The sequence below is a fragment of the Modestobacter roseus genome, assembly GCF_007994135.1.
Lineage (GTDB): Bacteria > Actinomycetota > Actinomycetes > Mycobacteriales > Geodermatophilaceae > Modestobacter > Modestobacter roseus.
In genome coordinates, this window is sequence record NZ_VLKF01000001.1 from 3,716,508 (window position 1) to 4,174,785 (window position 458,278).

424 protein-coding genes, 5 tRNA genes, 3 rRNA genes, 1 other RNA gene, 3 pseudogenes and 1 riboswitch (2 of these 437 only partly in view) are annotated in these 458,278 nt (G+C 74.6%); of the genes and pseudogenes, 222 read left to right on the forward strand and 214 right to left on the reverse strand.

The features are described from left to right. On the forward strand, positions 1-446 hold the 3' end of the coding sequence (locus JD78_RS17785) for a glycine betaine ABC transporter substrate-binding protein (protein ID WP_166521267.1). The gene continues 538 nt to the left of window position 1, outside the view; the window shows 446 of its 984 coding nt (coding positions 539-984); its start codon lies off the left edge, out of view; its stop codon occupies positions 444-446. A gap of 21 nt (positions 447-467) precedes the next feature. On the opposite strand, the gene JD78_RS17790 is transcribed toward JD78_RS17785, so the two are convergent. Next, the gene (locus JD78_RS17790) at positions 468-1,406 is read right to left on the reverse strand and encodes a nucleoside hydrolase (RefSeq protein ID WP_166521268.1); all 939 of its coding nucleotides are present in this window, start codon (positions 1,404-1,406) and stop codon (positions 468-470) included. 293 nt (positions 1,407-1,699) lie between these two features. Between JD78_RS17790 and JD78_RS17795 the strand changes: the two genes are divergently transcribed. After that, positions 1,700-2,410, forward strand: coding sequence for a hypothetical protein (locus tag JD78_RS17795; protein WP_166521269.1), 711 nt, complete (start codon positions 1,700-1,702; stop codon positions 2,408-2,410). 280 nt (positions 2,411-2,690) lie between these two features. Then, a complete protein-coding gene (locus tag JD78_RS17800) occupies positions 2,691-4,520 on the forward strand; it encodes a gamma-glutamyltransferase family protein (protein ID WP_166521270.1) in 1,830 nt (609 codons plus the stop codon). 3 nt (positions 4,521-4,523) lie between these two features. On the opposite strand, the gene JD78_RS17805 is transcribed toward JD78_RS17800, so the two are convergent. The 9 genes from JD78_RS17805 to JD78_RS17845 form a co-directional block, all read right to left on the reverse strand. Beyond that, the gene (locus JD78_RS17805) at positions 4,524-5,633 is read right to left on the reverse strand and encodes an FUSC family protein (protein ID WP_153362377.1); all 1,110 of its coding nucleotides are present in this window, start codon (positions 5,631-5,633) and stop codon (positions 4,524-4,526) included. A 51-nt stretch (positions 5,634-5,684) separates the two neighbouring features. Then, positions 5,685-6,125: an ATP-binding protein gene (locus JD78_RS17810; protein ID WP_153362376.1), complete on the reverse strand. Its 441-nt coding sequence runs from the start codon at positions 6,123-6,125 to the stop codon at positions 5,685-5,687. Between the two features lie 217 nt (positions 6,126-6,342). Beyond that, complete coding sequence (locus tag JD78_RS17815) at positions 6,343-6,672, reverse strand: DMT family transporter (protein WP_228395431.1); 330 nt, start codon at positions 6,670-6,672, stop codon at positions 6,343-6,345. Between the two features lie 139 nt (positions 6,673-6,811). Then, complete coding sequence (locus JD78_RS17820; protein WP_166521271.1) at positions 6,812-7,381, reverse strand: thiamine phosphate synthase; 570 nt, start codon at positions 7,379-7,381, stop codon at positions 6,812-6,814. Then, positions 7,378-8,193, reverse strand: coding sequence for a thiazole synthase (locus tag JD78_RS17825; protein WP_279526849.1), 816 nt, complete (start codon positions 8,191-8,193; stop codon positions 7,378-7,380). Before JD78_RS17825 ends, JD78_RS17820 begins: the two co-directional genes overlap by 4 nt. 2 nt (positions 8,194-8,195) lie before the next feature. Next, positions 8,196-8,399 carry a sulfur carrier protein ThiS gene (thiS, locus tag JD78_RS17830; RefSeq protein WP_228395430.1) on the reverse strand — a complete coding sequence of 68 codons (204 nt, stop codon included), beginning with the start codon at positions 8,397-8,399 and terminating at the stop codon, positions 8,196-8,198. Next, positions 8,396-9,514: a glycine oxidase ThiO gene (gene thiO / locus JD78_RS17835; protein ID WP_153362375.1), complete on the reverse strand. Its 1,119-nt coding sequence runs from the start codon at positions 9,512-9,514 to the stop codon at positions 8,396-8,398. Before thiO ends, thiS begins: the two co-directional genes overlap by 4 nt. 11 nt (positions 9,515-9,525) lie before the next feature. After that, a complete protein-coding gene (gene thiE / locus JD78_RS17840) occupies positions 9,526-10,143 on the reverse strand; it encodes a thiamine phosphate synthase (protein ID WP_153362374.1) in 618 nt (205 codons plus the stop codon). 11 nt (positions 10,144-10,154) lie between these two features. Next, positions 10,155-11,489, reverse strand: a complete 1,335-nt coding sequence (locus tag JD78_RS17845) for a purine-cytosine permease family protein (protein WP_153362373.1) — start codon at positions 11,487-11,489, stop codon at positions 10,155-10,157. After that, a riboswitch (TPP riboswitch) is annotated at positions 11,483-11,594 on the reverse strand. Its footprint overlaps the gene before it by 7 nt. Positions 11,595-11,703: 109 nt before the next feature. On the opposite strand from JD78_RS17845, the gene JD78_RS17850 reads away from it, so the two are divergent. The 5 genes from JD78_RS17850 to fabG all read left to right on the forward strand — a co-directional run bounded on the left by JD78_RS17850 (position 11,704) and on the right by fabG (position 15,980). After that, a complete protein-coding gene (locus JD78_RS17850; RefSeq protein ID WP_208104141.1) occupies positions 11,704-12,300 on the forward strand; it encodes a TenA family protein in 597 nt (198 codons plus the stop codon). After that, on the forward strand, positions 12,297-12,929 hold the full coding sequence (locus JD78_RS17855; protein WP_153362592.1) for a TenA family protein: 633 nt from the start codon (positions 12,297-12,299) through the stop codon (positions 12,927-12,929). Before JD78_RS17850 ends, JD78_RS17855 begins: the two co-directional genes overlap by 4 nt. After that, the gene (locus JD78_RS17860; RefSeq protein WP_153362591.1) at positions 12,922-13,611 is read left to right on the forward strand and encodes an ABC transporter ATP-binding protein; all 690 of its coding nucleotides are present in this window, start codon (positions 12,922-12,924) and stop codon (positions 13,609-13,611) included. The genes JD78_RS17855 and JD78_RS17860 overlap by 8 nt, the downstream gene beginning before the upstream one ends. 153 nt (positions 13,612-13,764) lie before the next feature. Continuing rightward, positions 13,765-15,168 (forward strand): DUF6297 family protein, encoded by a 1,404-nt coding sequence (locus JD78_RS17865; RefSeq protein WP_166521273.1) that lies wholly within the window; start codon positions 13,765-13,767, stop codon positions 15,166-15,168. Between the two features lie 56 nt (positions 15,169-15,224). After that, complete coding sequence (gene fabG / locus JD78_RS17870; protein WP_166521274.1) at positions 15,225-15,980, forward strand: 3-oxoacyl-ACP reductase FabG; 756 nt, start codon at positions 15,225-15,227, stop codon at positions 15,978-15,980. A gap of 111 nt (positions 15,981-16,091) precedes the next feature. Here fabG and JD78_RS17875 read toward each other — a convergent pair whose 3' ends face one another. Next, positions 16,092-16,871, reverse strand: a complete 780-nt coding sequence (locus JD78_RS17875) for an SDR family NAD(P)-dependent oxidoreductase (RefSeq protein ID WP_166521275.1) — start codon at positions 16,869-16,871, stop codon at positions 16,092-16,094. Positions 16,872-16,879: 8 nt separating this feature from the next. After that, positions 16,880-17,533 carry a DUF5701 family protein gene (locus JD78_RS17880; RefSeq protein ID WP_153362547.1) on the reverse strand — a complete coding sequence of 218 codons (654 nt, stop codon included), beginning with the start codon at positions 17,531-17,533 and terminating at the stop codon, positions 16,880-16,882. A 73-nt stretch (positions 17,534-17,606) separates the two neighbouring features. On the opposite strand from JD78_RS17880, the gene JD78_RS17885 reads away from it, so the two are divergent. Then, complete coding sequence (locus JD78_RS17885) at positions 17,607-18,086, forward strand: hypothetical protein (RefSeq protein ID WP_153362546.1); 480 nt, start codon at positions 17,607-17,609, stop codon at positions 18,084-18,086. Positions 18,087-18,088: 2 nt separating this feature from the next. Here JD78_RS17885 and JD78_RS17890 read toward each other — a convergent pair whose 3' ends face one another. After that, positions 18,089-18,313, reverse strand: coding sequence for a hypothetical protein (locus tag JD78_RS17890; RefSeq protein ID WP_153362545.1), 225 nt, complete (start codon positions 18,311-18,313; stop codon positions 18,089-18,091). Between the two features lie 86 nt (positions 18,314-18,399). On the opposite strand from JD78_RS17890, the gene JD78_RS17895 reads away from it, so the two are divergent. Then, positions 18,400-19,071, forward strand: coding sequence for a hypothetical protein (locus JD78_RS17895; protein ID WP_153362544.1), 672 nt, complete (start codon positions 18,400-18,402; stop codon positions 19,069-19,071). Here JD78_RS17895 and JD78_RS17900 read toward each other — a convergent pair. Continuing rightward, on the reverse strand, positions 19,050-19,601 hold the full coding sequence (locus JD78_RS17900; protein WP_153362543.1) for a dihydrofolate reductase family protein: 552 nt from the start codon (positions 19,599-19,601) through the stop codon (positions 19,050-19,052). The genes JD78_RS17895 and JD78_RS17900 overlap by 22 nt on opposite strands. 318 nt (positions 19,602-19,919) lie before the next feature. On the opposite strand from JD78_RS17900, the gene JD78_RS17905 reads away from it, so the two are divergent. After that, entirely contained in the window at positions 19,920-21,515 is a 1,596-nt protein-coding gene (locus JD78_RS17905) for a methyl-accepting chemotaxis protein (protein ID WP_166521276.1), read from the forward strand. Between the two features lie 43 nt (positions 21,516-21,558). On the opposite strand, the gene JD78_RS17910 is transcribed toward JD78_RS17905, so the two are convergent. After that, complete coding sequence (locus JD78_RS17910) at positions 21,559-22,848, reverse strand: Nramp family divalent metal transporter (protein ID WP_166521277.1); 1,290 nt, start codon at positions 22,846-22,848, stop codon at positions 21,559-21,561. Positions 22,849-23,058: 210 nt separating this feature from the next. Further along, positions 23,059-23,667 carry a GNAT family N-acetyltransferase gene (locus JD78_RS17915; RefSeq protein ID WP_153362519.1) on the reverse strand — a complete coding sequence of 203 codons (609 nt, stop codon included), beginning with the start codon at positions 23,665-23,667 and terminating at the stop codon, positions 23,059-23,061. Between the two features lie 171 nt (positions 23,668-23,838). Between JD78_RS17915 and JD78_RS17920 the strand changes: the two genes are divergently transcribed. Further along, positions 23,839-24,456: an ATP-dependent Clp protease proteolytic subunit gene (locus JD78_RS17920; RefSeq protein ID WP_438861324.1), complete on the forward strand. Its 618-nt coding sequence runs from the start codon at positions 23,839-23,841 to the stop codon at positions 24,454-24,456. 101 nt (positions 24,457-24,557) lie between these two features. On the opposite strand, the gene JD78_RS17925 is transcribed toward JD78_RS17920, so the two are convergent. Next, on the reverse strand, positions 24,558-25,028 hold the full coding sequence (locus JD78_RS17925) for a PTS sugar transporter subunit IIA (RefSeq protein ID WP_153362520.1): 471 nt from the start codon (positions 25,026-25,028) through the stop codon (positions 24,558-24,560). Then, positions 25,025-25,255 (reverse strand): PTS sugar transporter subunit IIB, encoded by a 231-nt coding sequence (locus JD78_RS17930; protein WP_153362521.1) that lies wholly within the window; start codon positions 25,253-25,255, stop codon positions 25,025-25,027. Before JD78_RS17930 ends, JD78_RS17925 begins: the two co-directional genes overlap by 4 nt. Before the next feature lie 212 nt (positions 25,256-25,467). Here JD78_RS17930 and JD78_RS17935 point away from each other — a divergent pair, with 212 nt between their 5' ends. From JD78_RS17935 to JD78_RS17950, 4 genes are read left to right on the forward strand one after another with little or no spacing between them, the layout of a single operon-like run. Continuing rightward, positions 25,468-26,772 carry a PTS transporter subunit EIIC gene (locus JD78_RS17935; RefSeq protein ID WP_153362522.1) on the forward strand — a complete coding sequence of 435 codons (1,305 nt, stop codon included), beginning with the start codon at positions 25,468-25,470 and terminating at the stop codon, positions 26,770-26,772. A 23-nt stretch (positions 26,773-26,795) separates the two neighbouring features. Then, a complete protein-coding gene (locus JD78_RS17940) occupies positions 26,796-27,950 on the forward strand; it encodes an N-acetylglucosamine-6-phosphate deacetylase (protein WP_208104142.1) in 1,155 nt (384 codons plus the stop codon). Between the two features lie 3 nt (positions 27,951-27,953). Further along, positions 27,954-28,751: a glucosamine-6-phosphate deaminase gene (gene nagB / locus JD78_RS17945; RefSeq protein WP_166521278.1), complete on the forward strand. Its 798-nt coding sequence runs from the start codon at positions 27,954-27,956 to the stop codon at positions 28,749-28,751. 22 nt (positions 28,752-28,773) lie between these two features. After that, complete coding sequence (locus tag JD78_RS17950) at positions 28,774-29,544, forward strand: GntR family transcriptional regulator (protein ID WP_208104143.1); 771 nt, start codon at positions 28,774-28,776, stop codon at positions 29,542-29,544. A 39-nt stretch (positions 29,545-29,583) separates the two neighbouring features. Here JD78_RS17950 and JD78_RS17955 read toward each other — a convergent pair whose 3' ends face one another. Beyond that, on the reverse strand, positions 29,584-30,237 hold the full coding sequence (locus JD78_RS17955; protein WP_166521279.1) for an FMN-dependent NADH-azoreductase: 654 nt from the start codon (positions 30,235-30,237) through the stop codon (positions 29,584-29,586). A gap of 103 nt (positions 30,238-30,340) precedes the next feature. Here JD78_RS17955 and JD78_RS17960 point away from each other — a divergent pair, with 103 nt between their 5' ends. Then, on the forward strand, positions 30,341-30,694 hold the full coding sequence (locus JD78_RS17960; RefSeq protein WP_153362704.1) for a winged helix-turn-helix transcriptional regulator: 354 nt from the start codon (positions 30,341-30,343) through the stop codon (positions 30,692-30,694). 3 nt (positions 30,695-30,697) lie between these two features. On the opposite strand, the gene JD78_RS17965 is transcribed toward JD78_RS17960, so the two are convergent. Further along, on the reverse strand, positions 30,698-31,135 hold the full coding sequence (locus JD78_RS17965; RefSeq protein WP_153362703.1) for a rhodanese-like domain-containing protein: 438 nt from the start codon (positions 31,133-31,135) through the stop codon (positions 30,698-30,700). Between the two features lie 109 nt (positions 31,136-31,244). Between JD78_RS17965 and JD78_RS17970 the strand changes: the two genes are divergently transcribed. From JD78_RS17970 to JD78_RS17985, 4 genes are read left to right on the forward strand one after another with little or no spacing between them, the layout of a single operon-like run. Continuing rightward, the gene (locus JD78_RS17970) at positions 31,245-31,898 is read left to right on the forward strand and encodes a GntR family transcriptional regulator (protein WP_208104145.1); all 654 of its coding nucleotides are present in this window, start codon (positions 31,245-31,247) and stop codon (positions 31,896-31,898) included. Continuing rightward, positions 31,888-32,904 carry a 1-aminocyclopropane-1-carboxylate deaminase gene (locus JD78_RS17975; RefSeq protein ID WP_153361298.1) on the forward strand — a complete coding sequence of 339 codons (1,017 nt, stop codon included), beginning with the start codon at positions 31,888-31,890 and terminating at the stop codon, positions 32,902-32,904. The genes JD78_RS17970 and JD78_RS17975 overlap by 11 nt, the downstream gene beginning before the upstream one ends. 49 nt (positions 32,905-32,953) lie before the next feature. Further along, complete coding sequence (locus JD78_RS17980; protein WP_153361297.1) at positions 32,954-33,202, forward strand: type II toxin-antitoxin system Phd/YefM family antitoxin; 249 nt, start codon at positions 32,954-32,956, stop codon at positions 33,200-33,202. Further along, positions 33,199-33,579 (forward strand): type II toxin-antitoxin system VapC family toxin, encoded by a 381-nt coding sequence (locus JD78_RS17985; RefSeq protein ID WP_153361296.1) that lies wholly within the window; start codon positions 33,199-33,201, stop codon positions 33,577-33,579. The genes JD78_RS17980 and JD78_RS17985 overlap by 4 nt, the downstream gene beginning before the upstream one ends. Before the next feature lie 32 nt (positions 33,580-33,611). On the opposite strand, the gene JD78_RS17990 is transcribed toward JD78_RS17985, so the two are convergent. The 8 genes from JD78_RS17990 to JD78_RS18025 all read right to left on the reverse strand — a co-directional run bounded on the left by JD78_RS17990 (position 33,612) and on the right by JD78_RS18025 (position 40,804). Then, positions 33,612-34,340 carry an alpha/beta fold hydrolase gene (locus JD78_RS17990; RefSeq protein WP_153361295.1) on the reverse strand — a complete coding sequence of 243 codons (729 nt, stop codon included), beginning with the start codon at positions 34,338-34,340 and terminating at the stop codon, positions 33,612-33,614. A gap of 16 nt (positions 34,341-34,356) precedes the next feature. Then, positions 34,357-34,530 carry a hypothetical protein gene (locus JD78_RS17995; protein ID WP_228395256.1) on the reverse strand — a complete coding sequence of 58 codons (174 nt, stop codon included), beginning with the start codon at positions 34,528-34,530 and terminating at the stop codon, positions 34,357-34,359. Further along, positions 34,515-35,735 carry a Gfo/Idh/MocA family protein gene (locus JD78_RS18000; RefSeq protein ID WP_208104146.1) on the reverse strand — a complete coding sequence of 407 codons (1,221 nt, stop codon included), beginning with the start codon at positions 35,733-35,735 and terminating at the stop codon, positions 34,515-34,517. Before JD78_RS18000 ends, JD78_RS17995 begins: the two co-directional genes overlap by 16 nt. Next, complete coding sequence (locus JD78_RS18005; RefSeq protein ID WP_166521281.1) at positions 35,732-36,502, reverse strand: ThuA domain-containing protein; 771 nt, start codon at positions 36,500-36,502, stop codon at positions 35,732-35,734. The genes JD78_RS18000 and JD78_RS18005 overlap by 4 nt, the downstream gene beginning before the upstream one ends. A gap of 26 nt (positions 36,503-36,528) precedes the next feature. Continuing rightward, a complete protein-coding gene (locus JD78_RS18010; protein WP_228395254.1) occupies positions 36,529-37,404 on the reverse strand; it encodes a carbohydrate ABC transporter permease in 876 nt (291 codons plus the stop codon). A 7-nt stretch (positions 37,405-37,411) separates the two neighbouring features. Further along, positions 37,412-38,389, reverse strand: coding sequence for a carbohydrate ABC transporter permease (locus JD78_RS18015; RefSeq protein WP_153361293.1), 978 nt, complete (start codon positions 38,387-38,389; stop codon positions 37,412-37,414). After that, positions 38,382-39,623: a sugar ABC transporter substrate-binding protein gene (locus JD78_RS18020; protein WP_153361292.1), complete on the reverse strand. Its 1,242-nt coding sequence runs from the start codon at positions 39,621-39,623 to the stop codon at positions 38,382-38,384. Before JD78_RS18020 ends, JD78_RS18015 begins: the two co-directional genes overlap by 8 nt. Positions 39,624-39,781: 158 nt before the next feature. Beyond that, positions 39,782-40,804, reverse strand: a complete 1,023-nt coding sequence (locus JD78_RS18025) for a LacI family DNA-binding transcriptional regulator (protein WP_153361291.1) — start codon at positions 40,802-40,804, stop codon at positions 39,782-39,784. A gap of 223 nt (positions 40,805-41,027) precedes the next feature. On the opposite strand from JD78_RS18025, the gene yicI reads away from it, so the two are divergent. Continuing rightward, on the forward strand, positions 41,028-43,310 hold the full coding sequence (gene yicI / locus JD78_RS18030) for an alpha-xylosidase (protein ID WP_153361290.1): 2,283 nt from the start codon (positions 41,028-41,030) through the stop codon (positions 43,308-43,310). 37 nt (positions 43,311-43,347) lie between these two features. Then, positions 43,348-44,262 (forward strand): haloalkane dehalogenase, encoded by a 915-nt coding sequence (locus JD78_RS18035; protein WP_153361289.1) that lies wholly within the window; start codon positions 43,348-43,350, stop codon positions 44,260-44,262. 19 nt (positions 44,263-44,281) lie between these two features. On the opposite strand, the gene JD78_RS18040 is transcribed toward JD78_RS18035, so the two are convergent. After that, positions 44,282-45,157, reverse strand: a complete 876-nt coding sequence (locus JD78_RS18040) for a LysR family transcriptional regulator (RefSeq protein ID WP_153361288.1) — start codon at positions 45,155-45,157, stop codon at positions 44,282-44,284. A 69-nt stretch (positions 45,158-45,226) separates the two neighbouring features. Between JD78_RS18040 and JD78_RS21800 the strand changes: the two genes are divergently transcribed. Continuing rightward, positions 45,227-45,544, forward strand: a complete 318-nt coding sequence (locus JD78_RS21800; RefSeq protein ID WP_208104147.1) for a hypothetical protein — start codon at positions 45,227-45,229, stop codon at positions 45,542-45,544. After that, positions 45,541-46,293, forward strand: coding sequence for an SDR family NAD(P)-dependent oxidoreductase (locus JD78_RS18045; protein ID WP_208104148.1), 753 nt, complete (start codon positions 45,541-45,543; stop codon positions 46,291-46,293). The genes JD78_RS21800 and JD78_RS18045 overlap by 4 nt, the downstream gene beginning before the upstream one ends. 23 nt (positions 46,294-46,316) lie before the next feature. Here the strand turns inward: JD78_RS18045 and JD78_RS18050 are convergent, their stop codons facing one another. Continuing rightward, entirely contained in the window at positions 46,317-47,909 is a 1,593-nt protein-coding gene (locus JD78_RS18050; RefSeq protein WP_166521282.1) for a methyl-accepting chemotaxis protein, read from the reverse strand. Positions 47,910-48,062: 153 nt separating this feature from the next. Here JD78_RS18050 and JD78_RS18055 point away from each other — a divergent pair, with 153 nt between their 5' ends. Continuing rightward, on the forward strand, positions 48,063-49,184 hold the full coding sequence (locus JD78_RS18055; protein WP_153361286.1) for a class I SAM-dependent methyltransferase: 1,122 nt from the start codon (positions 48,063-48,065) through the stop codon (positions 49,182-49,184). Here the strand turns inward: JD78_RS18055 and JD78_RS18060 are convergent. Further along, positions 49,181-49,672 (reverse strand): phosphoribosyltransferase, encoded by a 492-nt coding sequence (locus JD78_RS18060; RefSeq protein WP_153361285.1) that lies wholly within the window; start codon positions 49,670-49,672, stop codon positions 49,181-49,183. The two genes, JD78_RS18055 and JD78_RS18060, sit on opposite strands and share 4 nt — an antisense overlap. Before the next feature lie 240 nt (positions 49,673-49,912). Between JD78_RS18060 and JD78_RS18065 the strand changes: the two genes are divergently transcribed. The 4 genes from JD78_RS18065 to JD78_RS18080 all read left to right on the forward strand — a co-directional run bounded on the left by JD78_RS18065 (position 49,913) and on the right by JD78_RS18080 (position 54,225). Then, a complete protein-coding gene (locus tag JD78_RS18065; protein ID WP_153361284.1) occupies positions 49,913-51,496 on the forward strand; it encodes a methyl-accepting chemotaxis protein in 1,584 nt (527 codons plus the stop codon). A gap of 222 nt (positions 51,497-51,718) precedes the next feature. Beyond that, on the forward strand, positions 51,719-52,753 hold the full coding sequence (locus tag JD78_RS18070) for a sensor histidine kinase (RefSeq protein WP_153361283.1): 1,035 nt from the start codon (positions 51,719-51,721) through the stop codon (positions 52,751-52,753). 54 nt (positions 52,754-52,807) lie between these two features. Continuing rightward, positions 52,808-53,671 carry an SDR family oxidoreductase gene (locus JD78_RS18075; protein WP_153361282.1) on the forward strand — a complete coding sequence of 288 codons (864 nt, stop codon included), beginning with the start codon at positions 52,808-52,810 and terminating at the stop codon, positions 53,669-53,671. Continuing rightward, on the forward strand, positions 53,668-54,225 hold the full coding sequence (locus JD78_RS18080) for a MarR family winged helix-turn-helix transcriptional regulator (protein WP_228395251.1): 558 nt from the start codon (positions 53,668-53,670) through the stop codon (positions 54,223-54,225). Before JD78_RS18075 ends, JD78_RS18080 begins: the two co-directional genes overlap by 4 nt. A 6-nt stretch (positions 54,226-54,231) precedes the next feature. On the opposite strand, the gene JD78_RS18085 is transcribed toward JD78_RS18080, so the two are convergent. Beyond that, a complete protein-coding gene (locus JD78_RS18085) occupies positions 54,232-54,681 on the reverse strand; it encodes an STAS domain-containing protein (protein WP_153361281.1) in 450 nt (149 codons plus the stop codon). An 83-nt stretch (positions 54,682-54,764) separates the two neighbouring features. Here JD78_RS18085 and JD78_RS18090 point away from each other — a divergent pair, with 83 nt between their 5' ends. Beyond that, positions 54,765-55,250: a DnaJ family domain-containing protein gene (locus JD78_RS18090; RefSeq protein ID WP_153361280.1), complete on the forward strand. Its 486-nt coding sequence runs from the start codon at positions 54,765-54,767 to the stop codon at positions 55,248-55,250. A 7-nt stretch (positions 55,251-55,257) separates the two neighbouring features. On the opposite strand, the gene JD78_RS22690 is transcribed toward JD78_RS18090, so the two are convergent. The 4 genes from JD78_RS22690 to JD78_RS18105 form a co-directional block, all read right to left on the reverse strand. Then, on the reverse strand, positions 55,258-55,389 hold the full coding sequence (locus tag JD78_RS22690; protein ID WP_267128570.1) for a hypothetical protein: 132 nt from the start codon (positions 55,387-55,389) through the stop codon (positions 55,258-55,260). 53 nt (positions 55,390-55,442) lie between these two features. After that, positions 55,443-55,991, reverse strand: coding sequence for a hypothetical protein (locus JD78_RS18095; RefSeq protein ID WP_153361279.1), 549 nt, complete (start codon positions 55,989-55,991; stop codon positions 55,443-55,445). A 158-nt stretch (positions 55,992-56,149) separates the two neighbouring features. After that, positions 56,150-58,036, reverse strand: a complete 1,887-nt coding sequence (locus tag JD78_RS18100) for a hydantoinase B/oxoprolinase family protein (protein WP_153361278.1) — start codon at positions 58,034-58,036, stop codon at positions 56,150-56,152. Further along, the gene (locus JD78_RS18105) at positions 58,033-60,096 is read right to left on the reverse strand and encodes a hydantoinase/oxoprolinase family protein (RefSeq protein ID WP_153361277.1); all 2,064 of its coding nucleotides are present in this window, start codon (positions 60,094-60,096) and stop codon (positions 58,033-58,035) included. Before JD78_RS18105 ends, JD78_RS18100 begins: the two co-directional genes overlap by 4 nt. A gap of 123 nt (positions 60,097-60,219) precedes the next feature. On the opposite strand from JD78_RS18105, the gene JD78_RS18110 reads away from it, so the two are divergent. Together JD78_RS18110 and JD78_RS18115 are read left to right on the forward strand one after the other, a co-directional pair. Further along, positions 60,220-60,729: a hemerythrin domain-containing protein gene (locus JD78_RS18110; protein ID WP_153361276.1), complete on the forward strand. Its 510-nt coding sequence runs from the start codon at positions 60,220-60,222 to the stop codon at positions 60,727-60,729. After that, positions 60,716-61,105: a VOC family protein gene (locus JD78_RS18115; RefSeq protein ID WP_153361275.1), complete on the forward strand. Its 390-nt coding sequence runs from the start codon at positions 60,716-60,718 to the stop codon at positions 61,103-61,105. The genes JD78_RS18110 and JD78_RS18115 overlap by 14 nt, the downstream gene beginning before the upstream one ends. A gap of 47 nt (positions 61,106-61,152) precedes the next feature. Here JD78_RS18115 and JD78_RS18120 read toward each other — a convergent pair whose 3' ends face one another. Next, entirely contained in the window at positions 61,153-61,743 is a 591-nt protein-coding gene (locus JD78_RS18120; protein ID WP_153361274.1) for a copper chaperone PCu(A)C domain-containing protein, read from the reverse strand. A 340-nt stretch (positions 61,744-62,083) separates the two neighbouring features. Here JD78_RS18120 and JD78_RS18125 point away from each other — a divergent pair, with 340 nt between their 5' ends. After that, entirely contained in the window at positions 62,084-63,730 is a 1,647-nt protein-coding gene (locus JD78_RS18125; protein ID WP_153361273.1) for a methyl-accepting chemotaxis protein, read from the forward strand. 87 nt (positions 63,731-63,817) lie between these two features. Here the strand turns inward: JD78_RS18125 and JD78_RS18130 are convergent, their stop codons facing one another. Further along, on the reverse strand, positions 63,818-64,693 hold the full coding sequence (locus JD78_RS18130; protein WP_153361272.1) for a dienelactone hydrolase family protein: 876 nt from the start codon (positions 64,691-64,693) through the stop codon (positions 63,818-63,820). Positions 64,694-64,818: 125 nt separating this feature from the next. Here JD78_RS18130 and JD78_RS18135 point away from each other — a divergent pair, with 125 nt between their 5' ends. After that, on the forward strand, positions 64,819-66,408 hold the full coding sequence (locus JD78_RS18135; protein ID WP_153361271.1) for a sulfite oxidase: 1,590 nt from the start codon (positions 64,819-64,821) through the stop codon (positions 66,406-66,408). 108 nt (positions 66,409-66,516) lie between these two features. On the opposite strand, the gene JD78_RS18140 is transcribed toward JD78_RS18135, so the two are convergent. Next, entirely contained in the window at positions 66,517-67,548 is a 1,032-nt protein-coding gene (locus JD78_RS18140) for an alpha/beta fold hydrolase (RefSeq protein WP_279526850.1), read from the reverse strand. Next, positions 67,545-68,156, reverse strand: a complete 612-nt coding sequence (locus JD78_RS18145) for a hypothetical protein (protein ID WP_153361269.1) — start codon at positions 68,154-68,156, stop codon at positions 67,545-67,547. Before JD78_RS18145 ends, JD78_RS18140 begins: the two co-directional genes overlap by 4 nt. 143 nt (positions 68,157-68,299) lie before the next feature. Here JD78_RS18145 and JD78_RS18150 point away from each other — a divergent pair, with 143 nt between their 5' ends. Together JD78_RS18150 and JD78_RS18155 are read left to right on the forward strand one after the other, a co-directional pair. Then, a complete protein-coding gene (locus JD78_RS18150; RefSeq protein ID WP_153361268.1) occupies positions 68,300-69,775 on the forward strand; it encodes a phosphatase PAP2 family protein in 1,476 nt (491 codons plus the stop codon). Beyond that, entirely contained in the window at positions 69,772-70,650 is an 879-nt protein-coding gene (locus JD78_RS18155; RefSeq protein WP_153361267.1) for a metallophosphoesterase, read from the forward strand. Before JD78_RS18150 ends, JD78_RS18155 begins: the two co-directional genes overlap by 4 nt. 10 nt (positions 70,651-70,660) lie before the next feature. Here JD78_RS18155 and JD78_RS18160 read toward each other — a convergent pair whose 3' ends face one another. Next, on the reverse strand, positions 70,661-71,089 hold the full coding sequence (locus JD78_RS18160) for a MarR family winged helix-turn-helix transcriptional regulator (protein WP_153361266.1): 429 nt from the start codon (positions 71,087-71,089) through the stop codon (positions 70,661-70,663). 73 nt (positions 71,090-71,162) lie between these two features. Between JD78_RS18160 and JD78_RS18165 the strand changes: the two genes are divergently transcribed. Then, positions 71,163-73,031: an ABC transporter ATP-binding protein gene (locus tag JD78_RS18165; RefSeq protein WP_208104149.1), complete on the forward strand. Its 1,869-nt coding sequence runs from the start codon at positions 71,163-71,165 to the stop codon at positions 73,029-73,031. A 56-nt stretch (positions 73,032-73,087) separates the two neighbouring features. Here JD78_RS18165 and JD78_RS18170 read toward each other — a convergent pair whose 3' ends face one another. Then, a complete protein-coding gene (locus JD78_RS18170) occupies positions 73,088-73,924 on the reverse strand; it encodes an SDR family oxidoreductase (protein ID WP_153361265.1) in 837 nt (278 codons plus the stop codon). A 207-nt stretch (positions 73,925-74,131) separates the two neighbouring features. Here JD78_RS18170 and JD78_RS18175 point away from each other — a divergent pair, with 207 nt between their 5' ends. Beyond that, on the forward strand, positions 74,132-75,214 hold the full coding sequence (locus JD78_RS18175; protein ID WP_153361264.1) for an alkene reductase: 1,083 nt from the start codon (positions 74,132-74,134) through the stop codon (positions 75,212-75,214). Positions 75,215-75,321: 107 nt separating this feature from the next. On the opposite strand, the gene JD78_RS18180 is transcribed toward JD78_RS18175, so the two are convergent. The 3 genes from JD78_RS18180 to JD78_RS18190 are packed head-to-tail and all read right to left on the reverse strand — an operon-like array spanning position 75,322 to position 78,452. Further along, a complete protein-coding gene (locus JD78_RS18180) occupies positions 75,322-76,605 on the reverse strand; it encodes a sensor domain-containing phosphodiesterase (protein WP_153361263.1) in 1,284 nt (427 codons plus the stop codon). Between the two features lie 36 nt (positions 76,606-76,641). Next, positions 76,642-77,304: a response regulator transcription factor gene (locus tag JD78_RS18185; RefSeq protein ID WP_153361262.1), complete on the reverse strand. Its 663-nt coding sequence runs from the start codon at positions 77,302-77,304 to the stop codon at positions 76,642-76,644. Further along, positions 77,301-78,452, reverse strand: a complete 1,152-nt coding sequence (locus JD78_RS18190) for a sensor histidine kinase (RefSeq protein ID WP_153361261.1) — start codon at positions 78,450-78,452, stop codon at positions 77,301-77,303. The genes JD78_RS18185 and JD78_RS18190 overlap by 4 nt, the downstream gene beginning before the upstream one ends. Before the next feature lie 177 nt (positions 78,453-78,629). Here JD78_RS18190 and JD78_RS18195 point away from each other — a divergent pair, with 177 nt between their 5' ends. Continuing rightward, entirely contained in the window at positions 78,630-79,568 is a 939-nt protein-coding gene (locus JD78_RS18195; protein ID WP_153361260.1) for an ABC transporter ATP-binding protein, read from the forward strand. 11 nt (positions 79,569-79,579) lie between these two features. Continuing rightward, positions 79,580-80,353, forward strand: a complete 774-nt coding sequence (locus JD78_RS18200; RefSeq protein ID WP_153361259.1) for a hypothetical protein — start codon at positions 79,580-79,582, stop codon at positions 80,351-80,353. A 98-nt stretch (positions 80,354-80,451) separates the two neighbouring features. Here the strand turns inward: JD78_RS18200 and JD78_RS18205 are convergent, their stop codons facing one another. After that, a complete protein-coding gene (locus JD78_RS18205) occupies positions 80,452-81,090 on the reverse strand; it encodes a TetR/AcrR family transcriptional regulator (RefSeq protein WP_194290503.1) in 639 nt (212 codons plus the stop codon). Positions 81,091-81,170: 80 nt separating this feature from the next. On the opposite strand from JD78_RS18205, the gene JD78_RS18210 reads away from it, so the two are divergent. Beyond that, positions 81,171-81,578, forward strand: coding sequence for a RidA family protein (locus tag JD78_RS18210; RefSeq protein ID WP_153361258.1), 408 nt, complete (start codon positions 81,171-81,173; stop codon positions 81,576-81,578). Here JD78_RS18210 and aztA read toward each other — a convergent pair. Further along, positions 81,559-82,221, reverse strand: coding sequence for a zinc ABC transporter ATP-binding protein AztA (gene aztA / locus JD78_RS18215; RefSeq protein ID WP_153361257.1), 663 nt, complete (start codon positions 82,219-82,221; stop codon positions 81,559-81,561). The genes JD78_RS18210 and aztA overlap by 20 nt on opposite strands. A gap of 49 nt (positions 82,222-82,270) precedes the next feature. On the opposite strand from aztA, the gene aztB reads away from it, so the two are divergent. Genes aztB through aztD form a run of 4 tightly spaced genes read left to right on the forward strand, consistent with a single transcriptional unit; the run spans position 82,271 to position 86,491 of the window. Then, on the forward strand, positions 82,271-83,086 hold the full coding sequence (gene aztB / locus JD78_RS18220; protein WP_153361256.1) for a zinc ABC transporter permease AztB: 816 nt from the start codon (positions 82,271-82,273) through the stop codon (positions 83,084-83,086). A gap of 21 nt (positions 83,087-83,107) precedes the next feature. Further along, entirely contained in the window at positions 83,108-84,313 is a 1,206-nt protein-coding gene (locus tag JD78_RS18225; RefSeq protein WP_153361255.1) for an ABC transporter, read from the forward strand. Between the two features lie 5 nt (positions 84,314-84,318). Then, entirely contained in the window at positions 84,319-85,206 is an 888-nt protein-coding gene (gene aztC, locus JD78_RS18230; protein ID WP_228395250.1) for a zinc ABC transporter substrate-binding protein AztC, read from the forward strand. A 43-nt stretch (positions 85,207-85,249) separates the two neighbouring features. Next, positions 85,250-86,491, forward strand: a complete 1,242-nt coding sequence (aztD, locus tag JD78_RS18235; protein ID WP_153361253.1) for a zinc metallochaperone AztD — start codon at positions 85,250-85,252, stop codon at positions 86,489-86,491. A 57-nt stretch (positions 86,492-86,548) separates the two neighbouring features. On the opposite strand, the gene JD78_RS18240 is transcribed toward aztD, so the two are convergent. Beyond that, the gene (locus tag JD78_RS18240; protein ID WP_166521284.1) at positions 86,549-87,580 is read right to left on the reverse strand and encodes an aldo/keto reductase; all 1,032 of its coding nucleotides are present in this window, start codon (positions 87,578-87,580) and stop codon (positions 86,549-86,551) included. An 87-nt stretch (positions 87,581-87,667) separates the two neighbouring features. On the opposite strand from JD78_RS18240, the gene JD78_RS18245 reads away from it, so the two are divergent. After that, a complete protein-coding gene (locus JD78_RS18245; RefSeq protein ID WP_153361252.1) occupies positions 87,668-88,207 on the forward strand; it encodes a TetR/AcrR family transcriptional regulator in 540 nt (179 codons plus the stop codon). Between the two features lie 2 nt (positions 88,208-88,209). Here JD78_RS18245 and JD78_RS18250 read toward each other — a convergent pair whose 3' ends face one another. From JD78_RS18250 to JD78_RS18270, 5 genes are read right to left on the reverse strand one after another with little or no spacing between them, the layout of a single operon-like run. Continuing rightward, complete coding sequence (locus tag JD78_RS18250) at positions 88,210-89,193, reverse strand: sensor histidine kinase (RefSeq protein ID WP_153361251.1); 984 nt, start codon at positions 89,191-89,193, stop codon at positions 88,210-88,212. Then, positions 89,186-89,893, reverse strand: coding sequence for a response regulator transcription factor (locus JD78_RS18255; protein WP_153361250.1), 708 nt, complete (start codon positions 89,891-89,893; stop codon positions 89,186-89,188). Before JD78_RS18255 ends, JD78_RS18250 begins: the two co-directional genes overlap by 8 nt. Before the next feature lie 16 nt (positions 89,894-89,909). Next, a complete protein-coding gene (locus JD78_RS18260) occupies positions 89,910-90,572 on the reverse strand; it encodes a DUF4232 domain-containing protein (RefSeq protein ID WP_153361249.1) in 663 nt (220 codons plus the stop codon). Between the two features lie 27 nt (positions 90,573-90,599). Next, positions 90,600-91,340, reverse strand: a complete 741-nt coding sequence (locus JD78_RS18265) for a class F sortase (RefSeq protein ID WP_153361248.1) — start codon at positions 91,338-91,340, stop codon at positions 90,600-90,602. Position 91,341: 1 nt separating this feature from the next. Beyond that, complete coding sequence (locus JD78_RS18270; RefSeq protein ID WP_153361247.1) at positions 91,342-91,935, reverse strand: hypothetical protein; 594 nt, start codon at positions 91,933-91,935, stop codon at positions 91,342-91,344. 222 nt (positions 91,936-92,157) lie between these two features. Between JD78_RS18270 and JD78_RS18275 the strand changes: the two genes are divergently transcribed. Continuing rightward, positions 92,158-92,613, forward strand: a complete 456-nt coding sequence (locus JD78_RS18275) for a hypothetical protein (RefSeq protein ID WP_153361246.1) — start codon at positions 92,158-92,160, stop codon at positions 92,611-92,613. 8 nt (positions 92,614-92,621) lie between these two features. Here the strand turns inward: JD78_RS18275 and JD78_RS18280 are convergent, their stop codons facing one another. From JD78_RS18280 to JD78_RS18295, 4 genes are read right to left on the reverse strand one after another with little or no spacing between them, the layout of a single operon-like run. After that, the gene (locus tag JD78_RS18280) at positions 92,622-93,272 is read right to left on the reverse strand and encodes an SRPBCC family protein (protein WP_153361245.1); all 651 of its coding nucleotides are present in this window, start codon (positions 93,270-93,272) and stop codon (positions 92,622-92,624) included. Between the two features lie 10 nt (positions 93,273-93,282). Next, positions 93,283-95,700, reverse strand: coding sequence for an aerobic carbon-monoxide dehydrogenase large subunit (gene cutA, locus JD78_RS18285; protein ID WP_166521285.1), 2,418 nt, complete (start codon positions 95,698-95,700; stop codon positions 93,283-93,285). Next, positions 95,697-96,209, reverse strand: coding sequence for a (2Fe-2S)-binding protein (locus tag JD78_RS18290; RefSeq protein WP_153362284.1), 513 nt, complete (start codon positions 96,207-96,209; stop codon positions 95,697-95,699). The genes cutA and JD78_RS18290 overlap by 4 nt, the downstream gene beginning before the upstream one ends. Further along, complete coding sequence (locus tag JD78_RS18295) at positions 96,206-97,081, reverse strand: FAD binding domain-containing protein (RefSeq protein WP_153362283.1); 876 nt, start codon at positions 97,079-97,081, stop codon at positions 96,206-96,208. Before JD78_RS18295 ends, JD78_RS18290 begins: the two co-directional genes overlap by 4 nt. Positions 97,082-97,239: 158 nt before the next feature. Here JD78_RS18295 and JD78_RS18300 point away from each other — a divergent pair, with 158 nt between their 5' ends. The 4 genes from JD78_RS18300 (at position 97,240) to JD78_RS18315 (ending at position 101,158) form a co-directional block, all read left to right on the forward strand. Further along, positions 97,240-98,709, forward strand: coding sequence for an FdrA family protein (locus JD78_RS18300; RefSeq protein ID WP_228395420.1), 1,470 nt, complete (start codon positions 97,240-97,242; stop codon positions 98,707-98,709). Beyond that, positions 98,706-100,109 carry a YlbE family protein gene (locus tag JD78_RS18305; protein WP_153362282.1) on the forward strand — a complete coding sequence of 468 codons (1,404 nt, stop codon included), beginning with the start codon at positions 98,706-98,708 and terminating at the stop codon, positions 100,107-100,109. Before JD78_RS18300 ends, JD78_RS18305 begins: the two co-directional genes overlap by 4 nt. Positions 100,110-100,205: 96 nt before the next feature. Beyond that, positions 100,206-100,472, forward strand: a complete 267-nt coding sequence (locus JD78_RS18310) for a hypothetical protein (protein ID WP_153362281.1) — start codon at positions 100,206-100,208, stop codon at positions 100,470-100,472. A gap of 2 nt (positions 100,473-100,474) precedes the next feature. Then, the gene (locus JD78_RS18315) at positions 100,475-101,158 is read left to right on the forward strand and encodes a lysophospholipid acyltransferase family protein (RefSeq protein WP_153362280.1); all 684 of its coding nucleotides are present in this window, start codon (positions 100,475-100,477) and stop codon (positions 101,156-101,158) included. An 8-nt stretch (positions 101,159-101,166) separates the two neighbouring features. On the opposite strand, the gene JD78_RS18320 is transcribed toward JD78_RS18315, so the two are convergent. Beyond that, entirely contained in the window at positions 101,167-101,745 is a 579-nt protein-coding gene (locus JD78_RS18320) for a TetR/AcrR family transcriptional regulator (RefSeq protein WP_153362279.1), read from the reverse strand. Positions 101,746-101,855: 110 nt separating this feature from the next. Between JD78_RS18320 and JD78_RS18325 the strand changes: the two genes are divergently transcribed. Continuing rightward, complete coding sequence (locus tag JD78_RS18325) at positions 101,856-102,278, forward strand: organic hydroperoxide resistance protein (RefSeq protein ID WP_153362278.1); 423 nt, start codon at positions 101,856-101,858, stop codon at positions 102,276-102,278. Positions 102,279-102,312: 34 nt separating this feature from the next. On the opposite strand, the gene JD78_RS18330 is transcribed toward JD78_RS18325, so the two are convergent. After that, positions 102,313-103,125 carry a mycofactocin-coupled SDR family oxidoreductase gene (locus tag JD78_RS18330; protein WP_153362277.1) on the reverse strand — a complete coding sequence of 271 codons (813 nt, stop codon included), beginning with the start codon at positions 103,123-103,125 and terminating at the stop codon, positions 102,313-102,315. 99 nt (positions 103,126-103,224) lie between these two features. On the opposite strand from JD78_RS18330, the gene JD78_RS18335 reads away from it, so the two are divergent. Beyond that, a complete protein-coding gene (locus JD78_RS18335) occupies positions 103,225-103,800 on the forward strand; it encodes a TetR family transcriptional regulator (RefSeq protein ID WP_166521286.1) in 576 nt (191 codons plus the stop codon). Positions 103,801-103,899: 99 nt separating this feature from the next. On the opposite strand, the gene bar is transcribed toward JD78_RS18335, so the two are convergent. The 4 genes from bar to JD78_RS18355 are packed head-to-tail and all read right to left on the reverse strand — an operon-like array spanning position 103,900 to position 107,325. Further along, complete coding sequence (bar, locus tag JD78_RS18340; protein WP_153362275.1) at positions 103,900-105,003, reverse strand: barbiturase; 1,104 nt, start codon at positions 105,001-105,003, stop codon at positions 103,900-103,902. Positions 105,004-105,012: 9 nt separating this feature from the next. Then, entirely contained in the window at positions 105,013-105,969 is a 957-nt protein-coding gene (locus JD78_RS18345; RefSeq protein WP_153362274.1) for a carbamate kinase, read from the reverse strand. Positions 105,970-106,016: 47 nt separating this feature from the next. After that, positions 106,017-106,445: a hypothetical protein gene (locus JD78_RS18350; RefSeq protein WP_153362273.1), complete on the reverse strand. Its 429-nt coding sequence runs from the start codon at positions 106,443-106,445 to the stop codon at positions 106,017-106,019. A 52-nt stretch (positions 106,446-106,497) separates the two neighbouring features. Further along, positions 106,498-107,325, reverse strand: coding sequence for a PHP domain-containing protein (locus JD78_RS18355; RefSeq protein ID WP_153362272.1), 828 nt, complete (start codon positions 107,323-107,325; stop codon positions 106,498-106,500). Between the two features lie 79 nt (positions 107,326-107,404). On the opposite strand from JD78_RS18355, the gene JD78_RS18360 reads away from it, so the two are divergent. The 5 genes from JD78_RS18360 (at position 107,405) to rrf (ending at position 116,157) form a co-directional block, all read left to right on the forward strand. Next, positions 107,405-109,651: a RecQ family ATP-dependent DNA helicase gene (locus JD78_RS18360; protein WP_153362271.1), complete on the forward strand. Its 2,247-nt coding sequence runs from the start codon at positions 107,405-107,407 to the stop codon at positions 109,649-109,651. A gap of 53 nt (positions 109,652-109,704) precedes the next feature. Further along, positions 109,705-110,334, forward strand: a complete 630-nt coding sequence (locus JD78_RS18365) for an alpha-ketoglutarate-dependent dioxygenase AlkB (RefSeq protein WP_153362270.1) — start codon at positions 109,705-109,707, stop codon at positions 110,332-110,334. Positions 110,335-110,734: 400 nt separating this feature from the next. Further along, positions 110,735-112,254: ribosomal RNA gene (locus JD78_RS18370) — 16S ribosomal RNA — on the forward strand. Between the two features lie 560 nt (positions 112,255-112,814). Beyond that, positions 112,815-115,935: ribosomal RNA gene (locus JD78_RS18375) — 23S ribosomal RNA — on the forward strand. Positions 115,936-116,040: 105 nt separating this feature from the next. Beyond that, positions 116,041-116,157: ribosomal RNA gene (gene rrf, locus JD78_RS18380) — 5S ribosomal RNA — on the forward strand. The 16S, 23S and 5S rRNA genes sit together here, the layout of an rRNA operon. A gap of 418 nt (positions 116,158-116,575) precedes the next feature. Here the strand turns inward: rrf and JD78_RS18385 are convergent. Genes JD78_RS18385 through JD78_RS18395 form a run of 3 tightly spaced genes read right to left on the reverse strand, consistent with a single transcriptional unit; the run spans position 116,576 to position 118,550 of the window. Continuing rightward, on the reverse strand, positions 116,576-117,277 hold the full coding sequence (locus tag JD78_RS18385; RefSeq protein WP_153362463.1) for a hypothetical protein: 702 nt from the start codon (positions 117,275-117,277) through the stop codon (positions 116,576-116,578). Next, on the reverse strand, positions 117,274-118,191 hold the full coding sequence (locus JD78_RS18390; protein ID WP_153362464.1) for an ABC transporter ATP-binding protein: 918 nt from the start codon (positions 118,189-118,191) through the stop codon (positions 117,274-117,276). The genes JD78_RS18385 and JD78_RS18390 overlap by 4 nt, the downstream gene beginning before the upstream one ends. Then, a complete protein-coding gene (locus JD78_RS18395; RefSeq protein ID WP_153362465.1) occupies positions 118,188-118,550 on the reverse strand; it encodes a GntR family transcriptional regulator in 363 nt (120 codons plus the stop codon). The genes JD78_RS18390 and JD78_RS18395 overlap by 4 nt, the downstream gene beginning before the upstream one ends. A 928-nt stretch (positions 118,551-119,478) precedes the next feature. Between JD78_RS18395 and JD78_RS22925 the strand changes: the two are divergent. Both JD78_RS22925 and JD78_RS18405 read left to right on the forward strand, forming a co-directional pair. Continuing rightward, positions 119,479-119,571, forward strand: a pseudogene (locus JD78_RS22925) (HAMP domain-containing protein); the annotation flags it as partial. A gap of 39 nt (positions 119,572-119,610) precedes the next feature. After that, positions 119,611-120,411, forward strand: coding sequence for a methyl-accepting chemotaxis protein (locus tag JD78_RS18405; RefSeq protein WP_153362466.1), 801 nt, complete (start codon positions 119,611-119,613; stop codon positions 120,409-120,411). A gap of 48 nt (positions 120,412-120,459) precedes the next feature. Here JD78_RS18405 and JD78_RS18410 read toward each other — a convergent pair whose 3' ends face one another. The 7 genes from JD78_RS18410 to egtE all read right to left on the reverse strand — a co-directional run bounded on the left by JD78_RS18410 (position 120,460) and on the right by egtE (position 126,324). Continuing rightward, on the reverse strand, positions 120,460-121,209 hold the full coding sequence (locus JD78_RS18410; protein WP_153362467.1) for an anti-sigma factor: 750 nt from the start codon (positions 121,207-121,209) through the stop codon (positions 120,460-120,462). Further along, positions 121,190-121,789: an RNA polymerase sigma factor gene (locus JD78_RS18415; protein WP_228395447.1), complete on the reverse strand. Its 600-nt coding sequence runs from the start codon at positions 121,787-121,789 to the stop codon at positions 121,190-121,192. The genes JD78_RS18410 and JD78_RS18415 overlap by 20 nt, the downstream gene beginning before the upstream one ends. A 44-nt stretch (positions 121,790-121,833) precedes the next feature. After that, positions 121,834-122,514, reverse strand: a complete 681-nt coding sequence (locus JD78_RS18420; RefSeq protein ID WP_166521287.1) for a class F sortase — start codon at positions 122,512-122,514, stop codon at positions 121,834-121,836. A 26-nt stretch (positions 122,515-122,540) separates the two neighbouring features. Further along, the gene (locus tag JD78_RS18425) at positions 122,541-123,359 is read right to left on the reverse strand and encodes a DUF4397 domain-containing protein (protein WP_166521288.1); all 819 of its coding nucleotides are present in this window, start codon (positions 123,357-123,359) and stop codon (positions 122,541-122,543) included. A gap of 211 nt (positions 123,360-123,570) precedes the next feature. Then, positions 123,571-124,251, reverse strand: coding sequence for a class F sortase (locus tag JD78_RS18430; protein WP_166521287.1), 681 nt, complete (start codon positions 124,249-124,251; stop codon positions 123,571-123,573). Positions 124,252-124,277: 26 nt separating this feature from the next. Next, on the reverse strand, positions 124,278-125,096 hold the full coding sequence (locus tag JD78_RS18435) for a DUF4397 domain-containing protein (RefSeq protein WP_243731081.1): 819 nt from the start codon (positions 125,094-125,096) through the stop codon (positions 124,278-124,280). An 85-nt stretch (positions 125,097-125,181) separates the two neighbouring features. Continuing rightward, a complete protein-coding gene (gene egtE / locus JD78_RS18440) occupies positions 125,182-126,324 on the reverse strand; it encodes an ergothioneine biosynthesis PLP-dependent enzyme EgtE (RefSeq protein WP_153362351.1) in 1,143 nt (380 codons plus the stop codon). Positions 126,325-126,582: 258 nt separating this feature from the next. On the opposite strand from egtE, the gene JD78_RS18445 reads away from it, so the two are divergent. Genes JD78_RS18445 through JD78_RS18465 form a run of 5 tightly spaced genes read left to right on the forward strand, consistent with a single transcriptional unit; the run spans position 126,583 to position 130,847 of the window. Next, complete coding sequence (locus JD78_RS18445) at positions 126,583-127,557, forward strand: sensor histidine kinase (RefSeq protein WP_153362350.1); 975 nt, start codon at positions 126,583-126,585, stop codon at positions 127,555-127,557. Beyond that, complete coding sequence (locus JD78_RS18450) at positions 127,554-128,036, forward strand: DUF309 domain-containing protein (protein ID WP_153362349.1); 483 nt, start codon at positions 127,554-127,556, stop codon at positions 128,034-128,036. Before JD78_RS18445 ends, JD78_RS18450 begins: the two co-directional genes overlap by 4 nt. Then, a complete protein-coding gene (locus tag JD78_RS18455) occupies positions 128,033-129,229 on the forward strand; it encodes a MalY/PatB family protein (RefSeq protein ID WP_153362348.1) in 1,197 nt (398 codons plus the stop codon). The genes JD78_RS18450 and JD78_RS18455 overlap by 4 nt, the downstream gene beginning before the upstream one ends. Before the next feature lie 57 nt (positions 129,230-129,286). Continuing rightward, positions 129,287-130,162, forward strand: coding sequence for an Fpg/Nei family DNA glycosylase (locus JD78_RS18460; RefSeq protein ID WP_153362347.1), 876 nt, complete (start codon positions 129,287-129,289; stop codon positions 130,160-130,162). Positions 130,163-130,178: 16 nt separating this feature from the next. Continuing rightward, positions 130,179-130,847: an HAD family hydrolase gene (locus JD78_RS18465; RefSeq protein ID WP_153362346.1), complete on the forward strand. Its 669-nt coding sequence runs from the start codon at positions 130,179-130,181 to the stop codon at positions 130,845-130,847. On the opposite strand, the gene JD78_RS18470 is transcribed toward JD78_RS18465, so the two are convergent. The 12 genes from JD78_RS18470 to JD78_RS18525 form a co-directional block, all read right to left on the reverse strand. Continuing rightward, the gene (locus JD78_RS18470; protein WP_228395426.1) at positions 130,831-132,021 is read right to left on the reverse strand and encodes an MBL fold metallo-hydrolase; all 1,191 of its coding nucleotides are present in this window, start codon (positions 132,019-132,021) and stop codon (positions 130,831-130,833) included. The genes JD78_RS18465 and JD78_RS18470 overlap by 17 nt on opposite strands. Before the next feature lie 103 nt (positions 132,022-132,124). After that, positions 132,125-134,587 carry an FtsX-like permease family protein gene (locus JD78_RS18475; protein WP_166521290.1) on the reverse strand — a complete coding sequence of 821 codons (2,463 nt, stop codon included), beginning with the start codon at positions 134,585-134,587 and terminating at the stop codon, positions 132,125-132,127. 17 nt (positions 134,588-134,604) lie between these two features. Then, a complete protein-coding gene (locus JD78_RS18480; RefSeq protein WP_153362344.1) occupies positions 134,605-135,378 on the reverse strand; it encodes an ABC transporter ATP-binding protein in 774 nt (257 codons plus the stop codon). Positions 135,379-135,565: 187 nt separating this feature from the next. Further along, positions 135,566-136,276, reverse strand: a complete 711-nt coding sequence (locus JD78_RS18485) for a response regulator transcription factor (RefSeq protein WP_153362709.1) — start codon at positions 136,274-136,276, stop codon at positions 135,566-135,568. Beyond that, positions 136,273-137,451 (reverse strand): sensor histidine kinase, encoded by a 1,179-nt coding sequence (locus JD78_RS18490; protein WP_166521291.1) that lies wholly within the window; start codon positions 137,449-137,451, stop codon positions 136,273-136,275. Before JD78_RS18490 ends, JD78_RS18485 begins: the two co-directional genes overlap by 4 nt. 105 nt (positions 137,452-137,556) lie before the next feature. Then, positions 137,557-138,618: a hypothetical protein gene (locus tag JD78_RS18495; protein WP_166521292.1), complete on the reverse strand. Its 1,062-nt coding sequence runs from the start codon at positions 138,616-138,618 to the stop codon at positions 137,557-137,559. Beyond that, positions 138,615-139,190: an HtaA domain-containing protein gene (locus tag JD78_RS18500; protein WP_153361465.1), complete on the reverse strand. Its 576-nt coding sequence runs from the start codon at positions 139,188-139,190 to the stop codon at positions 138,615-138,617. The genes JD78_RS18495 and JD78_RS18500 overlap by 4 nt, the downstream gene beginning before the upstream one ends. Then, positions 139,187-140,647 carry an NAD-dependent succinate-semialdehyde dehydrogenase gene (locus tag JD78_RS18505; protein WP_153361464.1) on the reverse strand — a complete coding sequence of 487 codons (1,461 nt, stop codon included), beginning with the start codon at positions 140,645-140,647 and terminating at the stop codon, positions 139,187-139,189. The genes JD78_RS18500 and JD78_RS18505 overlap by 4 nt, the downstream gene beginning before the upstream one ends. Beyond that, positions 140,644-141,948 carry an NAD(P)/FAD-dependent oxidoreductase gene (locus JD78_RS18510; RefSeq protein WP_208104152.1) on the reverse strand — a complete coding sequence of 435 codons (1,305 nt, stop codon included), beginning with the start codon at positions 141,946-141,948 and terminating at the stop codon, positions 140,644-140,646. The genes JD78_RS18505 and JD78_RS18510 overlap by 4 nt, the downstream gene beginning before the upstream one ends. Positions 141,949-141,950: 2 nt before the next feature. Next, the gene (locus tag JD78_RS18515) at positions 141,951-142,274 is read right to left on the reverse strand and encodes a 2Fe-2S iron-sulfur cluster-binding protein (protein WP_153361463.1); all 324 of its coding nucleotides are present in this window, start codon (positions 142,272-142,274) and stop codon (positions 141,951-141,953) included. Between the two features lie 107 nt (positions 142,275-142,381). Then, positions 142,382-143,626: a cytochrome P450 gene (locus JD78_RS18520; RefSeq protein WP_153361462.1), complete on the reverse strand. Its 1,245-nt coding sequence runs from the start codon at positions 143,624-143,626 to the stop codon at positions 142,382-142,384. A gap of 51 nt (positions 143,627-143,677) precedes the next feature. Further along, a complete protein-coding gene (locus tag JD78_RS18525; protein WP_153361461.1) occupies positions 143,678-144,985 on the reverse strand; it encodes an alpha/beta fold hydrolase in 1,308 nt (435 codons plus the stop codon). 194 nt (positions 144,986-145,179) lie between these two features. On the opposite strand from JD78_RS18525, the gene JD78_RS18530 reads away from it, so the two are divergent. After that, positions 145,180-145,827 carry a TetR/AcrR family transcriptional regulator gene (locus JD78_RS18530; RefSeq protein WP_153361460.1) on the forward strand — a complete coding sequence of 216 codons (648 nt, stop codon included), beginning with the start codon at positions 145,180-145,182 and terminating at the stop codon, positions 145,825-145,827. On the opposite strand, the gene JD78_RS18535 is transcribed toward JD78_RS18530, so the two are convergent. The 3 genes from JD78_RS18535 to JD78_RS18545 are packed head-to-tail and all read right to left on the reverse strand — an operon-like array spanning position 145,764 to position 148,387. Further along, the gene (locus JD78_RS18535; protein ID WP_228395283.1) at positions 145,764-146,528 is read right to left on the reverse strand and encodes an HAD-IA family hydrolase; all 765 of its coding nucleotides are present in this window, start codon (positions 146,526-146,528) and stop codon (positions 145,764-145,766) included. The genes JD78_RS18530 and JD78_RS18535 overlap by 64 nt on opposite strands. A gap of 23 nt (positions 146,529-146,551) precedes the next feature. Beyond that, positions 146,552-147,007, reverse strand: a complete 456-nt coding sequence (locus JD78_RS18540) for a universal stress protein (protein WP_153361459.1) — start codon at positions 147,005-147,007, stop codon at positions 146,552-146,554. A 36-nt stretch (positions 147,008-147,043) separates the two neighbouring features. Beyond that, complete coding sequence (locus tag JD78_RS18545) at positions 147,044-148,387, reverse strand: Rieske 2Fe-2S domain-containing protein (RefSeq protein WP_153361458.1); 1,344 nt, start codon at positions 148,385-148,387, stop codon at positions 147,044-147,046. A gap of 179 nt (positions 148,388-148,566) precedes the next feature. Between JD78_RS18545 and JD78_RS18550 the strand changes: the two genes are divergently transcribed. Further along, the gene (locus tag JD78_RS18550; RefSeq protein ID WP_153361457.1) at positions 148,567-148,941 is read left to right on the forward strand and encodes a DUF485 domain-containing protein; all 375 of its coding nucleotides are present in this window, start codon (positions 148,567-148,569) and stop codon (positions 148,939-148,941) included. After that, entirely contained in the window at positions 148,934-150,547 is a 1,614-nt protein-coding gene (locus tag JD78_RS18555; RefSeq protein ID WP_166521293.1) for a solute symporter family protein, read from the forward strand. Before JD78_RS18550 ends, JD78_RS18555 begins: the two co-directional genes overlap by 8 nt. Positions 150,548-150,662: 115 nt before the next feature. On the opposite strand, the gene JD78_RS18560 is transcribed toward JD78_RS18555, so the two are convergent. The 3 genes from JD78_RS18560 to JD78_RS18570 all read right to left on the reverse strand — a co-directional run bounded on the left by JD78_RS18560 (position 150,663) and on the right by JD78_RS18570 (position 152,927). After that, positions 150,663-151,031, reverse strand: coding sequence for a hypothetical protein (locus JD78_RS18560; protein WP_166521294.1), 369 nt, complete (start codon positions 151,029-151,031; stop codon positions 150,663-150,665). 97 nt (positions 151,032-151,128) lie between these two features. Continuing rightward, positions 151,129-151,992, reverse strand: coding sequence for a manganese catalase (locus JD78_RS18565; RefSeq protein ID WP_153361456.1), 864 nt, complete (start codon positions 151,990-151,992; stop codon positions 151,129-151,131). 218 nt (positions 151,993-152,210) lie between these two features. Next, positions 152,211-152,927 (reverse strand): sensor histidine kinase, encoded by a 717-nt coding sequence (locus tag JD78_RS18570; RefSeq protein ID WP_153361455.1) that lies wholly within the window; start codon positions 152,925-152,927, stop codon positions 152,211-152,213. 101 nt (positions 152,928-153,028) lie between these two features. Here JD78_RS18570 and JD78_RS18575 point away from each other — a divergent pair, with 101 nt between their 5' ends. The 3 genes from JD78_RS18575 (at position 153,029) to JD78_RS18585 (ending at position 156,158) form a co-directional block, all read left to right on the forward strand. Further along, positions 153,029-153,676, forward strand: coding sequence for a response regulator (locus JD78_RS18575; protein ID WP_228395282.1), 648 nt, complete (start codon positions 153,029-153,031; stop codon positions 153,674-153,676). Between the two features lie 131 nt (positions 153,677-153,807). Further along, positions 153,808-154,914 carry a saccharopine dehydrogenase family protein gene (locus tag JD78_RS18580; protein ID WP_153361453.1) on the forward strand — a complete coding sequence of 369 codons (1,107 nt, stop codon included), beginning with the start codon at positions 153,808-153,810 and terminating at the stop codon, positions 154,912-154,914. Next, positions 154,911-156,158 (forward strand): glutamate mutase L, encoded by a 1,248-nt coding sequence (locus tag JD78_RS18585; protein ID WP_208104153.1) that lies wholly within the window; start codon positions 154,911-154,913, stop codon positions 156,156-156,158. The genes JD78_RS18580 and JD78_RS18585 overlap by 4 nt, the downstream gene beginning before the upstream one ends. Before the next feature lie 7 nt (positions 156,159-156,165). Here JD78_RS18585 and JD78_RS18590 read toward each other — a convergent pair whose 3' ends face one another. Both JD78_RS18590 and JD78_RS18595 read right to left on the reverse strand, forming a co-directional pair. Then, entirely contained in the window at positions 156,166-157,650 is a 1,485-nt protein-coding gene (locus tag JD78_RS18590) for a PH domain-containing protein (RefSeq protein ID WP_153361452.1), read from the reverse strand. Then, positions 157,647-158,156 (reverse strand): PH domain-containing protein, encoded by a 510-nt coding sequence (locus JD78_RS18595; protein ID WP_153361451.1) that lies wholly within the window; start codon positions 158,154-158,156, stop codon positions 157,647-157,649. Before JD78_RS18595 ends, JD78_RS18590 begins: the two co-directional genes overlap by 4 nt. An 84-nt stretch (positions 158,157-158,240) precedes the next feature. Here JD78_RS18595 and JD78_RS18600 point away from each other — a divergent pair, with 84 nt between their 5' ends. Next, positions 158,241-158,573: a rhodanese-like domain-containing protein gene (locus tag JD78_RS18600; protein WP_153361450.1), complete on the forward strand. Its 333-nt coding sequence runs from the start codon at positions 158,241-158,243 to the stop codon at positions 158,571-158,573. Between the two features lie 31 nt (positions 158,574-158,604). Here JD78_RS18600 and JD78_RS18605 read toward each other — a convergent pair whose 3' ends face one another. Then, positions 158,605-160,221, reverse strand: a complete 1,617-nt coding sequence (locus JD78_RS18605; RefSeq protein WP_153361449.1) for a long-chain fatty acid--CoA ligase — start codon at positions 160,219-160,221, stop codon at positions 158,605-158,607. Between the two features lie 53 nt (positions 160,222-160,274). Between JD78_RS18605 and JD78_RS18610 the strand changes: the two genes are divergently transcribed. The 8 genes from JD78_RS18610 (at position 160,275) to araA (ending at position 171,034) form a co-directional block, all read left to right on the forward strand. After that, entirely contained in the window at positions 160,275-161,663 is a 1,389-nt protein-coding gene (locus JD78_RS18610) for a glycoside hydrolase family 5 protein (protein WP_153361448.1), read from the forward strand. Positions 161,664-161,852: 189 nt separating this feature from the next. Then, positions 161,853-163,004, forward strand: coding sequence for a multiple monosaccharide ABC transporter substrate-binding protein (chvE, locus tag JD78_RS18615; RefSeq protein WP_228395281.1), 1,152 nt, complete (start codon positions 161,853-161,855; stop codon positions 163,002-163,004). A 145-nt stretch (positions 163,005-163,149) separates the two neighbouring features. Then, positions 163,150-164,688, forward strand: a complete 1,539-nt coding sequence (mmsA, locus tag JD78_RS18620; RefSeq protein WP_153361446.1) for a multiple monosaccharide ABC transporter ATP-binding protein — start codon at positions 163,150-163,152, stop codon at positions 164,686-164,688. After that, complete coding sequence (gene mmsB / locus JD78_RS18625) at positions 164,685-165,938, forward strand: multiple monosaccharide ABC transporter permease (RefSeq protein ID WP_153361445.1); 1,254 nt, start codon at positions 164,685-164,687, stop codon at positions 165,936-165,938. The genes mmsA and mmsB overlap by 4 nt, the downstream gene beginning before the upstream one ends. Positions 165,939-166,023: 85 nt before the next feature. Continuing rightward, positions 166,024-167,052 (forward strand): LacI family DNA-binding transcriptional regulator, encoded by a 1,029-nt coding sequence (locus JD78_RS18630; RefSeq protein ID WP_228395280.1) that lies wholly within the window; start codon positions 166,024-166,026, stop codon positions 167,050-167,052. 139 nt (positions 167,053-167,191) lie between these two features. After that, the gene (locus tag JD78_RS18635; RefSeq protein WP_153361444.1) at positions 167,192-168,832 is read left to right on the forward strand and encodes a xylulokinase; all 1,641 of its coding nucleotides are present in this window, start codon (positions 167,192-167,194) and stop codon (positions 168,830-168,832) included. Then, complete coding sequence (locus tag JD78_RS18640; protein WP_153361443.1) at positions 168,829-169,503, forward strand: L-ribulose-5-phosphate 4-epimerase; 675 nt, start codon at positions 168,829-168,831, stop codon at positions 169,501-169,503. Before JD78_RS18635 ends, JD78_RS18640 begins: the two co-directional genes overlap by 4 nt. A gap of 28 nt (positions 169,504-169,531) precedes the next feature. Then, complete coding sequence (gene araA, locus JD78_RS18645) at positions 169,532-171,034, forward strand: L-arabinose isomerase (protein WP_153361442.1); 1,503 nt, start codon at positions 169,532-169,534, stop codon at positions 171,032-171,034. A 207-nt stretch (positions 171,035-171,241) separates the two neighbouring features. On the opposite strand, the gene JD78_RS18650 is transcribed toward araA, so the two are convergent. Next, positions 171,242-172,414, reverse strand: coding sequence for an ATP-binding protein (locus JD78_RS18650; protein ID WP_153361441.1), 1,173 nt, complete (start codon positions 172,412-172,414; stop codon positions 171,242-171,244). Between the two features lie 64 nt (positions 172,415-172,478). Then, a complete protein-coding gene (locus tag JD78_RS18655; protein ID WP_153361440.1) occupies positions 172,479-173,687 on the reverse strand; it encodes a cytochrome P450 in 1,209 nt (402 codons plus the stop codon). A gap of 51 nt (positions 173,688-173,738) precedes the next feature. On the opposite strand from JD78_RS18655, the gene JD78_RS18660 reads away from it, so the two are divergent. From JD78_RS18660 to JD78_RS21810, 4 genes are all read left to right on the forward strand, one after another. Next, entirely contained in the window at positions 173,739-174,677 is a 939-nt protein-coding gene (locus tag JD78_RS18660; protein ID WP_153361439.1) for a DUF5926 family protein, read from the forward strand. Between the two features lie 86 nt (positions 174,678-174,763). Further along, complete coding sequence (locus JD78_RS18665) at positions 174,764-175,744, forward strand: cytochrome c oxidase assembly protein (protein WP_153361438.1); 981 nt, start codon at positions 174,764-174,766, stop codon at positions 175,742-175,744. Between the two features lie 36 nt (positions 175,745-175,780). Continuing rightward, positions 175,781-176,161 (forward strand): DUF4184 family protein, encoded by a 381-nt coding sequence (locus tag JD78_RS21805; protein ID WP_208104154.1) that lies wholly within the window; start codon positions 175,781-175,783, stop codon positions 176,159-176,161. Continuing rightward, the gene (locus JD78_RS21810; protein ID WP_208104155.1) at positions 176,122-176,562 is read left to right on the forward strand and encodes a phospholipase C/P1 nuclease family protein; all 441 of its coding nucleotides are present in this window, start codon (positions 176,122-176,124) and stop codon (positions 176,560-176,562) included. Before JD78_RS21805 ends, JD78_RS21810 begins: the two co-directional genes overlap by 40 nt. A 4-nt stretch (positions 176,563-176,566) precedes the next feature. Here the strand turns inward: JD78_RS21810 and JD78_RS18675 are convergent, their stop codons facing one another. Next, positions 176,567-177,121 carry a sigma-70 family RNA polymerase sigma factor gene (locus JD78_RS18675; RefSeq protein WP_153361436.1) on the reverse strand — a complete coding sequence of 185 codons (555 nt, stop codon included), beginning with the start codon at positions 177,119-177,121 and terminating at the stop codon, positions 176,567-176,569. Positions 177,122-177,160: 39 nt separating this feature from the next. Here JD78_RS18675 and JD78_RS18680 point away from each other — a divergent pair, with 39 nt between their 5' ends. Then, positions 177,161-177,895, forward strand: a complete 735-nt coding sequence (locus JD78_RS18680; RefSeq protein WP_153361435.1) for a zf-HC2 domain-containing protein — start codon at positions 177,161-177,163, stop codon at positions 177,893-177,895. A gap of 86 nt (positions 177,896-177,981) precedes the next feature. Here JD78_RS18680 and JD78_RS18685 read toward each other — a convergent pair whose 3' ends face one another. After that, a complete protein-coding gene (locus JD78_RS18685; RefSeq protein ID WP_153361434.1) occupies positions 177,982-178,743 on the reverse strand; it encodes an SDR family NAD(P)-dependent oxidoreductase in 762 nt (253 codons plus the stop codon). Positions 178,744-178,850: 107 nt separating this feature from the next. Between JD78_RS18685 and JD78_RS18690 the strand changes: the two genes are divergently transcribed. The 5 genes from JD78_RS18690 (at position 178,851) to JD78_RS18710 (ending at position 184,622) form a co-directional block, all read left to right on the forward strand. After that, entirely contained in the window at positions 178,851-179,546 is a 696-nt protein-coding gene (locus tag JD78_RS18690) for a TetR/AcrR family transcriptional regulator (RefSeq protein WP_153361433.1), read from the forward strand. A 79-nt stretch (positions 179,547-179,625) separates the two neighbouring features. Further along, positions 179,626-180,894 carry an APC family permease gene (locus tag JD78_RS18695; protein ID WP_153361432.1) on the forward strand — a complete coding sequence of 423 codons (1,269 nt, stop codon included), beginning with the start codon at positions 179,626-179,628 and terminating at the stop codon, positions 180,892-180,894. Positions 180,895-180,898: 4 nt separating this feature from the next. Beyond that, positions 180,899-182,830 carry an alpha/beta hydrolase gene (locus JD78_RS18700; protein ID WP_166521295.1) on the forward strand — a complete coding sequence of 644 codons (1,932 nt, stop codon included), beginning with the start codon at positions 180,899-180,901 and terminating at the stop codon, positions 182,828-182,830. Between the two features lie 317 nt (positions 182,831-183,147). After that, entirely contained in the window at positions 183,148-183,870 is a 723-nt protein-coding gene (locus JD78_RS18705; RefSeq protein WP_153361430.1) for a helix-turn-helix domain-containing protein, read from the forward strand. A gap of 20 nt (positions 183,871-183,890) precedes the next feature. Beyond that, on the forward strand, positions 183,891-184,622 hold the full coding sequence (locus tag JD78_RS18710; protein ID WP_166521296.1) for a hypothetical protein: 732 nt from the start codon (positions 183,891-183,893) through the stop codon (positions 184,620-184,622). A gap of 12 nt (positions 184,623-184,634) precedes the next feature. On the opposite strand, the gene JD78_RS18715 is transcribed toward JD78_RS18710, so the two are convergent. Further along, positions 184,635-185,852, reverse strand: coding sequence for an arginine deiminase (locus JD78_RS18715; protein WP_153361428.1), 1,218 nt, complete (start codon positions 185,850-185,852; stop codon positions 184,635-184,637). A gap of 78 nt (positions 185,853-185,930) precedes the next feature. Between JD78_RS18715 and JD78_RS18720 the strand changes: the two genes are divergently transcribed. Then, positions 185,931-186,185, forward strand: coding sequence for a hypothetical protein (locus JD78_RS18720; protein ID WP_153361427.1), 255 nt, complete (start codon positions 185,931-185,933; stop codon positions 186,183-186,185). Between the two features lie 5 nt (positions 186,186-186,190). Here the strand turns inward: JD78_RS18720 and JD78_RS22695 are convergent, their stop codons facing one another. Next, entirely contained in the window at positions 186,191-189,553 is a 3,363-nt protein-coding gene (locus JD78_RS22695; RefSeq protein ID WP_166521297.1) for an ATP-binding protein, read from the reverse strand. A gap of 162 nt (positions 189,554-189,715) precedes the next feature. On the opposite strand from JD78_RS22695, the gene JD78_RS18730 reads away from it, so the two are divergent. Together JD78_RS18730 and JD78_RS18735 are read left to right on the forward strand one after the other, a co-directional pair. Then, positions 189,716-191,149, forward strand: a complete 1,434-nt coding sequence (locus JD78_RS18730; protein WP_153361425.1) for an FAD-binding oxidoreductase — start codon at positions 189,716-189,718, stop codon at positions 191,147-191,149. A gap of 111 nt (positions 191,150-191,260) precedes the next feature. After that, positions 191,261-191,551, forward strand: coding sequence for a DUF1540 domain-containing protein (locus tag JD78_RS18735; protein WP_153361424.1), 291 nt, complete (start codon positions 191,261-191,263; stop codon positions 191,549-191,551). A gap of 10 nt (positions 191,552-191,561) precedes the next feature. Here JD78_RS18735 and JD78_RS18740 read toward each other — a convergent pair whose 3' ends face one another. Both JD78_RS18740 and JD78_RS18745 read right to left on the reverse strand, forming a co-directional pair. Continuing rightward, positions 191,562-191,990, reverse strand: coding sequence for a hypothetical protein (locus tag JD78_RS18740; RefSeq protein ID WP_153361423.1), 429 nt, complete (start codon positions 191,988-191,990; stop codon positions 191,562-191,564). A 70-nt stretch (positions 191,991-192,060) separates the two neighbouring features. Beyond that, positions 192,061-192,402, reverse strand: a complete 342-nt coding sequence (locus JD78_RS18745; RefSeq protein ID WP_153361422.1) for an STAS domain-containing protein — start codon at positions 192,400-192,402, stop codon at positions 192,061-192,063. A 248-nt stretch (positions 192,403-192,650) separates the two neighbouring features. Between JD78_RS18745 and JD78_RS18750 the strand changes: the two genes are divergently transcribed. Next, a complete protein-coding gene (locus JD78_RS18750; protein ID WP_153361421.1) occupies positions 192,651-193,277 on the forward strand; it encodes a hypothetical protein in 627 nt (208 codons plus the stop codon). A gap of 38 nt (positions 193,278-193,315) precedes the next feature. After that, entirely contained in the window at positions 193,316-194,128 is an 813-nt protein-coding gene (locus tag JD78_RS18755; RefSeq protein WP_228395279.1) for a methyltransferase domain-containing protein, read from the forward strand. Between the two features lie 38 nt (positions 194,129-194,166). On the opposite strand, the gene JD78_RS18760 is transcribed toward JD78_RS18755, so the two are convergent. Then, entirely contained in the window at positions 194,167-194,529 is a 363-nt protein-coding gene (locus tag JD78_RS18760; protein WP_153361419.1) for a TfoX/Sxy family protein, read from the reverse strand. A gap of 29 nt (positions 194,530-194,558) precedes the next feature. Next, positions 194,559-195,806, reverse strand: coding sequence for an MFS transporter (locus JD78_RS18765; protein ID WP_153361418.1), 1,248 nt, complete (start codon positions 195,804-195,806; stop codon positions 194,559-194,561). Positions 195,807-195,952: 146 nt separating this feature from the next. Between JD78_RS18765 and JD78_RS18770 the strand changes: the two genes are divergently transcribed. Further along, a complete protein-coding gene (locus tag JD78_RS18770; RefSeq protein WP_153361417.1) occupies positions 195,953-196,414 on the forward strand; it encodes a hypothetical protein in 462 nt (153 codons plus the stop codon). Positions 196,415-196,425: 11 nt separating this feature from the next. Here JD78_RS18770 and JD78_RS18775 read toward each other — a convergent pair whose 3' ends face one another. Further along, the gene (locus JD78_RS18775; protein WP_166521298.1) at positions 196,426-197,517 is read right to left on the reverse strand and encodes an FUSC family protein; all 1,092 of its coding nucleotides are present in this window, start codon (positions 197,515-197,517) and stop codon (positions 196,426-196,428) included. 142 nt (positions 197,518-197,659) lie between these two features. Next, positions 197,660-198,433: a MerR family transcriptional regulator gene (locus JD78_RS18780; protein WP_166521299.1), complete on the reverse strand. Its 774-nt coding sequence runs from the start codon at positions 198,431-198,433 to the stop codon at positions 197,660-197,662. 100 nt (positions 198,434-198,533) lie between these two features. On the opposite strand from JD78_RS18780, the gene JD78_RS18785 reads away from it, so the two are divergent. Next, a complete protein-coding gene (locus tag JD78_RS18785) occupies positions 198,534-199,427 on the forward strand; it encodes a haloalkane dehalogenase (RefSeq protein WP_153362249.1) in 894 nt (297 codons plus the stop codon). A 25-nt stretch (positions 199,428-199,452) separates the two neighbouring features. On the opposite strand, the gene JD78_RS18790 is transcribed toward JD78_RS18785, so the two are convergent. The 7 genes from JD78_RS18790 to JD78_RS18815 form a co-directional block, all read right to left on the reverse strand. Further along, on the reverse strand, positions 199,453-200,040 hold the full coding sequence (locus JD78_RS18790; protein WP_166521300.1) for a GGDEF domain-containing protein: 588 nt from the start codon (positions 200,038-200,040) through the stop codon (positions 199,453-199,455). A gap of 120 nt (positions 200,041-200,160) precedes the next feature. After that, positions 200,161-200,805 (reverse strand): LysE family translocator, encoded by a 645-nt coding sequence (locus JD78_RS18795; protein ID WP_153362659.1) that lies wholly within the window; start codon positions 200,803-200,805, stop codon positions 200,161-200,163. Positions 200,806-200,852: 47 nt separating this feature from the next. After that, complete coding sequence (locus JD78_RS18800; RefSeq protein ID WP_166521301.1) at positions 200,853-201,449, reverse strand: TMEM165/GDT1 family protein; 597 nt, start codon at positions 201,447-201,449, stop codon at positions 200,853-200,855. Positions 201,450-201,618: 169 nt separating this feature from the next. Then, the gene (larC, locus tag JD78_RS18805; protein ID WP_228395417.1) at positions 201,619-202,842 is read right to left on the reverse strand and encodes a nickel pincer cofactor biosynthesis protein LarC; all 1,224 of its coding nucleotides are present in this window, start codon (positions 202,840-202,842) and stop codon (positions 201,619-201,621) included. Positions 202,843-202,874: 32 nt separating this feature from the next. Beyond that, complete coding sequence (locus JD78_RS22420) at positions 202,875-203,183, reverse strand: AIR carboxylase family protein (RefSeq protein ID WP_243731082.1); 309 nt, start codon at positions 203,181-203,183, stop codon at positions 202,875-202,877. Then, the gene (locus tag JD78_RS18810; protein WP_243731083.1) at positions 203,108-205,684 is read right to left on the reverse strand and encodes a GGDEF domain-containing protein; all 2,577 of its coding nucleotides are present in this window, start codon (positions 205,682-205,684) and stop codon (positions 203,108-203,110) included. Before JD78_RS18810 ends, JD78_RS22420 begins: the two co-directional genes overlap by 76 nt. After that, on the reverse strand, positions 205,681-207,495 hold the full coding sequence (locus tag JD78_RS18815) for a GGDEF domain-containing protein (RefSeq protein ID WP_243731084.1): 1,815 nt from the start codon (positions 207,493-207,495) through the stop codon (positions 205,681-205,683). The genes JD78_RS18810 and JD78_RS18815 overlap by 4 nt, the downstream gene beginning before the upstream one ends. A 113-nt stretch (positions 207,496-207,608) precedes the next feature. Between JD78_RS18815 and pheA the strand changes: the two genes are divergently transcribed. The 5 genes from pheA to JD78_RS18840 all read left to right on the forward strand — a co-directional run bounded on the left by pheA (position 207,609) and on the right by JD78_RS18840 (position 212,056). Further along, on the forward strand, positions 207,609-208,589 hold the full coding sequence (gene pheA / locus JD78_RS18820) for a prephenate dehydratase (protein WP_153362247.1): 981 nt from the start codon (positions 207,609-207,611) through the stop codon (positions 208,587-208,589). A 131-nt stretch (positions 208,590-208,720) separates the two neighbouring features. Next, a complete protein-coding gene (locus JD78_RS18825) occupies positions 208,721-209,671 on the forward strand; it encodes a quinone oxidoreductase family protein (protein WP_228395415.1) in 951 nt (316 codons plus the stop codon). Positions 209,672-209,713: 42 nt separating this feature from the next. Further along, positions 209,714-210,742, forward strand: coding sequence for an NAD(P)-dependent alcohol dehydrogenase (locus JD78_RS18830; RefSeq protein WP_153362246.1), 1,029 nt, complete (start codon positions 209,714-209,716; stop codon positions 210,740-210,742). Beyond that, positions 210,739-211,569 (forward strand): SDR family NAD(P)-dependent oxidoreductase, encoded by an 831-nt coding sequence (locus JD78_RS18835; RefSeq protein WP_153362245.1) that lies wholly within the window; start codon positions 210,739-210,741, stop codon positions 211,567-211,569. Before JD78_RS18830 ends, JD78_RS18835 begins: the two co-directional genes overlap by 4 nt. A gap of 10 nt (positions 211,570-211,579) precedes the next feature. Next, positions 211,580-212,056 (forward strand): MerR family transcriptional regulator, encoded by a 477-nt coding sequence (locus JD78_RS18840; protein WP_153362244.1) that lies wholly within the window; start codon positions 211,580-211,582, stop codon positions 212,054-212,056. Here the strand turns inward: JD78_RS18840 and JD78_RS18845 are convergent. The 4 genes from JD78_RS18845 to JD78_RS18860 all read right to left on the reverse strand — a co-directional run bounded on the left by JD78_RS18845 (position 212,053) and on the right by JD78_RS18860 (position 215,848). Further along, positions 212,053-212,385 carry a GroES family chaperonin gene (locus tag JD78_RS18845; RefSeq protein WP_228395414.1) on the reverse strand — a complete coding sequence of 111 codons (333 nt, stop codon included), beginning with the start codon at positions 212,383-212,385 and terminating at the stop codon, positions 212,053-212,055. The two genes, JD78_RS18840 and JD78_RS18845, sit on opposite strands and share 4 nt — an antisense overlap. A gap of 79 nt (positions 212,386-212,464) precedes the next feature. Then, positions 212,465-212,812, reverse strand: a complete 348-nt coding sequence (locus JD78_RS18850; RefSeq protein WP_153362243.1) for a metallopeptidase family protein — start codon at positions 212,810-212,812, stop codon at positions 212,465-212,467. Next, the gene (locus JD78_RS18855) at positions 212,809-214,242 is read right to left on the reverse strand and encodes a GuaB1 family IMP dehydrogenase-related protein (RefSeq protein WP_153362242.1); all 1,434 of its coding nucleotides are present in this window, start codon (positions 214,240-214,242) and stop codon (positions 212,809-212,811) included. Before JD78_RS18855 ends, JD78_RS18850 begins: the two co-directional genes overlap by 4 nt. Before the next feature lie 34 nt (positions 214,243-214,276). Continuing rightward, on the reverse strand, positions 214,277-215,848 hold the full coding sequence (locus JD78_RS18860) for an ImmA/IrrE family metallo-endopeptidase (RefSeq protein ID WP_153362587.1): 1,572 nt from the start codon (positions 215,846-215,848) through the stop codon (positions 214,277-214,279). Between the two features lie 540 nt (positions 215,849-216,388). Between JD78_RS18860 and serS the strand changes: the two genes are divergently transcribed. The 7 genes from serS to JD78_RS18895 all read left to right on the forward strand — a co-directional run bounded on the left by serS (position 216,389) and on the right by JD78_RS18895 (position 227,539). Further along, positions 216,389-217,690 (forward strand): serine--tRNA ligase, encoded by a 1,302-nt coding sequence (gene serS, locus JD78_RS18865; protein ID WP_153359179.1) that lies wholly within the window; start codon positions 216,389-216,391, stop codon positions 217,688-217,690. Continuing rightward, a complete protein-coding gene (locus JD78_RS18870; RefSeq protein ID WP_153359181.1) occupies positions 217,687-218,640 on the forward strand; it encodes an HAD family hydrolase in 954 nt (317 codons plus the stop codon). The genes serS and JD78_RS18870 overlap by 4 nt, the downstream gene beginning before the upstream one ends. Further along, on the forward strand, positions 218,633-219,439 hold the full coding sequence (locus JD78_RS18875) for an HAD-IIB family hydrolase (protein ID WP_166521302.1): 807 nt from the start codon (positions 218,633-218,635) through the stop codon (positions 219,437-219,439). The genes JD78_RS18870 and JD78_RS18875 overlap by 8 nt, the downstream gene beginning before the upstream one ends. A gap of 124 nt (positions 219,440-219,563) precedes the next feature. Further along, positions 219,564-221,195: a methyl-accepting chemotaxis protein gene (locus JD78_RS18880; protein WP_166521303.1), complete on the forward strand. Its 1,632-nt coding sequence runs from the start codon at positions 219,564-219,566 to the stop codon at positions 221,193-221,195. 168 nt (positions 221,196-221,363) lie between these two features. Further along, positions 221,364-223,001: a methyl-accepting chemotaxis protein gene (locus tag JD78_RS18885; protein WP_153359183.1), complete on the forward strand. Its 1,638-nt coding sequence runs from the start codon at positions 221,364-221,366 to the stop codon at positions 222,999-223,001. Positions 223,002-223,151: 150 nt separating this feature from the next. Continuing rightward, positions 223,152-225,962, forward strand: a complete 2,811-nt coding sequence (locus JD78_RS18890; RefSeq protein ID WP_153359185.1) for a PAS domain S-box protein — start codon at positions 223,152-223,154, stop codon at positions 225,960-225,962. A gap of 5 nt (positions 225,963-225,967) precedes the next feature. After that, the gene (locus JD78_RS18895) at positions 225,968-227,539 is read left to right on the forward strand and encodes a chemotaxis protein CheW (protein ID WP_166521304.1); all 1,572 of its coding nucleotides are present in this window, start codon (positions 225,968-225,970) and stop codon (positions 227,537-227,539) included. A gap of 98 nt (positions 227,540-227,637) precedes the next feature. Here JD78_RS18895 and JD78_RS18900 read toward each other — a convergent pair whose 3' ends face one another. Beyond that, on the reverse strand, positions 227,638-228,171 hold the full coding sequence (locus JD78_RS18900; protein ID WP_153359187.1) for a bacterial proteasome activator family protein: 534 nt from the start codon (positions 228,169-228,171) through the stop codon (positions 227,638-227,640). 88 nt (positions 228,172-228,259) lie between these two features. Here JD78_RS18900 and JD78_RS18905 point away from each other — a divergent pair, with 88 nt between their 5' ends. Further along, positions 228,260-229,477: a cysteine desulfurase-like protein gene (locus tag JD78_RS18905; protein WP_153359188.1), complete on the forward strand. Its 1,218-nt coding sequence runs from the start codon at positions 228,260-228,262 to the stop codon at positions 229,475-229,477. A 2-nt stretch (positions 229,478-229,479) separates the two neighbouring features. On the opposite strand, the gene JD78_RS18910 is transcribed toward JD78_RS18905, so the two are convergent. From JD78_RS18910 to folP, 4 genes are all read right to left on the reverse strand, one after another. Beyond that, entirely contained in the window at positions 229,480-230,469 is a 990-nt protein-coding gene (locus tag JD78_RS18910) for an NAD(P)H-quinone oxidoreductase (RefSeq protein WP_166521305.1), read from the reverse strand. A 132-nt stretch (positions 230,470-230,601) separates the two neighbouring features. Further along, complete coding sequence (locus JD78_RS18915; protein ID WP_166521306.1) at positions 230,602-232,200, reverse strand: AMP-binding protein; 1,599 nt, start codon at positions 232,198-232,200, stop codon at positions 230,602-230,604. 85 nt (positions 232,201-232,285) lie between these two features. Then, the gene (locus JD78_RS18920) at positions 232,286-232,714 is read right to left on the reverse strand and encodes a PaaI family thioesterase (protein WP_153359189.1); all 429 of its coding nucleotides are present in this window, start codon (positions 232,712-232,714) and stop codon (positions 232,286-232,288) included. A 101-nt stretch (positions 232,715-232,815) separates the two neighbouring features. Continuing rightward, positions 232,816-233,676 carry a dihydropteroate synthase gene (gene folP, locus JD78_RS18925; RefSeq protein ID WP_153359190.1) on the reverse strand — a complete coding sequence of 287 codons (861 nt, stop codon included), beginning with the start codon at positions 233,674-233,676 and terminating at the stop codon, positions 232,816-232,818. A gap of 25 nt (positions 233,677-233,701) precedes the next feature. Here folP and JD78_RS18930 point away from each other — a divergent pair, with 25 nt between their 5' ends. Then, complete coding sequence (locus JD78_RS18930; protein ID WP_153359191.1) at positions 233,702-234,250, forward strand: DinB family protein; 549 nt, start codon at positions 233,702-233,704, stop codon at positions 234,248-234,250. Here the strand turns inward: JD78_RS18930 and JD78_RS18935 are convergent. The 3 genes from JD78_RS18935 to JD78_RS18945 all read right to left on the reverse strand — a co-directional run bounded on the left by JD78_RS18935 (position 234,247) and on the right by JD78_RS18945 (position 236,979). After that, positions 234,247-235,200 carry an acetamidase/formamidase family protein gene (locus JD78_RS18935; protein WP_166521308.1) on the reverse strand — a complete coding sequence of 318 codons (954 nt, stop codon included), beginning with the start codon at positions 235,198-235,200 and terminating at the stop codon, positions 234,247-234,249. The two genes, JD78_RS18930 and JD78_RS18935, sit on opposite strands and share 4 nt — an antisense overlap. Before the next feature lie 84 nt (positions 235,201-235,284). Then, complete coding sequence (locus JD78_RS18940) at positions 235,285-236,523, reverse strand: serine hydrolase domain-containing protein (protein ID WP_166521309.1); 1,239 nt, start codon at positions 236,521-236,523, stop codon at positions 235,285-235,287. A gap of 168 nt (positions 236,524-236,691) precedes the next feature. Continuing rightward, positions 236,692-236,979: an HU family DNA-binding protein gene (locus JD78_RS18945; RefSeq protein ID WP_153359192.1), complete on the reverse strand. Its 288-nt coding sequence runs from the start codon at positions 236,977-236,979 to the stop codon at positions 236,692-236,694. A 336-nt stretch (positions 236,980-237,315) separates the two neighbouring features. Between JD78_RS18945 and JD78_RS18950 the strand changes: the two genes are divergently transcribed. Further along, on the forward strand, positions 237,316-238,239 hold the full coding sequence (locus JD78_RS18950; RefSeq protein WP_153359193.1) for an aldo/keto reductase: 924 nt from the start codon (positions 237,316-237,318) through the stop codon (positions 238,237-238,239). A 95-nt stretch (positions 238,240-238,334) separates the two neighbouring features. Here the strand turns inward: JD78_RS18950 and JD78_RS18955 are convergent, their stop codons facing one another. Then, a complete protein-coding gene (locus tag JD78_RS18955; RefSeq protein ID WP_153359194.1) occupies positions 238,335-238,508 on the reverse strand; it encodes a DUF1059 domain-containing protein in 174 nt (57 codons plus the stop codon). Positions 238,509-238,594: 86 nt separating this feature from the next. After that, the gene (locus JD78_RS18960; RefSeq protein WP_153359307.1) at positions 238,595-239,692 is read right to left on the reverse strand and encodes an EAL domain-containing protein; all 1,098 of its coding nucleotides are present in this window, start codon (positions 239,690-239,692) and stop codon (positions 238,595-238,597) included. Positions 239,693-239,860: 168 nt separating this feature from the next. Here JD78_RS18960 and JD78_RS18965 point away from each other — a divergent pair, with 168 nt between their 5' ends. Further along, on the forward strand, positions 239,861-242,680 hold the full coding sequence (locus tag JD78_RS18965; protein ID WP_228395076.1) for a SpoIIE family protein phosphatase: 2,820 nt from the start codon (positions 239,861-239,863) through the stop codon (positions 242,678-242,680). Positions 242,681-242,683: 3 nt separating this feature from the next. Here the strand turns inward: JD78_RS18965 and JD78_RS18970 are convergent, their stop codons facing one another. The 3 genes from JD78_RS18970 to JD78_RS18980 all read right to left on the reverse strand — a co-directional run bounded on the left by JD78_RS18970 (position 242,684) and on the right by JD78_RS18980 (position 246,289). Beyond that, positions 242,684-243,415, reverse strand: coding sequence for a trimeric intracellular cation channel family protein (locus JD78_RS18970; RefSeq protein ID WP_153359196.1), 732 nt, complete (start codon positions 243,413-243,415; stop codon positions 242,684-242,686). Positions 243,416-243,536: 121 nt separating this feature from the next. Next, the gene (locus JD78_RS18975) at positions 243,537-245,582 is read right to left on the reverse strand and encodes an acyl-CoA dehydrogenase family protein (RefSeq protein WP_153359198.1); all 2,046 of its coding nucleotides are present in this window, start codon (positions 245,580-245,582) and stop codon (positions 243,537-243,539) included. Next, positions 245,579-246,289, reverse strand: coding sequence for a TetR family transcriptional regulator (locus tag JD78_RS18980; RefSeq protein WP_153359200.1), 711 nt, complete (start codon positions 246,287-246,289; stop codon positions 245,579-245,581). Before JD78_RS18980 ends, JD78_RS18975 begins: the two co-directional genes overlap by 4 nt. 123 nt (positions 246,290-246,412) lie before the next feature. Between JD78_RS18980 and JD78_RS18985 the strand changes: the two genes are divergently transcribed. The 9 genes from JD78_RS18985 to JD78_RS19025 all read left to right on the forward strand — a co-directional run bounded on the left by JD78_RS18985 (position 246,413) and on the right by JD78_RS19025 (position 257,486). Continuing rightward, entirely contained in the window at positions 246,413-247,696 is a 1,284-nt protein-coding gene (locus JD78_RS18985) for an acetyl-CoA C-acetyltransferase (RefSeq protein ID WP_153359202.1), read from the forward strand. Between the two features lie 106 nt (positions 247,697-247,802). Next, the gene (locus tag JD78_RS18990; RefSeq protein ID WP_153359204.1) at positions 247,803-249,155 is read left to right on the forward strand and encodes a 3-oxoacyl-ACP reductase; all 1,353 of its coding nucleotides are present in this window, start codon (positions 247,803-247,805) and stop codon (positions 249,153-249,155) included. Next, on the forward strand, positions 249,155-250,003 hold the full coding sequence (locus tag JD78_RS18995) for a MaoC family dehydratase (protein ID WP_153359311.1): 849 nt from the start codon (positions 249,155-249,157) through the stop codon (positions 250,001-250,003). Before JD78_RS18990 ends, JD78_RS18995 begins: the two co-directional genes overlap by 1 nt. Before the next feature lie 134 nt (positions 250,004-250,137). Next, on the forward strand, positions 250,138-251,625 hold the full coding sequence (locus JD78_RS19000) for an aldehyde dehydrogenase family protein (RefSeq protein ID WP_153359206.1): 1,488 nt from the start codon (positions 250,138-250,140) through the stop codon (positions 251,623-251,625). A gap of 156 nt (positions 251,626-251,781) precedes the next feature. Continuing rightward, positions 251,782-253,311, forward strand: a complete 1,530-nt coding sequence (locus JD78_RS19005; protein ID WP_153359208.1) for an ABC transporter substrate-binding protein — start codon at positions 251,782-251,784, stop codon at positions 253,309-253,311. Positions 253,312-253,319: 8 nt separating this feature from the next. Continuing rightward, positions 253,320-254,252, forward strand: a complete 933-nt coding sequence (locus tag JD78_RS19010; RefSeq protein ID WP_228395091.1) for an ABC transporter permease — start codon at positions 253,320-253,322, stop codon at positions 254,250-254,252. Then, the gene (locus JD78_RS19015; protein WP_153359210.1) at positions 254,249-255,271 is read left to right on the forward strand and encodes an ABC transporter permease; all 1,023 of its coding nucleotides are present in this window, start codon (positions 254,249-254,251) and stop codon (positions 255,269-255,271) included. The genes JD78_RS19010 and JD78_RS19015 overlap by 4 nt, the downstream gene beginning before the upstream one ends. 179 nt (positions 255,272-255,450) lie before the next feature. After that, complete coding sequence (locus JD78_RS19020) at positions 255,451-256,458, forward strand: ABC transporter ATP-binding protein (RefSeq protein WP_153359211.1); 1,008 nt, start codon at positions 255,451-255,453, stop codon at positions 256,456-256,458. Beyond that, positions 256,455-257,486 carry an ABC transporter ATP-binding protein gene (locus JD78_RS19025; RefSeq protein WP_153359213.1) on the forward strand — a complete coding sequence of 344 codons (1,032 nt, stop codon included), beginning with the start codon at positions 256,455-256,457 and terminating at the stop codon, positions 257,484-257,486. The genes JD78_RS19020 and JD78_RS19025 overlap by 4 nt, the downstream gene beginning before the upstream one ends. A 4-nt stretch (positions 257,487-257,490) precedes the next feature. Here JD78_RS19025 and JD78_RS19030 read toward each other — a convergent pair whose 3' ends face one another. Further along, positions 257,491-259,104, reverse strand: coding sequence for a phospholipase D family protein (locus JD78_RS19030; RefSeq protein WP_153359215.1), 1,614 nt, complete (start codon positions 259,102-259,104; stop codon positions 257,491-257,493). 349 nt (positions 259,105-259,453) lie between these two features. Between JD78_RS19030 and JD78_RS19035 the strand changes: the two genes are divergently transcribed. From JD78_RS19035 to JD78_RS19045, 3 genes are read left to right on the forward strand one after another with little or no spacing between them, the layout of a single operon-like run. Then, on the forward strand, positions 259,454-260,233 hold the full coding sequence (locus JD78_RS19035) for a class E sortase (protein WP_228395077.1): 780 nt from the start codon (positions 259,454-259,456) through the stop codon (positions 260,231-260,233). A gap of 2 nt (positions 260,234-260,235) precedes the next feature. Beyond that, the gene (locus JD78_RS19040) at positions 260,236-260,394 is read left to right on the forward strand and encodes a hypothetical protein (RefSeq protein WP_166521310.1); all 159 of its coding nucleotides are present in this window, start codon (positions 260,236-260,238) and stop codon (positions 260,392-260,394) included. Between the two features lie 13 nt (positions 260,395-260,407). Further along, complete coding sequence (locus tag JD78_RS19045) at positions 260,408-260,677, forward strand: DUF192 domain-containing protein (RefSeq protein WP_267128561.1); 270 nt, start codon at positions 260,408-260,410, stop codon at positions 260,675-260,677. Positions 260,678-260,695: 18 nt separating this feature from the next. On the opposite strand, the gene JD78_RS19050 is transcribed toward JD78_RS19045, so the two are convergent. Next, a complete protein-coding gene (locus JD78_RS19050) occupies positions 260,696-262,354 on the reverse strand; it encodes a helicase-related protein (protein ID WP_228395078.1) in 1,659 nt (552 codons plus the stop codon). Positions 262,355-262,995: 641 nt separating this feature from the next. Here JD78_RS19050 and JD78_RS19055 point away from each other — a divergent pair. From JD78_RS19055 to JD78_RS19095, 9 genes are all read left to right on the forward strand, one after another. Continuing rightward, a complete protein-coding gene (locus tag JD78_RS19055; protein WP_166521311.1) occupies positions 262,996-264,498 on the forward strand; it encodes a hypothetical protein in 1,503 nt (500 codons plus the stop codon). Between the two features lie 392 nt (positions 264,499-264,890). Continuing rightward, entirely contained in the window at positions 264,891-265,637 is a 747-nt protein-coding gene (locus JD78_RS19060) for a hypothetical protein (RefSeq protein WP_166521312.1), read from the forward strand. After that, positions 265,634-266,743, forward strand: a complete 1,110-nt coding sequence (locus JD78_RS19065; RefSeq protein ID WP_166521313.1) for a hypothetical protein — start codon at positions 265,634-265,636, stop codon at positions 266,741-266,743. Before JD78_RS19060 ends, JD78_RS19065 begins: the two co-directional genes overlap by 4 nt. A gap of 89 nt (positions 266,744-266,832) precedes the next feature. Beyond that, positions 266,833-266,920, forward strand: a tRNA-Ser gene (locus tag JD78_RS19070). Positions 266,921-267,146: 226 nt separating this feature from the next. Next, complete coding sequence (locus JD78_RS19075) at positions 267,147-271,754, forward strand: ExeM/NucH family extracellular endonuclease (protein ID WP_153359225.1); 4,608 nt, start codon at positions 267,147-267,149, stop codon at positions 271,752-271,754. Positions 271,755-271,921: 167 nt separating this feature from the next. Continuing rightward, positions 271,922-272,950 (forward strand): GGDEF domain-containing protein, encoded by a 1,029-nt coding sequence (locus tag JD78_RS19080; protein ID WP_153359229.1) that lies wholly within the window; start codon positions 271,922-271,924, stop codon positions 272,948-272,950. A 36-nt stretch (positions 272,951-272,986) separates the two neighbouring features. Further along, positions 272,987-274,396 (forward strand): TrkH family potassium uptake protein, encoded by a 1,410-nt coding sequence (locus JD78_RS19085; RefSeq protein WP_208104156.1) that lies wholly within the window; start codon positions 272,987-272,989, stop codon positions 274,394-274,396. Next, on the forward strand, positions 274,389-275,084 hold the full coding sequence (locus JD78_RS19090) for a potassium channel family protein (protein ID WP_228395079.1): 696 nt from the start codon (positions 274,389-274,391) through the stop codon (positions 275,082-275,084). The genes JD78_RS19085 and JD78_RS19090 overlap by 8 nt, the downstream gene beginning before the upstream one ends. 89 nt (positions 275,085-275,173) lie before the next feature. Beyond that, positions 275,174-276,199: a GGDEF domain-containing protein gene (locus JD78_RS19095; protein ID WP_228395080.1), complete on the forward strand. Its 1,026-nt coding sequence runs from the start codon at positions 275,174-275,176 to the stop codon at positions 276,197-276,199. A gap of 35 nt (positions 276,200-276,234) precedes the next feature. Here JD78_RS19095 and JD78_RS19100 read toward each other — a convergent pair whose 3' ends face one another. Next, positions 276,235-277,602, reverse strand: a complete 1,368-nt coding sequence (locus JD78_RS19100) for a Wzz/FepE/Etk N-terminal domain-containing protein (protein ID WP_153359231.1) — start codon at positions 277,600-277,602, stop codon at positions 276,235-276,237. 143 nt (positions 277,603-277,745) lie between these two features. Between JD78_RS19100 and JD78_RS19105 the strand changes: the two genes are divergently transcribed. The 5 genes from JD78_RS19105 to JD78_RS19140 all read left to right on the forward strand — a co-directional run bounded on the left by JD78_RS19105 (position 277,746) and on the right by JD78_RS19140 (position 288,299). Continuing rightward, the gene (locus JD78_RS19105; RefSeq protein ID WP_153359233.1) at positions 277,746-278,678 is read left to right on the forward strand and encodes a glycosyltransferase family 2 protein; all 933 of its coding nucleotides are present in this window, start codon (positions 277,746-277,748) and stop codon (positions 278,676-278,678) included. Then, positions 278,675-279,979, forward strand: coding sequence for an O-antigen ligase family protein (locus tag JD78_RS19110; protein ID WP_153359235.1), 1,305 nt, complete (start codon positions 278,675-278,677; stop codon positions 279,977-279,979). The genes JD78_RS19105 and JD78_RS19110 overlap by 4 nt, the downstream gene beginning before the upstream one ends. Continuing rightward, entirely contained in the window at positions 279,969-281,228 is a 1,260-nt protein-coding gene (locus JD78_RS19115) for an MATE family efflux transporter (protein ID WP_153359237.1), read from the forward strand. The genes JD78_RS19110 and JD78_RS19115 overlap by 11 nt, the downstream gene beginning before the upstream one ends. 292 nt (positions 281,229-281,520) lie before the next feature. Further along, on the forward strand, positions 281,521-287,283 hold the full coding sequence (locus tag JD78_RS21815; protein ID WP_208104157.1) for a pectinesterase family protein: 5,763 nt from the start codon (positions 281,521-281,523) through the stop codon (positions 287,281-287,283). 149 nt (positions 287,284-287,432) lie between these two features. Continuing rightward, positions 287,433-288,299 carry a WecB/TagA/CpsF family glycosyltransferase gene (locus tag JD78_RS19140; RefSeq protein ID WP_166521314.1) on the forward strand — a complete coding sequence of 289 codons (867 nt, stop codon included), beginning with the start codon at positions 287,433-287,435 and terminating at the stop codon, positions 288,297-288,299. Positions 288,300-288,329: 30 nt separating this feature from the next. Here the strand turns inward: JD78_RS19140 and JD78_RS19145 are convergent, their stop codons facing one another. Together JD78_RS19145 and JD78_RS19150 are read right to left on the reverse strand one after the other, a co-directional pair. After that, positions 288,330-289,469, reverse strand: a complete 1,140-nt coding sequence (locus JD78_RS19145; protein ID WP_228395082.1) for an NAD(P)/FAD-dependent oxidoreductase — start codon at positions 289,467-289,469, stop codon at positions 288,330-288,332. Between the two features lie 3 nt (positions 289,470-289,472). Next, a complete protein-coding gene (locus JD78_RS19150; protein ID WP_153359239.1) occupies positions 289,473-290,045 on the reverse strand; it encodes an LOG family protein in 573 nt (190 codons plus the stop codon). Positions 290,046-290,252: 207 nt separating this feature from the next. Between JD78_RS19150 and JD78_RS19155 the strand changes: the two genes are divergently transcribed. Both JD78_RS19155 and JD78_RS19160 read left to right on the forward strand, forming a co-directional pair. After that, complete coding sequence (locus JD78_RS19155; RefSeq protein WP_153359241.1) at positions 290,253-291,944, forward strand: PHP domain-containing protein; 1,692 nt, start codon at positions 290,253-290,255, stop codon at positions 291,942-291,944. After that, a complete protein-coding gene (locus tag JD78_RS19160; protein ID WP_153359243.1) occupies positions 291,944-292,525 on the forward strand; it encodes a hypothetical protein in 582 nt (193 codons plus the stop codon). The genes JD78_RS19155 and JD78_RS19160 overlap by 1 nt, the downstream gene beginning before the upstream one ends. Positions 292,526-292,591: 66 nt before the next feature. On the opposite strand, the gene JD78_RS19165 is transcribed toward JD78_RS19160, so the two are convergent. Next, positions 292,592-292,888, reverse strand: a complete 297-nt coding sequence (locus tag JD78_RS19165) for an NIPSNAP family protein (protein ID WP_153359245.1) — start codon at positions 292,886-292,888, stop codon at positions 292,592-292,594. A gap of 50 nt (positions 292,889-292,938) precedes the next feature. Then, on the reverse strand, positions 292,939-293,292 hold the full coding sequence (locus JD78_RS19170; RefSeq protein ID WP_153359247.1) for a VOC family protein: 354 nt from the start codon (positions 293,290-293,292) through the stop codon (positions 292,939-292,941). A gap of 115 nt (positions 293,293-293,407) precedes the next feature. Between JD78_RS19170 and JD78_RS19175 the strand changes: the two genes are divergently transcribed. Together JD78_RS19175 and JD78_RS19180 are read left to right on the forward strand one after the other, a co-directional pair. Further along, positions 293,408-293,872 carry an NUDIX domain-containing protein gene (locus tag JD78_RS19175; protein WP_228395083.1) on the forward strand — a complete coding sequence of 155 codons (465 nt, stop codon included), beginning with the start codon at positions 293,408-293,410 and terminating at the stop codon, positions 293,870-293,872. A 58-nt stretch (positions 293,873-293,930) separates the two neighbouring features. Next, complete coding sequence (locus JD78_RS19180; RefSeq protein WP_208104158.1) at positions 293,931-294,605, forward strand: Pr6Pr family membrane protein; 675 nt, start codon at positions 293,931-293,933, stop codon at positions 294,603-294,605. Positions 294,606-294,692: 87 nt separating this feature from the next. Here JD78_RS19180 and JD78_RS19185 read toward each other — a convergent pair whose 3' ends face one another. Then, entirely contained in the window at positions 294,693-295,478 is a 786-nt protein-coding gene (locus JD78_RS19185; protein WP_153359251.1) for an endonuclease/exonuclease/phosphatase family protein, read from the reverse strand. 81 nt (positions 295,479-295,559) lie between these two features. On the opposite strand from JD78_RS19185, the gene JD78_RS19190 reads away from it, so the two are divergent. The 3 genes from JD78_RS19190 (at position 295,560) to JD78_RS19200 (ending at position 297,596) form a co-directional block, all read left to right on the forward strand. Continuing rightward, entirely contained in the window at positions 295,560-296,450 is an 891-nt protein-coding gene (locus tag JD78_RS19190) for a 1,4-dihydroxy-2-naphthoyl-CoA synthase (RefSeq protein ID WP_153359253.1), read from the forward strand. 15 nt (positions 296,451-296,465) lie between these two features. Continuing rightward, on the forward strand, positions 296,466-296,795 hold the full coding sequence (locus JD78_RS19195) for a hypothetical protein (RefSeq protein ID WP_153359255.1): 330 nt from the start codon (positions 296,466-296,468) through the stop codon (positions 296,793-296,795). A 177-nt stretch (positions 296,796-296,972) separates the two neighbouring features. Further along, a complete protein-coding gene (locus JD78_RS19200) occupies positions 296,973-297,596 on the forward strand; it encodes a TetR-like C-terminal domain-containing protein (protein WP_228395084.1) in 624 nt (207 codons plus the stop codon). A gap of 52 nt (positions 297,597-297,648) precedes the next feature. Here JD78_RS19200 and JD78_RS19205 read toward each other — a convergent pair whose 3' ends face one another. After that, on the reverse strand, positions 297,649-298,332 hold the full coding sequence (locus JD78_RS19205) for a TetR/AcrR family transcriptional regulator (RefSeq protein ID WP_166521315.1): 684 nt from the start codon (positions 298,330-298,332) through the stop codon (positions 297,649-297,651). Positions 298,333-298,377: 45 nt separating this feature from the next. Beyond that, positions 298,378-298,896 carry a DUF5946 family protein gene (locus tag JD78_RS19210; protein WP_153359267.1) on the reverse strand — a complete coding sequence of 173 codons (519 nt, stop codon included), beginning with the start codon at positions 298,894-298,896 and terminating at the stop codon, positions 298,378-298,380. Between the two features lie 77 nt (positions 298,897-298,973). On the opposite strand from JD78_RS19210, the gene JD78_RS19215 reads away from it, so the two are divergent. Then, positions 298,974-299,639, forward strand: coding sequence for an HAD family hydrolase (locus JD78_RS19215; RefSeq protein ID WP_153359269.1), 666 nt, complete (start codon positions 298,974-298,976; stop codon positions 299,637-299,639). Between the two features lie 52 nt (positions 299,640-299,691). Here JD78_RS19215 and JD78_RS19220 read toward each other — a convergent pair whose 3' ends face one another. From JD78_RS19220 to JD78_RS19245, 6 genes are all read right to left on the reverse strand, one after another. After that, positions 299,692-300,669: a glucosyl-3-phosphoglycerate synthase gene (locus tag JD78_RS19220; RefSeq protein WP_153359271.1), complete on the reverse strand. Its 978-nt coding sequence runs from the start codon at positions 300,667-300,669 to the stop codon at positions 299,692-299,694. Between the two features lie 187 nt (positions 300,670-300,856). After that, on the reverse strand, positions 300,857-302,992 hold the full coding sequence (locus tag JD78_RS19225) for a phage holin family protein (protein WP_153359273.1): 2,136 nt from the start codon (positions 302,990-302,992) through the stop codon (positions 300,857-300,859). Continuing rightward, positions 302,989-303,681, reverse strand: a complete 693-nt coding sequence (locus JD78_RS19230) for a DedA family protein (protein WP_153359275.1) — start codon at positions 303,679-303,681, stop codon at positions 302,989-302,991. The genes JD78_RS19225 and JD78_RS19230 overlap by 4 nt, the downstream gene beginning before the upstream one ends. Beyond that, positions 303,678-304,487: an MBL fold metallo-hydrolase gene (locus JD78_RS19235; protein ID WP_166521316.1), complete on the reverse strand. Its 810-nt coding sequence runs from the start codon at positions 304,485-304,487 to the stop codon at positions 303,678-303,680. Before JD78_RS19235 ends, JD78_RS19230 begins: the two co-directional genes overlap by 4 nt. Before the next feature lie 35 nt (positions 304,488-304,522). Continuing rightward, positions 304,523-307,132: a diguanylate cyclase domain-containing protein gene (locus tag JD78_RS19240; RefSeq protein ID WP_166521317.1), complete on the reverse strand. Its 2,610-nt coding sequence runs from the start codon at positions 307,130-307,132 to the stop codon at positions 304,523-304,525. Beyond that, positions 307,129-309,789: a putative bifunctional diguanylate cyclase/phosphodiesterase gene (locus JD78_RS19245; protein WP_153359279.1), complete on the reverse strand. Its 2,661-nt coding sequence runs from the start codon at positions 309,787-309,789 to the stop codon at positions 307,129-307,131. Before JD78_RS19245 ends, JD78_RS19240 begins: the two co-directional genes overlap by 4 nt. Before the next feature lie 84 nt (positions 309,790-309,873). On the opposite strand from JD78_RS19245, the gene JD78_RS19250 reads away from it, so the two are divergent. The 5 genes and pseudogenes from JD78_RS19250 to nrfD all read left to right on the forward strand — a co-directional run bounded on the left by JD78_RS19250 (position 309,874) and on the right by nrfD (position 316,174). Continuing rightward, a complete protein-coding gene (locus JD78_RS19250; RefSeq protein ID WP_153359332.1) occupies positions 309,874-310,317 on the forward strand; it encodes a DUF5313 family protein in 444 nt (147 codons plus the stop codon). A gap of 196 nt (positions 310,318-310,513) precedes the next feature. Further along, positions 310,514-311,074, forward strand: a complete 561-nt coding sequence (locus JD78_RS22975; protein ID WP_153359281.1) for a dehydrogenase — start codon at positions 310,514-310,516, stop codon at positions 311,072-311,074. Between the two features lie 12 nt (positions 311,075-311,086). Then, a pseudogene (fdh, locus tag JD78_RS19260) lies at positions 311,087-313,840 on the forward strand (formate dehydrogenase); the annotation flags it as partial. A gap of 46 nt (positions 313,841-313,886) precedes the next feature. Beyond that, entirely contained in the window at positions 313,887-315,005 is a 1,119-nt protein-coding gene (locus JD78_RS19265) for a 4Fe-4S dicluster domain-containing protein (RefSeq protein WP_166521318.1), read from the forward strand. After that, the gene (gene nrfD, locus JD78_RS19270) at positions 315,005-316,174 is read left to right on the forward strand and encodes an NrfD/PsrC family molybdoenzyme membrane anchor subunit (RefSeq protein ID WP_153359285.1); all 1,170 of its coding nucleotides are present in this window, start codon (positions 315,005-315,007) and stop codon (positions 316,172-316,174) included. The genes JD78_RS19265 and nrfD overlap by 1 nt, the downstream gene beginning before the upstream one ends. Positions 316,175-316,286: 112 nt before the next feature. Here nrfD and JD78_RS19275 read toward each other — a convergent pair whose 3' ends face one another. Together JD78_RS19275 and JD78_RS19280 are read right to left on the reverse strand one after the other, a co-directional pair. Next, positions 316,287-317,294 carry a hypothetical protein gene (locus tag JD78_RS19275; RefSeq protein ID WP_166521319.1) on the reverse strand — a complete coding sequence of 336 codons (1,008 nt, stop codon included), beginning with the start codon at positions 317,292-317,294 and terminating at the stop codon, positions 316,287-316,289. Positions 317,295-317,782: 488 nt separating this feature from the next. Continuing rightward, positions 317,783-317,974 carry a hypothetical protein gene (locus JD78_RS19280; protein WP_166521320.1) on the reverse strand — a complete coding sequence of 64 codons (192 nt, stop codon included), beginning with the start codon at positions 317,972-317,974 and terminating at the stop codon, positions 317,783-317,785. Between the two features lie 291 nt (positions 317,975-318,265). On the opposite strand from JD78_RS19280, the gene JD78_RS19285 reads away from it, so the two are divergent. From JD78_RS19285 to JD78_RS19305, 5 genes are all read left to right on the forward strand, one after another. After that, positions 318,266-319,519, forward strand: a complete 1,254-nt coding sequence (locus JD78_RS19285; RefSeq protein ID WP_153359289.1) for a hypothetical protein — start codon at positions 318,266-318,268, stop codon at positions 319,517-319,519. Next, the gene (locus JD78_RS19290) at positions 319,516-321,735 is read left to right on the forward strand and encodes a serine/threonine protein kinase (RefSeq protein WP_153359291.1); all 2,220 of its coding nucleotides are present in this window, start codon (positions 319,516-319,518) and stop codon (positions 321,733-321,735) included. Before JD78_RS19285 ends, JD78_RS19290 begins: the two co-directional genes overlap by 4 nt. A gap of 1 nt (position 321,736) precedes the next feature. After that, a complete protein-coding gene (locus JD78_RS19295; RefSeq protein ID WP_153359293.1) occupies positions 321,737-321,955 on the forward strand; it encodes a hypothetical protein in 219 nt (72 codons plus the stop codon). A 106-nt stretch (positions 321,956-322,061) separates the two neighbouring features. Then, positions 322,062-323,420: a glycosyltransferase family 2 protein gene (locus tag JD78_RS19300; RefSeq protein ID WP_228395087.1), complete on the forward strand. Its 1,359-nt coding sequence runs from the start codon at positions 322,062-322,064 to the stop codon at positions 323,418-323,420. A gap of 206 nt (positions 323,421-323,626) precedes the next feature. Further along, positions 323,627-326,050, forward strand: a complete 2,424-nt coding sequence (locus JD78_RS19305) for a DUF7402 domain-containing protein (protein ID WP_166521321.1) — start codon at positions 323,627-323,629, stop codon at positions 326,048-326,050. 54 nt (positions 326,051-326,104) lie between these two features. On the opposite strand, the gene JD78_RS19310 is transcribed toward JD78_RS19305, so the two are convergent. Further along, positions 326,105-327,106, reverse strand: a complete 1,002-nt coding sequence (locus JD78_RS19310; RefSeq protein ID WP_228395089.1) for a glycosyltransferase family 2 protein — start codon at positions 327,104-327,106, stop codon at positions 326,105-326,107. A 399-nt stretch (positions 327,107-327,505) separates the two neighbouring features. Continuing rightward, positions 327,506-328,456, reverse strand: a complete 951-nt coding sequence (locus tag JD78_RS19315) for a glycosyltransferase family 2 protein (protein ID WP_243731087.1) — start codon at positions 328,454-328,456, stop codon at positions 327,506-327,508. Between the two features lie 522 nt (positions 328,457-328,978). On the opposite strand from JD78_RS19315, the gene JD78_RS19320 reads away from it, so the two are divergent. Next, positions 328,979-330,565, forward strand: coding sequence for a lipopolysaccharide biosynthesis protein (locus JD78_RS19320; RefSeq protein WP_153359295.1), 1,587 nt, complete (start codon positions 328,979-328,981; stop codon positions 330,563-330,565). On the opposite strand, the gene JD78_RS19325 is transcribed toward JD78_RS19320, so the two are convergent. Next, a complete protein-coding gene (locus tag JD78_RS19325) occupies positions 330,548-331,711 on the reverse strand; it encodes a glycosyltransferase family 4 protein (protein WP_153359297.1) in 1,164 nt (387 codons plus the stop codon). The genes JD78_RS19320 and JD78_RS19325 overlap by 18 nt on opposite strands. A 137-nt stretch (positions 331,712-331,848) precedes the next feature. On the opposite strand from JD78_RS19325, the gene JD78_RS19330 reads away from it, so the two are divergent. Then, a complete protein-coding gene (locus tag JD78_RS19330; protein ID WP_166521323.1) occupies positions 331,849-332,649 on the forward strand; it encodes a serine aminopeptidase domain-containing protein in 801 nt (266 codons plus the stop codon). Positions 332,650-332,667: 18 nt separating this feature from the next. On the opposite strand, the gene JD78_RS22700 is transcribed toward JD78_RS19330, so the two are convergent. Continuing rightward, positions 332,668-333,798, reverse strand: a complete 1,131-nt coding sequence (locus JD78_RS22700) for a glycoside hydrolase family 16 protein (protein WP_153359302.1) — start codon at positions 333,796-333,798, stop codon at positions 332,668-332,670. 132 nt (positions 333,799-333,930) lie between these two features. Beyond that, positions 333,931-334,746, reverse strand: coding sequence for a glycoside hydrolase family 16 protein (locus JD78_RS19340; RefSeq protein WP_166521324.1), 816 nt, complete (start codon positions 334,744-334,746; stop codon positions 333,931-333,933). A 205-nt stretch (positions 334,747-334,951) separates the two neighbouring features. On the opposite strand from JD78_RS19340, the gene JD78_RS19345 reads away from it, so the two are divergent. After that, positions 334,952-335,179, forward strand: a complete 228-nt coding sequence (locus tag JD78_RS19345; protein WP_166521325.1) for a hypothetical protein — start codon at positions 334,952-334,954, stop codon at positions 335,177-335,179. Between the two features lie 155 nt (positions 335,180-335,334). Here the strand turns inward: JD78_RS19345 and JD78_RS19350 are convergent, their stop codons facing one another. Beyond that, on the reverse strand, positions 335,335-335,838 hold the full coding sequence (locus tag JD78_RS19350; protein WP_153362732.1) for a GGDEF domain-containing protein: 504 nt from the start codon (positions 335,836-335,838) through the stop codon (positions 335,335-335,337). Positions 335,839-336,188: 350 nt separating this feature from the next. Between JD78_RS19350 and JD78_RS19355 the strand changes: the two genes are divergently transcribed. Next, complete coding sequence (locus JD78_RS19355) at positions 336,189-338,177, forward strand: glycosyltransferase family 2 protein (RefSeq protein ID WP_166521326.1); 1,989 nt, start codon at positions 336,189-336,191, stop codon at positions 338,175-338,177. Continuing rightward, entirely contained in the window at positions 338,174-339,442 is a 1,269-nt protein-coding gene (locus tag JD78_RS19360) for an acyltransferase family protein (RefSeq protein WP_153362446.1), read from the forward strand. The genes JD78_RS19355 and JD78_RS19360 overlap by 4 nt, the downstream gene beginning before the upstream one ends. A gap of 90 nt (positions 339,443-339,532) precedes the next feature. Here JD78_RS19360 and JD78_RS19365 read toward each other — a convergent pair whose 3' ends face one another. From JD78_RS19365 to JD78_RS19375, 3 genes are all read right to left on the reverse strand, one after another. After that, entirely contained in the window at positions 339,533-339,787 is a 255-nt protein-coding gene (locus tag JD78_RS19365; protein ID WP_153362445.1) for a hypothetical protein, read from the reverse strand. Positions 339,788-340,049: 262 nt separating this feature from the next. Next, the gene (locus tag JD78_RS19370; protein WP_153362444.1) at positions 340,050-341,063 is read right to left on the reverse strand and encodes a hypothetical protein; all 1,014 of its coding nucleotides are present in this window, start codon (positions 341,061-341,063) and stop codon (positions 340,050-340,052) included. Between the two features lie 110 nt (positions 341,064-341,173). After that, positions 341,174-342,277, reverse strand: coding sequence for an LCP family protein (locus tag JD78_RS19375; protein WP_153362443.1), 1,104 nt, complete (start codon positions 342,275-342,277; stop codon positions 341,174-341,176). Positions 342,278-342,530: 253 nt separating this feature from the next. Between JD78_RS19375 and JD78_RS19380 the strand changes: the two genes are divergently transcribed. From JD78_RS19380 to JD78_RS19405, 6 genes are all read left to right on the forward strand, one after another. After that, entirely contained in the window at positions 342,531-343,850 is a 1,320-nt protein-coding gene (locus tag JD78_RS19380) for a UDP-glucose dehydrogenase family protein (RefSeq protein ID WP_166521327.1), read from the forward strand. A 206-nt stretch (positions 343,851-344,056) separates the two neighbouring features. After that, positions 344,057-345,433: a glycine-rich protein gene (locus tag JD78_RS19385; protein WP_208104159.1), complete on the forward strand. Its 1,377-nt coding sequence runs from the start codon at positions 344,057-344,059 to the stop codon at positions 345,431-345,433. Positions 345,434-345,545: 112 nt separating this feature from the next. Continuing rightward, positions 345,546-345,719, forward strand: a complete 174-nt coding sequence (locus tag JD78_RS19390) for a hypothetical protein (RefSeq protein WP_166521329.1) — start codon at positions 345,546-345,548, stop codon at positions 345,717-345,719. A 69-nt stretch (positions 345,720-345,788) separates the two neighbouring features. Beyond that, complete coding sequence (locus tag JD78_RS19395) at positions 345,789-346,541, forward strand: 3'(2'),5'-bisphosphate nucleotidase CysQ (RefSeq protein WP_166521330.1); 753 nt, start codon at positions 345,789-345,791, stop codon at positions 346,539-346,541. 85 nt (positions 346,542-346,626) lie between these two features. Further along, positions 346,627-347,457, forward strand: coding sequence for a hypothetical protein (locus JD78_RS19400; protein ID WP_243731088.1), 831 nt, complete (start codon positions 346,627-346,629; stop codon positions 347,455-347,457). Between the two features lie 345 nt (positions 347,458-347,802). Further along, positions 347,803-348,012: a hypothetical protein gene (locus JD78_RS19405; protein ID WP_153362688.1), complete on the forward strand. Its 210-nt coding sequence runs from the start codon at positions 347,803-347,805 to the stop codon at positions 348,010-348,012. Here the strand turns inward: JD78_RS19405 and JD78_RS19410 are convergent. Both JD78_RS19410 and JD78_RS19415 read right to left on the reverse strand, forming a co-directional pair. Then, complete coding sequence (locus JD78_RS19410; RefSeq protein ID WP_153362687.1) at positions 348,009-348,350, reverse strand: hypothetical protein; 342 nt, start codon at positions 348,348-348,350, stop codon at positions 348,009-348,011. The genes JD78_RS19405 and JD78_RS19410 overlap by 4 nt on opposite strands. A 61-nt stretch (positions 348,351-348,411) precedes the next feature. Then, a complete protein-coding gene (locus JD78_RS19415) occupies positions 348,412-349,581 on the reverse strand; it encodes an acyltransferase family protein (RefSeq protein ID WP_166521332.1) in 1,170 nt (389 codons plus the stop codon). Between the two features lie 212 nt (positions 349,582-349,793). On the opposite strand from JD78_RS19415, the gene JD78_RS19420 reads away from it, so the two are divergent. The 5 genes from JD78_RS19420 to JD78_RS19440 all read left to right on the forward strand — a co-directional run bounded on the left by JD78_RS19420 (position 349,794) and on the right by JD78_RS19440 (position 355,518). Then, positions 349,794-351,257, forward strand: a complete 1,464-nt coding sequence (locus JD78_RS19420; protein ID WP_153360460.1) for a hypothetical protein — start codon at positions 349,794-349,796, stop codon at positions 351,255-351,257. A 3-nt stretch (positions 351,258-351,260) separates the two neighbouring features. Continuing rightward, on the forward strand, positions 351,261-352,550 hold the full coding sequence (locus JD78_RS19425) for a teichoic acid transporter (protein ID WP_166521333.1): 1,290 nt from the start codon (positions 351,261-351,263) through the stop codon (positions 352,548-352,550). 88 nt (positions 352,551-352,638) lie between these two features. After that, on the forward strand, positions 352,639-353,964 hold the full coding sequence (locus tag JD78_RS19430; protein WP_153360464.1) for an oligosaccharide repeat unit polymerase: 1,326 nt from the start codon (positions 352,639-352,641) through the stop codon (positions 353,962-353,964). Then, positions 353,961-355,052: a glycosyltransferase family 4 protein gene (locus tag JD78_RS19435; RefSeq protein WP_228395166.1), complete on the forward strand. Its 1,092-nt coding sequence runs from the start codon at positions 353,961-353,963 to the stop codon at positions 355,050-355,052. The genes JD78_RS19430 and JD78_RS19435 overlap by 4 nt, the downstream gene beginning before the upstream one ends. 1 nt (position 355,053) lies before the next feature. After that, entirely contained in the window at positions 355,054-355,518 is a 465-nt protein-coding gene (locus JD78_RS19440; protein WP_153360466.1) for a hypothetical protein, read from the forward strand. 4 nt (positions 355,519-355,522) lie between these two features. On the opposite strand, the gene JD78_RS19445 is transcribed toward JD78_RS19440, so the two are convergent. The 3 genes from JD78_RS19445 to JD78_RS19455 all read right to left on the reverse strand — a co-directional run bounded on the left by JD78_RS19445 (position 355,523) and on the right by JD78_RS19455 (position 359,714). Then, positions 355,523-357,040, reverse strand: coding sequence for a glycosyl hydrolase family 28-related protein (locus JD78_RS19445; RefSeq protein ID WP_166521334.1), 1,518 nt, complete (start codon positions 357,038-357,040; stop codon positions 355,523-355,525). Between the two features lie 212 nt (positions 357,041-357,252). Beyond that, positions 357,253-358,575, reverse strand: a complete 1,323-nt coding sequence (locus JD78_RS19450) for a glycosyl hydrolase family 28-related protein (RefSeq protein WP_153360470.1) — start codon at positions 358,573-358,575, stop codon at positions 357,253-357,255. Then, positions 358,572-359,714: a glycosyltransferase gene (locus JD78_RS19455; protein WP_153360472.1), complete on the reverse strand. Its 1,143-nt coding sequence runs from the start codon at positions 359,712-359,714 to the stop codon at positions 358,572-358,574. The genes JD78_RS19450 and JD78_RS19455 overlap by 4 nt, the downstream gene beginning before the upstream one ends. Before the next feature lie 332 nt (positions 359,715-360,046). Here JD78_RS19455 and JD78_RS19460 point away from each other — a divergent pair, with 332 nt between their 5' ends. The 4 genes from JD78_RS19460 to JD78_RS19475 all read left to right on the forward strand — a co-directional run bounded on the left by JD78_RS19460 (position 360,047) and on the right by JD78_RS19475 (position 363,997). Then, entirely contained in the window at positions 360,047-361,558 is a 1,512-nt protein-coding gene (locus JD78_RS19460) for a sugar transferase (RefSeq protein ID WP_243731089.1), read from the forward strand. Further along, positions 361,548-361,907 carry a hypothetical protein gene (locus JD78_RS19465; RefSeq protein WP_153360474.1) on the forward strand — a complete coding sequence of 120 codons (360 nt, stop codon included), beginning with the start codon at positions 361,548-361,550 and terminating at the stop codon, positions 361,905-361,907. The genes JD78_RS19460 and JD78_RS19465 overlap by 11 nt, the downstream gene beginning before the upstream one ends. Positions 361,908-361,984: 77 nt before the next feature. After that, positions 361,985-363,031 (forward strand): alpha-hydroxy acid oxidase, encoded by a 1,047-nt coding sequence (locus JD78_RS19470; protein ID WP_166521335.1) that lies wholly within the window; start codon positions 361,985-361,987, stop codon positions 363,029-363,031. Between the two features lie 147 nt (positions 363,032-363,178). Then, on the forward strand, positions 363,179-363,997 hold the full coding sequence (locus tag JD78_RS19475) for a sugar phosphate nucleotidyltransferase (RefSeq protein ID WP_153360476.1): 819 nt from the start codon (positions 363,179-363,181) through the stop codon (positions 363,995-363,997). Between the two features lie 55 nt (positions 363,998-364,052). Here JD78_RS19475 and JD78_RS19480 read toward each other — a convergent pair whose 3' ends face one another. After that, entirely contained in the window at positions 364,053-364,715 is a 663-nt protein-coding gene (locus JD78_RS19480) for a PIG-L deacetylase family protein (protein WP_153360478.1), read from the reverse strand. Positions 364,716-364,719: 4 nt separating this feature from the next. Beyond that, entirely contained in the window at positions 364,720-365,523 is an 804-nt protein-coding gene (locus tag JD78_RS19485) for a sugar phosphate nucleotidyltransferase (RefSeq protein WP_153360480.1), read from the reverse strand. Positions 365,524-365,714: 191 nt separating this feature from the next. Here JD78_RS19485 and JD78_RS19490 point away from each other — a divergent pair, with 191 nt between their 5' ends. From JD78_RS19490 to JD78_RS19500, 3 genes are read left to right on the forward strand one after another with little or no spacing between them, the layout of a single operon-like run. Beyond that, positions 365,715-366,740, forward strand: a complete 1,026-nt coding sequence (locus JD78_RS19490) for an NAD-dependent epimerase/dehydratase family protein (RefSeq protein WP_153360482.1) — start codon at positions 365,715-365,717, stop codon at positions 366,738-366,740. Beyond that, entirely contained in the window at positions 366,737-367,306 is a 570-nt protein-coding gene (locus tag JD78_RS19495) for a dTDP-4-dehydrorhamnose 3,5-epimerase family protein (RefSeq protein ID WP_153360483.1), read from the forward strand. The genes JD78_RS19490 and JD78_RS19495 overlap by 4 nt, the downstream gene beginning before the upstream one ends. Continuing rightward, the gene (locus JD78_RS19500) at positions 367,303-368,634 is read left to right on the forward strand and encodes an NAD(P)H-dependent oxidoreductase (protein WP_194290472.1); all 1,332 of its coding nucleotides are present in this window, start codon (positions 367,303-367,305) and stop codon (positions 368,632-368,634) included. Before JD78_RS19495 ends, JD78_RS19500 begins: the two co-directional genes overlap by 4 nt. 42 nt (positions 368,635-368,676) lie before the next feature. Here JD78_RS19500 and JD78_RS19505 read toward each other — a convergent pair whose 3' ends face one another. Together JD78_RS19505 and JD78_RS21825 are read right to left on the reverse strand one after the other, a co-directional pair. Next, complete coding sequence (locus JD78_RS19505) at positions 368,677-369,120, reverse strand: MerR family transcriptional regulator (RefSeq protein WP_228395168.1); 444 nt, start codon at positions 369,118-369,120, stop codon at positions 368,677-368,679. A 130-nt stretch (positions 369,121-369,250) separates the two neighbouring features. Further along, positions 369,251-370,261: a hypothetical protein gene (locus JD78_RS21825; protein ID WP_194290473.1), complete on the reverse strand. Its 1,011-nt coding sequence runs from the start codon at positions 370,259-370,261 to the stop codon at positions 369,251-369,253. Between the two features lie 312 nt (positions 370,262-370,573). On the opposite strand from JD78_RS21825, the gene JD78_RS19515 reads away from it, so the two are divergent. Further along, entirely contained in the window at positions 370,574-371,608 is a 1,035-nt protein-coding gene (locus JD78_RS19515; RefSeq protein ID WP_166521336.1) for a glycosyltransferase family 2 protein, read from the forward strand. A gap of 37 nt (positions 371,609-371,645) precedes the next feature. On the opposite strand, the gene JD78_RS19520 is transcribed toward JD78_RS19515, so the two are convergent. Together JD78_RS19520 and JD78_RS19525 are read right to left on the reverse strand one after the other, a co-directional pair. Then, entirely contained in the window at positions 371,646-372,767 is a 1,122-nt protein-coding gene (locus tag JD78_RS19520; RefSeq protein WP_153360488.1) for a glycosyltransferase family 4 protein, read from the reverse strand. Next, the gene (locus tag JD78_RS19525; RefSeq protein ID WP_153360490.1) at positions 372,764-373,690 is read right to left on the reverse strand and encodes a glycosyltransferase; all 927 of its coding nucleotides are present in this window, start codon (positions 373,688-373,690) and stop codon (positions 372,764-372,766) included. The genes JD78_RS19520 and JD78_RS19525 overlap by 4 nt, the downstream gene beginning before the upstream one ends. A 157-nt stretch (positions 373,691-373,847) precedes the next feature. Between JD78_RS19525 and JD78_RS19530 the strand changes: the two genes are divergently transcribed. Further along, the gene (locus JD78_RS19530; RefSeq protein ID WP_153360492.1) at positions 373,848-374,996 is read left to right on the forward strand and encodes a glycoside hydrolase family 26 protein; all 1,149 of its coding nucleotides are present in this window, start codon (positions 373,848-373,850) and stop codon (positions 374,994-374,996) included. Positions 374,997-375,201: 205 nt separating this feature from the next. Here JD78_RS19530 and JD78_RS19535 read toward each other — a convergent pair whose 3' ends face one another. Further along, entirely contained in the window at positions 375,202-376,578 is a 1,377-nt protein-coding gene (locus tag JD78_RS19535) for a hypothetical protein (protein ID WP_153360495.1), read from the reverse strand. A gap of 185 nt (positions 376,579-376,763) precedes the next feature. Between JD78_RS19535 and JD78_RS19540 the strand changes: the two genes are divergently transcribed. Beyond that, complete coding sequence (locus tag JD78_RS19540; protein ID WP_166521337.1) at positions 376,764-378,230, forward strand: hypothetical protein; 1,467 nt, start codon at positions 376,764-376,766, stop codon at positions 378,228-378,230. Between the two features lie 164 nt (positions 378,231-378,394). Here the strand turns inward: JD78_RS19540 and JD78_RS19545 are convergent, their stop codons facing one another. Together JD78_RS19545 and JD78_RS19550 are read right to left on the reverse strand one after the other, a co-directional pair. Further along, positions 378,395-379,153, reverse strand: coding sequence for a hypothetical protein (locus tag JD78_RS19545; protein ID WP_166521338.1), 759 nt, complete (start codon positions 379,151-379,153; stop codon positions 378,395-378,397). 7 nt (positions 379,154-379,160) lie between these two features. Then, the gene (locus JD78_RS19550) at positions 379,161-379,673 is read right to left on the reverse strand and encodes a hypothetical protein (protein ID WP_166521339.1); all 513 of its coding nucleotides are present in this window, start codon (positions 379,671-379,673) and stop codon (positions 379,161-379,163) included. A gap of 357 nt (positions 379,674-380,030) precedes the next feature. Between JD78_RS19550 and JD78_RS19555 the strand changes: the two genes are divergently transcribed. From JD78_RS19555 to JD78_RS19570, 4 genes are all read left to right on the forward strand, one after another. Continuing rightward, entirely contained in the window at positions 380,031-381,530 is a 1,500-nt protein-coding gene (locus JD78_RS19555; RefSeq protein WP_166521340.1) for a Wzz/FepE/Etk N-terminal domain-containing protein, read from the forward strand. Between the two features lie 183 nt (positions 381,531-381,713). Further along, the gene (locus tag JD78_RS19560) at positions 381,714-383,057 is read left to right on the forward strand and encodes an MATE family efflux transporter (protein WP_153360503.1); all 1,344 of its coding nucleotides are present in this window, start codon (positions 381,714-381,716) and stop codon (positions 383,055-383,057) included. A 305-nt stretch (positions 383,058-383,362) separates the two neighbouring features. Next, positions 383,363-385,042 carry a sugar transferase gene (locus JD78_RS19565; RefSeq protein WP_166521341.1) on the forward strand — a complete coding sequence of 560 codons (1,680 nt, stop codon included), beginning with the start codon at positions 383,363-383,365 and terminating at the stop codon, positions 385,040-385,042. Positions 385,043-385,294: 252 nt separating this feature from the next. Beyond that, a complete protein-coding gene (locus JD78_RS19570; RefSeq protein WP_153360507.1) occupies positions 385,295-386,650 on the forward strand; it encodes an MATE family efflux transporter in 1,356 nt (451 codons plus the stop codon). Between the two features lie 15 nt (positions 386,651-386,665). On the opposite strand, the gene cysC is transcribed toward JD78_RS19570, so the two are convergent. The 13 genes from cysC to JD78_RS19635 all read right to left on the reverse strand — a co-directional run bounded on the left by cysC (position 386,666) and on the right by JD78_RS19635 (position 394,530). Next, positions 386,666-387,454, reverse strand: a complete 789-nt coding sequence (gene cysC / locus JD78_RS21830) for an adenylyl-sulfate kinase (RefSeq protein WP_243731091.1) — start codon at positions 387,452-387,454, stop codon at positions 386,666-386,668. 292 nt (positions 387,455-387,746) lie between these two features. Further along, entirely contained in the window at positions 387,747-387,896 is a 150-nt protein-coding gene (locus tag JD78_RS19580) for a hypothetical protein (RefSeq protein ID WP_166521343.1), read from the reverse strand. Between the two features lie 111 nt (positions 387,897-388,007). Next, positions 388,008-388,148, reverse strand: a complete 141-nt coding sequence (locus tag JD78_RS19585; RefSeq protein WP_166520872.1) for a hypothetical protein — start codon at positions 388,146-388,148, stop codon at positions 388,008-388,010. 112 nt (positions 388,149-388,260) lie between these two features. Then, entirely contained in the window at positions 388,261-388,410 is a 150-nt protein-coding gene (locus JD78_RS19590; protein ID WP_153360512.1) for a hypothetical protein, read from the reverse strand. A gap of 97 nt (positions 388,411-388,507) precedes the next feature. Next, a complete protein-coding gene (locus JD78_RS19595) occupies positions 388,508-389,551 on the reverse strand; it encodes a PHP domain-containing protein (RefSeq protein WP_153360610.1) in 1,044 nt (347 codons plus the stop codon). Continuing rightward, positions 389,548-390,096, reverse strand: a complete 549-nt coding sequence (locus tag JD78_RS19600) for a DoxX family protein (RefSeq protein WP_153360514.1) — start codon at positions 390,094-390,096, stop codon at positions 389,548-389,550. Before JD78_RS19600 ends, JD78_RS19595 begins: the two co-directional genes overlap by 4 nt. A gap of 135 nt (positions 390,097-390,231) precedes the next feature. Beyond that, positions 390,232-390,420: a hypothetical protein gene (locus JD78_RS19605; RefSeq protein ID WP_153360516.1), complete on the reverse strand. Its 189-nt coding sequence runs from the start codon at positions 390,418-390,420 to the stop codon at positions 390,232-390,234. A gap of 156 nt (positions 390,421-390,576) precedes the next feature. After that, entirely contained in the window at positions 390,577-391,131 is a 555-nt protein-coding gene (locus JD78_RS19610) for a serine O-acetyltransferase (RefSeq protein WP_153360518.1), read from the reverse strand. A gap of 28 nt (positions 391,132-391,159) precedes the next feature. Beyond that, on the reverse strand, positions 391,160-391,885 hold the full coding sequence (locus JD78_RS19615) for an SDR family oxidoreductase (RefSeq protein WP_153360520.1): 726 nt from the start codon (positions 391,883-391,885) through the stop codon (positions 391,160-391,162). Further along, positions 391,882-393,135, reverse strand: a complete 1,254-nt coding sequence (locus JD78_RS19620) for an AMP-binding protein (protein ID WP_153360522.1) — start codon at positions 393,133-393,135, stop codon at positions 391,882-391,884. The genes JD78_RS19615 and JD78_RS19620 overlap by 4 nt, the downstream gene beginning before the upstream one ends. Next, positions 393,132-393,401 carry an acyl carrier protein gene (locus JD78_RS19625; protein WP_153360524.1) on the reverse strand — a complete coding sequence of 90 codons (270 nt, stop codon included), beginning with the start codon at positions 393,399-393,401 and terminating at the stop codon, positions 393,132-393,134. Before JD78_RS19625 ends, JD78_RS19620 begins: the two co-directional genes overlap by 4 nt. 101 nt (positions 393,402-393,502) lie before the next feature. Further along, on the reverse strand, positions 393,503-394,000 hold the full coding sequence (locus JD78_RS19630) for a phosphatase PAP2 family protein (protein ID WP_153360525.1): 498 nt from the start codon (positions 393,998-394,000) through the stop codon (positions 393,503-393,505). Further along, complete coding sequence (locus JD78_RS19635) at positions 394,000-394,530, reverse strand: CGNR zinc finger domain-containing protein (RefSeq protein WP_153360527.1); 531 nt, start codon at positions 394,528-394,530, stop codon at positions 394,000-394,002. The genes JD78_RS19630 and JD78_RS19635 overlap by 1 nt, the downstream gene beginning before the upstream one ends. A 108-nt stretch (positions 394,531-394,638) precedes the next feature. Here JD78_RS19635 and JD78_RS19640 point away from each other — a divergent pair, with 108 nt between their 5' ends. From JD78_RS19640 to JD78_RS19650, 3 genes are all read left to right on the forward strand, one after another. Further along, positions 394,639-395,850, forward strand: a complete 1,212-nt coding sequence (locus tag JD78_RS19640; protein ID WP_153360529.1) for an MFS transporter — start codon at positions 394,639-394,641, stop codon at positions 395,848-395,850. Positions 395,851-396,029: 179 nt separating this feature from the next. After that, positions 396,030-396,119: transfer RNA gene (locus JD78_RS19645), tRNA-Ser, on the forward strand. A gap of 24 nt (positions 396,120-396,143) precedes the next feature. After that, positions 396,144-396,216 (forward strand) — tRNA-Arg (locus JD78_RS19650). Positions 396,217-396,288: 72 nt separating this feature from the next. Here the strand turns inward: JD78_RS19650 and JD78_RS19655 are convergent. Further along, complete coding sequence (locus JD78_RS19655) at positions 396,289-396,573, reverse strand: MSMEG_0570 family nitrogen starvation response protein (RefSeq protein WP_153360531.1); 285 nt, start codon at positions 396,571-396,573, stop codon at positions 396,289-396,291. 127 nt (positions 396,574-396,700) lie between these two features. Here JD78_RS19655 and JD78_RS22705 point away from each other — a divergent pair, with 127 nt between their 5' ends. Then, a complete protein-coding gene (locus JD78_RS22705; protein WP_279526852.1) occupies positions 396,701-399,433 on the forward strand; it encodes a transglycosylase domain-containing protein in 2,733 nt (910 codons plus the stop codon). Positions 399,434-399,563: 130 nt separating this feature from the next. Here JD78_RS22705 and JD78_RS19665 read toward each other — a convergent pair whose 3' ends face one another. The 3 genes from JD78_RS19665 to JD78_RS19675 form a co-directional block, all read right to left on the reverse strand. Beyond that, positions 399,564-400,121, reverse strand: coding sequence for a universal stress protein (locus JD78_RS19665; RefSeq protein ID WP_166521344.1), 558 nt, complete (start codon positions 400,119-400,121; stop codon positions 399,564-399,566). After that, positions 400,106-400,396 (reverse strand): universal stress protein, encoded by a 291-nt coding sequence (locus tag JD78_RS19670; RefSeq protein ID WP_166521345.1) that lies wholly within the window; start codon positions 400,394-400,396, stop codon positions 400,106-400,108. Before JD78_RS19670 ends, JD78_RS19665 begins: the two co-directional genes overlap by 16 nt. A gap of 111 nt (positions 400,397-400,507) precedes the next feature. Next, positions 400,508-401,989 (reverse strand): dihydrolipoyl dehydrogenase family protein, encoded by a 1,482-nt coding sequence (locus JD78_RS19675; protein WP_228395170.1) that lies wholly within the window; start codon positions 401,987-401,989, stop codon positions 400,508-400,510. Positions 401,990-402,046: 57 nt separating this feature from the next. On the opposite strand from JD78_RS19675, the gene JD78_RS19680 reads away from it, so the two are divergent. Further along, positions 402,047-402,688 carry a class I SAM-dependent methyltransferase gene (locus JD78_RS19680; protein WP_153360535.1) on the forward strand — a complete coding sequence of 214 codons (642 nt, stop codon included), beginning with the start codon at positions 402,047-402,049 and terminating at the stop codon, positions 402,686-402,688. Positions 402,689-402,695: 7 nt separating this feature from the next. Here JD78_RS19680 and JD78_RS19685 read toward each other — a convergent pair whose 3' ends face one another. Then, positions 402,696-403,835, reverse strand: a complete 1,140-nt coding sequence (locus JD78_RS19685; RefSeq protein WP_243731092.1) for an alpha-hydroxy-acid oxidizing protein — start codon at positions 403,833-403,835, stop codon at positions 402,696-402,698. A gap of 752 nt (positions 403,836-404,587) precedes the next feature. Beyond that, complete coding sequence (locus JD78_RS19690) at positions 404,588-405,058, reverse strand: hypothetical protein (protein WP_153360539.1); 471 nt, start codon at positions 405,056-405,058, stop codon at positions 404,588-404,590. 52 nt (positions 405,059-405,110) lie between these two features. Here JD78_RS19690 and JD78_RS19695 point away from each other — a divergent pair, with 52 nt between their 5' ends. The 9 genes from JD78_RS19695 (at position 405,111) to JD78_RS19735 (ending at position 413,990) form a co-directional block, all read left to right on the forward strand. Next, positions 405,111-405,473, forward strand: a complete 363-nt coding sequence (locus tag JD78_RS19695; RefSeq protein WP_153360541.1) for a hypothetical protein — start codon at positions 405,111-405,113, stop codon at positions 405,471-405,473. Between the two features lie 63 nt (positions 405,474-405,536). Then, positions 405,537-406,052 carry a MarR family winged helix-turn-helix transcriptional regulator gene (locus tag JD78_RS19700; RefSeq protein WP_153360543.1) on the forward strand — a complete coding sequence of 172 codons (516 nt, stop codon included), beginning with the start codon at positions 405,537-405,539 and terminating at the stop codon, positions 406,050-406,052. A gap of 132 nt (positions 406,053-406,184) precedes the next feature. Further along, complete coding sequence (locus tag JD78_RS19705) at positions 406,185-407,684, forward strand: HAD-IIIA family hydrolase (protein ID WP_153360545.1); 1,500 nt, start codon at positions 406,185-406,187, stop codon at positions 407,682-407,684. A 65-nt stretch (positions 407,685-407,749) separates the two neighbouring features. Next, positions 407,750-408,739, forward strand: coding sequence for a glycosyltransferase family 9 protein (locus tag JD78_RS19710; RefSeq protein ID WP_166521346.1), 990 nt, complete (start codon positions 407,750-407,752; stop codon positions 408,737-408,739). Continuing rightward, positions 408,736-409,728, forward strand: coding sequence for a glycosyltransferase (locus JD78_RS19715; protein WP_153360547.1), 993 nt, complete (start codon positions 408,736-408,738; stop codon positions 409,726-409,728). The genes JD78_RS19710 and JD78_RS19715 overlap by 4 nt, the downstream gene beginning before the upstream one ends. After that, complete coding sequence (locus JD78_RS19720; protein WP_153360549.1) at positions 409,725-410,933, forward strand: glycosyltransferase; 1,209 nt, start codon at positions 409,725-409,727, stop codon at positions 410,931-410,933. Before JD78_RS19715 ends, JD78_RS19720 begins: the two co-directional genes overlap by 4 nt. Before the next feature lie 20 nt (positions 410,934-410,953). Next, positions 410,954-411,637 (forward strand): D-sedoheptulose-7-phosphate isomerase, encoded by a 684-nt coding sequence (locus JD78_RS19725; RefSeq protein ID WP_166521347.1) that lies wholly within the window; start codon positions 410,954-410,956, stop codon positions 411,635-411,637. Further along, entirely contained in the window at positions 411,634-412,998 is a 1,365-nt protein-coding gene (rfaE2, locus tag JD78_RS19730; protein ID WP_166521348.1) for a D-glycero-beta-D-manno-heptose 1-phosphate adenylyltransferase, read from the forward strand. The genes JD78_RS19725 and rfaE2 overlap by 4 nt, the downstream gene beginning before the upstream one ends. A gap of 83 nt (positions 412,999-413,081) precedes the next feature. Beyond that, positions 413,082-413,990: a glycosyltransferase family 9 protein gene (locus JD78_RS19735; protein WP_243731093.1), complete on the forward strand. Its 909-nt coding sequence runs from the start codon at positions 413,082-413,084 to the stop codon at positions 413,988-413,990. Between the two features lie 117 nt (positions 413,991-414,107). Here the strand turns inward: JD78_RS19735 and JD78_RS19740 are convergent, their stop codons facing one another. The 7 genes from JD78_RS19740 to JD78_RS19770 form a co-directional block, all read right to left on the reverse strand. Beyond that, a complete protein-coding gene (locus JD78_RS19740; protein ID WP_153360551.1) occupies positions 414,108-415,772 on the reverse strand; it encodes a substrate-binding domain-containing protein in 1,665 nt (554 codons plus the stop codon). A 160-nt stretch (positions 415,773-415,932) separates the two neighbouring features. Continuing rightward, complete coding sequence (locus tag JD78_RS19745; protein WP_424991698.1) at positions 415,933-416,907, reverse strand: UDP-glucuronic acid decarboxylase family protein; 975 nt, start codon at positions 416,905-416,907, stop codon at positions 415,933-415,935. A gap of 147 nt (positions 416,908-417,054) precedes the next feature. After that, positions 417,055-418,410: an ABC transporter substrate-binding protein gene (locus JD78_RS19750; RefSeq protein WP_228395172.1), complete on the reverse strand. Its 1,356-nt coding sequence runs from the start codon at positions 418,408-418,410 to the stop codon at positions 417,055-417,057. Between the two features lie 78 nt (positions 418,411-418,488). Further along, positions 418,489-419,643 (reverse strand): branched-chain amino acid ABC transporter permease, encoded by a 1,155-nt coding sequence (locus JD78_RS19755; RefSeq protein ID WP_153360555.1) that lies wholly within the window; start codon positions 419,641-419,643, stop codon positions 418,489-418,491. Positions 419,644-419,646: 3 nt separating this feature from the next. Further along, on the reverse strand, positions 419,647-420,531 hold the full coding sequence (locus JD78_RS19760) for a branched-chain amino acid ABC transporter permease (protein WP_153360556.1): 885 nt from the start codon (positions 420,529-420,531) through the stop codon (positions 419,647-419,649). A 26-nt stretch (positions 420,532-420,557) separates the two neighbouring features. Further along, complete coding sequence (locus tag JD78_RS19765) at positions 420,558-421,313, reverse strand: ABC transporter ATP-binding protein (RefSeq protein WP_153360558.1); 756 nt, start codon at positions 421,311-421,313, stop codon at positions 420,558-420,560. Continuing rightward, positions 421,306-422,184: an ABC transporter ATP-binding protein gene (locus tag JD78_RS19770; RefSeq protein WP_153360560.1), complete on the reverse strand. Its 879-nt coding sequence runs from the start codon at positions 422,182-422,184 to the stop codon at positions 421,306-421,308. Before JD78_RS19770 ends, JD78_RS19765 begins: the two co-directional genes overlap by 8 nt. A 178-nt stretch (positions 422,185-422,362) precedes the next feature. Between JD78_RS19770 and JD78_RS19775 the strand changes: the two genes are divergently transcribed. Continuing rightward, positions 422,363-423,589: a PucR family transcriptional regulator gene (locus tag JD78_RS19775; protein ID WP_153360562.1), complete on the forward strand. Its 1,227-nt coding sequence runs from the start codon at positions 422,363-422,365 to the stop codon at positions 423,587-423,589. Here JD78_RS19775 and JD78_RS19780 read toward each other — a convergent pair. Both JD78_RS19780 and JD78_RS19785 read right to left on the reverse strand, forming a co-directional pair. Next, positions 423,577-423,843: a DUF2630 family protein gene (locus JD78_RS19780; RefSeq protein WP_153360564.1), complete on the reverse strand. Its 267-nt coding sequence runs from the start codon at positions 423,841-423,843 to the stop codon at positions 423,577-423,579. The genes JD78_RS19775 and JD78_RS19780 overlap by 13 nt on opposite strands. A 50-nt stretch (positions 423,844-423,893) precedes the next feature. Further along, positions 423,894-424,862: a prephenate dehydrogenase gene (locus tag JD78_RS19785; RefSeq protein ID WP_153360566.1), complete on the reverse strand. Its 969-nt coding sequence runs from the start codon at positions 424,860-424,862 to the stop codon at positions 423,894-423,896. An 11-nt stretch (positions 424,863-424,873) separates the two neighbouring features. Here JD78_RS19785 and JD78_RS19790 point away from each other — a divergent pair, with 11 nt between their 5' ends. From JD78_RS19790 to JD78_RS19800, 3 genes are all read left to right on the forward strand, one after another. Beyond that, positions 424,874-425,383: a tRNA adenosine deaminase-associated protein gene (locus JD78_RS19790; RefSeq protein ID WP_153360568.1), complete on the forward strand. Its 510-nt coding sequence runs from the start codon at positions 424,874-424,876 to the stop codon at positions 425,381-425,383. Next, entirely contained in the window at positions 425,380-425,868 is a 489-nt protein-coding gene (locus JD78_RS19795; RefSeq protein WP_228395173.1) for a nucleoside deaminase, read from the forward strand. The genes JD78_RS19790 and JD78_RS19795 overlap by 4 nt, the downstream gene beginning before the upstream one ends. A gap of 10 nt (positions 425,869-425,878) precedes the next feature. Next, positions 425,879-425,966 (forward strand) — tRNA-Ser (locus JD78_RS19800). Between the two features lie 43 nt (positions 425,967-426,009). Here the strand turns inward: JD78_RS19800 and JD78_RS21835 are convergent. Both JD78_RS21835 and JD78_RS19810 read right to left on the reverse strand, forming a co-directional pair. Then, positions 426,010-427,704, reverse strand: coding sequence for a serine/threonine-protein kinase (locus tag JD78_RS21835; RefSeq protein ID WP_208104161.1), 1,695 nt, complete (start codon positions 427,702-427,704; stop codon positions 426,010-426,012). 43 nt (positions 427,705-427,747) lie between these two features. Beyond that, positions 427,748-428,098 (reverse strand): hypothetical protein, encoded by a 351-nt coding sequence (locus JD78_RS19810; protein WP_153360570.1) that lies wholly within the window; start codon positions 428,096-428,098, stop codon positions 427,748-427,750. 139 nt (positions 428,099-428,237) lie between these two features. Between JD78_RS19810 and JD78_RS19815 the strand changes: the two genes are divergently transcribed. Then, positions 428,238-428,322: transfer RNA gene (locus JD78_RS19815), tRNA-Ser, on the forward strand. Between the two features lie 66 nt (positions 428,323-428,388). On the opposite strand, the pseudogene JD78_RS19820 reads toward JD78_RS19815, so the two are convergent. Further along, positions 428,389-429,240: pseudogene (locus JD78_RS19820) on the reverse strand (DMT family transporter); the annotation flags it as partial. Between the two features lie 66 nt (positions 429,241-429,306). Here JD78_RS19820 and ffs point away from each other — a divergent pair. Both ffs and JD78_RS19830 read left to right on the forward strand, forming a co-directional pair. Beyond that, positions 429,307-429,402, forward strand: an RNA gene (gene ffs / locus JD78_RS19825) — signal recognition particle sRNA small type. Between the two features lie 41 nt (positions 429,403-429,443). Then, entirely contained in the window at positions 429,444-430,109 is a 666-nt protein-coding gene (locus JD78_RS19830) for a YceI family protein (protein WP_153360572.1), read from the forward strand. A 7-nt stretch (positions 430,110-430,116) separates the two neighbouring features. Here JD78_RS19830 and JD78_RS19835 read toward each other — a convergent pair whose 3' ends face one another. Both JD78_RS19835 and JD78_RS19840 read right to left on the reverse strand, forming a co-directional pair. Continuing rightward, positions 430,117-430,959 (reverse strand): hypothetical protein, encoded by an 843-nt coding sequence (locus tag JD78_RS19835; RefSeq protein ID WP_153360574.1) that lies wholly within the window; start codon positions 430,957-430,959, stop codon positions 430,117-430,119. Then, a complete protein-coding gene (locus JD78_RS19840; RefSeq protein ID WP_153360576.1) occupies positions 430,956-431,492 on the reverse strand; it encodes a SigE family RNA polymerase sigma factor in 537 nt (178 codons plus the stop codon). The genes JD78_RS19835 and JD78_RS19840 overlap by 4 nt, the downstream gene beginning before the upstream one ends. A gap of 159 nt (positions 431,493-431,651) precedes the next feature. On the opposite strand from JD78_RS19840, the gene JD78_RS19845 reads away from it, so the two are divergent. Further along, complete coding sequence (locus tag JD78_RS19845; RefSeq protein WP_153360578.1) at positions 431,652-433,916, forward strand: DNA polymerase III subunit gamma and tau; 2,265 nt, start codon at positions 431,652-431,654, stop codon at positions 433,914-433,916. 84 nt (positions 433,917-434,000) lie between these two features. On the opposite strand, the gene JD78_RS19850 is transcribed toward JD78_RS19845, so the two are convergent. Then, positions 434,001-435,236 carry an MFS transporter gene (locus tag JD78_RS19850; RefSeq protein WP_153360580.1) on the reverse strand — a complete coding sequence of 412 codons (1,236 nt, stop codon included), beginning with the start codon at positions 435,234-435,236 and terminating at the stop codon, positions 434,001-434,003. A 78-nt stretch (positions 435,237-435,314) separates the two neighbouring features. Here JD78_RS19850 and JD78_RS19855 point away from each other — a divergent pair, with 78 nt between their 5' ends. The 5 genes from JD78_RS19855 (at position 435,315) to JD78_RS19875 (ending at position 439,219) form a co-directional block, all read left to right on the forward strand. Continuing rightward, positions 435,315-435,656, forward strand: coding sequence for a YbaB/EbfC family nucleoid-associated protein (locus tag JD78_RS19855; RefSeq protein WP_153360582.1), 342 nt, complete (start codon positions 435,315-435,317; stop codon positions 435,654-435,656). A gap of 53 nt (positions 435,657-435,709) precedes the next feature. After that, positions 435,710-436,309: a recombination mediator RecR gene (gene recR / locus JD78_RS19860; protein ID WP_153360584.1), complete on the forward strand. Its 600-nt coding sequence runs from the start codon at positions 435,710-435,712 to the stop codon at positions 436,307-436,309. Between the two features lie 315 nt (positions 436,310-436,624). Further along, a complete protein-coding gene (locus JD78_RS19865; protein WP_153360586.1) occupies positions 436,625-437,713 on the forward strand; it encodes a methionine ABC transporter ATP-binding protein in 1,089 nt (362 codons plus the stop codon). Then, positions 437,710-438,366: a methionine ABC transporter permease gene (locus JD78_RS19870; RefSeq protein ID WP_228395174.1), complete on the forward strand. Its 657-nt coding sequence runs from the start codon at positions 437,710-437,712 to the stop codon at positions 438,364-438,366. The genes JD78_RS19865 and JD78_RS19870 overlap by 4 nt, the downstream gene beginning before the upstream one ends. Positions 438,367-438,400: 34 nt before the next feature. Continuing rightward, a complete protein-coding gene (locus JD78_RS19875; RefSeq protein ID WP_153360588.1) occupies positions 438,401-439,219 on the forward strand; it encodes a MetQ/NlpA family ABC transporter substrate-binding protein in 819 nt (272 codons plus the stop codon). Positions 439,220-439,261: 42 nt separating this feature from the next. On the opposite strand, the gene JD78_RS19880 is transcribed toward JD78_RS19875, so the two are convergent. Further along, positions 439,262-439,615: a Rieske (2Fe-2S) protein gene (locus JD78_RS19880; protein ID WP_153360597.1), complete on the reverse strand. Its 354-nt coding sequence runs from the start codon at positions 439,613-439,615 to the stop codon at positions 439,262-439,264. Positions 439,616-439,828: 213 nt separating this feature from the next. Here JD78_RS19880 and JD78_RS19885 point away from each other — a divergent pair, with 213 nt between their 5' ends. The 6 genes from JD78_RS19885 to JD78_RS19910 all read left to right on the forward strand — a co-directional run bounded on the left by JD78_RS19885 (position 439,829) and on the right by JD78_RS19910 (position 448,666). Continuing rightward, on the forward strand, positions 439,829-440,587 hold the full coding sequence (locus tag JD78_RS19885; RefSeq protein WP_166521349.1) for a VOC family protein: 759 nt from the start codon (positions 439,829-439,831) through the stop codon (positions 440,585-440,587). An 85-nt stretch (positions 440,588-440,672) separates the two neighbouring features. Continuing rightward, positions 440,673-442,748: a TPM domain-containing protein gene (locus tag JD78_RS21840; protein WP_208104162.1), complete on the forward strand. Its 2,076-nt coding sequence runs from the start codon at positions 440,673-440,675 to the stop codon at positions 442,746-442,748. 207 nt (positions 442,749-442,955) lie between these two features. Next, positions 442,956-444,596 (forward strand): ABC transporter substrate-binding protein, encoded by a 1,641-nt coding sequence (locus JD78_RS19895; RefSeq protein WP_153362410.1) that lies wholly within the window; start codon positions 442,956-442,958, stop codon positions 444,594-444,596. A 107-nt stretch (positions 444,597-444,703) separates the two neighbouring features. Continuing rightward, entirely contained in the window at positions 444,704-445,804 is a 1,101-nt protein-coding gene (locus JD78_RS19900) for an ABC transporter permease (RefSeq protein ID WP_153362411.1), read from the forward strand. Position 445,805: 1 nt separating this feature from the next. Continuing rightward, positions 445,806-446,933, forward strand: coding sequence for an ABC transporter permease (locus tag JD78_RS19905; RefSeq protein WP_166521350.1), 1,128 nt, complete (start codon positions 445,806-445,808; stop codon positions 446,931-446,933). Next, positions 446,930-448,666: a dipeptide ABC transporter ATP-binding protein gene (locus tag JD78_RS19910; protein WP_153362412.1), complete on the forward strand. Its 1,737-nt coding sequence runs from the start codon at positions 446,930-446,932 to the stop codon at positions 448,664-448,666. Before JD78_RS19905 ends, JD78_RS19910 begins: the two co-directional genes overlap by 4 nt. A gap of 57 nt (positions 448,667-448,723) precedes the next feature. On the opposite strand, the gene JD78_RS19915 is transcribed toward JD78_RS19910, so the two are convergent. The 8 genes from JD78_RS19915 to JD78_RS19950 all read right to left on the reverse strand — a co-directional run bounded on the left by JD78_RS19915 (position 448,724) and on the right by JD78_RS19950 (position 457,772). Further along, positions 448,724-449,782: a pirin family protein gene (locus JD78_RS19915; protein ID WP_166521351.1), complete on the reverse strand. Its 1,059-nt coding sequence runs from the start codon at positions 449,780-449,782 to the stop codon at positions 448,724-448,726. A 78-nt stretch (positions 449,783-449,860) separates the two neighbouring features. Continuing rightward, positions 449,861-450,820 (reverse strand): glycoside hydrolase family 88 protein, encoded by a 960-nt coding sequence (locus tag JD78_RS19920; protein ID WP_166521352.1) that lies wholly within the window; start codon positions 450,818-450,820, stop codon positions 449,861-449,863. A 201-nt stretch (positions 450,821-451,021) separates the two neighbouring features. Continuing rightward, positions 451,022-451,747, reverse strand: coding sequence for an SDR family NAD(P)-dependent oxidoreductase (locus tag JD78_RS19925; protein WP_153360278.1), 726 nt, complete (start codon positions 451,745-451,747; stop codon positions 451,022-451,024). Beyond that, a complete protein-coding gene (locus tag JD78_RS19930) occupies positions 451,744-453,141 on the reverse strand; it encodes a GH1 family beta-glucosidase (protein ID WP_153360280.1) in 1,398 nt (465 codons plus the stop codon). The genes JD78_RS19925 and JD78_RS19930 overlap by 4 nt, the downstream gene beginning before the upstream one ends. Before the next feature lie 98 nt (positions 453,142-453,239). After that, on the reverse strand, positions 453,240-454,328 hold the full coding sequence (locus tag JD78_RS19935) for an ABC transporter ATP-binding protein (RefSeq protein WP_153360282.1): 1,089 nt from the start codon (positions 454,326-454,328) through the stop codon (positions 453,240-453,242). Positions 454,329-454,379: 51 nt separating this feature from the next. Then, positions 454,380-455,291 (reverse strand): carbohydrate ABC transporter permease, encoded by a 912-nt coding sequence (locus JD78_RS19940; protein WP_153360284.1) that lies wholly within the window; start codon positions 455,289-455,291, stop codon positions 454,380-454,382. 9 nt (positions 455,292-455,300) lie between these two features. Next, positions 455,301-456,284 carry a carbohydrate ABC transporter permease gene (locus JD78_RS19945; RefSeq protein ID WP_153360286.1) on the reverse strand — a complete coding sequence of 328 codons (984 nt, stop codon included), beginning with the start codon at positions 456,282-456,284 and terminating at the stop codon, positions 455,301-455,303. 171 nt (positions 456,285-456,455) lie between these two features. Beyond that, the gene (locus JD78_RS19950; protein WP_153360288.1) at positions 456,456-457,772 is read right to left on the reverse strand and encodes an ABC transporter substrate-binding protein; all 1,317 of its coding nucleotides are present in this window, start codon (positions 457,770-457,772) and stop codon (positions 456,456-456,458) included. A gap of 201 nt (positions 457,773-457,973) precedes the next feature. Between JD78_RS19950 and JD78_RS19955 the strand changes: the two genes are divergently transcribed. Further along, positions 457,974-458,278, forward strand: the start of a protein-coding gene (locus tag JD78_RS19955; RefSeq protein ID WP_153360290.1) for a LacI family DNA-binding transcriptional regulator. Its footprint extends 718 nt past the window's final position; only the first 305 of its 1,023 coding nucleotides appear in the window; it begins with the start codon at positions 457,974-457,976; its stop codon lies off the right edge, out of view.

The window sequence follows — 458,278 nt, forward strand, 5'->3', positions numbered from 1 at the left end:
TCTGCGTGGAGTCCGAGTTCGCCACCCGGGTCGACGGTTTCGAGCCGATGCTGGAGGCCTACGGCATCCCGCTGGGCGAGCCGGACGGCGTGCCGCGGGACAACGTCAGCATCCTGGACACCGGTGCGGTCTACACCGCCACCGACAACGGCGACCGCTGCAACTTCGGCGAGGTCTTCACCACCGACGGCCGGATCGCCTCGCTGGACCTCACCGTGCTGGAGGACGACCGGGGGTACTTCCCGGCCTACAACATCGCCCCCGAGGTGCTGACCGGCACGCTGGACGAGTACCCGGAGATCGCCGACGTCTTCGCCGAGATCACCCCGGTGCTCACCGACGAGGTGCTCATCGAGCTCAACGGCCGGGTCGACGTGGGCGGCGAGGAGCCGGCGGAGGTGGCGCTGGACTGGCTGGTGTCCGAGGGCCTCGTCGAGCGGCAGTGATCGGCGTGGACGTGCCCCTGGTCAGCCGCCGGCCAGCCGGCTGACCAGGAACTCCACCGCCGCCGCGCTGTCGACCCCCTCGGCCACCTGGACCGCCGAGGGGGACGACGACGGGGCCCGCCGGTCGACCAGCGTCTGCCCGCGCCCCGCGCCGGGACCGGTGTCGACGACGACGTCCCGGCGCACCGTCGTCAGGGTGCCCGGGGCGATCGCCTCGGTGAGCGCGAGCGCGTCGTGCACCACCACCCCGTCGGTGCCGTAGGCGTCCCGGGCGTGGTCCAGGTACTGGCGCAGGATCGCCGCGGCCTGCGCCCCCACCGGACCCGCGGCGGCGAACCGGGCGATGCCGGCCTCGCCCAGCACCGTGGGCAGCGTGACGTCCAGCCCGACCAGCACGGTGGGCAGCCCGGCGCCCAGCACGACCGCGGCCGCCTCCGGGTCGGCCCAGACGTTGAACTCGGCGGCGGCGGTGACGTTCCCGCCCCGGGTCGCCGAGCCGCCCATCAGCACCAGCCGGCCGATCCGGGCGGCGGCGTCGGGGTACACGGCCAGCAGCAGTGCGATGTTGGTCCACGGCCCGATCGCGGCCACCGTGACCGGCTGCTCGCTGCTCATCAGCAGCTCGGCCAGCGCGACGACCGCCGGGCGCGGGTCGACCGCCGCGGGCGAGGGCGGCAGCTCCACCCCGCCCAGCCCGGCCGCCCCGTGCACGTGGCCGGCCCGCCGCGGCACCGGCACCACCAGCGGGCTGCGGGCCCCGGCGGCGACCGGGACGTCGGACCGGCCGGCCAGGTGGAGCACCCGCAGCGCGTTCTCCGTGGTCTGCGTCAGGTCCACGTTGCCGTGCACGGTGGTGACCAGCCGGAGGTCGACCTCCGGGCTGGCCAGCGCGAGCAGCAGGGCCAGCGCGTCGTCGATGCCGGGGTCGGTGTCGATCACCAGGGGGGTGCGGTCGGTCACCCGTCCATCCCACCAGACGCACCCGACACGCCGGGCCGGCGCGTGCGCCACCGAGGTCACCGTCCGCCTCACGCGTCACATCGCTGAGCTGACCTGCGGTTTCCTGCTGGGCTGTCGACATGTGGTCGCTCTCCGGGGCGGTGACCGGCCGGTTCGCGGGCAGCCCGCAACGGTTCGGTCACGCGGTCGGACCGGAGCGTCCCGGGAGCCGGTCCCGGAGCGTCGTCGTCCTTACCTTTCTCCTTGTCCGCGGCCCCTTCCCCGGCCGCGGCGACTACGTCACGGAGGACGACATGGACGACGCTCAGCGGGTCGGGACGGGCCGTCCGGCCGCCCCGGCCGTGGCGCCGGCCCCCGCCCGCACCGACGGCCGGACGACGGCCGCCCGGCGGGAGGCCGAGGTGCGGCAGGCGCTCGCCGACGTCCCCGCCCCCCGGCGCACCGTCGCCCGGCGGGAGGCCGACGCGCGCCGGGCACCGCTCCCGACCGGGCACCCGGCCCGCCGCCCGGACCAGCTGCGCCGTCGGGTCGACCTGGACGCGCTCCCCGAGTCGGCGTCCCCGGCACCGGACGAGTACGGCATGAGCGACCTGGCGGCCGGGCTGGCCGTGGGCCTCGCGGTCGGTGTCCTCGGCCTCCGCGCCACCTCCACCGACGACGCCACCTGCGCCACCGCGGAGCAGTCGGTGCCCTTCCCGGTGCGCCGTGGGTTGCTCAGCCGCCCCCGGGCGCTGGTGGAGCGGGCCAGCCGGTGGGGTGCCGGACCGGACGGCGCGCACCTGGCCTGGAACCGGCCGCCGCAGCGGGTCTACCGGCTCACCGAGGGCGCCGTCCGCCCGGTGCCGCAGCCGGCCGCCGAGCGGCCTGCACCTGCCCCGCGGTCGTCCCGCAGCGCGCGACCCGGGTCGACCCCGAGCTCGAGGCGGCGATCGCCTTCGCCACCGACTTCGGCGCCGACCTGCTCACCAGCCCGGTGCGGCTGGCCGCACCGCCTCGCCGGGTGACCGCACCCCTCCGCGCCCTGGCGGCCCGGGTGCGCGGCGTGGCCCACGCCGCCGCCGGCTGGGGCAGCGGTGCGCACGGTGCGCACCTGGCGTGGAACCGGCCGCAGCCGCCGCTGGCCCGACCGCTGGTGGTCACCGCCGAGCAGTCCCCGGCGCTGCCCGCCGACTGGCGGCACCGCGCGCCGGAGGAGGACGAGCCGACGCCGGACCGGGAGGCACCGCGCAGCCCGTCGGCGCCGCCACGCAGCGCGACCCGGTCGCGCCTCCTTAGGCTCACGGGGTGTTCACCACGCGGCCGGAGCTCGCCGGCACCTTCGGCATGGTCGCCTCGACGCACTGGCTCGCCAGCGCCGCGGGCATGGCGACCCTCGAGGCCGGTGGGAACGCGTTCGATGCCGCGGTCGCTGCGGGTCTCACCCTGCAGGTGGTCGAGCCGCACCTCAACGGCCCGGGGGGCGAGGTCCCGATCCTCTTCGCCCGGAGCCCGCGGGCAGCCGGAGGCGCGGGGGTCCCCACGGTCCTCTCCGGCCAGGGCGTAGCCCCGGCCGCGGCGACCACCCAGGCGTTCGCCGACCTCGGACTCGGGCTCGTGCCCGGGACGGGTCTGCTGGCCGCCACCGTGCCCGGCGCCATCGGCGCCTGGCTCACGCTCCTGCGCGACCACGGCACCCTGCCGCTGGACGCCGTCCTCCGCTTCGCCATCGAGTACGCCGAGCACGGCCACCCGCTCGTCCCGCGGGTCGCCGCGACCGTCGCCTCGGTCTCCGAGCACTTCACCACGCACTGGCCGACCTCGGCCGCCACCTGGCTCGCCCCCGACGGAGCACCCCCCACCGCCGGCCGCCTGTTCCGCAACCCGGTCCTCGCCTCGACCTACCGCCGACTGCTCGACGCAGCGCGCGGACCCTCCCGAGAGGCGCAGATCGACGCGGCACTGGCGTCCTGGTACACGGGGTTCGTCGCCGAGGCGATCGACGAGTTCTCCCGGTCCCCGGTCATGGACGACTCCGGTCGTGCACACCGCGGCTTCCTCACCGGGCAGGACCTGGCCAGCTGGCAGCCGACGTACGAGCCGCCGGTCACCCTCGACTGGCGCGGGTGGACGCTCGCGAAGGCCGGGCCGTGGTCCCAGGGCCCGGCGCTGCTCCAGGCGCTCGCGATGCTGGACGGCGTCCTCCCGGCAGGGACCGCGACCCGGTCCGCCTCCGTCCCCGACGACGCTGACACCGCCGAGGTGGTGCATGCCAGCGTCGAGGCGACGAAGCTGGCGATGGCCGACCGCGAGGCCTGGTACGGCGACGAGGAGAGCGTGCCGGTGGACGACCTGCTGTCGGCCGCCTACACCAGCGAACGGCGGGCGCTCATCGGCGACCGGGCCAGCACCGAGCTGAGGCCCGGCTCCCCCGGTGGGCGCCCGCCGCGGCTGCCCCGCTTCGTCACCGACACCTCCCCCGGGGAGCGGCCGTCGGCCGGCACCACCGCCGGGGTCGGGGAGCCCACCGTCGACACCCGCGGCACCACCCGCGGCGACACCTGCCACGTCGACGTCGTCGACCGCTGGGGCAACATCGTGTCGGCCACCCCCTCCGGTGGCTGGCTGCAGAGCTCACCGGTCATCCCCTCGCTGGGCTTCCCGCTGGGCACCCGGGCGCAGATGTTCTGGCTGGAGCCGGGCCTGCCCAACTCGCTGGTGCCCGGCAAGCGCCCCCGGACCACCCTCACCCCGTCGCTGGCGATGCGCGGCGGTGTGCCGACGCTGGCCTTCGGCACCCCGGGCGGTGACCAGCAGGAGCAGTGGCAGCTGTGCTTCTGGCTGGCCCACGTGCACGGCGGGCTCGACCTGCAGGCGGCCATCGACGCGCCGGCCTGGCACACCACCAGCTTCCCGTCGTCGTTCTTCCCGCGGGAGATGGTGCCCGGCGAGCTCGTGGTCGAGTCCCGGATCGGCGACGGCGTGCTCGCCGAGCTGCGCCGGCGCGGGCACGCGGTCACCGTCACCGACCCGTGGTCGCTGGGCCGGCTCTCGGCGGTCTCGATCGACCACGAGACCGGCGTGCTCAAGGCCGCGGCCAACCCGCGTGGCATGCAGGGGTACGCGGTCGGCCGCTGACGGTCAGGCGCCCTGCTGCCGGGCCTCCTGCTCGGCCAGCTCGCGCGGCACGACGGCGGCCAGCGCCCGGCGGATGGCGACCACCACGCTGCTGGCGGCGAAGAGGTCCTCGTCGGTGTTCCGCCGGGCGGCGCGCAGGCCGGCGGCCAGCTGGTGCAGCGCGTCGTAGGCCGCCCGGGTGGTGTCCGGGTCGGCGACGGCGTCCTGGTCAACAGACCGCAGCACGGCGGCCAGCGCGGTCAGCGCCTCGCACGCCGGGGGGCGCAGCGCGGGGCCGAGCGACACCTGGTCCTGGTCGGCCCGCTCGGTCTCGGCCAGCAGCTGGGTCAGCTCCTCCACCAGCAGCGTCAGCCGTTCCAGCGCCCGCGCCTGCGTGTACTGGCGTTCCGCGTCCTGCTGGTGGCGGCGGGCGCGCAGGTTGCCCCGGCGGGCGTCGTCGGACTCCTGCACCGCCGCGCGCATCTGGGCGAGCACCGGGTCGATGGTGTGCGTGCGCGTCGCCCACTCGTCCCGGGTCGGCGGCAGCTCACCGGACAACCCGTCGGCGAGGTCGTCGAGCTGGTCGGCCAGCACGTCGCGCAACCGGGCGAGCTGCTCCTGCGCCGGCGCGAGCGGCAGCTGGGGCAGCAGCGCGGTGACCGCGATGCCGATCAGCGCACCGAACATGATCAGCCCGACGTACCCGGCGACGTAGTTGATCGGGTCGCGGTTGCCGAAGATGAGCACGAACAGCGCCGCGGTCGGCACCCAGCTCCGGACGCTGCCCAGCCGCCGCCAGCCCGACAGCAGCACCCCCACCCCGATGACGACCGGGATGCCGACCAGGTTCGGGGCGTCGACCAGGTCGGCGAGCAGTCCGATCGCGGCCCCCAGGGCGACCGCGCCGACGGTCTGCGCGGACTCGCGGGCGGAGCCGGCCAGGCTCGTCGTGGTGGCCAGCAGCGCACCCAGGGGTGCGTAGTAGGGGTAGTCGGCGGCCGGACCGGGCAGCAGTTGCACCAGCGCCCAGGCGATGGCCGCGGCGACGGCGGCCTTGAGCGCCAGGCCGACCCGCGGGTGCCGGGCCCAGGTACGGGTGAGCCAGCCGGGCCGGGGACGGCTGGGGAGTTCCACCCTCGTCCCCTTGCCCCGCGCGCACCGCCGTGAACCGGGGGACCTGCCGGGTCAGCAGCGGGGGAGCAGGGCCCAGACGCTCTTCTGGCCGTCGGCCAGGTACCAGCCGTGGTCGTCGGCCATCTCGGCGATGAGGTAGAGCCCCAGGCCGCCCTGACTGGGGTCGCGGCCGACGGCCGGCTGTGGCGGGCGGGTGGCCGCGGAGTCGCGCACCTCGATCAGCCAGGCGCCCGGGGTCTGCTGCACCCGGGCGCGCACCCCGCCGCCGCCGTGCCGCAGCGCGTTGGAGGCCATCTCGTCGAAGGCGAGGACGACGGCCTCGTCGAGCTCCTCGGCGTGCTCGTCCCCGTTCGACCGGGCGGCCAGCCCGCGGCGGAGTTCGGCCCGCACCCGGGGCAGCTCGGCGACCGTGGTGAGCTCCCACGACCAGCCGTCGACGGCCGGTGGGGGTGGCGACGAGGGCCACGCCAGGCGCGCCGGCTCGCCGCTCACTCGGTCTCCTCGCACTACGTCCGTCGGCTGCTCGACGGCGACCTACTGTCTTGGCTCGGTGAGCGCCGCCCAAACATCCAGTCGATGTGAAGCACATCTCATCGTGGTGGTGGGTCGCGCCCGATCCGGTCCCGGACGACGTCAGGGCACCCGGTCGACGGCGGGCGCCGGCGCCGTCGGGCGGACACGTTCCGTGGTCACACCTGCCGCACCCGTGTCAGTGCAGGCTGCCACCGAGGTTGAGCAGCACCACCCCGACGACCACCAGCACCAGCCCCATCACCTGCCACCCCGACAGCGACTGGCCGAGGAACGTCGCGCCGATCGCGGCGACCGCGGCGGTGCCCGCCCCCGACCAGATGGCGTAGGCGACGGCCACCGGCACGGTCTGCACCACCTTGGCCAGCAGGACGAAGGACACCGCGTACCCGGCCAGCACGGCCACCGTGGGCACCGGCACGGTGAACCCGGCGGTGCGAGGGAGCAGCGACGTCGCCGCCACCTCGCTGGCGATGGCGCAGGCGAGCATCAGGTAGGCCACGGGCACCGATCCTCCCCGCGCCGGCCGCCCACTCATCTGGGCCCCCTTCCCGTGCGGGTCAACTCGCATGAGCAGGGGTTGAGCCGCGTGCGCACGCGGCTCAGCCCCGCCCGGACCGGGTTGACCCGGGGCTGGGAGGCGCTGATCAGCCCAGCGCCGCCAGGTACGCACCGACGACGGCCGGCTCCCGCATCACCGGGCCCATCACCGCCACCCCGTGCGCCCCCGCCGCCAGGCACCCGGCGACGTCGTCCGGCCGCACCCCGCCCAGGGCGTAGACCGGCGGGGCGCCGGCGGCCAGCCGGGCCAGCCCCGGCAGACCCAGCGGAGGGCCGTACCCGGGCTTGGACGGCGTGGGGTGGACCGGGGAGACGAAGACCCAGTCGCAGCCCTCGGCGGCCGCCTGCGCCACCTCGACCGCGTCGTGGCACGAGCGCCCGACCAGCGCCGGCCGGGGCTCGGGGAACGGGTCCCGCGCCGCCAGGTGGACGGCGTCGCCCGGGCCGGGGCCGGCGACGACGAGCAGCCCGCCGACGGGCGCGAGCAGCGCGGCCAGCTCGGCGGCCAGCCGGTCCCGCTCGGGGGCGGGCAGGTCCTTCTCCCGCAGCACGACCGCCCGGGCGCCGGCCTCGACCGCGGTGGCGACGGCGCCCACCAGCGGGCCGGCGCACTGGTCCCGGTCGGTGAGCACCAGCAGCCGGGGGAGCGGGGTCACAGCTCGGGCAGGCCGGCCATCGGGGTCGAGGCCTCCGCGTGCCAGCGGCGGGGGATCCGGCCGGCCAGCCGGGCGAGCCGGCCCCCTTCGACGCCCTGGCGCATGGCCAGCGCCATCCGCTCCGGGTCGCGGGCCCGGGTGACCGCGGAGGCCAGCAGCACCGCGTCGCAGCCCAGCTCCATCGCCAGCGCGGCGTCGGAGGCGGTGCCGATGCCGGCGTCGAGCACCACCGGCACGTCGACCGCCTCGCGCAGCAGCGCGATGTTGTGCGGGTTGCGGATGCCCAGCCCGCTGCCGATCGGTGAGCCCAGCGGCATCACCGCGGCGCAGCCGGCGTCGGCCAGCCGGCGGCCGAGGACGGGGTCGTCGGTGGTGTAGGCCAGCACCGAGAAGCCGTCGGCGACCAGCTGCTCCGCGGCGTCGAGCAGCTCGACGGCGTCGGGCAGCAGGGTGTGCTCGTCGCCGATCACCTCCAGCTTCACCCAGTCGGTGCCGAACGCCTCACGGGCCAGCTTCGCGGTGAGCACCGCCTCGCGGGCGGTGAAGCAGCCGGCGGTGTTGGGCAGCAGCCGGACGCCGCAGCGCTCGAGCACCTGCAGCATCGCGCCGCTGGCCGAGGCTTCCACCCGGCGCAGCGCGATCGTGACCAGCTGGGTGCCCGAGGCCCGGATGGCGCGTTCGAGCACCTCGAGGCTGGGCACGCCGCCGGTGCCCAGCAGCAGCCGGGAGCGGAAGGTCTCCCCGGCGAGGGTGAAGGTGTCGCCGGCCTCCTCGGCGGCCAGCGCCGCACCCAGGTCCTCGGTCGTGCCCACGCTCAGCCTCCGGCGGTCGGGGCGAGCACCTCGACGGTGTCGCCGCTGGTCAGGGGGGTCGCCGGCCAGCTGCTGCGCGGGACGACGTCGCCGTTGCGGGCCACCGCCACCCGGTCGTGGCCGGCGGCGCGCTGGGCGACCAGATCGGCGACGGTGGTGCCGTCGGGCAGCTCGGCGGGGGCGCCGTTGACGGAGAGGGTGATCACGCGGTCCTCCCGAACCGGTCGGTGGTGAAGGGCTCGGCGATCGCCGGCAGCTGCCCCGTGGTCAGCTGCTCGGCGATCGCCTCGCCGGTCACCGGGGTGAGCAGGGCCCCGTTGCGGTGGTGGCCGGTGGCGAGCACCAGCCCGGGCAGGGAGGAGGGGCCCAGCAGGGGCGCGTTGTCGGCGGTGCCCGGCCGCCAGCGGGCCAGCGTCTCGGTGAGTTCCAGCTCGGCCACCTCCGGCACGACGTCGATCGCGTCGTGCAGCAGCTCGTGCACGCCGCCGGCGGTCACCCGGGCGTCGAAGCCGAGGTCCTCGACGGTGGCCCCGACGATGAGCCCGTCCGTGCCCCAGGGCACCAGGTAGACGTGCCGGCCGCGGACCAGGGCGCGCACCGTGCCGGTGAGCAGCCCGGCCGCGCCGGCCAGGCGCAGGATCTGGCCCTTCACCGGGCGCACCGGCAGCGGGGGCACCCCGGGGAGGCTGTCGCTGTGCGCACCCAGCGCCAGGACGACGACGTCGGCGGGCAGCGCGTCGCCCCCCGCCAGCCACACCCCGGTGGCCCGGCCCGCGGTCACCGTCAGCTCGGCCGCGCGATCGCGCACCAGCCTCACCCCGGTGCCGGTGCAGGCGGCCAGCAGGGCGGCGTGCAGCGCGCGCCCGTCCACGGAGTGGTCCCCGGCGACGGCCAGCCCGCCGCGGACCCGCGGGGTGAGCGCGGGTTCCCGGCGGCGGGTCTCCCGGGGGGTGAGCCGTTCGGCGGCCAGCCCGAGCTCGGTCTGGAAGGCGTGCAGCTCGTCGAGCTGGCGGACGTCGTCGGCGTCGAACCCGACGGCCAGCGTCCCGGTGGTGCGCAGCTCCACCTGCAGGCCGGTGACCTGCTCGAGCTCGGCGACGAAGGCCGGGTAGCGCTGCAGCGACGCCACGGACAGCCGGAGCAGCGCCTCCTCGCCGTAGGAGGCCTCGGTGACCGGGGCGAGCATCCCGGCGGCCGCGGTGGAGGCGCCCGCCCCGGGTGCGTCGTCGACGACGGTGACCGACAGCCCGCGCTGGGCGGCCCGCCAGGCCACCGACAGGCCGATCAGCCCGCCCCCGGCGACGACGACGTCGGTGGTCATCCCCGCTCCAGTCACCCCCGCTCCAGGGCGGCGAGCAGCTCGCGGGTGGCGGCGGCCGGGTCGGCGGCGGCGGAGACGGCGCCCACGACGGCGACCCCGGCCGCACCGGCGGCCAGCAGCGCGGGCACCCGCGCGGCGGTCACCCCGCCGATCGCGATCACCGGGACGTCGACGGCGGCGGCGACCGCGGCGATGCCCGACGGGCCCAGCGCGTCGGGCAGCCCGGTCTTCGTGGTGGTCGGCCAGGCGGGGCCGACGCCGAGGTAGTCGGCGCCCTCGGCGACCAGCTGCCGCGCCAGCTCCGGGTCGCGGCAGGTGCCGCCGAGCAGGTGCGCGGGGCCGGCGACCCGGCGGGCGGCGGCCAGCGGCAGGTCACCGGCGCCCAGGTGGGTGCCGTCGGCGCCGACGGCCAGGGCGACGTCGACCCGGTCGTTGACCAGGCAGGTCGCCCCGGCGGGGGCGCAGATCGCCACCACCGCGGCGGCGAAGTCGTGCAGCTCCCGGTCGGTGCCGCCCTTGGCGCGCACCTGCACCACCGGTGCCCCGGCGTCGACCGCGGCCTCGACCGCGGCCAGCGCCGCCGCCCCGCCGCGGGCGTCGGTGAGCACGTGCAGCCGCCCCATGGGCATGACCGGCAGGGTCACGACCGGCGCCCCCGCACCAGCGCCGGGGCCCGCACCACCAGGGTGAGCAGCACCGCCACCGCCAGGCTGACCAGCGACGCCGACCAGCCGTTCGCCGGGTCGATGCCCAGGTCGGTCTGCCGCTCGGTCCACCACGACGTCCAGCCGGCGCCCGGGCCGGCGAAGTACGTGGGCAGGGTGAGCTGGTAGGCGACGAAGCCGGCCACCCAGGGCAGCAGCAGCTCCAGCCGGGCCGGCGCGGTGTCGGACGTGTCCCAGGTGCCGCGGGGCAGCAGCCAGTAGGCCACCAGGAACACCCCGGCCAGCGGCACGAACACCGCGCCGATCAGGAAGAGGAACGGCTCGTAGGCGGCGATGTCGAACGTCAGCGCCAGCAGGGTGGCCACCGCGCCGACGACCAGCACGAGCACCCGCCGGTCGGCCCGCGCGACGACGTTCTGCGCCGACACCGCGGTGGAGTAGAGGTTGGCGAACGCCTCGTCCAGCTCGACGACCACCAGCAGCAGCACCGCCAGCGCGCCCAGCGGCACGACCAGCAGCGCGTCGATGACGTCCAGCCCGGCGCTGCCGTAGGCGGCCAGCGCCAGCACACCGAGGGTGAACATCACGACCGTGGCGACGCCGTACCCGACGCTCGCGCCGACGCCGGCGGCCCGGCTGCTGCGCACGTGCCGGCTGTAGTCGGCGGCCAGCGGGATCCAGGAGACCGGGAGCGCGATCACGATGTCCGCGGCGGTCCAGAAGGAGCTGGCGCTGCCCTCGGTGAGCTCGGGCAGCGGCTCGCGCAGCACCTGCACGTACAGGTAGACCAGCGCGGCCAGCGCCGCCCACACCGCGTAGCGGGCCAGCACCCGGACGACGCCGAGCGGCCGCAGCGCCATCGCGGTGGCCAGCACCCCGGCGCCGAGGACGAAGGGCCAGCGCGGGGCGTCGAGCACCCGGGAGGCGGCCTCGGCGATGATCACGATCTCGAAGGTGGCCCAGCCGACGCACTGCACGAGGTTCAGCGCCGTCGGCAGGTAGGAGCTGTGCCGGCCGAGCAGGCCGCGCAGCAGCACCATCGCCGGCACCTGCTCGCGGGCGCCGGCCGCGGCGGTGGCGCCCAGCAGCGCCGCGCCGATGACGGCGCCGACGACGATGGCGCCGATGGTCACCCACAGCGAGCGGCCGGGCATGACCACGTAGACCGCGGCGACCGGCAGCAGCAGGCTGATCCCGAGGTTGCCCCACAGGCCCAGCGAGTCGCGCAGGCCGAGGGTGCGTGGGGGCGCCTCGGTGAGGGTGAGGGGGGCGTCCGCGGCCACGGGGGACGGACGGGTGGGGGTGCTCATCAGGTGTCGCTCCCTACGCCGGCATTACCCGGTCAGGTTCCAGCGGTCGGCGACGCTCGGTCGCCCTCTCAGCCCGGTTCCGCCCGAGCTCCCGCACATGGCATCGGCCATGACGCCCGACACAGTAGGCCACCGGCGGACGGCGGCCCACCGCCGGGGAACCGCGACGTCCGGAACCCGGCTGCGGCGGACCGGCCTGGCTAGAGTCCCGGCCGTGCCGGTCGACGAGCTCCTCTCCCGATCCCCCGACGCCTGGCGGGAAGCCACCGCCCACCCGTTCCTGACCGGGGTGCGCGAGGGCACCGTGCCGGTCGCGGCGTTCGACACCTGGCTGGTGCAGGACGCCCGGTTCGTCGCCGACCTGCTGCGCTTCCAGGCCCGGCTGCTGGCCCGGGCGCCCCGGCCGGCGCAGGCGGTGCTGGCCGGTGGCCTGGTCGCGCTGGTCGAGGAGCTGGCCTGGTTCGAGCAGCTGGCCGCCGCCCGCGGCCTGGACCTCGCCGCGCCCGCGCTGCCGGCCACCACCGGGTACGCCGAGCTGCTGGCCCGGTTGGACGACGCCGACGTCCCGACCGGGCTCACCGCGCTGTGGACGATCGAGCGCACCTACCTGGACGCCTGGTCGGGCGCGCTGCCCGGGGCGCCGCAGTACCGGGAGTTCGTCGAGCACTGGACCGTGCCGGGCTTCGCCGGGTACGTGGCCGGGCTCGCCGCGGCCGCCGACGCGTTCCCGCCCGCCGACCCGGACGCCGTCTTCGCCGAGGTGGTCGCGGCGGAGATCGTCTTCTGGGACATGGCGATGGGCGCCGCGTGAGCGTCTCCAGCGACCTGTGGGCCGCCGACGCCGACCTCGTCGCGGCCGCGCTGGCGCACCCGTTCGTGCAGGGCATCGCCGACGGCACGCTGCCCCGGGAGCGGTTCGCCGGGTACGTCGCCCAGGACGCGTTCTTCCTCGACGCCTTCGCCCGGGCCTACCGGCTGGGCGCGGAGAGCAGCGGCGACGACGGGCTGCGGGCGGTGTTCACCGACCTGCGGGCGGGCGTGCAGGAGGAGCTGCGGCTGCACACCGGCTACGCGCAGCAGTGGGGGATCGACCTCGCCGACGTCCAGCCGCTACCGGCGACGACGGCCTACACCGGCTTCCTGCTCGACGCCGCCGGCCGGGGCGACGCCGCGCTGACCTGCGCGGCGATGACCCCGTGCATGCGGCTGTACGCCCACCTGGGCCAGCAGCTGGCCGGCCGGGCAGCCGGGCCGTACCGGGAGTGGGTGGACACCTACGCCGCCCCCGAGTTCGAGGAGCTGGCCGCCCGCCTGGAGCGGCTGCTCGACCAGCTGTGCGCCGACACGTCCGACCAACGGCTCGCCGCCGTGCGGTCCGCCTACTCGCGGGCGATGCAGCTGGAGGTCGGCTTCTTCGACGCGGCCTGGGCCGGTGCCTGACCCGGTCCTCCTCGAGGCGCACGACCTGCTGGTCGGCTACGCCACCGGGGAGCCGGTCTGCGCGCCGGTGAGCGTGGCGGTGGCGCCGGGCACCGCGCTGGGCCTGGTCGGGCCGAACGGGGCGGGCAAGTCGACGGTGCTGCAGACCCTGGTCGGGCTCCTCCCCGCGCTCGGCGGGACGGTGCGCTACGCCGGGCAGCCGGTCGACGAGCGCTCGGCGACCTTCCGCGCCGAGGTGGCGACCGTGCTCGACGAGGACGCGTTCTTCCCGGCGCTGACCGGCGTGGAGCACCTGCTGCTGGCCGCCCGCGGGCACGGGGTGGCCGAGGCCGAGGCCGTCGTCGCCCGGGAGGTCGAGGCATTCGGGCTGGCCGGGCGGGCCGAGGCGCTGCCCTCGGCGGTCTCCTCCGGTCAGCGGCGGCGGCTCGCACTGGCCGCGGCGCTCGTCCGGCCGGCCCGGATGCTGGTGCTCGACGAGCCCGAGCGGCGGCTGGACACCGGTATGCGCCGCCACCTGGCCGCCCGGCTGGCCGCCGAGGTCGAGGCCGGGGTCACGGTGGTCTTCGCCAGCCACGACCCGGAGTTCCTCCGGACGCTGGCCGACGCCGTGCTGGTCGTCGACGACGCCGACTGCCCGCTGGTCTCCCCGGACGACGCCGTCGCCGCGCTCTCCGAGGGCTGAGCACTGACCGTCGTCGCGGAGGGGCCCGCGCTGAGCGGGGCCGCCGTCCGCCGGGTCACCCGCCGGGCGACCGCCGCGCGGGCCGACACCAGCTGGGTCACCCTCGTCGGCGACGTCGTCGGCTGGCTGACCTCCCTCGGCATCCTCGTGGCGGTGGTCGGCGGCACCGTCTCCAGCCTGCGGGAGCAGATCGCCGCCCGGCCGGCGACCGGGACGGCGGTGCTGCCCGGTGCGGTCACCTCGCTGGTCGCCGCGGTGCTGGTGGTCGCCGGGCTGGCCTGGGTGCTGGCCCGGCTCGGCCCGGTGAGCGCGACCCCGGCGGCGGCCGCGTGGTGGCTGCCGCTGCCCGCCGACCGGCGCGGGCTGCTGCGCGGCGAGCTGGTCCGGGTGGTGCTGGTGTCGGCGACGGCGGCCGCGCTGGTCGTCGTCCCGGTGCTGCTCGCCGTGCCGGTCACCCCCGCGGCGGTGGACGTGCTGGTCGGGGTGGCGACCGCCGCCCTGCTCACCGCCGCCGGTGCCGGGCTGCTGGTGGTGCTCCAGGCGGCCGGGCGCGGACACCGGCTGCCGACCGTGGCGGGTGCGCTGGCGTGCGTCGCCGTGGTGGGCGCCGCGCTGACCGGGGCGGTGCTGGCCGCCGTCGACGCGGCGCCGGTCACCGGGTGGGCGGTGCAGCCGGCCGGGACGCCGCTGGTGGGAGCCGCCGTCGTCGCCGCCGTGCTGGCCGTGCTCGCGGTGGTCGCCGCGGACCGCCGGCTGGACCGGCTGCGCGCCGGTGACCTGCGGGCCCGCGGGGAGATCGTGCAGTACGCGACCGCCTCGACGTTCTCCATGGACACCCGCGAGCTGGGCCGGGCGCTGGCCAGCTCCCCGCGGCCACCCCGGCGCGCGCGCCGGTGGCGGCGGGTGTCCGGTGCCCCGACCGCTGTGCTCGCCGCCGACCTCGCGGTGCTCACCCGCTCGCCGTGGCGCTGGGGGCAGCTGGCGGTGGGCGCGGCGCTGCCGGTGCTGGCCGCCCGCACGTCCGGACTGGGCGACCTGCCCGCGTTGGTCGCCGTGGCCGCCGTGCTGGGGTGGGCGCTGGCGGCGGTGGCGCTGGGCGAGCCCAGCCGGCGCGCGCAGGCCTCCCCGGCGCTGGACCGGGTGCTGCCGCTCTCGGCCGACGTCGTCGTCCGGCTGCGGGTGGTGGTGCCGCTGGTGGTGCTCGTCGGGGTGTGCGGGGTGTCCGGCGCGCTGATCGGCCAGGGCACCGGGGCGACGGCGGTGTGGGCCGGGCTGGGCGTCGCCGTCGCCCCGGCGTGGGCCGGTGCCGCGGTGCGCGGCGGGTACCGGCCGGAGCTGGACTGGTCGGGGCCGGTGGTGGCCACACCGATGGGCGCGGTGCCCACCGGGGTGGGGCAGACGCTGGTGCGCGGGCTCGACCTGGGCGTCGTCGGCACGGTGCCGTTCGGCCTCGCGCTGCTGGTCGGCACGCCGTCGGCGCTGTGGGTGCCGGCTCAGCTGGCCTGGGCGCTGGCGGTCGGCGCGCTCGCCGTCGGCACCGCCCGCCCGCGCGACTGACGGCCACCCGGGTGTATGCACAGGAGGAACACCACCCGACTCGACGAGGAGATGCAGTGGCAGAGCAGCGGACGGCGATCATCACCGGAGCGGCGCGCGGGATCGGCGCGGCCATCGCGACACGGTTCGCGGCGGACGGCATGGCGGTGGCCGTGCTCGACCTGGACGAGGGCGCCTGCGCCGGCACGGTGGAGGCGATCACCTCCGCCGGGGGCCGGGCGCTCGCCGTCGGCGCGAACGTCGCCGACGAGGACTCGGTCACCGCTGCGGTCGACCGGGTGGCCGCCGAGCTGGGCGCCCCGACCGTGCTGGTGAACAACGCCGGGATCACCCGGGACAACCTGCTGTTCAAGATGAGCGTCGGCGACTGGGACGCGGTGCTCGGCGTGCACCTGCGCGGGGCGTTCCTGATGAGCCGCGCGGCGCAGAAGCACATGGTCGAGGCTCAGTGGGGCCGGATCGTGAACCTCTCCAGCGTCTCGGCGCTGGGCAACCGCGGGCAGGTCAACTACTCGGCCGCCAAGGCCGGCATGCAGGGGCTCACCAAGACCCTCGCGCTCGAGCTGGGCCGCTACAACGTCACCGCGAACGCGATCGCGCCCGGGTTCATCGAGACCGAGATGACCGCGCAGACGGCCGAGCGGATCGGGGTGCCGTTCGAGGACTTCAAGGCGGGCGCGGCGAAGCAGATCCCGGTGCAGCGCGTCGGCCAGCCCGAGGACATCGCGCACACCGCCGCGTTCCTGGTCAGCGAGGGGGCGGGCTTCGTCTCCGGCCAGGTCATCTACGTCGCCGGTGGCCCCAAGGACTGACGCCGCCCGTGGGGTTTCGATCAGGTTCCCTGATCACCGGGCGTCCCCCTGCACCAACGTTCGTGCAGGGGGACGCCTTTCGATCAGGGCACCTGATCAAACCCGGGGGGCTCACCCCGCGCGGCGGCCCGGACCGCCGTCGAGGCCGCGGCGGGCCATCGCGGCGGTCAACGACGTCCAGGCGCGGGTGGGCACCAGCCGGGCCGCCTTCATCAGCACCGCCATCGGCAGCGGGAAGGCGATCTCGGCCCTGTCCCGGGCGATGCCGTCGGCGATGGTCCGCGCGGCGTCGTCGGCCTCGACCTTGAACGGCATCGGGAACCGGTTCCGTTCGGTCATCCGGGTGGTGACGAACCCGGGGTTGACCGTCTGGACGACGACGCCGCGCGGGGCGAGCGACCCGCGCAGGCTCTCCAGCAGGCTGATCAGCGCGGCCTTGCCGGCGTTGTAGGCCTCCGAGCCGGGCACCCCGCGGTAGCCGGCCAGCGAGGCGACGCCGACGAGCCGGCCGCGCCCCTCGGCGAGCATCTGCGGGACGACGGCCTCGAAGGTGTGCACCGCGCCCATCACGTTGATCTGCAGGTGCTCGGCGAAGCGGTCGGACTCCCACGGTTCCACGTGGAACCCCGACCAGGTGCCGGCGTTGGCGACGACGACGTCGATGCCGCCCAGGGCCGCGCGCACTGCGGCGCCGGCGGCGACGGTGGCCGCCCGGTCGGTGACGTCGACCGGGACGACGGTCATCCGGCCCCCGGCAACCTCGGCCAGCTGATCGGCGTTGCGGGCGCTGATCGCCACCCGGGCGCCGCGGTCGGCCAGCTCCCGGGCGAGCGCCGCGCCGATGCCGGCCGATGCGCCGGTGACCCAGATCCGTGCTCCGTCGATCTCCATGGCTCAGATCATCCGGCGGCGGTCGTGACGGCGCGCGGCACCGGGACCGACCGGCCCGCGGTGGAGGCGAAGCCCAGCCAGGTGTGCCGGTTGCCGGCCCAGCACCAGCCGACCTTCGGGGCGTGCCGCCGTTCTCGCCCGTCCCGGCCGGTGCCGTTGCTCAGCCACAGCGCCGGGGTGCGGGTGTCCAGGCGGCCGTCGGGGCGGCGCAGCCGCGAACCGATCGTCATGAAGCACCGGTTCCGTTCCAGCGCCGCGGGCTGCTGCAGCACCCAGTGCAGCCCCTCGGTCAGGGTGAGCGGGCTGCTGCCCCGCCCGGTGATCGCCGGCAGCGCCTCGTCCGGGCTCCGGTTGGCCAGCTCGTCCCCCCGGTCGGGGGCGTGCACCAGGTGGATCGGTGCGTCCGGCACGGCGGCGGCGTCGATGGGCGTGAAGTCGTCGACGTCGGTCATGTCCGCGACCACGAACGCCGGACGGCCTTCACGCTGGACCAGCGGCACGAGCCGGGACGGCGGCAGCAGCTCGGGGTGGACGACGAGCAGGGCGCCGGCGGGGCCGTCGGCGGCGGCCGTGAGCGCGGCCGCGGACAGGCCGGTGAGCTCGGGCACGCCGAGGGCGATCAGCCGGGCGGCCTGGTCGGGGAGGGAGGGCAGGGGCAGCACGGGACCTCCTGGGACGAGCGGGGGTCCGGGGGCAACGAGCGCCGGCCCCGTGCGGTTCCGGGATGATCGCGGCATGGCCCGCAAGCAGCAGCCCCGCCGGTCCGCCCCGCCGTCCCCGGGGGTCGGGCACGGCGAGTTCGTGATGTACCCGGGCACCCGCGCCGAGGTCTACGACCTGCTGGAGCGGCTGTCCGCGGCCGCGGGCGACTCACCGGACGCCGGGACACCGGGGCTGAGCCTGGACCGCACCCGGCTGGTGGTCCGCTGGTTCGGCGAGGTGCCGGCCGCCGTCCAGCGGGTGGTCGACTCCGCGGGTGAGGGGCTGACGGTCACCGTCGTCCCGACCGAGTTCCGCCCCGGTGACCTGCGGGCCGAGGCGGCGCGGATCGCGGCCGAGCACGCCCCCGTCGTCCAGGCGGCCATTGCGCGTCCGGAAGCCGACGGCGTCGAGGTGCTGGTCGCGCCGGACGCGGGCGACCCGGCCGCCGTGGTCGCCGCGGCCGGGGTCACCAGTGCGTTCCCGCTCTTCGCCGAGGTGGGCGAGGCCGGCTGACCTCAGCGCTTCGGGTGGTTGCGCCGGCTCCAGCTGCTCCAGCTGACGTCCTGGTTGTACGGGTTGCCCAGGATCTCGGCGTCCCGCCGGCTCTCCCGCGCCTGCCAGGCGACGTCGGCGCCGGAGCTGATCCGCGCGCCGCGGCGCCGGCCGGCCCGGTCCATCAGCCAGGCCACCAGCAGCAGCCCGGCCAGCACGAGCCCCATGACCAGCCAGAAGACGCCCATGGCGCATCGTGGCACATCCGGACGATCGGGTCCGGTCTACGGCGCGAGGTCTGGACCGAGAGTGTCCGGATCGCCATGATCACGGCATGCCACCTCGCCGTCCCCGGCCGGTCGCCATGTCCCTGGCCGTCGCGGCGATGGCGCTGGCCGGGTGCGCGGACGCCCCGGGGACGCCGCAGTCGCCCGGTGACCCGTCCGTGCCACCGGGCCTGGTGTTGGTCGAGCCGATGCCGGAGGAGCCGCCCGCCCTCCCCGAGACGCTGCCGCCGGAGCTGCTGGAGGAGCTGGCCCTACCGCCGGTGTCGATGGACGTGTACGGGCTCATCGAGCGGGTGCGCGCCGCGGCCGGGAACTCCCCGGACTTCGGGGACGTGGAGATCGGCCGGGACCGCACCCAGCTGATCGTCCGGTGGCACGGCCGGCTCCCGGCAGCGGTGCAGGCCGTGGTCGACGACCCCGGTGTCCCGGAGATCGAGGTCGTGGTCGAGCAGACGCGCTTCCCGGTCGGTGAGCTGCGCGCCGAGGCCAGCAGGCTGATCGGCGCGCACCCCGACCTGATCGCCGGCATCGGCGCACGCCCGGCCGGGGACGGTCTCGACGTCCTGGTCCGCACCTCGGCGGTCGACGCCGCCGGCGGCGCGGACGAGGCCCTGGCGCGCGGGGGCGTGACCAGTCGCTTCCCGCTGTTCGCCGAGGCCGGGGAGATCGTCCCCGGCCTGACGCCCCTGCGGGGACGTCAGGCGGCCGCGGGGCCGTAGGTCAGGTGGACGACGCCGTTGCTCAGCGGTTCAGCTCCCAGCAGGGCCAGCGGCTGCGCGGTGCCCTCGGCGAAGAGCCGGATGCCGGTACCGACGGCGAGCGGGTAGACGTAGAGGTGCAGCTCGTCGACCAGCCCGTCGGCGAGCAGTGCGCGTACCAGGGTGGCGCTGCCGCTGACGTACAGGTCGCCGACCTCGTCCTTGAGCGCGCAGACCCGGTCGGCGTCGTAGCCGCCCAGCACGGTCGAGTTCCGCCAGACCGACCCGGTGTCGGTCAGCGTCGAGGTCACCACGTACTTGGTGGTGTCGTTGAAGAAGGGGGCGCCTTCGTCGTCCTCGACGGTGCGGGTGGACCAGGCGGGCGCGAACATCTCGAAGGTGGTGCGGCCGAGCAGGATGCCCCGCGCCGGGGCGGTCAGCGCACCGATGGAGGCGGCCAGGTCGTCGGGGAACCCGTAGTCCATCGTCCACATCGGTGCGTCGACGACGCCGTCGACGGTGGTGAACTCGTGCACGCGCAGTGCGCCCATGGTGCTGCCCCTCGCTCGTCGCCCGGTCGGTCGCCGGATGCTGTCACGGGGAGGACGCCGCCACGCCACCGAACTCATCGGTGCCAGCCAGCGCGAGGCCGACCAGCGTCAGGGGTCGACAAGGCGGCCGCGCCGTGCGGTGGCCCACCTTTCCTCTTCGGACGGGGACGACACGCAACCCGGTTGGGCGCGACGCGGATCCGTGCTCCGCATGCTCTCCCTGCAGATCCGGCACGGCCTTCCCCGCCCCCGCTCCGCCCATCACCGACGAGTCGGCACCGGGCGGAGGTGCCGACCCCCGACAGGAGAACCAGGTCCATGCGATCCGCCGCCACACCCGTCACCCGTCGCTGGTTCGCCGATCGCTCGGTCCGGGGGAAGATCCTCCTCGCGGTCGGTCTGGCGGCGTTGACCGCAGCGCTGGTCGGCGTTCTGGCCGTCAGCCGTCTCGGTGAACTCCGGGACGCGCGCGAGGCGGAGCTCAGCACGTCGCTGCCGTACATGAACGCGCTGGACGACATCGGCCTGACCGCGAAGGCCACCGCGAACGACGAACGTGGCTACCTGCTCACCGGGGACGAGGAGTTCCGCGCGGAGGTCCAGGAGCGGCTGGAGAAGATCGGCGGCCTCTTCGACGTCGCGCGAGGTGCCGCGGCCACGTCCGACGAGCTCGCCACCCTCGGTGAGCTGCAGGACGGCGTCGACGCGTGGTCGGCCAGCATCGAGGCCGAGTTCGCGCTGCTGGCCACCGATCGCGGCGCCGCCGTCACGCTGGCGATGGGGGAGACCCGGGACCTCCGGAAGTCCTACGAGGAGGCTCTGGCCGTCGCCAAGGACGAGGCGGAGGCCGTGCTGACCGAGGGGGCGGGCTACGGCGAGGTCGTCTCCTCGGCGACCCGCACCCTGGTCGTCGTCTGCGTGATCGGTGTGCTCCTCGCCTGCCTGGCCGGACTGGTCGTCGCGGGTGCGGTCACCCGTGGGCTCCAGCAGCTGCGGCGGGTCGCTGCAGCGATGGCCGCCGGCGACCTGACCGCCCAGACGGGCATCACCCAGCGCGACGAGGTCGGTGCCACGGCAGCCGCCGTCGACGGGGCGGTGCTCAGCCTGCGCACGCTGGTGACGTCCGTGGCCGGTTCGGCCGGTGCGGTGGCGGCGTCGTCGGAGGAGCTGAGCGCGTCGTCGGCGCAGATCTCGGCGTCGGCGGAGGAGACCTCGGCGCAGTCGGGTGTGGTGTCGGGGGCGGCGGAGGAGGTCTCCCGGAGCGTGGCGACCGTGGCTGCGGGTGCGGATGAGATGGGTTCGGCGATCCGGGAGATCAGCCAGAACGTCAACGACGCCACCCGGGTGGCGGCGCAGGCGGTGAGCGAGGCGCGGTCGACGACGGAGACGATCGAGAAGCTGGGCGCGAGCTCGCAGGAGATCGGTGCGGTGGTGAAGGCCATCACGAGCATCGCGGAGCAGACGAATCTGCTGGCGCTGAACGCGACGATCGAGGCGGCGCGGGCCGGTGAGGCGGGCAAGGGCTTCGCGGTGGTGGCGAACGAGGTGAAGGAGCTGGCGCAGGAGACGGCCCGGGCGACGGAGGACATCGCGCGTCGGGTGGAGGCGATCCAGGGCGACACCTCGGGTGCGGTGGCGGCGATCGGCCGGATCAGCGAGGTCATCGGCAGCATCAACGACTTCCAGCTGACGATCGCCAGCGCGGTGGAGGAGCAGACGGCCACCACCAACGAGATGTCGCGGTCGATCCAGGAGGCTGCCGGCGGGAGCACCGAGATCGCCCGGAACATCACCGGGGTGTCCGCGGCGGCGGGCTCGACGAACCAGGCGCTGGGGCAGACCCGGCAGGCGGTCGACGAGCTGTCCCGGATGGCCAGCGACCTGCGCGCCACGGTGGGCCGCTTCACCTGGTGACGACGGTCCTCGGCCGGCCTGCACTCGCGGGCCGGCCGAGGCGTCACCCGAGGACGAGGTCGACGAGCAGGTAGCCGTTGAGGCTGATGATCAGCGTGGCGACGACCGAGCCCACCAGCGTGGTGCGCCGGCGGTTGACCCAGGCGCCCATCAGGTCGCGTCGGCTGGTCAGCCACAGCAACGGCACCAGCGCGAACGGGATCCCGAAGCAGAGCACCACCTGCGACCACACCAGCGCCGTCGTCGGGTCGCCGCCCAGGCCCAGCACCAGCAGGGCGGGGGCGAGGGTGATCAGCCGGCGGAGCAGGACGGGGATGTGCTTGCGCAGGAACCCGGCCATCACGACCTGCCCGGCGTGCGTACCGACCGAGGAGCTGGCGAACCCGGCGGCGAGCAGGGCGACGGCGAAGGCCAGCGCCGCCCCGCCACCGAGCTGGTCGCCCAGGCCGGCGTGCACGCTCTCCAGGGACTCGATGCCGTCGCCGGCGGTGAACAGCTGGGCCGCGATGATCAGCATCGCGGCGTTGACCAGCCCGGCCAGGCCCATGGCGACCAGGACGTCGATCCGCTGCGCGCGCAGCAGCCGCCCGCGGCCACGCTGGGTGCGCCCCTCGGTGACGACGTCGCCGTAGCGGCCCGGGGTGAGCGCGGAGTGCACGTAGATGACGTGCGGCATGACGGTGGCGCCGAGGATGCCGGTGGCCAGCAGCAGGCTCTCGCTGCCGGAGAAGCTGGGCACCAGGCCGGAGGCGACGCCGGCGGGGTCGACCCCGGAGCCGATCAGCGTGTAGGCGAAGCCGCCACCGATCACCAGCAGCAGCCCGGCGATCACCCGCTCGAAGGGCCGGTAGCCGCGGGACTGGGCGGCCAGCAGCACGAAGGCGACGACGGCGGTGATCAGCCCGCCGACGGGCAGCGGCACCCCGAACAGCAGGTTCAGCGCGACCGCGCCGCCGACGATCTCGGCGAGGTCGGTGGCGATGGCCACGGCCTCGGCCTGCGCCCACAGCCCCCAGGTGACCGGCCGGGGCAGCCGCTCGCGGCAGTTGGTGGCCAGGTCGCGGCCGGTCGCCAGGCCCAGCTTCGCGGTGAGCGCCTGGATGAGCATCGCCATCAGGTTCGCGGCGACGATCACCCACAGCAGCGTGTAGCCGAACGAGGCGCCGCCGGTGAAGTTCGTGGCGAAGTTGCCGGGGTCGACGTAGGCGACGGCGGCCACGAACGCCGGGCCGAGCATCGGCCACAGCCGGCGCTTGGTCTGCGGCGGCGCCGGGGGCCGGGCGTGCGGCAGCGTGCTGGTGAGGACGGCGGCCTCGGTCTTCGACAGGAACACGGGGACCTCACGAGGGCGGTGGGGCGGGGCGGTCTCTCCTGCTCTGCCCGACCTGTGGGGGCCATGCGGGCCGACCTGTGGCCCCCGGGGGTCAGGTCAGCCTTGCCTGCCCGTCGTCCCCACGCACCCGCCCAGGTTTCGGCGCCGAAACCCGGCCAGGTTTCGGCGCCGAAACCCGCCCAGGTTTCGGCGCCGAAACCTGGAGAGGGGTCAGGCGCGGAGGGGCTGGCGGACCAGCGTCCAGATCGGCAGCTCGTGGTCGACCGCCGTGCGGGTCGAGTGCGTGACGGCGAACCCGGACCGCTGCAGCCAGCGGACGACGGTGGAGGTGTAGACCGTCGCCGCGGCCGGCACCCCGTCGGCGTCGCAGCGGTCGAGCACCGGCTGCAGCACGGCCGCGCCCAGCCCCTGGTGCCGGGCGGCCGGGCGGGTGCCGACGGCGTGCAGCCACCAGTGCGGCTCGTCCGGCCGGCCCAGCGCACCGAGCCGCTCGCTGGCCAGCACCACCGGCTGGCGGGCGCCGAACACCCGGGGCAGGTCGCGGTCGATGACCGCCTGCAGATCAGCGGCGTGCGGCGGCGCGTCCGGGGCGACCCAGGCGGCGGCCGCGGCGACGTCGTCGGTGACCCAGGCGGTCTCGGCCAGCACCGGCACCAGCGCGCCCCACAGCTCGGCCCAGCGGGACAGCCGCTGGGTGCGGCCGTCCTCGGGCAGCGCCCAGGAGGTCCACCGGTAGTCGGGGTAGGCCATGGCCAGGGTCGCCGCCAGCCGCGGGACGTCGGAACGGGTCGCGCGCCGGACGACGGGGGGAGTGCTCACCGGTCGATCAGACCACGGGCCCGTCCCGGCGACCCCCGCGCACGTCACGTCCCATTCGCGCACAGCACAAGAAATGCGCTGACCGCGCAATGCGCCATTTCCGCGGGTCGCACGGTGTGCATTCCTGCTTGGCTCGAGTCATTTCCCGCCGAACGCTCGAGAGGAATTCCGATGACCATTCCCGGCACGCCCTTCCCGATCACGATGAGCACCGCCGCCCCGACCGCGACGACGCTCGGCGACGCCGTCTACGAGCGGCTGATGCGCGAGCGCATCGTGTTCCTCGGCCGCGAGGTGGACGACGTGATCGCCAACGAGCTGTGCGCGCAGATGCTGCTGCTCTCGGCCGAGGACCCGACCCGCGACATCCACCTGTACGTGAACTCACCGGGTGGCTCGGTGATGGCCGGGCTGGCCGTCTACGCCACCATGCGGTTCGTCGACTGCGACGTCGCCACGTACGCGATGGGCATGGCCGCCTCGATGGGCCAGTTCCTGGTCACCGCCGGGACTGCAGGCAAGCGCTACACCTTGCCGCACACCCGGATCCTCATGCACCAGCCGAGCGCCGGGCTGCGGGGGACCGCCGCGGACATCACCATCCAGGCCGAGATGCTCCGCCAGCTCAAGCAGCAGGTGAACGAGCTGCAGGCGGAGCACTCGGGGCAGGACGTCGAGCAGATCGCCCGGGACTCCGAGCGCGACCGCTGGTTCTCCCCGGCCGAGGCCCAGGCCTACGGCCTGGTCGACCACGTCCTCCCGGACGAGAGCGCGCTGCCACCCCGCTGACCGGGCCGTCCGGCGGCGAGTGTGCAGTCCTGGTCGCCCGCCGCGGCGCGTCGCGCCGTGTCGACGACCGCACATGACCAGTCGGCGCGACGGCGGCCCGGTCAGGCCGCGGCTGTCCAGGTGAACAGCGTGTCCCCGACGGCCACCGGCGTCCCGGCGGCGACCTCGGGCACCGTCTCCGCGGGGGCGTCCATCACCACGACCGGGGTGACCGGTGACAGCCCCGCCGCCCGCACGGCGGCGACGTCCATCGTGGTCACCCGGTCGCCGGCGGCGACGTCGTCGCCCTCGGTGACGTGCACGGTGAACGGCGCCCCGGCCAGCTTCACCGTGTCGATCCCCAGGTGCACCAGCACGCCCTGACCCGCGGGGGTCAGCACGATGAAGGCGTGCGGGTGCACCTTGAGCAGCCGACCGGAGACCGGTGCGACGGCGTCGACGAGGCCGGCGTCCGGTGCCGGGTCGACCGCCACCCCGGCGCCGACCAGCGAGCCGGCGAAGACCGGGTCGGGGACCTGGTCGATCGGCAGCAGCCGGCCGGGCAGCGGGGCGGTGACGACGAGGGAGCTCACAACAGGTCGTTGACGTCGTCGGCCAGCGAGTCGGCCTCCGGGCCGACGACCACCTGGACGACGCTGCCGGCCACCACGACCCCGTGCGCGCCGGCGGCCTTCAGTGCGGCCTGGTCGACCAGCGACGGGTCCTTGACCTCGGTGCGCAGCCGGGTGATGCAGCCCTCGACCTCGTCGATGTTGGCCGCGCCGCCCAGCCCGGCGACGATCTGCTCCGCCTTGCCCACGTGTGCTCCTCCCCGCGGCCCGCAGGCCGCGCTGGTGCCGGTCCGGATCGGTCAGCCAAGCGGCCACGTGACGCGCTGTCCAGGGTGTTGACAGCTCTCCGCGGCGCCCGCCATCCTCCCCGGGCAACTGGTCATGACCGGACGGTACCGGCAACCCGGCACCCGAGGGAACGACCGGTGAACGGACCCGCCCGCGCCCCGGAGACGAGCTGATGAGCTTCCTGACCGCACCCCCCACCGGCGTCCGTGGGCTCGGTGGCCTGCAACGCCTGGGTCGCAGCCTGATGCTGCCGATCGCCGCGCTCCCGGCCGCGGGCATCCTGCTGCGGCTGGGGCAGGACGACCTGCTCGGCCGGTTCAGCGCGCTGGAGACCGTCGCCGCCGTGCTCGCCGCCGCCGGCGGCGCGCTGTTCGACAACCTGCCGCTGATCTTCGCCGTCGGCATCGCGATCGGCTGGGCGAAGAAGGCCGACGGATCGACCGCACTGGCCGCCGTCGTCGGCTACCTGGTGCTCTCCAACGTCTTCGAGGCGCTGAGCCCCATCGTGCTGGGCGAGCCGGCGGAGGGCGAGACGCAGGAGCTGATCAACTTCGGGGTGCTCGGCGGCATCGTCGTCGGCCTGCTGACCGCGATGCTGTGGCAGCGGTTCTACCGGGTCAAGCTGCCCACCTACCTGGCGTTCTTCGGCGGCCGGCGGTTCGTCCCGATCATCACCGCGGTGACGATGACGGTCGTGGCCTGCCTGATGTCGCTGGTCTACGGCGTCTTCGACGCCGCGCTGACCAACCTGGGCGAGGCCGTCGACGGCAACACCGTGGTCGGCGGTGGCATCTTCGGGACGGTCAACCGGCTGCTCATCCCGCTGGGTCTGCACCACATCCTGAACTCGGTGGTCTGGTTCGTGCTCGGCGACTACGAGACCGCCGGCGGCGAGATCGTGCACGGCGACATCACCCGGTTCTTCGCCGGTGACCCCGACGCCGGCACGTTCATGACCGGCTTCTTCCCGATCATGATGTTCGCGCTGCCGGCCGCGGCGATGGCCATCTGGCACGAGGCCCGTCCCGAGCAGCGCAAGGTCGTCGGCGGGATCATGGTCTCCACCGCGCTGACCGCGTTCCTCACCGGCATCACCGAGCCGCTGGAGTTCAGCTTCCTGTTCGTCGCCTGGCCGCTGTACATCGTGCACGCGGTGCTCACCGGCACCTCGCTGGCGCTGACCAACGCGCTCGGGATCCACGACGGGTTCATCTTCTCCGCCGGGTTCATCGACTACGCCCTCAACTTCGGCAAGGCGACCAACCCGCTCTGGCTGATCCCGATCGGCCTGGTCTACGCGGCGATCTACTACGTGCTGTTCCGCTTCGTGATCCGCAGGTGGAACCTGAAGACGCCGGGCCGTGAGGAGGAGGCCGCGGACGCCGAGCCCACCCCCGACACCCCGGTCGAGGCGGGCGCGGCCACCGCGCCGCCCCAGGTCGCCGGTGCGGCACTGGAGGAGCGTCCGCCATCCTGACCGCCACCGAGCCGGTCGGCCCCGTGCTGCGGGGCCGGCTGGTCACCGGGGCGACGGTGGTCGAGGACGGCGTCGTCGCCGTCGCCGGGGACCGGATCGACTTCGCCGGCCCGGCCGCCGACTTCCCCGGTCAGCTGCCCCCGCCCGCGCCGGGCCGGGTGCTGCTGCCCGGCCTGGTCGACGTGCACTGCCACGGCGCCGCCGGGCACGGCTTCCCGGACGGCGACGCCGCAGGTGCCCGCGCCGCGGCCGCCCACCACCGGGCCCACGGGACGACGACGCTGCTGGCCAGCCTGGTCTCGGCCCCACTGCCCGTGCTGCGCGACCGGCTGGCCACCCTGGCGCCACTGGTCGCCGCCGGGGAAGTGGCCGGGGTGCACCTGGAGGGGCCGTTCCTCTCCACCGCCCGCTGCGGCGCCCAGGACCCGGCGGCCCTGGTGCCCGGGAACCCGGCCGCGCTGCGCGAGCTGCTCGCGGGCAGCCCGGGCACCGTGGCCGCGATGACCCTGGCCCCGGAGACCCCGCACGCCGCCGAGCTCGTCGCCGTCCTGCGCGAGCACGGCGCCCTGCCGAGCTTCGGGCACACCGACGCCGACGCGGCCACCGTGACGGCCGCGGTCCGGGACGCTGCCCGTACCGGGCGGGTGTCGGCCACCCACCTGTTCAACGGCATGCCGCCGCTGCTGTCCCGCGCCCCCGGACCGGTCGGCGCCTGCCTCGCCGCCGCCGCCCGCGGCGAGCTGGTGCTCGAGGTGATCGCCGACGGCGTGCACCTGGCCCCGGAGACCGTCGCGATGCTGTTTGACCTCGTCGGGCCGGACGCGATCGCGCTGGTCACCGACGCGATGGCCGCCGCCGGGATGGCCGACGGCAGCTACCACCTCGGCTCGCTGCCGGTGGCGGTGCGCGACGGCGTGGCCCGGCTGGCGGGCGGCTCCGGCGCGATCGCCGGCGGGACGGCGCGGCTGGTGGACGTCGTCCGGCGCACCGTGGCCGCCGGCGTCCCCCTGGCCGACGCCGTCCGTTCCGCTGCCGTCACCCCGGCCCGGCTGCTCGGCCGGGAGGATGTCGGCGAGCTGGCCGCCGGCCGGCGGGCCGACGTGCTCGTCACCGACCTGGACCTGATCCCCACCGCCGTCCTGCGGGCCGGCGCGTGGGTGACCCGAGAGGAGCGCTGAGCCGTGGAGGTCGTGCTGCTGCCCACCCCCGAGGACTGCGGGCGGGTGGTCGCCGACGCCGTCGCCGGGTCGGTGCTCGCCGCGCTGGCCCGGGGCGGGCCCGTGGTGCTGGGGCTGGCCACCGGCTCGTCCCCGCTGCTGGCCTACCGGGAGCTGCTGCGCCGGCACGCCGAGGAGGGTCTGGACCTCACCGGGGTGCAGGCGTTCCTGCTCGACGAGTACGTCGGCCTGCCCGCCGGGCACCCGGAGTCCTACCGCGAGGTGATCCGCCGGGAGCTCACCGACGCCCTGGGGCTGGACCCGGCCGTGGTGCACGGCCCGGACGGCGCGGCGCCGGACCCGCTGCGGGCGGCGCGGGAGTACGAGGCGCAGCTGCGGGCGGCCGGCTCGGTGGCGGTGCAGGTGCTGGGCATCGGCGCCAACGGGCACCTCGGCTTCAACGAGCCCGGGTCGTCCCTGGCCAGCCGCACCCGGCTGAAGACGCTGACCGAGCAGACCCGGCAGGACAACGCCCGGTTCTTCGGCGACGACGTCGCCGCCGTGCCCCGGCACGTGATCACCCAGGGGCTGGGCACCATCCTCGACGCCGACCACCTGGTGCTGGTGGCGACCGGCGAGCACAAGGCCGACGCGGTCGCCGCGGCGGTCGAGGGGCCGGTGACCGCGTCGTGCCCGGGGTCGGTGCTCCAGCTGCACCCGCACGTCACCGTCGTCGTCGACGAGGCAGCCGGGTCCCGGCTGAGCCGGGCGGACTACTACCGGTACGTGCTGGGGCACAAGCTGCCGCAGCAGGGCTGGTGACCGGGCTGGGAGCATCGCGGCCGTGACGGACCTGACCACTGACGGCCGCACCGCCGAGGGCCACGTCATCCACGGCCACATCACGCACGGCGTCGTCCCCAAGCACGAGCAGCTGCGTGCCCGGCTCACCGAGCTCGCCGCCCGGCTGCCGGCCGGGGCGCCGCTGCCCGGTGAACGGCAGTTGTGCATCGAGCACGGGGTCAGCCGGATCACCGTGCGTGAGGCGATCGGTCAGCTGGTCAGCGAGGGCGTGCTGGTGCGGGTGCGCGGCAAGGGCACGTTCGTGGCCGAGCGGACGGCGCGGTCGCGGCTGCACCTGGCGTCCTTCCACGAGGACATGCGCCGGCTCGGCCTGCGTCCCGGCACCGCGGTGCTGGAGCTGGCGCGCACCGTCCCGCCGCCGGCGACCCGCCGGGCACTGGAGCTGGCGCCGGGGGAGCCCGCGTGGCACCTGCGGCGGCTGCGGCTGGCCGACGAGCAGCCCATGTCGATCGACGACGCCTGGTACGCCGCCTCGCTCGCCCCGGACCTGGACGTCCAGGACCTGACCGGCTCGGTCTACACCCTGCTGGCCGAGCGCTACGGCTGCACGATCGACAGCGCCGAGCAGACGGTGCGGGCCGACGAGGCCGGCCGGGCGGACGCCGTGCTGCTCGGGCTGCCGGCGGGGCGACCGGTGCTGGTCTTCGACCGGATCTCCTACAGCGCCGGGCGGCCGGTCGAGCACGCGCTGTCGACCTACCGCGGCGACCGGTACGAGGTGGCGATGACCGTGCAGCTGGGCGCGGGCTGAGCGGTCCCCGGCGCGGCGCTGAGCCGGGAGCGGCCCAGCTCAGGCGGCGGCGCGGGCGCTGCTGAGCAGCCGGCCGTGCTCGGCGGCCTCGTGCTCGGCGGTCGCCTTCAGCTCGGCGGCCAGGTCGGTGAAGGCGTCCAGGGCGGGATTGACCCCCACCAGGGTGAACTCCCGCTCCACCACCCGGAGGTCCAGCTGCCAGACGTCGGCCAGGATCCGCCGGAGCCACGCGGTGGCGTGGTCCCAGCCCTCACGCGGGGTGCCGGCGCTGTAGTTGCCGCCGCGGACGACGGCGAGCACGGCGGGCTTCCCGGCCAGCGGCGGCTCGGCCCGCGGGCCCATCCGGGGGTCGGTGATGACCAGGTCGACCCAGGTCTTGACGTGCTGGGAGACCCCGAAGTTGTACAGCGGGACGGCCAGCAGGAGGGCCTCGGCGTCGACGAGCTCGTCGGTGAGCGTCGCGGCCAGGGCCAGGGCGTCGGCCTGCTCGGGGGTCCGCTGGTCGGCGGGGAGGTAGGAGCCGGCGACTGCGGCGCCCCAGGCGCTGGCAGGCAGCGGTTCGGTGCCGACGTGCCGGCGGGTGACGGGGGCGTCGGGGTTCCCGGCCCGCCACTCGCGCTCGACGATGTCCGCGATCGCGCGACTGGCCGACCCCTCGACCCGGATGCTGGCGTCCAGACGGAACAGAGACATGGCACTCCCCTATGGCTAGTAGCTAGCCGATTGCTAGCACTTCGGGAAAGCTAGCACTTCGATTTGAGAAGTGCCTAGTGGTGTGCCGGACTACGCTGCACCCGTGACCGAGGACGCGCTGCACGAGCCGGAGGCGTGTGATCGCGCCCTCGCTCGCGCGTTCGGCTTCCTCGGCAAGCGCTGGAACGGTCTGATCATCGGCGTGCTGGCCGGCGGCCCGGCGACCTTCAGCGGCCTCCGCCGCGCGGTGGGCGGGATCAGCGACTCGGTGCTGTCCGACCGGCTGACCGAGCTGGCCGGCGCGGGGCTGGTGCAGCGCAACGTCGACGAGGGGCCGCCGGTCGCGGTCAGCTACCAGCTCACCGAGGCCGGGACTGCCCTGCGGCCGGTGCTCGAGCAGTTGACCACCTGGGCGCGGGAGAGCCTCCCCGAGCGCGAGTGCACCGGGAACTGCTGAGCGTCAGCAGCCGCAGCTGATCCCAGCCGGCGCGGTCAACGGGTCGATCGCCGGGCGGGCCACCCCGTCGGCGGTCTCGACCGGCAGGCCCTCGCGGGCCCAGTACTCGAACCCGCCGATCATCTCCCGCACCCGGAAGCCGAGGGTGGCCAACGTCAGGGCGGCCCGGGTGGCGCCGTTGCAGCCCGGGCCCCAGCAGTAGGTCACCACCGGGACGGACCGGTCCAGCTCGGCTGCGCGGTCGGCGATCTCCCGGCCGGGCACGTGCACCGCTCCCGGCACGCGCCCCTGGGCCCACGACTCGGCGCTGCGGCTGTCCAGCAGCACGAACCCGGGCCGGCCGGACTCCAGCGCGGCGTGGACGTCGGAGACGTCGGTCTCCACGGCCAACCGGTGGGCGAAGTGGGCGGCGGCGTCCGCGGGCGGGGTCGTCCAGTCCATGTCCTCGATGCTGGCGTCGGCCGGCCCGGCCGCCCAGACCCTGGACTGCCGGGTAGCGCAGCGATCCAGCCCTTGACACGACGGGCAACTGAAATGTCAGATGTCAGGCGTGTCGATCGGTCCGGTGCCCCGCCTGCTGCTGCGCGACCAGGCGGCCACGCTGATCCGGGCCGCGATCGTCAGCGGCGAGCTCCCGCCCGGCGCCGTCGTCAAGGACGCCGAGCTCGCCACCCGGCTGGGGCTGTCGGTCGCCCCGGTGCGCACCGCGCTGGCCCGGCTGGCCGACGAGGGCCTGATCGAGGCCAAACCGCAGAGCCACACCCGGGTCACCCCGCTGGACGCCGGGCAGGTGCGCGACGCCGCCGTCGTCGTCCGGGCCATGCACGAGCTCGCCACCCGCGAGGCCGCCGGTCGCACGACGGCCGACGACGTCGCCGCGATGCGCACCGCCAACGCCCGGTTCGCCGCGGCCGTGGCCGCCGGCGACCTCCCCGCCGCGCTGGCCGCTGACGACGAGCTGCACCGGGTGCTGCTGACCCGGTGCGGCAACGGCGCCGTGCAGGCGACGGTCGACCGGTTCACCCCGGCGGTGCGGCGGCTGGAGCGGCAGCGGTTCGCCGCGGCCCACGGCCGGGAGTCGGTCGCCCTGCACGACCGCCTGATCGCCGCCTGCGCGGCCGGGGACGTCGCCGGCGCCGTCACCACCACCACCGAGATCTGGACGGCGCTGCTGTCCGAACTGGAGGACGACGATGTTGAGTGACTTCCCCCGCTTCCCGCTGCTGTTCGGGCCCTCGCCGGTGCACCGGCTGGACCGGCTGACCGCGCACCTGGGTGGTGCGGCCGTCTGGGCGAAGCGGGAGGACGTGAACTCCGGCATCGCGTTCGGCGGGAACAAGACCCGCAAGCTGGAGTACCTGGTCGCCGACGCCCTCGCCCAGGGCTGCGACACGCTCGTCTCCATCGGCGGGGTGCAGAGCAACCACACCCGTCAGGTCGCCGCGGTCGCGGCCCGGGTCGGCCTGCGGTGCGTGCTGGTGCAGGAGAGCTGGGTCGACTGGCCGGACGCCGTCTACGACAAGGTCGGCAACATCCTCATCTCCCGGCTGGCCGGCGCCGACGTGCGGCTGGTGAAGGCCGGGTTCGGCATCGGGTTCAAGGAGAGCTGGGAGGCGGCGCTCGCCGAGATCGAGGCGCGCGGCGGGAAGCCCTACCCGATCCCGGCCGGGGCGTCGGACCACCCGCTCGGCGGGCACGGCTTCGCGAACTGGGCGCACGAGGTGGCCGCGCAGGAGGCCGAGCTCGGGGTCTTCTTCGACACCGTCGTCGTCTGCTCGGTGACCGGCTCCACCCAGGCCGGGATGGTCGCCGGGTTCGCCCAGCTGGAGGAGCAGGGTGCCCGGCCGCGCCGGGTGCTCGGCATCGACGCCTCGGCCAAGCCGGCCGAGACGCGGGACCAGGTGCTGCGCATCGCCCAGCGGACGGCGCGGGCCATCGGCGTGCAGCGGGACCTCTCCCTCGACGACGTCGAGCTCGACGAGCGGTACCACGCGGGCACCTACGGCATCCCGGACGCCACGACGATCGCCGCGATGGAGCTGGCCGCCCGCACCGAGGGCATGGTCACCGACCCGGTCTACGAGGGGAAGTCGATGGCCGCGACGATCGACCTGGTCGGCCGCCGCGAGATCGATCCCTCGTCGACCGTGCTCTACGCCCACCTCGGCGGCCAGCCGGCGCTGAACGGCTACAGCGCGCTGTTCTCCTGACTTCGCCGGCGCGGGTCCATCTGGTAGCACAAGTGCTACCGTCGTCGACGTGACGACCGTCGGCCTCCGTGAACTCCGCCAGCAGGCCTCCGACCTGATCCGGCGCGTCGAGGCGGGGGAGGAGGTCACCGTCACGGTGGCCGGCCGGCCGAGCGTTCGGCTGGTACCCGCCCAGGCCCGGTCCTGGCGGTCCTGGGCGGAGATCGACGAGCTGTTCACCGGACCCGCCGACCCGACCTGGGAACGCGACCGTGACCTCGTCGACCCGGACCTCGTGGACCCGTGGGCGCCGCGGTGAGGGGTGTTCTGGACACCAGCGTCGTCATCGCCGGCGACGTCGGCCCGCTGCCCGGCGAGTTGGCCGTCAGCGCCGTCACGGTGGCCGAGCTGCACTTCGGCGTGCTCGTCACCGCCGATCCTGCCGTTCGTGCCGAGCGGCTGCGGCGGCTGTCTGTCCTGCAGCGGAGCTTCGACGCCCTGCCCGTCGACGACGCCGTCACGGCCAGCTACGGGCAGCTGGCCGCCGTGGTCGTCGCTGCCGGCCGTCCGCCTCGTGCCCGGGCGATGGACCTGCTGATCGCCGCGACCGCCCACGCCCACGGCGCCAGGCTGTACACCCGCAACCCGGCCGACCTGCAGGGAGCGGACGAGCTCGTCGAGGTGGTCACGGTCTGACCGGCCTGCGCCCTCAGACCGGTCCGGTGCTCTCAGAGCGGGACGGCGAGGCCCTCCGGGCTGGGCTGGGCCAGGGCGTGCGCGATCGCCTCGGGCATCGGCTCGAGGCCGGCGCCGGCCAGGACGACGTCGCGGGCGAAGGTGTGCCAGCGGTGCGACCTGCGGACCATGCCGTGGCCGCCGGCGATGGTGAACCGGGCCACCCGCGCCTTCGCCCGGCGGGCGCGCACGGCGAACTCCGCGGACAGCCGGGCGGGCACCCAGCGGTCGCCCCGGCCGTGCAGGATCACCACCGTCTGGCCGCCCAGGTGCATGACCGGCTCGCCCGGTGGCGTCCACGGGGCGAGCGCGCAGACCGCGGTCACCGAGGGCTCACCGCCGGCCCGGAGCACGGCCCGGCCGCCCATCGAGTGCCCGACCAGCACGATCGGCACGTCGCTGCCGTGCTCCTCGCGCAGCTGCCCGATCGCCCAGCGGACGTCGGCGAACGCGTCGGCGGCCTCGCCGTTCCAGCCGGCCACCCGGTAGCGGAGCAGCGCGCTGGCGATGCCGCGCTCGGCGGTGCTGCGGTGCACGAACGACTGGAACGCCCGCATCCGCACCAGCGAGAGGGCGCGCTCCTTGGGCGGCTCCAGGCTGGCGACGGTGCCGCCGTGGCAGAACAGCGCGATCCCGCGGGTCTCCCCGGTGGCGGGCAGCTGCTCCAGGGCCGGGGAGCGCGGGTCGGGGCGGGCGGCGTCCGGGATCTCGGGGGTGCTCACGAGGTCCTCCGGATCGTCAGCGGCGACGGCGCTTGCCACCCAGCTTCAGCCGCGCCTTCTCGCCGAGGTCACCGGCCTTGAGCAGGCCGTTGCTGACGGCGTTCGGGCCGTTGCGCCGCTGCAGGGTCTCGCCGAGGCCGCGCAGCACCTTGGTGGCCAGCGGGGCGAGGACGGTCAGGATGACCCACATGCGGAATCGGCGGGTGAGGAAGAGCCACATGATCCGGAGTCTGCCCTGATCCGGCGGTCGCCAACCGGCCGGACCCAGCCGGCGCCGGCCGCGAGGGCCTCGCGGACCGATGACCACCCGCCCAGGGCCGCGCGGACGCCGGGATGCGCCTCCTCGGCCAGCGCCTGGACGTGCGCCCGGGCCAGCAGGTCGTCCAGCTGCACGGGTCGCCCGGTCGCGGCGGACTCCACGGCGGCCTCCACCATGGCCAGGCTCAGCACGTTCTCGTGCACCTCGCCCATCGGCGTCTCCCCGGTGCGGAGCGCAGCGCAGAACACCTCGAGCGCGCCGCCGATGTCGCTGTGCGGCGAGCGTGGGCGGTCGGTGGCGACCAGCCCCTCGGCGTCCAGCACCGGTTCGGTCTCGCCGTCCCACCGCGCCGTCCCGCGCTCGGCGCTGACCCGCCAGGCGCCGTTCCAGGACGTCTCCGCGCCGGGGGCGCACCACGAGCCGGTGTAGGAGAACCGCGACCCGTCGGCCATGGTGAACAGCGCGGTGGCGTTCGCGTCCCCGGCGTACCAGCTCCACGACGGGTTCCACGACGAGCACCAGGCCGACACCGGCTCGGCGCCCAGCAGGTACCGGGCGGTGTCGAAGGCGTGGATCGCCATGTCCACCAGCAGTGGCTGCGCCATCGCGTCCCGGAACCCGCCGAACCGCGGCGCGCGGAAGAACTCCGTGGTCAGCGTGCCGACCGCGCCGAGGTCCTGCACCAGGCCGCGCAGCGCCGCGACCTGCGGGTTCCACCGCCGCGACTGGCTGACCATGAACAGCTCGCCGCTGACCTCGGCCGCCGCGGCCAGCGACAGGGCCCGGGGCAGGGTGTCGGCGGCGGGCTTCTCGCCGAGCACCGGCAGGCCGGCCAGGAGCGCCGCGGTGGTGACCGGGTGGTGGGCGACCGGGACGGTCACGTCCACCACCGCGGCCGCACCGGTCCGGGCGGCGAGGGTGACGGCGTCGGTGCCGATCGGCAGGTCGGGCCGGCCCAGCTCGGCGGCGGCCCGGCCGGCGGCGTCGGTGTCCAGGTCGACGATCCCGACCAGCTCGACCTCGGGGGACGCCTGCAGCGTCCGCAGCCAGGCCCGGCCCATCGCCCCTGCCCCGACGGCGAGGACCGGCAGCGGCGCGTGCTCCCCGCAGTCGACCCGGCGGTGGCTCCCGCTCACGCGCCGCCGTACCCGTGGCCGGTGAAGAAGTCCTCGGTGTCGTAGCGCAGCAGGGTCGGGTACGCCCGCTCCGGGCGGTCGGTGCGCGCCCACTCGACGGCGTTGGAGATGACCCGGCGTACGCCCTCGTGGTGGTAGACCGGGTAGTCCTGGTCGCCGGGGCGGAAGTAGAAGATCTTCCCGTGCCCGCGCCGGAAGGTGCACCCGGAGCGGAACACCTCGCCGCCGGAGAAGGTCGACAGGAACACCAGCTCGTCGGGGGCGGGGATGTCGAAGAACTCCCCGTACATCTCGTCCTCGTCGATGACCATGGGGTGCGGGATGCCGCGCGCGATGGGGTGCGTCGGGTCGACCGTCCAGACCAGCTCGCGGTCGTGCGCGCTCCGCCAGCGCAGCGTGCACGTCGTCCCCATCAGCTTCGTGAAGATCTTCGACCAGTGCCCGGAGTGCAGCACGACCAGGCCCATCCCCGACAGCACGTGCCGGTGCACCCGCTCGACCACCTCGTCGGCGACGTCGGCGTGCGCGGCGTGCCCCCACCAGGTGAGGACGTCGGTGCCGGCCAGCACCTCCTCGGTCAGCCCGTGCTCCGGGTCGCCGAGGGTCGCGGTGCGCACCACGACCCGCTCGCCGAGGTTGGCCTCGATGCCCTCGGCGATCGCGCCGTGCATGCCGCGCGGGTAGCGGGCGGTCACCTCCGGCTCGCGCTGCTCGTGCACGTTCTCGCCCCACACGGTCACGCGCAGGGGCTGGGCGGGGACGGTCACGGGGGCTCCTGACTGCTGGACGCCGGTCACTTGACCGCGCCGCCGGTGACGCCCGCGGCGATGTAGCGCTGGGCGAGGACGAGCAGGACGACCGCCGGCAGGGAGGACAGCACGGCGGTGGCCATGACGGTGCTCCAGTCGCTGACGTAGGTCCCGATGTACTGGTAGAGCCCGAGCGTGATCGGGCGGACCTCGGCGTTCGTGGTCAGCGTCAGGGCGAAGAGGAAGTCGCCCCAGGTGAACAGGAAGGTGAACATCCCGGCGGTGATCAGGGCGTTCCGGCTGATCGGCAGGATGATGAAGAAGAAGGCCCGGATCGGCCCGGCGCCGTCCATCCGGGCCGCCTCGGTCAGCGAGGGCGGGATGCTGCCCATGAACGACCGCATGATCAGGATGCCGAACGGGATGCCGGCGCTGGAGTCGGCCAGGATCAGCCCGGGGATCGAGTTGAGCAGGCCCAGGTCGTTGTAGGCGCTGTACAGGGCGTTGGCCACGACGATCCCGGGGATCATCTGGCTGATCAGGATCCCGAACAGCACGATCCCGGCCCCGCGCACCTTGAAGTGGGCCAGCGCGTAGGCCGCCGGGGCGGCGATGAGCAGGCTCAGCACGACGCTGCCGAGGGAGACCAGCAGGCTGGTCATCAGGTTGCCGCCCTGGTCGGCGATCGCGGTGGAGTACCCGTCGAAGCTCAGCGCGAAGGGGAACCACGAGGTGCTCGCGGCCGACCCCGCCGGCTGCAGCGAGACGTTGAGCATCCAGTACAGCGGGAAGAGCAGCACCGCGAGGATGGCGATCCCGGCGACGGTGTAGGTCCAGGGGCCGCGGGTGCCCGCGGTCCGTCGCCGCTTCTTCCGGGCCGGGGCGGTGTCGGGCAGGGGGAGGGTGGCGCTCAGCGACACGGGGACCTCACTCGTCCAGGGCGCGGCGGTTGGCGCGCAGGTAGAGGACCGCGAACACCAGCGAGACGACGATGAGGATGTTGCCGGCAGCGGCACCCTGGCCGAAGTCGAACTGCTGGAAGCTCAGGTTGTAGGACTGCGTGGCGATGGTCTGCGTGGAGTTGGCCGGTCCGCCCTCGGTGAGCCCCAGGATGATGTCCAGCGCCTTGAGCGTGTAGACGACGCCGAGCACCAGCACGACGGTGACGACCGGCCGCAGCAGCGGCCAGGTGACGTACCGGAAGGCCCGCCAGCGGGTGGCGCCGTCCAGGGCGGCGGCCTCGTAGAGGTCCTCGGGGATGTCCTGCAGGCCGCCGTAGAGAATCGTGGTGTTGAACGGGATGCCGATCCAGATGTTGATCGCGATCACCGTGACCAGCGCCAGCGAGGTGCTGGTCAGCCAGCCCGGGTTGCTGTCGGTGATCCCCAGGCCGCCGAGCACCTGGTTGAGCACGCCGGTGTCCTTGTCCAGGATCCAGCGCCACACCGCGCTCGCCGCGATGAGCGGGATGAGCCACGGCAGGAGCAGCAGCGAGCGCAGCAGCCCGCCGAGCGGGAACCGCTTGCGGAAGAACAGGGCGATGGCCAGCCCGAGCACGAACTGGCCGGCGATGGACCCGACGGTGAACAGCACCGTGTTCAGCGCGGCCTTGCTGAACACCGACGAGCCGATGACCTCGCGGTAGTTCTCCAGGCCGACCCAGGGCGCCTCGCCGGTGACGAAGGTGCGGGTCGTGTACTCCTGGAAGCCCATCAGGGCGTTCTGCACCACGGGGTAGCCGAAGAACAGCAGCATGTAGACCACGGCCGGGACCAGGAACCCCAGCTGCAGCAGCCGCTCCCGGGACCAGGTCCGGCGCGGACGCCGGTCCTCGACCTCGACCTCCGGCCCCGCTGGGCGGGCGGCGCTGGTCGCGCCGCCCGCCCGTTGCCGGGTGTCAGCCATTCTGGGCCTGCTCCAGCGCCTCCTCCGGCGAGGCGCCGCCGGTGAGCGCGGTCTGCACCGCGGTGTAGATCGCGGTGGCGGCCGTCGGCCACTCGTCCTGCAGCTTCGCCGTGCGCGAGCGCAGGTCCGGGACGACGTCGACGAAGGCCTGCATGCGCGGGTCCTCGGCCACGACCTGCTCGCCCAGCTCGGCCTTGGTGGGCACCGAGCTGTTGGTCAGGGCGTTGTCGACCATGTTCTCGTCCGAGTTGACGCACTCGACGACCGCGGCGGCCTTGGCCTTGCGGGCGTCGTCGCCGGTCTCGGGGACCGTCCACGTTGCCCCGCCCAGCGGGGCGACGACGGTGCCGCCGGCCTCGGGGGCGGGCAGCGGCGCGACCTGGTAGGTGACGTCGGGGTTCTCGGCCAGCACCGGGAACTGCCACGGGCCGTTGATCATCATCGCCGCGTTGCCGGCGATGAACTGGTCGTTGACGTCCTCCTGGCCCCAGTTCAGCACCGACTCCGACGTCGACCCGCTGGAGACCAGGTCGACCCACAGCTGCAGCGCCTCGGCCGTCTCGGGGGTGGCGATGTCGGTCTCGTCGCCGCCGTTGGACCACATGAACGGCAGGAACTGCCAGGTGCCCTCGTAGGTCGGCGGGGCGGAGAAGGCGATGCCGTAGCGGTCGCCCTGCGTGAGCGCGGCCGCCGCGGTCTCCAGCTCCTCCCAGGTGGTGGGCGGCTGGATGCCGGCCTCGGCGAGGAGGTCCTCGTTGTAGAACAGCGCCAGGCTCTGCGTCGTGGGCTGGAGGCCGTACAGCTCGTCCTCGAACGTGTTCGCATCGACGACGCCCTGGCTGATGCCCTCGGCGCTGACGCCCAGCTCGCCCAGCGGCGCCAGCGCCCCGGCCGCGGCGAGCTGCCCGACGTCGGGGTTGTCGATGCTCAGGATGTCCGGCAGCGTCTGGGACGACGCCTGCTGCAGCGTCCGGGCGATGATGTCGCCACCGGGCACGGAGTTGCGCTCGATGGTCACGCCGTTCTCCTGCCCGCAGGCGTCCAGGAGCTCGCCGTAGTAGCTCGCGCCCGGTTCCGTGACGAAGGTGTCCTGCACGGTCAGGCTGGTCACCTCACCGTCGGAGCCACCGGCGCCGTCGGAGTCGCCCCCGCCGCAGGCCGCGAGCGCCAACGGCGCCGTCAGTGCCAGTACCGCCGCGCCGACGGTGCGGTTCTTCGCTCCACGTTGAGCCATTGCCGGTCCTTCCGGGGAGTGCCGGCACCATCGCCGGTCACGCGGGCTGTGGCGACGGCGCCGCCACAGGTGGTGCGAGACGACGTCGATGCGTATCGACGCCGATCGTGCTCAGGCCCGGACGGGCCTGCGTCGGGCGGCCGGGGAGCCGCCGGAGGTCAGGGTGGGGTGAGGGTGGTCTCCCGCCGGGTCAGCCGCGGGGCCACCAGCTCGACCCCACCGGGAGGGGTCTCGCGGTCGCGCTCGAGGAGCCGGAACAGGGTCTGCATGGCCCGGGCGGAGACGTCCCGCGGCTCGGTGGACACGTTGGTCACCGGAGGGACCGTCGCCATGGCCGCCGCGTCGGTGCACAACGCCACGACCGTGACGTCGCGGCCGGGCACGACGCCGCGCTCGGTCAGTGCCTGGACCACCCACGGCACCGCGGAGGACGCCGGCACCAGCAGCGCCGGACGCGGCCCGCCGATCCGCAGCGCCTCGGCCACCGCGGCCCGGGCGCCCTCGCGGGAGACCTCCACCGGGCTCACCGCCAGGTGCTCCAGCCCGGCGGCGGCCGCCGCCTCGACCGCGGCCCGCTCGAAGCGCCCGACGTAGTTGGCGCCCCGGGCGACCTCCTCGGCGGACCAGCCCAGGACGACGACGCGGTCGTGTCCGGCCGCCGCGGCCTCGGCCACCGACAGCCGAGCGGCCTCCGGGTAGTCGAGGTCGACGCAGGGCAGGCCCAGCGGGTCGTCGGGGATGCCGATGAGGATGACCGGGATGCGGCTGGCCGCCGCCACGGGGAGCCGGGTGTCGGCGGCGGCGATGTTCATCAGCACGATGGCGTCGCACAGCGACCGCCCGGCCAGCCGGGTCAACGCCGCGGTGCCCTCGTCGGCGGTGACCAGCAGGACGTCGTAGTCGTTGTCCCGCGCGCAGCTGGCGATGGTCTCGATGAAGGGCAGCAGCGCGGTGGTGTCCCCGGCCGGCCCGAACGGGACGACCAGGCCGACGACCTGGGTGCGCTGGCTGGCCAGCGCGCGGGCGCCGGCGTTGGGCTGGTAGGTCAGCTGGTCGATCGCCGCCTGGACCCGCTTGCGCGTGTCGGCCGAGATGGGCCGGCGCCCGCTCATGACGTAGGAGACGGTGCTCTGCGAGACGCCCGCGAGCCGGGCGACGTCACGGCTGGTGAACCCGGCCATCACCACCCCCTCCGATCATCATCGATACGGATCGACTGCGAAATCGGACGTTAGCAACGTCACCCTCGGCGGCGCAAGGGCGTCCGGACCGGACGGTCGGCTGACCAGGGCACTCCTCCCGAGGACGGCTTGCCGATGCGCGGGACGGTGGCCTAGCGTCCTTCCGCAGCAGCCGTCGAAGCGTATCGACGGCACCACTCGACGACGAGGCGGGCGTGCGCGCATGAAGTTCACCGACGGCTACTGGCAGGACCGTGCGGGGTACTCCGTGCTCCGCCCCCGCGACGTCCGTTCGATCACCGCGGCCGGTGACCGGATGACCGTGCTGGCCCCGACCGCGGTGGTCCGCGAGCGCGGGAACACGCTCAACCAGCCGACCGTCACGGTCACCTACAGCTCGCCGGCGCCCGACGTCGTCCGGGTGCGGATCGAGCACTGGGCAGGCGGCGTCCCGCGGCGGCCGGAGTTCGCGGTGACCGAGGACCCGGCCACGCACGTGACGGTCGAGGTCGACGACGAGGCGGGCGTGCTGACCTCCGGCGGGCTGTCGGTGCGGGTGCCGCGCGGGCCGGGCTGGCTGGCGGAGTTCGTCGCCGACGGCCGGGTGCTGACCTCCAGCGGGGCAAAGAGCATCGGGATCGTGACCACCGACGCCGGCGAGCACCACGTGCACGAGCAGCTCGCCCTCGCCGTCGACGAGCACGTGTACGGGCTGGGGGAGCGGTTCACGCCGTTCGTGCGCAACGGGCAGGTGGTCGACGTCTGGAACGCCGACGGCGGCACGTCCAGCGAGCAGGCCTACAAGAACGTGCCGTTCTTCCTCTCCGACCGCGGCTACGGGGTGTTCGTCGCCCACCCCGAGCACGTCTCGTTCGAGGTCGCCTCGGAGGTGGTCTCCCGCACCCAGTTCAGCGTGCCGGGGCAGGTGCTCGAGTACTACCTGGTCAACGGCCCGACGCCCAAGGACGTGCTCCGCCGGTACACCGCGCTCACCGGCCGCCCGCCCCGGGTGCCGGCGTGGTCGTTCGGCCTGTGGCTGTCCACGTCGTTCACCACCGACTACGACGAGGCCACCGTCACCTCGTTCATCGAGGGGATGGCCGAGCGGGAGATCCCGCTGAGCGTCTTCCACTTCGACTGCTTCTGGATGCGCGAGTTCCGCTGGTGCGACTTCGAGTGGGACCCGGAGGTCTTCCCCGAGCCCGAGGCGATGCTGGCCCGGCTCAAGGCACGTGGTCTGCGGGTCTGCCTGTGGATCAACCCCTACATCGCCCAGGCCTCACCGCTGTTCGCCGAGGCCGCCGACCAGGGGTTCCTGGTGCGGCGCGCCGACGGCAGCGTGTGGCAGTGGGACATGTGGCAGGCCGGCATGGGGCTGGTCGACTTCGCGCACCCCGGGGCGGTCGCCTGGTACCAGGGCAAGCTCCGCGGCCTGCTGGACATGGGCGTGGACGCCTTCAAGACCGACTTCGGCGAGCGCATCCCGACCGACGTCGTCTGGCACGACGGCTCGGACCCGCAGCGGATGCACAACTACTACGCGCAGGCCTACAACGCCGCCGTCTTCGACCTGCTGCGCGAGGAGCGTGGCGAGGGCGAGGCCGTGCTGTTCGCCCGCTCGGCGACCGCCGGTGGCCAGCAGTTCCCGGTGCACTGGGGTGGCGACTGCTTCTCCACCTTCGAGGCCATGGCCGAGACCCTGCGCGGCGGGCTGAGCCTGGGGCTGTCCGGCTTCGGCTACTGGAGCCACGACATCGGCGGCTTCGAGGGCACCCCCGACCCGGAGGTGTTCAAGCGCTGGGTCGCCTTCGGGCTGCTGTCCTCGCACAGCCGGCTGCACGGGTCGAGCTCCTACCGGGTGCCGTGGGCCTTCGACGAGGAGGCCGTCGACGTGCTGCGCTCCTTCACCCGGCTGAAGGCGTCGCTGATGCCCTACCTGGGCGCGACGGCCCGGCAGGCCAGCGACGAGGGGCTGCCGATGGCCCGCGCGATGCTGCTGGAGCACCCCGACGACCCCACAGCCGCGTTCCTCGACCGGCAGTACCACCTGGGCGAGGCGCTGCTGGTGGCGCCGGTGTTCTCCGCCGACGGCGACGTCCGGTTCTACGTCCCGGAGGGCGAGTGGACCTCCCTGCTGTCGGGGGACGTCGTCGTCGGCCCGCGCTGGGTGACCGAACGGCACGACGCGCTCAGCCTGCCGCTGCTGGTGCGCCCGGACACCGTGCTGCCGGTCGGCGCACGCAGCGACCGGCCGGACTACGACTGGGCGGACGGGGTGGTCCTGCGCCTGTACCGCCTGCGCGACGGGCACCGGTCGCAGGTCGTCGTCCCCGGCGACGGCGGTGGTGGGCCGGACGCCGTCTTCACCGTCGAGCGCACCGGCGACGTCGTCACCGTGACCGCCGAGCAGGCGCCGGGGGAGTGGCGCGTGCAGGTCGCCGGTGACGCCGCGACCGCGGTGTCCGCGGCCGTCGGGACATCGGCGGCGCAGCTGCGCCTCCGCTAGCGTCGGGCGTCGTCCCGACCAGTCGAGGAGGCCTGCGATGGACGTGCTGCGCACACCCGAGGACCGGTTCGCCGACCTGCCGGGGTTCCCCTGGCAGCCGCGGTACGTCGAGGTGGACGACGGGGACGGCGGCCGGCTGCGGGTCGCCGTGCTGGTCGAGGGCCCGGACGACGGCGAGCCGGTGCTGCTCATGCACGGCGAGCCGTCCTGGTCGTTCCTGTACCGCCGGGTGGTCCCGGTGCTGACCGCGGCCGGGCTGCGCGTCGTCGTCCCCGACCTGGTGGGTTTCGGTCGCTCCGACAAGCCCACCGAGCCGACCGACCACAGCTACGCCCGGCACGTCGAGTGGATGCGGCAGGCGCTGCTGGACGAGCTGGGGCTCACCGGTCTGACCCTGGTGGCGCAGGACTGGGGCGGGCTGATCGGGCTGCGCCTGGTGGCGGAGAACCCCGACCGGTTCGCCCGGGTCGTCGTCGCCAACACCGGCCTGCCCACCGGCGACCACCCGATGAGCGAGGCGTTCCTGGCCTGGCAGCGGGCCGCGGCCGGCATGACGGACATGCAGGTGGGCCGGATCGTCGCGCGCGGCACGGCGACCGAGCTGGCGCCCGAGGTGGTCGCGGCCTACGACGCCCCGTTCCCCGACAGCCGGTACCAGGCCGGCGCCCGGGTGTTCCCCTCGCTGGTGCCCACCGGCCCCGACGACCCGGCGGCCGAGGCGAACCGGGCCGCCTGGGCGGTGCTGCGCACCTGGGAGAAGCCCTTCCTCACCGCCTTCTCCGACTCGGACCCGATCACCGGCGGGGGCGACGCGGTCTTCCAGAGGCTGGTGCCCGGGGCGCAGGGCATGCCGCACACGACGCTGACCGGCGGCGGGCACTTCCTCCAGGAGGACGTCGGCCCGCAGCTCGCCCAGGTGGTCGCTGACCTGATCGCCGCCACACCCCGATAGCGACGTGGCGGCGCCAGCCTCACTCGGCGACCGGGGCCCGGCCGTCGCCGACGCCCGCTGACGAGCGGACGGACCGCTCGGCGGCCGCGATGAACGCGTGGACGACCGGCCGGTCGTCGTCCGCGCGACGGCCGATCGCGAGACGGCTCGGTTCGGCGTCGACGACGGGGACGGTGGCGATGCCCCGGAGCTCGCCGGCGATGAGGGAACGAGGCAGGACCGTGACCGCTCGACCCAACCGGACCAGTGAGATCAGCTCCCCGAGGTCGGCGACCTCGGGTCCGGTGCCGTCGGGGTCCCGGCCGCTCCAGCGGGCCATGGGCAGCCCGTGCAGATCAGCCTCGGTGAGGTGTTCGCGGCCGGCCAGGGCATCACCCTCCGACACCACGGCCAGGCGGTCCTCCACCACGAGCGTGCGCACCTCGAGGCCGGTGGTGTCATCAGAGGGGACGTAGAGCAGGGCCACGTCTGCACGGTCCTCGACGAGGTGGCGGTGCCGGTCGGTACCCGCACTGAAGAGCACGTCGACCGGACGCGCGAAAGGGGTCTGCGCGAAGGCGGCCAGCAGCCCGGACAGCAGGTTCCCGTCCCCGCCGGGCTTGATCACGAGGCGGAGGTGCTCCGACCGGGCCGCGTCACGGGCGCGGTCGACCGCCGCGGTGACGGCGGTCAGTGCGATCCGGCCGTGTTCCAGCAGGGCCCGGCCGGCCGGCGTCAGCGAGACCGAGCGGCTGGTGCGGACGAACAACTGCACACCCAGCCGGCTCTCGATCCGCCGGATCGACTTGGTCAGCGCCGGCTGGGCGATGTGGAGCTCTGCCGCAGCCCGGCTGAAGTGCAGGTTCTCCGCGACCGCGATGACGTGGCGCAGCTCCCGCGTCTCCAGGTCATCCATTCCACCAGGTTATCGGTCAGGGGTGAATGAGTATTGGACGCCGGGCTCTGCCGGAGCTGCACTGTGTGCATGATCCAGCAGACGTTGTTCATCTCCTTCGACGAGCCACTGGCCGGCGACGAGGCCGTGGCGGCCCTGGCCGGCATCGAGGCCGCGATCGAGCGGAGTGGCCTGACCCGGTCCCTGGTGATCCGCCCCCACCTGGCGGTTCCCGGCGAGGAGGACATCCCGGCGTTCATCGGGTCGGTGGTCCTCCAGGTGGGCCTCCCCGACCTGGAGGCGCTCGGTCAGCTCTTCGCCGCGACCGACGTCACCGCGTCGTTCGACGAGCTGAGGGAGGTGCACCCGTACACCACGGCGTGGGTCAACCACGAGACCCTCTCGTGATCGACCTCGGCGGCAAGGTCGCCCTGGTCACCGGGGCCGGCAGTGGGATCGGCCGGGCGATCGCCCTCGGGCTCAGCCGGCAGGGAGCCGCCGTGGCGGTCAGCGACCTCGTGCTCGACTCCGCGGAGGCGACGGTGGGGGCGATCCAGGCCGCGGGCGGCACGGCCCGCGCGCATGCCGTGGACGTGGCCGACGAGGACGCCGTCCAGCGGGCGGTCGAGGGCATCGTCGAGGCGTGGGGTGGGCTGCACGTCGCCGTGAACAACGCCGGCGTGCCGTCCAGTGCGCAGAGTCTCGTCGAGATGAGCGCGCAGGCCTGGGAGCGGGTGCTGCGGGTCGACCTCACGGGGACGTTCTTCTCGATGAAGCACGAGCTGCCGGCGATCCGGGACAGCGGTGGCGGAGCCGTGGTGAACATGGCCTCCGCCGCCGGGCTCTTCGCGATCCCGCGGTCTCCTGCCTACGTGGCCAGCAAGCACGGTGTCATCGGGTTGACCAAGGCCGCGGCGGTGGACCACGCCGCGGACGGAATCCGGGTCAACGCGCTCGCGCCGGGCATGACGCGCACGGCCACGCTGGAGGAGGTCGCCGCCGGTACGCCGATGATCGCCGCGCACGAGGCGCTCACGCCGCTCCGCCGTCTCGGGACGGCGGAGGAGATCGCCGATGCAGCCATCTGGCTGTGCTCGGACGAGGCCTCCTACGTGACCGGGACCGTCCTGAGCGTCGACGGCGGACGTCGAGCCTGATCACGCCCGGGCGGTGGCCGGCCTCACCAGGTGAAGCGGGCCACCGCTCCGCGCAGGCCGGTCGCCATCCGGGACAGCTCGGCCACCGCCGTCGTCGTCTGGGTCAGCGCCTGCGTGGTCGAGTCGGCGGCCTGGGAGACGCCGGTGATGTTCGCGGCGATCTCGCCTGCGCCGCCGGCCGCCTCGGTGACCGATCGGGCCATCTCCGCGGTGGTCGCGGTCTGCTCCTCCACTGCGCTGGCGATGGTGGTCTGGTGGTCGCTGATCTGACCGATGACGCCGCTGATCCGGTCGATGACCGTGACGGCACCCGTGGAGTCGGTCTGGATCGCCTCCACCCGGCGGACGATCTCCTCCGTGGCCCGGGCGGTCTGCTCGGCCAGCTCCTTGACCTCCCCGGCCACGACGGCGAAGCCCTTGCCGGCCTCCCCGGCCCGGGCGGCCTCGATGGTGGCGTTCAGCGCCAGCAGGTTGGTCTGCTCGGCGATCGAGGTGATCAGCTTGACCACGGCGGTCACCTCCCGGCTGGACGCGCCGAGGGCGGTGACGGTCGCGGTCGCCTCCTGCGCCTGGGCCACCGCCTGGGCGGCGACGCCGGCCGCGGCGTTGGCGCTCAGCGAGATCTCCCGGATCGAGGCGCCCATCTCCTCGGCGCCGGCGGAGACGGTGCTGACGCTGCGGGACACCTCCTCGGCGGCCGAGCTCACCACCAGCGACTGGGCGCTGGCCTCCTCAGCGGCGGCGGCGATCTGCGTGGTGGAGGCGGACAGCTCCTCCGCTGCGGAGGCGACCGCGTCGGCGGACGAGCCGACCTCGGCCAGCACGCCGCGCATGGCCCCGGTCGCCTCGTCCAGCGCGGCGCTCATCCGGCCGAGCTCGTCCTTGCTGGTCAGCCCGGTGGTCCGGGTCAGGTCACCCTGGGCCAGCCCCTCGGCCACGTGCTGGACCGACCGGATGCCGCGGGTGATCACCGCGGCCACCAGCAGGCCGATGCCCGCCGCGGCCGCCAGCCCCACCCCCAGCACGACCAGGGCGACGGTGCGGTGGTGCTCGTAGGAGGCCCGGGCGCTGGCCGCCGCGGCCGCTGCCTCCCGGGTGTCGATGGCGCGCAGCTCGTCGAGGTCGGCGATCACCTCGGTGAGCAGCGGGTCGACGTCCTCGGCGCCGGGCGGCACCGCGGTGGTCACGCCCGCCGACGCGGCCGGCATGAGCACGGTGCTGGTCAGGGTGTCGATCTGCGCGAGGTCGTCGGTCGCCTCGGCGACCAGGTCGTGCTCGTGGCCGGACGGGTGGGCGGCCGCGTAGGCGCTCACCTGGTCCTGGTAGTCGGCGACGAGGGTGTGGACCTCCGACAGCGGCGGGGCGTGCGTGTCCACGGCGGTCGCCGCCCCGATCGACAGCCGGATCTGCTCGACGTCGTCGATCATCAGGCCGATCTCCTCGATGCTGAGGACGTTGTCGGCGTAGATCGCCTCGCTGGTCGCCGCCGAGTCGGCCAGGGCGGTCAGCCCCAGGGCCCCGATCACGGCCGCGACCACGCCGGCGGCGGCCGTGGAAGCCAGGACCTTGATCCGGACGGGGCGGTCGGCGAACCACTGGGCGCCGGGCAAGGTCATGTCGGTCTCCGGGTGCTGGGTCCGCTGCCGCCGTGGGACCACGGCGGGCACGACCCACATCGGCACGAACCGTTGTTCTCCGAAACGAATTCACCCGATCAGGCGTACGGGGCCGGTCGCGCCAGACGGGGCCGGGCGGGGCAGAGTGGACGCATGGACCCGGCCGAACTCTTCGCCCAGCTGCGCCGGGACCCCGACGTGGACGCCCCCGACCTGGTCGCCGTCGACGCCACCGACCGGCTGCTGCTGGACGAGGCCGCGGCCGATCTCCGCGAGCACCCTGAGGGCGTCGCCGTCCTCGACGACGCGTACGGCGCCCTGACCCTCGGTGCCGTCGCGCTGCACGGGGTGACCCGGCCGCGGGTGCACCAGGACGCGCTGGTGGGCGAGCTGGCACTGGCGCGCAACGCCGAGCGGGTCGGGCTCGCCGACTCCTACGACGGCCTGCCGCTCGGTCCCGAGCTGGTGCGCGGCACGCGGGTGGTGCTGGCCCGGGCCCCGAAGAGCCTGCACGCGCTCCGGGAGCTCGCCGAGGTCGTCGCCGCCGACGCAGCCCCCGACGCCACCCTGTACGTCGGCGCCCGGGTCAAGCACATGACCCACGCCATGAACGACGTCCTGGGGTTGGCCTTCACCGACGTCTCCGCCACCCTCGCGCGGCAGAAGTCGCGGGTGCTGGTGGCCCGCGGGCCCCGGCCGGTCGAGCACACCTTCCCCCGTTGCCGGGAGGACGACGACCTGGGCCTCGTCGTCTGCGCGCACGGCGCCGCCTTCGCCGGCGCCAAGGTCGACCGCGGCACCCGCGCGCTCCTCGGGGTGCTGCCCAAGGCCGTTCCGGAGGCCGCCGTGGCGCTGGACCTGGGCTGCGGCACCGGCGTCCTCGCCGGGGAGCTGGCCCGTGCACGGCCGGGTCTCACGGTGTTCGCGTCCGACCAGTCGGCCGCCGCCTGCGCGTCGGCCCGGGCCACGGCGGCCGCCAACGAGCTCGCCGACCGGGTCGAGGTCCGCCGCGACGACGCCGCCGGGAGCCTGCCGGAGGGCAGCGTGGACCTGGTGGTGTGCAACCCGCCGTTCCACGTGGGCACGACGGTGGCCGAGAACGCCGCCGAGCGGCTCTTCGCCGGAGCCGCGCGGGTGCTGCGGCCGGGCGGGGAGCTGTGGTGCGTCTGGAACTCGCACCTGTCCCACCGCCCGGCGCTGCAGCGGATCGTCGGTCCCACGCGTCAGGTGAGCCGCGACCGGACGTTCACGGTCACGGCCAGCACCCGGCGCTAGTGGCCGGCGCCGCCGCGGCTGACCACGGGAGGCAGCGTCGACCAGGGGAAGTCGATCCAGTCGTCGGTCCGCTTCCACACGTAGTCGCAGCGGACGACGGATCGCGGCTTCTCGTAGACCACCGCCGTCCGGACCGCGGCGACGTGGCCGGCGCAGAACTGCTCGACCAGCTCGAGCGTCTTCCCGGTGTCGGCGACGTCGTCGGCGATCAGCACCCGCGCGCCGGTCAGGTCGACGACGTCGAGGGTCGGCGGGAGCACCACCGGCAGTTCCAGCCGCTCGTCGACGCCGGTGTAGAACTCCACGTTCATCACGAAGAGGTTCTTCACGTCGAGGGCGTAGCCCAGTGCCCCGCCGAGGAAGAGGCCGCCCCGGGCGATGGACAGGATGATGTCCGGCTCGAACCCGTCGTCGGCCACCTGCTGGGCCAGTTCGCGGGCCGCCCGGCCGAAGTCCTCGTAGGTCAGCGTCTCGCGCCGGTCGCTCACCTGGCCATGATCCCAGCCCGGTCCCGGCGCCCTGCAAGCCGGCGGGGGACCGTAGCTGTGCCGGAACCCCGCGGGCCTCCGACCTGCGGTTTCGCGGTGCACGACCGGGTTGCGTACCGCCGAGACCTGGGTCACAACTCGGCTTGATTCCGTCCGATGCCGGTCGAGATCGTCGGTGAGCGGGTCCACCGGGCCCGGCTGCGGCAGGGGCGCGGGTGCGCCGGAGGACGGGAGCGGGACATGGGTGCACGCCTGCGTGCGGTGCGGGTCAGTACGCGGCTGTGGGCACTGGTCGTGGTCACGGTGGTCGGCATGGCCACCATCGCGGTCATCGGTGCGCTGCAGGTGCGGACGACGATCGAGGACGAGCAGCGCAACAAGGCGCAGGCCGCCGTGGAGTCGGTGCTCGGCGTGCTCGCCCACTTCGGCGAGCAGGAGGCCTCCGGGGCGATGACCCGCGAGGCCGCCCAGCAGGCGGCCGCCGACACCGTCCGCGGGCTGCGCTACTCCGGCCAGGAGTACTTCTGGGTCCAGGACGGCAGCCCGGCGATGATCATGCACCCGATCAAGCCGGAGCTCGACGGCACCGACCTGTCGGCGTCGGAGGACCCGACCGGCAAGAAGCTCTTCGTCGAGATGGCCGACGTCGTCGAGCGGGACGGCAGCGGCTTCGTCGAGTACCTGTGGCCCAAGCCGGGTGAGGACAACCCGCAGCCGAAGATCTCCTACGTCGCCGGCTACGAGCGCTGGGGCTGGATCGTCGGGTCGGGCATCTACGTCGCCGACCTCAACGGCGCCTTCGCGAGCGAGCTGGCGCACATGGCCCTGTGGGCGGCCCCGGTGCTGCTGGTCATCGCCCTGCTCTCCCTGGTGATCTCCCGCAGCATCACCAGCCCGCTGCGCCGGATGACCGACGTGCTCGCCACCGGCGACCTCGCCCGGCGGCTGGACTGCGGCGACGGGCGCAACGAGCTCGACCAGCTCTCCGAGGCGCTGAACACCACGCTGGGCCGGGTCGCCGAGGTGGTGACCGAGGTGGGCAACGCCTCGACGCGCCTGGAGGAGTCCGCGCGCACGCTGTCGGAGACCGGCGAGGGCATCGCCGGGGCCGCGACGCGCTCCACCGGTCAGGCCGAGAGCGTCACCGCCGCCGCCCGGGAGGTCAGCACGGCGATCGACGCCGTCGCCGCCGGGGCCGAGGAGATGGGCGCCTCGATCCGCGAGATCGCGCAGAACGCCGCCCAGGCCGCTCGGGTCGCGGAGGAGGCCGTGCAGGCGGCGGAGAGCGCCAACGGCACGGTGAGCAAGCTGGGCGACAGCTCCAAGGAGATCGGCGACGTCGTCAAGGTGATCACCAGCATCGCGGAGCAGACGAACCTGCTGGCGCTGAACGCGACCATCGAGGCGGCCCGGGCCGGTGAGGCGGGCAAGGGCTTCGCGGTGGTGGCGAACGAGGTGAAGGAGCTGGCGCAGGAGACGGCGAAGGCGACCGAGGACATCGCGCGCCGGGTGGAGGCCATCCAGGGCGACACCAGCGGCGCGGTGGCCGCGATCGGCCGCATCGGCGAGGTCATCGCCGCGATCAACGACTACCAGACGACGATCGCCAGCGCCGTGGAGGAGCAGACGGCGACGACGAACGAGATGACCCGGGCGATCGGGGACGCCGCCCAGGGCGGCCGGCACATCGCCGCCACCGTGGGCGAGGTCGCCCACGGGGCACAGGAGACCTCCGCCGGCGTCGGCGGGATGCAGGTGGCCACCGAGGACCTGGTCCGGATGTCCCGGGAGCTGATGCAGTCGATCGACGGCTTCCGGCGATGAGTCGCCGCCCCCGTCGCGTCCATCCGACACGCCGGTGGGGCGCACACGCTCGGTGACCGGCGCGGCCCGGACCCAGGTGGGAGGCGGGTCACCCGATCGTGGGGCTCCGGTTGCCGGGGGTGCTTGCCGAGAACTGGGGTGGGTGTTTGAGAATGCCACCAAGTTCTCTGAGCCCCCGAGTCCCGCTGTGCCCCTGAGTCCCCGCTCGTCCGGAGAGGTGCGATGACCACGATCGGCGGTCACCCCGCGCGCACGACGCTGCGCGCACAGGTGGACGCCGGGGGTCTCGGCACCGGCGGACGACCCGGGAGAGGGCGCTCCGGCCGGGTCGGGCACATGGCCGTGGTGCTGCACTCCCGGGAGGAGATGCTCGCCGCCGCCCTGCCGTGGCTGGACGCCGGCCTGGCCGCCGGCGACCTGGTCGTGCTCACCTGCCCGGAGGAGACCGCCCAGCTGCTCGTCGACGAGCTGGGCGGCGCGGCGGCGGCCGTCGTCCGCGAACCCCGGGTCTCGCTCCGTGGCGCCCGGGGCCCGGATGCGATCACCACCACCCGGCGGCTCCTGGACCGCGCCGCGGGGGCCGGCTCCGGCCGGCTGCGGGTCTTCGGCCACCCCGAGTTCGGGCCCGCTCCGCGCGACTGGCGGGAGACCCAGCGCTACGAGTCGGTGGTCAACGAGCTGCTGGCCGGCGCCCGGATGTCGGCGTTGTGCCCCTACGACGCGGAGGCGCTGCCGGCCACTGCGGTCGAGAGCGCCCGCGCCACCCACCCGTTCCTGCTGGTCGACGGCGTCGCCACGGCCAACCCGGACTACCGGGCGCCCGCCGCCTACGTGGCGGAGCTGCCCCTGCCGCGCGAGGCGATGGAGGCCGGGCCGCCGGTCTTCGCCGTCGACGGCGCACCGACGCTGGCCTGGCTGCGACACCAGCTGGCCGGCGTGCTCGCGGAGCACGTCCCCGACCGCGACCGCTGCGAGGACATGCACCTGGCGGTGAGCGAGATCGCCGCCAACGCCTTCCGGCACGGCACCCCGCCGGTCTCCGCCCGGGTCTGGGCCGAGCCCGGCTGGGTGGTCTGCACCATCGCCGACCGCGGCACGGGCTTCGCCGACCCGCTGGCCGGGTTCGTGCCCGCCCACGGTGACGACCTGTCCCAGGGCGGCATGGGGCTGTGGCTGGCCCGCAAGCTCTGGGAGCACGTCGACCTGATCGGCGGTCCGCACGGCCTCACCGTCCGGTTGAGCGCACCCACCCGCTGAGCCGGCCGCCCGTCGAACCGGACGACCCGGTCTCTCAGTCCTAAGGTGTCGGGTGTGATCGTGGTGACCGCCGCCGGCGGACGGACGGGGCTCGCGGTGGTGCGCGCCCTCCGCGAGCGGGGCGAGGACGTGCGGGCCGTGGTGTCCCGCCGGGGCCCCCGCCCGGAGCTGACCGAGCTGGGCGCCGAGGTGGTGCGGGCCGAGCTGACCCAGCCGCTGCCCTGGTCGGAGGTGCTCGCCGGCGCCGACGCGATGTACCTGATCTGGCCGAACTTCGACCCGGACGAGGCCGAGGGGGCGCCTGCGCTGTTCCGCGAGGCCCGCCGCGCCGAACTGCCCCGGCTGGTCTACCACTCCGTGCTCCGCCCGCAGCTGCGGGCGATGCCGCACCACGCGGCCAAGGACGTCGCGGAGGAGGCGCTGGACGCCAGTGGGCTGCCCTCCTGGCGCGTGCTCCAGCCCTGCGCCTACGCCGACAACCTCGACGACGAGCTGCCCGAGGTCGTCGCCCGGGGCGAGCTGCGCAGCCTGTGGGGCGTGCGGACGGCGCAGTCGCTGGTCGACGTGCGGGACGTGGCGCAGGCCGCGGTCGCGCTGCTCACCGAGGACGGCCTGGACGGGGGCACCTTCGAGGCGGCCGGGCCCGAGCCGCTCACCGCACCCCGGATCGCCGAGCTGATCAGCGCACGGGTGGGCCGGGAGATCGTGGCCGAGGACGTCGTCCCCGGTGGGGAGGTGCCCACCGCCTACGCCGCACGCTGCCGGCGCACCATGTTCGACCACTACCGGGTGCACGGCTTCACCGGCAGCCCGCGGGTGCTCACCGACCTGCTGGGCCGCCCGCCGCGCAGCTACGCCGAGCACCTCGCCGACCTCGACCTGCCGGTCGAGGTCCTGCCGGACGACGAGCCGGCGTGACGGCGCCCGACCGGACGGCTCCGGAGACGGGGACGGTCGCCGGGGACGCGATGGACGTGATCCTCGCCCAGTGGGCGCGGGAGCGGCCGGACCTGGACTGCTCGCCGATGGGCGTCGTCGGCCGGGTCACCCAGCTGCAGCGGGAGGTGTTCCTCGCCCAGCGGGCCACCTTCGCCCGGCACGGTCTCGACGCCCCGTCCTTCGACGTGCTGGCCGCCCTGCGCCGCGCCGGAGAGCCCTACCAGCTCACGCCGACGGCGCTGATGCGCACCGCCCTGGTCACCTCCGGGGCGATCACCCAGCGCCTGGACCGGCTCGAGGAACGCGGCCTCATCACCCGCGGGCGCAGCGAGGCCGACGGGCGCGCCGTCGTCGTCACCCTGACCGAGGCCGGCCGGACGGCGCTGGACGGCGCCCTGCCCGACCACCTGGAGACCGAGCGCGGCATGCTCGCCGGGCTCTCGGCCGAGGAGGTCGCGCAGCTGGCCGGTCTGCTGCGCCGCTGGCTGGTGTCGTTGGGCCGGGTGCCGGGAGCGACCCCCGACGCCAGCTGACGGGGCCTACCGGTGGTCGGTGCCGGGGTTCATGCCCTCGTGCGTGGTCGGGGGTGAGCCCTCGCGCCGGTCGATGATGGTGAACCGGCGCCAGAGGCCGGACACCTGCAGCGGCCGGGCCACCGTGCCGGAGTCGAGCACCAGCGGCACCTGGATGCCGCGTGGCTCGGCCATCCGCTCCAGCTGGACCAGGATCGACATGCCCGCGGAGTTCATGAACGTGACGTCGCAGAGCTCCAGCTCGACCCGCTCGAGCCCCGGGGAGTTCAGCATCAGGTCGGTCATCGCGCGGATCAGGGGGCGGCGGCTGTCCTCGGTGAGCTCGCCGGCCACCCGGATCTGGGCCCGTGACTCGTCCGGCTGGGCGGTGGTGACGTGCACGTCGGCTTCGGACAGCGGGGTGCCGTCGGCGGTCTCGGGGCTCGGGGCGGCGGTGCCGGGAGCGGTGTCGTCCATGTCCGGGCCATGCCCGGCTCCGCACCGCTTCATGCCCGGCCCGGCTCGTATCGTCGGATGCGCGCGGGAGCGGAGGAGGGCGAGTGACCGAGCGGAAACCCGACGGGATGTCGTTCGACACCTGGGTGGAGCGGCAGATCGACCGGGCCCGGGCCGAGGGCGCCTTCGACGACCTGGCACCGGCCGGGAAGCCGCTGCCCCGCCGGGACCGGGAGGAGACCGCCTACGACTGGGCGCTGGCCTGGGCCCGTCGCGAGGACGGCGACGCCGGGACGCTCGTCGCCGGCATGCTGCCGACCGGGTTCGGCCTGCGCAAGGAGCGGGAGCAGCTGCCCGCCCTGGTGGCCCGGCAACCCACGGAGGCCGCGGCCCGCGCCGTCGTCGAGGCGCACAACGCCCGGGTCGACCAGTACTACCGCCGTCCCGTCGAGGGCGTCTGGGTGCCGGTCGGGATGGCCGACGTGGACGCGGAGCTGGCCGCATGGCGGCGGAACCGGCCACCGGCGCCCTCTCCCGAGCCACCGGTGGCGCCGGCGCGCCGCGGCTGGTGGCGCCGCCGCGCCGGCTGACAACCGGTCAGTCGTCGTCTTCCGAGTCCTCCTCCGCCTGGTGCGCGGCGAGCTCGCGGGTGGCCATGCCGCCGTGCCCGCCCTCGTCGTACTGCCCCGGGCGGAGGTTGACCTGCTCGTGCTCGTCCGGCTCGCTCATGCCTGCAGCCTGCCCCGGCCGGCCTGCCGCGGCCAGCCGGGGTCGGCCGGGGGTCACTCGTCCTCGATCGGCACCGAGGTGTCGACGCTGTCCGCGACGAGGTACACGTCGCCCTGGAAGTCCAGGAACGCGTCGTCGGTCAGCTCGATCCCCAGGTCGCCTTCGGCGGTCGCCTCGTTGAACGGGTCCTCGACCGTGCCGGAGACCTGCACGACCTGCCCGGACTCCAGGCCGCTGGCCGAGTCCTCCCCGATGACCAGCAGCGCCGGGACGGACGTGTTCGCGGTGCCCGCGATGGTGAAGGCGTTGGGGCCGATCAGCTCGTTGACGGTCGCCGAGACGGTCACCGTCTGGCCGACGTACTGGTTGGGGTCCGCGCCGAAGCCGTCGTCGTAGGTGCCGGTGTAACCGAACGCCGGCGGCACGTCGGTGACGTCTGCCCCGGTGTCGGCGCCGGCGTCGGCCTCGTCCTCCTCCTGGATGTCGCCCACGCTCACCCCCTCCTCCGGGCCGGCGGTGTCGTCCCCGCAGGCGGTGAGGGCCAGCGGGGAGAGCGCGAGGGTGCCTGCGACGGCGACGGTGGCGAAACGGTGGGTGCGCATGTGCCGGTCCTCTCGTGGACGCGGCCCCGGAGGGCCCGCGTGTCGGTCGGTCACGAGAGGGGTTGCCTGGTGAGAGCCGTCGATGCGCGAGCGCCACCGGGCGTCACGAAGCCGTCATCCGCGACCTGCGCGGATGACAGAACGGTTGACAGAGGCCGTCAGAGCAGGTCGAACTCGTTGTGGGTGGCCCCGCCGGCGAGCAGCGCGTAGCCAGGGCCCCGGTCGAAGAACGGCTCGACCTCCGGGCGCCCGGCCCGCAGCGTCGCCCGCAGCTCGACGGTGGCCGCCTCGTCGGCGGTGCCGTCGTCCCGGACGACGACGCCGTAGTCCTCGCGTGCGCCGGCGACGCTCACCTTGTGCCACGCGATGTCGCGCAGCACCTCGGCGACCGGCCGGTCCAGCGGGTCGCCCCAGCCGCCGCCGCCCGTCGTCCGCACCCGCACGACGGTGCCGGCCTTCAACGGCTCGGCGTCGGCCAGCGCGTCGACCTCGTGCTCGTCGGGCCCGCCGGGGTCGACGGTGATGGAGAACGGCCGCCCGGCCTTGCCGCCCTTCACCCCCCAGCAGGACAGGATCGAGCGGTCGGCGATGGACATGAAGTGCGCGTCGCGGAGCACCCGGATGTCCTTCTCGTAGCCGCAGCCGCCGCGGTACCGCCCGGGCCCGCCGGAGTCCACCGCCAGCGCCAGCCGCTCGATCCGCAGCGGGAACCGGGACTCGGTGAACTCCGTCGGCAGGTTCCGGGAGTCCGGGACGACGTGGATGGTGTCCTCGCCGTCGGCGTAGTACCGCCCGCCCGAGCCGCCACCGAGCACCTCGCGCATCAGGTACGGCTCGCCGTTGGCGTCGGTGCCGTAGACGCCGGTGTAGCGGATCGTCTCCTGGTCGGCGGGCATCCTCCCCCCGGTGGCCTTGGCCAGCACCCCGGCCAGCACGCCGAGCAGCCGCAGGATCACGAAGGTCCGGGCGTTGGTGGGCGCCGGGAAGATCGGGGTCAGCAGGGTGCCCTTCTCCGGGAACCGCATCTCGATCAGCGGCACGACGCCCTCGTTGACGTCCAGCTGGGCCATCCGCTCCGGCGTCTCGGCCAGGTTGCGCAGGATCGGCGCCAGCCACTTCTTCAGGAAGTTGCCGTCGGCGTAGTCGCCGCAGTGGTTGATCGGGCCCTTGGCCTGCGGGCCGGTGCCGGTGAAGTCGATGACCAGCGGGACGTCCTTGCTGGAGTCCATGGTCAGCGTGATGCGCTGCCGGTGCAGCTGCGGCTCCTCGACGCCGTCGTGCTCGGCGTAGTCCTCCCAGACGTAGGAGCCGTCGGGGATCTGGGACAGGATCTCCCGCCGGTACACCTCGGTGGAGCTGCTCAGGATCGCCTCGAAGCAGGCCTCCACCGCAGCGACCCCGTACCGGTCGAAGAGCTCACCCAGCCGTCGCGCGCCCGCCAGGCAGGCCGAGCACTCGGCGTCCAGGTCGGCGGCGAGCGAGTCGGGCATCCGCGAGTTGCGGGTCATGATCGTCAGGGCCGCGTCGTTGCGGACTCCGCGGTCCCACAGCTTGATCGGGGGGACCATCAGGCCCTCCTCGAACACGCTGGTCGCCGCGCTCGGCATGGAGCCGGGCACCGCGCCGCCGATGTCGTCGTGGTGGCCGAACGCCTGCACGAAGGCGACGACGGTCGGGGACCCGTCGACGTCGGCGAACACCGGCACCGTCACGCACAGGTCGGGCAGGTGGCCGATCCCGCCCTCGGACAGGTAGACGTCGTTGTGGAAGAAGACGTCGCCGGGGTGCATCGTCGCGATCGGGTGGTCGCGGACCACCGGCTGCACCAGCGCCGAGTACGAGCGGCCGGTGAGCTTGCGCAGCTGCCGGTCGTGGATGCCGGCCCGGAAGTCGTGCGCGTCCCGGATCATCGGCGAGCGGGAGGTGCGCCCGATGGACGTCTCGACTTCCTTCTCGATCGCGGCCAGCGTGCCGGCGACGATCTCGACCAGCACCGGGTCGGCGTCCCCGACCGGGCGGCAATGGCCATTTCTGCCCTCGGTCATCGGGTGGTCTCCTTCGTGAGCAGCAGGTTCCCGAAGCGGTCGACGGTCGCGGCGAAGCCCGGGTGCACCGGGACGGTGGAGCCGAACTCCTCGACGATCCCCGGGCCGGTCACGACGTCGCCCGGGGAGAGGTCGGGTCGCCAGTACAGCGGCGCCTCGACCCACTCGTCGAAGTAGACCGGGCGCGACCCGCGGCGCGCGTCCCGGCCGGAGGAGCTGAGCTCGACGATCTCCGGACGGCGGATCGGCCCGATCCCGCTCACCCGCAGGTTCACCCACTCCACCGCCTGTCGCGGGTCGGTGGCGAAGTCGTAGCCGTAGAGCTGGCGGTGCGCGGCGTGGAAGGCGGTGGCGACGGCGTCGATCGCGGCGTCGTCCAGCGCGCCGTCGGCGACCGGGACCCGCACCTCGAACGCCTGGCCGACGTAGCGCAGGTCGGCGGTGCGCTGCATCCGCTGCTGGTCGCGGGCGAAGCCCTCGCCGTCCAGGGCGACCCCGGCCTGCCCCTCCAGGTCGGCGAAGGCGGTGGCCAGCGAGGCGGGGGAGACCTCGGCGTGCCGGGCGACCATCGTCTGCACGTAGTCGTTGCGGACGTCGACGGTGAGCAGCCCGAAGGCGCTGACGTTGCCGGGGTTCGGCGGCACCAGCGTGCGGGGCAGGCCGAGCACGTCCATCAGCCGGCAGGCCAGCAGCGAGCCGGAGCCACCGAAGGTGGTGAGGGTGAAGTCGCGGACGTCGAGCCCGCGGGCGACGGTGACCTGGCGCAGCGCGTTGGCCTGGTTCCAGGCGGAGATCTCCAGGATCCCGGTGGCCAGCGCCTCGACCGTCAACCCGAGCTTCCCGCCGAGCTGCTCCAGCCCGGCCCGGGCCGCGTCGACCGACAGCGGGATCTCGCCACCCAGCAGGTGCGGGGGGATCCGGCCGAGGACCACGTGCGCGTCGGTGACCGTGGGCTGCTCGCCGCCGTTGGCGTAGCAGATCGGTCCGGGGTCGGCCCCGGCCGACGTCGGCCCGACCTTGAGCGTGCCCTCGGGCGACAGCCAGGCGATCGAGCCGCCGCCGGCGCCGACGGTGACCACGTCGATCATCGGGATCTTGGACGGGTAGTCGCCGACCGAGCCCTCGGTGGTCAGCGTCGGCTCGCCGTCGATGACCACGGTGACGTCGGTGGAGGTGCCGCCGCCGTCGCAGGTGAGCACCCGGTCGAACCCGGCGGTGCCGGCGATCAGCGCGGCGCCCAGGGCGCCGGCGGCCGGGCCGGAGAGCATCGTGGTGATCGGCTGGTGCACCACCTCCGACGCGCTGAGCACCCCGCCGTTGCTCTTCATCACGTAGAACGGCACGCCGGGGGCGATCTCGTCCAGCCGGCGGCGGATGTTGCTGACGTACGCGCCGACCTTCGGCTTCACCGCGGCGTCGACCAGCGTGGTCACCGAGCGCTCGTACTCGCGGTACTCGCGCAGCACCTGGGAGCTGATCGACACCACGGCGCCCGGATGTTCCACGTGGAGCACGTCGAGCATCGCCCGCTCGTGCGCGTCGTCCGCGTAGGAGTGCAGGAAGCAGACGCCGATGGTGGTGATCCCGGCGTCCCGGAAGAACCGCGCGGCCGCGACGGCGTCCTCGCGGGAGAAGGGCCGCACCTCGGCGCCCGAGACGTCGAGCCGCCCGCCCACCGTGCGGACCAGGTCGGCCGGCACGATCCGCGGCGGCTTGACCCAGAAGTAGCTGTTGCCGTAGCCGTCGGGCACAGACTGCCGGGCGATCTCCAGCACCGACCCGTAGCCCTCGGTGGTGATGAAGCCGATCTGGTCCAGCTTGCCCTCGAGCAGCTGGTTGGTGGCCACCGTCGTCCCGTGGCTGACCGCGGTGACCGCGGCGCCGTCCAGGCCGAGCTGGCCCAGCACCTTCCGCACGCCGGCGAGGAAACCCTCGGCCGGGTCACTGGGTGTGGACGGCGTCTTGGTCGTGGCGACCTCGCCGGTCTCCTCGTCGACGGCGACGACGTCGGTGAACGTGCCCCCGGTGTCGATCCCGATGCGTACCCGGCGCCCGCTCATGCCGGGAAACCTTAGCGGTGAGATACCTGCCCGGGAAGCCTCTCGGGGCCCGCTGTCCGCTCATCGGTGAACTGCCGGGGGAGACGGTGCATCGCGACTGGTCCCGTGGGGCAACGAACGTGCATGGACATCACCGAGATCATCCTCCACCAGCACGACGAGCAGCGGCGCATGTTCGCCTACCTCGACGAGATGCCCCGCGGCGACAACGAGGCGCTCCGCGCCATGTGGGACCGGCTCGCGGCCTTCCTCGAGGTGCACGCCGAGGGCGAGGAGAAGTACTTCTACCCGCAGGTGCTGAAGCTCGGGAAGGGCAACCCCGACGGCGGCGTGCACGACGAGGTCGAGGACGCGGTCTCCGACCACAACGAGATCCGGGACGCCGTCCGGAAGACGCAGGACCACCAGGTGGGCACCGACGAGTGGTGGACGGCGGTGTGGGAGGCGCGCAAGGCCAACGACGACCACATGGCCGAGGAGGAGCGGGAGGACCTGCTGGACTTCCGGCACCACGCCGACCTGCAGACCCGGCACGACATCGCGGTGCAGTTCCTGACCTACGAGGCGCAGCACGCCGCCGGCATCCCGATCCGGGACAAGGACCCGGAGGAGTACATCGATGCCCACAGCTGAGGTGCCCGGCCGGCCGCGGGCGACGCTGACCGCCACCGTGCTCGACACCCCGGATCCGCGCGGGCTGGCCCGGTTCTACGCCGCGCTGCTCGACTGGCCGATCGGCACCGACGACCCGGAGTGGGTCACGCTGGCACCGGGTGGGCCGGGGCTGTCGTTCCAGCTGGAGCCGGACCACGTGCCGCCGGTCTGGCCGGCCGGCAACGGCGACCCGCGGATGCAGGCGCACCTGGACATCGCTGTCGACGACCTGGCGGCCGCGAGCGCCCGTGCGCAGTCGCTCGGCGCGACGGAGGCCGCCTTCCAGCCGCAGGAGCACGTCCGGGTGCACCTCGACCCCGCCGGTCACCCGTTCTGCCTGTACCTGCCGGAGTGAGCGGGTCGGGCCTCGGGAAACGGTCCCGAGGCCCCGACCGCGGCGACTCAGTCGTTGTCGAGGTCCTCGTCCGGGTCGGGGAAGCTGTAGGTCTCGCTCGGCTCGTCGCCCGGGGCCGCCACCATCGCCTCGACGGTGATCTCGCGGGCGTCCTCGAAGACCAGGGTCACCGGGATCGACTGCGACGACCGCAGCGACTCGGTCAGCTCCAGGAGCGTGACCGACGGCGAGCCCTCGGCGCCCACGTACACGTTGGCGTTCGGCGGTACCTCGATGGCCAGCGCGTCCTCACCGGCGGCCTCCCCGCCGGAGCTGACCGCGTCGGCGAAGTCCTCCCCGGTGACGTCGACGAGCGTGACCGGGTCGGTGCCGGTGTTGGTGATCGCGAAGAACAGGCTGGCGTCCTCGCCCACCTCGTACTGGCCGTCCACGGGGAACTCGAGGTGGACGCCGACCACCTCGACGTCGCTGTCCACCTGCTCATTGGGGCCGACGGCCCCGCCCTCCACCGTGGGGACGTCGTCCTGGGTGGGCAGCTCGTCCTCGTTGCCGCACCCGGCCAGGGCGATCGGGACGGCGGCGGCGGCGGCGAACCAGGCTCGGCTGCGGTGGCGGCGGACGGGTGTGCTGGTGGACATGCGCTCTCCTCTGCGGGCATCCCCCGGTCGACCACCTGGAGCGTGGTCCGACCGATGCCCGCCGGCGCGCGGCCGGCGGTGCCAAGGCTCAGGGACCCGGCGATCTGCCGGTTTCCGAGCCCCTACCCGCCGGCCGCGCTCGTCCGACAGATGTCACAAGACTGTGATGTGCCGGTGCCGGTGCCGGTGCCGTGGATCGGGGCCGCCCTTTCCGGAACCGCTTGATCCGGGTGGTCATGTCGCCGGCCGGGGCGACCGATGTCCCGGGCGGCCGCAGACCGCCGCCGGCCGAGGAGCGCCGGCGGGCCACCGATCCCGCCCGTTCCCGGAGGAACCCCGCATGACCACCGACCACGACACCGAAACCGGATCACCCGGTCCCCGCCCCGGGCCCGGGCTGAGGTGGGGGGACCTGAGCGTCCGGATCAAGGTGCTCACGGCGGTGGTGGCCGCGGTGACCGTGGCGGCCCTCGTCGGAGTCATGGGGATCGCGGCCCAGCAGTCGAGCGCGGACCGGACCCAGCGGCTCTACGAGCAGAACCTGGTCGAGGGGGTGACCCTGGCCACCGGCATGCGCGGGATCCTCAAGGACACCCAGATCGCCAACCGCAACGCGATCCTCGAAGCCACGCCGGCGGAGACGACGGAGGAGCTGGAGCGGCTGACCGGGCTGCTGGACTCGTTCGAGACGACGGTGGCGTCCTACACCGAGTCGAACATGACGCCGGAGAAGCAGGCGCTGGCCGACGAGGCGCTGGAGCAGTACCGCGCCTACCAGCAGGGCATCAGCACCCTGCTGGCGCCCCTGGCGCTGGCCGACGACGTCGCGGGCTGGCGCCTCGTCAACGAGACCCAGGTCGGGCAGTTCAGTGACGCGACGCTCGTCAGCCTCAACGCCATCGTGGCGGCCGAGACCGAGGAGGCCCAGGCGGCCGCCGAGGCAGCGGCCGCGGACGCCGCGCAGCAGCGGACGATCTCCCTCGTGCTGTTGGCGCTCGGTGCCGCAGGAGCCCTGGCCCTCGGGCTGGTCGTGGCCAACGGCATCGCACGCGCGGCCTCGCGGGTGCAGGAGGTGGCAGCTGCGCTGGCCGCCGGTGACCTCACCCGGTCCAGCGGCCTCACCACCCGCGACGAGCTCGGCCGGATGGGCGCCTCGCTGGACACGGCCGTGGCCGACCTCCGTGGGCTGATGGCCTCGGTCGTCGCCTCGGCCGACGCCGTGGCGGCCTCGTCGGAGGAGCTGTCGGCGTCCTCGGCGCAGATCTCTGCATCCGCCGAGGAGACGTCGGCGCAGTCCGGTGTCGTGTCCACGGCCGCCGAGGAGGTGTCCCGCAGCGTCGCCACCGTCGCGGCGGGCGCCGAGCAGATGGGCGCCTCCATCCGGGAGATCTCGCAGAACGCCAACGAGGCGGCCCGGGTGGCCTCCGGCGCGGTGTCCGAGGCCGAGTCGACCAACGCGACCATCACCAAGCTCGGGGAGTCGTCGAAGGAGATCGGTGACGTCATCCGGGTGATCACCTCGATCGCGGAGCAGACGAACCTGCTGGCGCTGAACGCGACGATCGAGGCGGCGCGGGCCGGTGAGGCGGGCAAGGGCTTCGCGGTGGTCGCCACCGAGGTCAAGGACCTCGCGCAGGAGACCGCCAAGGCGACCGAGGACATCGCCCGCCGGGTCGAGGCCATCCAGGGCGACACGACAGGAGCCGTGGACGCCATCGGCCGGATCAGCGAGATCATCGGGCGGATCAACGACTTCCAGCTCACCATCGCCAGCGCCGTCGAGGAGCAGACCGCCACCACCCAGGAGATGTCCCGGTCGGTGCAGGAGGCCGCCGCCGGGTCGACGGAGATCGCGGCCAACATCACCGGCGTCTCCACCGCCGCGGAGTCCACCACCCAGGCCCTCGGCCAGACCCGGGTCGCGGTGGAGGAGCTGTCCCGGATGGCCACCGACCTGCGGAGCACGGTCGGCCGGTTCACCTACTGAGGGAGCGGACCCGGCTCGTCGCAACGGACCCCCGGGTCACCGCATGGTGACCCGGGGGTCCGTCGTCCGGCCGGGAAGCCGCCCCGCTCAGCCGATCGCCCGCTCCTGCCCCGGGGGGTCGAGGGGTGCGTTGCGCAGCGCGCCGCCGGTGTGCACCGCTGTGCCGGCACCGGTGAGCCGGTCGCGCAGGAAGGCCACCACCTCGGCCCGCGCGTCGTGGGTCGGGTGGCCGGGGGTGTCGGCGTCGGGGTGGGTGAGCACGCTGTGTGCTCCGGTGCCGATGCCGGCGGGGTTGCCGGCGCGGGAGCTGATCACGATCGGCAGCCACCCGTCGCCGAAGGCGGCCCGCAGCGAACGGAACCGGTCAGGTGGGGACAACCGGTCCTCGCTGAACCGCAGACCCAGCAGGCACAGCCCCTCGCTGCGCACCCGCTCGGCCACCGTGTCGCGCTCCTCGTCGGACATCCCGAGGTCACCGCGTCGTCCGGGGGTGACCCCGAACGGCACCGCCGGCTGGCTGGCCACGGGGGCCAGCACCACCGGCTCGACGGCGGCGGCGAGGGCGAACCCGCCGCTGAAGCACATGCCGATCACCCCGACGCCGGGGCCACCCGTCCGGTCGTGCAGCCGGCGGGCGACCGCACGGACGTAGCCGGCGACCGGCCGGTCGGCGCGGGTGGCCAGGGCACGGAACTCCCGGGTGATGCAGGCCCGCGCCGTCGAGGCCAGTGCGTAGCCGGGGGAGAGCGGGCGGCCGGGGTCGCCGAACAGCGAGATCACGGTGACGGTGAAGCCGGACTCGACCAGGTGGTCGGCCAGCCCCATCACCTCGGGCGTCATGCCCGGGATCTCCGGCAGCAGCACCACCCCCGGGCCGGAGCCGCGCGTGAACAGCTGGTGGGTGATGCCGGCGTCGGTGAAGTCCTCGGACGTCCAGCCTGCCAGGGATGACGACTCTGTCATCGGTCGATCGTGGAGCACGCGGACCCGTTCGGTCGAGCCCGGTCCGCACGAGCCGTCGCATGACGATCCCGAGTCGTTTCCGGTCCGGTTGTGTCCCACCGGCCGCGGCGGGTCAGCCTCGGGGCATGAGTGCATCAGCGGAGCTGGGCGAGCAGCACCCGGCCGGCGGGGTCGGGCATCGGGTGCCGGCGGGGCGGGCGGCGCTGTCCGGCCTGCTGGCCACCGCGCTGGGGATCGGCGTGGTCGAGCTGGCCGCCGGCGCCCTGGGCGCCATGCCGTCCCTGGTCATCTCCGTGGGCGACACCGTCATCGACAGCGTGCCCGGCTGGCTGGAGCGCGCGGCGATCGCCGCACTGGGCACCAACGACAAGCCGGTGCTGCTGGCCTCGATCGCGCTGGTCGCCGCGCTGCTGGGGGTCGGCACCGGCGTGCTGGCGGCGCGGCGGTTCCCGCTGGGCGCCGCGGCGTTCGTGCTGTTCACCGCGGTCGGGGTCGCCGCGGGCCTCGCCGCGCCGGACGCCTCCGCCGTGCTGACCGTGCTGGTCGGGCTGGTGGGCGCCGCCGTGGGGGTGCTGGCCCTGCACCTGCTGCTCCGCACGGCCCGGCAGGAGGTGGCGCGGCGCGAGGCGGTGCCGGACGCGTCCCCGACGGCCGACCGGCGGGGGTTCCTCCTGCTGGCCGGCGCGACCGCCGCGGCCGCCGTCACCACCGGCGTCGGCGGCTGGCTGCTGACCGGACGCGAGCGGCTGACCGCGGTGCGCGCGGCCATCCGGCTGCCGCGGCCGTTCCGGCAGGCCGGCCCGGTCCCGGCGGGCGCCGACCTGGAGATCCCCGGCCTGACCCCGCTGTTCATCCCGAACTCCGAGTTCTACCGGATCGACACCGCCCTCCGGGTGCCGACGATCGACCCGGCCGGATGGCAGCTGGAGGTCCGCGGGATGGTCGACCGGCCCTTCACGCTCACCTACGACGAGCTCATGGAGCTGCCGCAGATCGAGGCCGACGTCACCCTGACCTGCGTCTCCAACGAGGTCGGCGGGGACCTGGTCGGCAACGCGCGCTGGCAGGGGGTGCCGCTGCGGGCGCTGCTCGAGCGCGCCGGGGTGCAGCAGGGCGCCACCCAGCTGCTGGGCCGCTCGGTCGACGGGTTCACCGCGGGCTTCCCCACGATCACCGCGCTCGACCTGGAGGAGGCGATGGTGGCGGTCGGGATGAACGGTGAGCCGCTGCCGGCCGCGCACGGGTTCCCGGCCCGGCTCGTCGTCCCCGGGCTCTACGGCTACGTGTCGGCGACCAAGTGGCTGTCCGCCATCGAGCTCACCGACTGGGACGTCGACGGCTACTGGATCCCGCGCGGCTGGGCCAAGGAGGGGCCGATCAAGACGGCGTCGCGGATCGACGTGCCCCGCCCCGGGAGCGCCGTGGCCGCCGGGCGGCAGGTGATCGCCGGCGTCGCCTGGGCGCCCACCCGGGGGATCGAGGGCGTGGAGGTCCGCGTCGACGACGGCCCGTGGCAGCAGGCCGAACTGGCCGAGCGGCTCGACGTCGACTGCTGGCGGCAGTGGTACCTGCCGTGGGACGCGACCCCGGGCCGGCACGTCATCGCCGCCCGGGCCACCGACGGCGCCGGTGAGGTGCAGACCGACGAGCGCACCCCGGTGGCCCCGGACGGCGCCTCGGGGTACCCGGTCATCGAGGTCGTCGTCGCCGACTGACCCTGCCGCGCCCGGCTCAGCCCTGCGGTCGCTGTACCGGCCGGGCCCCTCAGCTCTCGGCGCCGAAACCTGGACAGGTTTCGGCGCCGAGAGCTGCGAACGGAGGGGTCAGCCGGGGCTGTTGCGCTCCACCCGGTCCAGCAGGTCGCCCAGCGCCGCGTTCACCTCGTCGGCGTGCGTCGTGTTCACCATGTGCCCGGCGCCGTCCACCAGGACCAGCCGGGCCTGCTCACCGATCTGCTCCGCCATCCGCGGCGCGGAGTGGGTGGGGATCGTGCGGTCCTCGCGGCCGGCCAGGACCAGGACCGGCACGGAGCGCAGCACGCCGATCGCGGGCCGCTGGTCGTAGGAAGCCAGGCTGCGCACATAGGCCGACACGACCCCCACCGGGGTCTCCTGCCACATCTCGGACGACGCCCGCACCGCCGACTCGGGCGGGTCGCCGGCGAAGAGCTGCCAGCGGAGGACGCGCTGGCCGAGGCGGGTGCGGACCGGGCGCAGCGAGCCGACCAGCGGAGCCGCGGACCACAGCAGCCAGGCACCCGCGGTGGACAGGCCGGTGCGAGCCCGTGCGGTGACCGGGGTGCTGGCCCGCTCGGCGCCGTCGAGCGGTGCGGCGCGGGTGCTCAGCAGCGCGACGCCGGTGATCCGGGTGCCGAACAGCTCGGGCCGCTCGGCGGCCAGCGCGAGCACGGCCATGCCGCCCATCGAGTGTCCGGCGACCACGACGGGACCGTCGCCGCCCAGCTGGTCGACGAGCTGGCCCAGGTCGTGGCCCAGCTCCGCCACGGTCGCCCCGCGCCCGCCGGCCCAGCCGCTGGAGCCGTGACCTCGCTGGTCGTAGCGGACGACGCGGGCACGGCGGCGCAGCGCGGTCCACTGGGGCTCGTACATCTCCCCCGAGACGCCGATGCCGTGCACGAGCACCACCGTGGGCGCGGCGACGTCGTCGGCGACCTCGACGTGCAGCCGCACCCCGTCGTCGGTCCGGACGGCCGGCGGCGACCCGTTCCGCCGACGGGCCACCCGCCGGGCGTGCGCCCGGCGGGTGGCCAGGCCGACGGCGATCCCGGCGGTGGACAGCGCGATGGCGCCGCTCCGCAGTCGCGGACCGGCGCCATCGAGGTCGAACGAGATCACTCCGCCAGGCTGATCTCGGAGGCCTGGACGTAGTAGTCGCCGGTCTCCAGCTGCTCCGCGGGCTGGTACAGCTGCAGGTCGGCCAGGAACTCCTCGTCGATCTGCTCCAGCGTCCCGCTGAAGCTGACCGTGTCGCCCTCCTGGACCTCGAACGGGGACTCCGAGTCGTCGGAGCCGCCGAACGGCTGCAGCCGGACCATGATCGTCTGGCCGGCCTCCGGGCCGACGAAGAACGCCTCGTCGGCGACGACGGCCTGCACCTGCACGGTGTTCGCCTCGACCGGCTCACCGACGCTCGCGCTCAGGTCGACGTCCGGTGCGAGCGCGTCGAGGTCGCCGATCAGCACGACGCCGAGGCCGATGTCGGTGCCGGACGTGGGGGAGGCCGTCTCGGTCTCCGTGCTGACCTCCGTCTCCGTCGCGACGGTGGTCTCCTCGACCACGCTGCTCGCGCTCGGGTCGACGTCGTCGTCGTCACCGGTGAACTCGGCGATCAGCCACCAGGCGAGCAGGGCGGCGATCAGCGCGGCCAGCAGGATCCAGGGCCAGACCGGCCGCTTCTTCGCCGCGGCGACGGTCGCGCCGGTGTCTCGTCGTGGAGTGGTCATCAGGGGGCTGTCCTCAGGGTCGGTGACGGGTGTGCTCCCCCGACGTGCCCACTGACCCCGCACCCACCCGGTCGTCCGGGCGATGTCACCGGACTGCAACGTCCGATGCGGTCACGGGCCGGTGCCACGGGTACGGCGGTCGGATGACCCAACGACTCCAGTCCCGGGACCCGGTCGAGGTCCAGCAGGCCCCCGGTCGCTTCGGCGTCCGCGCGCTCCTCGGACTGGTCGCGCTGCTGGTCGGCGCCGTCCCCTTCCTGGCGCTGTGGCTGCTGGTGGAGGAGAACTGGTCGCCGCTGGCCGCCCTCGACGGGGACGTCGCCGCCGACCTCAACGACCTGGTCAGCGACTCGCCGCTGGTCGTGAGCGTGCTGCGCGGCGTGACCGACCTCGGCGGCGCCGGCGTCTCGGTGCTGGTGACGACGCTGGCGACGCTCTTCCTGCTGATCCGCCGGCACCGGCGCCTGGCGGCCTTCGTCGCCGTCTCCGGGATCGGCCTGGCCGTGCTCGTGCCGCTGACCAAGTACATCGCCGACCGGGCCCGGCCCGTGGTCGACAACCCGGTGGTCGACACCCCGAGCAACGCCAGCTTCCCCAGCGGGCACGCGATGACGGCCGTGGTGACCTGGGGGGTGTTGCTGCTCGTGCTGCTGCCGCTGGTGCGGCGCGGGCTGCGGCCGTGGCTGATCGCCGGCTTCACGCTGCTCGTCGTCCTGATCGGGTTCACCCGGCTGGCCCTCGGCGTGCACTTCGTCTCCGACGTGCTCGCCGGCTGGGCGCTCGGGGTCGCCTGGCTGGCGGTCACCACCATGGCCTTCCGCGGGTGGCAGCACGACCGCCACCAGCACAGCGACGAGCCGATGGACCCCCTGGACGTCGATCCCGCCGAGGTGCCGAGGCCGGCGCCCACGCACCAGGCGGTGCTGCCCGCGGGGCGGACGACGGTGCTCCGGCTGGCCGGCGTGGCCGTCGCGCTGTTCCTCGCGCTGTCCGGGCTGGGCCTGCTGGTCACCCGGGTGCTCGACGACACCGGGCTGGGCCGGTTCGACCGCAGCGTCGCCGCCTGGTTCGTCGACCAGCGCACCGACACGCTCACCGCGGCGGCGGAGGCGGTCGGCACGCTGTCGGGCACCCGGGCGGTCATCGCGGTGGGCCTGACGCTGGCCGTCCTGTCCCTGGCGGTCCTCGGCAGCTGGCGCCCCGTCGTGTTCGTCCTGGTCACGATCGCCGGGGAGGTGGGGCTCTACTTCGTCATCGGGCTGGTGGTGGGCCGGGTGCGGCCCGACGTCGTCGACCTGACCGAGGGGCTGCCGGCCGGCGCCGCCTGGCCGTCCGGCCACGCCGCGGCGGCCGCCGCGATCTACGGGGCCCTGGCCGCCCTGGTCATCTGCACCGGCACCGGCCGCGGGCGGTGGGCGGTGCTGGCGGTCCCCCTCCTGCTCGCGCCGGCGATCGGCGTCAGCCGGGTCTACGTCGCGGCGCACTACCCGACCGACGTCGTCGCCGGGCTGCTGCTGGGCGGGCTGTGGGTCGTCGCCTGTGCCTGGGCCTTCCGGCTACGGGACCTGCGGGACGTCCCGCGGCCGGCCACCCGGCAGCGACTGGGGAGCCGGGCATGAAGCGCTGGATCGTCCGCGGACTGCTGGGGCTGCTCACGGTGCTCGTGCTGCTCATCGGCTACGGCACCCTGATCGAGCCGCGACTCGTCCTGGACGAGGAGCAGGAGAGCGTCGAGATCCCCGGGCTGGCCGCCGGGGCGCCGCCGATCGAGGTCGCCGTCCTGGCCGACATGCAGATCGGCATGTGGTGGGGCAACCCCGGCATGAGCGCCCGCGCGATCGCGCGGGCGGTGGAGGCCGAGCCCGACGTGGTGCTGCTGGGCGGCGACTTCGTCTACCACGCCGGCCCGGACGTCGAGCCCGAGGTCGAGACGGCGCTGGAGGTGCTGGCACCGCTGCTGGAGTCCGGGATCCCGACCTACGCCGTGCTCGGCAACCACGACTACGCGAGCGGCGCCGCCGAGGAGCTGACCGCCGCCCTGGAGGGCGCCGGCGTCCCGGTCCTGCTCAACGAGTCGGAGCCGGTGCCCGGCACCGGGGACGACCCGCTGCACGTGGTCGGGGTCGGCCCGGTGCGCCCCGGCCTGGTCGACGTCGACCAGGCCCTGGCCGGGCTGCCCGAGGCGGCGCCCCGGGTGGTGCTGATGCACAACCCGGCGTCGTTCCCCGAGATGCCGGCCGGCAGCGCTCCGCTCACCGTGGCCGGGCACACCCACTGCGGGCAGATCGCGCTGCCGGGCCTGCCGAACTGGTCCTACCTCGGGCTCACCGAGGAGGAGGAGATCGTCGTCGACGGCTGGGCGCCGGAGGGCTACGGGGCCGACGGCAACGCGCTGTTCGTCACCTGCGGCATCGGCTTCAGCGTCGTGCCGGTGCGGATCAACGCCCCGCCGCAGGTGGTCTTCTTCGAGCTGACCCCGCCGACGCAGGAGTGATGGCGCGGCGTCAGTCGGTGAGCTGACGGAGGATGCGCTCCAGCGTCGCCCGGTCCTCGTCGGTGAGCCGGGCGAACAGCTCGGTCGAGTCGGCGGCCCGCGCCTGCTCGACCTCCCGGTGCACGGTGCGGCCGGCGTCGGTGGCCACCAGCACCACGGCCCGCCGGTCCCGGGGGTCGGCGGTGCGCTCGACGAGCCCGCGCTCGGCCAGGCCGTCGGCGACCTCCGTCGCCGAACGCGGCGCGATCCGGAGCGCCTCGGCCAGTTCGGAGAGCCGGACGCCGTCCCGCGCGCAGACCACCCGCAGCGCCCGGGCCTGGTGCGGGGAGAGGTCCCAGGGGGCGAGCGTGGCGGTGAACCGGCGACGCAGCGTGCGGGCCACCCGCACGAGCAGGTCGCCCAGGGGCGCCGTCCCGCCTTCCCGCACGCCGTCGCCCATGGCGGGAACACTACCGGGAGAGGTGTGGTTACCACACCGTGAGGTAACCTCAGCAAACCTCGGACAGAGAGGGGTGGTCGCCATCGACGACACCTTCCAGCCCGGCCGCGGTGGCGGGCGATCCGGCGGGCGGCCCGACCCGGCCGACCGCGCCCAGCTCGAGCGCGCGCCGGTGAGCTGGCGCCGGGTGGCCGGGCTCTTCCGCCCCCACCGCACGCAGCTCGCCACCGTCATGGCGCTCATCGTGGCCAGCTCCACCGTCGCCCTGGCCACGCCGTTCCTCGTCCGGCTGGTGATCGACGACGCGATCCCGGCCCAGGACGTCCCGCTGCTGGCCTGGGCCGTGGCCGGCATGGTCGCGGTCACCGCGGTGACCGCCGTCCTCGGGGTGCTGCAGACCTGGCTGTCGACCACCGTCGGCCAGCACGTGATGCACGGCCTGCGGACGTCGGTCTTCACCCACCTGCAGCGCCAGTCGCTCGGCTTCTTCACCCGCACCAAGGGCGGGGAGGTGCAGTCGCGGCTGACCAACGACATCGGCGGCATGCAGTCGGTGGTCACCACCACCGCCACGTCGTTCGCCGCCAACGCCACCACGGTCATCGGCACGGTGATCGCGATGGTCGCGCTGAGCTGGCGCCTCTCGCTGTTGTCGCTGATCGTGCTGCCCCCGGCGATCTGGCTGACCCGCAAGGTCGCCCGGATGCGCCGCACCATCACCGCGCAGCGGCAGCGGCACCTCGCCGACCTGCACTCCCAGGTCGAGGAGGGGCTCAGCGTGAGCGGTGTGCTGCTCGGCAAGACCCTCGGCGCCGGCCCCGCCCAGTCGGCCCGGTTCGCCACCACGTCCGACGACCTGGTCGGGCTGGAGGTCCGCTCGCAGCTGGCCGGCCGCTGGCGGATGGCCACGATGAGCATCGTCTTCGCCGGCATCCCGGCGCTCATCTACCTGGCGGCGGGCCTGCCCGCGACGTCGGGCGGCATGACCATCGGCACGCTGGTCGCCTTCACCACGCTGCAGGGCGCGCTGTTCCGCCCGCTGATGGGCCTGCTGGACATCGGCGTCTCGCTGACCGCCTCGATGGCGCTGTTCAGCCGGGTGTTCGAGTACCTCGACCTGCCGGTCGACATCGACGACCCGGCGTCCCCGGTGCCGCTGGGTGACGGGCGCGGCGGCGGCATCAGGGGTGAGGTGCGGTTCTCCCACGTCGGCTTCCGCTACGCCGACGGGCACCGCGACGCGCTCGCCGACGTCGACCTGGCCGTCCCGGCCGGCGCGACGCTGGCGCTGGTGGGGGAGACCGGCTCGGGGAAGAGCACGCTCGCCTCGCTGGTCGCCCGGCTCAACGACCCGACCACCGGCCGGGTCACCATCGACGGGGTCGACGTCCGGGACGTGGCGCTGGCCGACCTGGCCCGCACCGTCGGCGTCGTGGCCCAGGAGACCTACCTGCTGCACGGCACGATCGCCGAGAACCTGCGGCACGCCAAGCCCGGTGCCACCGACGCCGAGCTGGTCGAGGCCGCCCGCCGGGCGCAGGTGCACGAGGTGATCGCCGCCCTGCCCGACGGCTACGACACCGTGGTCGGCGCGCGCGGGCACCGGTTCTCCGGCGGGGAGAAGCAGCGGCTGGCGATCGCCCGCACGCTGCTGCGCGACCCGCGGGTGCTGGTGCTCGACGAGGCGACCAGCGCGCTGGACAACGGCACCGAGCGGGCCGTGCAGGCGGCGCTGGACGAGGCCAGCCGGGGCCGGACGACGATCACCATCGCGCACCGGCTCTCCACCGTGCGGAACGCCGACCTGATCGCGGTGCTCTCCGGTGGGCGCGTGGTCGAGCAGGGCACGCACGAGGAGCTGCTGGCCCTGGGGGGGCGCTACGCCGCGCTGGCGGGCGCCGCCGAGCGCCAGGCGGTGCTGGCGGTCGCCGCCGCCGAGTGACAGCTCAGCGGGCTCTCCTGCTGGGGTGGGCCCGCTGAGCTGGCACTGGGCGAAGGTCAGCCCCGGGTGCCGCCGTGCGCGGCCTTGGAGACGGCGTCCCACTCCCGCCACTCGGCCAGCCGGGACTCGTAGTCCGCGGTGGCGATGGCCAGCGGGGCCTCGCCGAAGAAGACCCGCAGCGGCGGGTGCTCGGCGTCCACCACCGCCAGGACGGCGGCGCGGGTGGCCACCGGGTCGCCCGGCGTCCCGCCCAGGCGCTGGCGGCGCTGCTCGGCGGCCTTCTCGCGGTACTCGTCGTAGGCCGGGTTCGGGGTGGCGTGCTTGGCCGAGGCGCCGCCCCAGTCGGTGGAGTAGCCGCCCGGCTCGATGAGGGTGACCTTGATGCCGAAGTCGGCGACCTCGGCGGCGAGCGACTGGGTCAGCGCCTCCAGCGCCCACTTCGAGGCGTTGTAGATGCCGATGTTCGGGAACGCCGAGATGCCGCCGATGCTGGACACCTGCAGCACGTGCCCGGAACCCTGCGCGCGCATGAACGGCAGCGCGGCCTGGGTGATCCACAGCGCGCCGAACACGTTGGTCTCGAACTGCGCCCGGGCTTCGGCCTCGGAGATCTCCTCGATCATCCCGAACTGGCCGTAGCCGGCGTTGTTCACCACGACGTCCAGCGAGCCGAAGTGGTCGTGGGCCTGCCGGACGGCGGCCACGGCCGCCTCCCGGTCGTCGACGTCCAGCCTGATCGGCAGGACGGCGTCGCCGAAGCGCTGCACCAGGTCGTCCAGGGTCGAGGTGTCGCGGGCGGTGGCGGCCACCCGGTCACCGCGTTCGAGGGCCGCGATCGACCACTCCTTGCCGAAACCGCGCGATGCGCCGGTGATGAACCAGGTCCTGGCCATGGAGATCTCCTCGCTCGAGCGGACGTCTGGCAGTCGTCAGCACCCCGCGCACCCCAGGTGTTCCGGGCGGCCCCGAGCGCTGGCACTCGCCGTCGTCGGCGGTGTCGTCCTGCTGGTCGGTGCGGGGGCGCAGCTGACGGGAGTGAGCCTCACCGCAGTCGTCCCCACGCCGGAATGGTCGGCCGGGGCAACGACCTTGCTCCCGGCATGGACCTGTTCTCCCCCGTGATGCTGGGCGACCTCGAGCTCGCCAACCGCGTCGTGATGGCCCCGCTCACCCGCATGCGCGCCGGCTCCTCCGGCGTCCCGAACGACCTGCTCGTCGAGCACTACGCCCAGCGGGCCTCGATCGGGCTGATCATCACCGAGGGCACCTACCCGCGGTTCGAGTCGCAGGCGTTCGTCGGCCAGCCCGGCATCGTCACCGACGAGCAGGCCGCCGGCTGGGCCCGGGTCGCCGAGGCGGTCCACGCCCGCGGCGGGCGGATCGTCATGCAGCTGATGCACGGCGGCCGGGTCACCCACGCCGACGTCAACGGCGGCCGCCGGGTCGAGGCGCCCAGCGCCATCGCGATCGAGGGCGCCGGGCACACGGAGCAGGGCAAGCAGGCCTACCCGGTGCCGCACGCGCTCACCGTCGAGGAGGCGGCGCAGGTCCGTGACGACTTCGTCGCCGCGGCCCGGCGGGCCGTCGCGGCCGGCCTGGACGGCGTGGAGGTGCACGGCGCCAACGGCTACCTGCTGCACGAGTTCCTCTCCCCGGCGTCCAACCAGCGCGACGACGTCTACGGCGGCTCGCCGGAGAACCGCGCCCGGTTCGTCGTCGAGGTCGTGACCGCGGTGGCCGAGGCGGTCGGTGCCGGCAAGGTCGGCCTGCGGATCTCGCCCGAGCACAACATCCAGGACGCGCTGGAGACCGACCGGGACGACGTCCGGGCCACCTACGGCAGCCTGCTCGACCAGCTGGCTCCGCTGGGCCTGGCCTACCTGTCGATCCTGCACGCCGAGCCGGCCGGTGACCTGGTGCAGGAGCTGCGGCGGCGGTTCGGCGGGCCGCTGGTCGCCAACAGCGGTTTCGGCACGGTCACCACCCGCGCCGAGGCGGTCGCGCTGATCGAGGCGGCGCACGCCGAGGCCGTGGCGGTCGGCCGGATGGCCATCGCCAACCCCGACCTGGTGGCGCGCTGGCAGGGCGAGCACCCGGAGAACGAGCCGAACCCGCTGACCTTCTACGCGGCCGGCGCGGAGGGCTACACCGACTACCCGACCCTGGTGGCGTCCCCGAGCTGACGTTCCCCACCGCTGTGCACTGGTCGTCGATCCGCGCCACGCGGACCGACGACCAGTGCACAACGGCGTGCGCGCCCGGCAGGGGTCGGCCGGCTGAACCGTGACGGTCAGCCGGCTCGGACCGGACGGGTCGCCGGCGGGACCAGCGCGGTGCCGGCGTCGACCAGGACGTCGGCCGGGCCCGGCCGGCCGAACAACCAGCCCTGCCCGCCGTCGACGCCGAGGTCGGTCAGCACCGCCCGCTCGGCCTCGGTCTCCACGCCCTCGGCGATGACGCACACCCCCGAGCTGTGCGCGAAGGCGACCAGCGACTGGGCGAGCCGGGCCAGCACCGGGTCGGTGTCCAGGCCGCTGACGATGCTGCGGTCCATCTTGATCACGTCCGGGGCGGTGGTGACGATGTGCCGCAGGCTGCTGAACCCGGCGCCGACGTCGTCGATGGCCAGCCGCAGGCCGTCGGCGCGCAGCGGTTCCAGTGCGGTCAGCAGCGCCGGGTAGTCGTGCACCGGCGAGTGCTCGGACAGCTCCAGCACGACCCGGTGCAGCGGCAGGCCGGCCAGCAGCTCCCGGCAGGCCGGCGTCAGGAGCGTCTGCGGGGAGACGTTCATCGACACGTAGCCGCTGACCTGGCCCAGCAGCGCGGCTGCGCCGGCCAGCGCCAGCAGCTCCAGCCGGTCGCCCTCGCCGATGGTGTGCGCCTCGTCGAAGACGACGTCGGGGGTGCGCGCCCACTCGGTGGGGAAGCGGGACAGCGCCTCGGCGCCGGTGCGGGTGCCGCTGGCCAGGTCGACGATCGGCTGCAGGACGACGTCGGGGCCGCCGCGGTCCATCAGCGGGCCGAGCCGCCCGGCGATCTCGGCGTGCAGCTGCTCGCGTCGGACCTGCGGCTCGATCACCAGCGCGGCGGCCTCGGCGAGCACCTCCATCAACGCCAGGTCCCGGGGCGAGACCTCCGGGTCGCCCGCCAGCCCGAACGCGCAGAAGGTGCCGTAGACCGTGCCGTCGCTGAGCACGACCGGCACGCTCACGTGCCCGCGGATCGGCGGCAGGCCGGCGGGCATGCGCCGCACCGCGTCGGGGACGTCGCGCACGTCGGGCATCACGCGGGGGAGGAGCCCGTCGAGGACGGCCAGGCAGAAGCCGTCCTCGCGCGGGCCGGCGTAGCCGTCGACCAGTCCGGGGACGTCGGCCGAGACGACCTGCAGAGTGCGGGTGCCCTCGTCGATCCGGCTGAGGAACGCCGCGCTGAGATCGAGCTTCCGGCGCGCCGTGTCGAGCAGCCCGGCGATCTGCCGCTCCGCTTCCGTGCGTTCGCGTGCCACCCGCACTCCCCTCTGGACTGTGGTCTCCCTCTCACGCAAGGTAGGGGACGGACGCCGCTGACGGACCATCCAGTTCCGGTGATCACCCACAGGGGTGGCGGCGCGTCAGTCCTCCAGCAGGCCGGCCTCGTGGGCGAGGATCGCGGCCTGGGTGCGGTTGGCCAGGTCCAGCTTGGTGAGCAGCCGGGACACGTAGGTCTTCACCGTCGCCTCGCTGACGAACAACCGCCCGGCCACCTCGGCGTTGGAGTCGCCGCTGCCCAGCAGCGCCAGCACCTCCCTCTCCCGGTCGGTGAGCGTGCCGACCCGGCGCAGCGCCTCGGCCCGCCGGGGCGCGGTCCGGCGGTGCACGTAGGAGTCGATCAGCGTCGTGGTGACCGCCGGGGAGAGCGTCGCCGTCCCGTCGGCGACCGCGCGCACCGCGGCGGCGATCTCCCGGGGCGGGGTGTCCTTGAGCAGGAAGCCCGCCGCGCCGGCGGCGAGCGCGGCGTAGACGTACTCGTCCTGGTGGAACGTGGTGAGGACGGCGACCTGCGGTGGCTGGGGGAGCGCCAGCAGCTGCTCGGTCGCGGCCAGCCCGTCGAGCACCGGCATCCGGACGTCGATCAGCACGACGTCGGGCCGCAGCTCCTCCGCTGCTCGCACCGCCGCGGCGCCGTCCCCGGCCTCCCCGACCACCTCGAAGCCGCCCGAGGACTCCAGCACCGTGCGCAGCCCGAACCGCACCAGCTCCTCGTCGTCCACGAGGAGCACCCGCACGGCGGTCATGCGGGCAGCTCGGCGTCGATGCAGAAGCCGCCGTCCAGCCGGGGTTCGGCCGTCAGCCGGCCGCCGAGGGTGCGCACCCGCTCACCCAACCCCACCAGGCCGTACCCGTCACCGTCCGCGGGCTGTGGCGGCCGGGTCGGTGCGCCGTTGACCACCCGCAGGCGCAGCCGCGCAGGCCCGCGCTCCACGGCCACCTGCACCCGGGCGCCGGGGGCGTGCTTGCCGGCGTTGGTCAGCGCCTCCTGGGCGATCCGGTAGGCGGCCCGGCCCACGGCGGGGTCGAGGGCCGGGTCGATGGCGACGTCGGCCGGGACGGTGAGCGTCACGTCCATGCCGGCTTCCCGCGCCTGGTCGACCAGCCGAGGCAGGTCCGCCAGCTCCGGCTGCGGGCCGAGCGGCGCGTCGTCGTCGACGTCCTCGGCGCGCAGCACGCCGACCATCTGCCGCAGCTCGGCCAGTGCCCGGCGTCCGGCGCCCTGCACCTGCCCGGCCAGCAGCTCGACCCGCTCTGCGTCGTGGGCGGCGAGCTCGATGGCGCCGGCCTGCAGCACCATCAGGCTCACCCGGTGTCCGACGGCGTCGTGCATCTCCCGGGCGATCCGGGTGCGCTCGGAGACCACGGCCTCGCGGGCGAGCAGTTCCCGCTCCGCCTCGGCCCGCTCGGCGCGCTCGCGCAGCACCCCGAGCAGCTGCTCGCGGGTGCGTTGCCAGATGCCGAGGGCGGCGGGGAGGGCGACGATCGCCCCGGTGGCCGCGGCGACGATCGTCCAGCCGCCGACGGTGATCGGGTCCGCGACGACGGCGATCGCCACGGCGCCGCCGAGCCCGGCGGCGCCCCGGACCCACCAGGAGCCGCTGTAGCGGCCGACGGCGTAGCTGGCCAGCAGCCACGGCGCGGTGGGGGAGAAGCCGAGCGCGGCCGACGCGGCGCACACCGCGAAGGGGATCGCGGGTTGCGTCCGGCGGACGAGCAGCAGGGCGAGCGCCATCAGCGCGGTGATGGCAGCGACGGCGGCCAGGTCCAGCGTCGTCGGGTCCAGGGTGCCGAAGCCGCTCCCGGTCAGTGCCACGCCCAACCCGGCGAGCAGCACCTCCAGCGCGACGCCACGCGCGGTGAGCCCCGGCCAGATGCGCTCGCGGACCCCCATGCCCCGGAGCGTAGGGGCCGGTGGACGCGAAGGGATCGCTCGCGCGTCGAGGCCCGGCGTCCTCTTTCGGATGACCCGGTCGCGCCGACCGGCGCGCCAGGTCGCGGCCTCCGGCCGACGCGCTGACCAGCGGTCCCCCCGCAGATTGGGGTCCCACACCGATCCCTGGAGGCACTCATGATCTCGGTCAGCGGACTGACCAAGCGCTACGGCGGGCGCACCGTCGTCGACGACGTCACCTTCACCCTGGAGCCCGGCACGGTGACCGGCTTCCTCGGCCCGAACGGCGCCGGCAAGACGACCACCATGCGGATGATGACCGGGCTGATCCCGGTGACCGCGGGCTCCGCGACGATCGACGGCCGGCCCTACGCCGAGCTGCCCAACCCGGGCGCCGTCGTCGGCACCCTGCTCGACGCCTCCGCGGTGCACCCGGGCCGCACCGGCCGGGCGCACCTCGGGCTGCACGCCACCGCCGTCGGGGTCGACTCCCGGCGGGTCGACGAGGTGCTGGAGCTGGTCGGGCTCGCCGACGCGGCCCGACGCCGGGTGGGCGGCTACTCGCTGGGGATGCGGCAGCGGCTGGGCATCGCGGCGGCGCTGCTCACCGCCCCGCCGGTGCTGGTCTTCGACGAGCCGGCGAACGGGCTGGACCCTGACGGCATCCGGTGGTTGCGAGGTCTGCTGCGCGGTCACGCCGCGCGCGGCGGCACGGTGCTGCTCTCCTCCCACCTGCTCGGCGAGGTCGAGCACGCCGTCGACCGGCTGCTGGTGATCGGCGGCGGGCGGATCGTCGCCGACGGCCCGGTCGGCTCGCTGCTCGGCGACAGCGGCACCGCGGTGCGGTCGGTCGACCCCCGAGGTCTGGCTGTCGCGCTGCGGGCCCGGGAGTTCCACGTGGAACGCCAGGACGACGGCGTGCTGGTCGTGACGGGTGCCGACCCGGCCACCGTCGGCGCCGTCGCCGCCGAGGCCGGCGTTGCGCTGATCGACCTGCACCCGGTGCAGCGCGGCCTCGAGGACCTGTTCTTCCAGCTCACGGACGACGCCGGAGCTGCCCACGCCCCCACCCCCGCCCCCGCCCCCGCCCCCGTCCCCGTCCCCGCTGAGCACTGAGGAGACCTGAGATGACCGCGAGCTCGAACACGATGATCCTGGACGCCGCCACCCCGGTGCGGCCGACCGTCCAGTCCACCCGCGCCTCGCTGCCGACGCTCGTCGGCCTGGAGGTGCGCAAGACGCTGACCACCCGCTCCGGGCGGATGCTCGCCCTCGCCGCCGCGCTGGCCGGGCCGGCCGGCATGGGCCTGCTGGAGGCGACCGGCGACGGGTACCTCGACGTCACCGGCCCGTTCGCCGTGGTGGGCGTCATGACCGGCCTGCTGCTGCTGGCCCTGGGGGTGCTCAGCACCGCCGGCGAATGGACCCACCGGACCGCCCAGACCACCTACCTTCTCGTCCCGCAGCGCGGCCGGGTGCTGGCGGCGAAGACCGCGGCGATGGCGCTGCTGGGCGCGGGCCTCACGGTGGTGTCGGCGGGGCTGTCGTGGCTGGTCCTCGCCGGGCTGGCCGATGCCGCCGTCTCCTGGGACGGCGCCACCCAGGCGGCGCTGACCGCGGTGGGGGCCGGGATGGCGTTCGCACTGGTCGGTGTGGGCGTCGGTGCGGCGACCGCGAACGCGCCGGCGGCGCTGACCGGCCTCTACCTCGCGATCCTCGGCCTGATGCAGATCATCCGCGCCTGGGACCGGCAGATCGCCGACGCCGTCGACCCCGCACAGGCGGTGCTGCGGTTCGGTCGGGGTGACGCCGAGGTGGCCTCGCTGCTGACCATGGGCGGCTGGGTGCTCGCCGCACTCGTCGCTGGCTGGGTGCTCAGCCGGCGGCGTCCGGTGCAGTGATCCCGCAGTGCCCGTCCCGCCGTTGTGCGCTGGACGTCGGTCTCCCGGTGGGAACCCGCGGTCAGCGCACAACGGCGCGTGCGGCTGTCCCGCTGACCTCAGGCGGGGCGCGCGTCGTCGTCGTCCGGTGCCGGGCGGTGCCAGCCCCGCTGGACCGAGGCGCGGGCGCGCTCGGCGTCGTCGCCGGAGGCGGTGAAGAGCGCGCACAGCAGCAGCGGGCCGTGGTCGAGGGTCTCCCGCGGCAGTGGGCCGGTGGCCACGAGCGAGACCAGCCCGTGGCCGATCGCCCAGCTCTGGATCGCCAGGTCCAGCGGGGCGACGTCGGCGCCGAACCGCCCGGCGTCCCGCCCGCGGCGGGCGGCCCGGACCAGCTCCTCCAGGGTCGCGTCGGCGGCCGGCAGGTCCTCCAGGTCGACGCTGGCGTCGAACATCACCCGGTAGAGGTCCGGGTGGGTGAGGGCGTGGTCCAGGTAGGCCGCGCACAGGGCGGTCAGGTCGCGCACCGGGTCGGCCGTCGTGGCGACCGTCGCGAACCGGGCGCCCAGCCGGGTGAAGCCCTCCTGCCGCAGCGCCTGCCACAGGCCGTCCATCCCGTCGAAGTGCGTGTAGACGGCCATGGTCGAGACCCCGGTGCCGGCGACCAGCGAGCGCAGGGTGATCGGCTCGCGGGCCCGCAGCATGGCGGCCGCCCGCTCGATGAGCAGGGTGCGGACCGCCGGGTCCTTCGGGCGCGCCACGGACTGGACGGTACATGCCATAACGCTGCTATGTTGTCGCGCAGCCCGGATCGGCCGGGCCTGTGGAGCGAGGAGTCAGCATGGCCATCACCCTGACCAATCCGGCCGGACTGCCGGCGCCCGACGTCTACCACCAGGTGTCGGTGGCGACCGGGTCGCGGCAGGTGTTCGTCGCCGGGCAGGTCGCCGTCGACGCCACGGGCGAGAAGGTCGGCGTGGGCGACTTCGCCGCCCAGGTCGCGCAGGCCTACCGCAACGCCGGCACCGCCCTGGCCGCGGCCGGGGCGACCTTCGCCGACGTCGCGACGATGACCGTCTTCGTCGTCGACTGGACGCTGGACAAGATGCCGGCCTTCCTCGAGGGCGTGGCCCGGGCCTCCGCCGACCTCGGGGTCACCCCGGCGGCTCCGGCGTCGCTGATCGGCGTCTCGGTGCTCTTCGACCCGGACTTCCTGGTCGAGGTGCAGGTCACCGCCGTCCTGGACTGACGGCGGGGGCGTCGACGACGCGGCCCTGGTCGAGCGCCAGCACGGCGTCGGCGTGTGCCACCGCGGCGTCCTCGTGCGTCGCGTGCAGCACCACCGCACCCCGCTCGGCCTCGGCGCGCAGCGCCGCCAGCAGCGCCTCCTGCGTCACCGCGTCGACGCCGGCGGTGGGCTCGTCGACGAGCAGCACGTCGGCACGGGCCACCAGCCCCTGGGCGACGAGCGCCCGCTGCCGCTGCCCGCCGGAGACCGCGGACAGCGGCCGGCCCAGCAGCGGGGTGAGCCCCAGCCGCTCCGCGCAGGCGGCGACCAGGTCCCGGTCGGACCGGCGGAGCCGCCGCCACGGCCCGCGGTCGCGCCAGCGGCCCATGGCCAGGGTGTCGGCGACCGTCAGCGGCAGGTGGGCGCTGACCGCGCTGCGCTGGGGCACGTACGCCACGCTGGTGCCGCGGCGGCGCTCGACCCGGCCGGCCGTCGGGGGGAGCACGCCGGCGAGCACGTCGAGCAGGGTCGACTTCCCGGCGCCGTTGGGGCCCACCAGCGCCGTCACCGCGCCGGCCGGCAACTCGGCCGTCACGCCGTCGAGCGCGACGGTGCTGCCGCGGCGGACGGTCAGGTCCCGGACGGCCAGGAGCTCGGTGGTCACTGACCCAGGCTAACAATGATGAGAACGGTTCCCAGTATCGTTCCCGGTTGTGGCCTGGCTGACCGACCCGTTCCTGCTCCCGTTCATGCAGCGGGCGCTGCTGGGCGGCGTGCTCGCCGCGGTCACCTGCGCGGTGGTCGGCACCTGGGTCGTCGTCCGGGGGATGGCCTTCCTCGGTGAGGCGCTCGCCCACGGCATGCTGCCCGGGGTCGCGGTGGCGGTGCTCGCCGGCTGGCCGCCGCTGGTGGGTGCCGCGGTGAGCGCCGGGGTGATGAGCGTCGGGGTCGGCGTGGTGTCCCGGCGGGCCGGCCTGTCCCACGACACGGCCATCGGGCTGCTCTTCGTCGGCATGCTCTCGCTCGGGATCGCCATCGTCTCCCGGTCGCGTTCCTTCGCCACCGACGTCACGGCGATCCTCTTCGGTGACGTCCTGGGCATCCGGGCCGCCGACCTGTGGCTGCTCGCGGTCGCCCTGGTCGTCCTGATCGGGGCGACCGCGCTGCTGCACCGGCCCTTCGTCGCGCTGTCCTTCGATCCACGCACCGCGGCCACCCTCGGGCTGCGCCCCCGCGCGGCGCACGTGGCCATGGTGCTGCTGGTGACGGCGGCGGTCGTCACGTCCTACCAGGCGATCGGCACCCTGCTGGTCGTCGCGCTGCTGCTGGCGCCCGCTGCCGCGGCCCGCCAGTGGACCGCCCGGTTGCCCTCGACCATGGCGCTCGGGGCGCTGTTCGGCGCCGTGGCCGTGCTCGCCGGCCTGCTCCTGTCCTGGCACGCCGGCACCGCCGGTGGTGCCTCCATCGCCTTCTCCGCGGTCGCGCTGGTGGCCCTCTCGGTCACCGCGCGCGCCGTCGTCCCCCGCTGAACCCGATCTCTGGAGCCCTCCGTGTCCCGTCCGCCCCGCTTCGCCCTGAGTGCCCTGACCTGCGTGCTGCTGCTCGCCGGCTGCGGCTCCGACGCCGTCGAGCCCTCCAGCGCGGGCGCGGCGCCGACCACCGGGGGGCACGGCTACGTCGAGGGCGCCGCCGAGCTGACCGAGCCGCAGCTGCAGCTGGCCTACCTCGACGACGCGGGCTCGGTGCGCGCCGTCGACCTGCTCACCGAGGAGTCGGCCGAGCTGGGTGACGTGGGCGGCGTCGCGGCGGTCGCCACCGACGGCCGTTTCCTGTTCGCGGCCTCCGAGCCCGACGGCGAGCTCACCGTCGTCGACACCGGCACCTGGACCGTCGACCACGGCGACCACGTGCACTACTACCGGGCCCCGGCCCGGGTGGTCGGCACGCTGGACTGGTCCGGCGGCGTCCGGGCGGCCTCGTCGGAGACCCTCACCGCGCTGTTCTCCCCGGACACCGGCGCCGGGCTCGTGCTCGACCGCACGGCGCTGGGCGACGGCGAGCTGACCGAGGTCGCCCGGGTGGACGCCGAGCCGCACGACGGCGCCCTGGTGCCGCTGGGCAACCGGCTGGTCGCCACCACGGCCGGGTCCGTCGTGGCCCTGGACGCCGACGGCGAGCAGCTGCCCGGGGCCGAGACCGAGTGCGCCGAGCCGCGCGGTGGGCACGCCACCCGGGTCGGGGTGGTCGTCTCCTGCGCCGACGGCGCGGTGCTGGCCACCGGCACCGAGGACGGCGTGGCCTTCGAGCGCATCCCCTACCCCGAGCCGGTGGCCGACGAGGACCGGGCTGCCGCGTTCGCCAACCGCGCGGGCCGCCCGTCGGTGGCCGCGCCGGCGGGGCAGCGCGGCGTGTGGGTGCTGGACAGCCGGGCGCGCACCTGGCAGCTGGTGCCCACCGACACCCCCTGGGTGCACGCGGTGGCCGCCGACGACGCCGAGGACCGGGTGGTCGGGGTCGACACGGCGGGCCGGGTCGTCGTCCTCACCCCCGAGGACGGCGCGATCGTGGCGACCGAGCAGCTGCTGCCGGTCGACCGGCTCGACGAGGTCGACCTGCAGGTGGACGCCGACCGGGCCTACGTGAACGTGCCGGGCGGCGACCGGCTGGTCGAGGTGGACTACGCCGACGGCGCGCGGCTGGCCCGCTCGTTCCCGACCGAGGTCGCGCCGGCGCACCTCGCGGAGACCGGGCTGTGAGGCGCGTGGCCGGGCTGCTCCTCGCAGCGCTGCTCCTCACCGGTTGTGGTGGCGCCGCGGCCGGTGACCGGCCGCTGGTGGTGGTCACCACGAACATCCTGGGCGACGTCGTCGGCGAGCTGGTGGGGGACCAGGCCGAGGTGGTCACGCTCATGCAGCCCGGCGCCGATCCGCACTCGTTCGAGGTGTCGGCGCAGGAGGCGGCCCGGATGCGCGCCGCGGACCTCCTGGTCGCCAACGGCCTGGGGCTGGAGGAGGGGGTGCTGACCCACGTCGACGCCGCCCGGGAGGACGGCGTCCCGGTCGTGGAGGCGGGGGAGTTCGTCGAGCCGGTCGAGTGGACCACCGAGGACGCCTCCGGGGTCGACCCGCACTTCTGGACCGACCCGCAGCAGGTGCGGGCCGTCGTCGACGGGGTGGGCGGGGCGCTGGCCGACGTCGACGGTCTGGACGCCGACCAGCTGGCCGCCGACGTCGCCCGGTACCGCGCGGAGGTCGCCGAGCTCGACGCGGAGCTGGCGGCGGAGTTCGCGCAGATCCCCGCGGAGCGCCGGGCCCTGGTCACCAACCACCACGTGTTCGGCCACCTCGCCGCGCGGTACGGCTTCACGGTGGTGGGCGCGGTGATCCCCAGCGGTACCACGCTGGCCTCGCCCAGCGCCAGCGACCTCGACGAGCTGGCCACCGCGGTCCGCGAGGCCGGGGTCCGCACGGTCTTCGCCGACTCCTCGCAGCCCGACCGGCTGGCCCAGGTGATGGCGGAGCAGGCCGGCCTCGACGTCGCCGTCGTCCCGCTGTTCACCGAGTCGCTGACCGCCGACGGGGGTGGCGCGGACACCTACCTGGAGATGATGCGGGCCAACACCGCGGACATCGTCGACGGGCTCCGCTGACCCAGTGTTGGAAATGAGAATCGTTATCAGTAGGGTTCCTGTCATGAACTCTGCGCGTCTGTCCGCTCCGACCCGCCTGGCGATGCTGGGCGCGGTCGGTCTCCTCGTCGCCGGTTGCTCCAGCTCCGGCGACACCGACTCCGAGGCCTCGTCCGGCGAGGTCTCCCCGGCCGCCTCCGTCGAGGAGGTGTCGGCCGCGCAGCCCCGCGTGGTGCTCACCTACGACGGCGGCGTCCTGGTGCTCGACGCCGACACCCTCGAGGTCGTCGGCGACCACGAGAAGGGCGGCTTCCTCCGGGTCAACGCCGCCGGTGACGGCCGGCACGCCCTGCTCACCACCGACGAGGGCTTCCAGGTGATCGACGCCGGCGTCTGGACCGACGGCGGCACCTCCTACGCCGGCGAGTCCGAGCTGACCGACGACGTCTTCGCCGCCGACACCGCCGGGCACGTCGTCGTCCACGGCGACCGCACGGTGCTGTTCGCCGACGGCACCGGCGACATCACCTCCTTCGAGACCGCCGCCCTGCGCAGCTCCGAGGGTCTGCCGGAGACCGAGGAGTGGACGTCGGAGGCCGCCCACCACGGCGTCGCCATCGAGCTCGAGGACGGCCGCATGCTGTCCACCCTCGGCAACGAGGACGGGCGCAGCGGCGTCCGCGTGCTCGACCCCGCCGGTGAGGAGACCGCCCGCAACGAGGAGTGCCCGGGCGTGCACGGCGAGGGCACCGTGGCCGGCGAGGTCGCCGTCTTCGGCTGCGACGACGGCGTGCTGGTCTTCGACGGCGAGTTCACCAAGCTCCCCGCCCCCGACGAGTACGGCCGCACCGGCAACATCTTCACCACCGAGTCCTCGCCGGTCGCGCTGGGCGACTACAAGAGCGACCCGGACCTGGAGGGCTACCTGCTCTCCGACATCGCGCTGGTCGACACCGCGGCCGGCACCCTGACGATCGTCCCGCTGCCCGAGGGCGTGCAGTACACCTTCCGCGACCTGGCCCGCGGCCCGCGGGACGAGGCGGTCGTGCTCGGCTCGGACGGTGGCCTGCACCTGTTCGACGAGGAGTCCGGTGAGCTGCTGGAGAGCTTTCCGGTGATCGACGCCTGGGAGGGCCCGGCCGAGTGGCAGGACCCGCACCCGGCGCTGAAGGTCGTCGACGGGATCGCCTACGTCACCGAGCCGGCCGCGAACGCGGTGCACGCGGTCGACCTGGCCACCGGCGAGGTGCTGGCCACCGGCGAGCTCGACGTCACCCCGAACGAGATCGCCGTCGTCACCGGCTGACCCCGACCACCTCCGATCGCCCGGGCCGGCACCTCGCCGGCCCGGGCGATCGCCGTCTCAGCGGCGGCGGGCTGCCGGGGTGAGCGCGGGCGTCGTCCACATGTTGTCGCCGACGTTGATCGTGTGGCCGGGCGGGACGATCGCGTCGATCCGGTCGAGGACGTCGTCCGACAGCTCGACGTCGTCGGCGGCCAGGTAGGACTCCAGGTGGTCCATCGTCCGCGGCCCGACGATCGCCGAGGTCACCGCCGGGTGCCGGACGACGAAGGCGATGGCCAGCTGCACCAGTGTCAGCCCGGACTCGTCGGCGAGCGCGCCGAGGGCGTCGGCGGCGTCCAGCTTCGCGGCGTTCGCCGGGTTCGCGGCGTCGTAGACCCCGGGGAAGCGCTGCGCCCGGCCGACCGAGCCCGGGCCGCTGACCTCCTGGCCCTTGCGGTACTTGCCGGACAGCCAGCCGCCGGCCAGCGGGCTGTAGCTGAGCACGCCCATGCCGTACCGCTGGGCGGTGGGCAGGACGTCGACCTCCACGGCGCGGGTCAGGATCGAGTACGGCGGCTGCTCGGTGCGGAACCGCTCCCGGCCGCGGCGCTCGGCGGTCCACTGCGCCTCGACGATCTCCGACGCCGGCACGGTGGAGGCGCCGAAGGCCCGGATCTTGCCGGCGTGCACCAGGTCGGACAGTGCGCCCAGGGCCTCGTCGACGTCGGTGGCCGGGTCGAGCCGGTGCAGCTGGTAGAGGTCGATCCAGTCGGTGCCGAGGCGGCGCAGCGAGTTCTCCACCGCCTCGGTGATCCAGCGCCGGGACATCCCGCGCTGGTTCGGGTCCTGCCCGAACGGCAGGCCGACCTTGGTGGCCAGGACGACGCCGTCGCGCCGTCCGCCGGCCAGGGCCTTGCCGACGACCTCCTCGGACTCGCCGCCGGAGTAGACGTCGGCGGTGTCGATGAACGTGATCCCGGCGTCGAGGGCGCGGTGGACGATCCGCACGCCCTCGTCGTGGTCGGGGTTGCCGACGGCGCCGAACATCATGGCGCCGAGGCAGAGCTGGCTGACGGACATGCCGGTCCGGCCCAGGGGTCGCTGTTCCACGGGGTGCTCCTCGGTCTGGGTAGGCTGTGCCCGAAACGGACAGCCTGTCCGCTCACCGTAACGGACACCCTTTCCGGTTAGGAAGTCATGCCTCCCAGAAGAGCGGATGCCGAGCGCAACCGGGGCCGGATCCTCGAGGTCGCGCGAGCCGGGTTCGCCGAAGGCGCTGTGCTCTCCATGGCTGAGATCGCCCGCCGCGCCGACGTCGGCATGGCGACGCTCTACCGGAACTTCCCGGGCCGGCAGGACCTGCTGGAGGCGCTGTACACCGACCAGGTCGACGCCGTCTGCGCCGCGGCCGCCTCGCCGGAGGGCGAGACCGCGGGTGAACGGCTGCTCGCCTGGGTGCTCCGGTTCGCCGAGTTCTTCGCCAGCAAGCACCAGATCGCCGCCGAGCTGCTCGCCCAGGCGGAGGGGCCGGGGCCGGTGCTGGACCGCAGCCGGGAGCGGGTGCTCGCCGCCGGCCGGCCACTGCTGGCCGCCGCGCAGGAGGCGGGGGAGATCCGCGGTGACCTGACCCTGGAGCAGGTGCTCGACATGGTCATCGCGGTCAGCGCGATCCACGGCGACCCCGAGTACTCCCGCCCGATCCTGGCCACCGCTCTGGACGGTCTGCGCGTCAGCTGAGGTCAGGCCTCCGGCGTTGCCGCGGGCAGGCGGAGCCGGACCGCGGTACCCGCGCCGAGCCGGCTGTCGGCGGCGACCGTGCCGCCGTGCCGCTCCACCACCGCCCGGACCAGGGGCAGCCCGAGCCCGCTGCCGGGCACCCGGCGGGCCCGCGGGCTGCGGTACAGCTCCTCCCAGACGTGCGGCAGGTCGGTGGGGTCGATGCCCGCGCCGGTGTCGGCGACCTCGATGAGCACAGACCCGGCGGTCTCCCGGGCCCGCACCTCCACCGTCCCGCCGGTCGGCGTGTACTTGACCGCGTTGTCGACCAGGTTGACCACGGCGAGCGAGAGCAGGTCGTAGTCCCCCCGCACCGGCGGCAGCGGCCACGGCGCGCGGGGCAGGTCCAGCCGGATGTCCCGTCCCGCGGCGTCCGGTTGCTCACCGACGACCTCCACCGCCTCGGTCAGGAGTGCGGAGACGTCGACCGGTTCGGAGTCGAGCGAGCCGGTCTGCACCTCGGCGATCTTGCGCAGGTCCGCGGTCAGCCGGCTGAGCCGGAGCAGCTGCTCCCCGATGCTGCCCAGCGCCGTGTGCAGGTCGGCGCCGGGCTCGGCGGCCGCGGCGTTCGCGACGGCGGCGCGCATCGCGGTGAGCGGGTTCTTCAGTTCGTGGTCCAGCCGGGAGAGCAGGAGCCGCCGGTCCGCGGCGGCGGCCTCGGCCTGGTCCACGACGACCTGTCGCCGGTGCCGCTGCCGCTCCCAGGCCCCGGCCACGACGACGCCGGCGAGCAGGCTCAGCGCGAGGCCGGCCGCCAGCAGCCAGTCGCTCCGCAGCGCACTCCCCTGGACGCCGACCCGGGGGTCGCCGAGCGTGCCGGTGTGGGCCGCGATCTCGGCGGCGATCCCGAGCAGTGCCGGCAGCCCGGCGAGCAGTCCGGCCCCGATCCAGCCCCCGGGCGGGCGGCGGCGAGGAGCCCGGCGGGCTGGGCGGCGCGGCTCAGGCACGTTCGACGGGGGCGGAGAAGCGGTAGCCCATCCCGGGCACCGTGGTGATCAGCGTCGGGTTCGCAGCGTCGTCCTCCAGCACCCGGCGCAGCTCGGCCACCCGGGTGTCGACCGCGCGGGCGCTGCTCTGGTAGGTCCAGCCCCAGACCGCCTCCAGCAACCGTTCCCGGGACAGCAGCTCGTCCGGGTGGGTCATGAAGTAGCCGAGCAGCACGGTCGCGCGCGGCGTCAGCACCACTTCGTGGTCGTCCCGGTGCACGCGCTGGGAGGCGCGGTCGAGCACCACGCTGCCCGCCCGCAGCCGTTGCGCCCCGGTCAGTGACGGGCCGTCGCCGCCCGGGCCGCGGCGCAGCACCGCGCGGATCCGGGCGACCAGCTCCTGCGGGTCGAACGGCTTGTTGAGGTAGTCGTCGGCGCCCTCCTCGAGGGCCATCGCGCGCTCGGCCGACTCCCCGACCTGGGTGAGCAGGATGACCGGCAGCGCGCCGTGCTCCTTCCGCACGCGACGCAGCACCGCACGCCCGTCCAGCCCGGGCAGCAGCACGTCGAGGACCAGCAGGTCCGGGACGGCGGAGCCGAGCAGCTCCAGGGCGCTCTCGCCGTCCCGGGCGACCCGCACGTCGAAGCCCGCCCGGCTGAGGAACGGGGTCAGGTTGTCGGTGATCGCCGGTTCGTCGTCGACGAGCAGCACGCTCGGCATCGGTCTCCTCCCCCGCTCAGCGGTAGGCCTGCTGCTGGATCGTGCCGCCCTGGCACACCGGGCCGAGGCTCCACGCCAGCGCCAGCGGCTCGGTCTCGTCCGGCGGGATGACCGACAGCGTCGTCGGCTCGGGCTGGCACGGCCCGGAGTCGGCGTCGGCGGCGCCGGGGATGACGGCCCAGGTCAGCTCGGACGTCGTGGTGCCGCCGGGCCCCACGGTGACCGTCGCCGGTGCCGGCGGTGACACCCGGTCCTGCTCGGTGGCCAGGTGCTGCTGGTACTCGTCGATCAGCTGGACGCCGCCGTACCCACGGACGTGACAGGTCGAGCCGCTGATGTTGCGCAGTTCGATCTGCGCGTGCCGGTGGCCGGCCGAGGAGTCCTCGGTCACCAGGCGGCCGACGAGGTCGCCGGAGTGGCAGCGCTCCACCGCGGGCGATGTTCCCCCGTCGCCTGCGGGAGCCGGTGGGGACGAGCTCGTGGTCGGCGTCGTCGACCCCGCCGGTGCGGGGGACCCGTCGGGCGACGTCGCCGTCGGTGCACCGGTGCGGGTGGGCGGACCACCGGTGGACGAGGTGTCGTCCGTGGCGGTGACGCTGCCCTCGAACGAGCAGCCGGCGAGCACGAGCCCGCACCCGGCGACGACCAGCGCGCGCAGCACGGGCCGGGCCGAGATCACGGGCCCACCCTAGGCCGGTTGGGCTCCTCAACCAGCCGGGTGGCTGGACCGCAGCCGCGCGAAGACGACGATGTTGTCCTCGTAGCTGCGGGTCTGCGCATCGAAGGCTCCTCCACAGGTGATCAGCCGGAGCCCGGCGTGGTCGAGGTCGCCGTAGACGGCGTCCGTGGGGAAGTCGTCCTTGTCGTACTGGCCGACGTCGGTGACGGCGAAGACGGCGACGGTGCCGTCGGCCCGGGTCACGTCCACCTCGTCGCCGGGGCGCATGCTGCCCAGGTCGTAGAAGACGCCCTTCCCGTACTCGGCGGCGTCGATGTGCCCCAGGATCACGGCCGGCCCCAGCTCGCCGGGTGTGGGCGAGTAGCGGTACCAGCCCGGCGTCCGGACCTGCGACAGCGGCGGCACCTCGACCGTGCCGTCGGGGTTGAGGCCGAGCTCGACCAGGTCGTGGTGCACGCCCAGGCGGGGCACGTCCAGCACCGTGGGGGTCGAGGCCGGCAGGACCGGCCCGGTCGACGCGCTGGTGGTCTGCGGACTGGTGCTGTCCGGGGCCCTACCGGACCCGGGTGCGCCGGACGTCGGGGCGGCGGTCGGTGCGGAGGAGGTCAGCGACGCCGGTGGCTCGGCTGCCTGCTCCTGGGATGCGGCGCCGCACCCGAACAGCACCGCCGCCAGGACGGCGAGCAGCGCGGCGAGGAGGCCGGCGACCCGGCCGGGCCGGCGGGGTGCGTCCCCGCCGGCCCGGGCCGGCCGGAGCTGAGCGGGCATCTCAGTGGGCGTCCGGCAGGGTGGTGGCGGCGGTCCGGCGGCGCCGGAGGGCCACGGCCCCGAACGCGCCGGCCGCAGCCAGCGACGCCGCGCCGGCACCCAGCAGACCGGCGTCCTCGATCCCGCCGGTGGCGCCACCCCCGGTGTCCGCGGCGCCCGTCGGCACCTGGCTGACCTGACCGCCAGTGCCGGCCTGGCCGCTGGAGCCCGAGCTGCTGTCGATGGTGAGCGCCAGGGTGTAGTCGCCGGCGTCGGTGGTCTGCACGTCGATCCGGTAGGTGCCGGTGGCCGGCAGCTTCGTCGTCACGTCCTCCTGCTGCTCGGTCATGCCGGTGTGCAGCGGGGTGCCGTCCGGCCCGACGAGCGTCCACCGCTCCGTGTCGGAGCTGCGGGTGAAGTGGACGGTGGCGGTCTGCCCGGCGTCGGCGTCGAGGGTGTAGCTGTCCTCGCCGCCCGCGGCCAGGGAGCCGGAGACCGACTGCGACGTCCCGCCGGCCGGGAACTGGATCTCGGTCGCGTCGGCGGCGGCAGCCATGCCGACCCCGGTGCCGACCGTCAGGAAGATCGTGGCGGCGGTGATGAACGTGCCTCGCATGCTGTCTCCTCGGATGTCGTTGGTGCCTGCAACTCGCACCAACGACGCTAGGGAGCCGGTGTGGCCCGGCCGTGGCGCCGACGTCGCAGTCCCGGCATGCCGTGTCACGGATCCGACACACCCTCACGGCGATCGCCCGGCCGCTGCCCGGAGCCGTCAGGCGCCGTCCGAGCGGGTGTGGACGGCGGGCCGGTGAGGGCCCGCCTCCGCTACCGTCCGCTCATGTCACCGGCATCGAGGGCGACAGCTGCCTCCGTCGCTGCGGCCCTGCTCGCCCTCGCTGGGTGCAGCAGTTCTGCCGCACCCGAGCTGGCCGCGTTCGACCGTCCCGCGACGACGGAGGACGCCGTCCCCGACGGCGTCCAGCTGCCTGCGGAGCTGGGCGAGCTCCGCTACATCGGTGAGGTGGAGGGCTCCGCCGTCTACGCCGCGCGGGGCCCGGCCGACCACCCCTGGTGTGTCGTCGCGCTGACGGGGTCCGTCGAGGACGGCGACTGGGTGCTGGGTGCGTCGTGCGCGGACGACGCGGAGTTCGACCGGCGCGGGGTCTGGGTCGCGGTGGGCGGCGCGGAGGTCGAGCGGGGCACCGCCGTACTCCTCCCGGACGACTTCTCCGGGGAGCTGGAGGACGGCTGGCAGGTCGCCGGGCCGAACCTCGCCGAGCCGGTCGGGTCGTAGGCCTCGGCTCAGCCGCGGCGGCCGAGGAGGTAGCCGACCCAGACGCCGAGCAACGTGAGCAGGCCGCCGCCGGCGGCGCCGACCAGCAGGGGCTTGGCCTCCGCCGGCACCCAGCCGGTCGTCGGCCGCATGCGCCCGGTGATGGTCGCGTACTGCTCGGGCCCGGTGGACGTTCCCGCGGAACCGTCTGCGGCCAGTGGCGCCACCTCGGCGACCACGTTGGGCTCGGTCAGCTCCTGGTCGATGGCGGCGAAGAACTGCCCGGCCATCCGCTTGGCGACCCCGGTGATCATCCGCTGCCCCACACCCGCCACGGCCCCGCCGACCACGGCGTCCGCCGAGTACGTCAGCTCGGTGCCATCGCCGGAGGGCACCAGCTTGATCTGCACCGTCGCCCGCACCGACCCCGGCCCGCCCGAACCGCTGGCGTGCATCACGTACGACGACGGGAACGTGAGGTCGCTCAGCCGCACCTCACCGGCGTACTTCCCGCGGATCGCGCCCACGCCGGCCGAGACGACCATCGTGTAGCTGTCCTCGCCCACCTGCTGCAGCGACTCGCACCCGGGGATCGTCCGCGCCAGCACCGCCGGGTCGGTGATCACCGACCACACCTGCTCCGGCGCCGCCGAGAGCACCGCACTGCCGTCCAGGTTCACGCCAGGTCCCTCATGCCATCGCTCCAGTCGCGTCGGGAGAAGAGTTGATCACGCGCTCGGTGTCCGAGCGCACCAGGTCGTACAGCTCCGTCGGCGAGATCGGCATCGCCGCGATCCGCCGTCCCACCGCGTCCTCGATCGCCGAGGCGATGGCCGCCGACCCCGGGATGACGCCGGCCTCGCCGGCGCCCTTGATGCCCAGCGCGTTCAGCGGCGACGGGGTCTCCTGGTGGTCGATCACCACCGGCGGCACCTCGCTCGCGTAGGGCATGAGGAAGTCCATGAACGAGGCGTTGGTCAGCTGCCCGTCGCGGTCGTAGGCCATCCGCTCGTACAGCGCCCCGCCCACGCCCTGCGCCACCCCGCCGTGCACCTGGCCCTCGACGATCATCGGGTTCACCACGTTGCCGCAGTCGTGCACCACCGAGTACTGCACGATCTCGATCTCCCACGTCGCCGGGTCGATCTCCACCTCCGCTGCGTGCGCGCCGGAGGCGAACGTCGAGCGCAGCGGCGAGTAGTAGTCGGTGTGCTCCAGCCCCGGTGCGTCGCCCTCGGCCACCGGCGGCTTCGAGTCGTCGCCCGGCCCGGCGAACTGGGTGGCCTGCCGCGCCGCCTCGTCGAAGGCGTACCGCAGCGGGTTGGACAGCACCGCCACCGTGCGCAGCGGGATCGTCGCCCCCGGCGTCCCCTTGACCCCGATCAGGCCCTCGTCGATCTCCAGGTCGGCCGGGTCGACCTCCAGCACGTCGGCGGCGATCCGCAGCGCCTTCTCCCGCACCCCGCGCGCCGCCTGGGCGACCGCGTTGCCGCTGACCACCGCGGCCCGCGAGGCGAAGGTGCCCACCGCATAGCCGAACCGCCGGGTGTCGCCGGTGGTCACCTCGACGTCCTCGATCGGCACGCCGAGCTCGGCCGCCGCCAGCTGGGCGAACACCGTCTCGTGCCCCTGCCCCTGCGACGTCAGCCCGGTGGAGACCAGCACCTTCCCGCTGCCCAGCACCTGCACGTGCGCGCCCTCGTACGGCCCCGGCCCGGTGCCCTCCACGTAGGGGGCCAGCCCGATCCCGCGCAGCTTCCCGCGCTCCTCGGCCTCCGCCCGGCGCTCGCCGAAGCCGTCCCAGTCGGCCAGCGCCCGCAGCTTGTCCATCATCCCCGGGTAGTCGCCGGAGTCGTAGACCAGCGGCCGGCCGTCCTGGAAGGTCAGGCCCCAGTCGTAGGGGAACTGGTCGGGCTGGATGAGGTTGCGCATCCGCACCTCCAGCCGGTCCAGCCCGCGCTCCTGCGCGATCCGGTCCATCGCCCGCTCCATCGCGAAGCAGCCCTGCGGGCGCCCGGCCCCGCGGTACGGCGTGACGATGACGGTGTTGGTGTAGACGCTGTTCACCACCGCCCGGTAGACCGGGATGTCGTAGGGCCCGAGCAGCTGGGTCGCGGTGTTGATCGGCACGATGATCCCGTAGGGCGTGTACGCGCCGTGGTCGTGCCAGACCAGGACGTCGAGGGCGGTGATCCGGCCGTCGTCGTCGTAGCCGATGGTGATCTCCTGGCGCTGCTGCCGCTCGTGCGCGCTGGAGATGAAGTGCTCGCGCCGGTCCTCGGTCCACTTCACCGGGTGCCCGAGCAGCCGGGCGGCCATCGGCACCAGCAGCTCCTCCGGCCACGGGTGCACGATCTTCACGCCGAACCCGCCGCCCACGTCCGGGGCGATGACCTCGACCTTCTCCATCGACAGCTGCAGCTTCGCCGCGATCGCCGCCCGCACCGACGTCGACGCCTGGGTGCTCGAGTACACGCGCAGCGAGGAGTCGGCGTCGTCCCAGCGCGCGTGCACGCCCTTGCCCTCCATCGGCATGGAGGCGCTGCGCTCGAAGTACTGGGTGAAGGAGAGCGTGTGCGTGCTCGCGGCCAGCGCCGCCTCGACGTCGCCGGTCTCCTGGTGGTGCCGCGCGGCGATGTTGTCCGGGACGTCGGGGTGGACGACGGCGTCGGCCCGCTCGGCGGCGTCGACCCCGACCACCACCGGGAGCTCCTCCCAGGTGATCGAGATCCGGTCCGCGGCGTCCTCGGCGACGTACCGGTCGGTGGCCACCACCATCACCACCGGCTCGCCCACGTGCCGCGCGACGTCGCGCACCAGCGGGTAACCGGTGCGCGGGGCGGTGAGCTGCGGGTGGGGGATGAGCACCGGCAGCGGCTCGGCCATCGGGCCGGTGAGGTCCTCGTAGGTGTAGATCGCCAGCAGCCCGTCGACGTCCAGGGCGTCGGCGACGTCGATGTCCACCACGCGCGCGTGCGCGTAGGGGCTGCGGACGAAGGCTGCGGCGTAGGCGCCGGAGTCGATGTCGTCGAGGTAGCGGCCCTTGCCGACGATCAGCCGGGCGTCCTCGCGCCGGCGCACCGGCTCGCCGAAGAACTTCGTGGTCACCGGGCCGCCTCGCGCATCGTCTCGGCCGCGCGGTGGCAGGCCTTCTTGATGTTGGCGTAGCCGGTGCAGCGGCACAGGTTGCCGCCGACCAGCTCGTCGACCTCGTCGTCGGAGATCGGCACCGACGCGTCCCGGGCGTCCAGACCCGCGGCGATCGTGGTCAGGAAGCCCGGGGTGCAGAAGCCGCACTGCAGGGCGTGGCACTCGCGGAACGCCTCCTGGACCGGGTGCAGCACCTCCCCGCCCTGGTGGTCGGGCCGGCTGAGGCCCTCGACGGTGGTCACCTCGTGCCCGTCGACCTGCACGGCGAGCACCAGGCAGGAGCGGGTCGCCTCGCCGTCGACCAGCACCGTGCAGGCCCCGCACACCCCGTGCTCGCAGCCGACGTGCGTGCCGGTCAGCCCGAACTCGTGCCGCAGGACGTCGGACAGCAGCCACCGCACCGGTACGGATGCTTCACGTGCAACACCGTTCACGGTGACGGTGATCTGCCGGGTCTGCTCGGTCATCGCTGCTCCGTCCGGGAGGCTGCCTCGGCCGCGGCGTCGGCCAGGGTGCGGGCGGTCAGCGTGGCCACCAGCAGCCTGCGGTAGTCGGCGCTGGCGTGCAGGTCGCCGTCCGGCTCGACCAGGCCGCGGGCCAGCTCGCCGGCCGCCGTCCAGTCGGCGGTGTCGACCGGCTGACCGCCGACCGCGTCGGTCAGGTCGTGCACCTCGGGCACCAGCCCCACCGACAGGTAGGCGGCGCGCGCCGCGGCGACCCGGCGGTCGGCGTCCAGGGTGACGACGACGGCCGCGCCGCACACCGCGTAGTCGCCCTTGCGCCGGGCGATCTCGGCGAACGCCGTTCCCGAACGCTCCGGCAGGGCGGGGAAGAACGCCTCGGTGACGACGGCGGGCCCGTGCACCGAGGTCTCCAGCGGCCCGACGAAGAAGTCGCGCCAGCCGATGGTCTCCGGCCCGCCCGGGGTGGCGACCGTGACGGACCCGTCCGTCAGCGCCAGCACCGCGGTCATCTCCCCCGAGGGGTCGGCGTGCGCGATCGAGCCGACCGTCGTCCCCCGGTTCCGGATCGCCGGGTGGGCCACGTTCGCCGTCGCCCGGGCCAGCAGCGGCTGGACGGCGGCGGCCTCGGCCGAGGCCAGCAGCGACGCGTGCCGCACCAGGGCCCCCACCCGGACGCCGTCGGCGCCGGCCTCGATCCGGTCCAGCCCGGGCACCCGGTTGATGTCGACCAGCGTGGTGGGCGCGGCCAGGCGCATGGACAGCAGCGGCAGCAGGGACTGGCCGCCGGCGAGCACCTTGGCGCCCTCGGTGTCGAGCAGGCGCAGCGCCTCCTCGACCGACGACGGGTCGGCGTAGCCGAACGGGGCGGGCTTCACCGGCTGCGGTCACCTCCGGGTGCAGATGTGGAAGGCGTCACTCTGTCACCGCCGTCCCGCGAGGCGGAAGTACCTCAGTGCTAAATCTTCGTTGCGCCCGCCGGGTGGCCGGAGAAGTACTTCACCGCTGAGACATCCCTCCGGTAGCGTCCCGCAGGGTGACCCCCACCCACGTCTCCCTGCGCAGTGGCGTCTATGCCGACTCGGTGCGGTTGATGCAGGTCAGCCGAGAGATCGGTGCCCGCGACGGGGTCAGCGCCGTCCTGGTCGCGATGGCCACGCCGCTCAACCTCGAGCTGGCCGCCGGCATGGGCCTGGCGCCCGACGGCGGCGCCCAGCCCGACCAGCTGCTCATCGCGCTCCGCGCCACCGACGACGCCGAGCTGACCGCCGCGGTCGCCGCCGTCGAGGCCGCGCTCACCGCCCGCGAGGACCGCGGCTCGGCCCAGGCGATCCCCGCCCGCACCGTGGGTGCGGCCCTCGCCGACGCGGCCGACCCGGCGCTGGCCATCGTCAGCGTCCCCGGGCAGTACGCGGTCGCCGAGGCCGCCGACGCGATCGCCGCCGGCCGCAGCGTGCTGGTGTTCAGCGACGGCGTGCCGGTCGAGCACGAGGTCGCCCTCAAGCGGGCCGCGCACGAGGCCGGCGTGCTGGTCATGGGCCCCGACTGCGGCACCGCGATCGTCTCCGGCGTCGCGCTGGGCTTCGCCAACGTCGTCCGCCGCGGCCCGGTCGGCCTGGTCGCCGCCAGCGGCACCGGCGCCCAGCAGGTCAGCTGCCTGCTCGACGCCGCCGGCGTCGGCGTCTCGCACGTGCTCGGCGTCGGCGGCCGCGACCTGTCGACGGCGGTCGGCGGGCTGGCCACCCTCGACGCGCTCGCCGCCCTGGACGAGGACCCGGCCACCGAGCGGGTGCTGCTGGTCTCCAAGCCGCCGGCGCCCGAGGTCGCCGAGCGGGTGCAGCAGGCTGCCGCGCAGCTCTCGACGCCGGTCCGCTCGGCCGCGCTGTCGCCGGAGTCGCCCGACCTCACGGCCGCCGTCGAGGCGCTGCTCGGTGATCTCGGCGTCGCCGTCCCCGAGTGGCCCGCCCGGCCCGGCGCCGCCGACGCCGTCCCGCCCGGTGCGGTCCTCAAGGGCTTCTACTCCGGCGGCACCCTCGCCGACGAGGCGATGCTGATCGCCGCCCCCGCGCTGGGCGACGTCCGCTCCAACACCCCGCTGCGGCCCGAGCTCGACCTCGACACGGGGCAGGGCACGGACCTGCGGGCGACCGGCCACGTCGTCGTCGACTTCGGCGACGACGCGCTGACCGTCGGCCGCGCGCACCCGATGATCGACCCGACGCTGCGGCTGGAGGCGATCGCGGCCCTGGCGCAGAGCGGTGAGCCGGCGGTCCTGCTGCTCGACGTCGTCCTCGGCCACGGCGCCGACCCCGACCCGGCCGCTGCCCTCGCTCCCGCGCTGCAGGCCGCGGGCCTGCCGGTCGTCGTCGCGCTGGTCGGCACCGAGGCCGACCCGCAGGGCTGGTCGCGGCAGGCCGACGCCCTCGCCGAGGCCGGCGCCGCGGTCTACGCCAGCAACGCCCAGGCCACCCGGTACGCCCTCGACCTGATCGGAGAGCACGCGTGAACCCGCTGCTGTCGGCCGCGCCCGCGATCGTCGCCGCGGGGGTCGAGGTCTTCTCCGCCGCCGTCCGGGCCCAGGGCGCGTCGGTCACCGACGTCGACTGGCGCCCGCCGGGCTTCGGCGCCGCCGCCGACCTCGCCCAGCTGGCCCTCGACCGGCGCCGCGCCGCGGCCAACCGGACGGCGGTCGAGCGGCTGCTCGCCGCCGGTTCGCACCTGGTCGACGTCCGGCCGGCCCGGGAGGTGCTCGACCTCGGCGACCGCATGCTGCTGCACTCCGGCCCCCCGCTGACCTGGGAGACGGCGTCCGGCCCGATGCGCGGCGCGCTCATCGGAGCCTGCCTGTTCGAGGGCTGGGCGTCGTCGGTCGAGGACGCCGAGCGGGTCCTCGCCGCCGGCGAGATCACGCTGGACTCCTGCCACCACCACCGCGCGGTCGGCCCGATGGCCGGGGTGACCAGCCCGTCGATGTGGATGTGGTGCCTGACCGACCCCGTCCACGGCGGGCAGGCGTTCTGCAACCTCAACGAGGGCCTGGGCAAGGTGCTGCGCATGGGCGCCTTCAACGACGAGGTGCTCACCCGGCTGGCCTGGATGCGCGACGTCCTCGGCCCGCTGCTGCAGCAGGCCGTCCGCTCGCGCCCGGAGCCGCTCGACGTCAAGGCCGTGCTCGCGCAGATGCTGCAGATGGGCGACGAGGGGCACAACCGCAACCGGGCCGGCTCGCTGATGACGCTGCGCGAGCTGTCCCCGGCGATCGTCGCCGTCGACGCGCCGTCGGCCGACATCGCCGCCGCGCTGGCCTTCATCGGCGGCAACGAGCACTTCTTCCTCAACCTGGGCATGCCGTCGGCGAAGCTCGCGCTGGACGCCGCCCGCGACGTCCCCGGCTCGACGATGGTCACCGTGATGTCGCGGAACGGCACCGAGTTCGGCATCCAGACCGCCGGCACCGGCGACCGCTGGTTCACCGGCCCGGCGAACACCCCGGTCGGCCTGTTCCTCGGCGACTACGGCCCGGACGACGCCAACCCCGACATCGGCGACTCGGCGATCATGGAGACCTACGGCATCGGCGGGTTCGCCATGGCGGCGGCGCCGGCGATCGTCCGGTTCGTCGGCGGCACCGTTCCCGACGCCCTGGCGACGACGGAGCGGATGTACCAGCTCACCCTGGCCGAGAACCCGGCGATGCAGATCCCGATCCTGGGCTTCCGCGGCTCACCGACCGGGATCGACGTCCTGCAGGTGGCACGCACCGGCTGGCTGCCGCAGATCAACACCGGCATGGCCGGCCGGGTCGCCGGCACCGGCCAGGTCGGCGCCGGCCTGGTGCAGCCGCCGCAGCAGTGCTTCGAGCAGGCGCTGACCGCGCTGGCCGAGGAGTCCCGCGCGGCGGGGTGACCCCTTCCGCCACGATGGCCATGTTGGCGGGACGGCGGCTCGGGTAGTCGGGTGCGCACGTGACCACCCGGGGTCGCACCGACGGAAGGGACGTCCATGGCCAGCTGCGAGGTCTGCGGGAACGACTACCGGCTCAGCTTCGAGGTGCACGCCGCGGGCGCGGTGCACACCTTCGACAGCTTCGAGTGCGCGATCCACGCGCTGGCGCCGGTGTGCGAGCACTGCGGGGTGAAGGTGGTCGGGCACGGGGTCGAGGCCGACGGTGTGTTCTTCTGCTGCGCCTCCTGTGCACGCATGCACGGATCGCCGGACAGCGCCGCCGAGCTGGTCGACCACGCCGGCCGGGCACCGGACGAGCGCTGACCGTGGACGCCTACCCCGTCGTCCGTGCCCTGGCGCGGCCCCTGGTCCTCGGCATGTTCCGGCCCCGCGTGGAGGGCATCGAGCACCTCCCGGCGACCGGGCCGGTGATCCTGGCCGGCAACCACCCCTCCACCCTCGACCAGTTCTTCCCGCCGCTGCTCACCCGGCGGCGGGTGACCTACCTGGCCAAGAACGAGTTCTTCACCCGTCCCGGACTGTCCGGTCGGGCGCTGCGCTGGCTGATGGAGAGCATCGGCATGGTCCCCCTGGACCGCGGGGGCGCCAACGCGGCGGACGCGGCCCTGCGCCGAGGCGGCCAGGTGCTCGGCGAGGGTGGCCTGCTGGGCATCTACCCGGAGGGCACCCGGTCGCCCGACGGCCGGCTGCACCGCGGCAAGACCGGCGTCGCGCGACTGGCGCTGGCCACCGGGGCCCCCGTCGTCCCGGTGGCCGTCATCGGCAGCTATGCGCTGTACCCGGCGGGGGCTCGGTGGCCCCGGCCCGGGCGGGTGACCGTCCGGTTCGGCGAGCCGATGGACTTCTCGGCGGAGCCCGCCGACGACCCCGCCGTCCTCCGCCGGATCACCGACCAGGTCATGGCCGAGCTCCAGCGGCTCTCCGGTGACGAGTACGTCGACCGGTACGCAGCCGACGTCAAGGCCGAGATCCGGGGACGCGCTGCCTGACCGCCGGGTCAGCTGGCAGGCGCCTGCGCGAGCAGTTCACGCACCCCGGCCTCGAGCGTCGCCTGCGCGTGCGCCGGGTCGGCGAGGTAGCCGGCGACCATCGCCCCGTCGCGCAGCACCAGCCAGCGCCGAGCCGCGTCGGCCGGGTCGGGGTGCCCGACCGTGGCGAAGGCCGTCCGCACGCCGTCCTCCAGCCACTCCCGGTGGGCGCGCACCGCACGCCGTACCGGGCTGGCCGGATCGGGGTACTCGGCGGCGGCGTTGATGAAGGCGCAGCCGCGGAAGCCGACGCCGCACACCGTGTCGCCGACCATCGCGGTCAGGGCGTGCAGCCAGCGTGCCGCCTCGGCCGCCCCGGTCGGGACGACGCCGGCCCGGTCGCGGACCGCCCGGTCGACGCCGTGCAGGTAGGCGACCACCAGGTCCTCCTTGCCGGGGAAGTGCCGGTAGAAGGTCGCCCGGGTCACGGAGGCCTCCGCGATCACCCGGTCGACCCCGACGGCGCGCAGCCCCTCGGCGTAGAAGAGCGTCGACGCGGTGCGCAGCAGTCGTTCCCGGGCCTCCGACGTCGGCGCTGCGGTGGTCATGGTGAGCACGGTAACCCGGTGGTTGACGCCCGACCCGGGTCGTGGTGGACTCGTCCCGAGAGGCAGAACGACCGTTCTGTCTACTAATCCGACACCGGGAGGCCAGTCCCATGGCTGCCGTCTACACCGCCATCGCCACCGCCACGGGTGAGGGCCGCAACGGCCACACCCGCACTTCCGACGGATCGGTCGACCTCGACCTCAAGGTCCCCACCGAGATGGGGGGCCCCGGTGGCGGCGCGAACCCCGAGCAGCTCTTCGCCGCGGGCTACGCCGCCTGCTTCCACGGTGCCCTGAAGGTGGTGGCCCGCAACCAGAAGGTCTCCTTCACCGACTCCGCGGTCACGGCCGAGGTGGGCATCGGCCCGAACGACGCCGGCGGGTTCGCTCTCGAGGTCGCCCTGCACGTCGAGCTCGGCGGTGTCGACCAGGCGGCGGCCGAGCAGCTGGTGCAGGCCGCCCACCAGGTGTGCCCCTACTCCAACGCCACCCGCGGCAACATCCCGGTGACCCTGCAGACGACCGTCGCCTGAGGGTGAGGTGGGGGCCGAGCGGCCCCCACCTGCCTCAGCGGGTCAGCGTCCCGAGGTCGATCGGGAGCTGGATGCCGGTGACGTGCCGGGCCTCGTCGGAGGCCAGCCAGGCGACCGCGTTCGCGATGTCCTCCGGCTGGGAGACGGGGTCGGGCAGCGTCTGCATGAAGATCGGTCCCAGTGTCGCGGCGTGCTGGGTGATCAGCGGCTGGAGGTCGTCGACCGTCATCCCGGTGGCGACACCGTGCGGGTGGATGGTGTTGACCCGGATGCCGTGCTGCCCGAGCTCGTTGGCCATCGACCGGGCCAGCCCGACCACGCCGTGCTTGGTCGCCGCGTAGTGCCCCAGGAAGGGCAGTCCGCGCAGGCCGGCCACCGAGCTGGTGATGATGATCGAGCCGCCGGTGCCCTGCTCGATGAGCAGCGGCACGGTGGCCTTCGCGGTGAAGAAGACGCCGGTCAGGTTGGTGTCGATCGTCTCCTGCCACTGCTCGACGGAGATCTCCCAGGACGGGTTGGCCGAGCAGATGCCGGCGTTGGCGATCACCACGTCGAGCCGCCCCAGCTCGGCGACGCCCTCCTGCACGGCCGCGCTCAGTCCGGCGAAGTCCCGGACGTCGGCCTCGCGGGCCACCACCCGCCGGCCCTGCTCCTCCACCAGCCGCGCGGTCTCGGCCAGGTCGTCGGGGGTCGGGCCGGGGTAGGCCGTCGTCCCCGCGGACTTGTTGACGTCGATCGCGATGACGTCGGCGCCCTCGCGGGCCAGGCGGACGGCGTGCGCCCGGCCCTGCCCGCGGGCGGCTCCGGTGATCAGGGCGACCTTGCCCTCGAGTCGGCGTGCGCTCATCAGCAGCTCCTCCGGTCGGCTTCGTTGCACTCAGTGCAGTGTGAGCGTCGTCACCGTAGCCCTGATCGCCGCGTCGTGGGACTCGTTACCGTGCGCTCCGTGCCCGACGTCTCCCTCCGCGAGCAGCACCGCCTGGCCAGCTGGCGCGCCCTGCAGGCGGCCGCCGTCCGGCTGGTGGGGGAGCGTGGCTTCGCTGCCGTCACCGTCGACGACGTGGCGGGGGCGGCGGGCGTCTCCCGGCGGACCTTCTTCAACCACTTCCCGACCAAGGCCGCGGCCCTGTTCGACCCCGACCCGGACGACGCCGCGCGTCTCGACCAGTTGCTCGCCGCCGCCGACGGGGAACCGGACCTGTGGGCCGCCCTGCGCGGGGTCTGGCTCGGTTTCCTCGACGGGGCGCAGGCGCTGCAACTCGCCGCGGTCCGCCGGCAGCTGGTGGACGACCCGGAGCTGGCCGCCTACGTCCGCTCGGCGTACCGGTTCGTCGAGGACGCGATGGAGCGCTGGGCATCCCGGCGCCAGGCCGCCGACCCGTTCACCTCGTCGCTCGCGGTGCACGCCGCCGGCGCCGCGGTCGCCACCGCCTTCGGCACCTGGTCGCCCCGGGACGACCCGGCGGGCTTCCTGCCCGCCGTCGCCCGGGGCTTCGACGCCCTGGCGCCGGCTTTCCGCTGACCTCCGGTTCGCTCCTCCCGCCTGCTGATCACGGGGCTGTCGCCGCCGAACGGCTGCACGCCCCGGCAACAGCCCCATGATCGACGAGGGCGCGGGGGACTACGCCTTGATGATCGCCGCGACCGGGCCGCCGCCGCTCGGGCCCTGGTGCACCGCGGCCACCGACACGAACACCGCCGGGTCGCCGGTCACCGACGCGGCCACGCCGCCGACGGTGGCCTTGATCTGCCGGTGCCAGAAGACGTCGGAGTCGTCGAGCATCGCGTTCCGCCGGCCGCGCACGTAGCCGGTCGGGTCGGCCTCGCACTTGAGGAAGACGTTGACCAGCCGGTCGCCCAGGTCGCTGACGTGCGGCCGCTCGGGCAGCTCCATCCCCGCCTCGCGGATGGCGTCCCAGATGCCGTCCTGGTCGAGGGCGTCCTTCATCACCGAGTGGCCGATCCGGTAGGCGCCACCGTGGCCGCGGGCGTTGCCGACGACGACGATCTGCGCCCGGTCCAGCTCCACGCCCGACGAGCAGGACGCGACCGCGCTGAACAGCGACAGGTCGCGCATGACCTGCTCCTGCGTCGGCATCTCGATCTCGCCCAGCGCCACCGCGATGCCCAGCGCCGTCGTGCCGTTGGACAGGTCCATCGACCCGTGCGGCTCGTCGTAGTAGGTGTCCTCGCCGCGGGACTTCGCCTCGCGGATCGTCTCGATCGTCAGCAGCGGCGTCTTGGTCTGCACGTAGTGGACGTCGGCCGGGTCGGTGATGCCCGCGGCCGCCATCGCCCGGCGCACGCCCTCGGCGACCTTCTCCACCATGGCGATCCGGCCGATGTCCTCGGGGTTCAGCACCTCGCTCATCGCGTACCCGACGGTCAGCCGCGGCTCGTCGGTCTTCCCCACCGCCTCCTCCGGCAGCGTGGCGAAGATCGTCGCGTGCGGGCTGATCACGCCGTCGGTGCCGCCGGACCAGACGATCGGGATGTCCCCGACCTCCTCCTTGCTCCGCGAGCCCTTCTCCAGCAGCACCTCGCGGAAGGCCCGGTCGGCGATGATCCGGGTGTAGTCGTTGACCCCGCCGTTGCCCTCGGTCTTGCCGATGACGGCGACGACCCGGTCGGCCTCCATGACGCCGTCGTCGATCAGCTTGGCGAGCTCGGAGGCGTCGCTCACGTTGTGCAGCGGGACCTTGCGGACCTCGATCGGTGCGGGCACGGCTTTCTCCTATGCGGTGAGGACGGTGCCGACGCCGTCACCGGCGACGGCGTCGGAGATGTGTTCCAGGGACGTGACGACGGCGCGGGCGCCGGCCCGGCGGTCGACGAAGCGGAGCGCGGCCTCGACCTTCGGGCCCATGCTGCCCCGGGCGAACTGACCGGCGGCGGCGTGCGCCCGGAGCTCGGCGACGGTGACCCGGCCCAGCGGCCGCGCGGCCGGCGTGCCGAAGTCGACCATCACGTGCGGGACGTCGGTGGCGATGACGAGCGTGTCGGCGCCCACGTCGGCGGCGAGCAGGGCCGCGGTCAGGTCCTTGTCGATGACCGCCTCGACGCCGCGCAGCGCGCCGCCGTCCCGGCCGTCGTCGACCACCGGCACGCCGCCGCCCCCGGCGCAGACGACGACGAAGCCGGCCCCGGCCAGCGCACGGATCGCCGCGACGTCGACCACCGCCAGCGGTTCCGGCGAGGCGACGACGCGCCGCCAGCCGCGTTCCCCGCGGTCCTCCCAGACCTGGCCCAGCCCGATGAAGTGCTGCGCGCGCTCTCGCGGCAGGTGGCGGCCGACGGGCTTGGTCGGGGACCGGAAGCCGGGGTCGGCCGCGTCGACCAGCGTGCGGGTGACCAGGGCGGCGGTGCGCTGCGGCAGCCCGCGGGCGGCGAGCGCGGCGTCCAGCTCGTCGGCCACGGTGAAGCCGATCGTGGCCTGGGTCTGGGCCACGTTCCAGTCCAGCGGCACCGGGGGCACCTCGTGTGCGGCGAGCTCGTTCTTGACCAGCAGGTTCCCCACCTGCGGGCCGTTGCCGTGGGTGACCACGACCTCGACCCCGGTCGCGACGACGGCGGCCAGGTGTCCGGCGGCGACGGCGATCGCGTCGCGCTGCGCACCGGGGGTGGCCGACCCGTCGGGGCCGGTCATCGCATTGCCGCCCAGGGCGACGACCACGCGGCGGGGAGGGGTCACCCGCCGGACCCTAGCGGTCCGGTGCCTTAGCGGTGAAGTACCTGCGGTCAGGCGGCGGCGACGAGCGCGGCGTCCTCGGCCGGCGGCACGGCGAACTGGTCGGTGACGGCGGCGGCGAGCCGGGCGTCCCGCTGCAGCGGGGGCAGCGGCGGGAGGGCGGGCAGCTCGGAGGGGAGCAGCACCCGGATCTCCTCCGCCTCGGCGGCGGTGACGTCCTCGGCCAGGGCGTCGTCCTCATCGTCGTCCGCGGTGACGGCGTCGCCGGTGACTGCGTTCCCGGTGACGGTGTCCTCGGTGACGGCCTCCGCTGTCGCGTCGACGTCCGCGAGCGGCTCGGGCACGACGTCGTCCCAGTGCTCGGCGAGGTCCGCGATCACGTGCATGGCCTCGTCGTGCAGCTGCTCGACGTACGCGCGCCCGGCAGCGGCCATCTCCTCGAAGGGAACGGGTTCCCCGGTGCTCTGCAGATCGGTCACGCCGGTGTTCTCGGCAGTCCCGGGGCGGACTGTTACCCCCGGGTTCCGTTACTCAACGTCGCCAGAAGTCGAAACGGTCCCGGCCGGGGCGGAAACCCGCCTGCTCGACGACGTCGACCGCCAGGTCGAAGCGCTGCCCGACCAGGTGCGGCTGGTGGGCGTCGCTGCCGAAGCTCACCGCGTCGCCGCCCTCCTCGCGGTACCAGCGCAGCAGCTCCACCGACCACAGCGGGCTGGTGGTGTTCACCTCGAGCGCCCGGCCGCTGCCGGCCAGCGCCCGGAAGACCGCCCGGTACTCCTCCTCGAACGCCGCCTCCGGGTAGGCGTCCCGCCCCCCGGGCCAGTAGCGACGCGGGTAGTCGCAGTGGGCGAGCACCTGGAAGACGTCGCTGGCCTCGATCATCCCCACCATCTCGGTGAGGTAGCGGCGCATCGTGCCGACCACGTCGACCCCCGGTGCGTGCAGCAGCCGGTTGACCCCCATCAGCCGGCCGTCGACGGGCAGGGAGTGCAGCGAACCCAGGATGCGGTCGACCGGGGACGCGCTCAGGTGCGCCGCGACGCTCGCCCCGAACAGGTGCGGCTCGCCGGCCTCCACCCCGGACCACACGCGCAGCTGGGGGAAGCGCTGCCGGGCCTCCCAGATCGTCTCGGCGTACAGGTCGACGTCGATCGGCAGCTGGTTGGCCGGGTGCCGGTCGGTGAGGCCCTGGGCCGTGGCCCGGTCGGCGGCGTCCCAGACGGTGAAGTCCAGGTGCTCGGTGAAGGCGATCGCGGGCAGGCCGATCTCGACGGCGCGCGCGCAGGCCCGCAGGAGCGAGGCCCGTGGCCCGGTGTCCCAGGAGAACTCGCTGTGCACGTGGTTGTCCGGCGGCAGCATCAGACGCCATCCAACCGTCCGTCCACAGTCACCGCACACCGGGTCCCGTTGTCGGTACCAGCGCCTACCGTGCGGAGGCATGAGCACCATTGCGCCGCCGAGCACCGACCTGGCAGACGAGGCCCTCGGGGTGCTGCGCGAGCTCACCGGCCGATCGGACGCCGTCTTCCGCGAGGGGCAGGACGCCGCGGTCGCCGCGCTGGTCGAGCGACAGCAGCGCGCGCTGGTCGTGCAGCGCACCGGCTGGGGCAAGTCGGCGGTCTACTTCGTCTCCACCGCGTTGCTCCGCCGCCGCGGGGCCGGGCCGACGCTGCTGGTCAGTCCGCTGCTCGCGCTCATGCGCGACCAGGTCGCGGCCGCCGCCCGGGCCGGCATCAAGGCGGTGGAGATCTCCAGCTCGAACGTCACCGAGTGGGACGACGTGAACGCCCGGCTCGCCGCCGACGACGTCGACGTCCTGCTGGTCTCCCCGGAGCGGCTGACCAACCCGCGGTTCCGTGACGAGCAGCTCCCCGGCCTGGTCGAGCGCTGCGGGCTGCTCGTCGTCGACGAGGCGCACTGCGTCTCCGACTGGGGGCACGACTTCCGCCCCGACTACCGGCGCATCCGCGACCTGCTGGGGCAGCTGGCCCCGGGCACCCCGGTGCTCGCCACGACGGCGACGGCGAACGAGCGGGTGGTCGCCGACGTCGCCGAGCAGCTGGGCGCCGGTGGCGTCGAGGTCACCACCGTGCGCGGGCCGCTGGCCCGCGACTCCCTGCGCCTGGGCGTGCTGCGGCTGGACACCGACCGCGCCCGGCTGGCCTGGCTCGCCGCCCACCTCGGCGACCTGCCGGGCAGCGGCATCGTCTACACGCTCACCGTGGCCGCGGCCGAGGAGACGGCCGCGCTGCTGCGCGACGCCGGGTACGACGTCCGCGCCTACACCGGCCGGCTGGACGACGCCGACCGCAAGGACGCCGAGGAGGCGCTGCGGGAGAACCGGGTGAAGGCGCTGGTCGCCACCTCGGCGCTGGGCATGGGCTTCGACAAGCCCGACCTGGGGTTCGTCGTCCACCTGGGCGCGCCGTCGTCGCCGGTCAGCTACTACCAGCAGGTCGGCCGCGCGGGCCGCGCGGTCGAGCACGCCGACGTCCTGCTGCTCCCCGGGCCGGAGGACATCGCGATCTGGCAGTGGTTCGCCACCTCCTCGATGCCGCGGGAGGACCACGCGGCCGCAGTCCTCACCGCCATGGCCGATGGCAAGGCCTGGTCGGTGGCGCGGTTGGAGACCGTCGCCGACGTCCGCCGTTCCCGGTTGGAGCTGCTGCTCAAGGTGCTGGCCGTCGACGGCGCGGTCGAGCGGGTGCAGGGCGGGTGGCGGTCGACCGGCGTCCCGTGGGTCTACGACGCCGACCGGTACTCCCGGGTCACCGCCACCCGGGAGGCCGAGCAGCGGTCGATGCTCAGCTACGCCAGACCCGTGGACGCCGCGGAGTGCCGGATGGCCTTCCTGCAGGAGGCGCTGGACGACCCGACCGCGGCCCCCTGCGGCCGCTGTGACGTCTGCGCCGGCCCCTGGTACGCGACCGACGTCCCGGCCGGTGCCGCCGAGGCTGCCTCGGCCCGGCTCGACCGGCCCGGGGTGGAGCTGGCGCCCCGCGCCCAGTGGCCCACCGGCGCCGACCGGCTCGGTGTCGAGGTGAAGGGGAAGATCGCGCCGGCCGAGCAGATCACCACCGGCCGCGCCGTCGCCCGGCTGACCGACCTCGGGTGGGGGCAGAAGCTCCGCTCCCTGCTCGGCGACGACGGTGTGGGCGGCGTGGCGACCCTGGCCGACGACGTCGAGGCGCCTCCGCTGGAGGAGGACCCGGACGCCGCGTACGACGTGAGCCACCGGGTCATCCGCCCGGGGCTGCCCAACGACGCACCGCCGGACGAGGAGCTGCTGAAGGCCTGCGGCCGGGTGCTCGGCGCCTGGGACTGGGCGCAGCGACCCGGTGCTGTGGTGGCCATGCCGTCGCGCCGGCGGCCCGCGCTGGTCACCGGCGTGGCCGAGGGGCTCGCCCGGATGGGCCGGCTGCCGTACCTCGGCTCGCTGGACCTCGCGCACGGCGGGCCGACCGGCGGCCCGGGCGGCAACAGCGCCTTCCGGCTGGCCGGCGTCTGGCAGCGGATCGTCGTCGGCCCCGGACTCCGGGACCGGTTGGCGGACGTCGGGGACGCGCCCGTGCTGCTGGTCGACGACCTCGCCGACTCCCGGTGGACGATGACCGTCGCCGGGCGCGAGCTGCGCCTGGCCGGTGCCGGGTCGGTGCTGCCGTTCGTGCTGGCCCTCTCTGCCTGAGGTTGTCCACAGCTTTTCGAACAGCTGTGCGAAAACTGCGCTAGCGTCGCATCATGACGCTCGCGCACCAGCCGTCCATGTGGGACGTCGCCGACGAGCCGGAGATCACCCACCTCGACGGCCGGGTCGTCCGCCACCAGCTCAGCGGCGGCGCCTGGGTCGATCACCTGCCCGGCTGGGTGGAGGGGTCCGACGCGGTGCTCGACGTCCTGCTGGGCGACATCGGCTGGCGGGCCGACCGGCGGCAGATGTACGACCGGGAGGTCGCCGTTCCCCGCCTGTTGCGGTGGTACGGCGGTGACGAGCAACTGCCGCACCCCCTGCTCACCGACGCGCGGCGCAGCCTGAACCACCACTACGGACCCGAGCTCGGAGAGCCGTTCGTCAGCGCGGGGATGTGCCTCTACCGCGACGGGCGCGACAGCGTCGCCTGGCACGGCGACCGCATCGGCCGCAGCAGGACGGAGGACACGATGGTCGCGATCGTGTCCTTCGGGTCCCCACGCCCGCTGCTGCTGCGACCGGTCGGCGGAGGGGAGAGCCTGCGCTTCCCACTCGGGCACGGAGACCTCGTGGTGATGGGCGGCTCCTGCCAGCGCACGTGGGAGCACTGCATCCCGAAGACGACGAAGGCGGTCGGACCGAGGGTCAGCGTCCAGTTCCGCCCCCGCGGGGTGGCCTGAGCGGCGTCCTCCCAGCTCAGGAGCGCCATCAGGTCTTCGGTGGACCCCCGGGGACCCCCCGGTTTGCAGGGCCCTCTGAGGGCGTGTAATGTCTTCCATGCACCGAGCGAGAACGGACCGGGCCGCAAGGCCTGGGAAACCGCCGGCCGAACCCCCTGAGGGTGAGCCGCTGCGGAGCTCGATGTACTGTGGGAACACCGCCGCGAACGATGGCCGAAGCAATTCGGTCGGGTTTCGTGCGCGTCCGCTCCTTGAGAACTCAACAGCGTGCCGAAAGTCAGTGCCATATAGTTAAACCCCCATTCGGCTGGGTCGCCTTCGGGTGGTCTGGTTGGGGATTCCTTTGGTTGATTGACATCGAGAGTGCTAGCTCTCGGTTCTCAGCCGTGGGTTGAATTCATCTACGGAGAGTTTGATCCTGGCTCAGGACGAACGCTGGCGGCGTGCTTAACACATGCAAGTCGAGCGAGGCCCTCCTTCGGGGGGTGCCCTAGCGGCGAACGGGTGAGTAACACGTGGGCAACCTGCCCTCAGCTCTGGGATAACTCCAAGAAATTGGTGCTAATACCGGATGTGACCGCTGACCGCATGGTCTGGTGGTGGAAAGATTTATCGGCTGAGGATGGGCCCGCGGCCTATCAGCTTGTTGGTGGGGTAGTGGCCTACCAAGGCGACGACGGGTAGCCGGCCTGAGAGGGTGACCGGCCACACTGGGACTGAGACACGGCCCAGACTCCTACGGGAGGCAGCAGTGGGGAATATTGCGCAATGGGCGAAAGCCTGACGCAGCGACGCCGCGTGAGGGATGACGGCCTTCGGGTTGTAAACCTCTTTCAGTAGGGACGAAGCGCAAGTGACGGTACCTACAGAAGAAGCACCGGCCAACTACGTGCCAGCAGCCGCGGTAATACGTAGGGTGCAAGCGTTGTCCGGAATTATTGGGCGTAAAGAGCTCGTAGGCGGTCTGTCGCGTCGGCTGTGAAAACCCGAGGCTCAACCTCGGGCCTGCAGTCGATACGGGCAGACTGGAGTACTGCAGGGGAGACTGGAATTCCTGGTGTAGCGGTGAAATGCGCAGATATCAGGAGGAACACCGGTGGCGAAGGCGGGTCTCTGGGCAGTTACTGACGCTGAGGAGCGAAAGCGTGGGGAGCGAACAGGATTAGATACCCTGGTAGTCCACGCCGTAAACGTTGGGCGCTAGGTGTGGGGGCCATTCCACGGTCTCCGTGCCGCAGCTAACGCATTAAGCGCCCCGCCTGGGGAGTACGGCCGCAAGGCTAAAACTCAAAGGAATTGACGGGGGCCCGCACAAGCGGCGGAGCATGTTGCTTAATTCGATGCAACGCGAAGAACCTTACCTAGGCTTGACATGCACGGAAATCTCGTAGAGATACGGGGTGCCTTTGGCGTCGTGCACAGGTGGTGCATGGTTGTCGTCAGCTCGTGTCGTGAGATGTTGGGTTAAGTCCCGCAACGAGCGCAACCCTCGTTCTATGTTGCCAGCACGTGATGGTGGGGACTCATAGGAGACTGCCGGGGTCAACTCGGAGGAAGGTGGGGATGACGTCAAATCATCATGCCCCTTATGTCTAGGGCTGCAAACATGCTACAATGGCCGGTACAAAGGGCTGCGATACCGCGAGGTGGAGCGAATCCCAAAAAGCCGGTCTCAGTTCGGATTGGGGTCTGCAACTCGACCCCATGAAGTTGGAGTCGCTAGTAATCGCAGATCAGCAACGCTGCGGTGAATACGTTCCCGGGCCTTGTACACACCGCCCGTCACGTCACGAAAGTCGGTAACGCCCGAAGCCGGTGGCCCAACCCTTGTGGAGGGAGCCGTCGAAGGCGGGATCGGCGATTGGGACGAAGTCGTAACAAGGTAGCCGTACCGGAAGGTGCGGCTGGATCACCTCCTTTCTAAGGAGCACTGGCCGCCACATTCTGTGTGGTGGTCCAGAGCCGTGCACGGACCGTGAAGTGTCCTCAATCTCGAGGGGCTCGGGTGTTCGTGGCGGAGCTCGAGGGTGGAACACTGACCAGTTCGGCTGGTGGCTTGGTGCTGCCCCTAGTACGGCCTTCTACTCGTTCGCGGGTGGGGGTGTGGAGCGGGGTGGTGGTGGGTGGCTGGTCGTAGGCACGCTGTTGGGTCCTGAGGGAACGGGCCGGCGTGGTCATGCCTGTGGGTGTGGCTGGGTTGGGTTGTTGCTTCTGGTGGCAGGGCTTCGTGCTCGTCATACCGCTGATCGTCTGCTGGTCCCTGTGTGGGGTTGGTGGGTGGTGGGGTCTGGTGGTGGGTGGTAGCGGGGTGACTGTTCGTCGTTTGAGAACTGCACAGTGGACGCGAGCATCTTTTGTAGGTATCTGGATATCCGCACTGGTCCATCACTTGTGTCACCGCTGGCGGCTTCGGTCGCTGGGCTGGGTCTTCGGGTCTGGTGGGTGGGGTTGGTGGTGGGTGGGTGTGGGTGTTGTTGTGTGGTCAAGTTGTTAAGGGCACACGGTGGATGCCTGGGCACCAGGAGCCGATGAAGGACGTAGGAGGCTGCGATAAGCCTCGGGGAGCTGCCAACCGAGCGTTGATCCGAGGATTTCCGAATGGGGGAACCCCGCACCAGTCATGTGGTGTGACCCGCGCCTGAACACATAGGGCGTGTGGAGGGAACGTGGGGAAGTGAAACATCTCAGTACCCACAGGAAGAGAAAACAACCGTGATTCCGTGAGTAGTGGCGAGCGAAAGCGGATGAGGCTAAACCGATTGCATGCCAAGCCGGCAGGCGTTGTGTGGTCGGGGTCGTGGGACGATTCAGCATCTTCTGCCGAGGGTGCAGGGAGTCAGAAAGTCTTGTGTTAGTGGAAGGCCTCTGGAAGGGGTCGCCGTAGAGGGTGAGAGCCCCGTACACGAAAACGCATGGCCTCCCGAGTTGTATCCCAAGTAGCACCGAGCCCGTGAAATTCGGTGTGAATCTGGCGGGACCACCCGCTAAGCCTAAATACTCCCTGGTGACCGATAGCGGACAAGTACCGTGAGGGAAAGGTGAAAAGTACCCCGGGAGGGGAGTGAAATAGTACCTGAAACCGTGTGCCTACAAGCCGTGAGAGCCTTATCCACTTCGGTGGAGGGGTGATTGCGTGCCTTTTGAAGAATGAGCCTGCGAGTTAGCGGTACGTGGCGAGGTTAACCCGTGTGGGGTAGCCGTAGCGAAAGCGAGTCCGAACAGGGCGTCTCAGTCGCGTGCTCTAGACCCGAAGCCGAGTGATCTACCCATGGCCAGGTTGAAGCGCGGGTAAGACCGCGTGGAGGACCGAACCCACTTCGGTTGAAAACGGAGGGGATGAGCTGTGGGTAGGGGTGAAAGGCCAATCAAACTCGGTGATAGCTGGTTCTCCCCGAAATGCATTTAGGTGCAGCGTCACGTGTTTCTTGCCGGAGGTAGAGCACTGGATGGCCTAGGGGGCCCACAAGCTTACTGAAGTCAACCAAACTCCGAATGCCGGTAAGTGAGAGCGTGGCAGTGAGACTGCGGGCGATAAGGTTCGTAGTCGAGAGGGAAACAGCCCAGATCATCGGCTAAGGCCCCTAAGCGTGTGCTAAGTGGAAAAGGATGTGGGATCGCAGTGACAACCAGGAGGTTGGCTTAGAAGCAGCCACCCTTGAAAGAGTGCGTAATAGCTCACTGGTCAAGTGGTTCCGCGCCGACAATGTAGCGGGGCTCAAGCACACCGCCGAAGCTGTGGCATTCACATGAACCCGTCCAGGATTTCGGTTCAGGGCCAGGTGTGTGGATGGGTAGGGGAGCGTCGTGTGGCGGTGGAAGCGGCGGAGTGATCCAGCCGTGGACGCCACACGAGTGAGAATGCAGGCATGAGTAGCGAAAGGGGAGTGAGAAACTCCCCCGCCGGATGACCAAGGGTTCCTGGGCCAGGCTAATCCGCCCAGGGTGAGTCGGGACCTAAGGCGAGGCCGACAGGCGTAGTCGATGGACAACGGGTTGATATTCCCGTACCCGCGAAAGAACGCCCATGCTGAACCCAGCGATGCTAACCATCCGAAGCCGGTGACTGACCTTCGGGTCTGATCTGGTGGAGCGTGGGACCCGGACTGGTAGTAGGCAAGCGATGGGGTGACGCAGGAAGGTAGTCCTACCGGTGAGTGGTAGTACCGGTGCAAGGGTGTGGCCCGTGCCATAGGTAAATCCGTGGCACATGCAGGGTGAGGCCCGACGCATAGCCGAATGAGGCGAATTGGATGATCCTATGCTGCCGAGAAAAGCCTCTAGCGAGTTCTTAGCGGCCCGTACCCCAAACCAACTCAGGTGGTCAGGTAGAGAATACCAAGGCGATCGAGCGAACTGTGGTTAAGGAACTCGGCAAAATGCCCCCGTAACTTCGGGAGAAGGGGGGCCATCTGCTGTGAACCGCCTTGCGCGGGGCAGCGGTGGGTGGCCGCAGAGACCAGTGAGAAGCGACTGTTTACTAAAAACACAGGTCCGTGCGAAGTCGAAAGACGATGTATACGGACTGACGCCTGCCCGGTGCTGGAACGTTAAGGGGACGGGTTAGCTCTTCGGGGCGAAGCTCAGAACTCAAGCGCCAGTAAACGGCGGTGGTAACTATAACCATCCTAAGGTAGCGAAATTCCTTGTCGGGTAAGTTCCGACCTGCACGAATGGCGTAACGACTTCTCAGCTGTCTCAACCACAGGCTCGGCGAAATTGCACTACGAGTAAAGATGCTCGTTACGCGCGGCAGGACGGAAAGACCCCGGGACCTTCACTATAGCTTGATATTGGTGTTCGGTTCGGCTTGTGTAGGATAGGTGGGAGACTGTGAAGCGGGCACGCCAGTGTTCGTGGAGTCATCGTTGAAATACCACTCTGGTCGAATTGGATGTCTAACCTCGGTCCGTGATCCGGATCAGGGACAGTGTCAGGTGGGTAGTTTAACTGGGGCGGTTGCCTCCCAAAATGTAACGGAGGCGCCCAAAGGTTCCCTCAGCCTGGTTGGCAATCAGGTGTCGAGTGCAAGTGCACAAGGGAGCTTGACTGCGAGACTGACGGGTCGAGCAGGAGCGAAAGCTGGGACTAGTGACCCGGCACCGGCATGTGGAAGCGGTGTCGCTCAACGGATAAAAGGTACCCCGGGGATAACAGGCTGATCTTCCCCAAGAGTCCATATCGACGGGATGGTTTGGCACCTCGATGTCGGCTCGTCGCATCCTGGGGCTGGAGTAGGTCCCAAGGGTTGGGCTGTTCGCCCATTAAAGCGGTACGCGAGCTGGGTTTAGAACGTCGTGAGACAGTTCGGTCCCTATCCGCCGTGCGCGTAAGAGACTTGAGAAGAGCTGTCCCTAGTACGAGAGGACCGGGACGGACGAACCTCTGGTGTGCCAGTTGTTCCGCCAGGAGCACTGCTGGTTGGCTACGTTCGGCAGGGATAACCGCTGAAAGCATCTAAGCGGGAAGCTCGCTTCAAGATGAGGTCTCTCACCGGGTCAACCGGGTAAGGCCCCCGCCCAGACCAGCGGGTTGATAGGCCGGAAGTGGAAGCGGCGTGAGTCGTGGAGCTGACCGGTACTAATAGGCCGAGGGCTTGATCACACACACCATCCAGCCTTTTCTTGCAAAATGTTGTCTCGCGTCCACTGTGCAGCTCTGAAACGACGAGCCCCCCGTAACAAGGGGTGGCCGATAGTTTCACAGTGTTACGGCGGTCATGGCGAAAGGGAAACGCCCGGTCTCATTCCGAACCCGGAAGCTAAGCCTTTCAGCGCCGATGGTACTGCCCGGGGGACCGGGTGGGAGAGTAGGACGCCGCCGGACAATCTTTCCCGAAACGGGGTCACAGCTCACGCTGTGGCCCCGTTTCGGCATTCCAGGGGACGCCCCTCGACCGAGCCGGGCGCTGTCGGCACGGAACTCCATCCTCTTCGAGCTCCATTCTCTTCGATGTGGACGAAGGTCCCGGCCTGGGACGCGGGGCGGGATCTGCCGGCGCCGCGGCAAGGGTCAAGCCCCTCCTTGGCGGGGCGGGGCAGCGGCCCCGTGGGAGCGGTGACAACCTCCCCTGCTCGTCCGACCACCGGTTCGGCATCCGCGATCTTGGTCGCGGTAGTCCCGATCCACGGTCATGTCAACGTCACCGTGACGGAAGGGTGGTCGACGGGCCTCGTGAACGGGGTGCGCAACGCCGGTGGCCGGTCACCTCGGGTGACCGGCCACCAGCGTCAGCGAGCGTGGATCAGGGAACGGCTCGACGTAGTCCCGTCCAGGACAGGCCGGCCAGTGCGACCGCAGCCAGCGCCGGCAGCACGAGCGTGTACTCGTAGACGGTCCGGTCGACCAGCCAGCTGCCGACGGCGGGCCATGTGCCGAGTCCGGTGACGACGATGGCGAAGATCCCCAGCAGCACCAGCGTCCCGATGGCCAGCATCCACATACCGCTCGCACCCCAGCGCTTCAGGACGACGCCGATCGCCATGCCCAGGAACGCGCAAGCCAGCATGGGGAGTGCGTAGACGACGACTTGCAGCGCGGGGTTGCCGACCTCGATCGGCCCGGGTGCCCAGAAGGGCAGGCCGATCCCCCAGCCCGCTGTGGCGCTCTCGATCGACTGCAGAACGGTCAGCAGGACGCCGTACCCCAGTGCTTGCCCGGCGGCCACGAGGGCGGTGCCGAGGTAGAACGTGCGCCGGCTGATGCTCACGCCCATGGCGAACGGGAACATCTGGGTGACCCCCTGGGCGAACACCACCAGCACGGTGATGTAGAGCGACGCCAGGCCACCGGTGAAGCCTTCCCCGCCGGAGACACTCTCGAGGTCACCGAGGGCCCACACGGCGAGGTTGATCGCGAAGCTGATACCGACGACCAGCCAGGGGATGCCCAGGATGACCAGTGGGTGGACGAGGTGCATGCGGGCCGTGGCAAGGGTGCGGTTCACCGGGAGACCTCCTCGAAGGCAGTGTTGGCCTGGGTGTCCGGTGTCCCGGTGGCGGCTCTGCTCAGCGCGACGACGAGCTGCTGGATCGATGTCGGCTCGACGGTCAGCCCCAGCTCGGTGGCCGCATGCCGGTCGGTCACGGAACGGAGCTGGACCACGACCCGGGCGTGTCCGGCCACAGCCTCCCGGCGCAGCACGCGGTGATCGGCGACGAAACGGGCGACGATGTCTGCGGGCCCGGCCACCGTCAGCGCGGTGGCGCGGAGCGACTCGGCGTCCGCGTCCAGCAGGACCCGGCCCCGGTCGATGAGCACGATGTGCTCGAGCAGGTCGCTGATCTCCTCGATCAGGTGGGTGGAGAGCACGACGGTCCGTGGGTGCTCGGCGTAGTCGGCCAGCAGGCGGTCGTAGAACAGCTGCCGGGCCACGGCGTCGAGCCCGAGGTACGGCTCGTCGAACAGCGTCACCGGGGCCCGCGACGCGAGCCCGAGGACGATCCCCACGGCCGAGGTCATGCCCCGGGAGAGCTTCTTGACCGGCCGCTTGCGCGGCAGCTCGAAGTCGTCGAGCAGTTGCTCGGCCAGGTCGCGGTCCCAGCTCGGGTAGAGCGTCGCCGCCACCTCGACGGCGTCCCGCACCCGGAAGTGGTCCGGGTAGCGCTGGCTCTCCTTGATGAAGCAGATCCGGCTGAGCACCGCGTCGTTCTCGTAGGGCCGCCCGCCGAGCACCTCCACCTGCCCGGACGTCGGCACCCGGTGGCCGGTGAGCAGCTGCATCAGGGTCGTCTTGCCGGCGCCGTTGCGGCCGAGCAGCCCGGTGATGGTGTCCGCCTGGAAGGCGACCGAGACGTCGCTCAACGCGGTGTGCCCCCGGAACCGCATGGTGACCCGGTCCAGGGTGGCGGCGCCGGTCATGACCGGACCGTCCGTTCCCGCAGCATGGCGGCGATCTCGGGCACGCTGATCCCGACCTTCTCGGCCTCGACCAGCAACGGCGTCAGGTACTGGTCGGCGAACTCGCTGCGCCGCCGCTTCAGCAGCTGCTCGCGGGCACCGGTGGCGACGAACATCCCCACTCCTCGTCTCTTGTAGAGGACCCCGTCAGTGACCAGCTGGTTCAAGCCCTTGGCCGCCGTGGCGGGGTTGATGCGGTGGAACGCGGCCAGCTCGTTGGACGAGGGGGCCTGGCTCTCCTCAGGGAGGGAGCCGTCGACGATCGCGTCCTCCAGTTGGGTCGCGATCTGACGGAAGATCGGGCCGGCGTCGTCGTTCACGTCGTCCCGGCACCAACGAGACGAGCCTGACGGCTCGTTGGTTCGTTACTCATGTAATGAACCATAGAGCCCGCTGTGCGAGTGGCACAAGAGGTGGCTGCGCCGTTGAGCGCGGTGCCGGTGCGGTAGGCGCTGTCCCGCGGCGCCCCGGCGCACCCGGCGGCGAAGATCACAACGAGGCGGGGGTGTCGCGACCTCCACAGCGGTACGAGATCGGCCGATGACTGCGGTACCAACTGATCTCATCTCGGGAGCATCCCGGGGTGATCGCTGGCCCCCTCCTTCCTGCGCCGCAGCGTGCGCACGAAGCTCATCGCCGCCTTCCTCGGCGTCGCCGCCGTGATGGTGGCGCTGGGCCTGACCAACGTGGGGCAGATGGGCTCCATCCACGGCCAGGTGGAGGACCTCTCGGCCCGCGACGTCCGGCCCCTGGCCGACCTGCAGCAGCTCACCGACGACTTCCAGTCCTACTCGGTGCACGGCCTGGTCGCCGGTCTGAGTGCCGCCAGCGGCGACCTGACCACCGCGCAGCTGCAGGCCGGCCTCCAGGTCGAGTCGAAGCAGGCCACCGACGCCGCGATCGAGGCGCTGGTCTCGCACGTCCCCGTGGAGTTCGGCGGCGCGGCCGACGCCATCGCCGCACAGTGGGTGGACATGGTCGAGAAGGACGCGACCTACCAGGCCGGCCTGCAGGCCGGGCGGCCCGACGCCAAGGTCCTCGGTGACGCGGCCACCGCCGCCTACCTCGAGCTGCAGGCGCAGGTCGGCGAGCTAGCCGACGCCCTGGTCGCCGACGAGGAGGCCAGTCGCCAGACGATCGGCGACAGCTTCTCCTCCGCGGAGACGTCGACCTTGGTCATGCTCGCCGTCGGCGTCCTGCTCGCGGTCGGGGCTCGGGTGGTTCATCGCCCGGGACATCCGCTGCCGGATCGAGCCGGTCCGCGCGGCCGCCGATGCGCTGGCGCGGGGCGACCTGACGCACCGCATCGAGGGCACCTCCGAGGACGAGCTCGGCCAGCTCAGCGGCGCGCTCTCCCAGGGTCTCGCGCGGATCCGGGAGATGGTGGCCGACGTGATCGGCTCGGCGGGCTCGATGACCGGGCTGGTCCGCGACCTGACCACCGCGACGGCCGACGTCGTCGAGGCCTCGCGCACCGGAGTGGGGCACGCGCACTCGGTCTCCGGGACCGCCCGGTCGGTCTCCGGCAACGTCGCCCAGCTGGCCACCGGCGCCGAGGAGATGACCGCCTCCATCCGGGACATCTCCCGTTCCGCCCAGCAGGCCGCCGAGGTCGCCGACGACGCCGTCCGGATCGTCGCCAGCACCAACGACACGCTCAACCAGCTCGGCAACTCCTCGGCCGAGATCGGCAACGTCATCAAGGTGATCACCGGCATCGCCGAGCAGACCAACCTGCTGGCGCTCAACGCCACGATCGAGGCAGCCCGCGCCGGCGAGCTGGGCAAGGGCTTCGCCGTCGTCGCCACCGAGGTCAAGGAGCTGGCGCAGGAGACCGCCAAGGCCACCGAGGACGTGTCGATGCGGATCCAGGCGATCCAGGCCGACTCCGGTCAGGCGGTGCAGGCGATCGCGCGGATCGGTGACACCGTGGGGCAGATCAACGAGCTGCAGGCGACCATCGCCGCGGCCGTCGAGCAGCAGACCGCGGCCGCGGCCGAGATCGACCGCAACATCGGCGTCGCCGCGGAGGGCAGCCGGGACATCGCCTCCGGTGCCGCGGCGGTCACGGGGTCCGCCGAGAGCGGCGCCCAGCGGATCGAGTCCACCCGCAGCATCGCCGACCAGCTGGCCGGCCGAGCCGCGGACCTGGAGAGCCGGGTCGCGCAGTTCGTCGTCTGACGCGCTCCCGTCGCGGGGTCTGGCGCGCCGGACCCCGCGACGGCGTCGTCAGCGGCCGAGCTCGCCCCGGGCGACCGAGACGCCGGAGTGGGTCGGGTCGCCGTCCAGCGGTTCGATCGAGACGTCGACGACCGGGTACTCGGCCAGGTCGACCCCGTCGGGCAGCGGCAGGGACGTCGCGCCGTCGGTGACCACGCCGACCTGGACCATCCCCGAGACGTCGGGCCGCAGCAGCCAGACCTCGTAGTAGCCGTCGGCGGGCGCCGGGGCGGCGAGCTCCACCTGCAGCGAGCGGTGGCCGCCGGCCTCGCGCACCTCGGCCCGGCCGGAGGCCTCGACGCCGTCCAGCGGGTCCAGCCCGGCCGTGGCGACCACGGTGCCGTCACCGTCACCGTCGCGGAGCACGGCCACGGCGCCGGCGCCGACCACCCCGCCCACCAGCAGCGCGGCGGCCACCGCGAGCCAGCGGCGGGCCGGTGCGCCCCGCCGGCGCAGCGGCACCACGTCGGCACCGGAGGAGGCGGCCGGCAGCGGCTGGACGTGGTTCGGCGGGGGCACGGAGGCCGGGGTGGCCTCGACCCCCGTAGCCGCGGCGATGGCGGCCCAGACGCCCGGCGGCGGCTGCACGGGTGCACCGGGTGCCGCGAGCGCGGGGACGGCGAGGACGTCGACGCTGCGCTGCAGTGAGGCGACCTCGGCCTGGCACTCGGCGCAGTCCGCCAGGTGCGCCTCGTCGTTGGGCGGCAATGGCTCGCGGAGCGCGGCCAGCGCCAGCTGCTCAGGATCGCAGTGCGGCACCGTCCACCTCCAACCGGTCTCGCAGGCGCTCCAGGGTGCGCCTGATGTGGCTCTTCACGGTGCCCAGCGGGATGCCGGTGCGGGCCGCGATCTGTGCGTGGGTCAGGTCTTCGAAGAATGCGAGCTCGATGATGCTTCGTTGCGGCTGGCCGATCCGGTTCAACTCGCCCAGCAGGAGCACCCGGTCGGCCACCTCGGCGGCCAGCTCGCTGCCCGGTGCCGCGGTCGGCGCGGAGCGGGCCTCGCTCGCGGCCGCCTCGGTGGAGCGGCGCTGCCGTTCGCGCTTGGCCCACGTGTCGGCGATCTTGTGCCGGCAGACGCCGACCAGCCACGCGGGCAGCGGTCCCTGCTGCGGGGAGTAGCCCGCCCGGCCGGTCCAGGCGCTGATGAAGACCTGCTGGGTGACGTCCTCGGCGTCGGGACCCGGGCCGAAGGCGCGCACCGCCATGCCGTGCACCTGTGCCGCCCACCGCTCGTAGGCCCAGGCGAGGGCCTGCTCGTCGCCAGCGGCGAAGCGCCGGGCGACCTCGGCGTCGTCCGGCTCGACGCCCTGCTGCGCCGAGCCCTGGGTGGTGGGCACGTCAGCGACCGTACCGAGGTCGGGCAGCCGGGCGGCGAGGAGGCTCATGGCAGCGGTTGGGCAACGACGACCACGTTGTCGCGGTAGCTGCGCGTCTCGGCGTCGAACGGGCCGCCGCAGGTGACCAGCACCAGCCGGGGCGGCCCCTCGCGGTTGAAGATCGAGTCCAGCGGCAGGGCCTGCTTGGTGATCAGCTCGCGGGAGACCACCTGCCAGCGGGTCTCCGCGCCGGTCGCGCCGGTGACCACCACGACGTCGCCGGTCTGCGCGTCGCGCAGCGGGAACAGAGCGCCCAGGCCCTGTTCGCGGTCGTCGACGTGTCCGGCGAGGACCGCGGAGCCCTCGTCCCCGGGAACCGGGCCGAAGCGGTACCAGCCGACGCGGTCCACGTCCTCGGGCAGCTCCATCTGACCGTCCGGGGAGACGCCCACCGGGTCCAGGGGCGCGTCCACCCCCTGGGCCGGGAGGCTGACCCGGACCGGCGCCGGCACCGGCGCGGGCGGCGTGGGCGCGGCGTCCCGGGTGGGGACCGGCGGGAAGGCCGGCGCAGACGCCGTCGGCGGCGCCGCCCCCGAGGGGGACGGCACCGCCGACGGCGGTGGTGCGTCGAGGGCCTGCTCCACCGTGCTGCCCGTGGCCGGGTCGGGCCGGGTGACCGCCCAGGCGACCGGTGTCCCGATCGCCAGGGTCAGCCCCAGGACCATCCCGGCCACGGGCGCGCGCACGGTGGGCATCCTCGGCTGCGGGTCGGTCAGACCCGGCTGGTGGCGTACTTGCGGGCGGCGAAGGCCGCGCCGGCGAGGCCGACGACGGTCAGGCCGACCAGCGGTGCCGGGATGCCCTCGTCAGCGGCCAGGCCGGCCGAGCCACCGGGGACGCCGGTCGGGGCGGAGGCCCCGGCCTGCACGGTCTGGGTGGCGAGCTCGTAGCCGGCCTCCTCCGAACCCCAGGCGTAGACGATGGTGTTCGCGCCCTCGGCCACCGTCACGTCGGCCGGGCCGATCGCCACGGTGTCGGTGTCGGCGACGACCACGTCGGCGCTCACCGATCCGGCGGGGACGGTCAGCGACTCCTCGTTCGGGTTGGTCAGCCCGTCGATGACGACCTCGCCACCGGCCCGGACGTCGACGGCGGGCGCCGCGGCCACGTGGCGCACGGTGAGCCGGCCCTCGCCCGCGGGCACCGCGGAGGTGTCGTTGACGAACGGGGTCAGCGCCGGCTCGCCGGCCTCGGTGAGGTGGGCGACCACCGTGGCGTTCGCGCCGGCCGGCACCGCGACGTCCATCGCCTCCAGCAGCGGGTCGCCGGAGGCGTCCGCGGCGTCGGCCGGGTAGAGCGCCAGGTCGTAGTCGCCGGCGGGCAGCTCGAGCGGGCCGGCCAGGGTGCCCGGCTCGAAGTCGTCGATCAGCCGCTCGCCGTTGGCGTACACGTCGACCGGGAGGTCCGGGACGCCGTGCAGCACCGAGACGGTCGCGGTGTGCGAGTCGGCCAGCGCGGGCGTGGCCGCGAAGAGCAGGGCGAACGCGCCGGTGGCGCCGGCGGTCAGGGCGATCGGGCGGGACTTGTTCACGGTGACGTTCCTTCCGTTGGAGTGGACTGTCACCCCGTTCTTCCGGCCCGCCCCCGCTCTTGGATGCACCGCATCTCGGATGCACTCGTCGTGCGATCCGCAGGTCGAGCTGCGCGACGGTGGCGTCTGCGTGCGGGGGAGACGCGCAGCACCGGGCCGGTGGGCACGTGAGTGCCCGTGCGGGTGCCCGGCAGTCGGGCGGTGAGGAGGCTCATGGCAGGGGTTGGGCAACGACGACCACGTTGTCGCGGTAGCTGCGCGTCTCGGCGTCGAACGGGCCGCCGCAGGTGACCAGCACCAGCCGGGGCGGCCCCTCGCGGTTGAAGATCGAGTCCAGCGGCAGGGCCTGCTTGGTGATCAGCTCGCGGGAGACCACCTGCCAGCGGGTCTCCGCGCCGGTCGCGCCGGTGACCACCACGACGTCGCCGGTCTGCGCGTCGCGCAGCGGGAACAGGGCGCCCAGGCCCTGTTCGCGGTCGTCGACGTGTCCGGCGAGGACCGCGGAGCCCTCGTCCCCGGGAACCGGGCCGAAGCGGTACCAGCCGACGCGGTCCACGTCCTCGGGTAGTTCCATCTGACCGTCCGGGGAGACGCCCACCGGGTCCAGGGGCGCGTCCACTCCCTGGGCCGGGAGGCTGACCCGGACCGGCGCCGGCACCGGCGCGGGCGGCGTGGGCGCGGCGTCCCGGGTGGGGACCGGCGGGAAGGCCGGCGCAGACGCCGTCGGCGGCGCCGCCCCCGAGGGGGACGGCACCGCCGACGGCGGTGGTGCGTCGAGGGCCTGCTCCACCGTGCTGCCCGTGGCCGGGTCGGGCCGGGTGACCGCCCAGGCGACCGGTGTCCCGATCGCCAGGGTCAGCCCCAGGACCATCCCGGCCACGGGCGCGCGCACGGTGGGCATCCTCGGCTGGGGGTCGGTCAGACCCGGCTGGTGGCGTACTTGCGGGCGGCGAAGGCCGCGCCGGCGAGGCCGACGACGGTCAGGCCGACCAGCGGTGCCGGGATGCCCTCGTCAGCGGCCAGGCCGGCCGAGCCACCGGGGACGCCGGTCGGGGCGGAGGCCCCGGCCTGCACGGTCTGGGTGGCGAGCTCGTAGCCGGCCTCCTCCGAACCCCAGGCGTAGACGATGGTGTTCGCGCCCTCGGCCACCGTCACATCGGCCGGGCCGATCGCCACGGTGTCGGTGCCGGCGACGACCACGTCGGCGCTCACCGATCCGGCGGGGACGGTCAGCGACTCCTCGTTCGGGTTGACCAGCCCGTCGATGACGACCTCGCCACCGGCCCGGACGTCGACGGCGGGCGCCGCGGCCACGTGGCGCACGGTGAGCCGGCCCTCGCCCGCGGGCACCGCGGAGGTGTCGTTGACGAACGGGGTCAGTGCGGGCTCGCCGGCCTCGGTCAGGTGGGCGACCACCGTGGCGTTCGCGCCGGCCGGGATCTCCACGTCGTCGACGCTGATCGCGACCTCGGCGGACTCCGGGTCGGCGCCGGCCGGGTAGACCGTCAGGTCGTAGTCGCCGGCGGGCAGCTCGAGCGGGCCGGCCAGGGTGCCGGCGGTGAAGTCGGAGATGAGCTCTTCGCCGTTGGCGTAGACGTCGACCGGGGTGTCCGGGATGCCGTGCAGGACCGAGACGGTCGCGGTGTGCGAGTCGGCCAGCGCGGGCGTGGCCGCGAAGAGCAGGGCGAACGCGCCGGTGGCGCCGGCGGTCAGGGCGATCGGGCGGGACTTGTTCACGGTGACGTTCCTTCCGTTGGGGTGGACTGTCACCGCTCCCTGTGCCCGGTTCCCCCACATGGATGCAGGCCGAGACCGATCCGTTTCATTCGGCCAGCCCGCGGCCCAGCGCGTCGAGGTCAGCCGGGGTCGCGTCGAGGTGCGGCGACACCCGCAGCACCGGACTGCTCAGCTCCGAGCGGGCGCGCTCCCGGCCGACGGCAGTGACGACGATGCCGTGCTCGACCCGCAGCCGCTGCACGGTCCCCCGGACGTCGACGCCGTCCGGGGGACGCAGGGTGGTGATCGCCGTCGGCTCGTCCCGGGGCTCGACCACCGCCCAGCCGCCGCACCCGTCCAGCCGCTCGCGGGTGGCGCGGCCCAGCGCCGCCAGCCGCTCGCGCACCCGGTGCGGACCCGCGGCCAGGTGCTCGCCGATCGCCAGCACCAGGCCGACGCGGCCGGCGATGTGCGCCTCGCGGGACTCGTACCACCGGGCGTGGTCGACGCCCACGCCGCCGTCGTCGTACAGCTCGGGGGCGGTCTGGAGGGTCATCTGCGCGGTGACCGACGGCCGCATCGCCAGGAACCCGACGCCTCGCGGGCCGGCCAGCCACTTGCGCGAGGTGCCGTAGGCGACGTCGGCGGGCAGGTCGCAGTCGACCTGGCCGAGGGCCTGCGCCAGGTCGAGCACCAGCGGGACGCCGAGGGCCCGGCAGACCGCCGCGATCTCCCGGGCGGGCTGGACGACGCCGCGGTGGCTGGCGACCACGGTGAGGTGGACCAGGGCGGGCGGGTCTGCCCGCAGCGCCCGCTCGACCCCGTCGACGTCGGCTCGGCCCAGGTCGTCGGCGGGCAGCAGCACCGGGGTCAGCCCGGCCGCGGTGAACGCGGTGACGGTGTGCCAGTACTCGTTGGGGAAGAGGGCCACGGTGCTGCCGGCCGGCAGCCGCCACCCGGCCAGCAGGGTGCGCAGCGAGTCCTGGGCGCTCTCGGTGAAGGCGACGTCGGCGGCGGCCATCCCGACCAGCCCGCCGAGCACCGACCGGCCCTGCTGCAGCAACCCCTCGGCGGCTGCCTCGGCCACGTACCCGCCGAGCTCCGCCTCGTGCCGGGCGTGCCGCGCCACCGCCTCCAGCACCGCGGTGCTCTGCCGGCTGCACGCCGCGTTGTCCAGGTGCACGCCCGCGGGGCGGGGGCGGGCCGCGCGCCAGGCGTCGCCGAGATCGGGGTGGGGGAGATCGCTCACCCCGGGAACGCTAGGGCAGCCGCGGGGGTGGGCGACCGGTCCACCGGCAGGCCACTGGCGCACCCGCCCCGGCGGAGGGCGCCCGGGCGCCGTCTGGTTGCATCCGCACAGCTGAGGTGCGCGACCGCAGCCCACGGACCCCCGTCCGGGTGGGCTTCCCGGACCGAGGAGTGCCTTCGGCGCGGCCGGGTAGGGAGCCCGGGACGCGCTGCCGGCACACGGGGTGGCAGAGGACCGGCAGGACGGAGAACCGCAGGCATGGACGGGGCAGCAGGACCCGGGGTGCACCGCGCGCTCGTCGCCTCCGCCGATGCCGACCTGGTCGACGGCGCGGTCGCCTTCGTCACCGCGGGACTCGCGGCCGGTCAGCCGGTGGTGGTCGTCAGCGCCGACCCCACCGCGACCCTGCTGCAGAAGGAGCTGGGCGACCGGCCGGAGGTCTCCTGGGTCGCCTGGGCCGACGTGTACGGCAACGGCCCGGCCGCGGCCATCACCGCCGTCCGCCGGCTCGGCGGGCAGCACCGCACCGGCGACGGCGGGGTCGTCCGGGTGGTGCTCGAGCCGCTGCCCGGCCCCGATCCGGAGACCTGGCGCGAGTGGCAGCGCTACGACGCGGTGCTGGACCACTCGCTGACCGAGGCCGCCGAGCTGGGCGAGGACGGCCTGGTGGTGCTGTGCCTCGTCGACACCCGCCGGGTGCCGGAGCCGCTCGTGGCCGCCGCGGTCGCCACCCACCCCTTCGTCGTCGTCGACGGCGAGCTTCGTCGCAACCCCGACCACGTCGATCCCGCCGAGTACCTCACCTCGCTGCCGATCCCGCCCGAGCCGCTGGAGGAGACCGAGCCGCTGGTCCGCGCCGACGGCGTGCGCGACCTGCGCGGGCTCCGCCGTGACCTGGCGGTCCGTGCTGCCGCGGCCGAGCTGCCCCCCGGATCGGAGCCGGCGCTGGAGGACTTCCTGCTCGCCGTCGACGAGATGACCACCAACGCGCTGCGGCACGGCCGGCCCCCGGTCGACCTGCGGCTGTGGGTCGACGCCGACCGCCTGGTCTGCACCGTCACCGACCGGGGCGCCGGACTGCAGGACCCCTTCGCCGGCTACGGACCGGCGCACGGCGACGATCTCTCCCTCGGCGGGATGGGGCTGTGGCTGGCCCGCCAGCTGTGCGATCACGTCGACATCACCCCCACCGACGAGGGGGTCCGGGTGCGGCTGACCACCGTGCTGCGGTGAGCGACCGGGACCGCGACCCGGAGGGCCGGGCGCGCAACGCCCGACCCCGGGACGCCCTGGGCCGGCCGCTTCCTCACGGCGCGGTCGGCGAGCCACGGGCACCCGAGGGCGTCGTGCGGGAACCCGCACGGTCGCTGGCCGAGGCGCAGCAGCTGCTGGACGCCGGCCGGCCCTTCCACGCCCACGAGGTGCTGGAGGACGCCTGGAAGTCCTGCCCGGACGACGAGCGCGACCTCTGGCGCGGACTGGCCCAGCTGGCGGTCGGGCTCACCCACGCGGCGCGCGGCAACGCCACCGGGGCGGCCACCCTGCTCGGCCGCGGGGTGCGCTCGCTGTCGCCGGCCACGGACGCCGCGCACCGGCACGGGGTGGACGACGTCGGGCTGGCCGCCTGGGCGACCCGGCTCGCGGCCGCCGCCGAGGCGGGTCGGCCACTCGACCTGACCCCGCCGCGGCTCACGCTGGGACCGGCCCGGTGAGCGCGCCCGACACGGTCTCCTCCGATGGGGTCTCCTTCGATGCCGTCTCGTTCGATGCGCTGAGCGAGGACTCGCTGCGCGCCGCCGGCAGCCTGAAGTGGACGAAGTACGGCACCGCGATCGGGGCGTTCGTCGCCGAGATGGACGTCGGCACGGCGCCGGTCGTGACCCGGGCGCTGCACGAGGCCGTCGACGCCGCCGCGTTCGGGTACCTGCCGGCCGCCGTCCAGCAGGACCTGGCGGCGGCCTGTGCCCGGTGGCAGGCCGAGCGCTACGGCTGGGCGGTGCCCGCCGCGCGGGTGGCGCCGCTGGCCGACGTCGTCGCCGGGCTGACCGCCGCGATCGACCACTTCACCCCGCCCGGCGCGCCCGTGGTGCTGCCGACGCCGGCGTACATGCCGTTCCTGCGGGTGCCCGGGGAGCGGGGCCGCGAGGTCGTGCAGGTGCCGATGGTGCCCGGCGCCGACGGCCGGCCGACGTACGACCTGGCGGGGATCGACCGGGCGCTGGCCGGCGGCGGGCTGTTCGTGCACGTCAACCCGCACAACCCGCTCGGCCGGGTGTTCACCGAGGCCGAGCAGCTGGGCCTGGCCGAGGTGGTGGCGCGACGGGGCGCTCGGGTGTTCGCCGACGAGATCCACGCACCCCTGGTCTACCGGGGCCAGGCGCACCGGCCCTACGCCTCGCTGTCCCCGGTCACCGCCGGGCACACGGTCACCGCGACGTCGGCGTCCAAGGCGTGGAACCTGCCGGGACTCAAGTGCGCGCAGCTGCTGCTCAGCAACGACGCCGACGCCGCGCGCTGGGCCGAGGTGGGGGAGCGGCCCGAGCACGGGTGCTCGACCCTCGGCGCCATCGCGAACACCGTGGCGTTCACCGAGGGCGGTCCGTGGCTGGACGAGGTCCTGCACCACCTGGACGGCAGCCGCCGGATGCTCGCCGACCTGCTCGCCGAGCACCTGCCCCGGGTGCGGTACACCCCGCCCGAGGGCACCTACCTGGCCTGGCTCGACTGCCGGGAGCTCGGCGTGGCCGAGCCGCTGGGGGAGTTCTTCCGCCGGGAGGCCGGGGTCGCGCTGATCGACGGCACCGAGTGCGGCGCCGCGGGGGCGGGGCACGTCCGGCTCACCCTGGCCACGCCGCGCCCGGTGCTGCGCGCCATCGTGCAGCGGATGGCCGCCGCGGTCGGCTGACCCCCGTCCGAGGGTTCGAGCTGGCCGTTCGCGCCTGCGAGCGGGGATCATGGGCGGGTGCCCGAGTTGCCCGAGGTGGAGGCGCTGGCGGCGTTCCTGCGGGAGCACGCCGTCGGCCGGACCGTGACGCGGCTGGACCTGGCGGCGGTCCAGGCGATCAAGACCTTCGACCCGCCGCTGTCCTCGCTCGCCGGGCTGGAGGTCACCGGGGCCACCCGGCACGGCAAGTTCCTCGACCTCGACGTCTCCGGCCTGCACCTCGTCGTGCACCTGGCCCGGGCCGGCTGGCTGCACTGGCGGGAGGGGCTGCCCACCGCGCCGCCGAAGCCCGGCAAGGGGCCGCTCGCGCTGCGCGTCCACCTGGCGGGAGGGCCGGGTCGGGATGAGGAGGCGAACGGCTTCGACCTCACCGAGCAGGGCACCCGCAAGGGGCTGGCGGTGTACGTCGTCCGCAACCCCGCCGAGGTGCCGGGCATCGCCCGGCTCGGCCCGGACGCGCTGGAGCTGGACGTCGAGCAGCTCGGTGCGCTGCTCGCCGGCCGGCACACCCAGCTCAAGGGCACGCTCACCGACCAGACGGTGCTCGCCGGCGTCGGCAACGCCTACTCCGACGAGATCCTGCACGCCGCGCGCATCTCCCCGTTCAAGATGGCCGACAAGCTCACCGACGACGAGCTGCTCCGGCTGCACGCGGCGCTGCGCGAGGTGCTCACCGGCGCCCTGGACCGCCAGCTCGGCCAGCGCGCGGCCACGATGAAGGGCGAGAAGCGGGCCGGTCTGCAGGTGCACGCCCGCACCGGTCTGCCCTGCCCGGTCTGCGGCGACACGGTCCGCGAGGTCTCCTTCGCCGACACCTCGCTGCAGTACTGCGCGACCTGCCAGACCGGCGGCAAGCCGCTGGCGGACCGGCGGATGTCCAAGCTGCTGCGCTGAGCGCAGGATGGGCCGCGTGGCCCTCGTGACGTTCGACCTCTTCAGCACGCTGATCGACTCCCGGTCGGGCGGGTCGGCGGCGTTCGGTGCGCTCGCCGCCGGACACGGCTGGGACGTCGACGGCGCCGACCTCTACGACGACTGGGACGCCCGCAACAAGGCCTCGCAGGCCGACACCGCCGAGTGGGTGCCGTTCGCCGAGCACTGCCGCCGGGCGCTGACCGCCGCCTACGCCGCCCGCGGCCTGGCCGCCGACCCGACCGCGGACGTCCTCGCCCTGCTCGACTCGCTGCCGGACTGGCCGCTGTGGCCCGACGTCGCCCGGGCGCTGCCGCTGGTGGCCGACCGGCACACGGTCGGGGTGCTCTCCAACGTCGACGACGTGCTGTTCCGGCGCACCCGGGCCGCCGCGCTGGTCGCCGACGACGCCGTGCTCACCAGCGAGCGGCTCAGCGCCTACAAGCCGCACCCGGAGATCTACCGCCGGGCCGCCGGCGCCGGCGTGGAGGTGCACGTGCCGGCCTCGGCCCGGGACACCCGCGGGGCCCTGGAGGCGGGGCTGGTCGTGGTGCGGGTGGCCCGGCCGGGGCACCGGGTCGACCCGGCGGGCCCGCGGCCCGAGCACGAGGTCGAGGACCTGGCGGAGCTGCCCGCGGTCCTCGACCGGGTCATCGCCGGGGGCTGACCCGGCGGAGCGACCCCGCCCGGCCCGGCGCGGCCGGCGCGCCCACCTCGTCGTCCGCGGAGCCGACCGCGGTCCACCAGTCCCGCAGCGGCGGCGGGTCGAGGACGTCGACCCGCTCGCCCGGCTGCGGCACGACGAGCTGCACGTCGCGCTCACCGGCGGCGGCCAGCAGCCGCTGCACGGGCTCGGCCCAGCGGTGGAAGGCGAGGTTGAAGGTGGCCCAGTGGATCGGCAGCAGCACCCGGCCACCCAGGTCGCCGTGCGCCCGGACCGCCTCCTCGGGGTCCATGTGGATGGCGTGCCAGGCGTCGTTGTAGGCGCCGATCGGCTGCAGGGTGAGGTCGAAGGGCCCCAGCCGGGCGCCGATCGCGGCGAAGGCCGGCGTGTAGCCGGTGTCGCCGCCGAAGAAGACCCGCCGCCGCGGCCCGGTGACCACCCAGGAGGACCACAGCGTGGTGTCCCGGGCGAAGAAGCGGCCGGAGAAGTGCCGGGCCTCGGTGCAGGTGAGGGTCAGCCCGGCGATCGTCGTCGCCTGGTCCCAGTCCAGCTCCACGACCCGGTCCTCGGGCACGCCCCAGCCGCGCAGGTGGGCGCCGATGCCCAGCGGGACGACGAACGGTGCGGACTGGGTGCGCACCAGTGCCCGCACGGAGGGCAGGTCCAGGTGGTCGTAGTGGTCGTGGCTGATCAGGATCGCGTCGACCGCCGGCAGGCTGGCGATCGGCGCCGGCACCGGGTGCAGCCGGGTCGGGCCGAACACCGGGGACGGCGAGACCCGCTCCCCCCACACCGGGTCGAGCAGCACGCGCCGGCCGTCGATCTCCAGCAGGGTGCTGGAGTGGCCGTACCAGGTCACCGCCAGCTCCCCGGCCTCCGCGGGGACCTGCGGCGTGGCCAGCGGGATCGGGCCGCCGGGCAGCCCCTTGTGCCGGTCCTCGTGCCACTGGCGCAGCAGGCCGTTGCGGGCGTTGGCCGGCTCGAGGGCGGGGGTCGGCATGCTGTTGTGGAACTTCCCGTCGGCGAACTGCGGGGAGCCGGTGACGGTCGGGCGGAGCCGGCGCTGGCTGGCGCCGAGGGCCACGGGCAGGCCCCAGGCGGCCCGGGCCACCCAGGTGACCCCACCGACGAGGGCGGTAGCGGCGGTGAGCGCGGCGGCGCGGCGGAGTCTCGGCACGCCCTCCAGCATCCCCGACCGGGCTGGGTGCTGCCCGGGAAGTGGTGGAGATGATGCTGGTGCTCTGCTCACCCCGGGTGAGCAGAGCACCAGCACCGCGGGTTCAGCCGGCGATCGCGGCCACCGGCGGGGTCTTCGCCGCCCGGCGGGCCGGCAGCACCGAGGCCAGCAGCCCGGCCACCGTGGCGACGACGACGATCGCCGCCACCTGCAGCCACGGCACGCTGACCACGACCTCGCCCACCTCGCCGAGCGCCGAGGCCGCACCGGCCGCGCCGTAGGCGCCCCCGACCAGCACGCCGATCACCGCGGCGACCCCGGCGACGAGCACCGCCTCCCACGCAAGGAGGGCCCGCAGCTGGCGCCGGGTGAGACCCAGGGCCCGCAGCAGCCCGCTCTCCTGCCGGCGCTCGACCACCGAGAGGGCCAGGGTGTTGCCGACGCCGATCAGCGCGATCAGCACGGCCACCCCCAGCAGCCCGGTGACGACGAGCAGCAGCACGTCGACCACCTCGTTGATCGCGGCCCGCTCGCTGGCCAGGCCGGTGACGAAGGCGGTGGGGACGGCGGCGCCGGCCAGGTCGGTCACGTCGTCGATCGCCGCGGTCTGGTCGATGTCGTCGGCCAGCCGCAACCAGACGGTGTCCTGGACCGCGTCCGGCACCAGCGCCTGCAGGTCGGCGACGTTGAGCAGCGGGTAGTCGCCGTCACCGGCCACCACGGTCAGCTCCCGCGACCGGTCGCCGGCGGTCAGGGTCACGGTGTCCCCGACCGGGGCGTCCCAGCTCTCCCGGGTCCACGTCGACAGCGCGACCTCGCCCAGGGCGGGCAGCGTCGTGTCCGCGGCGGAGCGCAGCACGGGCATCGCCCCCGCGGGGTCGACGCCGAGGGCCCAGGTCTCCCAGTCGTCCGGGCCCGTCACGGTGCCCCCGGGCAGCGTGGTCGTGGCGACCACGCCGTCCACCCCCTCCAGCTGCCCGGGCAGCGACGCCGGCAGCGGCGTGCCGCCGCCCTGCACGATCACGTCGGTCGGGTAGGCCGCGGCCAGCCCCGCCTGGGCGGTCGCCCGGGTGGAGGAGGCGCCGACCACCATCGCGGTGGTCAGCGTGACCCCGATGATCAGCGCGGTGGCGGTGGCCGCCGTCCGGCGCGGGTTGCGGGAGGCGTTGCCGGCGGCCAGCCGGCCGGGCAGCCCGCCGGCGCGGCCGAGGAGCCGGCCGACCGCGGCGACCACCGGGGGCACCGCCCGCTGGGCCAGCAGCAGCCCGCCGAGTGAGCTGAGCACCCCGCCGGCCAGGGTGATCAGGATGTCGGCGACGCTGACGCCGAACGCCATCAGCGCCACGCCGGGGACGACCAGCAGCAGCCCGACCACCAGGCGCACCACGCTGCTCCGGGAGCGCAGCGGCGCCGGGTCGGTGGGCCGCAGCGCGGCCAGCGGTGCGACCCGGGTGGCGGCCCGGGCGGGGGCGATCGCGGCCAGGAGGGTGGTGACCGTGCCGACGGCGAGGCCGGCGAGCACCGCGTACAACGGCACGGACACCCCGGACAGCGGGATCGGTGAGTCGGTGGCCCCGACGATCGCCGACACCAGCGCGGCCAGCCCGACCCCGGCGAGCACGCCGAGCACCGAGGCGGCGAGTCCGGTGACCGCGGCTTCGCCGAGCACGCTGCGGCGGATCTGCCGGGCGGTGGCGCCGACGCAGCGCAGCAGCGCCAGGTCCCGCGTGCGCTGGGCCAGCAGCACCGCGAAGGTGTTGGCGATGACCAGCCCGGCGACGAGCACGGCCACGGTGCCGAAGACGAGCAGGACGGTGGTGAGGACGTCGGCGTCGCCGGTGAGGGCGGCGGCCGCGTGCTCGGCCTGCTCCGTGCCGGTGCGCACGGTCAGGCCGTCGTCGGTCAGCGTGCCGCGCACCGTGTCGGCCAGCGCGGCCGGGTCGGTGCCGGTGGTGCCGGCGATCCGCAGCTCGACGGGCTCCGTGGCGCCCCAGGCCCGGGTCTGCTCCGGGGTGGCCCAGAGCCGCCCGTAGAGGCCGGCCGACGGGTCCCCGCGCAGGTCGACCACGCCGGTGACCAGGGCGTCGGTGGTGATCGCGACGCCCTCGTCGTCGTAGACGGTGACCGGGACGACGTCGCCGACCTCGGCGCCCACCCGCTCGCTCACCGCGATCTCGTCCGGGCGGACCGGGAGCGCGCCGTCGGTCAGCTGCTGCCAGCGCAGCGAGGGCTCGGCGGCGACCGACTGGACCTCCGCGTACTGGGATCCGCTGCGCCCCGGCGGGACGATCTGCAGGAAGGCCTCCCAGGTCGGGTCGACCGCCTGCACCCCGTCGAGGGCGGTGATCGGGCCGGTGGCGTCGGCCAGCCCCGCGTAGTTCTCGGAGGTGACCACGACGTCGGTGTCGACGTACTGCGCGCCGACCGCCTCCAGCACCGTCGAACGGCTGGTCTCGTTCAGGATGAGGGTGGCGACGACGAAGCCGACGGCGATGACGATCGCCAGCGTGGAGGCGACCAGCCGGCCCGCGTGGGCGCGGATGCTGGCCAGGGTGACGGTGGACATGGCCCCGGTGCGCACGGTCAGTCCCCCAGTCCGCGCAGCGCGCTGATGACCGAGTCGACGGTGGGCTGCTGCAGCTCGCCGGCCAGCCGGCCGTCGGCGAGCAGCACGACCCGGTCGGCGTAGGAGGCGGCCACCGGGTCGTGGGTGACCATGACGACGGTCTGGCCGGTCTCCCGGACGCTGGAGCGCAGCAGGTCGAGCACCTCGGCGCCGGAGCGGGAGTCCAGGTTGCCGGTCGGCTCGTCGGCGAAGACGACGTCGGGCCGGGGGAGCAGCGCCCGGGCGACGGCGACCCGCTGCTGCTGGCCCCCGGAGAGCTCGTGCGGGCGGTGGTGCAGCCGGTCGCGGAGGCCGAGCCGGCCCACGACGTCGTCCATCCAGGCCTGGTCGGGTCGCTGCCCGGCCAGCTGCATCGGCAGCAGCATGTTCTCCTGCGCGTCGAGGACGGGGAGCAGGTTGAACGCCTGGAAGACGAAGCCGATCCGCTCGCGGCGCAGCTTGGTGAGCTGCTCGTCGCGGAGGCTGGTCAGCTCGGTGTCGCCCAGCCAGACCTGGCCCTCGCTGGCGGCGTCGAGCCCGGCGAGGCAGTGCATGAGCGTCGACTTGCCGGAGCCCGAGGGGCCCATGATCGCGGAGAAGGCACCGCGCTCGACGTCGACGTCGACGCCGGCCAGCGCGTGCACCGCGGTCTCGCCGGCGCCGTAGGTCTTGCGCAGCCCGCGGGCGCGGACGGCGGCGGAGTAGCCGGCAGCCGGCGGCTCACCGGGGACGGACAGGACGGGAGCGGACACTTCGGGCCTCCGGACGGACGTGGTCGTTGACGGCGACCACGTTCTCGTCCCGGGGCGTCGTCCCGCGTCGCCGCGGGGGCTGGTCTGCTGCCGTGCGTCGCTGCCCCCGGGGGCTGATCCGGCGTCATCCTGCGGGCTGATCGACGCCGTGGGCAGGGGCGTCGGGCGGGGGCGTCGGGCGGGGGCGTCAGGCGGGGGCGTCGCGGAGCAGGTCGGCGGGGGCGACCAGGCCGGTGCGGTAGGCCAGCACCACGGCCTGCACCCGGTCGCGGCTGCCGGTCTTGGCCAGCACCCGGCCCACGTGCGTCTTCACCGTGGCCTCGCTGACGAACAGCTGGGCGGCGACCTCGGTGTTGGTGGCGCCGTAGGCCATCAGCACCAGCACCTCCTTCTCCCGCGGGGTCAGCTCCGCCAGCGCCCGGTCGTCCTGCGCCGGGGCGGCGCCCGCCGCGCCGGCGCCCCGGAGCATCGGGGCGACGTGCTGCAGCAGCCGCCGGGTGGAGCTGGCCGCGATCACCGAGTCGCCGGCGTGCACCGTGCGGACCGCGGTGAGCATCTCCTCCGGTGGGGCGTCCTTGAGCAGGAAGCCGCTGGCCCCGGCGCCGATCGCCGACATGACGTACTCGTCGAGGTCGAAGGTGGTCAGCACGACCACCTTGGGCGGGTCCGGGAGCGCGGTGACCTGCTCGGTCGCGGTGATCCCGTCGGTGCCGGGCATGCGGATGTCCATCAGGACGACGTCGGCGGGCGTCGACCGCAGCAGCTCCACCGCCGCGGCGCCGTCACCGGCCTCGCCCACCACGGTGAGGTCGGGCTGGGAGTCGATCACCATGCGGAAGCCGGCGCGCACCAGCTGCTGGTCGTCGACGAGGGCGACGCGGATCTGGCTGTCTGTCATCGGGACGAACGGTAGGGCAGGACGGCGTGCACGCCGAACCCGCCGCCGTGGCGCGGCCCGGCGGTCAGCCGGCCGCCGTGCAGCTCAGCCCTCTCGCGCATGCCCAGCAGGCCCTGCCCCTGACCGTCGGAGACGGCGATCGCCGCGGCCGCCCCCCGGCCGTCGTCGAGCACGGACAGCTCCAGGCTGTCCGGCCGCCAGTGCAGCCGCACCCACGCCTTGCCGGCCGGACCGGCGTGCTTGAGCACGTTGGTCAGCGACTCCTGCACGATCCGGTAGGCGGCCAGCTGCGCGCCGGTGGGCATCGGCTGCGGCGAGCCCTCCACCAGCAGGTCGACGTCCAGCCCGCTGGCGCCGACGTCGGCCACCAGGTGGTCGATCGCCGCGACGTCGGGTTGCGGGGCGAACTCCTGCCCGTCGCCCTCCCGCAGCACGCCGAGCAGCGTGCGCATGTCGGTGAGCGCCTGCCGGCCGGTCGCCGAGATCTGCTCCAGCGCCTCGGTGGCGGCCGCCGGGTCGGCCTGCCCCGCGTACCGCCCGCCGTCGGCCTGGGCGATCACCACCGACAGGGAGTGGGCGACGACGTCGTGCATCTCCCGGGCGATCCGCGCCCGCTCGGCCTGGGCGGCCAGCCGCATCTCCTGCTGGTGCTCCATCTCCAGCAGCCGGGCGCGCTCCTCCAGGCCGGCGATCCGCAGCACCCGCGCGCGGCGCAGGTCGCCCAGCGCCCAGGCGGCGACGACGGAGACGCCGATGGAGCCGGCGATGATCAGCAGCGATGCCGGGTCGTAGGGGCCCTGGTAGTAGGTGAGGGCGGCGAGGGCCGCACCGACCAGGCCGGCCACGAGCCCGGCCCTGGACGCCCAGCGCGGCGCGTAGGCGGCCAGGGAGTGGACCGTCACCAGCGCGGCTGCGTCGGCCGGGAGGAGGTCCGAGGTCAGCACCAGCTGGGCGAGGCAGAGCACCACCACGACGGCGGCCGCCGGCACCGGGGCCCGTCGGCGCCAGGCCAGCGGCACGCTCAGCAGGAAGCTGAGGACGACCCCCACGTCGCTCGCGTAACCGGAGCCGAGCAGGGTGGTGACGGAGAAGAACAGCGCGGCCAGCACGCTGTCGACGGCGAACGGGTGCCGGCGCAGCCAGGCTGCGAGGCGCTCGAGGGCCGTGGAGTCCATGGTGGCGACAGTAGGCAGCCGACGGCGTGTCGTCGTCGTCCTGCGGGGTGAGCCGCGTGTCCACCCGCGGGCTGATCGGGGTGCGGCGGAGGGTGCGGCCTCAGGTCACGACGGTGTGGCCGTGGCCAGCGCCTGCTCGATGTAGGCCAGCTCCATCACGTGCTCGGCGGTCTTCCAGTAGAGGTCCAGGACCCCGGGGTCCGGGGTGAGGAACGACGAGGGCGCCCACGCGCCGTCGGGCCGCTGCCGGCGGACGAACCACTCGCCCATCTTCACGACCGAGGGCAGCTGACCGCTGTCCGGCGCAGCGACGTGCATGGCGGCGACGCCCCAGCCGAACTTGCAGATCTGCACCGACTCCACGTCGTCGAACTGGGCGTCCGTGCCGGCCCGGTTGAGCTCGAGGTAGTCCTGGCCCAGCCGGAGCGCGGCGCCGTCCCCGGTCTGCTGGGCGTAGCCGGCGAGGAAGGCTCCGGCGATCCCGGAGTGGAAGTAGGCCTGACGCGGTGCGGAGTAGTCCACCAGGCGCAGGAACGCCTCGTCGGGGGTGGCGTCCAGCACCAGGCCGTCCCCCCGCCAGCTGGGGTGGAGCCGGCCCGGCAGGGCTGGCTGCGCCGCGTGGTTCCGGGCCAGCCAGCGGTACACCCCGCGGGCCATGTCGGCCTCACCGGTGACCAGTGCCGAGATGCCCAGCTGCCCGGTCTTGAGCGTGTCCTGCAGCGGGTCGGCGTCGAAGTCGCGGAGGTCGTAGGCGCCCCCGGACTCGGGATCCTGGAAGGAGGCCAGCCGGTCGGTGACGGTCCGTGCCGTGTCGTACCGGGCCAGCAGCCAGGCCGCGATCGCCAGCGGCGAGAGGTGGTAGACCGGACTGCCCGGTGCGTCCCCGCCGTGGGGCCCGGGACGCAGGTCCCCGTCGTCGGTGAGGGCCTCGCGCTCGACCCACCCCATCATCGCCGCGGCGACGTCGGGGGCGCCCCCGACGCACAGCGCCCACGGCGCCCGCCACCAGACGTTGGCGACCTCGGCACCCTCGGGGCGGCCGTCGTCGCCGACCCGGTCGGTCAGCCAGCGCACCCCCTCGGCCCGGGCTGCCCGGATCCGGTCCAGCCCGGCGGGCGTGGGGGTGCTCGGCCACGCGGTGGTCGGCGGCGTGTCGTTCGTGCTCATGGCGTCGGTCGTCCTCGTCGTGGTGGGTCGATGGCTGTCCGTAGTGCTGCGGGTGGGGGAGGGAAGGCCAGGTCGTCGAGGCTCTCGCCCTCCGGGTAGACCAGGTCGAACACCTCGGCTCCCGCGGAGGTGAGCCGAGCGCGGACACCGTGACCGCAGACGCCGGGGTCGTCCGGGTGCAGGGGCGGCGCGAGGTCGAACGTCAGCAGGGGGAGCCGACGGGGGGGACCGGCGTCGACCGGCGCGCCGCAGATGGAGAGCACGCCGCCGGGGCCGCGCACCTCGAGGACGGGGTCGGCGATGCGCACGAAGAGCAGGCCGTGGTGGCCGGAGAAGCGCACGTCCCCCCGGAACCGGTGCACGGCGGCGCCGACGCTGGGGTCGAGGTGCCACGTGCCGTCGGGGCTGAAGGAGAACGTGCGGTCCGCGGCGACGTCGGCGCCGTCGGTCACCGAGCACCGGCCATCGGGCATCCGGGCCAGGTAGCGCAGGAAGGACGCCTTGACCCCCCATCGCAGGGCGGGCAGTGCGACGGGTCCCGGACGGGCGGGGGAGAGCGGTGTCCCGCTCATCGCGCGATCAGGGTGTACTTGGTGGACAGGTACTCGTCGAGCCCCTCGGCACCGCCTTCGCGGCCGACGCCGGACTGCTTGACGCCTCCGAAGGGGGCGGCCGCATCGGACACCAGGCCGGTGTTGAGGCCCATCATCCCGGTGTCGAGCCGGTCGATCATCCGGTCCCCGCGGGCCAGGTCCCGGGTGAAGACGTAGCTGACCAGCCCGTACTCGGTGTCGTTGGCCAACGCGACGGCCTCGTCCTCGGTGTCGAAGGGCACCACGGCGAGGACCGGCCCGAAGACCTCCTCGCGGAGCAGGCGGCTGCCCGGGGGCACGTCGGCCAGCACCGTCGGGGCGTAGAACGAGCCCGCGCGGTCGAGGCGTGCGCCGCCGGTGCGCACGGTGGCGCCGCGGTCCACGGCGTCGCTGACCAGCTCGTCCACGCCGGCCACGGCCCGGTCGTCGATCAGCGGTCCGATGGTGACGTCCGGGTCCGTCCCGGCACCGACGACGAGGGCGGCCACCCGTTCGGCCATCCGGGCGGTGAACTCCTCGGCTACCGAACGGTGCACCAGGAACCGGTTGGCCGCGGTGCAGGCCTGGCCGGTGTTGCGGAACTTCGCCGACACCGCGCCGTCGACGGCGGCGTCCAGGTCGGCGTCGTCGAACACCAGGAAAGGGGCGTTGCCACCCAGCTCCATCGAGGTCCGCAGCACGTTGGTCGAGGCCTGGGCCATCAGCCGCCGTCCGACCGGCGTGGATCCGGTGAAGCTGAGCTTGCGCAGCCGGGGGTCGGCGATGATCCGTTCGGACACCGCCGCGGGGGCCGCCGTGGTCACCACGTTGACGACCCCGGCCGGGACGCCGACGTCGGACAGCAGCTGGGCGAACAGGAGGCTGGTCAACGGGGTCAGCTCCGCCGGCTTGAGCACCACCGGGCACCCGGCGGCCAGCGCTGGTGCGATCTTGCGGGTGGCCATGGCCAGCGGGAAGTTCCACGGCGTGACCAGGTAGCACGGCCCCACCGGCCGGCGGCTCACCACGATCCGCCCGGTCCCCGACGGGTTGTCACCGAACCGACCCGAGACCCGCGGGGCCTCCTCGCCGAACCAGCGCAGGAACTCGCCGCCGTAGGCGATCTCCCCGAGCGCCTCGCGGTGGGGCTTGCCCATCTCCGCGGTCATCACCGCGGCGAAGTGCTCGCGGCGTTCCTGCAGCAGGTCGAAGGCGGCCCGCAGCAGCTCGCCACGCACCCGGGGCGGCGTGGCAGCCCAGTCCTCGGCTGCGGCGACCGCGGCGTCCAGGGCCGCCACGCCGTCGACCACCCCGGCGTCGGCGATGCTGGCCAGCACGTCGCCGGTGGCCGGGTCGTGCACGTCCAGCTGGGCGCCCGTCGCGGCCGGTCGCCAGGACCCGCCGATGAACAGCTGATCCGGGACGCCCAGCTTCGTGGAGGCCTCGGTGGCGGTCATGCGAGCACGTCCTGACCGTGCGTCCGGGGGGCCGGGGCGCCGGTCGAGGAGGGGCGGGTCGACGTCCGCAACGGGGTGCCCGGGTCCGCGGCGAGCGCTGCCGGGACGGTGCTGCCCGCGGCGAGGGCGGCGCGGACCGCCATGAAGTCCAGCGGGCTGTTCACGCACTCGGCTGCGGCCAGCGTGTCCCCGCGGTAGTAGAGGACGCTGAAGCGCTCGGTGCCCGGGTCGCCCCGCACGACCTGCTGGTCACAGCCCTGGCTGAGGCCCGCGACCTGGAGCTTGAGGTCGAACTGGTCGGACCAGAACCACGGTGGGGTGCGATAGGGAAGCCGCTTCCCGGCCAGGGTCGCGGCGGCGACCTTGGCCTGCTCGACGGCGGTGTTCACCGACTCGAAGCGCATCCGGGGGGAGGCGCCGGCGACGGGGGTGGGGCAGTTGACGCAGTCCCCGGCGGCCACCGTCGTGCCATCGCTGGTCAGGCCGTGCTCGTCCACGACGATGCCGTTGTCCACCCGCAACCCCAGGTGCTCGGCCAGTTCGGTCCGTGGGACGGCGCCGATGCCGACGACGACCAGGTCGGCTGGCACGTGGGTGCCGTCGGTGAGGTCCAGGCCGGTCGCGCGCCCGTTGCCGTCGTCGGTGACGGCAGCGACGCCGACGGAGAAGTGCAGCGTGCACCCACGACGCTCGTGCGCGCGCCGGAAGAACTCGCTGATGGGTTCGCCCACGGCTCGGCCCATCAGCCGGTCGTCGGCCAGGACGACGGTCACGTCCTTGCCCAGTCGGCGCACGCTGGCGGCCACCTCCAGCCCGATGAAGCCGCCACCGACGATGACGACGCGGTCGGCGCGGGTCAGGTCCTCCCGCAGGGCGAGGGCGTCGTCGGTGTCGCGCAGGTAGCGGACGCCGGCCAGGTCCGCGCCGGGGACGTCGAGCCGACGCGGGCGAGCGCCCACGGTGAGGGCGAGACGGGTGAAGGGGAACCGGCGGCCGGAGCTGGACACCGCCACACCGGAGCCGTCCGGCCGTCGCTCCACCGACGTGATCCGCTGGTCCAGCACGAGGTCGATGCGCTGCTCCGCGTAGAACTGGGGGGACCGGAACACCAGGGACCCGGTGGGCAGGTCACCCTGCAGCAGGGCCTTGGACAGCGGGGGGCGCTGGTAGGGGGGGTGTGCCTCCGCGCCCACGACGGTGATCGGGTCGTCGAGGCCCTGCTCGCGGAGGGAGCTGGCCAGCTGCACGCCGGCCTGGCTGGCCCCGATCACCAGGACCCCGCGCTCGTTCGTGGGGCGCACGGCTACTCCTGGGCCTCGGGCAGCGTGACGTGCAGGTCGCCGAGCTCGTCGCTGACGACCAGCTGGCAGGACAGCCGAGAGGTGGGACGGCGGTCGTCGGCGGTGCCGTCGAGCATCTCGTCCTCCAGCTCGCCCACGGGAGGCAGCCGATCGGCGTCCCCTGCGTCGACGAAGACGTGGCAGGTCGCGCAGGACAGCACGCCGCCGCACTCGCCCACGATCCCGGCGACCCCGTTGCGTACAGCGGTCTGCATCACCGAGTCGCCGGTGGTTGCCGAGATCTCGCGGACGTCACCGTCGGCGGAGGTGTAACGGATGGTGGGCATGACGGAGCTCGCCTCTCTGAGGGGTGGTCGGTGGGACATCGGCGCGACCTCGCCCGCCGGGCGACGGCGGGCGAGGCGGCGCGCGGCTCTCGTGCGCTGGGCAGGGTCTACGCGACGTCGTCGACCGGGAGGGGGCTGCGCGGGGTGAACGTCACCGGCAGCCGGGTGAACCCGGCGGCGAGGCCGATGGAGGGGAAGACCCGGACCCCCGACCGGTCGATGGTGAGGTCGGGGATGGCCGTCGTCAGCGTGGTGAGGACGTCGTAGATCTCCAGCTTGGCCAGCGGCGAGCCGAGACAGCGGTGGCCACCGCTGCTGAAGCTCACGTGGTCGCGGGCGTTCTCGCGCTCGAGGTCCACGGCGTCCGGCTCGGGGAACTTCGCCGGGTCCCGGTTGGCGCCGGCGAGCCACATGAGGATCCGCTCCCCCCGCCGGATGGGCTGTCCGAGCAGCTCGGTGTCGCGCACGGCGGTGCGGGCGATGTGGTGAGCGGGCGGGTGGACCCGGAGGAACTCCTCGACGGCGTTGACGCGGAAGGGCTCGTCCTCGCGGATGCGCGCAGCCTCGACGGGGTGGTCGTCCAGCCACAGCAGCGCGTTGGCCATCAGCGACACCGACGTGTCGAACCCACCGAAGACCAGCGCGTTCATCATGCTCTCGCCCTCGTCGAGGCTGAGCTGTCGACCCTCCACCTGCCCGTTGGCCAGGGCGGAGATGATGTCGTCCGCCGGCGCCTCGCGGCGGGCCAGCAGCATGCGGCGGAAGTCCTCCCGCATGCGCGCCTGCTCCTCGTGCGGGTAGTCCGGGTCGGTGGTGGGCAGCGAGGCACCACGGTGCGCGGCCGCGGCCGCGTCCTCCCACTTGTCCGCGTCGTAGCCGAGCACGTACAGCGTCGTCCGGGCCGTCGTCGGGATCAGGATGTCGTCGATCAGATCGGCCGATCCCTGCTCGATCACGGTGTTGATGGCCTCCCGCAGGTGCCGGTGGGCCACCGGCCGCAGGCGGCGCAGGCCCTTCGGGGCGAAGAAGGGGGCCTCCAGCCGGCGTCGGCCGGTGTGCAGCGGCGGGTCGGACTCCCCGAGGAACAGCCGGTAGGGCATCTGCGGGACGATCTGCCCCTTGCCCCCGTTCTCCGTCCCGTCGAGGTCGTTGACGGACGTGAAGGTCTCCCAGTCCGTGGCGACGCGCTGGACGGCGTCCCAGTCCGCGAGCACCCAGGACCCGCCGTGGTGCTCGGTCCAGGCCAGGGGTCTGCCGGTGGCGTGGAGATCGGCGGCCAGCCGCTGCCAGTTGTCGCGGTACTCGGCCGAGTGGTGGTCGAAGTCGATGGTGGGTCGTTCGATGGCGGTCATGCCGGGGTGACCTCTCGGGCTGCGGGTGGGGGTGGTCGCTGTGCCGGCCGGTCAGGCCTGCGCTGATGGGGAGTCGGCCGGCGCGTGCCCCGCTCTGGCGATGACCTCGTCGAGCACGGGCAGGATGGCCTCGTTGAACCCGACCGGGTCGTCGCACGGGGCGAAGTGGCCCAGGTCGGGGAGCTTCACCGACACCGCGCCGGGGATGTTCTTCTCCACGGCCGGGCCCCCGTTGACGTCGTCGTCGGCGGCCGGGTCGTACTCACCGGTGACCACGTACACCGGCTTGCTGCCGGCATCGATCTTGTGGCCGTTCCTGTTCAGGTCGTGCTCGAACATGAAGTAGTCGTTGTCCCCGGCGTAGATGCCCGGGAAGTTGGACCGGTAGATCCAGTACGTCTCGTGCGCGTTGGGCTCGGGTGCGTTCGGCGCCGTGGCGCCGAAGTTGAGCGAGGGCGCGTAGTCGTCGCTGATCCCCGGCGTGCGGAACAGGTCGTTGCTGAAGCCCTCGGGCAGGCGGGGGTTGCCGTACCAGCCGTTCAACGCGACGAAGGCGCCGAACCGCTCACCGCGCTCGGCCGCCAGGTCCAGGGCGAGCTGCCCGCCGACGGAGCAACCCATGAAGAAGGGCTGGTCCAGCTGGAGGTGGTCGGCGATGGCGACGACCCAGTTCATCAGCCATTCCTGGCCGGGCAGGTAGGGCTGCTCCCACCACCGCACGCCGACCGGGGGGAGGGACTTGCCGTGGTAGGGCAGGTCGTAGGCGTACATGGTGAACCGCTGCTGCATCTCGGGGTCGGCGAGCAGGTGGCGGTACTGGCGGCCATCGGTGCCGGCGGTCGGGTGCAGCAGCAGCGGGATGGGACCGGTGCCCGCCTGCTCGTAGTACACGCGCGCCTCCTCGCCGGCGGCGGTGATGTAGGCGTACCGACCCACTGCCGAGTCCGTGTCGCGGTAGGGATCGCGGACGGGCTTGCGCACCGCCTCACCTGCGACGGTCTCCCGCACCACCTTGAACAGCCGGTCGATGCCCGCGAACCAGGGCGCCACGACCCGGGCGAGGTCGGCGTCCACGAACACGCCGTGCGACATGCCGCCGGTCAAGCTCTCGTACCCGGGTGCCGGTGTGGCCCTGGAGAAGGTCCCGGTCCAGAACTCCTCGGGCCCCCGGACCACGGCATCAGCCGGTCCTTCGGCCGGGCGCACCCCCGTCACGGTCCCCCCGGCGACCACGACGTCGAACTCCTGGCCGGGGACGGACATCCGGATCGTCCCCGAGAAGCCCCGCAGCTTGTAGGCCAGCTCCACGTCGGCCTGCGCGCGGGCGAGGACCTGCTGGTGGTCGATCTGGTGAGTCATGAACCCGCCTCTGAGTCGCGGGTCGGCGCTGCGCCGACCTCGTCGTCGGAAATGTCAGCCAGTGACACGGAGCACTGTATGGCTCGTGTCACACGCTGACAAGGGGTGGCGGAGCGCAATTGTCAGCCAGTGACACGGACCGTCTGGCGAGTGGTGCGCCCCGTGTCGTTCCGCGCCGCTGGTTCACTTGACCCATGACCGGGCCGCGCGACGAGCAGGACTGGGCAGCGGCGACCGCCGCACTCAACGTCGCCGAGCTCGTCAGTGAGCGCCGCGCAGCGAAGGTGCGGCCCACCCGGGTGGTGGCCGAGCGACTGGTGAGCGCCGCGATGACCCTGTTCGCGGAGCGGGGCTTCGAGGCGGTCACGGTCCAGGAGATCGCCGAGCGCGCGGGCGTCACCAGCCGGACGTTCTTCCGGTACTACCCGACCAAGGAGACCGTGGTCGTCGACCTCTTCGACCGCTCCAACACCCGCTTGGTCGAGCTCATCAGGACGACGCCGGCCGACAACGGGGTGCAGGACATGCTGCGCGATGCGGTCGGCCGCTGGTTCCAGGAGTACGAGGACTTCTACCGCGCCACCACGGCCATCACCGAGGCCTCGCCGAGTCTGCAGTCCGCCGTGCTCCTGCGCAGCACCACCTGGGAGGAGCACCTCGCCGACGTGCTCCGCGAGAGGTTCCCGGAGCTCGACGACGACGTCCGGTGGGCCTTGGCCCTGCTGACCTTCGGCGTCCTGCGGGTTGCCCACCAGAAGGCCACCGCACGCAACATCTCCTACGAGAAGGCGGCCTTCGACGTGTTCGAGGCGCTGGCGGCCGTGTCGCGCGACCCTCGCTGAACCGTCTGCACCCGGCCGGTGACGGTGATCCCGTCGGGGGTCACCGCGAACCGCAGGTGTGACAGGTCCGGCGCGTGCGCGTCGGCGTCCAGCTCGTGGTGCGGGTGGGTGTCGCCGACGGCGAGGGTGGTGCACCCGGCGGCGCCGGCCGAGGCCAGCCCGGCGGGTGCGTCCTCGACGGCGAGGCAGCGGGCCGGGTCGAACCCGAGCCGGCGGGCGCCGAGCAGGAACGGGTCGGGGGCCGGCTTGCCGTGCTCGACGTCGTCGAAGGTCACGATCTCCCGCGGCCGGGGCAGCCCCGAGCCCGCCAGCCGCGCGGCGAGCAGCGTGCGGGTGCACGAGGTGACGATCGCCACCCGCTCGGGCGGCAGGGCGGCCAGTGCGTCGGCGGTGCCCGGCAGCACGGCGATGCCCGTCGCGGCCGCGTCGATCTCCAGCTGCTCGATCCGGGCGACGGCGTCGGCGACCCGGTCGGCGGCGAGCAGCTGCCCGATCACCTGCACCGCGGGGCGGCCGCCCATGCCCAGCTCGGTGAGCACGGCCGGGTCGACGCCGTGCTCGTGTGCCCAGGTGTCCCAGGCGGCGAGGGCACCGCTCATGGAGTCGATCAGCGTGCCGTCCATGTCGAACAGGACGGCGTCGAACGTCCGCCCGGTCAGCGCGGCGAGGTCGAGCGAGGGGGCGGCGGTGGGCTCGGGCACCCGGCGATCCTCGCAGCCCCGCGTCAGGGGACGACGGTCACCGGCCAGCGCCCCAGGCGCACGAGCCGCACGGCGACCGAGCCGACCACCCGGTGCCCGGCCTGCTCGGAGGCCCCGATGACGACGGCGTCGGCCAGCACCTGGTCGGCGATCCGGGTCAGCTCGGCGACCGGGTCGCCGCTGGCGGTGCGGTACTCGGCGTCCACCCCGAGCTGCTCGGCCGCCCGGGCCAGTTCCGCGCGGAGCTCGGCGTCGACCTCGGCCGCGGCGTCCCGGACCAGTGCCTGCGCACTCGGCACCCAGCCCGCCATCGCCGGCGCCGCCTCGGTCACGAAGACCGCGACCAGCCGGGACCGCTGCCGCCGGGCGAGGCCGGCGGCGTACGACGCGGCCCGCAGCGACGTCGGTGACCCGTCGACGCCGACCAGGATCACCCGCGGCCCGTCGGTCCCCCGTTCGAACGGCCCCACCTCGGTCACGTCGCCATCCAAGCGCACCGGCCGGGACGTCGGCGGTCATGCGCTGGCGCGGTGCTCCAGGTCGGTGGCCCGGTCCAGGGCGGCGCACTCGGCGGCGAAGTCGGCCAGTGCCCGGCGCAGCGCCACCCCGAGCCGGTCGGAGCGCACGTGCAGCTCGTCGCGGAGCAGCAGCGGCAGGCCGGTGGACGCGGTGCCGGCCACCAGGCGCAGGTCCTCGGCCAGTGCGGCCTGCTCGGCGGCCACCTCGGCGGCCAGCACCGCCGCCGGCACCGGCTGCCCGTCGACGCCGCGGAGGAAGAGGCAGGTGTAGACCCGGGTCGAGTCGGCGTCCTCCGGTTGCAGCACCGTGACCACGGTGGTCCCCGCGCCGTCGGGCGGGGTCAGCCGCAGCAGCAGCTGGAACGGTGCCCGGTGCACGTAGGTCACCTGCAGCACCCCGTCCGCGACCGCCCGTTCCTGCCGGCTGCAGAACCCACCCGGTTCGCGGGTGACGGGCTGGTCGGGCACCTCGCCGTCCTGACCGGCGGCCGAGGCGTGCACGAACGGCACGTGCGCGACGTCGACGAGGGCGTCGACCAGTGGACCGGCCGGCGCGGCGGTCCGGGCCGGGGGCAGCCAGGCGGCGGTGCACCGGGGGTCGTCCGCCTCGGGCACCGGCAGTGGCCGGTCGCGCGGCTCGTCGGGCGCCAGCCAGATCAGCCCGAGCCGCTCCGTCACGCCCCAGGCCGGCGGATCGGCGTCCAGCGCCCCGCCGCGCCGGTGCACGGTCCAGTTCCGGCCGAGCAGCCGCACCTGGACGTACCCGCCGTCGCGCAGCTCAGCGGCGAGCGCCACCGGGTGCCAGGCGTGCTCCAGCGCCGGGTCGAGGTTGCCCAGCACCGGGCCGGCCGGCTCCGGCAGCTCGGGCACCTGCTCCGGGTCGGGCGCCGGGTGGGAGCCGCCGGCCCGCGGCGGCCGGGCGACCGTCGTGCGCTCGGGGGCCAGCCAGACCCAGCCGTCGCGCTCCTCGACCGCCCACGGCACCGCGAGGTCGGCGCGCGGCGGGGGAGCGCCGTCCGGGCCGAGCGCGGGGATGAGCGTGCAGCGGCCCTCGGCGTTGAACTGCCAGCCGTGGTAGCCGCACTGCAGCCGGCCGTCGACGACGGTCGCGGTGGTCAGCGGCACCAGCCGGTGCGGGCAGCGGGCGCCGACGGCGGTCACCTCGGCCCCGGGCGCCAGCCGGACGACGACGAACGGCTGACCGCCGGCGCCCACCGGGAGCGGCGACGTCCCGACGTCCGACGAGCGGGCCACCGGGTACCAGCCGGTGCCGTCACCGGCCCCTCCATGAGTCGTCCGCGTGCCCGTGCCCCGCGTGCCGCCAGCCCAGGAGAACGCCATGTGCCCATGTCAGCAGGGGTGGGTTACCCGCGCGTTGCACCCGGGTGGAGTTCTCCGGCCGATTCGGACGTTCTCGCAACTTTTCTGCAACGTGTTGCCACGTGATCTTCCCCATGTGTGCGTCGCGCCGCCTATGGTGACCGCGATCACGACTCAGGCGACGCACAGAGAGGTGTGCCGTGACCACACCGAACGACCGCAGGTTGTTGACCGCGGAGGAGTACCGCCAGGCCCAGGACTCACCGGAGTTCACCGAGCTCCGGCGCCGCTTCCGCAGCTTCGCCGTCCCCATGACCGTGGCCTTCCTGGCCTGGTACCTGCTCTTCGTCCTGCTCTCCACCTACGCATCCGACTTCATGTCGACCGAGGTGTTCGGCAACGTCAACCTCGGGATCCTGCTGGGGCTGGGCCAGTTCGTGAGCACGTTCCTCATCACCCAGCTCTACGTGCGGCACGCCAGCAAGAACACCGACCCCATCTCCGACGAGATGCGCAGCCGTCTCGAGGCGCACGAGTTCGCCACCCCGCGCAGTGAGGAGTTCCCCCGTGGCTGACGTGTTCGCCGCCGACGGCGCCACGATCGGCGAGCCGGCGATCAACATCTCGATCTTCGGCGCGTTCGTGCTGGTGACGCTCTTCATCACCTTCCGCGCCAGCCGCACCAACAAGAGCGCTGCGGACTACTACGCCGCCGGCCGCAACATCACCGGCACGCAGAACGGCCTCGCGATCGCCGGTGACTACCTGTCGGCGGCCTCGTTCCTCGGCATCGCCGGCGCGATCGCCATCTACGGCTACGACGGCTTCCTCTACTCGATCGGCTTCCTCGTCGCCTGGCTGGTGGCGCTGCTGCTGGTGGCGGAGCTGATGCGCAACACGGCCCGGTTCACCATGGCCGACGTCCTGGCCTTCCGGATGCGGCAGGGGCCGGTCCGCACCGCGGCCGCCATCTCCACCCTGTTCGTCTCGCTCTTCTACCTGCTCGCCCAGATGGCCGGCGCCGGTGGCCTGGTCGCCCTGCTGCTGGGCGTCAGCGGCGCGGCGGCCGAAGCCCTCGTCGTCGTGGTCGTCGGCGGGCTGATGATCTTCTACGTGCTGGTCGGCGGCATGCGCGGCACGACCTACGTCCAGATGATCAAGGCGACGCTGCTCATCGCCGGAGCGCTGGTGATGACGATCTGGGTGCTGGCCGAGTACGGCTTCAACCTCTCCTCGCTGCTCGGCGGGGCGGTCTCGTCCGAGGGCCAGCAGGTGCTGTCGCCCGGCGCCCAGTACGGCGTCTCGGGCACGACCCGGCTGGACTTCATCAGCCTGGCGCTCGCCCTGGTGCTCGGCACCGCCGGGCTGCCGCACGTGCTGATGCGCTTCTACACCGTGCCCACCGCCAAGGACGCCCGGAAGTCGGTCGTCTGGGCCATCTGGCTGATCGGGGCCTTCTACCTGTTCAGCCTGGTCATCGGCTACGGCGCCGGGGCCCTGGTCGGCTCGGAGGCGATCCTCGCCGCACCCGGTGGGGTCAACGCGGCGGCCCCGCTGCTGGCGTTCGAGCTCGGCGGCACGGTGCTGCTGGGCATCATCGCCGGCGTCGCCTTCGCCACGATCCTCGCGGTCGTCGCCGGGCTGACCATCACCGCGTCGGCGTCCTTCGCCCACGACGTCTACGCCTCGGTGCTGAAGAAGGGCCAGGTGGAGGCGAACGCGGAGGTCCGGGTCGCCCGGATCACCGCCGTCGTCATCGGCGCGGTCTCGATCGGCCTGGGCATCCTGGCGCTGCAGGCGGGCATCAACATCGCCTTCCTGGTGGCCCTGGCCTTCGCGGTGGCGGCCTCGGCGAACCTGCCGACGATCCTCTACACGCTGTTCTGGAAGGACTTCACCACCCAGGGCGCGCTGTGGTCGATCTACGGCGGCCTGATCGTCTGCATCGGCCTGATCATCTTCTCGCCGGTGGTCTCGGGGTCGGAGACGGCGATGTTCTCCAACTTCGACATCGCGTGGTTCCCGCTGCGCAACCCCGGCCTGGTGTCCATCCCGCTGTCGTTCTTCCTCGGCTGGCTGGGCACGAAGATCTCCAAGGAGAAGCCGGACGTCGACAAGTACGCCGAGCTCGAGGTCCGGTCGCTGACCGGCATCGGCGCGGAGAAGGCGGTCGCGCACTGACGGCCGGCCGTTCCGGCAGCTAGGACGAGGCCCGTCCCCCTCGGGGGGCGGGCCTCGTGCCGTCCCGGGCGTCGTGGTGCGGACGGCGGCCCGGTGGTGTTCCGGCGGTGGTGGCTCAGGCGGTGGCGCGGGCGGGCTCCTCGACCAGCGGGGAGTCGACCAGCGGGGAGTCGACCAGCGGGGACGCCGGCAGCACGGTGTCGGCGGCCAGCACGGTGTCGACGGCGTCCCGGGCGGCCGGGACGGCGGCGGCGACGGAGCGGCGCCGGCGGACCGCCCAGCGGCTGACCAGCCCGGCCAGCACGAGGCAGCCGGCGAGGGCCTGCTCGGCCGGTGCGGTGACCGCGACGGCCAGGGCGGCGAGGTGGACCACCGTCAGCAGCGCCGAGGCGGCGCCCACCCGGGTCGGGAGGCGCAGCGTGGGCAGGTGGACGGTCGGCAGGTGTGCGTTGTGCAGGTGTGGGGTGGGCGCGGACAGGTGCACGAGGACCTCCAGCAGGTCGGGTGCCCGCCGCGCCGGCGTCCCGGTCCGCCCGGAGGCGGGACGGGGCGCCGGCACGGCGGCGGCACGGCGGGACGCCTTACTTGAGCGCGTCCTTCGCCTTCTGCAGGAGGCCCTGCATGGGCACCGGCGGGGTGCCGTAGAGGCGCGGGTCGCCCGGCGGCAGGACCGGCGCGTCGGCGTGCGCGGCGATCGGCGCGGCGCTGAGCGTGTTGTCCGTGCCGTCCAGCGCGGGGCCGTTCGCCCAGCGGCCGTTCGCGGCCTCGGCGCCGTCGGAGGCGTCGAGGAAGGTGTAGGCGAACTCCGGCGGCTCCTCGTCCATCGGGAAGGCAGCCGGCACCGGGATGCCGTCCAGCCCGTCGGACGTGAGCTCCTCGATCGCGGCGAGCCACTGCATCTGGTGGTAGTGGTCCCGCGCGATGAGGAAGCGGAGGGTGTCCTTGACGCCCTTGTCGTCGGTCATGTTGTAGAGCCGGCTCACCTGCAGGCGGCCCTGCATCTCGGCCGTCGCGTTGTAGTGGAAGTCGGCCATCAGGTTCCCGCTGGCGGTCACGTACCCGCCGCTCCAGGGCAGGCCCATGCTGTCCCGGAGGTAGGCGCCGCCGCCGTTGACGATGGCGTGCTGCGGGTTGCTCTGCCCGTACGCGGCAGCGCTCTCCTTGGAGTGGTCGGCCGAGTCCGGCTTCAGCGGCTGGTGGTCCAGCAGCCGGTCGATCAGGGTCACCAGGATCTCGACGTGGGCGAGCTCCTCGGTGCCGATCGCCAGCAGCATGTCCTTGTACTTGCCGGGCAGCCGGCAGTTCCAGCCCTGCAGCAGGTACTGGGTGGCCACGGTCATCTCGCCCCACTGGCCGCCGAGCACCTCCTGGAGCCGGCGTGCGTAGTTGGCGTCGGGGCCGTCGGGCTTGGCCTCGTACTGCAGGGCGTGGGTGTGGGTGAACACGGGCGTTCTCCTCTGGTCGAGCCGTTCGCCGTGCCGTCCCGTGCGGGGCGACACACTCCAGATGCCCCCGCGCCGTGACACCCCCGTGCCGTCCGGTGGCCCGTCGGGGCCGACCTCGGGAGGTGCTGGCGTCCCCGGCCGGTGCCGAGATCTGCGATCTCGTGGCGTCCAGGCCCTGGATGCCACGAGATCGCAGATCTCGTAGGGGGCGCTCGCCGTCAGCGGTCGGGCAGGCGGACGACCAGGGTGAAGGCGCCGTCCTCGGCGCGGCACCAGGCCAGCCGGCCACCCAGCTCACGGGTCTGCCGCTGCACCGACCACAGCCCCAGCCCGGTCAGGTCGACCGGTGGCGTCGGCTGGCTCAGGTGCCCGAGCACCTGCTCGGCGGGGACCCCGTGCTGGGTCAGGGCGAGCTCGACCCAGCTGCCCCGGCGGCGGACCACCAGCCGGACCTCCGCACCCCGGCCGTGCCGGTGGGCGTTCTCCAGCAGGTTGGTGAGGATCCGCTGGACCCGGGCGTCGGCGACCGCGACGTCACCGGCCTCCGGCGCCAGCTCCAGCCGCAGCTGGTGCGGGGGCAGGCCCGAGGCGCCGACGGAGGCGCGCAGCACCTCGGCGAGGCGGCGCACCCCCCGCCGTTCCGGGGCGCCGCCGGTGGCGTTCGCGGTGCGCAGCATGGACGACAAGTGGCGCGCCTGGTCGCGAGCCAGCTGCAGCAGCTCCGGCGGCCCGGCGGCGTCACCGTCGAGCCGGTCGAGGACGGACTCCAGCGCGGCCAGCGGGCTGCGCATGTCGTGGCACAGGGCGCGCACGAGCGCATCCCCGGTGCTCACCGCCTCCTGCCCGGTCGTGGGCAGGAGGCCGCGCACGGTCCGGACCAGCTCGGTGACCAGGGCGGGCAGTGACGCGGGTCGTGTGTCGGCGGCGAGGGTCACGGGCACCTCCGGGATGGCGGTCGGTCAGCCACGCCGGGCGCAGCGGAACGAACGGGAGTGACGTGGAGGGATCCGGAGCCGGTGCTGGGCGCCGTCCCCCCGTGGACGTGGTCGTCGTCGACGACCACCCCTTGTTCAGCCGGGGCCTGGAGCTGCTGCTCCCCCCGGAGAGCGATGGCCGGGTACGCGTGGTGGCCACCACGGACGACGCGTCGGCCGGCGCCGCGCTCGTGCTGCGGCACCACGCGGACGTCGCCGTCGTCGACCTGCACATGCCGCCCCCCGGCGGCACCCGGGCGATCGCGGCGATCCGCCGGGCCGACCCGATGGTGCGCATCGTGGCGCTGTCCGGGCTGGCCGAGGCCGACGCCGCGCTGGAGGCGCTGCGCGCCGGCGCGAGCGGCTTCCTCCCCAAGACCGCCAGCCCGGAGGCGCTGGTGCGGCCGCTGCTCGCCGTGCTGGACGGCTGGTCGGTGATCCCGGAGTCGCTGTTGCGGCAACTGCTCGACGACGCCGCGCCCACCGCCGACCAGGGCATCGCCGCCCGGCTGACGGCCGACGACCGCCGGCTGTGGCGGCTGGTCGCGGCCGGGACGAGCACCGTCGACATCGCCACGACGCTGCACGTCTCGGAGCGCACGGTGAAGCGGCTGGTGGCCAACCTGCTGCGCCAGCTGAAGGTGGCCACCCGGGTGGAGGCCGCGGCGCTGGCCGGCCGGGTCGGGCTCGGGGAGGACGGCGCGGGCTGACACCACGGTGGGCCCGCCGCTGGTGTCCATCGCCCGCGCCCTACCCGGCGCACCCGCGCTCACGCGCGGACCGGACAGTTCCGTCACGTAAGGCGCTGACCGTCCGCCGTCCGGTCGCCTACCGTTCCCCCATGACTCCCCGGATCGTCCTGTTCGGCGCCACCGGCCACACCGGTGGGCGGGTCGCGGCGGCGCTGGTAGCCCGCGGTGCGCACCCGGTGCTCGCCGGCCGCGACCCCGGCCGGCTGGGCGAGCTGGCCGATCGGCTCGGTGCCGACGGCGGCCCGCTGGAGACGGCGCGGGCCGACGTCACCGACGCCGGCTCGGTCCGCGCCCTGCTGTCGGCCGGGGACGTGCTGGTCAGCACCGTCGGCCCGTTCCTCCGCCTCGGCGAGCCGGCGGTCACCGCCGCGGTCGACGCCGGCGCGGTGTACCTGGACTCGACCGGCGAGCCGCCCTTCCTGCGCCGGGTGTTCGAGGAGTTCGGCCCCCGCGCCGAGCGCTCCGGCGCCGCCCTCCTCACCGCCTTCGGGCACGACTACGTGCCCGGCAACCTCGCCGCCGCGCTGGCCCTGGCCGATGCCGGGTCCCGCGCGCACCGGGTCGACGTCGGCTACGCCCTGGACGGGGTGCGCGGCCAGGCCTTCTCCCGCGGCACGTTCACCTCGCTGCTGGGCGTCGCGCTGGAGGAGGGGCACGCCTTCCGGGACGGCCGGCTGGTCGAGGAGCCGGCCGGCACCCGCACCTGGGTCTTCGACGCGGCCGGGCGCCGGCGCGAGGGGCTGTCGGTCGGCGGGTCGGAGCACCTCGCGCTGCCCGGGCTCGCGCCCACGCTGCGGGAGGTCGGTGTCTGCCTGGACTGGTTCGGCCCGGCCACCCCGGTCGCGCACCGGCTCGCGCCGCTGGCGCCCCGGCTGCGGCGGGTCCCCGGGGCGCAGGCCGGCCTGACCCGGCTCACCGACCTGGTCGCCGGCCGGTTCGCCGAGGCGCCGTCGGCGGGCGGGGAGGTGCGCACCACCGTCGTCGCCGAGGTCCGCGACGTCCGGGGCACCCGGGTGGCCCGGGCCGAGCTGACCGGCCCCGACCCCTACGCGATGACCGCCGACCTGCTCGCCTGGGGCGCGGTGCGCGCCGCCGCCGGCGGCGTGACCGGGGTCGGGGCCCTCGGACCGGTGCAGGCCTTCGGCCTGGCGGAGCTCACCGCCGGCGCCGCCACGGCGGGGCTGCTGCGGCGGTGACCATCCGGCTGGCCTGCGTCGACATCGGCTCGACCTGGACCAAGGCGGCGCTGGTCGAGCTGCCCGGCGGGCGGCTGCTGGACACCCGCCAGGCGCCCACCACCCCCGACGACGTCGTCGCCGGCGTGCTCGCCGCCACCGCCGGGTGGGACGCCGAGGTGCGCGCCTGCTCCAGCGCCGGGGGCGGGCTGCGGCTGGCGGTCGTCGGCTACGAGGAGCTGATCAGCGCCGAGGCCGGGCACCGGGCCGCGCTCTCCGCCGGCGCCAGGGTGGTGCACGTGGCCGCCGGTCGGCTCGACGGCGGTGCGCTGGCCGCGCTCGCGGACGCCAGCCCGGACGTCGTCCTGCTGGTCGGGGGCACCGACGGCGGCGACGCCACGGTGCTGCGGCACAACGCGGCGGCGCTGGCCGGGGTGGCGGCGCCCGCGCCGGTGGTGCTGGCCGGCAACGCCGCGGTCCGCGACGAGGTGGCCGCGGTGCTGACCGCCGCCGGCGCGCCCGTCACGGCGGTCGGCAACGTGCTGCCCGACATCGGGCTGCTCGCCCCGGAGCCGGCCCGCGCGGCGATCCGCGAGGTGTTCCTGACCCACGTCATCGGCGGGGACCGCTTGTCGGCCGACGCGCGGCTGCGCCGGTGGGTGCGCGCGGTCACCCCGGACGCGGTGCTCGACGGCGTCGCGGCGCTCGCCGCGCTGCGTGTGGACGCGGAGTGCCCGGGCGTGCTGGTGCTCGACGTCGGCGGGGCCACCACCGACGTGCACTGCGTGCCCGCGGTCGATGCCGAGCAAGCCGGGCTGCAGCGCGCGGCGGTCGGCGTGCCGGCCCGGCGGCGCACCGTGGAGGGCGACCTCGGGGTGCACAGCAGCGCCGGTGCCCTGCGCACCGCCGCCCGGGCCGAGGGGCTGGCCGACCCGGGCGAGGAGCCGCTGGCGCTGGGCGAGGCCGCGGCCGTCGTCGCGCTGCGCCGGCACCTGCGGGCGGAGGCCGGCTACGGGCCGGGCGGGGCCAGCGCGCGCGGGGTCGGGCTGGTCGTGCTCTCCGGCGGGGTCTTCCGGCACGCGGCACCGAACGACGTCGCCGCGGTCGTGGACCGGGTGGCCGCCGACCGGGGTGGTGCGGGCGGGGTGCTGGGGCGCGCCGACGTCGTCGTCGACACGCGGTACGTGCTGGCCGCCGCGGGGCTGCTGGCCGGCGACGAACCGGCGGCCGCCGCCGGACTGCTCGGCGCGCTGCTGCCGGGCTGAGTGCGGCTCAGCGGGCGAGAGTGCCTGCCCACGGACCCGAGGCGACGACGGCGAAGCCCGCGGCCTCGTCCGCGGCCATGTCGACCGCCGCGTAGCCGCCGCTGCCCGCGCCGACGCAGGCCTGCACGGTGGCCAGCCCGGCCCGCCGCTGGAAGAAGGTCTGCCGCACCTCCCAGCCGACCACCGCCCGCCGCTGCAGCACCACGTGCTCGCGCACCAGCCAGCCCGACCGCACCGCGAGCGTCGACCCGCCCGCCGCGTGCCCGAGCGAGGCGTACCGCGCCCGCGCGACCGGGTACGCCAGCACGGTCAGCACCCCGCCGACGGCCAGCAGCGGCCACCAGCCCGACCGTGCGGTGAGCACTGCCCCGGCCAGCAGGACGACGAGGGCGGGCACCAGCGCGCGCAGCACCAGGCGGCGCAGCGCGGCGCGCGGGTGCGGGCGCAGCGGCCCCGGGCTCGGCGCCAGGGCGTCGCTCAGCAGCCAGGCCTGGGCGCGGGGTCCCAGCGGCAGCAGCTGACCGCGGCGGGCGGCGTCGCCCAGGCCGGTGACCAGGGCGGTGGCCCGGGCGGCGCCGACCAGGCGCATGCCCAGCCCGTCGCTCACCGCGCAGCCGCGGATCCGGTCGACCTCCAGGTCGGTGTGCCGGCGGGTGAGCAGCCCGCGCTCGGCGACCAGCGACCCGCCGCGGCGGACCAGCCGGAACCGCCAGTTGACCACCGCGGCCCCCAGCACCGACGCGACCGCCAGCAGCACCAGTGCCCCGGCCACCACCGCGGCGATGAACCAGCCGTCGACGAGGTCCAGCTGCTCGACCCCGGGGGTCAGTTCGGGGACGAAGTCGTCGGGCAGCTCGTCGACCAGCCGGAACAGCGCGCCGACCGCGGCCAGCGGCACCACCAGGTAGGTGCCGATCAGCGGCGCGTACAGCAGCCAGCCGGGCCGCAGCCGCACCAGCTCCTCCTCGGCCGGCTCCGGCGCGGAGTGCCGGCCGGTGGCCACCGCGGGGGCCGCGTGCCGGTGGGAGAGCAGGTGCTCCCGCAACCGGTCGCCCTCGGCGCGGGGCACGCCGTCCACGACGAGCTCCTCGTCGTTCCCGGCGGCGCCGGCAGCGGCGTCGATCCGCACCCGGACCAGCCCGAACAGCCGGTGCAGCAGCGGGGTCTCGACCTCCACGCCCCGGATCCGGTCGATCGGCACGGTCCGGGTGGAGCGGGACACCAGCCCGCGGGTGACGACCACCGAGGTCTCCCCGGCGGCGTAGCTGAACCGCCACCAGGTCAGCGCGGCCCAGGCCAGCGACAGCACCGTCACCCCGACGACGAGCGCCGCGGCCGCCCAGGGCCCGCCGTCCAGCCCCCGGCCGGCGGCGACCGCCAGCGCGACCGGCACCAGCGAGCGGGCCTGCTTGAAGGTGACCGTGTGCACCAGCAGCACCCGCGGGGACGTGCGCCGGCCGACCGGGGCCGCCGGCTGGGGCGGCGCCGTCACGTGGCGACGTCCCGCACCTGCTCCGCGCGGCGGGCGAGGTCCTCGGCGACCTGCCGGGCGACGTCGACCTCCAGGTGCCAGATCCGCACCGTGCCCTGCGACGACGCGGTGAGCACCGAGACGGTGGCCAGGCCGAACATCGTCTGCAGCAGGCCGCGGTTGACGTCGACGGTCTGGATCCGCGAGATCGGCACCAGCGTCCAGGTGCGGTTCAGCCAGCCGGTGAGCGTGTAGACCGCCTCGCCGGTGACCTCCCACCGGTGCACCCGCCAGCGCAGCCGCGGCTGCACGCCGACGGCGAGGACCAGGTCGACGACGAGCAGGGCGACCGCGGCCCAGCGCAGCAGGCGCACCCAGCCGCCGGCGTCCAGCGGCACGAACAGCCAGAACGCGGCCACGGCGGCCGCCCAGAACAGCACGCCCAGCGCGCCCTGCACCGTCCACAGGCCGATGGCCGACCGGGACAGCGGCCAGGCGGGGTCCCGGGCCGGCAGGGGAGCGGACATCGCCGCCCATCCTCGCAGCACGGGGTGCCCGGCCCGCGTTCCGGCGCTCGGGGACGGGCGGCGCACGCATGCCACGATGGGGGGATGATGCCTCAGCAGATCCCGACCGTGCCGGCTGCCGAGGTCCCCGAGGACGCCGTCGTGCTGGACGTCCGCGAGGACGACGAGTGGGCCGCCGGGCACATCGAGGGCGCCACCCACATCCGGATGGGCGACGTGCCGGCGCGGCTGGACGAGGTGCCCGAGGGCGACCCGGTCTACGTCACCTGCCGCAGCGGCGGCCGCTCCGCCCGGGTGGCCGCGTGGCTGAACCAGAACGGCTACGACGCGGTGAACGTCGGCGGCGGCATGGGCGAGTGGGACGCCGCCGGCCGGCCGATGGTCAGCGAGACCGGCCGCCCGGCCTACGTCGTGTGACCCCTGAGGGCGAAAATGGCCATTTTCGCCCTCAGGAGGTGGCGGGGAACTCGGCGAAGCGGGCGCGCAGGTCCTTCTTGGAGAACTTGCCGACGCTGGTCTTCGGCACCTCGTCGATGAACTCGACCGCGTCGGGCAGCCACCAACTGGCCACCTGCGGCCGCACGTGGTCCAGGATCTCCTGCTCGGTGGCGGTCTCCCCGGCCTTCAGCACGACGCAGGCCAGCGGCCGCTCGCCCCACTTCGGGCTGGGGACCGCCACGACCGCGGCCTCGGCGACCGCCGGGTGGCTCATGATCGCGTTCTCCAGGTCGACCGAGGAGATCCACTCGCCGCCGGACTTGATCAGGTCCTTGGTGCGGTCGGCGATCCGGATGCTGCCGAAGGCGTCCATCGCCGCGACGTCGCCGGTCTTCATCCACCCGTCGGGCGTGGTCAGCTCGGTGCCGGCGTCGGCCTCGTAGTACTCCTGCGCGCACCACGGCCCGCGCACCTGCAGCTCGCCGGTGGCGACGTCGTCCCAGGGCAGCGGGTCGGTGGTGCCGGCCTCGACGATGCGCGCCTCCACCCCGAACAGCGGGATGCCCTGCCGCGCCCGCTGGGCGGTGATCGTCTCGGCGTCGGCGTCGTCGTACCGCCGGGCGAGCGTGCCGCCGGAGGCGACCGGGTGGGTCTCGGTCATGCCCCAGGCCTGGTAGATCGGCAGCCCGACCTGCTCCTCGTAGGCCCGGGACAGCGCGGGCGGCACCGCGGAGCCGCCGCAGCCGATCTTGCGCAGCCGGTGGGGGCGGCCGGCCAGGTGCGGCAGCATCCCCTGCCAGATGGTGGGCACCCCGGCGGTGAAGGTGACGCTCTCGGTGACGATCAGGTCGGCCAGCGCCTGCGGCTGCATCATCGGCCCGGGGAACACCATCGCCGCCCCGGCCGCCGGCGCCGCCTGCGCGATGCCCCAGGCGTTGGCGTGGAACATCGGGACGACGGGCATCGCGACGTCGTCGATCCCGATGCCGAAGCCGTTCGGCGCGACCACCGCCATCGTGTGCAGCACCGTCGAGCGGTGCGAGTAGACGACGCCCTTCGGGTTGCCGGTGGTGCCGCTCGTGTAGCACATCGCCGCGGCCGACCGCTCGTCCCGGACGTCGAACTCGACCGGCTCGGCGGCGGCGACGAGCTCCTCGTAGTCGTGCACCCGCGGGTCGTCGGGCACCTCGGCGTCCCCGCCGTCGTCCATCACCACCACGTGCCGGACGGTCGGCATCGTGTCGATCAGCGGCCAGAGCAGCGGGAGCACCGTGCGGTCGACGAAGACGACCTCGTCCTCGGCGTGGTTGGCGATGTAGGTCAGCTGCTCGGGGAAGAGCCGCACGTTGAGCGTGTGCAGCACCCGCCCGGTGCACGGGACGGCGAAGTAGAGCTCCAGGTGGCGGGCGGAGTTCCAGGCGAAGGTGCCCACCCGGCCGTCGGCGCTGACCCCCAGGGTGTCCAGGACGCCGCCCAGCCGCCGGGTGCGCCGTGCCCACTCGGCGTAGGTCGTGCGGGTCGGGCCGGTGGGGGAGTTGGTGACGATCGGGACGTCGCCGTGGTGGGCCTCGGCGTGCCGGAAGATCGTGTCGATCGTGAGAGGGACGTCCTGCATCAGCCCGCGCATGGCCGCATGGTGCCAGTGACGCCGCTCACGATCCACTGGGGCAGGATCGATCCGTGACGAATGCGCGGGGGCAGGTCATCCAGGTCGACGGCGACCGGCTCGTCGGATCCGACGGCGGCACCGTGGTGCTCCGCGGCACGAGCCTCGGCGGCTGGCTGAACATGGAGAACTTCATCACCGGCTTCCCGGGGACGGAGTCCCAGCAGCGGCGCGCGCTGCGGGCCGCGCTGGGCGAGGAGGGGTACGACCGGTTCTCCGGCCGCTTCCTCGACGACTTCTTCACCGACGCCGACGCGCAGTACCTGGCCTCGCTCGGGCTGAACTGCGTGCGCATCCCGTTCAGCTACCGGCACTTCGAGGACGACATGCGCCCGGGGGAGCTGAAGGCCGAGGGGTTCCGCCGGCTGGACCAGGCCGTCGACGCCTGCGCCCGCGCCGGGATCCACAGCATCCTCGACCTGCACGCCGTCCCCGGCGCGCAGAACCAGCACTGGCACAGCGACAACCCGACCCACTGGGCGCACTTCTGGACCCACCGGCACTTCCAGGACCGCGTCGTCGGCCTGTGGGAGGCGCTCGCCGAGCACTACCGCGGCAACCCGTGGGTGGCCGGCTACAACCCGGTCAACGAGCCCGGCGACGCCGTCGGCGAGGCGATCGGCCCGTTCTACCGGCGGCTGGAGGCCGCGATCCGCGCCGTCGACCCCGACCACGTGCTGTTCCTCGACGGCAACCGCTACTCCACCCAGTTCGACCAGCTCGGCGACCCGCTGCCCAACACCGTCTACACCGCGCACGACTACGCCCTGCCGGGCTTCGTCGACGGCGGCCCGTACCCGGGGCTGAGCCGCGGCAGGTTCGTCGACCGGGGCGTCGTCGAGCAGACGTTCCTGGAGCGGACGGCGTACATGCGCGAGACCGGGACGCCGATCTGGGTCGGTGAGTTCGGGCCGGTCTACACCGGCGACCCCGCCCGGGACGCCCAGCGGTACCAGCTGCTCCGCGACCAGCTCGAGCTCTACCGCGAGCACGGCGCGAGCTGGGCGCTGTGGACCTACAAGGACATCGGCCTGCAGGGCCTGGTCACCGTCCCGCCCACCTCGCCCTACCTGGAACGGATCGCCCCGGTGCTGGCGAAGAAGGCCCGGCTGGGCGTCGACTCCTGGGGCTCGACCGACGCCGGCGTCCGCGACGTGCTGGCGCCGATCGAGGAGCTCGTCGCCCGGGAGTTCCCCGACTTCCAGCCCTACCCCTGGGGTCAGCAGCGGTGGGTCCACGGCATCGTCCGGCACGTGCTGCTCGCCGAGGCGATGGTCGGTGACTTCGGGGCCGCGTTCACCGGGGTGCCGCCGGCGGAGGCCGAGGAGCTGGCCGGGGCGTTCGCCTTCGACCGCTGCGTCGTCCGGGAGCCGCTGGCGCAGCTGCTGCGCGACTCCGCGTGATCCGGCGGGCGCCTCCGCAGGCGGGCCGGTGGGTGCGGCGGCCGGGTGAACGACTCGTGACACGACTGTGACAACGATCGGGTCACTGAGCTTGACGAACCACGGTTGTTAGCGCTCACACTGTCTCAGCTCGCACCGAGGCGGGCCTGCGCCATCGGGCGGCAGATGTCTCGAAGGAGAGATGTGGCAGTGAACAAGAAGCTGGGCCTCACCGCCCTGGGCGCCACGCTGGCGCTCACCCTCGCCGCATGTGGCGGCGAGGGCGCCGGCAGCACCAACGACACCGCGGACTCGGCTCCCGAGGACCTCACCATCGGCGTCTCGATGCCGACCGAGACCTCCGAGCGCTGGATCGCCGACGGCGCCAACGTCGAGTCCCAGCTCGAGGACGCCGGGTACCAGGTCGAGCTGCTCTACGCGGGTGACGACATCCCCACCCAGTCCCAGCAGATCGACCAGATGATCGCCCAGGGCGCCGACGCGCTGATCGTCGCCGCGATCGACGGCACCGCGCTCAGCGCGCAGCTGCAGAACGCCGCCGACCAGGGCATCCCGGTGATCAGCTACGACCGGCTGATCCGGGAGACCGAGAACGTCGACTTCTACGTCAGCTTCGACAACTTCAAGGTCGGCGTCGCGCAGGGCACCGCCCTGCTGACCGGCCTGGGTGTCACCGACGAGGAGGGCAACGACGCCGGGGCCACCGGCCCGTTCAACATCGAGCTGTTCGCCGGCTCGCTGGACGACAACAACGCCGGGTTCTTCTTCGACGGCGCGATGTCGGTGCTGCAGCCCTACATCGACAGCGGTGTGCTGGTCGTCAAGTCCGGCCAGACCGGCATCGAGCAGGCCGCCACGCTGCGCTGGTCGCAGGAGACCGCGCAGCGGCGCATGGAGGACCTGCTGACCTCCAGCTACAACGACGGCTCGGTCGTCAACGGCGTGCTGTCGCCCTACGACGGCATCTCCCGCGGCATCATCACCGCCCTGCAGAACGCCGGATACGGCCCGACGCAGGACGCGCAGCCCCGGCCGATGCCGGTGATCACCGGGCAGGACGCCGAGATCGCCTCGGTCAAGCTGATCGCCGACGGCGTGCAGGACTCGACGATCTTCAAGGACACCCGGCTGCTGGCCGAGCAGGCCGTCGCCGCCGCGACCGCCTACCTCGAGGGCGAGGAGCCGGAGGCCAACGACACCGACACGTACGACAACGGTGTCAAGGTCGTCCCGTCCTACCTGCTGCCGATCGAGACGGTCTACCAGGACGACATCCAGTCGGTCCTGATCGACTCCGGCTACTACACGGCCGAAGAGGTTGCCGCCGGTCAGACCAACTGACCTCAGCACCCCGGTCCCGGCCGGGTCCGGCAGCACGCTGCCGGACCCGGCCGTTCCCACCCCGCCACCTGCCCGCAGGTAGCCATCCGAGTCACCCGCACTCGGTCCACCCATCCCGTGTGAACGACAAGGACGACGGAGTCCCATGGACGACAACATCCTGGAGATGCGCTCCATCACCAAGACCTTCCCCGGCGTCAAGGCGCTGGAGGACGTGTCGCTGACCGTGCGCCGCGGCGAGGTCCACGCGATCTGCGGGGAGAACGGCGCGGGCAAGTCCACGCTGATGAAGGTGCTCTCCGGCGTGTACCCGGCCGGCAGCTACGACGGCGACATCGTCTTCGAGGGCGAGGTCAGCCGCTTCTCCGGCATCCGCGACAGCGAGCACGCCGGCATCGCGATCATCCACCAGGAGCTCGCCCTGGTGCCCTACCTCTCGATCGCCGAGAACATCTTCCTGGGCAACGAGCGCCGCGGCCGCGGCGGCCTGATCAACTGGAACAAGGTCAACGCCGAGGCCGGTGAGCTGCTGAGGTCCGTGGGGCTGCGCGAGAACGCGATCACCCCGGTCGGGCAGCTCGGCGTCGGCAAGCAGCAGCTGGTCGAGATCGCCAAGGCGCTGTCCAAGGACGTGAAGCTGCTGATCCTCGACGAGCCCACCGCGGCGCTCAACGACAGCGACTCCGAGCACCTGCTGGGCCTGCTGCGCACGCTGCAGCAGCGCGGGATCACCTCGATCATCATCTCGCACAAGCTGAACGAGATCACCGCGATCGCGGACAACGTGACGATCATCCGGGACGGGCAGACCGTCGAGACGCTGAGCCTGCACGCCGGCGAGGTCACCCAGGACCGGATCATCCGCGGCATGGTCGGCCGCGACCTGGAGTCCTACTACCCCGAGCGCGAGTCGCACCCGGGCGAGGAGGTCCTCCGCGTCGAGGACTGGACGGTCAAGCACCCCACCCAGGAGCGCCTGGTCGTCGACCACGCCAGCTTCAACGTCCGGGCCGGCGAGGTCGTCGGCATCGCCGGGCTCATGGGCGCCGGGCGCACCGAGCTCGCGATGAGCATCTTCGGCCGCTCCTACGGCCGGCACGTCTCCGGGCGGGTGTTCATGCACGGCAAGGAGGTGAAGACCCGCAACGTCGCCGAGGCGATCGACAACGGGATCGCCTACGCCACCGAGGACCGCAAGAAGTACGGGCTCAACCTGATCGAGGACATCCGGCGCAACATCTCCGCCGCGGGGCTCGGCAAGCTGTCCCGCCGCGGCTGGGTGAACGGCAACGAGGAGACCAAGGTCGCCGAGTCCAGCCGGAAGAGCATGAACATCAAGGCGCCCAGCGTCTCCTCGATCGTGGGCAAGCTGTCGGGCGGCAACCAGCAGAAGGTCGTGCTGTCCAAATGGCTGTACACGGACCCGGACGTGCTCATCCTCGACGAGCCCACCCGCGGCATCGACGTGGGCGCCAAGTACGAGATCTACACCATCATCAACCGGCTCGTGGCGGCCGGTAAGGCCGTCGTCGTCATCTCGTCCGAGCTGCCCGAGCTGCTCGGCACCTGTGACCGCGTCTACACGCTGTCCGCCGGCCGGATCACCGGTGAGGTGCCGGTGCGTGAGGCCACCCAGGAGAGCCTGATGGCGCTCATGACCAAGGAGAGGGAGCTCGCAGCATGACCAGGACCGTTTCCCCGCAGGCGGGCGAGACCCCGCCGAACGCGGAATTCACGCCCGCCCCCGAGGGGCAGAGCGGTTCGGGTGACCTGCGGGAGTTCCTCCGCAGCAACCTGCGCCAGAGCGGCATCTACGTCGCGTTCGTCGCGATCGTCGCCCTCTTCGCGATCCTGACCGACGGCACCCTGCTCGCCGCCGGCAACCTGACCAACCTGGTCCTGCAGTACTCCTACATCCTGGTGCTGGCGATCGGCATGGTCATCGTGATCATCGCCGGTCACATCGACCTGTCCGTGGGGTCGGTGGTCGCGCTCACGGGTGCCGTCTCCGCCGTGCTGGTCATCCAGCAGGGCTGGCCCTGGTGGGCCGGGGCGCTGGCCGCGATCGCCGTCGGCCTGGCCGTCGGCGCGTGGCACGGCTTCTGGGTCGCCTACGTCGGCATCCCGGCGTTCATCGTGACCCTCGCCGGCATGCTGCTGTTCCGCGGGCTCACCCTGCAGGTGCTGGACAACGTCTCGCTCTCGCCGTTCCCGGCCGAGTACCGGGAGATCGCCAGCGGGTTCCTCAACGGCCTGCTCGGCGGCTACGGCTACGACACCTTCACGCTGCTGATCGGTGCCATCGCGGTCGCCGGCTACGCGGTGAGCGGCTGGCGCTCCCGTGCCGCGCGGGTCCGGTACGGGCAGCCGGTCGAGTCGCTGGCGCTGTTCATCCTGAAGGTCGTCGCCGTCGGCGCGGTCGTGATGGCCTTCGCCTGGCAGCTGGCGAACGCCCGCGGCCTGCCCATCGTGCTGATCATCCTGGGCGTGCTCGCCATGGCCTACGGCCTGATCACCAAGAAGACCGTGTTCGGCCGCCAGGTCTACGCCATCGGCGGCAACCTCTCCGCCGCCACGCTGTCCGGCGTCAAGGTGCGGGCGGTCAACTTCTGGATCTTCGTCAACATGGGCTTCCTGGCCGCGATCGCCGGGATCATCTACTCCTCGCGCTCCAACGGTGCCCAGCCCGCGGCGGGGGAGATGTTCGAGCTCGACGCGATCGCCGCGGCGTTCATCGGTGGCGCGGCCGTCACCGGCGGTGTCGGCACGGTGGTCGGGGCGATGGTCGGTGGTCTGATCATGGCCGTCATGAGCAACGGCATGTCGCTGCTGGGCGTCGACCAGTCGCTCCAGTCGGTCGTCAAGGGGCTCGTGCTCCTGCTCGCCGTCGCGTTCGACGTCTACAACAAGCGCCGGGCGGGCTCCGGACGCTGACGCGGTTCTGCCCCGCCGTCGACGTGGACGGCGGGGTCGCCGGACCGGGGGTGGCATCGGCGCCGTCCCCACGGGAGGGAGCACGGTGCTCACGCAGGAACCGGCCCGCGCGCGGGCGATGTCGGACGTGGCCGCGCACGCCGGCGTCTCCCACCAGACCGTGTCCCGGGTGGTCAACGGGCACCCCAACGTCGCACCGGCCACCAGGGCGCGGGTGCTCCAGGCCATCGCGGAGCTGGGCTACCGGCCCAACACCGCGGCCCGCGCCCTGGTGACCGGGTCCACCCGCACCCTGGGCCTGGTCATCTCGCACATCAACCAGTACGGCCCGGCGCAGACGCTGCTCGGCCTGGAGAAGGCCGCGCGGGCCGCGGGCTACTCGCTGGGCGTCGCCGTCCTCGACGAGGACAGCGAGGCGGCGATGCGCGAGGCCGTCGACCGCTTCGTGGCGCAGTCGGTCGACGCGGTCGTCGCGCTGTCCACCTACGGCCAGGCGGTCGACGCGCTCCGCCGGTTCGAGTCGCCGGTGCCGCTGATCGCGGTGCAGGTCGGGCGGGACGAGAGCCGGCCCACCGTCTGGGTCGACCAGCAGGTGGGCGCAGGCCTGGCCACCCGGCACCTGCTCTCGCTCGGGCACCGCACCGTGCACCACGTGACCGGCCCGCCGGACTCCCTGGAGGCCCGCGGGCGCGTGATCGGCTGGCAGACCGAGCTCGAGGCGGTCGGGGCGCCGGTGCCCGCGCTGCTGCACGGCACCTGGCTGGCGTCCTCCGGGCACGCCGCCGGGCTCGAGCTGGCCCGCCGGGCGCGGTCGGGCGAGGACGTCACCGCCGTCTTCGTGGCCAACGACCAGATGGCGCTCGGCCTGCTGAACGCGCTGCACCGGTCGGGGCTGTCGGTCCCGGGGGACGTGAGCGTCGTCGGCTTCGACGACATCCCCGAGGCGGCCTACTTCACCCCGCCGCTGACCACCGTCCGGCAGGACTTCGCCGAGCTGGGCCGCCGGGGCGTGCAGCTGGTGCTCTCCCGGCTGCGCGGCGAGCAGGGGGAGTCCCAGCCGGTGCTGCCCGCGCTCGTCGTCCGGGAGACGACGGGCCCGGCGCCCGCCCGGTGACCGCCCCCACCCCCGCTTCCCCGGGTGGCTTGACCTGCATGCTTGTTAGCGCTAACAATCGCTCTCCGCGCCGCATCCCACAGGCGCCTGCACCGCTGGCACCAGGGCGGTCGGCAGTGGGCGGAAGGGACTCCTGGACATGACCACGGCTGCTGCCGCAGCGATCACCTCGGACCGTACGGCCCTGGGGATCGAGCTCGGATCGACCCGGATCAAGGCGGTGCTGATCGGCCCGGACCACGCCCCGCTGGCGGTGGGGAGCTCCGACTGGGAGAACCAGCTCGTCGACCGGCTGTGGACCTACTCGCTGGAGGCCGTCTGGGCCGGGGTGCAGCAGAGCGTCGCCGCCCTCGCCGGGGACGTGCGGGAACGCCACGGCGTCGAGCTGTCCGGCGTCGGCGCGCTCGGGGTGTCGGCGATGATGCACGGCTACCTGGCCTTCGACGCCGACGGCGAGCTGCTCACGCCGTTCCGCACCTGGCGCAACACCAACACCGGCCGGTCGGCGGAGCGGCTCAGCGCGGAGTTCGGGGTCAACATCCCGCACCGCTGGAGCGTGGCCCACCTCTACCAGGCCGTTCTCGACCGCGAGGAGCACGTCGGCCGGATCGACCACCTGACGACGCTGGCCGGCTACGTGCACTGGCGGCTCACCGGGGAGAAGGTGCTCGGGGTCGGCGACGCCAGCGGCATGTTCCCGATCGACGCCGCCACCGGTGCGTACGACGCCACGATGCTGGCCCGCTTCGACCAGCTGGCCGCCGAGGCCGGGGTGGAGCTGGACCTCGCCGGGCTGCTGCCCGGGATCGCCCGTGCCGGCCAGCCGGCCGGTCAGCTCACCGAGGCCGGGGCCGCCCTGCTCGACCCGGCCGGACGGCTGCGGGCCGGCGTGCCGCTGTGCCCCCCGGAGGGGGACGCCGGCACGGGCATGGTCGCCACCAACTCGGTCGCGCCGCGCACCGGCAACGTCTCCGCCGGTACGTCGGTCTTCGCGATGGTCGTGCTGGAGGGCGAGCTGGGCCAGGTGCACCGCGAGCTGGACCTGGTCACCACGCCGGCCGGCGACCCGGTGGCGATGGTGCACTGCAACAACGGGGCCAGCGAGCTCGACGCCTGGGCCGGGTTGTTCACCCAGTTCGCCCGGGCGCTGGGCGCCGAGGCCGACTCCGAGCAGGTGTTCCGCACCCTCTTCACCGCCGCGCTGGACGGGGCGGCCGACTGCGGCGGCATGCTCGCCTACAACTACCTCTCCGGTGAGCCCATCACCGACCTCGAGGAGGGGCGCCCGCTCTTCCTGCGGTCCCCGGACAGCCCGCTCGACCTGGGCACCTTCATGCGGACCCACCTCTTCTCGTCCCTGGCGACGCTGCGGATCGGCATGGACGTGCTGCAGAAGGCCGAGGGCGTGCGGCTGGACCGGATGTTCGCCCACGGCGGGCTGTTCAAGACCGAGGGCGTGGGGCAGCGTTTCCTCGCCGCCGCGATCGACACCCCGGTGTCGGTCGGGGACGTCGCGGCCGAGGGCGGGGCCTGGGGGATCGCCGTGCTGGCGGCCTTCGCCACCGGGCGCGCCCCGGAGCAGAGCCTCACCGACTACCTGGACACCACGGTCTTCGCCGGCACCAGCCTGCAGACCCTCGAGCCCGACCCGGCCGACGTCGCCGGCTTCGACGCCTTCATGCACCGCTACGTCGCCGGCCTCCCGGTCGAGCGGGCCGCCGTCGAGCACGTGGCCGTCGGGACCCCGACCACCCCCGAGAACCAGGAGCAGCCGGCATGACCGCCCCCACCGAGCACGGGACGCATCAGACGCAGCGCGCGCACGTCGCCCACCTGCACTCGTACCTGACCCGCTACGAGCTGGTCACATGGACCTCGGGCAACGTGTCCGAGCGGGTGCCCGGCGAGGACCTGTTCGTCATCAAGGGCAGCGGTGTCGAGTACGACCAGCTGACCTGGGAGGGCATCACCGTCTGCGACCTGGACGGCAACGCCGTCGACGGCGTCCGGGCCCCGTCGTCCGACACGGCGGCGCACGCGTACGTGTACCGGAACATGCCCGAGGTCAACGGCCAGGTGCACACGCACAGCACCTACGCCGCGGCCTGGGCGGCCCGGCACGAGGAGATCCCGTGCGTGCTCACCGCGATGGCCGACGAGTTCGGCGGGCCGATCCCGGTCGGGCCGTTCGCGCTGATCGGTGACGACTCCATCGGCCAGGGCATCGTCGCGACGCTGCAGGGGCACCGATCCCCGGCGGTGCTGATGAAGAACCACGGCGTGTTCACCATCGGCCCCTCGGCCAAGGCCGCGGTCAAGGCCGCCGTCATGACCGAGGACGTCGCCCGCACCGTGCACCTGTCCCGCCAGCTCGGCGAGCCGGTGCCGATCGCGCAGGCCGACATCGACTCGCTCTACGCCCGCTACCAGAACGTCTACGGCCAGCGCTGACGCGCGGGCCACGAGGAAGGACCAGCACGTGAGCTTCGAGGACAACGAGGTCTGGTTCCTCACCGGCAGCCAGGGGCTGTACGGCGAGGAGACCCTGCAGCAGGTGGCCGAGCAGTCCCAGCGGGTGGCGGCCACCCTCGACGGGTCGAGCGACGTCCCCGTCCGGGTGGTGTGGAAGCCGGTGCTCACCGACGCGGGCGCCATCCGCCGCGTCATGGGCGAGGCCAACGAGGACCCGGCCTGCATCGGCGTCATCACCTGGATGCACACCTTCTCCCCGGCGAAGATGTGGATCTCCGGGCTGGACGCGCTGCGCAAGCCGCTGCTGCACCTGCACACCCAGGCCGACGCCGCCCTCCCGTGGGCGACGATCGACATGGACTTCATGAACCTCAACCAGGCCGCCCACGGCGACCGGGAGTACGGGTTCATGCTCACCCGGTTGCGCACCCCGCGGACCACGGTCGCCGGGCACGTCAGCAACCCGCGGGTGGCGCGGCGGGTCGGCTCGTGGGCGCGCGCGGCCGCCGGTGCCGCCGCCGCCCGCGGCCTCAAGCTGGCCCGCTTCGGCGACAACATGCGGAACGTGGCGGTGACCGAGGGGGACAAGGTCGAGGCGGAGATCCGCTTCGGCATGTCGGTCAACACCTGGGGCGTGAACGACCTGGTCGCCGCCGTCGAGCGCGTGGCCGAGCCCGCCATCGACGCCGTCATCGCGGAGTACGCCGACCTCTACGAGATGGACGCCGACCTGCGTCCCGGCGGCGACCGGCACCACAGCGTCCGGTACCAGGCCCGGATCGAGGTGGCGCTGCGGCAGTTCCTGACCGAGGGCGGCTTCGGGGCGTTCACCACCAACTTCGAGGACCTCGGCGGGCTGCGGCAGCTGCCGGGCCTCGCCGTCCAGCGGCTGATGGCCGACGGGTACGGCTTCGGCGGGGAGGGTGACTGGAAGACCTCCGCCCTGCTGCGGGTGCTCAAGGTCGCCGGCGCCGGGCTGCCCGGCGGCACCTCCTTCATGGAGGACTACACCTACGACCTGGCGGTCGACCGGCCCACCATCCTCGGTGCGCACATGCTCGAGGTGTGCCCGACGATCGCCGGGGCCCGGCCGCGCCTGGAGGTGCACCCGCTCGGCATCGGCGGCCGCGAGGACCCGGCCCGCCTGGTGTTCACCGCCGCCCCCGCCGCCGGCGTCACCATCGGCTGGTCCGACCTGGGTGACCGGTTCCGCTGGGTGGCCAACGAGGTCGACGTCGTCGAGCCCGCCGAGGCGCTGCCGAACCTGCCCGTCGCGCGGGCCGTGTGGGCGCCCCGGCCGGACTTCGAGACGGCGACCGAGGGCTGGCTCACCGCCGGCGGCCCGCACCACACGGTGCTGACCACCCAGCTGGGCGCCGACGAGCTGACCGACCTGGCGGAGGTGTTCGGCACCGAGCTGGTGCTCATCGACGCCGACACCACCCGGCGCAGCCTGGCCAAGGAGCTGCGCTGGAGCGCGGCCTACCACCGGCTGGCGCAGCGCCTCTGAGACCCCCGGCCGCCCGTCGCCGTTCCCCCGTGCGGCGGCGGGTGGCCGGGCTCCACGACCGACGCCCCCACCCGGCCCGACCGGGTGGGGGCGTCGTCGCGTCAAGGTGCCGACCTCCAACGCATGACGGCAGAAGTAGCGCGGACCGTCGCACACGGCCTGCGAGCACCCGGGTGACGACCATCGCGAAAACCTCTCGCCGGTCGGTCAGTTCTGTGGCTGGCGCTGGATGAAGTCCGCCATGCCTGGCACCGTGAACGCCACAACGCCGTGCTCGGGGGCGTAGATCAAGCCCTTGGCGATCAGACTGGCCCGGGCCGGTCCGAGGCTGCTGGCTCGCTTGCCCAGTCGGACTGCCACCTCGCCTGATGAGCTACCGCTGTCGCCGTCCAGGGCCATGGCTCGCAGATATGCCTGCTCTGCGCGCGTCGCTCGGTCCCAGCGGGCTCGGAAGAAGCCGACATCCAGCGTCGTGCGCCCACGGGCCGCGCCTACCTTCGCATCAGAGATGGTGATGGTGGGGCCAGCGGCTTCGTTCCAGGTGTCCTGGCCGAACTGCTGGATGAAGTACGGGTAGCCGGAAGTCTCTTGGACGATGAAGCGGACGGCATTGTCGTCCCAGAGAACTCCCTCGTCCTCTGCAGGCTTGGTGATGGCTTCCCAGGCCAGGGAGTCGTCCAGGTGCTCAATCTGGGTGAAGTGGAACAAGCGCTCGGAGTACGACTTCGCTTCGGCGAGAACGCGCGGCAGGCTCGGCAGCCCTGTCAGAGCGAACAGGAGTGGCCAGCCGAGCTGGCCAGCTTGATGCGCGGCGGAGCAGACGGCCGTGAGCTCTTCCCGACTGAGGTCTTGTGCTTCATCAATCAGGATCGCGAGACCGACGCCCTCTTCCGACGCAGCAGCCGCCAGGTCTTTCAGTAGCTTGCCGAAGTCGGTTTCCAGCAGGCCGGTGTCGGCGCCCCCTCCGGCTGTGCCCGTGAGGTCTAGGCCGAAGTTCCACGTACCGGTGGCGTCGTACGAGGCCTTGAAACTCAGCATCGTCTTGAGCGCCTTGAGGAGCTTCGCTCCCGCGTTGGGCCGAGCCAGGTCAGCCACGGGGTCATGAAGTGCTTCGCCCAGCAACTGGCGGAGCGACTTGTCGGTGCCTGCTTCGACCCTTGCCGCGATCCAGTCGCGCTCGTGGGCCAACTTGTAGAACTCGGTCAGCAGGACGGTCTTACCGACCCCGCGGAGCCCGTACATGGTGAGCGACTGGGAGGACCGGCCGCCTTCGAGTCGGTCTAAAGCGACACGCCACGTGGCGAGCTGCGAGTCGCGCCCGACGAGGGCTGCCGGCGGTCGGCCAGCCCCGGGTGCATAGGGGTTGTTCACGGGGTTCATCCGAGCTCCTAGTAAAGTCTTGCCGAGTATAGCGAATCGCAATACCAGGAAAGACTTTGCTAGCTCAGGCGGTGAGGACGACGGGCAGGTCGGCGAGCCCGCGCATCACGAACTCCGGACGGCGCTGCGGCCGCGCGCCGAGCTCCAGCGACGAGGTGCGGGACAGCAGTGCGCCGAAGGAGGCCTGCAGCTCGACCCGGGCCAGCGGCGCGCCGATGCAGAAGTGCACCCCGGCGCCGAAGGAGATGTGCGGGTTGTCGGTGCGCCCGACGTCGAGGGTGTCCGGGTCGGTGAAGACGCGCGGGTCGCGGTTCGCGCTGCCCAGCAGGGCGGCGATCTTCTGCCCCTGCGCCACGGTGACCCCGCCGATCTCCACGTCGGCGGTCGCGGTGCGCTCGAACAGCTGCAGCGGCGAGTCGAAGCGCATCAGCTCCTCGATCGCGGTGGGCAGCAGGGCGGGGTCGTCCCGGAGGCGCTGGAGCTCCGCAGGGTGCTCCAGCAGGGCCAGCAGGCCGTTGCCGCTGACGTTCACCGTCGCCTCGTGGCCGGCGTTGAGCAGCAGGATGCAGGTGGTGACCAGCTCGTCCTCGGTCAGCCGGTCGCCCTCGGAGTCGCGCACGGTGACCAGGTGGGTGAGCAGGTCCTCGCCCGGGGTGCGGCGGCGTTCGGCGGCGAGTTCCCGCAGGTAGGCGACGAACTCGGCGGCGGCCCGCTCGGCGTCGTCCTCGACGGCGGTCGTCCGGCCGTACTCGTACATCTTCACGATCGCGTTGGACCACGGGCGCAGCAGCGGCCGGTCGGCGGACGGGACGCCGAGCAGCTCGGCGATGACGGCCACCGGCAGCTCCTCGCTCATGCCGGACAGGACGTCGACCGGGGTGCTGCCGCCGGAGCGCGCCACCAGCTGGTCGACCAGGCCGTCGGCCAGTTCCTGCACCCAGGGCCGCAGCCGCTCGACGTGGCCGCGGGCGAACGCCGTGCTGATCAGCCGGCGCAGCCGGGTGTGCTCCGGCGGCTCCATCTCCAGGATCGCGTTGCGGTGGATCAGGTTGAACTGGCCGAACCGCTCCGCGGGCGCCTTGTCCCGCCAGATCCGGCCCAGGCGGCGGTCGCGCAGCACGGCGTTGGCCTCGGCGTGGGTGAACGCCAGCCACATGCCCAGGCCCGCGTCCCACTGCACCGGCGCCTGCGCCCGGGCGCGCGCGAACGTGGGGTAGGGATCGGCGACCACGGCCGGGTCGGCCAGGTCCAGGGGGGTGGCAGCCAGCGTCACTGGAGTGACTCTAGTGAGGGTCGGTGGCCGGCGTTCCCTACCCTCGCAGGCATGGCCCGTTCCGCATCCCGCAGCCGTCCCGCCGCCGCCCCGGCCGCCGACGGCGAGATCAACCCGAAGGCGCCGTGCCCCTGCGGCTCCGGCCGCCGCTACAAGCACTGCCACGGCTCCGGCTACGCCGCGCCGGTGCGGCGCCCGTTCGAGGGGCTCGCGGGCGAGGCCGACTGGGTCGCGCTGCGCGAGCTGGTGCCGGCCGCCACCGGGAAGCTGCGCACCACCGACGGCCGGGACGTGACGCTGGCCAGCGTGCTGCCCGGTGGCACGCCCGCGCTGGTGCGCGCCAACGAGGAGATCCTGCTCGGCGTCCAGCTGCCCACCTCCTCCGACGACGTCAGCCGCGACCTGGGGACGGCGCTGGCCGCCGCGCTGCAGGCCCCGGCCGGTGCCCCGGTCGACCCGGGTCCGATCGGCGCCGCCGGGTCCGCGGGTCCGCGACTGCAGGAGCTGCTGGACACCAGCGCGCCGCTGCAGGTCACCGTGCACGACGACTTCGGCTTCTGGCTGGAGGGTGCCGAGCCCAACCCGGCCGCCCAGGCCGGGCTGCGGCAGGCCAACGAGATGATCATGCCCACCGTCCGGCTCGAGGGGCTGGAGGCGGCCTACTGGTGCCGTCCCGCGGTCGACCGGGCGCACGTGCGCTGGGTGCGGCCGGAGGCCGAGGAGCCGCTGCTGGACGCCCTCGCCCGGCTGGCGGCCGCCGGCGAACTGGGGCTGGGGGAGGGCACCAAGTACGCCGGTGCCTTCCGGGCCCTGGGTCTCGTCGTCCCGGTGTGGGACGTCCCCGCCGACGTGCCCGGTGCCGACTGGGCCGGCCCCGCGGCCGAGCTGCAGACCCGGCTGGAGGCGGCGCTCGCCGTCGGCACCCCGCTGACCGCCGACGAGCGGCGCGCCCGCGCCGGGCTCCTCTCCCGCCAGGTCACCCTGCGCTGACGCACGGTGCCGCCGCGGTCCCGGACCGCGGCGGCACCGGTGGGCATACCGTGGTGGCCGCACGGCACGGCTGAGGAGGAACGGACATGCACGACCACGGTGGCATGGGCATGCACCTGCCGGAACTGCCGCCGACGACCGGACGGGTGCTGGCCCTCGACCTGGGCGCGGCCTCGCCGGTGGCCTGGCTGGCCGTCCTGCTCGCCGTCGCGTACGGCGTCGGCCTGTGGCGGCTGCACGCCCGTGGCGTCCGCTGGTCGCCGTTGCGCACCGCCTCCTGGCTGGCCGGCTGCGCCGTCACGTTCTACGTGACCGCCAGCGGGCTGCAGACCTACGGCATGGGGATGTTCAGCCTGCACATGGTCCAGCACATGGTGCTGAGCATGATCAGTCCGCTGTTCCTGCTGCTGGGCGCGCCGGTGACCCTCGCCCTGCGGGCACTGCCGGCGTCCCCCGGAGCGTCGGGGATGCCGCGGCGGCTGCTGCTGTCAGCCCTGCACAGCCGGCTCGGGCAGGCGGTCGCCTCGCCGCTGTTCACCGTGCCGCTGTTCATCGTCAGCCTCTACGGCCTGTACTTCACGCCGATCTTCGACGACCTGATGGCGACGACGGCCGGGCACACCTTCATGCTGCTGCACTTCCTGGTCACCGGGCTGCTGTTCTTCGGTCCGATCCTGGCCATCGACCCGTGGCCGCGCCGCTCCGGGCACGGCGCCCGGATGCTCGAGCTGCTGCTGCCCGCGCCGTTCCACGCGTTCTTCGGTGTGACCGTGATGATGAGCAGCGGGATCCTGCTGACCAGCTACGCGAACCCGCCGGAGTCCTGGGGGATCGACCCGCTCTACGACCAGGCCGCGGCCGGGGGCATCGCCTGGTCGTTCGGGGAGTTCCCGACCGTGCTGGTGCTCGCGGTGGTGTTCTTCTCGTGGACCAGGTCGGAGGAGCGGGCCAACCGCGCCGCCGACCGGGCCCGTGAGCGGGCCATCGCCCGCGGGGAGAGCGGCGACGACCCGGCGCTGGTGGCCTACAACGAGCGGCTGCGCCGCCTCGCCGCCCAGCAGCCCTGACCTCGTGCTGGCACTCGTGCACCCTAAGGTGCGCGGGTGCCGTTCACCCTGGCCCACCCTGCTGCGGTGCTGCCGTTGCTGCGCACCCCGCTGGCGCCCTCCGCACTGGTCGCCGGGTCGGTGGCGCCGGACCTGCCGTACTACGCCTCCCTGCAGTGGCTCGGTGGCGACTACAACCTGACCCTGACGCACGAGTGGTCCTCCGTGCTGTGGCTCGACCCGCTGATCGGGTTGGTGCTGCTCGCCGCGTTCCAGGTGCTGTTCAAGCGGCCACTGCTCGCGCTGCTGCCACCTGCCGCCGCCGGGCGGGCGGTCCCGGCCGCCCGGGGTTCCGCTGGCGCAGCGCGGCGGCGTCGGCCTCGATCGCCGGGTCGCTGGTGGTCGGGGCGGCGACCCACGTGCTGTGGGACGACCTGACCCGCGCGCCGGGGCCGCCCTGGTCGCTGCGCCTGGAGGTCGCCTTCACCGTGCTGGGCGGTGCCGCGCTGCTGTGGTGGCTGGTCCGCTGGTGGCGGGCCACCCCGCCGCGCCCGGTGCCGGACGGCGTCCTGGCGCCCCGGCGGGTGCGCACCGCCGTCCCCGCGCTGCTCGCGGTGGTGGCGGTGCTGGCCGGGGTGGTCTCGGGAGTCCGGAGGCTGCCGGAGTTCCGGGAGGCCTACCGGCTCGACGCGACCGTGGACTGGGCCGGGGTGGCCGAGGCGGAGCTGCGGACGTTCCTGGTCGACGGCGGGACGGCGCTCCTGGTGGCGCTGGTGGTTTACGCCGTGGGCTGGCATCTCGTCCGGCTGCGTGCCGCGCCCGTCACCCTGGGGTCCTGAGCGGTCAGGAGGGGCGGCGGGTGCGGGGGTGGTCGGCGGCGACCAGCGCCTCGACCAGATCGGCGCGGGCCCGCGCGACCCGGGAGCGGATGGTGCCCACCGGGCACCCGACCACCTCGGCCGCCTCGGCGTAGGGCAGCCCGATCAGCTGGGTGAGCACGAACGCCTCGCGGCGTTCGGGGTCGAGCCGGTCGAGCACGTCCTGCGCGGCGACCGTGCCGCCCACCACGTCGGCGGGGGCGTCGCGGACCAGGTCGCCGAGGTCGGTGTCGTCCTCGACCAGCACCAGCCGGCGGCGCTTCTTCGAGCGCAGGTGGTCGGCGCACACCCGGCGGGCGATCGACAGCAGCCAGGTGCGCACGCTCGAGCGGCCCTCGAACCGGACCAGCGCAGGCAGTGCCCGCAGGTAGGTCTCCTGGGTGAGGTCCTCGGCGACCTGCCGGTCGGCCAGGTGGGCGCACAGCCGCCACACCTCGGCCTGCGTCTCGCGCACGAACGCCGCCTGCGCGGCGCCGTCGCCCGCCGCCGCCCGGGCCGCGAGCCGCTCCAGCTGCTCCACGACCACCCTCCGGGAACCGCACGACTGTCGGCGACGACTATGCCAGTCGTGCGGTGTGCTCCCTTTCGTGAGGCGATCTCGGCGGGTCTGGACGGCGAGGACCCCGGCATGCCCCAGCGCTGGGTCGACGAGCACCTGGCCGGCTGCGCGGCGTGCCGCGGCTGGGCGGAGGCGGCCGCGGAGGTGACCCGGCGGGCGCGACTCGTGCCCGCCCCCGCGGTGCCCGACGTGACGGCGGCGGTGCTCGGCCGGCTGCCCGCGGCCCGGGCGCGGCGGAGCTGGGTGGACGCCGGGCTGCGGGTGGCGCTGCTCGCCGTCGGCGCCGCGCAGCTCGCGGTGAGCCTGCCGGCGTTCCTCGGGGCGGGCAGCGGGGCCGCCCCGGTGCACCTGGCGCACGAGACCGGCGCCTGGAACCTCGGGCTGGCCGCCTGCTTCCTGGTGGTGGCCGCCCGCCCCCGGCTGGCCGCCGGCGCGCTGCCGTTCCTGCTCTCCTTCACCGCGGTGCTGGCCTGGGTGACCCTCGCCGACCTCGGTGCCGGGCACGTGCACGCCGCCCGGGCCGGAGCGCACCTGCTGCTGGTCGGCGGCGCCGTCCTGGTCAGCGCCCTGGCGCTGCGCGCCCGGACCCCCGGCCCCGGGCCGCTGGGCGCCGTCCGCGAGTGGACCGGCCGGGTCACCTCCCGGGCCGGTCGCGACGGGGTCGGGACGACGGTGCGCCGGGTTCCCGCGCGTACCCTGCCCGCCGACCCCGTCGCCGAGCAGCGGGCCGCCTGACCTCGTCGGCGGCCGTGATCACCTCGCACCGAGCGGGGCCACCCGGGCGGGATGACCCCGCCGGCGCCGAGGTGGTCAGCGCCGGCTCAGAGCCGCTGCCCGCCGGAGACCTCGATCCGCTGGCCGGTGATCCAGCCGGTGCTCCCGGTCAGCAGCGCCGCCACGGCCCCGCCGACGTCGTCGGGCAGCCCGGCCCGGCCCATCGCGGTCATCCCCGCGACGGCGGCGTTGACCTCGGGGACGTCGCGGACGGCGCCGCCGCTGAAGTCGGTCGCGATGGCCCCGGGCGCGATGGTGTTCACCGCGATCCCCCGCGGGCCGAGCTCCAGGGCGAAGTAGCGGGCCAGCACCTCCACGGCGCCCTTCACCGCGGCGTAGGCGCCGTAGCCCCCGGCCAGGGTGAACCGGGCCAGCCCGGTCGAGGTGAACAGCACCTTCCCGCCGTCGGCGAGGAGCGGGAGCAGCGCCTGGGTCAGGAACAGCGGGCCGGTGAGGTGCACGGCCACCAGCGCGTCCAGCTCCGGTTCGGTGGTCTCGGCGAGGGGGCGGTGCAGGCCGTGGCCGGCGTTGTTCACCAGGTGGTCGATCGTCTCCCGGTCGAAGTGGTCGGCCAGGGTGCGCCGCAGCTCGGTGACGAAGGCCGGGAAGCCCGCGGTCGTGCCGGTGTCCAGCTGGAGGGCGGCGGCCCGCCGTCCGGTCGCCTCGATCTCGGCGACGACGGCGGCGGCCTCCTCGGCGCTGGACCGGTAGGTGAGCACGACGTCGACGCCGGCCCGGGCCAGGTGCAGGGCGCTGTTCCGGCCGAGGCCGCGGCTGCCGCCGGTGATGAGGGCGAGAGGGGTGGTCATGGGGGCTCCGATCTGTTAGCGGTTTGATTAGCGGTGCTATTCCGTTGTAGCACGCGACCGTTAACGGCGCTACCCGCAATGTGCAGGCGGCGTGTTAGCGTTGCTACATGAGCAGCCCGACGACGCGCGAGCGGATCGTGGACGCGGCCCTCCGGCTGCTCGACGAGGGCGGCGTCGACGCGATGTCCACCCGCGCGGTCGGCGCCGCCGCCGGGGTGCAGGCGCCGACCATCTACCGCCTCTTCGAGGACAAGCAGGGGCTGCTCGACGCGGTGACGGAGCGGCGGTTCGCGGAGTACGTCGAGCAGAAGACGACGCGCGAGCACGCCGAGGACCCGGTCGAGGACCTCCGGCGGGGCTGGGACCTGCACGTCGGGTTCGGCCTGGCCAACCCGGCGGCCTACGTCGCGATCTACGGCACCCCACGGCCCGGCGGCCCCTCGCCGGCGGTCCAGCGGTCGACGGAGATCCTGCTCGGCATGCTGCGGCGGATCGCGGCGGCCGGCCGGCTGCGGGTCGACGAGCACACGGCCGCGCAGCTGGTGCACGCCGCCGGCCTCGGGGTGACGCTGGTGCTGATCAGCACCCCGGCGGCCGAGCGCGACCCGCGGTTCGCCGACGTCGCCCGGGAGGCGGCCATCGCCGCCGTGACCACCGACCCGCCGGCCGACGTCCCCGGGGCGCCGCTGCCCGCTGCGGCGCGGACGCTGCGCGCTGCGCTCCCTGCCGTCGACGTCCTCAGTCCGGGGGAGAAGGTGCTGATGGGGGAGTGGCTCGACCGCATCGGGCCCCCGGGCGACTGACCGCGGCGGGACACCCGGCGTTCACCCGGCGTCCCTACGATCCCCGGACCATGCCGACCCCCCGACGCAGGTCCGGCCGGTGACGGGCGCGCTCGCCCGCCGGCTGGGCACCGGCGACGCCGTCGTCATCGGCCTGGGCTCGATGATCGGTGCCGGGGTCTTCGCCGCCTTCGCCCCCGCTGCACGGGCCGCCGGCGCCGGGCTGCTGATCGGGCTGCTGCTCGCCGCCGTCGTCGCCTACGCCAATGCGACCGCCTCGGCCCAGCTCGCCGCGCAGTACCCCCGTTCCGGTGGCACCTACCTCTACGGCCGGGAGCGGCTCGGCCCGTGGTGGGGCTTCCTCGCCGGCTGGGGCTTCGTGATCGGCAAGACGGCGAGCTGCGCGGCGATGGCGCTGACCTTCGCCGCCTACGCCGCCCCCGAGGGCTGGCAGCGCCCGGTCGCGGTGGGCGCCGTCGCCGCGCTGGCCGCGGTCAACTACCGCGGCATCACCCGCACCGCCCGGCTCACCCGGGTGATCGTCACCGTGGTGCTCACCGCGCTGACCGTGGTGGTGCTGGCCAGCCTGGTGGGCGGGTCACCGACGTGGTCACGGGTCAGCCCCTGGGACGGCGCCAGCGGCGGCTGGTACGGCGTCCTCCAGTCGGCCGGGCTGCTGTTCTTCGCCTTCGCCGGCTACGCCCGGATCGCCACGATGGGCGAGGAGGTGCGTGACCCCGCGCGCACCATCCCTCGGGCGATCCAGCTGGCCCTGGGGCTGGCGGTCGTCGTCTACGCGGTCGTCGCGGTCACCCTGCTGGCGGTGCTCGGCCCGGACGGGACGGCGGCGACGGCGGCGCCGCTGGCGGCCGCGGTCGACGCCGGCAGCTGGTCGTGGGCGGCGCCGGTGGTCCGCATCGGCGGCGCGGCCGCGGCGCTGGGCGCCCTGCTCGCGCTGATCGCCGGCATCGGCCGCACCAGCCTGGCGATGGCCCGGGAGCGGGACCTGCCCGGGTGGCTGGCCGCCGCGCACCCGCGGTACGCGGTGCCGCACCGCGCCGAGGTGGCGCTCGCCGTCGTCGTCTGCGTGCTGGTGCTCACCGTCGACCTGCGCGGCGCGATCGGGTTCTCCTCCTTCGGCGTGCTGCTCTACTACCTGGTCGCCAACCTGTCGGCGTTCACCCAGGCGCCCCCGCACCGGCGGTTCCCGCGGGCGCTGCAGGTGGTCGGGGCGGTCGGCTGCGTCGTCCTGGTGGTCACGCTGCCGCCGAGCGCGGTCGCCGTCGGCGTCGGCGTGCTCGCGGTCGGCGTCCTGGGCCGGCTGGCGCGCCTGTCGCGGGGCGGCCGGACCGGCGACCTGGTTGAGTGATCATGTGACGAGACGTCTGGCGGCCGTGCCGCTCGCCCTCCTCCTCCTGGCCGCCGGCTGCACCAGCTCCGGGGAGGACGACGACGCCGCGGCCTCGTCGAGCGCCCCGGCCCGGGAGGTCTCCTGGGGCGCCTGCGACGTCGACGTGCCGGCCGGTGTCGACCTGGAGTGCGGCACCCTCGAGGTGCCCGCCGACCGCACGGACCCGGACTCGCCGACGATCGAGCTGGCCTTCGGCGTCGTCGCCGCGGCGGACGACGACGCGGCCGCGGACCCGCTCGTCTACCTCTCCGGCGGCCCCGGGCAGGGGACGCTGGACCTGGTTCCGGTGGCGTTCGGGCAGCTGTACGAGCCGCTCGCCCAGGACCGGGACCTGATCCTCCTCGACCAGCGCGGCACCGGGCTGAGCGAGCCGTCGCTGGCCTGCGACGAATACAGCTCGTGGGTGCGGGAGTCGCTGGGGTCGGCCGAGCCGGTGGAGGAGCTGGCGGCCCAGGCCGCTGCCTCGCTGGAGGAGTGCCGGCAGCGGCTGGTCGACGAGGGGGTGGACGTCGCCGACTACGACAGCGCCGCGTCCGCCGCCGACCTGGACGACCTGCGCCGCGCGCTGGGCCACGAGGAGTGGAACCTCTACGGGATCTCCTACGGCACCCGGCTGGCGCAGACCGCCATGCGCGACACCCCTGACGGCATCCGCTCGGTGGTGCTCGACGCCTCCTACCCGATCGACGCCGACCTGTACGAGGAGACGCCGGGGAACGCGGTCCGGGCCCTGGAGGCGCTGTTCGCCTCCTGCGCCGCCGACGCCGGGTGCGCCGAGCGGTACCCGGACCTGGAGCAGACCGTCACCGACCTCGCCGCGGAGCTGGACGCCGCCCCCGTACCGGTGATCGTCGTCGACCCGACCACCGGGGAGCGGGTGGAGAGCCCGCTGGACGGCGCCGGCCTGATCGGCTTCCTGTTCCAGAGCATGTACTCCACCGAGCTGATCCCGTTCCTGCCCGAGGTGGTCGACGCCGCGGCGAACCAGGGGGAGTTCGGCACGATCGGCCTGCTGCTCGGCGCCTCCGCGCAGCAGCTGGACCTGGTCAGCATCGGTCAGCAGCTTGCCGTGCAGTGCCAGGAGGAGGTCAGCTTCAGCGACCCGGACGCCGTGGCGGACGCCGTCGCCGACAACCCGCTGGTGGCGAGCTTCTTCGACAGCACGCCCACCATGGGGCCGGGCATCTTCGACGTCTGTGCCAGCTGGGGCGCGGGCGAGCCGGGAGACGGCGAGAACGAGGCGCTGGACAGCGACCTGCCCACCCTGGTGCTGGCCGGTGAGCTCGACCCGATCACCCCGCCGCGGTGGGGCGAGCAGCTCGCCGAGGAGCTGGGGAACAGCGTCTACGTCGAGTTCCCCGGCACCGGGCACGGATCCGTGGGCACGCACGAGTGCGCGGCGCAGCTGACCCGGGAGTTCCTGGCCGACCCGGGCAGCGAGCCCGACACCGCGTGCGTCGACGACGTCGAGGCGCCCGCGTTCACCGCCGAGGGCGTGCAGGTGGAGATGACGGACTGGGAGAGCGAGGAGCTGAGCGTCTCCGGCGTCCGGCCGGACGGGTGGGCCGAGGTGGTCCCCGGCGCGTTCCAGCAGTCGCCGCTGGTCACCCTGGTGCAGCAGGTGGCCCCCGGGGCCACGGCCGACCAGGTGCTCCAGCAGCTGGCCGCACAGCTGGGTGGCGCGCCGCTGGAACCGGTGGACCGGCTGGAGACGGAGTCGGCCACCTGGGACCTGTACCGGGTCGACGACCTCGGCCAGCGGGTGGACCTCGCCCTGGCGGAGTCCGACGCCGGGCTGGCCGTGGTGCAGCTGACGTCGAGCCCGGCGCGCAGCGACGTCTACCGGGAGCAGGTCTTCCTCCCCGCCGTCGAGGCCTTCGCCCCGGGAGCCTGACCCCTTGTCCTCGGCGCGTGCTGCTGTGGTTGCCGTAGCGCCGGGTGGCCGGGTCGTCCCGGACGACCCGGGCTGGATCGGTGTGGTCCTCACCGTCCTCGCGTTCGGTGCCATGGCCGTGATCGCTGTCGTCCTGTGGCGCAATCGGCGATGAGCCCACGAGTGGCCGCGCCCGCGGAGCGGCGGATGCGTCAGGCGCCACCCGCGCCACCCGCGCCACCCGCGCCACCCGGTCGAGGTATGCGCGTTCGCGAGTTGGACCTGGAACAGTTGTGCTGGCGATAGTGTTTCGTGGACAGCTGGTCGAGGGAGGGCGCGTGGAGAGGTCGGTCGCGGACGCCGCCGCTGCCCTCGGCGTCGCCGAGTCGCGCGTCAGACAGCTGCTCCAGTCCGGGCGGCTCCGTGGTCGGAAGCTCGGCTCCATCTGGCTGATCGACAGCGGCGAGATCGAGCGCGCGAAGCGGGAGAACGGCGTCCCTGGCAGGCCGCTGGCCCCGCGTATCGCCGCCGGCGTCCTGGACCTCCTCGACGGGGGCGCCGCGCCGTGGCTGAACCGGGCTGATCGGAGCCGGGCTCGAGTGCACGCCAGGCAGCTGGCCGGCGCCGATGCCCGACGCTGGCGGGCCGCCCTGCGAAAGCGCCACGAGCGCATCCTGTGCCTCGCGCACCCGGCAGCGCTGCCCCGTCTGGCCGCTGCAGCACAGGTCGTCCGGGCAGGTCCGGTGGCGGCGGCAGCCGCCGGGGCCGACGTGGTGGCCGTCGGGGCCGCGCTGGAGGTCTACGTCCCGGAGGCGATCTGGTCAGACCTGGCCCGACGCCTGGCGATCCGGCAGGACGTCGGCTTCCAGGCTGCCAACCTGGTCGTGCGGGTGCCCGTCGACGTGTGGCCGTTCGCCGACGAGGCCGAGGCGCGTCCGGGACTCGCGATGCTCGCCGCCGACCTGCTCGACTCCGGTGAGCCGCGTGCGCTGAGTGCCGGCGCCCAGGCGCTCAACGGGCTCGCGGGCCGGCTACCCGCCAGTCGACGGGTACGGGCATGACCGCGTCGCCCCAGCGAGTCGTGCACCTGCCCACCCTCGGCGCTCCGGTCGACCTGCTCTGGCACGTTCTCCTGGACCTGGCCGACGCGCTGCCCGACCAGTGGACGCTCGTCGGCGGCCAGATGGTCCTCGTCCATGCACTGGAGCAGCGGACCATGCCCTCGGTGGTCAGCCAGGACGGCGACGTCGTCGCCGACGTCCGGGCAGCCCCAGAGGTCCTTCCCCGCATCGCTGCTGCGCTGGCGATGGCGGACTTCGTCCCGGACATCAGCGCCGAGGGCGTCGCCCACCGCTTCGTCCACCCCGCCGAGCCTCGCCCGGTCGTCGTCGACGTCCTCGCACCCGAAGGGCTCCGGCCGGACACACCGCTGTACACCGTCCGTCCTGGTCGGACGATCCAGTCACCTGGTGGGACGCAGGCGCTCATCCGTACCGAGCCGGTCGAGATCCACCATGAGGGTCGCGTCGGCACGATCCCCTGCCCCTCGCTGCTCGGCGCGATCGTGATCAAGGCAGCGGCGTGCGGGCTCGGCGGCGACGTCAGCCGGCATCATCGCGACCTGGCCCTCTTGCTGTCCCTCGTCGCGGACCCCTTTGCGATGGCGGATCAGATGACGTCGAAGGACCGGCGCCGCCTGCATCGCGTGGCTGCCTTGCGGGACGACACCCATGCCGCGTGGACTCTCCTGCAGCAGGGGCAGGCCGCAGCCGGACGGTCGGCCCTCGACGTCCTCATCGCCACCGACGCCTGATCGACCGGCTGGTCAGACCAGCGGCTCGCGCAGCACCGGGCAGGACATGCACCGGGGGCCACCGCGGCCGCTGCCGAGCTCCGACCCGGCGATCGCCAGCACCTCGATGCCGGCCTTCTCCAGCGCCGCGTTGGTGACGGTGTTCCGCTCGTAGGCCACCGCCAGCCGGGGCGCGAGCGCCAGGGTGTTGTTGCCGTCGTCCCACTGCTCGCGCTCGGCGGTCACCGGGTCCAGGCCGGTGTCGATCACCCGCAGCCGGTCGATGCCCATCGCCTCGGCGGCGGCGTCCAGGAACGGCCGGGGCCCGCGCACGGTCAGCTCCACCGTGTCGGCGTCGTCGGGCAGCTCGTCGCTGGTGACGGTCCACGCGCGCAGCGAGTCGGCGACCGCCGGGTACATGACCATCGCGTCGACGTCGACCATCGTGCAGATCGTGTCCAGGTGCATGGTCGCCCGCTCCTGGGCGATCGGGACGACGAGCACGGTGTGCGCCAGCCCGCGGGCGAAGACGCGCCGGGCCAGCCGCTCCGCCCCGCCGGGCGTCGTCCGCTCGCCGACGCCGACGGCGACCACCCCGGGCGCGAGGAGCAGCACGTCGCCGCCCTCCAGGTGCTCCAGGTGCGCGCCGTAGAGCTGCTCGGCCCCGGCGAACCGCGGGTGGTGGGTGTAGACCGCCGTGGTCAGCGCGCTCTCCCGGGCCCGGGCCGGCATCGCCAGCGAGGTCACGGCCACCTGCCCGCCGACCCACACCGAGGAGTCGCGGGTGAACATCAGGTTGGGCAGCGGGGGGACGACGAAGTCCCCGCGGTCCATCAGCTGGTAGGTCAGGCCCCGGCCGCCGCGCAGCTCGTCGTGCGCCACCCCGGCGATCAGTGCCTGCGCCAGGTCGTCCGGCGCCAGCCCGCCCAGGTGGGCGGTGGTCGCGTGCTGCAGCGTGGCGCCCAGCCGCGGGTCGTCGACCGCCTCGGCGATCACCTCGTCGCGCGCGGCGGGCACCGCCATCACCTCGGTGAGCAGCCGGTGCAGGTGCAGCACCTCCACCCCGCGCTCGGTGAGCGCGGCGGCGAACGCGTCGTGCTCCTCCTGCGCGCGGGCCACCCACGGCACGCCGTCGAAGAGCAGCTCGTCGTTGTTGCGCGGGGTGAGCCGGCGCAGCTCCGCGCCCGGCCGGTGCAGCAGCACGGTGCGCAGCCGGCCGACCTCGCTGGTCACCGAGCAGGGGGCGGTCATGCGGTCGAGCCTCGCCGATCACGGCGTCCGCGGCCAGCCCGGAACGGGTGACCCTGCTGGTCGTGGTCCACTACCGGCGTGACGCCGGTCGACCCGCCCCCTCCGCCGCCCACGCCCGGCGGCCAGCCGCGCTGGCTGGTCGTGCTGCTCGCCGCGGGGCTCTCGTTCCTCGTCGCCGCGGTGCTGCTGCTGGTCCTCCAGCTGGCCGGCGTCGACCGGATCGGGTTCCTCGGGCTGCTGCTGGTGCTCATCGCGGCCGCCGTCGCCGGGGGGTACGCCACCCGGGCGGTGGCGGGGCGGCTGCCCCCGGTGGGCCGGCGCCCGCGCGGCTGACCGGTTCAGACCGCGGCCGGCCCGGACCGGGCCCCGACGCGCGCGAGGTGGCGCTCCGCGGTGGACACCTGCCAGGGCGAGCCGACGGCGCGCCCCTGGCGTGCCGCGGCGCGCCACGACTCGACCGCGGCCGGCAGGTCGCCGCACCGCTCGACGAGCCGGCCCATCAGCTCGTCGTAGGAGCCGAGGCTGAACGCCGGGGTGCCGAGGACGGCCTGGCGGCCGCGGAAGGGCGCCAGCGCGGTGAGGGCGGCCTCCCAGGCCCGCGGGTCGTCCAGCAGCAGCGCGGACTCACCCTCCAGCAGCACCACCACGTCCGACGCCCAGTCGCGCACCGCCGAGCGGCCCCAGCGGCGGCGCAGCCGACGGGCCTCGTCCGGTGCGCCGGACTCCGCCGCGGCGATCACCGCCATCTCCCGCAGCAGCGGGCTGCCCTCGTCGCCGGTCTCGACCAGCAGGTCCAGCACCGTGTCCAGGCGTCCCTCGGGGCGGCGCAGGGTGAACTGGTGCGCGGCCCAGGCGTGCCGGGCGTGCGGGGTGACCACCCGGAAGAGCTCGTAGGCCTCCCGCGTCAGCTCGTCCGCGGCGGGTGTGTCACCACGCAGCCAGGCCGCGCCGGCCGCCTGCCACAGCACCTGGGGGCGGACCTCGGGCCCGGAGAGGGACAGCGCCAGCCGCCGGCCCGCGCCCTGGTCGGCCTCGAAGCCGGCCCGGTCGCCCAGGTGCAGCCGGATCGCCGCCCGGTGCAGCCGGGCGAAGAACTCGGTGCGGCGCGGGAGCCCGCGACCGGCCAGCGCGAGCGCCTCGTCGGCCGCCGCCAGCCGCAGCTCCGCGGCGCCCGGGCGCCCCCAGACGGCCAGCCCGTAGTTGTTCAGCGTCCGGCCGAGCAGCTCCGGGTCATCCAGGCGGCGAGCGAGCGCGACCGCATGCCCGGCCGACCGGGGGCCGCGCTCGAGGTCCTCGCTGAAGGCCAGCTCCACTCCGAGGGTGCCGAGCAGCCGGGCCCGGCGCCGGTCGTCGTCCAGGGTGGACCGTTCCGCCGAGGGCTCGTCGGCGAGCAGCTCCTCCAGGACGGCGACCATCTCGGCGTCGACCACGCCGTGGGGGCGCCAGTTCCACAGGGTGACCCCGCCCCACACCGCGGCCGCCTCGCCGAGCCGCCGCCGGTCACCGAGCTCCCGGGCGCAGGAGATCGCCTCGGCGACCACCGACTGGGCGTCCAGCAGGTGCCCGCTGCGCAGCAGGTCGTCACCGAGGGTGATCAGCAGGTCCAGCCGCCTCCCCGGGGTCTCCGGACGGTCCGTGACCAGGAGGTCCAGCGCACGGCGGGTGTGCCCCGCCGCCTCGTCGTGCGCCAGCCGCGCACGGGCGGCGTCGGCGGCGGCCACCGACGCGCGGATCGCCGGGTCGGGCCCGGTGACCGGCACCGCCTCGACGTGGTGCCGGGCCAGCCGCTCGGCGAGTGCGGCGGCGGCCGGACCGGTGACCCCGGCGCGCTGGCGTTCCAGCGCCGCCGCCACCCGGGCGTGCAGCCAGGCGCGCAGCACCGGGGTGAGGTCGCCGACCACGACCTCCTGCACGAGCGCGTGCGTGAACCGCCAGCTCCACGGCGCGTCGCCGGGCACGACCAGCCCCATCGCGACCGCCGTGTCCATCGCCGTCAGCACCTGGTCGGTGGCGGGGCCGGCCGCCTCCAGCAGGTCGAGCGGGGCCTCGCGGCCGATCACGGCCGCGAACTGGAGGACCTCCTCGGTGCTGTCCGGCAGTCGGGCCAGCCGGGTCCGGAGCACGTCGCGCACCGAGGGCGGCACGGGCACGCGGTCCAGACGGCGGCCGTGCCCGCCCATCCACCGGGACAGCTCCACGACGAAGTAGGGGTTCCCCCCGGTGCGGTCGTGCACGGCCGTGGCGAGCTCGCGGTCGCTCGCGGTGCCCAGCTGGGCGGTGAGCAGGGCGCCGACGTCGTCGGTGCCCAGCCCGCCGAGCACCAGCCGGGTGAGCGCCGGCTCGCGGCCCAGCCGGGACAGCAGCTGCTCGACGGCGGCCGGCAGCAGCTCGCCCGTGGTGCGGACGGTGAGCACCAGCAGCAGCGGCGACCGGGGGAGGTGCCGGACGAGCAGGCCCAGCAGCACGAGGGTCGTGGTGTCGGCGGCCTGCACGTCGTCCAGGACGACGACGACCGGCGTGGACCGCGGTGCGCCCGTGGCCGCCACCAGGCGGGTGCGCAGTTCCTGGAACAGGCGGAACCGGGCGGCGTCGGCATCGGCCTCCTCGGCGCCGGCCGGGCTGAGCTCGGGCTGGTCGAGCTGGTCCAGCGCCTGGGTCCACGGCCACAGGGCGGGGGCCCCGGGCTCGTCGGCGCAGCGGCTCCAGGCGACCGGCCAGCCCCGCCGTCGCGCCCGGTCGGCCACGGCCTCGGCGAGCCGGGTCTTCCCGATCCCCGCCTCGCCCTCGACGAGCGCCACGGCCGGGCGTCCCGCGGCGACCTGACCGAGCAGCGTCTCCAGCCGGGACAGCTCGGCGGCGCGGCCGACCAGCGTCTCCTCCTCCGGCGGGGGGTGCGCCACGTGCGGAGCCGGCAGCTCCGGCCGGGGAACCCGGGACTGCAGGGCGGGGTCGTGCCGGAGCACCGCCCGCTCGAGGTCGCGCAGCTCCGGGCCCGGGTCGATGCCCAGCTCGGCACGCAGCAGCCCGGCGCAGCGCCGCACCGCGGCCAGCGCGTCGGCCTGCCGGTCGGCGAGGTACAGGGCCGCGACCAGCCGGGCCCACAAGCGCTCCCGCAGCGGGTGGTCGGCCACCAGCTGCTGGAGGTCGGCCACCGCTGCCTCCGGCCGGCCGACGGCGACCAGGGCGTCGCACCGGCGTTCGCGTGCCCGCACCCGCAGCTCGGTCAGCCGCTGCCGCTCGGTGACCGACGACGGGGAGTCGGTCAGCTCGGCCAGGGGCGCACCGCGCCAGAGCGCGAGGGCCCGGTCCAGCAGCTGCACGCCACCGCCGGGGTCACCCGCGGCCACCGCCCGGTCGCCGCGGTCGACCAGGTCGGTGAAGCAGGTGAGGTCGACGTCCGCGGGAGCGGCGTCCAGCAGGTAGCCCGGCGGGCGGGTGAGCAGCACCCGCGGTGGTTCGCGCGGCGCCCGGCCGGGCTCGAGGAGGCGGCGCAGCTGGGCGACGTAGGTCTGCAGCGTGGCCGTCGCGGTCGCCGGGGGCTCGTCGCCCCACAGCGCCGCCACGATCCGGTCGACGGGGACCACCCGCCCGGGCTCGGCGAGCAGCAGGGTCAGCAGGGCGCGGGGTTTCGCGGCGCCCACGTCGACGAGGTGGCCGTCGTCGTCGGCCACCTCCAGCGGTCCCAGCACCCGGAAGCGCACGGCGGGCAGCATGGCAGCGGGAGGCCGCGCTGCACAGGGGCCTGGGACGTGACTGGAGCGGGCGGTACAGCGGGGCTCCAGTTCGGCTCCAGTGCGGGGCGGGACGGTGTGCGCCGTCCGAACCACCGCCGCGGTGACCCGCGGCCACCTGCGAGGAACCCGATGAGCATCGCCGAACACCCCCAGTCCGACTCCGCAGCCGTGCGGCTGACCGTCCCGCCCGACGCCGCGGCCCTCGACGCCCTGCGCGCCCGCGTGCACGGGCCGGTGTACCGGTCCGGTGACGAGGGGGCTGCCGCGGAGGCGGCCTGCTGGAACGTCGCCGTCACCCACCGGCCGGCCGTCGTCGTGGGCGCGACCTGCGCCGCCGACGTGGCCGCCGCGGTCGCCTGGGCCGTCGAGCACGACCTCCCGGTCGCGGCCCACGCCACCGGGCACGGTCCGGTGCACGCCGCGGTCGGCGGGCTGCTGATCTCCACCCGCCGGATGCAGGGGGTGGCCGTCGACCCCGTGCGCCGGGTCGCCCGGGTCCAGGCCGGGTCGAAGTGGGCCGCGGTGCTGGCCGCCACCGAGGAGCACCGGCTGGTGCCGCTCGTCGGCTCCTCGTCCGACGTCGGGGTGGTCGGGTACACCCTCGGCGGTGGGGTGGGGCCCTTCGCCCGCCGGTACGGGTTCGCGGCCGACTCCGTGGTCGCCGTCGACCTGGTCACCGCCGACGGCGAACTGCGCCGGCTGACCGCCGACGAGGAGCCCGAGCTGTTCTGGGCGGTGCGCGGCAGCCGGTCCAACCTGGGTGTGGTGACCGCGCTGGAGATCCAGCTGTTCCCCGCGGACGAGATCCACGCCGGTTGCGTCTTCTTCGCCGGGGCCGACGCCGCCACCGTGTTGCACACCTACCGGCAGTGGGCGCCGGCGCTGCCCGAGGAGGTCACCACCTCGGCGTCGGTGCTGCGCCTGCCGCCGCTGGAGACGTTGCCCGAGCCGCTGCGCGGCCAGCTGGTCGTGCAGGTGACCTTCGCCGCCACCGGTCTCGCCCCGGAGCGGTGCGCGGAGCTGCTGGCCCCGATGCAGGCCGCCGGGCGCATCCTGCTCGGGCACGTCGGGCGGATGCTGCCCACCGAGCTGGACGCGGTGCACATGGACCCGGTCGACCCGATGCCCACCTGGGAGCGGGGTGTGCTGCTGCGCGAGCTGACGGCGGGGACGGTGGACGCGCTGCTGGCCGCCGCCGGCCCCGGCGTCGACGTGCCGCTGGTCTCCGTGCAGCTGCGCCAGCTGGGCGGCGCCCTCGCCCGGCAGCCGCGCGTGCCCAGTGCGGTCGCCGGCCGGGACGGCGCCTGGGGGCTGATGGTCATCGCCCCGGGTGTCCCCGAGCTGGCCGACGTGGTGCCGGTCGTGGTGCGCGGGGTGCTCGGCGCCGCGGAGCCGTGGCGGGCGCCGGGCGGGTTGCTGAACTTCCTCGGCGCGGTCGACGGCCCCGACGACGTCGTCGCCGCCTTCCCCGCCGAGGTGGCCCAGCGGCTGGTGGCGGTCAAGCGCCGGGTCGACCCGCGCGGGGTCTTCACGGCCGGGCACGCGCTCACCGCGCGGAGCTGACCCGAGCGGCCGGTCGGGTGCGGGGCCTGCCCCCTCCCGCACCCGACCGGCAGCGGTCAGGGCAGCCTCTCCTGGCTGGCGGGTCCCCGGCGGTGCTGTCAGCCTGGTCACATGACCCAGATGCTGGACATGCCCCAGGTGCAGGACTGCTCGGTCGACAGCTGTTCGTACAACGCCGAGCACACCTGCCACGCCGGCGCCATCACCGTCGGCGGCGACCACGCCCACTGCGGGACCTTCGTGGAGATCTCGTTCCGCGCCGGGCTCGACCGCACCGGCGTCGTCGGCGCCTGCCACCGCTCGGACTGCGTGCACAACGAGGCACTCGAGTGCCGCGCGTCCGCGGTGCAGGTCGGCTCGGGTGCCGACGCGGCCGACTGCCTGACCTACAAGCCGAGCTGACCGCCTGAGTTCAGCCGACCAGCTGTTCCAGCTGGTCGGAGTCGGGCAGCTGCTCGACGACCAGCTCCGGCGTGCGCAGCAGCCCGTCGGCCACCGACAGCGCCGCGACCGGGTCGCCGTCGTCGACGAGGACGGCGCGGCCCGCCCCGGCCACACCCCGCAGCGCGGCGAGCACCGCGTGCCGGTCGCCTGCGGCCAGGCCCACGGTCAGGTGGTCGACCAGGACCACGGACGCCGTGCCGGTACGCGCCTGCTCGACGGCCGCCAGCCGGTGCGGCACGTCGTCCCCGGGGGTGGCGGTCAGCCGGACCACCGGCAGCGAGGCGTGGCCGCCGGCGCAGCGGGCGCTGCCCGGGTCCAGCGCCGCCATCGTGGCTGCCCGGGTGCCCGCCGGACCGACCAGGACCGTCACGCCGCCGACCGGCAGTCGCAGACCCATCGAGAACCCCACTTCACATCGAGTGAGGCGAGGCTAACCTGACCGCTCGACCTGGCGCCAGCCGCCCAGGTCAGGCGGGCGCCGCCCGGTCGTCGGGGCGCGGCAGCAGCCAGGAGAGGCCGGCGCGCTCCAGCGTCGGGCGCAGCGGGTCGGGCAGGTGGAGCACCTGCAGCTCGCTGCCCCGGCGCCGCGGCTTGCGGGCGAGGTGCACCAGCAGCTCCAGCCCGGCCGTCTCCAGTGCGGTGACCGCCTCGAGGTCGACCCGTTCCGGCCAGGACGACGGCGGCATCTCCAGCCGGAACCTGCGGACGGTCTCCCGGTCGATCCTGCCGCTGAGCCGGAGCAGGGAGCCGGCGCCGTCCTCGGTCAGCACGACCGCGCCCGATCCGCGGGGATCGGGGCTGCTGGTCACGACGGACTGGGTACCCGCTCCTCCTCGCTGAAACGTGACCCGGAACGAACCCGCAGGTCAGTGCGGTGCGACTCGCCCGGGTGAGGACGTCGCCGGTCGGCAGGGGGTGGCGGGACGCCCGGAGGGCGATGGGGGAGCTGGGGTCAACGGGGCGGGCGACGGTGACCGTCCGCGCCCGGCCTGCCGATGACGGTTGCAGAGCGCGCCGACTTCCCCGGCGCGGTCGTCGATCAGTGGGGGTCTCTGGCGTGAGCGCGTCGAACGGTCATCAGCCCAGGACGGCGGTGGGGCGGGATGCCGACGCCGCCTGGTGGCTGGTCGACGAGGACGGCGTCGTCCTGGCCGGGCCGTTCCCCAGCCAGCTGGACGCCGCGGTCGCGGGGCTGACCGCCGACGGCTGGTTCGCCGAGCCCGGCTACGGCGCGTGCCGGGCCGACGGGACGCTGTCGCGGCAGTTCTCCCCCGAGGACCGGAGCTGGCTCGCGCACCTGTCCTCACTGCTGGACCGGCTGGCCGACGACTGGGACCCGCTGATCTCCGACGCCGACCCGCTCACCGGGCTGGTCTGCGAGATCACCGCCGCGGTCGCGGAGGCCGGCCTGCCGCTGCACGACTGCGCGGGCCGCACGGCGGACCGCGCGCTGGGTGGCGTGTGCTTGACACCGAGCCCGGAGCGGGACGGGGTCGTCGTCTCCTGGACCCAGCACGACCGGACGTCGGTCGGGCGGGTGCGCGGCCCGGAGACCGACGCCGTCGTGCAGCAGACGATGAACGCCGCGGTGGCCGACGTGCTGTCAGCCTCGGGCTTCCTGGTGGAGGCCCTGGGTGCCGTGGCCGTCGTCCGCGCCGCCGACAATCCCACCACCTGGGAATGACGTCCCACTGAATGGTCTGTCTGGTGCATCCTGCGCGGGTGGACACCTACACGCACGGGCACGCCGAGCCGGTCCTGCAGTCGCACCGCTGGCGCACGGTGGAGAACTCCGCCGGGTACCTGCTGCCGCAGCTGCGGCCCGGGCTCGACGTGCTCGACGTCGGGTGCGGCCCGGGCACGATCACCGTCGACCTGGCCGCCCGGGTGGCGCCGGGGCGCGTCGTCGGCCTGGACGTCGCACCGGCGCCGCTCGCCGAGGCGCGTGACCTCGCCGCCCGGGCCGGGGTGGCCGTCGAGTTCGTCACCGGCGACGGGTACGCGCTCGCCTTCGACGACGACTCCTTCGACGTGGTGCACGCCCACCAGGTGCTGCAGCACCTGACCGACCCGGTCGCCGCGCTGCGGGAGATGGCCCGGGTCTGCCGGCCCGGGGGAGTGGTCGCCGTCCGGGACGTCGACTACGCGGCCACCACCTGGTTCCCCGCCTCCCCGGGCCTGGACCGGTGGCTGGAGCTGTACGAGCGGGTGGCCCGTCGCAACGACGCCGAGCCCGACGCCGGGCGGCGGCTGCTCTCCTGGGCGCACGTCGCCGGGCTCCCCGACGTCACCGCGACGACCTCGGCGTGGTGCTTCGCCAGCCCGGCCGAGCGGGAGTGGTGGGGCACGTCGTGGGCCGGGCGGGCTACGGCGTCGGCGTTCGCCGAGCAGGCGGTGGCCTACGGGCTGGCCACCCCGGCCGAGCTGCAGGAGGTCGCGGAGGCGTGGCTGGCCTGGGCGGCGGCCGACGACGGCTGGCTCGGCATGCTGCACGGCGAGCTGCTCATCCGCGTGCAGCCCAGCGGGTCGGGTTGAGCCGCCCCAGGAGACGTTGAGCCGTGTGCTGCCGCGGCTCAACGTCCGCTGGAGCGGGTTGACCCGGCCCGGCGCGGGGGCAGGCTCCGGGCGACGTCCCGGCCGGTGGCGACCCAGCGGTGCAGCGCGTCCTCGTCGTCCAGCACGTCGGGCCGCACCAGCAGCCAGCCGTCCAGCTCGCGACCACGCATCACCATCCGGGTCACGCCGTCGGCCGCGGTGAGCTCGTCGGCGCGCGCCGGGTCGCTGCGCACCATCAGCCCGTCCTGCCCGGCGACGGCGACGGCCATCGCGCCGTCGAGGAGGAAGGCCAGGCCGCCGAACATCGCCTTCTCCGACACCCCGTGCTCGGTGGACAGCGCGGCCCGCACGCGGTCGGCCAGCTCCCGGTCGTAGGTCATGCGCGCAGCATGCCGCGTCCGCGCCGGGTTCAGGCCGCTGCCGGCACCGGCGCCTCGTCGGCGTGCGCGATGTGCCGCAGCGAGCGCCAGATGAGCACCACGAACACCGCCGACCCGGCGAAGGCGAACCAGAACGGGGCGGTCACCCCCCAGTGCTGGGCGAGGACGCCGCCGATGCCCGAGCCGATCACCAGCCCGCCGTAGACGCCGACCACGTTGACGCTGCCCACCCGGCCCTGCAGCGCCGACGGCACCGCCCGCTGCCGCACGGCGACCGACGTCGTCCCCCAGATGAAGGCGTGCGCGCCGAACGCGAAGAAGACCGGCAGTGCGACCCAGGGGCTCGAGGTCAGCGCCAGGGCCAGGTGGGTCAGCGTCTCGACCACCAGGCCGATCCGCATCAGGTCGCCCAGGCTCACCCGGCGGGTGATCCACCCGTAGCTCAGGCCGCCGACGATGCCCCCGACGGCGCCGACGGTGGTCACCAGCCCGAAGCCGATCTCGCCCAGCCCGATCCGCTCGGTGGCGTAGAGCACCAGCACCGACCAGGCGGCGCCGAAGGTGACGTTGAAGATCGTGATGGTCAGCACCAGCGTGCGGACGGCGGCGTGGTGCCGCGCCCAGCGCAGCCCTTCGGCGATGTCGTGCCGCATGGCGGTGCGCGCGCCGGTGCGCGGCTCCCGGGCCGGCAGGACGACGCGGGTGACGAGCACCGCGCCCAGCGCGATCAGCACCGCCTGCACCCCCAGCGCCCACGCGGCGCCGACGGTGAACAGCGCCGCGCCGAGCGGCGGGCCGGCGAGCTGGTTGACGGTGATGAACCCGGTCTGCAGCCGCGAGTTCGCCACCGCCAGGTCGTCCCGGGCGACCAGCATCGGCACCAGGGTCTGCGCGCTGTTGTCCGCGAACACCTCGGCGGTGGCCAGCAGGAACAGCGCGGCCAGCACCACGGCGATGGACACCCGGTCGGTGACCACCGCCAGGGTCAGCACGGTGAGGACGACGGCGCGGGCGAGGTCGACGACGAGCACGATCAGCCGCCGGTCCAGCCGGTCGGTCAGCGCCCCGGCGACCAGGCCGAACAGCAGCGGCGGCAGCCACTGCACGGTCGCGGCGAGGGCGACCAGGAACGGGTCCTCGGTGAGCGCGGCCACCAGCAGCGGCCCGGCGGCCAGCGCGATCCCGTCACCCAGGTTCGACGTCCAGGAGGAGGCGAGCAGCCACCGGAAGCTGTGCCCCAGCCGCGCCGGGACGAGGACCTCACCGGCGCGGCTCACGAGGCCGGACCTTAGCCGGGCTCAGGGACGTCGTCGTCCGGTTTCCGCCGAGGGCGGACGTTCCACGTGCAACCGCCATGATGAGCGGAGCGGCGGGAGGACGACGGGGGACGAGCGTGCGGTGGTGGCGGGGTGGGTCACGACCGGTGGAGGACGCCGGACAGCGGGCGTACTTCGCGATCGACGTCCGGATGCTGCCGACCGAGCAGGGCGGACGACGCACGCCGGCCGGTCCCCGCTACCGACCGCAGCTCGATCTCGGGGAGCGGTCCGCTTCGGGCGAAGCGGTCCAGTGGGACTGCGAGTGGGTGATGGACGACGCTCTCGGACCCGGCGAGTCAACCGTCGTCTACCTGCGCCTCTTCGGGCTCTCGGACGAAGCACTCCGGTCGGGTCAGCACCTCGACTTCTTCGAGGGCAGGCAGCTGGTGGCCACGGGTGAGGTCGTCACCGTCGTCCGGGCCGGGGAGCCCCTTCCGCCCACGGTCGAGACGGCGTGCCGGGCATGCGGCTTCGACGAGGGCGACCACCGGTGGGTCGGCGGGTCCCCTCAGTACGTCATCTGCCCGGGATGCGGTGTCGAGTCCGGCGTGGGAGACGTCGGCTGAGGGCTGCGCCCTCAGGCGGGGGTGGGGAACCGGACGTGTGCCTCCAGGGTCGCCAGCGAGCGGTGCATCCCGATCGTCACCGCGGCCAGGGCGAAGAAGCCCTCGTCGTCGCCGATCTCCGAGCCGCGGAGCAGCGCGGTCAGCCGGTCCGCGGCCGCCAGCGCCGTCGCGATGGCGGCGTCCCGCTCGTCCGGCTCGGTGTCGGTGGCGTGGTAGGGGATCCGGACGACACCGGCCAGGCCGTCCAGCGAGTCGGCGAGCACCCAGCCGGTGCCGTCGTCCACCCGGTCCAGCCCCCGCCGGTGCGGCTGGAACTCCACCACCAGGGTGGTGAGGTCGTCGATCAGGACGGCGACCCGGTCCAGAGCGCGGGACTGCTCACGGATGTTGCTCGCGGTGCCCCGCCAGCGCCGGGCGCGCGGGTTGGCCCGCCGGGCGCGCTCGACCATCGCCTCGGCGCTGCGCATCCGGTCCAGCGCGTGGTCCAGCTGGTCGCCGCGCGCCTCCCACTCGCCGAGCTCGGGCACCTGGCCGCTGCGCAGCGACGCCGCGATCGTCTCCAGGTGCTCGGCGAGCAGCACCCGGGTGCGGGCGATCCGCTGCTCGGCGGTGGTCAGCTGCAGCGGCGGGAACAGCAGGCTGGTCACCAGCACGCCGATCGCGGCGCCCAGCAGGGTCAGCCCCGCGTAGCGCAGCGCGTACTCGGCCGGGTCCGCCGTCCCCACGGTGAGCATGAGGACGGCGGCGAAGCTCACCCAGCTGGCCTGCTCGCGGAACAGCCACCGCCACTGCTCCACCACGATCGCGACGGCGACGATCAGCGCGATGGTGATCGCGTTGGAGACCCCCCGGGTCGCCTCGAACAGCGCGACCGCCAGGCCGAACCCGACCAGGATCGCCACGATGCTGCGCCAGGCCGCCGACGCCGAGTCGGCGACCGTGGGGCTGACCGCGATCACCGCACCGAGCGGGGCGTAGTAGGCGTACTCGGACAGCGACGGCGGCAGCAGCAACGCCACCTGCCACGACAGCCCGGCTGCCAGCGCCGCTCGCACCGCCCGCTGCACCCACGGCTGCTGCAGCCGCGCGATCACCCACCCCACGCCGACCAGGATGGGCCCTGTCCTCGGGGTGCCGTGAGCCGGGGCGGGGTGACGTCGCTCGCCCGGGTCAACCCCCGCGGGCGATCCGAGGCATAGGAGGCTTTGCACCCGGTCCTGGCCGGGAAACCGGGTGCAAAGCCTCCTATGCCTGGAGTTCTCCGCCCTGGCGGGCGGCGTTGGCCTGGACGGCGGTGCTGACGTACCGCGCCAGGCCCGGTGCGATCTGCTCGTAGTGGGCGGTGAACCGCTCGTCCTCCACGTACATCCGGCCCAGGCCGGCGTGCATCTCGGGGGAGCAGTCGTAGAAGTTGCGGCTGATCTGCTGCCGGTGCTCCTCCGCCAGGTCCATCGCCCGTGGGGAGTCGGCGGGTACGCCGCCCGCCATCGCCTCGGCGAACCGGCGCTCGACGTCGTCGCCCTCGGCCTTGACCCGCAGCCAGTCCTCCTTGGTCATCGCCGTCGTCCGGCGCTGGGACTGGGCCCAGGCGTCGGTGTCGCCCCACCTCTCCTCGGCCTCGGCGGCGTACTCCTCCGGGAGCCAGTCGCCGAACACCTCGAACCGTTCCTCCGGGGTCAGGGAGATCCCCATCTGCCGTGCCTCCATCTCCTTCTCCACGGCCGCGACCATCGCCTGGGTGCGCTCGAGCCGGTCCCGCAGCAGCCGGTGCTGCCGGCGCAGGTGCGCCGCGGGGTCGGCGTCGGGGTCGTCCAGCAGGGTCGCGACCTCATCGAGGGGGAACCCGAGCTCGCGGTAGAGCAGCACCTGCTGCAGCCGGTCCAGGTCGTGCACGTCGTAGCTGCGGTAGCCCGCCGACGTGCGCTCGCTGGGCCGCACCAGCCCGATCCGGTCGTAGTGGTGCAGAGTGCGCACCGTGACGCCGGCCAGCCGGGCCAGCTCACCCACCGTCCAGCTCATCGCCCCTCCCTCCTCGGTTGACGGGGACCAGGCAACAGCCTGACGTGGCGTCAGGGTCAAGCCCGTTTCGGACGGCGGGACGGCGGGGCACCTCCGGGTCATGGCCGACTCCACGCCCGTGCCCGCCGACGACCCGTTCCCGCGTTCCCGGGTGCGGGTGCACGACCACGAGATGGCCTACGTCGACGTCGGGCAGGGCGACCCGATCGTCTTCCTGCACGGCAACCCGACGTCGTCCTACCTCTGGCGCAACGTCATCCCGCACGTGCAGCACCTCGGCCGCTGCCTCGCGCCCGACCTGATCGGCATGGGGGAGTCGGACAAGCTGGCCGACCCCGGGCCGGGCAGCTACTCCTTCGACCGGCACGCGGAGTTCCTCACCGGGTTCCTGCGGGAGGTCGGGGTCAGCGAGCGGGTCACCCTGGTGCTGCACGACTGGGGCTCGGCGCTCGGCTTCGACTGGGCGGCCCGCAACCCCGACGCCGTGCGCGGCATCGCGTTCACCGAGGCGATCGTCACCCCGATGATCTGGGCCGACTGGCCGCGGGCGGCCAAGCCGGTGTTCCAGGCCATGCGCGGGGCCGACGGCGAGCGCAAGGTGCTCGAGCAGAACGTGTTCGTGGAGAAGATCCTGCCCGCCGAGGTTCGGCGTGGCCTCTCGGCGGAGGCGCACGATCGGTACCGGGCGCCCTTCCGCGAGCCCGCCGACCGCTGGCCGACGCTGGAGTGGCCGCGGCAGCTCCCGATCGAGCACGTGCCGCCGGGCGTGCACGACGTCGTCGACCGCTACGGCCAGTGGCTGGCGCACAGCGAGGTGCCGAAGCTGTTCCTCAACGCGGAGCCGGGGTCGATCCTGGTCGGCCGGCAGCGCACCAGGGTGCGGCGCTGGCCGGCGCTGACCGAGGTCACGGTGCCCGGCGGGCACTTCGTACCCGAGGACTCACCGGACGAGATCGGCCGCGCGCTGGCGGAGTGGATCCCGACCCTGCGCTGAGCTGCCCTTGGGTGCCCGGGGGCGGTCAGCCGTGCCGGCCGCTGCCCTGGCGCTCGTGCCGGATCTGGGTCATCGCCTCGTTGGCCGAGGCGATCAGCGACTCCGGGGTCGACGCCCGCCCGGACAGCGCGACGCCGACGCTGAGCCGGACCCGGTGGCTGAGCTCCGGGGTCGGCTGCAGGGGTGCGTCGAAGGCGGCGGTGACCCGGTGGGCGATCCCCTCGGCGTCGGTGGGGTCGGTGATGCCGGGGCACAGCAGCACGAAGGTCTGCGCGCTGATCCGGGCGACGACGTCGCCCTGGCGGACGACGGAGACGAGTCGGCCGGCGGCCTCGGCGCGGGCGGCGTCGGCCAGGAGCCGGCCGTGGGTGTCCTCGACCGTGGTGATGCCGTCGAGGTTGCAGGAGAGCACCGCCAGCCGGCCGGTGTCGGGCCCGGCGGCGGCCAGGGCCAGCTCCAGCCGGTCGATGAGCAGGCTGCGCACCGGCAGCCCGGTGAGCGGGTCGGGGACCGTCCGCTGCCGGAGCCGCTGGGCGAACTGCCGCTGGGCGGCCACCACGGCGGCGGTCTGCACCAGCACGTCCTGCGACTGCTCGAAGCGGATGGTCTCCATGGTCGGTGCTCCCGTTCGCTGGGCGGCCGTCCCTCGGCCGTCACCGCAAGGAGTCGGCAGGGAGGCCGGGCCACTTGAGCACGTCGAGCCGCCGATCCCCCGGACGGGTGCGCCTACGGCTCAGGCTGCGCTCTGCGGACGTCCGGTCAGTGCGAGCCGGACGGCGAGGGCGCCGAGGACCCCGCCCATCAGCCACCGCTGGACGCGCAGCCAGGTGGGCCGGGTCGAGAGGAAGCCGGCCAGCGACCCGGCGAAGACGACGATGAGCCCGTTCACGGTGAGGGCGATGCCGATCTGGACGAGTCCGAGCACCAGGCTCTGCGCCGCCACCGAGCCGCGGTCGGGGTCGATGAACTGGGGCAGCAGCGACACGTACAGCACGGCGATCTTGGGATTGAGCAGGTTGGTGACCAGGCCCATCAGGAACAGCGTCCGAGGTGGGTCGGGGCGGAGGTCCCGTGGCGCGAAGGCGCTGACGCCGCCCGGTCGCAGCGCCTGCCAGGCGAGGTGCAGCAGGTAGGCGGCGCCAGCGATCTTCAGCGCTGTGTAGGCCGCCGGCACGGCGACGAAGACGGTCGCCAGGCCGGCCGTGGCCGCAGCCAGGTAGACGAAGAACCCGGCGGCGACACCGAGGAGCGAGACCAGCCCGGCCCGGCGGCCCTGCGTGACCGACCGGGACACCAGGTAGATCATGTTGGGCCCCGGCGTCAGCACCAGGCCGAGTTCCACGAGCGCGACGCCGGCGACGGCAGCGGTGGTGACCACGTCGTCCTCCTCCGCCCGGGTCCGGCCGCGACCCTAGCGCGCGCCGTTCAGCCGGCCAGGGTGCGCACGGTCTCGACCACCGCGACCACGGCGAAGAGAGCGAACAGCCCCGCGGCCACCCGGCGGATCACCGCGACCGGCAGCCGGTCGGCCAGCTTGCGGCCCAGGAAGGCGGCCAGCCCGGAGACGACCAGCAGCGCCGCCCAGGAGCCGAGGAAGACCGACAACGGCTCCTCGTACCGGGCGGCGAGCCCGGCGGTGGCCAGCTGCGACAGGTCGCCCCACTCGGCGGCGAACAGCACGCCGAAGGAGATCGCCGCCGCGCGCAGGAACGAGGTCTGCTCCCGGGCCGCGGCGTCGTCGGCGTCCTCGGGGCCCTCGGCCGCGCTGCGCCACAGCAGCACGGCGCCGACCACGAACAGGACGGCGACGACGCCGCTGACCAGGGCCTCGGGCAGCAGCGACAGCAGTGAGCCGGCGGTGACGGCGATCGCCACCTGCAGGCCGAACGCGGTGGCGACGCCGGTGAACACCGGCAGCGCGGGGAACCGGGTGGCGAGCACCAGGGTGGCGAACAGCGTCTTGTCGGGCAGTTCGACCGGGAGGACCAGGACGAAGGCGGTCAGGATGACCGAGGGGACCACAGTGCTCTCTTCCGCTCAGCACCGCCGAGCGGGGGGTGCGGGGCAGCCCTCGACCGGCGGCGCACCATCAAGGTGGCCGCGAGGCCGAAGGTCTCGCCCACCCGCGCCAGGCGCGGGCCCGCTGACCGGGCGCGCGGGCGCGCCAGCATGTCGACCAGCGGTCGGGGGGCTACTCCCCTTCTCGGTGCGCGAGGCTACCCGATGCCCCGGGGTGGGCCGCGTGCGCCGCCGCCGTGGCGACCCGCAGCACCTCCTTCACCGGCAGCCCGGTGCGGCGGGCCAGGGCGGCGACGTCGTCGAACTCGACGCTCACGTTGAGCACCTGCCCGTCGAGGCCGGCCACCTTCACCCCGACCCGGGAGCCCAGCACCTCGACGCTGCCGGGCACCCGCTGCAGCACCACCTTGCGCACCGGCTGCACCCGCAGCCCGATGGTCGACGTGCCGGCGAACACCACGGCCTGGACGGCGGCGACGGCGGCGGGCCGGCACAGCACCGACAGGGTGTGCGCCGGGCGGCCCTTCTTCATCAGGATCGGGGTGAGCCAGGCGTCCGACGCCCCGGCGGCCAGCAGGTCGGCCAGCACCCCCGGCCAGAGCCGGGGGTCCAGGTCGTCGACGTTGGTCTCCAGCAGCAGCCCCTCGGTCTCCGGGCCCTCGGGCTGGCCGGCCGGCTCGCCCAGCACCAGCCGGACGACGTTGGGCAGCTCGACCGGGTCACGGCCGCCGGCGCCGCTGCCCACCCGGGTCACCCGCATCGGCGGCAGCGTCGTCCAGCGGTGCACCCGGGCGGCCAGGAGCGCCGCGCCCGTCGGGGTGCAGGCCTCCGCCGGCACCGGGCCGGCGTGCACGGGGACGCCGGCGAGCAGCTCGAGGACGGCGGGCCCCGGCACCGGGACGACGCCGTGCGCGCCGCGGGCCGAGCCGCTGCCCAGCGCCACGGGGGAGGCGGTGAGCTCGGTGAGCCCCAGGTGCTCGAAGCCGGCGACCACCCCGACGACGTCGGCGAGCGCGTCCAGCGCCCCGACCTCGTGGAAGTGCACGCGGTCGGGGGTGACCCGGTGCACGCGGCCCTCGGCGACCGCGAGCCGCTCGAACACCGCGAGGGCGCCGTCCCGCACGGGCCCGGGCAGGGCGGCGGTGGTGAGCAGGGCGCGCACGTCGGCCCAGGTGCGGTGCACGTCGCTGGCCGGGGCGTGCACGTGCACCCGGGTGGCGCCCAGGCCGTGCCGGGTGACGGCCTCCTCGGTGAGGGTGACCGGCTCGACGGGCAGGGCCGACACCGCCGCGGCGATGACCTCCAGCGGCACCCCGGCGTCGACCAGGGCGCCGAGCAGCATGTCGCCGCTCGCGCCCGCGGACAGGTCCAGCCAGCCGATCATGGGGGAGAGCATGCCCGCGTGACCGCGGACGGTGATGGAACGGGTCAGTCGCGGGCGGTGCGGCGGGCGATGCGGGCGGCGAAGACGCCGGCGGACCAGCCGTTGTCGATGTTGCTCACCACGACGCCGGGCGCCGCGGAGTTCAGCATGGTCAGCAGCGCGCTGAACCCGCCGAAGGTGTTCGCCTGCCCGGCCGAGGTGGGGACGGCGACCACCGGCACCTCGGTGAGGCCGCTGACCACGCTGGCCAGGGCGGCGTCCAGCCCCGCCACCACGATCAGGCAGTCGACGTCGGAGAGCAGCGACGGGTCGGCCAGCAGCGGGCGGATCCGGCTGCCGCCGACGTCCTCCACCCGGACCACCTCGGCGCCGGTGACCCGGGCGACGAAGGCGGCCTCGGCCGCGATCGGGGCGTCACCGCTGCTGGCGCACAGCACCGCGATCCGGCCGACCGACTCGGGCACCGGGCCGACGGCGGCGGCCATCGCCACACCGTCCATCGTCGTGTAGGCGTCGTGCTCGCTGGCCAGCGCGACGAGGGTCTCGGCGCTGGCCCGCACCACCACGGCCGGGTGGTCGGGGTGGTCGCGGCGGGCCTCGCGGACCAGGGCCAGCACCTGCTCGGTGCTGCGGCCGGTGGCCCAGATGACGTCCGGCCCGGAGGGGGCGAGCACCTCGCGGGCGGCCGCCGGTGCGGGCGCGGGTGCCGGCGCCGGCTCGGGCGCGGCCGGCTGCTCGGCGCGCGGCCGCCGGGCGGCGGGGCGGAGCCGAAGAGCTCGTCCAGCGGGCTCCGCGGGCGGGCCGGCTGCACCGGCGGCTCCAGCAGCAGCGACGCGAAGCCGTTGACGGCGGGCTCCGGCTGGTCGTCGGTGGGGCGGTCGGCCAGCGGGGAGGTGCTCACGTCGCCGACGATAAGGGCGAGGTCGGCCGAGCCCGGGACCTCGTCGGAGGCCGTGCCGGGGGCCGTCACAGCCGTCCCATCGGCCTCGTCCGCAGCGCGGGTCTGGGTGACCCCGGACAACCGCACGACCCGGTCGCGCCCGGCCCGCTTGGCGTCGTAGAGGACGCCGTCGGCGGCGGCGAACAGGGTGCGGCGGTCGTCCCCGCGCGTGGCCTGGGCGATGCCCACGCTGATCCGCACCGGCACCTCGACGCCGAGCGCCGACCAGTCGTGGGTGGCGATCGACCGGCGGATCCGCTCCATCGCCCGCTCCGCCTGCTCGGCGGTGGTCTCCGGCAGCAGGATGACGAACTCGTCGCCGGCCCAGCGGCACACCTCGTCGGTGTCCCGGCAGCCGTCGACCAGCAGCTGCCCGACCGCCCGCAGCACCGCATCGCCCCCGGGGTGGCCGGCGGCGTCGTTGATCGCCTTGAACCGGTCGATGTCGACGACCGCCAGGGCCGGGGCGGCCCCGGAGGTCAGCAGCCCGTCCAGGCGGGCCTCGGCGTACCGGCGGTTGGGCAGGTGGGTCAGCGGGTCCTCGTAGGCCTGCCGGCGCAGCTGGCCGGCGGCCCGCTCGGTCTCCAGCAGGCTCTTGCGCCGGCCGAACAGCTCCACCCAGCGGGTGCGCCGCTCGTCGACCCGGTCCAGCTCGTCGGCGAGGTAGGCCTGCAGGTACGGGAGCGCGCGGGCGGCGTCGTCGAGGTCGGCGTGCAGCGTGCACAGCTCGCGCAGCGCCGCCCGGCGCAGCCGGGCCAGCCCGTGCTCGGTGGCCACGGTCAGCGCGGCGGCCAGGTGGTCGTCGGCGCGGCGCGGCTCACCGGACCGGCGCAGCGCCCGGCCCAGGCCGAGCTCCGCCGAGGCCAGCAGCGACCGGTCGCCGGCCCGCTCGGCGGCGCTGACGACGGCGTCCAGCAGCGGCAGCGCGGCGGTGTGCTCGCCGAGCCCGACCAGCGCCCAGCCGTGCACGACCTGGGCGTCCAGCACCGCGGGGTCGTCGGCGGTCAGCTCCTCCAGCGCGCGCTCGGCCAGCAGGCGGGCCTCGGCGAAGGAGGAGTGCGCGGACTCCGCGCCGCCGTCGTCCAGCACGCCCTCGCCGACCTCGGCGCACAGCGCGGCCAGCCGGGTGGCCGTCTGGCCCACCAGGCTCCGGGCCACGTCGCCGTCCTCGGCGGTGGCCGCCGCGGCGGCGGCGACCTCCGCGGCGCGGCGCTGGTAGTCCAGCGCCAGCGGCATCAGCTCCAGGTCGGCGAGCACCCCGGCCAGCGCGCTCAGCGTGTGCACCAGCAACGGACCGGGGGTCATCGCCGGGTCCAGCAGGCTGGCCGCCTCCACCGCCTCGTCCATCGCGGCGTCCACCCGGCGGGAGAGCAGCTCGATCCGCGCGTGCCGGACCAGCCCGGCGGCCCGCTGCAGTCCGTCGTCCTGGGCGTCGAACGCGGCCCGCGCCGAGCGCACCAGCGCGATCGCCTGGGCGGCCTGCTCGGCGGACTCCGACCGGGACTCCCGGTCGACCGGCTCGTCGTCACCGAGGGTGCTGCCCTGCAGGTCCAGCGGGGGCTCCTGCTCGGGGCCGCCGTCGACGAGCGGCTCGCCCAGCAGCGACCAGCCGGCCAGCCGCAGCCGGCGGACCAGCAGCTCCGCGCGCAACGTGTCGGCCCAGGCCCGGGCGAGCGAGGCCCGTGCGCCGGTCCGCTCGTCGGCCGGCGTGGCGGGCAGCTCGCCCTCGACCTGGCCCAGCAGCGTCTCCGCCTCGTCGAGTTCCCAGTTGGCCAACGCGGAGCTGACCCGCTGGTGCAGGAGTCCGGGCGGCACGAGGGCACTCTGCACGCTGCCTCCCGGCGTGTCACGCACCGGGGTGTCGGCCCGGCCGGCGGTGTCGCGGCCCCGGGCGCCGTTCAACCGCAGCCTCACGACCGGACCTCGCCGTCGTCGAACGCCCACCCCGGGCGGCGCGGCGCGCTGCCCAGCACCTGGGAGACCAGGTCGTCGACGGAAGCGGTGGCGGCGGGGGAGCGGGTCGGTACGGCGGACGGCTGGCCGCCCCCGGGGGCGCGCACCCGGTTGCGGCCGCCCCGCTTGGCGGCGAAGAGGTTCAGGTCGGCGCAGTCGAACAGCTCCCGCCACGACCGGGGACCGGACCCGCCGGACCCGCCGGACCCGTCGGTGCTGGCGACGCCGATGCTGACGGTCAGCGGCGCGGGGACCTCGAGCGCGGCCCAGTCGGCGTCGGCGACGGCGGCGCGCAGCCGCTCCATCGCGACCACCGCCTGCGCCTCCCCGGTGTCGGGCAGCAGCACCACGAACTCGTCGCCGGCCCAGCGGAACACCTCGTCGCCGGTGCGGCTGTGCTCCTCGAGCAGCCCGGCGACCGTCCGCAGCACGGCGTCGCCGTGCAGGTGGGAGTACTCGTCGTTGAACGACTTGAACCCGTCGATGTCGACCACCGCCAGCGACACCGGGTCCCGGTCGTCGCGCAGCTCGGCCATCCGCCGCTCGGCGCTGCGCCGGTTGCCCAGCCCGGTGAGCGTGTCCTCCATGGCGTGCCGGCGGAGCACCGCGGTCTGCCGCTGGGCCTCCCGCAGCCGGCTGCGCCGGACGAACATCTCCGCCCACAGCTCCCGGCTGCGCAGGTGCGCCCGGCTGGTCTCGGAGCGGTAGGCGTCCAGCCAGTGCAGCGCCTCGCCGGTCAGCCCGAGGGCCGCGGTCGCCTGGCCGAGCTCCAGCAGGCACTGGCGGTAGCGGCGGCGGTCGCCGGCCGCGGCGAAGGCGCCGGTGGCCGAGACGAGCAGCTGCAGCGACTCCTCGCCCAGCTCCGACGGTGGCGTGGCGCCGGTGGGGAGCACCTCCCGGGCGCACATCCGGGCCAGCAGCCGGGCCAGCGCGAGGTCGGCGTAGCCGGCGAGCCAGGGGCCCCCGTCGCCGGCGGCGAGGTGGCGGTGGACGCGGCGCAGCGGGGGCAGCGCGGCGTCCAGCTCACCGGTGAGCGTCAGCGCCCACGCCTGCACCACGTCGAGCAGGTCGAGGTCGGCGTCGGTGGGCTCCCAGTCGAGCTGCCGGGCCTCGGTGGCGTACCGCAGCGCGGCCTCGGCCAGCTCCCGGGACCGGGCCAGGTCACCGCGCCGCTGCACCGTCTGCGCCAGTTCGGCGTGCTGCTGGGCACACAGCCGCAGCAGCTGCCAGCGGTCACCCAGGTCGGGCAGCTGCCCGGCGACGCGGGCGCCGCGCCGGGCCTGGCCGACGGCGAGCTCCTCCAGGTCCAGCCGGGTCAGCGCGAGGGAGAGCCAGTGGTGGGCCTGGTGCAGGGCGCGGGGCGAGACGGTGGCGCCCGGCTCACCGGCCGGCGCGCCGAGCTGGTCGGCCAGCAGGCTCGCGTCGACGGCCAGCTGCAGGGCGGCGTCGTACCGGTCGGCGCAGGCCTCGACGTGCGCCAGGTAGGCCAGGGTCAGCGCCCGGTCGGCCGACGCCGGGCAGTGCTCGAGCGCCGCGCGCGCAGCGGCGACGGCGGCGGCGGCTCCGTCGGTGTCGCCGTCCAGCAGGAGGGCGCGGGCACCGAAGGCGTGCGACCAGGCGCTCCACGCGGGCTGCCGGGCGGCGGTGAGCACGACGGAGACCCGCCCCAGCTCCTCGGTGAAGGCGTGCGCGTCCTCGGCGCTGCTGGCCGCCAGGAGGCGCCAGCGGGCCGTGTCGAGCATCGGCTCGAGGGTGTCGGGTCCCGCGGTCACGCACACCTCCTGTCAACTGTCGGGGGACGTGACGAGCACGCACCCGGCCGGTGACGAGGCAGCTCCCCCCGCGCCGGGACCTGGATCCGACGCGGCCGCACTACCCTCACCGGATGCCGCGCGCAGACTCCCGCACAGCGCCGACGAGGTTCGCCTATCTCGGGCCCGAGGGTACCTTCGCCGAGGCCGCCCTCGCCGTGCTGACCTCCGACGCCGATGAGCCCGCCCACGTCCGTGCCCACGTCGATGCCCGCCCGGCGCCGAGCGTCGCCGCAGCGCTCGCGGCCGTGCGCGCCGGCGACCGGGACGCCGCCCTGGTGCCGCTGGAGAACTCGGTCGAGGGCTCGGTGCCGGCCACGATGGACGGGCTGGTCGACGGCGCGCCGCTGGTGATCACCCGGGAGGTGTTCCTGCCGGTGGCCTTCGTGCTGGCCGTGCGCCCGGGCACCGACGCCGCCGGGGTCCGGTCGGTGGCCAGCCACCCGCACGCCCTGGCCCAGTGCCGGGCCCGGGTCGCCGAGCTGGTGCCGGAGGCCGACGTCGTCCCGGCCGGGTCGACCGCCGACGCCGCGCGCCGGGTCGCCGACGGCGAGCACGACGCCGCGGTCTGCGCGGCGATCGCCGCGGAGCGGTACGGGTTGGTGGCGCTGGCCACCGACCTGGCCGACCACCCCGGTGCGGTGACCCGGTTCGTGCTGGTCGAGCGGCCGGGGCCGCTGCCGGCGCCCACCGGGGCGGACAAGACCACGGTCACCGCGGTGGTCGCCGACCGCACCGGCGCCCTGCTCGACCTGCTGGCCGAGTTCGCCGTGCGGGGGATCAGCCTGACCCGGATCGAGTCGCGCCCCACCCGCGAACGGCTGGGGGTCTACTCCTTCTCCATCGACTGCGAGGGGCACGTCGCCGACCAGCGGGTGGGTGACGCGCTGGCCGCGCTGCACCGGGCGGCCGACGAGGTGCGCTTCCTCGGCTCGTACCCGCGCGCCGACGCCCAGGCCGGCAAGCCGGTGGCGGAGCGGGTCGGCGACGCGGCGTTCACCGCGGCCGAGGAGTGGCTGGCCCGGGTGCGCGCCGGGACGGCCGGGCAGGGCTGAGCCGCCCTCCCGGGTGCACGATCCGACCGCCACGGTGACCCAGTGTGCGCGCTCAGGGACGCGCTGCACACCCTTGGTACCGGACCGTTCCGTCCCGCGCGCGTTCTCGCCGCGCGGCGGAGCCCGGACGGGTGTCTGCTGTCAGCGTGGCGCAGCGCTGGGTGGCGACGGACTTCGGCGGGCTCGACGTCTTCGAGCTCCAGCAGTACGAGGTGCCCCCGCCGGGCCCCGGGGAGGTGACCATCGCGGTCACCGCCGCCGGGATGAACCCCGCCGACGCCAAGCACGTCGCGCGCGGGGGCGACCGGGACCAGCTGCCGGTGCCGGTCGGCTACGAGGTGGCCGGGCGCATCACCGCGGTCGGCGCGGACACCGAGATCGCCGCCGGCGGCGGCGAGGTCGGCGACGAGGTGCTCGCCTTCCGGATCGCCGGCGGGTACGCCACCGAGGTCACCGTGCCGGCGTCGGCGGTGTTCGCCCGCCCACCGGCGCTGGCGCCGGAGGAGGCGGCGAACCTGCTGCTCGCCGGCACCACGGCCGCCGAGATGCTGCACGTCACCGGCGTGACGGCCGGCGACACCGTGCTGCTGCACGGGGCCTCCGGCGCGGTCGGGGTGAGCGTGCTGCAGCAGGCCGCGCTGCTCGGCGCCCGGGTGATCGGCACCGCGGGGGAGGGCAGCGCCGACGTCGTCCGGCGGTTCGGGGGCGAGCCGGTGCGCTACGGCGACGGGTTGGCCGACCGGGTGCGCGCGCTCGCGCCGGACGGCGTGCAGGCGGCCCTCGACGCGGTCGGCACCGACGAGGCGGTCGACGTCTCGCTGGCGCTGGTGGCCGACCGGGAGCGGATCGTCACCATCGCGGCGGCCGGCCGGGCCGAGTCCGACGGCATCCGCATGATCGGCGGCGCGATGCCGGACAGCGCTGCCTACCGCGACTCGGTGCGCGCCCCACTGATCGAGCTCGCCGCGGACGGCCGGCTCGTCGTCCCGATGGCCCGCACCTTCCCGCTCACCGAGGCCCGGCAGGCGCTGGACCTGCTGATGAGCGGCCACCCCGGCGGGAAGCTCGCCCTGCTGCCGTGAGCGCTTGCGGTGGAGTGCACTCCAGCTCCTAGCGTCCCCGGCATGAGACCAGTCACCGGGTACGCCGCGTACGGAGACCGTGCGGGGCTGCGACCGCTGGAGTTCACCCGCCGCGACCTGCGCCCCGACGACGTCGCCGTGCGGGTCACCCACGTCGGGGTCTGCCACAGCGACCTGCACGCGGTCGAGGGCCTCGCCCCCGGTGCCGGCCCCCTGGTGCCGGGCCACGAGTTCACCGGCGAGGTGACCGCGGTCGGCGCCGAGGTGACCCGCGTCGCGGTCGGTGACGCGGTCGCCGTGGGCAACATCGTCGACTCGTGCGGGCGGTGCGAGAACTGCCTCGCCCACCGGGAGAGCTACTGCCGTGAGTTCCCGCAGCTCACCTACGGCGGCGTCGACCGGCACGACGGCACCCCCACGCAGGGCGCCTACTCCACCGAGTACGTCGTCCGGGACGCCTTCACCTACCGGCTCCCCGCCGGGCTCGACCCCGCGGGCGCCGCACCGCTGATGTGCGCCGGCGTCACCACCTGGTCGCCGCTGCGCCGGGCCGGGGTCGGCCCCGGGCAGCAGGTCGGCGTGGTCGGCTTGGGCGGGCTGGGCCACCTCGCGGTCCGGTTCGCGGTCGCGCTGGGCGCCCGGGTCACCGTGTTCACCACCTCGCCGGCCAAGGCGGACGACGCCCGGGCGCTCGGCGCGCGCGACGTCGTCGTCTCCACCGACCCCGCGGCGATGGCCGCCGTCGCCGGCCGGCTGGACTTCGTGCTGGACACCGCCTCCGGCGCCCACGACCTGGCGCCCTACCTCGGCGCGCTCCGGCTCGACGGGACGCTCTGCGTGCTCGGGCTGCCCGAGCGGTACGTGGTGCCCCCGATGAGCCTGCTCGGCCGCACGCTCACCGTCTCCGGCTCCGGGGGCACCGCGGAGACCCAGGAGATGCTCGACTTCTGCGGCGAGCACGGCCTCACCGCCGACGTGGAGGTGCTGCCCCTGGCGGAGGTGGACACCGCGTTCGAGCGGCTCGCCCGGAACGACGTCCGGTACCGGTTCGTGCTGGCGGTGGCTCCGTGAGCGCGGTCGACTGGCGCGGGCAGACCACGCTGGTCACCGGCGCCAGCGCGGGCATCGGCGCCGAGTTCGCCCGGCAGCTCGCGGCCCGCGGATCGGCCCTGGTGCTGGTCGCCCGCCGCGCGGAGCGGCTGGCGCAGCTGTCCGCGGAGCTCACCGCGGCGCACGGGGTGCGCGTCGACGTCGTCCCGCTGGACCTGGCCCGGCCGGCGGCCGGCAGGGCGCTCGCCGCCGAGGTCGACCGGCGGGGGATCGCGGTGACCAGCCTGGTGAACTGCGCCGGCTTCGGCACGCACGGACCGTTCCACCGGGAGGACCCCGACCGGCTGGCCGACATGATCGCCGTCGACATCACCGCCCTGGTCGACGTCAGCCGGGCGTTCGTCGACCGGCTGCGGGCGGCCGGCAGCGGCGTGCTGGTGAACGTGGCGAGCATGGCCGCCTACCTGCCCACGCCCGGCATGGCCGTCTACGCCGCGGCGAAGGCCTTCGTGCTGAGCTTCACCGAGGCGCTCTGGCAGGAGTCGTTGGGCGCCGGGCTGCGTGTGCTCGCGCTGTCGCCCGGCGCCACCGACACCGAGTTCTTCGACGTCGTGGGCACCGACGCGGCCGACGGCGGCCGAGGCCGGCAGTCGCCTCAGGAGGTGGTGGCCACGGCGTTCCAGGCGCTGGACCGGCGCAAGCCGCCGCCGAGCGTGGCGGTCGGCCGGGCCAACCGGGCCTCGGTCCGGGCCGTGCGGCTGCTGACCCGGCGGCGCGCGGTGCTGCTGATGGCCGCGATCACCGGGCGGGCGGCGGAGGACGGGACCGGACGCCGTGCCGCCGCCTAGCCTGGCGGCCATGACGGCGGTGAGCGCGACGACGTCGCTCGGCATCCGGCAGGTCTCCGAGGAGACCGGCCTCAGCATCGACACGCTGCGCTGGTACGAGCGCGAGGGTCTGCTCCCGCTGGTGGAGCGGGCCCCCGACGGGCGGCGGCGCTACCCGCCCGGCGCCCTGCGGTTCATCCGGCTGGTGCAGGCGCTGCGCCGCACCGGGATGCCGGTGGCCGACGTCCGGCGCTTCGTCACGCTCGGCGGTGGGGAGCTGGCCAACCACCCGGAGCGGATGGCCCTGCTGGAGCGGCAGTGCGCGGCCATCGAGCAGCGGATGGTCGAGCTGCGCGACGACCTGGCCGTCGTGCAGGCGAAGATCGCCCAGTACCGCGAGCTGATCGCCCGCGGGGTCGACTGCGAGGACGAACTGCCCGCGGACCTGCTGGCGCAGATCTCCGCCGACCCGCGGCTGCGCGGGACGCTGCCGGGGGTGCCGGCCTAGAGGTAGAGGCCGGTGTTCTCCTCGATCCGGGCGGCGGCGACGGCGTGCACGTCGCGCTCGCGCAGGATGATCAGGTCCTCGCCGTGCACCTCGACCTCGTGCTGGTCCTCGGGGGAGAACAGCACCTGGTCGCCGACCTTGATCTGGCGCACGCTCGGGCCGACACCCTTGGCCTCACCCCACACCAGCCGCTTGGCGACCTGCGCGGTGGCCGGGATCAGGATGCCGCCGGTGGAGCGCCGGTCGCCGTCCTCCTTGCGGAGGGCGACCAGCAGCCGGTCGTGCAGCATCTTGATCGGCAAGCCGCCGGTGGTCGCGTCCTCGGGCACGTCCGGCAACGCTACCCGCCGTCCCCGATCGGGTTTGGGCGCCGAAAGCCGGACGGGGTTCGGCGCGGAAACCCGGGGGTCAGCCCCAGCCGAGGGCGTGCAGGCGCTCCTCCTCGATGCCGAAGTGGTGCGCGATCTCGTGCACGACGGTGATCGTGACCTCCTCGACGACCTGGTCCTCGTCGTCGCAGACGTCGCAGATCGCCACCCGGTAGATCATGATCCGGTCCGGCAGCGCGCCGCCGTAGTCCCAGCCGCGCTCGGTGAGCGCGTAGCCCTCGTAGATGCCCAGCAGGTCCGGTTCCTCGGGGTTCCGGTCCTCCACCAGGACGACGACGTTGTCCAGCAGCGCCATCAGCTCGGCGGGCACCTGGTCCAGCGCGTCGGCGACCAGCTCCTCGAACCGGTCGACGGGCAGTGGCCTCACCAGCTGGTGGGCTGCGGGCGGCCCTCCTCGTAGCCGGCCGCGCTCTGCACCCCCAGCACCGCCCGCTCGTGCAGCTCGTCGACGGTGCGCGCCCCGGCGTAGGTGGCCGAGGAGCGCACGCCGGCCACGATCTGGTCGATCAGGTCCTCGACGCCGGGCCGGGCCGGGTCCAGGTACATCCGGGAGGAGCTGATGCCCTCCTCGAACAGCCCGGCGCGGGCCCGGTCGAAGCCGCTCTGGGTGGCGGTGCGGGCCTTGACCGCCCGCGCCGACGCCATCCCGAAGCTCTCCTTGTACTTCCGGCCGGTGCCGTCGTCGTACAGGTCGCCGGCGCTCTCGTAGGTGCCGGCGAACCAGGAGCCGATCATCACGTTCGCCGCGCCGGCGGCCAGCGCCAGCGCCACGTCGCGGGGGTGCTTCACGCCGCCGTCGGCCCACACGTGCTTGCCCAGCTCGCGCGCCGCGGCGGCGCACTCCTCGACGGCGGAGAACTGCGGGCGGCCGACGCCGGTCATCATCCGGGTGGTGCACATGGCGCCGGGCCCGACGCCGACCTTGACGACGTCCGCCCCGGCCTCGACCAGGTCGCGGGTGCCCTCGGCGGTCACCACGTTGCCGGCCACCACCGGCGTCGTCCCGGCGACGGCGCGGACGGCGCGCACCGCCTCGACCGCCTTCTCCTGGTGGCCGTGCGCGGTGTCGACGACGAGCACGTCCACCCCGTGCGCCAGCAAGGCCTCGGCCTTGCCGGCGACGTCGCCGTTGATGCCGACGGCGGCGGCGGTGAGCAGCTGCCCGGCGGAGTCGACCGCGGGGGCGTAGATCGCCGAGCGCAGCGCGCCCTTGCGGGTGATCAGGCCGACCAGCTGGTCGCCGTCGACGACGGGGGCGGCGCTGATCCGCTCGGCGGACAGCACGTCGAAGACCTTGGGCAGGTCGGTGCCGGCGGGGATCGTCAGCGGCTCGGGGGTCATCACCTCGGACAGCTGGGTGAACCGGTCGACGCCCTGGCAGGCGCCGTCGGTGACCACCCCGACCGGGCGGCCGGCCTGCACGACCACGACGACGCCGTGCGCCCGCTTGCCCATCAGCGACAGCGCCTCGGCGACGGTGGACGTCGGGCCCAGCGTGATCGGGGTGTCGTAGACGGTGTGCCGCGACTTGACCCAGGAGACGACCTCGCCGACGACGTCGATCGGGATGTCCTGCGGCAGCACGGCCAGGCCACCGCGGCGGGCCACGGTCTCGGCCATCCGCCGGCCGGAGATCGCCGTCATGTTGGCGACGACGATCGGGACGGTCGTGCCGACCCGGTCGGGGGTGGTCAGGTCGACCTCGAGCCGGGAGCCGACGGTGGAGTGCGCCGGCACCATGAACACGTCGCTGTAGGTGAGGTCGTGGTCCGGGCGGCGGTCGCCGAGGAAGCGCATTCTAAAGTCTCCTCAAATTTCGACAGGGTTGAAGCTAGTGGCGATGCGTGCGGCGCAGGGCTAGTTCCGCTTGCGCTCGAAGCGCATCCGCGTCATCGCGGGACACTGCTCCAAGGTTGTACAACCGATCGGCAAGACTGGCGATGCTCACCCGCAGCCTCGCAGCAATAGATTGCGCGGTCCTGTAGTTCGCGAGATCGCCGTCGGTACGCTTGGCGGCATCAAGAAGAAGTTCTCGAGGCATCAATAGTGCAGCGGCGAAGGCATTGGCGCGTTGCTCGATCGACTTAGGGGCCCATGGTCCACTTGAAACTGCAAGTGTGGAGCCACTCTGGCGATCCAGCAGCAAGTGCGCCAGCTCGTGAGCCAGGGTGAAACGGTGCACCGTAATGTGGTTGCCGCGAGAGTAGTTCTCGTTAGCGACAACTACCGCATGGCCGAAAGTGTCGTACACGGAGACGCCTCGAAGAAGTCGGTCGGACAACTTCAGTGTCCTATGACTGACCGACCAAGCGTCGAGCAATGACTTGATATCGACATGCCCGTCTTGCACGTGTCGATCTTTTGCAAATTGCTCGTAAGCTCTTTCGCCCAGGTCTGATCCGATCTCGCCGGGAGTGAGACCGTTCATATTGTCTTCGTCTTCGACCCACCCTCCGGGCACGGTGGCAACTGTGTCACTCGGGTGCGCCGCAAGTGACGTAAGAACCATTACGTCGCCTGAACTGATAGTGGGACTTGTCGAGCCGAACAGGAGAGCCAGCCGAGCGCCAGCCAAAACCAGCTGACCCGGTTCCGGCTCACCTACGGCGCCGGCGATGTCGGAGGGGTCAACTGCTGCCAACGAGGTCTCCACCTCCTGCCAAAGAGTGCGAAATCCCTCTTGATCCGGTCCAGCTCCGCTGAGCCACGCGAATCGAGCAAGGTAGCGACTCGGGCCGTCCTTTAGTGACTCGATCACGTCGCAAAGCGTTCTGATTCGTTCTGACTCAGGTTGCAGATCAGACAGCTTTGCTGTGACGGCGCTAAGAATGTCGAACAGTGACTGGCTGGCGCTAAAGAGGTCAACCTTCGCGACCCCTTCGATGGAGTAGGCGAAGTGGCTCGGAGTTCCCGGGTCTCGTGTTAGTCCCACGCTCACCTCGAGCGAGTCCTGGCTCCGACGTAGCCACAAGTCTGGAAGTAGTCCTCCTTCCGCTCCGGCGCGAAGGGAGTGGCGGTTCCGCCACTCATAGACCTGCGTCATCGCTGCCCAGTCCGGTTCGTCGTCCAGGCCGAATGTCCTGCGATCGGCTTCGAGCGCGGCCCTGGATGCGCGGTCGGTCAACGTTGGGAAAGGCAGTCGTTCCTCGTGAAAGATGGCGTCCCAGTTTTCCGTCAGCCACTCGATCAACGGAAGAAGATACCAGTGGGCGCCAGTGAGGAGCTCCCCCTGCTCTTCGTGCATGCAGACATTGCGGCCGTTCATCCAGATGCGAAGAGCGCCCCAGGATGCGCGCTCGTCCGGGTCGACCATCGAGTCGTCGACCCCATCGTCGAGCAGGCTCATCTCGATGGCGAAAGTCGACGTGTCGCCTGACAGGTAGGACCACTTGATGGCGCTCACGATTGACCTCTCTTAAAAACTCGGGGTGTCACTACCTGCTGCTGAACCCAATGTTTCTTGATTGGCACAGGAACGCTGTGCCATGCAACGGGAAAGCCGTGCCAAACATCGTCGCCCTCTGCGTTTACTGTGTTGGTTGGCTTGGCTTGGAACGCGTCGGTGCCGTCGGTCGCGAATCGACGACGAGGGTTCTTAGGATCTGAGACGCTCTGTGCGAGCAGGGTCGGGCCGTCGGCTCCCTTGGGGCAGCGGCTTCCTTGGGCGCCGCGCTGCCAGGGGTCTCGATGGCGAGGGTTGCCCTCGTACGCCAGTCCCACGCAACCTCCAAGGTTCAGCCCACACGACGAAAGCCCCAACTCGGACATAGCGAGTTGGGGCTTTGGGGGCTCACGTGTTGCCGAGCCGCTTGGAACGTACACCAAGTGACGTCCGGTTGCATGGGACTGACTCGGTCGAGGTAGATGTCCCTCGCCGGCGGAGCTGCGTCAAGGCGCGGCCAGCGTGGGGGATCAGATCAGGCGGGCACCTACGATCAGCCGTGTGATCGACCTGCGACTCGTGCGTGAGGACCCCGAGCGGGTCAAGGCCAGCCAGCGCGCCCGGGGCGCCGACGACTCCCTGGTCGACCGGCTGCTGGCCGCCGACGCCGACCGCCGGGCCGCGGTGAAGGCCGCCGACGACCTGCGCGCCGAGCAGAAGGCCGCCTCGCAGGCGGTGAAGAAGGCCACCCCCGAGGAGCGCCCCGCCGTGCTGGAGCGGGCGAAGGCGCTGGCCGCGCAGGTGAAGGAGGCCGAGGAGGCCGAGCGCACCGCGGACGCCGCCCTGCACGAGCTGCACCTGCGCATCCCGAACCTGGTGCACGACGACGTCCCGCCCGGCGGCGAGGACGACGCGGTGGAGATCCGGACCGTGGGCGAGGTGCCGGCCTACGACTTCGAGGTCAAGGACCACCTGCAGATCGGTGAGGCCCTCGGCGCCATCGACATGGAGCGCGGCGCGAAGGTCTCCGGCGCCCGGTTCTACTTCCTCACCGGCCCCGGCGCGCTGCTGGAATTCGCGCTCGCCCAGCTGGCGATCACCCGCGCCGTCGCCGCCGGGTTCACCCCGGTGGTCGCCCCGGCACTGGTCAAGCCCGAGGCGATGGAGGGCACCGGCTTCCTCGGCGAGCACGACGAGGAGGTCTACCGGATCGAGCGCGACGACCTGTACCTCGTCGGCACCTCCGAGGTCGCCCTCGCCGGCATGCACAGCAAGGAGGTGCTCGACCTCTCCGCCGGCCCCAAGCGGTACGCCGGGTGGTCCTCCTGCTTCCGCCGCGAGGCCGGGTCCTACGGCAAGGACACCCGCGGCATCATCCGCGTGCACTGGTTCGACAAGGTCGAGATGTTCAGCTTCTGCGCCCCCGAGGACGCCGCTGCCGAGCACCGCCGGCTGCTGCAGTGGGAGGAGGAGTTCCTCCAGGCGCTGGAGCTGCCCTACCGGGTGGTCGACATCGCCGCCGGCGACCTGGGCACCAGCGCGGCCCGCAAGTTCGACATCGAGGCGTGGTTCCCCAGCCAGGGCACCTACCGCGAGCTGACCAGCACCTCGGACTGCACCACCTTCCAGGCCCGCCGGCTGCAGATCCGCTACCGGGACGCCGACGGCCGGCCGCAGCCCGCGGCCACGCTGAACGGCACGCTGTGCGCGATCGCGCGCACCATCGCCTGCCTGCTCGAGGTGCACCAGCGGGCCGACGGCTCGGTGCACGTGCCGGCGGCGCTGCGCCCGTGGCTGGGCGGCCACGAGGTGCTCACCCCCGGCATGGCGCTCGCCGCGGTCACCCCCGGCCCCGCCGCATGAGCGGTGGCCGGCCGGACGGCGGCGGGCTGACCGCCCCGGCGGCGGCCGCGGCCGCCGGCGAGGTGGTCGACCTCGGTGACCTGGGCGCCCGCCTGGGTGGCTGGCGGCCCCGCCTGGTGGTCAGCGACCTGGACGGCACGCTGCTGGGTGCGCACGGGGAGGTCAGCCCGCGCACCGCCGCGGCGATCGCCGCCTGCCGGGCCGCCGGGCTGCCGGTGGTCGGTGCGACCGGGCGCGGGCCGCGGCTGCTGGAGAGCGTCCGGGCGGCGCTCGCCGGGCAGGGGACGGCCGTCCTGGCCCAGGGCGGCTACGTCGTCCGGTTCGGGGCCGGCGGTGCGCCGGACGAGGTGCTGCGCACCGTGGGCATGCCCCGCGAAATGGCCACCGAGGTGATCGCCGCGATCGAGGGCGTCGCCGGCGAGCTCATCGTGGCGGTGGAGGACGCCGCCGAGCAGGCCGAGGCGATGCGCCCGCTGCGGGTGCAGCACGGCTTCGACTGGCCCTACCCCGAGCCCGCGCACCTGCTGCCGCGGCACCAGGTGCTGCCGGTCGGCGCCGTGCTCAAGGTGTTCCTGCGCTCGCCGCACCTGGGGGAGGACGAGCTGGTGGCGCTGGCCCGCACCGTCGTCGACCCCGCGGTCGCAGAGCTCACCCACGCCGGGCTGGGCTTCATCGAGGTGCTGCCGCCGGGGGTGACCAAGGCCAGCGGTCTGGAGGTCGTGCTCGGCGCCCTGGGCCTGGGCTTCGGCGACGTGCTCGTCTTCGGCGACATGCCCAACGACCTGCCGATGATCGAGGCGGTCCAGAGCGGCGGCGGCCGGGCGGTCGCCGTGGCCAACGCCCACCCGTTGGTGCGCGCCGCGGCCGGCGACCGGACGAGCGGCCACGAGGCCGACGGCGTGGCGCAGTACCTGGAGGCGCTGCTGGCGCTGGAGGGCACCGGTGGCTGACCGGCCGCGGCTCATCGTCAGCGACCTGGACGGCACGCTGCTGCGCAGCGACGAGTCGATCAGCGACGCGACCCTGGCCGAGCTGCGCTGGTGGGAGGCCGAGGGGGTGCCGCTGGTGCTGGCCACCGGGCGGCCGCCGCGCTGGATGCTCGGGGTGCGCGAGCGGCTGGGCGGGGGGACGGCGATCTGCTGCAACGGCGCCGTCCTGCTCGACCTGACCGCGTTCACCGTGCTCGACGAGCAGCCGGTGCAACCGGAGGTGCTGCGGGTGATCACCGCCCAGCTGCGGGACCGCCAGCCGGACACCTGGTTCGCCGTCGAGTACGGCGACCAGTTCCGGCACGAGCCGATCTACCGGCCGCGCTGGGACAAGGACGCCCCCGGTGTCGCGGTGGCGACCCTGGAGGAGATGGTCGCCCAGCCGGTGGCCAAGCTGCTCGCCCGGCACGAGCGCCTGTCCCGGGACGAGTTCGTGGCGCTGGTCGCCGAGGTCGTGGGGGACACCGCCACGGTCACCACCTCCTCCTCCGACGCGATGGCCGAGATCTCCGCGGCCGGCGTGACGAAGGCGACCGGCCTGGCCCGGCTGGCCGCCGAGCGCGGGCTGGCGCCGGCCGACGTCGTCTACTTCGGGGACATGCCCAACGACATCGCGGCCTTCGAGTGGGTGCGCAGCGGCGGCGGGCGGGCGGTGGCGATGGAGCGCGCGCACCCCGACGTCCTCGCCGTCGCCACCGACGTGACCCTCGCCAACGACGACGACGGGGTCGCCGCCTTCCTGGCCACGCTTCGCGCCTGACACCTCACTCGATCCAGCGGACTTTCTGGTTCCAGTACGGACGCTGGCTCCAGAACCGGCTGCCTGCTGCCGATCTCCGGCTCACAGGGACGCGCTGGTGCGTCCGTCGCAGGAGAGGCACGCCATGACCGACGTCCGGGCCACCCAGGCCACCCACACTGATGCGGACCGACGTCCGGGGCTCGTCCAGCGCACGGGCCTGCGCACCCGGCTGCTCGCCGCCTTCCTGCTGGTGGCGCTGGCCACGCTCGCCGTCGGTGCGCTCGGCGTCACGCGCATGAACGAGCTGAGCCGACAGGCCGAGGAGGTCTACACCGAGGGCGCCGTCCCGCTGCGGGACATCCTGCTGCTCCGCTCCACCTACTGGCAGTACCAGGCCACGATCTCGCGCGGGCAGGGCGTCGGGCTCACGCCGGACATCGTCCAGTCCCTGCAGGAGCAGCAGGTCACCATCCGCGAGACGCTCGACGAGCTCCGCGCCGGCCTCGACGAGCTCTCCCTCCGGCCGGCCACCGAGGCCGCCTTCCAGGACTTCCAGGCCGCCATCGCGCTCTACGACGACACCAGCGCGAAGATGGCGGAGATCGGCGCCGCCGGGGGCAACGCGCTCTCGGAGCTGCCCACGTTGATCCAGGCCGAGACCAACGCGATCGACGCGCTCACCGCGGCCAGCGACGCGCAGATCGCCGTCACCTCGGCCACCGTCCAGGAGGCCCGCGACGCGGCCGCGAGTGCCCGCACCCTCACCATCATCGGTGTGGCGATCGGCCTCGTCGTGTCGGTCGTGCTCGCCGTCCTCATGGCCCGCAGCGTCACCCGCCCGGTCCAGCGCATCCGCGAGACCCTGGAGCAGGTCGCCGCCGGTGACCTCCGGGTGCGCGCCGGCAACGTCGGCGGGGCCGAGCTGGGCGAGGTCGCGCACTCGCTGGACGCGACCCTGGACTCCCTGGGCGGCGTGCTGACCCTGGTGAGCGACTCGGCGGGCCGGCTGGGTGCGGCCTCGCAGCAGCTGACCGCCGGTGCCCAGGCGATGGCGGCGAACGCCCGGACGGCGGCCGGTCAGGCCGACGTCGTGGTCGCGAACGCCGGCGAGGTGGCCTCGAGCGTGGACACGGTCAGCACCGGCTCCCAGCAGATGGAGGCGGCGATCCGGGAGATCAGCCAGAACGCCAGCGAGGCGTCCCGGGTGGCCAACCAGGCGGTGAGCGTCGCGGAGAACACCACCCGCACCGTCGGCAAGCTGGGTGACTCCTCGCAGGAGATCGGCAACGTGGTGAAGACCATCACCTCGATCGCGGAGCAGACGAACCTGCTGGCGCTGAACGCGACGATCGAGGCCGCCCGGGCCGGTGAGGCCGGCAAGGGCTTCGCGGTGGTCGCCAACGAGGTGAAGGAGCTGGCGCAGGAGACCGCACGGGCGACGGAGGACATCGCCCGTCGGGTGGAGGCCATCCAGGCCGACACCGCCGGTGCGGTGGACGCGATCGGTCAGATCAGCTCGGTGATCGGGGAGATCAACGACTTCCAGGCCACCATCGCCGCGGCCGTCGAGGAGCAGACCGCCACCACGAACGAGATGAACCGCAACGTGATCGAGGCGGCGTCGTCCTCGCAGAGCATCGCCTCGGCGATCACCGGGCTGGCCGCGGGCACCGCGGAGACCAACCAGCGGGTGGAGGAGGCGCAGCGTTCGGCGGAGGAGCTGTCCCGGATGAGCGACGAGCTGCAGGCCGCCGTCAACCGGTTCGCCGTCTGACCCCGGCGACTCGGGGAGGGCCCGTCCGGCGTGTGCCGGGCGGGCCCTCCCGCGTTCGGGGGACGTCTCCTCCACCAGGACCGGTTGCGCTCAACCGTTCCCCCGCCCTGCCGATAGGGGGTGCGAGAACGCTGCTCGGGAGGGTCCCGCCGGCGGAGAGGGCAGGACATGACTGCGGTGGACGACTCGGTGACGGACGGCGGCGCACGGGGGGGTGGCAGCGACCTCGTCGCCCGTATCGGCCTGCGCGGGCGGCTGGTCCTGGCCCTGGCGCTGGTGGCCCTGGCCACCGTCTCGGTCGGGATGTTCGGCGTCCAGCGGATGTCGGTGCTCAGCGACAAGGCCGAGCAGGTCTACACCGAGGGCGCCGTGCCGCTCGACGCGCTGCGCCAGCTGCAGGCCGACTGGTGGCAGTTCTCGGCGAACAACGCGCGGGCCAGCGTGGCCGGCCTGCCCGCCGAGACGCTGGCCGCCTTCCGGCAGACCGCGCAGGAGAACCTGCAGACCCTGCAGGAGCACACCGAATCGGCCTCCGACCTGCCGCTGGCCGCGGACGCGCGCGCCGGTTTCGAGACCTACGCCGCGGGGACCCAGCAGTACCTGGCGCTCCTCCAGCAGCTCAGCGCCGGCCAGGGGACCCGGACGCCGCAGGAGACGCTGGCCCTCATCGCCCAGCTGAACGAGCAGGAGAGCAGCATCTCCACCTCGATCACCACCGCCGCCGACACCCAGGCCGCTGACGCCCGGGCGACCGCCGACGAGGCGCGGGAGGCCTACACCTCCGCGCGCGCCCTGACCCTGCTCATCGTCGGCGTCGGCCTGGTCGTCTCCTTCGTGCTGGGGCTGCTGGTGGTCCGCTCGGTGATGCGGCCGGTGCAGCGGGTCCGCGAGGTGCTCGACCAGGTCGCCGACGGCGACCTCAGCGTCCGTGCCGGGGCGACCGGCGGGGCCGAGATCGGCGAGGTCGCGGCGTCGCTGGACCGCACGCTGGACTCCCTGGGTGGCGTGCTGCGGCTGGTCAGCGACTCGGCCGGTCAGCTGGCGGCCGCCTCCCAGCAGCTCAACGCCAGCGCCGGTGCGATGGCGGAGAACGCCCGCACGGCGGCGGGTCAGGCCGACGTGGTCGTCGGCGCGGCCGGCGAGGTGGCCACCAGCGTGGACACCGTGGCGACCGGCTCGCAGCAGATGGAGGCGGCGATCCGGGAGATCAGCCAGAACGCCAGCGAGGCCAGCCGGGTCGCGAACCAGGCGGTCGGCGTCGCGGAGGAGACCAACCGGATGGTCGGCAAGCTGGGCGACTCCTCCCAGGAGATCGGCAACGTGATCAAGGTGATCACCGGGATCGCGGAGCAGACCAACCTGCTGGCGCTCAACGCCACGATCGAGGCCGCGCGGGCCGGCGAGCTGGGCAAGGGCTTCGCCGTCGTGGCCACCGAGGTCAAGGAGCTCGCGCAGGAGACCGCGCGGGCCACCGAGGACATCGCCCGGCGGGTGGAGGCCATCCAGTCCGACACGTCGGGAGCGGTCGGTGCGATCGGTGAGATCAGCTCGGTGATCGCGCAGATCAACGACTTCCAGGCCACCATCGCCGCGGCGGTGGAGGAGCAGACGGCGACGACGAACGAGATGAACCGCAACGTCGGCGAGGCGGCGACGTCCTCGCAGAGCATCGCCTCGGCGATCTCGGGGCTGGCCGCGGGCACGGCGGAGACCAACCAGCGGGTCGACGAGACCCAGCGGTCGGCCGCGGAGCTCTCCCGGATGAGCGACCAGCTCCAGGCCGCCGTCCACCGCTTCACCCTCTGATCGGCTCGCACCACCCGTCGCACGAGGTGCCTCGTGTGACGGGTGGTGCACGCGCGGAACGGACGGTCTCGTCCGCTGTAGAACCGGGGTGTGACGGCCGACATCAACAGTGTCCGACCAGATCGTCCCCCAGACATCGAGGTGCTCCGCATGCCCACCCCCGCCGGCAAGCCTGCCGCGACCGACGACGTGCGCGAGCTGTGCCGGATCGCCGAGGCCTTGCGTGCCTCGTCCGCGATGGTCGAGCTCGCGCTGGACGGGACCGTGCTGACGGCCAACCGGCACTACCTCGACATCATGGGGTACTCCTCCGCCGAGCTGGTCGGGCAGCACCACCGGACGGTCTGCGACCCCGCCCACGCGGCGTCGGCCGAGTACGCCGCGTTCTGGGCGCGGATGGCCGCCGGGCAGGTCGACGCGGGCGTGGTCGTGAAGCGGCTGGCCAAGGGTGGCCGTGAGGTGTGGCTGCGCGCCTCCTACATCCCCATCCCGGACGACTCCGGCCGGCCGGCGAAGGTCGTCGTGCTGGCCACCGACATCACCGAGGGCAAGGTCGCCGCCCTCGAGCGGCAGAGCCAGGCCGTGGCGCTGGACCGGTCCCAGGCGGTCATCGAGTTCGCCCTGGACGGCACCGTGCTCACCGCCAACTCCAACTTCCTGGACGCGATGGGCTACACGCTGGCCGAGGTGCGCGGCAAGCACCACCGGCTGTTCGTCGAGCCGAGCACGGCCGCCAGCGCCGAGTACGCCGAGTTCTGGCAGCGGCTGGGGCAGGGCCAGTTCGAGGGCGGGGTCTACAAGCGGCTGGCCAAGGGCGGCCGCGAGGTGTGGCTGCAGGCCACCTACAACCCGATCCTGGACGAGGAGGGTCAGCCTCTCAAGATCGTGAAGTTCGCCAGCGACATCACCGTGGCGCGCCTGGCCGACGTCGAGTCCCGTGGCAAGGTCGCCGCCATCGACCGCGCCCAGGCGGTGATCGAGTTCAAGACCGACGGCACCGTGCTGACCGCGAACGCCAACTTCCTGGCCACCATGGGCTACGCCCTGCACGAGGTCCAGGGCAAGCACCACCGGGTGTTCTGCGAGCCGACCCTGGCCAGCAGCGCCGAGTACGAGGAGTTCTGGGCCCGGCTGGCCAGCGGCGCCTACGAGTCCGGGGAGTTCAAGCGGCTGGCCAAGGACGGCCGCGAGGTGTGGCTGCAGGCCACCTACAACCCGATCCTCGACGACACCGGCAAGCCCCTCAAGATCGTGAAGTTCGCCAGCGACATCACCGAGGCCAAGTTCGCCGGCGCCGAGGCGCGCGGCAAGGTCGCGGCGATCGACCGCGCCCAGGCGGTTATCGAGTTCGACCTGGCCGGGCGCATCCTCGCCGCCAACCAGAACTTCGTCGACACCATGGGGTACCCGCTCAGCGAGATCCGCGGCAAGCACCACCGGATGTTCTGCGAGCCCTCCTACGCGTCCTCCGCCGAGTACGCCGAGTTCTGGCAGCGCCTCGGGCAGGGGCACCACGAGAGCGGGGAGTTCAAGCGCCGCGACAAGGACGGTCGCGACGTCTGGCTGCAGGCCACCTACAACCCGATCCTCGACGACTCGGGCCGGGTCGTGAAGATCGTCAAGTTCGCCACCGACGTCACCCGGGAGAAGCGGAAGAACGCCGAGTACACCGGCAAGGTCACCGCGATCGAGCGCGCCCAGGCGGTCATCGAGTTCAACCTCGACGGCACGATCATCACCGCCAACCCCAACTTCCTGGACGCGCTGGGCTACACGCTGGCCGAGGTGAAGGGCAAGCACCACCGGATCTTCTGCGACCCGGTCTACACCACCACCCAGGAGTACCGGGACTTCTGGGAGAAGCTGGGCAGCGGCGACTTCCACAGCGGGGAGTACCGGCGGATCCACAAGAACGGCAAGGACGTCTGGATCCAGGCGACCTACAACCCGATCCTCGACGACCTGGGCCGGCCGTTCAAGGTGGTCAAGTTCGCCAGCGACGTCACCGCGGCCAAGCTGCGCGCCGCGGAGATCGAGGCGCGGGTCAACGCCGTGGATCGGTCCCAGGCGGTCATCGAGTTCGACCTGGACGGCAACGTCCTGTCGGCCAACGACAACTTCCTCCGCACCATGGGCTACTCGCGGCGGGAGATCATCGGTCACCACCACAGCGAGTTCTGCGACGACGCGTACATCCGCTCGCCGGAGTACCGGGACTTCTGGCTGCGGCTGGGCACCGGTGAGGTGCTGGCCGGCCGCTTCCACCGCAAGGGCAAGTACGGCCGGGACGTGCACATCCAGGCCACGTACAACCCGATCCTCGACCTCACCGGACAACCGTTCAAGGTGGTCAAGTTCGCCTACGACGTCACCGCGGAGGTCGAGCGGGAACGGCGGATCGCCTCGGGCACGCAGGACATGACCGCCTCGGTGCGGGAGCTGGCGGCGTCCATCGAGGACATCGCCCGCAGCTCGCAGACCGCCACCGGGCTGGCCGCGGAGACCCAGGACAACGCGCGCCAGGGGGTGGAGGCGCTGCGCGCCTCGCTGGAGGCGATCGCGCTGATCCAGAAGTCGTCGAACTCGATCACCGAGATCGTCCGGGTCATGGGCGAGATCGCCAACCAGACGAACCTGCTGGCGTTCAACGCCTCCATCGAGGCGGCCCGCGCCGGCGAGCACGGCGTCGGCTTCTCGATCGTCGCCGGTGAGGTGCGCAAGCTGGCCGAGCGGTCCTTCGAGGCCTCCCAGCAGATCGGCAAGCTGATCGAGGAGTCCGCCGAGCGCGTCGCGCTGGGCTCGGAGGTCTCCAAGCGGGCCGAGGACGCGTTCGAGCGGATCGTCAGCAGCGTCACCCGGACCAACGAGACGATCCACAGCATCTCCACGTCCACCCAGCAGCAGCAGGAGGCGTCCCGCCAGGTCGACGAGCTCATCGCGCAGCTCGCCGTCGCGGACTGACGGTCGTGACCACCCCGGAGGCCCCCCGCGGGGACGTCGTCTACGGCCTGCTGCGGCTGGCCGGGACCGATGTCGCCCTCCCGCTGTCCGCGCTGCGCGAGGTGGTGCCCTGCCCGGCCGAGCTGGCCGGGCTGCCCGCGGCCGCGCCCGGCCTGCTCGGCGCGATCGAGCTGCGCCGGCTGGTCCTCCCGGTGCTCGACCTGCAGGTGGTCACCGGTCGGGGTGAGGCGCGGCGTCCCGACCAGGTGGTGGTGGTCGTGGCCTCCGACGACCGGGTGCTGGGCCTGCTGGCCGACCAGGTGCAGGGCATCTGCGAGGTGCCGGCCGACACCCTGGTCGCCGCGCACGCGGAGGGTGGGGGACTGCTGTTCTCGCACACCTTCCGCCATCCCGAGACCGGCCGCGCCTACAGCGTGCTGGACGCCGCTGCGGTGCTGCGGCTGCCGGGCGTGCCCACGGTCACCGACGTCACCCGGGCCGCCGCGCCGGTGCGGGACGGCGGCCCGCTGGCCGGCCGGCGCACCCTCACGGTGCTGCGCTGCGGGGGATACCGGCTGGCCATCGACGCGGCGCACGTGCACACCACCATCCCCACGCCGGACCTGCGTGCCTCCGTGCTGACCAGCCCCACCTGCCCGGGGACCGTGGTGTTCGACGACCGCGAGGTGCCGGTCGTGGACCCGCTGGTGCTGCTCGGGCTCGGCGAGCTGGCGCGGGCGGACACCGGTGCCGGGCTGGTGCTCGACCTGGGCACCGGCTATGTCGTGCTGGCGCTCAGCGAGCTGCTGGAGCTGGCCCAGGTCGGCCCGGACGACGTCCTGCCCACCCCGTCGTTCGCCCTGCCCCGGCCCGACCTGCTGGCCGGGGTGGTGGAGGTGACCGGCGTCGGGGACTGCCTGGTGCTGGACGGCGACGCGCTGCTGGTCGACCCGCAGCTGTCGGCGTTCGCGGCGGTGAACACCGCCCTGGAGACCACCCGGAGCGGGGACGACGCGGCGGTGACCGCAGCGGCCGCCGCGGCCGGTGGGGCGCCGTCCTACCTGACCTACTCCATCGGCCTGGACCTCGCCTCGCGGCTGGACCAGGTCAGCGAGATCCTGCCCTACCCGGACACGCTGACCCGGACGTCGGTGCCCGGCCTCCTCGGCCTGGTCACGCACCGGCGAGCCGTCGTACCGGTGCTGTGCCTGTCCACGCTGCTCGGGCGCGCGCAGCGGGAGGTCGGGCCGTCGACCTGCCTGCTGCTGGTGGAGGTGGACGACGAGGTGGTCGGCTTCGCGGTCGACGCCCTGCGCAGCATCGCGCCGCTGACCTGGACCGACGCCGACCAGGCGGTGCGGGGCGAGGCGGGGGACCGGGGGCCACGCTCCGCTCGGCCCCGCTGGTGCGGGTCGGGGAGGAGAGCCGGCTGCTGCCCGACCTGGACCTGCGCGCCGTGGCCCGACGGCTCAGCCCACCGCCGGTGCCGACCCCGCGCCCGCCGGCCGACGAGCTCGCGGCCGTCTGAGGCGAACCCGCGGACCCGACCACGCAGGTGGGGAACGGCAGGGACCCGCACGCGCGAGCGTGCTCGGTGATCCGGTCGCGGGGCCGGAGGTTCCCGACCGGATCACCGGCAACGGCTCAACGACGGCCGGGTACGGCCGCTGGCCGCGGTGGAGGCCGGTAGGCCGACTCAGAGATATTGCCCGCCGCCGTGCCGGGGCTCGGGGCCGGGCTGGCTGCCGCCGGGCAGCGCCTTGCGGCGCATCTCCTCCAGCTGCGCGCGGGCGGCCATCTGCTGGGCGAACAGCGCGGTCTGGATGCCGTGGAAGACGCCTTCCAGCCAGCCGACCAGCTGGGCCTGGGCGATCCGCAGCTCGGCGTCCGACGGGGTCTCGCCCTCGGTGAACGGCAGCGTGATCCGCTCCAGCTCCTCCCTGAGCTCGGGCGCCAGGCCCTGCTCGAGCTCACGGATGGAGGAGGCGTGGATGTCGCGGAGCCGGTTGCGGCTGGCGTCGTCCAGGGGCGCGGCCCGGACCTCCTCCAGCAGCTGCTTGATCATCGTGCCGATCCGCATCACCTTGGCGGGCTGCTCGACCAGGTCGCCTACGCCGGGACCGCCGTCCTCCCCGCCCTGCGCCATCGGCAGCGAGCCGACCGGCTGACCGTCGGGACCCACGACGAGGACCTGCTGGGGGTGGGGCTCACCGGTGCCAGGAGCAGTCATGCCCCCATCCTGCCCCGCGTCCGGCAGCCGCGTGCCCGGGGCCGCCCGAGGTGACCGCCGCCACCGCCGCACGAACTACGCTCGCGGCATGTCATCGGGTGCCGGGCGGCTGGACGTCGCCCGCGTCCGGGGGCTGTTCCCGGGCCTGTCCGACGGCTTCGTGCACGCCGACGGCCCCGGCGGCACGCTGGTGCCGGAGAGCGTGGTGCGCGCGGTCTCCCAGGCGATGCGGGTGCCGATCGCCAACCGCGGCGGGGTGTTCCCGTCCTCCGCACGCGCCGAGCAGCTGGTCTCCGGCGCGCGCTCGGCGGTCGCGGACCTGGTGGGCGGGGTGCCGGCCGGGGTGGTGCTGGGCCCGAACGTCACCTCGCTGACCTACGCCGTCGCCCGTGCGCTGGCCAAGCACTGGCGGGCCGGGGACGAGATCGTGGTGAGCCGGCTGGACCACGACGCCAACGTCCGGCCGTGGCTGCAGGTGGCCGACCGGCTGGGGCTGGTCGTGCGCTGGGCCGAGGTCGACATCGAGACCGGGGAGCTGCCGGACTGGCAGTACGACGAGCTGCTCACCAACCGCACCCGGCTCGTGGCGGTCACCGCGGCCAGCAACGCCATCGGCACCTGCCCGGACGTCGCCGCGATCACCCGCCGCGCCCACCAGGTCGGGGCCCTGGTGTTCGTCGACGCGGCGCACGCCGCCCCGCACCTGCTGCTGGACCTCGAACAGCTCGGGGCGGACTTCCTCGCCGTGTCGGCCTACAAGTGGTGCGGCCCGCACGTCGGCGCCGTCGTCGCCGACCCCGGTCTGTGGGAGGAGCTGTGGCCGGACAAGCTGCTGCCGGCGTCGGACCGGGTGCCGGACCGGTTCGAGCCGGGCACCCCGCCGTTCGAGCTGTACGCCGGGGTGGCGGCCGCCGTCGACCACTTCGCCGCGCTCTGCCCGGAGTCGACGGGCACCCGGCGGCAGCGGCTGGTCACCGCGATGGCCGCCGTCGGCCGGTACGAGGGCGAGCTGTTCGACCGGCTGGACACCGCGCTGCGGCGGATGCCGCACCTGCACGTGCTGGGTGAGCCCTGGCCGCGCACCCCGACGCTGTCGTTCACCGTCTCGGGGATGCGCCCGCGGCAGGTCGCCGGTGAGCTGGCCCGCCGCGGCATCTGCGCCTGGGACGGCGACTTCTTCGCCCGCGAGCTGTTCGACGCGATCGGCGTCAACGAGGCCGGGGGCGCCGTCCGGCTGGGGCTGATGCACTACAACACGGCCGAGGAGGTCGAGCGGCTCGTCGAGTGCATCGACGACCTCCGCTGACCTCAGTCTGGGAGCAGCAGGACCTTGCCGATGTGCGAGCTCTCCTCCAGCAGGGCGTGCGCCTCCGCCGCGCGGGACATCGGCAGCCGGCGGTCGATGACCGGGCGGACCACGCCGCGCTCGACGTCGGGCCACACGTCGTGCCGGACCGCCGCGACGATCTCCGCCTTGCCGCCCCGGCCGGTCGCGGGCCGGGAGCGCAGCGCGGTGGCGTGCACGCTGCCCCGCTTGGCGAGCAGCCGGCTGAGGTCCAGCTCGGCCTTCCGGCCGCCCTGCATGCCGATGACCACCAGCCGTCCGCCGTCGGCGAGGACGTCGACGTTGCGGGCCAGGTAGGCGGCCCCCATGTTGTCCAGGACGACGTCCGCGCCGTGCCCGCCGGTGGCCGCCCGCACCCGTTCGACGAAGTCCTCGTCCCGGTAGTTGACGACGATCTCGGCGCCGAGTTCCCGGCAGACGGCGAGCTTGGCCGGGCTGCCGGCGGTGGTGGCCACCCGGGCGCCGGCCCGCACCGCCAGCTGGATCGCCATCGTGCCGATGCCGCTGGAACCGCCGTGCACCAGGAACACGTCGCCCGCGCGCAGCCCGGCCAGCAGGAACACGTTGGACCAGACGGTGCAGGTGACCTCCGGCAGGGCCGCCGCGCTCGCGAGCTCCACCCCCGCGGGCCGGGGGAGCAACTGCCCGGCCGGGACGGCGACCCGCTCGGCGTAGCCGCCGCCGGCCAGCAGCGCGCACACCTCGTCGCCGACCGCCCAGCCCGCGACGCCGTCCCCGACCTCGCTGATGACGCCGCTGCACTCCAGCCCGAGCACCTCGCTGGCGCCCGGCGGGGGCGGGTAGAAGCCCTGCCGCTGCATCAGGTCGGCCCGGTTGACCGCGGTCGCGACGACATCGACCACCACCTCACCCGGCCCGCACACCGGGTCGGGCACCTCACCCCAGCCGAGGACGTCGGGGCCGCCGGGCTCGCTGACCGTCACCGCACGCATGCCCCCGACGCTATGCCCGTGGTGCGGCCGCCGCGCGCCCGGCGTTGATCATGGCGTTGTTGCCCGGTGACACGCCGTCGGACGGCGTGTCACCGGACGATCTCCCCATGATCAACCGGGAGAGGGGCCGGGTCAGGCGCGGGCCTTGAGGTCCTTGCGGAGGATCTTGCCGGCCATCGACTTGGGAACCTGCTCGATGAACTCGACCAGGCGCACCTTCTTGTGCGGCGCCACCCGCTCGGCGACGAACGCGATGACACCGTCCTCGTCGAGGGACGAGCCGGGGGCCCGGACGACGAACGCCTTGGGCAGCTCGTCGCCGGTGTCCCGCTCCAGCACGCCGATCACCGCGGCGTCGGTGATCTCCGGGTGGCCCAGCAGCACGGCCTCCAGCTCGGCCGGCGCCACCTGGTAGCCCTTGTACTTGATCAGCTCCTTGACCCGGTCGACGACGGTGTAGCGGCCCTCGTCGTCGACGATCGCCACGTCACCGGTGTGCAGCCACCCCTCGCGGTCCAGGGTGTCCGCGGTGGCCTGGGGGTTGTTCAGGTAGCCGGCCATCACCTGCGGGCCGCGCACCCACAGCTCGCCGCGCTCGCCGGGGGCGCAGTCCTCCCCGGTGGCCGGGTCGACCAGGCGGCACTCGGTGTTCGGCAGCGCGTAGCCGACGGTGCCCTTGGGGGTCGGGCCGGCGCCCGCGGGTTCCAGGCCGACCTCGGGGGTGGTGTGCGAGACCGGCGAGAGCTCGGTCATGCCGTAGCCCTGGCCCACCGAGGTGCCCTCCGCGGCGCCCTTGCGCAGCCGGTCCTGGGCGGCCTGGGCCAGCGACTCGTCCAGCGGCGCCGCGCCGGAGGTGACGCTGCGCAGCGAGGACAGGTCGAACTGGTCGACCATCGGGTGCTTGGCCAGGGCCAGCACGATGGGCGGGGCGACGAACGCGCGGGTGATCCTGTGGTCCTGGATGGCGCGCAGGAACTGCTCGAGGTCGAAGCGGGGGAGCGTGACGACGGTGCCGCCCCACTGCAGGCCCTGGTTCATCAGCACGGTCAGCCCGTAGATGTGGAAGAACGGCAGGACGGCGATGATCCGCTCGTCGCCGTCCTCGACGCCGGCCAGCGGGCGCGACTGGGTCACGTTGGCGACCAGGTTGCGGTGGGTGAGCATGACGCCCTTGGGCAGGCCGGTGGTGCCGCTGGAGTAGGGCAGCGTGACCAGGTCGGTAGCCGGGTCGATGTCGACCTGGACGGCGGGGGCATCGGTGGTGAGCAGGTCGCGCAGCGAGGCGTGCCCCTCCGCGCCGTCCATCACCACGATCTCGTCGACGGGTGCCTGCGCCACCGCGGCCTGTGCCCGGTCCAGGAACAGCGAGATGGTGATCAGCACCTTCGCGCCGGAGTCCTTCAGCTGGAAGGCGATCTCGTCGGGCGTGTAGAGGGCGTTGATCGGCGAGACCACGCAGCCGGCCGCCGCGATGCCGTGGAAGACCACCGGGTACCAGATGGTGTTCGGGGCGAACACGGCGACGACGTCGCCCTTGCGGAGGCCGCGGGCGGCGAGGGCGGCGGCCAGGCGCTCGACGTAGAAGGCCAGCTCGCCGTGGGTGATCGTCTCGCCGGAGGTCCCGTCGATCAGCGCCGGGGAGTCCCGGCGCTCGGCGGCGCCGGCCAGCACGAACTGCGGGACGGACAGCTCGGGGATCTCGACGTCCGGGTAACGACTGGCCAGCGCCACGGGGTCCTCCTCGACTCGGGGTGTGGCGTCAGTCTCACACCGGGCGTGTCGCGAGTCACACCCGGGGGTTACCCGCAGGTAGCGATCACCCGCGCGGCCAGAGCACCGACTGGGTGCAGCGGAACAGCGCGAGGGTCTTGCCCGCAGCCGGGGCGGTGACCACGGCGTCCCACACCTGCGTCGTCCGCCCGGCGTGCGCGTTGGTGGCGACCACCTCGATCCGGCCCTCCCGGGCGGTGCCCAGGTGGTTGCTCTTCAGCTCGATCGTGGTGAACCCGCTCGCGCCCTCGGGCAGCAGCGCCCGGGTGGCCAGCCCGCAGGCGGTGTCGGCCAGCGCCACCACGCTGGCCGCGTGCAGGTAGCCGTTGGGTGCCAGCAGGTCGGGCCGGACGTCGAGGTGCGCGGCGAGCCGGCCGGGCTCGTGCTCGTCGATGACGATCCCGAGCAGCCCGGGCAGCGTCCCCGGCAGCAGGTCGTTGAGCTCGGCGGCGGAGTGGAACCCGGTGGCGGCCATGCCCGCGAACCTAGCTGCGGCGGCCGCCGATCCAGGCATAGGAGGCTTTGCACCCGGTCTGCGGCCGAGAAGTGGGTGCACAGGCTCCTATGCCTCTGCCTCTAGGCGAGGCCGCGGATGCTGCGCACCGGGGGACGGTCGCCCTTGATCGAGGCCACCATGTCCAGCGTCTGCCGGGTCGCGGCGACGTCGTGCACGCGGAACACCCGGGCGCCCAGCCACGCGCTCACCGCGGTCGCCGCGAGCGTGCCGGTCAGCCGCTGGTCGACCGGAACGTCGAGGGTCTCCCCGACGAAGTCCTTGTTCGACAGCGCCACCAGCACCGGCCAGCCGGTCGCCACCAGCTCGTCCAGCCGGCGGGTCGCCTCCAGGGAGTGCCGGGTGTTCTTGCCGAAGTCGTGCCCCGGGTCGACCAGCACCCGCTCCGGGTCCACCCCGGCGGCGACCGCCGCCTCGGCCAGCGCCGTCGTCCGCGCGACGACGTCGGCCACGACGTCGTCGTAGACCACCCGGTGCGGCCGGGTGCGCGGCGGCAGGCCGCCGGCGTGCGTGCAGACGATGCCGGCACCGGCCTCGGCGGCGACCACCGCCAGCTGCGGGTCGACCCCGCCCCAGGCGTCGTTGACCACGTCCGCCCCGGCGGCCAGCGCCTCCCGGGCGACCTCGGCGCGGTAGGTGTCGATGGAGATCGGCAGCGTCGGGTGCGCCGCGCGGATGGCGGCGACCAGGTCGACGGTGCGCCGCACCTCCTCCGCGGGGGACACCTCCGCGCCGGGCGCGGCCTTCACCCCGCCGACGTCGACCATGTCCGCGCCCTCGGCCACCACCTGCGCGACCCGGGCCAGGGCGGCGTCCAGCTCGTAGGTGGAGCCGCGGTCGTAGAAGGAGTCGGGGGTGCGGTTGACGATCGCCATGACGACGAGTCCGCCGTCCGGCACGTCGAGGGACCCGATGCGCAGCACGGGGCCAGCCAACCAAACTGCTGCCATGACCGAGTTCCCCGCCGCTCCCGACCGCGTCGACCCGCCGTACCTGGACGGCGAGCGTGCCGCCCTGGACGCCTGGCTGGAGTTCCACCGCGGCACGCTGCTGCACAAGTGCGCGGGTCTGAGCCCCGAGCAGCTCGGCGAGCGGTCGGTGCCGCCGTCGGCGCTGAGCCTGCGCGGCCTGCTCCGGCACATGACCGAGGTCGAGCGGGCCTGGTTCCAGCGGATCATCGCCGGCCGGGACGACGCCGGGGACCTCTACTGCGGCCCGGACGACCCGGACGGCGACTTCGACGGGGTGGGCCGCGACGGCGACGACCCGCCGGCCGCCGTCCCCGCGGAGCTGGCCGCGTTCACCGCCGCGGTGGAGGCAAGCCGGGAGGTGGCGGCGCGGGGCTCGCTGGACGAGCTCAGCCTGGGACGCACCCGACGGAAGCGCGAGCAGGTGTCGCTGCGCTGGGTGTACCTGCACATGATCGAGGAGTACGCCCGGCACAACGGCCACGCCGACCTGCTCCGCGAGCGCATCGACGGCGCCACCGGCGACTAGCGGATGGCGCCCCAGGGGAGGACGGCGTGCACGCCGACCACCTGGTTGACCACCTGGGTGACCCGCAGGTGGACCACCACGCTGGCCAGCGCCAGCGCGTCGGACCGGCCGATGCCGTGCACCGCGGCCATCACGTCGAGCATCGCGTCCAGCGCCACCGCCGTCGCCTCGTCCAGGTCGTCGGCGACGCCCATGGTCACCCAGCCCGCCGGGGTGCGGGCGACCGGCGTGGTCAGCGCACGGCCGAACAGGTCGGGCAGCACGTCGAGGGTCAGGTCGATCCGCTCCAGCGGGCACTCGATGGCGGTGCCGGCCACCTCACCGTCGCCCTGCGCGGCGTGCCCGTCACCGACCGACAGCAGCGCACCGGGCACGGTCACCGGCAGGTACAGGGTCGAGCCGGCGACCAGCTCGCGGCAGTCCAGGTTCCCGCCGTGCCAGGAGGGCGGGATCGTCGAGTGCTGCCCCGGTTCGGCCGGCGGCACCCCGATCACGCCCGGGAACGGCCGCAGCGCGACCGAGTGCCCGGCGTGGTTGCGGCCGACGCCGGCGGTCGCGTCGAGGGTCCACCGGTGGACGACGGGGGCGGCGGTCACCCCGAGCCACTCGTTGAGCGCCGTGGACCGCAGCCCGACGTAGGTGGTGCCGAACGGGCCGGGGACGACGTCGTCGATGCGGACGGCGAGCACCTGCCCGGGCTGGGCGCCGCGGACGGCGACCGGGCCGGTGAGCGCGTGCCCGTGCGCCGGGTCGTGCGCGGGGTGCCGGGGCCGGGCGGCGAGCCCTGCGACGGTGTCCGGGCCGGTGTACGGGCCGGTCGACCAGCCCGAGTCCAGCGTGCCCAGCCGCACCGAGGAGCCCGGGTCGACGGTCAGCACGGGCGGGCGCGCGGGGTCCCAGGAGCCGTGCAGGGTGCGCTCGTCGGGCAGCAGGACGTGGCTGGGCTCCATGCCGCCATCCTCCCCTCGGGGCGGAAATGGCCATTTTCGCCCTCCGGTCCTGGGGCGGAAATGGCCATTTTCGCCCCGAGGGGGTCAGAGCAGGGCCTGCTGCACCAGGGGGCGGAGGTGGTTGCGCACCGGCAGGGTGCTCGAGGGCAGCAGCTGGGTGTAGAAGCTGACCGTCAGGTCCTCCACGGGGTCGACGTAGAACTCCGTGGACGCCGCCCCGCCCCAGCCGTAGGTGCCCACGCTGGCCACCCCGCCGTAGCGCACCGGGTCCAGCACCATGGAGAACCCGAGCCCGAAGCCGACGCCGCGCAGCGGGGTCTCGGCGTACAGCGGCCGGCCGGCCGACTCCAGGTCCAGGCCGCCGGGCAGGTGGTTGCGCACCATGTGCGCCACCGTGCGCGGGCCGAGCACCCGCTCACCGGACGGCGTCACCCCGCCGGCCCGCAGCATCTCGACGAACCGCAGGTAGTCACCGGCGGTGGAGACCAGCCCGGCGCCGCCGGCGAGGAAGGTGGGCTTCCGCAGCGCGGCCTGGGCGAACGGGGCCGGCATCGGCGTCACCCCGGGCCCGTAGAGCTGGGCGAGGGAGTCGGGGTCGTCCTCCGGGCGCAGCCCGAACGACGTCTGGGTCATGCCCAGCGGGCCGAACACCCGCTCGGCGAACACCTCGTCCAGCGGTATGCCGGCGATCACCTCGACCAGCCGGCCCAGGACGTCGGTGGAGACGCCGTAGTTCCACTCCGTACCGGGCTGGAACAGCAGGGGCAGCTCGGCGAACTGCCGCACCACCTCGGCGGAGTCGGCGCCGGGCGGGGTGCCCCACTCGTGCCCGCGCAGCCGGTAGGCGCCGTCGACCGGGTGCGCGTGGTGGAAGCCGTAGGTCAGCCCGGAGGTGTGGGTGAGCAGGTGCCACACCCGGATCGGCTCCATCAGCGGGGCGGTGACGGGCTGCTGCGCCGGCCCGGCGGTCCACACCCGGGTCTCGGCGAACTCCGGCAGCCACCGGCTGATCGGGTCGGTCAGCTCGAAAACCCCCTCCTCGTACAGCGACATCGCCGCGACCGAGGTGACCGGTTTGGTCATCGAGTAGATGCGCCAGCGCGTGTCGGTGGTGACCGGGCGGCCGGCCTCGACGTCCCGCAGCCCGCCGGTGCCCACGTGCACCAGCCGGCCGTGCCGGGCGACGGTCACCAGGTACCCGGGCAGCCGGCCCTCGTCGACGTAGCGGTCCAGCCGGTGGTCCAGCCGCTGCAGCCGGGCGGCGTCCAGCCCGACCTCGGCCGGGTCGGTGGTCACGGTCAGGTCGGTCTGCACGGCCGTCATGCGGGCGCTCCGCTCGTCGCGGGCCCCGGCTCCCCGATGAGCAGCGCCCCCGTGCGCATCCTGACACGGGGTCAGGAGCGCGACGGGGGCGCGTGACGTCCTCGAACGGCCTGGCTGCAGGGTCCCGCGGCGCGCGGAGCGTGTCGTGGGGAGCAGCCAGGTCCTTCCTCAGTCGACCGGAACGGCCGCGGCAGCCTTCTTCAGGTTCGAGCCGGCGGACACCTTGGCGGTGTGCGCAGCGGCGATCTCGATGGACTCGCCGGTCTGCGGGTTGCGCCCGGTGCGAGCGGAGCGCTGCGAGCGCTCGACGGTGAGCAGGCCGGGGATGGCCACCTTGTCGCCGCGGGTGATGGCGTCGACGAGCTCCTCCTGGAGACCGTTGATCACGGAGTCGACGGTGCTGGCGGGGACGTCGGCGCGCTTGGCGATGGCGGAGACGAGTTCGGCCTTGTTCATCGGGTTCCTCTCGGTGTCGTGATCGGCGGCCCGGCCCTCGGGCGGGCCGCCGTGGTTCGTCGCGCCCGGTCGGACCGGGCGCGGCCCCCGGGAGTCCTGGCGGACACCGGGGCCTCCACCAGGCCCGCCGCCGGTGTGGCGGGTGCCCGGTGGGCGGATCTGGCCGACCACGTCGTCGACCAGCAACGGGCGGCACGTTGCCATGCCGACCTGGGTGTTGGCGAGCTGTGAGCCCGGATTCCCGGGGTTTTCCTACCCGCAGGTCACTTTCGTCACGCAGTTGATCACGCCGGGTCCGACGCGCGCGGCACCGGGTGCCGCCCTAGCGTGGGGGCCATGCCTCAGTTGCCCGCGACCGACCTGACCGTCAGCGACCTCTGCCTCGGCGGCAACGTCTTCGGGTGGACCGCCGACGAGCCGACGTCCTTCGCCCTGCTGGACCGGTTCGCCGACGCCGTCCCGAGCACCCAGTCGCCGTTCGTCGACACCGCCGAGATGTACGGCAACGGCGTCTCGGAGACGATCCTGGGGAACTGGATGGCCGAGCGCGGTGCCCGCGACCGGATGGTGGTGGCCACCAAGGCCAGCCCGGGGGAGAAGGAGCACCCGCTGTCGGCGGCGGAGGTCCGGGCGGCCTGCGAGCGGTCGCTGCGCAACCTGCGGACCGACCACATCGACCTCTACTACGCGCACTACGACGACGACAGCACGCCGCTGGAGGAGACGCTGCGTGCCTTCGACGAGCTCGTGCAGGCCGGCAAGGTGCGGTACGTGGCGGCGTCGAACTACTCCGCCGCTCGGCTCACCGAGGCGCTGCGCACCTCCGGCGAGCTCGGCGTCACCCGGTACGTGGCGCTGCAGCCGCACTACAACCTGATGGAGCGCGCGGTCTACGAGGACGAGCTGCAGGCCGTGGCGGCCGAGCACGAGCTCGGGGTCATGCCCTACTTCGGGCTGGCCCGCGGCTTCCTCACCGGCAAGTACCGGGCCGGGGAGACCATCGACTCCCCGCGCGCCAAGGGGGCCGCGCAGTACGTGGGGGAGAAGGGTGACCGGGTGCTCGCCGCGCTGCAGCAGGTCGCCGACGCCCAGGGCGTGACCGGCGCCGCCGTCGCGCTCCGCTGGCTCGCCGACCGGCCCACGGTGACCGCGCCCATCGCCAGTGGCCGCAGCGTGGAGCAGCTGGCCGACCTGCTGCCGATGCTGGACCTGGTGCTCACCGACGACCAGCGGCAGCTGCTCACCGACGCCTCCGCGTGATGAAGGACCCCCTCGCCCCCCACCGCTCGCACGCTCGCGGCGGGACCCGGCGAGGGGGCCTTCGGCTGGGCGCGGTGCGGAGCCACCGCGCGTGGCTACGCGGCGACGATGCGGGCGCGGACCTGCTCGACGAGCTCGGGCGGCACGCTGCCCCGCCCGTGGTCGGCGGTCGCGTGCGCCGCGACCTGGGTGAGGACGGCGTCCTCGTCCGGGCCGGTGAACGTGGTGGTGCAGCCGGGGACGACGTCCCCGCAGGCGAACGCCTTCATGTGGTCTCCAGTGTGGTGCGGGAACCCGCCCACCGGACGGTGGCCAGGGGTGGTGCGCCGGGGGCGGGTGCACGGCCCCCGGGGGCTCAGGGGGTGGTGGCGGCCGCGGAGGCGAGGTCCTCGATCCGCAGCAGACCCAGGACGGCGCCGCTGCGGTCGGTGCACAGCACCGGGTCGAAGCGGTGCACCGGCGGCCGGGTCAGCGCCCGCTGGAGCGTCTCGGTGACCCCCGCCGAGGGGTGCACGCGCAGCGAGACCGGCGCGCGGTAGGCGGCTCCGGTGCGCGGGTCGGCGAGCACCAGCTCCTCCGGGACCCCCTCGGCGTCCACCAGCACGTAGGGCGGCGGTGAGCCGACGTCGTCCCCGGCGTCGTGCTGCCGGAGCGGGCGCAGCAGGCTGGCGACGCTCTCGGCCAGCTGCGCGCGGGCCACCTGGGTGCGCACCAGCTGGGCGACCTCGGGCGACAGCGGGGCGAAGTACGGGGCGGGCCGACCGAACAGCCAGCCCTGGGCGAGCGGGACGCCGAGCCGGGCGAAGACGGCCAGCTCACCGGCGGTCTCCACGCCCTCGGCGAGCAGCCAGGCGTCGATCCGGCTGGTGAAGGTGCCGACCATCTCGGCCAGGGCGGCCTTCACCGGGTCGGTGTCGGCCCCGGCGACGAGCGCCCGGTCGAGCTTGACCAGCTGGGGCCGCACCTCGGCGAGCTGCTGCAGGCCGGCGTAGCCGGAGCCGGCGTCGTCGATGGCGATCAGGGCGCCGCGGCCCCGCAGCGCCGCGGTCTGCTCCCGGAGCGCGGCCAGGTCGGGCGTGGGCATGTGCTCGGTCAGCTCGACCACCACGCGGCGCAGCGTGGCCGGGGCGGCGAGGGCGGCGGCGACCGGTGCGGCACCCAGCAGGTGCGGGCTGACGTTGACGGTCAGGAACGTGTTGGGCGGCAGGTCCGGCAGGGCGGCCAGCGCCTTGCGCAGCGCGAGGGCCTCCAGCTCGGCGCCCAGGCCCGCTTCGGCGGCGGCGGCGAACCACACGTCGGGGGACGCGGTTCCCGGGAAGCGGGCCAGCGCCTCGTAGCCGGCGATGCTCGCCGAGGCGAGGTCGACGATCGGCTGGAACACGACGGTGAGGTCGTCGGCACCGGCCAACAGCGGACGGCAGTCCTCCCGCTGGGGAGGCAGGGTCGCGGTCACCTCCTCCAGATCGGCGCCCCGGTGGTGCTCCTTGAGGCCGTCCCGGTGTCCGACGCCGACGCCGTTCACCCGGTTCGTGCAGGTGACGTGCCAGCATGGTGCGCCGCAGGTGGGCGTCCGGGCGGCCGGACGTCGCTGCGCGCGGGGAGCAGGGGGAGGCGGGCCGGCGTGTCCGAGGTGGGTCCGTCCCCCGATCCGCTGGCCGACCCGCGCCGGGTCGACGTCGCCCGCCGGCTCGCCGCCGAGCTGACCGGCACCGCCCCGTTCGACCGGCTGGCCGGGATCGCCACCCGGCTGGTGGGCGTCCCGTCGGCGCAGGTGGTGCTGCTCACCGACGTCGCGGTGGCGCTCGGTGGCGCCGGCCGGCCGATCGCGGTGGGCGAGGCCACCCCGCTGAGCGAGGTCCCCGGGTCGGTCGCCGTCCGTGCCGGTGCCGTGCTGGTCGTGCCCGACGCCGCCACCGACCCGCGCGTCGCCGGCCTGCCCGCGGTCGCCGCCGGGACGCTGGGCGCCTGCCTGTCGGTGCCGCTGCAGCTGGCCTCCGGGGACCGGGTCGGCGCGCTGAGCCTGCTCTCCCCGACCCCGCGGGAGTGGACCGACCGGGACCTGCTGGTCGCCCGGGAGGTCGCGGCGACCGTCGTGACCGAGCTGGAGCTGGTCGCCGCCTCGGCCACCGTCCGCTCCTCGCTGACCCGGCTGGAGCTGGCGCTCGCGGCCGGCGCCGTCGGCACCTGGGAGACCGACCTCACCACCGGCCGGATCAGCTGGGACGAGGGCAACGCCGCGATCTTCGGGGTCGCCGGTCCGGTCGAGTTCGCCACCGACGAGGCGCTCGTGGGCCGGATCCACCCCGACGACCACGCCGCGGTCGAGGAGGCGATGCGGGCCGCGCTCGCCGGCAGCGGGGAGTTCGTGGTCGAGATCCGGGTGCTGCGCGCCGACGGCGCCGAGCGGTGGGCGGTCACCCGGGGGCGGGTGCTGCGGGACGCCGCTGGCGCCCCGCTGCGCCTGGTCGGCACCACCGTCGACGTCACCGACGCGCGTGAGGAGACGCAGCGCCGGCTGGCCGCCGTGCAGCGCGCGGCCGCGATCGCCGAGGTCGCCGTCGAGCTGGCCAACGTCACCGGGATGCCCGACCTCGCCGAGATCGCCCTGCGCGGCTGCCGCGCCGTGCTGGGCGCCTCCGGTACCGCGCTGGCGGTGTTCGACCCGGCCACCGGTGAGCTGCTGCTGCACCTCACCCGCGGCCTGGTCGACGCGGTGGAGTCCGGCGCGGACGTCCAGCTGCCGGCCCGGGGCGTCGACCTGCCGCTCGACGACGCCCTGCCCACCCAGTACGTGGCCCGGCACGGTGAGCCGGTGCTGCTGGCCGACCGGGCGGCGGCGGTGGCCCGGTTCCCGGGGATGGCCGACGTCAGCGACCTGGTCGGCGTGGGCGCGGTGGCCGCCCTGCCGCTGCGGGTGGAGGGCCGGCTGCTGGGCAGCTTCGTGGCGGTCTGGCCCGACGGCCGGGCGTTCAGCGCCGACGACGTCGCCATGCTGGAGGCGCTGACCGCGCAGATCGGGCTGAGCGTGTCCCGGCTGCAGGCCGACGACCAGCGGGACGCCGCGGTCCGGGCGCTGACCGTGGCGAACGCCCGGCTGCAGCTGCTGGCCGAGGTGGGGCGGGTGCTGGCCGGCACGCTCGACATCGACCAGCAGCTGGACCGGCTGGCCGAGCTGGTGGTGCCGGCCCTGGGTGACTGGTGCTGGGTCGTGGTCACCGACGAGCAGGGCCGGATGCGCCGGGTCGCCTCCGCGCACTCCGACCGCAGCCGCCGCGAGGAGCTGGAGGCCTACGTGCGGGCCATGGTCACCGGCATGAGCGACGACGCCGCCGCGCGGGTGGTGACCCGCACCGGCCGCCCCGTCGTCCTCTCCGAGCTGGACGCGGCCTACGTGGAGCGCGCCCTGCCGGACGCCGGGGCACGCGCGATGCTCGCCGCGCTGGCCCCGCGGGCCGGCGTCGTCGTCCCGCTGGTGGCCCGGGGTGAGACGCTCGGCGCCCTGGGCATCTACACCGACGCGGGCCGGGACGTGCGGACCGAGGCGCAGCTGGACACCGCGGTCGAGGTCGGCCGCCGGGCCGGGGCGGCCCTGCAGCAGGCCCGGCTGTTCGGCCAGCAGCGGCAGCTCGCCGAGACCCTCCAGCGGAGCATGCTCACCGCCCCGCCGGCGCCGGACCACTGCGAGATCGTCGTCCGCTACGTCCCGGCCGCCGCGGGGGCGGAGATCGGCGGTGACTGGTACGACGCCTTCGTGCAGTCCGACGGGGCCACCGTGCTGGTGATCGGTGACGTGGTGGGCCACGACAGCCGGGCGGCGGCCGCGATGGGGCAGTTGCGCGGGCTGCTGCGCGGCATCGGGCACCACACCGGCGGCAGCCCGGCCGAGCTGCTCAGCGGGCTGGACCGGGCCTCCGCCGGGCTCGACCTGGACACCATGGCGACGGCGGTGGTCGCCCGGCTGGAGCAGGACGACCCGGAGCTGCAGCACAGCGAGACCCGGGTGCGCTGGGCCTCGGCCGGTCACCCGCCGCCGGTGCTGATCGGGGTCGACGGCACGGTCACGCTGCTCGACGACCAGGCTCCGGACCTGCTGCTGGGCGTCGACCCGCGCACCTCGCGCAGCGACCGGGTCGCCGTCGTCGACCGGGGCGGCACCCTGCTGCTCTACACCGACGGCCTGGTCGAGCGCCGCGACCGCGACCTCGACGCCGGCCTCGCGGAGCTGCGCCGGGTGCTCATCGACCTCGCCGACCTGCCGCTGGAGCAGCTGTGCGACCAGCTGCTGGCCCGGATGTACCTGCCCGACACCGAGGACGACGTCGCGCTGCTCGCCGTCCGGGTCCACCCGCAGGACCTGCCCCGCCCGCCGGAGGCCGGGCCGCAGCGGGTGCCGCCGGGGATCGAGCCGGCGCCGGCCGTCAGACCGCCGGCCGCCGGCTGAGGATCAGCGCCGTCCGCGCCGCCGGGTCCTCTCGCGGCGAGGCGTCTCCCGCCGGGACAGCCGCCGGCCCAGCCGGCTGCGCGCCCGCTGCGGCAGGTCGACCGCGACCGGCGCCTCCCAGCCACGCCACACCGACAGCACCCGCAACCCCGCCACCAGGGTGATGACGATCGCGGCGACCGGCAGCGGCGGCAGGTCCAGCGGCCCGGCCAGCACGGTCAGCACGGACGCCCCGATCAGGGCCGCGACCGCGTTGTACGGCCCCGGCCCGACGATGTCCGCCCGCTGGGCCAGCAGCACGTCGCGGATGAGCGTGCCGCCGACCGCGGTGAGCGTGCCGAGGAAGACCACCGACGCGCTGGGCAGCTCGGCCAGCTGGGCCTTCTGCGCGCCGATGACGGTGAAGAAGCCCAGGGTGAGGGCGTCGAGCACCACCAGCAGCCGGGTGAGCCGGGACAGCCAGCCGGAGAAGTAGAACGTCACCGCGGCGGTGACCGCGACGGTGGGCAGGTAGGCCGGGTCGGTCAGCGCCACCGGCGGGGCCGAGGCGAGCAGGACGTCGCGGATCAGCCCGCCGCCGAGGCCGCCGCTGACCGCCAGCAGCAGCACGCCGGAGACGGCGAACCCCTCCCGGGCGGCCAGCAGCCCACCGGTGAGCGCGCCGATGACGATCGCCGTCAGGTCGACCACCTGCGGGATGCGCAGCGTCTCGACCGTCGCCGCCAGGACCTCCACGGCCGCACATCATCCGGTCCCGCCTGCCGCCTTCGGGCGCCACCACCCCCTCGAGGGCGAAAATGGCCATTCTCGCCCCCTGACGGAGGGCCGAGAATGGCCACTGTCGCCCTGCGGGGGGCTACTGGGCGGGGGCGAGCTCCAGGTCGGTGGCGGTCTCCTCGGCCTGCGGCTCGGTGCCCTGTGCCCGCAGCGTGCTGTCGTGGGCGGCCATCGTCTCCTGGCGGCGCGGCTCCTCGGCCAGGATCGCGCAGTTCAGCCAGGCGTCGGGGACGGCGAAGGCGTCGACCAGGGTGCGCATGTGCGGGCGCAGCTCGGCCAGCAGCTCGTTGACCGCGCCGGTGAGCGCCTTGGCCCGGGGCGGGCTGATCCGCGAGTGCTCCAGGTACCAGCCCTTGTCCGCCTCGATGGTGGTCAGGGCGAACAGGTCGCAGACCCGGGACAGCAGCGCCCGCGCCGCCGGGTCCGCCGTCCGCTCGATGCCGGCGACGAACGCCTCCAGCACGATCCGCTCCATGTGCGCCTCGGCGGCCTTGAGGGCGTGGTCCTGCACGTCGTTGAAGACGTCGAACTGCCGGCCGTCCCGGTGGGTGGCGGCGTTCTTGCGCAGCCGCTTGATCACGCCCTCCAGGACGTGCTCCTCCCGGTCCTCCAGCATCTTCAGCTGCCAGCCGCGGTCGGTGAAGGGGACGTCGTCCTCCCGGCCGGGCACGGCGTCGACCAGCCGCTGGATCAGCGCCCGGGCCGCCGTGCGCTCCAGCACGGTCTCCCGCACCTGCTCGGCGACGAACGCGGCCTTGCCCCAGCCGTCGAGGGAGCCGAAGGCGTCCCGGTAGCCGGTGAGCAGGCCCTTGGCGACCAGCTGCAGGAGCACCGTGTTGTCGCCCTCGAAGGTGGTGAAGACGTCGGTGTCGGCCTTCAGCCCGGGCAGCCGGTTCTCCTGCAGGTAGCCGGCGCCGCCACAGGCCTCGCGGCACAGCTGGATGGTCTGCGTGGCGTGCCAGGTCTGCAGCGCCTTGAGCCCGGCGGCCCGGGACTCCAGCTCGCGCTGGGCCCCCTCGTCGACGGCCTCGGCACCCAGCACGTCGTGCATCGTGCAGAGCAGCTCCTCCTGGGCGAAGGAGAACGCGTAGCTGCGCGCCAGCGCGGGCAGCAGTTTCCGCTGGTGCACCAGGTAGTCGTTGACCACGACCTCGCGCTCCTCGCCGGGGGTGGAGAACTGGCGCCGCACGTCGCCGTAGCGGACGGCGATCTCCAGCGCCACCTTCGTCGCCGAGGACGCCGAGCCGCCGACGCTGACCCGCCCGCGCACCAGGGTGCCGAGCATGGTGAAGAAGCGCCGGGTCTCGTTCTCGATGCTCGAGGTGTACGTGCCATCGGGGGCGACCTGGCCGTAGCGGTCCAGCAGCATGTCCCGCGGGACGGTCACGTGGTCGAAGCTCAGCCGGCCGTTGTCGACGCCGAGCAGCCCGGCCTTCGGGCCGTCGTCCCCGATGGTCACCCCGGGCATCGGGTTGCCGTCGGCGTCGCGGATCGGCACCAGCCAGGCGTGCACGCCGTGCCGCTGGCCGCCGGTGACCAGCTGGGCGAAGACGACCGCCATCCGGCCGTCCTTCGCCGCGTTGCCGATGTAGTCCTTGCGGGCGGCCTGGTGCGGGGTGTGCAGGTCGAAGGTCTGCGTCGCCGGGTCGTAGGTGCAGGTGGTGCGCAACTGCTGGACGTCGGAGCCGTGGCCGGTCTCGGTCATCGCGAAGCAGCCGGGCAGGTCGAAGGAGATGATCCGGGGGAGGAACTCGTCGTGGTGGCGCTGGGTGCCCAGCGCCTGCACGGCGCCGCCGAACAGGCCCCACTGCACGCCGGCCTTGACCATCAGCGACAGGTCGGCCTGGGCGAGCATCTCGATGGAGACCACCGAGGCGCCGGCGTCGTCGGACCCGCCGTACGCCCGCGGGTAGCCGAACGCGACGGTCCCGGTGGTGGCCAGGTCGGCGGCGAGGCGGGTCGCCCGGTCGCGGGCCTCGGTCATCGTCTCGCCGTGCACGGTCGCGTAGTGGGCGGTGCCGAGCTTCTCTCGGGCGTCGCGGCGCACGTGCGCCCAGCGGCCGTCGAGGACCTCGGTGAGCCGGGCGGGGTCGACCTGCGTCAGCGGCGTCGGTGTGCTGGTCATGAGTCCTCCATCGGACGAGCGGGGGCGGTGGTTGAGGGCCTGGTGTTCCGCGACGCGGGGGTGACGACCCCGCGCAGTCCGGTCCAGGCCAGGTCGGTCAGGTGCGCGGCGAGCTGGGTGCGCGGCATCGGGCGGTCGGCGCGGAGCCACCAGTCGGCGGCGGCGCGGACCAGCCCGATCACCCCGTGTCCCCACGGCGCGGCAGCGGCGGTGTCCTGCCCGGCGCGGTCGAGCGCGACGGCGACCAGGGCGCCGACCTCGTCGCCGATCAGGTCCGACAGGCTGCTGATCGGGTCCTTGCCCTCGGTCATCAGGTCGACCGGCCGGTCGGCGAGGGACTGGCCGACGACGAAGCGGTACACGCCCGGGTCGGCCTCGATGAACGCCAGGTAGGTCTCGACGGCGGCCGAGACCATCTGCCGGGGGTGCTCGCTGCTGCCGATCGCCTCGCGCAGCTTGCGGGTCAGCTGCTCGGCGACCCGGGCGCAGACGGCGACGTGCAGCTCGCTGCGGTCGGCGAAGTGCCGGTAGACGACGGTCTTGCTGGTGCCGGCCTCGGCGGCGATCTCGTCCATCCCGACGCCGGGTCCGTGCCGGCCGACGGCGGCCAGCGTCGCCTCCACCAGCTGCTCGCGCCGCGCGCGCCGGTGCGCGTCCCAGCGGGAGTCGCGCCGGTCCCGCGGTGCGGGCGCCGTCTCGGTGTTCACGGCACCGAAAGTACCTGATACCGTCGGTACCTGACAGCGCTCACCCCCCTCGGGGCAGAAATGGCCATTTCTGCCCCGCGTGCGGGGGCGGATATGGCCATCAACGACCTCGGAGGTCCTCCCATGGCTGCACAGACCCGGAAGGCCGCGATCGTCGGCGGCAACCGCATCCCCTTCGCCCGCGCCAACGGCGCCTACGCCCGGGCGAGCAACTCCGACATGCTCACCGCCACCCTCGACGGGCTGGTCGCCCGCTTCGGGCTGCAGGGCGAGCAGGTCGGGGAGGTCGTCGCCGGCGCCGTCCTCAAGCACTCCCGCGACTTCAACCTGACCCGCGAGGCGGTGCTCGGCTCGCGCCTGTCGGCCGCGACCCCCGCCTACGACGTGCAGCAGGCCTGCGGCACCGGCCTCGAGGCGGCGGTCCTCGTCGCGAACAAGATCGCCCTCGGTCAGGTCGAGTCGGGCATCGCCGGCGGCGTCGACACCGCCTCCGACGCCCCGGTCGCGGTGAGCGAGGACCTGCGCCGCGTGCTCATGGAGCTCAACCGGGCGAAGACCGTGCAGCAGCGGCTCAAGGCGCTCGGCCGGCTGCGCCCGGGCCAGCTGGCTCCCGAGATCCCGCGCAACGCCGAGCCGCGCACCGGCCTGGCGATGGGCGACCACGCGGCCATCACCGCGAAGGAGTGGGAGATCGGCCGCGCGGAGCAGGACGAGCTCGCCGTCCGCTCGCACCACGCGCTGGCCGCGGCCTGGGACGCCGGCTTCTTCGACGACCTGGTGACGCCGTTCCTGGGGCTGGCGCGGGACAACAACCTGCGGCCGGACACCTCGGTGGAGAAGCTGGCGGCGCTGAAGCCGGTCTTCGGGCGCGGCGACGACGCCACGATGACCGCCGGCAACTCCACCCCGCTCACCGACGGCGCCTCCGCCGTGCTGCTGGCCAGCGACGAGTGGGCCGCCGAGCGCGACCTGCCGGTGCTCGCCCACCTCGTCGACGCGCAGACCGCCGCGGTCGACTACGTGCACGGCGGCGAGGGCCTGCTGATGGCCCCCGCCTACGCCGTCCCGGTGCTGCTGGCGCGCAACGGGCTCACGCTGCAGGACTTCGACTTCTACGAGGTCCACGAGGCGTTCGCCTCCACGGTGCTCGCCACGATGAAGGCCTGGGAGAGCCCGGCGTTCTGCAAGGAGAAGCTCGGGCTGGACGCCCCGCTCGGGTCGATCGACCGGGCGAAGCTGAACGTGCACGGCTCGTCGCTGGCCGCCGGGCACCCGTTCGCCGCCACCGGCGGCCGGATCGTCGCGACGCTGGCGAAGACGCTGCACGAGGCCGGCCCGGGCAAGCGCGGGCTGATCTCCATCTGCGCGGCCGGCGGCCAGGGCGTCGTCGCGATCCTCGAGTCCTGACCCGCCACCACCCACTTCCAGGTCTCGGCGCCGAAACCCGGCCGGCATTCGGCGCCGAAACCCGGCCGGCATTCGGCGCCGAAAGCCGGATCGAAGGAGATCACCTGTGAGCGACTGGTACCGCGACTTCGCCAACTCCGGCGTCGGTACGACCATCACCAAGCAGCTGGGGCTGCCCCGGCCGGCGCAGCTGCGCCGGTACGAGCCCGGCCAGCCGCTGCTCCCCGGGCCTGCGCTGGTCGGCTCCGCCGGTCAGGGCCGGCTGCGGGACCAGGTGACCGCGTTGCTGCGCGACGCCGGGGTCACCGTGGTCTCCCCCGTGGTGGCCGACGGCGACGACGGCGGCGCGAAGCTGGGCGCCGTCGTGCTGGACGCCACCGGCCTGACCGGCCCGGGCGACCTCGCCGCCGCCCACGACCTGCTCGCCCCCGCGATGAAGCGGCTCGGGGCCAGCGGGCGGGTGCTGGTGCTGGCCGACCCGCCGGCGACGGCGGAGGGCCCGGCGCAGGCCGCGGCCCGCCAGGCGCTGGAGGGGCTGGTCCGCTCGCTGGCCAAGGAGCTGCGCAACGGCGGCACCGCCAACCTGGTGCTCGTGCCCGAGGGCGCCGAGCCGGCGCTGGGCGGCCCGTTGCGGTTCTTCCTGTCCGGCCGCGCGGCCTACGTCGACGGTCAGGTGCTCACCCTGACCGGCGCCACCCCGGCGAGCCAGGACGACGAGCGCCCGCTGGCCGGGAAGGTCGCCGTCGTCACCGGCGCGGCCCGCGGCATCGGTGCGGCGATCGCCCGGGTGCTGTCCCGCGACGGCGCGCACGTCGTCGCGGTCGACGTCCCGGCCGCCGGCGAGCAGCTGGCGTCGGTGGCCAACGAGATCGGGGGGACGGCGGTCGCGCTCGACATCACCGCCGACGACGCCGGCCCGCGGCTGGCGACGCAGCTGATCGCCCGGCACGGCGGGGTGGACGTCGTCGTGCACAACGCCGGGATCACCCGGGACAAGCTGCTGGTGAACATGGACGCCGCCCGCTGGAACTCCGTCATGGCGGTGAACCTGCAGGCGCAGCTGGACATCACGCAGGCGCTGCTGGACACCGACGGCGCGCTGAAGCCGGGCGCCCGGGTGGTCAGCGTCAGCTCGCAGTCGGGCATCGCGGGCAACCGCGGGCAGACCAACTACGCGGCGTCCAAGGCCGGGATCATCGGCATGGTGCGCGCCTGGGCGCCGGAGTTCGCCGAGCGGGGCGCCACGATCAACGCGGTCGCGCCGGGCTTCATCGTCACCGAGATGACCGCGACGATGCCGCTGGGCACCCGCGAGGTCGGCTCGCGGCTGAACTCGCTGCAGCAGGGCGGGCTGCCGGTCGACGTCGCCGAGACGATCGCCTTCCTCGCCCAGCCGGCCAGCGCCGGGGTCAACGGCCAGGTCGTGCGGGTGTGCGGCCAGTCGCTGCTGGGGGCGTGATGATCGTCCTCACCGACCCGCCGAACATGGCGGCGCTGTTCGCCAGGGCGGCGGTCACCGCCCGCGGCCGCGGCGGCGACCTGCCCGACACCCACCTGGCCCGCACCGGGGTGACCGTCGACCCGGCGCAGCTGGCCGACTACGCCGCCGTCTGCCGGTTCCCGCTGGCCGACGCGCTGCCGGTCACCTTCCCGCACGTGCTCACCTTCCCGCTGCAGGTCGCGCTGATGGCCGACCGGTCGTTCCCGCTGGCGCTGCCCGGGCTGGTGCACGTGCGCAACCGGATCACCGTGAACCGGCCGATCGGGGTCGACGAGGCGCTCGACCTCGAGGTCTGGGCCGACCGGTTCGCCACCCACCGGAGCGGGGCGACCGTCGACCTGGTGGCCTCGGTGCGCAGCCGGGGTGACGAGGTCTGGCGCGGCCGGTCGACCTACCTGGCCCGCGGGGCCGCGGCGCCGGACGGCGCGCCGGAGGCCGACGTCGAGGTGCCGGTGGGCGAGGTCGAGCGGGTCGCCGCCCGCTGGCGGGTGCCCGATGGCGCCGGACGGCGGTACGCGAAGGTCTCCGGCGACGTGAACCCGATCCACCTCTCCGGGCTGACCGCCAAGGCGTTCGGCTTCAAGCGGGCGATCGCGCACGGCATGTGGGTCAAGGCGCGGGCGCTGGCGGCGCTGTCCGGCCGGCTGCCCGACGCGGTCAGCGTGGACGTCGGCTTCCGCAAGCCGCTGTTCCTGCCCTCCACCGTCACCCTGGCGACCGAGCAGCGGGACGGCGGCTGGGACCTCGCCGTCCGCAACGAGAAGAGCGGCGTCGAGCACGTGGTCTCCGTCATCCGTCCCGTCTGACCCCTCCGACTTCCGCCTGGCGGCAGGTCGCGCGCCGGGAGGGCGTGACATTCCGGCGCGGGTGTCGGACGGTTCTCCCCGACAGCGCCGTCGCGGAGGGCGGCCCCCCGCGGGGCTGCCCGGGAGAGGGAGAGATGAGCACCGACACACTGACCCAGGACCACGCCGAGCAGGTCGTGCTGCCCCCGGGGAAGCACTACATCGACGGTCAGTGGTCCGACGGCAGCGGCAGCGAGCGCCGCGACGTGGTCGACCCGTCGACCGGCCGCGTCGTCACCACGGTCCCCGAGGGCACGGTCGAGGACGTCGACCGCGCCGTCGCCGCCGCCCGCCGGGCCTTCGACAGCGGACCGTGGCGCACGATGAGCCCGCGCGAGCGCGGCGCCGTCCTGCAGCGCGCCGCCGCGCTGATCATGGAGCACGGCGAGGAGCTGGCCCGGCTGGAGAGCCTGGACACCGGCAAGCCGATCACCTTCGCCCGGATGATCGACACCAACACGACCGCCGAGCACTTCTCCTACTTCGCGGGGCTCGCCGGCGCGATCGAGGGCGCCACCCGCGGCATCCGCGGCCCGGGCCTGGCCTACACCCGGCGCGAGCCGCTGGGCGTGGTCGCCGCGATCACCCCGTTCAACTTCCCGATGATCCTGTCGACGTCGAAGATCGCCCCCGCGCTGGCGGCCGGGAACACCGTCGTCCACAAGCCCGCCGAGGACACCCCGCTGACCGCGCTGCGGATCGCCGAGCTGCTCACCGAGGCCGGGCTGCCCGCCGGGGTGCTGAACGTGGTCACCGGGCACGGCGCCGTCGCCGGCGACCGGCTCACCCGGCACCCGGACGTGGACCGGATCGCCTTCACCGGCTCGACGAAGGTCGGCAGCGCGATCGCCGCCACCGCGGCCGCGAACGTCACCCCGGTGACCATGGAGCTGGGCGGCAAGTCGGCCAACATCGTGTTCGACGACGCCGACCTGGACGAGGCCGTGCAGGCGGCGGTCTCCGCGTTCGTCTTCAACACCGGCCAGTTCTGCATGGGCGGCACGCGCCTGCTGGTGCAGCGCGGGGTCTACGAGCAGGTGCTCGCCGGCGTCGTCGGCGGTGCCACGCACGTGCCGGTCGGCGACCCGCTGGACGAGGGCACGGTCGTCGGGCCGATGGCCGGCGAGCGGCACCTGGAGAACGTCGAGCGGTTCGTGGCGCTGGCGGACGGCGAGGGCGGCCGTGGCCGGGTCGTCGCCGGCGGGCAGCGGATCGAGAAGGACGGCGGCTTCTACATGGCGCCGACCGTGGTCGCCGACGTCGCCCAGGACTCCCGGCTGGTGCAGGAGGAGATCTTCGGCCCGGTGCTCACCGTGCAGGTGTTCGACACCGAGGAGGAGGCGATCGCGCTGGCCAACGGCACGCCCTACGGGCTGGCCGCCGGTCTGCACACGAAGGACGTCGCCCGCGCCCACCGGGTCGCAGCACGGCTGGAGGCCGGGCTGATCTGGGTGAACACCTACGGCATCCTCGACGTCTCGCTGCCCTTCGGCGGCTACAAGGCGTCGGGCTACGGCCGGGAGAACGGTCCCGAGGCGCTCGACGAGTACCTGCAGACGAAGTCGGTCTACGTCGCGCTCTGAGACGCACGTGGCCCTCGCGGCCGCCGTCCGCAGCCTGGACGGCGGCCGCCGCCGCATGATCACGAAGCGGCAACGATCACCGGTCCCGGCCTGCAACGACCCGGCGGCAGGACCAGGGTCGGGAGTGGATCTGACGTCGACCCCGGAGGCAAGCCCGTGCGCGCCCCACGACTCCTGTTCCTCGGCACCGCCGGTGCGCTGGCGCTGACCGCCTGCTCCGGCGGGGAGAGCGTCGACACCGGCAACGGCGGTGGCAGCTCCGGCGGCGACAACACGCTCGTCGCCGCGGTGAGCGCCCAGCCCGACCAGTTCGACCCGCACGTGACCAGCGCCTACCCGAGCTTCCAGGTGCTGGAGAACGTCTACGACACCCTCGTGGTCCCCAACCCCGAGGACCTCACGATGGAGCCCAGCCTCGCCACCGACTGGGAGACCAGCGACGACGGGCTGACCTGGACGTTCACCCTGCGGGACGACGTCACCTTCCACGACGGCAGCGAGTTCGACGCCGCCGACGTCGTCTACTCCTACGACCGGATCATCGACGAGGAGCTGAACAACGCCTACCGGTTCGCCAACGTCGAGTCGGTGACCGCGGTCGACCCGACCACGGTCGAGATCCAGGTGAGCCAGCCGACGCCGAACCTGCCGGCGCTGATCGGCGGCTTCAAGGGGATGGCGATCCTCCCCGAGGGTGCGGCCGAGGAGTACGACCTGACCACCGAGGCGGTGGGCACCGGGCCGTTCACGCTGGAGAGCTCCGACGCCGGCAGCACCGAGCTGGCCGCCTACGAGGACTACTGGGGTGGCGCGCCGAGCGTCGACGGCGTCGAGTTCCGCTACATCACCGAGCCCGCCGCCGCGCTGACCGCGCTGGAGAACGGCGAGGTGCAGTGGACCGACAACGTCCCGCCGCAGCAGATCGAGTCGCTGGAGGGCAACGACCAGGTCGAGCTGGCCACCACCCCGAGCGTCGACTACTGGTACATGTCGATGAACTACGCCCGGGAGCCGTTCGGCAACCCGGCGGTGCGCCAGGCGATCGCCACCGCCATCGACCGCGGCGCGGTCACCGAGGCGGCCCGGTTCGGCGCCGCCGAGCCGAACCAGACGGCGATCCCCGAGGACAGCTTCTTCTACTCCGACTACGCCCCCTACGACGCCGACCCGGCGGCCGCGGAGCAGCTGCTCCAGCAGGCCGGCGTGCAGACGCCCATCTCGATGGGCCTGATGGTCACCGACGAGTTCCCGGAGACGGTCACCGCCGCCCAGGTGATCGCCAGCCAGCTGGAGCCGATCGGGATCGACGTGGACGTGCAGACCGTCGACTTCGCCACCTGGCTGGACCGCCAGTCGCAGGGTGACTTCGACGCCTTCCTGCTGGGCTGGCTGGGCAACATCGACCCGTTCGACTACTACCACGCCCAGCACATCACCGACGGCTCCAGCAACTACCAGGGCTACAGCAACCCCGAGGTCGACCGGCTGCTGACCGCGGCGGCCAGCGAGACCGACCAGGACGCCCGCAAGGACCTCTACGACCAGGCCGCGCAGCTGATCGTCGACGACGCCTCCTACGTGTACCTCTACAACCCCGACGTCGTGCAGGCGTGGGCTCCGGGGCTGTCGGGCTACACGATCCGGCCGGACAAGGCGATCAACTTCGAGGACGTGGAGCTGCCCTGACCGGGTACCTGCTCCGGCGCACCGGTCAGTCGCTGGTCGTGCTGGCCGGGGTGAGCGTCATCGTGTTCGCCCTGGTCCACCTCGTCCCCGGCGACCCGGTGCGCCTGGCGCTGGGCACCCGGTTCTCCCAGGAGAGCTACGACGCCCTGCAGCAGCGGTCCGGGCTGGACCAGCCGCTGCTGCAGCAGTACTTCACCTGGGCCGGCCGGGCGCTCACCGGCGACCTCGGGGTGAGCTTCCGCAGCGGCGAGCCGGTGACCGGGCAGATCCTCGAGCGGCTGCCGGCGACGCTGACCCTGGCGTTCGCGGCCATCGTCGTGGCGCTGCTCATCGCCGTCCCGCTGGGCACGATCTCCGCGCTGCGCCCCCGGTCGCTGGTCGACCGGGGCGCCACGGTGCTCAGCCAGATCGGCATCTCGGTGCCGGACTTCTGGATGGGGATCGTGCTGATCCTGGTCTTCGCCGGGACGCTGGGCTGGCTGCCCTCGGGCGGCTACGTGCCGCTGACCGAGGACCCGTGGGGCTGGTTCCAGCGGCTGATCATGCCGGCGGTCGTCACCGGCGTCGTCTCCGGCTCGGTGATCACCCGCTTCGTCCGTTCCAGCGTGCTGGAGGCGCTGGGTCAGGACCACGTGCGGACGGCGCGGGCGAAGGGGCTGAAGGCGCGGCAGGTGCTCAGCTGGCACGTGCTGCGCAACGCGCTGCTGCCGCTGGTCACCGTCACCGGCGTGCAGCTGGCCTACCTGCTGTCCGGGGTGGTCGTGGTGGAGATCGTCTTCTCCTGGCCGGGGCTCGGCCAGCTGGCCCTGCAGGCGGTGCAGGCCCGTGACTACCCGGTGCTGCAGGGCGCCGTGCTGCTGTTCGCGCTGGTGTTCCTGCTGGTCAATCTGGTGGTCGACCTGCTGTACAGCCGGCTGGACCCGAGGATCGCCCGCCGATGACCACCCCTGCCGACCCGGGCCCGAGCCCGGCCGCCGAGCCGCCGGACGGCGGCCCCTACGGCTCCGCCACCGTCGGGACGCCGACCGCCGGGGCCCGTACCGACCAGCCGACCGCCGGGAACCGCACCGGCCAGCCGGCCGCCCCGCTGCGGCCCGAGCGCCCGCGCTGGCGGGAGACGCTGGGCCTGCTGCTGCGCAACCCGACCGCGGCGATCGCGGCCGGGTGGATCCTGCTGATGGTCGTCGTCGCCCTCCTCGACGACCAGCTCGCGCCGCAGACCGCCAACGAGATCTCCGTCGCCGACCGGCTGCAGGCACCGAGCCTCGAGCACCCGTTCGGCACCGACGACCTGGGGCGCGACGTGCTCTCCCGGGTGGTCCTGGGGGCGACGGTCTCGCTGCGGGTGGGGCTGATCGCGGTCAGCATCTCCCTGGTCGTCGGCACGCTGATCGGGCTGCTCGCCGGCTTCTACGGCAAGTGGGTCGACGACGCCCTGATGCGGTTCATGGACATGCTCTTCGCCTTCCCCGCGGTGCTGCTGGCGATCTCGATCGTCGCCATCCTCGGGCCGGGCCTGACGAACACGACCATCGCCATCGGCATCGTCTACATCCCGATCTTCGCGCGGGTCACCCGCTCCAGCGTGCTCAGCGTGCGGGAGGAGGTCTACGTCCGGGCGTCCCGGTCGGTGGGCTCCTCGGACCTGCGGCTGCTGTTCCGGCACGTGCTGCCCAACGCCGCCCCGCCGATCATCGTGCAGACCTCGGTGAGCCTGGCGTTCGCGGTGCTGTCCGAGGCGGCGCTGTCCTTCCTCGGCCTGGGCACCCAGCCGCCGGACCCGTCGTGGGGGCTGATGCTGTCCGAGGGGCGCGGCTACATCGAGCTGGCCTGGTGGATCGCGGTCTTCCCCGGGCTGGCGATCTTCCTGCTGGTGCTGTCGTTCAACCTGCTCGGCGACGGGCTGCGCGACGTGCTCGACCCGCGGCAGCGGACGGCGATGAGCGGAGGCCGGCAGTGAGCGGACCGGGGCGTGAGCATCGCAGCGAGCGCCAGCGAGCGAGGAGCGGAGCGTCCCGCGGGAGCGAACCAGAGGGCACAGTGAGCCGACCGGGGCGTGAGCATCGCAGCGAGCGCCAGCGAGCGAGGAGCGGAGCGTCCCGCGGGAGCGAACCAGAGGGCACAGTGAGTGCGTCGCCAGTGAGCGAGCCGGTGCTGGACGTGCAGGACCTGCGGGTGCGGCTGCGCACCCCGCGCGGGCCGGCCGACGTGGTCAACGGGATCAGCTACACCGTGGGCCGCGGCGAGACCGTCGCGGTGGTGGGGGAGTCCGGCAGCGGCAAGAGCGTCTCGGTGCTCGCGCTGATGGGGCTGCTGCCCGACGGCGTCGCCACCGTCAGCGGCGCGGCCCGGCTGGACGGCGAGGACCTGCTGACCATGCGCCCGGACCGGCTGCGCGAGGTGCGCGGACCGGGCATCGGGATGGTCTTCCAGGACCCGATGACCTCGCTGAACCCGGTGCTGACCGTCGGGCGCCAGCTGGTCGAGGGCATCCGCGCGCACGCCGACGTCGGCAAGGCGGCCGCCCGGGAGCGCGCCGCCGAGCTGCTGGCCGAGGTGGGGCTGCCCGACCCGGGCAAGGCGCTGGACCGGTACCCGCACGAGCTCTCCGGCGGCATGCGGCAGCGGGTGATGATCGCGATCGCGCTGAGCAGCTCCCCGGCGCTGCTGATCGCCGACGAGGCCACCACCGCCCTCGACGTCACGGTGCAGGCGCAGATCATCGAGCTGGTCGAGCGGCTGCAGCGCGAGCACGGCACCGGCGTCGTCTGGATCACCCACGACCTGGGCGTGGTCGCCGGCATCGCCGACCGGGTGCTGGTCATGTACGGCGGGCGGTGCGTGGAGGACGGCACGGTCGACGACGTCCTGGAGCACCCCGCGCACCCCTACACCCGGGGCCTGCTGGGCGCCCTGCCCGACCTGGCGGAGCCGCGTGCCGACGGCTCGGTGCCCGACCTGGCCACGGTGCCCGGCACCCCGCCGGCGCCCACCGACCTGCCGGCCGGCTGCGTGTTCTGGCCACGCTGCCCGGTCCGCGCCGACCCGCGCTGTGAGACCGAGCAGCCCCCGCTCGCCGTCCTCGGGGCGGGCGGCGGCGGGCTGCCGCACCGGGCGGCGACCTGGTGCACGGAGGAGGCCCGATGAGCGACGACGACGTGCTGGTCTCCGCCCGCGGCCTGCAGGTGCACTTCCCGATCCGCTCGGGGGTGCTGCGCCGGACCACGGGCGCGGTGCGGGCGGTCGACGGCGTGGACCTCGAGGTCCGCCGGGGCGAGACCCTCGGCCTGGTGGGGGAGTCCGGCTGCGGGAAGTCGACGCTGGGCAACGCGCTGCTGCGGCTGGTCGAGCCGACCGGCGGCACGGTCACCTTCGACGGCACCGACGTCACGTCGCTGTCCAGCGGCGACCTGCGCCGGCTGCGGCGGCGGGCCGGGATGGTGTTCCAGGACCCGTTCGCCTCGCTCGACCCGCGGCGCACGGTGGCGCAGACGGTCGCCGAGCCGCTGGAGGTGCACGGCCTGCACCCCGGACGGCGCGAGCGCGCGGCGCGGGTGGGGGAGCTGCTGGAGCTGGTCGGGCTCGACCCGGCCGTGGCCGGGCGGTACCCGCACGAGTTCTCCGGCGGTCAGCGGCAGCGGGTGGGCATCGCCCGGGCGCTGGCCGGGGAGCCGGACTTCCTGGTCTGCGACGAGGCGATCGCCTCCCTCGACGTGAGCGTGCAGGCGCAGGTGCTGAACCTGCTGCGCGGGCTGCAGCGCCGGCTGGGCCTGACGCTGCTGTTCATCTCGCACGACCTGTCCGCCGTCCGGCACGTCTCGGACCGGATCGCGGTCATGTACCTGGGGCGGATCGTGGAGGTCGGGCCGGCCGCGGCGGTGGGCAGCGAACCGCAGATGCCCTACACGCAGGCGCTGCTGTCCGCCGTCCCGGTGCCGCACCCGTCGGTGGAGCGTGCCCGGGAGCGGATCGTGCTGCGCGGCGACGTCCCGTCCCCGGCGGCGGTGCCCAGCGGCTGCCGGTTCCGCACCCGCTGCCCCTCCGTCTTCGAGCCCTGCGACGACGTCGACCCGGCGCTCCAGCCGGCCGGCGTACCCGGCCAGCTCGCCGCCTGCCACCTGCACGGCGTGGTCGGGACGCCGGTGGCGGAGGAGGCGGGTGCCGCGCCGGCCTGAGGCGTCACATGCGGCGGCGGAGCCGCAGCCCCAGCGGCCGGCCGTCGGGGTCGATGGCGAGGCGGTAGACCGGCGCGGCGAGCAGCCGCTTCCACCACGGCGGGTCGGCGACGAGGTGCGGGCGGACCCGGCCGGCGGGGCGCGGTCCGCGGCGCCCGCGGGCGTACCAGTCGTCCAGGGCGGCCGCGCTGCGCCGCACGGCCTCGGCCGTTTCGTCCGGGTCGAGCAGGTCGGCGTCGTCGCCGTCGGCCCGGCCCAGGTGCTCGCGCATGAGCGTCAGCCGCAGGTCCCGGGCGAACCGGCGGGCCCCGTCCCCGAGGCCACCGGGGTCGGTCGGTTCGCGGAGGTCCGGCTCGGCGTCGACGACCGCGGCGGTCAGCTCCGAGTCGTGCGTCCAGGAGCGGCGGTTGAAGTTGTCGCTGCCGACCGTGGCCCACACGTCGTCGACGATGCAGACCTTGGCGTGCACGTACACCGGCACTCCCTGCGCGTTCTCCACGTCCAGCACCTGCACCCGGTCGCCGCCGGCGGCGCGCACCATGTCCAGTGCCCGGGTGTGCCCGTAGGTGATGGGGGCGACCGACAGCGGGCTGTCCTTGTCGGGGTGGCGCGGGACGACGACCACCAGGTGCAGCCGGGGCTTGGCGCGGAGCGCGTCGGCGAACACCCGGGCGATCTCGGTGGACCACATGTACTGGTCCTCGACGTACACCAGGCGCTCGGCCCGGCGCAGCGCCTTCGCGTAACCACGGGCGGCGCTGCGCTCGCCGTCCGGGGCGAACGGGTACCCGGGCCGGCGGTTCGGGTAGGTGCGCAGCAGCTGCACCGCGCAGGAGCCCTCGGCCGGCGGCGCCGGCCGGGCCTCGGGCAGGGACGACGGTTCGCGGTCCTGGCCCCGCAGCACGTCGGGCAGCACGTGCCAGGGCATCCGGGACAGCGCGGCGGGGTCCTGCCAGCGCTCCCGGAACACCGCCTCGACCTCCCGCACGGCGGGGCCGCGCAGCTCCACCTGCACGTCGTGCCACGCAGGGGTCTCGCCGTAGGCGGCGGCGAACGGGCGGGTCTGCGGGTCGCCGTCGTGCGCGGCCCCGTCGCGGCGGCTGTGCGCCACGTCGATCCCGCCGACGAACGCGACGTCGTCGGCCGGGCGGTCGCGGTGCCGGACGACGACGAACTTCTGGTGGTGGCTGCCCGCGGGGCGGACCCGCTGGTCGAGCAGCACCTCGCCCCCGGTCTCGTTCACGTCGCGGGACAGGTCGCGGTTCTGCGCGGCGGAGAACTCCAGGGCCTGGACGTGCGACCGCCAGATGAGCCCCTTGACCAGCGCGCCGCGGCGGACGGCGTCCGACAGCGCCTTGCCCACCGTCGGGCCGTCGTCGGTGAGCAGCTCGTCGGTGTCCCCGCGCCAGCCGGCCAGGTACACCAGGTCACCGCGCCCCGCGTCGGCCAGCGCCGCGGCGAGGGCGGGGAAGTAGCTGCGGCCGTGGACCAGTGGCCGGACGGCGTTGCGCTCGGTCCAGGGCAGCAGGCGGGTGGCGTCGTTGCCCCGCTCGGCGGCGGTGAGGAACCAGTCCGACAGGTCGTTCGGGGTCGGTTCGTCGCGGGTCGGACGGGTCATCCAGGCGGCTCCGTGGTCGTGGGGCGTCCCCGGCCACCGGGCGGCGGTCAGGGCGCAACCTCTCAGTCCTACCGGAGGACCGGCCGGTCCGCTCGCAGTGGCCGCGCCGGTACCGGTGGGCAGCGAGTGACGGGTGCGTCGCCGCTGACCGCGGCCACCCGCGCGGAGCGTCCCGGCTCGCCTAGTGTCCGCATGGCGCCGTCCCCTCGTGGTCCCCGGCGCGCTGACTCGACGGGCGGAAGGCGTGGTGGACCTGGCACGGACCGAGTGGGACCAGAGCGACACCACGCAGCGGTGGGAGCGGGTCCCCGACCTGATCCCACGGGATGCGCTGCCTCCCGTCCCCGCCGTGGCACCGGTGGACCCGCCGCGCGGGCCGGTGGCCCGGCGTGACCCGTGGTGGCGCATCGCCGTCCGCGGCACGGGTGAGCTGCTGGTGACCGCCGGGCTGCTCGTCCTGCTGTTCGTCGTCTACGAGCTGTACGTGACCGACCTGCTCAGCGACCGGGCACAGGGCCAGCTCGCCGACGAGATCCACCAGCAGTGGGACGGCGCGCCCGCACCGGTGTCCGGCCCCGGCACCCCGATGACCGTCGCCCCGGCCGAGGGGGAGCCGCTCGCCGTCCTCCACGTGCCGCGGCTCGGTGAGGACTGGGCCCGGGTGGTGCTGGAGGGCACGACCGAGGACGCGCTGCGCGAGGGGCCGGGGCACTACGTCGGCACGACGTTGCCCGGTCAGCCGGGCAACGTCGGGATCGCCGGGCACCGGGTGGGCAAGGGCTCCCCGTTCCTGGACGCCGACCGGCTGGTGCCCGGGGACGCGATCGTGGTGGAGACCGTCGACAGCTGGTTCACCTACCGCGTGCTCGGGGACCCCGCGACCGGGGACTACGCGGCCGACCCCAGCGGCATCCCGGGTCAGCAGATCGTGTCGCCGGCCGACGTCGGGGTCATCGCGACCACGCCGAACGCGCCCGGGGCAGGGGCCACCGGCTCCTACCTGACGATCACCACCTGCCACCCCAAGTACTCCGCGCGGCAGCGGCTCATCGTGCACGCGGTGCTGGAGGGCAGCGGGATCAGCAAGGCCGACGCCCCGGACGGGCCACCGGAACTGCAGGAGGACTGAGCGTGTACGGCTGGATGTGGCGGCACCTGCCGGGTGGGACGGCGATCAGGACGGTGGAGGCGCTGGTGCTGGTGCTCGCCGTGGTGGCGCTGCTGCTGTTCGTCGTCTTCCCGTGGGTGGAGCCGAGGCTGCCGTGGAACGACGTCACGGTCGACGCATGACCGCGCCGGTCGGATCGTCCCGCCGGCCGGCACCGGCATGCTCTTCCGCTCCGCCGAGCACCGCGAGGTGACGTTCTGGATGGCGGACACCCTGGTCCCGCTGGACATCGCGTGGCTGGACGGCGACACCGTCCTGGGGGTCACGCGCATGACCCCCTGCCTGTCGGACCAGGCGCAGCAGTGCCCGCGGTACCCGTCCCCGGGGCCGGTGGACGCCGCGCTGGAGGTGCCCGGCGGCGCGCTGGCCGAGCTGACCGTCGGGGCCGCCGTCACCCGGGGGTGACGGCAGCTCGTCGCCGGGTCAGCTGCGGCCGCTGCGGTTGGGCCGGCGCCCCTGCCGCGACCCCGAGCGGGAGCCGGGACGGCGGCCGTCGCGGGGCCGGCCGCCGTCGTTGCCCCGGCCGGCGGGGCGGGAGCTGCACGGCCGGCAGGTGCTGAACCACGGGGCGATCGCCGTGCCGCACTCGGCGCACTTCCCGGAGCGGCCGATCGAGATGGCGTCGGGGAGCAGCTCGCTGATGCTCTCCGCACACTCCTCCTCGACCCAGGCGGCGTCCTCGCTGCTGAGCCCGGCGACGTCGGGGAACTGGCGGAGCAGGGTCTGCGCGTCGCGCGCGGCGGCGGCGGCCTGCTCGTAGTCCTCCACCGAGCCGCCGCGCGGGACGTCGGGCAGCACCGTCTCGGCGGCCACCGGCAGCCCGACGGCCTGCCGCAGCGCGGCGCGGGCCAGGGTGAGCCAGCGGATCCGCCGCGGCGGGTTGTAGTCGATGGCCAGGTTGACCAGTCGCCACACCGTCTCCAGGTCACCGGCGGCGCCCAGCGGGCCGCGCAGCAGCGGCAGCAGGGCGTGCACCCGCAGGATGAGCGGGGTGACGTCGTCGGCGGTCATGCCGGTGTCCCGGGTGGCGCGGCGCGCCCAGGCCATCCAGCGGGTGAGCGCCTCGGGCAGGTCGACGGCCTCGAACGCGCCGAGGTCGGCCAGCTCCGGCCGCAGCCGGGGTGCCCGCTTGGGGAGGTCGCTCATCTCGTCGCCACGGGCGACGGCGGCGCCCTTCGCGACCAGGGCGGGCACCGGCTTCAGCCCGCCGACCCCGGTGAGGACGCCGACCGAGCCGTGCCCGGTGAGGCCGTAGCGACCCGCGCGGCCGGCGATCTGCGCAGCCTCCCAGCTGCGCAGCGGGCGGACCTCGACGCCGTCGAACTTGCTGGTCTCGGCGAACAGCACGGTCGTCGCCGGCACGTTGATGCCGTGGCCGATGACGTCGGTGGTGACCAGCACGTCGAAATCGCCGTCGGTGAACTTCTCGATCACCTCGCGGCGGGTGGCCGGGGGCAGCGCGCCGTAGAGGACGCCGACCTTCCCCGTGCGGTGCTGGTCGAGCTCGGCGGCGACCGCGTAGACGTTCTTCCGGGAGAAGGCGACGACGAGCGTCTGCGGGCGCACCGTGGTGGGCTTCACCGGCGCGTGCAGCACGTCGAGGCGGGACAGCCGCTTGTGGTTGACGACCTCGACCGACGCGGCGTCGGCGACCAACGGCTTGAGCAGCAGATAGGCCTCGGCCGCGGAGATCAGGTGCATCTCCCGGAACTCGCCGGTCAGCAGCAGCCGGGCCCAGTGGTGGCCGCGGTCGGGGTCGGCGACCCAGTGCGACTCGTCGAGCACCAGGAGCTCGCCCCGCATCGGGGCCTTCTCCACGGTGCAGCAGACGATCGGCGCGAAGGGGTCGATCTCCTCCTCACCGGTGGACAGGCCGACGGTGCCCGCGGGCAGCTGGGCGGAGAGCTTGGCGTAGGCCTCGTGGGCGAGCTGGCGCAGCGGGGCGGCGTAGACGCCGGAGCCGGTGGCGGCCAGCGCCTGCAGCGACTCGTAGGTCTTGCCGGAGTTGGTCGGGCCCAGGTGGAACACGACCGACTCGGGCCGCACGGTGCGGCGGGGCAGCTCGGGCGCGGCGCCGTCCACCCAGATCTGCTGGGCGGTCTTCTCGTCGCGGGTGGCCTGGCGGTCGGCCTCGCGCGCGGCAGCGGCACGGACGGTCGTGCGCTCGCGACGGCGGGGGGCGGACTGCTCGGGGGCGGTGGCAGACAGGAGGTGGTCCTTCGGTGGGGGACGGGAGCCAGGAGGAGGTCGACGCGGTGCCGCGGACCTCGGCTGGACAACAACGCGCGCCTCCCGGTCATGCCCGGCGCGGAGGCCGGGCCCTCCCTCCCGGCCCCTGCGTCCCGCGGCTTCGGCGGAACGGCGAGGTGGGTACGGCGACGTACCCGGCCGGGTCGAGGTGGAGGTGATCACGTCGATGGTAGGCCCCCGCGGTGCCCGACAGGGCGCATGCGCGGCGCGTCACCCGATCGGCGTCGCCAGTCCGCCTTCGGATGTCATTGGCAGTTCTCGTCGTCTGATCAGCCTCTGCGCCCTCGCGACATCGATTCCATGGCGCAAGAAGTGATGCCAGCGGGGACTTTCATTGGCAGGTCACCGTTCTATAACGCGACGTCACACCGTCGAGTCGTTGACAGTTGCCAACGTGGACGAGTGGTGCAGTTCGTCTGCGCCCGGCTCACCGGTCGCCCGCGCCCGGGTCGGGCTGTCTCCTGGGAGTCGACGTGCGCTTCGCGTCATCGTCCCGTCGCGCTGTCGCGGTCCTCGCCGCCGGCACGGTCGGGTTGTCCACCGCAGTCCTCAGCGTCACCGGCGTCGCGTCGGCCGACATCGACCGCACCTACACCTTCTCCACGGACCCGGGCGCTGCCGCCGACGTCCACGTGGACGAGGTGCTCCCCGTCAGTGACGCCTTCTGCAGCATCACGTGGGAGTTGGTCGGCGGGTCCGGGGGCAAGGACAGCCTCGGGAACCCGGGCAAGCCGGGTGGTCGCCTGGGGATCACCGTCCCGCTCGACATCCCCGCCGACCAGGTGGCCGAGTTCTACCTGTTCCCGGGTGGGGCCGGCGGCGATGGCCAGTCCAGCTTCGACCCCCACCAGGATCTCGGCTCGGCGGGCCATGGCGGCATGAGTGGTCACGACGGCAATGGCACGGACGGGTCGAAGTACCTGTTGCTGCAGGAGAACGAGTACTTCTATGGCGGTGGAGGTGGCGCGGAGTCGGCCGTGGCGATCATGCCGGCAACCCCGCCGGCGGAGCAGGGCACTGCGGCCGGTTCGTACCTGCAGACCGTGCTGAGCGCCTTCGGCGGTGACGGGGCGGGGGCCGACGAGGGGGCCGGCGCCGGCGGTGGCTACGGCAAGTACACCAACAACAGCCCCTTCCCTGGGGACACCGGCCTTGCCGCCGTTCCTGGGGCCGGCGTCATCTCCGGCACGGTGACGCTGTGCAAGACGGACGTGCCGACCCCGGACGTGGTGGTCAAGCCGCGGGTGTCGGTTCCGGTCGAGGTCGCCGCCGTTGCGGGGGCGTCGTCGATCAAGATCTCGTGGAAGGCGCCGCAGGACGCCGCCGGTGTCGCGGGGTACCAGGCGTTCGCGAGCCCGGTGGGGGCGCAGTCCAGTGGCGGCACCGTGTTCTGCAAGCCCGCCGCCGCGCTGGGCACCTCCTGCGTGGTGCCGGCGATCCCGGGGCTGACCTACAACGTGGGCGTCGAGTCGCTGGACGCCAAGGGTGAGCGGATCGGGGTGTCCGACCGGGTGACCACCACCGCGATCGCCGCGCCGGTCGTGGCGGCGTCGCTGCCGAAGGCGTCGGGCACGCTGACCAGTGACGCCAAGGACGGCAAGGCCGTGGCGGGGGAGAAGGTCACCGTCACGGGCAAGGACTTCCTGCCCGGGTCGGTGGTGGAGCTGGTCGCCTACTCCACCCCCGTGTCGCTGGGGCAGGCCGTGGTGCTCTCCGACGGCACCTTCACCGCGGAGGTGACGCTGCCCGAGGACATGGCCAACGGCACCCACCACCTGGTCGCCTCCGGCGTGGACGTCAACGGTGACCCGCGCACCCTGGTGGTCGAGGTGACCGTCTCCGGTGGCGTGGCCACCGCGGAGATCGCGGGGCTGGCCTACACCGGTTTCACCCCCGCGCCCTGGCTGGCCGGCGGTGCGCTGACGCTGCTGGCCGGCGGCGGTCTGCTCGTCGCCGCGCGGCGCCGCTCGGCCTGACCTCGGCCGCACGACCCGGGCCCGGCCCGTCCGCACACCGCGGACGGGCCGGGCCTGTGCTGCGTCGAGAGGTCGACGGCGGTCGTCCGGTGGGGCCCGGTGGTCGACCGATCGGTGCAGAGACCGTGGGACCGCTGTTGCCCGAACACGGCCGTTCGTACGTGAGGAGCTGGTCGAACTCAGCAACTCATCCGGCCGCTGATGGTCGATTCCTGTCATTTGGTGACGATGATCGACCGAAATCGCCACAAGTAACGATGGGATAACGCAGTGCACCATCGGCTCGGCGGCGTGTCTGTGCACTGGGTGTGAGTGGTCGGGTTGCGCCAGCACCCGGACCTCCGGGTAGACGAAGCCCCGGCGTTCCGGGCACCCCTCCTTGGGAGATCGACGTGCACCTCACGTCCCCGTCCCGTCGTGCCGCCGGCCTGCTGGCCGTCACGACGATCGGCCTGTCCACCGCAGTGCTCTGCACCGCCGGCGTTGCCGCGGCCGCCCCGGTCACCCTGACCCCCGCCTCGCCCGACCTGGTCGTCACCGCCGGGCCCAACACCTGCGCCATCGACTGGACCGTCCAAGGCGCAGCCGGCGGTCGGCTCACCGGCGGTGCGGGAGCCGTGGTCACCTTCACCACGCTCACCCAGCCCGGCGGGGTCTTCCACGCGGTGATCGGCACCGCCGGCGGTGCGTCGGCGGGCGGGACCGGCGCCCACGCCGGTGGCGCGGGTGGCGCAGGCGGCGGCGGCGGTGGCGGCAGCACGGCCGTGTACGCCGGCAGCACCGGCACGACCCTGATCGCGGAGGCCGCCGGTGGTGGCGGCGCCGGTGTCGATGCTGCCGGTGGGGACGCCGACGGCAACGGCAGCGGCTTCTCCGGCGTCCAGTGGGACTACTTCGGCGGCCAGGCCGGCGGTGGCGGCGGTGCCGGCGGCGAGACGCAAGACCCGGCCGGTGCGAACGGGGGCAACGCGGCGGGCGGTGTCGGCGGCGCGGGTGCGCCCGGTGCGGGTGGCGGCGGTGGGGCGTCACCGGTGGCGGTGGCGGCGCTTCCGACGGCGTCGACGGTGCCGGCGGTGGCGGCGGGTACAGCGAGCTGGGTCAGCTGGCCTTGGACGCGGACTTCCTCGAGGACGCCATGAACTACGGGGACGGCTCGGTCACCTACGAGTTCCTCGACTGCGCCGCCCCTGCGGCCCCCCGCGTGCATAGCGCCTACGGCGGTGACGGAGTCGGCACCGTCGAGTTCTGGCCCGCCTACCTCGACCCGGAGTCGCCCGTCTCCCCGGTGACCGGGTACGAGTACAGCACCGACGGCACCACCTGGGTGCCGTTCAGCACCCGCACGGTGAACGCAGGCGGCGACGACGACGACCTGCGCACCGGGACCGTCTCCGGGCTCACCAACGACAAGGCGTACACGGTCGCCGTCCGGGCGCAGAGCGCGTCCGGTCCGAGCGCCGCCAGCGCGGCGAGCGCCCCGTTCACGCCGCACCACTACATCGACGGCCCGGCCACCGCGACGATGACCGCCGGCCCGAGCTCGGTCACGTTCACCTGGACCGCGCCGGCCGAGGATGCCGCCAAGGTCACCGGCTACCGGGCGCAGGCGTTCCCGCAGGAGTTCGAGGGTGACTGGGAGGCTCCGGGCGCACCGGTCATCGCCCAGTGCGAGGCGCCGGCCGGGGCGACCAGCTGCGTCGCCGCTGCGTCCCCGGGCTACTCGTACGCCGGGTACGTGAGCACCGAGGAGGGCGAGTACCAGGGCGGGGACACCGACGCCGGGACCACCGCCGTCATCGCCGGTCCGTCGATCCCGACCACGCTGCCCACGGCTGACGGCGTGCTGACCACGAGTGACGCCGACGGCAAGGTCGTCGCCGGCGAGAAGGTCACCGTCACCGGCAAGGACTTCCTGCCCGGCTCGACGGTCGAGCTGGTCGTCTACTCCACGCCGGTGAAGCTGGGGTCGGTCGTGGTGCTGGCCGATGGCACCTTCACCGCCGAGGTGACGCTGCCGAAGGAGCTGGCCAACGGCGTCCACCACCTGGTCGCCACGGGCGTCGACGTGAACGGCGACGTCCGCACCCTCGTCGTCGAGGTGACCGTCTCCGGCGGCGTCGCCACCGCGGCGGTCGCGGGTCTGGCCTCCACTGGTGTCACCCCCGCGCCCTGGCTGGCCGGCGGTGCGCTGACGCTGCTGGCCGGCGGCGGTCTGCTCGTCGCCGCGCGGCGCCGCTCGGCCTGACCCAGCCGCACGACCCGGGCCCGGCCCGTCCGCACACCGCGGACGCGCCGGGCCCGGCTGCGTGTCCGGGCGCTAGCCTCGGTGCGCCAGGAGGGCTCGCCTAGTGGCCGATGGCGGCGGTCTTGAAAACCGCTAAGAGGTAACCCCTCTTCGTGGGTTCGAATCCCACGCCCTCCGCTCCCGACACGCCGGGTCGCGACACGCGATCGTCCGACGGCCCCAGAAATGTGTCCCGCCTCACATGTTTCCCGGGTGATGGACGTCACCGCAGGTCAGCGCGGGGTTGCGTGACGGACCCGTCCCCGACGTTCACCCGGCGTCCGGTGGTGGACACACAGAGTTCACCCGGCCGGGTGAGAGTCTGCGGGTCCTTCCGACCGACCCGTCCACCGGAGGTCCCTCCGTGCGTCCCGCACCCCGGATGACGGCGCGCATCGCCGCCGTCACCGCCGCTGTCGTGGGAGGGGCCGTGCTCGGCGCCTCGCCCGCCGCAGCGCTCATGCCGCCCGCCGGCAGCCCCTTCATCAGCGAGTTCCACTACGACAACGGCGGAGCCGACGCCAACGAGCGCGTCGAGATCGCGGCCGCGCCCGGCACCGACCTCACCGGCTGGACCCTGGTCGGCGTCAACGGCGGCAACAACGCCACCTACGACCCCAAGAAGCTGACCGGCGTCGTCGGCGAGTCCGGCGTCGTCGTCGTCGACTTCCCCGGGCTGCAGAACGGCGCGCCCGACGGCCTGGCGCTGATCGACCCGGCCGGCACGGTCGTGCAGTTCCTCTCCTACGAGGGCACCTTCTCCGCCACCATCAGCGGCGCGACGGTCGAGTCCACCGACGTCGGCGTCGCCGAGACCGGCAGCGGCCCGGCCGAGGGGTCGATCCAACTGATCGACGGCACCTGGGTGGTCACCGAGACCAACACCTTCGGCGCGGCCAACGGCGTCGTCGACCCCGAGCCGGAGCCCGACCCGGAGCCGGTCGACTGCGACACCGACGGTCTCACCGCCATCACCGACGTGCAGGGCACCGGCGAGGAGAGCCCGCTGGTCGGCGACACGGTCACCGTCGCCGGCGTCGTGACCAGCAGCCCCGACGGCTTCGGCAGCGTCTACGTGCAGGACCCCGCGGCGACCCCGGGTGCGGCCTCCACCGCGGTCAACGTCTTCCGCAACACCGCGGGCCTGGAGATCGGCGACGCCGTCCAGGTCACCGGCGAGGTCGCCGAGTACGAGGGCCTCACCCAGGTCGAGGCCAGCGCCGTCGCCGTCTGCGCCGAGGACGCTTCGCTGCCCGGTGCGGTCGACATCGACTGGGCGCAGACCGACGCCGCCGAGCGCGAGGCGCTCGAAGGCATGCGCATCCAGCCCACCGGCGACTACACGGTCACCGAGGTCTACAACCTCAACCGCTACGGCGAGGTCATGCTGGCCGCCGGCACCGAGCCGCTGCGGCAGGCCACCGACGTCGTCGAGCCCGGCGCCGAGGCCATCGCCTACGAGGCGGCGAACGCCGAGAAGGTCCTGCTGCTCGACGACGGCCGCAGCACCAACCTCGCCACCGCCGGCACCGCCCCGAGCTACGGCGCGCTCGAGGACGCCGTCCGGGTGGGCGACCGGGTCAGCTCCTTCGGCGAAGTGCCCTACGTGCTCGACTACCGGTTCGGCGCCTGGCGCGCCCAGCCGGCCACCGTCGTCACCGCGGAGATCACCGGCAAGGCCGCCTTCGACGACAGCAACCCGCGCACCGACGCCCCCGAGGAGGTCGGCGGGGACGTCCAGGTCGCCTCGTTCAACGTCCTCAACTACTTCACCACCTTCGGCGGCGAGGCGCGTGGCGCCGAGAACGCCGCGGAGCTGGCCGAGCAGCAGGCCAAGATCGTCGCCGCGATCAACTCCCTCGGCGCCGAGGTCGTCTCCCTGGAGGAGATCGAGAACTCGGTCAAGTTCGGCAAGGACCGCGACGACGCGCTGGCCACCCTCACCGACGCGCTGAACGCAGCCGCCGGCGAGGACCGTTGGGCCTACGTGCCCTCGCCCGCCGTGCTGCCGCCGGTCGAGGACCAGGACGTCATCCGGACCGCCTTCATCTACCAGCCCGCCGCGGTGGAGCTGGTCGGGGAGTCGGTCGTCGACACCGACGACGTGTGGGCCGGACTGGCCCGCCAGCCGCTCGCGCAGACCTTCCGCGCCGACGGCGGCGAGTTCACCGCCGTGGTGAACCACTTCAAGTCCAAGGGCTCGGCGCCCGCGGGCGACGAGGACACCGGCGACGGCCAGGGCAACGGCAACGCGACCCGCGTCGCCGAGGCGCAGCGGCTGGTCGCCTTCGTCGACTCCCTCGAGGGCGCGGCCGAGGACGTCCTGATCCTGGGCGACCTGAACAGCTACACGATGGAGGACCCGCTCGACGTCCTCCGCGAGGCCGGCTACGCCAACCTCGCCGACGGCACCGGCGAGAGCAGCTACGTGTTCAGCGGCCGGGTCGGCTCCCTGGACCACGCGTTCGGCTCGCCGGCGCTGGTCGAGGACGTGACCGGCGTCGACATCTGGAACATCAACTCCGTCGAGTCCTACGGCTACCAGTACGACGGCTACGAGGGCTGGTACGACGCGGACCCGTTCCGGTCCTCCGACCACGACCCGATCATCGTGGGGCTGGAGCTCGGTGGTGCCGGTGAGCCGGACCCCCAGCCGGAGCCCGAGGTGGGCAACCCGACCGGGGTGGCCAACGGCAACAGCTGGCTGCACCCGCAGGACCGGGTGGGCTACATCGCCGGGCACTTCCGGAACACCGACACCGTGCCGGTGCAGGTCCGCCTGCTGACCGACTACGGGCAGTCGGAGGCCCAGACGGCCGAGCCGGGCGAGGCCGTGTACCTGACGGTGGACACCGGGCTGGCCGAGCTGCCGGCCGGCTCCGCCACGATCCGCGTGTACAAGAACGTGGCCGGCAAGGGCTACCAGTCGCTGTTCCCGATCTCCTACCCGGCGCAGTCCGCCGGTGACGGTGGTGCGGGCGACGGCGACGGCACGGTGGACCTGCAGCTGCTGGGGATCAACGACTTCCACGGCCGGCTGGACGACGCGGTGGCCCTGGCGGGCACCGTCGAGGAGCAGCGGGCCCGGGACGACGTCGACGCCACGCTGCTGCTGTCGGCGGGGGACAACATCGGCGCCTCGCCGTTCGTCTCCTCCAGCCAGCAGGACCGGCCGACCATCGAGGTCCTCAACGAGCTGGGGCTGCAGGCCTCCGCGGTGGGCAACCACGAGTTCGACCGCGGCTTCGCCGACCTGACCGGGCGGGTCGGGGTCGACGGCGAGAGCGGCCTGGCCGACTTCCCGATCCTCGGGGCGAACGTCTACGGCGCTGATGGTGCGCCGGCGCTGCCCGAGTACGCGCTGCTGGAGGCCGAGGGCGTCACGGTCGGCGTGATCGGTGTGGTCACCGAGGAGACGAGCTCGCTGGTCTCCCCGGCCGGCATCGAGGGGATCACCTTCGGTGACCCGCTCGAGGCGACCAACCGGGTGACCGACGAGCTCACCGACGGCGTCGGGGACGAGGCGGACGTGATCGTGCTGCTCGCCCACGAGGGCGCGCCGGAGGGTGAGGCCACCAGCACGCTGGAGGAGCAGCTCGCCGCCGACACCGCGTTCGCCGCCATCGTCAACGGTGCCGACGCCGACGTCGACGCGATCGTCACCGGGCACACGCACCAGACCTACGCGTGGGAGGCGCCGGTCCCCGGCACCGACGAGACCCGCCCGGTGATCCAGACCGGCGCCTACGCCGCGGACCTGGGCCGGATCGTGCTGACCTACGACGAGGCGACCGGTGAGGTCACCGCTTCGACGGTGGAGAACCTGCTGCTCACCGAGCGCACCGAGGAGGACCTGGTCGCCGCCTACCCGGTGGTGGCCGAGGTCGCCGAGACCGTCGCCGCCGCGCAGGCGGTGGCCGAGGAGGTCGGCAGCCAGGTCGTGGGGTCGGTCACGGCCGACATCACCCGGGCCTTCACCACCGGCCCCGACGGCGGGCAGGTCGAGGACCGCGGGTCGTACTCGGCCCTGGGTGGTCTGGTCGCGGACAGCTACGTCTACGGCGCCGCGGACAGCGCCATCGAGGCGGCCGACCTCGGCCTGGTCAACCCCGGTGGCCTGCGGGCCGACCTGCGCTACGGGGAGGACGGTGTGATCACGCTGGCCGAGGCCAACGAGGTCACCCCGTTCGCCAACGACCTGGTCGTCGTCTCGCTCACCGGCGCGCAGCTGGTGCAGGTGCTGGAGCAGCAGTGGCAGCCCGCGGGCAGCTCCCGGCCGTTCCTGGCGCTGGGCACCTCCGAGGAGCTGACCTGGTCCTACGACCCGGAGGCGGCCGCCGGCGAGCGCATCATCGTCGACAGCATCCGGATCTCGGGGGAGCCGATCGACCTGGCCGGCACCTACCGGGTGGCGACCAACAGCTTCCTGGCCTCCGGCGGTGACAACTTCACCACCTTCGCCGAGGGCACCACCGAGCAGACCGGTCTGATCGACTTCGACTCCTTCCAGGCCTACCTGGAGGAGAACTCCCCGCTCAGCCCGGAGGACTTCACCGACCGGGTGACCATCGGGGAGGCCGAGGAGCCGCAGGCGCCGGCGACCGTCACCGTCTCGCCGACCACCTTCTCCCGCGGTGACCAGGTGACCTTCTCGGTCACCGGCTTCGGTCCCCGCGAGCGGGTCGTGGTCACCGTCGGCGGGAAGCGGCTGGGCAACGTCCGCACCGACGCTGAGGGCGCCGCGTCGGTTCGGGTCACCGTGCCGAAGTCGGTCGGCCTGGGCGCCGTCCAGGTCACCGCGACCGGGGCGGAGTCGGGGACGACCGCCAGCGTCGACGTCACCGTCACCGAGAAGCCCAAGCCGGGCCACGGCAACGGCGGGGGCAACGGCGGCGGCAACGGCGGCGGTCAGGGCTTCATCGGTCAGCTCCTGGGCTGGCTGTGGCAGCTGCTGCGCGACTGGCGCGGCTGATCCAGCGGGGCTGAGGCCCCGCGAGGTGCACCGAGCGTGGTGCACCCGTTCGACGACGGGCCCCCGACTCCGGTCGGGGGCCCGTCGCCGTCGCGGGTGGGGACCGCGGTCCCACCCGGACGGGTGATCGCGCTCAGGCGCCACCCGGACGTGCCGATCTGGCTGTCGTGGCCATTGCTCCGTCCCTCCGTGCCCGGGACGCCGAGGCGACTGCCCGGGCGTCGGTCGTGGTGCTCGCGGCGAGCGCCGTCGTCGTCGCGGGCGCCGCCGTCCTGGACCCGGTCAACCGCACCGTGCCGGGACAGATCGCCTGCTGGACGGCGGTGGCCCTGCTGCTGGTCGGCGTCGTGGCCTGCCGCCTGGTGCCGGCGGACCGGCTGGACGGGCACGGCGGGCTGCTGGCCATCCCCCTCGTGGGGGCGGCGCTGGTCAGCGTCACCAACCTCGCCACCGGGGACACCTCCGCGGCGGCCCAGGTGTTCCTGGTCATGCCCGCACTGCTCGGCGCGGCCAAGTTCCGCGCCCCCGCCGCGGCTCTGGTCACCGCGGTCGCGGTCGTCGGCAACGTGGTCGTGAACCTGCTGCTCGCCGACCCGGTCCGCGCAGTCACCGACTCGCTGTTCACCGGCACGGCGCTCACCACGCTGACCGTCGTGCTGGCCGGCGCGGAAGGACGCCGCGAGAGCCTCGTGCGGGTGCTGCAGCAGCAGGCGACCATCGACGCCCTGACCGGGCTCGTCACCCGGCGGGTCCTGGACGATGCGGTGTCCGACGCCGTCGGCACCCCACCAGGGACGGCGCTCGTGCTCGTGGACATCGACCGGTTCAAGGCGGTCAACGACGTCCACGGCCACCCGGTCGGCGACGCGGCGCTCGCGCACGTCGCCGGGGTGCTCGCGCGCGCCGTTCGCCGGTCGGATGCCGTGCTGGGCCGGATGGGTGGTGACGAGCTGGCCCTGCTGATGCCCGGGTGCTCCGCCACGGCGGCCGTCGACCGGGCGCGGCAGGTGCTCGAGGCGGTGCGCACCAGCCCGCTGGAGCTCCCCGACGGATCGCTGCTGGCGCTGTCGGTCAGCCTCGGCGTCGCGCACGTCGACGCCGACGGTCGACCCGGAGACCTCTACCCGGCTGCGGACGAGGCGCTCTACCGGGCCAAGCGGGCCGGGCGGGACCAGCTCGCCGTCGCCGGGGCGTGACCCGGCTCCTCGCGGCCGAGCTCTAGAGTCGCCCTCGTGCCCGCGCCGACGAGCCGCCCCACCCGGCGTGCCATCCGTCGGCGGCGGGCCGAGGGCGAGCTGCCGTCCCGGCTGCGGTTGCCGCACCTGCGGCACCCCGCGCAGGTGGTCGTCGCCGCCTTCGCGGTGGCGGTCTCCGTGGGCACCCTGCTGCTGTGGCTGCCGGTCGCCAGCGAGCCGGAGGGCAGCCCGACGCTGCTGCAGGCGCTGTTCACCGCCACCTCGGCGGTCTGCGTCACCGGGCTGGCCGTCGTCGACACCCCCACCTACTGGACCGGCTTCGGCGAGGCGGTGATCCTCGGGCTGATCCAGGTCGGCGGGTTCGGGATCATGACGCTGGCCTCGGTGCTGGGCCTGGTGCTCGCCCGGCGGCTCGGGCTGCGTGCCCGGCTCAACGCCGCCGCGGAGACCAAGAGCATCGACGTCGGCGACATCCGCCGGGTCGTCGTCGGCGTCGCGACGATCAGCCTGCGCTTCGAGGCGGCGGTCGCGCTGGTGCTCACGCTCCGGTTCGCCCTGGGCTACGACCAGGACCTCCCGGAGGCGCTGTGGAACGGCGTCTTCCACGCCGTCTCCGCCTTCAACAACGCCGGGTTCGCGCTCTACACCGACAGCCTGATCCCGTTCGCCACCGACCCGTGGATCTGCCTGCCGATCAACGCCGCGGTCATCGCCGGCGGGCTCGGCTTCCCGGTGCTGATGCAGCTGCGCCGCGACCTCCGGGTGCCGCGCAAGTGGGTCATGAACACCCGGCTCGTGCTGCTGGGCACCGGCGTGCTGCTCGTCGTCGGCACCGTCTTCCTCACCGCGGCGGAGTGGTCGAACCCGGCCACGCTCGGCCCGCTGTCGGTGGCCGGCAAGCTGCTGGCCGGGTTCACCACCGCCGTGATGACGCGCACCGCCGGGTTCAACGTCGTCGACGTGGGCGCCATGGAGCCGGCCAGCTGGCTGGCCACCGACGTGCTGATGTTCATCGGCGGCGGGCCCGCCGGCACCGCCGGCGGGATCAAGGTGACCACCTTCTTCGTGCTGGTGTTCATCGTGCTCACCGAGATCCGCGGTGAGGGCGCGGTGAACGTGCTGGGCAAGCGGCTGCCGCGGTCGGTGCAGCGCCAGGCGATCACCGTGGTGCTGCTGTCGGTGATGGCGGTGGGGCTGCCGGTGCTGGCGCTGCTGGCCACCACCCCGTTCACCCTCGACCGGGTGCTGTTCGAGGTGGTCTCGGCGTTCGCCACCGTGGGACTGTCCACCGGCATCACCGCCGACCTGCCCACCTTCGGGCAGCTGCTGCTGGTGGCCCTGATGTTCATCGGCCGCCTCGGCCCGATCACCCTGGCCTCGGCGCTGGCGCTGCGGCAGCGCACCCAGGCCTACGAACTACCGAAGGAGCGACCCGTCATTGGCTGACTGGCTGCACCCCCGTCGCCCCGGCGGCCGGCGGTCCCCGTCCAACGCCGTCGTCGTCATCGGGCTGGGACGGTTCGGCTCCGCGCTGGCGCTCGAGCTGATGGCCGCCGGCACCGAGGTGCTCGGCATCGACGCCGACCCGGACATCGTCCAGGGCCTCAACGGCCAGCTCACCCAGGTGGTGCGCGCCGACTCCACCAAGGAGGAGGCGCTGCGGCAGCTGTCGGTGCCCGACTTCGACCTGGCCGTGGTCGGCATCGGCACCGACGTCGAGGCGAGCATCCTCACCACCTCGTTGCTGCTCAGCTTCGGCATCGACGACGTCTGGGCCAAGGCGCTCAGCGAGCCGCACGGGCGGATCCTGCGCCAGCTCGGCGTCGGGCACGTGGTCTTCCCCGAGCACGACATGGGCCGGCGGGTGGCGCACCTGGTGCGCGGCACGGTGCTGGACTACATCCAGTTCGAGGACGACTTCGCCATGGTCAAGACCCGGCCGCCGGCGGAGGTCGTGGGCCACCGCCTCGGCGACAGCGGGATCCGCACCCGGCACCAGGTGACGATCGTCGCGGTCAAGCGGCCGGGGGAGGGGTTCACCTACGCCACCGCCGACACCGTGCTGGAGCCCGACGACGTGGTCATCGTGGCCGGCCGGACGAAGCTCGCCGAGCGGTTCGCCCAGCGCACCTGACGCCTCACCCCTTCGGGTCGGCCGGCCGACGGCCGGGCACAGTCGATCATGCCCGGTGTCGTTGACCAGGTGTGCCACTGCCGCCGTCGATGAGGGCCCGCGACCCGCGGGCCGCAGCGCGCACGGCGCTGCCCATCATCGCCGTGTGCGCCGCCGTCATGGCCGCCTTCACCACGTTCGGCCCCAACTCGGTCAGCGTCACCACCCGCGCCGCGTCGTGGGGCACGGTCGCGCTGCTGGTCGCGCTCGGCGGGGTGCTGCTGCTGGTCCCGGCCGAGCGGCTGGACCGCGCCGGGGTCTTCCCCGCGCTCGGGGTGCTCGGCGTCGTGCTGGTCTGCGCGATGAACGTGGTCACCGACGACCCGTCGGCGGCCGCCCAGGCGTTCCTCTCCTTCCCGGTGCTCTGGATCGCCGCCCACCTGCGCCGGGCCGCCGTCGCGCTGGTCACCACCACCGCCGTGCTGCTGGACGCCGCCGTCCTGCTGGTGCTGCTGCCGGTGGAGCCCGCGCTCACCGACCTGGTGTTCTTCGGCAGCGTGCTGGTGGTCATCTCGCTGATGCTGGTGCGGGCCGGTGATGTCCAGGAACGACTGGTCTCCGCGCTGCACCGGCAGGCCAACGTCGACTCGCTCACCGGCCTGGTCAACCGCCGGGTGCTCGACGAGGCGCTGGCCGGGGCGCTGAGCGCACCGCTGCACCCGCGGGGCACCGCGCTGGTGCTGGTCGACGTCGACTCGTTCAAGGCGATCAACGACCAGCACGGCCACCCGGTCGGTGACGACGCGCTGGTGCACGTGGCCGGGGTGCTCCGCAGCGTCGTCCGCGCCGGGGACGCCGTGCTGAGCCGGATGGGCGGGGACGAGCTGGCGGTGCTGCTGCCGGACTGCCCGCCCGACGTCGCCGCCCGCCGGGCCGTCGAGGTGCTCGACGCCGTCCGCGCCACCCCCGTGCGCCTGCCCGACGGCTCGCTGCTGGCGCTGTCGGTCAGCCTGGGCGTGGCGCACGCCCCGCTGCACGCGACCGGGCTGGCGGAGCTCTACGCGGCCGCCGACGCCGCGCTGTACGCGGCCAAGCGCGGTGGCCGCGGCCGCGTCGAGGTGGCCGGTTCCCGGTGACCTGGTGGCACGGAGCAGGTCGCCGGCGTGCCGGCTCAGCGGGCCGCGTGGTCCGCTGGGACGACCCCGGCCCGGTGGGTGCGGGCCGAGGAGCCACGCTGGGCCGGCTCCTCCAGGACCGCGCCGATGAGCGGGGTGTCGAGCGTGGTGAGCAGGGTCGTGGCGTCCCGGATCTCGCGCCGGGTCGTGCGGCCGGCCCGCAGCACCAGGACGACGCCGTCAGCGAGCGCCGCGAGCGCGGTCGCCCCCGAGTGCTGGTCCAGGGCCGGCGCCAGCACCAGGGTGACGTCCGTACCCGCGGACACCTCGGTCAGCAGCTCGGCCATCCGGGGCCCGGCCAGTGCGTCTGCGACGTCCGCCCCGGCCTGCGGACCGGCGGGGAGGACCTGGAGTCCGTGCGGCCCCCTCACCAGGGCCTGGTGCACCGCGACCTGCCCGGTGAGCACCGTGGACGTGCCGGACGTCTGCCCGGCGAGCCCGAGCAGTCCCGTCGCCGCCCGGTCGGCCGGCATGTCGGCGTCCACCAGGACGGTGCGCACGTCCGCGGCGGCGAGGACGACCGCCAGGTCGCACCCGAGCCCGGCACTGTCCGCGCTCGTGGTGGGGCTGAGCACGGTGACCACCCGGGGTGCATCGGGACGGCGACCCGCGCGGTCACCCAGGAGTGCCCGGAGGCGGCGCAGCGCCTCCCCGCGCACCGGTCCCGTCGGCCCACCCGCGGGGCGCCTGCGGTCCCGCGCCGGGACGACGGCGAGGACCGGGACCCCGAGCGCGACCAGCTCGTCGGCGCTGTGCACCCGGTCGTCGGTGGCCGCCCGCGCGAGAGCCAGGGCCACGCCGACGGCGAGCCCCAGCAGTGCGCCGGCCGCCACCAGCACCGTCGCCGTCGGCGGGGCCGGGTCCGTCGGCAGCGCCGCCGGCCGGATGGTGGTCACCTGCACCGCGTCGACGGTCGCCCCGGGGGTGTCCTCCAGCTCGGCCAGCAGCGCGGAGAACGCATCCCCGGCGGCGTTGGCGATCGCCTGGGCGCGGTCCGGCGACGGGTCGGTCACCTGCACGTCGAGCAGCACCGTCTCGGCCGGCACCTGGACGGCCATCTCGGCGGCCACCTCCGCACCGGTCAGGTCGAGTGCGAGCCGTCCGGCGATCCGCTCACCGAGCAGCGGGCTGCCCAGCACGGCGGCGTAGGAGGGCATCCGCTGCTGCAGGTAGGCGGTGTCCTGCCGGGTCACCACACCCCCGTCACTCTCCTCGGAGGCACCGAGGAACAGCTGGACGCCGGCCGTGTACTCCGGGGTCCGCAGGGCGGCGAACGCCACCGCCGCGACGGCGCCGAGCACGGTGCAGACGGCGACGAGCAGGGCTCCCCGGCGGAGCGCGCGGCCGAGCTCACGGAAGGTCATGCGGGGGCCTCTTCACGTCGACGGTGCACCGGTGGCGACGACCGCACCTGTACGGTGCCCACGGTTGCGCCGAGCCGACGTAGCGTAACCAGCTGCCCGCCGAACGTGCGGACGGCGCACGGGGCGCCGGCGCGGAGGCACCAGTGACCGGCACGGCCAGCGACGCCACGCCCGGCACCGGCCTCGGCTCGGTAGGGGTCGTCTGCGTGCTGCACGGCGACCCGCCGCTGCCGGAGTGGCTCTCCCAGCTCGCGGCGGTCGTGCCGCTGGTGCTGGTGCTCAACGACCCGGCGCCCGGGCGGTACACCGACCTGCCGCCGGCTCTCCGGACGCTGGTCAACGCCGAACCGGCCGGCTTCGCCGAGAACGTCGACCGGGGGGTCGAAGCGCTGCTGGCGCAGGTCCCCGTCGACGTCCTGCTGAGCCTCAACTTCGACCTGGAACTGGACCTGTCCGTGGTCGGGTCGCTGGTGGCCGCGCTGGCGCGGTCCCCGGAGACCGCCGCCGTCGGCCCCCTGCTGGTCGGCCCCGACGGTCGGCCGGTGTTCAGCGCCGGCCGCCTGCCCCGCGCCCCCCTCGAGTTCCTCCGGGCGGCCGGGTTGCGCCAAGGCCGGCTGCTGCAGCTCCAGCGCCGGCTGCTCCGACGCTCCGCGGCCTGGCGCGGTCGCAACTCCGGATCCGACCAGGGCACGGGAACCGCCGGGGCGGTACGGCTGCTGCCCGAGGGGGAGTACCTGCCATGGACCTGCGTGGCCGTGCGCCGCACGGCCTGGGCGGCGATCGGCCCGCTGGACCGCCGGTTCCGGCTCTACGCCGAGGACATCGACTGGTCGGTGCGGGCGGTGGCGGCGGGCTGGCGGCTGGGCCTGGTCGCCACCGGCACACCGGTGGTCCACGCGGAACGCTGGACCCGCAGCCCGCTCACCGACGCCTGGTACGAGGCCAGCCACACGCGGTTGCACCGCAAGCACGGCTGGACGGCGTGCGGTCGCGCGCAGCGGGCCGGACTGGCGTTGCGCCGGTGGACCCCGCTCCGCTGGACCGCCCCGCTCACCTGGCCTGAGGTCCACCGGTGAGCTCCCCGGCGCTGTCCCGGCGGTTCGTGCTCGGCTACGCGGGGCTGTGGCTGCTCGGGGCCGGGTTCCTCTGGTGGCCCTGGCTGCTGGTCCGGCTGCTCCGCCGCGTCCGCAGCGCGGAGCGGCCGCCCCTGCTGCTGGCCGGGGTCGCCAGCTGCCTGGGGCTGAGCCTGCTGCTCGCCCTGGTGCAGGCACCCCCGGCCGGCCGGGTGCTGGGTGCGGTGCTGAACCTGGTCGTCTGGGTCTGCCTCGTCCTGCTGGTCGCCGCCCGTCCGTCCCGGCCGGAGCTCGCCGAGGCGGCGGCCGGGCTGGTGGGGCTGGCGCTGGTGCAGGGCGTGCTGACGGCGCTGGCCTGGGCGGTCTACCCGCGGGCCCAGGACCTCGTGTTGCCGCTGGGCCGGCTGCTGCCCGATGCGGTGCTCGCCGATCCCAGCATCGCCGCCTTCGCCCGCACCCACCTGGCCTTCCCCGACTACTTCGCGATGCCGGTCATCCGTAGCGCCGGCATCCTCGGCAACCCGACCTGGGGTGGCTCGCTCGCAGCGCTGGGCATCCTGCTGCTGCTGGTCGACCCCTTCCGCCGGCGTCGGCGGAGTGCGCGGACCTGGCTGCTGACCGGCGCGGGGGTGCTGGTCCTCGTCCCGTCGCTGGTGCTGTCCTACTCGCGGAACACCGTGCTGGCGCTGGTGGTCGCGCTGGCCGCCGCCGGGGTGGTGGCACTGCGGCACCGGATGAGCGCGCCCGGCTTCTACGCGGCCGTCTCCCTGGCGACGGCCGCCGCGGGCGCCGTGCTGGTGGCCCTGCCGCTGCCTGCGCTGATCGCGTCGTTGAACGGCACCCGGGCAGGTTCGGCCGAGACCCGCGGGGAGATCTACCGGATCACCCTGGATCGGGTGCTCGCGGCGCCCACGCCGTTGCTGGGGTCGGGTGTGAAGGAACGGGTGCCCGGCCTGGTGGCCAGCCTCGGCAGCCACAGCACCTACCTCGGCCTGCTCTACCGCGGTGGCCTGGTCGCGCTGGTGCTGCTGCTCGTCGTCCTGGCGGCTGCGTCGTGGGCGGCCTGGCGGCGCCGGGACGGCTGGGCGCTCGCGCTCGTCGTGTTCGTCGCGGTGTGGTCGGTGGCCGAGGACCTGGACGTCGGCCACTTCGTGCCGCTGGCCCTGGCCCTGGCCCTCGCCTCGCTGCGGTCACCCGCGCCGTCTCCCCGGGAAGCGGCCCCGGCCGTCCCGGACCGCTTCGACGTCCAGCCGGTGACCACCCCGGAGCCGGCCCTGTCCCGGGCGGTCGGCCGTGGCGGGTGAGCCGGCGGTCGCCGGCGAGGACGTCCGTCCGGGGCGGGAACGGCTGTTCACCCTGCTGGACCAGGGGCTGTCCAGCGTCACCAACTTCGCGCTCTCGCTGGTCGCGGCGCGCGAGCTCGGGGTGGCCGAGCTGGGCGCGTTCGCGGTGGCGGCGGCGACCTACCTGATCGCGCTGGGGCTGGTGCGCGCAGCCTGCGGCGAGACCCTGCTGGTCCGGTACGGCGGTGCCGCGGCCGGGCAGTGGCCGGCTCTGACGCGGGCGTCCACCGGCCTGGCCGCCGGTGCGGGGTGCCTGATCGCGGTGGTGGTGGCGGTGGCCGGGCTGGTGGTGGGTGGCCGCGTGGGTCCCGCACTGCTGGGGCTGGCCGCCACGCTCCCGGCCCTGCTGGTGCAGGACGCCTGGCGGTACTGCTTCCTGGGGCGTGGCCGGGCGGGTGCGGCGGCGGCGCTGGACGGCGTGTGGGCCGTGCTGCTCGTGCCGGCGTTCGCGACGCTGCTGCTCGCCGACCGGGTGAGCGCCGGGTCGTTGCTGCTGGCCTGGGGGCTGGCGGGCGCGGCGTCGCTGCCGGTCGCGCTGGCCGTGGACCGCTCGGTGCCGGACCTGCTCCTCGGCCGGCGGTTCCTGCGCGACAACTCCCAGCTCATCCGGCGGTACTGCCTCGAGTCGCTGACCGGGTTCGGCGCCTACCAGCTGCTCGTGTACGGGCTGGCGGCGCAGTTCGGCCTCGCCCTCGCCGGCGCCCTCCGGTTGGCCACCACGGCACTGAGCCCGGTCAACGTGCTGTTCCAGGGCGCGTACACGATCGCCACGCTGCGCAGCGTCCGGCTCCGGGACCGGGGGAGCGCCGAACACCTGCGCTGGTCGGTCACCGTGGGCGCCGCGCTCGCCGTGGTCGCCGTGGTCTGGACCGCCGTGCTCCTGCTGCTGCCCTCCTCCTGGGTCGTCGGGCTGCTCGGGCCGGAGTGGCCGGAGGTCCGGGGTGTCGTCGCGCTGCTGGGCGTCTGGCTGGTGGCGATCGGGCTCCAGTCGGGAGCCGCCACCGGGCTGCACGGGTTGGCCGACTCCGGCCGGAGCCTGACCGCCCAGCTGCTGTCCGCGCCGGCCCTGCTGGTGCTCGCCTGGGCCGGGGCGGTGCTGGCCGGGGTCACCGGCGTGGCGGTCGGCTACGCCGCAGCCGGCGCCGTCTCCGGGGTCGTCTGGTGGACGCTCTACCGCCGGTCGCTGCGGCAGGGGACACGGGTCGCCTGACCACCGGAGCGTCGCTGTGCGTGGGGGAGTCGGCGGGCGGTCGGTGGTTGTCGCCAGCAACCGGAATGTCACGCTGAGTGACGTCATCGACGTTCCCGGACGGGTGAACGTCAGCGCTGACGGGTGAACCTCGGCGCCGATCCCAAGTTTCGGTGACGGTGCGTTGCGTTGTGTACTGCCGGACCCGTAGCGTCCCGCCGGCATCACACAGCCCGCGCTGACCGACGGTCACCTGCGCCCGCGCTGTGGTCCGTAGCCGGGTCGCCCGGCTGGAACAGAGAAGAGCTCGTCCGTGATCCCAGCTGTCCGCCCGCCCGGCCTGGCCTCCCCGGCCGCCGCGGCTCTCGTGGCCGCCGCCGCCCTGATCGGCAGCCTCGCCGTCGGCGTCCCCTCGGCCTCGGCCGCCACCGGTTCGACCGCCGTGGCCGACTTCGACGGGGACGGCACCAGCGACCTCGGCGTCTTCCGGCCTGCCGAAGGCCGGTTCCTGATCGAGGGTCAGGACGCCACCTGGTGGGGCGGTGAGGGCGACGTCGACGTCTCCGCCGACTACGACGGGAACGGCACCACCGACATCGCGGTGTTCCGCCCGGAGACCGGGCAGTGGTTCGTCGACGGCGGCACCACCTCGTGGTGGGGCGAGGCCGGGGACGTGGCAGTGCCGGCGGACTACGACGGCGACGGTGCGGCCGAGGTCGCGGTGTTCCGCCCCTCGACCGGGCAGTGGTTCGTCGAGGGTGGCGCCAGCACGTACTGGGGCGCCCAGGGTGACGTGGCCGTGCCGGCGGACTACGACGGGAACGGCACCACCGACATCGCGGTGTTCCGCCCCTCGACCGGGCAGTGGTTCGTCGACGGCGGCACCACCTCGTGGTGGGGCGAGGCCGGGGACGTGGCCGTGCCGGCGGACTACGACGGCGACGGTGCGGCCGAGGTCGCGGTGTTCCGCCCCTCGACCGGGCAGTGGTTCGTCGAGGGTGGCCCCAGCACGTACTGGGGTGCCCAGGGTGACGTGGCCGTGCCGGCGGACTACGACGGCGACGGTGCGACCGAGGTCGCGGTGTTCCGCCCGGAGACCGGGCAGTGGTTCGTCCAGGACGGCGCCAGCACGTACTGGGGCGGCGAGGGCGACCTCGCGCTGACCCGCGGCCTGGGCGCCCGCCAGGCGACGGCCACCACGCCGGTGGAGGACACCGAGGCCCCGGCCGCGCCCGCCGACGTCCGCACCGTGCTGGGCGACAGCTCGGTCACGGTCACCTGGGCGGCCCCCGCCGAGGACGACGTCGCCGGCCACTCCGTCCAGCGCACCGAGGCCGGTGGCGAGCCGGTCGTGCTGACCGACGCCCTGGTCGAGGGCACCTCCTTCACCGACTCCACCGCCACGGTCGGGACCCGGTACTCCTACACGGTCACCGCCACCGACACCGCGGGCAACACCTCGGCCGCCTCCGCCGCCGCCGTCGCCACCCCGGTGGACGCCGACGTCGTCGTGGCCGCCGACGGCTCCGCCGACGCCACGACGGTGCAGGCCGGCGTCGACCTGGTGCCGAACAACGCCGACCACCGCGCCGACCCGAAGCTCGTGCTGGTCCAGCCGGGCACCTACGAGGGCCTGGTCACCTCGGGCAACCGCTACGGCGTCACGATCATGGGCGCCACCAGCGACCCCGCCGACACCGTCGTGACCGCCGCCGACGCGGTCAACCCGACCGTCTCGCTGTCCGGTGCCGAGTGGTCGCTGCAGAACCTGACCGTGGCCAACACCAACGGCACCGGCGTGAGCGGCGCGACGGCCACCGCGCTGAAGGTCAACTCCGGTGACAAGGACGTGTTCGACAACGTCGCCTTCCTCGGCAACAAGCAGACCCTGCAGCTGCAGACGGCGAACACCACCACCTACAGCCGGCTCTACTTCACCAACGCCTACGTCGAGGGTGGCCAGGACATGGTCCTGGGCCGCGCGGTCGCCGTCTTCGAGGACAGCACCCTCCACGTGCTCGACCAGCCCGGCGCCGCGATCACCGACTCGGCGATCAGCTCCGAGCACCCGTACGGCTTCCTGATCACCGACAGCGAGATCGTCACCGACGGCGCCGCCGGTTCCATCCACCTGGGCCGTCCCTACCCGGCCAGCGCGATGTCCCAGGCGCAGGTGACGATCCGCGACACCGAGCTCGGCGTGGGGATCAACACCGCCCAGCCCTGGAAGGACTGGAACGCCACCACGCCGTGGACCTCGGCGCGGTTCTCCGAGTACCAGAACACCGGTCCGGGCGCGACGGTCAACGCCAACCGCCCGCAGCTGACCGACGAGCAGGCCGCGCAGTTCACGAAGGCCGCCTACCTCGCCGGCACCGACGGCTGGGCCCCGGTCGGGCAGCAGCTGCCCACCGAGCCGGCCGACACCACCGCCCCCGCGGTCCCCGCCGGGTTCACCGCCACCGCCGGCGACGGCCAGGTGGAGCTGACCTGGACGGCGAACACCGACAGCGACCTCGCCGGCTACGACCTCTACCGGGCCGCGGGCGGCACGGTCGAGGTGACGGCCGCGAACAAGGTGAACACCGAGCTGCTCACCGGCTCCGCCTACACCGACCGCGCGGTGGTCAGCGGCACCGGGTACGCCTACGTGCTCGTCGCCGTCGACGCCGCGGGCAACGCGTCGGCCGCCTCGGCGACCGTCTCGGCCACCCCGACCGGTGCGGTGCTGCCGGCGCACGACCTGCTCGTCGCCCAGGACGGTTCGGGTGACTTCACCACCGTGCAGGCCGCCGTCGACGCCGCCGGCGCCGGCACGGCGGAGGACCCGGTCGTCATCGCGATCGCGCCGGGCACCTACCGCGAGCTGATCAGCATCACCAAGAACGGCGTCTCGCTGCTCGGCACCACCGGCACCGCCACCGACGTCGTGCTCAGCTACGACAACGCCGCCGGCACCACCAACCCGGCGACCGGTTCGGCGTACGGCACCGGCAACAGCCAGAGCGTGCTGGTCAAGGGCAACGACGTCACGATCAGCGACCTGACGATCGAGAACTCCTTCGACGAGGCAGCCTCGACGTTCAAGGACAACCAGGCGGTCGCGCTGAACACCACCGGTGACCGGCTGGTCTTCGACGGGGTGCGCGTGCTGGGCAACCAGGACACCCTGCTGGTCAACTCCGGCGACGCCAACAAGGTCGCCCGGTCCTACTTCGTGGACAGCTACATCGAGGGCGACGTCGACTTCGTCTTCGGCCGGGGCACCGCGGTGTTCGACCGCAGCACGATCCACGCGCTGAGCCGGGGCAGCAGCTCCAACAACGGCTACCTCACCGCCGCGAGCACCGCGGACGACAACCGGTACGGGATCCTGATCACCAACAGCACGGTGACCAGCGACGCCCCGGCGGAGACGTTCTCCCTCGGTCGCCCGTGGCGCGGCTGGAGCGACGACTACACGAAGAACGGCGTGGAGATGCCGAACTCGCGTGGTCAGGTCACCATCCGCGAGACCGAGCTGCCGGCCGCGATCCGGACCAGCCAGCCGTGGGCCGACATGTCCCCGAACCTGTGGACCGACGGTCGCTTCGCCGAGTACGAGAACACCGGCGCCGGTGCGACGGTGAACGACAACCGCCCGCAGCTCACCGTCGCCGAGGCCACCGAGTACACCAAGTGGGACTACCTCGCCGGCAGTGACGGCTGGAACCCCACGGGTGCCGCGGAGCCGGCCACCGGCGACATCACCGCCCCGGCCGCGCCCGCCGGCCTCACCGCCACGGCGACCGCCGACGGCGCGACCGTCAGCTGGGCGGCGAACGGCGAGGCCGACCTGGCCGGCTACCACGTGTACCGCGCCACCGGCACCACGGTCGAGGCCACTGCGGCCAACCGGCTCAGCACCGAGCTCCTGTCGGGCACCAGCTACGCCGACGCGGCGGTCGCACCGGGCGTCCAGTACGCCTACGTGGTCACCGCGGTGGACACGACCGGCAACGAGTCGGTGGCCTCGGCCCCGACGACGGTCACGGCCGCGGGCAAGTCGCTGCCCGAGCACGACCTGCTCGTCTCCGCCGACGGCTCCGGTGACTTCACCACGGTCCAGGCCGCGGTGGACGCGGCCGGCGCCGGCACCGCGGCCGACCCGGTCGTCATCGCGGTGACCCCGGGTGAGTACCGCGAGGTCGTCACGATGTCGCGTGACCACGTGACGCTGATCGGGACCACCGGCAACGCCGCGGACGTCGTGATCGTGGAGGACCACGCGGCCGGGACGCCGAAGCCCGACGGTTCGGGCACCTTCGGCTCCTCCGGCAGCGCGACGGTGCTGATCAAGGGCAGCGACATCACCGTCCGGGACCTCACCTTCGCCAACGACTTCGACGAGGCGTCGTCCACGCTGTCGGCGAAGCAGGCGCTGGCCACCAAGACCCAGGGTGACCGGCTGGTGTTCGACAACGTCCGGTTCCTGGGCGACCAGGACACCCTGATGCTCGACTCGCCCGGCACCGGGGTGCAGGCCCGCTCCTACCTGGTGAACAGCTACGTCGAGGGCGACGTGGACTTCATCTACGGCCGCGGCACCGCGGTGCTCGACCGGACGACGATCTTCGCGTCCACCCGCGGGAGCAGTTCGAACAACGGCTACATCACGGCGAGCAGCCTGGACAAGAGCCTCGACCACGGCATCCTGATCACCGACAGCACGGTGCAGAGCGACGCCCCGGCCGGATCGTTCCACCTGGGCCGCCCGTGGCACCCCGGCGGCGACGTGAACGCCATCGCCCAGGTCGTCGTCCGCGACACCGAGCTGCCCGCGGCGATCAAGTCCGCGCCGTGGACGGACATGAGCGGGTTCTCCTGGACCGAGGCCCGGTTCTTCGAGTACCAGAACACCGGCCCGGGCGCCGGGGTCAACGAGAACCGCCCGCAGCTGACGGCCGCGCAGGCCGAGCAGTACACCAAGTGGGACTACCTGGCCGGATCCGACGGCTGGAACCCCACCGGTGAGCAGGAGCCGCCGCCGTCGGACACCACCGCGCCGGCCGCGCCGGCCGGGCTCACCGCCACGGTGGCGCCGGGTGAGGTGACGCTGGACTGGGCCGACAACGCCGAGTCCGACGCCGCCGGGTACGTCGTCTACCGCGCGCTCAGCGAGACGGGCACCTACGCCCGGCTCACCGGCGAGCCGATCACCGCGTCGACCTACCTGGACACCACCGTCCCGGTCGGCTCGACCGGGTGGTACCGGGTGACCGCGGTCGACGTCACGGGCAACGAGTCCCCGGTGGCCACCGTGAACGCGACGGTGACCGAGGGCAACGGAGAGACCCGCCCGCTGAGCGTCTTCGTCATCGGTGACTCGACCGCGTCGGTGTACCAGGCCAACGAGGGCCCGCGGACCGGCTGGGGCCAGGCGCTGGGGCTGTTCACCACCGAGAACGCCACGGTGGTCGACTACGCCAAGTCCGGGGCGAGCTCGAAGGACTACTTCGACCGCGGCCTGTTCGACCGGACGCTGGCGGAGATCCAGCCGGGTGACTACCTGCTCATCTCCTTCGGGCACAACGACGAGAAGGCCGACGACCCGAGCCGGTACACCGACCCGTACGGCACGTACCAGGAGTACCTGCAGAAGTACATCGACGGGGCCCGGGCCAAGGGTGCGACGCCGGTGCTGGTGACCTCGGTGGAGCGGCGCCGGTTCGACGACGCGGGCGTCGCCAAGACCACCCACGGCGAGTACCCGGCCGCGATGCGGGCGCTGGGCGCGGAGCAGGGCGTGGCGGTGGTCGACCTGACCGCGATGAGCACCGACCTGTGGAACGAGCTGGGGCCGGAGGGGACGAAGGACTACTTCCTCCACGTCGAGCCGGGTGAGTACCCGAACTACCCGGACGGTCGCGCCGACGACACCCACTTCCAGGCGCGGGGGGCGATCGAGCTGGCTCGCATCGTCGCCACGTCCCTGGCCGAGCAGGGCGTGCTGCCCGCGGGTGGCGGCTACTTCCAGCGGCTGGACGGCGCGGTCGCCGACGACGAGATCGTCTGGCCGGCCAAGCGCCCGATCTGACCCGACGGGTCCTTCGTCACCCGCGGGGGTGGGGCGGCAGCTGCCGACCCACCCCCGCGGGTGACATCCCCGGCCGCGCAGGAGCACGGGGGCTCCGCAGCGACTGGTATGGCTGTGCACCACAAGATCGGACGAGGCGAGGACAGCACGTGCGCAGCCCGGACACCCCACCGCTCGGCTCGGTCGTCGACCTCGTCGCCGAGCGCTCCCGCCGTCGCGGCCTGCCGGTCACCCGGCCGGCTCCGGACCCCTCGGCGGACCCCGTCGCCGAGGTCGCGGAGCACCTGGCCCGGCTGCACGACACCCGGCAGCCCGTGGTCACCGTCTCCTGGGTCAACCACCACAGCGCCCTGCGGGTGCTGGACTCGGCACCCGAGGTGCTGGGGCGGCTCACCTACCTCGGTGTGGACGGGCTCCTGCTGCGTCGCCTGCTCGGCGCGGACCTGGTGCCCCGCACGAGTGCGGACCTGGTCCTCCCGGAGCTGCTGGGCCGGCTGCGCGCGCCACGCGTCGCCGTCGTCGGCGGCCGTCCGGAGGACCTGGCGAGCCTGCGGCGCGCGGTGTCCGCGTTGCTGCCCCCGGACGGCGAGCTGGTCGCGGTCCTGGACGGCTACGCGGGCCGGCCGTCCGCGGACGAGCTGGAGGAATGGACGGCCCGGACCCGGCCGACCGTGGTCCTGGCCGGTCTCGGGGCGCCCCTGCAGGACCAGTTCGTCCTCGAGGTCGCCCGCCATCTGTCGCGTGGCCTGGTGCTCACCTGCGGTGGCTTCCTGGACCAGGTGCAGCAGGAGGGCTACTACCCCCGGTGGGCCTACCCGCTCAAGCTCAACTGGCTGGTCCGGCTGGCGCGGGAGCCCCGGCGGATGTGGCGGCGGTACTCTGTCGACGCGGTGGCGGCGTTCCGCGCGCGTTCGGTGCTGCGCGCCGGGGTCCTGGCCGCGCCGGGCTTCCAGCGGCTCCGCTGCTACGCCTGGCCGGACGCCGACCCGTGGGAGCCGGAGGCCAGCACCTCCTGACCGGGCGCCGCGGCGCACCGCCGGACGACGTCAGCGCAGCCGGCGGGCCGTGGCGGCCAGCGTGCCGGCGGTGAGCCGGCCGTCGGCCAGCCCCAGCGCGACGACGTCGTCGAAGACCGCCCCGTCCGCGGCGGCCGCCCGGACGACGCCGTCCATCAGCCTCGGCCAGCGGGACAGCTGCGAGGCGGCGCGCACCGACCGCAGGTGGCCGCCCAGCCGCCGGGCCAGCATCGCCCGGTGCACGGCCCCCGCCCGGTCACCGTGGACGGCCGCGAGCCCGGCGAGCGCGCCGGACAGCACCGCGTAGAAGATGCCCTCGCCGGTCAGCGGGTTGATCAGCGAGCGCGCGTCCCCGGCCAGCAGCACCCGGCCGTCGGGGGTGCGCGGGTGCCCGGTCGACAGCGGCAGCCGGTGCGCGCGCAGCCCCTCGGGCTCGACCCCCGGCAGCAGCCGGTGCAGCCCCGCGACCAGCTCGGCCCGGGTGACCCCGCCCGACACGAGCTCCCCGTACCCGACGTTGGCACGGCCGTCGCCGATCGGGAACGACCAGGCGTAGGCCGGCCAGCGCTGGTCGGTGGTGGTCACCACCTGCACGCCGGCCTGGCCGGGCGGCTCGGGGGCATAGCCGCGGATCGCCACCGCCAGCCGGTCGGCCCGGTTCGGCGGCACCCCCAGCGCCCGCCGGACGGCGGACTCCGCCCCGTCGGCGCCCACCACCACGGACGCCGTCCAGCGTCCGTCGACGTCGACCCGGTCGCCCCGGTCGGTCACCGAGCGCACCGTGTGCCGGGCGAAGCGCACCCCTCCTCCGCACATCCCGCCGGCCAGGACCTGGTCCAGCAGCCGGCCGTCGAGCACCGCGCGCGGCACCACCACCGACGGGCGGCGGGTGGTCCGCTCGACGACGTCCCCGCCGGGCCCGGTCAGCCGCAGCCGCGGCACCCCGGGGAAACCGTCGGTCAGCGCGGCGACGTCCACACCGAGCGCGGCGAGCACGTCCAGCGCCTCGGGGGCCACGCCGTCCCCGCACACCTTGTCCCGGGGGAAGTCCGCCCGGTCGACGACCAGCACGTCGGCGTCCGGCGCCGCCCGTCGGGCCGCCGCGGCGCACGCGGCCCCGGCCGGCCCGCCCCCGACGACCAGGACGTCGACGTGCGGCACGTCAGGCACGGCTCAGGCGGCCGGGACGGGGGTCCACTTGCGGGGCGGGTGCTCGTAGCCCGCGACGAAGGCCAGCAGGCCGGCCGCGTCGTGCACCACCCCGAGCGCGTCGAGCCGGTTCGCCGCCAGGTAGCCGTCGTCGACCATCCGCCGCAGCTGGGCCAGCTGCGGCTGCCAGAAGCCGTCGACGTCGAGGAGCGCGGTCGGCTTGGCGTGCAGCCCGAGCATCCCCCAGGTCCACGCCTCGAAGAGCTCCTCGAGGGTGCCGGCGGCGCCGGGCAGGGCGACGAACGCGTCGGCGAGGCCGGCCATCGCGGCCTTGCGCTCGTGCATCGTCTGCACGACCTCCAGCCGGGGGAGCCCGGGGTGCGCCAGCTCGTCGTCCACCAGGTGCTGGGGGATCACCCCGACCACCTCGCCGCCGGCGGCCAGCGCCGCGTCGGCGACGACGCCCATCAGGCCGACGCGCCCGCCGCCGTAGACGATGCCCACCCCCGAGTCGGCGAGGTCGGTGGCGAAGGCGGCAGCGGCCCGCTGGTGGCTTGGCGGGCCGGCCTGGGAGCCGGTGAAGACGGCGATGCGCACGTACGGACCCTAGGCACCCGGTCCTCCGGGCGCGCGGGCGCGGCCCGCGCTACTGCCGGTTCCACTGCGAACTCCTCGCAACAAGCGAGTTGCCACGCAGCGAACCGGAGTGTTCACCCGAAGTGGCACTCCGTGTCACCCGTTCGTGGGGGACGCCCCGCAGAGTCCCCGCCGACGGATGCGCCACGGACGATGCGGGAGCAGAACATGAGCCACGGTCACGACCACGGTCACCACCACCACCACGATCACGACCACCACCACGGCGACGTCGCCGGCGTCGAGGGCACCTGGGCCGACCCGGCCGCCGACGACCCGCTGTCGGTCTCGCGCCGCGCCTTCCTGGCCACCGCGGCCGCCGTCGCGGGGGCCGCTGCCGCCGTCGGCGGTGGGGTCGCGGGCCTGGGGCAGGGCGTCGCCCGCGCCGCGGAGGCCGGCACCACGACCAACGCCTGGACCGGGCGTTCGCAGTACTACGCCGGTGACCACCACATCCACACCAAGTACTCGCCGGACGCGCAGTACGAGGTCCTCGACCAGGTGATCAAGGGCCGCCAGTACGGCCTGAGCTGGATGGTCATCACCGACCACGGCGGCGTCGCCCACCAGAAGCTCTCGATCGACAAGATCACCCCGGAGATCGAGAAGGTCCGCCGCCAGTACGCGGGCACGTTCATCTACCAGGGCCTGGAGTGGAACATCCCGGGCGCCGAGCACGCCACCGTCATGCTGCCCCCGGGCAGCGCGACCGTCGACATCCTCAAGGCCTTCGAGGCCGGCTACGACGGCAGCGTGCTGTCGTCCCGGGGTGTCACCGGCAACGTCGAGCCCTACGCGATCGAGGCGCTGAAGTACCTGGACAACCAGGTCCGCAACCGGCGCACCGAGATCGCGCTGATGTTCGCCAACCACCCCAGCCGTCAGGGCATCGACAGCCCGCACGAGATGCGCAACTGGCGCGACGCCGCCCCGCAGGTCGCCGTCGGCATGGAGGGCGCCCCCGGGCACCAGGCCGCCGGCATCCCCACCTCGCAGGGTGGCCCCGGCAGCGGCCGCGGCTACTACGACAACGCCGGCCAGCGGGCGGACCGGTTCATCCCCTACCCGCCGGAGTCCTACCGCACCTTCGGTGGCTTCGACTGGATGACCTCCACCGTCGGCGGCATGTGGGACTCGCTGCTGGCCGAGGGCAAGCCCTGGTGGGTCACCGCGACGTCGGACTCGCACCGGGTCTTCCGGGACACCCGCGTCCAGGGGCCGCTGGACTTCAACACCAACGGCACGAAGGGCCCCGCCGTCGACACCGGCCGGCCGATCACCGAGTACGGGGACTTCTGGCCCGGCCAGTACAGCAGCACCCTGGTGGGCTCGGACTCCCGCTCCTACGTCGGCATCATGCAGGGCCTGCAGGCCGGCAAGATCGTCGCGGTGCACGGCCGGCTCATCGAAGCCCTCGACGTGCGGGTCCGTTCGGCGAACCACGGTGACGCGCAGGGCGCCACCCTGGGCGGCCGTACCTGGGTCCGCCGGGGCGGCGACGTCACGGTGACCATCACGGTGAAGGTGGCCGGTGGCGCCAACGCCAACGGCGACGTGCCGAAGCTCGCCAAGGTCGACGTGATCAGCGGCCCGGTCACCGGTGCCGCGAGCGACCGGGACACCTTCACCGCCCCGGAGACCCGCGTGGTGAAGACCTTCGAGGTCGGCACCGGCCGGGCGCAGTGGACCTTCGAGCACACCTTCACGAAGGTGGACCGCTCGTTCTACGTGCGGCTGCGGGGCAGCGACGGCAAGCAGCTCGACGCGAACGGCAACCCGTCGATGGACGTCATCGGCGACGCCAACCCGTGGGAGGACCTCTGGTTCTACGCGAACCCGGTCTTCGTCGACGCCATCTGATGGCAGGCCTCTGGTGGGGCGGGGCGGTCGCGGAGCGTGAACCCGCGGACGCCCACCTGCTGGCGGCCGTCGACCGGGCCCTGTCCGGGTCCGGGGCCGCGGCGGAGCTGGTCTGCACGCACGTGGACCGCTCCGCCGCGGACCCCCGGACCGGGGTGTCGATCCGGCTCTCCGGCCCGCCGGCCGACCCGGCGGCGACCCGGGCCGCGCTCGCCCGTGCACTGGGCGGGCCGGTGCTGGTGGACGCCGACGGGGACGACCCGGACGGCGCTCCGGCCCGGACGGCGCTGGCCGAGGCACCCTCCGCGGTGGCCGGGCGGGTGCTCCGCTTCCCCGGTGCCGACGGCGTCCGGGGGCGGGTGGCGGTGGCCGAGCTGGTCTCCACCACCCCGATCGAGGAGGTCCGGGCGGTGGGCGCGACGGTCGGCCCGGACGACGTCGTGGACGCCGGGCCGAACGGCTTCCTGCGGCCGCAGCTGACCGGTGGGCGGATGACGCTGCTGGTCGAGCGGGCCGTCGGCGGGGTGTTCACGCCGTTCGAGATCGAGAACCCGCACGTCTGCTGCGAGGGCGGGCACTGACCCCCGTTCCGCAGGAATGGCCGTTTCCGCCCTCCCCGAGGGGGGCGGAAATGGCCATTTCTGCCCTCAGGTGACGGGGGTGGCGAAGCCGATCTCCATCGTGGCGATGCACGCCGGGAACGTCTCGAACACCCGCGCCCGCTCGGGTGAGGCGTTGTACCCGGCCTCGACCCGGCGGAACTCGGCCTCGTCGCCGTCGTGCGCGACCGCCCAGGTGAACGTCTCGTGCTCGTGGTCGGCGAGGGCGAACAGCAGCCGGAAGCCGTACTGCTCCCGCACCGGGGTGAGGGTCGGGAACCAGGCCAGGAAGTCGGCCATCCGACCGGGCTCGAGCTGGTAGCGGCGCAGCTGCACGGTCTCCATGCCGCCCATCCTGCGCCGGGCCCGCCGCGGGCCCGGCGCAGGGGCGCCGATCAGGCGGACGGCGGCCCGTAGAACTGCAGGTCGTTGCCCTCGGAGTCCTTGAACGGCGCGATCCGGCCCCACGGGTGGTCGCTGATCCCACCGGTGAACTGGACGCCCTTGTCGCGCAGCGCCGCCACCTCGTCGTCCAGGTCGCCGTCGGGCTGGAAGGTGATGACCGCTCCGCCGTCCGCCGACCGGGCGCTCTCCCGGCCGTTGAGCCCGATCATCACGCCGCCGGCGTCGAACTCGCTCCAGTCCTCGTCGGTCTTGGTCTCGGGCAACCCCAGGGTGTCCCGGTAGAACGCCCGGGCCCGGTCCATGTCCGACACCGGCACCCAGACGCTCGCGACTCCGCTGGCCATGACTCTCCTCTGCTCGATCAGGTGGTGCCCGGCTGGTTCCCCGGACCGCCAGGGGGCAACCGCCGTCCCGGCGCGGCACACTGGCGGGCCCGACCACGACGGCGAGAGGACGGCGGTGCGTTCCGCGACCGACGGCTGGACCACCTGCGCGCTCGGGCACCGGCACTGGGGGCTGGCCGGCGCCGCCGGCCTGCTGGTGCACCGGCCCGGCGTCGACGGCGTCGAGGTGCTGCTGCAGCTGCGCGTGGGCTGGTCGCACCACGGCGGCACCTGGGGCACCCCGGGCGGCGCGCTGCACCCCGCCGAGTCCGCCGCCGACGGCGCGCTGCGGGAGGCGGGGGAGGAGCTGGGGCTGCACCCGGCGGACCTGGTGCTCGGGGCGGAGTCGGTCGACGACCACGGGGGCTGGCGCTACACGACGGTGCTGGCCGCCCCCGCCGGCCCGCTCGACGCCGCGGACCTGGTGCTCAGCGACGAGAGCGCGGGCGTCGGCTGGTTCCGGGTCGCGGCGCTGCCCGACGTGCTGCTGCACCCGGGCCTGGCCGCCTCGCTGCCGGTGCTGCTGCCGCTGCTGGGTTGATCCACCGGGCCGACGTCGCCCGGCTGGACTTCGGCGCCGCCCGGCCGACGTTGACCGGGTGACCGATGCCGTGCCCAGCTCCCGGACCCCGGCCGCCCGCGTCTGGTGGGCGGTCCTCGCCCTCGTGGTCGCCGCCTCGGTGGGCACCGAGCTGGTGCGCGCACTGGCCGACACCGGCAGCGACGCCGGGGTGCTGGCCCGGGTGGTCCGCTTCCTGAGCTGGTTCACCATCCAGTCCAACCTGCTGGTGCTGGCCGCCGCGCTGCCGCTGGTCCGCGACCCGGAGCACGACGGCCGGATCTGGCGGGTGGTGCGGCTGGACGCGCTGCTGGGCATCTCGGTGACCGGGCTGGTGTTCGCCGTCGTGCTGGCGCCCACGACCCACCCGCAGGGGCTCGGCTGGTGGACCAACGCCGGCACGCACTACGTCGTCCCGGTGGTCGCCGTCGTCGGCTGGCTGGTGTTCGGGCCCCGGCCGCGGGTCAGCGGCGCGACGATCGTCGCCGCGCTGGCCTGGCCGCTCGCGTGGATCGCCTACACGCTCGCGCACGGGGCGCTGACCGGCTGGTACCCGTACGGCTTCCTCGACGCCCAGGCCCTGGGCTACGGCACCGCGCTGCGCAACCTCGGCGTCGTCGTGGCGCTGGCGGTGGCGTTCCTGCTGGTCGTCGGCGTGCTGGACCGGCGGCTGCCGGCCACCGGCGGAGAGCGCGTGCCGGTGCCCAGCCGCTGAACGCGGTCCGCCGGCGGCGAGGTCTGCGGTCTCGTGGCCTCCCGGTCCGGGAAGCCACGAGACCGCAGCTGTCGCGGACCCGGCGGGTCAGCGCCGGCTGATGGTCGCGGTGACCAGCCGGTGGTCCCCGAAGACCAGCTGGCGCACCCGCGGATCGTGCGCCCGCACGTCGGGAGAGCCGAGCAGGTGGTCGAACTGCACGCGCGGCGCCGGCGCCGGGTAGGTGTGCTCGGCGACCAGGCGCCGGCCGCCCCACACCCGCGCCGGCAGCGGCCCGATCAGGTTCAGATCGCCGGCCAGCACCACCGGCCCCGGCAGCCCGGCCGCCCAGCGGCGCAGCCGCAGCAGCTGGCGCACCGCCGTGTGCGGGGCGAAGGAGAGGTGGGTGCCGACCACCGTGCACCCGTCGAGCTCCGCGGCGATCGCCAGCCGCGGCTCGTCGGGGAACCACCACAGGCGGTTCCGGCCGGTGCGCGGGTCGGGGGCCTGCAGCGGCAGCCGGGCCCGGCCGGCGCCCAGCGCGTGCACCGACCAGCGCCGCACCGGCAGCCGGCTGAACAGCGCGATCCCGTAGTGCGGGCCGTCGGCGCCGTCGCCGGGCCCGCGCAGCCCGGCCGCCGCCGGTGACCAGCTGCGGAACGGGTCCGGGGTGCCGGCCACCGCGGCGGCGAACCGCCAGTCGGTGGCGCCGAGGGCGGCGGCGACCTCGGCCGGCTGGTCGGTGTGCCGCGAGCGGGGCTGGCCGACGTCGACCTCCTGCACGGCCAGCACGTCGACGTCGACGTCGCCGAGGGCGGCGCGCAGTGCGGCGGGGTCCAGCGAGCTGCCCCGGGCGTCGCGGCCGGAGGCGAGGTTCAGCGTCCCGACCCGCACGGAGGCGACGGTAGCCGGGTGGCAGGCGGCCCGCAGTGGTCGGCCGAGGCGGCGGCGCGGCGCGGCGGATAGGTTCGCCGGGTGAGCGCACGCGAGGACGTCTCGGAGATCTTCGACCCCACGGCGTGGCAGGTGGTCCCCGGCTTCGAGGGCCTGACCGACCTCACCTACCACCGGGCCGTCGACGCCGGCGTCGTCCGGGTGGCCTTCGACCGCCCCGAGGTGCGCAACGCCTTCCGGCCGGAGACGGTCGACCAGCTGCTCGCCGTGCTCGAGCACGCCCGGCTGGCCCGCGACGTCGGCTGCGTGCTGCTCACCGGCAACGGCCCGAGCCCCAAGGACGGCGGCTGGGCGTTCTGCTCCGGTGGCGACCAGCGGGTGCGCGGCCGGTACGGGTACGAGTCCGCCGCGGGGGCGAGCGGCCGGCTGCACGTCCTGGAGGTGCAGCGGCTGATCCGGTTCATGCCCAAGGTCGTCGTCTGCGTGGTGCCCGGCTGGGCGGCCGGCGGCGGGCACAGCCTGCACGTCGTCGCCGACCTCACGCTCGCCAGTGCCGAGCACGCCCGGTTCAAGCAGACCGACGCCGACGTCGGCAGCTTCGACGGGGGCTTCGGCTCGGCCTACCTCGCGCGCCAGGTGGGGCAGAAGTTCGCCCGGGAGATCTTCTTCCTGGGTGACGAGTACTCCGCCGCCGACGCGCACGGCATGGGCATGGTCAACCGGGTGGTGCCGCACGCCGAGCTGGAGGCCACCGCGCTGGACTGGGGGCGGCGGATCGTCGCCAAGAGCCCCACGGCCCAGCGGATGCTGAAGTACTCGTTCAACCTGATCGACGACGGGCTGGTCGGTCAGCAGCTGTTCGCCGGGGAGACCACCCGGCTGGCCTACATGGCCGAGGAGGCCGTCGAGGGGCGCGACGCGTTCCTGGAGAAGCGCGATCCGGACTTCAGCCAGTTCCCCTGGCACGTGTAGACGAGAGGAGCGGACGTGATCGTCGAGGTGATCACCGGTGCCGACGAGGTGCCGGAGGTGCGGGTGGCCGACGTGGAGGACCTGGGGCGGCTGCACCTGGCCCTCGGGGCGCTGACCGACGCCGACGGCGACCGGGCGCTGCGCGCCGCGGGCCTGGGTCGGCTGGAGGACGGCACGGGCTTCCTGGACGTCGCCGCGCTGCGCGCTGCCGCTGAGCGGGAGGCGCGGTCCCCCGACTGGGGTGGTCGTTTCGACGCGATGGTCACGTCCGCGGCGGACGCCGGATGGGCCGCCGACGACGGCGCCAGCCTGCGGGCACACGTCGAGCCGGCCGCCTCCGCCTGAGCGAACGGGCAGGTCAGCGCCTCGCGCACCGGTCGGCGACACGGCCGGGCGAGGCGCCGCGGGGCGCTCCGGCGAGCGCTGGACCGGCTCCGGGCGGTCTCGATTCGGAACCTGTGATTTCAATGTGGGTGCGCGCGGTTGTTGTGGTCACTCCACTTTCTTGGGCACGATTGCACGGTGACGACCACAGACGCGCCTCCCCGCCCTGCCGGCGCACGCCCGCCGGGGCGCCCGCTGTCGACGGAACTGTCCGAGCAACTGGTCGCGGTGGCGGTCGACATCCTGGCCGACGAGGGCTGGGGGCGGCTCAACAGCGACCGCGTCGCCGCCCGTGCGCGCGCCGGGAAGGCCGGCATCTACCGCCGCTGGCCCACCATGGCCGCGCTCGCCCGGCACGCCCTGAGCACCGGCACCCTGGTGCAGCTGCCCGCCGACGCCGGTTCGCTGCGGGCCGACCTGTGTGCGCTGCTGACCCCGTGGACCCGCCCGCTGGAGCGGATGGAGCGCGCCGCGGCGAGCCTCGTCGGCCCCGCCCGGCACGACGCGGACCTCCGCGCCGGCCTGGAGGAGTCGCTGGTGCGCCCGCTGGCCGCCGTCGTCCGGGAGCTCGCCGCCCGGGAGGCCGCCCGTGGGCGTGAGCTGCCGCACGAGCGGGTCGCCCTGCTCGGGTCGGTGCTGCAGGCCCTGTGGTGGCAGCGCTACAGCGCCTTCGGCAGCGAGCCGATCCGGGTGCCCGAGGTCGAGGCGCTGGTCGCGGACGTGCTGATGCCGATCGTCGAGCCGGGCGGCACCACAGCCTGAGACCGGCGGCCTGAGACCGGCGGCCTGGGACCGGCGGCCCACCGGCCGCCGGTCAGGCCTCGGCCGCGCCGTCGGCCAGACGTCCGGCCAGCGTCCGCAGGCACTCCTCGAGGGCGCCGAGCGTGGCCTCGGTGTGCCTGCGCACCTCCGCCTGCTCGGCCTCGTCCGCCGGTTCGGCCAGCACCAGCCGGCGGTGCTCGAGCACGAGCACCCGCCCGGCGACCATGAACAGCGCTCCGGTCAGCTCGCTGAGGAACTGCGTGGTCACCGGCGAGAGCGGCGTCCCGTCGGCCGTGGTGGCCGCGAGCAGCTCGCCGGCCACCAGCTGCCAGGCCTGCTCGACCAGTGAGCGCTCCCGCGCCTGCAGGCTGGGGCTCTGCGCCAGCGCCTCCAGGTAGCTGCGGTTCTCCGGCCGCGTCTCCTGCTCCAGCAGGGCGGTCAGGTCGGCCTGCAGGTAGGCCCGCAGCGCCGCCGTCGGGTCCTGCCCGCCCGCCCGCTGCGCCACCGACTCGGCGGTCCCCTCCACCCACGGCGTCCGGCCGTCGAAGAAGAGGTCCTCCTTCGTCGGGAAGTGGTTGAACACCGTCTGCACGGCGACGTCGGCGGCGGCAGCGACGTCGGCGATGGTCACGCCGTCGAAGCCGCGCTCGGCGAACAGCCGCTGCGCGACGCTGCGGATCTCGGCCCGGGTCTGCGCCTTGCGCAGCTCCCGTCGGCCCCCCGTGGCCTCGGTCACGGCACTCAATCTAGGTGCCCACCGCCGTTCGCGGTGGTAGCGGTCTCACCCCGGGGGTGGCGTGCCGCCGGCGACGGTGCGCAGCCGGTCGAGCGACGGCGACCAGTCCGCCCGCACCGCCGTCGCCCAGGACCGCACCAGCGTGGGCAGGTCGACCACGTCCAGGTCGGCGGCGAGGTCGGCGATGGTCGTCGTCCAGTGGGCGGGCGGGGTGATCCCGGCCGGCGCGTCGGTGACCTCCCCGGGGGCCGGGAGCCGGCCGTGCTCGAGCACCAGGCGCAGCCGTACCGGGGCGCCTGCCTGCTCGCCGGGGACCAGGTGCTGGGCGTCGTAGGCGGCGGTGGCCAGCTGCAGCAGGGCGGCGGCCCGGGGGTCCTGCGCCGACTCGTCACGCAGTCCGCGGACGGTGACCGCGAACAGCGCCGCGCACCCGGCCGAGGCGCCGGGGTGCCGGAGGGGCAGGCCGGGGACGACCGCGAGCACCGCACCGCACCCGGGGCAGGCCGCCGTCTCGGCCGGGCCGGCCGGGTCATGGACGGCTGCGCGGGGGTCGACGGGGCTCACGCCGACCGATCGTGCCCCACGGTGGTGCGGAACGCGGAGCGTGGGTGAGATGGGGCGCGAATGGGCAGGCCCCGGGCATGCCTGAACCAACGATCGCCGTCCTGGACGTCGACGGGACCCTCGTCGACTCGAACTACCAGCACGCCCTCGCCTGGTACCGGGCGTTGCGCGCCCAGGGTGAGGTCTACCCGGTGTGGCGGCTGCACCGGCTGATCGGGATGGGCGGGGACCAGCTGGTGACCGCGCTCGGCGGGGAGGAGCTGGAGCGCCGCGTCGGCGACGCGGCCCGGGACCGCCAGAGCGAGGAGGTCGACGGGGTGATCGACGAGATGGCGCCGCTGCCCGGGGCCCGCGACCTGCTGGTGTCGATCAAGGAGCGGGGCCACCGGCTGGTGCTCGCCAGCTCCGGCAAGCAGCGCCACGTGGACGCCTTCCTGGACCTGCTGGACGCCCGGGACCTCGCCGACGACTGGACCTCCAGCTCCGACGTCGAGAACTCCAAGCCCGCGCCGGACCTGCTCCAGGTGGCGCTGCAGAAGATCGGCGCCGACCCCGGCGCGTCGGCGGTGATGGTCGGCGACTCGGTGTGGGACGTCGAGGCGGCGAAGCAGGCGGGGATGCCGGCGATCGTGGTCCGCTCCGGCGGCTTCGGGGACGACGAGCTGCGGGACGCCGGCGCGGTCGGGATCTACGACACCCCCGGCGACCTCGCCGCGGCCCTGGACGACACCCCGCTCGCCTAGCTCCTCCGGCTCAGCTCCTCCGGCTCAGCTCCTCCGGCTCAGCTCCTCCGGCTCAGCCGACGACGCCGGCGCTGTGCGCGGTGTACTCCGGCACCGCGCACAGCGGCGGGCGCTCGTCGGTGGCGACGGTGGTGCTGCTGGGCACGAAGCGCTCGCCGTCGTGCTGGAACTGGGTGAGCAGGCCGCCGGGCTCCAGCCCGCTGCGCTCGGCGCGGGCCAGCAGGGTGGAGACGATCTGCCCGGCCATCCGGCCCAGCGCCGCGTCGGTCTGGTGCGAGTGCTGGCGGGTGCCCAGGTCGACCTGGGCGAGCCCGTTGAGGCCGCAGACGCCGAGCAGGTCGACCAGCAGCCCCACCTCGACGCCGTAGCCGGAGACGAACGGCACCCGCTCCAGGGCGCTGCGCCGTCCGGCGTACTCCCCGCCCAGTGGCTGCACGAACCCGGCCAGCTCCGGCCACAGGGCGTTGAGCAGCGGGCGAGCGGTGAGCTCGGTGACCCGGCCCCCGCCGGCGGGGCGGTGCTCGCCGTCGACGGTCAGCGGCCGGGTGTAGCAGCCCTTGACGTAGTCGACGCGCGGGTCGGTGAGCAGCGGGATGAGCAGCCCCGGCACGTAGTGGCTGACGTCGCCGAGCAGGTCGGAGTCCATGAAGACGACGAGGTCGCCGGAGGTGGCGGCCACGCCCTTCCACAGCGCCTCGCCCTTGCCGCGGCGGTTGCCGTGCGCGGGCAGCACGTCGGCGGCGGCGACGACGTCGGCACCGGCGGCGCGGGCGACGTCGGCGGTCGCGTCGGTGGAGTCGGAGTCGATGACGACCAGCTCGTCGACCAGGGGGATGCCGTGCACCCAGCGGTCGGCGAGATCTCGCACCAGGGTGCCGACGGTCGCCTCCTCGTCCCGGGCGGGCAGGACGACGCTCACGCGGTGCCCGCCGCGGCGCTTGGCCAGCAGGAGGGCGTCGACGTCGATCTCGGCCAGCGAGGTGGCCGACGTGGTGCGGTGCTCGAACCAGGCCCGGGCGTCAGGTCGCATCCGCCCACTGTCGGGCACGGCCTCACCCCCTGCACGTCAACAGGGCGTCGTTCACGTGAACTTCACGCACCCCCGCCGTCCAGGGTGACGGGCGGCGTCGACGGCAGCAACAACGGTCGGTCGTCCGGTGTGCGGCGCGCGACACCGCAGTCTCTCCGCCAAGATGCCCATCTCGGCGAACGGGTGCTCAGGCCGGGGTGGCAACCCGGTCGTCGGTGACCGCCGGCTCGGGGTGGCCGAGGTCGGTCAGCCAGCCGCGCAGCACCCGGTGCAGCTGCTCGGCGCCGACGATCTCGCCCGGGTCGGCGAAGGACCGGGGGTGCAGCAGGAAGCCGTGCTGCTGCGGCCCGCCCAACCCGCCGTGCGAGCCCACGTGCGGTTCGAACGGGGACGCCTCGTCGGTCTCCGGGTCGTACCGGCTGTTGATCACCACGTCGGGGCAGTGCGCGAAGCCCGACACCCGGGCGACCAGCGCCGCGGCGTGCTCGCCGTAGGGGGCCAGCGGATCGGCGCCGACGACCACGCCGCTGTCGAGCCGGTGCAGCCCGTCCCGGCCGAGCACGACCGGCCCGAACTCGGTGGAGTGCACCAGCAGGAAGCCGACGCCGGGGTGGTCGACGAGGGCCGGCAGCAGGTGCGGCCACCGCCGCTCGATGGTCTCCAGCGGCACCCGGCCGGCCAGGTCGGCGAACGACACGTGCGCCATGTGGCCGGAGACGCTGACGACGACGCCGGGCGCCACGCGGCGGACCGCGCCGTGCTCGCCGGCCGGGCTGGCGCCGGGCTCCCCGGGGGCGGCCCGCCCGACCCGGTCCCGCAGCCGGCGGGCGACGACCCCGCTGCCCTCGGCGAGCGCGGAGGTCACCTGCCAGGCCTCCGCGGGCCGGCGGCTGTCCTCGACCGGCGCGGGCGTGCGCAGCCCCAGCAGCCGGCGCCGCGGGGCGGGCGGCACGGGGCCGCCGCACAGCCGCCCGACCAGCTGCTCCACCGTCTCCCCGAACCGGTCGGCGAAGGCCTGCCCCTGGGTCTGCCCGTGGTCGGAGAGGCAGACGAGGTGGTAGCGGCGCGGCGCGAGCTGGGCGGCCCGCCACAGCCGGCCGATCTGCTGGTCGATGCTGCGCAGCACCTCCAGGCTGTCGAACCGCTCGATGCCGGAGTGGTGGGCCACCTCGTCGTAGCCGAGGAAGTCCGCGTAGACGACCGGGCGGCCGGCGAGCATGTCCTCCAGCAGCGCGTTGACCACGACGTCCCGGGCGATGACCGTCGTGCCGGGCCGGGCGAGGGGGTAGAGGCCCCCGCGGCTGACCCGGGGCCGCACGTCCGCGCGGCGCTGCCGGGCCGCGGCCGACAGCTCCCGGTAGACGTCGACCAGCGACACCGCCAGGGTGCGCAGCGCGTTCGCCGGGTTGGCGAAGTAGGCGTGGTAGCCGGCGCCGATGCGGTCCCGCGCCCGCCGATCGCGGCGGGAACCGCTGGGCACGACGAGGGCCAGCGAGCTCATCGTCAGCGAGACGTGCGGGGCGTCGCCGGTGAACAGGTTGCCCCGGCCGGCGCCGTCCCCGGCGAGCAGCCCGCGGCCGTCGGAGTGCCGGCGCTCGACGTCGGCGGCGTCCTCCGGGTGGGAGACGGCGACGACGTGGTCGCGGTCCTTCTCGTACCAGCGGAAGCCCAGGATGTCGTCGTTGGAGCCCTGCAGGATGCCGCAGACGCTGGCCCCGGTCTGCGAGCTCCAGTCGGTGTGCCAGGAGCGCAGCACGTGGCTGTCGGCGCGCAGCCAGGCGGCGAGGGTGGGCATCGACCCGTCCCGGACGGCGCGGCGGGCGACGTCGTGGCCGAGGCCGTCGATCTGCAGGAACAGCACGCCCGGTGGGCAGTCGCCCAGGTCGGCGACGCCGCGCCGGCGCCGGGCGCGGCGGAAGAACACCTCGTCCTCGTTGACCGCCAGCGCGCTGCTGACCGCCCCGGCGACGCCGGCCATCGCGACGGCGACCACGACGCTGGTGCGGAAGGAGTGCACCTCCACGCCGGGCAGCGCGTGGAAGACCGCCAGCACCCCGGCGCCCAGCAGCAGGAAGCTGCTCACGCCGAAGGTGAGGAAGGCGACCGGCAGCGCGATCCGGACGACCAGCGGCCACACGACGGCCACCAGCACGCCCAGCAGCAGCGCGGCGACCGGCGGCTGCCACCAGTCCCGCATGTCGAAGCCGGTCAGCCACTCGTCGAGCAGCACCAGCGCGCCGGTGACCGCCGCCCACACCAGCAGCAGCCGCGCCAGGGTGCGGCCGCCGCGCAGCACCCGGCCGGACGGCGTCGCCTGGCTCACGGCCGCTCGCAGACGGCCGGCGCCGCGGCGTCCGGCCCGGCTTTCGGCGCCGAACCCCGCCCGGCTTCCGGCGCGGAAAGCTGGTCGGGAGGGGCGGTGGCGGCGCGGGAGCGGTGCTGGGAGACGAGGTTGAGCACCAGGCCGACGGCGAGCACCAGCAGCGTGGCGATGAGCGTGGCGACGAGCGGGGAGTCGAAGATTCCCCCGCTGACCACCCCGAGCAGCGCGTAGGCCGAGGCCCAGGCGGTGGCGGCGAGGAAGGAGGCGGGCAGCAGCCGGCGCCACGGGTAGGCCAGCGCCCCGGCGGCCAGCAGCACCGGGATGCGCCCCGCCGGCAGCAGCCGGCCGACGACGACGATCTGCCAGCCGTGCCGGCGGAACTGCTCGCGCACCTCTGCGATCCGCTCCGCGTGCTGCCCGCGGGCCACCCAGCGCACCGCGGCGGGCCCGCCGAACCGGCAGATGGCGAACGTGACGACGTCGCCGAGCCAGGCGCCGAGCACGGCCAGCGCCAGCACCACCGGCAGCGAGAGGTGGTCGGTGGTGAGCGCGACCGCGGCGCCCGCGCCGACGACGGCGCCGGTGGGCACCACCGGCACGATCGAGCCGAGCAGGACGCCGCCGAAGACCACCGGGTAGCCGATCGAGCCGGCGTCGGTCCAGCCGGCGGCGAGCACGTCGGCGGTCACGGCGGTGTCCCCGCGGGCAGCAGCACGGGCGACCCGGGCTCGGTCACCGCCACGGCGGTGGCCGAGCCGGCCGCGGCGACCGCGGCGGCGAACCGCATCGGCGGCTCGGTGAGCAGTGCGCGCATCCGGGCCCGCCACGGGCTGGGCAGCCGGGTGAGGCCGGCGACGGCGAGCGTGCCCCAGTGCACCGGGACGGCGACCCGCGGGCGCAGCAGCCGCACCGCTTCCGCGGCGCGCGGCGGGTCCAGGTGGCCGGGCCCGAGCGTGGGGCCCCAGCCCCAGACCGGCAGGGCGGCGACGTCGATGCCCTCGGCGCCGAGGTCGGTCATGCCCGGGAACAGGTCGGTGTCGCCGGCGGCGTAGACCGTCGTCCCGGCGCCCTGCAGCAGGTGGCCGACGGCGGGGGCGTGCGGGCCGGAGGTGAGCCGCGGGCCCCAGCGGTGCCCGGCGTGCCGGGCCTCGGTGGCGGTGACGGTCAGCCCGCCGTCGGTGAGGCTCTGCCCGGGGGCGAGCTCCTCGACGGCGGTGAACCGGTGGGCGCGCAGCCACGACCCGGCGCCGCGGGGCACCACCACCGGGGTCGACCGGCCCAGCCGGCGCAGCGAGGGCAGGTGCAGGTGGTCGTTGTGCAGGTGGGAGACGACGACCAGGTCGACGCCGGCCCAGCTCTCCGGCGGCAGCGGCGGGGCGACCCGGCGCAGCGGTCCGAGGCCGGCGGTCAGCAGCGGGTCGGTGAGCACGGTCCGCCCGGCCAGCTCCACCCGCACGGTGGAGTGGCCCAGGTAATGCAGGGACAGCGCGGTCACCGGGCCAGTATCGGCGTGACGGGGCGGGGTGGGCATCACACTTCCGCGCGTGGACGAGGACCGCGCAGTTCCGGTGCCACCACGGCCGAGGCGGGGTGACGCAGCAGCGCCGCGAGCTCCGGCAGGGTGAGGCCGCTGGGCAGCACGGGACCGGTCACCGCCATCCGGCAGTGCTCGCGGATGGCCTGGTAGAGCGCCGGGCTGCTCACGCCGCCGGCCACGGTGTAGACGTCGAAGGCGGCCGCGCTGGACTCGATCGCGGTGAGCACCTTCATCGTCCGCTCGTCGTCGCCCGGGGCGGCCAGCCCGCGCACGTCCACCCAGACCGTGTCCAGCGGCACCCGGGCCAGCTGCGACCAGAGGGTGGAGCCCATGCCGAACTCGGTCAGGCACAGGTGGACCCCGGCGGCGCGCACCACGTGCAGGGCGGGGACCAGACCGGCCGAGGAGGTCTGCAGCACCTCCTCGTCGAAGGCCAGGACCAGCTGCCGCGGGGCCATGCCGGCCCCGGCGAGCGCCGCGGTGACCTCACCGGCCAGGGTGTCGGCCTCCACCTGGCCGGCCGGCAGGTCGAACCCGACCTGCAGCTCGCCCTCCAGGCCCGCCACCTCCGCGCACGCCTGGCGCAGCAGCCACTGCTGCAGGTCGCCGTTGCGGCCCTGCCGTTCGGCGGCGGCCCACAGCTCTGCCGCGGGCAGCGTGCCCAGCCCCGGGTGCACCCAGACCGGCGACGCGTGGACGCCGGTGAGGCCCCCGGTGTCGCTGGTGGCGACGACGTCGTAGCGCAGCTGGACCTCACCGGCGGCCAGCGCGGCGGCGACGTCGCGGCCGGCCGCGGCCTGGGCGACCCGGTCGGTGTCGTGCACGCGCCAGCAGCCCTTGCCGGCCTGCTTGGCGGCGCGCAGTGCGCCGTCGGCCTCGCGGAAGGCGAGCTGGCCGCCGCCGGGGAGCACCCGGGACAGCCCGACGCTGGCGCCGACGACGAAGGTCTGCTCCCCGATCCGGTAGGGGTGGCCGAGGACCTCGACGATCCGCTGCGCGGCCTCGGCCGCGGCGGCCTCCGCGCCGGTGACCAGGACGGCGAACTCGTCCCCGCCGAGCCGGGCGACCAGGTCGTCGGCGCGCACCAGGCCGTCCAGCCGCCGGGCGACCTCGATCAGCAGCTGGTCGCCGGCCTCGTGGCCGGCGGCGTCGTTGACCGCCTTGAACCCGTCGAGGTCGAGCACCAGCAGGCAGCGGTCCCCGGTGGTGGTCGGCCGGGCCATCTCCTGGAAGAGCAGGGCGCGGTTGGGCAGCCGGGTCAGGTGGTCGGTGAAGGCCATCCGCTCGAGCTCGCGCTCCCGGCGCCGGCGGGTGGTCACGTCGCGCAGGTGCAGCACCCGCCGTCCGCTGCGGGGCCGTTCGTGGTGGGTGACCTCCAGGTCGCGGGGTTCGCCGGCGGCCGACGGCACCCGCAGGTGCAGCGCCGGGGTGACCTCGCCGGCCGCGGTGGTGAGCTCGCGGGCCACGCGGGCCCGGTCCTCCTCGTGCAGCAGGTCCAGCAGCAGCGGGTGCGGGACGCCGTCGGGGACGCCGAGCAGCGTGCGGGCCGCCGGGGAGGTGAACTCCAGGCGCAGGTCGGCGCCGACGATCGCGACGCCGTCGGAGCTGGCCTCCACCAGCCCGCGGAAGTCCTCCTCGCTGCGCAGCAGGTCCTGGGCCATCCGACCGCTCTCCCGGATGCGCAGCCCGGTCCGCACCAGCAGCAGCAGGATGAGACCGGCGGTGCAGGTGACCTCGCCGGTGCCGATCGGCAGATCCAGGAAGACGGCGAGCAGCAGGGTCACCGGTACCCCCACCAGGGCGAGGACGTCGATCGCCACGCCTGCGGCGTTCACCCGGGGCACCGGCTCGCCGCTCGCGGTGGCACCGGTCGGAGCCAGGGCCACCGCGCGCAGGCCGGTGGCCAGGGCCAGCAGCACGGCGACGTCGGAGACGGCGACCAGCACGTCGAGGGGGGCGAGGAAGTGTGCGGCGACCAGCGACGAGGCCAGCCCGAGCAGCGCGGTCATCTGGATGATCGCGGTCGCCGACCGGTGCACGGCCTCGGAGGAGACCGTGCACAGCGCCCCCACCGCACCGAGGACGACGGCGGGGTAGAGGCCGTAGACCAGCACCACCGGCTGCAGCTGCGGCGCGAGGGCGCCGGGGGCGAGCGCGGGGGAGAGCACCAGCACGTCGGCGACGATCACCAGGGCGACGGTGACCATCAGCCCGTCGATCACCAGCATCGGCCACCGCGTGCCGCGCACCCGGCCGCCGATCAGCGCGGCGCTGACCAGCGGGCCGAGCGCGGCCAGCAGCATGAACGCGTCGGCCAGCCGCAGCCCCTCCGGCGAGCCGCCGTTGCCGGCCGCCGCCAGCACGCTGGCGGCCGAGTAGAGCAGGGCGCTGGCCCCGAGCACCCGCCAGGGCAGCCGGTCCCGGCGGTGCATCGTCCGGGTGAGGCGGGCGCAGTGCCAGGCCGCCCAGCTGCCGAAGAGGGCGAGGACCACGTCGTCCCACTGGGGCAGGGCACCAGCGGGGCTGAAGGGCAGGGCGACGGCCAGGCCGGCGAGGGTGAGCAGCACGGGCAGCCGGAGTCGTGGCCCGCGGGGCCCGGTCACCGCCCGAGCCCGGGGTCGTCACCGGCCGGGACCGGGGCGCCCAGCGGCGGCACCGTCTCGTCGCCGGGCAGCGCACCGGTGAGCGCGGCCGCCGGCAGTGGCCGGGCGAGCAGGTAGCCCTGGATGAAGCGGTGCCCCATGTCGCGCAGCAGCTGCAGCTCGGCCGGGGTCTCCACGCCCTCGACCACCACGGCCAGGCCCAGGCTGGTGCCCAGGTGCAGCACCGACGCGCACAGCGCGCGGCGCTGCTGGTCGTGCTCGACGTCGGCGAGGAACTGCCGGTCCATCTTCAGCACGTCGATCGGCAGGCCGACCAGGTAGGCCAGCGACGACCAGCCGGTGCCGAAGTCGTCGACCGCGATGCGCACGCCCAGGCGGCGCAGCAGCTCCAGGTCGGCGACCACGTGGCCGTCGTCGAGGAGCACGGACTCGGTGATCTCCAGGACCAGCCGCGAGGCGGCCAGCCCGCTCTCCTCCAGCGCCGCCAGCACGTCGTCCACCAGCTCGCCGGTGCGCAGGTGCCGGGCGGAGACGTTGACGGCGACCGCGAGGTCCTCGTGCGGCAGCCCGGCGACCGTGGCGGTGGCCTGGTGCAGCACCCAGCGGCCGAGGTCGGTGATCAGCGCCGACTCCTCGGCCAGCGGCACGAACTCGGCGGGGGAGACCTCGCCGTAGACCGGGTGCCGCCAGCGCAGCAGCGCCTCCACCGAGGTCGTCCGGTGCAGCGCCAGGTCGACCACCGGCTGGTACACCAGGTGCAGCTGGCCGGCGCCGAGCGCCTGCGCCAGGTCGGCGCGGAGCGCCTCCTCGCGGTCCTGGTTCATCCGCAGCGCGTCGGAGTGCCGGCGGACCCGGCCGGGGCCGGCCGCGCGGGCACTGCGCAGCGCCAGGTCGGCCCGGCGGAGGGTCTCCCCGGCGTCGGCGTCAGCGGGCAGCCAGGTCACCCCGGCGGCGGCGGTCAGCCGCACGGTGCTGCCGCCGGTGAGCACCGGCTCGACGGCGTCCACCAGCCGTCCGGCCACCGTCTCGGCGTCGGAGATGGTGCCCTGCACGAGCACGGCGAACTCGTCGGCGTCGGCCCGGGCCAGCCAGTCGGCGCCCCGCAGGGCGCGGCTGAAGCGCGTGGTCAGCTCCCGCAGCACGTTCTGGTCGCCGCCCGGGGGCAGCCCGTCGACGCCGATGACCACCAGCGCGGCGGCCCCCGTCGCGGGGTCCCGGAGTGCCGCGGTCAGCCGCTGGGTGAGCGCCGAGCGGTTGGGCAGGCCGGTGGCCGGGTCGGTGGTGCTGAAGGCGGTGAGGTCGGCGTCGGCCGGGCGCGGGGCGGTGGCGCTGACGTCGCGGCAGTACAGCACCAGCGCGCCGACGTCGGGGTCGCCGCGCAGGTCGCGGACCTGGGCCCGGATCAGGCGCCAGCGGCCGTCCAGGTGCTGGATCCGCGCGGTGCGCGTCTTGGTGCCCGCGTCGTCGGGCTGCGCCGAGCCGAGCGCGGTGATCAGCGCGGGGGCGTCGTCGGGGTGGACGGCGTCGGCGATCGGGAGGCCCACGATGCGCTGCGGGTCCAGCCCGAGCAGGTCGGTGATGGCGGGGGAGACCCACCGCACCCGCAGCTCGTCGTCCAGGATGACGACCGGGTCCGCGCTGCCCCGCACCAGCGTTCGGAAGTACGCCTCGGAGCGGGTCAGCTCGGCGGTCAGCCGCTGCTGCGCCCGCCAGGACACCGCCTGGTGGATCATCAGCGTGCTGAGGCCGACGAGCCCCAGCACGCTGCCGGTGATGGTCAGCGTGCCGGTCACCGGGACGCTGGCCAGCAGCAGGGCGCCGCCGACCATGGCGGTGGCGTGCGGCAGCAGCGCGCCCAGCGCCGAGCTGCTGTGCGGGGCGTCGCGGTGGTCGGTCACGAACCGGTCGGCGCGGCCGGCGGTGGTCAGCAGGCAGAGCCCGAGCACGCTGAGCGAGCAGGCCAGGTACACCAGCGGACCGGGGCCCGCCGCGACCGAGGAGAAGCCGGCAGCCACCGAGGCGCAGCACTGCGCGGCGAAGACCAGCAGGCCCACCTGCCGTCCGGTGGCCGGGCTGGCCGCCACGAGCAGCAGCGAGCAACCGGTCCCGATGGCGATGGTGAACAGCAGCGCGAACATGCTGATCGTCGACGTCGGCGACAGCAGCCCGGTGCCGGCGATGGTCAGCCGGTAGATGGTGTGCACGGTCAGCAGGTCGGCGATCACGAAGAGCACCAGGGAGGTCAGCAGCTGCGCGCGGCTGGCCCGCAGCCCGCGCAGGTCGATCAGGCGGACGACCGCGGCGACGACCAGCAGCTGCCCGGGGATGCTGCCCAGCGCCGACTGCCCCCAGGGCATGACCGCGCCGGCCAGGGCCGAGCCGGCACCGCCGAGCCCCACCGACCCCGCGTACCAGCGCCAGGCCGTGGGGTGGGCGCTGGCGGCGGCGCTGCGGGCGAGCAGCACGGTGACCCCGGCGATGACCGCGAAGTTGACGGCCACGGGAGCCAGGAACCCCACCAGCGGCCCGGCCACCCCCGTGGCGAGGGTGACGGCGAAGGCCAGCAGCAGCGCGCGGCCGAGCCGTGGCGCGGCCGGTGCGCGCCGGGTCGGGGCGGCCGCGACACGGGCCGGTGCGGCGAGCGCTCCTGAGGTCACCCCCCGGTGTTCGGGACGGCGGGGGTGCTGCTCCAGCCCTGGCGCCGGCCGTTCACCCGTCGGGGGGAGTGGTACGAACGGGGGGTGCAGCCCGCGGACCCACCGGACGGCGGCCGGGTGGTGCGCCCCGGGCCGCTGCGCTGGCTGCAGTACGCCTTCGGTGGCCGGCTGCCCGCCCGCCACCGCCCCTGGGTGCTGCACGACACCACCACCCGGACCTGGGCGTGGCGGCACGTGGCGCGCTCACTGGTGCAGCTCGCCGTCCCGGTGGCCCTGGTGCTCCTGCTGGTGCCCGGCCCGTTCTGGATCCGCGGCATGGCCGCCCTGGGCGGGGTGGCGATGGGGCTGATCTTCTCCGTTGCCTACATGACCGAGACCACCGAGCACCGGCTGGTGCGCGCCGGCTACCCCGCCGGTACCGCGGCGGCCGCGCACGACCGGGCGGCGCAGGAGCGGCTGGCGGCGGAGTCGGTGCGCAAGCGCGAGGCCGCCGCCCGCCGCGCGGCCCGGTATCGCGGCGAGAGCTGACCCGTCGCGCTGTCGTCGTCCCGGTGCGGGTCGACCCGGCTGGGCGGACGTCGAGCCGGGTCATGGCGTGGGTCAGGGTCCGGTAGGGCGGGTCGACCCGGCTGTGCGCGCGGTGACCGCGCGGTGATGTCGACCCGACGCGCCAGAGGGGGAGGCGGACGCGCGCGGCACGCAATCAAGTGGCAAGCTCGCGCTCGTGAAGACGTGGCTCGATGCGTGGCCGGTGTTCCGGCAGCTGACCGGTCCTGATCCGCTGGGGCGTGGCAAGGCCGCGCGCAGCAAGGCGACCGAAGAGGTGGTCAGCCGCACGGCGACCGCGGACAAGGTGGTGCAGACGGTCTGCCCGTTCTGCGCGGTGGGCTGCGGCCAGCGGGTGTTCGTCAAGGACGAGCAGATCGTGCAGATCGAGGGCGACCCCGACTCGCCGATCAGCCGCGGCCGGCTGTGCCCCAAGGGCAGCGCGACCAAGCAGCTGGTCACCAGCCCGAGCCGGGTCACCACGGTCAAGTACCGCCGTCCGCACGGGACGGAGTGGGAGGACCTGGACCTCGACACGGCGATGGAGATGATCGCCGACCGCGTCCTCGATGCCCGCCGCAAGGGCTGGCAGGACGAGGTCGACGGGCACAAGGTCAACCGCACGCTGGGCATCGCGAGCCTCGGCGGGGCCACGCTGGACAACGAAGAGAACTACCTGATGAAGAAGCTGTACAGCGCCATGGGCGCGGTGCAGATCGAGAACCAGGCCCGCATATAGCACTCCGCGACGGTCCCCGGTCTGGGGACCTCGTTCGGTCGTGGCGGCGCCACGAACTTCCAGCAGGACCTGGTGAACTCCGATTGCATCGTGATCGAGGGTTCGAACATGGCCGAGTGCCACCCGGTCGGCTTCCAGTGGGTCATGGAGGCCAAGGCGCGGGGCGCGAAGGTCATCCACATCGACCCGCGGTTCACCCGCACCAGCGCGCTGGCCGACCTGCACGTGCCGCTGCGCGCGGGCACCGACATCGCGTTCCTCGGCGGGCTGATCAAGTACGTCCTGGACAACGACCTGGACTTCCGCGAGTACGTCGTCGCCTACACCAACGCGGCGGCGATCCTGCGTGAGGACTTCCAGGACACGGAGGACCTCGACGGCCTCTTCTCCGGCTTCGACCCGGAGACCGGGCAGTACGACGAGACGACCTGGCAGTACGAGGGCGTGAACGTGCCCGCCTCGGCCGGCCAGCGCTCGCCGAGCCAGCCCGGTGGGTCCGCCTTCCGCGAGGACGGTGACGGCGCCCGGAACGACGATGCCGCGCAGGACGGCAGCGACGACGAGACCGAGGGCGTCAAGGAGTCCGACCAGCAGCAGGGCGCCCAGGGCTCGGCCGACATCCACGGCAAGCCGAAGCGGGACGAGACGCTGCAGCACCCGCGCTGCGTCTTCCAGGTGCTCAAGCGGCACTACGCCCGGTACACCCCGGAGATGGTGTCGGACATCTGCGGCATCGAGCCGGAGGTGTTCCTCAAGGTCGCCGAGTGGGTCACCGCGAACAGCAACCGCGACCGGACGACGGCGTGGGTGTACTCGGTGGGCTGGACGCACCACACCGTGGGCGTGCAGTACATCCGCACCGCCGGGATCCTGCAGGCGCTGCTGGGCAACATGGGCCGTCCGGGCGGCGGGATCCTGGCGCTGCGCGGGCACGCGAGCATCCAGGGGTCGACCGACATCCCGACGCTGTTCAACATCCTGCCCGGCTACATCCCGATGCCCCACGCCCAGCAGCACACCGACCTGGACAGCTTCTGCTCCTCGAGTGACGACCGGATCGGCTTCTGGGGCAACATGCGCTCGTACACCACCAGCATGCTCAAGGCCTGGTGGGGCGACGCGGCGACCGCGGAGAACGACTTCGCGTTCAACTACCTGCCCAAGATCACCGGCGACCACGGCACGTACACCACGGTCGCCGACATGATCGAGGGCAAGGTGCCCGGCTACTTCCTGGTCGGTGAGAACCCGGCGGTGGGCAGCGCCAACGGGCGCATGCAGCGCTTCGGGCTGGCCAACCTGGAGTGGCTGGTCGTCCGCGACCTGCAGATGATCGAGTCCGCGACGTTCTGGAAGACCGCCCCAGAGATCGAGACCGGTGAGCTGGTCACCGAGGACATCGCCACCGAGGTCTTCTTCATGCCCGCGGCCACGCACGTGGAGAAGGAGGGCACCTTCACCCAGACGCAGCGGCTGCTGCAGTGGCGGCACAAGGCCGTCGAGCCGCCGGCCGACTGCCGCAGCGACCTGTGGTTCTACTTCCACCTGGGCCGCCGCCTCCGGGAGAAGCTGGCCGACTCCACCGACCCGCGGGACCGTCCGCTGCTGGACCTCGTGTGGGACTACCCGACGCACGGCGCGGACGACGAGCCCAGCGCCGACGCCGTCCTGCGGGAGATCAACGGCCGGGGCCCGGACGGCGAGATGCTGTCGACCTACCTGGACATGAAGGACGACGGGTCGACCACCGGTGGCTGCTGGATCTACACCGGCGTCTACGCCGACGGGGTGAACCAGGCCGCCCGCCGCAAGCCCGGGCGGGAGCAGGACTGGGTCGCCGCCGAGTGGGGCTGGGCCTGGCCGTCGAACCGCCGGGTGCTCTACAACCGTGCCTCGGCCGACCCGGACGGCAAGCCGTGGAGCGAGCGCAAGGCATTCGTCTGGTGGGACGAGGAGGCCGGCACGTGGACCGGTCACGACGTCCCCGACTTCGAGGCGACCAAGCGCCCGGACTACGTGCCGCCGGAGGGTGCGGTGGCGCAGGCCGGCATCGGCGGTGCCGACCCGTTCGTCATGCAGGCCGACGGCAAGGCGTGGCTGTACGTGCCGGCCGGGCTGGCCGATGGTCCGATGCCGGCGCACTACGAGCCGGCCGAGTCGCCGGTGGAGAACGCGCTGTACGGGCAGCAGGCCAACCCGGGCCGGGAGGAGATCCACGCTGCGTACAACCGGGGCAACCCGCCGCGCAGCGAGGTCTACCCGTTCGCGATGATCACCTACCGGCTCACCGAGCACCACACCGCCGGTGGGATGAGCCGCACGCTGCCCTACCTGTCCGAGCTCCAGCCGGAGTTCTTCGTCGAGGTCAGCCCCCGGCTGGCCGAGCTGCGCGGGCTGGAGAACGGCGGCTGGGCGACCCTGATCAGCGCCCGGACGGCGATCGAGGCCAGGGTGCTGGTCACCGAGCGGATGCGGCCGATGAAGGTCAAGGGCGGCCAGGTCGTCGAGACCATCGGCATCCCCTACCACTGGGGTGAGCAGGGCCTGTCCACCGGCGACTCGGGCAACGACCTGTTCGGCGTGGTGATGGACCCGAACGTGCACATCCAGGAGTCGAAGGTCGCCACCTGCGACATCCAGCCCGGGCGGCGTCCGCGCGGCAAGGCGCTGGTGCAGTACGTGGAGGACCACCGGATCCGGGCGGGCGTGCAGTCGGGGCTGGTCCCCAGCGGTGGCCGGGTCCCGACCGAGGAGGGGACGAGCTGATGCGGCGCGTCCCGATGGAGTGCGGCCCGACCGCAGAGGAGCGCTCGTGACCACCGTCAGCTCGGCGAGCCCGGCGCTCACCGGCAAGGACCCGGCCAACCGGCTCTACGGCCCGTTGCCCGACGTGAGCGGGGAGGCCGGCTACGAGGAGGACCACCCCGCGCGGGTGGGCTTCTTCACCGACACCTCGGTCTGCATCGGCTGCAAGGCCTGCGAGGTCGCCTGCAAGGAGTGGAACACGCTCCCGATGGACGACGCGAACGGCCAGCGGGACGCGATGGGCCTGTCCGGGATGTCCTACGACAACACCGGGATGCTCGGCGCCAACTCCTGGCGGCACGTGGCCTTCGTGGAGCAGAGCCGCCCGGTCGACCTGCCGATGCCGGGCGTCGGGCTGCCGGGCGCCGGTGGCACGGGCGCGGCTGCTCCGGCGGCCGGCGGCTGCGGGAGCGGCGGGGGCTGCGGGAGCGGCTCCGGCGACCCGCACGCCACCTCGGCCGGCGGGAACGCCGACGGTGTCGGCATGGCCCAGTCCAGCGTGCTGAACGCCGAGGCGCTCAGCGAGTTCGACCCGCAGACCGGCCAGTCCGGCGACCGGGAGATCCGCTGGCTGATGTCCTCCGACGTGTGCAAGCACTGCACGCACGCCGGTTGCCTGGACGTCTGCCCGACCGGGGCGCTGTTCCGCACCGAGTTCGGCACCGTGGTCGTGCAGGGCGACATCTGCAACGGCTGCGGCTACTGCGTGCCGGCCTGCCCCTACGGCGTCATCGACAAGCGAGAGGACGACGGCCGGGTCTTCAAGTGCACGATGTGCTACGACCGCCTGACCGACGGGCTGCAGCCGGCCTGCGCCACCGCGTGCCCGACCCAGTCGATCCAGTTCGGCGACCTCGACGAGCTGCAGGCCCGGGCCGACGCCCGGCTGGCCACGCTGAAGGAGCAGGGCGTGCAGACCGCCCGGCTCTACGGGCGCGACGAGGCCGACGGCGTCGGCGGCGTGGGGGCGTTCTTCCTGCTGCTCGACGAGCCGGAGGTCTACGGCTTCCCGCCGGACCCGATCGTCACCACCCGGAACCTGCCGGCGATGTGGAAGGCGGCCGCCGCGGGGGCCGCGATGATCGTCGGCGTCGTGGCCTCGGCCTTCGTCGGGAGGAAGGGCTGATGGCCGGCGAGCCGGAGAACGAGACGACGACGGGCGCGACGCCCGGCGAGGCGCCGATGACGCCGGGCGCCGGTGGCTGGCACCGTGCCGGCGGCGAGGACCTGACCCGCCCGAAGCGGAAGCGCCGTCGCGGCGGTGGCGGCTGGGGCAGCGGCAACCGCGAGGCGGCGATGGTGCCGGACGCGGAGTTCAGCTCCTACTACGGCCGGCAGATCATCAAGTCACCGGTCTGGAAGAACCCCGAGGTCCCGATCTACTTCTTCCTCGGCGGAGCCGCGGGCACGGCGTCGGTGATCGCGGCGCTGGCCGAGTTCACCGGACGGCAGAAGCTGGCCCGCAACGCCGAGTACACCGCCGGCGTCGGTGCGCTCGCCTCGGTCGTGCTGCTCATCGACGACCTGGGCCGGCCGGAGCGGTTCCTGCACATGCTGCGGGTGTTCAAGCCGACCTCCCCGCTGTCGGTCGGGTCGTACATCCTGTCCCCGTTCAGCGCGCTCACCTCCGCCACGGCCGCGCTGCGGCTGCTGGAGCACGCGCCGGTGGCGGGCGCGGCGACCCGGGTGCTGCCGTTCCTGCCGAAGCTCGCCGGGGCCATCCCGGTGCTGCGCAAGACCTCCGCGGTCGCCGGGGCTGCCTTCGGCGGGCCGATGGCCACCTACACGGCGGTGCTGATCTCGAACACCGCCGTCCCCAGCTGGCACGCGGCGCACGAGCAGCTGCCGTTCGTCTTCGCCGGCTCGGCGATGGCAGCCGGTGGTGGCGTGACCATGGCGCTGTCGCCGGTGGCCGAGGCCGGCCCGGCGCGCAAGGTCGCGCTGGCCGGGGTGGGCATCGAGCTCGCCGCGATGCACAAGGTGGAGAACGACCACGGGCTGGTCAGCGAGCCCTACCACCTGGGCAAGGCGGGGAAGCTGATGCGCGCGGCGAAGGCGGCCACCGTCAGCGGTGCCGCGGTCACCGCGCTGCTGGGTCGCAAGCGGGCCGGGGCCGTGGTCGGCGGGGTGCTGCTTGCCGCCGGCTCGCTGTTCACCCGCATGGGCGTCTTCGAGGCCGGCCTGGCCAGCGCGCTCGACCCGAAGTACACCGTCATCCCGCAGCGCGAGCGGCTCGAGGCCCGCAAGGCCGGGCAGGCCACCGCCGACGACGAGGCGCGCTCCGTCGTCCGCTGAGCACCCGCACCACACGAACTGCCCCGCACCGCCGCCGGCGGTGCGGGGCAGTTCGGCGTCGTGGGCCGGACGATCCGTGCCCGCCCGGAGGCGCCGACCGCGTCGCAGGCCGCTAGAAGCCCGCTGCCCGGGACCTGGGGGCCGCCGACGTCGCCGGGAGGTCGGCGGCGCCAGGGTCGGCGGAGGCCGTCGGGGCCCTCGGTCCGGTCGGCGTGGGCTCGGTCGGGGCCTGCGACGGATCGGGCTGCGGGGTCGGCGTCGGCTCGGCCGGGCTGGGAGTCGGGCTCGGTGCGGGGGTGGTCGGTGCGGGGTCGGTCGGCTCCGGCGACGGGTCGGTCGGGTCCGTGGGCTCCGTCGGCTCGACGGGGTCGGTCGGGTCCGTGGGCTCCGTCGGCTCGGCCGGGTCCGTCGGCTCGGTCGGCGGCGGTTCCGTCGGGTCGGGGGTCGGCGCCGGGACCGTCGGGTCGGCCGGGGCCGTCGGGTCGACCGTCGGATCGGGCGCGGGTGCACTGGGCTCGACCGGGCCGGGCGCCGGGGCCTGGACGACCCCGGCGGACGGTGAGTCACCCGCCGGGGGCTGGTCCCCGGGCTCGGCCGGCGGCAGCACCGACTGCGGGGAGCTGGTGCCCGGTCGCACGGGCAGACCCGTACGGCGCGGCTGGTCGGTCGTGCCGGTCCAGGAGTGGGTCGCGCGCTCCGGGGTGCGGCTGCGCGACTCGGTCGGTGCCGTGCCGGGGAGGGTCTCCCAGTCGGGCACGAGGATCGGCGTCTCGAGACCGGAGACCGCAGCGCCCCGGTTGAGGGCCTCGAGGGTGGCCGGCACCTGGTCGGGGTGTGCGGCGAGCTCGGCGGCGATCGCGTCGCTGAACCCGAGGCTGCTGCTGGACCGGGCCAGGGTCGGGGCGAGCACGATGGCCGACAGTGCGGTCAGGGCGAGCAGCCGCTGGGGAGCCCGGCTGCGCACGGCCGGCCGCACGGGTCCGCCGCGGGTCCTCGCCGCGCGGATCCGGGCGGCGCGCGACCGGGGCGAGGGGGCCGACCCGGCGGCCCGGACCGACCGCACCGGCCGGTGCGGCACGAGCGCGCCCAGGCCGGCGGTGCGCCGGCGGGGGCCGGCCACGGGCGCGTGTCCGGAGGCGCGCAGCAGCCCACGGCGCGGGCGCGTGGGGGTGCCGGACGGGGGGTGGCTCGTGGACGACCGGTCGAGGACGCGCCACCAGTGGCCGCGCGCACGCGACGCCCGCAGGGAGCGCGGGGTGGGCACGCGGGACGACGTGGACGACCCCCAGGTGCCCGTGGTCGCCGGACGGGGCCGCGCGGGAGGTGCGCCGTCGGGCCGGCCGGCGGGCGGGCGGGACGGCGGCGTGCGGTGCACGGCGCGGGTCCGCGGGACGGAGACCAGGCCGGGTGGGAGAGGGGTCAGCTCATGCCCCAGGTCGGGCAGTCCGCGCTTGATGACGGCGCAGACGACCGGGGCCGTGACCACGCCGGCCACGGGCCAGACCACCAGCAGCCACCACCACGCCACGGAGCTTCCCTCGTCTCAGCGACGCCGCCGCGCCTTCTGGCCAAGACTGGACCGGTGCGGGCCGTTCCGTCAACCGCAGGTCAGGCGACCAGGTCCCCGGCGGCGGGGGCCCGTGCGGGCGCCGGCCGGGCAGCCGGTGCGGGTGCCGGCTCGTCGGTTGCCGGGACCGTCCACTCGATCGCGTCGATCCGCCGCAGCGTGCGGCCGAGGAACGGCGCCACCAGGCCGATCGTGCCGGCCCATCCGATGAGCAACCAGGCCCACCACGTCATCTCGCACCCCCGTGCTCGTAGGGCAGGCAGCCTGGGACGGGGCGTCTCCCCGGCGCAAGCGCTCTGCGGCGGAGTCCTCCGGACGGGTGAGAGGGGCCTCCACCTCCCGGTACGAGCGGTGCCGGAACCACCCCGAACCGTCGCCTCCCGTGGTTAGGGTGTCGCTCGGCACCGCTGCTCGCCCCACCCGGACCGGACCGCTCGGCCACGGAGGGTGGGAGCTGCTGCGGCGACTGCGGTGATCGGAGGACGGTGGATCGGTCGGGGGGAGTCGGGTCCCAGCCCCGTCGGGTGGAGCTGCGCAACCGGCTCTGGCGCGGCATCCAGACGGTCACCGTGCTGTCCGGTCTGGACCCCGCGGTGGGCGCGGAGCCGCTGCGGGCCGCCCTGCGCCGGCTGCACGCCGCCGACCCGACGGCCCGGGTGGTCTGCCGGCTCACCGGCCGGCCGCCGTACTGGACCCCGGTGCCCGGCGCCGAGGTGGACGCCTGGCTGGAGCGGCTGGTGGTCGACGACCCCGACGTGGCCGGCCGTCCCGGCGAGGAGCTGGTGGAGAGCCTGCTCCGCCGCCCCGCCGGTGACCTCCCGTTCTCCGTGACGGTGGCCGGTGGGCGCCAGGCCTGGCGCATCGACCACGTCCTGGCCGACGGCAGCTACGCGCTGCGCCACGTCGTCGGTGCGCTGACGCGTGCCGCCGCCAGTGGTGAGGTGCCCATCGAGCTGCTGCCCACGGCGGACGCCGTGCGCCGCCCGCTGCTGCACTCGGCGTGGGGCATGGCGCGGGAGCCGAAGCTCGCCACCTGGCGCACCGCGCTGCAGCGGGCGGCCGGCGGTTCGAGCGGTGGCGGCCGGGCGGTGCCGGCGACCGGGACCCGCACCGAGACCGCGCTGGTGATCCGGTCGGGTGCGCCGGGCACGGTGGCGAGCCTGCGGGAGTGGGGGGAGGCGCACGCTCCCGGGGTGTCGACCGCGGTCCTGGTGATGACGGCGGCCCGGCGGGCCCTGGAGCGCCACGGCGTCGTCCCGCCGGAGACCGACACCGTGGTGATGTTCGACTGCCGCCGCTACCTGCCGCGCGCCGCCACGGTCGAGGGCAACTTCGTGGCGGCACTGCGGCTGACCGATCCGAGCTGCCGCGATCCGTACCGCACCGCGGAGCAGATGGCCTCCGACGTCTCCCTGGGGCTGCCGCTGGTGTCCCTGCTCGCCGCGACGGCGGGCGAGGCGCTGTCCCCGGTCCGCGCCGCGCTCGCCCGCAGCGGTGCCCGACCGGCGGCGCGGGGCCCCGTGGTCCTGAGCCACCTGGGTTCGCTCGGGCACATGCGCCGGCTGCCCTGGGTCAGCGGGGGCACCCCGAGCCTGTTGGCCGCCGCCGCGCCCAGCGACCCGACCGGGATCACGGTCATCACCACCGAGTGGGGCAAGGCGCTGAACGCCTCGATGACGTACGGCACCGGGCGGGCCGAACGCGACGACGTGGCGGCGGCGGCCACCGACCTGGTGACCGAACCGTGGGCGCTCGTGGCAGAGGCGACCGGCCGGTGAGCGCCACCCCCTCCGAGGCGGAGGTGGCCGGGTCCCGGCCGGTCGAGCAGCGGCGCCCGGATCCGGCGGCCGCCGTGCCTGCCCGGCACCGTGCCCGCCCGGCCGGGGACCGGGTCGCGCTGCTGCTCGGTGCGTTCGTCGCGGTCGCCACCCCGCTCGTCGCCGCCGCGGACCTGGCCGTCCCGGGTCGTGCGCTGCTGGCCCTGGCGTTCGTGCTGACCGTGCCCGGCGTCCCGCTCGCGGTCCTGCTCCGGGTGCCCGACCGGCTGCTGCGTGGTGCCCTCGCGGTCGCCCTCAGCGTGGCGGTCACCCTGCTCACCGCCGCACTCCAGGTGGTCACCGGGTGGTGGAGCCCGGTCGGTTTCGCGGTGGGGACGGCGGCGGTCTCCCTGGTCGCCACGGTGGTGGCGCTGCGGGAGATGCCCCGCGCCGGGCCGCGGAGCCCGGGTGGCGCACGGTCGGCGGGGGCGCACGCGGCGGCCGGGTCCCCGGACTGGGAGCGGCCGGCGGCTGTGGTCGGGCTGGTGGCCGCGCTCGGGCTGTGGTGGCCGGCGACCCGGTGGCTGGAGCTGGACGACGCCGGCCCGCTCGGCGTGATCGGCGTGGCCGGCTGGCCCTACGTCGTCGCCCTCGCGCTGGTGGGGCTGGTGGCGGCCCGCCAGCTGCTCCGGCCGGTGCTCGACGGGGCGGTGCTGGCGGCCACCGCCGTCGTCCTGGCCGTCGTCCTCTTCGGCTTCGCCAACGTCGGTGACGGTCAGGCCGGGGTGTCGGTCGGCTGGCTGCACGTCGGGTTCATCCGCTTCATGACCGAGCAGCAGGCGACCTTCGCCGGGCTCGACGCCCGGGCCTACTGGCCGGGGTTCTTCGCTGCCGGGGCGCACCTGGTCGAGCTGGCCGGCCTGCCGGACGCCAGCGCGCTCCTCACCCTGTCCCCGGCGGTGTTCAACGTCGCCGCGATCGCGCCCCTGCTGGTGGTGGCCCGGTGCGTGACCGGCTCCCGGCGGCTGGCCTGGCTGGCGGTGTTCGTCTACCTGACCGCCAACTGGTTCCAGCAGGACTACTTCGCCCCCCAGGCGGTCGCGTTCCTGCTCTACCTGGTGGTCCTGGCCACGCTGCTGTGGTCGGTGACGTCCGGGGGCACCACTCCGCTGGCCGGGCCCTGGTACCGCCGGGCGCTCACCGCCTGGCGACGGCGACCCGCGTTGCCCGCGGGGGTGAGCGCCGGACGGTCGTTGGCGTGGGAGGCGGCGCTGCTGCTGATCGCGGCGGCGATCGTGGTCAGCCACCAGCTCACCCCGGCCACCCTGGTGTTCGCCCTGATGGTGTTCGTGCTGACCGGCAGCACCCGGTTCCGGCGGCTCTGGCTGCTGGTCGCGCTGCTGTTCCTGGGCTGGTTCAGCTACATGGCCACCGACTTCTGGGTCGGGCACCTGAGCACCGTGCTGGGCGACCTCGGCCAGCTCAACTCCAACCTGACCAGCGCGGTCTCGGCGCGGGTGGGCCTGGACTCCGACCCGGTGTACGACGCGATGCAGAACGTGCGGCTGGGCTGGTCGGTGCTCTACGCGCTGGCCGGGCTGGCCGGCTGGTGGACGATCCGGCACCGCCCCGGCGCCCCGTTGCTGGCCGGGCTGACCGTCTGCGCCGGGGGGCTGGTGCTGTTCGGCAGCTACGGCGGTGAGGTGGTGCTCCGGTCGTTCGTCTTCGCCGCGCCGCTGCTCGCCTCGCTGGCCGCGCTGGCGCTGCGCGGGCTGGTGCGGCACCGCAGTCCGGTGGCCCTCGCCCTGCTGGCCGTGCTGCTGACCGGTGCCGCACTGATGCTCACCGCGACCCGCGGGGTGAACATCGCCTTCGAGCGGGTCAGCGCCGGTGACCTGGCCGCGGCCCGGGTGGTCGCCGAGGAGCTCCAGCCCGGCCAGGTGGTGGGCACCCTGCAGGCCACCGGCGCCCTCGGTGCCGACCGGGTGGGGGAGTCGGTGCCGCTGGACATGTCCGAGGCCGGCTGCGGCCTGAGCCCGCTGCGCTGCGCACTGGTCGAGCGGCCGGACTTCATCGTGGTCAGCCGGACCCAGGACGCCCTGGGGCAGCTGCGCGAGGGGCGGCCGGCCGGCTGGACGACGGAGATCGCCGACGAGCTGGTCGACCGTGGCCTCTACACCGTCGTCCACGAGGGCGGGGGCGCGACCGTGCTGCGTGCCGCCGAGCAGGGAGGCTGAGGTGCAGGACGCGCTGGCCGGCTGGCTGGGCCTGACCGTCATCGGCGCCGCCGTCGTGCTGGCCGTGGTGCTGGAGGTCGTCGACCGGGCCGCGCCGGAGACCGGGGGGCGGCCGCCGGGCCGGCGCGCGCTGCCGCGGGCGCTGTCGGTGCTGCTCGCGCTGCTGGTGCTGGGTGCGCTGGCGGCCACGGTGGTCCGGTTCGCCGTCTTCGTGGGCTGAGCCGGTCGTGGGCCCGACCGGGGTGTGCGACGAGCACCGCAAGCCGTCGCGGGTCCAGTAGCGTGCCGCAGACCGTGCTGGTGCGCGCGGACCGACAGGGGGATGCGTGACGTCCGAGGAACTCGCTCCGGTGGTGCCCCTGCGGCCGATGCCCGGCGCGGTGCCCGGGTCCGGCACCTGGTGCTGCGAGCTGGACCTGGCCGACGCCGCCCCGCCCCACGGTGTGGTGCCGCTGGGCGCGCACGGGCTGGCGCGTGCACTCGTCCGGCTGCACGGCGAGCCGCTGGGCTACCTGACCGCGCCGGTCGGCCCGCACGGGGTGGACGAGGCGGCCCTCCGGGCCAGGGCGCGGACGGTCTTCGCCGAGGCGATCGCCGACCACCTGGACGCCGAGGGGCTGGCGGTGGCCGCCGTGGACGTGCCGGCTGGTGCGCCGCTGCCCCCGGCGGCGGCGGGGTGCCCGAACCACGTGGCCTCCGACGTTCGGGTCACGGTGGTCGTCTGCACGCGGGACCGGGCCGCGGTGCTGGCCGGGTGCCTGGAGCGGTTGCGGGCGCTGACCCACCCGAACCTGGAGATCCTGGTGGTGGACAACGCGCCCACCGACGACAGCACCCGCGCGGTGGTGGCGGCCGCCCGGGAGCGGGACGACCGGGTGCGCCACGTGGTCGAGCCGCGCCCGGGGCTCTCCGCGGCGCGCAACCGCGGGCTGGCCGAGGCGCGCGGGGCCGTGCTGGCCTACACCGACGACGACGTGGCGGTCGACCCGGACTGGGTGCAGGGCGTGCTGCGGGGCTTCGGGCGCGGGCCGGCGGTGGTCTGCGTGACCGGGCTGGTCTGCACCGCGGCGGTCGACACCCCGGCCGAGGAGTACTTCGACGCCCGCACGGCGCTGTGGTCGACCCGGTGCACCCCGGAGCTGTTCGACCTGGCCGAGCACCGTCGGGACGACCCGCTCTACCCCTACGCGCCGGGCCTGTTCGGCACCGGCGCGAACCTCTCCTTTGACCGGCAGGTGCTGCTGGACCTGGGCGGCTTCGACGAGGCGCTCGGCGCGGGGACGCTGACCCGCGGGGGCGAGGACCTCGACGTCTTCGTCCGGGTGCTGCGGGCGGGCCACGGGATCGCCTACGAGCCGGCGGCGGTGGTCTGGCACCACCACCGGGCCGACGACGCGGCGCTGCTGCGCCAGCTCTACGGGTACGGCACCGGGCTGTCGGCCTACCTGACCAAGTGCCTGCTGCAGGGGGGCACGCGCGGGGAGGTGCTGCGCCGGGTGCTGCCGGGGCTGCGGCGCCGGCGGCGCATCGCCGTCGAGACCGGCGAGCGCCTGGGGGGCGGCAGTGGCCGGGCGCCGGCGGGCGCGGCGCGGCGCGAGCTGCTGGGAGTGGCGGCGGGGCCGGTGCTCTACCTGCGGGCCCGGTGGCGGGCCCGGGCGGCGTCCTCGGTGGGCCCCGGCCGCTGAGCCGCCGACCGGCTGCCAGGCGGTGACGCTGAGCGATCGCCACGCTGTGTGGCCCGGGGCGCAGCCGCGCCGGACGCGGTGCGGCGCACGACGGACCGTCCGCTGACCTCCAGCCGCCCTAACCTCCGTCGACCGGCGCAGCCGGCCGGAGCGCGGAGGTGGTCGTGGAACGACGGGGGCCTGGGTCACGGGTGGTGGCCGGCGGAGTGCGGTGGCGCCCGTCCGGGCGGACGAGTGGCCTGCTGCGGACGACCGGGGGGCTGCTCGCACTGGCGGTGGCGGCCACCTTCGCCGTCGTCGGTGTGGCGGTCGGTCCGGCCGGTGCCGCGCCCGGCTGCTCGATCAACATCGTCGCGCACCCGGACGACGACCTGTTCTTCCAGAGCCCGTCGATCCTGCCGGACGTCCAGGTCGCCGCCTGTCTGACCACGGTCTACGTGACCTCCGGGGACGCCGGCGCGGGCACCGGTTACTCCCGGCAGCGGGAGCTGGGCGTGCAGGCCGCCTACGCACAGATGGCCGGCACCGCGAACACCTGGTCGACGTCGGTGGTGACCCTCGCCGGCCGCGGCGTCACGCTGGCCACGCTGGCCGGCCGGCCGCAGGTCCGGCTGGCGTTCCTCCGCCTGCCCGACGGCAACATCGACGGCTCCGGTACCGGCACCTCCGGGTACACCAGCCTCCAGCAGCTGTTCCAGAACCAGGTGGCGTCGCTGCGCACGGTCGACACCCCGGTGCAGGACTACACCCGCGCCGGGCTGGTGCAGACCCTGGGCGCGCTGATCAACGCGTCGGGGGCGGCGTCGATCCGCACCCACGACGAGCGCGGCCGGTTCGGCGACGGCGACCACAGCGACCACTACGCGGTGGCGCGCTTGGCGTTCGAGGCCCGCGCCGCAGCGGCCCCCTCGCTGCCGATCGCCGGCTACCTGGGTTACCCGGGCGCCCAGCTGCCGGCCAACGTGTCGGGTGCGGAGCTGACCGCCAAGCAGAACGCGTTCCTCACCTACGCCCCCTACGACGCGCAGATGTGCAAGACGCTGGCCCAGTGCAGCGGGCGGCCGGAGGGCACCTGGCTGCCCCGGCAGCACCTCTCCACCGCGCTGCCGGGGCGGGAGCCGATCGAGGACGGCAACGCGGCGCCGATCGCGGAGGTCACCGCCTCCTCGGAGAACCCCAACGACGGGCAGACCGCGGCCAAGGCGGTCGACGGCGTCGTCGACGGGTACCCCGGTGACGCGACGGCGGAGTGGGCGACGCGGGGCGGCGGTGCGGGCAGCTGGCTGCAGCTGGAGTGGCTGGAACCGATCCAGCTGGGGAGCGTCGTCCTCTACGACCGGCCCAACACCGCCGACCGGGTGACCGGGGCGACGTTGACCTTCTCCGACGGGTCCACGGTCAGCGTGCCGGCCCTGGACGACGCCGGTGGGGCGGTGGTCGTCTCCTTCCCCGCACGGATCACCACGGTGCTGCGGGTGACGGTGAGCAGCGTGAGCGGCACGACCGAGAACGTCGGCCTGGCCGAGCTCCAGGCGTGGACGCCGGGGAGCGGACCGCCGCCCACCACGACCCCGCCACCCTCACCCACGACGACGCCACCGACGACGACGCCACCGACGACGACGCCACCGACGACGACGCCACCGACGACGACGCCACCGGCCAGCGCGGTCAACCAAGCACGCGCGGCGACGGCGACCGCCTCGTCGCAGAACCCCAACGACGGGCAGACCGCGGCCAAGGCCATCGACGGGGTGGTCGACGGCTACCCGGGCGACTACACCGCGGAGTGGGCCACCCAGGGCGGGAAGGCGGGCAGCTGGCTGCAGCTGACCTGGTCGGCGCCGGTGCGGCTGGACCGGGTGGTGCTGCACGACCGGCCCAACACCTCCGACCGGGTCACCGGGGGCACGCTGGCCTTCTCGGACGGGTCGACGGTCAGCGTGCCGGCGCTCGACGACGCCGGGGGCGCGGTCACGCTCACCTTCGCCGCCCGGTCGACGACGTCCCTGCGGCTGACGGTCACCGGCGTGAGCGGCGCGACGAGCAACGTGGGCCTCGCGGAGCTGCAGGCCTGGAGCCCGGGCGCCGGTGCGCCGACGACCACCGCGCCACCCACCACGACGGCGCCGCCGACCACCACGGCGCCCCCACCGACCACGACGGCGCCCCCGCCGACGACCACCGCGCCGCCCACCACCACCCCGCCGGCCACGAACCTGGCCCGGGCGGCGACGGCCAGCGCGTCGTCGCAGAACGGGAACGACGGGCAGACCGCGGCGAAGGCGATCGACGGGGTGGCCGACGGCTACCCGGGTGACCACACCGCCGAGTGGGCCACGCAGGGCGGCCGTGCGGGCAGCTGGCTGCAGCTGACCTGGTCGGGGTCGGTCACGGTGGGGCGGGTCGTGCTGCACGACCGGCCCAACGCCAGCGACCAGGTGACCGCGGCACGGCTGACCTTCTCCGACGGCACCTCGGTGACCGTGCCGGTGCTGGACAACGCCGGTGGGGCCACCACGGTCCGGTTCCCGGCCCGGGCCACCACGAGCCTGCGGATCACCGTCACCACGGTGAGCGCGACGACCCGCAACGTGGGCCTGGCGGAGGTCCAGGCCTGGGCCAGCTGAGCCCGGACCCCGCCGGGAGCGGGCCGGGGTACGGGCCCAGGGCAGTGTGCCCGGTCAGCCGAGCGCTGCCCGCCTGCGCAGCGCCATCCGCAGCCGCATGGTCAGGTATGCGGCGCCGGTCAGCGTGACCCCCTCGACGATCATCCCGATCCGGGCTGCTCCGGCGAGGTCACCGCGCGAGACGTCGCGGAGCCCGCGGAGCACGCCCCGGGGCAGCGTGCGGCGCACGTAGGCACGCTCGGACTCCAGCGCCGAGCTCTGCCCGGCCAGCCCGCTCACCAGCGCCTTCGACCGCCCCTCGGCGCGGCAGCGGCGGCGGAAGTAGCCCCGCGTCACCCGCTCGGCGGAGACGGTGTGCCGGCAGCGCGCGCCGGGCTCGAGCAGGATCCGGGACCCGGCGTGCCCGCGGGCGGCGCGGATGGAGAACTCGGTCTCCTCGCAGCCGGCGGCGTCCTTGCCGAGCCGGCCCATGGTGGCGTCGAACCCACCGGCGGCGGTGAACACGTCGCGGCGGAAGCTCATGTTCGCGCCGATGGGGTTGCGGATGGTGCTGCGACCGGTGGGCAGGCCGGCGTAGCTGCAGCCGACGACCCAGAGGAACTCCTCCGGGAACCAGCGTGGCCGGGGTGCGCGCCAGGCGGGGAGGACGGCACCGCCGACCCCGATCACGTCGTCGTCCCGGTAGGCGTCCAGCAGCTGGGCCGCCCAGTCGGGGTCGGCCGCGGCGTCGTCGTCGAGGAAGGCGACGACGTCACCGGTGGCGGCCGCCACCCCGGTGTTGCGGGCGCCGGAGAGGCCCTGGGCCCCGGTGCTGGCCAGGCAGGTGACGTCGGGGAAGGCGGTCCGGGCGCGGGCGAGCAGCTCGTCGTTGTGGTCGCTGACCAGCAGCAGCTGCTCGGGCCGGTGCGTCTGCCGGCGCAGGCTGTCGATCGCGGCGGTGACGTCGTCCCACCGCTCGAACGTGTAGGCGCAGACGACGACGCTGAGCGTGGTCGCCGGGGCCGGGCGCGCGGCGGTGGGCGCCGGGGTTCCGGCGGTGTCCGGCACGGTGGTCACCGGTGTCCTCTCGGGTCGCGGGTGGTGGGGCGGCTGGGCACCCGTGGGACGGGTGGGAGGCCGCCGCGGCCGGACAACCGGCGCTGGTGTGTCGTCACCCCTAGTGTCGGGACGTGCTGATCGAGCGAGGGTCGCGCCGCCCGGCGGGCAGCCGCGCGCACCTGCCGGCCCCGTCCACCCGTCCGCCGCTGCGGCTGGTCGCAGCAGCCGCCCCGGGTGCCGTGACCGGCCCGCGGTGCGGGTGCGGTCACGGCCGCGAGGCGCACCGCCACCACCGCCGGGGCAGTGACTGCGGGCTGTGCACCTGCGCGCGGTTCGCCGGCCGCCTCGCGCGGCTCACCGGACGCGGCTGACCGCTCGGGACGGGGCGCCACGGGCGCTCCAGCCGGGGCGGCCCGGTCAGGCCGTCCGGCTGTCGGCGGCCTCGATGGCCGACGGTGGGACGGCGGCCAGCGGCACCGCGGCCACCGGGACGTCGGACCCGGGGAGGTCGGTGACCGGGATCGACGAGATCGGGACCACGGCGATCGGGACCATGGCCATCGGGATCGCGGCCACCGGGGCGGTGCCCGCCGGGCGGGCGGACTCCCCGAGGTCGGTGACCGGGGCCAGGTGGGCCCGGGTGACCACCTCGGGGGCCGGTGCCGGGACCTCGGTGCCCTTGCGGTTGAGCCGCTCGACCACCAGCGCACGCAGCACCCGGACGCCGTCGCGCCAGGTGTTGAGGTTGCTCTGGCCGTGGATGCGGGCGAACTCGTAGCTGCCGACCTCGACGATCCGCAGCCGCGCCTTGGCGACGCGGGTGTTGATGATCGTCTCGATCTCGAAGCCGTCGCCCCACAGCTTGCTGTCGTGCGCGGGGCCGTCGGCGGCCAGCTCCAGGTGCGGCAGGCAGTGCGTCCAGAAGGCGTTGTAGCCGTAGCAGAGGTCGGTGTACCGGGTGCCGAACAGCAGGTTCGCGATCCGGTTGAGCCACCGGTTGCCCCAGGCCCGGGTGCGGGTGATGTCGCAGCTGCCACCACCGGCGGCGAACCGGGTGCCCTTGGCGAAGTCGGCGCCGTTGACGAGGGCGTCGACGAACAGCGGGATCTCCCGCGGGTCGGCCGAGCCGTCGGCGTCCAGCATCACCACGACGTCCCCGGTGACCGCGGCGAAGCCGCAGGCCATGGCGTTGCCCTTGCCCCGGCGGTTCTGCCGGACGACGCGCACGTCCGGGCGCAGCGCCTGGGCCACCTCGACGGTGCCGTCGACGCTGCGGCCGTCGACCAGGACGACCTCGTGCAGGTCGTCGGGGAGCAGGCCGAACACGTGGGGGAGGTTCTTGGCCTCGTTGTAGGTCGGGATCACCACGCTGACCCGAGGGGCTCCGCGGTGCGGTCGCTGTGTGTGATGGCGCAGTGACGTGGTTCTGTGCCGACGCATACCAGTCCCCCGGTAGAGGACGGGGCCGGTTTCGCCTCTGCTCTCCGCCGGGCAAGGGCGACCATCGTGCGCCCGGCGGGTCATCGCGCACCCGTTGAGTGAGTCGTTCCGTGGTGGTGCAGGCCGTGCGTGACGGTCTCCGGTGCCGGCGATGGCTCGCCGTCACGAAGCGGGTGGTCCGTCTTCCGGACCGGCCCACTCCCCGGAGACCGACACCGTGTGCGGTGACTGTGCGTGCGCTTCCTACCGAAGACGGCAGTGGCTTGTAAAGGCCCATCGGCGCGCCTCGGGGTGGTCGTCGGCCGATCCGTGCCCCGGGGTCGATGCCGCGACGGTCGAGTCCCCACGGGGCGTCCCGACCCCCTAGTCTCGCCGGGCCGGTGCCCAGCGCGGCCGTACCGGCCCAGCTGGCACGGATCTGACCGGCGCAGACTGCGGGGAGGGCGACGCGTGGAGGCAGGCGGTGCCGCGCCGCGGGGCGGGCCCGTGGTCGAGGAGCCGGCGGACGGCGAGGCGACCGTCGCGTCCGCGGTCGCCGGCGCGACCCCCGGGGCACCCCCCGCCGAGGGGCAGTCGCTGTTCGGTCGGGGGTTGCTCTACGTAGCCGTCTGGTCGCTCCAGCTCGTCGGCGCGATCGTCGTCTACCCCGTCCTGGCCCACCTGGTCCCCGCGGCGGAGTTCGGCTGGCTGGCCTCGGCGGTGGCCCTCGGGCAGGTGCTGGTGGTGCTGGCCACAGTCGGCTTCGACCAGGCGGTCATCCTGCTGCGCGCGGAGACCGGCAGCGACCGGCCGGCGCAGGCGCTGGTCGCGATCGGCGTCGGGGTCGCCGCCGTGGTCACCCTGGTCGGCGCGGCGACGGCGACGCTGTGGCGCGGCGAGCTGGGGTTCGACGGCGCCGGGTCGCTGGTTCTCCTCACGCTGTGCTGGACGGTGCCCGCCGTCGGCGTCGTGCTGATCTCGGTGCTGCTGCTGAGCCAGGACCGGCTCCGTGCGTTCACCGTGGTGAACCTGCTCTACGGCGTCGGTGCGCAACTGGCGGGCACGGCCCTGCTGCTGCTCACCGGCACCCGCACGGCGGCCACCTACGCCGTCGGCCACCTGGCCGCACTGGTCGCCACCCTGCTGCTGGGCGTCTGGCTGGTGCGGCCGCGGTGGCGCGGCGTCGCCGACGCGGCGCTGGCCCGCCGTGCCCTGCGCCTGGGCGCACCGCTGATGGTCAGTTCGCTGGCCGTCTACGTGCTCAACGCCGGCGACCGGCTGGTCATCCAGCGGGTGCTGGGCGCCCCGGAGGTGGGCCGCTACCAGATCGCCTACAACGTCGGGAACGTGGCGATCATCCTGCTCGGGCTGGCCAGCATGGCGTGGGCGCCGCAGATCGCCGCGGTCCGCGACGAGGTCCAGCGCTGGGCGCTCATCGGGCGCTCGCGGGACGCGCTGCTGCGGCTGATGCTCCCCGCCCTCCTCGGGCTGACGCTGGGCGCACCGCTGGCGCTGACCGTCGCCGCCCCGGAGAGCTTCCGCCCCGACGAGCTGCTGGTGGTCGCGTTCCTGGTGGCGGCGGCCGCCTTCCCGGTGCTGATCGGCAACGCCAGCGCCCGGGCGCTGATCACCCTGGAGGAGACCCGGGGCCTGGCGGTGGCCGCGCTGTCCGCGGCGGGGCTGAACGTCGCGCTGAACCTGCTGCTGCTGCCGGTGTGGGGGCTGGCCGGTGCGGCGGTGGCGACGGTCGTCTCCTTCACCCTGCAGACGGTGCTGCACCGGGTGGCCCTGCCGCGGCGGGTGGTCTGGCCGCGCATCCCCGGCCGGCTGCAGCTGGCGGCGCTCGCGACGCTGGCGGTCAGCGCGGCCACGACCCTGCTGCCGCAGGACACCGCCTGGAACGTGGCCCGGTTCGCCGTCGCGCTGGCCTGCCTCCCGTGGTTCCTGCACCAGCTGCGGGCCGCCCGCGCCGGCGACGCGGCCCCGCGGTCGGCCCGGCACCGCCGTCCGGTGCCGTCCGTCGCCGGACGGCACCGCCGCTCAGCCGGGCAGGGCTGAGCGGTCCCGCCGCGGGCGCCGCTCCCGGTCGAGCAGCTCCTCGAGCCGGTCGACGTGGTCGGGGAAGGAGAAGTGCGTGGCGGCGTGGGCCGCGCACCGCGCACCGAGCCCCGGGTCGCGCTCCCGCCAGCCGAGCAGCGCCACCAGCCGTTCGGCGAAGGTCGCGACGTCGGTCTGCGGCACCAGCAGCTCCGTCAGCGGCCCGCTCAGGATCTCCGGCACGCCGCCGACCGCGGTGGCGAGCACCGGCCGGCCGGTGATCAGGCCCTCCAGCGCCACGCGGCCGAAGGACTCGGGCAGCTGGCTGGGGAAGAGCACGACGTCGGCGGCGTGCAGCAGGGGGACGACGTCGCGCTGGAGCGGCAGCAGGGTGGCCTGCCCGGTCCGGACGAGGTCGGCCACCCGGGGGGCGAGCGCGGGGTCGGCGGTGGGCGGGAACTCACCGGCGAGCACCAGGTGTGCGGCGCCGCGCCGTCCGGCGGTGCGGTCCCAGGCGTCGAGGGCGAGCCGGAGGCCCTTGTCCTGCTCCAGCCGGCCGTAGAACAGCGCGATCGGGACGTCGGCCGGCAGGCCGAGGGCCTGCCGCGCCCGGTCGCGCTCCGGTACGCCGCCGACCGGGTACTGCGCGGCGGGGACGGCGTTGTGCAGGACGTCGATCCGCCCGGCGGGCAGGCCGTCGTCGACCCAGCGCTGCCGCATGAACTCCGAGACGGCGATGAACCGCCGCACCCCCCGGGCGGCGAGGGTGACCAGCGGGCCGCCGCGGAGGGCGTGGTGCAGGTGGCTGACCAGCGGCGTGCCGGAGCGGCGGGCCACCACCTGCCCCCAGAGGACGTGCTCGAAGCGCTGCAGCCACAGCACGTCGGGCCGGAGCCGGGCGGCGAGCGCGGCGCTGGGCAGCGCGTCGCGGACGGCGGACAGCGCGGTGACCGGGGTGGGGGAGCGGAAGGGGTGCGGGCCGTGCAGGGTGATGCCCGCGGCCTCGAGGTCGGCGCGCATGGTCGGCGCCTCCGGGCCGAGCAGCGCGGGACCGTGCACCAGGTGCACGTCGTGCCCGCGGGCGGCCAGCTCGCGGCCGACCTCCAGCGTGTTGATCTCGATGCCACCGACCCGCTCGAGGGTGTAGACCTGCGTCAGGATCCTCATGACGGCAGCAGGGCGGGGTCCGTGCGGGCGCTGCGCACGAGGAGCCGGAGGGGTCGACCGTCCACGTGTGCAAGCTAGCCGAGGGGGTGGACGTGCAGGCAGGTGCGGAACCCGGGTGGGTGACCTCACGTCGGCGGGTGCGAGCGGCGGCAGCCGGGCTGCTCGTGGTGGCCGGCGTCGCCGGGTGCGGTGGGGGCGAAGCGGGGCCGCCCCCGGCCCCCGAGGTGGTCGACCTGGTGGTGGACGGCGAACCGGCGACGGCGGTGGTGCCGCCGGGCACGCCCCGCGGCCTGGTGCTGTACCTGCACGGCCTCAACGGCGACCACACCGCGCTGGCCAACGGCGACCAGGCCGGCGTGGTGGAGCGGCTCGTCGACGACGGGTACGTGGTCGCCGCCGCGGACGCCCATCGCAACGCCTTCGGCAACGAGGCCTCGCAGCAGTCCTACGTGACGCTGGCGCAGGAGCTCGCCGACCGGTACGGGACGCCGCGCACGTTCCTCATCGCCGAGTCGATGGGCGCGGTGGCCGGGCTGAAGCTGGTGGCCGCCGATGCGATCCCGGACCTGGCGGGGGCGGCGCTGATCTCGCCGCTGACCGACCTGGCGGTGACGGTCGGCAGCGAGTTCGAGCCGCAGGTCCGGCAGGCCTACGGCGGGGAGCTGCCCACCGGTGCGGAGAACCCGGCGGACCTGCCCGCGGAGGAGTTCGCGGGGGAGCACCTGCGGTTCTACCTGGCGGCCGACGACGACTTCGTCGTCTCGGCGCAGAACGCCGATCCGCTGATCGCCCGGCTGGAGGGGGTCGCGGAGGTCAGCGTGGTGGGGTGCCAGGGCGGGCACGTCGACGCCTCGTGCTTCCAGCCCGACGACCTGGCCACCTGGTTCGACGGCCTGGCCGGCGGGACCACCGGCGCCGGTCGCCCGTCGGCTGACTGACGGGCGACCGGCGCGGGGTCAGCCGCGCTTCCAGGCGGCGACCCAGTCGATCTGGACGTGGCCGGAGGCGCCGCGGGCGGGGGCCCCGCCGGACAGCTCGGTCTCGGTCTGCAGCACCCAGCGCATCGGGTCGGTCGGGATGGCCGACCGGTCGGTGGTGGTCCAGGTCTTCCCGTCCATCGCGAACGTGACGGAGTCGGGGGTCCACTCGATGACGGCCGTGCGCCAGCTGGTCATCGACATGCCGCTGTCCATGTACCAGGCGTTGCGGGACGGGTTGCCGTTGACGTCGTGGGAGTAGCCGTGGGCCTTCCCGCCGACGCTGCCCTCGGGGAAGTCGATCTCGCCCTCGGCCCAGTTGTCGCTGGCCGGCCACAGCAGCCAGGCGACCTTGTAGCCGGGCACCTGGTCCATCCGGAAGCGGACGGCGTAGCGGCCGTAGGTCTGGCTGGCGATCGGCGGGGTGAGGGCCATGACCTGCGCGCCGGAGCCGGTGGAGTGCAGGTGCTTGTCCAGGATGCCGCCACTGACGCTGGTGGTGGCGGCGCTGTTGTACTGGCCGTTCTTCGAGGTGTCGCGGGCGCCGTCGTAGCCGGCCCAGCCGCGGTAGTCGCGGGCGAAGGAGCCCAGCGCCGAGGGGCGGTCGAAGCCCTCGGAGAGGACGAGGTCCCAGCCGGGCAGGTCGCTGGTGGGCAGCGCCTCGCCGGTGCTGACCGGGGCCGGTGCGGGCGCGGCCACCGGCGCGGGCGCAGGGACCGGCGCGGGCTGCGGGGCGGGTGCCGGTGCGGGCTTCGGCGCGGGGGCGCTGCTCGAGGGCTTCGGGGCGACCGGAGCCGGCGTGGTGCCGGTCTGCGGCAGGGTGGTGGCGGGGGCCGGGGCGTCGGTGGAGGAGCCGGTGCCCGGCTGCGGGACGGCGGTGGAGGGCGCGGCGGCGGACGGCGACGTCACGGGGCGCTCGCCGCGGGAGGCGGGCCGGCTGGGCCGGGCGGCCGGTGCCGGGGCGGTGGCCGACGGGCGGGCGCCGGCGGCGTCGGCGGTCGTCGTGCCGGACTGGTGCAGCGAGAAGCCGGCACCGCAGAAGGTCGTCACGGCGGCGAAGAACACGGCGAAGAGTCGGCGGCGGCGGCGGGCGAAGCGGGTGCTGTTCATCGCGAGGCAGGTAACCAGAAGTAGCCAAAAAGGTACAGAGCGAATTGGAGAGGGTCCGCCACCCCCTCCACTTTCGTCACATGCGTACCAATGGTGAACCGTCAGTGACGGAGGGTCACTGGATCGGGTGGATCAGCCCGGTCGCCAGGCCGCCACCCAGTCGACGTACACGTGACCGCTCACCTCGGGGTCGGGCGGGCCGGCCGTCAGCTCGGTCTCGGTCTGCAGCACCCACCGCATCGGCCGGTGCGGGATGGCGGTGGGCTCGGTCGTCGTCCAGGAGCGGTCGTCGAGGGTGAAGGTGAGCCGGTCGGGCAGCCACTCGATGGTGGCCACGTGCCACTCGGCCATCGTCGCGCCGGTGTCGACGGTCCAGGCGTTCACGCTCGGGTCGCCGGCGGTGGAGTGCGAGGCGCCGGCGATCTCGTCGCCGAGGGCACCCTCGGGGAAGTCGATCTCCCCTTCCGTCCACTCGTCGCTGGTCGGCCACAGCAGCCAGGCGACCTTGTAGCCGGGCACGGTCTCGGTGCGGAAGCGCACGGAGTACCGCCCGTACGTCGAGCCGTCCCACCACTGGCCGTCGGGGGTGGGGGTCAGCGCCATCACCCGGGGCGTCCCGTTCGCGGTGTGCAGCCGGATGTCCACCAGGCCGTCGTGCACGGTGGTCGTGCCGGCGCTGTCGTACTGCCCCTGCGTGGCCGCCGGGCGGCCCAGGTGCCGGGAGGTGTCCTGGGCGCCGTCGTAGCCGGCCCAGCCGGGGTAGGTGGTGGCGAACCGGCCCGGACCGGCCGGGGAGTCGAAGTCCTCGGCGAGCACCAGCTGCCAGCCGGGGAGGTCCCACGCCGGCAGCTCGGTGCTGGGCCCGGCGGTCAGCTGGCTGCCGAGCAGCGCCGCACCCGCGAGCAGCCGCCGGAACGGCTGGCTGCTCCTGGGCCGGCCACCGGGCATGCGGCACCTTAACCACGGGAGGCCCCGGAACGGCCCGGTCTGCTGCGCGGCTACCCGCTGACGGCGGCCGATCACCTGATCCGGTCGGCTCGCCCGCGCTCCGCGTGGGGGCGGGCCGACCGGGGTGGACGGACCTACAGTGGGTGGGCGACGGCGGGGTTCGCCGTCGTCCCGCTCCCCCCGGAGGGTGTTTCCGGTGCCACCTGTGCCAGATCCCGCGCCCGAGCGACGGGTGCCGCCGCGCCGTCCGCTCACGGCGGTCGGTGACGTGCCCGCCGGTGCGCAGGGGGCGGCCGGCGGACGGCCCTGCTCGTCGTGCGGGCACGGGAAGGTCGCGCACGAGCACTACCGCCGCGGCAGCGACTGCGCGCTCTGCGGGTGCGCCCGGTACTCCCGCCCGCTGCTGAGCCGGTTGCTGCCCGGCCGGCGCTGACCTGCTGGGCTCGCGACCGGCGAGAACGCGAACTGCCGAGAACGCGAACTGCCCCGCGCCGCCGGGACTCGGCGACACGGGGCAGTGTCCGTGGGGGGGGCGCGGCGACGATGCCGATCCGGGTGTCCGCCGCGCCGCGGCGGGAGTCGGTCAGGTCAGCGACGGGTGCCGCTGTAGCGGATGACCTGGCCGCCGCCGACGCTGCGCGCGGCGGTGAGGCACAGGGTGGCGCGGCGGTGCACCTCGCCGGCGGGGGCCTCCGGGCTCAGCCCGGCGATGCCCGCAGCCGCGGTGAGGCCGGGAACACCCTCGTTGGCGACGGCGTCGACCAGCCGGTGCGCGGCGATCTCGGCGTCGGGGGAGAGGCCGTTCAGCAGGAAGGCGAACTCGGCCGGGCCGGAGCGGGCCAGCCAGTCGTCGCCGCGGACGGAGCGGGAGAACATCGCCGCGATCTGGTCGAGCTGGGAGCCGGGCATCGGCCAGCCGGTGTCCCGGCGCAGCAGCCCGATGAGGACCAGCGTGGCCGGGGCGCGGTCGGTGCTGACGGCGCGCTCGCTGATGCGGTCGAAGAGCGCCGCGCGGGGCGGCAGCAGGGTGATGGCGTCGGCCGCGTCGAGCTGTGAGCTCTCGGGCGCAACCGGGTTGAGGGCGATCGGCATACCGCTCTGGTCGTCCCCGTGGTGGCCCCGGTTGAGCGGCGCCCCGGCCGGCTCACCCCTCCGAGGGAGACCGGCGGACGACGGCGTTTCCCGGGGAACCGTGGACGTCGTGACGCACCGTCGCAGTCACGCACGAGCAGCGGTCGATCACGCTGCGTCGACCGAGTGGGTGATGTCACTCCGGAACGGGTGACGTTGCGTGACACCGTCCACCGATCAGGCGATACCGGGCCGTCCGGATGTCCCCGTTGAGTGGCGGTGCGCGGGTCGAACGGCCCGGACGGCGTCGAAGCCGGTCACGCAGCGTTGCGGGCGCCACCGAGCTCGACCGACCTCCGGGGTGACACCGAGTGACCACGACCCTGCCCACACCGCCGTCCGCGGACGAGGCGCAGCGCCGGGCCGGCCGGCCGCGCGTCCGTGTCGGCTCCCGGGCCCGCCGCCACCCGGCGCAGCAGGGCCCCCGGGAGCTGCCCGCCCAGGCCTGGCTCGACGGGCTCCCCGGCCGGCCGTCGCCGTGGACCGCGCTGGTGCCCCGCTCCCTGCGCCCCCGGGCCACCGTCGTGGCGCTCGACTGGGCCGAGCGCGAGCAGGTGCTGGCCGAGCACGGCCCGGCCGCCGTGCGGGAGGTCGCCGCGCGGCTCGCCGACGCCGTCCGCACCGCCCTGCCCGCCGCGGACGCCCCGGTGGTCACCGCCGACGGGCAGGTGCTGGCCCCGGTGGGCGCCCGCCGTCCGGGCCCGCTGAAGCAGGCGCTGCAGCAGCTGGTCGACCGGCTGCGCGCCGAGGGCGTGCCGCTGGCCGGCACCACCCTGTCGATCACCCCGGCCGTCGGCTGGGGCGCCGCCCCGGCGATCGGGCCGCGCCCGGTGCCCGAGCTGGTGGCGCAGGCGCTGGAGGCCGCGGGCCAGGCCCGCGCCCGGCTGGACGCCGTCCCGGTGGCGTGGACGCCGCAGACCGACACCGGCCGCCGGCTGCTGGGCCACCGCACCCGCCGGCAGGTGCTGCTGACCAGCCTGGTCGCGCTCACCTGGCCGCTGGGCGTCGTCCTGGCCTCGCTGACGCTGGGCGTCGAGCCGGCGGACTGGGTGTTCCGGGTCGTCGTCCTGGGGCTGCTGCTCACCGCGGCCACGCTGTGGCTGGAGAGCGTGCTGGCGCTGCCCGCCGCGCCCCTGCCGCCGCTGCCCGAGGGCCGGCGGCCGCGGCTGACCGCGGTGATCCCGGCCGACCTGCCCAACGAGGCGGCCACCATCGTCGAGACGGTGCACGCCTTCCTGCGCGTCGACTACGCCGAGGCCGAGGTGATCGTCGCCTACAACACCCCGCGGCCGCTGCCGGTCGAGGCGGAGCTGCGGGCGCTGGCGGCGGCGCACGAGCGGCTGACCGTGCTGCACGTGCCGTTCAGCCGCTCGAAGGCGCAGAACGTGAACGCCGCGCTGCAGGTGGCCGGCGGTGAGGTCATCGGGGTCTTCGACGCCGACCACCACCCGGCGCCGGACTCCTTCGCCCGGGCCGCGGCCTGGATCGCCGGCGGGGCCGACGTCGTGCAGGGCCGCTGCGTGATCCGCAACAGCGACGAGTCGCCGGTCAGCGCGCTGGTGGCCCGGGAGTTCGACGTGATCTACGGGGTGAGCCACCTGGGCCGCGCGCGGCTGCACGGGTTCGCCATCTTCGGCGGCTCCAACGGCTGGTTCCGCGCCGACCTGCTGCGCCGGCTGCTGCTGCGCACCGACATGCTCACCGAGGACATCGACGTCTCCATGCGGGCGCTGCTCGCCGGCGCCGAGCTGGTCTACGACCCGGAGATGCGCTCCACGGAGCTGGCGCCGGTGACGGTGGCCCGCTGGTGGCGGCAGCGCGCCCGCTGGGCGCAGGGCTGGTTCCAGGTGTCGCTGGCCCGGCTCGGCGCGATCGTGACCAGCCCGCGGCTGGCGCTGCGGCAGCGGGTCGGGGCCGCGGTGCTGCTGGGCTGGCGCGAGGTGACGCCGTGGCTGAGCCTGGCCGTGCTGCCGCTGCTGGTGTGGTCGACCTGGTTCGACGGCACCCCGGGCATCCCGCTGAACGTGCCCTCGCTGGTGCTGGCGCTGCTGTTCACCTCGCTGGCCGGGCCGTTCCAGACCTGGGTGGCCTACCGGACGACGCCGGCGGAGCTGCGCGCCCCGGCCCGGCGGTACGCGGTGTACGCGCTGATGAGCCTGCTCTGGTACGCGGAGCTGAAGAACGTCGTCGCCCGGGTGGCGCAGCTGAAGGAGTGGCTGGGGGAGCGGCGGTGGGTCACCACCCCGCGCACGACGGGCACCGTCGTCCCGGCCGCGCAGACCGCGGAGGTGGCCGCGTGAGCGCCCCGATGACGAGCACCGCGATGACGAGCGCCCCGAGCGGGCGCCGGGGGTCGGCGATGCTGGCCCCGATCACCTGGCTGCGCGTGGTGGGCGCCTTCGCGGTGCTGGTGTTCCACGCCTACCAGCACTCGGCCTACACCGGGATGACCGACTGGACCGGTGGTGCGTTCTGGCACCGGGCGCTGGTGCTGATGGCCGCCGGCGGCGTCGACGCGTTCTTCGTGGTCACGATGTTCCTGTCCGCCCGCGCCGTGGTGCGCGGCGCGCTGGGCGAGGGGCCGGTGGCCAGCGGCCGGACGCTGCTGCGCAAGCGGGCGGTGACCCTGCTGCCGGTCTACGTGGTGGCGGTGCTGGTGGTGTGGGCGCTGTCGAACCCGCGGCTGCCGGGGCACTGGGCGGACCTGGTGCTGCACCTGACCTTCACCCAGGTCTACAGCGACGACTACATCTTCTGGACGCTGGGGCCGGCCTGGTTCATCGCGGTGTCGATGCACTTCTACCTGCTGCTGGCGGTGATCGGCGGCCCGCTGCAGCGGTGGTGCCGGCGGATGGGCAGCCGGGCGGCACGGGTGCGGGCGCTGCTCGCCGTCGCCGGCGCGCTGGCCGCGGTCAGCTGGGCCTACAAGCTGGTCATGCACTTCGGGCTGGAGCGGCCGGTGGACAGCTGGTCGACCTGGTTCGGCCCGCTGTCCCGGCTGGACCTGATGGCGCTGGGGCTGGTGCTCGCCGTGCTGGCGGTGCTGCGGCCGGCGCTGCCGCGCTGGGCCGTGGTGGCCTCCTTCGTCACCGCCGGGGTGCTGCTGGTGGGCACCGGGCTGACGTTCCCGGAGAACACCCCGGACTGGTGGCCGCACGGCACGATGGGTCTGGCCGCCTTCCTGTACCTGCTGCCCTCGGTGACCGACCGCCGGGTGCGCACGGCCGACGGCGTCGCCGCGGTGGTGACGCCGGGCGGGCGGGTGCCGGGCAGCTGGGCGGGCGGGATCGCGCTGCTCAGCTACGGGGTCTACATCTGGCAGGAGCCGGTGCTGCGGGTGCTGGACGCCTACGGCTTCCTGCCGCCGGACTCCTCGGACTGGGCGTTCCCGGTGACGACGGTGCTGATGCTGGTGGCGACCCTCGCGGTGGCCTGGCTCAGCTACCACCTGCTGGAGGTGCCGGGCCGGGCGTGGGCGGCGTGGTCGGAGCGGTCCGCCCCGACGCCGTCGGCCCCCGCCGTCCCGGTGCACGAGCCGGCGCTGGCCGGCACTGCGGCTCGCTGAGCCGCTCCTGATCGACCCGGGGCCGGGCTGCCTCCCCCCTACGCCTGGCTCCGGGTCCCCAGCTCCCGGTCTGCCGCTGATCTCCCCCGGTCAGCGGCAGACCGGGACCGCCATGTCGGTGTTGGTGACCGTCTGCTGGCCGGGGACGTCGCCGGTGACCTTGTCGCGGGGGTAGTGGCCGGCGGTCCAGTTGTCGAGGGTGCGCACGCTGACCCGGTTGCCGGAGCGGCGGGCCAGCTGCTCGTTGCCGCCGGTGGCGCCGAGCAGCCAGTTGACCTGGACGACGAACGGGTCGGGCTGCGCTCCGACCGTGGTGGTCTGCGTGCCGACGGCGGTGTCGCTCATGGCTGGTCCCCGTTGTCCGTGCTGGTGCGGAGGGACGGTAGCCCGGAACCGGACGACGACGAGCCGTTCACGGGCGCGTCGTTGACCTGCGTGGTTGCGCGCACCTGCGGGCGTTGCGCCAGTTCGCGGGGACGACGTGCGCGCTCCCGCTTCCGGTGCCGCGCCGTTCCGGGTTTCCTCGGTGCGCGGGGTTCGGCCGGGCACGGGGGCCGGCCGAACCCCGCTCCTCGGCCGCACCCCGTGAGCCCGGGCGCCGGCTGGTTCAGCCGCCGAGCAGGTCGCCGACCAGGCCGGCCGGGGAGTCCGCCGCGTCGTCGGTGGGGGAGGGGGTGGGCGTGGCCGTGAGGGGCGGGACCTTGATGGGCGGCGCCTCCGTGAGCACGGGCACCGGGGCCGGCGTGGTGACGACCGGCGTGGGGGCGGCGTGCGTCGGCGTCTGGGTGGGCGTGCTCGGCGTCGGCTTGACCGGGGTCGTCGTCACCGGCTTGGGCGTGCCACCGGGCGTCTGCGGCGTGCCGGACGTCGGGGTGCCGGACGTCGGGGCGTCGGGCACCGGCTGGCCGACGACGACCGGCGCGGGCGCCGCGGGGCTGCTCGGGTCGGCCGCGGCGTCGGCGGGGGCGACCGGCTGGTCGGTGGCCGGGCCGGCGTCGGCGACCTCGATGACCGTGGTGTCGGAGTCGCCCGCGGCGTCGTCCGGGGTGGCGCCGGGGGTGGACGGGCGGCTGTAGGCGTCGCCGATGCCGGCGGTGCTGCCGCTGAGCTCGCTGCCGCGCTCGAGCTCGGCGAGGGTGTCGTCGGCGCGGTCGGGGACGGCGGCCACCTCGGCCGCGACGGCGTCGTGCAGGCCGAGGCCGGTGCCGGAGCGGGCGAGCACCGGGGCCAGCGCCATGACCACGAGCGCGCTGCAGGCCACGATCTGGGTGGTGAGGCGGCTGCCGGTGCGTTGGCGGGGCGTGCTCGCGGCCTCGGGGCGGCGCCGCTGGCCGGTGGGGTGCTGCGCGGCGGGGCGGCCCTGCCCGGCGGTGCGGGCGCTGCCGGTGTGCAGCGGCGGGGGCGGGGGCAGCTCGCTCGCGGCGTACCGCGGGGTGCGCGGGGTGACCAGCGGCGGGGGAGGGGGCAGGTCAGGGGCGCCGTATGCGTAGCGGGGGGCAGCCGGGGCGGCCTGCGGCTCGGCCGAGACGGCGCGGTGGCGGCCGGTCTCGGTGAGCGTGGTGCCCGCATCGATCCGACGGTGGCGGCCCGTGGTCTCCGGCCCCTGTGCTGCGGCGTGCACCGTGCTCCCCCTGTTCCCCGCCGGCTGTCAGCCAGCGATGAAGAAGATAGGGCGCGTAGTCACCCGTGCACAGACCGCGACCGCGTGTCTCCGCGCGACACGCGGTCTCGTCAGCGGGGGGTCTCCGGCAGTGCCTCGTCGCTGAACTCGTCGGCGTTCTGCCCCAGCGAGTCGGTCTTCAGGTAGCCCCACATGCGCTGCGCGGTCACGTCGTCGAGGTAGACCACGCTGGCCGCGCCCTCGGTGCCGGTGCCCAGCACCGGGGCGGTGAAGAACTCGACGTCCGCCGGCCGCAGGCTGCGCAGCGAGTAGGCCATGCCGAGCATGTCGCCGTTGCTCAGCCCGTCGTCCACCGCGACCGCGCTGGTCACCGCCAGCAGGGTGTCGTCGAGCGCGGCAGGGGAGGAGAACACGTCCCGGCTGAACAGCTGGCCGAACATCGCGCGCAGGTAGTTCTGCTGCCGCTTCACCCGGTCGAAGTCGCCACCGGGCAGGTCGTAGCGCTGCCCCACGTACCACCGGGCCTGGTCGCCGTCGAGGTGGTTCAGGCCCGCCTCGAAGGTGTACGGCCCGTTGCTCGTCGTCTCCTGGACGACGACGTCGACCCCGCCCAGGTCGTCGGTCATCTGGATCAGGCCGTCGAAGTCGATCGCGGCGTAGTGGTCGATCCGGACGCCGGTCAGCTGCTCGACGGTCTGGATGAGCAGCGTCGGGCCCCCGAAGGCGTACGCCGCGTTGATCTTGTTCATGCCGTGTCCGGGGATGTTGACCCAGGAGTCGCGGGGGATGGACACGACCTGCGCGTGCTCCCGGTCACCGGCGAACCGGGCGATCATGATCGCGTCCGAGCGGGCGTCGGGCGCCTCGCCGGGTGCGACCTGCGACCGGGTGTCCGAGCCGACCAGCAGGAACGTGATCGGGTCCTCGGTCGCCGTCTCGGCGGTGGGGGAGGCGGCGGCCGGCCGGCTCTCCTCCTCGATGCCGGCGAAGACGTTGCCGACCCGGTCGACGTTGCCGCCGTAGCGGTTGAGGAAGAACCAAAACCCGCCGCCGACCACCAGGGCCAGCACCAGGCCGAGCACGCCCAGGCTGATCAGCGTGCGGCGCAGCCGACGGCGGCCGCGGGGCTGCTCGTCCCAGGCGTCGCCGGCTGCGTGATCGGCGTCCAGCGGCGCGCCCGTCGCCGGCTCGTCGTCCGGTCCGCGCTCGGTCATCTCGGTCCCCGTGATCGGTGGCAGGTGGCTGCACGCACGGTAACCGCGCAACCTGGCCCGCAGGGCTGCCGGCGAGCACGATCACCTGAAGGGGCCATCACCCGCACGTGCCGGCCGGGGCTCCCCGTCGCTCGGCGTGATGGAGTCGGTCACCCGTTCGCGCGGCGGCCGGTGGCGCCGTTCCGGCACGGCCCCCTACCGTTCTCCCCGGTACGAATCCGGACACCCGGTCCGGGCAACAGAGAGTGGGCTCATGAAGATCTCGGTCATCGGCTGTGGCTACCTCGGCGCGGTGCACGCAGCGTCGATGGCTGAACTGGGCCACGACGTGGTCGGCGTCGACGTCGACCAGCCGAAGATCGAGGCGCTGCAGCAGGCGCGCGCCCCGTTCTACGAGCCCGGCTTCGAGGAGCTGCTCGGCCGCACGCTCGCGTCGGGTCGGTTGCGGTTCAGCACCGACATGGCCGACGCCGCCGAGGCCGTCGTCCACTTCGTCTGCGTGGGCACCCCGCAGAAGCGCGGCGAGTACGCCGCCGACCTGCGCTACGTGGAGTCGGCCGTCGAGGGGCTGCTGGCCGCGCTCAAGCCCGGTGACCTGGTCGCCGGCAAGTCCACCGTGCCGGTGGGCACCGCCGCCCGGCTGGCCGAGCTGGTCGAGAGCAAGGTGCCCGGCGCGATCCTGGCCTGGAACCCGGAGTTCCTCCGCGAGGGCTTCGCGGTCGAGGACACGCTGCACCCCGACCGGCTGGTCTACGGCCTGCCCGCCGGCGCCGACGGCGACACCGCCCGCGCGCTGCTGGACGAGGTGTACGCCCCGATCGTCGCCGCGCAGACCCCGCAGGTGATCACCGACTACGCCACCGCGGAGATGGTGAAGACCGCGGCCAACTCCTTCCTGGCCACCAAGATCTCCTTCATCAACGCCATGGCCGAGCTGTGCGAGGCCACCGGCGCCGACGTCAAGCAGCTGGCCGACGCCATCGGTCACGACGACCGGATCGGCCGCAAGTTCCTCAACGCCGGCCTCGGCTTCGGCGGCGGCTGCCTGCCCAAGGACATCCGTGCCTTCATGGCCCGCGCCGGGGAGCTGGGCGCCGACCAGGCGCTGACGTTCCTGCGCGAGGTCGACAACATCAACATGCGCCGCCGGATCCGGATGGTCGACCTGGCCCGCGAGGTCTGCGACGGCTCCCTGGTCGGCAAGCGCATCGCCGTGCTGGGGGCGGCGTTCAAGCCCAACTCAGACGACATCCGCGACTCGCCTGCGCTCAACGTCGCCGCCCAGCTGCAGCTGCAGGGCGCGGCGGTGCTGGTCACCGACCCGGCCGCGGGGGAGAACATCCGCCGCAGCTGGCCCCAGCTCGACGTCGCCAGCAGCGCCGAGGAGGCAGCCGACCGCGCCGACGCCGTCCTGCTGCTCACCGAGTGGCAGCAGTACAAGGACCTCGATCCGGCCGCCTTCGGCAAGGTCGTGCGGCAGAAGCGCGTGCTCGACGGCCGCAACGCCCTCGACCGCGACAGCTGGGTCGCCGCCGGCTGGACCTACCGCGCCCTGGGCCGCCGCGCCGGCTGACCTGACCGGAGCGCCTCCACTCTGGCTCGGCTGGGGTCGCGAACGGGTCACGATGTGCCTCACCAGCACCGCGGCTCCCGCTCTGCTGGCCGGGCGGCGCGTTCGGGCGTAAACGGCGCGCGCCGCTCCGTAGCTTGCGACGGCCAACCAGTGGTCGGTTGGTCGCCGACCACCGCGGTCGGTGCACCCGTGCAGCAGGAGAACCCGTGTCCCGTTCCGCCCTCCGCTCCGCCGGCCCGCTCGGAGGCGCACTCGGCCTCCTCGTCGGCGCCGCGGCGCTCGCCCCCGCCGCCTGGGCCGTGCCGGGGCCGAGCTCGGCCTGCGTCACCGCCGACGACCAGCAGCACGTCACCTGCACCTACGGCTACACGGGCGCCCCGCAGACCCTCGTCATCCCGCAGGGGGTCGAGACCGTCGACGTCGTCGCCGTCGGCGGTGTCGGTGGGAACGGCGCCACCTCCACCACCCTCGCCCAGCCGGCGCGGGTGGACGGTGCGCTCGACGTCGACCCCGGGCAGACGCTGTTCGTGATGGTCGGCGGCAACGGCGGGGACGCCACCACGGCCACCGACGGCGCTTCCGCCCCCGGTGGTGCCCCCGGCTGGAACGGCGGCGCCTGGGGCGGCGGCGCGATCGCCGGGCCGGGCGCGACCACCGACTCCGGTGCCGGTGGCGGTGGCGCCTCCGACATCCGCACCGTGGCCGAGGACCAGGCCGGCACCCTGGACTCCCGGCTGCTCGTCGCAGCCGGCAGCGGTGGTGGCGCGCACGTCCGCGAGGGCGGCTGGGGCGACCTGAACGGGTGGACCTACGACGGCTACGGCGCCAACGCCGCTGCCATGGGCACCACCACCGCCGGCGGGGCCACCGGCACCCTCTGGAGCTGGTTCGGCTCCCACGGCGAGTACGGCGTCGGCGGCACCGGCCGCGGCATGCCCGCCGGTGCCGGTGCCGGTGCCGGTGGCGGTGGCGGTGGCGGTGGTGGCGGCGTGTACGGCGGCGGTGGCGGGGCCATCGAGTCCAGCGGTGCCGGCGGCGGATCGCTCGCCCCGGCCGGCGGCACCACCGGCTGGAGCACCGACCACTCCGGGTCGATCGTCATCAGCTACGTGCTTCCCGCGCAGGCCGAGCCGGAGACCTCGACGCCTCCCACCCCGACCGGTCCGGTCGCCGACGGGCCGGTGGCGGCGAAGGTCTCCGCGGCGACGATCGTGCAGGGCAGCCAGCAGACGATCACCGGCACCGGGTTCACCCCGGGGGAGACGGTGCACGGCATCCTGCACTCCGACCCCATCGACCTGGGCACCGCCGTCGCCGACGCCGATGGCGTCGTCCGGTTCACCGTGACGCTGCCCGCCGACTTCGAGGCCGGCGGCCACAGCGCCGTGCTCACCGGTCTGGCCAGCGGGCGGGTGGCCACGGTCGAGTTCACCGTCGAGCTCACCGCCACCCCGGCTCCCGGCGGTGACCACCTCGCCTACACCGGCGCCAGCGTCGCGGTCCCGCTGCTGTCCGGCCTCACCGCGCTCGGCGCCGGCGGCACCCTGCTCGTTGCCGGACGGCGCCGGCGGGCGCGCGGCTGAACCGGCCGGTCGCCCGTGCCCGTTGCCGGGCGCGGGCGGCCGACCCGATTTCCCGGACGAGATCGTCCGTGCCGCGTGCATGACCTGGCGTGGCCCAGGGCACAGAGGGCCCATGCTGCTGGTGGTGCTCGCGTGCTGGGTCGTGTTGGCGATGGTGCTGCTCCCCGTGGCCGCTGCCCTGGGGCACGCTGGTCGCCAGCAGGACCGTCGGCACCGGGCCACGGAGGCCACCGCCCGTCGCCGCCGTCCGGCGCCGGTCTTCCGGTCCACCAGCCGCGCCGCCTGACCCGCGCGCGCCACCCCGTCGTCCGCACCGTCAGGATGGGCCGACCCCATCCCTGACGGAAGGCCATCGGTGTCCGACCACGACCTCGCCGCCGACCTGGCCACCCGCGCCGGGAAGCTGCTCCTCTCCGTCCGCGACCGCGGCCTGCCCGACGCCGCCGCCCGCAAGGCCGCCGGCGACGCCGAGTCGCACACCTTCCTCATGGCACAGCTCGCCGAGCTCTGCCCCGGCGACGCCGTCCTCTCCGAGGAGGGCGCCGACGACGCCGCCCGGCTCTCCGCCGACCGCGTCTGGATCGTCGACCCGCTCGACGGCACCCGCGAGTTCAGCGAGCCCGACCGCGCCGACTGGGCCGTGCACGTCGCGCTCTGGACCCTCGGCGAGCTCGTCGCCGGCGCCGTCGCGCTGCCCGCCGAAGGCACCACCATCGACACCGGCCGGCCCCCGACCGTGCCCGCCCGTGCGGGCGGCCCGATCCGCCTCGCCGTCAGCCGCTCCCGGCCGCCGGTGATGGTCGCCGAGGTCGCCACCCGCCTGCGCGCCGACCTCGTGCCCATGGGCTCGGCCGGGGTGAAGGCGATGGCGGTCGTCCGCGGCCAGGCCGACGCCTACGTGCACGCCGGCGGCCAGTACGAGTGGGACTCCGCCGCCCCCGTCGCCGTCGCCCGCGCCGCCGGCCTGCACACCAGCCGCATCGACGGCAGCCCGCTGCAGTACAACCGGCCCAGCCCCTGGCTGCCCGACCTGGTCGTCTGCCGGCCCGAGCTCGCCGAGCAGGTGCTCGCGGCCGTCGCCGAGGCGCAGGGGAACGCGCGCACCTGATCCCTGCGTCATCGGCAGTCGCGAACCGGTCAAGCACCGGCGCGCACCTGCCGATGGGGGAGACATGCCGTGGTGGGGATGGGCGTTGGTCGGATGGATCGGACTGTCCGTGGTGCTCGCCCCGCTCATCGGCATCGCGCTGCGTGAGGCCGACGCTCGGGAACGGGAGGTGCTCGGCGCTGCCCCCGCGCGCGCAGCCCGGGTCCGCCGCCGGCGCATCCCGCTGCCCCCGCTCTCCGCCGCGCTGCTGCTCACCGGCATCAGCCTCGAGGCCGTCGGCTTCGTCGTCCGCACCTCGGGCAACGAGCGCGGCGCCGGCCGGCTCTGGTCGATGGACCTCCCGCTCGCCGTGCCCCGCATGTTCGTCGCCGCCCTCTTCGCCGCCGCCGCCCTCGCCGCCCTGCTCGGCGCCGCCCGCGCCACCGGCCGCCGCCCGTGGTGGCTGGCCGTCGGGCTGATCGCCGCGGTCATCGCCCAGGTCAAGGCCGGCGGCACCGTGCACGTCGACGCGCTGCGGACCCTCGGCGTCAACGACCGCCCGCTGCTCGCCACGATCGGCAGCGCCGCCGTCGCCGGTGCCGTGATCGCCGCCCTGTTCGTGCTCAGCCGCAAGGAACGCCGCGACCGCCGCCGGGTGCTCACCGCGCTGGCCATCTACGCCGTCGCCGCCGCCGGCCTCTCCGGCGTCTCCGCGCTGGTCGACCAGGCCGGCGCGAGCGCCTTCTGGGTCGCCGCCGCCACGTTCGTCGAGGAGAGCGGGGAGGTGCTCGGCGGGGTCGCCGTCCTCACCGCCGTCCTGGTCGGGGTCGCGCCGCGGCTGGTGCTTCCCGCCGCCTGGGCGCTGCGCCGCCGCGCCGACGCCGAGACCGTCGACGCCCCCGCACCGCAGCGCCGCCCCGGCGACCTGCACTGGTAGCGGCCACTCGGTGCGATGCGCCGACGGCCGGCTCCGACACGACGTCAGCTGTCCCGGGCCGATCGAGCACACACTCCGGCACGAGCATGGCGGCACTCTGGCTGACGTTCGCGAGGCGCTGCAGTGGCCGGCGCGTGCCAGGGCTGCTTGGGAAGAACACCCGGAGCACGGGCGTCGTGTCGTCGCGGTCGGTGCAACTGCCGGCGGTCGGCGCTTGATCGCCTACCTGCTGCCCACGCCCTGGTAGGACGACGGCAGTGGCGAGTGGCTGGTCAAGTCAGCCAGATGGGTCGACCCACCGATGTGAACCACCGCGGCCACGACGCTCAGGGTCATACTTGCCACATGGCAACCGGCGACTGGGTCACCGACGAGTCGCTCTCGGCTGAGGAGACCATGCGGCGGTTCGAGTCGCTCGGTCCCGTCGAGACGGCCGGGCCTCCTGCTGTTCCCCCGACGAAGGCATGGGGAGCTCGGCTCACCCTCACCAACGTGACCGTGGGGGAACGATCGGTGTCGATGGGCCAGGGCGACGGACTCACCGTCAAGCCCTAGGCCGAACCGAGGTCATCACGGAACTGCTCGATCTGCTCCTCGGGAACGGCGATGCCGATCCTCTGCAACTCGCAGTTGCGGAATTCGACGTTCACCAAGCCGACGGCCCCCACCGAGCCGCGGCTGGCTGACACGGGCCAGAGCAGCGCGTCAGGCCCTGGCGCGTTGAACCGACAGCCCGACAGGGTCACATCATCGATCAGTCCGAGCACGGCTGGGCCGACGATGACGCAACTCTCGAACCGAACGTCGCGGATGACGTCTTCGAGCACGGTGAGATCCGCGATGCGCACCAGCTGATTGCGGTATTCACGGGTGCCGGGGTGGGGCGTGACCACCCCGGCACCGTTGCACAAGCTCCGCCCACCCCTCTGGCGGTCAGCGAGCCCGGACTGTCGGTCAGTTCTCCGGCTGCACCCGGCGGACGGCGCGCAGCGGGCCGCTCTGCGGCGCGACCGCGTTGGCCGCCGCCACCGTGTTCGGCTCTGGCGCCGGGAGCGGCTGCCGCGCACGGGGCCGCGGCAGCCGACGGCGCAGCGGCTCGGGGAGGTCGAACAGCCAGCTCGCCCACGGCCGGCCGTCGGCGAACACCGCCGCCGCGAAGGGCAGCCCCACCCCGGCCAGCACGGCGACGACGACGATCACCACCGGCTGGTCGACGCCCACCGCCCCCAGCGCCACCCGCACCCCGGCCACGATCACCACGTGCGCCAGGTAGACCGGCAGCGTCCGCCGTCCGATCGCGGCCAGGAACGCCGCCACCGGAGCGGACCGCGACAGCAGCACCGCGACGGCGAGCAGCGCCAGCGTGCCGGCCGCGGCGGCCAGCGCGCTCACCGCGCGGGTGAGATACCCCACGTCCTCCGGCAGCGTCCCGGGCACCGGCCCGAGCTGCAGCAGCGCCAGGAACACCGCGCCCGCGGCGACCCCGGCGGCCGCCCAGCCCGCCGCCGAGCGCTGCATCCACCCGCCGAGCCGGGCCAGCCCGAGCATGCTGCCCACCGCGGCGAAGGCCAGCAGCGACAGCCCGGTCAGCCCGACGACGTTGCGGTCCCAGCCCCACAGCAGCACGCCCACCAGCACCAGCCCACCGCCGGCCAGCACCTGCCGCGCCCGCCCGCGCCACGGCTGCAGCACCGCCAGCACCGCCGAGGCGACGAGCAGGAACGGCAGGAACCACAGGTGCGCGAACGGCTCCCACACCCGCACGATCGCGCCCCAGGGGCGCTCCAGGTTCTTGTAGTCACTGGTCAGCGACTCGATCGAGCTCTGCAGCGCGAACCACAGCAGGTAGAGCCACACCAGCACCGCACCCCGGTGGGCGAGGTATCCGGCGACCCCGCGCCGGGCCACCGACCGCGGGATGAACAGCCCGAGCAGCAGCGCCAGCGCCGGCATCCGGAACACGTACAGCGCCGCGTTGAGCCGCTCCAGCGGGTGCCCGTCGCCGATCAGCCCCGCGCCCACCATGCCGTCGATCGAGTGGTTCACCACCACCCCGATCACCGCGACAGCCCGCGCCACGTCGATGGCCGCCACCCGGGCGGGGGTGGCGTCACTGGGTGTCACGGGAGCCGACAGTAAGCGCTGCTCATGAACACCGCGCGGCCAGGAAGCAACGCCGCCGAGCTGCGCAAACACCGCTGTGACCTGGGTCATCGCGTCAGCCGGTCGGGTGACCCCCGCCTGTGCTCCGGCCGCGCACCGAGACCGTCCAGCGCCCTATATTCGGACGCGCTGTATGCGGGTGCGCCCCGCCCCCGTGCGAGGAGGACACCCCCATGAGCCCCAGTCGAGCCAGCGGCACGAGCCCCACGGGGCCGTCGCCGGCCGGTGGTGACGTGCCCGGACGCGCCGACACCTGGCCCGGCCCGTCCGCGCCCTGGACCCGGCTGCTCGCCGTCGCGCTGATCGGCGCGCTCGTGGGTGGGCTGCTCGGCCTGGTGGCCGGCCTCGCCTCCGGTGACCGCGCCAGCGCCAGCGCCACCGTCCAGGCGATCCCGGACGCCCGGGCGCTCGCCGGGCCGCTCGACCTGCCCCCGGTCGGCCTGGACGACAGCGACTTCATCGCCGCCGAGCTCGCCTGGCTCGACGAGCGGGCCGACGAGCTCGCCACCGACGACGTCGACCTCTCGGTCACCCAGGTCGGCACCTCCGACGCGCTGCGCTTCGCCGCCGACGCGCCCACCGCCGACGAGGCCCAGCAGGCCGTCACCGCGCTGCTCGACGCCTACGTCACCCGCCGGCAGGGGGGCGCGACCGCGGCCCTCGACGCCGCCCGCGAGGCGGTCATCGCCCGGATCGACGCCATCGGCGGCACCGCCGTGGGGGTCGGCCCGGTCTCCCAGGAGATCCAGCGCCTGCTCGGCCAGCAGAGCGCGCTCGAGGCCGCCGCCGCGCGGGTGCCCGGCATCGTCCCGGTGCTGCGCGCCCCCGCGGAGGAGCAGGCCGCAGGCGTCTCGCCCGCCCTGACCTACACCGTGCTGGGTGCAGTGCTCGGCGCCGTGCTCGCCCTCGCCGGCGCCGCGCTGTGGCGGGTCGCCTCGCCCCGGGTGTTCGACGCCCGGCTGCTGGTCGCCGCCGGCGCCCCGGTGCTGCTGCCCCGGCTGCCCGCCGGCAGCGTCCGGACCCGCGCCGACCGGGTGCCCGAGGGCCGCCCGAACGACGCCGCGCTCGCCGCCGCCCGGCTGCTCGCCCCGCAGCTGCTCGACGTGGGCACCGGCGCGCTGCTGGTCATCGGCGTGGACGAGAAGGCCGGCGCCGCCGAGGTGGCCTGGGAGCTCGCCTGGGCGCTGACCGCCGGCGGCACCCCGGTCGCCCTGCTCACCACCGGCGTCGCCGGCGAGCGCGAGCCCAGCCCCGGCCTCACCCTCACCGCCCTCCCGGCCGACGCCACCGCGCTCGAGCAGGCGGTCACCCGGCACCGGGCCGCCGGACGCCTGGTGCTGCTGCACGCCCCGGCGCTCGCCACCGGGCTGCGCGCCCCCGAGTTCGCCGCCCGCGCCGACCAGGCCGTCGTCGTCGTCGGCGAGGGGGTCTCCACCCTGGAGGCCGCGCTCGCCGCCGTCCGCGACGTCAGCGGGCAGCCCGGCGCCGCCCTGGCCGGCGTCGCGGTCACCACCGCCCACCGGCACGGCGGCACCCGGGGGCAGGCCCCGGCACCCCAGGAGTCCACCCCGCGGCACGCCCAGCCGGCCGGTGAGCGCGCCCCTGCTCAGCAGGACACCGTCTCCACCGAGGCCTGATCCGTGACCCAGGCAGCCGGGGAGGCCCAGGAGGTCCGCCGGAGCTTCGGGCTGCGCATGGTCGTGGCCGTGCTCGGGCTGGTGGCCACCTTCGGCACCTCGGTGCTCGCCGTCCGGGCGCTCGACGCCCGCCCCGCCGCCGGGTTCCTCGCCGTCCTCGGTGCGCTCATGCTCGGCCCGATGGTCGGCCGGCTGGGCCTGGGCCAGAGCGCTATCCGGGCCATCAGCGCCGCGCCCGGCCCCGGCGAGGTCGCCGTCCAGGTGGTCGCCCACCTGCGCGCCGTCGCGCTCCTCTCCCTGCTCACCGCACCCGCCGTCGCCTGGCTGGCCACCGCCGTCGTGCAGGACGACCGCGGCCGGGTGGTGCTGCTGGTCGCGGCGATGATCGTGCTGGAGACCGTGCGGCTCACCGTCAGCGACGTCTTCGCCGCGCTCGGCCGCATCCCCTGGTCGGTGGCAGCCACCCACCACAGCCGCTCGATCATCGCGCTCGTCGCCATGGGCGTCGTCGTCCTCGCCTCGGGCGGGTCGACGACGCTGCTGACCCTGCTCACCGTCTACGCGGGCACCTCGCTGGCGCTGCTGGCCGTCGTCCTCTCCGCACTCCTGGTGGGGCTGCCCCGGCGCGCGCGGGGCACCGGCCGCCGCTGGTGGGCGCCGATGCTCGCCGCCGTCGCCGCCGGGGCGTGGCTGTTCACCGTCGAGCTCGGCGCGTTCCTCGTCGGCCGCGGCGACGTGTGGCTGGCCGGCTGGGCCTTCGGCGCGCAGGACGCCCTGGAGTACTCCACCGCCAGCGTGCTGGCCATGCAGGTGACCGTGCTCGAGGGGCTGGCCAACATCGCCATCGCCCCGGTCGCCGCCCGGATGTGGGCCGCCGGCGAGCACGCCCGGGTGTTCCGGCTGCTGTCGGCCAGCGCCACCCTGAGCACCGCGGTCACCGTGCTCGCCGTCGCCCTCGCCTGGCTGCTCGGGCCGCAGGCCCTCGCCCTCTACGGCGACGGCCTCGGCGACGCCGCCCCTACCTCGGCGTGCTGGCCACCGGCGGGCTCGGCATGGCCGTCTGCGGCTCCTGCGCGGTGCTGCTCGTGGTCACCGGCAACGGGCGGGCCGCGGCCGGCTCGGTCACCGTCGCGATGCTCGTCGCCGTCCCGGCCGCGGTGCTCGCCGCCCGGCTCGGCGGCCCGCTGCCGCTGGCGGTCGCCAGCGCCGTCGCCACCGCGGTGCTGTTCGGCTCCTACGTGGTCGCCTGCCGGCGCACCTTCGGCCGCGCACCGCTGCCCACCCGCCACCTGAGGACCAGCCTGCTCGTCCTCGCCGGCCGGGACGCGGCGGCACCGGCCAGCCCGGAGACCGAGATCGTCGCCACCGGCGGGGGAGCGGCGTGACCGCCTCGCTGCGCGCCCGCGTCAGCCGGCCGCCGGACGTCGGCCAGCGGGTCGGCGTCTGGTGGCTCAACCCGGTCGCGCTGATCGGCATGGTCGCGCTGCCCACCACCTGGCTGGCCTACGCCATCCCCGACGACCGCTACCGCGCGCTGTGGCGCACCCCCAAGGTGCTCACCCTGGACTGGACGCTGTGGTTCACCGTCGGGCTGCTGCTGTTCATCGGCGGGGCGCTGCTGCCCGCCGCCCGCGGCCGCGCCCGCCGGGTGCCCGACTGGCCGGCGCTGTCCCCGGCCGACCTGCGGCTGCTCGGCCGCGCCGCCACGGTCACCTTCTGGCTGGTGATGGTCGGCTACGTCGCCTTCCTCCTCGCCGGCGCACGCGCGGGCATCTCCCCGAGCGTGCTGGTCGACATCCTGGTCGACCAGGAGCTCTACGGCGTCGGCCTGCGCGAGACCCTCGGCACCGTTCCCGGGCTGACCACGATGACCCAGTTCGGCGTCGCCTTCGCCGTCGTCACCGGGGTGCTGATGGTCGCCGACCCGGCGTCGCGCCCCCGCCACCTGCGCCGGCTGGCCGTGGTCTTCTTCCTCGCGCTGTGCCGGGCCTTCTTCCTCTCCGAGCGGTTGGCCCTGCTCGAGCTGCTCGTGCCGCTGATCGTGGTGCTCGTCGCCGGGCTCTCCCGGAGCTCCACCGGCGCCCGCCGCGCCTCGTTCCTGCCCGCGGTGCTGCTGCCGCTGGTGGTCGCCGTCTTTGCCGCCTTCGAGTACTCGCGCAGCTGGGTGTTCTACAAGGCGCAGGGAGGGCAGTCGTTCCCGACGTTCGTCGTCGAGCGGTTCGCCGGCTACTACGTCACCGCCTACAACAACGGCGAGATCCGGCTGCTGCACCAGACCGACGCCTCACTGCCCTACGACCTGCTGTCGGCCTTCTGGACCGCGCCCGGAGTGGGCAGCCTGAACCTGTTCCGCACCCTCACCGGCGTCGACCAGGAGAGCTCCTACACCGACGCGCTCACCACCTTCGGCAACCCCGAGTTCAACAACACCGGCGGTGTGGTCAGCCCGTTCGTCGACCTCGGCCTGCTCGGCGGGCTGGTGTTCTTCCTGCTCGCCGGCCTGGCCTGCGGGCTGCTCTACCGCTCGCTGCAGGAGGGCCGCACCTGGGGGCTGCTGCTCTACCCGCTCGTCGTGCTCACCCTCTTCGAGCTGCCCCGCTACCTCTACCTCTTCCAGGGCCGGGCCACCCCGGGCCTGATCGCCCTGGTCACCGTGGCCCTGCTGGTGCACCGGAACCGACGACGACGAACGGGAGCCCGGCTGTGACCCGCCCGCTGCGCTACCTCCTGGTGGGCACCCACGTGCCCGCCTCCGGCGCCGGCGGCGGGATGGTCCGCTACGTCATGGAGCTCGCCCGCGGCCTCGCCGCCCGCGACGACGTCGAGCTGCACGTGCTCGCCGGCGCCGGCGCGCAGGCGGCGTTCACCGGCATCGCCGAGCCCGACCGGGTGCACACCCTGCCCGGCCACGGCCCGGCCGGCTCCGCGATCGAGCGGCTGGCCGGCGGCCGGGTCGGCGGCCGGATGGACGTCGTGCACGGCACCAAGCACCTGCTGCCCCGCGGGGTGCCCGGCGTCGGCGTGCTCACCGTGCACGACATGCTCGCCCTGGACCGGCCCTTCGACTTCGGCCTGGCCAAGCGGTTGCTCGTGCGCGGGCCCTACCTCGCCTCGCTGCGCGCCGCCGACGCCCTCGTCTGCGTCAGCGCAGCGACCCGCGACCGGGTCACCGCCTACCTGCCGTCGGTGGCGCCGCGCGCCGTCGTCGTCCCGCACCCCGACGGCTCCAGCCTCACCGCCGTCGCCGCCGAGGAGGTGCCCGAGCTCGCCGGGCGCACCTTCGCGCTGGTGGTCGGGGACCCCTCGCCGCGCAAGAACGTCGGGCTGGTCGTGGACGCGTGGGCGCAGGTGCGCCGGCACGCCCCCGACGCGGTGCTGGTCGTCGTCGGGCCGGACAGCTGGGGCCCCAGCGACCGGGGGGATGCCTTCGCCGCGCTGGTCGCCGCGGGCGCCGTCGCCCCGATGGGGCACGTCTCCGACGCCCGGCTGCGCTGGCTCTACGAGCACGCCCGCCTGGTGCTCTGCCCGAGCCTGGCCGAGGGCTTCGGGCTGCCCGCGGCCGAGGCGCTCGCCTTCGGCGCCCCCGTGCTCACCAGCGAGGACCCGGCGCTGGCCGAGGCCTCCGCCGGCCGCGCGGAGCGGCTGCCCGGCCGCCGGCCGGAGGTGTGGGCCGAGGCGGTGCTGGCGCACCTGCGCACCCCGGCACCCCCGCGCACCCCCGTCCCGGCCCGGCGCGGCTGGGCCGACGTCGTCGACGAGACCCTGGAGGCGGTGCGGCGTGCCGGAGCCCGCTGACGTGACCACCATCCTCGCCACCCCCGTCTACGGGGAGGCGCTCACCGTCGCGCACGTGGCGACCGGCGCGGCCGCGCCGCTGGCCGCCGAGGTCGCCCGGCTGCAGTCCGCCGCCGGGTGGACGGTCACCGACGGGGCCGACGACGCCGACACGGTGGTGCTCTGGGGCCTGACCGCCGGCGCCGCGCGCGACGAGCTCGCCGGACGGCGGCCCACCGTCGTCGTGCTGGATGCGGCCGACGTGCGCACCGTGCTCACCCGCCCGACCGCCTGGGCCCGCGAGCTGCGCCGGTCCGCGGCCACCAGCCTGCTGCTGCTCCCCGCCGAGCTCGCCGAGCGCTGGACCCGCTGGGGCCCGCCGGTGCCGCTCGCGCACCGCCCCGCCGGGCTGCCCGACGAGGCGGCGGTCACCGTGCTGTCGGCCTGGGTGGCCCGGGCGCACGCCTACGGTCGCCGCGCGGGCTGACCGGTCACCAGCCGAGGCGGTTCGCCACCGCGACGCCGTCGTCGCGCACCCCGACCAGCCGGACGGCGGCGGGCACGTTGGTCCAGAACGGCGACCGCGCGCCGTCGGTCAGCGTCAGGTCGGTGAGCGTCACCCGGGTCACCGTGGCGCCCGGCCCGGCCAGCACCCCGACGTCCCACGGGGCGGTGGCCCGGGTGCCGGCGATCGTCAGGCGCCGCACGGTGACGTCGGCGGTCGTCGTCCCGGGGTTGCCGGCGTAGACGATCACCGCGCCGTGGTCCTTGTCCGGGTTGGTGTTCGCCCCGGTCACCCGGCCGCCGTCGACCAGCACCCGCACCGACGGGAACGTCCAGTACGGGTCGCCCTCGCTGCCCAGGTAGACCCCGCCGGCGTCGGTGTCGCGCACGTCGACGTCGGTGTAGGTGATGTCGGTGCCGCCGACCACCGAGATGCCCCGGCCCCAGGTGGTGCCGTTCACCCGCGGTGAGCTGATCCGCACCCGCTCCACCGGCCGGCCGTCGGCCCGGTAGGAGACCACCGCGACGCCGTCGTCGCCGGTGTTGGTGGTGACCGGGGAGACCACCCGGCCGTCGCGCGCGCCGCCGGTGACGTGCACGCCGTCGGCCCGGCTGTCGGTCACGGTCACGCGGTCCAGCAGGAAGCGCGCCGCCCCGTTGCCGACGTAGATGCCGGCCGCGGCCGCGCCGCGCACGTGCACGTCGCGCAGCACCACGTCGTCGCCGGAGACGCGCAGCTTCATCTGCTCGTAGGCGTGGAAGCGCTGCGTCGAGGTGGCCAGCGTCAGGGTCAGCCCGGTGAGGCTCACCCGGTCGCCGGAGACGTGCACCGCCGAGCGGGTCTCCTCGGTGGCGGTCAGCGTCGACCCGGTGCCGACCAGCGTCAGGCCCGGCCGGGTCACCCGCAGCACGTCGGAGTGCAGGTAGGTGGCGCCGGGACGGAACACCAGCGTGGTGCCGCTGGGCACGGTGTCGAACGCCCGCTGCAGCGCCCGGGTGTCGTCGGTGACCCCGTTGCCGACCGCGCCGAACTGGTCGACGTACGCCGTCCGGGTGCCGGCCGGGAGCGCGGCCATCGCGGGCGCGGTCGAGGCGGCCGCGGCGGCGGTAGGCGCGGACGCTGGACCCGGGGAGGTGGTGCCCGGCGCGGTCGACGCCGGAGGGTTGCTCGGGAGCGCTCGGGCGATCGCCTGCCCGGCCTGCGCGGCAGCGGTCCCGGCGGCCGTCGCCGGTGCTTGTGCGCGCGAAGGCGCGGGTGCTTGATCGCGCGCAAGCGCGGGGGTGGTGGGGGCGGTGCGGGCGGTCGCTTCGGCGGCCGGCGGGTCCGCGGCCCGGGCGTCGGCGGCCGAGGTGTCCCCGCCCGCCCACGCCGCGGTGCCGGTGACGGCGGCGACGCACAGCAGCAGCGCGGTGCTGACCCCGGCCAGGCGGCGGGCGGTGCCCCACCGGCGGGCGGTGTCCCCACGAGCCGGCTCGTCCGGGAGGTCCTGGGCGGACGCGGGCATGAGGCCTCCAACGAGCCGATGGCGAGCGGGCCGGGACCGCACCCACCGGCCGGCCGACCCGTCAGCAGCGCGGGGTGACCGGACGGCGACGTCCCGTGACCGCTCCAGCATGAGCGCCGCACCGGGCAGAAGCGAGGACGGCAGGTGAACGAGTCGTCACACTGCGCTGCAGTCCCGTGAGTCACAGCCCGCCGGGGCCCGGTGGCGCGGGGTCACCCGCCCTGCGACGCGGGCACCTCGGCTCCGTCGACCGTCACGTCCGACACCTGCACCGCCGACGGTTCGTTGGTCCAGAAGGGGGCCTCCGGCCCGGCGTCGAGCGCCAGGTCGGTGAAGGTCACCTGTTCGGCGTCGGCGCCGGGTGCGACGAGGACACCGGTGTCCCAGGGGGCGCTGCTGCGCGTGCCGCTGATCGTCAGCCCCTGGACGGTCACGTCGGCCGTGGTCGTGCCGGGGTTGCCCGCGAAGACCAGGACGGCGCCGTGGTCGGTGTCCGGGTTCTCGTTGGCGCCGGTGACCGTGCCGCCGTCGACCAGGACGCCGACCGCCGGGTAGGTCCAGTACGGATCACCCTCGCTGCCCACGTACACCCCGGCCGCGTCGGTGTCCCGGACGGTCACGTCGGTGTAGGTGATGTCGTTGCCGCCCACCACCGTGACCCCGCGGCCCCAGGTCGTGCCGTTCACCGTGGGCGACTCGATGCTCACCCGTTCGCTGGGGGCGCCGTCCTTCCGGTACGACACCACCGCCACCCCGTCGTCGCCGGTGTTGGTGGTGACCGGGGAGACCACCCGGCCGTCCTGCACGGCTCCGGTCATGTGGATGCCGTCGGCGCGGCTGTCGGCCACCGTGACGTGGTCGAGCAGGAAGTCCCGGGCGCCGTCGGTGACCGCGATGCCGGCGCCGCCCGCGCCGCGCACGTGCACGTCGCGCAGGACGGCGGAATCGCCGGTCACCCACACCCCGGTCGTCTCGAACGGGTCCCACCGCTGCGAGATCTCCGGCGTGGTGAGGGTCAGCCCCTCGACGGTGACGCCGTCGGCCGCCACCTGCAGGGTCGAGGCCTGCTCGTCGCCGGCCACCAGGGTGGCGCCGTCGCCGGAGAGGGTGGTGTCCGCCGTGTCCACGGTGAGCACCGCCGAGTGCAGGTACGCGGCACCGCTGCGCAGCACGAGTGTGGTCCCGGGCGGTACGGAGTCGAAGGCCTCCTGCAGCGCCGCCGTGTCGTCGGTGACGCCGTCCCCGACCGCGCCGAAGGACTCGACCGGCACCGGCCACGACGCCCCGGCCGCGACGGCGGCGGCGCCCGCCACCGCCGCCCCGCTCACCAGCCCGGCCAGCAGGCGGCCACCGGAGGGCGGGTCCGGCCGCGCGTGCGGCGCGTCGACCGCGGCCGGCGTCGGCGCCACCCGGTCGCCCCCACCGGGCGCCCCGGTCGACGCCAGGGCGGCCAGGGCCAGGGCGAGCACGCCGGCGAGCCCCAGGTGCCCCACCGAGGGGGCGACAGGCCGGGGGAGGGCGGCCGGGGACGTCACGTGCGCTGCCGCAGGCCCAGCAACTGGGCGGCGGTGGCCGCCTGGGAGGTGGCGGCGGAGAACCGGGTGGTCGCCACGTCGCGGCCCACCGCGCCCTCCTTCGCGGCCAGCTTCGGGTCGAGCAGGCGGATGACCAGCTGCGCGGCCAGGGCAGGCACCTCGAACGCCGGGACGGCGGCGCCGGCGCCGTCCAGCGAGCTGCCGATGCCGGCGACGTCGAAGGCGACCAGCGCGCGCTCGGAGGCCATCGCCTCCATCGCCACCAGCGGCAGCCCCGCCTCCCAGCGGGAGGGCACCGCGACGACGTCGGCGGCGGCGTACCAGAGCTCGAGCTGCTGGCCCGCGACGATGGTGACCGACTCGTCGGCCTGCGCGCGCAGCTGCGCCTCGTCCGGGCCATCGCCGATCAGCACCAGCCGGGCGCCGGGCACGGCCGCGCGCACCGCGGGCCAGGCCGCCAGCATCAGGTCCTGGCCCTTCTGCCGGGCCAGCCGGCCCACGCAGACGACGGTCGGTGCGGCCGGGTCGGGGAAGGACAGCTCGCGCCGGGCCGTCGCCCGGTCACCCGGTGTCCAGCGGGTGGGGTCGACGCCGTTGGGCACGACCACGGACGCACCGGCGACACCGGCGGCGCGGCCGCTGCTGCGCTCGGCCTCGCTGACGTTGACGGTGAGGTGCGTCCAGCGCTGCGCGGCGCGCTCCCACATGCGGCAGGCGGCCTGCAGCGGCCCGGTCACCGCCTCGAACGACCACGAGTGGGGCTGGAAGACCGTCTGCCGGGAGCCGCGCAGCGCCAGCCGGCCGGCCAGCCCCGCCTTGGAACTGTGCAGGTGCACCAGCTGCGGGTCGGTGTCCCGGACCACGCGGCGCAGCGCCAGCGCCTCGGCCGGCACGGTCGGCCCCGGGGCGCGGGTGGCCCGCCACGGCACCAGCCGGGCGCCGGTCGCGCGCACCTGGTCGGCCAGCCAGCCCTGCGGCGGGCAGGCCACCGCGACGTCCCAGCCGCGGGCCCGCTGGTCGGCCACCAGACCGGCCACGACGCGGGCCACCCCGGCCTCGACCGGCTGGCTGACGTGCAGGATGCGGACACCGCCTCCGGAGGTCGCGTCCGCGTCGAGGGCCTCGAGAGCAGCGTTCACCGGGCGAGCTTCACCCAGGCCTCGGCCTGGCGCCTGGCCAGCAGGTGAATTCTTTCGGTGACAGATCTCACCAGATGGCCTTTGTGTGTCCTGCTCTCGGCATCTCGGTGTCCGCCACTGCGCGCCGTCACCGTCCGTGACGCCGAGCTGAGGTCAGCGTGTGCGGATGCGGCTGATCGGCGGGGGGCCGCACCGTGCACGTCCCCGTTCCGGCGCGCGGGCCGTCCGCAACACCCGTACGTTCGGCCCCGGTCGGACGAACAGCGAGGTTCCCCGGCAGCCCGTGCACGCGCTTGCAGCCGTGCGACCCGACCCGCCCTGGGGGCTACTCCGTGTCACTGCTGGACAGCGCAGACGAGGTGGACACCTCTCTCCCTGCGACGACGACCGGGAACCGCCGGCGGTTCTCGGCGCCGCGACTGCGGGGCGAGGGGACCGAAGCCCGTCGCGCCTGGCAGCAGACCTACGTCCGCCGCATCGTCGCCGGCGACCTGGTGCTCGCCCTCGTCGCCGCCTGGTTCGGCCGGCTGCAGCCGGAGACCGGCCCGCTCGCCGACAACGGCACCCCGTGGACGCTGCTCGTCCTCCCGGTGGTCTGGGTCGCCGCGATGACGCTGGCCCGCACCTACGAGCAGCGCTTCCTCTGGGTCGGGCCCGAGGAGTTCCGCCGGGTCTTCTCCGCCGCGGTGCTGCTGCTGGCCGCCGTCGGCACCGTCTCCTGGGCCTTCAAGCTCGAGCTCGCCCGCAGCTTCGTCGTCGTGGCGCTGCCGCTGGCCACCGCGCTGACCCTGCTGCACCGCTACCTGGAGCGGGTCTGGGTGCACCGCCAGCGCGCCCACGGCCGCTACCAGCAGACCGCCATCCTGGTCGGCCACCGCAACGGCACCGCCGAGCTGCACGCCCAGCTCGAGCGGCAGGCCCGGCACGGGCTGCGGGTCATCGGCGTCTGCCTTCCCCGCGCCGGCGACGGCGCCGAAGACGTCGTCTTCGACGGGCTGCCGATCCTCGGCGACTTCTCCGAGATCGTCGACGTCGTGCGCCGCTACGAGGTCGACACCGTCGCCGTGCTGCCCTCCCCGGAGCTCGACGGCGCCGCGCTGCGCCGGTTGGGCTGGGAGCTGGAGACCACCGAGGCCGAGCTGCTGCTGGCCCCCGCCGTCACCGAGGTCGCCGGCCCGCGGGTCGGCATCCGGCCGGTCAACGGGCTGCCGCTGCTGCACCTGGAGCGCCCGGAGTTCCGCGGCATCCGCCGGGTCACCAAGGACGTCTTCGACCGGTCGGCGGCCTTCCTCGCCGTCGTCGTCCTGCTGCCCGTGCTGGTCGGGCTGGCCCTGGCCGTCAAGCTCACCAGCCGCGGTCCGGTGCTCTTCAAGCACGAGCGGATCGGCCGTGCGGGCACGCCGTTCCACGTCTACAAGTTCCGCAGCATGGTGCCCGACGCGGACGCCAAGATGGCCGAGCTGATGGCGCAGAACGAGGGCAACGACGTCCAGTTCAAGATGAAGCGCGACCCCCGGGTCACCTCCATCGGCCGGGTCATGCGCCGCTACTCCCTCGACGAGCTGCCCCAGCTGTTCAACGTCCTCGGCGGCACGATGTCGCTGGTCGGGCCCCGGCCGCACGTCACCCGCGAGGTCGAGCAGTACGGCTTCGACATGCGCCGCCGGCTGCTGGTCAAGCCGGGCATCACCGGGCTGTGGCAGGTCAGCGGCCGGTCCAACCTCTCCTGGGACGACTCGGTGCGCATCGACGTCCGGTACGTGGAGAACTGGTCGCTCACCTTCGACCTGATGATCCTGACCAAGACGGTGGGCGCCGTCGTCCGCGGCTCGGGTGCCTACTGAGCCCCGGGCCGGTGCGCGCAACCTGATCCGCTGGGCCGCCGCGGGCGTCGTCGCCGTGGTGCTGACCGGCTTCGCGTTCCTGCTGATCACCGGCACCCACCGCAAGGAGGGCCCGGTCGTGCTGGCCCTCAGCTACAACCACGGCGTGCACCTCGGCGACCTGTTCGTCTTCGCCGGCTGGGCGGTGTCGCTGCTGGCCCTGCTGCTGGTCACCGCCCTGCCCGACCGGGCGCCACGTCCTGGCGAGGACCTCCCGACGGCGCCGGCCGGGGCGTCATCCGCCGTCGTCGACCTACGCGCGGAGGGCCCGGCGCGGACGGCCGACCTGTCCGGACGTCACGCGCAGTAGCGTGCGGGTCCCCCGCCCACGGACCGGAAGGAGGCCGGGGAGCCGCCGCCCGCCGGCCCGGCTCGCCGACACCCCGCATGCTGTCGCTGCTCGCCGAGCAGCTCGAGGCCGCCCGCGACCGCCTCGAGCCCGCTGTCTTCGACTACTACTCCGCCGGCTCCGGGCAGGAGGTGACGGTGGGTGAGGCCGAGGCGGCCTGGGGCTCCTTCCGGCTGCGCCCGCGGGTGCTGCACGACGTCTCCACCGTCGACCTCAACGTCGAGCTGCTCGGCGCCCGGGTGTCCTCGCCGTTCGTCGTCGCGCCGATGGCCTTCCACGCCCTCGCCCACCCCGACGGTGAGTGCGAGACCTTCGCCGGGGCCGGGCGGGCGGGCGCGCTCGGCGTCCTGTCCACCCGGTCCTCCCGGCGGATCGAGGAGGTCGCGGCCGCGGCCACCGCCCCCTGGTGGTTCCAGGCCTACGGCATGCGCGACCGCGCGCTCACCCACGCGCTCGTGCGGCGGGCGGCCGACGCCGGCGCCGGCGCGATCGTGCTCACCGTCGACACCCCCTACGTCGGGCGCAAGGGGAAGGTGAGCGGCGTCCGCATCGCGGTGCCCGACGACCAGTTCCTGGTCAACCTCGCCCAGCACCTGGTGCCGGGCACGGTGGCCCGCGAGGCCGCCGAGCAGGACCCGTCGATGACCCCCGACTACATCGCCGAGCTCGCCGAGGTCAGTGGCCTGCCGGTGCTGGTCAAGGGCGTGCTGCGCGGCGACGAGGCGGTGCGCTGCCTGGACGCCGGCGCCGCCGGGGTGGTCGTCTCCAACCACGGTGGCCGGCAGCTGGACCGCGCGCTGCCGAGCGCGCTCGCGCTGGCCGACGTCGTCACCGCGGTCGCGGGCCGGGCGCCGGTGCTGGTGGACGGCGGCATCCGCACCGGCACCGATGCGCTGCTGGCGCTGGCGCTGGGCGCCGACGCGGTGCTCGTGGGTCGCCCGCTGCTGTGGGCGCTGGCCGCCGGGGGAGCGGAGGCGGTCGCCGCCGCGCTGGACGCGCTGGCCGAGGACCTCCGGCACGTGCTGGCCGTCGCCGGCGCCGCCCGGATCGCCGAGCTGGACAGCAGCATGGTCATTCGGCTGTGATGGGCGGGCAGTGACGGTCGCCGTACAGGTGGTCACCGAGGTGCGGAGTGGCGGCCGGCGGCCGTCACCCGATCGCGGACCCCGCGTTCCCGTTCGGCGGCCCCGGACCCTAGGTTCCGACGTCGAGACACACCTCGAGGAGGTCAGATGAGCGAGTACCCGGACGTGGCGCCGGCCGACATCCCGGTCGTGATCCTGTGCGGAGGGATGGGCACCCGGCTCCGCGAGGCCAGCGAGCAGCTGCCCAAGGGCCTGGTCGACATCGGCGGACGGCCGGTGCTGTGGCACATCATGAAGACCTACAGCCACTTCGGCTTCCGGCGCTTCGTGCTCTGCCTGGGCTACAAGGGCGACATGATCAAGGAGTACTTCGTCGACCACCGGGCGCGGATGAACGACTTCACGCTCCGGATGCGCGGCAGCCACGAGCTGGAGTTCCACACCAACGTGGCCGAGGAGGACTGGGAGATCACCTTCGCGGAGACCGGTCTCACCTCCGCCACCGGCGCCCGCATCGCCCGGGTGGGCCAGTACCTCGACGCGCCGCGGTTCGCCCTGACCTACGGCGACGGCATCGGCGCGGTCGACCTGGCCGCCACGCTGGCCGCGCACACCGCCTCCGGCAAGCTGGGCACCCTGACCGGGGTGCACCCCGCCGGCCGGTACGGCGAGATGGTGCTCGAGGGCGACGCGGTCACCGCGTTCAACGAGAAGCAGTCGCAGACCGGTTACGTCAACGGTGGCTTCTTCTTCTTCGAGCGGGAGTTCGTCGACCGCTACCTGGACGCCGACGCCGTCGAGGAGATGCTCGAGCACGCGCCGCTGCAGAAGCTCGCCCGCGACGGCCAGCTGGGCGTGCACCGGCACGAGGGCTTCTGGATGGGCATGGACACCTTCCGCGACTGGAAGGAGCTCAACAGCCTCTGGGACGCCGGTCAGGCGGAGTGGAAGGTCTGGTCCGACTGAGCCCGTCCGTCCGAGCACGCGGCGGCGCGGCCCTCGGGTCGCGCCGCCGCGTCGGTCAGCCGGTGCTGCCCGGCCGCAGCACCAGGGCCGGGCAGGAGAACGCCTCGGCGTGCGGGCTGCGGCACTCGACCCCGCGCAGCCGGCTCAGCGCCGCGAAGGTGTCGGCCCGCCACCAGTCGTGGCCACGCTGGGACGGGTAGTGCTCGTCCAGCAGCGCGAACTTCCGCTGCACCAGCTCCTCGGTGAGCGGCCAGTGCACCTGCGGGCGCGACGCCCCCAGGTCGCCGTCCCACTTCGGGATCTCGTAGTGCAGCACCAGGTGGTCGCGGAACGCGGTGCGCACCAGCTCGCCCAGCAGCCGGTGGTCCTGGTGCGCGTCCTGCGGCGACGGCGCGAACACGACATCGGGCCGGGTGTCCCGGGCGAAGGCGTCCAGCAGGGTCTTGATGGCGTCCCAGTGCCCCGGCAGCCGACCGTCGGGCAGCCCGCCGAACCGGACCGCGTGCGGCGCGGTGCCGAGGAAGCCGGCGAGGCTGGCCCGGCACTCCGCCTCCCGCGCCGGCGTCGAGGTGGCCACCAGGACGTCGACCCGGTCCAGCGCGCCCCGGTCGGCCAGGTCCAGCAGCACGCCGCCGCAGCCGATCTCGACGTCGTCGCAGTGCGCCCCGAGCAGGGCGAGGCGGAGCGGGCGGCCGTTCGCGGGGACGAGGGCGAGCACCGGGTCACCTGCCCCGGGGGGCGGCCGGCCGGGCCTCGTTCCACAGCGCCCAGGGTCGGTCGTGGTGGCGGGCCAGCGTGTCGAGCTCGCTGCGCTCCTTCACCGTGTCCGCGGGCTTCCAGAAGCCGTGGTGGCTCCAGGCCAGCAGCCGGCGCCGGGCGGCGATCCGCGGCAGCGCGTCGGTGACGAGGTCCTCGCCCTCGCCGAGGAAGTCGAAGACCTCCGGGGTGAAGAAGAAGTAGCCGCCGTTCTCCTCCACCCCGAGCGAGGAGACCGAGGAGATCCCCTGCACCCAGCCGTCGGCGTCGGACTCGACCATGTGGAACGCCGCCTGGGGCGGCACGGCGAGCAGGCTGCCGATGGCCCCGCGCGCGTGGAAGGCCGCCTCGATCTCGTCCAGCGGGGCGTCGGTGAGCACGTCGGCGTAGTTGGCGGCGAAGACGTCGTCGTCCTGCACGAACGACCGCACCCGGCGCAGCCGCTCACCGATGGGGGTGTCGAGCCCGGTGTGCGCGAACGTGATGGTCCAGTCGGAGATGTCGGTGCTCAGCATCTGGATCTCCGCACCGCCCCGGCGCAGCACGAAGTCGTTGGACAGCGTCTCGTCGTAGTCGCGGAAGTAGCGGACGACGTGGTGGGCGCCGTACCCCAGGCAGAGCACGAACTCGGTGTGCCCGAAGTGGGCGTAGTAGCGCATGACGTGCCACAGCAGCGGGCGGTCGCCGATCAGCTGCATCGGCTTGGGCACGTCGTCGACGTCGTCCCGCATCCGCATGCCGTAGCCACCGCAGAACAGCACGACCTTCACCGGGCACCTCCGTTGGCACGACAGCGCGCAGCGCGAGGGGTCGACTACGCACAGTCACTGGCGATGATGACATGTCCGCATGACGCGTGTCACGGACACCAACCTATCGGGTGATCGTCACCCAGAGTCATACGAACGGGGGAGGTGCGCGGTAGCGTCGTCCACCCAGCGAGGACGACGTGAGGACGAACGTGCGCGTACTGGTCACCGGCACCGAGGGCTACCTCGGCTGCCTCACCGCACAGGAGCTGCTCCGGGCCGGCCACGACGTGGTCGGGGTCGACACCGGGTACTACAAGCACGGCTGGCTCTACCCCGGCCTGGACCGGGTCCCCGAGACCTTGGCGCTCGACATCCGCCGGCTCGGCCGCGAGCACCTCGAGGGCGTCGACGCGATCGTGCACATGGCGGAGCTGTCCAACGACCCGATCGGCGACCTGATCGGCGACATCACCTACGACATCAACCACCGCGGCTCGGTCCACCTCGCCGAGCAGGCCAAGGCGGCCGGGGTGTCCCGCTTCGTCTACATGAGCTCCTGCAGCGTGTACGGCGTGGCCGAGGGCGTCGTCGACGAGTCGAGCCCGGTCGACCCGCAGACCTCCTACGCCCGCTGCAAGGCGCTGGTGGAGGGCGACGTCGGCGCGATGGCCACCGACGACTTCTCGCCGACGTTCCTGCGCAACGCGACGGCGTTCGGCGCCAGCCCGCGGATGCGCTTCGACATCGTGCTGAACAACCTCTCCGGCCTGGCCTGGACCACCAACAAGATCGCCATGACCAGCGACGGGTCGCCGTGGCGCCCGCTGGTGCACGCCCTCGACATCGCCAAGGCCATCCGGATGACGCTGGAGAGCCCCCGCGAGCGGGTGCACGGCGCGGTCTTCAACGTGGGCAGCGAGGCCAACAACTACCGCGTGCGCGACATCGCCGAGATCGTCGCGGCCGAGTTCCCCGGCTGCGAGCTCACCTTCGGCGACCCGAGCGCGGACAACCGCAGCTACCGGGTGGCCTTCGACAAGATCCGCGAGGTCCTGCCCGGCTACGACACCGACTGGGACGCCAAGGCCGGCGCCGCCCAGCTGCACAAGGTGTTCCAGTCGATCGACATGGACGAGGCCACCTTCACCGGCCGCGGCCACACCCGCCTGAAGCAGATCGAGTACCTGATGCGCACCCACCAGGTCGACAGCGACCTGTACTGGGCTGCGCCGTGAAGTACACGCCGCAGGCCGTCGACGGGGTGTACCTCGTCGACCTGGAGCCGCACAGCGACGACCGGGGGTTCTTCGCCCGGTCCTACGACACCGCCGAGTTCGCCGCGCACGGCATGCGGCCCGAGGTGGCGCAGTGCAACGTGTCGTTCAACCACCGGGCGGGCACGCTGCGCGGCCTGCACCTCTCGCTGCCCGGGCACCCCGAGGCGAAGTTCATCCGCTGCACCCGCGGGGCGATCGTCGACGTCGCCGTCGACGTCCGACCGGAGTCGCCGACGTACCTCCAGCACGTGGCCGTCGAGCTGACCGCGGACAACCGGTCGGCGCTCTACCTGCCGCCGCACCTGGCGCACGCCTACCAGACCCTCACCGACGACACCGAGGTGCTCTACATGGTGAGCGTGCCCTACGCCCCCGGCGCCGAGATGGGCTTCCGGTACGACGACCCGGCCTTCGGCGTCTCCTGGCCGCTGCCGGTCTCGGTGATCTCGGACAAGGACGCCGGCTGGGCGCCGTTCGACGCCGACGCCAACGCCGAGCGCTTCGCGGCGGGGGTGCCGTCGTGATCGTCGTCGACTCGCTGCTCGCCCAGCGGCAGACCGAGGGGCGGCCGGTCGGGCTCGGCCTGGTCGGCGCCGGCTTCATGGCCCGCGGCCTGATCAACCAGGTGCTCAACAGCACCCCGGGCATGCAGCTGGTCGCGGTCGCCAACCGCACCCCGGCCAAGGCCCACGAGGCCGTCACCACCGCCGGCGGGTCGCCCGCGGCCGCCGAGAGCGTGGCGGACGTCGACCGGCTGGCCGCGGCCGGTCAGGTCGCCGTCACCGACGACCCCACCCTGCTCACGACCAGCGACCGGGTCGACGTGATCGTCGACGCGACCGGCGCGGTCGCCTTCGGCGCGGAGCTGGCGCTGGCCGCCTTCGCCGGTGGCAAGCACCTGGTGCTGCTCAACGCCGAGGTCGACGCCACGCTCGGGCCGCTGCTGGCCACCAAGGCCGACGCGGCCGGGGTGGTCTACACCGGGGCGGACGGCGACCAGCCGGCCGTGCAGATGAACCTGATCCGCTTCGTCCGGCAGATCGGGCTGCGCCCGCTGGTGGCCGGCAACATCAAGGGCCTGCAGGACCCCTACCGCAACCCCACCACCCAGGAGGGGTTCGCGAAGCGCTGGGGCCAGGACCCGTGGATGGTCACCAGCTTCGCCGACGGCACCAAGGTGAGCGTCGAGGAGGCGCTGGTCGCCAACGCCGCCGGGTTCAGCGTGCACCGGCGCGGCATGCTCGGCCGCGACCACCGGGGCCACGTCGACGAGCTCACCGGCATGTACGACGTCGACGAGCTGCGCGCCCTCGGCGGGGCGGTCGACTACGTCGTCGGCTCCCAGCCCGGCCCGGGGATCTACGTGCTCGGCGAGCACGACGACCCGAAGCAGCAGCACTACCTGGAGCTCTACAAGCTGGGCACCGGGCCGCTGTACAGCTTCTACACGCCCTACCACCTCTGCCACTTCGAGGTGCCGATCACGGTGGCCCGGGCCGCCCTGCTCGGCGACCCGGCGATTCGCCCGGCCGGTGCCCCGCAGGTCGACGTCGTCACGATGGCGAAGACCGACCTGACGGCCGGCACCGAGCTGGACCGGCCCGGCGGCTACCACTACTACGGCGAGGCCGAGCGGGCCGACGTCACCCACACCGACCGGCTGCTGCCGCTCGGTCTGGCCGAGGGTGCCCGGCTGCTGCGCGACGTCCGCAAGGACGAGGTCATCGGCTACGCCGACGTCGAGCTCCCCGCGGGCCGGCTCGTCGACCGGCTGCGGGCCGAGCAGGACGAGCTGTTCTTCGGCAGCGCCGCGGCCACCAGCGCGCGGCCGGCTGCCGCCGGGCAGAACTGAGGTCGCCGGCCGGGGCCCGCGGGGTCCCGGCCGGCGCGCCGGTCAGGACGCCGTCGAGCTCGGGGTGCTCCCGGGCGCGGCGGCGGTCTCCTCGGTCTCCAGGATCGAGATGAACTCGTCGGCCATGGACAGGTGCCGCCGCAGCCGGTGCCGCCGCTCGTGCGCGGCCGAGACGAACTGCTCGAGCACCGAACGCAGCTCCGGGGGCTCGGGCAGCGCGGCCGCCCGGGCGGCGCGCAGGCCGCTCACGACGTGGAGCAGCTCCCGCATCTCCTCCACCGAGAAGCCCAGCGGCTTCATCCGCCGGATGACCATCAGGCGCTCGAAGTCGGCCTCGCTGTAGAGGCGGAAGTTGCCCGCCGTCCGGGCCGACGGCATCAGCAGGCCGATCTCGTCGTAGTGCCGGAGCGTGGGCAGGGAGATCCCTGCCCGCGCGGCGAGCTCACCGATCCGCATGAGCCGTTCGTCCGGCACTCCGACCTCCACGACCTCGGACCTCCACGACCTCGCACCGGCCCCACCGGGCCGGCTCTCCACCTGCCCCCGCCCGGCGCCCGCGCCGTGGCAGGCTCCTGCCCTCGCGTGCGGGTCGGGTGGTCGCGGAGCCGGGTGCGGGTCAGCCGTCGAGGAAGCTGTCCAGGAGATCCTCCCAGCCCAGGCTCGGGTCGCCCTCCTCGACCTCCTCCGGAGGGGGGAGGGGCTGGCGGCTGGTGGTCGGCTCGGCCTCCGGGGCCGGGGCCGGCACCGGGTCGGGGACGGGTGCTGCGGTGGGCCCCGCCGGCGCCTCCGGCTCGGGCGTGGGCTCGGGCGTGGGCACCGGGTCCGGCTCGGGCGTGGGCTCGGGCGTGGGCACCGGGTCCGGCTCCGGGGTGGGCTCCGGGGTGGGCACCGGGTCTGGCTCGGGCATGGGCTCGGGGTTGGGCTCCGGCGTGGGCTCGGGGGCCGGCGGCTGCTCGGCCGGCGTTGCCACCGAGCCGTTGCCGGACGCACCGCCCGGGGTCGCGGTCCCCGGCGCGGCCGGGGAGCCGGCGGCGGCGCTCGCGGGGGCCGGGGTGCGCGGCCGGTCGACCGGGGGCAGGGAGGTCGCCCGCGGGAACGACGGCCGGTCCACCAGCGGCCCCTCCGCCAGTGGCCGCTGCACCAGCGGTCCCCCCGCCAGCGGTCCCTCCACCGGCGCCGCCGCGGGAGGAGCCGGTGTGGTCGCGCCGTCGATGGCCTCCGCCAGCGACGGATCGGCGCTGCCGTCGGCCGGCTCGCCGGTGACCGGGCCACCGGCGGGGGGTGGGGGTGCGGCGTCGGACTCGGCGGCGGTCGCGCGGACGGGCTCGTCGGCCGGCAGCAGGCCGAGCAACAGCAACCCGCCGACGGTGAGCGCGAGCCCGCCGGTCGCCAGGTGCCGGACGGCGGTGCCCCGCCGGGGCGCCAACCGGTGCGTCCGGAGCAGCGCCAGGACGACGACCGCGCCGATCAGCGCGGTGATGCCGAGGGCCACCATGGCCGGCCCGATCCCCGCGGTCACCGCCAGCAGGACCAGGGCTCCCAGGCCGCAGCCGGCCGCCGCATCGGCGGCCGGACCACGCTCCGTCCAGCGCAGACCGTTGCCGGCATCCGGTGGGCGGCGGGCCACGGTGGCCTCCTCGGGTCTCGTGTCGTCCGTGCGGGCAAGGTCACCCGAACGGGTGACGAGCGGGGCCTGATTGTGGGGGCGCGCACCCGAGGGGCGCGCGCCGGAGCGATGGACACGGAGAGCCGTTCGCCCAGGGTGCGGGGGGTGTGACGCTGCGTCCAGGGCGCCCACGGTCCGGGCGGCCGGAGGTCGCCGCCGCATCATCCGGCAGCACGACCGGCCCGGCCTTCGATTGACCCCCTGCGGAGCCTCGGGCAGAGTCGAGCAGGCTTCGACCACCCTGGTCGGGTGTTTGAGGAGGGCATGCGCTCTATGACCGACACGGCGACGACCACCGACACCCCGGGCGGCGAGGACTCCCAGCCGCTGGTGACCGTGGTCATCCCGGCGAAGAACGAGGAGCGGTCGATCGGGGGCTGCCTCGACTCCGTCCTCGCCCAGGACTGGGCCAACCTCCAGGTCATCGTGGTCGACGGCGCCTCCGACGACGCCACCCCCGCGATCGTCGCCGAGTACGCCGCGCGTGACCCCCGGGTCGAGCTGCTGACCAACCCGGTCGGCGTGATCCCGGTGTCGCTCAACCTCGCCGTCGAGCACGCGAAGGGCGAGTGGCTGGTGCGCATCGACGCCCACGCCGCCGTCCCCTCGGACTACGTCCGGCTGGCGGCCCACCACCTGATGACCGGGCGGTACGGCGGCGTCGGTGGACGCAAGGACGGCATCGGCCGCACCCCGGCGGGCAAGGCCGTCGCCGCCGTGATGGCCTCCCGGTTCGGGGTCGGCGGGTCGACCTACCACTACGGCACCGTCCCCACCGACGTGGAGCACGTGCCCTTCGGCGCGTATCCGGTCTCGGTGATCCGCGCGGTGGGCGGCTGGGACGAGCAGCTACGCGTCAACCAGGACTTCGAGTTCGACCACCGCGTGCGGGAGGCGGGACACACGATCCTGTTCGACCCCGCGCTGCACATCGACTGGGAGTGCCGGCAGTCGATCCGCGACTTCGCCAAGCAGTACAAGCGCTACGGCGGCGGCAAGGTCAACGTCGCGATCAAGCACCCCGAGTCGGTGCGGCCCCGGCACCTGGCCGCCCCCGCGCTCGTCGTGGAGTGCGCCCTGGCCGCCGGTGCACTGCTCGCCGGCCGCCGGCTCCGCGCGGCCGCGCTGATCGCCCCCTACGCGGTCGCCCTGACCGTCGCCTACCGGGCGACGGCGCCGAAGGTCGAGCCGGAGGCCCGGCCGTACATCGTGCCGGCCTTCCTGGCCATGCACCTGGGCTGGGGCGTCGGTTTCTGGCAGCAGCTGGGCCGGCGGGCCCAGGCCGCCGCACGCGGCCGGCGGGGCTGATCCCCAGGGGTGCGGCGCCGGCCGCACCCCCGTCCGGTCAGCTGCCGGCGAGCGCGTCCCGCACGAACGCCCGGTAGGGCGTCTCCAGGTCCTCGGCGCCCATCCGCCCGGCGGCGTCCCGCAACGCGGTGAGTCGGCCGGGCAGCTCCGTCAGGGCCCGGGCCAGATCGGCCGGGTCGTCGGGGCGGACGAACACGGCGGCGTCGCCGTAGGTGTCGCGCAGCAGCGGCAGCTCGCTGGCGACCGCCGGCAGCTGCCAGCGCCGGCCCAGCGCCGCCATGCCCGAGTTGTCGATCCGGCGGTAGGGCAGGGCCAGGACGTCGGCCGCGGACAGCAGCTCCGCCATCCGCGACTCCTCCAGCCAGCCGGGCTGCAGCGTCACCGCCGACCCGATGCCCAGCCGCCGCACCAGCTCGGGCAGGTCCTGCTCGGGTGACGGCCGGCCGGCCATCAGCACGTGCACGGCGAGGTCGGGCCGGTCCCGCCGGGCCTCCGCCAGCGCCGTGAGCAGCACGTCGGGGCCCTTGTACGGGTAGAGGTAGCCCAGGAAGGCGACCAGGACGGCGCCGCCGGGCACGCCCAGCTCGTCGCGGACCCGGCGGGCCTCCACCGGCCCGAGGGCGACGGCGCCCGGCGCGATGTCCGGCGGCGGGAAGGGCAGCCGCACGGCGGGGAGCCCGTGCTCGGCGGCCCAGTCGGCCATGGCGTCGGTGTGCACCACCACCGCGTGCGCCCGCCGGGCGCTGGCCAGCACGGTCGCGGAGCTGCCCGAGCTGCCGTGCGGGGCCCGGTTGTGCACGGTGGCCACCACCCGGGCACCACCCCGCCGCAGCGCCTCCACCAGCAGCCGTTCGTACCCCGGCCGGATCCCCAGCGGCACCCAGGCGACGTCGCCACGGCGGACGGAGCGCGCTGCGCGGAGCAGACCGGTCGCGGCGGCCCGCGCCTTCGCCACCGGGCTGTCGGACCCCCGGGGGAACCAGACGACCGAGCGGCCGGTGAGACCGCCGACCGGGCCGCCGTCGGTGGTGGCCACCACGGTGTCGCCCGCCGGGCCGACGAGGTTGGCCACGTCGACGGCGTAGCGGCCGATGCCGCCGTGGCCGTACTGCTCGACCAGCCACAGCCGGGGCGTGCGCTCCTGCGCCGGGGAGGTCATCGGTCGGTGACGACCCGGCCGGACACCGTGGCCCGGGCGGTGACCAGACCCACCGCGTAGGCCCAGTGCTCGCGGGCCCGCCGGCGGTTGCGCAGCGCCAGCTGGCCGACGGTCCGCAGCGCGTAGCCGAACGCCATGAACGCGCTGATCGCCCCCGCCCGCAGCGGCGGCTGGTGGTGGCGCACGTAGCGGGTCAGCGAGGCGCCACGCAGGCGCATCATCTCCAGCGACGGTGCGCCCGAGCCGCCGGAGCTGCCGTGCACCCCGACGTCGGACCGCATCCGCTCGTACATCCCGCGCTCGCGGGCCCGCCGGCCGAAGGCGACGTCCTCGCAGTAGACGTAGTAGCGGTCGTCGAACCCGCCCAGCTCGGCGAAGGTGGACCGGCGGATCGCCATCACCGCGCCGCTGACCCAGTCGACGTCGAGCTGCTCACCGGCGGCCGGCCGGGCGAAGGGGCCGACCCGGGGCAGCACCTTGTGCAGCCCGACCGCGAAGGCGGCGGCCCGCAGCGGTGAGAACTCCCAGCCGCCCACCCCCAGCCGCGGCCGGCCGTCGGGGTCGACGAGCACCGCGGCGCTGGCCGCGCAGCGCGGGTCACCGGCGACGTCCGCGGCGAGGGTGGCCAGGTCGGCCGCGGTCGGCCGGGTGTCGGGGTTGACGAACACGATGACCTCGGTGGTCGCCGCGTCGGCACCGGCGTTCGCGGCGCGGGCGTAGCCGACGCCGCCGCCCACCAGGTACTTGCCGTTGGGCCGGGCCGCCACCACGTCGGGCAGCCCGTCGCTGCCGTCGGAGTTGTCGACGACGATCACCGGCAGCTCGGCAGGCAGGCCGTCGAGCAGCTCCGCCACCAGAACGCGACTACGGTAGGCAACCGTCACGACCGTCAGATCGGGGGCGTTCTCCGCCGCACGGGCCACGTGTGGACTCCTCCCTGGCGGGCAGGGGAACCCACCGCTGTCACTGTGCGTAATACGCTCGGGTCAACGTACCCGGTACCGGAACGTGCCACCTCGCCGCCGAGGGCAGGTTCACCCGATCGCTGACGTCAGCACCCGACCAACTCGAGGAGGCGCGGTGGACGCGCACCGCACCACCGGCACCGACCTGGCCGGCTCCCGGCCCGCCGAGCCCGCGGCCGGTCCCGGCCGTTCCCGTGGCCGGCTCCGCTGGCTGCTCGTCGCGGCGGCCCTGGCCCTGGTCGTGGTCGTCGTGGCCGTCGTCCGGTGGACCGGTGACGACCCGCAGCCGCCCGTGTCCGCCCCGCCGCCGCCGGACGCCGAGAGCCCGGCCCCGCTCACCCGGGCCGACTGGCAGGGCACGGGCGTCGGGGTCTTCCGCAAGACCGACCCGGAGGCGGTGCAGGGCTACGAGGAGTGGCTGGGCCGGCCGGTCGAGCTGGCCGTCGACTTCTCCTCGCGCGAGGACTGGCGGGACATCTCCCGGCCGCAGTACCAGTTCGACGCCTGGGAGGGGCTGCCGTACCGGCTCGTACTCGGGATCGCGATGCTGCCCGACGAGGTCGACGCCTCCCTGGAGGCAGGTGCCCGGGGCGAGTACGACGAGTACTTCCAGACGCTGGCCGAGGGCCTGGTCGACGCCGGTCAGGAGGACGCGATCCTGCGGATCGGCTGGGAGTTCAACCTCCCCTCCTGGGTCTGGTCCAGCGAGGACGAGGACACCTGGGTCGCCTACTGGCGCCGGATCGTCGACGTGATGCGCAGCGTCGACGGGGAGCAGTTCCGCTTCGACTGGAACGTCAACAACGGACCCAGCCGCATCGACGCCGTCGACTACTACCCCGGGGACGAGTACGTCGACTACGTGGGCGTGGACGCCTACGACGTCACCGGCGCCGTGTACCCGATCCCCGACGACTGCGACCAGGCCTGCGCCGACGCGCTCCGTCGCGAGGCCTGGCGGGACGAGATCTACGGCGGGGAGCGCGGGCTGAGGTTCTGGAGCGAGTTCGCCGCCCAGCACGACAAGCAGCTGTCGTTGCCCGAGTGGGGCGTGTGGGAGCGCAACGACGGCATCGGCGGCGGGGACAACCCCTACTACATCGAGCAGATGGCGGAGTTCATCGCCGACCCGGAGAACCGGGTCGGGTACCAGGCGTACTTCGAGAACGCGAACTCCCAGGGCACCCACGAGCTGCTCGGGGACGACTTCCCCCGGGCGCGTGAGCGCTACCTCGAGCTCTTCGGCGGCCCCGAGGCCGGCTGAGCTCCCTGACCTGAGCTCCCTGACCTGGGCTCCCTGACCTGGGCTCCCTGACCTGGGCTCCCTGACCTGGGCTCCCTGACCTGGGCTCCCTGACCTGGGCTCCCTGACCTGGGCTCCCTGACCTGGGCTCCCTGACCTGGGCTCCCTGACCTGGGCTCCCTGACCTGGGCTCCCTGACCTGGGGGCGGCTGGCCCGAGCCGGCGCTCAGGTCAGGGGCAGGGGCACCGGCCGGTCCGCCCGCCGATGGCGCCGCACACCGGCTCGGGACGGGCGCCGGTGGCGGGGCAGCAGGTCGATGCGGGTCTCCTGCCCGGCCCAGAGCCCGGTGAGCAGCCACGCGACGATCGCGGTGTGCGGCTGCAGCAGGCTGCCGGACAGGAAGAAGATCATCACCAGCACGCTGCCGGGGACCACGCGCCACGCCCCGCGGTCGAGCAGCGCCAGGACGATGAACAGCACGAAGGCCCCACCGGCGAGCAGGCCGTACTCGAACAGCAGCTTCGGCACGATCGTGTAGACCACCGCCTGGCCCAGCTCGCCGTCCCGGACCGAGGGCAGCAGCCGCTCGACCGAGCCGGCCCCGGCCCCCACGAGGAAGCGCATCGGCTCGGCGATCATCGCGTTGGCGACCTCGGTGTAGGGCTGCACGAACCGGAGGTAGCCGCTGCTGCCGGTCTGGCCGGTCTCGCCCACGCGCTCCAGGAGCAGCGGGGCGACCGGGCTGACCAGCACGCCGAGGGCCAGCGCACCCAGGGTGACCAGGTGCACCGGCCGGATCAGCCACCAGGCCCGCACCAGCACGAGCACCCCGGCGCACAGGAGCAGGATGATCCCGGTGCCCGAGACCGCGGAGAAGACCCCGGCGACGAGGACGACCACCTGCCACGACGGCGCCCTGGAGACCACGGCCACGATCGCCCCCAGCGCGCAGAACTGGGAGAGGAACGAGGGCTCGAGGAACACGAAGGCGTTGCCCTTGTGCACGTCCGAGCCGTAGGCCAGCGGGATGTTGGTGTTGTACGTCTGGGAGTAGAAGTCCCGCGGCAGGAGCTCGCCCAGGTAGTCGGTGTAGCTCCACAGCCCGACCAGCTGGGAGGCCAGCTGCGCGACGCCGATGAGGGCGAAGACGACCATCACCAGCACGAAGTTGCGGGCCACCCGCTGCAGCGTCTCGGTGTGGCCCGGGCCCACCCGCAGGGTCCAGAGCAGGTAGAGCGCGAGCAGCAGGCCCAGTGAGGTCACCGACACGGTGGCGCCGGTGACCGAGGCGACCACGGTGGCCGCCAGGCAGAGCACGGCGGCGAGCCCGAGCAGCTCGGCGCGCAGCTGGTCGACCCGGAAGAGGCCGCCGATCACCAGCAGGCCGACGACGCCGTAGGTCAGCAGGAGGCTCACCTGCACCGGGCTCGCGCCGACCGGGATCAGCAGCCGCTGGGTGAGCAGGACGAGGACCAGCAGGGTGGTGGTGCCGCGGACGACCAGGTCGGCCGTGCGGTCCGCACCCCCGGGGTCGGTGGTGGTGGTCTCCGCCGGCAGCGCCGTGGGTCCGTCCGGGGGCGCGCTGCCCACGGTGCGTGTCATGCCGTCCCCTCGAGCTCGCGGTCGTGTGTGACCCGATCGTGGTACACCGCCGCCGGTCGGGTCGAGCGCGCGGTCGTGTGTGACCCGATCGTGTACGTGGCCGCCGATCGGGGTCACCCGTCCGACAGTGCGTGCAACGATTGTCGCGGGCCGGCACCGGGTCGGTGGTAGGAGGACGTCGTTCGGTGACCAGTTTGAGGGACGAGTCCCGCCCGGGGCACGGGTCCGTCGTCGCGAGCGCCCTGTGGCGGGGCCGCTGGCTGATCGGCGGTGCGGCTGTCGTGGCGGGCCTGCTGGGGGCGCAGTTGAGCGCCCTGCAGGACGAGAGCTACACGGCGGAGAGCCGGATGGTGCTCTCGGCGACCGCGAACTTCGACCCGCTGGGTGGGAACTCGGGCAACAACGCCGGCAGGTACCTCGCCAACCAGATGGCGATCCTGGACTCGGAGCCGGTGCTGGAGCTGGTGGCCGAGCAGCTGGGCGGCGACGCCGACCCGACCGAGCTCGCCGAGGCGGTGAGCGTGGCGACGCTGGCCGACAGCGACGTCGTGGTGGTCTCCGCCACTGCCCCCACCGCCGAGCTGGCCGCGGCCCGGGCGGACGCGGTGACCGCCGCGTACCAGCAGTACGTCACCCAGCGGGTGCAGGAGATCGCGGACGCCGCGGCGGAGGCCGTCGCGCTCGACCTCGCTGCGGTCGCGGACGTCCGCACCCAGGCCGCGGTGTACGGCGACGGTGTCGCCGTCGCCGAGCCGGCGGCGGTGCCGACGTCCCCGACGGCGCCCAACCCGGTTCGCGACGGTGCGCTGCTGGCCGTCCTCGCGGCCCTGGTGGCCGCGGGGGTGGCGATCCTGCGCCGCGGCCGCGGGCCGGTCAGCGGTGTGCAGCTGGCCGAGGGCGCCGGTGCACCGCTGCTGGGCGAGGTCGACCTGTCGCTGACCCGCTCGGGCCGGCTGGAGCCGGTCGGGGAGGCGTTCGGGATGCCGCTGGTCGCGCTGGACTACGCCACGGACGGACGCGCCGGCTCGGTCCTGGTCACCGAGCTCGACGACCGCGAGCTGGGCGGCGGGGTCGCGCTCGGGCTGGCCGCCTCGGCGGCGCGCACCCGGCGGGTGCTCGTCGTGGACGCCGACAGCGCGGGTCACCGGCTCACCCGGATGACCGGGGTGACCCGGCCGCAACGCCCGCTCGACGACCTGGTCGGTGGGGTGCCCGTCGACGAGGTCACCACCCGCTGGCCGGCCGGCGGGGACCACGTGGTCGACGTCGCGCGGCTGGGCACCAGTGCCCTCCGGACGCACGGTGGCCACACCGTGCTGCGCCGGTGCCTCGAGCAGCTGGCCGGCTCCTACGACCTGGTGCTGTTCACCGCGGGCCCGGTCTTCGCCGACCCGGTGGCCTTCGCGCTGCTCCGGGAGGCCGCGTCCGTCGTCCTGGTCGTGGACCGGCGCGCCGGCAAGCGGCTGCCCGCCGCCCTCGCCAGCTTCCGCTACCGGCTCCAGCTGGCCGACCGCGACTGCGACGGCGTGATCGTCGCCCGGCAGCGCCGCTCCCGCGGCGCCTCGGGTTCCACCGCGGCCCCGGCGGAGCCGGTGGCGCCGCCGCGCCAGGCGGACCCGGCACCCGAGGCCACGCCCGTCGCCCAGCGCTGACCCACCCGCGCTGGTCCGTCCCACCAACGAGGCCGCGCCCGTCGCTGCGAGCGACGGGCGCGGCCTCGTGTCGTGGTCCTCAGGCGGTGGTCCTCAGGCGGTGGTCCTCAGGCGGTGGTCCTCAGGCGGTGGCCCTCAGGGCGTTGGTACTGAGGTCGTGGTGGTCAGAGCTTGGCGCCGTCGACCAGCGCGACCGTGCGGCTGCTGCCGGCCACCCGGGCCACCGTGGGCAGCACCACGGAGCTGACGTTGCTCAGCTTCCAGGTGGAGACCAGTCCGTTCCGGTAACCGGGGGCGACCAGGTTGTCGGAGAGGTCGACGTTGCGCGGGGTCCCCTTGGGGCCGTCGTGCACGTGGAAGGTGTAGCCGCCGCCCATGATCGCGGTCTGGTTGATCCGGGCGTAGGGGATCGGCGAGGCGTCGGGCTTGATCAGCGTCGCCGACGTGTGCGCGCCGGTCATGTCGATGTAGGACCGGCTGAACGCGGAGCCGCCACCGATGGTCTGGATGCCGTCCTGGTGGTGCTCGCGCGGGTTGTCCGGCGCGACGCCGTGGATGTAGACGTAGCTGCCGGTCACCGAGGACGCGTAGGCGCGGATGCCGTCGTTGTGACCGGTGATCTCCACCCGGGAGATCTCGACCTGGGACGAGCCGCGCGCGGTGAAGACCCCGACCATCTCGGTGTCGTTCTTCCCGTCGATCAGCAGGTTGCGGACGTCGACGCGTCCCCCCTCGATGGTCAGCTGCGCGTGGACGAGGGCGAACTCCTGCAGCACGCAGGTGCAGTCGACCGAGAGGTCCGAGGTGACGGTCTTCCCGGCCAGCCGGTCGGCGTCGGCCTGGCTGCGGATCTTCCCGCCGCCGGTGGTGCCGCTGATCGTCCGGGTCGGCCCGGTGTTCGCGTCGAACCAGCTGCGCAGCACCCGGGTGTCACCGGTGCTCCAGGCCTGCGCCCACGCGTCGGCGTCCAGGTCCGCGTTCGCCGGGGTGGCGGGGCCGGCCGGCGCCGGCTCGGGGTGCCGGCCGAGGGGCGGCGGCCGGCGCGGGGGTCGAGGACGGCGCGGGCGCCGCGGCAGCCGCGGGTGCGGGTGCCGGCGTGCCAGGTGCGGTCGAGGAGGACCCGGGGACGGTGCCGGCCACGTCGGCCGGGACGGACTCCGGCGTGCCCGGTGCCGCGGCGGCCGTGCTCGAGGTGTCGGTGGCGCGCTGGTCGCCGGCGCGCGACTGATCGGTGCCGGTGCCGCTCTCGGTGCCGGCACCGCCGGGGACGGTGGGCGCGGACGCCGCCGGCGTCGGCGCCCCGGCGGTGATCCCGGCCGCCGCGGCCAGCGACTGCAGCCCACCGGTGGCCGCGGCCAGCGAGAGGAGGCAGGTGAGCAGGGCGGTGAGGAGCGCGGGGAAGCGGAGGCGTCTCGAGGACGAGAGGTTCCGGCGGCGGTGCATGGAGGAGCCTTTCGCAGGTTCTTCGGTGGCGTCGGGGGAGCGGCGCGACCGGCTGGGCCACGGCGGTGTGGCGCATCGGCGGGGGTGTGTCCGGCCCGGGGGGGAGCCGGCCCGGAGGCCGACGAGCAGACTCTGACATAAGCGGTGCGCATCGAAAAGGTCACGCTGAGTACCAGTCAGCCACCCCGTCACACCAGTCACACGAGCACCACCGGTCGACTGCCGCCTGCCGATGAGGGGTCGACGGAGGGTCGGCCGGAGGTGCAGCGCCGTGCCGCTCGCGGGGCGGGCGCCGCGCGGATGACACAGTGGAGGGCCTGGGCGGCCCCCGACCCCGCCCCCGGCCCGAGGAGAACGGTGCCCGAGCAGCCGAGCACGACCGGCTGGACGTCCGGCACGACCGGCCCGTCCCGGTGGACCCCGTCGCTGGGATCCGTCTGGCGCGCTCGCTGGTTCGTCGTGGGTGCCGCCGTGGTCGCCGGGGTCGGCGGCTACCTGGTCAGCCAGGACCAGCCGCCCACGTACACGGCCGATACCCGGCTGGTGCTGTCCGCCAGCGAGGACTTCGAACCGCTGGGTGGCCGCGCCACCAACGACGCCTCGCGCTTCGTGGCGAACCAGGCCTCGATCCTGGGCGCGCCGCGGGTGTTGCAGGCCGCGGCCGACGAATTGGGCGACGGGACGACGCTGGGCGAGCTCGCGGAGGCCGTGACGGTGTCGGCGTCGGCCGAGAGCGACGTGCTGGTCGTCGAGGCCGTGGCCGGTGACGCGGAGGAGGCGGCCGCGCGGGCCGATGCGCTCGCCACCGCCTACGTCCAGTACCGCGCCGCGCGCGTGGTCCAGGAGGCAGAAGCCGCGGTGGCCGTCACCACGGACCCCGCGACCGCCGACCAGATCCGGACCGCGGCGGTCGTCTACGGCGACGGCATCGCCCTGGTCGACCCGGCCGAGGCGCCCGGGTCCGCCTCCACCCCGCGCCCGCTGCGCACCGCCGTTGTGCTGGCCGTCCTGGCGGCGCTGGCCGCGGCGGCGCTGGCCGCGGCGGTGGGCCGCCGGGGGCCGATCACCGACGCCACCGTGCTGGTCCGCGCGGCGGGCGCGCCGGTGCTGGGCGCCGTCCCCCTGGCGCGTGGCGCCGGCTCCGGGGCGGCGAGCGGCTCCGAGGCGTTCGCGCTGACGGCGGTGGCGCTGGACTACGTCCGGCCACCCGGTGCGGGGTCGGTGCTGGTGACCGGCGTGACCGACGACAGCGGGACCGCCCCGGTGGTGCGCGGGCTGGCCCTCGCGGCGGCCGACCGCGGGCAGCGGGTGCTCGTCGTCGACGCCGAGGCGGGGCACCCGCTCGTGGGGCTCCTCCCCGGCACGGCGCCGGCGCCCCGCCTCGACGAGCTCGAGACGGACCGGGCGGAGGCCGGCGAGGCCACCGGGCGCGGGGTCGAGGCCGGGCGGCCGGGCATCCGGCTGGCAGTCCTGGACCGGCCCGCGGGCCGGGGGTCCGGTGAGGACGTCGTGCGCCGTCAGCTGGAGCGGGCAGCCGCCGACCAGGACCTGGTCCTGGTCTCCGCCGGCCCCCTCTCGCTCAGCTCGTCCGCCTTCGCCCTGCTGCGGCAGGCGGCCGCGGTCGTCGCGGTGATCGCCGTGACCGAGGACCCGGTCGCGCTCGGCGACGTGCGGGACCGGCTCGCGACCGCCGGCCGCCCGCTGACCGGGGTCGTCGTCACCCGGGCCGCCGCCACGGGCCGGCGCGGGCGCTCCCGCCGGCGACGCCCGGTCGGAGGTGGCTCCCGGGCCGCCGGGGACGGCACCGGCGCGACGTCGGGCGACCTCGTCGGCCCGAGGAGGCGGGCGTCCACCTGAGGGGGTGACCTGCTCCACGCACCCGGCCCGGCCGGTGGCCTGTGGCAGCATCGAGGGCAGGAGTGGTGCGTGTCGCGGCCACGGAACACCCCGGGAGTGCTGCGTGGACCAGTCGCCTGCCCATGACCGGGTGCCCGGCGGTGGACCGTCGCGCCCCGCCTGTCCGGCCGGCCGGCGGGGCCGGTGAGCGGATCGGGGCCGGCGGGCAGCCCGCCGGGTCCGTCGCTCACCCCCGCGCCCGAGGCGGTCGCGAGCAGCCCGGACGGTGCCCGGGCCCGCACCCGTCGGCGGGCGAGCTGGTCGCTGCTGGACCAGGTGCTGTCCAGCCTGGCCAACTTCGGGCTGACCATCGCGGTGGCGCGTGCGGTCGACGAGCAGCTGGGCGGCGTCTTCACCTACGCCTTCCTGGTGTTCACCCTCGTGATCGGCCTGACCCGGGCGGTGTCCACCGATCCGCTGGTCATCCGGTTCAGTGCGGCCGGGGCGGCTGAGCGGGGGCGGGCCGCCGCCCAGGCGGCCGGCGCCAGCACCGCGATGGGGCTGGCCGCGGGAGCGGTCTGCCTCGCCGTCGGCCTGGTCCTGCGCGGTGACCTCGGGACGGCGCTGGCGCTGCTGCTGCTCGTGCTGCCCGGCCACCTCCTCCAGGACAGCTACCGCAGCGCGGCCTTCGCCGGCGGCGCGCCGCGGCGGGCCGCGCTGAACGACGGCGTTCGGGTGGTCGTGCAGTTCACCGGGATCGGCCTGTGCGTGGCCGCCGGCACCACCGGGCTGACCGGCTACCTGGTCAGCTGGGCCGCCGGCGCATGGGCCGGTGCGGCGGTGGGCGCCGTGCAGTTCGGCCCGCCGGCGCTCCTGCGCGGGAGCCGGTCCTGGCTGCGGGACCACGCCGGGCTGAGCGCCCGGCTGGGCAGCGACTACCTGATCAACATGGGTGCGTTCACGGCGGCCACCTCGGTGCTCGCCGCGCTGCTGGGGTTCGCGGCCACCGGCGGGCTCCGGTTCGCCCAGACGGTGCTCGGACCGATCCAGGTGCTGTTCGGGGCGACGACGGCGTTCCTGGTGCCGATGCTCGCCCGCCGGCTGGCCAGCGGTGGGCCGACCTCCCTGCGCCGTCCCTCGGCCCTGGCGTCGCTGGCCTGCTTCGGCGTCAGCGCGACGGTCGTCGGCGTCCTGCTCCTGATCCCCGCGTCCTGGGGCCGGGAGCTGCTGGGGGCGTCCTGGGACGAGGCGCGGGCGGTCATGGCCGCCGTCGGGTGGAGCCAGTGTGTGAACGCGATCGCCATCGGGGGGTCTCTGGCGCTCAAGGCGATGGGCCGCGCCGACCTGCTGCTGCGGGTGACGGCGGTGCAGGCCCCGCTGATCCTCGGGCTCGGGGTGGGGGGCGGTGTCTGGCTGGGCATCGAGGGGGCCGCCTGGGGCATGGCCGTGGCGCAGACGGCCGGGTGCGCCACGGTGATGGCCCTGGCCTGGCGGGCGATGTCCCGGCGCGCGGCGCGCCGGTCGCCGGACACCCCCGCCCGTCACTGAAAGTATCGGCTCCGCTTCGAACTGTTGATTCCTTCCGTCGTCCGGGGGAATCCCCCGGGACGGACGTCGTCTCGCCGTGACGCACGGTGAGACCTGTGAGAGCGTCACAGCCGCTCCCGGGTCACCGGTGCCCCTGGAGTCCCGGCACAGGGACGGCTCGTGCCGGGGGTCCGTGGCGGCTCCTCGGTGGGGGGGTGTGGCGTCACTGCGGGCAGCGCGCCGGGGCGCGATGTCCCACTCGCTCGACCGGGCCCGGCGGGAGATCGCACAGCCAGGACTCCGAGGGGATGGAGGACACCGCACCGATGACCGAGAACACCGCACGTCCGGCGCTGCGCGTCCAGCAGGGCGGCGTCCAGCAGGGCGGCGTCCAGCAGGGCGGCGTCCAGCAGGGTGGCGTCCAGCAGGGTGGCGTCCAGCAGGGTGGCGTCCAGCAGGGTGGCGTCCAGCAGGGTGGCGTCCAGCAGGGTGGCGTCCAGCAGGGCAGCCTGCGGCCGGAGTCGGTCCGCCGGACCGGCGCCGAGGGGCGGGTGACCGCCCGCCCGGCCGGCGTCCGCGGGGCCACGGCGTCCGACGCGGAGCTGGAGGAGCCCGGCAGCGGTCTGTGGGCCCGCTTGGCCCGGCACGGGGTGCCGCCGTTCCTCGTCGCGCTGGACGTCCTCGCGGTCTGCCTCGGGGTCGTCGGCGTCGAGTGGTTCAGCAGCGAGGTCGGCTGGGACACCCCTGCCCGGAAGATCGCCTTCTTCGGGCTGGCGCTGCTGGGGCTGTTCTGGCTCGCCGGCCTCTACCGCTCGCGGCTGTCGTTGTCCGTGCTGGACGACCTGCCGGTCATGGGCGGGCGCTGGCTCTCCGCGGCGGCCATCTCGATCATCGCCCAGATCGTCTGGACCCAGGCGGTGTGGCGGAACTACATCATCGACTGGCGCTTCCTGTGGGGGGCGGTCGTCACCGGCGTCTGCGCCGTGGTCTTCCGGGCGCTCGGGTACGCCCTGGTCCGCCGGCTGCGCAGCCGGCGATTGGTCGCACACCGGACGCTGATCCTCGGCGCCGGCACGGTCGGCAACCAGATCGCGGACATCCTCCAGGCCCACCCCGAGTACGGCCTGCACCCCATCGGCTTCCTCGACGCCGACCCGCGGATCACCGAGCCGCGGTCCGGGCTGCGCGTCCTCGGCGGACCGTCGTCGCTGGCGCCGGTGCTCACCGACGCGCGCGTGCGCAACATCGTCGTGGCCTTCTCCTCCATGAAGGAGGCGGAGATGGTCAGCGTCATCCGCACCTGCGACCGGATGAAGGCCGAGCTCTTCGTCGTCCCCCGGCTCTTCGAGCTGCACCACGTGGACGGCGACATGGACACCGCCTGGGGGCTGCCGCTGGTGCGGTTGCGCCGGGCGGCGTACCGCAGCCCCGCCTGGCGGGTGAAGCGGGTCATCGACGTGGTCGTCTCCGGCGGGGCGCTGCTCCTGCTGCTGCCGCTGCTGTCGGCCCTCGCCCTCGCCGTCCGGCTGGACGGCGGTCCCGGCATCCTGTTCCGCCAGCAGCGGATCGGCGTCGACGGGCGCCCCTTCGACGTGCTGAAGTTCCGCTCCCTGCGGCCGGTCGACGACACCGAGTCGGCGACGAACTGGAACATCTCGCACGACGACCGGCTCAGCCCGATCGGCCGGTTCCTGCGCAAGACGTCGCTGGACGAACTGCCGCAGCTGTACAACATCCTGCGCGGTGACATGAGCCTGGTCGGGCCGCGGCCGGAACGCCCGCACTTCGTCGACCAGTTCCGCAGCGCCTACCCCAGCTACGAGGCGCGCCACCGGGTGCCCTGCGGGCTGACCGGCTGGGCCCAGGTGCACGGGTTGCGCGGCGACACCTCGATCGCCGACCGGGCGCGTTTCGACAACTACTACATCCAGAACTGGTCGCTCTGGCTCGACATCAAGATCATCCTGCGGACGGTCAGCGCGGTCGTCCGGGGCGCCGGGAGCTGACCGTCGTCCTCACCCGCGGGGGCGGGGGAGGACCGGTGGGTGCTGACGGCCGCCCGCCGAGGGGTTAGCTTCCTCCCCGGACACCACGCGGGTGGTGGCCGGCAGCGGCGGTCCGGACGCCGGAGTGAGGAGGAACGTCGTGTCCACCCGCCCTCACTCGACGAGCACCCCGGTCCCGGTGCCCACGCGCGCCGGCCGACGCCGTATCGGTCCGGCGGGCCCGTGCTGAGCCGATCGCGTCCCACCGAGCCGGTGCCCCCCGCCGTCGACGCGGAGGAGGAGGCGGTGGCCGGCGGGCAGCCCGCCGCGGAGGCGGTCGCCACCGGGCCGCCCGAGGGGGGCGGCAGCGGGCGGCAGGCCCTCTGGACGGTCGTCGACCAGGTGCTGTCCAGCGTCGCGAACTTCGGCCTGACCATCGCGGTGGCGCGGGAGGTCGACCAGGTCGCCGCGGGCGCCTTCGCCTACGCGTTCCTGGTCCTCAGCTTCGGCCTGGGCGTGTCCCGGGCGATCTCCACCGACCCGCTGGTGATCCGCTTCAGCGCGGCGTCGGCGGAGGCGCGCGCCCGCGCGGTCACCGCGGCGGCCGGGGCGATGATCATGCTCGGGCTGGTGGCCGGCCTGGTGTGCGCACTCGCCGGCGTACTGGTCGGGGACGTGCTCGGCGCGGCGCTGCTGCTGCTCGTGCTGGTGATGCCGGGCCAGTTCGTGCAGGACAGCTGGCGCAGCGCGGCGTTCGCCTCGCGGAACGCCCGCCGCGCGGCGGCGAACGACGCCGTCCGGGTCGTCGTCCAGTTCAGCGGACTCGGGCTGTGCGCCGCGCTGGGAGTCCAGGACCTGCGCTGGTTCATGGTCGCCTGGGCGGTGGGCGCGTGGACCGCCGGGCTGTTCGGCATGTGGCAGTTCCGGGCCGCCCTCTCCCCGCGGGCGAGCGTCGGCTGGCTCCGCTCCAACGCCGGGCTCAGCGTGCGGCTGGGCGCCGGCTACGCCATCAACATGGGCGCCGTCACCCTGACGACCACGCTGCTCACCGGCATGCTCGGCCTGGTCGCCACCGGCGGTCTGCGGTTCGCCCAGACGGTGCTCGGGCCGATGCAGGTTGCGTTTGGCGCCCTGACCTCGTTCATGATCCCGCTGCTGGCCCGGCGGCTGGCCGCCCGCGGGGCCCGCACGCTGCTCCGGCCGGCGGTGCTGGTGTCGGCCGGTGCCACCACGCTGTGCGTCCTGGTGGTCACGACGCTGCTGCTCCTGCCGTCGTCGGTGGGCGAGCAGCTGCTGGGCAGCTCCTGGGCGGGGGCCCGCGAGGTGATGGCCCCGGTGGGGGTCGGCCAGTGCCTGGTCGCGCTGGCCCTGGGCGGGTCGCTGCCGCTCCTGGCCATGGGCCGGGGTGATCTCATGCTGCGGGTCACCTCGGTGCAGGCGCCGCTGCTGCTGGGCTTCGGTCTGGGCGGGGCGGCCCTGGCGGGGATCAGCGGGGCAGCCTGGGGGATGGCCGCCGCGCAGGCCGTCGGGTGCGTGCTCGTGCTGGTGCTCGGCATCCGGGCGATGCGGTCCGGCGATGTCCGGACGGCCCCGGCCGACGAGCCCGCGGTCGACCTCGGAGCCGGCTGAACCGGGCGGCGACGGTCAGCCGAGGCCGAGGTGGGTCAGCACCGCCCGGGCGCTCTCGTCGACGCTGAGGGCCCGGGTGTCCAGGGTGACGTCCGCGTCGGTCGGCTCCTCGTAGGGGTCGCTGATCCCGGTGAACTCGGCGATCTCCCCCCGCCGCGCCTTGGCGTACAGCCCCTTGCGGTCGCGCGCCTCGCACTCGGCCAGCGGGGTGGCCACGTGCACCAGGGTGAACGAGCCCGGGCCGGCCTGCTCCTCGACCAGCGCCCGGGCATCGGCCCGGGTGGCCGCGTAGGGGGCGATCGGGGCGCAGACGGCGATGCCACCGTGCTTGGCGATCTGCCCGGCCACCCAGCCGATCCGCCGCACGTTGGTGTCCCGGTCGGCCTTGGCGAAGCCCAGCCCGGCCGACAGGTGGGTGCGCACCTCGTCGCCGTCCAGCAGGGTGACCGTGCGGCCGGCCTCCAGCAGCAGCTCCACCAGCCGGGCGGCGATCGTCGACTTCCCGGCTCCGGAGAGCCCGGTGAACAGCACGGCACGCCCGCCGGTGGCCAGGGGTGCCGGCGTGCCGACCCCGGCCAGCTCCGCCGCTCCGTAGGCCGCGGCCAGCTCAGGCCACGCCACCTCCGGCGCCGTCGCGGTCACCGGCACCGGGACGACGAGCACCGCCCGGTCCCGGGCCACCGGCGCCCAGGCGGCCGCGAGGGTGGAGATCGCTGCGGAGTCGGGCGCCGTGCCGGCGACCGGCAGCAGCGCGAGCACCACGGCCGGCAACCCGGCGGCGTCGGGGGCGGGGCGCCCACCCACGCCGCGACCCCGGCCCAGCCGCGCCGCTCCAGCTCGGCCCGCACCGACTCCGGGGACCGCCAGCGCGGCACCTCGCGCACGGCGAGGGCGCCGTCGGTGCGGGTGGCGACCAGCACTCCCTCGGCGTCCTCGTACTCGTCGGCCCCGGGGAGCGCAGCTCCGCCCGCGGTCAGCCCGAAGGCGTGCCGGGCCAGGGCGGCGAGCTGGGGGTGCGTGAGCCGGGTGCGGGTCGGCGCCATGGGTGCAGTCTGGCAAGCGGGCCGACGGCGCCGGAGCGGGGTCGGTGAGCGGGTCAGAGAGCGGGGCGCTCCAGACCGCAACGGCAGGCGTAGAAGACCGAGCCGCTGAACGGGTCGTCGATGCGGGTCCGGAAGCGGTGGACGTGGGCCCGCGGCCGCGAGGGGGAGCTCGGCGTCGCCGGGCGGGTGACGGAGGTCGGCACGACCCGGAGCGTGGGCGCGGTGGGCGGCGGGCCGGCCAACGGCCGCCGTCCGGACGGCGAACTCGGCGCCACGGTCGTCCCCCGGGTGGGGGACACCGGCTCCCCGGACGGCTACATGCCCGGTCGCACGACTCCGCAGCGGCACCGGTAGAGCGAGGCGCCGCTGAACGGGTCGTCGCCCAGCCGCCGCCACCGGTGGAGGTGCCGGGGCGCCGGGAGCGACGACCGCACGGTGCGCAGGAGCTGGGTCACCTGCCCAGTGTGGGTGCCGACCGGCCGTCCCGGCACCCCCCCCCGGCGCAGAAATGGGCCGTGCCGGCGGCCGGGCGGCTGCCGGCACGGCCGTGGCCGCGGACGAGGTGGGTCAGCGCGTGCGGGCGAGGAGCTGCTCGGCCTGCCGTCCGGTGCGGCGCTGGTCGCTCGCCCGCTGCTCGGCGAAGCCGGACTGCAGGGCGTCGGCGAGGACGATCGCCGGGTCGACGGTCTCGTGCGCTCGCGTTGTGGTCTGCGTCATGCCCAGCACGCTAGGGCCTCCCGGGGTGCCACCGGGCCGGACACGAGCGCGTGGAGGTGACGGCTTCGTGACGTTCCGTCCCACCCGGCCCCGGCGGTCAGAGCTGCGCGAGCAGGTCCGCCGCGGACCGGGTGTTGACCACCCGGTCGGCCGTGATGCCGCACTCGACGGCGCGGGTGCACCCGAAGTCCTGCCAGTCGAGCTGGCCGGGTGCGTGCGCGTCGGTGTCGATGGCGAAGTCGCAGCCGAGCTCGGCGGCGCGGGTGAGCAGCCGGCGCGGCGGGTCGAGCCGTTCGGGCCGGGAGTTGATCTCCACCGCGGTGCCGTGGTCGACGCAGGCACGGAACACCGCCTCGGCGTCGAAGTCGCTCTCCGGGCGCGGTCGCTGGGTGCCGTTGCGCTGCTTGCGCCCGATGACCAGCCGCCCGGTGCAGTGGCCCAGCACGTCGGTGTGCGGGTTGGCCACCGCGGCGAGCATCCGCTCGGTCATCTGCGCCCGCGGCGCCCGCAGCTCGGAGTGCACGCTGGCCACGACGACGTCGAGCCGGCCCAGCAGCTCCTCGGTCTGGTCGAGCGCCCCGTCGGCGAGGACGTCGCACTCGATCCCGGTCAGGATGCGGAAGGGCGCCAGCTCCTCGTTCAGCGCCGCCACCACGTCCAGCTGCCGCTCCAGCCGCTCGGGGGTGAGCCCGTTGGCGACGGTGAGCCGGGGGGAGTGGTCGGTCAGCGCGAGGTACTCGTGGCCGATCGAGATCGCCGCCTCGGCCATCTCCCGGATCGGGCTGCCGCCGTCGGACCAGTCCGAGTGCGCGTGCAGGTCGCCCTTCAGCGCCGCCCGGAGCGCGGCGGCGTCGTCGGCCAGCGGCGCCAGCTCGGCGTGGGACTCCTCGAGCCGCTGCAGGTACGCCGGCAGCTCACCGCGGTGCGCCTCGGTGACGACGGCGGCGGTCTTCTCCCCGACGCCCTTCAGCTCGGTGAGCGTGCGGGTGCGCACCCGGCGGTCGAGCTCGGCGTCGTCGAGGCCGGCGACGACGGTCGCCGCGGTGCGGAAGGCCTGCACCCGGTAGGACGGCTCGCGGGCGCGCTCCAGGAGGAAGGCGATCCTCCGGAGCGCGTCCGCGGGGGTGAGCTGCTCGCTCAGTGCGTGATCTTCTTCGCCTGCTTGGCCGCGCGCTTCTGCGCCTTCGCGGCCCGCTTGGACGCCCGCTCGTAGCTGGCCTCGGCGCCGTGCACCGCCTTCTCCGCGCTGCGGCGGGCCCGCCAGCCCACGGAGGGCTTCCCCTCGGTGTCCACCGCGGCGAGCAGCAGGCCACCGAGCATGCCGGCGTTCTTCAGGAAGTTGCTGGTCTGCCCGAAGCGCTCCTTCGGGTCCTCGTGCTCCCAGAACCGGTGCCCGGCGAGGGTGGTCGGCACCAGGGAGGTGGCCAGCGTGAGCGCCGTGAACCGGGGGAACCGGCCGAGCGCGAACAGCGTGGCGGCGCCCACCTGGACGCCGGCGTTGACCTTGACCCACTGCTCGACGTCCTTGGGGACCTCGACGGGGAGCTGCTTGTCGGCGATCTCGCTGAGCTGCTCGACGATCGGGGTGGCCCCGGGCACGCGCGACTGCGGGTTCCGGAGGGTGCTGACCCCTCCGAAGACGAACGGTGCCGCGAGCAGCGGGCGGGCGATCCGGCGGACCAACATCTGCGACCTCTTCCTTCGGTGACGTGGCAGGTGCAGTGCCCTGGCCGGGGCGCGGACAACCACGCCGGCCAGGACGCCGACCTCTCCCTCGGACCGTAGTGAGGTGCGGGGCGCTCCGCTGGGCGAAGCCGCCGCTCAGCTGGTCGTGGTGCTCGGCCGCTCGGCGGCGAGGATGTCGCTGACGTACAGCGGCTGCCCCCCCAGGGTGGGCGCCGCGTCGTCCCGGTCCAGGGCGTGGTCGGCCACCGAGATGGTCCGTCCGAGCACGCAGCCCACGAGCACGCTCACCGTCAGCCAGGTCACGCCGATCACCGCGAGGATCATGCCTCTGTTTCTAGTGGAGGACCCTGCCCGTTCACGGCGCGCAATGCGGGCACAGGTTGCCAAGGCCGCGGGAGCCCGTTGGCGACATGTCGACCCGGTGGCATTCGCCGGTGGCGGATGTGGTGCCCGGTGCGTCCCGCTGCGGGTGCCCGGCCTTCAGCCGGCGGCGGAGTCCTGCTGCGGCGTGGAGCGCGCGGCGGGGAGCACCTTGGCCGGCGAGACCATCGCGGTGGCCCCCGCGGGCACGTTCTTGAGCACCAGGGAGTGGGCGCCGATGGTGGCGCCGTCGCCGATGGTGATGGCGCCGACGATGGTGGCCCCCGGCCCGACGTCGACCCGGTTCCCGAGGGTCGGCTGGTCGAAGGTGGACTCGCCCTGCTGCCCGAGGGTGACGTGCTGGCGGATCATGCAGTCGTCGCCGATCGTCGAGTGCTCGCCCAGGATCACCCCCATGTGGTGGGCGATCAGCAGTCGCCGCCCGATGACCGTGGTCGGGAACAGCTCCATGCCGTACACGTTCCGGATCACCAGGATGTTGACCGCGTGCAGCGCGGTCCGGAGGAGCTTCCCGATGAGGCCGGGCCGGTCCCGGACCGCGACCTGCAGCCGGTGCACGGCGAGGGCGTGCACGGCCGGCGCGGTCGACCGGCGGTTGTGGGTCACCCAGTCCTCGCGGATCAGCTCGCGGACGGACGGCGTGGGTTCGGTCACGGTCGTTCCCCTCCTGGGCGTCGGGTCGTCATGCGCTCGAGCCGGCGTCGACCGTGACGGTCGTGCCAGTTGTCCCGGCGGAGTCGGGGCCGAGCAGGTGGGCCACCGCGGCGGCCACCTCCTCCGGGGTCGCGAACCGTCCCAGCGGGCTGCGCCGCTTGATCCGGTCCAGGTTCCCCGACTCCAGGACCTCGGTCATCGCGGTGTCCAGGAAGCCGGGGGCGACGGCGTTCACCGTCACGCCACGGGCCCCGAGGTCGCGCGCGAGCGACCGGGTGAACCCCTCCACGCCGGCCTTGGCAGCGGCGTAGACCGACAGCCCGCGGAAGCCGGTGCGGGCCACGATGGAGGAGATGTTGACGATGCGCCCGCGGCGGGCGGCGAGCATCGGCCGGCACAGGTACTTGGTCAGCAGCACGGGGGCGAGCAGGTCGAGCTCGACGACCGAGCGGATCTCGCTGTTGTGCATGGTCGGCAGCAGGCCGTCCAGCCCGCTGGCCGCGTTGTTCACCAGGCCGTACGGGCGGCCGTGCGCGGTGATCAGCTCCTTGGCCAGGGCCGGGATGCCGTCGAGGTCGGCCAGGTCGGCGCGGTGGTGGGCGTAGCCCTCGCCGATCGTCGCGGGGTCGACGTCGCGCCGGGAGAGCCCCACCACGCGGTAGCCGTCGGCGACCAGCCGCCGGGCGGTGGCGGCACCCAGCCCGCTGCTGGTGCCGGTGACCACGACGAGGTCGGGTGCTGCGGGGGCGGTCATCGACGTCCGGCCTTCCCGGTGGCGGTGGTGACCATCTCGGCCACCACCTTGATGGACGCGGGGACGTGCGCGGCGGAGAGCCGGCCGGCCACCTCGGCGCGCAGGAGCGCGGGCAGGGCCTTCCGGTCGGCCGTGGGGCCGGGGACGACGTCGGCCACCAGGATGGTGCCGCTGAACGGGTTCGGCCGGGACCGGACGACGGCGTCGGTCACCTCCGGGTGACCGCGGAGCACGGCTTCGACCGACTCGGGGGAGACCATCACCCCGCCGACGTTGACCAGGCCCGATGCGCGGCCGAGGAAGCGGACCCGGTCGCCGCCCACCTCGACCAGGTCGCCGGTGCTGACGAACCCGTCGGCAGCAGCCCCGGAGACGTCGGGGGCGTGGACGTGCAGCACGCCGTCCCGGACGTCGAGCCGGACGCCCTTCGGCGGCGCGGTCAGGTAGCTGGCCGGGAAGCCCTCGCGGCCGTCGTTGACGGCGAAGGCGGCGCCGGTCTCGGTCGAGGCGAAGATGTGCGTGATGCGCGCGGCCGGGTAGGTGTGTGCCAGCGCGTCGAGCACCCGCTGGTCGGCGATCTCGCCGCCCAGCGTGATCTGGGTGAGCGGCAGCGCGGCGCGGTCGGGGCTCTGCAGCACCTGACGCCACACGGTGGGGGTGGCCGACAGCGCCTCGACCTCGCGGTCGGCCAGCCAGCGGAGGCGCTCGGGCAGGGTGGCCTGTGCGGTGGCGTCCAGCAGGTGGTCGCCGCCCGCGAGCGACTGGAGCAGGACCTGCAGGCCGGCCATCCTGGTGGGCTCGTAGAGGAGCCCCCAGCGGCGGGGTCCGCGGGCGGTGCCCGGGTCGGGTCGGCGGACGGTCCGGGTCAGGGACGCCAGCGTGTGCTCGACCGGCTTGGGGGTGCCCGTGGTGCCGGAGGTGAAGAGCCGCCAGCGGGTGGCCGTCGGCTCCGTCCCGCCCGGGATGCGCGGGGTGTCGTCGGGCACCGGGGCCTCGGTGGCGGCGTCGTCCAGCTGCACGGCGTCGGACGGGACCTCGCCGGGCTCCAGCGTGCCCACCAGGTCGACCCGTGAGGCCCAGCCCTCGAGTGCGCGCAGCGCGGCCGCGACCGTGCGGGCCCGGCGGGCGCGCAGCACCACCACGGCGCCGGGGTGGACGCGCCGGCGCAGGCCGAACCCGTCGGCGGCGAGCAGCGCCTCCGGGACGGTGCCCCGGAGGTCCTCCACGGCGATCGGGGTCGCGTTCGTCACTGTGCGTGCTGGGGGGCGTGCTTCGCGTAGATGGTCACGAAGTCACCGAGCGTGCTGGGGTAGACCGGCTCGTCCATCTCGGTGAACGGGTCGTACCCGAGGGTCTCCTCCAGCCGGGTGACCAGGACGGCGAAGCCCAGGCTGTCCAGGCCGCTCTCCAGCAGGACCAGGTCGTCGGTGAAGGTGGGCACCGGCTTGTCCTCCTCCTGGAGGAGGTCGGTGATCTCGGAGATGACGGTCTGTCGCAGGCTCGCGGGGTCGGTCACGAGTTCCTCCTTGCGCTGGGAGCGGGCGGGCAGGTGACGTGTCGCCGGAGGGGTCGTACCCCTCGGCTGCGTGCTCACCCTGAGCGACCTTACCCAGAACCTCAAGTTGGATGAGGGTTGCGTTCCGCACCCGCGAGCACCGCGGACCGGCGGCGTCGCGCGGCCAGGGCGAGGGTGGAGCCGACGGCGAGCCCGGCGATCACGTCGCTCGGTCGGTGCGCTCCGACGTGCACCCGCGAGTACCCGACGCCCAGCGCCAGGGGGACCAGGGCCGCGCCGAGTGCCGGGCTCTCGGCCGCGGCGCCGACGGCGAACGCCGCGGCCGAGGCGGCGTGCCCGCTGGGGAAGGAGTGGCCGCGTGGCGGCCGGGGGAGTGCACGCGGCGCGGCCACGCCCGCCGGATCCGGCCGCACCCGGCCGAACACCGGCTTGAGCAGCAGGTTCACCAGTGCGCTGGAGGCGAGCTGGCACCCCACGCCCCGGACGGCGGCCCGCCGCAGGCGTCCCGGGCGCAGCCCCAGCAGCCCGGCGAGGCCGAGCCACAGCGCGCCCCGGTCGGTCGCGGTGGACAGTCGGCGCAGCCACCGGTCGGCCGGCATCAGGTGCGCTGGCGGGCCCGGTAGGCGGCGACGGTGGAGCGGCTGGCGCAGGTGTTGGAGCAGTACCGGCGGCTGGCGTTGCGGGACGTGTCGACGTAGACGTCGTCGCACCCCTCGGCCGAGCAGACGCCCAGCCGGCGCCAGCCGTGCTGCACCACGACCTGGGACAGCCCCATCGCCACGGTGGTGGTCAGCTGCTCGACCACCCCGGCGTCGGGCCGCGCGTAGTGCAGGTGGAGCTCGCCGTCGTGGTCGGTGGCGTAGGGGTGCGGGGCGGCCAGGTCGAGCAGGGCGTTGAGCCGCTCCTTGACCACCGGCTCGCTGTCGGCCAGGGCGACCTCGCGCACCAGCGTGGAGGTGCGGGCCACCGCGGTGGCCTCGGCGGGGCTGAGCTCCAGCGTCGTCCCGTCGGTGAACCACTCGTCGTGCCCGGCCAGGAAGTCGGCCACCCCGGCCGGGTCGTCGAGCGCCGCGTTGGCCAGGTCGATGGCCAGTTCGACAGCCGTCGACCCGTAGGTGTCGTAGTTCATTTGACTCCCTACCCGCTCGGTCCGTAATCTCCGGAATGTGTAGGCGGTCAACGCACGTTCGACGCCTACGGATTCCCCACCTCGCACGACCCCGAAGTGAGCAGAGCCATGCGTTCGTACCTCGCCGTGTGGCGGCTTCCGTCCGCCCCGGTGCTGCTGCTGGCCGGGTTCGCCGGCCGGCTGCCGTCGTCCATGATCCCCCTCGCGCTGCTGCTCATGGTGCAGCGGCAGACGGGGTCCTACGCGATCGCCGGCGCGGTGTCGGCGATGTTCGGGATCGCCACGGCGGTGATGGCCCCGGTGCTCGGCCGGCTGGCCGACCGCCGCAGCCCCCGGCGGGTGCTGCTCGTCCAGGCCGTCGTCCACCCGGTGACGCTCGCGGGGGGCGCGCTCGTGGTGCTCGGCCGCGCCCCGACGTGGGCGATGCTGCTGGCCGCGGCCGCGATCGGCGCCAGCACGCCGCTGGTGTCGGGCACGGTGCGGGCGCTGTGGTCCCGGGTCGACCCGCGGGTGCGTCCGACCGCCTACGCGCTCGACGCCACCTCGACCGAGCTGGTCTTCGTCGCCGGTCCCACCCTGGTGGCCGCGCTGACCTTCCTGGCCCGGCCCGCGGTGGCCCTGGCCGTCGCCGGCGTCCTCGGGGTGGCCGGGGCGCTGGGCATCGCGACCAGCCGGGCGATGGCCGCCTGGCGGCCGGTGGCCGCCGACGGTCCGCGCCGGCTGTTCGCCACGGTCACCACCCCGGGCATGCCCCGCGTGCTGCTCAGTGGCACCGCGCTGATGGTCGGCATCGGCGGTCTCGAGGTCGCCGTCCCGGCGTTCGCCTCCGCCGCCGGTACCCCGGGGATGTCCGGCGTGCTGCTCGCGGTGTGGGCGCTCGGCTCGTCGCTGGGTGGGCTGTGGTTCGGCGCCCGGGTGCTGAGCGTCTCGCTGCCCCGCCAGTACCGGTGGGGGATGCTCGGGATCACCCTCGGCCTCGCGCCGCTGGCCGCCGTCTCCAGCCCGTGGCTGCTCGGCGTGCTGCTGTTCCTGGGCGGGACGGCGATCGCCCCCACCCTGACCGTGCAGAACTCGCTGGTCGGCTCGATCGCCCCCGCATCGGCGACCACCGAGGCGTTCACCTGGCTGTCGACGGTCTCCTTCGGCGCCTCCGCGATCGGCGCGGCGGCCGGGGGTGCCCTGATCGAGACCTCGGCCGGGGTGGCCGGCGCGCTGGTCATGGCCACCGCGGCGGCGGGGGTGGCCGTCGCGGTCACGCTGCTCCCGGGGCGCCGCCCGGCGGCGTCGGCGGCGCCTCGGCGGGACGTCGTCCCCGCCTGAGGGGCACCTGCTCCGACGTCGTGGTCTGCCCACCGGGAGTGGGCAGACCACGACCGTCTCGGGAGGTGGTGGTGGGGGGGTGCGCGGGCTGGTCCCGGCCGGTGGGGACCCCGGTTGGGGCTCGCCGCGAGGCGCTGGTAGCCTTCTCTCTCGGTGGTTCCGGGGACACTCGGAACCCGGGAGGCTTCGCCTAGTCCGGTCTATGGCGCCGCACTGCTAATGCGGTTTGGGGTAACCCCCCATCCCGGGTTCAAATCCCGGAGCCTCCGCGCAACAGCACAACTGAACACCACGCACCCGTAGCTCAACGGATAGAGCATCTGACTACGGATCAGAAGGTTAGGGGTTCGAGTCCCTTCGGGTGCACGTCTGGTTGAGACAGCGCGCGGCCCCGTTCTCCTCGGAGAGCGGGGCCGTTCGTGTTCCACCGGCGGGTGGTCAGCCGATCCGGCGGAAGCCGGTGACCCGCACCTCGCCGCCGTCGAAGCGGGCGGCGGCCCGCTCGATGCTCGTCAGAGTCGCCGCGGCCCGGCTGCACGGGAAGCCCCAGCGGGCCTCGACCCGGTGGCTCGCCTCCGCCATCGCGGCCCGGCTCAGCGCGAGGAACCGGTGCAACGGGTAGCCCGTGCCGACGTCGAACACCTCCTCGACCACGGTCGACGGCGAGTACACCTGCTGGTGGTCGCCGTCGGGCCACTGCACGTCGAACTCGACCTCGGGCACGCCGGTGAGCCTGCCGCACGCACATGACGGTCTCGTTGCGATCCCCGGACCGACGCATCACCGGCGCCGCGACCGAGCAGTGCCCACGGGTTGTCGTGGGCGCTGCCCACCCGTCGGAACGCCGGAGGTGTCGGTCATCGCCAGGGAGTCGCAGCCGTGGCAGCTGCCGGACGAGGAGCGCCGGACCCGCAGCGGGGTACTGCTGAGACTGGCTCTCGCCGTCGTCCTGGCCGGCGGGCTGGTGGCCGGCGTGCTCGCCCCGTGGCTGGCCGGCGTCGGCCTGGCCGCCAAGCAGGGCGGTGCGCTGGTGCAGCCCATCGACGACCCGGTCGTCGACGACCGGCTGCCCGGCACCACCCGGGTCCTCGCCGCGGACGGGTCGCTGATCACCCAGTTCTACCGGCGCAACCGCACCCCCGTCCCCGGCGAGCAGATCGCCGAGGTGGCCAAGGACGCGCTGGTGGCGATCGAGGACGCACGCTTCCGCGACCACCCCGGCGTGGACCCCCGCGGCCTGACCCGGGCGCTGGTGAAGAACATCGTCGCCGGCGAGGTCGCCGAGGGCGGCTCGACGATCACCCAGCAGCTGGTGAAGCAGCTGCGCCTGCAGACCGCGCAGGACGACGCCGGCCGCTCCCAGGCCACCGCCGACACCCTCGGCCGCAAGCTCAGCGAGGCGCAGATCGCGCTGGCGCTCGAGCAGCAGTACAGCAAGGACGAGATCCTCACCCGCTACCTGAACACCGTCTACTACGGCAACGGGGCATACGGCATCGCCGCCGCCGCCCAGCGCTACTTCGCCACCACGCCCGACCAGCTGACCGCCGCGCAGGCGGCGCTCCTGGCCGGGATGGTCCGCAGCCCCTCCGCCTACGACCCGGTGACCGCCCCGGAGCGGGCGCAGGGCCGGCGCGACCTGGTGCTCACCCGCATGGCCGAGGTCGGGCTGCTCGACCCGGCCGCGGCTGCGGCCGCCCGCGCCGAGCCGCTGGGCATCGTCGACGGCGGCGCCCCGCCCAACGGCTGCGCCGACGCGCGGATCGGCGACTTCTTCTGCGGCCACCTGCTCGACGCGCTGGCCGAGCGCTACGGCCTCACCCGGGAGCGCCTGCAGGCCGGCGGGCTGACCATCCGCACCACCCTGGACCCCGCCGTGCAGCAGGCCGGGGACGCCGCCGTCCGGCAGGCGCTGGCCACCGACGACCCGCGGGCCGGCATCTTCGTCGCCGTGCAGCCGGGCACCGGGCGGGTGCTGGCGATGGCGGTCAACCGCGAGTTCGGTCTGGACGAGGCCGACCCGGCGCAGACCACCGTCGACCTCCCCGCCGCCGCCGGCCAGGGCACCGGCTCCACCTACAAGGTGTTCACCGCGGTCGCCGCGATGGAGGCCGGCTACGGCCTGGACCTGGAGCTGCGCACCTCCGACCCGTACGTCTCCGGCGTCTACGAGGACGGCGACGGGCCCTACGACGTGCAGAACGCCGGCCGCTACCCGTCCCGGCTGGACATGGAGGAGGCGCTCTACCGCTCCTCCAACACCTACTTCCTCGCGCTGGAGGACCTGCTCGGCAGCGTCGAGGCGCCGGTGCGCGCCGCCCAGCGGATGGGGCTGCGCAGCCTCGACCCGGTCGCCGACCAGGTGGTCGCGGAGAACCGCGGGTCGTTCACCTTCGGCGCCGAGCCGACCAGCCCACTGGCCCTGACCAGCGCCTACGCCACGCTCGCCGCCAACGGCACCGCCTGCCGACCGCAGCTGGTGACGGAGGTGCTCGACCGCACCGGCCAGCCGCTGACCGGCCCGGAGGGGCAGCCGCTGGGCGGGCAGCCGGAGTGCACGCCCGAGGCGATCGCGCCAGGCATCGCGGCCACGGTCAGCCAGGCGCTGCGCAAGGACGTCGAGCCGGGCCACCCCGGGCAGACCGGCCGCCGGGCGTACGTGCCCGGGCACGAGATCGCCGGGAAGACCGGCACCTCCCAGGACAACTACTCGGCGACCTTCGTCGGGTACACGCCGGAGTTCGCGGCCACGGTCATGCTCTACGACCCGCGGGCGAACCGGGACGTCGGCAGCTTCGGGGGCGGGATCCCGGCGACCATCTGGCGGGAGGCGATGACGCCGGTGCTCTCCGCGCGCCCCGCGGTGCCCTTCCCGCCGGCCGACCCCGAGTACCTGCGCGGAGCCAGCGCCGCGGTCCCCGGCGGCTGCATCAGCAACGGTGCGACCGCCTGCGGGTCGCTGCTGGCCGAGGCCGGGTACGAGCCGGTGCGCCGCGTGGTCGACGCCGCGGTGCCGGCCGGTCGCGTCGTCGGCCTGCGGCCCGCCGCCGGGACGCCGCTGCCGCCGGGGCAGCAGGTGGTGCTGCTGGTGAGCAACGGCTCGCAGTACAGCCCGCCGCGCCCGGAGCCCGCGCCCGAGCCGTCGCCCGAGCCCGAGCCGTCGCCCGAGCCCGCTCCGGCCCCCGAGCCGTCGTCCGAGCCCGCTCCGGCCCCCGAGCCGGAGCCCGCACCTGAGCCGACGCCTGCTCCCACGCCGGAGCCGACGCCCACGCCGACGCCGACGCCGACGCCCACGCCGGAACCGGCGCCTGAGCCGGTGCCCGCACCTGAGCCTTCGCCGGAACCGGCTCCCGAGCCGGAACCGGCTCCCGAGCCGGAACCGGCTCCCGAGCCGGAGCCCACGCCCGTGCCGGAGCCCACGCCCGTGCCGGAGCCCACGTCCGCGCCTGCGCCGGAGCCGGCCCCTGAACCCGCGCCCGAGCCGGCGCCCGAACCGAGCGCGGAGCCGGCACCTGAGCCGGCGCCGTCCCCCGAGCCCCAGCCGACGGCCGGGCCGGGCGAGAGCCCGGGACCGGGCGCCTGAGCTGAGTTGGCGGGCGGGGGGCCGGTCCTGGCGGTCTGGCCGCGTTGGTCGGTCCCTCCAGCAGTGGAGGGCCATTGGTAGCCGGCTTCCCCCGCCCGCGACCGACTGTGACTCAGCTCACTCGGCTACGTCAAGAGTGCGACGGCGTGCCGTCCGCGCCACGCGGGACGACGAGCACCGGCACCGGCGCGACGCGCAGGATCTCGGCCGCCGCCGACCCGAGGGAGACCCGGCCCGCCGGACCGAGCCGCGACGAGCCGAGCACCAGGACGTCACCCGACTCCCAGGCGACGGCCGCCATCGCCCCCTCCCAGCCGGGGCCCTCGGCCAGCACCGTCTCCGGCGCGGGGCCCGGGTCCGGCCACGGCGCCGCGGGCGGCACCGTCACCGGCTCGGGCACGAAGGTGACCAGCCGCACCGGCACGCCCCACCGCCCGGCCGTCGCCCGGGCGCTGACCAGCGCCTCCCCGGAACGTGCCGGCCCCGCCCACGCGCAGGTGAGCCGGGTCGGCGGCGTCTGCCCGGCCCAGCCCCGCGGCGCCAGCGCGAGCGGCACCGGTGAGCTGTGCAGCAGCCGCTCGGCCACCGGCCCGGCGGCGAACCGGCCCGGCGGGGCGGTCGCCGCGGCGCCGAGCACCAGCACCCGGGCGCGGTAGTCGCCGACCGCCTCGATCAGCCCCGCCGGCACCGGGGCCCCGGCACGACCGCGGTGCGGACGTCGTCGACGCCCGCGCGGCGCAGCCCGGTCACCGCCTCCGCCTGGCGGGTCGCGGTCAGCGCGGCCCGCCACTGCAGGTACTCCCGGTCGATGCGGGAGGCGGTCGCGCTGATCGGGCCCGGCGGGACGACGGTGACCACCACGGCGGGGGAGTCCTCGGCCAGCGCGAGCCCGGCGGCCAGCTGGAGCGCGGCGTCGTCCCCGGTGCCGTGCTCGGCGGCCCCCCAGCCCAGCAGCACGGTCATGGCGGCGTCCACCGGCACAGCGGGGCACGCGACGACGGCTGGGGCACGAGGGCACTGTGGCGCGTCCACGCCCCGCCCACCAGCCGGGCGACGGAGACCGGCCCCGGCAGGTCAGCCGGGCAGCGCGAGCCGCAGGCGGCGGAGCCGGCGGAGCGCGCGCAGCGCCCGGCGGGGGACGGGGGCGGCCAGCCGGGCGCGGTAGTCGCCGATCGCGGCCTGCCACACCGGGTCGGCGTAGGTCGGGTAGGGGTGGGTGGCGCCGGTCAGGTCGCTGGTGGTGAGGCCCTGCGTGACGGCGAGGGTGAGCTCGGCGAGGGTCTCCCCGGCGCGCGGCCCGACGACCGTCGCCCCCCGCACCCGGTGCCGGGAGTCGACCGCCAGGCGGGTGACCCCGTCGGTGCGCCGGTCGGTGATCGCCCGGTCGGCGTGCCGGTGGTCCTGCTCCACCACCCGCAGCCCGGCTTCCCCCGCCGATCCGGTGGGCGCGCCGACCGCGGCCACCTCCGGCTGGGTGAACGTGACCCGGGGCAGCGCGGTCAGGTCGACCGTGCGGCGCAGGCCCAGCACCGCGTTGGCGGCCACCGTCGAGCCGTGCAGGCCGGCGAGGTGGGTGTACGGCGGCTGGCCGGTGACGTCACCGGCCGCCCAGATCCGCGGGTTGCTGGTGCGCAGGTGCCGGTCGACGGTCACCCAGCCGGCCTCGTCGCAGGCCACCCCGGCGGCGGCCAGCCCGAGCCGGCCGCGCGCCGCCCGCCGCCCGGTGGCGACCAGCACCCGGTCGCACGCCAGCTCCGACCCGTCGGCGAGGGCGAGCCGGGTGCTCCCCGGCCCGCCGGTGACCCGGCGGACCTCCGCCCCGAGGTGGACGGTGACGCCGTCGCGCTCCAGGGCCGCGGTGACCAGGCCGGAGGCGGCCGGGTCCTCGGCCGGCAGCAGCCGGTCGGCGGTCTCCACGAGGTGGACGTCGACCCCGAGCCGGGCCATCGCCTGCCCCAGCTCGCACCCGGTGGTGCCGCCGCCCAGCACGACGAGCCGGCCGGGCAGCGCCGGCTCGTCCCACAGCGTCTCGGTGGTCAGCGGCCCGGCCTCGGCGAGGCCGGGCACCGGCGGCACGGACGGCGCCGACCCGGTGGCCACGACGGCCTGGCGGAACCGGAGCCGGTGGCCGTCGAGCTCCGCCGCGTCGGGCCCGGTGAAGACCAGGTCGCCGGTGGCCACGGCGATGCCGGCGTCCCGCTGGGCGCGCGGGGAGTCCACCGGCTCGATCGTGCGCACCGCTTCCCGCACCCGGTCCAGCACCGCGGCCCCGTCGATGCGCACCCCGTCGGCGTGCACGCCGAACTCCGCGGCGCCCCGGGCCGCGGCCGCCGCCTCGCCGGCGGCGATCAGCGCCTTGGACGGGACGCACCCGGTCCACAGGCACTCCCCGCCCCAGGTGCCGCGGTCGACGAGCAGCACCCGGACGCCGAACGACGCGGCGGTCTGGGCGGCGAGCAGGCCCGCGGTGCCGGCGCCCACCACCAGCAGCTCCCAGCGGCGCCGGCGGACGTCGGTGTCGGGCACGGTGCCGGCGGGATCGGGGACGATGTTCACCACGTCGAGTCTGCCCGGGCGATCGCGCGGGTGCAGCGCTGCGACGGAGGAGGCGGCATGGCGGGCCGGACCCGGCAGTACGAGCTGATCGCCCCCGTCTACGACCTGGTCTCCGGGGAGTGGCCGGTCTACCGGCCCGGGCGGCTGGCGGGGATCGCCGGGCTCCGGCTGCGCCCCGGGAGCCGGTTGCTCGTCGTCGGCTGCGGCACCGGGCTGGACCTGCGGCCCGTGCACGAGCGGGTCGGCGACGGCGGCCGCTTCGTCGGCCTGGACGCCAGTCGGCAGATGCTCGCCCGGGCCGGCCGGCGGCCCGCCGCACGGGGCTGGCCGGGCGTGACGCTGGTCCAGGGCGATGCCACCGCGCCGCCGTCCGGGCGCCTGCTCGAGGCGCTCGGGGGCGACGGCGCGGACGCCGTGCTGTGCACCTACGCGCTCTCCCTGATCGACGACTGGCCGGCGGCCTGGCGGGCCGCGGTCGCCCTGGGCCGCCCCGGCGCCCGGGTGGCGGTGGTGGACATGCAGCCGGCGCAGCGCGGCCCACGGCCGGCGCGGGCGCTGGCCCGGCTGGCCATGTGGAGCGGCGGCGCCGACCCGGCCGCGCGCCCCTGGCGGGCCGTCGAGGAGCACTGCACCGACGTCGACCGGTGGGACCTGCGCGGCGGGCACGTGCAGGTGCGGGCCGGCACGCTCCCCGGCTGACCGGGGGTCAGGGCCGGCGGACCAGCACCTGGGGGGTGAGCTGGCCGACGGCGGTGTGGCCGGTGAGGCCCAGGGTCAGGTCGAACTCGCCGAGCACGTCCTCGACCACCTGGCGGACGCCGGCCTCCCCGGCCAGCCCCAGGCCCCACACCCACGGCCGGCCCAGCAGCACCGCCCGGGCCCCGAGGGCGACGGCGACCAGCACGTCGGCCCCGCTGCGCACCCCGCTGTCGAACAGCACCGGCATGCGGTCGTCCACGGCCTCGACCACGCCCGGCAGTGCGTCCAGGGCCGCGATCGAGCGGTCGACCTGCCGCCCGCCGTGGGTGCTCACCACCAGCCCGTCGACGCCCTCGTCCGCCGCCCGCCGCGCGTCGTCGGGGTGCAGCACGCCCTTGAGCACGATCGGCAGCCGGGTGCGCTCGCGCAGCCAGGCCAGGTCGGCCCAGGTGATCGAGGGCCGGGAGTAGATGGCCAGGAAGGTCTCGACCGCGGCGCGGGGGAGCGGGGAGCGCAGGTTCGCCACCAGCGGCCCGGGCCAGGCGCGGGCGATGCCGACCAGCGCGCGCACCGCGGCGACCGTGGGGCGCGGCTGGGGGTCACGCGGGGCGCCGGCCGCGGCCGCCCGTTCCTCGACGAGCCGGCGGAACACCGGGTCGGAGGTGTACTGCGCGATGCCCTTGCCCAGCGCGAAGGGCAGGTGGCCCAGGTCCAGGTCGCGCGGGCGCCAGCCGAGCATGGTGGTGTCCAGCGTGACGACGACGGCCTCGCAGCCGCTGGCCTCGGCGCGGCCGAGCAGGCTCTCCACCAGCTCGTCGGAGGTCGACCAGTACAGCTGCATCCAGCGCGGGGAGTCGCCCATCGCCGCGGCGGTGGCCTCCATCGGCACCGAGGCCTGGTTGGAGAAGACCATCGGCACGCCGAGCGCGGCGGCCGCCCGGGCCACGGCGAGGTCCGCCTCGGGGTGCACCAGCTCCAGCGCGCCGACCGGGTCGAGCAGCACCGGCGCCGGCAGGCGCCGGCCGAACAGCTCCACCGACGTGTCCCGGGCACTGACGTCGCGCAGCACCCGCGGCACCACGGCCCAGCGGTCGAACGCCGCCCGGTCGGCGCGCTGGGTGTCCTCGTCGCCGGCGCCGCCGGCCACGTAGCCGTGCGCCCGGGGCCCAGCCGCCGCCGGGCCCGGTCGGCAAGCGCCCGGTAGACGGTGGGCACCCGGGGGTGCCGGCCGTAGACGCCCGCCCGGTAGACGGTGTCCTGCCGCTGTCGTCCGGTGCCCGCCGCTGAGTCCACCCCGGTCACCGTAGTGACGGGGTGTGACCGGAGTCTCGGTCACCTGCGTTCGCTGCTCACCGACCGGCGCGCCGGGCCGACACGCCGGTGACGCGCCCGCAGCCGGTGTGACGATCGGACGACGAGGTGCCCGGGGCGCACATGATCGGTGCACCTCCGGGGCACTGCGGCGAGGATGTCGCAGCACAGCCGTCCGCCGGGGGCGCCAGAACGGGGGCCAGGAGTGCCGACGACGACACCGCCCGGGCGCCGTGTGCCGCGCCCCGGTGGCGTGCTCGGGCTCACCGCCGGGGCCGTGCTGGTGGCCGGTGTCGCGCTCGCTCCGCCGGCGGCCGCGATCGACGACCCCCGCCAGCCCGGCGTCGAGGTCACCCACGGGCCCAGCTGCGGGCCGGCGGTCGTGCGGGTGGTGGTCACCAACGGCACCGAGCCGCACCGGGTCGCGCTGGTGTTCGACGGCACCACCGAGCAGGCGGCCGCCGACCTCCCGCCCGGCGGGCAGACCGAGCTGACCAGCTCCGACGTCGACTGGGGGACCACCGTCGACGTCTCGGTCACCGTGACCGACCCCGACGGCGCCGCCGACGCCCCGGTGGAGCTGGGCACCTACACCCGGCCCAGCGCCGAGGACTGCGCGGCGATCAGCGCGCCGCCGTCCGCGCCGGTCGAGCCCGTGCCGCCGACGTCGCAGGCGCCCCCGCCCTCGTCGTCGCCGCCCTCGTCGTCGCCGCCCTCGTCGTCGCCGCCCTCGTCGTCGCCGCCCTCGTCGCCGCCGCCCTCGTCGCCGCCGGCAACGCCGACTGCGTCCGGCCCGCCGACCTCGGAGGGACCCGGGTCGTCCGCCCCGCCGCCGTCGGCGGCACCCGAGTCGTCGGCGACGGTGCCGTCGTCGACGGCGCCCTCCACCCCGCCGTCCACCCCGCCGTCCACCCCGCCGTCCACCCCGCCGTCCACCCCGCCGTCCACCCCGCCGTCCGCCCCGGCGCCTGCCCCGGCGCCCTCGTCGGCGCCGGAACCGGAGGTGCCGGCGCCGCCTCCCTCGCCGCCGTCGGCGCCCGTCCCGGAGAGCCCGGTCACCCCCGGCCCCGCGACGTCCGCACCAGCGACCGACAGCGGTCCGGCCGTCCCCGTGACCGCCGGGGGCACGGTCACCGTGCAGGCCACCGGGTTCGCCCCCGGCGAGACGGTCACCGTCTCCATGACCGGTGTCGAGGCGCCGCTGGCCACCGTCAGCGCCGGTCCCGGTGGGCGGGTGGAGGCGGTCGTCCGGATCCCGCCCGGGGCTGCGCTCGGGCCGGCCCGCCTGGAGCTGGTCGGGAACCGGTCGACGGCCACCGCCGACCTGGCGCTGGAGGTCGCGGCGGCCGACGAGCCGGTTCCCGAGGACGCCGACTCCCGGCCGGCGCTGCTCGCCGGGATCGCCCTGCTGACCACCGCCGGCGCGCTCGGCGCGGTCGCCCGACGCCGATCCCGCGGCCACCCTGCCCCCTGAGCTCAGCCCATCACCTGCCCAGCCCACCACCTGCCCAGCCACCTCCGGAGGACCTGACCCGCCATGGAGCAGCACACCGACCCGCGACCCGACGGCGCACCCGCCCGGGGTGTGCCACGGGACGTCAGTGGGCTCGCGGCCGCCGGGCCCACCGCCACCGAGACCTGGCTGCGGATCGTGCAGGTGCACGACCGGGTCACCCGCCGGGTCGACTCCGCCCTGCACCGGCAGCACGGCGTCTCGCTCACCGGCTTCGAGGTGCTGCGCCGGATCGCCGAGGCGCCGGAGGAGAGCGCCTCGATGGGCGACCTGGCCGAGGCGGTCGGGCTCTCCCGGCCCGGGATCACCAGCACGGTCAACCGGCTGGTCGCCGAGGGCCTGGTCACCCGCGAGCGGGTCGGCGGCGACCGGCGGCTGCTGCACGCCCGGCTCACCGACGTCGGCCGGGAGCGGGTGCGGGCCGCGGGCCGGACGCACGACGACCTCGTCGCGCACCTGCTGACCCTGCTGGGCGACGACGCCGGGGTGGTCACCGACGCGCTGGCCCGGGTCTCCGCGGCCGCCCGCCGCCCCCGCTGAGCCCCGGCCGGACCGCCGCGTCCGCCTCCGACCAGCGGTGACCGTCATCCGGACGGGTGGTCCCGGCCCCGGCTCCGGAGAACTTCAAGGCCGTAGTGTTTGGCGGCGATCTTGTCGGGCACCGACGCGGGCATGACGGGTGCGCTGGACAACTGCACGCTGGTCGTGCCGAGCATCGGCCGACCGTCGCTCGACGTGCTCCTCGACGCCCTCGCCGGCGCCTCCGGCCCCCGCCCGGCCGAGCTGGTCGTGGTCGACGACCGGCTCACCGGTGCCCCGCTGCGGCCCGACCGTGCGGGGCTGCCCCCGGTCCGGGTGGTGCGCACCGGCGGCGGCGGTCCGGCGCGGGCGCGGAACCTCGGCTGGCGGGTGGCCCGCACCGAGTGGATCGCCTTCCTCGACGACGACGTGGTGCCCGACCCCGACTGGTACGAGCGGCTCGCCGCCGACCTCGCCGCGCTGCCGGCCGACGTCGCCGGGACCCAGGGACGGGTGCGGGTGCCGCTGCCCGCGGGCCGGCGCCCCACCGACTGGGAGCGCGGCACCGCGGGCCTGGCCACCAGCAGCTGGATCACCGCCGACCTCGCCTACCGGCGGGCCGCGCTCGCCGCCGTCGGCGGGTTCGACGAGCGCTTTCCCCGCGCCTTCCGCGAGGACTCCGACCTGGCGCTGCGGGTGATGGACACCGGCGCGGGGCTGACCCGCGGCGAGCGGTGGATCACCCACCCGGTGCGCCCGGTCGACCGCTGGGTCAGCGCCCGGGTGCAGGCAGGCAACGCCGACGACGTCCTGATGCGCCGCCTGCACGGCCCGGACTGGCGGGCGCGCGCCGACGCCGCCGTCGGTCGCCGCCCCCGCCACCTCGCCGTCACCGGGGCCGCCCTGGCTGCCCTCGGGCTCGCGGTCGCGGGGAGGCCACGGGCCGCCGCGCTGGCCGCGCTCGGCTGGGCCGCGGGCACCGCCGAGTTCGCCTGGGCACGCGTCGCGCCGGGTCCCCGCACCCGCCACGAGGTGACGACGATGGCGCTGACCAGCGCGGTCATCCCGCCGCTGGCCACCTGGCACTTCCTCCGCGGCGCCGTGCAGCACCGCGATGTCCCGGCCTGGCGCGGGCTGCCCGACCTGGTGCTCTTCGACCGGGACGGCACCCTCGTCCACGACGTCCCCTACAACGGTGACCCGGCGCTGGTCCGCCCGGTCGACGGTGCCCGCGAGGCGCTCGACGCGCTGCGCGCCCGCGGGGTGCGGATCGGGCTGGTCACCAACCAGTCCGGGGTCGGCCGCGGGCTGATCACCCGCGCGCAGGCCGACGCGGTCAACGCCCGGGTCGCCGAGCTGCTCGGCCCGTTCGACACGGTGCAGGTCTGCCCGCACGCGCCGGAGGACGGCTGCGACTGCCGCAAGCCCGCGCCCGGCATGGTGAAGGCGGCCTGCGCCGAGCTCGACGTCGCCCCGGCGCGCTGCGTGCTGATCGGCGACATCGCCGCCGACGTGCAGGCCGCCGCGGCCGCCGGCGCCGCCGGCATCCTGGTGCCGACGCCGGTCACCCGCCCCGAGGAGGTCACCGCCGCCGCGCACCGCGCGCCGACGCTCGCCGAGGCGGTCGACGACGTCCTGGCCGGCGCCTGGTGACCGCCGATCTCCCGGGTTCGGCGCCGACCCCCGTCCGGGTTCCGGCGCCGAACCCCGGACGGACGGTGCTCGTCGCCCGGCTGGACAACGCCGGCGACGTCCTGCTGCAGGGGCCGCTGGTCCGCGCGGTCGCGCACGGCGCCGACCGGGTGGTGTTCCTGGCCAGCCCGCAGGGCACCGCCGCGGCGCAGCTGCTGCCCGGCGTCGACGAGGTGCTCACCTGGCACTGCCCGTGGATCGACGGCTCCCCGCAGCCGGTGGACGCCGCGGACATCGCCGCGCTCGCCGACCGGGTGCGCGCACTCGGCGTCGACGAGGCGGTGATCAGCACGTCCTTCCACCAGTCGCCGCTGCCGCTCGCGTTGGTGCTGCGCACCGCCGACGTCGTCAGGATCTCCGCGACCAGCGTCGACTACCCCGGTTCCCTGCTCGACGTCCGGCACCGGGTCGACGACGACCTGCCCGAGCCCGAGCGCGCCCTGTCGCTGGCCCGCGCCGCCGGGTTCGAGCTCCCCGACGGCGACGACGGCCGGCTCGCCGTCCGCCGCCCGCTGCCGGCGGTCGCCCACGAGCCCGGGTACGTCGTGCTCCACCCCGGTGCCTCCGTGCCCGCCCGCGCCTGGCCGGCCGACCGGTGCGCCGAGGCGGTCGAGGCACTGGCCGACGCCGGGTACCGGGTGCTGGTCACCGGCGGACCGGGGGAGCGGGCGCTCACCGCCGCCGTCGCCGGCACCCGGGGCACCGACCTCGGGGGCGCGACCACGCTCGCGGAGATGGCCGCGCTGCTCGACGGGGCCGCTGCGGTCGTCGTCGGCAACACCGGCCCGGCGCACCTGGCCGCCGCCGTCGGCACCCCCGTGGTCTCGCTGTTCTCCCCGGTCGTCCCGGCGGTCCGGTGGGCGCCGTACGGCGTGCCCACCGTGCTGCTCGGCGACCAGTCCGCCCCCTGCCGCGACACCCGCGCCCGCGAGTGCCCGGTGCCGGGGCACCCCTGCCTCACCTCCGTCACCGCCGGCGACGTCGTCGCCGCCGTCGAGAAGCTGGTCACCGCATGAAGGTCCTCCTCTGGCACGTGCACGGCTCCTGGACGACGGCGTTCGTCCAGGGCCGGCACGAGTACCTGCTGCCCGTCGTCACGGGTCCCGACGGGGTGCGCAGCCCGGACGGCCTGGGCCGGGCCCGCACCTGGGACTGGCCGGCGTCCGCCCGTGAGGTGACACCCGAGCAGCTGCGCGAGGAGCAGCCCGACGTCGTCGTGCTGCAGCGCCCCCGCGACCTGGAGCTGGTGCGCGCGTGGCTGGGCCGTGAGCCCGGCCGCGACCTCCCGGCGGTCTTCCTCGAGCACAACGCCCCCGGCCCGGACACCGGCTCGGGTGCGGTGCCGGAGACCCGGCACCCGATGGCCGACCAGCGCGCGATCCCGATCGCGCACGTCACGTACTTCAACGAGCTGTTCTACGACAACGGCTCGGCGCCCACCGTGGTCATCGAGCACGGCATCGTCGACCCGGGCGAGCGGTACACCGGCGAGCTGGCCCGGGCGGCCGTCGTGGTCAACGAACCGGTGCGCCGCGGCCGGTACACCGGCGGCGACCTGCTGCCGCTGTTCGCCGACGCCGCGCCGCTGGACGTGTTCGGCATGGGGCTGGCCGGGCTGCACGAGCGCTACGGCCTGAGCCCCGAGCGGGTCGCCCTGCACGACGACCCGCCGCAGGCCGCGATGCACGCCGAGCTCGCCCGCCGCCGGGTCTACGTGCACCCGGTGCGCTGGACGTCGCTGGGCCTGTCGCTGCTGGAGGCCATGCACCTGGGCCTGCCCGTCGTCGGCCTGGCCACCACCGAGGCGGTCGAGGCGGTGCCCGCCGAGGCCGGGGTGATCTCCACCCGCCCGGACCGGCTGGCCCAGTCGGTCCGCGACTTCGTGCACGACCCCGACCGGGCCCGGCTGGCCGGGAAGGCCGCCCGCGCCGCCGCGCTGGAGCGCTACGGCCTCGACCGGTTCCTGGCCGACTGGGATGCCCTGCTGGGAGAGGTCACCCGATGAAGATCGACATGGTCAGCGAGCACGCCAGCCCCCTCGCCGCCATCGGCGGGGTGGACGCCGGCGGGCAGAACGTGCACGTCGCGGCGCTGGCCGCGGGCCTGGCGATGCGCGGCCACGAGGTCACGGTGCACACCCGCCGGGACGACGCCGACCTGCCCGACCGGGTGGTCACCGCCGACGGCTACACCGTCGCGCACGTGACCGCCGGCCCGGCGCGGGCGGTGCCCAAGGACGACCTGCTCCAGCACATGGGCACCTTCGCGCACGCGCTCGCCGCCGAGTGGGCCGCCGACCGGCCCGACGTCGTGCACGCGCACTTCTGGATGAGCGGGCTGGCCTCGGTGCAGGCCGCCGCGCCGCTGGGCGTCCCGGTGCTGCAGACCTTCCACGCCCTCGGGTCGGTCAAGCGCCGGCACCAGGGCGAGGCGGACACCTCGCCCGCGCAGCGCATCGACCTCGAGCGCGGGCTGTGCCGCGACGTCAGCCACGTCGTCGCCACCTGCACCGACGAGGTGTTCGAGCTGCGCCGCCTGGGCCTGGCCAGCGACCGGGTCTCGGTCGTGCCGTGCGGCGTCGACACCGGGGTCTTCACCCCGGACGGGCCGGTCGCGCCGCGCTCGGACCGCCCGCGCCTGCTCGTGCTCGGCCGGCTGGTCGAGCGCAAGGGCCAGGAGGACGCCGTCCGGGCGCTGGTGCGCGTGCCCGACGCCGAGCTGGTCGTCGTCGGCGGGCCGGAGACCGACCAGCTGGACACCGACCCGGAGGTCACCCGGCTGCGCGGCATCGCCGCGTCCCTCGGCGTCGCCGACCGGCTGGTGTTCACCGGCGCCGTGGCCCGCGACGACGTGCCCGGCTGGATCCGCTCGGCCGACGTGGTGCTCGCCGTCCCCTGGTACGAGCCGTTCGGCATCACCCCGCTGGAGGCGATGGCCTGCGGGCGCCCCGTGGTCGCCACCGCCGTCGGCGGGCTGGTCGACACCGTGGTCGACGGCCGCACCGGCCTGCTGGTGCCGCCGCGCGACCCCGCCGCCCTGGGTGGGGCGCTCGCCGGCCTGCTGGCCGACGACGTCCGCCGCACCGCCTTCGGTGCCGCCGGGGTGACCCGCGCCCGTACCCGCTACCGCTGGTCCCGGGTCGTCGCCGACACCGACGCCGTGTACCGCCAGGTCCTCACCGCCCGCACGCCGGTGGAGGCAGCCCGATGAGCCCCCGTGGAGGGACCCCGATGAGCGTCACCCCGTTCCGCCCGGCTCCGCTGACCGACCGCGAGGTCGTCTCGCCCGACACGTGCACCCACCTCACCGGGCACGAGCACGTGGCCTCGCTGACCTCGGCCCTGGGCGACCTCACCGCGCAGGTCGACACGCTCAACCGCTGGGGCCAGCTGCTCGCCGACGTGCTGTGCTCCTCCGCCCGCGGCCGGTTGCTGGCCGCCGGCAACGGGGGCAGCGCCGCGCAGGCCCAGCACCTCACCGCCGAGCTGGTCGGCCGCTACCGCGCCGACCGCCCGCCGTTCTCCGCGATCTGCCTGACCGCGGAGACCTCGTCGCTCACCGCGATCGCCAACGACTACCCGGCCGACGAGCTGTTCGCCCGCCAGGTCGAGGCGCACGGTCGCGCCGGCGACGTGCTGGTGCTGCTGTCCACCTCCGGCCGCTCGCCGAACGCGGTGGCCGCCGCCCGGCGGGCCAAGGAGTGCGGCATCACCGTGCTGGCGATGACCGGCCCGGCGCCCAACCCGCTGGCCGCCGTCGCCGACGACACCGTCGCCATCGACTCGCCGTGGACCGCCACCGTGCAGGAGTGCCACCTGGTCGCGCTGCACCTGCTGTGCGCCGCCTTCGACGCCGCCGTGCTCACCGAGCCCAGCCGCATCCCCACGAGCAACCACGTCGAGGTGGTCCGGTGAAGCCGGTCGTGGTGGTCGGGGACGCGCTGCTGGACGTCGACCTGGTCGGCACCGCGTCCCGGCTGACCCCGGACGCCCCGGTGCCGGTGGTCGAGGACGTGCAGACCCACGAGCGGCCCGGCGGCGCCGCGCTGGCCGCCGTCCTCGCCGCCCGCTTCGCCGGGGACCGCGAGGTGGTGCTGGTCGCGCCGCTCGCCGACGACGAGGGCGCCCAGCGGCTGCGGGCCCTGCTCGAGGGCCGGGTGCGGCTGATCGCGATCCCGGCCGCCGGCGGCACCGCGGTCAAGCAGCGGGTGCGGGTCGGGGACCACTCCGTCGTCCGCATCGACAGCGGCGCCCCGTCGGCGACCCTCGGCGCGCTGCCGGCCGACGCCGCCGCGGTCATCCGGGACGCCGCCGCGGTGCTGGTGGCCGACTACGGCCGGGGGACGACGTCGGCGCCCGACGTGCGCGCCGCGCTGGGCACCGCCACGGGCCCGGTCGTCTGGGACCCGCACCCCCGCGGCGCCGACCCGGTGCCCAGCGCCCGGCTGGTCACGCCCAACAGCGCCGAGGCCGCGCGGGTGGTCGGCGGGGACGTGCCCGGCGACGGGCTGGCCGCCGTCGGCGCCCGCGCCGAGGCGCTCATCCGGCACTGGGGCGTCGGCGCGGTCGCGGTGACCCTCGGGGCCCGCGGCGCGCTGCTCTCCTACGGCGAGGGCGCCCCGATGGTCGTCCCGGCCACCCCCGTCACCGGCGGCGACCCGTGCGGCGCCGGTGACTCCTTCGCCGCCGCGGCCACCGTCGCCCTCGCCGGCGGCGCCGTCACCGGGGAGGCGGTGACCACCGCGGTCGCCACCGCCGGGGCCTTCGTCGCCCGCGGCGGGGCCTCGTCCTGGGACGCCGTCGCGCCCGAGCCGCCGGCGCCGGCCGCCGACGTCGCCGACCTGCTGGCGCGGGTGCGCCGGGCCGGGGGCACCGTCGTCGCCACCGGCGGCTGCTTCGACCTGCTGCACGCCGGGCACGTCGCCACCCTGCGGGCCGCCCGCGGGCTGGGCGACTGCCTGGTCGTGTGCATCAACTCCGACGCCTCGGTGTCCCGGCTCAAGGGGCCGACCCGGCCGCTCGTGTCGGCCACGGACCGGGCCCGGGTGCTGGAGGCGCTGGAGTTCGTCGACGCCGTGGTCGTCTTCGACGAGGACACCCCCTCGGCGGTGCTGGAGCAGGTGCGCCCCGACGTGTGGGCCAAGGGCGGCGACTACGCCGGCGCCGACCTGCCCGAGGCGGCGGTGCTGCGGCAGTGGGGCGGCCAGGCCGTCGTCCTGCCGTACCTGCCCGGCCACTCGACCACCGCCCTGGTCGAGCGCTCCCGCGTGTGGTGAAGGACCCCTCTTCCCCCCACGACTCGCAGGCTCGCCGCGGGCCCCTGCAGCAGGGCCGTTCCAGCAACTCACCAACGGCGGTGGTGCTGCGGCCGCTGGGGCTGGGGGACCTGCTCACCGGGGTGCCGGCGATCCGCGGGATCCGGGCGGCCGTCCCCGACCACCGGCTGGTGCTGGCGACCACCGCCGCGCTGCGACCGCTGGCGGAGCTGATCGACGCGGTCGACGAGGTGCTGCCCGCGGTCGAGCTCCAGCCGCTGGACTGGTCCGGCCCGCCCGCCGAGCTCGCCGTCGACCTGCACGGCAAGGGCCCGCTGTCGCACGTCGTCGTCGGCGACCTCCGCCCGCGGCGGCTGCTCACCTTCGCCAGCCCCGGCTGGCCCGGCCCCACCTGGTACGCCGACGAGCACGAGGTGCGCCGCTGGTGCCGGCTGGTCTCCGAGGGCCTGGACGTCGCGTGCGACCCCGACGCGTTGGACCTGGCCGTCCCGGACGTCGACCCGGTCGTGCGGGACGTCGCGGTCGTGCACCCCGGGGCCGCGTTCCCCGGCCGGCGCTGGCCCCCGGAGCGGTTCGCCGCCGTGGCCCGGCACCTGGCTGCCGCCGGGCACCGGGTCGTGGTCACCGGCGGGCCCGCCGAACGGGAGCTGGCGGAGCGGGTCGCCGCCGGCGCCGGGCTCCCCGACGACGCGGTGCTGGCCGGCCGGACGACGTCGCTGGAGCTGGCCGCCGTGGTCGCCGCCGCCCGCGTGGTGGTGTGCGGCGACACCGGGGTGGCCCACCTGGCGACCGCCTACCGCCGTCCGTCGGTGGTGCTGTTCGGCCCGGTGTCCCCGGCGCTGTGGGGGCCGCCGCCCCGCGAGCAGCACCGGGTGCTGTGGCACGGGGACGGCACCGGCGACCCCCACGGCACCGAGCTCGACCCCGCGCTGGCGCAGGTGACCGTCGAGGAGGTCACCACCGCCGTCGACGGACTGCTGTCCCGGGTCTGAGCGGTCCTGGCGTGCCGGGTTACTTCCGCCCGTAGAAGAACCAGATCCGCGCTCCGACTGCAGCCAGGACAGCGATCGTCGCGAGGACGATCAGGAGTGTCTCCACGGTGATGGCTCCTACCCCCGGCGGCGGATGGCGTCGAAGAGGGTGGCCTGCAGGTCCTCGGGGTCCAGCGCCTGGTAGGCCGCACCGCCGGTCGCCTCGCCGATCTGCTCCAGCGCGGCGAGGTCGGCGTCCGGGCCGAGCGCGATGCCGATGACCTTCACCGGGCGGTCCGGGTCGGCCTCCGCGCGCAGCGTCTCCAGCAGCGCGTCCAGCTGCAGTCCGCTGCTGTCCTCGTTCTCCCCGTCGGTGATCAGCACGACCGAGTTCACCGACCCGGGGTCGTAGGCGTCCCGGGCGGCGCGCACCGCGGCCAGCGTCGTGTCGTAGAGGCCGGTGCCGCCGGGCCGCAGCCGGTCGGGGATGCTGCGCAGCTGCTCCTCGACGACCTGCCGGTGCGTGCGACCGTCGACCTCGGCGCCGAAGGTGCGCAGCGGGGCGAGCTCCTGCCAGTCCCGCTCGCCCTCCAGCTGGTAGGCGAAGGACCACACGCCGCCGGAGTGCGAGTCCGGCAGCAGGCCGAGCGCGCTGAGCGTCGCGTCCCGGGCCAGGGTGGCCCGCGTGCCGTCGCCGACCTCGGCCTCCATCGAGGTGGAGACGTCGACGACGGTCAGCAGCCGGGACGGTGTGGCCAGGCTGGCCACCCGGCCGAGCAGCGTCTGCGTCGCCGCCGGGTCCAGGGTCAGGGTCTCCGGGGCCTCCTCGCGCACCCCGGACCCCTCGCCGGCCCCGGCCGGCGCGGCGCCGGTGCGGTCGCGGAACCCGGCCTCGCGGACCGCCTCGTCGGCGGCGTCGGAGGTGAGGGCGGCGACCACCGCGTCGGTGGCGGGGCGCTCGGCCTCGGGGGTGGCGGTCACCCGCAGCACCGGGTAGTCCAGCGCGGGGGAGCCCTCGGTGGGGTAGACGGCGACGAGCGCGGCGTCCTCGGTGCCGGCGTTGGTGGCCAGCACCTCCTGCTCGCTGACCGGGACGAGCGGGGCGTCGGCGCCACCGGCCAGGCCGGCGGTGAGCCCGTCGCCGGCCGTCGGCACCTCACCGCGAGCCGCGGCGAGCACGGCCGAGACGACGGCGTTGTCGGCCTCCTCGTCGCCACCCAGGGACTGGCGGACGGCGGCGAGGACGGAGAGCCCCTCGGCGCTGGCGGTCAGGTCGGGGACGGCCAGGGCGCGGTCGGTGTCCAGCACGTCACCCCAGCTGGGCGGGTTCTCCGTCCAGCCGAGCTCCTCCGCGGCCGCGCGGCTGGTGGCCAGCACCAGCGGGGAGGTGGCCAGCGACCCCGCCGGCTCCAGGCCGGCGTCGGCACCCGCGCGAGCGGCCCACAGCGAGGAGTCCGGCACCCACACGTCCGGGAGCTGCTCGGCGTCCAGGGAGCCCAGCCCGGCGAGGGTCTGCAGCGGCTCGCGGGCGGTCACCTCGGCGACGGCGCAGGCATCGCCGCCCAGCTCGATCGGCTCGGCGAGCAGCTGCTCGACCAGGTCACCGATCTCCGGTGCGACGGCCACGCGCACGGTCTGCTCGTCGGCGCAGCCCTCGGCGGACGCGGTGTCGCCCGAGCCGGACAGCCCCCAGACGAGCAGGCCCCCACCGATCACGACGACGAGCAGGGCGGCGAGCCCGGCGAGCAGGGCCGGGCGGGCGGGCAGCCCGGATCCGGTGCGCGTCTGGGCGTGGCGCCCCATCTGGCTTCTCCGTAGGTCGTCGGCCCCGTGCGGCACACCGGTGCGCGTCGACGACGCCCCCGGGGCTCGGGTCGGCCGGAACTCTACCCAGCTCTGCTGTGCAGGGGGAGGCCTCAGATCGGCTCGCAGTGCCCAGGTGGTTACCCTGCGTGAGGAGGAGTCAGCCGACGTGCGCGGCGAGCAACTCCCGCTGGGCGGCGAACCAGTCGACGGTGCGCCGCAGCCCCTCCTCGGACGGCACCTGCGGCTGCCAGTCGAGCAGCTGCTGCGCCCGGGTGGTGTCGGGACGGCGCACCTTCGGGTCGTCGACCGGCAGGTCGATGAAGCCGATCTCGGACGCCGAACCGGTCAGCCGCACGATCCAGCGGGCCAGGTCGAGCATGGACAGCTCGTCGGGGTTGCCGATGTTCACCGGGCCGGTCTCGGTGGAGAACGCCAGCGCCAGGATGCCCCGCACGGTGTCGTCGACGTAGCAGATGGACCGCGTCTGCGAGCCGTCGCCGGCGACGGTCAGCGGCCGGCCGGCCAGCGCCTGGCCGACGAAGGCCGGGATGGCCCGGCCGTCGTCGGGGCGCATCCGCGGGCCGTAGGTGTTGAAGATCCGCACGATCGCGGTGTCGGTGTCCTGCGAGGTGCGGTACGCGGTGGTCAGCGCCTCGCTGAACCGCTTCGCCTCGTCGTAGACCCCGCGCGGGCCGACCGGGTTGACGTTGCCCCAGTACTCCTCGCGCTGCGGGTGCTCCAGCGGGTCGCCGTAGACCTCCGAGGTGGAGGCCAGCACGTAGCGGGCGCCCTTCTCCTTGGCCAGACCCAGCGTGTGCAGCGTGCCGAGGCTGCCGACCTTGAGCGTCTCGATCGGCATCTTCAGGTAGTCGACCGGGCTGGCCGGGGAGGCGAAGTGCAGCACCAGGTCGACCGGGCCGGGCACGTGCACGTAGTCGGTGACGTCGCACCGGACCAGCCGGAAGCCGGGCCGCTCCATCAGGTGCAGGACGTTCTCCGGGGAACCGGTGAGGAAGTTGTCCAGGCAGACCACCTCGACCCCGCGGTCGAGCAGGTGCTCGCACAGGTGGGAGCCCAGGAAGCCGGCCCCGCCGGTCACCACCGCGCGCCGGATCTCCCGTGTGCTGCGCACCGCCATCGTCTGCCGCTCCCTCGTCCCGCCGTCCACTGCCGGGCACCCGGCCCCGGCGGGCCTACCCGGAGATCAACTCGGGAAACACTTCGGCCCCGAAGTGTCGCGGCCGCCGGCTCCCGGAGGAGCCGGCGGCCAGGGTCCTCGTCAGTCCACCGGCTCCTCGTCCGGGATGCCGTTGGGCGGCGGCGGCGCCTGCTCGCCGTCGAAGGGCTCGATCTCGGCGTCGCCGATGTCGGTGGTCATCACCGGCTGGACCTCCTCGGTGGAGGTGCCGGTGATCCGGCTGATCGACATCCCGCTGGTGCCCATGTGGCTGTCCGCGGAGTAGCGGAACGGCGCCAGCACCGGCCCCTCCCACTCGCTGCCGACCTCCTCGATGGCCTCCACCAGACCCTCCCGGGTCGGGTTCTGCCCGGCGGCCTGCAGCGCCTGCACGGTCGTGTACGCCTGCGCCATGCCGTAGATCCGGTAGTTGGTCAGCTCGCCCTCACCGCCGCACTCGTCCCAGATGCGCTGGAACTCCTGCACCCACGGGTCGTCGGGCTCGTCGACCGTCGGCAGGTAGTCGGTGGTCAGCGCGCCGTCGAGCAGGCTGGCGTCGCTCACCTGGCCCTGGGAGAAGTTGTTCAGCAGGCTGCCCACCAGCGTCGGGTCGGATCCGACGTTGGAGTAGAACCACTGCGGGTCGTAGCCCAGCTGCAGGGCGGCGAGCTGGGACAGCGCGGTGTAGCTGGGCACGTTGAAGCCGACGACGAAGTCGGCCCCGGCGGCCTGCAGCGCGGCGATCTGCGGGCCGATGTTGGTGTTGCCCGGGGTGTACCGCTCGGCGGCCACGACCTGGTCGTCGATGTACTCCCGGATGCCGGCCTCGCCGTCCTCGCCGAAGTCGTCGTCCTGCAGGAACAGCCCCACCTGGGCGTCGGGGAACTCCTCGGCGATGTACTGGCCGATGATCTTCCCCTCGCTCATGTAGTCGGTCTGCCAGCCGAACGTGTAGGGGTTGGTCTCCGGGTCCTCGCCCCACAGCAGCGAGCCGGAGGAGACGAACAGGTCGGGCACGCCCTCGCTGTTGAGGAAGTCCAGGACGGCGCTGTGCGTGGGGGTGCCCAGGCCGCCGACGATCGCGAAGACCTCGTCCTCCAGGACCAGCTGCTGCACCACCTGGCTGGTGTTCGTCGGGTTGTAGGCGTCGTCGCGGTAGACGTACTCGATCTCGCGGCCGTTGACCCCGCCCGCCTCGTTGACGCAGTCGTAGTAGGCCTGCGAGCCGGTCGGGATCTCGCTGTACCCCGGGGCGGCGACCCCGGTCAGCGGGAAGTGGGCGCCGAGCTTGATCGAGGTCTCGGTGACACCGATGTCGGAGGCCTCGTTGGCCCCGGCATCGCCACCGCCGCCACCCCCGCCACCCCCGCCGTCGTCACCACCGCCGCAGGCGGCGAGGGTGGCGACGGCGGCGGCCGCGGTCAGGGTGGTGGCGAGACGTCGGGAGGATCTGGACAACGGTGCTCCTCTGGTGCGGCCCGGGCGTCGTTGCCCGGGAGTGGGTGGGGGACGAGGGAGCGGGGCGCCGGGTCGACCTCACCCCCCGCTCGGACCGGCCGCCGACCGCGTGGCGCGGCGGGTGAGCCAGCGCCGGCGGACGGTGCCGACGACGCCGGCGGGCGCGAAGATCATCACGACGACGAGCACCACGCCGTAGACGAACGGGGCCAGCTGGGCCGCCTCGGTGTCGTTCAGGCCCCAGTCGCTGCCGAGGTCGGTGACGAAGGGCGGCAGGAAGACCAGCAGGGCCGAGCCGAGCAGCGCGCCGAGCAGGCTGCCGAGCCCGCCGATGACGATCGCGGTCAGCAGCGACAGCGACAGCACCAGCGTGAAGCCGCTGGGGGCGGCGAGCCGCACGACCAGCGCCAGCACCCCGCCGGCCAGCCCGGCGGCGGCCGCGCTGACGGTGAAGGCGAGCACCCGCCACAGGCCGAGGTCGATCCCGGCCAGCTCGGCGGCGACCTCCTGGTCGCGCACCGCGCGCCAGGTGCGGCCGATCCGGCTGTGCACCAGGTTGGCGAGCAGGAAGTAGGTGATCAGCAGGCAGATCGCCCCGAGGTAGGCCAGCCACTTGGTGTTGCTGGCCGCGTTGCCCGAGACGGCGCTGATGAACGAGTCGAACGCCTCCGGAGCCCGGGGCGCCCGCACCCGCAGGCCCTGCTCACCGCCGAGGAGGTCGTGGAAGTAGATCGCCAGACCGGGCAGGCCGACGGCGAGGGCGAGCGTGGCGCCGGCCAGGTAGGGGCCGTGCAGCCGGGCGGCGGCGACGCCGACCAGCGCACCGACCGCGGTGGCCACCACGACGGCGGCCAGCAGGATGAGCGGCAGGGGCAGCGGCTCCTCCGCGGAGAGGAACAGCGCGGTGGTGTACGCGCCGACCGCCATCAGCGCGCCGTGGCCGAGGGAGATCTGCCCGTTCATGCCGGTCAGCACGGTCAGCCCGCCGGCGGCGATGGCGTAGTAGCTCAGCGTCGCCAGCTGGGAGTTGGTGAACGGGTCGGTGATCTCCAGCAGCACCACCGCACCGACGGCGGCGACAGCCAGCACGAGCAGGTGCCGCAGCAGGGTCGAGCCGGGCAGCAGGGTGCGGCGTCCGGTGGGGGTGGGCTCGTCGGCAGCGGCGGTCGCCGGGCCGGGGGCCTCGTCGTCGGCGCGGCCGGCGGGCGCGGCCGGGCTCTGCAGGTCGCTCATGGGTCATGCCCTCCGGGCCGTGCTGCTGGCGAACAGGCCACCGGGGCGGACCAGCAGGACCACCATCAGGATCGCCAGGGCGGCGACGTTGACCAGCGCGCTGCCGCGCTCGACGTAGCCGCTGACGTAGCTCAGCGCCAGGCCGAGCACCAGCCCGCCGACGATGGCGCCGACGGGGGAGTCCAGCCCGCCGAGCACCGCGGCGACGAAGCCGAAGACGATGAGGCTGTCCATGTAGGCGGGGTAGACGAACTCCCCGCCGGCGATGAGCAGCCCGGCGAGCGAGCCGACGACGGCGGCCAGCGCCCAGCCCAGGGTGAGCATCCGGCCGACCCGGACGCCGAGCAGCCGGGCCACCTCCTGGCCGAAGGCCGAGGCCCGCATCGCCAGCCCGACCCGGGTGAACCGGAAGAGCACCACCAGCAGGGCCATGGTCAGCAGCACCGAGACGATGACGAAGACGCTGTTGGGGGTCAGCGCGATCCGGTCGTCGCCGACCTGGAAGCCCTGCAGCCCGAACGGGGTGCCGAAGGACTGGAACGAGGAGCCGAACACGATCGCGATGCCGGCCTGGATGGCGACGAACAGGCCCAGGGTCACGATGACGGCGTTCAGCTCCGGGCCGCCCTCGACCGGCCGGATCACCACCCGCTCGACGACGGCGCCCAGCACGAACCCCGAGGCCAGCGCCACGACCAGCGCGACCCAGTAGGACTGCCCGTCCTGGATCAGCGCCAGCGCGATGAACGTCGTCGCGGCCGCCATCGAGCCCTGGGCGAAGTTGACGATCCGGGTGGACCGCCAGATCAGCACCAGGGCCAGGGCGAAGGCGGCGTAGACCATGCCCTCGGTCAGCCCGGTGAGGGTGACGTTCACGAAGTACTGCACGGTGCGGGTGTCCTCCTGTCGGGCGGTCAGAAGCCGAGGTAGGCGTGCCGGAGCTGCTCGTCGGCCAGCAGGGCGGCGGCGGAGTCGGTGGCGACCACCCGGCCGAGGTTGAGCACGATGCCGACGTCGGCGACCGACAGCGCGCTGCGCGCGTTCTGCTCCACCAGCAGCACCGACAACCCGTCGCGGTCGACCAGCTCGCGCAGCAGCGCGAAGATCTGCGCCACGATCCGGGGCGCGAGGCCGAGCGAGGGCTCGTCGAGCAGCAGCATCCGCGGCTGGGCCAGCAGCGCCCGGCCGATGACGAGCATCTGCCGCTCGCCCCCGGAGAGGGTGTGCGCCGGGTTGTCCCGCCGTTCGGCGATCCGGGGGAAGAGGTCGTAGACCCGGTCGAACTCCGCCCGGCCGACCTTGCCGCGGAACAGCGCGCCGACCCGGAGGTTCTCCTCGACGGTCAGCTCGGCGATCACGCCGCGGCCCTCGGGCACGTGCGCCATGCCCTTGCGCACCATCACCTCGACCGGGGCGGCGGTGATGTCCTCGCCGTCGAGGGTGACCCGCCCCGACGAGGAACGGACCAGCCCGCTGATCGTGCGCAGCAGCGTCGTCTTCCCGGCGCCGTTGGCGCCCAGCACCGCGGTGATCTCCCCGGTGCCGGCCCGGAGCGAGACGCCGTCCAGTGCCCGCACCGGCCCGTACGCGGCGGTGAGCTCGCTGACCTCCAGCAGCGTGGACCCGCGCCGGGGCGCGACCGCGGTGCTGCCGCCGGCCGGCTCAGTCATGCCGCACCGGCTCGGCCGCGCCGGCCGTCCCGACCTCGTCCCCGAGGTAGGCCTCGGTGACGGCGGGGTCGGCCTGCACCTCGGCGGGCGTGCCGGCGGAGATCCGCCGGCCGGAGTCGAGCACGGTGATCCGGTCGCACACCCGCATCACCAGGTCCATGTGGTGCTCGACCAGCAGCACGCTCATCCGGCCGGAGAGGGTGCGGATCAGCTCGCCCAGCTCGCGCATCTCGTCCTCGGCCAGTCCGCTGGCCGGCTCGTCGAGCAGCAGCAGGTCCGGGTCGCAGGCCAGCGCCCGGGCCAGCGCGACCCGCTTCTGCAGCGGGTAGGGCAGCCCGCCGGGGTACGCGCCGGCGTACCGCTCCGCGCCGAGGTCGGCCAGCGCGGCGGTGGCCCGGGCGCGCAGTGCCCGCTCGTCGCGATCCGAGCGCGGCAGGGCGAGCAGGGCGGAGGCGAACCCGGCCCGGGCGTGCCGGTGCGCGCCGACCATGACGTTCTCCAGCACGGTGAGCCCGGCGAAGAGGTTGACGCCCTGCAGGGTGCGGGCGATGCCCATGCCGGCCAGCTGGTGCGGGCGCAGCCGGCGCACCGGCTCACCCCGCCAGGTCATCTGCCCGCCGCTGGGGCGGACCAGTCCGCAGGCGACGTTGAACAGCGTGGTCTTGCCGGCTCCGTTCGGGCCGATCAGGCCGTGCACCTGGCCGGGCTCCACGGTGAGCGAGACGTCGGCGAGCGCGGTGACGCCGCCGAAGGCGACCGTGATGCCGGTCAGCTCCAGGCGGGACGTCCGAGGGTCCGCCCGCTGCCGTTTCCCGCGCGGGTGGACGGCGGTGCTGCCTGCGGTCGCTCTCGGCTCCGCCAACGGGCCCACGGCTCCTCTGCCTCGGGTCGACGCCGGCCCGCGGGGCCGGTCGCGTCGGGGAGTCCCGACGCCTCCGAGCCTGCGGTGTGGTGAGAGGGGTCACAATGGGCGCCCAGCACAGTGATGACCCGCCGTGGTTGTGCACTGTGTCCAAGGTCACAACGAGGTGACGGTGAGGAGGTGGCCGGTGCAGCCCTTCCGGCCGCAGGTGGCAGCCCGGCTGGCGGAGCTCGCGCCGCCGCTGCTGGACCGGCTCGACGCGATGGCCGACCGGATGGCCGGCATCCTGACGCGCACCGAGAGCACCTACGCGGCCCAGTCGCCGGCCGTGCTGGCCGAACTGCACGCCTCCATCCGGGAGAACCTGGAGCGCGGGGTGCGGACCCTGGTCGCCGGCGGGGACGACGGGGGCGAGGCCGCGCTGGACGCCGCGCGCGAGGTGGGCCGGCGACGGGCGGTCCAGGGGATGCCGCTGGAGACGGTGCTGCGCGCCTACCGGCTCGGCGGTCAGGTCACCTGGGAGGAGCTCCGGCGGGCCGCCCAGGAGGCCGACGCCCCGGGGGACAGCGAGCTGCTGCTGGAGGTGGCCGGTTCGGTGTGGCACGTCAACGACCGGCAGTGCGCCGCGCTGGCCGAGGCCTACCGGTGCGAGGAGCGGCGGCTGGCGGGCATCGACGACCAGGCGCGGCAGCAGGTGCTCGACGGGCTGCTCAGCGGCCGGGGCGACGACCCGGTCTTCGTCCGCGCCGCGGCCGAGCTGCTCGCGCTGCCGCTGGACGGGCGGCTGGTCTGCGTCGTCGCGCCCCCGGACGGCGCCGGTGCCCCCATGCTGAGCGCCCCCGGGGCCCGGCTGCTCAAGCGCGGGGTGCGGTCGGTCTGGGGTTGGCGCTTCGGTGCCCAGGTCGGGGTGGTCGCGCTGGGGAACCGCGGGGCCGGGGAGCTGGCGGACTGGCTCGCGGAGCTGGCCGAGGGGCCGGTCGGGCTCTCCGCCGTCGTCGAGGGCGCGGCGGCGATCGCGGCCGCCTGGCGGCTGGCCGACACCGCGGCCCGGACGCTGCCACCCGGCAGCCGCGCGGTGGCGCCGATCGACGAGCGGCTGCCCGAGGCGTTGCTGATCAGCGCCCCGGAGATCGCCGACCGGCTGGTGGAGCAGACCCTGGGCCGGGTGCTGGCGCTGCCCGGCGACGAGTGCGAGCTGCTGCTGGGCACGCTCGCGGCCGTGCTGGCCGCCGACGGCTCACCGACCCGCGCCGCCGACGCGCTGTACTGCCACCGGAACACGGTCATGCACCGGCTGCGCCGGATCGAGCAGCTCACCGGCCGCTCGGCGACCGATCCCCGGGCCCGGTTGCTGTGGCAGCTCGCCCTGCTGGGCACCGGGCACCGGCGGCCGGCCGAGCGTCACTGCAGGTAGTTCTCCACCTGCGGCTCCGGCCGCGGCTGCGCCTCGTCCGGGTCCTCGTCGTACTGGCGCTTGGCGTCCCGCTGGCGCTGCAGGTCCCACAGCTGGTCGCGCTCGTGCTCGATGTGGGTCAGCCGGGCGCGCTGCTCCTCGGTGTGGTCGCCGGTCTCGCGCAGCCGGCGCTCCTCCTCGGCCAGGTCGTGGATCCGCTGGTGGATCTGCTCGTCGTCGAGGTGCTCGTGCTCGGAGTGCTCGTGCTCGGTCATCTCGTCCTCTCCTCGTGCGTCGACGTCCCCTTGCCCCGTGAGCGGGGAGCTCACGCCTGGGGTGTCCCGGGCTCGGGTGTCCAGCCCTCCACGAACGCGGCCAGCCGGCGGGTGACCGCACCGCCGGACCGGCCCAGCGCCAGCAGGGCCGCCCGCTCGAGTGGCACCCGCACCGGGCGGCGCACCGGCTCCGGCGCGGCCCGGACGGCGTGCCCGGCGGCGACCAGCTCGGGCACGGGGCGGTCCAGCTGGGCCCGCACCCGGTCCAGCGCGGCGGCGGCCGGCCCGGCGTTGCCGGTCACCAGCGCGGTGACGAACGCGGGGTCGCTGCCGGCGACCCGCGTGCCGTCGCGGAAGCTGCCGGCGGCCAGCGACAGCGCCAGCGGCCCGGCCTCGCCGGCCGCGGCCGCGAGCGCGGCGGCCAGCAGGTGCGGGACGGCGCTGATCGCGGCGACGGCGTCGTCGTGCTCGGCGGCGGTCACCGGCACGACCTCCGCGCCGACGGCGAGGGCGATCTCGGCCACCCGCAGCCAGCGGCGCAGGTCGGTGCCCGGCTCCAGGCACAGCGCCCACCGGGCGCCGCGGAACAAGTCGGGGTCGACGGCGTCCGGGCCGGACCGCTCGGTGCCGCACATCGGGTGGCCGCCGACGAACCGCTCCCCGAACGCGGCGCCCAGCTCGGCCAGGACCGGCGCCTTCACCGAGCCGACGTCGGTGACCGTGGCGCCGGGGTCGACCCGCAGCCCGTCGAGCGCGCTGCCCAGCGCCGGCAGCGGGACGGCGAGGACGACGACGCCGGTGAGCTCCTGGGTCACGAAGACGCCGTGCTCCTCGGCGGCGGCGCGGGCGGCCGGGTCGACGTCCCAGCCGGACACCGCCCGCCCGGCGGCGGCGAGCGCGGCGGCCAGCGACCCGCCCAGCTGGCCCAGGCCGACCACCGAGACCGGCGGGGCCGGCATGGTCGGCACGGGGAAGGGGCCCGGGCGCGCGGGGGTCGTGCTCACCGGGTCATCGGCCATGATCAGAGGCTATGACGACCCTCCCGGACGCCGGCGCCGGACTGCGCCCGAGCTTCGCGGTGCGGGTGGCCCGCGCCGACGGCGGCTGGCGGTGCGAGCTGCTGGCCGCCGACGCCTCCGACGAGCTGCCCGTCCTCGAGCGCGCCCTCGCCGAGCCCGCCGCCGCGGGCTGGCCCGGCCCGTACGTGCTGGTCGTGGACAGCCGGCTGTACTTCGTCGTGCTGCGGCCCGGCCCCGGCGGGATGGTGCGGGCGCTGATCTCCGACGCCACCTTCCAGGAGTGGCTGCTGGCCGCCGAGACGGTCGAGCGCTACGGCATCCCGGTCGACGACGCGACCTTCGACGAGGACGAGGAGGGCTGGCCCGGGGGCGACCTGGACCTCTTCGCCGACGCCGGGCTGCCCGCCGAGGAGCTCGCCACCCTGCTGTCGTCGGACGAGCTGTGGGCCGACGAGATGGTGCTGGCGATCGCCGCGCGGCTGGGGTTCGCCGACCAGCTGGCCGAGGTGGCCGCGCCGTGACCGGCGTCGTCCCGGGGGTCGTACCGGACGCCGTCGACGCGGCGATGGTGCGCGCGCTGGAGCTGGCCGCGGCGGCGCAGCAGTGGGGTGACACCCCGATCGGCGCCGTGGTCCTCGGGTCGGACGGCGCGGTGCTGGCCGAGGCGGCCAACGAGCGGGAGAAGCTCGGCGACCCCACCGCGCACGCCGAGGTGCTGGCCCTGCGGGCGGCCGCGCGGGCGCACGGCGACGGGTGGCGGCTGACCGGCGCGACGCTGGTGGTCACGCTCGAGCCCTGCACCATGTGCGCCGGTGCGAGCGTGCTGGCCCGGGTGGCCCGGGTGGTCTACGGCGCGGACGACCCGAAGGCGGGCGCGGCCGGATCGCTGTGGGACGTCGTCCGGGACCGTCGGCTCAACCACCGGCCCGAGGTGACCGGCGGTGTCCGGGCCGAGGAGTCGGCGGCGCTCCTACGCGCCTTCTTCCGCGCGAAGCGGGGCCTGTAGTCTCTCCGGCGGTGGCGTGTCCGAGCGGCCGAAGGAGCACGCCTCGAAAGCGTGTGAGGTGCAAGCCTCCGTGGGTTCAAATCCCACCGCCACCGCCAGCCGAGAGGGGCGGCGCCCAGCCGGGCGCCGCCCCTCTCGCGTTCACACCGGCTCGTCGTAGTCGATGAGCAGCTGGCCGCCGTCGCCGCGGACCAGCTCGATCCGGTGCTGCTCGGGCGAGGTGCCGCCGTTGCGGGCGACGAAGGTCACCGGGGCGCGGGCCACCAGCGAGCCGTTCTCGGCCGACACCGCCCCGAGCCGCACCTCGCTGAACCGGTTCCAGAAGCGCACGTAGGCAGCCCGGCTGCCGATCGCCGCCCGCAGGCGCGGGCCGGTGCGCTCCCACGCCTGCTGCGGGTTGCCGGGCAGCAGTGCGTAGTACGAGGTCACCGCGTCGCGCACCGCAGCCGCGCCGTCCGGTGCGGGCGCCGGGGGCTCGGTGGTCGGTGGGGGAGCCGGCTCGCTGGTGGACGGCGGGGGAGTCGAGGGCGGCGCCGGGGTGGAGGTCGGTGTCGGCGTGGGGGTCGGCGTCGGTGTCGGGGTCGGCGTCGGTGTCGGGGTGGGCGTCGGGTCCGCGGTCGTCGCCCGCGCCTCGGTGGTGGGCTCCGGCGTGGGGCTGCTGCGCTGCGCCGTCGGCCCACCGGCGCCGTTCTCCCGCCCGGCGAGCGCGAAGCCGCCACCGACCAGCCCACCGACGACCAGCAGGGCGAGCAGCGCGACCACGAGCCGTCGGCCTGATCGGCGACGACGAGGCGCGGACGCCGGCCGGGCACCGGTCGACGTCCCGGCGGGCGGGGTGCGGGAGGACAACGGGGTGCTGGCGGACGGCGGGGCGGCGACCGGGGGCGGCGGCGCGTGCGCCGGGGCGGGCAGCGGCCGGCCGTCGTCGTCCACGGCCCGGAGGTCGGCCATCGTCGGGGGCAGCGCCGTCCGGGCGGCGAGCACCTCGGTGACGTCGCCGTCCTTCCCGGCCACCAGCCGGGCCAGCTGGTCGCGGACCTGGGTCATCGAGGGGCGCTTGCGCGGATCGGAGTTCAGCATCCGCATCAGCGGCCGGCCGAGCGCCCCGGCGTGCCGCGGCTTGGCGACGTCCCCGCCGGCCACCCGGTGGAGCATCTCCAGCGGGTTCTCGGTCATCCCGAACGGCGGGGTGCCCTCCAGGCAGGCGAAGAGCGTGGCGCCCAGGGAGAAGACGTCGCTGGCCTGGTCCGGCTCCCGGCCGCGCGCCACCTCGGGCGCCAGGTAGGCCGGCGTGCCCTTGACCACCCCGGTCTGGGTCAGCGACACGTCGCCGGTGGCCCGGGAGATGCCGAAGTCGGTGATCTTGACCAGGCCCTCGCTGCGCTCGCCCTCGCCGATCAGCACGTTGCCCGGCTTGACGTCCCGGTGCACCACCCCGGCCGCGTGCACCGCGGCCAGCGCATCGGCCACCTGGGCGCCGATCTGGGCCACCTGGGTCACCGGCAGGGTGCCGCTGTCGTGCAGCACCTGGGCCAGGCTGCGCGAGGGCAGGTACTCCATGACCAGCCACGGCGTGCCGCCGTCGTCGACCATGTCGTAGACGGCGACGGCGTGCGGGTGGCTGAGCCGGGCGGCGATCCGCCCCTCGCGCATCGCCGCCTCGCGGTGCCCGGCGGTGGCCTCCGGGTCGCTGCCGGCCGGGATGAGCACCTGCTTGACCGCGACGTCGCGGCCCAGCAGCTCGTCACGAGCCAGCCACACCGCGCCCATCGAGCCGCCGCCGAGCCGGGAGCGCAGCAGGTAGCGCCCGGCCACCCGGGATCCCGGAGCGGTCACCGGCGCCGTCCCGCGGGCGCTCGCAGCTGTCCGAGCACTGGGGTCAGGCGGAGGCCGGGGCCCCGTACCGGCGGGCGTACTCGGCCTGGGCCCCCTCGGGCAGGGCGTCGTACAGCTCGCCCAACTCGGCCAGCGACGCCTCGGGCAGCTCGTCGAACAGCTGCGACCAGCTCGGCGGCTCTTCCTGGTGGCTGCGGGTGAGCAGCAGCTCCCAGGCCCGGGTCTGCCGGTCGCGCTGCGCGCGCTCGGCGACCATGCCGGACAGGTAGGTGTCCTTCGCGGCGTCCTTCTCCGCGCGGGTCGCGTCGGCGGGGAGGTTGCTCGGGTCGGTCTCCCGCAGGGCGGTGACGATCGCGGCCACCACCTCGGGACGCACCTGCTCGGTCTCGCTCATCGGGCTCCTCCCGGTCGCTGCGGCTGCCGGCGGTCGCCCTCCGGTCCGGCTCACTCAACCACCCCCGTCCCGCGTCGGCCGGGCGGGTCGGGGGCGGCGGCTGACGCGCGTGTGGCTGCCCGGTAGAGTGCCCGGCACTGGAGGATTCGCCTAGTGGCCTATGGCGCTCGCTTGGAAAGCGGGTTGGGTGCAAGCCCTCGGGAGTTCGAATCTCCCATCCTCCGCAGGTAGAGCGCCGTCACGGCGCCGAGCATCAGGGCCCCCCCGGCCAGCGCGGTCGGGGCGAGCCGCTCGCCCAGCAGCGCGGTGGCCAGCGCCGTCGCGGTCAGCGGCTCGAGCAGCGTCACGATCGAGGCGACCGCCGCCGGCACCGTGCGCACCCCGGTGAAGAACAGGCCGTAGGCCAGCGCGCTGGGCACCACACCCAGGTAGACCAACGTGCCCAGCGCCAGCGGGTCGCCGGTCAGGTCGAGCCCGGCGACCAGCGCCACCGGGGTCAGCAGCAGCGCGCCGAGGGTGAACCCGGCCGTCGTCGTCGGCACGCCGTCGGGCACCCCGGCCGAGGCCAGCACCACCCCGGCGTAGGCCACCGCGCAGCCGACCGCGGCCAGCGCGCCCAGCAGCACGGTGTCCCCGGCGTCGGCACCGGCCGACACCCCGACCAGCAGCACCAGCCCGACCAGCGCCACCGCCAGCGCCGCCGTCGTCGCCCGGTCCGGCCGGCCGTGCCCGAGCACGGCCGCACCGACGGCGACCAGCAGCGGGGCCAGCCCCAGCGCCACCAGGGTGGCGATGCTCACGCCCGCGGTGGCGACGGCGGCGAAGTAGGCGCTCTGGTAGACCGCCAGCCCGGCGCCGACCAGCAGCAGCCGGGTGCGCACCGGGGCGGTCAGCGGCGCGCGTGGGGCGGTGCGACGACGGCGGGTCAGCGCATGCACGGCCAGCAGCGCGGCCGCCCCGATCGCCATCCGGTGCCAGGCGACGTCGAGCGGGTCGAGGTCGGTGCGCCGGGCGACCAGGTCGCCGCTCACCCCGGAGGTGCCCCAGCACAGGGCGGCGAGGACGACGAGGGCGAAGCCCCGGGCCGACGGGGCGGGCGTCGGCGGGGCCGACGCGACCGGGACCACGGGGCCGGGGGACATGGCGCGGGAGCCTAGCCGCGGGCCGGAGGGGCGGCAGCCGGGTTCCCGGCGTCCTCTACAGTGGGACCCGACCCCTCGTACGGCGTCACCCTGTGAACCTCCCCAGGGCCGGAAGGCAGCAAGGATAAGCGGGCTCTGGCGGGTGTGCGGGGGGTCCCTTGCGTTCCCAGCCTCCTCCCAGGTCCGTGCGGTCCACTGCCCCCATGACCCGTCGCACCTGGTGGATCGTGCTCGCCGTGGCGCTCGTGGTGGCGGCCGGAGCCGTCCTCGGCCCGCTGGTCTACGCCGCACTGCAGGACGACGCCGCACCCGCGCCCACCGTGCAGGCCCAGCCGGAGGACGTCGAGCTGACCGCCGACACCGACGGCACCTGGACGATCGGCCCCGGCTCCACGGCCGGCTACCGGGTCGACGAGGTGCTCAACGGCGCGGACGTCACCGTGGCCGGCACCACGGAGGAGGTCACCGGCTCGGTGGTCGTCGCCGAGGGTGACCTGACCGAGGCCGAGGTGACCGTCGACGTCGCCTCGATCACCACCGACAGCGACCGGCGGGACGGCTACTTCCGGGACAACGTGATGGACGTCGCCGCGAACCCCACCTCGACCTTCACCGTGACCGAGCCGGTCGACCTGCCCGAGCTCACCGGCACCCCGGTGACCGTGCCGGTGACCGGGGAGCTCACCCTCGCCGGCGCGACGCAGCAGGTGACCGGCGACTTCTCCGTCGTCCGCACCGCCGACGGCGTCGAGGTCTCCGGCGCGGTGCCGGTGACCTTCGCCGACTTCGGCATCGAGCCGCCTGACCTGGGCTTCGTCCGGGTCGAGGACACCGGCGCCGTCGAGATGTTCCTCCGGCTGACCATGTGACCGCCGGTCACCACTGCTGCGCGGCCAGGTCGACCAGGGAGAGCAGTCCACCCGCCCCAGCGTCGGTGGACGCCCCGGGCTCCTCGGCCGCGGACAGGACCCAGTAGCCCGCACCCCCGCTGTCGGGCACCCGCAGGGTCCACACCGTCCGGTCGTCCTGCCCGGTCGGGCACAGGGTCAGCGGCGTCACGTCCACCGTGCTCGGCATCGCCTGGACGGTGCAGTCGCCGCGGGCGACCTCGACGTCGACCTCGCGCACCATCTCCTCCTCGTCCTGCCCCTCGGTCAGGGACAACGCGAGCGTCAGTCCGGGGGCCGACCACCGGCAGCCGTCGACCAGACCGGCGCCCTGCTCGGCACGCACCGCGCCGTCGACCGGTGCGTGGTCGGGGCAGGACAGGTCGGTGCCCGCGCGCAGCTCGAGCGAGGGGTCCCGGCCGGCGAGCGAGTCGGCGACCAGCGCGATGCGGGCTGCCAGGGCGGCCTCCTGTGCGGCGGCCTGGGCGCTGGCCTGTTCGGCCGCCGACCGTGCCGCCTCGGCCTCCCGCGCGTCACGCGCTGCCGACGAAGCGGCCCAGGCGGCGTCCTCCTCGGTGGGCGTCCTCGGGCCGAGGCCGGCGACCTGGCCGCCGGGCTCGGGGGCGGAGCTGAGCGCGCCCATCGTCGTCGGCACGCCGATCACGATCGCCGCGACCGCCGCGGCCAGCCCGGCGATCCCGACCCGGGTCCGGCGCTGCCGCCGGTGCCGGGCGCGCGCGGCACCGGCCTGCGCGACCGGGTCGGTGTGCGGCGCGAGGTCGTCGGCCAGGTGGCGCAGCTGCGTGGGCAGGGTCTGCTCGAGGTCGTTCACGACTGCCTCCTCGCGGTGGTCGTCACGGTGGTGGTCGTCAGGTCGGGGTCGTCGGCGAGCAGCACACGCAGGGCGGCGAGCCCGCGGGTGACGTGGTTGCCGACCGTGCTGACCGAGCAGCCCATGAGGCGGGCGGTGTCGGCCTCGCTGAGGTCGTCGAAGTAGCGCAGCACCACGGCCGTGCGGACCCGCGGCGACAGCTGCAGCAGCGCCCGCCGGACGCGGTCGCCCTCGGCGTGCGCGGACTGGTGGTCACCGCCGCCCCGGTCGGGGAGGGTCTCCATCACCTGCTCGGTGCTGCTCAGCCGGCGCCGCCAGCTCAGGTGGGCGTTGACCATGATCCGGCGGACGTACGCGGCCGGTTCGTCGGCCCGGGAGACCTTCGGCCACGCGCCGTAGGCCTTCGCCAGGGTGGTCTGCACCAGGTCCTCGCCGAGCCCGCGGTCGCCGGTCAGCAGGCAGGCGGTGCGCAGCAGCTGGCTGCCGCGTTCGACGACGAACTCGGTGAACTCGTCGTCCCGCTGGTCCCTCACGTGCGCCTCCTGACGTCCGTCTCCACCCGTGCAGACGCGGTGGACCCCCGGTGCGCCCCCATGTGCTCCGGATATCGGTTCGGCAACGGCCGGACGGGACCGGCGCACCGGGTGTGCCGGGGCGCCCGGAGCGTCGGTGCGGCCACGTAACCTCGCGGCGTGGCTCTGGCGCTCTACCGGAAGTACCGCCCGGCGACCTTCGCCGAGGTGGTCGGGCAGGAGCACGTCACCACCCCGCTGGTGAACGCCGTCGACGGCGGACGGATCAACCACGCCTACCTGTTCAGCGGCCCGCGCGGGTGCGGCAAGACCTCCTCGGCGCGGATCCTGGCCCGCTCGCTGAACTGCGAGCAGGGGCCGACGTCGACCCCGTGCGGTGTCTGCGCCTCATGCATCTCCCTGGCGCCCGACGGCCCCGGGTCGATCGACGTCATCGAGATCGACGCGGCCAGCCACGGTGGTGTCGACGACGCCCGCGAGCTGCGCGAGCGCGCGTTCTTCGCCCCGGTGCACAGCCGCTACAAGGTCTACATCGTCGACGAGGCGCACATGGTCACCACGCAGGGCTTCAACGCCCTGCTGAAGGTGGTCGAGGAGCCGCCGGAGTTCCTGGTCTTCGTCTTCGCCACCACCGAGCCGGAGAAGGTGCTGCCGACCATCCGGTCGCGCACCCACCACTACCCGTTCCGGCTGGTGCCGCCGAGCACGCTGCGCGGGCTGCTGGAGAAGACCTGCGCCGCCGAGGGCGTCACGGTCGAGCCCACGGTCTTCCCGCTGGTGGTGCGGGCCGGCGGTGGCTCGGTGCGCGACTCGCTGTCGATCCTCGACCAGCTGCTGGCCGGCGCCGGCACCGAGGGGGTCACCTACCGCGAGGCGGTCGGCCTGCTCGGCGTCACCGACGAGGCGCTGCTCGACGAGACCGTCGACGCGCTGGCCGCCTCCGACGCGCCCGGGGTGTTCCAGGCCGTCGACCGGGTGGTCGAGGCCGGGCACGACCCGCGGCGCTTCGCCACCGACCTGCTCGACCGGCTGCGCGACCTGATCGTGCTCAACGCCGTGCCCGAGGCCGGGGGCAACGGGCTGCTCGACTGCCCGCCCGACCGGCTCGACCTGATGACGCGTCAGGCGCAGGCGCTGGGTGCGGCCACGCTGTCCCGGCTGGCCGACACGGTGCACGAGGGCCTCACCGAGATGCGCGGCACGACGGCGCCCCGGCTGCTGCTGGAGCTGGTCTGCGCCCGGATGCTGCTGCCCGGCGTCGACGGCTCGGCCACCGCCACCCTGCAGCGCCTCGAGCGGCTCGAGCGGCGGATGTCGATCGCCGGCGAGCACGCCGGACGGCCCGTCGATGCGGTCGCCGCGCCTCCGGTCAGCGCACCCCCGGCCGCCGCTCCGGTCCGCGACGCCGCTCCGGTCCGCGACGCCGCCCCGGTGCGGGAGGCTGCCGCGCCGGTCCGCGAGGCTGCGGTGCCGGTCCGTGAGGCGCCGGCGCGTGAACCCGCCGCCGAGTCCGCCTCGTCCCGTCCGGCCTACGTGCGGCCGTCCCAGCGCGGGTCGGCCGAGCCGTCCCGGGCCGCAGCGCCGGCGCGGCCCGCGACCCCGCCGGCGGCTGCCCCCGAGGGGGACGACGGCTGGCCGGTGACTGCGCAGCCCGGCTCAGCCGCCCCTGCTCGGCCGGCCCCGGCCTCGGCCCCGGCCGCGCCGGCCCGCCCGGCCGAGGACGAACCGGCCCCGGCGCGGGAGGAGCCGCGGCGCCCGGCCCCGGCCGCCGGCGAACCGGACATCCCCCTGCCGCCCGAGCCCACCGACGACGAGGACTGGCCGCAGACCACCCGGCCGGCGGCGCCCGTCAGCCGGCCCGCGCCGCAGCGCGCTGCAGCGGAGTCGGCGCCCGCGCCCCGGGGTGGCGAGCCCACCCCGGTGGTCTCGGCCAACCCCGAGCCCGCCGCTGCCGACAGCGGCCAGCTGACCACCGCCGACGTCCGGCGGATCTGGCCGGAGCTGATGGGCGTGGTCAAGCGGCACAAGCGCACCACCGAGGCGCTGCTGAAGAACGCCCAGGTGCACGACCTCGCGGCCGGCACGCTCACGCTGAGCACCACCTCCCCGGCGCTGGCCCGGCGGATCAGCGACGACCTCAACAAGGACGTGCTGCGCCAGTCGCTGGAGGAGCTGCTGGGCGTGCGCTGGAAGGTGCAGGCCGTCGTCGACACGCCCGGCCAGCCGGCCGCCGGAGGCCCCTCGGTCACCCCGGAGGCCGCCCGCGCGGCCGCCGAGGCAGCGGAGACCGCCGAGGCGAACGAGCTGATGGCCGAGCGCGACGCCGCCCCCGGTTCGGACGACCACACCCCGGCCGTCGACGCCGAACAGGCCGCGCTGGCGCTGCTGCGCGCCCAGCTCGGCGCCCGCCCGATCGACAGCTGAGCGCACCGCGCGCGAAGTCCTCTCCGGGATGTCGTGCACTGAGTCACCAGGTGACTCAGTGCACGACATCGCGCAGGACACCGGTCAGGCCGGCGCCGGCTGCCGCGCCGGCGGGTCCAGGGCCCGGAAGCGGGCCAGCGCGATGACCGAGACCACCGGCCCGGCCGCCAGCAGCACCAGCGTCCAGCGCCAGGTGACCAGCTCGGCCAGGTAGGGCAGCGCGCTGATGGTCACCACGGTGAGCAGGAAGCCGGTGGCGGTCTGCACGGTCAGCGCGGTGCCCACCCACCGGCGGTCGGCGACCTCGCTCAGCAGCGTCGAGTACATCGCGGAGTCGGCGATCACCGCCGCCCCCCACACGCACGCGAAGACCGCCAGCGCCGCCGTCGGCCACGACCACGCCCACGGCGAGAGCAGGCAGCAGACGCCGCTGGTGCCGACCGCGACCGCGGCCACCGGCGCCCGCCCCCGCCGTCCGGCCAGCCACCCAGCGAGCACGCAGCCGGCCGCCCCGCACAGCCCGAACGCGACCAATGCCAGCAACGCCACCGTCGAGGTCGAGGTGCCCGGCGCGACCTCCGCGCGGGAGGCCGTCAGCCAGGCCGTGGCCCAGGCCCACAACGCGTAGAGCTCCCACATGTGGCCCAGGTAGGCGAAGTTCACCAGCCGGGGGCGGGCCGCCCGGAACCCGTCCAGCGCCTGCGACGCGCGCGGTGGAGTGCCGACCGCCAGGTGCGGCCCGGCCCGCAACAGCGCGACCGCCAGCAGCCCGGCCACGGCGCCGCAACCGGCCGCGATGCCCAGCACCGCCCGCCACCGCTCACCGATCAGCCCGACGAACAGCTGGGGGAGCAGCGACCCGAGGGTGAGCGCCCCGACCAGCACCCCGAGCGCCAGCCCGCGGCCGCGCGCGCCGAACCACGAGGCCATCAGCTTCATGCCGATCGGGTAGACCAGCGCGAGGCCGGCCCCGGTGAGAAACCGCAGCGCCCCGCCCAGCAGCGGCCCGTCGGCGACCGTCGCCACCAGCAGCGTGCAGCCGGCCGAACCCAGCGCCCCGGCGGCGAACAGCCGCTCCGGCCGCACCCGGTCGGCCAGCCCGGTGACCGCCGAGGTGAGCGCCCCGGCGACGAACCCGAGCTGCACCGCGACGGTGAGCGCCACCCCGCCGCCGGTGCCCAGCCCCCAGTCGGTGCGCAGCAGCGGCAGCACCGCCGAGGCGGAGAACCACACCGCCAGCGCCAGCACCTGGGTCAGGGCGATCAGCCCCAGCTGCCGGCGCGGGCCGGTGCGCGGGACGTCGAGGGGTTCGGCCGGCACACCGGTCAGCGTGCCCCGTCGCGGTCCGGCCGTCGCGCCCGGCGTCGGGTGTCGGTCCGAGCACCTACTCTCGGGGGCATGGGACCCGGTGGACAGCCCGACATGCAGCAGATCCTCAAGCAGGCGCAGCAGATGCAGCAGCAGCTCGCCGCCGCGCAGGAGGAGCTCGCCCAGACCGAGGTCACCGGGTCCGCCGGTGGCGGCCTGGTCACCGCCACGATGACCGGCAGCGGTGAGATCACCGCGCTGACCATCGCGCCGGCCGCGGTCGACCCCGACGACGTCGAGACCCTGCAGGACCTGGTCGTCGCCGCGCTCCGGGACGCCCAGCGCGCCGTCGGCGAGCTGACCGCCTCCACCATGGGGCCGCTCGCCGGCGGCCTCGGCGGTGGCGGCGGGCTCGGCCTGCCCGGCTTCTGATCCACCCCCGCGGGCCCGGCCGCGGCCGGGCCCCGTCCCTTGCGAGGAGAACCGTGTACGAGGGCGCTGTCCAGGACCTGATCGACGAGCTCGGGCGGCTGCCCGGCGTCGGTCCCAAGAGCGCGCAGCGCATCGCCTTCCACCTGCTGGCCGCCGAGTCGGCCGACGTGGGCCGGCTGGTCGCCGCGCTGCAGCGGGTGCAGGCCGAGGTCCGCTTCTGCGTCACCTGCTTCAACGTCGCCGAGGGCGAGCAGTGCCGCATCTGCCGTGACCCGCGGCGCTCGCTCGACGTCATCTGCGTCGTCGAGGAGCCCAAGGACGTCGTCGCCATCGAGCGCACCCGGGAGTTCAAGGGCCGGTACCACGTGCTCGGCGGCGCGATCAGCCCGATCGAGGGCATCGGCCCCGACGACCTGCGGGTCAAGGAGCTGATGACCCGGCTGATGGACGGCACGGTGACCGAGCTGATCATCGCCACCGACCCCAACCTCGAGGGGGAGGCCACCGCGGCCTACCTGGCCCGGCTGGTCGGGCCGCTCGGCCTCGCGGTCTCCCGGCTGGCCAGCGGGCTGCCGGTGGGCGGTGACCTGGAGTACGCCGACGAGGTCACCCTGGGCCGCGCGTTCGAAGGCCGCCGCCGCATCGACGCCTGAAGAAGGACCTCCCTGCCCCCCACCCGCTCGCAGGCTCGCGGGCGGGCCCCTGCAGGGAAGCCGTTCCAGCACGTCACCGGTGGTTGAGGGTTCAGTCACAACGGCGGTCCGGAAGTGGCGGCCGCGGTGGTCACGGGGGAGTCTGAACGGGTGGTCGAGCCGGGTTCGTTGACGCGTCGCCGCGCCATCGACCTGATGCGCGTCGCCAGCACGCTCTGACGGGGTACTCCCCACGAGTCGGACGCGCCCGGTGGCTCCCGCCCCGGCGTCCGGTGAGCAGCGCCCGACCGCCCGCACCTGCCCGAGGACCCGCCCATGATCGAGCTGTCCGACGTCCGCAAGGTCTTCCCCGCCCGCCGCGGTGCCGGCGAGGTGGTCGCCGTCGACGGCGTCAGCCTGTCGGTCGCCCGCGGTGAGTTCGCCGGCGTCGTCGGCCCCAGCGGCTCGGGCAAGAGCACCCTGGCCCGGCTGGTGAACCTGCTGGAGCGGCCGACGTCGGGCACGGTCGCCGTCGACGGGCAGGTGCTCACCGACCTCGACGAGGACGGCGTCCGCCAGGCCCGCCGCAGCGTCGGGATGATCTTCCAGCACTTCCACCTGCTCGACTCCCGCACCGCCGCCGGCAACGTCGAGCACCCGCTGGAGCTGGCCGGGATGGGCCGCGCCGAGCGCCGCCGCCGGGTCGCCGAGCTGCTCGACCTCGTCGGGCTGGCCGACCGGCACGGTTCCCGGCCCGCCCAGCTCTCCGGCGGGCAGAAGCAGCGCGTCGCCATCGCCCGCGCGCTCGCCGCCCGCCCCACCGTGCTGCTCTGCGACGAGGCGACCTCCGCGCTCGACCCGGCGAGCACCGCCGGCGTCCTCGACCTGCTGCGCACGGTCCGCGCGGAGCTCGGCCTCACCGTGCTGCTGATCACCCACGAGATGGCCGTGGTCAAGGCGGTCTGCGACAGCGCGGTGCTGATGAGCGACGGTCGGGTCGTCGACGGCGGCCCGCTGGCCGAGGTGCTCACCCGCCCGGACTCCCCGCTGGCCGCCCAGCTGGTGCCCGCGCCGCCCGTCGACCCCGCCGACGGCGACCTGGTGGCGGTCACCGTCACCGACGCGGCCCCCGAGGGGCAGGTGCTCCGGGTGCTCGCCGGTGAGCTGGGACTGTCCGTCGAGGTGGCCGGCGGCTCGGTCGAGTCCGTCGCGGGGCACCGCTTCGGCCGGCTGCTGCTGCGCGTGCAGGGCGACGACGGCGGCCGGCTGGACACCGCGCTGGCCCGGCTCCGCGCCGACGGTGCCCTGGTCGAGCGGGCCGTGCCCGGCGGTCGGCGCCCGCTGCCCGGTGCCGACGACGAGCCGGAGCAGCCCGCCGAGCCCGACGTCCAGCAGCTCGCCGACGCCCCGGAGGTGCAGCGGTGAACTGGGACCGCATCGCGCCGCAGCTGGTCGACGCCACCGGCGAGACGCTCTACATGGTCGGCGTCTCCACCGCGCTCACCGTGCTGCTCGGCGTCCCGCTCGGGGTGCTGCTGACGGTGACCTCGCCGGGTGCGCTGGCGCCGCACCCGCTGCTGAACCGGGTGCTCGGCCTGGTGGTCAACCTGGGCCGCTCGCTGCCGTTCATCATCCTGCTGGTGCTGGTCGCCCCGGTCACCCGCGGCATCGTCGGCACGACCATCGGGTCGACGGCGACGATCGTGCCGCTCACCATCGGCGCCGTCCCGTTCCTGGCCCGCCTGGTCGAGACCAGCCTGCGCGAGGTGGCGCACGGCAAGGTCGAGGCCACCCTCGCCATGGGCGCCCGCCGGCGCGACGTCGTCCGCACCGTGCTGCTCCCCGAGGCGCTGCCGTCGCTGGTCGCCGGCGTCACCGTCACCGTCGTCGCGCTGATCAGCTACTCGGCGATGGCCGGGGCGATCGGCGGCGGCGGGCTCGGCGACTTCGCCATCCGCTACGGCTACCAGCAGTTCCGCACCGACATCACCGTGGTCACGGTCGTGGTGCTCCTCGCCGTCGTCCAGGCCCTGCAGTGGGCCGGCGACCGCTGGGCGCGCCGCCTCGCCCACGCCTGAACCCCACCCGACCGAGCAACGACAGAGGACACCCATGCGCTCGAAGCTGACCCTGACCGCCGCCGCGTTCACCACCGCCCTGACCCTGTCCGCCTGCGGGGGCGGCGACGCCGAGCTCTCCGCCGCCGACGAGCCGTTGCAGGTCGGCGCCTCGCCGGTGCCGCACGCGGAGATCCTGCGGTACATCGACGAGGAGCTCGCCGACGACGCCGGCCTGGACCTGGAGATCGTCGAGTTCACCGACTACGTGCAGCCCAACACCGCGCTGGACGACGGGTCGATCGACGCCAACTACTTCCAGACCGTGCCCTACCTGGAGGAGCAGGAGGCCAGCGCCGGCTACGACTTCACCGCGCTGGAGCCGGTGCACATCGAGCCGCTGGGGCTGTATTCCGACACCCTCACCGACCTGGCCGACCTGCCCGACGGCGCCACGGTGGCCATCCCCAACGACCCGACCAACGCCGGGCGCGCCCTGGAGCTGCTGGCCGCCAACGACCTGATCACGCTGGCCGACACCGGGGACTCCGCGCCCACCGCGCTGGACGTCGAGGGCAACCCGAAGAACCTGCAGATCACCGAGATCGAGGCCGCCCAGCTGCCCCGCTCGCTGGCCGACGTCGACGCCGCGGTGATCAACGGCAACTACGCGATCGACGCCGACCTGGTGCCGGCCGAGGACGCGCTGGCGCTGGAGGAGGCCGAGGGCAACCCCAATGCCAACCTGCTCGTGGTGCGCGCCGGCACCGAGGACGACGAGCGGATCCAGCAGCTGGAGGAGCTGCTGCACTCCGACGAGGTGCGCACGTTCATCGAGGACACCTACGAGGGCGCGGTCATCCCCGCCTTCTGAGCTGGTGCGCGGCCGGCCCGGGGGCGCCGGGCCGGCCGCACCTCACCCCTCGACGACGACGTCGTCGCCGCGGCGGACCGCCCGGCGCACCCGCAGCCGGGCCACCTGCCCGAACCAGCGCACCAGCGTGGTGTAGCCGGGGGTCGGGCCGTGCCAGCCGAGGAACCCGCGCGGGCCGGTGACCATCTCGCCGGTGGAGGTGTCGTAACGGGCCTGGTGCCACGGGCAGACCAGGCAGCCGTCGGCGTCCACCGACCCCTCGGCGAGGTCGGCGAGCTGGTGGCGGCAGCGCCGGGACACGGCGGACAGCCGGTCGCCGGTGTTGACCACCGCCCACGGTCCGGCGGGGCGGACGGCGCCGGGTGGCAGGTCGGTGGCGGGAACGCGGTCGGGCACGGGGACTCCCTGGTCTCGGGAACGGGGCTCGGGAACGGGGCTCGGGGACTGTTCTCGGTGGGTGCCGGGGCACCTACCCACGGCAGCGACACGGGAGACGTCGTCGCGGGATCCGGTGGCCCGGGTCCGGGAGACCGCGAAAGCGTCGGGACCCGGCGGGACGGTCACCTCCTCGGCCGTCCGACCGAGCGCAGTCCTTCCCGAGGAGGAGACATGCCCACCCGTGACACCGCCTGGCCCGCCGGCACGCCCTGCTGGGTCGACCTCGGCACCCCCGACGTCGACGCCGCCCGCGCGTTCTACGCGGCGTTCCTCGACTGGACCTACACCGATCCCGGTCCCGACGCCGGTGGCTACCTGATGTGCCTGCGGGACGGGCACCAGGCCGCGGGCCTCGGCCCGCAGCAGGACCCTGCCGACCCACCGCGGTGGACGACGTACCTCGCGACCGACGACGCCGACGCGACGGCGGCCCGGGTCACCGCGGCGGGTGGCAGCGTGCTCGCCCCGCCGATGGACGTCGGCCCGGCCGGCCGGATGGCGATCGCCGCCGACCCGCAGGGCAACCCGTTCGGCCTGTGGCAGGCCGGGGCGACGACCGGGGTGCAGGTGTTCAACGAGCCCGGGTCGCTGGTCTGGAACGAGGCCGCCGTCGACGACCCGGCCGCGGCACGGGAGTTCTACACCGCGGTGTTCGGGTTCGCCTGGGAGGAGCTGCCCGGCGAGGACGCGTACTGGACCTTCGCCATCGGCGACCGCCCGCTCGGTGGGCTGAGCGGCGTGGTGGAGGGCCTGCCGCGCGGGTGGGGCACCTGCTTCTCGGTCGCCTCCGCCGACGAAGCGGTGCGGGCGGTCGAGTCCGGCGGCGGCAAGGTGCTGATGCCGGCCGAGGACACCCCGTTCGGCCGGTTCGCCGTCGTCGCCGACCCGCACGGCGCGACGTTCTCGGTGATGCAGGAACTCGGCGGCTGAGCACGACGAGGCGGCCGGGCCGCCCCGGCGGTCCGGCCGCGGCGGGGGCGGAGCGGGGCACAGCATGATCGGCGACGATGGGCACATGCGTTCCGTCGTCCGTCCCCTCACCGCCGGCGCCCTCGGGCTGGGCGCCCTGCTGCTCGGGGCCGGGCCGGCCCTTGCCGTCGAGCCGTTCGCGCCCACCGAGCAGCTCGTCGACCAGGCCGACGTGCTCAGCAGCAGCGAGGAGGCGGAGGTCGAGTCGGCGCTGCAGGAGCTGCAGACCGAGGACGGCACGCAGCTCTACGTCGTCTACGTCGAGGACTTCGGCGGGCTCGACGGTGACCAGTGGGCGCAGCAGGCCTTCCAGGCGGCCGGGCTGGGCAACAACGACATCCTGTTCGCCGCCACGACGGACACCGAGCCCGGGCGGGACGGCTACTCCGTCGGTGGCCAGTCGCCCGTCACCGAAGCAGGGCTCAGCGACCTGGTCAGCCGGCAGGTCGAGCCGCAGCTGGGCTCGGACGACTGGGCCGGTGGCGCCATGACCCTCGCCGAGGGCATCCGCTCGGGTGCGGCCGCTGGTGAGGGCGGTGCCGCCGGGGGTGGCGACGGCGGAGGAGGTGCCGCGCTCGGCGTGCTCGCGGCGATCGCCGTCGTCGGCGGCGGCGGGTACGCACTGATGCGCAGCCGGCAGCGCAAGAAGCGGCAGGCGGCCCAGCAGCAGGCCGCTGCCGAGCGCGCCGCAGCCGAGGCGGCCGCCCGCGACCCGCACCACGGCACGCCGACCGAGCAGTTGATGTTCCGGGCCAGCGAGGAGCTGCTGGCGCTGGACGAGGCGGTCAAGACCTCCGAGCTGGACCTCGCCTACGCCCGGTCGCAGTACGGCGAGCAGCCGGTCGCCGGGTTCCAGGACGCGCTGGGCACCTCCAAGATCGAGCTGTCCCGGTCCTTCGGCATCCGCCAGGAGCTCGACGACGACGTCCCCGAGGACGAGCCGACCCAGCGCCGGATGCTCACCGAGCTGCTGCAGCTCACCGCCGCCGCCTCGGCGCGGCTGGACTCCCAGGCGGAGGCCTACGCCCGGTTGCGGCACCTGGAGGAGTCGGCGCCGGAGGCGCTGGCCGCGCTCGAACCCACCGTCGCGGCGGTGCGCGCCCGGCTGCCCGAGGCCGAACGCACGCTGGAGGAGCTGCAGCAGCGTTACGCCCGCAGCGCCTGGTCCCCGGTCGCGGACAACGTGGCCGAGGCGCGGACCCGGGCGGACCTCGCCGAGCAGGCGCTGGCGCACGGCCGGTCGGAGCTCGACGAGGGGCGGTCGGCCGGCGCCGTGCCCGCGGTGCGCGCCGCCGAGGACGCCCTCGCCCAGGCCCGCACGCTGCTGGACTCGGTCGGCCGGGTCGCCGGCGAGCTGGCCGGGGCCGGCGACCGGTTCACCGCGGTGCGGGTGGAGACCGAGAAGGACATCGCCGAGGCGCACGCGCTGCTCGGCCGGGGCGTGGACACCCCGGGGCTGCGCGAGCAGCTGGCCCGCGCGGAGAGCGCGCTCACCGCCGCCACCGACCAGTGGCGGCCGCGCGACGGCGCGCTGCCCGATCCGCTGGCGATCGTGCGGCAGCTCGACGAGGCGGACCTGGCGCTGGAGGCCGCGCTCGAGCCGGCCCGGGACGCCCGGCAGCAGCAGCAACGGGCGGCCGCCCACCTCCAGCAGGCGGTGCGCGCGGCGGACACCTCGATCGCCGTCGCCCAGGACTTCATCGCCACCCGCCGTGGCGCCGTCGGCAGCGTCGCGCGCACCCGGCTCGCCGAGGCCGACCGGAGCCTGGACGACGCCTCGCGGTCGGCCGCGGGCGACCCAGTCGCGGCGCTGCGTTCGGCCCAGCGGGCCGACGCGCTCGCCCGACAGGCGCTGACCCAGGCGCAGCAGGACGTCGAGGAGTACATGTCCGGCGGCTACGGGGGTGGCGGGTACCGGGGTGGCGGGTACCGCCGCGGCCCCGGCGGTCTCGGCGGCGGCTTCGCCGGGGGCGTGGCCGGCGGGATGCTCGGCGGCATCCTGCTCGGCGGCCTCGGTGGTGGCTACGGCGGCGGGTTCGGTGGTGGGGGCGGTGACGGCGGCTTCAGCGGGGGCGGCAGCTTCGGCGGAGACGGGGGCTTCAGCGGCGGCGGCAGCTTCTGAGCGAGTCGGCGGCCGACTCCACCGGACGGTGGACGTGACGTGGACCCCAGGTGAACCGTCGCAGGGTCACAAGACGGTCACTTCTGGAGTCACTCCATCCCGGCTGCTGGGAAATTCGTGTCACTCTGCAACTCCCATGACCACAGGCGGCCGGGGTCGGGCGCCTGAGCGCCTCCCAGGCCGCCTGCACGATGAACGAGGTGGCGGATGAACTCCCTGTCCAGGAGTGGCCGGCGTGCGCTGGTCGCGACGGCGGGCATCACGGCGGCGGCGCTCACGCTGGCGGCGTGCGGTGGCAGTGACGACGGCGGCTCCGGTGGGAGCGGTGGCGGCGACCTGCTGACCATCGGGACCAGCGACAAGATCACCACGATCGACCCGGCCGGTTCGTACGACAACGGCTCCTTCGCCGTGATGAACCAGGTCTACCCGTTCCTGATGAACACCCCGCTGGGCAGCCCGGACGTCGAGCCGGACATCGCCGAGTCCGCGGAGTTCACCTCGCCGACGCAGTACACGGTCACCCTCAAGCCGGGCCTCACCTTCGCCAACGGCAACGAGCTGACCTCTTCCGACGTCAAGTTCTCCTTCGACCGCATGGTCGCGATCAACGACGAGAACGGCCCGGCGTCGCTGCTGTACAACCTCGACAGCGTCGAGACCCCGGACGAGCAGACCGTCGTGTTCAACCTGAAGTCCGAGAACGACCAGGTCTTCCCGCAGATCCTGTCCAGCCCGGCCGGCCCGATCGTCGACGAGGACGTCTTCGCCGCCGACGCGCTCACCCCGGACTCCGAGATCGTCGACGGCCAGGCGTTCGCCGGCCCGTACGCGATCACCGACTACGACCAGAACAACCTGGTCTCCTACGAGGCGTTCGACGGCTACGAGGGCCTGCTCGGTGCCCCGAAGACCGACGAGGTCAGCGTCCGCTACTACGCCGACGCCTCGAACCTGAAGCTCGACGTGCAGGAGGGCAACATCGACGTCGCCTTCCGCAGCCTGAGCGCGACCGACGTCGAGGACCTGCGCGGCAACGACGACGTCCAGGTCATCGACGGCCCCGGCGGCGAGATCCGCTACATCACGTTCAACTTCAACACCCAGCCGTACGGCGCGACCACGCCGGAGGCCGACCCGGCCAAGGCGCAGGCCGTGCGCCAGGCCATCGCGAGCCTGATCGACCGCGAGGCGCTGGCCGAGCAGGTCTACAAGGGCACCTACACCCCGCTGTACTCCTTCGTGCCCGAGGGCCTCACCGGCGCCGTCGAGCCGCTGAAGGAGAAGTACGGCGACGGCGAGGGTGGTCCGGACGCCGACGCCGCCGCCGAGCTGCTGCAGGCCGCCGGGGTGGAGACCCCCGTGCAGCTGAACCTGCAGTACTCCAACGACCACTACGGCCCGTCCTCGGGTGACGAGTACGCCCTCATCAAGGACCAGCTGGAGCGCTCCGGGCTGTTCACGGTCGACCTGCAGACCACCGAGTGGACGCAGTACTCCGAGCAGCGCGTCGCCGACGCGTACCCGGCCTACCAGCTCGGCTGGTTCCCGGACTACTCCGACGCCGACAACTACCTGACGCCGTTCTTCCTCACGGAGAACTTCCTCAGCAACCACTACTCGAACCCGCAGGTCAACGATCTGATCCTGCAGCAGGCGACGACGGCCGACCCGGCCGAGCGGCAGGCCCTGATCGAGCAGATCCAGCAGCTGGAGGCCGACGACCTGTCGACCCTGCCGTACCTGCAGGGTGCCCAGGTGGCCGTCACCGGCACCGACGTCGACGGCGCCCAGGACACCCTGGACCCGTCGTTCAAGTTCCGCTACGGCGCCCTGTCCAAGGGCTGATCCACCGCACCACCCCCGGCCCCGGGCGACCCGCACCTCGCGGAGCGCCCGGGGCCGGGCTCGTCCGGCCCGCCCTCTCCGACGGGCCGTCTGATGGACTGGGAGCGATGACCACGACCTCCGAGCTGGCCGGGAACGCCACCGAGCCGGCCGCACCACCCGCGAGCCGCCGGCGGCGCACCGGTGGCGGCGGACTGGGGAGCTACCTCCTCGTCCGCTTCCTGCTGATCTTCCCGACGATCTTCATCCTGGTGACGACCGTCTTCTTCCTGATGCGCGCCACCGGTGACCCGATCACCGCCGCGCTGGGTGGGCGGTTGCCGGCCGACCAGCTGGCCGAGCGGATCCGGGAGGCCGGCTACGACCGGCCGCTGTTCACCCAGTACCTCGAGTACCTGGGCAACGTGCTCAGCGGCGACTTCGGCACCACGCTCAGCGACCGGCGGCCGGTCACCGAGGTGCTCACCACCTTCGGCGCCGCCACCCTGGAGCTGACCTTCTACGCCCTGATCGTCGCCTTCGTGGTCGGCATCCCGCTCGGGCAGCTGGCCGCCTACATGCGCGACCGGGCGCCCGACGCGCTGCTGCGGGTCTTCGCGATCCTCTGCTACGCCACCCCGGTCTTCTTCGCCGGCCTGCTGCTCAAGCTCGTGTTCGCCGTCCAGCTCGACTGGCTCCCGGTCGCCGGGCGGGCCTCCACCCGCACCGAGATCGAGCTGACCCGGCTGGACAGCCAGACCGGCATCTACCTGATCGACGCGATCCGCACCGGCAACCCCGACGTGATCGTCGACGTGCTGCAGCACGCCGTGCTGCCCGCCGTCGCCCTCGGCCTGCTCACCGCCGGGGTCTTCCTGCGGCTGGTGCGCACCAACGTCATCGGCACGCTGGGCAACGGGTACGTCGAGGCGGCCCGCTCGCGCGGCGTCGGGGAGTACCGGCTGCTGCGCAAGCACGCCTACCGCCCGGCGCTGATCCCGATCATCACCGTCATGGGCATGCAGATCGCCCTGCTGCTGGCGGGTGCGGTGCTCACCGAGACGACCTTCGAGTGGAAGGGCCTGGGCTTCCAGCTCGCCGAGTACCTGCAGGCCCGCGACTTCGTCGCCGTGCAGGGGATCGTGGCGCTGCTGGCGGTCATCGTGGCCGTCACCAACTTCGTCGTCGACGTCATCGCCGCGCTCATCGACCCCCGGGTGAGGTACTGAGATGGCCGCCACCACCGAGAGCCCCACCGGGAGCCCCACCGGTAGCACGGCCACCACCGCACCGGCCGGCCGGCGCCGCACCTGGCGCCGGCTGCCGATCGTCCAGCAGCTCCGGCAGAGCGTCGGCCTGCAGCGCGGCATGCTCGTCGCCGGGCTGGTGCTCTCCGGCGTCTTCGTGCTCACCGCCGTCTTCGCCCCGCTGCTGGCGCCCTACGAGTACAGCCAGCTCCGCGACGCCCAGGGCTCCTTCGGCGCGCAGCAGGCGCCGTCGGCCGAGCACTGGCTCGGCACCACCGTCGGCGGGTACGACGTGCTGTCCCGGGTCATCTGGGGCTCCCGGACGGCGCTGTACGTCATCGTCGTCGCGGTCGCCCTGTCCATCGTCCTCGGCGTGCTGCTCGGCCTGGTGTCCGGTTACTTCGGCGGCTGGCTGGACCGGGTGCTGGTGGTCATCGCCGACGCCGTCTACGCCTTCCCCGCGCTGCTGCTGGCGATCATCATGGCGATCGTCATCAGCGGCGGGCAGTCGGACATGTGGGGCGGCATCTGGGCCGCCGCGATCTCCATCACCGTGGTCTTCATCCCGCAGTACTTCCGGGTGGTGCGCGCGGAGACGGTGCGGATCAAGTCCGAGGCGTTCGTCGAGTCCGCGCGGGTGATCGGCGCCAGCAACCGACGGATCATGCTGCGGCACGTGCTGCGCAACGCCACACGCACCCTGCCGCTGATCCTGACCCTCAACGCGTCCGAGGCGATCCTCACCCTCGCCGGGCTGGGCTTCCTCGGCTTCGGCATCGAGCCGACCGACGCCGCCGAGTGGGGCTACGACCTCAACCGGGCGCTGTCCGACGTCACCAGCGGCATCTGGTGGACCGCGCTCTTCCCGGGCCTGGCGATCGTGCTGGTCGTGCTCGGGCTGACGCTGGTCGGGGAGAGCCTCAACGACCTCGCCGACCCGCGGCTGCGCACCCGCCGCCGGGCGGCCCAGCAGCAGCCCGAGGGGGTGGCCGAGGTGTCCGCGGTGCGTGGCGGCGCGCTCAGCGCCGGGCCGGGCGGCGTCGACGGGCTCGAGCCCCAGGGGCCGCAGCAGCAGGAGCCCGAGGGCCAGGGACGGGGAGACCGAGCATGAGCACCACCACGACCCCGACCGGCAGCACCGCGACCGGTCCGGGCAGCGGGGACGTCGTCGAGATCCGCGACCTCGCGGTCTCCTTCGCCACCGACGCCGGCTCCGTGGCCGCCGTCCGCGACGTCAGCCTGACCGTGGCCGCCGGCGAGGTGCTGGCGATCGTCGGGGAGAGCGGCAGCGGCAAGACCGTCACCGCACGCACCATCCTGGGCCTGCTGCCGGAGACGGCCACCGCTCGCGGCGCGGTGGTGCTGCGCAGCCGGGACGGCGGCAGCTCGCACGACGTCGTCACCCTGCGGGGCAGCCAGCTGCGCGAGGTGCGCGGGCAGGACGCCGCCATGGTGTTCCAGGAGCCCTCGACGGCGCTGAACCCGGTCTACCCGGTGGGCTGGCAGATCACCGAGGGGCTGCGCGCGCACGGGAAGCTCAGCAAGGCCGAGGCCCGGGCCAAGGCGATCGACGTGCTGCGCCGGGTCGGCATCCCCGACCCGGAGACCCGGATCGACCACTACCCGCACCAGTTCTCCGGCGGGCAGAAGCAGCGCATCGTCATCGCCCAGGCGCTGGTCCTCGACCCCGGCGTCATCGTCGCCGACGAGCCGACCACCGCCCTCGACGTCACCGTGCAGGCCGAGATCCTCGACCTGCTGCGCCGCTGCCGCGACGACTTCGGTGCCGCGATCGTGCTGATCACGCACAACATGGGGGTCGTCGCCGACCTCGCCGACCGGGTCGCGGTGATGTACCGCGGGGAGCTGGTCGAGCAGGCCGACGTCCGCACCCTGTTCGCCGCCCCGAAGGAGCCCTACACCCAGCAGCTGCTGGCCGCCGTCCCGCGGCTGGGCAGTGGCTCGGCCAGCGCCCGGGCGCGTGCCGAGCAGCGGGCACCCGGCTGGGCCGAGACGGCACCGGTGGTCGCGGCGCGCGACCTGCGGATCGTCTACCCGGGCCGGCTGCGCAAGCCCGACTTCACCGCCGTCGACGGCGTGAGCTTCGACATCCGGCCCGGCGAGGTGCTCGGGCTGGTGGGGGAGAGCGGCAGCGGCAAGACGACGATCGGGCGCGCCATCGCCGGGCTCACCCGGGTCAGCGGCGGGTCGCTGCAGGTGCTGGGCACCGAGATGAACGGGATGAAGGAGCGCACCTTCCGCCCCGTGCGCGAGCGGATCGGGTTCGTCTTCCAGGACCCGGCGACCAGCTTCAACCCGCTGCTCACCATCGCCGACGCGGTCGCCGAACCGCTGGTGGTGCACAAGCGGGCGAAGGACCCGCGCGCCGCCCGCCGGCGGGTCGACGAGCTGCTCGAGGCGGTACAGCTGCCGAAGGCCTTCGGTGACCGGTACCCGCACGAGCTCTCCGGCGGTCAGCGGCAGCGGGCCAGCCTGGCCCGCGCGCTGGCGCTGGACCCCGAGCTGCTCATCGCCGACGAGCCCACCTCCGCGCTGGACGTCTCGGTGCAGGCCCGGGTGCTGGAGCTCTTCGCCGACCTGCAGCGCCAGCTGGGGTTCGCCGCGCTGTTCATCAGCCACGACCTCGCCGTCGTCGACCTGCTCGCCGACCGGATCGCGGTGCTCCTGCGCGGCAAGCTGGTCGAGGAGGGCACCGGCGAGGAGGTGCTCGGCGCGCCGCAGCACGCCTACACCCGGCGGCTGCTGGCCTCGCTGCCGGTGCCCGACCCGGACCAGCAGGCCACCCGCCGGGCCGAGTGGGAGCGCCTGCGCGCGACGGACTGATCCTGCTCCACGCGGGGAGCGGGGAGTCGTCCTCGCTCCCCGCGCGACGAGCCGGCGTCAGCCCGCCGGCCACGCTCCGCTGGTGCCCGTGACGGCGTCCTGCTGCGTCTCGCCGCGCACGTCACCGTGCGCGAGGCCGTCGGCGTGTGCGGTGCGCTGGGCCGGGATGCTGCCGAGCCGGCCGGCGGAGTGGTCGGCGAAGGCGTCCCGCAGCTCCTGCCGGCTGTTCATCACGAACGGCCCGTACATGGCGATCGGCTCCCGGATCGGCAGGCCGCCGAGGACGACGACGTCCAGGTCGGGCGTGCGGGACTCCGCGTGCCGGTCGCCGGGCCGGGTGCCGTGCACGGTCACCGTGTCGCCGGGGCCCAGCACGACCAGCTGACCGGTGTGCACCGGGGCGCCGTCGATGCCCACCGCGCCGCTGCCGGAGAGCACGTAGACCAGCGCGTTGAAGTCCGGGCGCCAGGGCAGCTGCAGGGTCGCCCCGGGGGAGACGGTGGCGTGCACCATCGCCATCGGGGTGTACGTGCTGCCCGGGCCGGTGTGCCCGCCGACGTCGCCGGCGATCACCCGGAGCAGCGCACCGCCGTCCGGGCTGGCCAGCAGCACCGACTCCCGCGCGCGCAGGTCCTGGTAGCGCGGCTCCGCCCACTTCTGCGCCCGGGGCAGGTTCACCCACAGCTGCAGGCCGTGGAACAGGCCGCCGCTGAGCACCAGCGCCTCCGGCGGCTTCTCGATGTGCAACACCCCCGACCCCGCGGTCATCCACTGGGTGTCGCCGTCGCTGATGGTGCCCCCGCCACCGTGGCTGTCGGCGTGCTCGAAGGTGCCGTCGAGCAGGTAGGTGACGGTCTCGAACCCCCGGTGCGGGTGCCACGAGGTGCCCTTCGGCTCACCCGGGGCATACTCGACCTCGCCCATCTGGTCCATGTGCAGGAACGGGTCCAGGTCGCGCAGGTCGACGCCGGCGAAGGCGCGGCGCACGGGGAAGCCCTCGCCCTCGTAGCCCTGCGGTGCGCTGGTGACCGACCGGGTGCGCCGCTGGACGGTGCGCGGCGCGGGCAGCGGCACCCGGGGCAGGGTGGTGGTGTCCTCGACGGTGACGGCGGGCATGGCGGCCTCATTCCTGTTGAAAGCTCAACCAGATGCCACTGTAAGCCGTCGCGAGCCGGGCGTCTTCCCGGCCGGTGGTCACCCCCGGCGGTGCTCCCGGCGCCAGCGGCGCTCGGCCGCGTCGGCGAGCAGCAGGAAGGCCTGTGCCTCGGGGGAGTGCCCCGGCCGGTCGAAGTGCGGGGCGGCGCTGGCCCCGCTCACCCGGCCCGACGGGTCGAGCCGGGCCACCGCCGCCGCCAGCAGCTCGCAGCCCACGTCGGCGCAGTGGGCGGGGAGCCAGCCCTCACCCGCGCCGGTGAGCGCGGCCCAGGCGAACATCGCGGCGACGGTCGGGTCCGAGCGGCTCGCCGGGTCGTCGAGCACGTCCCCCAGGAGCCCGTCGGGACGGCGCAGCGGCAGGACGACGTCCAGCAGCCCGCGCACCTCCGTGGCCACCTCGACCCCGCGCCGCCCGGGCAGCCAGCGGACCGTGCGGGCCAGGCCGGCCACCACCCAGCCGTTGCCGGTGCCCCAGGCCCGCGGGTCGGCGAACGTCCCGGCGTCCTCGTCCCAGCGGGCGGCCCACAGCCCGGTGTCCGGGTCGCGCAGCCGGGTCCGGTGCCCGTCGAGCTGGTCCAGCGCGGCGACGGCGGCACCGGTCGCGGCGAGGAAGGGCACCGCCATGTAGACGGTGTCGGCCCACACCTGACGGCCCTCCACCAGGTGGAACAGCGTGCCGTCGCCCGCCCGGGGCGCACCGGACAGCAACCAGGCGCGCTGCCGGGCGGCCGCCGCGGCCAGCCCCTCGTCACCGGTGCGGCCGGCCACCAGGTCGACGAACTCGCCCACCGCCCCGCCGTTCACCGAGCAGAGCGGGTCCAGCTCGGCCAGCCGCCCGTCGGGCAGCTGCCGGGCCACCGCGTCGTCCAGCAGCACGCGCAACGGGGCCGCCGTGCCCGACTCGTCGAGCACGGCGGCCGTGAGCCCCTGGTCCCAGCTGTGCCGCTGGGTGACCAGGAGTGCGGTCAGCACCTGCGCGCGGACCTCGTCGTCCAGCACGTGAGCCTCCAGTTTCCTCGGTCCGCTCCTCGGTCGCTGGCGCTCCCTGCGATGCTCCCGGCGACAGCTGTCGATCTCCTTCGGTCCGCTCCTCGGTCGCTGGCGCTCCCTGCGATGCTCCCGGCGACAGCTGTCGATCTCCTTCGGTCCGCTCCTCGGTCGCTGGCGCTCCCTGCGATGCTCCCGGCGACAGCTGTCGAGCTAGAACGAGATCTCGGTGCCGTCCTTGAAGATCCGGCCGGTCACCGTCACCGGCTCGCGCAACAGAGCCAGGGCGCCCTGCGCGCTCTCCGCCGGGGTGCCCGGGGCCTCCTGGCCACCGAGGTCGGTGCGCACCCAGCCCGGGTCCAGGGCGTTGACCGCGACCTCGCCGGCGAGCTGCGCGGCCTGCATGAGCACCAGCCCGTTGAGCGCCCACTTGCTCACCCGGTAGCTGCCGATGCCGGCGTCCCGGATCAGCTCGGTGGTGCCCGCCCCGGAGCTGACGTGCACCACCCGGGGCTCGTCGCCCTTGCGCAGCGCCGGCAGCAACGCCAGCACCAGCCGGTGCGGGACGACGCAGTTGACCAGCAGGCTCTCCTCGAGCGTGCCGGCCGGCTCGTCCTCGAACCGTGGCTCGCGGGCGAGCATCACGCCGGCGTTGTTCACCAGCACGTCGAGCCCACCCCACCGCTGCCCGACAGCCTCGGCCAGCCGCCCGGGCGTGGCCTCGTCGGTGAGCTCGGCGACGACCGCGGTGAACGAGCCGGGGCCGCCGGCCAGCTCCGCGGTCAGCTGGTCCAGCGCCGCCGCATCCCGGGCGGTGCCGAGCACGTCGGCACCGGCCGCGACCAGCTGCCGGGCGACGGCCGCGCCGACCCCGCGGGAGGCGCCGGTGAGCAGCACCCGGCGTCCCGCGAGGTCGGCGCTGGAAGAGCCGACCGTCACACGCCGTCCTTGGCGGTGCGGATGACGTCGGCGTAGGTGCGGGCGCTGTCCTTCGGCGTCCGCACCTGGGTGTCGTAGTCGACGTGCACGATGCCGAACCGCTGGTCGTAGCCGCGGGCCCACTCGTAGTTGTCCAGCAGCGACCAGGCGAAGTACCCGCGCACGTCGGCGCCGGCCTCGATCGCCTCGGTCATCGCGGCCAGGTGCCGCAGCAGGTAGTCGACCCGCTCCGGGTCGTGCACCTGCCCGTCGGCGGACACCTGGTCCGGCCAGGCGGAGCCGTTCTCGGTGATGAACATCGGCAGGCCCGGGGCGACCCCGCTGATCCAGGTCAGCAGCTCGGTGAACGCCTCGGGGTTGATGCCCCAGCCCATGGTGGTGGTCGGGCCCTCGGGCTCCAGGTCCGCGACCAGCTCGCCGCCGATGAACGCCGTCTGCTTGCCGGTGGGCTCGCTGACCGCCCGCACCGTCGACTGGAAGTAGTAGTTCACGCCCAGCCAGTCGACCGGGGTGGAGATGATCTCCAGGTCGCCGTCCTCGATCGGCAGCGGCGCGCCGGCGGCGGTCAGGTCCTCGGCGACGTCGGCCGGGTACTCCCCGGTGACGATCGGCACCAGGAACATCCGGTTCTGCTGACCGTCGAGCCGGCGGGCGGCGTCGAGGTCGGCGGCGGAGTCGGTGGCCGCCTTCATCGGGGTGAAGTTCAGCGTGATGCCCAGGTGGTCGGCGCCCTTGTCGCGCAGCGTCTGGATCGCCAGGCCGTGGCCCAGCAGCAGGTGGTGCACCGCGCGGGAGGCCTCGACCGGGTCGGTGTGGCCCGGCGCGTGCTGACCGGCCATGTGGCCCAGCAGCGAGCTGCACATCGGCTCGTTGAGGGTCGACCAGTGCGGGATCCGGTCACCGAGGGCGTCGTACAGCACGCCGGCGTACTCGGCGAAGCGGTGGGCGGTGTCGCGGTCGGTCCAGCCGCCCTTGTCCTGCAGCGCCTGCGGCAGGTCCCAGTGGTAGAGCGTCAGCCACGGGTCGATGCCGGCCTCGAGCAGCTCGTCGACCAGGCGGCGGTAGAAGTCGACGCCGCGCTGCTCGATGCGGCCGGTGCCCTCGGGGAGGATCCGCGACCAGGAGACGGAGAACCGGTAGGCGTCCAGGCCCAGGTCCTTCATCAGGGCGACGTCCTGCGGGTAGCGCACGTAGTGCTCGCAGGCGACGTCGCCGGTGTGGCCCAGGTGGGTCTTGCCGGGGGTGTGGCTGAAGGTGTCCCAGATCGACGGGCCGCGGCCGTCGACGTCGACGGCGCCCTCGATCTGGTAGGCGGCGGTGGCTGCGCCGAACGTGAACCCCGGGGGGAACACGAGGCCGGCGGCGCGGTCTTCGCGGACGTCGGTGGATGTCATGGGGAGAGGTTCCTCTTTCGTTGACGGCATGGTGCAGCTGGCCCCTGCAGGGCCCGCCGCGAGCGTGCGAGTGGTGGTGGGGGGCAGGTGGTCCTCGTTCAGTCGACGCGCAGGCCGGTCGTGGGGTCGAAGACGTGCAGCTGGCCGGGGAGCACGGAGACGTGCACCCGGTCGCCGGCGGCCGCGGTGGTGCGCGGCTCGGTGCGGACGATCACGTCGGCGCCGTCGTCGGCGCCCCCGCGGAGCCGGGCGTAGAGGAAGGCGTCGCTGCCCAGGTGCTCCACGACGTCGACGTCGACCGGGACGCCGTCGCCGGTGGGGGACAGCACGACGGCCTCCGGCCGGAAACCGACCGTGACCTGGCCGTTGCCGGCCGAGGCGCGGGTCAGCTGCTCGCGGGGCACCGGCAGCACCGCGCCACCGAGGGCCACGCCGCCGTCGACCGCCGGCCCGGTGGCGATGTTCATCGCCGGGGAGCCGATGAAGCCGGCGACGAACACGTTGGCCGGCCGGTCGTACAGCGAGCCGGGGGTGTCGCACTGCTGCAGGACGCCGTCCTTGAGCACCGCGACCCGGTCGCCCATGGTCATCGCCTCGACCTGGTCGTGGGTGACGTAGACGGTGGTGGTGCCCAGCCGCCGTTGCAGGGCGGCGATCTGGGTGCGGGTCTGCACGCGCAGCTTGGCGTCCAGGTTGGACAGCGGCTCGTCCATCAGGAACACCTGCGGGTTGCGCACGATCGCCCGGCCCATCGCGACCCGCTGCCGCTGCCCACCGGAGAGCGCCTTCGGCCGGCGGGACAGGTAGGGCTCCAGGTCCAGGATCTTCGCCGCCTCGCGGACCCGGGTGGCGCGCTCGTCCTTGGAGATGCCGGCGAGCTTCAGCGCGAAGCCCATGTTCTCCTCCACCGTCATGTGCGGGTAGAGGGCGTAGCTCTGGAACACCATGGCGATGTCCCGGTCCTTGGGCGGGGAGTCGGTGACGTCGCGCTGGCCGATGACGATCGAGCCGGAGTCGACCTCCTCCAGCCCGGCGAGCATCCGCAGCGAGGTGGACTTGCCGCAGCCCGAGGGCCCGACCAGGACGAGGAACTCGCCGTCGGCGATCTCCAGGTCCAGGGCGTCGACGGCCGGCCGCTCGGCCTTCGGGTAGATCCGGGTGGCGTGCTCGAAGGTGACGGTGGCCATGTCAGGCGCCTTTCCGGCTGGACGGTGAGGGGGTCGGGAGGTGGGCGCCGGTCATCCCTTCACCGCGCCCTGCATGATGCCGCCGACGATCTGCTTGCCGAGGATCGCGAAGACGATGAGCACCGGCAGGGTGCCCAGCAGCGTGCCGGCCATGATCACCGCGCGCTGCGGGACGTAGCCGGAGCCCAGCCCTGCCAGCGCGACCTGCACGGTCGGGTTGGCGGTGGTCAGCGCGATGAGCGGCCAGAAGAACTCGTTCCACGCGGTGAGGAAGGTGAGCATCGCCAGCACCGCCATCGCCGGGCGGGCCACCGGCAGCACGATCGACCGGAAGATCCGGAAGGTCGACGCGCCGTCGACGCGGCCGGCCTCCAGCAGCTCGTTGGGCAGCGCGGAGATCAGGAACTGGCGCATGAAGAAGACGCCGAACGCGCTGACCAGGGTGGGCAGGATGACCGCCTGCAGCTGGTTCACCCACTGCAGCTCGGCGATCATCATGAACAGCGGGATCACCGCCAGCTGGGTGGGCACCATCATCGTGCCGATCACCAGCGCGAGCAGCAGCCCGCGGCCGCGGAACTGCAGCTTGGCGAAGGCGAACCCGGCCAGCGTGCAGAACAGCACCGTGCCGATCGTGATCGCGCTGGAGACCAGCACCGAGTTCAGGATGGCCAGTCCGATCGGGGCCTGGTCCAGCGCCAGCCGCATGTTGTCGAAGAAGCTGGCGTTGGGCAGGAACGGCGGCGGGGTCGCCGCGATCTCGGCGTTGGTGTGCGACCCGGCCACCACGGTCCAGTAGAGGGGGAAGATCGACACCAGCGACACCAGGGTGAGCAGGGTGTACGCCACCGGCCCGGCCTTGCCGTTCTTCCCGCCGGCGCCCTTGCCGCGGCGCCTGGTGGGCCCGCCGGTGGTCGAGGGTGCCTCGGTCTGCTCCGTGTCCGGGAGAGCGATCGTCGCCATGCCCGCCTCCTACCGCTCGGCCCGGGAGCGGAGGCGGCCGATCACGGCGTTGACCCCCACGATCACCAGGATGATCAGGAACATCGCCCAGGCGGTGGTGGCCGCCTGCCCGATGTGGAAGTTGGTCCAGCCCTGCTGGTACATGAGCAGGCCCAGCGTCTGGTACTGGCCCGCGGAGCCACCGCTGGTGGTGCCGTTGCCGGCGAACAGCAGCGGCTCACCGAACAGCTGCACGGCGCCGATGGTGGAGATGACGACGGTGAACAGGATCGTCGGGCGCAGCGACGGGATGGTCACGTGCAGGAACTGCTTCCACTTGCTGGCGCCGTCGATCTCCGCGGCCTCGTACAACTCGCCGGGGATCGACTGCATGGCGGCCAGGTAGATCAGCGCGTTGTAGCCGGTCCAGCGCCAGGTCACGATCACGGCGATCGCGACCTGGCTGCTCACGGTGCCGGCCTCCCAGTCGATCCGGTCCAGGCCGACGGCCTCCAGGCCGGTGTTGATCAGGCCGTAGTCGCGGCCGAAGAGCTGGGCGAAGACCAGGGTCGCCGCGGCGATGCTCGTCGCGTACGGCATCAGCATCACGGTGCGGAAGAAGGTCCGGCCGCGGAGCTTGTAGTTGAGCAGGTGGGCCAGGCCCAGGGCCATGCACAGCTGGGGGACCGTGGAGAGGATCCCGATGGTGAGGGTGTTGCGGGCGGCGTTCCAGAAGAACTCGCTCTCCAGCAGGTTGCGGTAGTTCTCCAGGCCGATGAACTCACCGCCGTTGATGTTGCTCAGGCTCGTGCGGTGCAGCGAGATCCAGGCGGTGTAGAGGAACGGGTAGAGGCTGAAGGCGGCGAAGACCAGGAAGAACGGGGCGACGTAGGCGTAGCCCCAGCGGTTCCGGGTGAGCCGCCGACGCCTGCGGGGGCGGGCGGGGAAGTCGGGCCTGTCGGGTGGGGGTGCGGCGATGGCCGCCTCGCGGACGGTGCCACTCGCGATGGTCATGCGGGGTCCTGACGGTCGGGTGCGCGGGTCGGGCGGGCGAGGGGTCCTGGCTGGAGGACCCGGCCGGGGCAGCCGGTCCCGCCGCGGGTGCGGTCGGCGGGGCCGGTGCAGGTGCCCGGGAGCGGGAGACGCTCCCGGGCACCGCGTCCGGATCGGCGTGCCGAGCGGGGCTCAGCCGCCGATGGCCTGCTCGGCCGCCTTCAGCGCGTCCTCGAACGCCTGGTCGGGGCTCGTCCCACGGGTGGCGATGTCCGTCAGGCCGGTGGTGAAGGCCTCCTGGATCTGGGTGTCGTACGGGCCGATCGGCGTCCGGCGGATGTTCGCCGCCGACTCACCGAAGATCGCCCCGGTCGGTGCGCCGCTGAAGTACTCGTTCACCGCGTCCTGGACGCCCGGGTCCTCCGCGGCCTGCTCGCTGGAGGGGAAGTGCGCTGCCTCGGTGAACATCTTCACCTGCTGCTCCGGGGCGGTGAGCCACTCGACCAGGTCCTTGGCGGCCTCGACGTTCGGGCCGTCGGCCGGGACGCCGAGGAACGAGCCGCCCCAGTTGCTGGCGCCCTCCGCGGCACCCGGCAGCGGGGCGATGTCCCACAGCCCGGCACCGGAGTCACCCATCTGGGAGTTGATGTAGCCGAGCATCCAGGCGGGGCAGGCGATCGTGGCGAACGCCCCGTTGGAGAACGCGGCGTTCCACTCGTCACCGAACTGGCTGAGGTTGGCGGTCAGGCCCTCCTCGGCGGCCTGGCTGGCGTAGCCCCACGCCCGCTCGACGCCCTCGCTCTCCCCCGGGATCGGGTTGCCGTCCTCGTCGTTGTAGGCGACCTCGCCCTGGTACACCGAGGAGGAGAAGATGCTCGCCGGGCTGTCGACGAAGGCGGCGTCGGACGTGGACTGGTACTGCCGCGCGGCGTCCAGGTACGCGTCCCAGGTCGGCCACAGCTCGGCCACCTCAGCGCGGTCGGTGGGCAGGCCGGCCTCCTGGAACAGGTCCTTGCGGTAGCACATGGCCTGCGGGCCGGTGTCGGTGCCGAGGGCGATCGTGGCGCCGTCGGAGGTGGTGGCCTGGCCCCACTTCCAGTCGTAGAAGTTGCCCTCCAGCTCGTCGGCGTTCTCCTCCTGGCTCCAGTCGACGAACGCGTCGGCGTGGTTGCGCACGACGTCGGCGATGAAGCCGATCTCCAGGGCCTGGATGTCGTCGAGGCCGGAGTTGGCGGCCAGCCGGGTCTGCAGCGACTTGTAGTAGGCCGCGGACTGGGCGACGTTGTTCTGCTCGATCGTGACGTTGGGGTGCAGCGCCATGTACTCCTCGTAGAGACCGGCGTTGTCGAAGTCCATCGTGCCGAACGTGCCGACCGTCAGGGTGACGGGCGCGTCCGGGTCGTAGTCGGCGGCAGCAGCGCTGCTGTCGTCCGAGCCGCAACCGGCAGTCAGCAGGGCTGCGGCCAGCGCCGCCCCGAACACCGCCTTGCCTCGCGTGGAACGGGACATCTGACCTCCTGAGGAGACCCCGGGGCGCCTGCTCCGATGCAGGGCCGCTGCGGGGTGTGAGAACGCTCTCACGGCTGTGCGGCACAGAGTGGTGTGGGTCACTGTCACGTGTCAAGTAACGGTTGGGACACGGTGAGGGGGTGTCGGAAAGCGCTCTCACACGTCACCATGGGGAGACCACCACGCCAGCACGGGAGCCCGATGACCGACACCACCGCGCGTCCGGCGTCCCCGACGCTGGACGAGGTCGCCGTGCTCGCCGGCGTCTCCCGGGCCACCGTCTCCCGGGTCATCAACGACTCCCCGCGCGTGAGCCCGGAGGCGCGCGAGGCGGTGCGGTCGGCGGTCGCGCAGCTGCGCTACGTCCCCAACCGGATGGCCCGCAGCCTGGTCACCCGGCGCACCGACACGATCGCGCTGGTGCTCAACGAGCCCAACACCCAGGTGTTCAGCGACCCGTTCTTCGCCAGCATCGTGCGCGGGGTGTCCGCAACCCTGGCCGACAC

Bases quoted from the DNA above. Each gene is read 5' to 3' on its own strand.
- pheA (WP_153362247.1), top strand. From the start codon at position 207,609: ATGCCGCGCGCAGACTCCCGCACAGCGCCGACGAGGTTCGCCTATCTC.
- JD78_RS18985 (WP_153359202.1), top strand. From the start codon at position 246,413: ATGGCTGCACAGACCCGGAAGGCCGCGATCGTCGGCGGCAACCGCATC.
- JD78_RS18880 (WP_166521303.1), top strand. From the start codon at position 219,564: ATGACCGACGTCCGGGCCACCCAGGCCACCCACACTGATGCGGACCGA.
- JD78_RS19895 (WP_153362410.1), top strand. From the start codon at position 442,956: ATGAACTCCCTGTCCAGGAGTGGCCGGCGTGCGCTGGTCGCGACGGCG.
- JD78_RS19940 (WP_153360284.1), bottom strand. From the start codon at position 455,291: ATGGCGACGATCGCTCTCCCGGACACGGAGCAGACCGAGGCACCCTCG.
- JD78_RS17920 (WP_438861324.1), top strand. From the start codon at position 23,839: ATGACCATTCCCGGCACGCCCTTCCCGATCACGATGAGCACCGCCGCC.
- JD78_RS19000 (WP_153359206.1), top strand. From the start codon at position 250,138: ATGAGCACCGACACACTGACCCAGGACCACGCCGAGCAGGTCGTGCTG.
- JD78_RS18890 (WP_153359185.1), top strand. From the start codon at position 223,152: ATGCCCACCCCCGCCGGCAAGCCTGCCGCGACCGACGACGTGCGCGAG.
- JD78_RS19605 (WP_153360516.1), bottom strand. From the start codon at position 390,420: ATGATCCTCGCGGTGATCGGCGTGACCTGGCTGACGGTGAGCGTGCTC.
- JD78_RS18855 (WP_153362242.1), bottom strand. From the start codon at position 214,242: ATGCGCTTCCTCGGCGACCGCCGCCCGGACCACGACCTCACCTACAGC.
- JD78_RS18790 (WP_166521300.1), bottom strand. From the start codon at position 200,040: ATGGAGACCATCCGCTTCGAGCAGTCGCAGGACGTGCTGGTGCAGACC.
- JD78_RS18955 (WP_153359194.1), bottom strand. From the start codon at position 238,508: ATGAAGGCGTTCGCCTGCGGGGACGTCGTCCCCGGCTGCACCACCACG.
- aztD (WP_153361253.1), top strand. From the start codon at position 85,250: ATGAACTCTGCGCGTCTGTCCGCTCCGACCCGCCTGGCGATGCTGGGC.
- JD78_RS18265 (WP_153361248.1), bottom strand. From the start codon at position 91,340: ATGCCCGCTCAGCTCCGGCCGGCCCGGGCCGGCGGGGACGCACCCCGC.
- JD78_RS17890 (WP_153362545.1), bottom strand. From the start codon at position 18,313: ATGGGCGTCTTCTGGCTGGTCATGGGGCTCGTGCTGGCCGGGCTGCTG.
- JD78_RS19635 (WP_153360527.1), bottom strand. From the start codon at position 394,530: ATGAACTACGACACCTACGGGTCGACGGCTGTCGAACTGGCCATCGAC.
- JD78_RS18180 (WP_153361263.1), bottom strand. From the start codon at position 76,605: ATGGTCCGTCAGCGGCGTCCGTCCCCTACCTTGCGTGAGAGGGAGACC.
- JD78_RS19100 (WP_153359231.1), bottom strand. From the start codon at position 277,602: ATGACCTTCCGTGAGCTCGGCCGCGCGCTCCGCCGGGGAGCCCTGCTC.
- JD78_RS19600 (WP_153360514.1), bottom strand. From the start codon at position 390,096: ATGTTGGTCCGCCGGATCGCCCGCCCGCTGCTCGCGGCACCGTTCGTC.
- thiO (WP_153362375.1), bottom strand. From the start codon at position 9,514: ATGACCACCGACGTCGTCGTCGCCGGGGGCGGGCTGATCGGCCTGTCG.
- JD78_RS17875 (WP_166521275.1), bottom strand. From the start codon at position 16,871: ATGGAGATCGACGGAGCACGGATCTGGGTCACCGGCGCATCGGCCGGC.
- JD78_RS19950 (WP_153360288.1), bottom strand. From the start codon at position 457,772: ATGTCCCGTTCCACGCGAGGCAAGGCGGTGTTCGGGGCGGCGCTGGCC.
- JD78_RS18085 (WP_153361281.1), bottom strand. From the start codon at position 54,681: ATGGACGACACCGCTCCCGGCACCGCCGCCCCGAGCCCCGAGACCGCC.
- JD78_RS18365 (WP_153362270.1), top strand. From the start codon at position 109,705: ATGACGCTCGCGCACCAGCCGTCCATGTGGGACGTCGCCGACGAGCCG.
- JD78_RS22700 (WP_153359302.1), bottom strand. From the start codon at position 333,798: ATGAACAGCACCCGCTTCGCCCGCCGCCGCCGCCGACTCTTCGCCGTG.
- JD78_RS18020 (WP_153361292.1), bottom strand. From the start codon at position 39,623: ATGGCTCAACGTGGAGCGAAGAACCGCACCGTCGGCGCGGCGGTACTG.
- JD78_RS18195 (WP_153361260.1), top strand. From the start codon at position 78,630: ATGATCTCGGTCAGCGGACTGACCAAGCGCTACGGCGGGCGCACCGTC.
- JD78_RS18160 (WP_153361266.1), bottom strand. From the start codon at position 71,089: ATGGGCGACGGCGTGCGGGAAGGCGGGACGGCGCCCCTGGGCGACCTG.
- JD78_RS17845 (WP_153362373.1), bottom strand. From the start codon at position 11,489: ATGAGCACCCCCACCCGTCCGTCCCCCGTGGCCGCGGACGCCCCCCTC.
- JD78_RS19915 (WP_166521351.1), bottom strand. From the start codon at position 449,782: ATGCCCGCCGTCACCGTCGAGGACACCACCACCCTGCCCCGGGTGCCG.
- JD78_RS19405 (WP_153362688.1), top strand. From the start codon at position 347,803: ATGGCAACCGGCGACTGGGTCACCGACGAGTCGCTCTCGGCTGAGGAG.
- JD78_RS18310 (WP_153362281.1), top strand. From the start codon at position 100,206: ATGGCCAGCTGCGAGGTCTGCGGGAACGACTACCGGCTCAGCTTCGAG.
- JD78_RS19155 (WP_153359241.1), top strand. From the start codon at position 290,253: ATGAGCCACGGTCACGACCACGGTCACCACCACCACCACGATCACGAC.
- JD78_RS18170 (WP_153361265.1), bottom strand. From the start codon at position 73,924: ATGGCCAGGACCTGGTTCATCACCGGCGCATCGCGCGGTTTCGGCAAG.
- JD78_RS19365 (WP_153362445.1), bottom strand. From the start codon at position 339,787: ATGAGCGACACCGCCGTCGGCACGCAGACCACCACGGTCGGAGCGCAG.
- JD78_RS19780 (WP_153360564.1), bottom strand. From the start codon at position 423,843: ATGACCGAGCACGAGCACTCCGAGCACGAGCACCTCGACGACGAGCAG.
- JD78_RS18995 (WP_153359311.1), top strand. From the start codon at position 249,155: ATGATCGTCCTCACCGACCCGCCGAACATGGCGGCGCTGTTCGCCAGG.
- JD78_RS18190 (WP_153361261.1), bottom strand. From the start codon at position 78,452: ATGGGGGTCCGCGAGCGCATCTGGCCGGGGCTCACCGCGCGTGGCGTC.
- JD78_RS18785 (WP_153362249.1), top strand. From the start codon at position 198,534: ATGGCCGACTCCACGCCCGTGCCCGCCGACGACCCGTTCCCGCGTTCC.
- mmsB (WP_153361445.1), top strand. From the start codon at position 164,685: ATGACCAGGACCGTTTCCCCGCAGGCGGGCGAGACCCCGCCGAACGCG.
- JD78_RS17795 (WP_166521269.1), top strand. From the start codon at position 1,700: ATGGACGACGCTCAGCGGGTCGGGACGGGCCGTCCGGCCGCCCCGGCC.
- JD78_RS18605 (WP_153361449.1), bottom strand. From the start codon at position 160,221: ATGCGCGGGCTGATGCAGGACGTCCCTCTCACGATCGACACGATCTTC.
- JD78_RS18950 (WP_153359193.1), top strand. From the start codon at position 237,316: ATGCCTCAGTTGCCCGCGACCGACCTGACCGTCAGCGACCTCTGCCTC.
- JD78_RS18715 (WP_153361428.1), bottom strand. From the start codon at position 185,852: ATGACCGCCCCCTGCTCGGTGACCAGCGAGGTCGGCCGGCTGCGCACC.
- JD78_RS18040 (WP_153361288.1), bottom strand. From the start codon at position 45,157: ATGGATGACCTGGAGACGCGGGAGCTGCGCCACGTCATCGCGGTCGCG.
- JD78_RS18640 (WP_153361443.1), top strand. From the start codon at position 168,829: ATGACCGCCCCCACCGAGCACGGGACGCATCAGACGCAGCGCGCGCAC.
- JD78_RS18390 (WP_153362464.1), bottom strand. From the start codon at position 118,191: ATGACCGGCGCCGCCACCCTGGACCGGGTCACCATGCGGTTCCGGGGG.
- JD78_RS18885 (WP_153359183.1), top strand. From the start codon at position 221,364: ATGACTGCGGTGGACGACTCGGTGACGGACGGCGGCGCACGGGGGGGT.
- JD78_RS18135 (WP_153361271.1), top strand. From the start codon at position 64,819: ATGAGTGCATCAGCGGAGCTGGGCGAGCAGCACCCGGCCGGCGGGGTC.
- JD78_RS18635 (WP_153361444.1), top strand. From the start codon at position 167,192: ATGACCACGGCTGCTGCCGCAGCGATCACCTCGGACCGTACGGCCCTG.
- JD78_RS19720 (WP_153360549.1), top strand. From the start codon at position 409,725: ATGAAGATCGACATGGTCAGCGAGCACGCCAGCCCCCTCGCCGCCATC.
- larC (WP_228395417.1), bottom strand. From the start codon at position 202,842: ATGCTCTCCCCCATGATCGGCTGGCTGGACCTGTCCGCGGGCGCGAGC.
- JD78_RS18740 (WP_153361423.1), bottom strand. From the start codon at position 191,990: ATGGGTCTGCGACTGCCGGTCGGCGGCGTGACGGTCCTGGTCGGTCCG.
- JD78_RS18185 (WP_153361262.1), bottom strand. From the start codon at position 77,304: ATGACCGCCGTGCGGGTGCTCCTCGTGGACGACGAGGAGCTGGTGCGG.
- JD78_RS18730 (WP_153361425.1), top strand. From the start codon at position 189,716: ATGAGCATCGCCGAACACCCCCAGTCCGACTCCGCAGCCGTGCGGCTG.
- JD78_RS18155 (WP_153361267.1), top strand. From the start codon at position 69,772: ATGAAGCGCTGGATCGTCCGCGGACTGCTGGGGCTGCTCACGGTGCTC.
- JD78_RS19515 (WP_166521336.1), top strand. From the start codon at position 370,574: ATGACCGACACGGCGACGACCACCGACACCCCGGGCGGCGAGGACTCC.
- JD78_RS19945 (WP_153360286.1), bottom strand. From the start codon at position 456,284: ATGACCATCGCGAGTGGCACCGTCCGCGAGGCGGCCATCGCCGCACCC.
- JD78_RS18355 (WP_153362272.1), bottom strand. From the start codon at position 107,325: ATGCTGCCGCCGGACAACCACGTGCACAGCGAGTTCTCCTGGGACACC.
- JD78_RS18660 (WP_153361439.1), top strand. From the start codon at position 173,739: ATGGCCCGTTCCGCATCCCGCAGCCGTCCCGCCGCCGCCCCGGCCGCC.
- JD78_RS18120 (WP_153361274.1), bottom strand. From the start codon at position 61,743: ATGTCCACCAGCACACCCGTCCGCCGCCACCGCAGCCGAGCCTGGTTC.
- JD78_RS21800 (WP_208104147.1), top strand. From the start codon at position 45,227: ATGATCCAGCAGACGTTGTTCATCTCCTTCGACGAGCCACTGGCCGGC.
- JD78_RS18780 (WP_166521299.1), bottom strand. From the start codon at position 198,433: ATGAGCTGGACGGTGGGTGAGCTGGCCCGGCTGGCCGGCGTCACGGTG.
- mmsA (WP_153361446.1), top strand. From the start codon at position 163,150: ATGGACGACAACATCCTGGAGATGCGCTCCATCACCAAGACCTTCCCC.
- JD78_RS18065 (WP_153361284.1), top strand. From the start codon at position 49,913: ATGGGTGCACGCCTGCGTGCGGTGCGGGTCAGTACGCGGCTGTGGGCA.
- JD78_RS18490 (WP_166521291.1), bottom strand. From the start codon at position 137,451: ATGGACTCCACGGCCCTCGAGCGCCTCGCAGCCTGGCTGCGCCGGCAC.
- JD78_RS19930 (WP_153360280.1), bottom strand. From the start codon at position 453,141: ATGACATCCACCGACGTCCGCGAAGACCGCGCCGCCGGCCTCGTGTTC.
- JD78_RS18035 (WP_153361289.1), top strand. From the start codon at position 43,348: ATGGACGTGCTGCGCACACCCGAGGACCGGTTCGCCGACCTGCCGGGG.
- JD78_RS19810 (WP_153360570.1), bottom strand. From the start codon at position 428,098: ATGAGCGAGACCGAGCAGGTGCGTCCCGAGGTGGTGGCCGCGATCGTC.
- JD78_RS19875 (WP_153360588.1), top strand. From the start codon at position 438,401: ATGCGCTCGAAGCTGACCCTGACCGCCGCCGCGTTCACCACCGCCCTG.
- JD78_RS19470 (WP_166521335.1), top strand. From the start codon at position 361,985: ATGCTGTCGCTGCTCGCCGAGCAGCTCGAGGCCGCCCGCGACCGCCTC.
- JD78_RS19640 (WP_153360529.1), top strand. From the start codon at position 394,639: ATGCGTTCGTACCTCGCCGTGTGGCGGCTTCCGTCCGCCCCGGTGCTG.
- JD78_RS19615 (WP_153360520.1), bottom strand. From the start codon at position 391,885: ATGACCGCCCCCGCAGCACCCGACCTCGTCGTGGTCACCGGCACCAGC.
- JD78_RS17895 (WP_153362544.1), top strand. From the start codon at position 18,400: ATGCCACCTCGCCGTCCCCGGCCGGTCGCCATGTCCCTGGCCGTCGCG.
- nrfD (WP_153359285.1), top strand. From the start codon at position 315,005: ATGGCCGGCGAGCCGGAGAACGAGACGACGACGGGCGCGACGCCCGGC.
- JD78_RS18665 (WP_153361438.1), top strand. From the start codon at position 174,764: ATGCACGACCACGGTGGCATGGGCATGCACCTGCCGGAACTGCCGCCG.
- JD78_RS17995 (WP_228395256.1), bottom strand. From the start codon at position 34,530: ATGTGGGTCATCCTGACCGTCCTCGCCCCGCTGGCCACCAAGGTGCTG.
- JD78_RS19670 (WP_166521345.1), bottom strand. From the start codon at position 400,396: ATGACCGTGCTGCTGGGCTGGGGGGCCGCCGAGCACGGCACCGGGGAC.
- thiE (WP_153362374.1), bottom strand. From the start codon at position 10,143: ATGCCCATGGGGCGGCTGCACGTGCTCACCGACGCCCGCGGCGGGGCG.
- JD78_RS18595 (WP_153361451.1), bottom strand. From the start codon at position 158,156: ATGTCCGCTCCCCTGCCGGCCCGGGACCCCGCCTGGCCGCTGTCCCGG.
- JD78_RS18475 (WP_166521290.1), bottom strand. From the start codon at position 134,587: ATGTCCACCGTCACCCTGGCCAGCATCCGCGCCCACGCGGGCCGGCTG.
- JD78_RS19390 (WP_166521329.1), top strand. From the start codon at position 345,546: ATGCTGCTGGTGGTGCTCGCGTGCTGGGTCGTGTTGGCGATGGTGCTG.
- JD78_RS18055 (WP_153361286.1), top strand. From the start codon at position 48,063: ATGGACCCGGCCGAACTCTTCGCCCAGCTGCGCCGGGACCCCGACGTG.
- JD78_RS18690 (WP_153361433.1), top strand. From the start codon at position 178,851: ATGAGCAGCCCGACGACGCGCGAGCGGATCGTGGACGCGGCCCTCCGG.
- JD78_RS18935 (WP_166521308.1), bottom strand. From the start codon at position 235,200: ATGGAGCCCAGCCACGTCCTGCTGCCCGACGAGCGCACCCTGCACGGC.
- JD78_RS18330 (WP_153362277.1), bottom strand. From the start codon at position 103,125: ATGAGCGCACGCCGACTCGAGGGCAAGGTCGCCCTGATCACCGGAGCC.
- JD78_RS18275 (WP_153361246.1), top strand. From the start codon at position 92,158: ATGTCACCGGCATCGAGGGCGACAGCTGCCTCCGTCGCTGCGGCCCTG.
- JD78_RS19630 (WP_153360525.1), bottom strand. From the start codon at position 394,000: ATGCCGGCCGACCGGTGGCTGCGCCGACTGTCCACCGCGACCGACCGG.
- JD78_RS18095 (WP_153361279.1), bottom strand. From the start codon at position 55,991: ATGCGCACCCACCGTTTCGCCACCGTCGCCGTCGCAGGCACCCTCGCG.
- JD78_RS19380 (WP_166521327.1), top strand. From the start codon at position 342,531: ATGAAGATCTCGGTCATCGGCTGTGGCTACCTCGGCGCGGTGCACGCA.
- JD78_RS18200 (WP_153361259.1), top strand. From the start codon at position 79,580: ATGACCGCGAGCTCGAACACGATGATCCTGGACGCCGCCACCCCGGTG.
- JD78_RS19165 (WP_153359245.1), bottom strand. From the start codon at position 292,888: ATGGAGACCGTGCAGCTGCGCCGCTACCAGCTCGAGCCCGGTCGGATG.
- JD78_RS19855 (WP_153360582.1), top strand. From the start codon at position 435,315: ATGGGACCCGGTGGACAGCCCGACATGCAGCAGATCCTCAAGCAGGCG.
- JD78_RS19725 (WP_166521347.1), top strand. From the start codon at position 410,954: ATGAGCGTCACCCCGTTCCGCCCGGCTCCGCTGACCGACCGCGAGGTC.
- JD78_RS18760 (WP_153361419.1), bottom strand. From the start codon at position 194,529: ATGACCTACGACCGGGAGCTGGCCGACCGCGTGCGGGCCGCGCTGTCC.
- JD78_RS19785 (WP_153360566.1), bottom strand. From the start codon at position 424,862: ATGGCCGATGACCCGGTGAGCACGACCCCCGCGCGCCCGGGCCCCTTC.
- JD78_RS18650 (WP_153361441.1), bottom strand. From the start codon at position 172,414: ATGAACCCCGTGAACAACCCCTATGCACCCGGGGCTGGCCGACCGCCG.
- JD78_RS17935 (WP_153362522.1), top strand. From the start codon at position 25,468: ATGAGCTTCCTGACCGCACCCCCCACCGGCGTCCGTGGGCTCGGTGGC.
- JD78_RS19015 (WP_153359210.1), top strand. From the start codon at position 254,249: ATGACCACCCCTGCCGACCCGGGCCCGAGCCCGGCCGCCGAGCCGCCG.
- JD78_RS17900 (WP_153362543.1), bottom strand. From the start codon at position 19,601: ATGGGCGCACTGCGCGTGCACGAGTTCACCACCGTCGACGGCGTCGTC.
- JD78_RS18900 (WP_153359187.1), bottom strand. From the start codon at position 228,171: ATGACTGCTCCTGGCACCGGTGAGCCCCACCCCCAGCAGGTCCTCGTC.
- JD78_RS19535 (WP_153360495.1), bottom strand. From the start codon at position 376,578: ATGACACGCACCGTGGGCAGCGCGCCCCCGGACGGACCCACGGCGCTG.
- JD78_RS18920 (WP_153359189.1), bottom strand. From the start codon at position 232,714: ATGGCCGCCACCGGGTTCCACTCCGCCGCCGAGCTCAACGACCTGCTG.
- JD78_RS18545 (WP_153361458.1), bottom strand. From the start codon at position 148,387: ATGGCGTTCTCCTGGGCTGGCGGCACGCGGGGCACGGGCACGCGGACG.
- JD78_RS19340 (WP_166521324.1), bottom strand. From the start codon at position 334,746: ATGCCCGGTGGCCGGCCCAGGAGCAGCCAGCCGTTCCGGCGGCTGCTC.
- JD78_RS18530 (WP_153361460.1), top strand. From the start codon at position 145,180: ATGACCGGGCCGCGCGACGAGCAGGACTGGGCAGCGGCGACCGCCGCA.
- JD78_RS18100 (WP_153361278.1), bottom strand. From the start codon at position 58,036: ATGACCGAGGGCAGAAATGGCCATTGCCGCCCGGTCGGGGACGCCGAC.
- JD78_RS19900 (WP_153362411.1), top strand. From the start codon at position 444,704: ATGACCACGACCTCCGAGCTGGCCGGGAACGCCACCGAGCCGGCCGCA.
- JD78_RS19325 (WP_153359297.1), bottom strand. From the start codon at position 331,711: ATGAGGATCCTGACGCAGGTCTACACCCTCGAGCGGGTCGGTGGCATC.
- JD78_RS18680 (WP_153361435.1), top strand. From the start codon at position 177,161: ATGCCAGTCGTGCGGTGTGCTCCCTTTCGTGAGGCGATCTCGGCGGGT.
- JD78_RS19445 (WP_166521334.1), bottom strand. From the start codon at position 357,040: ATGCCCGCGTCCGCCCAGGACCTCCCGGACGAGCCGGCTCGTGGGGAC.
- JD78_RS18830 (WP_153362246.1), top strand. From the start codon at position 209,714: ATGAGACCAGTCACCGGGTACGCCGCGTACGGAGACCGTGCGGGGCTG.
- JD78_RS19755 (WP_153360555.1), bottom strand. From the start codon at position 419,643: ATGAGCGACCTGCAGAGCCCGGCCGCGCCCGCCGGCCGCGCCGACGAC.
- JD78_RS18580 (WP_153361453.1), top strand. From the start codon at position 153,808: ATGACTCCCCGGATCGTCCTGTTCGGCGCCACCGGCCACACCGGTGGG.
- JD78_RS19280 (WP_166521320.1), bottom strand. From the start codon at position 317,974: ATGACGTGGTGGGCCTGGTTGCTCATCGGATGGGCCGGCACGATCGGC.
- JD78_RS18930 (WP_153359191.1), top strand. From the start codon at position 233,702: ATGACCGAGTTCCCCGCCGCTCCCGACCGCGTCGACCCGCCGTACCTG.
- JD78_RS19790 (WP_153360568.1), top strand. From the start codon at position 424,874: ATGACGACCCTCCCGGACGCCGGCGCCGGACTGCGCCCGAGCTTCGCG.
- JD78_RS18320 (WP_153362279.1), bottom strand. From the start codon at position 101,745: ATGACCACCGCAGCGCCGACGTCGGAGGCCCGGGAACGACTGCTGCGC.
- JD78_RS18505 (WP_153361464.1), bottom strand. From the start codon at position 140,647: ATGACCGCCACCGAGGCCTCCACGAAGCTGGGCGTCCCGGATCAGCTG.
- JD78_RS19700 (WP_153360543.1), top strand. From the start codon at position 405,537: ATGGAGCAGCACACCGACCCGCGACCCGACGGCGCACCCGCCCGGGGT.
- JD78_RS18015 (WP_153361293.1), bottom strand. From the start codon at position 38,389: ATGGCTGACACCCGGCAACGGGCGGGCGGCGCGACCAGCGCCGCCCGC.
- JD78_RS19065 (WP_166521313.1), top strand. From the start codon at position 265,634: ATGAACTACGGGGACGGCTCGGTCACCTACGAGTTCCTCGACTGCGCC.
- JD78_RS18500 (WP_153361465.1), bottom strand. From the start codon at position 139,190: ATGAGCGGGACACCGCTCTCCCCCGCCCGTCCGGGACCCGTCGCACTG.
- JD78_RS17905 (WP_166521276.1), top strand. From the start codon at position 19,920: ATGCGATCCGCCGCCACACCCGTCACCCGTCGCTGGTTCGCCGATCGC.
- yicI (WP_153361290.1), top strand. From the start codon at position 41,028: ATGAAGTTCACCGACGGCTACTGGCAGGACCGTGCGGGGTACTCCGTG.
- JD78_RS19475 (WP_153360476.1), top strand. From the start codon at position 363,179: ATGAGCGAGTACCCGGACGTGGCGCCGGCCGACATCCCGGTCGTGATC.
- JD78_RS19025 (WP_153359213.1), top strand. From the start codon at position 256,455: ATGAGCGACGACGACGTGCTGGTCTCCGCCCGCGGCCTGCAGGTGCAC.
- JD78_RS18840 (WP_153362244.1), top strand. From the start codon at position 211,580: ATGACGGCGGTGAGCGCGACGACGTCGCTCGGCATCCGGCAGGTCTCC.
- JD78_RS18525 (WP_153361461.1), bottom strand. From the start codon at position 144,985: ATGACTCACCAGATCGACCACCAGCAGGTCCTCGCCCGCGCGCAGGCC.
- JD78_RS18115 (WP_153361275.1), top strand. From the start codon at position 60,716: ATGCCCACAGCTGAGGTGCCCGGCCGGCCGCGGGCGACGCTGACCGCC.
- JD78_RS19885 (WP_166521349.1), top strand. From the start codon at position 439,829: ATGCCCACCCGTGACACCGCCTGGCCCGCCGGCACGCCCTGCTGGGTC.
- JD78_RS18445 (WP_153362350.1), top strand. From the start codon at position 126,583: ATGGACGGGGCAGCAGGACCCGGGGTGCACCGCGCGCTCGTCGCCTCC.
- JD78_RS18360 (WP_153362271.1), top strand. From the start codon at position 107,405: ATGAGCACCATTGCGCCGCCGAGCACCGACCTGGCAGACGAGGCCCTC.
- JD78_RS17975 (WP_153361298.1), top strand. From the start codon at position 31,888: ATGTTGAGTGACTTCCCCCGCTTCCCGCTGCTGTTCGGGCCCTCGCCG.
- JD78_RS19910 (WP_153362412.1), top strand. From the start codon at position 446,930: ATGAGCACCACCACGACCCCGACCGGCAGCACCGCGACCGGTCCGGGC.
- JD78_RS19590 (WP_153360512.1), bottom strand. From the start codon at position 388,410: ATGACGCAGACCACAACGCGAGCGCACGAGACCGTCGACCCGGCGATC.
- JD78_RS18520 (WP_153361462.1), bottom strand. From the start codon at position 143,626: ATGACCGCCATCGAACGACCCACCATCGACTTCGACCACCACTCGGCC.
- JD78_RS17965 (WP_153362703.1), bottom strand. From the start codon at position 31,135: ATGGACTGGACGACCCCGCCCGCGGACGCCGCCGCCCACTTCGCCCAC.
- JD78_RS19680 (WP_153360535.1), top strand. From the start codon at position 402,047: ATGGCGGGCCGGACCCGGCAGTACGAGCTGATCGCCCCCGTCTACGAC.
- JD78_RS18145 (WP_153361269.1), bottom strand. From the start codon at position 68,156: ATGACCACTCCACGACGAGACACCGGCGCGACCGTCGCCGCGGCGAAG.
- JD78_RS18515 (WP_153361463.1), bottom strand. From the start codon at position 142,274: ATGCCCACCATCCGTTACACCTCCGCCGACGGTGACGTCCGCGAGATC.
- JD78_RS18910 (WP_166521305.1), bottom strand. From the start codon at position 230,469: ATGCGTGCGGTGACGGTCAGCGAGCCCGGCGGCCCCGACGTCCTCGGC.
- JD78_RS18245 (WP_153361252.1), top strand. From the start codon at position 87,668: ATGCCTCCCAGAAGAGCGGATGCCGAGCGCAACCGGGGCCGGATCCTC.
- JD78_RS18290 (WP_153362284.1), bottom strand. From the start codon at position 96,209: ATGACCGAGCAGACCCGGCAGATCACCGTCACCGTGAACGGTGTTGCA.
- JD78_RS18735 (WP_153361424.1), top strand. From the start codon at position 191,261: ATGACCCAGATGCTGGACATGCCCCAGGTGCAGGACTGCTCGGTCGAC.
- JD78_RS19565 (WP_166521341.1), top strand. From the start codon at position 383,363: ATGACCGAGAACACCGCACGTCCGGCGCTGCGCGTCCAGCAGGGCGGC.
- JD78_RS18870 (WP_153359181.1), top strand. From the start codon at position 217,687: ATGAGCGGTGGCCGGCCGGACGGCGGCGGGCTGACCGCCCCGGCGGCG.
- JD78_RS18940 (WP_166521309.1), bottom strand. From the start codon at position 236,523: ATGACGGCCGTGCAGACCGACCTGACCGTGACCACCGACCCGGCCGAG.
- JD78_RS18485 (WP_153362709.1), bottom strand. From the start codon at position 136,276: ATGACAGACAGCCAGATCCGCGTCGCCCTCGTCGACGACCAGCAGCTG.
- JD78_RS19160 (WP_153359243.1), top strand. From the start codon at position 291,944: ATGGCAGGCCTCTGGTGGGGCGGGGCGGTCGCGGAGCGTGAACCCGCG.
- JD78_RS17955 (WP_166521279.1), bottom strand. From the start codon at position 30,237: ATGTCTCTGTTCCGTCTGGACGCCAGCATCCGGGTCGAGGGGTCGGCC.
- JD78_RS19830 (WP_153360572.1), top strand. From the start codon at position 429,444: ATGACCCGTCGCACCTGGTGGATCGTGCTCGCCGTGGCGCTCGTGGTG.
- JD78_RS19740 (WP_153360551.1), bottom strand. From the start codon at position 415,772: ATGGGGCGCCACGCCCAGACGCGCACCGGATCCGGGCTGCCCGCCCGC.
- JD78_RS19350 (WP_153362732.1), bottom strand. From the start codon at position 335,838: ATGCCGATCGCCCTCAACCCGGTTGCGCCCGAGAGCTCACAGCTCGAC.
- JD78_RS19550 (WP_166521339.1), bottom strand. From the start codon at position 379,673: ATGCACCGCCGCCGGAACCTCTCGTCCTCGAGACGCCTCCGCTTCCCC.
- JD78_RS18175 (WP_153361264.1), top strand. From the start codon at position 74,132: ATGGACCTGTTCTCCCCCGTGATGCTGGGCGACCTCGAGCTCGCCAAC.
- JD78_RS19520 (WP_153360488.1), bottom strand. From the start codon at position 372,767: ATGACCTCCCCGGCGCAGGAGCGCACGCCCCGGCTGTGGCTGGTCGAG.
- JD78_RS18945 (WP_153359192.1), bottom strand. From the start codon at position 236,979: ATGAACAAGGCCGAACTCGTCTCCGCCATCGCCAAGCGCGCCGACGTC.
- JD78_RS19215 (WP_153359269.1), top strand. From the start codon at position 298,974: ATGCCTGAACCAACGATCGCCGTCCTGGACGTCGACGGGACCCTCGTC.
- JD78_RS18325 (WP_153362278.1), top strand. From the start codon at position 101,856: ATGGCTGCCGTCTACACCGCCATCGCCACCGCCACGGGTGAGGGCCGC.
- JD78_RS18150 (WP_153361268.1), top strand. From the start codon at position 68,300: ATGACCCAACGACTCCAGTCCCGGGACCCGGTCGAGGTCCAGCAGGCC.
- JD78_RS18495 (WP_166521292.1), bottom strand. From the start codon at position 138,618: ATGAGCACGAACGACACGCCGCCGACCACCGCGTGGCCGAGCACCCCC.
- JD78_RS19375 (WP_153362443.1), bottom strand. From the start codon at position 342,277: ATGACCGAGCGCGGACCGGACGACGAGCCGGCGACGGGCGCGCCGCTG.
- JD78_RS18405 (WP_153362466.1), top strand. From the start codon at position 119,611: ATGGTGGCCGACGTGATCGGCTCGGCGGGCTCGATGACCGGGCTGGTC.
- JD78_RS19420 (WP_153360460.1), top strand. From the start codon at position 349,794: ATGAGCCCCAGTCGAGCCAGCGGCACGAGCCCCACGGGGCCGTCGCCG.
- JD78_RS19095 (WP_228395080.1), top strand. From the start codon at position 275,174: ATGAGGGCCCGCGACCCGCGGGCCGCAGCGCGCACGGCGCTGCCCATC.
- JD78_RS18975 (WP_153359198.1), bottom strand. From the start codon at position 245,582: ATGACCAGCACACCGACGCCGCTGACGCAGGTCGACCCCGCCCGGCTC.
- JD78_RS18125 (WP_153361273.1), top strand. From the start codon at position 62,084: ATGACCACCGACCACGACACCGAAACCGGATCACCCGGTCCCCGCCCC.
- JD78_RS18025 (WP_153361291.1), bottom strand. From the start codon at position 40,804: ATGGCCGGGTTCACCAGCCGTGACGTCGCCCGGCTCGCGGGCGTCTCG.
- JD78_RS17885 (WP_153362546.1), top strand. From the start codon at position 17,607: ATGGCCCGCAAGCAGCAGCCCCGCCGGTCCGCCCCGCCGTCCCCGGGG.
- JD78_RS22690 (WP_267128570.1), bottom strand. From the start codon at position 55,389: ATGAGCGAGCCGGACGAGCACGAGCAGGTCAACCTCCGCCCGGGGCAG.
- JD78_RS18110 (WP_153361276.1), top strand. From the start codon at position 60,220: ATGGACATCACCGAGATCATCCTCCACCAGCACGACGAGCAGCGGCGC.
- JD78_RS19935 (WP_153360282.1), bottom strand. From the start codon at position 454,328: ATGGCCACCGTCACCTTCGAGCACGCCACCCGGATCTACCCGAAGGCC.
- JD78_RS18105 (WP_153361277.1), bottom strand. From the start codon at position 60,096: ATGAGCGGGCGCCGGGTACGCATCGGGATCGACACCGGGGGCACGTTC.
- JD78_RS19030 (WP_153359215.1), bottom strand. From the start codon at position 259,104: ATGACCCGTCCGACCCGCGACGAACCGACCCCGAACGACCTGTCGGAC.
- JD78_RS19170 (WP_153359247.1), bottom strand. From the start codon at position 293,292: ATGGCCAGCGGAGTCGCGAGCGTCTGGGTGCCGGTGTCGGACATGGAC.
- JD78_RS19715 (WP_153360547.1), top strand. From the start codon at position 408,736: ATGAAGGTCCTCCTCTGGCACGTGCACGGCTCCTGGACGACGGCGTTC.
- JD78_RS18210 (WP_153361258.1), top strand. From the start codon at position 81,171: ATGGCCATCACCCTGACCAATCCGGCCGGACTGCCGGCGCCCGACGTC.
- JD78_RS18270 (WP_153361247.1), bottom strand. From the start codon at position 91,935: ATGCGAGGCACGTTCATCACCGCCGCCACGATCTTCCTGACGGTCGGC.
- JD78_RS19220 (WP_153359271.1), bottom strand. From the start codon at position 300,669: ATGCGACCTGACGCCCGGGCCTGGTTCGAGCACCGCACCACGTCGGCC.
- JD78_RS18050 (WP_166521282.1), bottom strand. From the start codon at position 47,909: ATGACCTTGCCCGGCGCCCAGTGGTTCGCCGACCGCCCCGTCCGGATC.
- JD78_RS18685 (WP_153361434.1), bottom strand. From the start codon at position 178,743: ATGACCACCCCTCTCGCCCTCATCACCGGCGGCAGCCGCGGCCTCGGC.
- JD78_RS21840 (WP_208104162.1), top strand. From the start codon at position 440,673: ATGCGTTCCGTCGTCCGTCCCCTCACCGCCGGCGCCCTCGGGCTGGGC.
- JD78_RS19765 (WP_153360558.1), bottom strand. From the start codon at position 421,313: ATGACTGAGCCGGCCGGCGGCAGCACCGCGGTCGCGCCCCGGCGCGGG.
- JD78_RS18070 (WP_153361283.1), top strand. From the start codon at position 51,719: ATGACCACGATCGGCGGTCACCCCGCGCGCACGACGCTGCGCGCACAG.
- JD78_RS19865 (WP_153360586.1), top strand. From the start codon at position 436,625: ATGATCGAGCTGTCCGACGTCCGCAAGGTCTTCCCCGCCCGCCGCGGT.
- JD78_RS18600 (WP_153361450.1), top strand. From the start codon at position 158,241: ATGATGCCTCAGCAGATCCCGACCGTGCCGGCTGCCGAGGTCCCCGAG.
- JD78_RS18130 (WP_153361272.1), bottom strand. From the start codon at position 64,693: ATGACAGAGTCGTCATCCCTGGCAGGCTGGACGTCCGAGGACTTCACC.
- JD78_RS18255 (WP_153361250.1), bottom strand. From the start codon at position 89,893: ATGCCGAGCGTGCTGCTCGTCGACGACGAACCGGCGATCACCGACAAC.
- JD78_RS19905 (WP_166521350.1), top strand. From the start codon at position 445,806: ATGGCCGCCACCACCGAGAGCCCCACCGGGAGCCCCACCGGTAGCACG.
- JD78_RS18905 (WP_153359188.1), top strand. From the start codon at position 228,260: ATGTCATCGGGTGCCGGGCGGCTGGACGTCGCCCGCGTCCGGGGGCTG.
- JD78_RS19705 (WP_153360545.1), top strand. From the start codon at position 406,185: ATGACGGGTGCGCTGGACAACTGCACGCTGGTCGTGCCGAGCATCGGC.